398 protein-coding genes, 8 tRNA genes and 4 pseudogenes (2 of these 410 running past the window's edge) are annotated in these 461,373 nt (G+C 59.4%); 186 read left to right on the top strand and 224 right to left on the bottom strand.

The genetic code is table 11. The features are described 5' to 3' along the window. The 4 genes from I6L44_RS01335 to oxyR all read left to right on the top strand — a co-directional run. A protein-coding gene (locus I6L44_RS01335; protein WP_026035063.1) for a Vmh family MBL fold metallo-hydrolase crosses the window boundary here: on the top strand, positions 1-133 show its 3' portion. Its footprint begins 728 nt before the window's first position; 133 of the gene's 861 nt are visible here — the last part of the coding sequence; the start codon falls outside the window, past its left edge; the stop codon is at positions 131-133. Between the two features lie 73 nt (positions 134-206). Continuing rightward, on the top strand, positions 207-851 hold the full coding sequence (locus I6L44_RS01340) for a DsbA family protein (RefSeq protein ID WP_216953053.1): 645 nt from the start codon (positions 207-209) through the stop codon (positions 849-851). Positions 852-1,022: 171 nt separating this feature from the next. Next, positions 1,023-2,663, top strand: a complete 1,641-nt coding sequence (locus tag I6L44_RS01345) for a methyl-accepting chemotaxis protein (RefSeq protein ID WP_216953054.1) — start codon at positions 1,023-1,025, stop codon at positions 2,661-2,663. Positions 2,664-2,819: 156 nt separating this feature from the next. After that, on the top strand, positions 2,820-3,719 hold the full coding sequence (gene oxyR, locus I6L44_RS01350; RefSeq protein WP_216953055.1) for a DNA-binding transcriptional regulator OxyR: 900 nt from the start codon (positions 2,820-2,822) through the stop codon (positions 3,717-3,719). A gap of 49 nt (positions 3,720-3,768) precedes the next feature. On the opposite strand, the gene I6L44_RS01355 is transcribed toward oxyR, so the two are convergent. Next, positions 3,769-6,240, bottom strand: a complete 2,472-nt coding sequence (locus tag I6L44_RS01355; RefSeq protein ID WP_216953056.1) for a penicillin-binding protein 1A — start codon at positions 6,238-6,240, stop codon at positions 3,769-3,771. A gap of 299 nt (positions 6,241-6,539) precedes the next feature. Here I6L44_RS01355 and tapM point away from each other — a divergent pair, with 299 nt between their 5' ends. The 18 genes from tapM to I6L44_RS01445 all read left to right on the top strand — a co-directional run bounded on the left by tapM (position 6,540) and on the right by I6L44_RS01445 (position 24,340). Beyond that, a complete protein-coding gene (gene tapM, locus I6L44_RS01360) occupies positions 6,540-7,601 on the top strand; it encodes a PilM family type IVa pilus assembly protein TapM (RefSeq protein ID WP_302055918.1) in 1,062 nt (353 codons plus the stop codon). Then, on the top strand, positions 7,589-8,167 hold the full coding sequence (tapN, locus tag I6L44_RS01365) for a PilN family type IV pilus biogenesis protein TapN (RefSeq protein ID WP_216953058.1): 579 nt from the start codon (positions 7,589-7,591) through the stop codon (positions 8,165-8,167). Before tapM ends, tapN begins: the two co-directional genes overlap by 13 nt. Continuing rightward, complete coding sequence (tapO, locus tag I6L44_RS01370; protein WP_216953059.1) at positions 8,164-8,763, top strand: PilO family type IV pilus biogenesis protein TapO; 600 nt, start codon at positions 8,164-8,166, stop codon at positions 8,761-8,763. Before tapN ends, tapO begins: the two co-directional genes overlap by 4 nt. Further along, entirely contained in the window at positions 8,760-9,293 is a 534-nt protein-coding gene (locus tag I6L44_RS01375) for a pilus assembly protein PilP (RefSeq protein ID WP_216953060.1), read from the top strand. The genes tapO and I6L44_RS01375 overlap by 4 nt, the downstream gene beginning before the upstream one ends. 16 nt (positions 9,294-9,309) lie before the next feature. Further along, on the top strand, positions 9,310-11,523 hold the full coding sequence (locus I6L44_RS01380) for a type IV pilus secretin PilQ (RefSeq protein WP_216953061.1): 2,214 nt from the start codon (positions 9,310-9,312) through the stop codon (positions 11,521-11,523). 191 nt (positions 11,524-11,714) lie between these two features. Further along, positions 11,715-12,233, top strand: a complete 519-nt coding sequence (gene aroK, locus I6L44_RS01385) for a shikimate kinase AroK (protein WP_005335014.1) — start codon at positions 11,715-11,717, stop codon at positions 12,231-12,233. A gap of 14 nt (positions 12,234-12,247) precedes the next feature. Beyond that, positions 12,248-13,330, top strand: a complete 1,083-nt coding sequence (aroB, locus tag I6L44_RS01390) for a 3-dehydroquinate synthase (protein ID WP_216953062.1) — start codon at positions 12,248-12,250, stop codon at positions 13,328-13,330. After that, positions 13,320-14,900 (top strand): SPOR domain-containing protein, encoded by a 1,581-nt coding sequence (locus tag I6L44_RS01395; protein WP_202001830.1) that lies wholly within the window; start codon positions 13,320-13,322, stop codon positions 14,898-14,900. The genes aroB and I6L44_RS01395 overlap by 11 nt, the downstream gene beginning before the upstream one ends. A 70-nt stretch (positions 14,901-14,970) precedes the next feature. Then, on the top strand, positions 14,971-15,843 hold the full coding sequence (locus I6L44_RS01400; RefSeq protein WP_005335008.1) for a Dam family site-specific DNA-(adenine-N6)-methyltransferase: 873 nt from the start codon (positions 14,971-14,973) through the stop codon (positions 15,841-15,843). A 189-nt stretch (positions 15,844-16,032) separates the two neighbouring features. Continuing rightward, a complete protein-coding gene (gene rpe, locus I6L44_RS01405) occupies positions 16,033-16,707 on the top strand; it encodes a ribulose-phosphate 3-epimerase (RefSeq protein WP_005335006.1) in 675 nt (224 codons plus the stop codon). Beyond that, positions 16,694-17,362: a phosphoglycolate phosphatase gene (locus I6L44_RS01410; RefSeq protein ID WP_216953063.1), complete on the top strand. Its 669-nt coding sequence runs from the start codon at positions 16,694-16,696 to the stop codon at positions 17,360-17,362. Before rpe ends, I6L44_RS01410 begins: the two co-directional genes overlap by 14 nt. 42 nt (positions 17,363-17,404) lie before the next feature. Continuing rightward, on the top strand, positions 17,405-18,409 hold the full coding sequence (trpS, locus tag I6L44_RS01415) for a tryptophan--tRNA ligase (RefSeq protein ID WP_005334999.1): 1,005 nt from the start codon (positions 17,405-17,407) through the stop codon (positions 18,407-18,409). Positions 18,410-18,526: 117 nt separating this feature from the next. Continuing rightward, complete coding sequence (locus tag I6L44_RS01420; protein WP_216953064.1) at positions 18,527-18,742, top strand: hypothetical protein; 216 nt, start codon at positions 18,527-18,529, stop codon at positions 18,740-18,742. Between the two features lie 21 nt (positions 18,743-18,763). Next, the gene (locus tag I6L44_RS01425; protein WP_216953065.1) at positions 18,764-19,345 is read left to right on the top strand and encodes an aminodeoxychorismate synthase component II; all 582 of its coding nucleotides are present in this window, start codon (positions 18,764-18,766) and stop codon (positions 19,343-19,345) included. Between the two features lie 277 nt (positions 19,346-19,622). After that, the gene (locus I6L44_RS01430; protein ID WP_216953066.1) at positions 19,623-20,840 is read left to right on the top strand and encodes an aspartate aminotransferase family protein; all 1,218 of its coding nucleotides are present in this window, start codon (positions 19,623-19,625) and stop codon (positions 20,838-20,840) included. Between the two features lie 76 nt (positions 20,841-20,916). Next, entirely contained in the window at positions 20,917-21,936 is a 1,020-nt protein-coding gene (gene astA, locus I6L44_RS01435; RefSeq protein ID WP_005334994.1) for an arginine N-succinyltransferase, read from the top strand. 72 nt (positions 21,937-22,008) lie between these two features. Further along, the gene (gene astD, locus I6L44_RS01440; protein WP_216953067.1) at positions 22,009-23,478 is read left to right on the top strand and encodes a succinylglutamate-semialdehyde dehydrogenase; all 1,470 of its coding nucleotides are present in this window, start codon (positions 22,009-22,011) and stop codon (positions 23,476-23,478) included. Between the two features lie 64 nt (positions 23,479-23,542). Then, positions 23,543-24,340 carry a DUF1338 domain-containing protein gene (locus I6L44_RS01445; RefSeq protein ID WP_216953068.1) on the top strand — a complete coding sequence of 266 codons (798 nt, stop codon included), beginning with the start codon at positions 23,543-23,545 and terminating at the stop codon, positions 24,338-24,340. 92 nt (positions 24,341-24,432) lie between these two features. Here I6L44_RS01445 and I6L44_RS01450 read toward each other — a convergent pair whose 3' ends face one another. Then, positions 24,433-25,539: an anhydro-N-acetylmuramic acid kinase gene (locus I6L44_RS01450; protein ID WP_216953069.1), complete on the bottom strand. Its 1,107-nt coding sequence runs from the start codon at positions 25,537-25,539 to the stop codon at positions 24,433-24,435. 123 nt (positions 25,540-25,662) lie between these two features. Beyond that, positions 25,663-26,988: a peptidoglycan DD-metalloendopeptidase family protein gene (locus I6L44_RS01455; protein ID WP_216953070.1), complete on the bottom strand. Its 1,326-nt coding sequence runs from the start codon at positions 26,986-26,988 to the stop codon at positions 25,663-25,665. A gap of 109 nt (positions 26,989-27,097) precedes the next feature. Here I6L44_RS01455 and tyrS point away from each other — a divergent pair, with 109 nt between their 5' ends. Further along, positions 27,098-28,297 carry a tyrosine--tRNA ligase gene (gene tyrS, locus I6L44_RS01460; protein WP_005347884.1) on the top strand — a complete coding sequence of 400 codons (1,200 nt, stop codon included), beginning with the start codon at positions 27,098-27,100 and terminating at the stop codon, positions 28,295-28,297. Positions 28,298-28,306: 9 nt separating this feature from the next. On the opposite strand, the gene I6L44_RS01465 is transcribed toward tyrS, so the two are convergent. Beyond that, positions 28,307-29,242, bottom strand: a complete 936-nt coding sequence (locus I6L44_RS01465) for a LysR family transcriptional regulator (protein WP_216953071.1) — start codon at positions 29,240-29,242, stop codon at positions 28,307-28,309. Between the two features lie 108 nt (positions 29,243-29,350). Between I6L44_RS01465 and budA the strand changes: the two genes are divergently transcribed. Then, positions 29,351-30,145, top strand: a complete 795-nt coding sequence (gene budA, locus I6L44_RS01470; RefSeq protein ID WP_005338506.1) for an acetolactate decarboxylase — start codon at positions 29,351-29,353, stop codon at positions 30,143-30,145. An 18-nt stretch (positions 30,146-30,163) separates the two neighbouring features. Next, on the top strand, positions 30,164-31,834 hold the full coding sequence (alsS, locus tag I6L44_RS01475; RefSeq protein WP_216953072.1) for an acetolactate synthase AlsS: 1,671 nt from the start codon (positions 30,164-30,166) through the stop codon (positions 31,832-31,834). Positions 31,835-31,949: 115 nt separating this feature from the next. On the opposite strand, the gene I6L44_RS01480 is transcribed toward alsS, so the two are convergent. Both I6L44_RS01480 and I6L44_RS01485 read right to left on the bottom strand, forming a co-directional pair. After that, on the bottom strand, positions 31,950-33,362 hold the full coding sequence (locus I6L44_RS01480) for an MATE family efflux transporter (protein ID WP_042055186.1): 1,413 nt from the start codon (positions 33,360-33,362) through the stop codon (positions 31,950-31,952). Between the two features lie 73 nt (positions 33,363-33,435). Continuing rightward, positions 33,436-34,374, bottom strand: coding sequence for a LysR family transcriptional regulator (locus I6L44_RS01485; protein ID WP_042055187.1), 939 nt, complete (start codon positions 34,372-34,374; stop codon positions 33,436-33,438). Between the two features lie 498 nt (positions 34,375-34,872). On the opposite strand from I6L44_RS01485, the gene I6L44_RS01490 reads away from it, so the two are divergent. After that, positions 34,873-36,165: an HAAAP family serine/threonine permease gene (locus tag I6L44_RS01490; protein ID WP_005338498.1), complete on the top strand. Its 1,293-nt coding sequence runs from the start codon at positions 34,873-34,875 to the stop codon at positions 36,163-36,165. 53 nt (positions 36,166-36,218) lie between these two features. Here I6L44_RS01490 and I6L44_RS01495 read toward each other — a convergent pair whose 3' ends face one another. Then, on the bottom strand, positions 36,219-37,259 hold the full coding sequence (locus I6L44_RS01495) for an MBL fold metallo-hydrolase (protein WP_216953073.1): 1,041 nt from the start codon (positions 37,257-37,259) through the stop codon (positions 36,219-36,221). Positions 37,260-37,414: 155 nt separating this feature from the next. Here I6L44_RS01495 and I6L44_RS01500 point away from each other — a divergent pair, with 155 nt between their 5' ends. The 6 genes from I6L44_RS01500 to pdxY all read left to right on the top strand — a co-directional run bounded on the left by I6L44_RS01500 (position 37,415) and on the right by pdxY (position 46,900). Then, positions 37,415-38,314 (top strand): LysR family transcriptional regulator, encoded by a 900-nt coding sequence (locus I6L44_RS01500; RefSeq protein WP_216953074.1) that lies wholly within the window; start codon positions 37,415-37,417, stop codon positions 38,312-38,314. Between the two features lie 101 nt (positions 38,315-38,415). Continuing rightward, complete coding sequence (gene yjeH, locus I6L44_RS01505; RefSeq protein ID WP_216953075.1) at positions 38,416-39,696, top strand: L-methionine/branched-chain amino acid transporter; 1,281 nt, start codon at positions 38,416-38,418, stop codon at positions 39,694-39,696. Positions 39,697-40,089: 393 nt separating this feature from the next. Further along, entirely contained in the window at positions 40,090-41,643 is a 1,554-nt protein-coding gene (gene cadC, locus I6L44_RS01510) for a lysine decarboxylation/transport transcriptional activator CadC (RefSeq protein ID WP_021229174.1), read from the top strand. 755 nt (positions 41,644-42,398) lie between these two features. Beyond that, positions 42,399-43,733: a cadaverine/lysine antiporter gene (gene cadB / locus I6L44_RS01515; protein ID WP_005347861.1), complete on the top strand. Its 1,335-nt coding sequence runs from the start codon at positions 42,399-42,401 to the stop codon at positions 43,731-43,733. 77 nt (positions 43,734-43,810) lie between these two features. Next, positions 43,811-45,943: a lysine decarboxylase CadA gene (locus tag I6L44_RS01520; protein WP_042055201.1), complete on the top strand. Its 2,133-nt coding sequence runs from the start codon at positions 43,811-43,813 to the stop codon at positions 45,941-45,943. 93 nt (positions 45,944-46,036) lie between these two features. Further along, on the top strand, positions 46,037-46,900 hold the full coding sequence (gene pdxY, locus I6L44_RS01525; protein ID WP_216953076.1) for a pyridoxal kinase PdxY: 864 nt from the start codon (positions 46,037-46,039) through the stop codon (positions 46,898-46,900). 80 nt (positions 46,901-46,980) lie between these two features. Here the strand turns inward: pdxY and I6L44_RS01530 are convergent, their stop codons facing one another. Continuing rightward, positions 46,981-47,418: a PliI family lysozyme inhibitor of I-type lysozyme gene (locus I6L44_RS01530; protein WP_005347855.1), complete on the bottom strand. Its 438-nt coding sequence runs from the start codon at positions 47,416-47,418 to the stop codon at positions 46,981-46,983. Between the two features lie 120 nt (positions 47,419-47,538). Beyond that, entirely contained in the window at positions 47,539-49,572 is a 2,034-nt protein-coding gene (locus I6L44_RS01535; protein WP_216953077.1) for a M13 family metallopeptidase, read from the bottom strand. A gap of 180 nt (positions 49,573-49,752) precedes the next feature. Between I6L44_RS01535 and tilS the strand changes: the two genes are divergently transcribed. Further along, positions 49,753-51,111: a tRNA lysidine(34) synthetase TilS gene (gene tilS, locus I6L44_RS01540; protein WP_216953078.1), complete on the top strand. Its 1,359-nt coding sequence runs from the start codon at positions 49,753-49,755 to the stop codon at positions 51,109-51,111. An 89-nt stretch (positions 51,112-51,200) separates the two neighbouring features. Here tilS and I6L44_RS01545 read toward each other — a convergent pair whose 3' ends face one another. Further along, a complete protein-coding gene (locus I6L44_RS01545; RefSeq protein WP_216953079.1) occupies positions 51,201-52,103 on the bottom strand; it encodes a GGDEF domain-containing protein in 903 nt (300 codons plus the stop codon). A gap of 118 nt (positions 52,104-52,221) precedes the next feature. Here I6L44_RS01545 and I6L44_RS01550 point away from each other — a divergent pair, with 118 nt between their 5' ends. Continuing rightward, entirely contained in the window at positions 52,222-54,174 is a 1,953-nt protein-coding gene (locus I6L44_RS01550) for a monovalent cation:proton antiporter family protein (RefSeq protein WP_216953080.1), read from the top strand. A gap of 28 nt (positions 54,175-54,202) precedes the next feature. On the opposite strand, the gene I6L44_RS01555 is transcribed toward I6L44_RS01550, so the two are convergent. The 4 genes from I6L44_RS01555 to I6L44_RS01570 all read right to left on the bottom strand — a co-directional run bounded on the left by I6L44_RS01555 (position 54,203) and on the right by I6L44_RS01570 (position 57,775). Then, positions 54,203-55,348 (bottom strand): patatin-like phospholipase family protein, encoded by a 1,146-nt coding sequence (locus I6L44_RS01555; RefSeq protein ID WP_005338470.1) that lies wholly within the window; start codon positions 55,346-55,348, stop codon positions 54,203-54,205. Positions 55,349-55,459: 111 nt separating this feature from the next. Then, positions 55,460-56,338 carry an alpha/beta hydrolase gene (locus I6L44_RS01560; RefSeq protein WP_216953081.1) on the bottom strand — a complete coding sequence of 293 codons (879 nt, stop codon included), beginning with the start codon at positions 56,336-56,338 and terminating at the stop codon, positions 55,460-55,462. 82 nt (positions 56,339-56,420) lie between these two features. Then, on the bottom strand, positions 56,421-57,017 hold the full coding sequence (locus tag I6L44_RS01565) for a TetR/AcrR family transcriptional regulator (RefSeq protein ID WP_159158377.1): 597 nt from the start codon (positions 57,015-57,017) through the stop codon (positions 56,421-56,423). A gap of 113 nt (positions 57,018-57,130) precedes the next feature. Then, complete coding sequence (locus I6L44_RS01570) at positions 57,131-57,775, bottom strand: response regulator transcription factor (RefSeq protein WP_103422079.1); 645 nt, start codon at positions 57,773-57,775, stop codon at positions 57,131-57,133. A 171-nt stretch (positions 57,776-57,946) separates the two neighbouring features. Between I6L44_RS01570 and I6L44_RS01575 the strand changes: the two genes are divergently transcribed. Further along, the gene (locus tag I6L44_RS01575; protein ID WP_216953082.1) at positions 57,947-58,573 is read left to right on the top strand and encodes a glutathione S-transferase; all 627 of its coding nucleotides are present in this window, start codon (positions 57,947-57,949) and stop codon (positions 58,571-58,573) included. 68 nt (positions 58,574-58,641) lie between these two features. Here I6L44_RS01575 and I6L44_RS01580 read toward each other — a convergent pair whose 3' ends face one another. The 5 genes from I6L44_RS01580 to I6L44_RS01600 form a co-directional block, all read right to left on the bottom strand. Beyond that, the gene (locus tag I6L44_RS01580; RefSeq protein ID WP_216953083.1) at positions 58,642-60,753 is read right to left on the bottom strand and encodes an alpha-amylase; all 2,112 of its coding nucleotides are present in this window, start codon (positions 60,751-60,753) and stop codon (positions 58,642-58,644) included. A 227-nt stretch (positions 60,754-60,980) separates the two neighbouring features. Continuing rightward, positions 60,981-62,147, bottom strand: a complete 1,167-nt coding sequence (locus tag I6L44_RS01585) for a hypothetical protein (protein WP_201994861.1) — start codon at positions 62,145-62,147, stop codon at positions 60,981-60,983. Continuing rightward, complete coding sequence (locus I6L44_RS01590) at positions 62,147-62,518, bottom strand: GtrA family protein (protein WP_005338463.1); 372 nt, start codon at positions 62,516-62,518, stop codon at positions 62,147-62,149. The genes I6L44_RS01585 and I6L44_RS01590 overlap by 1 nt, the downstream gene beginning before the upstream one ends. Further along, positions 62,515-63,534 (bottom strand): glycosyltransferase family 2 protein, encoded by a 1,020-nt coding sequence (locus tag I6L44_RS01595; RefSeq protein WP_201994862.1) that lies wholly within the window; start codon positions 63,532-63,534, stop codon positions 62,515-62,517. The genes I6L44_RS01590 and I6L44_RS01595 overlap by 4 nt, the downstream gene beginning before the upstream one ends. A 55-nt stretch (positions 63,535-63,589) precedes the next feature. Then, on the bottom strand, positions 63,590-64,135 hold the full coding sequence (locus I6L44_RS01600) for a hypothetical protein (protein ID WP_216953084.1): 546 nt from the start codon (positions 64,133-64,135) through the stop codon (positions 63,590-63,592). Positions 64,136-64,451: 316 nt separating this feature from the next. Here I6L44_RS01600 and I6L44_RS01605 point away from each other — a divergent pair, with 316 nt between their 5' ends. The 4 genes from I6L44_RS01605 (at position 64,452) to I6L44_RS01620 (ending at position 67,800) form a co-directional block, all read left to right on the top strand. Continuing rightward, positions 64,452-65,216: an ABC transporter substrate-binding protein gene (locus I6L44_RS01605; protein ID WP_129504524.1), complete on the top strand. Its 765-nt coding sequence runs from the start codon at positions 64,452-64,454 to the stop codon at positions 65,214-65,216. Positions 65,217-65,308: 92 nt separating this feature from the next. Continuing rightward, positions 65,309-66,793: a murein L,D-transpeptidase gene (locus I6L44_RS01610; protein WP_216953085.1), complete on the top strand. Its 1,485-nt coding sequence runs from the start codon at positions 65,309-65,311 to the stop codon at positions 66,791-66,793. A gap of 162 nt (positions 66,794-66,955) precedes the next feature. Then, on the top strand, positions 66,956-67,501 hold the full coding sequence (locus I6L44_RS01615) for a DUF882 domain-containing protein (RefSeq protein ID WP_005338458.1): 546 nt from the start codon (positions 66,956-66,958) through the stop codon (positions 67,499-67,501). Between the two features lie 47 nt (positions 67,502-67,548). Continuing rightward, entirely contained in the window at positions 67,549-67,800 is a 252-nt protein-coding gene (locus I6L44_RS01620) for a DUF3862 domain-containing protein (protein ID WP_216953086.1), read from the top strand. Positions 67,801-67,885: 85 nt separating this feature from the next. Here I6L44_RS01620 and I6L44_RS01625 read toward each other — a convergent pair whose 3' ends face one another. Together I6L44_RS01625 and cysZ are read right to left on the bottom strand one after the other, a co-directional pair. After that, positions 67,886-68,500 (bottom strand): trimeric intracellular cation channel family protein, encoded by a 615-nt coding sequence (locus I6L44_RS01625; RefSeq protein WP_005338456.1) that lies wholly within the window; start codon positions 68,498-68,500, stop codon positions 67,886-67,888. A gap of 146 nt (positions 68,501-68,646) precedes the next feature. Then, positions 68,647-69,411: a sulfate transporter CysZ gene (cysZ, locus tag I6L44_RS01630; protein WP_005338455.1), complete on the bottom strand. Its 765-nt coding sequence runs from the start codon at positions 69,409-69,411 to the stop codon at positions 68,647-68,649. Between the two features lie 214 nt (positions 69,412-69,625). Between cysZ and I6L44_RS01635 the strand changes: the two genes are divergently transcribed. The 3 genes from I6L44_RS01635 (at position 69,626) to ligA (ending at position 76,297) form a co-directional block, all read left to right on the top strand. Continuing rightward, entirely contained in the window at positions 69,626-73,000 is a 3,375-nt protein-coding gene (locus I6L44_RS01635) for an AAA family ATPase (protein WP_216953087.1), read from the top strand. A gap of 15 nt (positions 73,001-73,015) precedes the next feature. Further along, positions 73,016-74,185, top strand: a complete 1,170-nt coding sequence (gene zipA, locus I6L44_RS01640; protein WP_216953088.1) for a cell division protein ZipA — start codon at positions 73,016-73,018, stop codon at positions 74,183-74,185. 99 nt (positions 74,186-74,284) lie between these two features. Continuing rightward, entirely contained in the window at positions 74,285-76,297 is a 2,013-nt protein-coding gene (gene ligA / locus I6L44_RS01645; protein WP_216953089.1) for an NAD-dependent DNA ligase LigA, read from the top strand. 198 nt (positions 76,298-76,495) lie between these two features. On the opposite strand, the gene ygjK is transcribed toward ligA, so the two are convergent. The 4 genes from ygjK to I6L44_RS01665 all read right to left on the bottom strand — a co-directional run bounded on the left by ygjK (position 76,496) and on the right by I6L44_RS01665 (position 81,978). Continuing rightward, positions 76,496-78,976: an alpha-glucosidase gene (ygjK, locus tag I6L44_RS01650; RefSeq protein WP_216953090.1), complete on the bottom strand. Its 2,481-nt coding sequence runs from the start codon at positions 78,974-78,976 to the stop codon at positions 76,496-76,498. 195 nt (positions 78,977-79,171) lie between these two features. Then, on the bottom strand, positions 79,172-79,972 hold the full coding sequence (locus I6L44_RS01655; protein ID WP_216953091.1) for an AraC family transcriptional regulator: 801 nt from the start codon (positions 79,970-79,972) through the stop codon (positions 79,172-79,174). An 11-nt stretch (positions 79,973-79,983) separates the two neighbouring features. Then, a complete protein-coding gene (locus tag I6L44_RS01660; RefSeq protein ID WP_206901348.1) occupies positions 79,984-80,520 on the bottom strand; it encodes a YbhB/YbcL family Raf kinase inhibitor-like protein in 537 nt (178 codons plus the stop codon). Positions 80,521-80,721: 201 nt separating this feature from the next. Beyond that, complete coding sequence (locus I6L44_RS01665; protein WP_005347796.1) at positions 80,722-81,978, bottom strand: adenylosuccinate synthetase; 1,257 nt, start codon at positions 81,976-81,978, stop codon at positions 80,722-80,724. 170 nt (positions 81,979-82,148) lie between these two features. Here I6L44_RS01665 and I6L44_RS01670 point away from each other — a divergent pair, with 170 nt between their 5' ends. After that, positions 82,149-83,063 carry a LysR family transcriptional regulator gene (locus I6L44_RS01670; RefSeq protein ID WP_216953092.1) on the top strand — a complete coding sequence of 305 codons (915 nt, stop codon included), beginning with the start codon at positions 82,149-82,151 and terminating at the stop codon, positions 83,061-83,063. Positions 83,064-83,170: 107 nt separating this feature from the next. Here I6L44_RS01670 and I6L44_RS01675 read toward each other — a convergent pair whose 3' ends face one another. Together I6L44_RS01675 and I6L44_RS01680 are read right to left on the bottom strand one after the other, a co-directional pair. Further along, positions 83,171-84,595, bottom strand: a complete 1,425-nt coding sequence (locus tag I6L44_RS01675; RefSeq protein ID WP_216953093.1) for a TAXI family TRAP transporter solute-binding subunit — start codon at positions 84,593-84,595, stop codon at positions 83,171-83,173. Positions 84,596-84,677: 82 nt separating this feature from the next. Continuing rightward, entirely contained in the window at positions 84,678-85,823 is a 1,146-nt protein-coding gene (locus I6L44_RS01680) for a MalY/PatB family protein (RefSeq protein WP_064340869.1), read from the bottom strand. A gap of 181 nt (positions 85,824-86,004) precedes the next feature. On the opposite strand from I6L44_RS01680, the gene I6L44_RS01685 reads away from it, so the two are divergent. Next, positions 86,005-87,177 carry an MFS transporter gene (locus I6L44_RS01685; RefSeq protein ID WP_216953094.1) on the top strand — a complete coding sequence of 391 codons (1,173 nt, stop codon included), beginning with the start codon at positions 86,005-86,007 and terminating at the stop codon, positions 87,175-87,177. 14 nt (positions 87,178-87,191) lie between these two features. On the opposite strand, the gene I6L44_RS01690 is transcribed toward I6L44_RS01685, so the two are convergent. Both I6L44_RS01690 and I6L44_RS01695 read right to left on the bottom strand, forming a co-directional pair. Beyond that, complete coding sequence (locus tag I6L44_RS01690) at positions 87,192-88,106, bottom strand: LysR family transcriptional regulator (protein ID WP_216953095.1); 915 nt, start codon at positions 88,104-88,106, stop codon at positions 87,192-87,194. A gap of 105 nt (positions 88,107-88,211) precedes the next feature. Further along, positions 88,212-88,967, bottom strand: coding sequence for a YciK family oxidoreductase (locus I6L44_RS01695; protein ID WP_005334909.1), 756 nt, complete (start codon positions 88,965-88,967; stop codon positions 88,212-88,214). Between the two features lie 222 nt (positions 88,968-89,189). Here I6L44_RS01695 and sohB point away from each other — a divergent pair, with 222 nt between their 5' ends. Beyond that, complete coding sequence (gene sohB, locus I6L44_RS01700; protein WP_216953096.1) at positions 89,190-90,197, top strand: protease SohB; 1,008 nt, start codon at positions 89,190-89,192, stop codon at positions 90,195-90,197. 180 nt (positions 90,198-90,377) lie between these two features. Then, positions 90,378-91,601, top strand: coding sequence for an MFS transporter (locus tag I6L44_RS01705; protein ID WP_216953097.1), 1,224 nt, complete (start codon positions 90,378-90,380; stop codon positions 91,599-91,601). Positions 91,602-91,637: 36 nt separating this feature from the next. Here I6L44_RS01705 and I6L44_RS01710 read toward each other — a convergent pair whose 3' ends face one another. Further along, on the bottom strand, positions 91,638-91,991 hold the full coding sequence (locus I6L44_RS01710) for a DsrE/DsrF/TusD sulfur relay family protein (protein WP_005334901.1): 354 nt from the start codon (positions 91,989-91,991) through the stop codon (positions 91,638-91,640). Positions 91,992-92,149: 158 nt separating this feature from the next. On the opposite strand from I6L44_RS01710, the gene I6L44_RS01715 reads away from it, so the two are divergent. Beyond that, positions 92,150-92,545 (top strand): DUF1090 domain-containing protein, encoded by a 396-nt coding sequence (locus I6L44_RS01715; protein ID WP_216953098.1) that lies wholly within the window; start codon positions 92,150-92,152, stop codon positions 92,543-92,545. Between the two features lie 168 nt (positions 92,546-92,713). Here the strand turns inward: I6L44_RS01715 and I6L44_RS01720 are convergent, their stop codons facing one another. From I6L44_RS01720 to astB, 8 genes are all read right to left on the bottom strand, one after another. Next, positions 92,714-92,962 (bottom strand): YfhL family 4Fe-4S dicluster ferredoxin, encoded by a 249-nt coding sequence (locus I6L44_RS01720; RefSeq protein WP_005334896.1) that lies wholly within the window; start codon positions 92,960-92,962, stop codon positions 92,714-92,716. Between the two features lies 1 nt (position 92,963). Further along, positions 92,964-94,328, bottom strand: a complete 1,365-nt coding sequence (gene yegQ / locus I6L44_RS01725) for a tRNA 5-hydroxyuridine modification protein YegQ (protein ID WP_216953099.1) — start codon at positions 94,326-94,328, stop codon at positions 92,964-92,966. Between the two features lie 256 nt (positions 94,329-94,584). Beyond that, complete coding sequence (locus I6L44_RS01730) at positions 94,585-95,241, bottom strand: EAL domain-containing protein (protein ID WP_254204304.1); 657 nt, start codon at positions 95,239-95,241, stop codon at positions 94,585-94,587. Between the two features lie 34 nt (positions 95,242-95,275). Continuing rightward, entirely contained in the window at positions 95,276-95,569 is a 294-nt protein-coding gene (locus I6L44_RS01735) for a hypothetical protein (protein ID WP_216953101.1), read from the bottom strand. 137 nt (positions 95,570-95,706) lie between these two features. Next, positions 95,707-95,791: transfer RNA gene (locus tag I6L44_RS01740), tRNA-Tyr, on the bottom strand. Positions 95,792-95,822: 31 nt separating this feature from the next. Beyond that, positions 95,823-95,907 (bottom strand) — tRNA-Tyr (locus I6L44_RS01745). 32 nt (positions 95,908-95,939) lie between these two features. Next, positions 95,940-96,024, bottom strand: a tRNA-Tyr gene (locus tag I6L44_RS01750). Between the two features lie 241 nt (positions 96,025-96,265). Beyond that, positions 96,266-97,603: an N-succinylarginine dihydrolase gene (astB, locus tag I6L44_RS01755; protein ID WP_216953102.1), complete on the bottom strand. Its 1,338-nt coding sequence runs from the start codon at positions 97,601-97,603 to the stop codon at positions 96,266-96,268. A 355-nt stretch (positions 97,604-97,958) separates the two neighbouring features. Here astB and topA point away from each other — a divergent pair, with 355 nt between their 5' ends. Continuing rightward, entirely contained in the window at positions 97,959-100,580 is a 2,622-nt protein-coding gene (gene topA, locus I6L44_RS01760; RefSeq protein ID WP_216953103.1) for a type I DNA topoisomerase, read from the top strand. A gap of 108 nt (positions 100,581-100,688) precedes the next feature. Further along, positions 100,689-100,853, top strand: coding sequence for a hypothetical protein (locus I6L44_RS01765; RefSeq protein WP_005334891.1), 165 nt, complete (start codon positions 100,689-100,691; stop codon positions 100,851-100,853). 16 nt (positions 100,854-100,869) lie between these two features. On the opposite strand, the gene I6L44_RS01770 is transcribed toward I6L44_RS01765, so the two are convergent. From I6L44_RS01770 to I6L44_RS01820, 11 genes are all read right to left on the bottom strand, one after another. After that, on the bottom strand, positions 100,870-101,226 hold the full coding sequence (locus tag I6L44_RS01770) for an MGMT family protein (RefSeq protein WP_216953104.1): 357 nt from the start codon (positions 101,224-101,226) through the stop codon (positions 100,870-100,872). Positions 101,227-101,292: 66 nt separating this feature from the next. Then, the gene (locus I6L44_RS01775) at positions 101,293-102,846 is read right to left on the bottom strand and encodes a PAS domain-containing methyl-accepting chemotaxis protein (protein ID WP_216953105.1); all 1,554 of its coding nucleotides are present in this window, start codon (positions 102,844-102,846) and stop codon (positions 101,293-101,295) included. 212 nt (positions 102,847-103,058) lie between these two features. Next, positions 103,059-104,924: a beta-N-acetylhexosaminidase gene (locus I6L44_RS01780; protein ID WP_216953106.1), complete on the bottom strand. Its 1,866-nt coding sequence runs from the start codon at positions 104,922-104,924 to the stop codon at positions 103,059-103,061. Then, the gene (locus I6L44_RS01785) at positions 104,909-105,781 is read right to left on the bottom strand and encodes a BadF/BadG/BcrA/BcrD ATPase family protein (RefSeq protein WP_216953107.1); all 873 of its coding nucleotides are present in this window, start codon (positions 105,779-105,781) and stop codon (positions 104,909-104,911) included. The genes I6L44_RS01780 and I6L44_RS01785 overlap by 16 nt, the downstream gene beginning before the upstream one ends. Further along, entirely contained in the window at positions 105,774-107,495 is a 1,722-nt protein-coding gene (locus I6L44_RS01790) for a glycoside hydrolase family 9 protein (RefSeq protein ID WP_216953108.1), read from the bottom strand. The genes I6L44_RS01785 and I6L44_RS01790 overlap by 8 nt, the downstream gene beginning before the upstream one ends. 114 nt (positions 107,496-107,609) lie before the next feature. Continuing rightward, positions 107,610-108,602: an ABC transporter ATP-binding protein gene (locus I6L44_RS01795; RefSeq protein ID WP_216953109.1), complete on the bottom strand. Its 993-nt coding sequence runs from the start codon at positions 108,600-108,602 to the stop codon at positions 107,610-107,612. 11 nt (positions 108,603-108,613) lie between these two features. Further along, the gene (locus tag I6L44_RS01800; RefSeq protein WP_005334876.1) at positions 108,614-109,633 is read right to left on the bottom strand and encodes an ABC transporter ATP-binding protein; all 1,020 of its coding nucleotides are present in this window, start codon (positions 109,631-109,633) and stop codon (positions 108,614-108,616) included. Then, positions 109,630-110,550 carry an ABC transporter permease gene (locus tag I6L44_RS01805; RefSeq protein WP_005353820.1) on the bottom strand — a complete coding sequence of 307 codons (921 nt, stop codon included), beginning with the start codon at positions 110,548-110,550 and terminating at the stop codon, positions 109,630-109,632. Before I6L44_RS01805 ends, I6L44_RS01800 begins: the two co-directional genes overlap by 4 nt. A gap of 1 nt (position 110,551) precedes the next feature. Beyond that, complete coding sequence (locus I6L44_RS01810) at positions 110,552-111,535, bottom strand: ABC transporter permease (protein ID WP_005334871.1); 984 nt, start codon at positions 111,533-111,535, stop codon at positions 110,552-110,554. 118 nt (positions 111,536-111,653) lie between these two features. Next, positions 111,654-113,339 carry an ABC transporter substrate-binding protein gene (locus I6L44_RS01815; RefSeq protein ID WP_216953110.1) on the bottom strand — a complete coding sequence of 562 codons (1,686 nt, stop codon included), beginning with the start codon at positions 113,337-113,339 and terminating at the stop codon, positions 111,654-111,656. A 415-nt stretch (positions 113,340-113,754) separates the two neighbouring features. Then, positions 113,755-117,192: an ATP-binding protein gene (locus tag I6L44_RS01820; protein WP_216953111.1), complete on the bottom strand. Its 3,438-nt coding sequence runs from the start codon at positions 117,190-117,192 to the stop codon at positions 113,755-113,757. Positions 117,193-117,441: 249 nt separating this feature from the next. On the opposite strand from I6L44_RS01820, the gene I6L44_RS01825 reads away from it, so the two are divergent. Both I6L44_RS01825 and I6L44_RS01830 read left to right on the top strand, forming a co-directional pair. Then, positions 117,442-117,517: transfer RNA gene (locus I6L44_RS01825), tRNA-Gly, on the top strand. A 57-nt stretch (positions 117,518-117,574) separates the two neighbouring features. Beyond that, positions 117,575-117,648 (top strand) — tRNA-Cys (locus tag I6L44_RS01830). A gap of 50 nt (positions 117,649-117,698) precedes the next feature. Here the strand turns inward: I6L44_RS01830 and I6L44_RS01835 are convergent. Next, the gene (locus I6L44_RS01835; RefSeq protein WP_216953112.1) at positions 117,699-117,992 is read right to left on the bottom strand and encodes a hypothetical protein; all 294 of its coding nucleotides are present in this window, start codon (positions 117,990-117,992) and stop codon (positions 117,699-117,701) included. A 212-nt stretch (positions 117,993-118,204) separates the two neighbouring features. Between I6L44_RS01835 and I6L44_RS01840 the strand changes: the two genes are divergently transcribed. The 8 genes from I6L44_RS01840 (at position 118,205) to I6L44_RS01875 (ending at position 123,912) form a co-directional block, all read left to right on the top strand. Beyond that, the gene (locus I6L44_RS01840; protein WP_005334863.1) at positions 118,205-118,405 is read left to right on the top strand and encodes a YbfA family protein; all 201 of its coding nucleotides are present in this window, start codon (positions 118,205-118,207) and stop codon (positions 118,403-118,405) included. 433 nt (positions 118,406-118,838) lie between these two features. Continuing rightward, positions 118,839-119,102: a DUF2282 domain-containing protein gene (locus I6L44_RS01845; RefSeq protein WP_005334862.1), complete on the top strand. Its 264-nt coding sequence runs from the start codon at positions 118,839-118,841 to the stop codon at positions 119,100-119,102. 72 nt (positions 119,103-119,174) lie between these two features. Next, a complete protein-coding gene (locus I6L44_RS01850; RefSeq protein ID WP_216953113.1) occupies positions 119,175-120,023 on the top strand; it encodes a DUF692 domain-containing protein in 849 nt (282 codons plus the stop codon). After that, the gene (locus I6L44_RS01855; RefSeq protein ID WP_216953114.1) at positions 120,016-120,768 is read left to right on the top strand and encodes a DNA-binding domain-containing protein; all 753 of its coding nucleotides are present in this window, start codon (positions 120,016-120,018) and stop codon (positions 120,766-120,768) included. Before I6L44_RS01850 ends, I6L44_RS01855 begins: the two co-directional genes overlap by 8 nt. Then, on the top strand, positions 120,765-121,208 hold the full coding sequence (locus I6L44_RS01860) for a DoxX family protein (RefSeq protein WP_158112124.1): 444 nt from the start codon (positions 120,765-120,767) through the stop codon (positions 121,206-121,208). The genes I6L44_RS01855 and I6L44_RS01860 overlap by 4 nt, the downstream gene beginning before the upstream one ends. A 97-nt stretch (positions 121,209-121,305) precedes the next feature. After that, entirely contained in the window at positions 121,306-121,785 is a 480-nt protein-coding gene (locus I6L44_RS01865) for a GNAT family N-acetyltransferase (RefSeq protein ID WP_216953115.1), read from the top strand. Positions 121,786-121,875: 90 nt separating this feature from the next. Then, on the top strand, positions 121,876-123,177 hold the full coding sequence (locus I6L44_RS01870; RefSeq protein ID WP_216953116.1) for a PAS domain-containing methyl-accepting chemotaxis protein: 1,302 nt from the start codon (positions 121,876-121,878) through the stop codon (positions 123,175-123,177). A gap of 180 nt (positions 123,178-123,357) precedes the next feature. Further along, positions 123,358-123,912, top strand: coding sequence for a DUF3332 domain-containing protein (locus I6L44_RS01875; protein WP_216953117.1), 555 nt, complete (start codon positions 123,358-123,360; stop codon positions 123,910-123,912). 58 nt (positions 123,913-123,970) lie between these two features. Here I6L44_RS01875 and I6L44_RS01880 read toward each other — a convergent pair whose 3' ends face one another. From I6L44_RS01880 to I6L44_RS01905, 6 genes are all read right to left on the bottom strand, one after another. Continuing rightward, a complete protein-coding gene (locus tag I6L44_RS01880; protein WP_216953118.1) occupies positions 123,971-125,029 on the bottom strand; it encodes an FUSC family protein in 1,059 nt (352 codons plus the stop codon). 63 nt (positions 125,030-125,092) lie between these two features. After that, the gene (locus I6L44_RS01885) at positions 125,093-126,838 is read right to left on the bottom strand and encodes a bifunctional molybdopterin-guanine dinucleotide biosynthesis adaptor protein MobB/molybdopterin molybdotransferase MoeA (protein WP_216953119.1); all 1,746 of its coding nucleotides are present in this window, start codon (positions 126,836-126,838) and stop codon (positions 125,093-125,095) included. Continuing rightward, positions 126,835-127,473 (bottom strand): molybdenum cofactor guanylyltransferase MobA, encoded by a 639-nt coding sequence (mobA, locus tag I6L44_RS01890; RefSeq protein ID WP_216953120.1) that lies wholly within the window; start codon positions 127,471-127,473, stop codon positions 126,835-126,837. The genes I6L44_RS01885 and mobA overlap by 4 nt, the downstream gene beginning before the upstream one ends. Further along, positions 127,445-128,140, bottom strand: coding sequence for an energy-coupling factor ABC transporter ATP-binding protein (locus I6L44_RS01895; RefSeq protein ID WP_216953121.1), 696 nt, complete (start codon positions 128,138-128,140; stop codon positions 127,445-127,447). Before I6L44_RS01895 ends, mobA begins: the two co-directional genes overlap by 29 nt. Before the next feature lie 115 nt (positions 128,141-128,255). Further along, positions 128,256-128,957 (bottom strand): ABC transporter permease, encoded by a 702-nt coding sequence (locus I6L44_RS01900; protein WP_016351543.1) that lies wholly within the window; start codon positions 128,955-128,957, stop codon positions 128,256-128,258. Positions 128,958-129,024: 67 nt separating this feature from the next. Further along, positions 129,025-129,867 carry a substrate-binding domain-containing protein gene (locus tag I6L44_RS01905; RefSeq protein WP_216953122.1) on the bottom strand — a complete coding sequence of 281 codons (843 nt, stop codon included), beginning with the start codon at positions 129,865-129,867 and terminating at the stop codon, positions 129,025-129,027. A 248-nt stretch (positions 129,868-130,115) separates the two neighbouring features. Between I6L44_RS01905 and I6L44_RS01910 the strand changes: the two genes are divergently transcribed. Further along, a complete protein-coding gene (locus I6L44_RS01910) occupies positions 130,116-131,471 on the top strand; it encodes a sigma-54 dependent transcriptional regulator (RefSeq protein WP_029299487.1) in 1,356 nt (451 codons plus the stop codon). A gap of 31 nt (positions 131,472-131,502) precedes the next feature. Further along, on the top strand, positions 131,503-133,584 hold the full coding sequence (locus I6L44_RS01915; protein ID WP_216953123.1) for a cache domain-containing protein: 2,082 nt from the start codon (positions 131,503-131,505) through the stop codon (positions 133,582-133,584). An 80-nt stretch (positions 133,585-133,664) separates the two neighbouring features. Here I6L44_RS01915 and I6L44_RS01920 read toward each other — a convergent pair whose 3' ends face one another. Then, a complete protein-coding gene (locus I6L44_RS01920) occupies positions 133,665-134,531 on the bottom strand; it encodes a helix-turn-helix transcriptional regulator (protein ID WP_216954315.1) in 867 nt (288 codons plus the stop codon). Positions 134,532-134,546: 15 nt separating this feature from the next. Next, positions 134,547-135,404 (bottom strand): formate dehydrogenase accessory sulfurtransferase FdhD, encoded by an 858-nt coding sequence (locus I6L44_RS01925; RefSeq protein ID WP_202001990.1) that lies wholly within the window; start codon positions 135,402-135,404, stop codon positions 134,547-134,549. Positions 135,405-135,675: 271 nt separating this feature from the next. Between I6L44_RS01925 and I6L44_RS01930 the strand changes: the two genes are divergently transcribed. The 10 genes from I6L44_RS01930 (at position 135,676) to I6L44_RS01975 (ending at position 145,970) form a co-directional block, all read left to right on the top strand. Beyond that, positions 135,676-136,593 carry an FRG domain-containing protein gene (locus I6L44_RS01930; RefSeq protein ID WP_216953124.1) on the top strand — a complete coding sequence of 306 codons (918 nt, stop codon included), beginning with the start codon at positions 135,676-135,678 and terminating at the stop codon, positions 136,591-136,593. Between the two features lie 380 nt (positions 136,594-136,973). Beyond that, the gene (locus tag I6L44_RS01935; RefSeq protein WP_216953125.1) at positions 136,974-137,528 is read left to right on the top strand and encodes a DUF3305 domain-containing protein; all 555 of its coding nucleotides are present in this window, start codon (positions 136,974-136,976) and stop codon (positions 137,526-137,528) included. Then, on the top strand, positions 137,521-138,120 hold the full coding sequence (locus tag I6L44_RS01940) for a DUF3306 domain-containing protein (RefSeq protein ID WP_216953126.1): 600 nt from the start codon (positions 137,521-137,523) through the stop codon (positions 138,118-138,120). Before I6L44_RS01935 ends, I6L44_RS01940 begins: the two co-directional genes overlap by 8 nt. 103 nt (positions 138,121-138,223) lie before the next feature. Next, positions 138,224-139,969 carry a 4Fe-4S dicluster domain-containing protein gene (locus I6L44_RS01945; RefSeq protein WP_216953127.1) on the top strand — a complete coding sequence of 582 codons (1,746 nt, stop codon included), beginning with the start codon at positions 138,224-138,226 and terminating at the stop codon, positions 139,967-139,969. 9 nt (positions 139,970-139,978) lie between these two features. After that, entirely contained in the window at positions 139,979-140,596 is a 618-nt protein-coding gene (locus I6L44_RS01950; RefSeq protein WP_216953128.1) for a molecular chaperone, read from the top strand. Positions 140,597-140,697: 101 nt separating this feature from the next. Beyond that, a complete protein-coding gene (locus I6L44_RS01955) occupies positions 140,698-140,901 on the top strand; it encodes a transcriptional initiation protein Tat (protein ID WP_005303194.1) in 204 nt (67 codons plus the stop codon). A gap of 23 nt (positions 140,902-140,924) precedes the next feature. After that, positions 140,925-143,801, top strand: coding sequence for a formate dehydrogenase subunit alpha (locus I6L44_RS01960; RefSeq protein ID WP_216953129.1), 2,877 nt, complete (start codon positions 140,925-140,927; stop codon positions 143,799-143,801). 4 nt (positions 143,802-143,805) lie between these two features. Beyond that, positions 143,806-144,432 carry a formate dehydrogenase FDH3 subunit beta gene (gene fdh3B / locus I6L44_RS01965; protein ID WP_216953130.1) on the top strand — a complete coding sequence of 209 codons (627 nt, stop codon included), beginning with the start codon at positions 143,806-143,808 and terminating at the stop codon, positions 144,430-144,432. Then, on the top strand, positions 144,429-145,400 hold the full coding sequence (locus I6L44_RS01970) for a formate dehydrogenase subunit gamma (protein ID WP_216953131.1): 972 nt from the start codon (positions 144,429-144,431) through the stop codon (positions 145,398-145,400). Before fdh3B ends, I6L44_RS01970 begins: the two co-directional genes overlap by 4 nt. Positions 145,401-145,559: 159 nt before the next feature. Beyond that, positions 145,560-145,970 carry a DNA breaking-rejoining protein gene (locus I6L44_RS01975; protein WP_254204250.1) on the top strand — a complete coding sequence of 137 codons (411 nt, stop codon included), beginning with the start codon at positions 145,560-145,562 and terminating at the stop codon, positions 145,968-145,970. Positions 145,971-146,057: 87 nt separating this feature from the next. Here I6L44_RS01975 and I6L44_RS01980 read toward each other — a convergent pair whose 3' ends face one another. Next, positions 146,058-146,822 carry an ABC transporter substrate-binding protein gene (locus I6L44_RS01980; RefSeq protein WP_216953132.1) on the bottom strand — a complete coding sequence of 255 codons (765 nt, stop codon included), beginning with the start codon at positions 146,820-146,822 and terminating at the stop codon, positions 146,058-146,060. Between the two features lie 275 nt (positions 146,823-147,097). Between I6L44_RS01980 and I6L44_RS01985 the strand changes: the two genes are divergently transcribed. Continuing rightward, a complete protein-coding gene (locus I6L44_RS01985) occupies positions 147,098-148,813 on the top strand; it encodes an NAD-dependent malic enzyme (protein WP_216953133.1) in 1,716 nt (571 codons plus the stop codon). Between the two features lie 87 nt (positions 148,814-148,900). Here I6L44_RS01985 and I6L44_RS01990 read toward each other — a convergent pair whose 3' ends face one another. Together I6L44_RS01990 and I6L44_RS01995 are read right to left on the bottom strand one after the other, a co-directional pair. Beyond that, positions 148,901-149,242 carry an RT0821/Lpp0805 family surface protein gene (locus I6L44_RS01990; protein WP_216953134.1) on the bottom strand — a complete coding sequence of 114 codons (342 nt, stop codon included), beginning with the start codon at positions 149,240-149,242 and terminating at the stop codon, positions 148,901-148,903. Further along, the gene (locus I6L44_RS01995; RefSeq protein ID WP_216953135.1) at positions 149,239-150,450 is read right to left on the bottom strand and encodes a Hint domain-containing protein; all 1,212 of its coding nucleotides are present in this window, start codon (positions 150,448-150,450) and stop codon (positions 149,239-149,241) included. Before I6L44_RS01995 ends, I6L44_RS01990 begins: the two co-directional genes overlap by 4 nt. 305 nt (positions 150,451-150,755) lie before the next feature. Between I6L44_RS01995 and I6L44_RS02000 the strand changes: the two genes are divergently transcribed. The 3 genes from I6L44_RS02000 (at position 150,756) to I6L44_RS02010 (ending at position 154,842) form a co-directional block, all read left to right on the top strand. Then, positions 150,756-151,994: a uracil-xanthine permease family protein gene (locus tag I6L44_RS02000; RefSeq protein WP_005347636.1), complete on the top strand. Its 1,239-nt coding sequence runs from the start codon at positions 150,756-150,758 to the stop codon at positions 151,992-151,994. 549 nt (positions 151,995-152,543) lie between these two features. Then, a complete protein-coding gene (locus I6L44_RS02005) occupies positions 152,544-153,275 on the top strand; it encodes an ABC transporter substrate-binding protein (RefSeq protein ID WP_216953136.1) in 732 nt (243 codons plus the stop codon). 40 nt (positions 153,276-153,315) lie between these two features. Then, complete coding sequence (locus tag I6L44_RS02010; RefSeq protein WP_216953137.1) at positions 153,316-154,842, top strand: methyl-accepting chemotaxis protein; 1,527 nt, start codon at positions 153,316-153,318, stop codon at positions 154,840-154,842. A 154-nt stretch (positions 154,843-154,996) separates the two neighbouring features. Here I6L44_RS02010 and I6L44_RS02015 read toward each other — a convergent pair whose 3' ends face one another. Then, positions 154,997-155,419 (bottom strand): GNAT family N-acetyltransferase, encoded by a 423-nt coding sequence (locus tag I6L44_RS02015; protein WP_216954319.1) that lies wholly within the window; start codon positions 155,417-155,419, stop codon positions 154,997-154,999. A gap of 155 nt (positions 155,420-155,574) precedes the next feature. Here I6L44_RS02015 and I6L44_RS02020 point away from each other — a divergent pair, with 155 nt between their 5' ends. After that, complete coding sequence (locus I6L44_RS02020) at positions 155,575-156,075, top strand: SRPBCC domain-containing protein (protein WP_216953138.1); 501 nt, start codon at positions 155,575-155,577, stop codon at positions 156,073-156,075. 205 nt (positions 156,076-156,280) lie between these two features. On the opposite strand, the gene glk is transcribed toward I6L44_RS02020, so the two are convergent. After that, positions 156,281-157,249, bottom strand: coding sequence for a glucokinase (gene glk / locus I6L44_RS02025; protein WP_216953139.1), 969 nt, complete (start codon positions 157,247-157,249; stop codon positions 156,281-156,283). Between the two features lie 350 nt (positions 157,250-157,599). Here glk and I6L44_RS02030 point away from each other — a divergent pair, with 350 nt between their 5' ends. The 4 genes from I6L44_RS02030 (at position 157,600) to I6L44_RS02045 (ending at position 163,646) form a co-directional block, all read left to right on the top strand. Further along, entirely contained in the window at positions 157,600-158,454 is an 855-nt protein-coding gene (locus tag I6L44_RS02030; RefSeq protein WP_005334759.1) for a MurR/RpiR family transcriptional regulator, read from the top strand. Positions 158,455-158,628: 174 nt separating this feature from the next. Beyond that, on the top strand, positions 158,629-160,068 hold the full coding sequence (pyk, locus tag I6L44_RS02035) for a pyruvate kinase (RefSeq protein WP_216953140.1): 1,440 nt from the start codon (positions 158,629-158,631) through the stop codon (positions 160,066-160,068). 213 nt (positions 160,069-160,281) lie between these two features. Then, positions 160,282-161,058: a hypothetical protein gene (locus tag I6L44_RS02040; RefSeq protein ID WP_216953141.1), complete on the top strand. Its 777-nt coding sequence runs from the start codon at positions 160,282-160,284 to the stop codon at positions 161,056-161,058. A gap of 224 nt (positions 161,059-161,282) precedes the next feature. Then, entirely contained in the window at positions 161,283-163,646 is a 2,364-nt protein-coding gene (locus I6L44_RS02045; RefSeq protein ID WP_216953142.1) for a YgiQ family radical SAM protein, read from the top strand. A gap of 82 nt (positions 163,647-163,728) precedes the next feature. On the opposite strand, the gene I6L44_RS02050 is transcribed toward I6L44_RS02045, so the two are convergent. The 3 genes from I6L44_RS02050 to I6L44_RS02060 all read right to left on the bottom strand — a co-directional run bounded on the left by I6L44_RS02050 (position 163,729) and on the right by I6L44_RS02060 (position 167,535). Continuing rightward, positions 163,729-164,310, bottom strand: coding sequence for an SLATT domain-containing protein (locus tag I6L44_RS02050; protein WP_216953143.1), 582 nt, complete (start codon positions 164,308-164,310; stop codon positions 163,729-163,731). After that, positions 164,303-165,622, bottom strand: coding sequence for a nucleotidyltransferase (locus tag I6L44_RS02055; protein WP_216953144.1), 1,320 nt, complete (start codon positions 165,620-165,622; stop codon positions 164,303-164,305). Before I6L44_RS02055 ends, I6L44_RS02050 begins: the two co-directional genes overlap by 8 nt. A 413-nt stretch (positions 165,623-166,035) precedes the next feature. After that, positions 166,036-167,535, bottom strand: a complete 1,500-nt coding sequence (locus tag I6L44_RS02060) for a histidine-type phosphatase (protein ID WP_216953145.1) — start codon at positions 167,533-167,535, stop codon at positions 166,036-166,038. Positions 167,536-167,812: 277 nt separating this feature from the next. On the opposite strand from I6L44_RS02060, the gene I6L44_RS02065 reads away from it, so the two are divergent. The 3 genes from I6L44_RS02065 (at position 167,813) to I6L44_RS02075 (ending at position 170,311) form a co-directional block, all read left to right on the top strand. Further along, positions 167,813-168,763, top strand: coding sequence for a transposase (locus I6L44_RS02065; RefSeq protein WP_216953146.1), 951 nt, complete (start codon positions 167,813-167,815; stop codon positions 168,761-168,763). A 253-nt stretch (positions 168,764-169,016) separates the two neighbouring features. Continuing rightward, complete coding sequence (locus I6L44_RS02070) at positions 169,017-169,268, top strand: hypothetical protein (RefSeq protein ID WP_254204251.1); 252 nt, start codon at positions 169,017-169,019, stop codon at positions 169,266-169,268. A 128-nt stretch (positions 169,269-169,396) separates the two neighbouring features. Then, a complete protein-coding gene (locus I6L44_RS02075; RefSeq protein WP_216953147.1) occupies positions 169,397-170,311 on the top strand; it encodes a Gfo/Idh/MocA family protein in 915 nt (304 codons plus the stop codon). A gap of 111 nt (positions 170,312-170,422) precedes the next feature. On the opposite strand, the gene I6L44_RS02080 is transcribed toward I6L44_RS02075, so the two are convergent. The 3 genes from I6L44_RS02080 to I6L44_RS02090 form a co-directional block, all read right to left on the bottom strand. Beyond that, the gene (locus I6L44_RS02080; RefSeq protein WP_005347582.1) at positions 170,423-170,773 is read right to left on the bottom strand and encodes a TusE/DsrC/DsvC family sulfur relay protein; all 351 of its coding nucleotides are present in this window, start codon (positions 170,771-170,773) and stop codon (positions 170,423-170,425) included. A gap of 21 nt (positions 170,774-170,794) precedes the next feature. Further along, positions 170,795-172,951 (bottom strand): YccS family putative transporter, encoded by a 2,157-nt coding sequence (gene yccS / locus I6L44_RS02085; RefSeq protein WP_216953148.1) that lies wholly within the window; start codon positions 172,949-172,951, stop codon positions 170,795-170,797. Positions 172,952-173,115: 164 nt separating this feature from the next. Then, positions 173,116-173,772 carry a Bax inhibitor-1/YccA family protein gene (locus I6L44_RS02090; RefSeq protein WP_005338308.1) on the bottom strand — a complete coding sequence of 219 codons (657 nt, stop codon included), beginning with the start codon at positions 173,770-173,772 and terminating at the stop codon, positions 173,116-173,118. Positions 173,773-173,980: 208 nt separating this feature from the next. On the opposite strand from I6L44_RS02090, the gene I6L44_RS02095 reads away from it, so the two are divergent. Then, a tRNA-Ser gene (locus I6L44_RS02095) sits at positions 173,981-174,068 on the top strand. Between the two features lie 82 nt (positions 174,069-174,150). Here the strand turns inward: I6L44_RS02095 and chbG are convergent. From chbG to I6L44_RS02220, 25 genes and pseudogenes are all read right to left on the bottom strand, one after another. After that, the gene (gene chbG, locus I6L44_RS02100; RefSeq protein ID WP_216953149.1) at positions 174,151-174,915 is read right to left on the bottom strand and encodes a chitin disaccharide deacetylase; all 765 of its coding nucleotides are present in this window, start codon (positions 174,913-174,915) and stop codon (positions 174,151-174,153) included. 53 nt (positions 174,916-174,968) lie between these two features. Beyond that, the gene (locus I6L44_RS02105; protein WP_216953150.1) at positions 174,969-176,315 is read right to left on the bottom strand and encodes a 6-phospho-beta-glucosidase; all 1,347 of its coding nucleotides are present in this window, start codon (positions 176,313-176,315) and stop codon (positions 174,969-174,971) included. A gap of 145 nt (positions 176,316-176,460) precedes the next feature. Beyond that, on the bottom strand, positions 176,461-177,288 hold the full coding sequence (gene chbR, locus I6L44_RS02110) for a transcriptional regulator ChbR (RefSeq protein WP_069554568.1): 828 nt from the start codon (positions 177,286-177,288) through the stop codon (positions 176,461-176,463). A 54-nt stretch (positions 177,289-177,342) separates the two neighbouring features. Continuing rightward, positions 177,343-177,696: a PTS N,N'-diacetylchitobiose transporter subunit IIA gene (gene chbA, locus I6L44_RS02115; RefSeq protein WP_005350025.1), complete on the bottom strand. Its 354-nt coding sequence runs from the start codon at positions 177,694-177,696 to the stop codon at positions 177,343-177,345. 36 nt (positions 177,697-177,732) lie between these two features. After that, positions 177,733-179,115 (bottom strand): glycoside hydrolase family 1 protein, encoded by a 1,383-nt coding sequence (locus I6L44_RS02120; protein WP_216953151.1) that lies wholly within the window; start codon positions 179,113-179,115, stop codon positions 177,733-177,735. 68 nt (positions 179,116-179,183) lie between these two features. Beyond that, positions 179,184-180,545 (bottom strand): PTS N,N'-diacetylchitobiose transporter subunit IIC, encoded by a 1,362-nt coding sequence (chbC, locus tag I6L44_RS02125; protein ID WP_216953152.1) that lies wholly within the window; start codon positions 180,543-180,545, stop codon positions 179,184-179,186. Positions 180,546-180,555: 10 nt separating this feature from the next. Further along, positions 180,556-180,876 carry a PTS sugar transporter subunit IIB gene (locus tag I6L44_RS02130; protein ID WP_005350034.1) on the bottom strand — a complete coding sequence of 107 codons (321 nt, stop codon included), beginning with the start codon at positions 180,874-180,876 and terminating at the stop codon, positions 180,556-180,558. Positions 180,877-181,507: 631 nt separating this feature from the next. Beyond that, positions 181,508-182,275: a GspN family type II secretion system protein ExeN gene (gene exeN / locus I6L44_RS02135; RefSeq protein ID WP_216953153.1), complete on the bottom strand. Its 768-nt coding sequence runs from the start codon at positions 182,273-182,275 to the stop codon at positions 181,508-181,510. Continuing rightward, on the bottom strand, positions 182,272-182,763 hold the full coding sequence (gene exeM / locus I6L44_RS02140; protein WP_216953154.1) for a GspM family type II secretion system protein ExeM: 492 nt from the start codon (positions 182,761-182,763) through the stop codon (positions 182,272-182,274). Before exeM ends, exeN begins: the two co-directional genes overlap by 4 nt. Beyond that, positions 182,760-183,944 carry a GspL family type II secretion system protein ExeL gene (exeL, locus tag I6L44_RS02145; protein ID WP_216953155.1) on the bottom strand — a complete coding sequence of 395 codons (1,185 nt, stop codon included), beginning with the start codon at positions 183,942-183,944 and terminating at the stop codon, positions 182,760-182,762. The genes exeM and exeL overlap by 4 nt, the downstream gene beginning before the upstream one ends. Before the next feature lie 122 nt (positions 183,945-184,066). Then, positions 184,067-185,068 (bottom strand): type II secretion system minor pseudopilin GspK, encoded by a 1,002-nt coding sequence (exeK, locus tag I6L44_RS02150; RefSeq protein ID WP_216953156.1) that lies wholly within the window; start codon positions 185,066-185,068, stop codon positions 184,067-184,069. A 112-nt stretch (positions 185,069-185,180) separates the two neighbouring features. Beyond that, a pseudogene (gspJ, locus tag I6L44_RS02155) lies at positions 185,181-185,828 on the bottom strand (type II secretion system minor pseudopilin GspJ); the annotation flags it as partial. Beyond that, on the bottom strand, positions 185,825-186,184 hold the full coding sequence (gene exeI, locus I6L44_RS02160) for a GspI family T2SS minor pseudopilin variant ExeI (RefSeq protein ID WP_021229089.1): 360 nt from the start codon (positions 186,182-186,184) through the stop codon (positions 185,825-185,827). The pseudogene gspJ and the gene exeI, both read right to left, overlap by 4 nt. Continuing rightward, positions 186,181-186,741, bottom strand: a complete 561-nt coding sequence (exeH, locus tag I6L44_RS02165; protein WP_216953158.1) for a GspH family T2SS minor pseudopilin variant ExeH — start codon at positions 186,739-186,741, stop codon at positions 186,181-186,183. Before exeH ends, exeI begins: the two co-directional genes overlap by 4 nt. A gap of 5 nt (positions 186,742-186,746) precedes the next feature. Next, positions 186,747-186,857: pseudogene (locus I6L44_RS02170) on the bottom strand (type II secretion system protein); the annotation flags it as partial. 47 nt (positions 186,858-186,904) lie between these two features. After that, complete coding sequence (gene exeG, locus I6L44_RS02175) at positions 186,905-187,336, bottom strand: GspG family T2SS major pseudopilin variant ExeG (RefSeq protein WP_005338297.1); 432 nt, start codon at positions 187,334-187,336, stop codon at positions 186,905-186,907. Positions 187,337-187,433: 97 nt separating this feature from the next. Then, the gene (gene exeF, locus I6L44_RS02180) at positions 187,434-188,654 is read right to left on the bottom strand and encodes a GspF family T2SS innner membrane protein variant ExeF (protein WP_005338296.1); all 1,221 of its coding nucleotides are present in this window, start codon (positions 188,652-188,654) and stop codon (positions 187,434-187,436) included. A 1-nt stretch (position 188,655) separates the two neighbouring features. Then, positions 188,656-190,161 (bottom strand): GspE family T2SS ATPase variant ExeE, encoded by a 1,506-nt coding sequence (gene exeE, locus I6L44_RS02185; protein ID WP_216953159.1) that lies wholly within the window; start codon positions 190,159-190,161, stop codon positions 188,656-188,658. Further along, on the bottom strand, positions 190,161-192,200 hold the full coding sequence (gene exeD, locus I6L44_RS02190) for a GspD family T2SS secretin variant ExeD (RefSeq protein ID WP_216953160.1): 2,040 nt from the start codon (positions 192,198-192,200) through the stop codon (positions 190,161-190,163). Before exeD ends, exeE begins: the two co-directional genes overlap by 1 nt. Positions 192,201-192,221: 21 nt before the next feature. Then, positions 192,222-193,055, bottom strand: a complete 834-nt coding sequence (exeC, locus tag I6L44_RS02195; protein WP_302055993.1) for a GspC family type II secretion system variant ExeC — start codon at positions 193,053-193,055, stop codon at positions 192,222-192,224. 227 nt (positions 193,056-193,282) lie between these two features. Beyond that, positions 193,283-193,969 (bottom strand): GspB family T2SS assembly factor variant ExeB, encoded by a 687-nt coding sequence (gene exeB, locus I6L44_RS02200; RefSeq protein WP_216953161.1) that lies wholly within the window; start codon positions 193,967-193,969, stop codon positions 193,283-193,285. After that, positions 193,969-195,537 carry an ExeA family protein gene (locus tag I6L44_RS02205; protein WP_216953162.1) on the bottom strand — a complete coding sequence of 523 codons (1,569 nt, stop codon included), beginning with the start codon at positions 195,535-195,537 and terminating at the stop codon, positions 193,969-193,971. Before I6L44_RS02205 ends, exeB begins: the two co-directional genes overlap by 1 nt. Before the next feature lie 377 nt (positions 195,538-195,914). Beyond that, on the bottom strand, positions 195,915-197,036 hold the full coding sequence (locus I6L44_RS02210; protein WP_216953163.1) for a beta-ketoacyl-ACP synthase III: 1,122 nt from the start codon (positions 197,034-197,036) through the stop codon (positions 195,915-195,917). A gap of 54 nt (positions 197,037-197,090) precedes the next feature. Continuing rightward, positions 197,091-198,254 carry a VWA domain-containing protein gene (locus tag I6L44_RS02215; RefSeq protein ID WP_216953164.1) on the bottom strand — a complete coding sequence of 388 codons (1,164 nt, stop codon included), beginning with the start codon at positions 198,252-198,254 and terminating at the stop codon, positions 197,091-197,093. Between the two features lie 3 nt (positions 198,255-198,257). Beyond that, positions 198,258-199,100 carry a MoxR family ATPase gene (locus I6L44_RS02220; RefSeq protein ID WP_216953165.1) on the bottom strand — a complete coding sequence of 281 codons (843 nt, stop codon included), beginning with the start codon at positions 199,098-199,100 and terminating at the stop codon, positions 198,258-198,260. Between the two features lie 159 nt (positions 199,101-199,259). Between I6L44_RS02220 and cysK the strand changes: the two genes are divergently transcribed. The 4 genes from cysK (at position 199,260) to crr (ending at position 203,254) form a co-directional block, all read left to right on the top strand. Then, positions 199,260-200,228: a cysteine synthase A gene (gene cysK / locus I6L44_RS02225; RefSeq protein WP_047440293.1), complete on the top strand. Its 969-nt coding sequence runs from the start codon at positions 199,260-199,262 to the stop codon at positions 200,226-200,228. Positions 200,229-200,668: 440 nt separating this feature from the next. Beyond that, positions 200,669-200,926, top strand: coding sequence for an HPr family phosphocarrier protein (locus tag I6L44_RS02230; protein WP_005338266.1), 258 nt, complete (start codon positions 200,669-200,671; stop codon positions 200,924-200,926). A 46-nt stretch (positions 200,927-200,972) separates the two neighbouring features. After that, a complete protein-coding gene (gene ptsI / locus I6L44_RS02235) occupies positions 200,973-202,700 on the top strand; it encodes a phosphoenolpyruvate-protein phosphotransferase PtsI (RefSeq protein ID WP_216953166.1) in 1,728 nt (575 codons plus the stop codon). A gap of 44 nt (positions 202,701-202,744) precedes the next feature. Then, positions 202,745-203,254, top strand: coding sequence for a PTS glucose transporter subunit IIA (crr, locus tag I6L44_RS02240; RefSeq protein ID WP_216953167.1), 510 nt, complete (start codon positions 202,745-202,747; stop codon positions 203,252-203,254). Positions 203,255-203,353: 99 nt separating this feature from the next. Here the strand turns inward: crr and I6L44_RS02245 are convergent, their stop codons facing one another. From I6L44_RS02245 to pykF, 3 genes are all read right to left on the bottom strand, one after another. Then, entirely contained in the window at positions 203,354-204,286 is a 933-nt protein-coding gene (locus I6L44_RS02245) for a sensor domain-containing diguanylate cyclase (protein ID WP_216953168.1), read from the bottom strand. Positions 204,287-204,468: 182 nt separating this feature from the next. Further along, the gene (gene mscK / locus I6L44_RS02250; protein WP_216953169.1) at positions 204,469-207,798 is read right to left on the bottom strand and encodes a mechanosensitive channel MscK; all 3,330 of its coding nucleotides are present in this window, start codon (positions 207,796-207,798) and stop codon (positions 204,469-204,471) included. Positions 207,799-207,948: 150 nt separating this feature from the next. Then, entirely contained in the window at positions 207,949-209,361 is a 1,413-nt protein-coding gene (gene pykF, locus I6L44_RS02255) for a pyruvate kinase PykF (RefSeq protein ID WP_031227651.1), read from the bottom strand. 308 nt (positions 209,362-209,669) lie between these two features. On the opposite strand from pykF, the gene I6L44_RS02260 reads away from it, so the two are divergent. Together I6L44_RS02260 and I6L44_RS02265 are read left to right on the top strand one after the other, a co-directional pair. Beyond that, positions 209,670-209,906 carry a hypothetical protein gene (locus I6L44_RS02260; RefSeq protein ID WP_139732564.1) on the top strand — a complete coding sequence of 79 codons (237 nt, stop codon included), beginning with the start codon at positions 209,670-209,672 and terminating at the stop codon, positions 209,904-209,906. A 173-nt stretch (positions 209,907-210,079) separates the two neighbouring features. Next, complete coding sequence (locus tag I6L44_RS02265) at positions 210,080-210,844, top strand: class III extradiol ring-cleavage dioxygenase (protein WP_216953170.1); 765 nt, start codon at positions 210,080-210,082, stop codon at positions 210,842-210,844. A 93-nt stretch (positions 210,845-210,937) separates the two neighbouring features. Here the strand turns inward: I6L44_RS02265 and I6L44_RS02270 are convergent, their stop codons facing one another. The 3 genes from I6L44_RS02270 to I6L44_RS02280 form a co-directional block, all read right to left on the bottom strand. Next, a complete protein-coding gene (locus tag I6L44_RS02270; RefSeq protein ID WP_216953171.1) occupies positions 210,938-214,690 on the bottom strand; it encodes an AAA family ATPase in 3,753 nt (1,250 codons plus the stop codon). Next, positions 214,687-215,913, bottom strand: a complete 1,227-nt coding sequence (locus tag I6L44_RS02275) for an exonuclease SbcCD subunit D C-terminal domain-containing protein (RefSeq protein WP_216953172.1) — start codon at positions 215,911-215,913, stop codon at positions 214,687-214,689. Before I6L44_RS02275 ends, I6L44_RS02270 begins: the two co-directional genes overlap by 4 nt. Positions 215,914-216,016: 103 nt before the next feature. Further along, positions 216,017-216,445: a GNAT family N-acetyltransferase gene (locus I6L44_RS02280; protein ID WP_041208255.1), complete on the bottom strand. Its 429-nt coding sequence runs from the start codon at positions 216,443-216,445 to the stop codon at positions 216,017-216,019. Between the two features lie 180 nt (positions 216,446-216,625). Here I6L44_RS02280 and rdgC point away from each other — a divergent pair, with 180 nt between their 5' ends. After that, complete coding sequence (gene rdgC / locus I6L44_RS02285) at positions 216,626-217,537, top strand: recombination-associated protein RdgC (protein WP_033113354.1); 912 nt, start codon at positions 216,626-216,628, stop codon at positions 217,535-217,537. A 191-nt stretch (positions 217,538-217,728) separates the two neighbouring features. Then, the gene (gene ggt / locus I6L44_RS02290) at positions 217,729-219,510 is read left to right on the top strand and encodes a gamma-glutamyltransferase (RefSeq protein ID WP_216953173.1); all 1,782 of its coding nucleotides are present in this window, start codon (positions 217,729-217,731) and stop codon (positions 219,508-219,510) included. A 64-nt stretch (positions 219,511-219,574) separates the two neighbouring features. On the opposite strand, the gene I6L44_RS02295 is transcribed toward ggt, so the two are convergent. Together I6L44_RS02295 and I6L44_RS02300 are read right to left on the bottom strand one after the other, a co-directional pair. Then, a complete protein-coding gene (locus I6L44_RS02295; protein ID WP_216953174.1) occupies positions 219,575-220,045 on the bottom strand; it encodes an FKBP-type peptidyl-prolyl cis-trans isomerase in 471 nt (156 codons plus the stop codon). Positions 220,046-220,219: 174 nt separating this feature from the next. After that, positions 220,220-221,368: a sodium:phosphate symporter gene (locus tag I6L44_RS02300; protein ID WP_005338243.1), complete on the bottom strand. Its 1,149-nt coding sequence runs from the start codon at positions 221,366-221,368 to the stop codon at positions 220,220-220,222. 248 nt (positions 221,369-221,616) lie between these two features. Between I6L44_RS02300 and I6L44_RS02305 the strand changes: the two genes are divergently transcribed. Further along, a complete protein-coding gene (locus I6L44_RS02305; RefSeq protein WP_254204252.1) occupies positions 221,617-222,012 on the top strand; it encodes a hypothetical protein in 396 nt (131 codons plus the stop codon). A 94-nt stretch (positions 222,013-222,106) separates the two neighbouring features. On the opposite strand, the gene I6L44_RS02310 is transcribed toward I6L44_RS02305, so the two are convergent. From I6L44_RS02310 to I6L44_RS02330, 5 genes are all read right to left on the bottom strand, one after another. Next, complete coding sequence (locus tag I6L44_RS02310; RefSeq protein WP_216953175.1) at positions 222,107-223,453, bottom strand: APC family permease; 1,347 nt, start codon at positions 223,451-223,453, stop codon at positions 222,107-222,109. Continuing rightward, the gene (locus I6L44_RS02315; protein ID WP_021230505.1) at positions 223,453-223,719 is read right to left on the bottom strand and encodes a hypothetical protein; all 267 of its coding nucleotides are present in this window, start codon (positions 223,717-223,719) and stop codon (positions 223,453-223,455) included. Before I6L44_RS02315 ends, I6L44_RS02310 begins: the two co-directional genes overlap by 1 nt. Before the next feature lie 522 nt (positions 223,720-224,241). Beyond that, positions 224,242-225,591, bottom strand: a complete 1,350-nt coding sequence (locus I6L44_RS02320) for an APC family permease (RefSeq protein WP_216954322.1) — start codon at positions 225,589-225,591, stop codon at positions 224,242-224,244. 367 nt (positions 225,592-225,958) lie between these two features. Continuing rightward, positions 225,959-227,248 (bottom strand): 4-aminobutyrate--2-oxoglutarate transaminase, encoded by a 1,290-nt coding sequence (gabT, locus tag I6L44_RS02325; RefSeq protein WP_216953176.1) that lies wholly within the window; start codon positions 227,246-227,248, stop codon positions 225,959-225,961. A 124-nt stretch (positions 227,249-227,372) separates the two neighbouring features. After that, positions 227,373-228,836: an NAD-dependent succinate-semialdehyde dehydrogenase gene (locus I6L44_RS02330; protein WP_216953177.1), complete on the bottom strand. Its 1,464-nt coding sequence runs from the start codon at positions 228,834-228,836 to the stop codon at positions 227,373-227,375. Positions 228,837-229,188: 352 nt separating this feature from the next. Here I6L44_RS02330 and puuR point away from each other — a divergent pair, with 352 nt between their 5' ends. Both puuR and I6L44_RS02340 read left to right on the top strand, forming a co-directional pair. Beyond that, positions 229,189-229,791 (top strand): HTH-type transcriptional regulator PuuR, encoded by a 603-nt coding sequence (gene puuR, locus I6L44_RS02335; protein ID WP_216953178.1) that lies wholly within the window; start codon positions 229,189-229,191, stop codon positions 229,789-229,791. A gap of 45 nt (positions 229,792-229,836) precedes the next feature. After that, the gene (locus I6L44_RS02340) at positions 229,837-231,114 is read left to right on the top strand and encodes an FAD-binding oxidoreductase (protein ID WP_216953179.1); all 1,278 of its coding nucleotides are present in this window, start codon (positions 229,837-229,839) and stop codon (positions 231,112-231,114) included. A gap of 128 nt (positions 231,115-231,242) precedes the next feature. Here the strand turns inward: I6L44_RS02340 and I6L44_RS02345 are convergent, their stop codons facing one another. The 6 genes from I6L44_RS02345 to tsaA form a co-directional block, all read right to left on the bottom strand. Next, positions 231,243-231,491 (bottom strand): DUF3297 family protein, encoded by a 249-nt coding sequence (locus I6L44_RS02345; RefSeq protein WP_005347440.1) that lies wholly within the window; start codon positions 231,489-231,491, stop codon positions 231,243-231,245. A gap of 206 nt (positions 231,492-231,697) precedes the next feature. Beyond that, on the bottom strand, positions 231,698-232,186 hold the full coding sequence (locus tag I6L44_RS02350) for a TIGR00645 family protein (protein ID WP_040065876.1): 489 nt from the start codon (positions 232,184-232,186) through the stop codon (positions 231,698-231,700). 181 nt (positions 232,187-232,367) lie between these two features. Then, the gene (locus I6L44_RS02355) at positions 232,368-233,750 is read right to left on the bottom strand and encodes an ATP-binding protein (protein WP_216953180.1); all 1,383 of its coding nucleotides are present in this window, start codon (positions 233,748-233,750) and stop codon (positions 232,368-232,370) included. Further along, entirely contained in the window at positions 233,750-234,424 is a 675-nt protein-coding gene (locus I6L44_RS02360; protein ID WP_216953181.1) for a response regulator, read from the bottom strand. The genes I6L44_RS02355 and I6L44_RS02360 overlap by 1 nt, the downstream gene beginning before the upstream one ends. A 230-nt stretch (positions 234,425-234,654) precedes the next feature. Then, positions 234,655-235,203, bottom strand: coding sequence for a cytochrome b (locus I6L44_RS02365; RefSeq protein ID WP_216953182.1), 549 nt, complete (start codon positions 235,201-235,203; stop codon positions 234,655-234,657). 288 nt (positions 235,204-235,491) lie between these two features. Then, complete coding sequence (tsaA, locus tag I6L44_RS02370; RefSeq protein WP_216953183.1) at positions 235,492-236,196, bottom strand: tRNA (N6-threonylcarbamoyladenosine(37)-N6)-methyltransferase TrmO; 705 nt, start codon at positions 236,194-236,196, stop codon at positions 235,492-235,494. Positions 236,197-236,409: 213 nt separating this feature from the next. Between tsaA and I6L44_RS02375 the strand changes: the two genes are divergently transcribed. After that, the gene (locus I6L44_RS02375; protein WP_216953184.1) at positions 236,410-237,408 is read left to right on the top strand and encodes an NAD-dependent epimerase/dehydratase family protein; all 999 of its coding nucleotides are present in this window, start codon (positions 236,410-236,412) and stop codon (positions 237,406-237,408) included. A gap of 156 nt (positions 237,409-237,564) precedes the next feature. Here I6L44_RS02375 and I6L44_RS02380 read toward each other — a convergent pair whose 3' ends face one another. The 4 genes from I6L44_RS02380 to cydD form a co-directional block, all read right to left on the bottom strand. Beyond that, positions 237,565-237,951, bottom strand: a complete 387-nt coding sequence (locus I6L44_RS02380; RefSeq protein ID WP_216953185.1) for a DUF488 domain-containing protein — start codon at positions 237,949-237,951, stop codon at positions 237,565-237,567. A gap of 9 nt (positions 237,952-237,960) precedes the next feature. Further along, entirely contained in the window at positions 237,961-238,332 is a 372-nt protein-coding gene (gene rcsF / locus I6L44_RS02385) for an Rcs stress response system protein RcsF (RefSeq protein WP_013723982.1), read from the bottom strand. Positions 238,333-238,495: 163 nt separating this feature from the next. Further along, the gene (gene cydC / locus I6L44_RS02390) at positions 238,496-240,226 is read right to left on the bottom strand and encodes a cysteine/glutathione ABC transporter ATP-binding protein/permease CydC (protein ID WP_216953186.1); all 1,731 of its coding nucleotides are present in this window, start codon (positions 240,224-240,226) and stop codon (positions 238,496-238,498) included. Beyond that, entirely contained in the window at positions 240,219-241,988 is a 1,770-nt protein-coding gene (gene cydD, locus I6L44_RS02395; RefSeq protein ID WP_216953187.1) for a cysteine/glutathione ABC transporter permease/ATP-binding protein CydD, read from the bottom strand. The genes cydC and cydD overlap by 8 nt, the downstream gene beginning before the upstream one ends. Positions 241,989-242,189: 201 nt before the next feature. Between cydD and I6L44_RS02400 the strand changes: the two genes are divergently transcribed. Together I6L44_RS02400 and I6L44_RS02405 are read left to right on the top strand one after the other, a co-directional pair. Further along, positions 242,190-242,263 (top strand) — tRNA-Gly (locus I6L44_RS02400). 15 nt (positions 242,264-242,278) lie between these two features. Continuing rightward, positions 242,279-242,353: transfer RNA gene (locus I6L44_RS02405), tRNA-Gly, on the top strand. A 162-nt stretch (positions 242,354-242,515) separates the two neighbouring features. Here I6L44_RS02405 and arcA read toward each other — a convergent pair. After that, the gene (gene arcA / locus I6L44_RS02410) at positions 242,516-243,235 is read right to left on the bottom strand and encodes a two-component system response regulator ArcA (protein WP_005338193.1); all 720 of its coding nucleotides are present in this window, start codon (positions 243,233-243,235) and stop codon (positions 242,516-242,518) included. Between the two features lie 396 nt (positions 243,236-243,631). On the opposite strand from arcA, the gene I6L44_RS02415 reads away from it, so the two are divergent. Next, positions 243,632-244,039, top strand: a complete 408-nt coding sequence (locus I6L44_RS02415) for a DUF3293 domain-containing protein (protein WP_216953188.1) — start codon at positions 243,632-243,634, stop codon at positions 244,037-244,039. Positions 244,040-244,081: 42 nt separating this feature from the next. After that, the gene (locus tag I6L44_RS02420; RefSeq protein ID WP_042054958.1) at positions 244,082-244,561 is read left to right on the top strand and encodes a putative 4-hydroxy-4-methyl-2-oxoglutarate aldolase; all 480 of its coding nucleotides are present in this window, start codon (positions 244,082-244,084) and stop codon (positions 244,559-244,561) included. A 3-nt stretch (positions 244,562-244,564) separates the two neighbouring features. Here the strand turns inward: I6L44_RS02420 and I6L44_RS02425 are convergent, their stop codons facing one another. Beyond that, entirely contained in the window at positions 244,565-245,044 is a 480-nt protein-coding gene (locus I6L44_RS02425; protein ID WP_064338427.1) for a hypothetical protein, read from the bottom strand. Positions 245,045-245,201: 157 nt separating this feature from the next. Here I6L44_RS02425 and I6L44_RS02430 point away from each other — a divergent pair, with 157 nt between their 5' ends. The 8 genes from I6L44_RS02430 to I6L44_RS02465 all read left to right on the top strand — a co-directional run bounded on the left by I6L44_RS02430 (position 245,202) and on the right by I6L44_RS02465 (position 252,252). Further along, the gene (locus I6L44_RS02430; protein WP_216953189.1) at positions 245,202-245,600 is read left to right on the top strand and encodes an META domain-containing protein; all 399 of its coding nucleotides are present in this window, start codon (positions 245,202-245,204) and stop codon (positions 245,598-245,600) included. A gap of 257 nt (positions 245,601-245,857) precedes the next feature. Then, on the top strand, positions 245,858-246,226 hold the full coding sequence (locus tag I6L44_RS02435) for a helix-turn-helix transcriptional regulator (protein ID WP_216953190.1): 369 nt from the start codon (positions 245,858-245,860) through the stop codon (positions 246,224-246,226). A gap of 4 nt (positions 246,227-246,230) precedes the next feature. Further along, a complete protein-coding gene (gene arsD / locus I6L44_RS02440) occupies positions 246,231-246,599 on the top strand; it encodes an arsenite efflux transporter metallochaperone ArsD (protein WP_005347398.1) in 369 nt (122 codons plus the stop codon). 27 nt (positions 246,600-246,626) lie between these two features. Beyond that, positions 246,627-248,390: an arsenical pump-driving ATPase gene (arsA, locus tag I6L44_RS02445; protein WP_216953191.1), complete on the top strand. Its 1,764-nt coding sequence runs from the start codon at positions 246,627-246,629 to the stop codon at positions 248,388-248,390. A gap of 109 nt (positions 248,391-248,499) precedes the next feature. Beyond that, positions 248,500-249,564, top strand: a complete 1,065-nt coding sequence (arsB, locus tag I6L44_RS02450) for an ACR3 family arsenite efflux transporter (RefSeq protein WP_005338173.1) — start codon at positions 248,500-248,502, stop codon at positions 249,562-249,564. Between the two features lie 76 nt (positions 249,565-249,640). After that, positions 249,641-250,066 (top strand): glutaredoxin-dependent arsenate reductase, encoded by a 426-nt coding sequence (gene arsC / locus I6L44_RS02455; protein WP_080741219.1) that lies wholly within the window; start codon positions 249,641-249,643, stop codon positions 250,064-250,066. A gap of 358 nt (positions 250,067-250,424) precedes the next feature. After that, a complete protein-coding gene (locus tag I6L44_RS02460; RefSeq protein ID WP_216953192.1) occupies positions 250,425-251,636 on the top strand; it encodes a NupC/NupG family nucleoside CNT transporter in 1,212 nt (403 codons plus the stop codon). A gap of 466 nt (positions 251,637-252,102) precedes the next feature. Next, positions 252,103-252,252 (top strand): hypothetical protein, encoded by a 150-nt coding sequence (locus tag I6L44_RS02465; protein WP_005347375.1) that lies wholly within the window; start codon positions 252,103-252,105, stop codon positions 252,250-252,252. Between the two features lie 182 nt (positions 252,253-252,434). Here the strand turns inward: I6L44_RS02465 and I6L44_RS02470 are convergent, their stop codons facing one another. Then, positions 252,435-253,214 (bottom strand): BPL-N domain-containing protein, encoded by a 780-nt coding sequence (locus tag I6L44_RS02470; RefSeq protein ID WP_216953193.1) that lies wholly within the window; start codon positions 253,212-253,214, stop codon positions 252,435-252,437. Positions 253,215-253,562: 348 nt separating this feature from the next. On the opposite strand from I6L44_RS02470, the gene I6L44_RS02475 reads away from it, so the two are divergent. Continuing rightward, positions 253,563-254,108, top strand: coding sequence for a metal-dependent hydrolase (locus I6L44_RS02475; RefSeq protein WP_216953194.1), 546 nt, complete (start codon positions 253,563-253,565; stop codon positions 254,106-254,108). A gap of 14 nt (positions 254,109-254,122) precedes the next feature. Here the strand turns inward: I6L44_RS02475 and I6L44_RS02480 are convergent, their stop codons facing one another. The 9 genes from I6L44_RS02480 to I6L44_RS02520 all read right to left on the bottom strand — a co-directional run bounded on the left by I6L44_RS02480 (position 254,123) and on the right by I6L44_RS02520 (position 263,915). Beyond that, positions 254,123-255,100, bottom strand: coding sequence for a hypothetical protein (locus I6L44_RS02480; protein ID WP_167564779.1), 978 nt, complete (start codon positions 255,098-255,100; stop codon positions 254,123-254,125). A gap of 186 nt (positions 255,101-255,286) precedes the next feature. Beyond that, positions 255,287-255,682, bottom strand: a complete 396-nt coding sequence (locus I6L44_RS02485; RefSeq protein WP_216953195.1) for a hypothetical protein — start codon at positions 255,680-255,682, stop codon at positions 255,287-255,289. A gap of 175 nt (positions 255,683-255,857) precedes the next feature. Then, on the bottom strand, positions 255,858-256,358 hold the full coding sequence (locus I6L44_RS02490; RefSeq protein WP_216953196.1) for a hypothetical protein: 501 nt from the start codon (positions 256,356-256,358) through the stop codon (positions 255,858-255,860). Between the two features lie 727 nt (positions 256,359-257,085). Continuing rightward, positions 257,086-257,892, bottom strand: coding sequence for a tryptophan synthase subunit alpha (gene trpA / locus I6L44_RS02495; RefSeq protein WP_042032437.1), 807 nt, complete (start codon positions 257,890-257,892; stop codon positions 257,086-257,088). After that, positions 257,889-259,082, bottom strand: a complete 1,194-nt coding sequence (trpB, locus tag I6L44_RS02500; RefSeq protein WP_005338139.1) for a tryptophan synthase subunit beta — start codon at positions 259,080-259,082, stop codon at positions 257,889-257,891. The genes trpA and trpB overlap by 4 nt, the downstream gene beginning before the upstream one ends. 47 nt (positions 259,083-259,129) lie before the next feature. Beyond that, positions 259,130-260,626 carry a bifunctional indole-3-glycerol-phosphate synthase TrpC/phosphoribosylanthranilate isomerase TrpF gene (gene trpCF, locus I6L44_RS02505; protein WP_216953197.1) on the bottom strand — a complete coding sequence of 499 codons (1,497 nt, stop codon included), beginning with the start codon at positions 260,624-260,626 and terminating at the stop codon, positions 259,130-259,132. Further along, entirely contained in the window at positions 260,626-261,654 is a 1,029-nt protein-coding gene (gene trpD / locus I6L44_RS02510; protein ID WP_159158454.1) for an anthranilate phosphoribosyltransferase, read from the bottom strand. Before trpD ends, trpCF begins: the two co-directional genes overlap by 1 nt. Before the next feature lie 15 nt (positions 261,655-261,669). After that, positions 261,670-262,287: an aminodeoxychorismate/anthranilate synthase component II gene (locus tag I6L44_RS02515; RefSeq protein ID WP_013723977.1), complete on the bottom strand. Its 618-nt coding sequence runs from the start codon at positions 262,285-262,287 to the stop codon at positions 261,670-261,672. Further along, positions 262,284-263,915: an anthranilate synthase component 1 gene (locus tag I6L44_RS02520; RefSeq protein WP_216953198.1), complete on the bottom strand. Its 1,632-nt coding sequence runs from the start codon at positions 263,913-263,915 to the stop codon at positions 262,284-262,286. The genes I6L44_RS02515 and I6L44_RS02520 overlap by 4 nt, the downstream gene beginning before the upstream one ends. Before the next feature lie 436 nt (positions 263,916-264,351). Between I6L44_RS02520 and I6L44_RS02525 the strand changes: the two genes are divergently transcribed. The 5 genes from I6L44_RS02525 (at position 264,352) to rluB (ending at position 268,436) form a co-directional block, all read left to right on the top strand. Next, positions 264,352-265,233 carry a PHP domain-containing protein gene (locus tag I6L44_RS02525; RefSeq protein ID WP_216953199.1) on the top strand — a complete coding sequence of 294 codons (882 nt, stop codon included), beginning with the start codon at positions 264,352-264,354 and terminating at the stop codon, positions 265,231-265,233. 106 nt (positions 265,234-265,339) lie between these two features. After that, positions 265,340-265,960: an L-threonylcarbamoyladenylate synthase gene (locus I6L44_RS02530; protein ID WP_005338129.1), complete on the top strand. Its 621-nt coding sequence runs from the start codon at positions 265,340-265,342 to the stop codon at positions 265,958-265,960. Then, positions 265,953-266,822, top strand: a complete 870-nt coding sequence (locus I6L44_RS02535) for a ScpA family protein (RefSeq protein ID WP_185716070.1) — start codon at positions 265,953-265,955, stop codon at positions 266,820-266,822. Before I6L44_RS02530 ends, I6L44_RS02535 begins: the two co-directional genes overlap by 8 nt. Then, positions 266,806-267,378, top strand: a complete 573-nt coding sequence (gene scpB / locus I6L44_RS02540) for an SMC-Scp complex subunit ScpB (RefSeq protein ID WP_005338125.1) — start codon at positions 266,806-266,808, stop codon at positions 267,376-267,378. Before I6L44_RS02535 ends, scpB begins: the two co-directional genes overlap by 17 nt. Positions 267,379-267,512: 134 nt before the next feature. Next, positions 267,513-268,436 (top strand): 23S rRNA pseudouridine(2605) synthase RluB, encoded by a 924-nt coding sequence (gene rluB / locus I6L44_RS02545; protein WP_005347347.1) that lies wholly within the window; start codon positions 267,513-267,515, stop codon positions 268,434-268,436. A 112-nt stretch (positions 268,437-268,548) separates the two neighbouring features. Here the strand turns inward: rluB and I6L44_RS02550 are convergent, their stop codons facing one another. The 6 genes from I6L44_RS02550 to I6L44_RS02575 are packed head-to-tail and all read right to left on the bottom strand — an operon-like array spanning position 268,549 to position 274,924. Then, entirely contained in the window at positions 268,549-269,175 is a 627-nt protein-coding gene (locus tag I6L44_RS02550) for a bifunctional 4-hydroxy-2-oxoglutarate aldolase/2-dehydro-3-deoxy-phosphogluconate aldolase (protein ID WP_216953200.1), read from the bottom strand. A 14-nt stretch (positions 269,176-269,189) separates the two neighbouring features. Then, the gene (locus I6L44_RS02555; RefSeq protein ID WP_216953201.1) at positions 269,190-270,152 is read right to left on the bottom strand and encodes a sugar kinase; all 963 of its coding nucleotides are present in this window, start codon (positions 270,150-270,152) and stop codon (positions 269,190-269,192) included. Further along, positions 270,149-271,573 (bottom strand): glucuronate isomerase, encoded by a 1,425-nt coding sequence (gene uxaC / locus I6L44_RS02560; RefSeq protein ID WP_216953202.1) that lies wholly within the window; start codon positions 271,571-271,573, stop codon positions 270,149-270,151. Before uxaC ends, I6L44_RS02555 begins: the two co-directional genes overlap by 4 nt. 41 nt (positions 271,574-271,614) lie before the next feature. Continuing rightward, on the bottom strand, positions 271,615-273,075 hold the full coding sequence (locus I6L44_RS02565; RefSeq protein ID WP_254204253.1) for a fructuronate reductase: 1,461 nt from the start codon (positions 273,073-273,075) through the stop codon (positions 271,615-271,617). A gap of 20 nt (positions 273,076-273,095) precedes the next feature. Continuing rightward, positions 273,096-274,397, bottom strand: coding sequence for a TRAP transporter large permease (locus I6L44_RS02570; protein ID WP_216953203.1), 1,302 nt, complete (start codon positions 274,395-274,397; stop codon positions 273,096-273,098). Between the two features lie 20 nt (positions 274,398-274,417). Further along, entirely contained in the window at positions 274,418-274,924 is a 507-nt protein-coding gene (locus I6L44_RS02575; protein WP_216953204.1) for a TRAP transporter small permease, read from the bottom strand. A 302-nt stretch (positions 274,925-275,226) separates the two neighbouring features. On the opposite strand from I6L44_RS02575, the gene I6L44_RS02580 reads away from it, so the two are divergent. The 4 genes from I6L44_RS02580 (at position 275,227) to tesB (ending at position 279,376) form a co-directional block, all read left to right on the top strand. Continuing rightward, the gene (locus tag I6L44_RS02580; protein ID WP_216953205.1) at positions 275,227-276,207 is read left to right on the top strand and encodes a TRAP transporter substrate-binding protein; all 981 of its coding nucleotides are present in this window, start codon (positions 275,227-275,229) and stop codon (positions 276,205-276,207) included. Positions 276,208-276,323: 116 nt separating this feature from the next. Beyond that, positions 276,324-277,091, top strand: coding sequence for an FCD domain-containing protein (locus tag I6L44_RS02585; RefSeq protein ID WP_216953206.1), 768 nt, complete (start codon positions 276,324-276,326; stop codon positions 277,089-277,091). A gap of 7 nt (positions 277,092-277,098) precedes the next feature. Then, positions 277,099-278,367, top strand: coding sequence for a mannonate dehydratase (uxuA, locus tag I6L44_RS02590; protein WP_254204254.1), 1,269 nt, complete (start codon positions 277,099-277,101; stop codon positions 278,365-278,367). A 142-nt stretch (positions 278,368-278,509) separates the two neighbouring features. Beyond that, a complete protein-coding gene (gene tesB / locus I6L44_RS02595) occupies positions 278,510-279,376 on the top strand; it encodes an acyl-CoA thioesterase II (RefSeq protein ID WP_005338122.1) in 867 nt (288 codons plus the stop codon). A 78-nt stretch (positions 279,377-279,454) separates the two neighbouring features. Here tesB and aceK read toward each other — a convergent pair whose 3' ends face one another. After that, positions 279,455-281,182, bottom strand: coding sequence for a bifunctional isocitrate dehydrogenase kinase/phosphatase (gene aceK / locus I6L44_RS02600; RefSeq protein ID WP_204477452.1), 1,728 nt, complete (start codon positions 281,180-281,182; stop codon positions 279,455-279,457). A 206-nt stretch (positions 281,183-281,388) separates the two neighbouring features. Here aceK and I6L44_RS02605 point away from each other — a divergent pair, with 206 nt between their 5' ends. From I6L44_RS02605 to thrC, 4 genes are all read left to right on the top strand, one after another. Beyond that, entirely contained in the window at positions 281,389-282,096 is a 708-nt protein-coding gene (locus I6L44_RS02605; RefSeq protein ID WP_216953207.1) for a tRNA/rRNA methyltransferase, read from the top strand. 250 nt (positions 282,097-282,346) lie between these two features. Then, on the top strand, positions 282,347-284,806 hold the full coding sequence (gene thrA, locus I6L44_RS02610) for a bifunctional aspartate kinase/homoserine dehydrogenase I (protein ID WP_216953208.1): 2,460 nt from the start codon (positions 282,347-282,349) through the stop codon (positions 284,804-284,806). Between the two features lie 2 nt (positions 284,807-284,808). Continuing rightward, the gene (thrB, locus tag I6L44_RS02615) at positions 284,809-285,789 is read left to right on the top strand and encodes a homoserine kinase (RefSeq protein WP_216953209.1); all 981 of its coding nucleotides are present in this window, start codon (positions 284,809-284,811) and stop codon (positions 285,787-285,789) included. Continuing rightward, on the top strand, positions 285,786-287,060 hold the full coding sequence (gene thrC / locus I6L44_RS02620; RefSeq protein WP_216953210.1) for a threonine synthase: 1,275 nt from the start codon (positions 285,786-285,788) through the stop codon (positions 287,058-287,060). The genes thrB and thrC overlap by 4 nt, the downstream gene beginning before the upstream one ends. A gap of 315 nt (positions 287,061-287,375) precedes the next feature. On the opposite strand, the gene I6L44_RS02625 is transcribed toward thrC, so the two are convergent. After that, positions 287,376-289,430, bottom strand: a complete 2,055-nt coding sequence (locus tag I6L44_RS02625) for a DUF262 domain-containing protein (RefSeq protein WP_216953211.1) — start codon at positions 289,428-289,430, stop codon at positions 287,376-287,378. 246 nt (positions 289,431-289,676) lie between these two features. Further along, positions 289,677-290,192, bottom strand: coding sequence for a transposase (locus I6L44_RS02630; protein WP_216953212.1), 516 nt, complete (start codon positions 290,190-290,192; stop codon positions 289,677-289,679). A 608-nt stretch (positions 290,193-290,800) separates the two neighbouring features. On the opposite strand from I6L44_RS02630, the gene I6L44_RS02635 reads away from it, so the two are divergent. Continuing rightward, a complete protein-coding gene (locus I6L44_RS02635) occupies positions 290,801-291,178 on the top strand; it encodes a hypothetical protein (RefSeq protein WP_033115842.1) in 378 nt (125 codons plus the stop codon). 374 nt (positions 291,179-291,552) lie between these two features. Here I6L44_RS02635 and I6L44_RS02640 read toward each other — a convergent pair whose 3' ends face one another. From I6L44_RS02640 to I6L44_RS02650, 3 genes are all read right to left on the bottom strand, one after another. Further along, positions 291,553-292,077, bottom strand: a complete 525-nt coding sequence (locus I6L44_RS02640) for a protein disulfide oxidoreductase (RefSeq protein ID WP_216953213.1) — start codon at positions 292,075-292,077, stop codon at positions 291,553-291,555. 142 nt (positions 292,078-292,219) lie between these two features. Then, entirely contained in the window at positions 292,220-294,262 is a 2,043-nt protein-coding gene (locus I6L44_RS02645; protein WP_216953214.1) for a protein-disulfide reductase DsbD, read from the bottom strand. Positions 294,263-294,312: 50 nt separating this feature from the next. Then, positions 294,313-294,699: a hypothetical protein gene (locus I6L44_RS02650; protein WP_216953215.1), complete on the bottom strand. Its 387-nt coding sequence runs from the start codon at positions 294,697-294,699 to the stop codon at positions 294,313-294,315. A gap of 615 nt (positions 294,700-295,314) precedes the next feature. On the opposite strand from I6L44_RS02650, the gene I6L44_RS02655 reads away from it, so the two are divergent. Beyond that, positions 295,315-299,190 (top strand): DEAD/DEAH box helicase, encoded by a 3,876-nt coding sequence (locus I6L44_RS02655; protein WP_216953216.1) that lies wholly within the window; start codon positions 295,315-295,317, stop codon positions 299,188-299,190. 140 nt (positions 299,191-299,330) lie between these two features. On the opposite strand, the gene I6L44_RS02660 is transcribed toward I6L44_RS02655, so the two are convergent. Then, on the bottom strand, positions 299,331-300,224 hold the full coding sequence (locus tag I6L44_RS02660; protein WP_216953217.1) for a DNA replication terminus site-binding protein: 894 nt from the start codon (positions 300,222-300,224) through the stop codon (positions 299,331-299,333). 525 nt (positions 300,225-300,749) lie between these two features. Between I6L44_RS02660 and I6L44_RS02665 the strand changes: the two genes are divergently transcribed. Both I6L44_RS02665 and astE read left to right on the top strand, forming a co-directional pair. Further along, positions 300,750-300,959, top strand: coding sequence for a DUF1127 domain-containing protein (locus I6L44_RS02665; protein ID WP_158112369.1), 210 nt, complete (start codon positions 300,750-300,752; stop codon positions 300,957-300,959). 294 nt (positions 300,960-301,253) lie between these two features. Further along, complete coding sequence (gene astE / locus I6L44_RS02670) at positions 301,254-302,279, top strand: succinylglutamate desuccinylase (protein ID WP_216953218.1); 1,026 nt, start codon at positions 301,254-301,256, stop codon at positions 302,277-302,279. Positions 302,280-302,439: 160 nt separating this feature from the next. Here astE and I6L44_RS02675 read toward each other — a convergent pair whose 3' ends face one another. Together I6L44_RS02675 and gloB are read right to left on the bottom strand one after the other, a co-directional pair. After that, a complete protein-coding gene (locus tag I6L44_RS02675; protein ID WP_216953219.1) occupies positions 302,440-303,993 on the bottom strand; it encodes a LysM peptidoglycan-binding domain-containing protein in 1,554 nt (517 codons plus the stop codon). 70 nt (positions 303,994-304,063) lie between these two features. Beyond that, positions 304,064-304,828 (bottom strand): hydroxyacylglutathione hydrolase, encoded by a 765-nt coding sequence (gloB, locus tag I6L44_RS02680; protein ID WP_216953220.1) that lies wholly within the window; start codon positions 304,826-304,828, stop codon positions 304,064-304,066. A 72-nt stretch (positions 304,829-304,900) separates the two neighbouring features. Here gloB and I6L44_RS02685 point away from each other — a divergent pair, with 72 nt between their 5' ends. Then, positions 304,901-305,623, top strand: a complete 723-nt coding sequence (locus I6L44_RS02685) for a methyltransferase domain-containing protein (protein ID WP_005361718.1) — start codon at positions 304,901-304,903, stop codon at positions 305,621-305,623. On the opposite strand, the gene rnhA is transcribed toward I6L44_RS02685, so the two are convergent. Next, positions 305,611-306,075 carry a ribonuclease HI gene (gene rnhA / locus I6L44_RS02690; protein WP_005353268.1) on the bottom strand — a complete coding sequence of 155 codons (465 nt, stop codon included), beginning with the start codon at positions 306,073-306,075 and terminating at the stop codon, positions 305,611-305,613. The two genes, I6L44_RS02685 and rnhA, sit on opposite strands and share 13 nt — an antisense overlap. A gap of 79 nt (positions 306,076-306,154) precedes the next feature. Here rnhA and dnaQ point away from each other — a divergent pair, with 79 nt between their 5' ends. Together dnaQ and I6L44_RS02700 are read left to right on the top strand one after the other, a co-directional pair. Next, complete coding sequence (gene dnaQ, locus I6L44_RS02695) at positions 306,155-306,889, top strand: DNA polymerase III subunit epsilon (protein WP_058055867.1); 735 nt, start codon at positions 306,155-306,157, stop codon at positions 306,887-306,889. Next, the gene (locus I6L44_RS02700) at positions 306,886-308,148 is read left to right on the top strand and encodes a TIGR03503 family protein (protein ID WP_216953221.1); all 1,263 of its coding nucleotides are present in this window, start codon (positions 306,886-306,888) and stop codon (positions 308,146-308,148) included. Before dnaQ ends, I6L44_RS02700 begins: the two co-directional genes overlap by 4 nt. A 100-nt stretch (positions 308,149-308,248) precedes the next feature. On the opposite strand, the gene I6L44_RS02705 is transcribed toward I6L44_RS02700, so the two are convergent. Continuing rightward, positions 308,249-309,766, bottom strand: coding sequence for an HD domain-containing phosphohydrolase (locus tag I6L44_RS02705; RefSeq protein ID WP_216954328.1), 1,518 nt, complete (start codon positions 309,764-309,766; stop codon positions 308,249-308,251). 312 nt (positions 309,767-310,078) lie between these two features. Between I6L44_RS02705 and I6L44_RS02710 the strand changes: the two genes are divergently transcribed. The 7 genes from I6L44_RS02710 to I6L44_RS02740 all read left to right on the top strand — a co-directional run bounded on the left by I6L44_RS02710 (position 310,079) and on the right by I6L44_RS02740 (position 318,176). Beyond that, on the top strand, positions 310,079-310,882 hold the full coding sequence (locus I6L44_RS02710; RefSeq protein WP_069526731.1) for a siderophore-interacting protein: 804 nt from the start codon (positions 310,079-310,081) through the stop codon (positions 310,880-310,882). 278 nt (positions 310,883-311,160) lie between these two features. After that, complete coding sequence (locus tag I6L44_RS02715; RefSeq protein ID WP_216954330.1) at positions 311,161-313,128, top strand: TonB-dependent receptor; 1,968 nt, start codon at positions 311,161-311,163, stop codon at positions 313,126-313,128. 109 nt (positions 313,129-313,237) lie between these two features. Beyond that, positions 313,238-314,254, top strand: a complete 1,017-nt coding sequence (locus tag I6L44_RS02720; RefSeq protein WP_019446608.1) for an iron ABC transporter permease — start codon at positions 313,238-313,240, stop codon at positions 314,252-314,254. Between the two features lie 7 nt (positions 314,255-314,261). Then, a complete protein-coding gene (locus I6L44_RS02725; protein WP_216953222.1) occupies positions 314,262-315,299 on the top strand; it encodes an iron chelate uptake ABC transporter family permease subunit in 1,038 nt (345 codons plus the stop codon). Further along, positions 315,299-316,102, top strand: a complete 804-nt coding sequence (locus I6L44_RS02730; protein WP_216953223.1) for an ABC transporter ATP-binding protein — start codon at positions 315,299-315,301, stop codon at positions 316,100-316,102. Before I6L44_RS02725 ends, I6L44_RS02730 begins: the two co-directional genes overlap by 1 nt. Before the next feature lie 83 nt (positions 316,103-316,185). Continuing rightward, the gene (locus I6L44_RS02735) at positions 316,186-317,103 is read left to right on the top strand and encodes an iron-siderophore ABC transporter substrate-binding protein (RefSeq protein WP_216954332.1); all 918 of its coding nucleotides are present in this window, start codon (positions 316,186-316,188) and stop codon (positions 317,101-317,103) included. A 284-nt stretch (positions 317,104-317,387) separates the two neighbouring features. Further along, complete coding sequence (locus tag I6L44_RS02740) at positions 317,388-318,176, top strand: hypothetical protein (protein ID WP_216953224.1); 789 nt, start codon at positions 317,388-317,390, stop codon at positions 318,174-318,176. Between the two features lie 76 nt (positions 318,177-318,252). Here I6L44_RS02740 and I6L44_RS02745 read toward each other — a convergent pair whose 3' ends face one another. The 10 genes from I6L44_RS02745 to I6L44_RS02790 all read right to left on the bottom strand — a co-directional run bounded on the left by I6L44_RS02745 (position 318,253) and on the right by I6L44_RS02790 (position 333,357). Then, complete coding sequence (locus tag I6L44_RS02745) at positions 318,253-318,615, bottom strand: copper-binding protein (protein ID WP_216953225.1); 363 nt, start codon at positions 318,613-318,615, stop codon at positions 318,253-318,255. Between the two features lie 58 nt (positions 318,616-318,673). Beyond that, complete coding sequence (locus I6L44_RS02750) at positions 318,674-321,802, bottom strand: efflux RND transporter permease subunit (protein WP_216953226.1); 3,129 nt, start codon at positions 321,800-321,802, stop codon at positions 318,674-318,676. Positions 321,803-321,875: 73 nt separating this feature from the next. Further along, positions 321,876-323,399 (bottom strand): efflux RND transporter periplasmic adaptor subunit, encoded by a 1,524-nt coding sequence (locus tag I6L44_RS02755; protein ID WP_216953227.1) that lies wholly within the window; start codon positions 323,397-323,399, stop codon positions 321,876-321,878. A 293-nt stretch (positions 323,400-323,692) separates the two neighbouring features. Further along, positions 323,693-324,193, bottom strand: coding sequence for a hypothetical protein (locus I6L44_RS02760; RefSeq protein ID WP_216953228.1), 501 nt, complete (start codon positions 324,191-324,193; stop codon positions 323,693-323,695). 57 nt (positions 324,194-324,250) lie between these two features. Beyond that, complete coding sequence (locus I6L44_RS02765) at positions 324,251-325,003, bottom strand: ABC transporter substrate-binding protein (protein WP_216953229.1); 753 nt, start codon at positions 325,001-325,003, stop codon at positions 324,251-324,253. Positions 325,004-325,119: 116 nt separating this feature from the next. Then, entirely contained in the window at positions 325,120-328,230 is a 3,111-nt protein-coding gene (locus I6L44_RS02770; RefSeq protein WP_100645526.1) for an efflux RND transporter permease subunit, read from the bottom strand. A gap of 9 nt (positions 328,231-328,239) precedes the next feature. Next, the gene (locus I6L44_RS02775; RefSeq protein ID WP_216953230.1) at positions 328,240-329,442 is read right to left on the bottom strand and encodes an efflux RND transporter periplasmic adaptor subunit; all 1,203 of its coding nucleotides are present in this window, start codon (positions 329,440-329,442) and stop codon (positions 328,240-328,242) included. Between the two features lie 317 nt (positions 329,443-329,759). After that, positions 329,760-330,566 carry an exodeoxyribonuclease III gene (xthA, locus tag I6L44_RS02780; RefSeq protein ID WP_100653387.1) on the bottom strand — a complete coding sequence of 269 codons (807 nt, stop codon included), beginning with the start codon at positions 330,564-330,566 and terminating at the stop codon, positions 329,760-329,762. 115 nt (positions 330,567-330,681) lie between these two features. Beyond that, complete coding sequence (locus tag I6L44_RS02785) at positions 330,682-331,644, bottom strand: ion channel (protein ID WP_201937181.1); 963 nt, start codon at positions 331,642-331,644, stop codon at positions 330,682-330,684. Positions 331,645-331,710: 66 nt separating this feature from the next. Continuing rightward, entirely contained in the window at positions 331,711-333,357 is a 1,647-nt protein-coding gene (locus tag I6L44_RS02790) for a tetratricopeptide repeat-containing response regulator (protein WP_216953231.1), read from the bottom strand. A gap of 295 nt (positions 333,358-333,652) precedes the next feature. Here I6L44_RS02790 and I6L44_RS02795 point away from each other — a divergent pair, with 295 nt between their 5' ends. Then, a complete protein-coding gene (locus I6L44_RS02795) occupies positions 333,653-334,078 on the top strand; it encodes an Hsp20/alpha crystallin family protein (RefSeq protein ID WP_103250619.1) in 426 nt (141 codons plus the stop codon). 61 nt (positions 334,079-334,139) lie between these two features. On the opposite strand, the gene I6L44_RS02800 is transcribed toward I6L44_RS02795, so the two are convergent. Next, positions 334,140-335,195, bottom strand: a complete 1,056-nt coding sequence (locus I6L44_RS02800) for an FAD:protein FMN transferase (protein ID WP_216953232.1) — start codon at positions 335,193-335,195, stop codon at positions 334,140-334,142. Between the two features lie 335 nt (positions 335,196-335,530). Here I6L44_RS02800 and azu point away from each other — a divergent pair, with 335 nt between their 5' ends. Continuing rightward, positions 335,531-335,971 carry an azurin gene (gene azu / locus I6L44_RS02805; RefSeq protein ID WP_005337768.1) on the top strand — a complete coding sequence of 147 codons (441 nt, stop codon included), beginning with the start codon at positions 335,531-335,533 and terminating at the stop codon, positions 335,969-335,971. A gap of 114 nt (positions 335,972-336,085) precedes the next feature. Here azu and I6L44_RS02810 read toward each other — a convergent pair whose 3' ends face one another. From I6L44_RS02810 to I6L44_RS02855, 10 genes are all read right to left on the bottom strand, one after another. Then, the gene (locus I6L44_RS02810; RefSeq protein WP_216953233.1) at positions 336,086-336,643 is read right to left on the bottom strand and encodes a HutD family protein; all 558 of its coding nucleotides are present in this window, start codon (positions 336,641-336,643) and stop codon (positions 336,086-336,088) included. 85 nt (positions 336,644-336,728) lie between these two features. Further along, complete coding sequence (locus I6L44_RS02815; protein WP_216953234.1) at positions 336,729-337,388, bottom strand: YceH family protein; 660 nt, start codon at positions 337,386-337,388, stop codon at positions 336,729-336,731. A 138-nt stretch (positions 337,389-337,526) separates the two neighbouring features. Further along, positions 337,527-339,665, bottom strand: coding sequence for a diguanylate cyclase (locus I6L44_RS02820; protein WP_216953235.1), 2,139 nt, complete (start codon positions 339,663-339,665; stop codon positions 337,527-337,529). Next, complete coding sequence (locus I6L44_RS02825) at positions 339,662-340,774, bottom strand: extracellular solute-binding protein (RefSeq protein WP_227342340.1); 1,113 nt, start codon at positions 340,772-340,774, stop codon at positions 339,662-339,664. The genes I6L44_RS02820 and I6L44_RS02825 overlap by 4 nt, the downstream gene beginning before the upstream one ends. A 243-nt stretch (positions 340,775-341,017) precedes the next feature. Then, positions 341,018-341,233: a YdcH family protein gene (locus I6L44_RS02830; RefSeq protein ID WP_005337763.1), complete on the bottom strand. Its 216-nt coding sequence runs from the start codon at positions 341,231-341,233 to the stop codon at positions 341,018-341,020. 285 nt (positions 341,234-341,518) lie between these two features. After that, on the bottom strand, positions 341,519-342,109 hold the full coding sequence (locus tag I6L44_RS02835; RefSeq protein ID WP_204382038.1) for a hypothetical protein: 591 nt from the start codon (positions 342,107-342,109) through the stop codon (positions 341,519-341,521). Further along, entirely contained in the window at positions 342,106-343,467 is a 1,362-nt protein-coding gene (locus I6L44_RS02840) for an MATE family efflux transporter (RefSeq protein WP_013723595.1), read from the bottom strand. Before I6L44_RS02840 ends, I6L44_RS02835 begins: the two co-directional genes overlap by 4 nt. 121 nt (positions 343,468-343,588) lie before the next feature. Further along, entirely contained in the window at positions 343,589-345,412 is a 1,824-nt protein-coding gene (locus I6L44_RS02845) for a SulP family inorganic anion transporter (protein ID WP_216953237.1), read from the bottom strand. 71 nt (positions 345,413-345,483) lie between these two features. Then, a complete protein-coding gene (locus I6L44_RS02850) occupies positions 345,484-346,074 on the bottom strand; it encodes a nucleotidyltransferase family protein (RefSeq protein ID WP_216953238.1) in 591 nt (196 codons plus the stop codon). After that, entirely contained in the window at positions 346,061-346,321 is a 261-nt protein-coding gene (locus I6L44_RS02855) for a GNAT family N-acetyltransferase (protein WP_005337747.1), read from the bottom strand. Before I6L44_RS02855 ends, I6L44_RS02850 begins: the two co-directional genes overlap by 14 nt. A 194-nt stretch (positions 346,322-346,515) precedes the next feature. On the opposite strand from I6L44_RS02855, the gene I6L44_RS02860 reads away from it, so the two are divergent. Next, positions 346,516-346,752 carry a hypothetical protein gene (locus I6L44_RS02860; RefSeq protein WP_216953239.1) on the top strand — a complete coding sequence of 79 codons (237 nt, stop codon included), beginning with the start codon at positions 346,516-346,518 and terminating at the stop codon, positions 346,750-346,752. 62 nt (positions 346,753-346,814) lie between these two features. Here the strand turns inward: I6L44_RS02860 and I6L44_RS02865 are convergent, their stop codons facing one another. From I6L44_RS02865 to I6L44_RS02880, 4 genes are read right to left on the bottom strand one after another with little or no spacing between them, the layout of a single operon-like run. After that, positions 346,815-347,999, bottom strand: a complete 1,185-nt coding sequence (locus tag I6L44_RS02865; protein WP_216953240.1) for an iron-containing alcohol dehydrogenase — start codon at positions 347,997-347,999, stop codon at positions 346,815-346,817. A gap of 18 nt (positions 348,000-348,017) precedes the next feature. Then, positions 348,018-348,536 carry a hypothetical protein gene (locus tag I6L44_RS02870; RefSeq protein ID WP_005361659.1) on the bottom strand — a complete coding sequence of 173 codons (519 nt, stop codon included), beginning with the start codon at positions 348,534-348,536 and terminating at the stop codon, positions 348,018-348,020. Beyond that, positions 348,517-349,137, bottom strand: a complete 621-nt coding sequence (locus tag I6L44_RS02875; protein WP_111899628.1) for a TetR/AcrR family transcriptional regulator — start codon at positions 349,135-349,137, stop codon at positions 348,517-348,519. The genes I6L44_RS02870 and I6L44_RS02875 overlap by 20 nt, the downstream gene beginning before the upstream one ends. 11 nt (positions 349,138-349,148) lie before the next feature. Then, positions 349,149-350,594 (bottom strand): coniferyl aldehyde dehydrogenase, encoded by a 1,446-nt coding sequence (locus tag I6L44_RS02880; RefSeq protein WP_216953241.1) that lies wholly within the window; start codon positions 350,592-350,594, stop codon positions 349,149-349,151. A gap of 212 nt (positions 350,595-350,806) precedes the next feature. On the opposite strand from I6L44_RS02880, the gene I6L44_RS02885 reads away from it, so the two are divergent. The 3 genes from I6L44_RS02885 to I6L44_RS02895 all read left to right on the top strand — a co-directional run bounded on the left by I6L44_RS02885 (position 350,807) and on the right by I6L44_RS02895 (position 352,732). Further along, on the top strand, positions 350,807-351,100 hold the full coding sequence (locus I6L44_RS02885; RefSeq protein ID WP_128835396.1) for a hypothetical protein: 294 nt from the start codon (positions 350,807-350,809) through the stop codon (positions 351,098-351,100). 221 nt (positions 351,101-351,321) lie between these two features. Next, entirely contained in the window at positions 351,322-352,290 is a 969-nt protein-coding gene (locus I6L44_RS02890) for a nucleoside hydrolase (protein WP_005337734.1), read from the top strand. Between the two features lie 106 nt (positions 352,291-352,396). Beyond that, positions 352,397-352,732, top strand: a complete 336-nt coding sequence (locus tag I6L44_RS02895; RefSeq protein WP_005353195.1) for a DUF3634 family protein — start codon at positions 352,397-352,399, stop codon at positions 352,730-352,732. Between the two features lie 88 nt (positions 352,733-352,820). Here the strand turns inward: I6L44_RS02895 and I6L44_RS02900 are convergent, their stop codons facing one another. Further along, positions 352,821-354,017, bottom strand: coding sequence for a cytochrome c (locus I6L44_RS02900; RefSeq protein WP_216953242.1), 1,197 nt, complete (start codon positions 354,015-354,017; stop codon positions 352,821-352,823). Further along, on the bottom strand, positions 354,014-355,939 hold the full coding sequence (locus I6L44_RS02905; protein ID WP_216953243.1) for an FAD/NAD(P)-binding protein: 1,926 nt from the start codon (positions 355,937-355,939) through the stop codon (positions 354,014-354,016). Before I6L44_RS02905 ends, I6L44_RS02900 begins: the two co-directional genes overlap by 4 nt. Before the next feature lie 578 nt (positions 355,940-356,517). Here I6L44_RS02905 and cyoA point away from each other — a divergent pair. The 7 genes from cyoA (at position 356,518) to I6L44_RS02940 (ending at position 363,467) form a co-directional block, all read left to right on the top strand. Next, positions 356,518-357,561, top strand: coding sequence for a cytochrome o ubiquinol oxidase subunit II (cyoA, locus tag I6L44_RS02910; RefSeq protein ID WP_216953244.1), 1,044 nt, complete (start codon positions 356,518-356,520; stop codon positions 357,559-357,561). Positions 357,562-357,564: 3 nt separating this feature from the next. Further along, complete coding sequence (gene cyoB / locus I6L44_RS02915; RefSeq protein ID WP_216953245.1) at positions 357,565-359,541, top strand: cytochrome o ubiquinol oxidase subunit I; 1,977 nt, start codon at positions 357,565-357,567, stop codon at positions 359,539-359,541. A gap of 107 nt (positions 359,542-359,648) precedes the next feature. Continuing rightward, complete coding sequence (locus tag I6L44_RS02920; protein ID WP_216953246.1) at positions 359,649-360,263, top strand: cytochrome o ubiquinol oxidase subunit III; 615 nt, start codon at positions 359,649-359,651, stop codon at positions 360,261-360,263. Further along, positions 360,264-360,593: a cytochrome o ubiquinol oxidase subunit IV gene (locus I6L44_RS02925; protein ID WP_216953247.1), complete on the top strand. Its 330-nt coding sequence runs from the start codon at positions 360,264-360,266 to the stop codon at positions 360,591-360,593. Between the two features lie 11 nt (positions 360,594-360,604). Next, positions 360,605-361,501, top strand: a complete 897-nt coding sequence (gene cyoE / locus I6L44_RS02930; protein WP_216953248.1) for a heme o synthase — start codon at positions 360,605-360,607, stop codon at positions 361,499-361,501. Between the two features lie 160 nt (positions 361,502-361,661). Next, on the top strand, positions 361,662-363,032 hold the full coding sequence (locus I6L44_RS02935) for an MFS transporter (protein ID WP_216953249.1): 1,371 nt from the start codon (positions 361,662-361,664) through the stop codon (positions 363,030-363,032). 60 nt (positions 363,033-363,092) lie between these two features. Further along, positions 363,093-363,467 carry a DUF805 domain-containing protein gene (locus tag I6L44_RS02940; protein WP_216953250.1) on the top strand — a complete coding sequence of 125 codons (375 nt, stop codon included), beginning with the start codon at positions 363,093-363,095 and terminating at the stop codon, positions 363,465-363,467. Positions 363,468-363,548: 81 nt separating this feature from the next. Here I6L44_RS02940 and I6L44_RS02945 read toward each other — a convergent pair whose 3' ends face one another. The 8 genes from I6L44_RS02945 to manA all read right to left on the bottom strand — a co-directional run bounded on the left by I6L44_RS02945 (position 363,549) and on the right by manA (position 380,612). Next, entirely contained in the window at positions 363,549-364,652 is a 1,104-nt protein-coding gene (locus I6L44_RS02945; protein WP_064341888.1) for a YdcF family protein, read from the bottom strand. Positions 364,653-364,973: 321 nt separating this feature from the next. Next, positions 364,974-365,726 (bottom strand): DNA/RNA non-specific endonuclease, encoded by a 753-nt coding sequence (locus tag I6L44_RS02950; RefSeq protein WP_216953251.1) that lies wholly within the window; start codon positions 365,724-365,726, stop codon positions 364,974-364,976. A 235-nt stretch (positions 365,727-365,961) separates the two neighbouring features. After that, positions 365,962-367,854: a PTS fructose transporter subunit EIIC gene (locus I6L44_RS02955; RefSeq protein WP_216953252.1), complete on the bottom strand. Its 1,893-nt coding sequence runs from the start codon at positions 367,852-367,854 to the stop codon at positions 365,962-365,964. Positions 367,855-368,296: 442 nt separating this feature from the next. Then, positions 368,297-370,735 carry a GH92 family glycosyl hydrolase gene (locus I6L44_RS02960; protein WP_216953253.1) on the bottom strand — a complete coding sequence of 813 codons (2,439 nt, stop codon included), beginning with the start codon at positions 370,733-370,735 and terminating at the stop codon, positions 368,297-368,299. A gap of 307 nt (positions 370,736-371,042) precedes the next feature. After that, positions 371,043-373,565, bottom strand: coding sequence for a GH92 family glycosyl hydrolase (locus I6L44_RS02965; RefSeq protein ID WP_216953254.1), 2,523 nt, complete (start codon positions 373,563-373,565; stop codon positions 371,043-371,045). A gap of 62 nt (positions 373,566-373,627) precedes the next feature. Continuing rightward, positions 373,628-376,030: a GH92 family glycosyl hydrolase gene (locus I6L44_RS02970; RefSeq protein WP_216953255.1), complete on the bottom strand. Its 2,403-nt coding sequence runs from the start codon at positions 376,028-376,030 to the stop codon at positions 373,628-373,630. 55 nt (positions 376,031-376,085) lie between these two features. After that, positions 376,086-378,782 (bottom strand): GH92 family glycosyl hydrolase, encoded by a 2,697-nt coding sequence (locus I6L44_RS02975; protein WP_216953256.1) that lies wholly within the window; start codon positions 378,780-378,782, stop codon positions 376,086-376,088. Positions 378,783-379,421: 639 nt separating this feature from the next. Continuing rightward, positions 379,422-380,612, bottom strand: coding sequence for a mannose-6-phosphate isomerase, class I (manA, locus tag I6L44_RS02980; protein ID WP_216953257.1), 1,191 nt, complete (start codon positions 380,610-380,612; stop codon positions 379,422-379,424). Between the two features lie 116 nt (positions 380,613-380,728). Between manA and I6L44_RS02985 the strand changes: the two genes are divergently transcribed. After that, a complete protein-coding gene (locus I6L44_RS02985; protein WP_005347181.1) occupies positions 380,729-381,604 on the top strand; it encodes an AraC family transcriptional regulator in 876 nt (291 codons plus the stop codon). A 156-nt stretch (positions 381,605-381,760) separates the two neighbouring features. Continuing rightward, the gene (gene icd, locus I6L44_RS02990) at positions 381,761-383,014 is read left to right on the top strand and encodes an NADP-dependent isocitrate dehydrogenase (RefSeq protein ID WP_216953258.1); all 1,254 of its coding nucleotides are present in this window, start codon (positions 381,761-381,763) and stop codon (positions 383,012-383,014) included. 72 nt (positions 383,015-383,086) lie between these two features. On the opposite strand, the gene I6L44_RS02995 is transcribed toward icd, so the two are convergent. The 4 genes from I6L44_RS02995 to I6L44_RS03010 all read right to left on the bottom strand — a co-directional run bounded on the left by I6L44_RS02995 (position 383,087) and on the right by I6L44_RS03010 (position 385,768). Further along, on the bottom strand, positions 383,087-383,263 hold the full coding sequence (locus I6L44_RS02995) for a hypothetical protein (RefSeq protein ID WP_005337712.1): 177 nt from the start codon (positions 383,261-383,263) through the stop codon (positions 383,087-383,089). 497 nt (positions 383,264-383,760) lie between these two features. Further along, positions 383,761-383,937, bottom strand: a complete 177-nt coding sequence (locus I6L44_RS03000; protein WP_005347176.1) for a hypothetical protein — start codon at positions 383,935-383,937, stop codon at positions 383,761-383,763. A 279-nt stretch (positions 383,938-384,216) separates the two neighbouring features. After that, positions 384,217-384,666 carry a C40 family peptidase gene (locus I6L44_RS03005; RefSeq protein WP_216953259.1) on the bottom strand — a complete coding sequence of 150 codons (450 nt, stop codon included), beginning with the start codon at positions 384,664-384,666 and terminating at the stop codon, positions 384,217-384,219. Positions 384,667-384,859: 193 nt separating this feature from the next. Beyond that, on the bottom strand, positions 384,860-385,768 hold the full coding sequence (locus I6L44_RS03010; protein WP_216953260.1) for a hydrogen peroxide-inducible genes activator: 909 nt from the start codon (positions 385,766-385,768) through the stop codon (positions 384,860-384,862). Positions 385,769-385,914: 146 nt separating this feature from the next. On the opposite strand from I6L44_RS03010, the gene I6L44_RS03015 reads away from it, so the two are divergent. After that, positions 385,915-386,517, top strand: coding sequence for a peroxiredoxin C (locus tag I6L44_RS03015; protein ID WP_216953261.1), 603 nt, complete (start codon positions 385,915-385,917; stop codon positions 386,515-386,517). A gap of 181 nt (positions 386,518-386,698) precedes the next feature. Here I6L44_RS03015 and I6L44_RS03020 read toward each other — a convergent pair whose 3' ends face one another. The 6 genes from I6L44_RS03020 to I6L44_RS03045 all read right to left on the bottom strand — a co-directional run bounded on the left by I6L44_RS03020 (position 386,699) and on the right by I6L44_RS03045 (position 392,895). Further along, positions 386,699-387,664, bottom strand: coding sequence for an alpha-L-glutamate ligase-like protein (locus tag I6L44_RS03020; protein WP_216953262.1), 966 nt, complete (start codon positions 387,662-387,664; stop codon positions 386,699-386,701). A gap of 3 nt (positions 387,665-387,667) precedes the next feature. Next, complete coding sequence (locus tag I6L44_RS03025; RefSeq protein WP_216953263.1) at positions 387,668-389,206, bottom strand: inactive transglutaminase family protein; 1,539 nt, start codon at positions 389,204-389,206, stop codon at positions 387,668-387,670. A 3-nt stretch (positions 389,207-389,209) separates the two neighbouring features. Further along, positions 389,210-389,998 (bottom strand): ATP-dependent zinc protease, encoded by a 789-nt coding sequence (locus I6L44_RS03030; protein ID WP_040067873.1) that lies wholly within the window; start codon positions 389,996-389,998, stop codon positions 389,210-389,212. Between the two features lie 52 nt (positions 389,999-390,050). After that, positions 390,051-391,028: a tRNA 5-methoxyuridine(34)/uridine 5-oxyacetic acid(34) synthase CmoB gene (gene cmoB / locus I6L44_RS03035; protein ID WP_164979926.1), complete on the bottom strand. Its 978-nt coding sequence runs from the start codon at positions 391,026-391,028 to the stop codon at positions 390,051-390,053. After that, positions 391,025-391,771 (bottom strand): carboxy-S-adenosyl-L-methionine synthase CmoA, encoded by a 747-nt coding sequence (gene cmoA / locus I6L44_RS03040; protein ID WP_005353159.1) that lies wholly within the window; start codon positions 391,769-391,771, stop codon positions 391,025-391,027. Before cmoA ends, cmoB begins: the two co-directional genes overlap by 4 nt. 275 nt (positions 391,772-392,046) lie before the next feature. Next, positions 392,047-392,895: a DUF72 domain-containing protein gene (locus I6L44_RS03045; RefSeq protein ID WP_216953264.1), complete on the bottom strand. Its 849-nt coding sequence runs from the start codon at positions 392,893-392,895 to the stop codon at positions 392,047-392,049. Between the two features lie 162 nt (positions 392,896-393,057). Here I6L44_RS03045 and I6L44_RS03050 point away from each other — a divergent pair, with 162 nt between their 5' ends. The 3 genes from I6L44_RS03050 (at position 393,058) to I6L44_RS03060 (ending at position 395,951) form a co-directional block, all read left to right on the top strand. Then, positions 393,058-393,309: an FmdB family zinc ribbon protein gene (locus tag I6L44_RS03050; RefSeq protein ID WP_005337686.1), complete on the top strand. Its 252-nt coding sequence runs from the start codon at positions 393,058-393,060 to the stop codon at positions 393,307-393,309. A 32-nt stretch (positions 393,310-393,341) separates the two neighbouring features. After that, positions 393,342-395,108 (top strand): aspartate--tRNA ligase, encoded by a 1,767-nt coding sequence (gene aspS, locus I6L44_RS03055; RefSeq protein WP_005337684.1) that lies wholly within the window; start codon positions 393,342-393,344, stop codon positions 395,106-395,108. A 102-nt stretch (positions 395,109-395,210) separates the two neighbouring features. Beyond that, complete coding sequence (locus tag I6L44_RS03060; protein WP_005337681.1) at positions 395,211-395,951, top strand: YebC/PmpR family DNA-binding transcriptional regulator; 741 nt, start codon at positions 395,211-395,213, stop codon at positions 395,949-395,951. Between the two features lie 352 nt (positions 395,952-396,303). Here I6L44_RS03060 and I6L44_RS20610 read toward each other — a convergent pair. From I6L44_RS20610 to adhE, 3 genes and pseudogenes are all read right to left on the bottom strand, one after another. Then, positions 396,304-396,387 (bottom strand): annotated as a pseudogene (locus I6L44_RS20610) (hypothetical protein); the annotation flags it as partial. Beyond that, a pseudogene (locus tag I6L44_RS20615) lies at positions 396,381-396,431 on the bottom strand (hypothetical protein); the annotation flags it as partial. The pseudogenes I6L44_RS20615 and I6L44_RS20610, both read right to left, overlap by 7 nt. Positions 396,432-396,523: 92 nt before the next feature. Beyond that, on the bottom strand, positions 396,524-399,190 hold the full coding sequence (gene adhE, locus I6L44_RS03070) for a bifunctional acetaldehyde-CoA/alcohol dehydrogenase (RefSeq protein WP_216953265.1): 2,667 nt from the start codon (positions 399,188-399,190) through the stop codon (positions 396,524-396,526). Between the two features lie 840 nt (positions 399,191-400,030). Between adhE and I6L44_RS03075 the strand changes: the two genes are divergently transcribed. From I6L44_RS03075 to I6L44_RS03105, 7 genes are all read left to right on the top strand, one after another. Further along, positions 400,031-400,666 carry a YchE family NAAT transporter gene (locus I6L44_RS03075; protein ID WP_005337678.1) on the top strand — a complete coding sequence of 212 codons (636 nt, stop codon included), beginning with the start codon at positions 400,031-400,033 and terminating at the stop codon, positions 400,664-400,666. A gap of 279 nt (positions 400,667-400,945) precedes the next feature. Then, a complete protein-coding gene (locus I6L44_RS03080; protein WP_120413955.1) occupies positions 400,946-402,565 on the top strand; it encodes an ABC transporter substrate-binding protein in 1,620 nt (539 codons plus the stop codon). Positions 402,566-402,663: 98 nt separating this feature from the next. Then, a complete protein-coding gene (gene oppB / locus I6L44_RS03085; protein WP_005337672.1) occupies positions 402,664-403,584 on the top strand; it encodes an oligopeptide ABC transporter permease OppB in 921 nt (306 codons plus the stop codon). 14 nt (positions 403,585-403,598) lie between these two features. Then, positions 403,599-404,510 (top strand): oligopeptide ABC transporter permease OppC, encoded by a 912-nt coding sequence (gene oppC, locus I6L44_RS03090; protein WP_005337670.1) that lies wholly within the window; start codon positions 403,599-403,601, stop codon positions 404,508-404,510. A gap of 54 nt (positions 404,511-404,564) precedes the next feature. Next, a complete protein-coding gene (locus I6L44_RS03095; protein ID WP_005337668.1) occupies positions 404,565-405,545 on the top strand; it encodes an ABC transporter ATP-binding protein in 981 nt (326 codons plus the stop codon). Next, complete coding sequence (oppF, locus tag I6L44_RS03100; RefSeq protein WP_005337666.1) at positions 405,546-406,541, top strand: murein tripeptide/oligopeptide ABC transporter ATP binding protein OppF; 996 nt, start codon at positions 405,546-405,548, stop codon at positions 406,539-406,541. 302 nt (positions 406,542-406,843) lie between these two features. After that, positions 406,844-407,788: a TerC family protein gene (locus I6L44_RS03105; protein ID WP_005337664.1), complete on the top strand. Its 945-nt coding sequence runs from the start codon at positions 406,844-406,846 to the stop codon at positions 407,786-407,788. Positions 407,789-407,850: 62 nt separating this feature from the next. On the opposite strand, the gene alr is transcribed toward I6L44_RS03105, so the two are convergent. Next, on the bottom strand, positions 407,851-409,080 hold the full coding sequence (alr, locus tag I6L44_RS03110; RefSeq protein WP_043825627.1) for an alanine racemase: 1,230 nt from the start codon (positions 409,078-409,080) through the stop codon (positions 407,851-407,853). A gap of 173 nt (positions 409,081-409,253) precedes the next feature. On the opposite strand from alr, the gene I6L44_RS03115 reads away from it, so the two are divergent. Then, entirely contained in the window at positions 409,254-409,703 is a 450-nt protein-coding gene (locus I6L44_RS03115; RefSeq protein WP_216953266.1) for an isoprenylcysteine carboxylmethyltransferase family protein, read from the top strand. 94 nt (positions 409,704-409,797) lie between these two features. On the opposite strand, the gene tapW is transcribed toward I6L44_RS03115, so the two are convergent. Further along, complete coding sequence (gene tapW, locus I6L44_RS03120) at positions 409,798-410,937, bottom strand: type IVa pilus ATPase TapW (RefSeq protein ID WP_139473595.1); 1,140 nt, start codon at positions 410,935-410,937, stop codon at positions 409,798-409,800. A 58-nt stretch (positions 410,938-410,995) separates the two neighbouring features. Continuing rightward, the gene (locus tag I6L44_RS03125) at positions 410,996-411,352 is read right to left on the bottom strand and encodes a DMT family protein (RefSeq protein WP_005353120.1); all 357 of its coding nucleotides are present in this window, start codon (positions 411,350-411,352) and stop codon (positions 410,996-410,998) included. Positions 411,353-411,464: 112 nt separating this feature from the next. Here I6L44_RS03125 and I6L44_RS03130 point away from each other — a divergent pair, with 112 nt between their 5' ends. From I6L44_RS03130 to I6L44_RS03140, 3 genes are all read left to right on the top strand, one after another. Continuing rightward, on the top strand, positions 411,465-412,196 hold the full coding sequence (locus I6L44_RS03130) for an ABC transporter substrate-binding protein (protein ID WP_216953267.1): 732 nt from the start codon (positions 411,465-411,467) through the stop codon (positions 412,194-412,196). Positions 412,197-412,295: 99 nt separating this feature from the next. Continuing rightward, the gene (gene btuC / locus I6L44_RS03135) at positions 412,296-413,303 is read left to right on the top strand and encodes a vitamin B12 ABC transporter permease BtuC (RefSeq protein ID WP_216953268.1); all 1,008 of its coding nucleotides are present in this window, start codon (positions 412,296-412,298) and stop codon (positions 413,301-413,303) included. Between the two features lie 53 nt (positions 413,304-413,356). Further along, entirely contained in the window at positions 413,357-414,154 is a 798-nt protein-coding gene (locus I6L44_RS03140) for an ATP-binding cassette domain-containing protein (protein ID WP_216954334.1), read from the top strand. A gap of 22 nt (positions 414,155-414,176) precedes the next feature. Here the strand turns inward: I6L44_RS03140 and I6L44_RS20475 are convergent, their stop codons facing one another. The 3 genes from I6L44_RS20475 to I6L44_RS03150 are packed head-to-tail and all read right to left on the bottom strand — an operon-like array spanning position 414,177 to position 415,706. Beyond that, positions 414,177-414,419 (bottom strand): GNAT family N-acetyltransferase, encoded by a 243-nt coding sequence (locus I6L44_RS20475; protein WP_302055936.1) that lies wholly within the window; start codon positions 414,417-414,419, stop codon positions 414,177-414,179. Between the two features lie 45 nt (positions 414,420-414,464). Next, on the bottom strand, positions 414,465-414,635 hold the full coding sequence (locus I6L44_RS20480) for a hypothetical protein (RefSeq protein ID WP_254204256.1): 171 nt from the start codon (positions 414,633-414,635) through the stop codon (positions 414,465-414,467). 6 nt (positions 414,636-414,641) lie between these two features. Further along, the gene (locus I6L44_RS03150; protein ID WP_216953269.1) at positions 414,642-415,706 is read right to left on the bottom strand and encodes a 3-deoxy-7-phosphoheptulonate synthase; all 1,065 of its coding nucleotides are present in this window, start codon (positions 415,704-415,706) and stop codon (positions 414,642-414,644) included. A gap of 144 nt (positions 415,707-415,850) precedes the next feature. On the opposite strand from I6L44_RS03150, the gene I6L44_RS03155 reads away from it, so the two are divergent. After that, positions 415,851-416,231, top strand: coding sequence for a diacylglycerol kinase (locus tag I6L44_RS03155; RefSeq protein WP_005337641.1), 381 nt, complete (start codon positions 415,851-415,853; stop codon positions 416,229-416,231). Positions 416,232-416,312: 81 nt separating this feature from the next. Here the strand turns inward: I6L44_RS03155 and serA are convergent, their stop codons facing one another. From serA to I6L44_RS03180, 5 genes are all read right to left on the bottom strand, one after another. Beyond that, complete coding sequence (gene serA, locus I6L44_RS03160) at positions 416,313-417,545, bottom strand: phosphoglycerate dehydrogenase (RefSeq protein WP_005337639.1); 1,233 nt, start codon at positions 417,543-417,545, stop codon at positions 416,313-416,315. Positions 417,546-417,869: 324 nt separating this feature from the next. After that, entirely contained in the window at positions 417,870-418,523 is a 654-nt protein-coding gene (gene rpiA / locus I6L44_RS03165; protein ID WP_005353106.1) for a ribose-5-phosphate isomerase RpiA, read from the bottom strand. A 161-nt stretch (positions 418,524-418,684) separates the two neighbouring features. Beyond that, positions 418,685-419,281, bottom strand: a complete 597-nt coding sequence (locus tag I6L44_RS03170) for a 5-formyltetrahydrofolate cyclo-ligase (protein WP_216953270.1) — start codon at positions 419,279-419,281, stop codon at positions 418,685-418,687. Between the two features lie 210 nt (positions 419,282-419,491). Then, on the bottom strand, positions 419,492-420,826 hold the full coding sequence (locus I6L44_RS03175) for a Na+/H+ antiporter NhaC family protein (protein WP_216953271.1): 1,335 nt from the start codon (positions 420,824-420,826) through the stop codon (positions 419,492-419,494). 427 nt (positions 420,827-421,253) lie between these two features. Further along, complete coding sequence (locus I6L44_RS03180; protein WP_216953272.1) at positions 421,254-422,234, bottom strand: alpha/beta hydrolase; 981 nt, start codon at positions 422,232-422,234, stop codon at positions 421,254-421,256. Positions 422,235-422,507: 273 nt separating this feature from the next. Between I6L44_RS03180 and dapB the strand changes: the two genes are divergently transcribed. From dapB to I6L44_RS03200, 4 genes are all read left to right on the top strand, one after another. Continuing rightward, positions 422,508-423,320 (top strand): 4-hydroxy-tetrahydrodipicolinate reductase, encoded by an 813-nt coding sequence (gene dapB, locus I6L44_RS03185; protein ID WP_005347132.1) that lies wholly within the window; start codon positions 422,508-422,510, stop codon positions 423,318-423,320. A gap of 671 nt (positions 423,321-423,991) precedes the next feature. Beyond that, a complete protein-coding gene (gene carA / locus I6L44_RS03190; RefSeq protein WP_005337628.1) occupies positions 423,992-425,128 on the top strand; it encodes a glutamine-hydrolyzing carbamoyl-phosphate synthase small subunit in 1,137 nt (378 codons plus the stop codon). A 20-nt stretch (positions 425,129-425,148) separates the two neighbouring features. After that, positions 425,149-428,373 carry a carbamoyl-phosphate synthase large subunit gene (carB, locus tag I6L44_RS03195; RefSeq protein ID WP_005337626.1) on the top strand — a complete coding sequence of 1,075 codons (3,225 nt, stop codon included), beginning with the start codon at positions 425,149-425,151 and terminating at the stop codon, positions 428,371-428,373. 301 nt (positions 428,374-428,674) lie between these two features. Further along, positions 428,675-429,826: a DUF1615 domain-containing protein gene (locus I6L44_RS03200; protein ID WP_113739216.1), complete on the top strand. Its 1,152-nt coding sequence runs from the start codon at positions 428,675-428,677 to the stop codon at positions 429,824-429,826. 67 nt (positions 429,827-429,893) lie between these two features. Here the strand turns inward: I6L44_RS03200 and I6L44_RS03205 are convergent, their stop codons facing one another. Then, positions 429,894-430,766, bottom strand: coding sequence for a nuclease-related domain-containing protein (locus tag I6L44_RS03205; protein WP_216953273.1), 873 nt, complete (start codon positions 430,764-430,766; stop codon positions 429,894-429,896). Between the two features lie 257 nt (positions 430,767-431,023). Between I6L44_RS03205 and katG the strand changes: the two genes are divergently transcribed. Next, entirely contained in the window at positions 431,024-433,210 is a 2,187-nt protein-coding gene (gene katG / locus I6L44_RS03210; protein WP_216953274.1) for a catalase/peroxidase HPI, read from the top strand. Between the two features lie 106 nt (positions 433,211-433,316). Here the strand turns inward: katG and I6L44_RS03215 are convergent, their stop codons facing one another. Beyond that, positions 433,317-434,234 carry an autotransporter domain-containing protein gene (locus I6L44_RS03215; RefSeq protein ID WP_227343024.1) on the bottom strand — a complete coding sequence of 306 codons (918 nt, stop codon included), beginning with the start codon at positions 434,232-434,234 and terminating at the stop codon, positions 433,317-433,319. A 292-nt stretch (positions 434,235-434,526) separates the two neighbouring features. Here I6L44_RS03215 and I6L44_RS03220 point away from each other — a divergent pair, with 292 nt between their 5' ends. Continuing rightward, positions 434,527-436,500 (top strand): methyl-accepting chemotaxis protein, encoded by a 1,974-nt coding sequence (locus tag I6L44_RS03220; protein ID WP_216953276.1) that lies wholly within the window; start codon positions 434,527-434,529, stop codon positions 436,498-436,500. Positions 436,501-436,568: 68 nt separating this feature from the next. Beyond that, positions 436,569-437,444 carry an OmpA family protein gene (locus I6L44_RS03225; protein WP_005337611.1) on the top strand — a complete coding sequence of 292 codons (876 nt, stop codon included), beginning with the start codon at positions 436,569-436,571 and terminating at the stop codon, positions 437,442-437,444. Positions 437,445-437,528: 84 nt separating this feature from the next. Here the strand turns inward: I6L44_RS03225 and gloA are convergent, their stop codons facing one another. The 10 genes from gloA to I6L44_RS20485 form a co-directional block, all read right to left on the bottom strand. Continuing rightward, positions 437,529-437,942 carry a lactoylglutathione lyase gene (gene gloA / locus I6L44_RS03230; RefSeq protein WP_005337610.1) on the bottom strand — a complete coding sequence of 138 codons (414 nt, stop codon included), beginning with the start codon at positions 437,940-437,942 and terminating at the stop codon, positions 437,529-437,531. A gap of 56 nt (positions 437,943-437,998) precedes the next feature. Next, positions 437,999-438,640: an endonuclease III gene (gene nth / locus I6L44_RS03235; protein WP_107682337.1), complete on the bottom strand. Its 642-nt coding sequence runs from the start codon at positions 438,638-438,640 to the stop codon at positions 437,999-438,001. Between the two features lie 13 nt (positions 438,641-438,653). Continuing rightward, the gene (locus I6L44_RS03240) at positions 438,654-439,406 is read right to left on the bottom strand and encodes an electron transport complex subunit E (protein WP_216954336.1); all 753 of its coding nucleotides are present in this window, start codon (positions 439,404-439,406) and stop codon (positions 438,654-438,656) included. A 24-nt stretch (positions 439,407-439,430) separates the two neighbouring features. Then, positions 439,431-440,063 carry an electron transport complex subunit RsxG gene (rsxG, locus tag I6L44_RS03245; RefSeq protein WP_005359614.1) on the bottom strand — a complete coding sequence of 211 codons (633 nt, stop codon included), beginning with the start codon at positions 440,061-440,063 and terminating at the stop codon, positions 439,431-439,433. A gap of 43 nt (positions 440,064-440,106) precedes the next feature. Then, on the bottom strand, positions 440,107-441,159 hold the full coding sequence (gene rsxD / locus I6L44_RS03250; protein ID WP_144712554.1) for an electron transport complex subunit RsxD: 1,053 nt from the start codon (positions 441,157-441,159) through the stop codon (positions 440,107-440,109). A gap of 11 nt (positions 441,160-441,170) precedes the next feature. Further along, positions 441,171-443,921: an electron transport complex subunit RsxC gene (gene rsxC / locus I6L44_RS03255; protein WP_216953277.1), complete on the bottom strand. Its 2,751-nt coding sequence runs from the start codon at positions 443,919-443,921 to the stop codon at positions 441,171-441,173. 14 nt (positions 443,922-443,935) lie between these two features. Beyond that, a complete protein-coding gene (gene rsxB, locus I6L44_RS03260) occupies positions 443,936-444,514 on the bottom strand; it encodes an electron transport complex subunit RsxB (protein ID WP_005350799.1) in 579 nt (192 codons plus the stop codon). Between the two features lie 2 nt (positions 444,515-444,516). After that, positions 444,517-445,098, bottom strand: coding sequence for an electron transport complex subunit RsxA (gene rsxA, locus I6L44_RS03265; protein ID WP_005337600.1), 582 nt, complete (start codon positions 445,096-445,098; stop codon positions 444,517-444,519). A gap of 198 nt (positions 445,099-445,296) precedes the next feature. After that, on the bottom strand, positions 445,297-445,752 hold the full coding sequence (locus tag I6L44_RS03270; RefSeq protein ID WP_254204257.1) for an HNH endonuclease signature motif containing protein: 456 nt from the start codon (positions 445,750-445,752) through the stop codon (positions 445,297-445,299). Next, positions 445,725-445,940: a hypothetical protein gene (locus I6L44_RS20485; RefSeq protein WP_254204307.1), complete on the bottom strand. Its 216-nt coding sequence runs from the start codon at positions 445,938-445,940 to the stop codon at positions 445,725-445,727. The genes I6L44_RS03270 and I6L44_RS20485 overlap by 28 nt, the downstream gene beginning before the upstream one ends. 269 nt (positions 445,941-446,209) lie before the next feature. Between I6L44_RS20485 and I6L44_RS03275 the strand changes: the two genes are divergently transcribed. Both I6L44_RS03275 and I6L44_RS03280 read left to right on the top strand, forming a co-directional pair. Then, the gene (locus tag I6L44_RS03275) at positions 446,210-446,677 is read left to right on the top strand and encodes a hypothetical protein (protein WP_216953278.1); all 468 of its coding nucleotides are present in this window, start codon (positions 446,210-446,212) and stop codon (positions 446,675-446,677) included. Positions 446,678-446,840: 163 nt separating this feature from the next. Next, positions 446,841-447,209 (top strand): VOC family protein, encoded by a 369-nt coding sequence (locus I6L44_RS03280; RefSeq protein WP_216953279.1) that lies wholly within the window; start codon positions 446,841-446,843, stop codon positions 447,207-447,209. 122 nt (positions 447,210-447,331) lie between these two features. On the opposite strand, the gene I6L44_RS03285 is transcribed toward I6L44_RS03280, so the two are convergent. Then, a complete protein-coding gene (locus I6L44_RS03285; RefSeq protein ID WP_216953280.1) occupies positions 447,332-448,912 on the bottom strand; it encodes a carboxylesterase in 1,581 nt (526 codons plus the stop codon). Positions 448,913-449,256: 344 nt separating this feature from the next. Here I6L44_RS03285 and I6L44_RS20555 point away from each other — a divergent pair, with 344 nt between their 5' ends. Together I6L44_RS20555 and rluF are read left to right on the top strand one after the other, a co-directional pair. Beyond that, the gene (locus tag I6L44_RS20555; RefSeq protein WP_265177312.1) at positions 449,257-449,379 is read left to right on the top strand and encodes a hypothetical protein; all 123 of its coding nucleotides are present in this window, start codon (positions 449,257-449,259) and stop codon (positions 449,377-449,379) included. Then, the gene (rluF, locus tag I6L44_RS03290; RefSeq protein ID WP_139741399.1) at positions 449,369-450,403 is read left to right on the top strand and encodes a 23S rRNA pseudouridine(2604) synthase RluF; all 1,035 of its coding nucleotides are present in this window, start codon (positions 449,369-449,371) and stop codon (positions 450,401-450,403) included. The genes I6L44_RS20555 and rluF overlap by 11 nt, the downstream gene beginning before the upstream one ends. Positions 450,404-450,470: 67 nt before the next feature. Here the strand turns inward: rluF and I6L44_RS03295 are convergent, their stop codons facing one another. Both I6L44_RS03295 and I6L44_RS03300 read right to left on the bottom strand, forming a co-directional pair. Beyond that, positions 450,471-451,745, bottom strand: a complete 1,275-nt coding sequence (locus I6L44_RS03295; protein ID WP_216953281.1) for an MFS transporter — start codon at positions 451,743-451,745, stop codon at positions 450,471-450,473. Beyond that, positions 451,738-452,259 carry a nucleoside deaminase gene (locus I6L44_RS03300; RefSeq protein WP_216953282.1) on the bottom strand — a complete coding sequence of 174 codons (522 nt, stop codon included), beginning with the start codon at positions 452,257-452,259 and terminating at the stop codon, positions 451,738-451,740. The genes I6L44_RS03295 and I6L44_RS03300 overlap by 8 nt, the downstream gene beginning before the upstream one ends. Before the next feature lie 109 nt (positions 452,260-452,368). Between I6L44_RS03300 and I6L44_RS03305 the strand changes: the two genes are divergently transcribed. Next, positions 452,369-453,211 carry a LysR family transcriptional regulator gene (locus tag I6L44_RS03305; RefSeq protein WP_216953283.1) on the top strand — a complete coding sequence of 281 codons (843 nt, stop codon included), beginning with the start codon at positions 452,369-452,371 and terminating at the stop codon, positions 453,209-453,211. Between the two features lie 77 nt (positions 453,212-453,288). Here the strand turns inward: I6L44_RS03305 and rsmS are convergent, their stop codons facing one another. The 3 genes from rsmS to I6L44_RS03320 form a co-directional block, all read right to left on the bottom strand. Beyond that, the gene (gene rsmS, locus I6L44_RS03310; RefSeq protein WP_074042636.1) at positions 453,289-453,444 is read right to left on the bottom strand and encodes a pleiotropic regulatory protein RsmS; all 156 of its coding nucleotides are present in this window, start codon (positions 453,442-453,444) and stop codon (positions 453,289-453,291) included. A gap of 95 nt (positions 453,445-453,539) precedes the next feature. Then, positions 453,540-454,010 (bottom strand): acyl-CoA thioesterase, encoded by a 471-nt coding sequence (locus I6L44_RS03315; protein ID WP_216953284.1) that lies wholly within the window; start codon positions 454,008-454,010, stop codon positions 453,540-453,542. Between the two features lie 20 nt (positions 454,011-454,030). Then, the gene (locus I6L44_RS03320; RefSeq protein WP_216953285.1) at positions 454,031-454,333 is read right to left on the bottom strand and encodes a hypothetical protein; all 303 of its coding nucleotides are present in this window, start codon (positions 454,331-454,333) and stop codon (positions 454,031-454,033) included. Between the two features lie 142 nt (positions 454,334-454,475). Here I6L44_RS03320 and I6L44_RS03325 point away from each other — a divergent pair, with 142 nt between their 5' ends. Both I6L44_RS03325 and I6L44_RS03330 read left to right on the top strand, forming a co-directional pair. Further along, the gene (locus I6L44_RS03325) at positions 454,476-455,114 is read left to right on the top strand and encodes a tellurite resistance TerB family protein (RefSeq protein WP_216953286.1); all 639 of its coding nucleotides are present in this window, start codon (positions 454,476-454,478) and stop codon (positions 455,112-455,114) included. 154 nt (positions 455,115-455,268) lie between these two features. Then, positions 455,269-455,727 (top strand): GNAT family N-acetyltransferase, encoded by a 459-nt coding sequence (locus tag I6L44_RS03330; RefSeq protein WP_216953287.1) that lies wholly within the window; start codon positions 455,269-455,271, stop codon positions 455,725-455,727. 93 nt (positions 455,728-455,820) lie between these two features. On the opposite strand, the gene I6L44_RS03335 is transcribed toward I6L44_RS03330, so the two are convergent. Continuing rightward, on the bottom strand, positions 455,821-457,236 hold the full coding sequence (locus I6L44_RS03335) for a PLP-dependent aminotransferase family protein (protein ID WP_216953288.1): 1,416 nt from the start codon (positions 457,234-457,236) through the stop codon (positions 455,821-455,823). A gap of 122 nt (positions 457,237-457,358) precedes the next feature. Here I6L44_RS03335 and I6L44_RS03340 point away from each other — a divergent pair, with 122 nt between their 5' ends. The 5 genes from I6L44_RS03340 to I6L44_RS03360 form a co-directional block, all read left to right on the top strand. Continuing rightward, positions 457,359-458,930, top strand: coding sequence for a cytochrome ubiquinol oxidase subunit I (locus tag I6L44_RS03340; RefSeq protein WP_216953289.1), 1,572 nt, complete (start codon positions 457,359-457,361; stop codon positions 458,928-458,930). Then, entirely contained in the window at positions 458,930-460,069 is a 1,140-nt protein-coding gene (gene cydB / locus I6L44_RS03345; RefSeq protein WP_139462118.1) for a cytochrome d ubiquinol oxidase subunit II, read from the top strand. Before I6L44_RS03340 ends, cydB begins: the two co-directional genes overlap by 1 nt. Before the next feature lie 16 nt (positions 460,070-460,085). Then, complete coding sequence (gene cydX / locus I6L44_RS03350; protein WP_005337572.1) at positions 460,086-460,196, top strand: cytochrome bd-I oxidase subunit CydX; 111 nt, start codon at positions 460,086-460,088, stop codon at positions 460,194-460,196. 129 nt (positions 460,197-460,325) lie between these two features. Further along, a complete protein-coding gene (locus I6L44_RS03355) occupies positions 460,326-461,285 on the top strand; it encodes an MBL fold metallo-hydrolase (protein ID WP_216953290.1) in 960 nt (319 codons plus the stop codon). Then, positions 461,278-461,373, top strand: the 5' end (the start) of a protein-coding gene (locus I6L44_RS03360; protein WP_064338245.1) for a hypothetical protein. It continues 234 nt past the right edge of the window; only the first 96 of its 330 coding nucleotides appear in the window; it begins with the start codon at positions 461,278-461,280; the stop codon falls past the right edge of the window. Before I6L44_RS03355 ends, I6L44_RS03360 begins: the two co-directional genes overlap by 8 nt.

A 461,373-nucleotide genomic window follows, 5' to 3' on the forward strand; every position in this document is an offset into this window, starting at 1 on the left:
CGAACAGGAGCTGGCCAAGGCGAAAAACTCCGGTGAGCTGATTGAGGCTCTGAAGAAAGCCTATCCGGCACTGCCGGTTGACGATGGTCTGGCCATCGGTGCCAAGGTCAATACCGGCGAGATGAAGTGGTAAGCCACTGAGCCTGCTTTCCCTGTGTTTTTACCGGGCCTAAGGGCCCGGTTTTTTATCCGAGATTGAAGTGAGAATGAAGATGAGCGAACAACAAACCACCCTCCATTATGTCTATGACCCGCTCTGTGGCTGGTGCTACGGTGCCGCCCCCCTGTTGCAGGCGGCAGCCACCATTGCTGGGCTCAAGATCGAGCTGCATGCGGGCGGTCTCTGGCTGGGTAGTCGCCGTCAGCCTATGGGCGAGGCATTGCGTGATTATGTGCGCCCCCATGATCAGCGGATCGAGGCGCTGACCGGCCAGCATTTTGGCGAGCGCTACTTTAACGAACTGCTGCTGCGCGAAGGGTGTCTGCTGGACTCCGAGCCGCCGATCCGTGCGGTTTTGGCCGTCACGGCCTTGGGGGGGGATGGGTTGGCTATGTTGCACCGGATCCAGCAATCCCACTATCGGGACGGGATCTGGATTGGTGAGCCGGCATTTCTCGCCACGCTGGCGGCAGAGCAGGGGGTCAGTGAAGACGCGTTCCAGCAAGCCTATCTGCAGGCCCCATTGCTGCAACATCTGGCAGATAGCCAGGGCTGGATGAAACGGCTGGGTGGTCAGGGTTATCCCACCCTTGGGCTGATGCACAAGGGGCGGGTCACGCCTGTACGGGTTGCCGATTTTCTGGGGGAGCCGGATGCTCTGAGCACGCATCTGCTGGCTCTAATGACATGATGGCTGTTATTTGAACACGAGACCGCTTCAGGAAAGGTGTCCAGGGCCGATAGGCAAACAATCACAGAAACGGTATGAAATCCTTCTGTTTTCCGGGTGCAGGCTATGCTCTATATGACCATTCCCGGTGGATGTTGCGGGAGTGAAGACTCATTTCAAGGAAGCCCTTATATGTTCAAAAACATGTCCATCGGCCAGAAACTGAGTGCCGGATTTGCCATCCTGGCCTTGTTGGTACTGGGCTTGGCCTGGTTTTCAATCAGCCAGCTGGCAAAGCTCTATGGTGATACCGAAACCATCACGGGTAATTTACTGCCTTCTACTCGTCTGGCGAGCCAGATGCATGTTGCCGTGCTGGATGCGCGTCGTTCAGAGTTGGCCCAGGTCATCGGTGGCCTGAACAAGGATGAGCAAGAGGTAAGCGATCGCACCCTGACCTTCAATAAGGCCAAGCAGGAATTTGAGCAAGCAGCCCAAAAATATGGTGCTTTACCTTTCACTACTGGTGAAGAGAAGCAGGTTTATGAGCAGGTGGTTGCGGCGGGGGCCAAGTATTTTTCGGTACATGACCAGCTGTTAAATGCCTTTGCTGCTGGCGATCTGGATAAAGTCAGAAGTCTGCGCAAAAACGAGACTCGTGCCGCATTGGAAGAGGTTGGTGCCAAGTCTTATCGTTTGCGGGAGATCAATAACGAGATTGCCGATGAGATGGTGAAAGACATTGCGGCCATGTATAGCAATGCCAGAACCATGAGCATTATTGTCAGCCTGGTGACGCTGGCTTTTGTGGTGGTGATTGCCTGGCTGTTGACCGCCCAGATCCGCAATCCGGTGATGGCCCTGCTGGAGCAGACCCGCCGTGTCTCCTCCGGTGATCTTACCTCCCGCATCGATATGCAACAGTTCAACAATGATGAACTGGGGACTCTTGCCAAAGGGTTTGGCGAGATGCAGACCAATTTGCGTACCCTGGTCAGTGAAGTCTCGGGCTCAGTGGTGCAACTGAGTTCGGCCACCGAAGAGATGAGCTCGGTAGCAAGGCAGTCAGCGGCCAACATGAGTGCCCAGCAGCATGAACTTAATCAGCTGGCAACCGCGATGAACGAGATGCAGGCTACGGTTCAGGAGGTTTCTCGCAACACCAGCGATGCCGCCAGTGCCGCCACCTCGGCCAGCGAAACAGCAGAGATTGGGGCCAAGACTGTTAATGACTCTATTTTGCGCATCGAGCGGGTGGCGGGGGCCATCGAGAGCACTGCAGTGGTGATCCGCCAACTGGGCGATGATAGCCGCAATATCGGCATGGTGCTGGAGGTGATCCGCGGCATTGCCGAACAGACCAACCTGCTGGCATTGAACGCGGCCATTGAAGCGGCCCGGGCCGGTGAGCAGGGACGGGGTTTTGCGGTGGTGGCTGATGAGGTGCGTACTCTGGCCAAACGAACCCAGGACTCCACCTCCCAGATCAATACCATCATTGCCGAGTTGCAGCAGCGTGCCGAACAGGCGGGCAGTACCATGCAACAGAGTCAGGAGCTGATGAACACCACGGTAGCTACCGCGCGGGAAGCGGGCGAGTCTATCTCCCAGATCAGTGGCTCGGTCAGCAGCATCTCCCACATGAACATCCAGATTGCAACGGCCACCGAAGAGCAGGGCGCGGTGAGCGAGGAGCTCAACCGTAACGTGGTCAATATCAGTCATGCTTCCGAAGAGGTGGCCGCCGGTGCCACCCAGATGGCTCAGGCGTGCAACGAGTTGAACCACCTGGCTACCCAACTGCAGGATATGGTGCGCCGTTTCAGGGTGTAATCCATCGGCGAGTCAAACAGCCCGATTACCGCGAGGTGATCGGGCTTTTCTGTTTTGGAGGGGCAGCCAGAGAGGCTCACTGCAAGTGGATGACTTGTCCCGCCGGACGATATTGTGCATGCTGATGGCCCATTTTCCAGGCAGGACTCTTGCTGTATGAATCTTCGCGATCTCGAATATCTGGTGGCGCTGGATGAGGAAAAACATTTTCGCAAAGCCGCTGAACGCTGCTTTGTCAGTCAACCCACCCTGAGCGGCCAGCTGCGCAAGCTGGAGGATGAACTCGGGGTCATTTTGATCGAACGTACCTCGCGCAAGGTGCTGTTTACCCCGGCTGGCGATGCCATGGCCCATCAGGCTCGTCGGGTGCTCAAGGAGGTGCGCGAGCTCAAGAGCATCGGTCAGCACTTCTCCGAGCCGATGTCCGGGGAGATCCATATCGGTTTTATTCCGACCGTGGGCCCCTACCTGTTGCCCCGCATTATCCAGACCCTGCGTGAGCATTTTCCCCAGCTGGAGTTCTATCTCTATGAGGAGCAGACCCAAACCCTGCTCAAACGGCTGGAAGAGGGGGAGCTGGATTGCGTCATTCTGGCCGAGATGCCGGGGATGGAGGGGTTTGGTTCAATCCAGCTCTACCACGAGCCGATGTGGTTGGCTGTGCCTTGCCATCACCCCGAAGCACAGGCCAGACAGGTGCCACTCGGCAATCTCAAGGGCAAGAAATTGCTGATGCTGGCCGATGGCCACTGTTTGCGGGAGCAGGCGATGGGATTCTGTTTCGCCGGCGGGATAGGTGAGGATCAACGCTTCAAGGGGACCAGTCTCGAGACGCTGCGCAACATGGTGGCCGCCGGTAGCGGCATGACCCTGGTGCCAAAGCTGGCCGTACCCGCCGATCATGATGAGGGAGGTGTGAGCTATCGTCCTGTGGTTGACCCTGTGCCGGGTCGTACCATCTCGCTGCTCTATCGCCACTACTCGGTACGTCGCCCCTGTTTCAACGAGCTGGCCGCCTCGATTGCCACGCTGATGAGCAAGCAGTTGGCCCAATAAAAAAACCGGCAGCCAAGGCTGCCGGTTTTGCTTCTGCCGCGAGAGCAGCTTAGAAGATATCGTCGGTTGAGACAGGCCCTTCCACATCGGGGTTGTCACCACCATAGACCTGATTGCCGTCCGAACTGGGCGCGGCGTAACGGGTCGGCTCGGTCCCTTCCTTGAAGTATTCGTCGGTTCCGCCACTGGTCGCCAGCAGTCCGGTTTCGCTGTCAATCTTCACCGTCATGATCCCTTCGGGAACCGGCATCTTGTGCTCCGGCAGCTTTTTGAGGGCGACTTTCATGAAGTCGATCCAGATAGGCTGTGCAGCGCCACCACCAAACTCGGCACGGCCAAGGCCACGCTGGTGGTTGTCAAAACCGATCCAGGAAGTAGCTACGATGTCCGGGGTATAGCCGGAGAACCAGGCATCCCGCGATTCGTTGGTGGTACCGGTTTTGCCGGAGATATCGTGACGTTTCAGGTCACGGGCTGCACGCCAGCCGGTACCACGCCAGCCGTTGCCACCCCAGATGGCTGTGCTCAAGGTGTCGGTGATCAGGAACGCGCTCTGGGCACTGATGGTATGCGGGGCGATGGTTGGCGCGAGAGGGGTCTGCGTGCCATCTTGTGCTGCGCCATCAACAGTTGGCTCCGGCAGTGTGCTCTGCTCGGACGCCGTCTGCTGTTCGCAATTGTTGCAGGCAATGGCAGGATTGGCCTGATAGAGGGTGTTCTCCAGGCTGTCGGTGACTTTGTCGATGAAGTATGGGGTCACCAGGAAGCCACCGTTGGCCAGTACCGAGTAACCACGCACCACCTCGAGGGGGGTAAATTCGGCTGCGCCCAGCGCCAGTGACTCATGGGGCGAGATGAAGTCGCGGGGGAAGCCAAAGCGTGTCAGACCGTCGATATAGGTATCCAGACCGATGGCGCGCATCAGTCGAACCGACATCACGTTCTTGGACTTGGCCAAACCCAGACGCAGCGGGGTGGGGCCATCATAAACGGCCGGGGAGTTCTTGGGCTGCCACATGGGCCCTTTTGACGGATCCCACTGGTTGATTGGCGCATCGTTGATGAGCGACGCCAGGGTATAGCCGTGCTCCAGCGCGGTCGCATAGAGGAAAGGTTTGATATTTGAACCGATCTGGCGACGCGCCTGATCGACCCGGTTGAATTTGGATAGTTCGAAGCTGAAGCCGCCAACTACTGCTTCCAGCGCGCCATTTTTCGGGTTCATGGCAACCAGCGCGGCGTTGACGTCCGGGATTTGGGCCAGCAGCAATTCTTCGCCCTCTTCCCGCACCCAGATCTGGGCGCCGACTTTCAGTACATCGCGTGCCGATTTCGGGGCATAGCTTTGGCGGTCGTCGGTAATAAAGGAGCGAGCCCATTTAATGCCGTTCCAGCCCAGCTCTGCTTCCTTGCCATTTTTAAGTACCAGTGTGGCGCTACGGTCACCGAGCTTGGTCACGACTGCCGCCATCAGCGGATCATAAGTGGGTTGCTTGCCAAGGTGGGCCACGATCTGCTCGTAATCCCAAGCTGTTTCGCCTGCCTTCCACAACTGGGCCGTCGGGCCACGATAGCCGTGACGCATATCGTAGGCAAAGACGCCATCCAGCAGAGCCTGTCTGGCGGCCCTTTGGCGTTCGGCAGAGACGGTAGTGTAGACGTGCAGGCCCATGGTGTAGGCATCTTCACCAAACTGCTCTACCATCTTCTGGCGTACCATTTCACCCAGATAGGGAGCGTGCAGGGTCACTTCGGCGCCGTGAAAACGGGCCTTGATCGGCATTTTGGACGCTTCGTCAAACTGGGCCTGGGTGATCTTGCCGGTCTCCAGCATCCGACCAAGCACAACGTTGCGGCGCGCAAAGGCGCGCTCGGGGGATCGGATGGGGTTGAGCATGGAGGGGGCTTTGGGCAGACCGGCAATGATGGCGATCTCGTCCAGCCCCAGATCCTTGACCTCTTTACCAAAATAAACCTGAGCCGCAGCACCGATCCCGAAGGAGCGATAACCGAGAGGGATCTTGTTGAGGTACAGTTCGAGGATCTCGTCTTTTGAGAGATTCTGCTCGATCCGCCAGGCCAGGAAGACCTCCTTTATCTTGCGGATGATGGTTTTCTCATTGCTCAGGAAGAAGTTGCGTGCAACCTGCTGGGTAATGGTGCTGGCACCCTGACGGGCATGACCTGATACGGCCCAGACGGAGGCGGCGCGAATGATGCCGATGGGGTCAATGCCGGGGTGCTCGTAGAAGCGGGCATCTTCGGTTGCCAGTACGGCATCGATCATTGGTTGGGGGATTTCATCCAAGCGCAACGGAATGCGACGGATTTCGCCATATTGGGCGATCAATTCCCCATCTCGGCTGTAGACCCTCATCGGGGTTGCCAGTTTGACATCACGCAGTGCGGTGACATCGGGCAGTTGGGGTTTGATATAGAAGTAGATACCGATGAGGCTGGCAACACCCAGCACAGCACCCAGCATCATGACAATAAACAGGCGAACGAGCCATTTCAGCATGGAAGAACTACCAATCGTCTTAAATTTAGCCAACGGGCGCAGAGTATAGCCCTTTTGCCATCTGGAATTCGAGGTTTTCCTGTGGCAAGTCACCCATCGACAGGATGCGAGAGGTTAGCACTACAGTGAGCAATAACCAAGGTGCCTCCCTTTATCTCAAGAAAGCGAGGTGGGTCACTTTTCGGTATAAACTTTATGACATTGATAGTTAGAGCATTTAGGATGGATCAAGCTCTCATCTGATTAGAGTGTCCTACACTCAATTCAGGTATAAAACCCAATAACGCATGGATGTGTATATGTTTGGGCTATTTAATAAGGGATCCCTCCTCCCCCTGGTGGGCATTGATTTCGGTAGCCAGACCATCAAGGCCGTTACCCTCACTGGTCGTCCCGGCAAGCTGCATATTGAATCTGTTGCCGAGGTCGCCACCCCGAAAGGTACGCTGGTTGATTACCAGCTACAGGATATCGAGCGGGTCAGCCCATCTTTGAAAACCCTCAAGCGCCTTATCTCTGGCCACAGCGATTATGCCGCGACAGCGGTGACTGGTTCCAATGTGATCACCAAGGTCATCCAGATTGATGCTCGCCTTGGTGACAAGGAGCTGGAGAGTCAGGTGCAGCTGGAGGCCGAACAGATAATTCCCTTTCCCCTCGATGAAGTCAGCCTCGATTTTGAGGTGCTGGACACCAGCGCCAGTGAAGATCGTCAGGATGTCCTGTTGAGCGCAGCCCGTACTGAGAGCGTCAATGGCCGGGTCAGCGCTCTCGCTGAGGCTGGCATTGCCGTCAAGGTAGTGGATGTGGGAGCCCATGCCTTGGGGCGGGCCGTTGTGGCCTGTTTGCCCGAGTTGCAGGAGAGTGAGCGACCGATCGGGGTGATCGACATTGGCGCCAGTGCCATGACCTTCGCAGCCTTGGTCAAGGGAGAGGTGATCTACTCGCGCTTGCAGAATTTCGGCGGTGATCAATATAGCCAGGCGCTCTCCTCTTTTTATGGCATGACCCTCGATGAAGCTGAGCAAGCCAAGACCAAAGGCACCTTGCCTGTTGACCATGAGTTGGACGTGTTGATGCCACATATCAACTCGCTGTTGCAACAGGTGCGGCGCAATATCCAGCTGTTTTGCAGCTCGTCAGGTTATCGTGATATAGCCAAACTGGTGTTGACCGGGGGAGGCAGCTTGCTACCTGGCTTGTTGGTACAGGTAAAAGAGGAAGCCAATTGCGAGGTGTTTCATCCGGATTTGTTCGCCCTGTTTGGCAAACCGAAAGGAGAGGTTGATCTGGTACATGGCGCTAAATATATGACGGCATTCGGGTTGGCTCTGAGGAGTTTTACACCATGTCAAATATAAACCTTCTCCCCTGGCGCGAGGCTCGTGCTCAGCGGCAAAAGAAACAGTTTGGTGCCCTGCTCGGGCTTTTCGTGTTGGTCACTGTCGCACTGAGCCTCTTTGCCAACTGGCTGGTCGAGCGTCAGATTGCCGCCCAGCAGCAGCGTAATCAGCGTCTGGTTCAGGAGATGACCATCCTGGATGCACAACTGGGAGAAATCCGCCTGCTTAAAGAACGTCGCAAGGAGCTGATCGATCGGATGCAACTCATCGAACATCTTCAAATGCGTCGAAATGTGCCCGTTCGTCTTTTCAACCAGTTGCCCTCTCTGGTACCCAATGGGGTTTACCTCAATACCCTCTCGTTGCAGAACAATATTATCGATGTCAACGGCAAGACAGAAGCTTATGGTCGAGTGGCCAGCATGATGCGTCGAATCGATGGTTCCGGCTGGCTGGGACAGTCGAAAATAAGCACCATTTTTGCAGCGGAGGTCGCGCCGGTATCGTTGAGTCAATTCTCGATGATGTTCCTGATTGCCAATAATACCGCTGCTGCCGGGGATATGGCCAAGGAGAGCAAATGAACCTTCAGCAACTCAACGAGCTTGATCTGAATGACATCGCGAGCTGGCCAAAATGGGCGAAAGCTGTCTTTATCCTGCTGTGCTGTGTGTTGACTGGTGGCGCTATTTATTACTACGTGATTGCCAATTCCTTAGGCAATCTGACCAAAGAGAGCGCCAGAGAGACGGAGCTGAAAGGCCAGTTTGAAAGCAAGGCGATGCTGGCAGCCAATTTGGGCGCCTACAAGGCACAAATGATCCAGCTCGAGCAACTGGTCGATACCCAGCTCAAGCAGCTGCCCAATACCCATGAGGTCGCCGGTTTGCTGGACGATATCAGTTTTATTGCCACCGATAATGGCTTGAAACTCAATCGCATCAACTGGGAACCGGAGGTCAAGCACGAGTTTTCTACCGAATTGCCCATGCGGATCGAGGTAGTAGGTAATTATCATCAGATCGGCAAGTTTACGGCAGATATGGCAGCCCTGCCTCGTATCGTCATACTCGACTCCTTTACCTTGAGTCAGAGCAAGGATGAGGGAGACCTGATTGCTATGTCGATGCTGGCCAAAACCTACAAGTACAACGGTAAAACAGTGGAGCAGAAACAATGAGACGCATCTGCTGGTTGTTACCTGCCCTCTTGCTGACGGCCTGTGGTGGTCAGGAGGAGATGGATTCCTATATTGCCGAAACAAAGGCAAGACCCCCTGTACCTATTGAACCCTTACCCCAGTTGAAGCCGTTTTCCCCCATGCACTATCAACAACGCGATCTGCGTAGTCCCTTCATGATGCCGCAACCAGAAGCAAGTGTCGGGCGCGCGAATAGTGCCCAGGTGAAGCCTGATTGCGCACAGGTTATGATGGACAGAGAAAAAGAGGTATTGGAAAACTACTCTCTCGCCAGCTTGTCAATGCACGGCTCCTTGGGAAAGGCCGGGCAGTTGTGGGCCCTGATCAGCACACCTGATGGAAAATCAATACGGGTCGGGCTCAACCAGTATATGGGGCTCGATCAGGGTAGAGTCATCAAGATTACTCCTACGGCAGTGGATTTACTGGAAACCATTCCGGACGGGAAGGGGTGCTGGGTAACAAGAGAAACCCAGTTGGCGATGGCCAATATGCAAGAAAAACAATAATCAGGGACGAACAGCAATGAGAACAACCATAGACAGTGTAACAAAAGTGGCTTTGCTGTTTTGCGCCAGTGCCTTTGGTCAGGCGTGGGCAGTGGCAACCTTGCAAGAGATAAAAGTTAATCCATTGCTGGCAGACCAGTTGCAACTGGAGCTCAGCTTCAGCGAGCCTGTGAGTGGCTTTACCGATCGTCTCTCCTATCAACCTAACCAGCTCCTGTTGCATGTCCCCGGTGCTGTGGGCGCACTCAAGGTGAACCCGCTGCCTATTCAGCGTCAGGGAGTAGACAACATCAAGGTGGAAGGGAAGGGGGCAGGCCTTGATATCAAGATCGCTCTCGATCAGCTGGCTCCCTATCAGGTGCAGCAACAGGGTAATAAATTGCTGGTTTCCCTTGGTGAAGGGACCTCATCAGCTCTGATTAATGGCGAAAGCGCCCTGATTGCACCTGCCGCAACGGCTTCCTCAGCCATGGTGGCCACTCCAGCTCCTTCGGCACTGCTCAATTCTCAGGTTGTTGCCAAGTCAATGCCTGTTGCACCGGTAACCCCTCCTGTTGCGACGCCTGCTGCCAGCAAACCACTGCTCGGCAGCTATCAGAACAGTGGCGGTGGAGCCTATTTCAACTCGGTGACCGGGGTGGATTTTCGTCGTGGCAAGGATGGTCAGGGGGAGTTTCTGGTCACACTTGACAACAGCTCCGCTGCCGTCGATGTGAGCAGCCGCGGTCAAACTGTGCTGGCCAAGTTTCATGGTACTCGCGTGCCTGATGGTTTGCTTAATCTGATCAATGTACAGGATTTTGCGACACCGGTCTCTCAGGTTGAGGTGTCCCGGCAGGGCAACGATACCCTGTTTGAGCTGTCGGTTAATGGCCAGTTTGATTACCGTTACGATCAGGCTAATAAACTTTTCATTATCGAAGTGAAAAAACGCACGGCGGCATCTGCGTCTTCAAAGCAGTATCAGGGCAAGCCCATCTCATTGAACTTCCAGGATATCCCGGTTAGAACCGTGTTGCAGCTTATCGCTGACTTCAACAACCTCAATCTGGTTACTACCGATTCTGTGGCAGGCAATCTGACACTACGTCTGGATGGCGTGCCCTGGGAGCAGGCGCTCGACATCATTTTAAAAGTGCGCGGTCTGGATAAGCGGCTAGATAACAACATCCTGCTGGTTGCTCCGGCTGAAGAGATTGCAGCACGGGAGAAACAGCAGTTGGAGAGCCGGAATCAGGTGGCTGATTTGGCCCAGTTATATACCGAATATATGCAGATCAACTATGCAAAAGCATCCGAAGTGGCTGCTCTGCTCTCATCCGAGAGTACCAAGTTGCTATCGCCACGTGGCGCGGTGAGTGTGGATGAACGGACCAACGTGCTGGTTGTGAAGGATACGGCTGAGGTTATCAGCAGTATCAAGCGGATGCTGGATATTCTGGATATCCCGGTCAAGCAGGTGGTGATCGAAGCGCGTATGGTGACCATCGATGACGGTTTCGATGAAGCGCTCGGGGTACGTTGGGGAGTGACCAAGAACGATGGTCACGGCAACAGCACTTCAGGCTCTATTGAAGGGAATGATTCGTCCGGTAATAACGACGGTAGTTCAACGATTACCAGACCCTCGGTCGATAATCGGATGAACGTCAATCTGCCGGTGACCAATGCTGCCGGTACCTTGGCATTCCAGGTTGCCCGTCTGGCCGATGGAACCCTGCTTGACCTTGAATTGTCTGCGCTGGAAAAAGAGAGCAAGGCCGAGATTATCGCCAGTCCGCGGGTGACCACTGCGAACCAGAAACCGGCGCTGATCGAGCAGGGTACCGAGATCCCCTATGTGGAGTCCTCTTCCAGTGGCGCTACCTCGGTTACCTTCAAGAAGGCGGTATTGAGCCTGAAGGTTACTCCGCAGATCACCCCCGACAATCGGGTGATTCTCGATCTGACCGTGACCCAGGATACCAAGGGTGAAACGGTACCGACTGGTACCGGTGATGCGGTTTCCATCAACGCCCAGTCCATCACCACTCAGGTGTTGGTGAACAATGGCGAGACGCTGGTACTGGGCGGCATCTATCAGCAGACCATCAAGAGCGATGTGACCAAGGTGCCGCTGCTTGGCGATATCCCCGGATTGGGGGCCCTGTTCCGCAAGACCACCAGCGAGAACAAAAAGCGGGAGTTGCTGATTTTCGTGACGCCCAAGATAGTCACCGACGCCTTCTGAATGCTTTACATGTGAAGGTAAAACACATATAACCTTACGCCCCAATGAGGCTGGGGCGTAAGGGCTGCGGTTGCCAGTCCCGATATCTATTGAGATAATCCCCCTCCTGATCCATCGCAAGATAAGGTTCATAGGTACCCCGATCCAGTATTCATCGGGGTCGTACAGTTTGTAATTACTAACGAAAAGACATGGCTGAGAAACGCAATATTTTCCTGATAGGTCCCATGGGTGCGGGCAAGAGCACCATAGGTAGACATCTGGCAGAACAACTGCATATGGAGTTTTTCGACTCAGATCATGAGATTGAGCGCCGCAGTGGTGCTGATATCGGCTGGGTGTTCGATGTTGAAGGCGAAGAAGGTTTCCGGATTCGCGAAGAGAAGGTGATCGGCGAATTGTCAGAGCAGCAGGGTATCGTGCTGGCGACGGGTGGCGGTGCCATCAAGAGTCGCGAAACCCGCAACAAGTTGTCTGCTCGCGGCATCGTGGTCTACCTCGAAACCACTATCGAAAAGCAGCTGGCGCGCACACAGCGAGACAAACGCCGCCCTCTGCTACAGACCGAAGAACCGGCACGCGAAGTGCTGGAACGTCTGGCACAAGAGCGCAATGCCCTGTATGAAGAGGTTGCCGACTTTGTTGTGCACACCGATGACCAGAGCGCAAAAATCGTTGCCAATCAAATTGTAAAGCTGATCGGTATGTAATCTAGAGGACGTCCATGGAACGGTTGAAGGTCGAACTGGGTGAACGCAGCTATCCCATCGAGATAGCTGCAGGGTTGTTGCAGCGCCCCGAGGCGCTGGTATCGACCATCAAGGGCAAGCGGGTGATGATAGTGACCAACACGGTCGTTGCTCCGCTTTATCTTGAACGGGTAACCGCTCTGCTGTCGGGTTTTCAGGTTGAACACCTGATCCTGCCCGACGGCGAGGCGTACAAGAACCTGGCGACCTTTGAGCAGATCATGTCTGCTCTGCTTGAAACCAACCATGGGCGCGATACGACACTGATCGCTCTGGGGGGCGGCGTGATCGGGGATGTGGTGGGCTTTGCGGCAGCAAGCTATCAACGTGGTATTCCTTTTATCCAGATCCCGACCACCCTGCTCTCCCAGGTTGACTCCTCTGTTGGCGGTAAAACCGCTGTCAACCACCCCCTCGGCAAGAACATGATTGGGGCTTTTTATCAGCCCAAACAAGTTGTTATCGATACCGAATGTCTGAGTACCTTGCCAGCCCGCGAATTTGCCGCAGGGATGGCCGAGGTGATCAAGTACGGCATCATTTGGGATGCTGATTTCTTCAGATGGCTGGAGCAGAACATGGTGCGTCTGCAACAGCTGGAACCTGCCGCACTGGCCTACGCCATCAAACGCTGCTGCGAGATCAAAGCCGATGTGGTCGGTCAGGATGAGACCGAGCACGGCGTCCGTGCGCTGCTCAATCTGGGCCACACCTTTGGTCATGCCATCGAGGCCGAGCAGGGGTATGGCAACTGGCTGCACGGTGAAGCGGTATCCGCCGGCACCATGCTGGCTGCTTGGACTGCGCAGGCCCGTGGCGATATGAGCGAAGCGGACGTTGCGCGAGTGCGCGCCCTGCTGCTGGCCGCCAATCTGCCCATTCATGCGCCTGCCGAGATGGATTTCGCCGCCTTTATTCGCCATATGCGCCGTGACAAGAAGGTGCTGGAAGGCAAGCTGCGTCTGGTGTTGCCGGTTGGCATCGGCCATGCGCAGGTGGTGGGGGATGTGTCCGATGCCGAGTTGCTGGCGGTGATCGAGTCTGGTCGTGACGAATAAACTGCTAAAACTTCCTTCCCAGCGGCAGCTGGTTGACCGGCTGCTGCATCTGATTGAATTCAATCACCCTTTCATTTTTCTCTCCGGTAAACCCGGGTGTGGTCGCGGTACCCTGTGCGAATCCCTGCTCGGCGTGTTGCCGGAAAAAGTGCGGGTGGTAAGCCTGATTGGTACGCCTGCCATGAAGATGGTGGATGTGCGTCAGCTGTTGCTGCCACAGGTGGTGGCGCGCCCGCTGTTCAATCCACAGGATGCGCTGGCGGAGAGCTTCTTTCGCATGCTGGAGGGGAGCAAGCCAGCCACCCTATTGCTGCTGATAGAGCGGGCCGACCAGTTGCCAGCTGAATTGCTGGGAGAGTTGTGGGCGATCATACGTCATAACGATACCCTGGCGGCGCCCCATCAGCTGGCCATTATTGTCTCGGGCAGTGACGTCTGGTGTCGTACCCAACGACCGCAGCTCAAGGGGCGTGCCATGCCAGCCCTTGAGCTGGAAGTGCCGCCACTGAGCCCGCCCGAGCAGCGCATCTTCTTGTATGAAAAAGCCAAAGAGCTCAAGATCCCGGCGACCCTCTTGCCCAAGCCGCAAGTGGAGGAGATCCTGAAAACGGCGAACGGACATCCGTCCACCATCATGCAGTTACTGGAGGATATCATGACCGACAGAAGGCCCAAGAAGCGTCAGGCGGAGTTGCCTGTCAAGAAGATTGCCACCGCTATCGCGCTGGTTGCTGGCGGCCTGCTGGCGTTGAGCTACCTGCTGCCTGCGCTGTTTGACAATGAAAGCAAACCGGCGCTGCAGGATCCGGTGCAGAACACGGCATTGCCGATCCCGGTAGCGGGAGGCGATCCCCTCACCGCTGGCGGTTCGAATACCGATGCCGCTGCACAAGGCGCGCAAAACAGCGATGCAGCCAGCAATCCCAACGGGGTAGTGAAGGATTGGCAGCCGGAGGCGAAAGTGCTGCCCAAATCGGTGGAGAGCGAAACCGTGACCACTGAATCAACCAATTACGAAGGGCGTCGGGTGGTGATCTCTGACGAGGTCGTGCAAAAGCTGATGACCGAACCCAAGGTGAGCGGAGCACTGCCTACTGACGTGGTGGACGAGCTGACCGGCAAGGCCCCGAACGGCACAGCCCCCAGTGGTGCAATCGCAACCACGGCGCCAGCCAGTACCTCCAAGGCACTGAATCCGGCGACAACCGCAACGCCTGCGGCCACCACCAAAACAGCCAGTAACGAGCCGGTTGCCGCGCCAGCACCCAAAGTGGCCCTGACACCGGTCGCCACCTTGAACAAGAAGCCGCGCAACCACTACAGCGTTCAGCTGATGGGGGCGAGCAACACCAAGGCGGTGGATCAGTTTGTCGCCGAGCATGGTCTGGCGGGCAAGGTATGGGTCTATCAAACCAAATTCCGTGGCAGCCCCTGGTACGTTGTGCTGCAAGGGGATTATGCCGGTCTGACCCAGGCCAAGAGTGCCATTCGCAAGCTTCCGCCAGCCTTGCTGAAAGGCCAGCCCTGGCCCAAGTCGTTTGCACAGGTACAAAAAGAGCTGAAGCAATAGCCTTGATACCGGATAAGGGGGTAGAATCGTCCCCCTTTTTGGGTCTTGCCTTCTTACACACCGGATTTCCATGAAAAAAACACGCGCTTTTTTAAAATGGGCCGGGGGAAAATACTCCCTGGTTGAAGAGATTGCCGAGCGCCTGCCGGCCGGGCGTGTGTTGCTGGAGCCCTTCGTCGGGGCCGGGTCTGTGTTTCTCAACACCGACTACGACGCGTATGTGCTCAACGACATCAATCCGGATCTGATCTGCCTGTACAACCACCTCAAGCTGACGCCGGACAGTTTCATTGCCGAGGCACGCAAGCTGTTTGTGGCAGAGCACAACCACAAGGCGGCCTATTACCGGCTGCGTACCCAGTTCAATCAGACCGAGACCACCTTCGAGCGGGCACTCTTGTTCCTGTTTCTCAACCGTCACGGTTTCAACGGACTGTGCCGCTACAACAAGAAGGGCGGCTTCAATGTGCCGTTCGGCTCCTACAAGAAACCCTATTTCCCGGAAAAAGAGCTGTGGGCTTTTGCCGAAAAGGCGCAGAAGGCGACCTTTATCTGCGAGAGCTACGCCGATGCCATCAAGCGTGCCGAAGAGGATTGGGTTATCTATTGTGATCCACCCTATGCGCCGCTCTCCACTACGGCGAGCTTCACCACCTATGCCTCCGGCGGTTTTACCCTGGATGATCAGGCGATCCTGGCGCGACTGGCCCGCCACACCGCCGCTCACAAAGGGGTGCCGGTGCTGATCAGCAACCACGATATCGAGCTGACTCGTGAGCTTTATCGCGGTGCCCGCCTCGACGAAATCCTGGTCAAGCGCACCATCAGTCGCAACGGCGGCACCCGCAACAAGGTGGCCGAATTGTTGGCGCTCTATCCCCCAGGAATCGAACCGGAGCAGGGCTACTATCCCAGCGACAGCGAACTGCTGCCACTGACGTAATAGAACATGCGGCGCCCAGGGGCGCCGTTTTTTATGGGCAAGTCCGCGCCCGTGCCGATGCCGCAAAACCCGGGTGGCTGGGGGAGGGGAGGCGATTGCCCCATTTACCCCGCATTCGAGTCGTTTTCGCCCGCCTTTTACGTTAAAATTGCGCCGCTTTTTCTCCCTGGCTGCCAATGGATGATGCTGATGAAAGACTTTCTGATTGCCCCCTCGATCCTCTCTGCCGATTTTGCCCGTCTGGGTGACGATGTAGCCAAGGTACTGGCTGCCGGTGCCGACGTGGTTCACTTCGACGTGATGGACAACCACTATGTCCCCAACCTGACCATTGGCCCCATGGTCTGTCAGGCGCTGCGTGACTACGGTATCGAGGCCCCCATCGACGTGCACCTGATGGTCAAGCCGGTGGATCGCATCATTCCCGATTTTGCCAAGGCCGGTGCTTCCCTCATCACCTTCCATCCGGAAGCGTCCGATCACGTTGATCGCTCTTTGGGCCTCATCAAGGAGATGGGCTGCCAGGCGGGTCTGGTGCTGAATCCTGCTACCTCGCTCTCCTGCCTCGAATATGTGATGGACAAGCTGGACGTGATCCTGCTGATGTCGGTCAACCCGGGCTTCGGTGGTCAGAGCTTCATCCCCGGTACCCTCGACAAGCTGCGTCAGGTGCGTCGTCTGATCGACGAGAGCGGTCGCGATATCCGCCTCGAGATTGATGGCGGGGTGAAGGTCGACAACATTCGCGAGATCGCCGAAGCGGGCGCCGACATGTTTGTCGCCGGCTCTGCCATTTTCAGTCAGCCTGACTACAAAGCGGTGATCGACAAGATGCGTGCGGAGCTGGCTCATGTCACACGCTGAGCGCGCATTTGATTTGGTGCTGTTCGATCTGGACGGCACCCTGATCGACAGCGCCGCCCAGTTGGCGCTGGCAGTCAATCTGACTCTGGCAGACCTCGGTTTGGCGCAGGCCGATGAAGCGGTGATCCGTACCTGGGTCGGCAACGGTGCCGACAAGCTGATCCAGCGGGCGCTCGCCTATCGCGAGGCTGACCCCGAGCTGTTTGCCAAGGCCAGACCGATCTTTTTCCAGCACTACAACGCCTGCCTGCTGCAAGGGCTGGCGATGTATGAAGGGGTGGCACAGAGTCTGCGTCGCCTGCAAACCCTGGGTTACAAGCAGGCGATCGTCACCAACAAGCCGAGTGATTTCGTGGCACCCATCCTCGATGCCCTTGGCATCAGCGATTGTTTCGAACTTTGGCTTGGCGGCAACTGCGTGCCAGTCAAGAAGCCGAGCCCGGAGCCATTGCTGCACGCTTGCCAGGAGTTGGGGGTGAGCCCGGCTCGCACTCTAATGGTGGGCGACTCCGAAAATGACGTGCTGGCGGCCAAGGCGGCCGGCATGAAGGTGGTGGGCCTGACCTACGGTTACAACTATGGCCGCCCCATTGCCGACTCCCATCCAGACTGGGTATTCGAGCAGTTTGCCCAGCTCGATGCACTTTTGGTCTAATAGCGCAGCTGGGCTGGCTGAATAACAAGGATTAACACTCTCATGACTAAACCAATCGTATTGAGCGGAGCGCAACCCTCCGGTCAACTGACCATCGGCAACTACATGGGGGCCCTGCGTCAGTGGGTCAACATGCAGGATGAGTTCGACTGCCTCTACTGCATCGTCGACCTGCATGCCATCACCACTCGTCAGGACCCGGCAGCCCTGCGCAAAGCTTGTCTGGACGCGGCTGCCCTCTATCTAGCGGTCGGTATCGATCCCAAGAAGAGCACTGTCTTCATCCAGTCTCACGTGCCGCAGCACGCCGAGCTGGGCTGGATCCTCAATTGCTATACCCAGATGGGTGAGCTGTCGCGCATGACCCAGTTCAAGGACAAGTCAGCCCGTTTCGAGAACAACGTCAACGTCGGCCTGTTCGGTTATCCGGTGCTGATGGCCGCTGATATTCTGCTCTATCAGGCCAATCAGGTGCCGGTCGGCAACGACCAGAAGCAGCATCTGGAGCTGACCCGCGACATCTGCACCCGTTTCAACAACCTCTATGGTGACGTGTTCACCATGCCGGAACCCTTCATTCCGACCGAAGGGGCACGGGTGATGAGCCTGCAGGATCCGACCAAGAAGATGTCCAAGTCTGATGACAACGAGGCCAACTTCATCGGCCTGCTGGAAGATCCCAAGCAGATCGTCAAGAAGATCAAGCGTGCGGTGACCGACTCCGACGAGCCGGCGGTGGTGCGTTTCGACCCGGAAAACAAACCGGGTGTCTCCAACCTGCTGACCCTGATGTCCGGTGTGACCGGCCGCTCCATCCCCGAGTTGGAGCAGCACTTCGAAGGCAAGATGTATGGTCACCTCAAGACCGAGACCGCCGAAGCCGTGGTTGCGCTGCTGGAACCGATCCAGGCTCGTTTCCACGAGTTGCGTCAGGATGAGGCCCATCTGATTGCGATTCTTGCCGAAGGGGCACAAAAGGCGCGTGAAAGAGCTGAAAAAACCCTGACCAGCGTATATGATGTAGTCGGCTTCGTTCCTCGAGCCTGACATACTGGGAAGGTGTAGTAGAAGAGAGCTGGGTATTTGCCTGGCTTTCTTTATTTTCCCACGTTGTATTTTGTTTAATTCTTTATTTCAACCCGGGTTATATCCCCAAGAGTACGCATGTCTGTTCAACCAAATATTTCGATTGAAGAGCTGAGTGATAAAGGTCACTGGCTGCGCAAGTTCCGCAAGGCGAAAAACCTCAATACCCTGCAATTGATGGTCTCCAATGCCATCGATAAACATCACAAGACTGCTGCCATCGCTGCAGCCATCTATCTGGCCGAGTGTCAGCGTGAACGGGAAATGGAACAGGGTCGTTATCTCGATCGTTAATTCTCCACTGTTGGTTATCTCATGCTGTTGTTGATCGATAACTACGACTCTTTTACCTGGAATCTGGTGCAATATTTCGGCGCCCTGGGACAAGAGGTTGTGGTCAAGCGCAATGATGAACTGACGCTTGATGCCATAGCGCAGCTCTCCCCCCGTTTTCTGGTGATCTCTCCCGGTCCTTGTACACCCAATGAGGCGGGGATCTCTCTCGATGCCATCAGCCACTTCGCCGGCAAGCTACCCATTCTTGGCGTCTGCCTTGGCCACCAGTCGCTGGCGCAGGCGTTTGGTGCCCGCGTGGTTCGCGCGCGTCAGGTGATGCATGGCAAGACCTCCCTGATTCGCCATCGCGGCGAAGGGGTATTCTACGGTCTAAAGGATCCCTTGCGGGTGACCCGTTATCACTCACTGGTGGTGGAGCGCGACACGCTGCCCGACTGCTTCGAGGTCACCGCCTGGAGCGAGCATGCCGATGGCTCGTTTGACGAAATCATGGGATTACGCCATAAGACACTTCCTGTCGAGGGTGTTCAGTTCCATCCGGAGAGTATTTTGAGCGAACAGGGCCATTTGCTGCTGGCCAATTTTCTGTCCTGTTCATAAAAATTTGTGATCACCTTCTCAAGTTTGAAAGAAGGTAAAAAATATTTCTCTGACACTTTATTCAGCCCCCTTCCAGCCCAAATTATCTCTTGCCAAGCCCCCCTGAGTCGTTATGCAATGCGGTTGCCTAAAATCTCAAGGTCAATCGAACATTGTTCCTCATAGGTCGTCTTGTTACAGACTTTTTACTTTATTTCTGTGATAATCCCGTCACGTTTACACGGATTTAACTTTTAGGCGGTGGATTATTCTGTCGCCGAATCTGAAGGAGAGCTATATGTCAGAGTTGTTGGCAGTGACACGTGAAGTGTTTGATGAAGTGATGGTTCCCAACTATGCGCCCGCCAAGATCATCCCGGTGCGTGGTGAAGGGTCACGTGTCTGGGATCAGGAGGGGCGCGAGTATGTCGACTTCGCCGGTGGTATCGCCGTTAACGGCCTGGGTCACTGTCATCCCAAGCTGGTCGAGGCTCTGAAAACCCAGGGCGAGAAGCTGTGGCACCTCTCCAACGTAATGACCAACGAACCGGCCCTGCGTCTGGCCAAGAAGCTGGTCGCGGCCACCTTTGCCGACAAGGTCTACTTTTGCAACTCCGGCGCCGAAGCGAATGAAGCTGCCCTCAAGTTGGCTCGCCGCTACGCCATCGAGAAGTTTGGCGAGCAGAAGACCCAGATCATCGCCTTCAATCAGGGCTTCCACGGTCGTACCTTCTTTACCGTCAGCGTCGGTGGCCAGGCTGCCTACTCCGATGGCTTCGGTCCCAAGCCCGGTGACATTACCCATGTTCCCTACAACGATCTGGCGGCACTAGCCGAGGTGATCTCCGACAACACCTGCGCCGTGGTGATGGAGCCGCTGCAAGGGGAGGGTGGCATTATTCGTCCTACCGACGAGTTTGCCAAAGGGGTGCGCGAGCTGTGCGACAAACACAATGCCCTGCTGGTGTATGACGAAGTGCAGTCAGGGGTCGGCCGGACCGGTGATCTCTATGCCTATATGGGGCTCGGCGTCACGCCGGACATCCTCACCAGCGCCAAGGCGCTGGGGGGCGGTTTCCCCATCGGCGCCATGCTGACCACCGACGAAATCGCTTCTTACCTGAAAGTGGGCACTCACGGCTCTACCTACGGCGGTAACCCGCTGGCCTGTGCGGTCGCCGAGGCAGTGATCGACGTGATCAATACTCCCGAGGTACTGGACGGGGTCAAGCGGCGCGAACAGCTGTTCCGCGATGGGCTTGAGGCGATCAACGCCAAATACCACTGCTTTAGCGAAGTGCGTGGCAAGGGGCTGCTGCTGGGTGCCGCTCTGAGCGAGGACTTCAAGGGGCGTTCCCGCGACTTCCTGCTGGCCTCTATCGATCAGGGGCTGATGGCACTGGTTGCCGGTACCAACGTGGTTCGTTTTGCCCCTTCACTGGTGATCCCGGAAGCGGACATCAAGGAAGGGTTGGCCCGCTTCGAGAAGGCGGTTGCCCAGGTGGTCAACGCCTGATTCCAAATTGAGGTGGGGAGCTCTCCCGGCAGGAGCCGGGCCCCCACCTGTCGTCAATGAAAGGGAGTTGTCATTTATGTTGGTTATCCGTCCCATCGAGCAAAAAGATTTTGCCGGGCTCAAGACCTGCGCCATCGAGTCCGGCACCGGCATGACCTCGTTGCCCGTCAACGATGAGTTGCTGCAGCGCAAGATCGATGCTTCTACCCAGACTTTTTCCGACAAGCCCGCCGGCAAGGGGGACTGCCTCTACTTCTTCGTGGCTGAGGATCTGGAGACCGGCGAGATGGTCGGCACCTGTGCCATCGATGCCGCGGTTGGCCTCTCCCAGCCGTTTTACAACTACCACATCGGCAAAGTGGTGCACTCTTCTCCCAAGCTCGGCATCTACAACGTCGTTGAAACCCTGACTCTCTCCAACGACTACACCGGCAACTCCGAGCTCTGCACCCTGTTCTTGCGCGAATGTGCCCGCGAAGGGCTCAACGGCCGCCTGCTCTCCAAGCACCGCTTTCTGTTTATGGCCGAGCACCCCGAGCTGTTTGACGAGACCGTCTTCGCCGAAATGCGCGGCGTCTCCGATGCCAACGGTCACAGCCCCTTCTACGAGTGGCTGCAAACCCACTTCTTCTCGATGGATTTTCCCACCGTCGACTATCTGACCGGCATCGGCAAGAAGCGTTTTATCGCCGAACTGATGCCCAAGTACCCCATCTACGTCAATTTGCTGAGCAAAGAGGCGCGGGCCGTTATCGGTCAGACCCACGAGAAGACTCGCCCGGCCATCAAGATGCTGCAGGACGAGGGCTTCGTGAACCGTGGCTACGTCGATATTTTCGATGCGGGCCCCACCGTCGAGTGCGACGTGAAGAATATCCGCAGCGTGCGCCGCAGCAAGAAACTGCGGGTGCTGGTGGGCGAGCCCATCGGTGGCAAGACCCACCTTATCTGCAACAGCCGTTTCGAGCATTACCGCGCCTGCTACGGCAATATCCGGGTCGATCTCGACAAGCACGAAGCCATCATCCCGCCCAAGATGGCGGCGGCACTCAAGGTACAGGATGGCGACATGGTGCGGGTGGTCGACCTCGACTGAGACAAACAGGACAAGCAAACCGATTATCAGGCAGGCAGCCGAGGCTGCCTGCCAGCGACAGGGAGTGAATGGATGAGCCAGTTAGTGCAATTTATCGACGGTCAGTGGCTTGCCGGTGAAGGCAAGCCGTTCGAGTCAACCGATCCGGCCAAGAACGAGGTGATCTGGCAGGGGGCTGCCGCCAGTGCGGCGCAAGGGGATGCTGCCGTCAAGGCCGCCCGTGCCGCCTTCTACAACTGGGCGGATATGAGCCTTGAAGATCGTCTGGCCATAGTGCGCCGTTATGCCGACCTGCTCGGCGAGCAGAAAGAGGCGCTGGCCCTGACCATCGCCCGCGAAACCGGCAAACCGTTGTGGGAGACCCGCACTGAAGTAGCCGCCATGCAGGGCAAGATTGCCATCTCCATTCGTGCCCACGACGAGCGCACCGGCACCGTTGAAAATGCCATGCCGGGCGCCAAAGCGTTTGTCCGTCACAAGCCCCACGGCGTGGTGGCTGTGTTCGGCCCCTACAACTTCCCGGGCCATCTGCCCAACGGCCATATAGTCCCGGCCCTGATCGCGGGTAACGCCGTGGTGTTCAAACCCTCCGAGCTGACCCCCATGGTGGCCGAGGCCATGGTCAAGGTGTGGCAGCAGGCCGGATTGCCCAAGGGGGTGCTCAATCTGGTGCAAGGGGAGGTCGAGACCGGCAAGGCGCTGGCGGGCAATCCCGATATCGACGGCCTCTTCTTTACCGGCTCCTCCCGCACCGGCCATTTCCTCCATCAACAGTTTGCCGGCCAGCCGGGCAAAATTCTGGCGCTGGAGATGGGCGGTAACAACCCGCTGATCGTGAAAGATGTGAGCGACATCGACGGCGCCGTCCATGCCATTGTCCAGTCGGCGTTCATCACTTCCGGTCAGCGCTGCACCTGCTCCCGTCGCCTGTTTGTCGAGCGCGGTGAGCGTGGCGATGCGCTGGTCAAACGACTGGTCGAGGTGGTAGGCAAGATCAAGGTCGGCCTCTACGACGCCGCCGAACAGCCGTTTATGGGGGCAATGATCAGCGAGAAAGCTGCGATTGGCATGGTCGAGGCACAAGCCAACCTGCAACAGCTGGGCGGCGAGAGCCTGCAGGTGCTTGAGCACCTGAAAGCGGGCACCGGCTTTGTCTCCCCGGGCATCATCGACGTGACCTCAGTGAGCGCGCTGCCGGACGAAGAGTACTTCGGCCCGCTACTGCAACTCATTCGTTACGATGATTTCGATGCCGCTATCGATCAGGGCAACGCTACCCGCTACGGCCTCTCGGCCGGTCTGCTGGGTGACAAGGAGGCGGACTGGAATCACTTCTTCAAGCGGATCCGCGCTGGCATCGTCAACTGGAACAAGCCCATCACCGGTGCCTCCAGTGCTGCGCCGTTTGGCGGTATCGGCGCTTCCGGCAACCACAGGGCGAGCGCCTACTACGCTGCTGACTACTGTGCTTATCCGGTTGCGTCGGTCGAAGACAGCAAGGCCGCTATGCCGGAGCAGCTCTCGCCGGGCCTCTTCTTCTAAACGGACAACTACAAGGGGCACCCATCGGGGCCCCGTTTCGTACCCGCAATCAAAGGAAAGATAGATGCAAAAGGATATCGACACTCTGTTCAGCCATCTGTGGGACAACTACATCAAGGTGACTCCGAGTGCCCTCAAGGTGCACACCCTGCTGGGTGGCGGCGAGCCCATCGTCAACGATCACGTGGCGTTTCGTACCTATAACCTGCCAAAGCTGGGGCTGGAGAAGCTGGCCGCCCACTTCCTGGCGCTCGGTTACGAGCAGAAGGGCGAGTACGTCTTCAAGGCCAAGAAGCTCTACGCCAAGCACTTTGAGCACAAAGATCCGGACGCTCCCAAGGTGTTTATCAGTGAGCTGAAGGTCGAAGAACTCTCCGCAGGCGCACAGGCCATTATCCATAAGCTGGCGGATCAGGTGCCCGATCATCTGACCGATACCCCGGCATTTCTCTACACTGGTGCCCCCTGGCAGGTCTCCTATGCCGATTATCAGACTCTGCTGGCGGAGAGTGAGTACGCGGCCTGGATGGCGGCATGGGGCTATCGTGCCAACCACTTCACGGTCAATATCAACAAGTTGAAGGATTTTGACACCATCCATCAGGTCAATGCGGCGCTCAAGACGGCGGGTTTCGTGCTCAACAGCGTGGGTGGCGAGGTGAAAGGGGACCCGCAGGTGATGCTGGAGCAATCCTCCACCATGGCCGACAAAGCAGAGGTGCCGTTCAGCGATGGGGTGCGTACCATCCCGAGCTGCTTCTACGAGTTTGCCCTGCGCTACCCGCAGCCTGATGGCGTGCTCTATCCGGGCTTTGTCGAAGCGTCCGCCGACAAAATTTTTGAATCCACCAATGCCATGTAACAACGGGTGTTGGCCAAAGTGCCACTGTTCATGATGTGACATGACGACAGCCCCATATCGGGGCTGTCGTCATTTGCATATCTGGGGGATATCTAGGGTGCGGGGTAGAGAGCACCCAGCACAGCCGGACGGCTGGCGCCGGTGACGGCGGGCAGGTTGCCGGGTTTGTGCTTGATAAAGCGCTCCGCCAGCCAGGCAAAGGCTGCGCCTTCCATCCAGTCGGGCGCAATGCCAAGTTCGGCAGTGCTGGCGATGCGCCATGCGGGCAGCAGGCTGGCCAATTCGCTCAGCAGCGGGGCGTTATGGGCGCCGCCGCCGCAGACAAACAGCTCGGGACGGGTTTGCGCCTCATTCGGGGCAGGCAGCTGGCGGGCGATGCTGTGGCAGGTGAGCGCCTGCAGAGTGCGCTGCACATCCGCCGCGGCATAGGGTTGGCCAGCCAGCTCGCCATCGAGCCACTCCAGGGTGAACATCTCCCGCCCGGTGCTCTTGGGGGCGGGGGCGGCGAAATAGGGGTGAGCCAGCAGCTTCTCCAGCAGGGCCGGGATTGGCTTGCCGCTGGCCGCCCACTGGCCGCCGGCATCGTAACCGGCCCCCTTGGGGTGATGGCGGCGATACCAGCCGTCGAGCAGGGTGTTGGCCGGGCCGGTATCGAAGCCATAGACCCCGTTGGCATGGCCCGGCAGCACCGAGATATTGGCGATGCCGCCGAGGTTCAGCACCACCCGCAATGCACCGGGGCGGGCAAAGAAGGCCTGATGGAAGGCGGGCACCAGCGGGGCCCCCTGACCGCCGAGGGCCATGTCGATGGTGCGAAAGTCGGCGATGACATCGATGCCGGTCAGCGCCGCCAGCAGGGCCGCGTTGCCGATCTGCAGGGTGAAGCCAAGCTGGGGGCGGTGGCGGATGGTCTGGCCGTGGCTGCCGATGGCGCGAATATCGGCGGGCGTGAGGCCCGTCTTGGCCAGCAGGGCGTGGGTGGCGGCGGCGAATTCGCGCGCCACCAGATTGTCGGCCACCCCCATGCGATCGATCTCGTTGTCGCTAGGGGTACAGAGCTCATGCAGCTCGTGGGCGGTGGGCCAGGGGTGGCTGAGGGCCGCCTCGACCCGCAGTTGATCCCCGTCGATCACCACCAGCACGGCGTCAATACCGTCCATGCTGGTGCCTGACATCAATCCGATATAGCGTTCAGCCATTGGCTCTCCTCACTCGCTGGTCGGGATAGTCCGCTTCCCGACACCGATGCAGCATGGCGCCGAGCCATGCGCAGGCAAAATAAAAAGGGCTGGCGGGGCTGCTACCCCGCCAGCCCTGATGGCTTAGTTGCCGCGGCTATCCCGCTTGTTCTGGGCCAGCTGCAGCTCGGGGCTGTCGAGCTTGGCCAGTTGCGGCATCGCCAGCTTTTTGAAGTTGGCCAGCTCGCGTCCGCTCAGGGTCTCTGCCTGCGGCAGGGTGAGGGTGCGCGGGTTCTTGTGAATGCCGCCCACCACGAACTCGTAGTGCAGGTGCGGGCCGGTGACGCGACCGGTGCCACCCAGAGTGCCGATGGTCTGCCCCTGCTTCACCCGCTGTCCCTTGTTGACGGTGCGTTTGGAGAGGTGCAGGTACTTGGTCACATAGTTGCCGGCATGCTTGATAAAGACGTAGTTGCCGTTGAACTGGTTGTAACCGGCGGCCACCACGCTGCCGGAGCCCGCCGCCATGATGGGGGTGCCCACTGGCGCCACATAGTCGATGCCGTTGTGGGGGCGGATCTTGCCGGTCACCGGATGGAGGCGGCGCGGGTTGAAGTTGGAGCTGATGTATTTGAAGTTGACCGGCGCACGCAGGAAGCTCTTGCGCATGGCTTTGCCTTCCGGGGTGTAGTAGTTGCCATCTTCATTGAGCACGGCGCGGTAGGCCGTGCCCTGGTTGACGAACTCGGCGGCCAGAATATCGCCGGAGGCGACCCGCTCGTCGTCGCGGAACTTGTCTTCATAGACCACCCGGAAGCTGTCCCCCGGCTGCAAGTCCTGGGCAAAGTCGATGTCCCAGCCGAAGATGGCGGCCAAGTCCATGATCTGATCTTCGGTCATCCCCGCATCCACCGCCGCGCCCCAGAAGCTGGAGCGGATCTCGCCCTTGCTCACCTGTTCGCGGGTGTCGAGGGCGATCTTGACGTTGCGGGCGACAAAGGTCTCCTCCTTGCGGCTCACCTTGAGCGCCTGCTCCAGACTGTGGGGGTAATAGAGGCTGTGCAGCTCGCCGTTCTCGGTGAGCTTGAAGGTGAGCTCCTGCCCCGGTTGCAGCATCCGCAGGGGATCGCTGCCCTCGAGCTGGTCGATCAGGTGCAGATCCGTGGTGCTCAGGCCAATGCGCTGGAAGATCACCCCCATGTTGTCGCCACGGCGCACCTTCACCTGCTTGGTGATATAGCGCGGCTTGGGCGGGGTAACGGGCTGGGCGGCCTCGGCTGGCAGCTCGTTGTTTAGCGCGTTGTCGTTGGCCGGTTCCCGCAGGGCAATTTCGTTGCCGTTTTCATCGACTCGTGTTGCCACCGCCTGCTCGCTTGGCCAGGCAGCCAGCATCATGATCATGATGCTCAAGATCAGCACCATCTTGCGGTGCCAGTGGGGGAGTGCGTTGAAGGCGTGCCAAATAACCATGAGAAGCAGATGAAGTCGGGCAGAATGGACGGATTTTACAGCCTTTCCAATTGGCCCGCCATTCCAGTAATATGTTTGGCCCTGTGGAATCGTGATGGAGAGTCAAAAAATGTCCCAGCTCGAGGTGGCGCTAGCCGAGATCAAGCGCGGAGCGGAAGAAATTCTGGTTGAAGAAGAACTTGTCGCCAAGTTGAAGGAAGGGCGCCCGCTGCGCATCAAGTTGGGCATGGACCCGACCGCCCCCGACATTCACCTGGGTCATACCGTGATCCTCAACAAGCTGAAGACCTTCCAGGATCTGGGCCATGAAGTGATCCTGCTGATCGGTGACTTCACTGCCATGGTGGGTGACCCCTCCGGCAAGAACGCTACCCGTCCGCCGCTCTCCGAAGAGGCTATCAAGCATAACGCCCTCACCTATGCCGAGCAGGCGTTCAAGATCCTCGACCCCGCCAAGACCCGGATCGAGTACAACTCGACCTGGCTGAGCGAGCTGGGTGCGACTGGCATGATCAAGCTGGCGGCCAAGCAGACCGTGGCCCGCATGATGGAGCGCGACGACTTCAAAAAGCGCTACACCGGCGGCCAATCCATCGCGATTCACGAATTCCTCTATCCGCTGCTGCAAGGCTATGACTCGGTCGCGCTGAAGGCGGACGTTGAGCTCGGCGGTACCGACCAGAAGTTCAACCTGCTGATGGGCCGCGAGCTGCAAAAAGATGCCGGCATGGCGACCCAGTGCGTGCTGATGATGCCGCTGCTGGTGGGTCTGGATGGCGTCAAGAAGATGTCCAAGTCCGCAGGCAACTACATCGGCGTTCACGACGCTCCGGGCGAGATGTTCGGCAAGATCATGTCCATCACCGACGATCTGATGTGGAACTACTACGAGCTGCTCTCCTTCCGCCCGCTGGCTGAAATTGAAGAGTTCAAGGCAGGCATCGCTGCCGGTACCCTCAACCCGCGCGATGTGAAGATCTGGCTGGCCAAAGAGATCATCGCCCGTTATCACGACGAAGCGGCGGCTGAAGCGGCCCACGAAGATTTCACCCAGCGTTTCTCCAAGAACGCCATTCCGGACGAGATGCCGGAAATCGAGCTGGCTCTGGAAGGCGAAGGTCTGGCCATCGCCAACCTGCTGAAAGAGGCCGATCTGGTGGCCACCACCTCCGAAGCGCTGCGGATGATCAAGCAGGGCGCGGTCAAGGTGGATGGCGAGAAGCTGGAAGATGGCAAGGCACTCATCGGTGCCGGTACCGCCGTCTATCAGGTCGGCAAGCGCAAGTTTGCCCGCGTGACTGTCAAATAAGCAGTCGCATCAGGCCGGTTCAAGCTTGTTTAACAGGGCCTCCTTCGGGAGGTCTTGTCGTATCTGGGCGGCACGGATCTGGGCGATAAAGTGCCGCAACACGGCACTGCTTGGGTGTGGCCGTGTCGCCAGACTGATACTGGTCATCATGCCGTTGCCGGCGATGGGGTGATAACTGACCCCGAGCGGGCGCAGCGCCGCCACCGAGCTGGGCACCAGAGTCACGCCAAAGCCCGCCTGCACCATGCCGACGGTAGAGATCACCTGCGGGCATTCGGGCCCCAGTATCGGCTCAAACCCCGCCTCCCGGCAGAGACCCACGATGCCGTCATAGAGCCCGGGCCCGATGGCGTGGGGAAACAGAATAAAACTCTCGTCCTTCAGGCTGGCCAGTGGCAAGGGGCCCGGCTTGGCTTTGGGGTGGCTGGTGGGCAGGGCGATCAGCAGCGGCTCCTGCTCGATAAGGTGATGGGCAAAGCCCTCGCTACCCCGGCAGGGGAGCCGCAAGATGGCTGCATCCAGCCGATCGTTGCGCAGCGCCTCCACCAGTGCCGGCATGGTGCCCTCCTGCGGGCTGAGGGCCACCTCGGGGTAGCGCTCCCGATAGTCGTGCAGCAGGGTCAGCACCGCGGGGTGGAGCACGGTGGAACCGGCAAAGCCGATCCGCAGCGCCCCCTGCTCGCCCCGGGCAATCCGCTTTACCTTCTGTTTTGCCGCATCGGCCAGCGCCAGGATCTGCGCCGCATCCCGATAGAGGCTCTCGCCCGCCTCGGTCAGTTCGACACTGCGGGTCAAACGGCGCAGCAGCGGGGTGCCCAGGGTCTCCTCCAGCTTGCGGATCTGCTGGCTCAGGGGCGGCTGAGCCATGTTGAGTGATTCGGCTGCGCGGGTGAAATTCTGCTTTTCAACAACGGCCATGAAGTAGCGGAGCGTACGAAGTTCCATATCGATTGAGTCTCAAAGTCATGGGATCAGCGTATTGGTGTTGAAATGTGAACCAAGTCACCATTGGATCCGAACGCTAACAGGATTCACGGTGGAGGTGAAACCCGAATGGAACATATTGCAACATCTGACAGTGCCGGGTGCAGCTGTGCCCTCGAAGTGAGCCAGCAGTTTTCCCGCTGGCGCAGGCAGCATGACGGTGGCGAGATCTACCAGAGTTCCCTGATGAGCGCCCTGCTGGCGGGGGTCTACGAAGGGGAGACCACCATGAGCGAGCTGCTGCGCCACGGCGATTTTGGTCTCGGTACCTTCAACCACCTCGATGGCGAGCTGATCGCCTTCGAGCGCCAGATCCACCAGTTGCGCTCCGATGGCTCGGCCCGGCCCGCCCGCGCCGATCAGAAGACCCCCTTTGCGGTGATGACCCATTTTCGCCCCTGTCTGGAGCGTCGCTTCGACCATCCCCTGAGCCGTGACGAGATCCACCAGTGGGTGGATCGGCTGGTGGGCTCCGACAACGTCTTCGTCGCCCTGCGTCTCGACGGCCAGTTTGAAACAGCCAAGGTCCGTACCGTGCCGCGTCAGGAGCCCCCCTATCGCCCCATGCTGGAAGCCATCGAACAGCAGCCGCTATTCCGCTTTGCCGCGGTGGCGGGAACTCTGGTGGGCTTTCGCTGCCCGCCGTTCGTGCAGGGGGTCAATGTGGCGGGTTTTCACGAGCACATGATCACCGCCGATCGCAAGGGGGGCGGCCATCTGCTCGACTACACCATGGCCCACGGCACCCTGCGGCTTTCTGTGGTGCGTCACCTCAATCTGGCCCTGCCATCGGATCCCGCTTTCCGGCAGGCCGACCTCAACCCCGCCGATCTCGATCGCGCCATTCAAGCCGCCGAAGGCTGATAGACAAGGAGCAATAACATGGAAAACAGACAGTGGAAGTGCGGTGCCGAGCTGGTGGTTCGTCATCTGGAGGCGCAGGGGGTCAAGCAGGTGTTTGGCATTCCTGGCGCCAAGATTGACCGGGTATTCGATGCGCTGGAGGATTCCCCCATCGAGACCATAGTGGTGCGCCACGAGGCGAACGCCGCCTTTATGGCGGCCGCCGTGGGGCGTCTCACCGGCAAGGCGGGGGTGGCGCTGGTCACCTCGGGCCCCGGTTGCTCCAACCTTATTACCGGGTTGGCGACGGCCACCTCGGAGGGGGACCCCATGGTGGCGCTGGGCGGCGCCGTGCGCCGTGCCGATGGCCTCAAGCTCACTCATCAGAGCATGGATACGGTCAACCTCTGCCGTCCGGTCACCAAGTTCAGTGCCCAGGTCAACAGCGGGGCGGCGATCTCCGAAGTGATGGCCAACGCCTTTCGTGCCGCCGAGCTGGGGCGGCCGGGGGCGGCGTTTGTCAGCCTGCCGATGGATATCATCAACAAGCCGGTGCAGGGCAATGTACTGGTGCCCCGCGATGTGCCGGAGCCGGGCTGCGCCGATGAACAGAATATGGAGCAGGCATTGACCCTGCTGAGCAATGCCGAGAATCCGGTGGTACTGCTCGGCCTGATGGCGAGCCGGCCGGAAAATGCCGAGGCAGTGCGCGCCTTCCTCGACAAGGCGCGGCTGCCGGTGACCGGTACCTATCAGGCCGCCGGGGTGGTGGACAGCTGCCACTTCGATGACTTTGCCGGGCGGGTGGGGCTCTTCAACAACCAGCCGGGGGATCAGCTGCTGGCGGGGGCCGATCTGGTGATCTGCATCGGCTACAGCCCCATCGAGTACGACCCCGTGCTGTGGAATGGCGACAGGGAGCGGCGCATCCTCCATATCGATGTGCTGCCTGCCGATATCGATAGCAGCTACTGCCCGACCGCCGAGCTGGTGGGGTCGATCCGCGCCAACCTGTTGCAGCTGACCCGCATCATGGGCAATCCGAAAATCCGTCCCCCCGAGGTGGATCGGCTGCTGCAAGGGGTTCGCCAGCAGCGGTTGCGACTGGCGATGCGGGCCGACGATCTGCACGGCAATCCGGTTCACCCCTTGCGTATCGTGCGCGAGCTGCAGGATCTGGTGCGCGACGACATGACCCTCTGCGTCGACATGGGCAGCTTCCATATCTGGATTGCCCGCTACCTCTACAGCTTCCGTGCTCGTCAGGTGTTGATCTCCAACGGTCAGCAGACCATGGGGGTGGCACTGCCGTGGGCCATCGGTGCGGCGCTGGTGCGGCCGGGTGAGAAGGTGATCTCGGTATCGGGGGATGGCAGCTTTATGCAGTCGAGCATGGAGCTGGAGACGGCGGTGCGGCTCAAGAGCAATATCGTTCACATCATCTGGGTCGATAACGGCTACAACATGGTGGCGATGCAGGAGCAGCAGAAGTATTGCCGCACCTCCGGCGTCTCTTTTGGCCCCATCGACTTCAAACGCTATGCCGAATCGTTCGGGGCGGCCGGGTTTGCGGTGCGCTCGGCCGACGAGCTGCGCGCCACCCTGCGTGCTGCGCTGGCGGTGGAGGGGCCAGCTGTGGTAGCCATTCCGGTGGATTACTCCGACAACCCGGGGCTGATGGCCCAGCTCAGGCCAGAAGTATTGGCATAAGTGTGGGCAGCGGTGTTGGCCTGAATCCCTGTGTAAGGGCAGGCAGACCCGCCCATATAGCAAAAACCGGCATCAATGGATGCCGGTTTTTTATTGTTTTGCGGGATTGGTGGCCTTAACGGGCCAGCTGGACGGCGGCGCGTGCGCGGGCCGGTTGCGGGCGACGCTTGTTTTTTGGCGCGCAGGCCATCTTCAGGCGCAGCCACTCGCGCCACAGCAGCCAGCAGAGCGGCAGGGTGAGCAGCAGCACGGTGGCGGGCTGGGCCATCAGCACCCCATCACGCCCCCACAGTTGCGGCAGCAGGAAGATGAGCGGCAGCAGCAACACGGTTTTGGCGATGGAGATGACCAGCGCCTGACGGGTACGCGCCATGGATTGCAGCAGCACGATGCCGAACATGATGATCCCCTCCAGCGGAATGGCGCCGAGGTTGAGGGTCAGACTGCTGATGGCGGCGGCCAGCAGCTCGGGATCCTTGTCGCCGGTATAGAGCATGGCGACCTGTCCCGGCAGCAGCTGGATGGTGAGCCACACCAGCATGCCGTAGATAAAGGTGAACTTGAGCCCCATCTCCATCAGGTACTTGAGGTTGCGGTGGCGCTTGGCCCCTGCCGCCTTGCTGATGAGCGGCTGAATGCCGAAGGCGAGCCCCTGCAGGATGACGATAAAGACAGCTTCGGTGTAACCGGCCACGGTAAAGCCCGCCAGATCCTTCACATTGCCGTACACCATCAGCTGGCTGTTGTGCAGCATCAGCAGCAGGCCGAGGTTGAACTGGGCAATCAAGCTCGGCAGACCGGTAAAGAGCAGGTGCGGCATGGCGGGGAGGTTGGGCACCAGATCCCGCCAGCTGAGGCGCAGCCGCGCCCAGGGGGTAAAGAAGTAGCCTAGGCCGATCAGGCTCACCGCACCCTCTGCCATCAGGGTGGCTTGCGCGGTCCCGATCAGTCCCAGCCCCAGCCGACCCACCATGATGTAGTTGAGGATGATATTGAGCACGGCGCCGCTGCTCACCAGCACCATGGCCAGTTTCGGGCGACCATCGTTGCGCAGCAGATAGGGCACCGCCAGATTGCTCGCCAGCAGCAGGGTACCGCCGCCAATCCAGGTGAGGTAGTCACTCGCCTGTTTCCAGGTCTCGGTGCCCTGTTCAATCCCCAGCCCCAGCAGGATATCGGTGTGGGTGTAATAGAGCAGCACCGGCGCAACGCCCCCGAGTCCGGCCAGCAGCCAGAGGGCGTTGACCAGCGCCTGACGGGCCAGCGTGTCGTTTTTCGCCCCTTGCTGGAAGGAGATGGCAGTGGCCGCCCCCATGCTGATCATGGCGGCCAGACCGATCAGCACCATGATGACCGGATAGACCAGGTTGATCCCGGCGAGGCCAGCGGCACCGACATAGTGGCCGACGAAGATGCCGTCGATGAGGTAGTAGGCCCCCGAGACCAGCATGGCAAGAATGGAGGGGAGGGCGTAAGCCCAGAAGCGACGGGTCATGGCCCGTTGCCGCAGTGTTAAATAGGCAGACATATCTGTTCTCTCGGGGAGTTCGATTATCGAACAGCTAGTCTAGATTAATACTTATTTGGTGATAATCAGGGTTTCACTTGATGAATTGCTGAGTATTACTCACTAATCCGGGGTTTTGGTAGTGGGCCTTGAGCATGTCGATCAGGATGCGCAGCCCGCTGCCCAGTTGATGCCGACTGGGATAGAAGAGGTAAAAGCCGGCAAAGGTAGGGCACCAGGGCTCCAGCACGGTGAGCAGTTTCCCTTCCGCGACCTTTTGGCTTACCTCCTCTTCCAGACAGTAGGCCAGTCCCAGCCCCGCCTCGGCGGCGCCCAGATAGAGGGCCGGGGTGCTGGTGGTGAGCGGCCCGGTCACTTCGATCTCCAGCATGGTGCCATCGGCGGCAAAGGCCCAGCGATAGTGGTGGTGCGGAGTGAGGCGATAGCCGATGCAGGCGTGGCGGCTCAGCTCGCTCGGGTGTTCCGGCGTACCGTGCTCCGCCAGATAGGCCGGGGAGCCCACCACCAGATAACGCTGAGGCGGGCCGAGGGGGATGCCGATCATCTCCTTGGGCAGCAGATCGCCATAAAAGAGCGCGGCATCGTAACCATCTTCAATCAGCCGGGGCATCAGCTCCTGCTCCACTACCTCCACCTGCATCCGCGGATAACGGGCCAGATAGTCGATCAGCACAGGTGCCAGCAGGCTGTCGATGGCGCCGCGCGGAGCGCAGAGCTTGAGTCTCCCTACCGGCTCGTCGCTGTTGCGGGCCAGCTCGCAAAGCGCCTCTTCCAGGGTATTGAGGGTGGGGAGCAGCTGTTTGAGCAGCCGCTGGCCCGCTTCGGTCGGCACCACGGCGCGGGTGCTGCGGTTGAGCAGCCGCACCCCCAGACGGGCTTCCAGCCCCTTCAGGCTATGGCTGAGGGCGGAGGCGGAGACCCCGAGCTCGAGGGCAGCCTTGCTGAAACTGCGGTGACGGGCGACGGCGGCAAATACCGCCAGTTCGGCGAGATCGGTACGGGTAATGGTCATCATCAATCAACAAAAAGGCGTGAGTCACAAGGGTACGCCAAGGCCGTGCTGCACACAATCCGCGCTAAACGGGTGGCTTGTTGCAAATATGTAGCTGCTATCAGGCCATTGATTCCAGTGAAACTAAGTTGAATTGTTAAAAAAAACTCACAATAAGGCGCTTTGAGTGTGATCTTGGTCGTCCGAAAGGCGACCAAAATCAAACTTTGGTTGATTAATTCAAAAAAACGCTGTGATTAATAAGGGCATTTAATTAAAGTCAGCCCATCAAGAGTGGCGCACGTTAATCGGTTGTTAAGTGAGACGGGCGCCGACCCTCAGGGTCAAAATCTCGCACTGTTGTTTGTTGCAATCCTGTTGTCACAAGGAGTGATGGCCAGGTTGCCGGGGGGCGAGAGGTTAATATCAAGGACGGACAGCAGGCGTTCCAGGGAGATGGAACCGGGCCAAGGCCCGACCAAACAAGAATCCCATTTTCCTAGATGACAGGAACAACGTATGTCTGACATGAATATTGCAGCTGATGGTCGTTTAGCCAGCAACACCTCCCGCGGCGTCAACAAGGCCGATGTGGTCTGGATGCTGGGTCTGTACGGTACCGCGATCGGTGCCGGTGTGCTCTTCCTGCCAATCAACGCCGGTGTAGGTGGCCTGTGGCCGCTGGTTGCCATGTTGATCCTGGCGCTGCCGCTGACTTTCTTTGCTCACCGTGGTCTGACCCGCTTCGTGCTGTCCGGCTCTACCCGTGATGGCGACATCACTGAAGTAGTAGAAGAGCACTTCGGTAAGACCGCAGGCAAATTCATCACCCTGCTCTACTTCTTTGCCATCTACCCGATCGTGCTGATGTATTCAGTCGCTATCACCAACACCGTCGAGAGCGTGATTGTTCACCAGCTGGGTATGTCTGCACCTCCCCGTGCCGTTCTGTCACTGGCTCTGATCCTCGGTCTGATGGCGGTTGTTCGTCTGGGCGGCCAGGTTATCGTCAAAGCGATGAGCGTGCTGGTATTCCCGTTCGTGCTCACCCTGATGGGTCTGGCGTTCTACCTGATCCCGCACTGGAACGGTGCCATCATCACTGAAGCTCCGGCCCTGTCCGACGCCTTCAACGGTGACTTCATCAAGACCCTGTGGCTGGCTATCCCGGTAATGGTGTTCTCCTTCAACCACTCCCCGATCATCTCCTCCTTCGCGGTGGACAACAAAGGTCGTTACGGTGAAGGTGCCGAGAAGAAGTGCAGCAACATCCTGCTGGGCGCCCACGTCATGATGGTGATGACCGTTATGTTCTTCGTATTCAGCTGCGTACTGAGCCTCTCCCCGGCTGACCTGGCTGCTGCCAAAGAACAGAACATCTCCATCCTGTCCTACCTGGCCAACCACTTCGATAACCCGGTTATCGGTACTGTGGCTCCGCTGATCGCCATGGTTGCCATCAGCAAATCCTTCCTGGGTCACTACCTGGGTGCGCAAGAGGGCATGAACGGCCTGATGGCCAAGGCGCTGCGCGAGAAGGGCAAGAACGTTGACACCAAGCAACTGAACAAAGTCACTGCCGTGTTCATGATCCTGACCACCTGGGCCATCGCCACCATCAACCCGAGCATCCTCGGCATGATTGAAGACCTGGGCGGCCCGATCATCGCAATGCTGCTGTTCCTGATGCCGATGTACGCCATCACCAAGGTTCCGGCCATGCGCAAATACGCTGGCAACATCAGCAACGGCTTCGTGACCATCATCGGCCTGATCGCCATGTCCGGTATCATCTACAAGCTGATTGCCTGATAACTCCGGTTACCAAGTTGAATGAAGAAGCCGCCTCGCAAGAGGCGGCTTTTTTATGGCCGGGATTCAGATTGGGCATTGTCGATATTTTCCGACTGCCAGAGGGCGTAGCCCTTGCCGGACGGCGTAGTGGGCAGGTCAATCTGCATCAGGTCATTGCCGATGACGAAGGGACCTGTGTAGCGGGCACGCAGATCCTGCGCCAGATCTTTGACCCTGATCTTGCCGTTGAGTCCGATGTGGCTGAACACGGTCAGGGCCGGTCTGGCTTCGTTCAGCACGCGGGCGGCCTGCTCGGGGGAGGCGAGGTGCCCGGCGATCGCCTTGTAGCCCGGGTTGGCCTTCATCTGCTCGGCCGAGGTCATGGAGACGCAGTGCACCAGCAGATCGGCTCCCTTGGCCTCTTTCACCACCTGCGGGCTGTAGCGGGTATCGCCGGAGAGCACCACGCTGTGGCCGTGGTAGTCGATGCGATAGCCAAACGACGGCTTGATGTTGACCCCGTGGTCGTTGTCAAAGGCGGTCACCTTGACCCCATCCCGGTCGTAGACCACCCCGGCAGTCACCTCGTGGCTGTTGATCTTCACCCCGTCCAGCGGCGTCCCCTCATCCTTGACCCGGGTGGCGATATCGGTGGCGTAGGCCTGCTGCAGGCCGTGAGCCAGGGCATCGGTGCCCTTGGGCCCGTAAAGCTCCATCGGTGCATGGCGCTGGCCATAGGCCGGTTGCAGCCAGCCGGTCAGCCAGAGATCCGCCAGCCCGTTGGTGTGATCCGAGTGGAAGTGGGTGAGGAAGAAGGCGTTGACCCGGCCGATGGGGATATGCAGTTGCCACAACCGGGTGGCGGAGTTGCGGCCAAAATCGAACACCAGCTTCTGGTTGCCCGCCTCGACCAGGGTGCTGTAGCCGCCGCGGCTGATCTGGGGCACCGGGGTGCCGGTGCCGAGCAGGCTGACCCGAAAGATATCGGGCCGGGCTTGAGTTGCTGAGGCAGGGGCATGATCGTGGTTGCTGATAAAGCTGCTCTCGGCAGCCTGACTGGCGCCGCTGGCCAGCAGACCGACCAGTAATGCGGCCAGATAGGTGCTTTTCATGGGAATTTATCCTGTGGGGAAGGGACGGCATCACTGTATTGGTAACTAAAAGTTGAATAAATTGGCTAAAATCCATTTCTTACTAAACTTTTGGTTGTGAATTGGGGCCCTGGTCGCGGGACAAACGGCCTTGAAACGGGCAAAAAGGAGGGGTTGTGGACCGATTGACCAGCATGCGAATCTTCACCCGGGTGGTGGCTCTCGGCTCCTACAGCGCGGTGGCGAGCGAAGAGGGGATCAGCGCCCAGATGGTGGGCAAGCATGTGCTGGGACTGGAGCAGTGGCTGGGGGGCAAGCTGTTTCACAAGACCACCCGCCAGCAGAGCCTCACCGAACTGGGCCAGCTGTTTCTCGCTCGCTGCCAGCGGGTGCTGGAGGAGCTGGCACTGACCGAGTCGCTCACCCAGAACCTGCTGGCCGAGCCGGCCGGACGGCTGCGCATCGCCGCTCCCCTCAGTTTTGGCCACCACCGGCTGGTGCCGCTGCTGCCCGCTTTTCTTGACCGCTACCCCAAGCTGGATCTGGATCTGCAGCTCACCCCGCGCTGGGTCGATCTGGTGGAGGAGGGATTCGATGCCGCCATCCGCACCCTGCGCCCGCAGGATGAGGCGCTGATCGCCCGTCCGTTGCTGACCCAGCACTACCGGCTCTGCGCGGCCCCCGACTACCTCAATCGCCACGGCGTACCCCGTCATCCGGCCGATCTCGCTCGCCACCAGTGCCTGCACGGCAACTGGGGGGAGCACGAGCGTTGGCAGTTTGTCGGGGAGGATGGCCAGAGCGAGGAGGTGCGGGTCGCCTCGCGCCTGCGCATCAATCACTGGCCAGCCTTATTGACGGCTGCGCTCTCGGGGGCTGGCATCACCTTGCAGCCAGCCGAACAGGTGCGTGAGCATATCGCTGCGGGGCGTCTGCTGCCGCTGCTTGGCCGCTATCAGAGCCCGGCCAAGACCCTCTACTTCATCTATCCGGCGGCGCGGCGGCAGGTGCTCAAGATCACCCTGCTGGGGGATTTTCTGGCCGAATCCCTGCAAGCTGGGCCCGAGCCTGAATAAAAGGCTACATATTCTCGCAGCCGCGCTTAACCATCGTGCTTAACAAAGGGGCGGAGCAGGCCTAACATGGCGGGATGTTTTTCTAGTCGGGACAAAAGGATATGTCTGGGTTGAAAAAGGATCTCGGGCTCTGGCAGGGGATGGGGCTGCTCGCCACCTCGCTGCTCGGCACCGGGATCTTCGTGGTACCGGCGACTGCCGCCTCGCTGGCGGGGGGGGCCTCGCTCTGGGCCTGGTTGCTGCTGATTGCGCTGGTGCTGCCCATCGCCTTTACCTTCGCTCGCCTCGGCCGTCGCTATCCCCATGCGGGCGGCGCGCCGCACCTGATCGGCCTCGCTTTTGGCAACGGCGCCGAGCGCTTCTCCGCCTTCCTGTTTCTGGCTGTGCTGCCGGTGGGGCTGCCTGCCGCCCTGATGATTGCCGCCGGCTTCTGGCATGCCCTGTTCGAGATGGGGGAGTGGACCCTCTGGGCCATCCAGCTGCTGACCCTGCTCGGGGTCTTTCTGCTGGGGCTGCGCGGGGCGCGCTCCTCCGGCAATCTGCAACTGCTGATCGCGCTCGCCATTTTGGGGCTCACCCTGCTTATCTGGTTCAAGGGGGAGGTGAGCTGGCGCGATGCGGCCCGGCCGCTGCCGACAACGGACGAGTGGCCTGCCATGGCCACCGCGCTGGCGGTGATGTTCTGGTGTTTCGTCGGGCTGGAAGCCTTCGCCCATATGGGGGAGGAGTTCAAGCGGCCGGAGCGGGACTACCCCATTGCCCTGCTCGGCGGTGTGCTGCTGGCGGGGCTTATCTACTGGATCCACTCGCTGGTGGTGCTCAAATATGGCCTCTACGGCGATGAGGCGAAAAACGCCACCGCCATCCCCTCCCTGCTGGCGCTGCTGCTCGGCCCCACCGCCAAGTGGCTGGTGGCGGTGCTCGGCTACCTCTCCTGCTTTGCCAGCATCAACATCTACATTCAGGGCTTTGCCCGGCTGATCTGGAGCATGGCGCGGGAAGGCAAGTTGCCCCCCTCGCTGGCCGTGCTCACCGCGCGCGGCGCGCCGCTGCGGGCGCTCGGTCTGGTGCTCGCCATCTGCCTGCTCTGTATCACCCTCATCATCTGGCTGCGACTGCCGCTCGATGAGCTGATCCGCTACGCCAACGGCAATTTCGTGCTGGTCTATCTGCTCTGCATGGCGGCGGGCTGGCGTCTGCTCGGCGGGGTGGGCAAGGGGCTGGCGGGGATAAGCGTGCTGCTCTGCGCTCTGGTGCTGGTGGCGCTCGCCACTCAGGTGCTCTATGCGGTGGTGCTGAGTCTTGGCTACGGCAGCTTCTCGTTGTGGCGGCGTCATCTGCGCCGCAGTCGTCAGCAGGATGCGCTCCCGGTAGCGAAGTAACGTCTCCCCGATGGTCGAAGAAATGAGAAAGCCCTGATGTTCAGGGCTTTTTGATTCCGGCATATGGGATGTTCATATGAATACTAGTTGGCACGCTATTTGCCGAAAAGTGCGGTGTCGGATCAACTCAACGGCGATTTATAGCCAAAAAAAGTGGGATCCAGCTCCCGTTTTGCTTAAAGTGAGCCCTTCCGATCCCGGTGGTCGGAATGCCCGCAAGGATGCCCTTCAGACGTAAACAGGATGGCCTGGCCAGACTGACTCTCAGAGATGTGATTGCTTCGGTTCTCTTCTTCTCTGTCGCCCTTGCGTGACAGCGCTTCGTTCCGTTCAGTCAGCCCAGGTCCTGCGTCACTCTCATCGAGCATTGTCTCCATCTGCTGCGAGTGAATCATGAGCGAATCGGTTTTTGAGATCCATGACTGGACCCTGAGCGTTGACGACAACATGTTGTGTCGCCCCGACCGCGAGGTCTACCTCGAACCCAGACTGGTCAATCTGTTGCGGTTTCTGGCCCACAATGCCGGCACCGTGTTTGGCCGCGATGCCCTGATCAACGAGGTGTGGGATGGCGCCGAGGTGACCGATCAGGTAGTGACCCAGTCCATCTTCGAACTGCGCAAGATCCTCAAAGATGGTCGCACCGATGCGACCGACTATATCGTCACCGTACCCAAGCGCGGCTACAAGCTGGTGGCACCAGTGCGGCCGCTACAGGTGGTTTCAGTGGTGATGGCGGACGAGCAGCCCGCGCCCGCGGTCAATACCGCTCTCTCCGACAACCCGACTCTCTCCGATCTGAGCCCGCCCGTGGCTGAGCAGGATGATGATGCACAGCCCAATGTTGCCCCTTTTCCCGCCGGGCCCCTGACCCGCGCCATCTCCACCCATGCCAAGGATGCCCGCAGCCGCTGGAAGATGGTGAGTTTTGATATCTTCGTTGCCATCGTGCTGATCGCCATTGTCAGCATGCTCAGCTACCAGCACACCAGCCCCCAGGTGCATGCCATGCTGGATCCCAACCTGCTGGTGTTTCGCTTCCACTCCGGCATGGATGACAACAACGAGAACGTGCGCCTCGCCGATGGCATTACCCGCGCCCTGATGGGGGAGGTGGCGGTAGCTACGCCGCTGCGGGTGCAGTACGGCGCCACCACTCTGATGGGGGGCATCATGCCCGGCAAGGAGCTGAGTGTGCGGGTCACCCGCCAGCCCCGTGGCACCTATCTCGATCTGGAGTATCGCAATATCAATACCAACCGGGTGCTGTTCAGCCATCAGTACCAGCTCAGTCGCCACAGTGTGCACGGCGTGTTGCAGGCCAGCAGCCAGGATCTGCTGCGCGCCCTCGACCAACCCGATGCCGAGCCGGGGATGGGCTGGCCGACCGATGATGCCTCCCTGATGGCGATGATGGAGGCGCAGTACTACATCAACAGCCGGGATCCGGTCGCCCTCAAGCGCGGCATCGATCTGCTGGAGCAGGCGCTGATTGCCCATCCGGATCAGCCGCTGCTGTTGGCGGAGCGCTATCTGGCGGGCGAGGCGCTGGCCACCCTGGCGGGCAAATCTGAGAGCGAGCGGCTGCAGGGGATTGGCACCCATCTCGCCAGCGTGGTGCAAAACAGCGGCGCCCTGCCAGCCCGGGTGTGGGAGGCGTTGACCCTGCAGGCGATCCTCAACGGCCAGCAACAGCAGGCCAACTATCTGCTGGAGAAGGCGGCGAGTCGCGGCCGCTCGGTGCTCTATTACATACTGCAGGGCAAGCTGGCGGAGCTGGACGGTCGTCCCGAGGCGGCGGGTGATGCCTACAGTCAGGCCTTTCTGATGGAGGCGACCGAGCAGACCTATCTGCTCTGCCAGCAGCTCGGTTTCTACAGCAATATGGAGAGCCTCACCCCGGCTCTGTTCAATGCGCTGGGCCAGAGCAAGGTGAAGCTCTTCTAACACCGCAGTGTTGGTTTTCCCCCGGTCGGTGCGGTTGCCGACCTCATCCACAGGCTGCCTTCGAGCGGCCTGTGCTGTTTCTGCTCGTCTCAATCCTGCTGCCTGCTATTGGGGATAGTCGCTCTGGTGAGTCATGATTTATCCCCCGCAGCTCCCCACTATCCCCACTTGCCTTTGCCTTGCCCGCGGCATTCGCTGCACTCGCGTTTGTTCGGCTTCACGCCGCGCACGCAGCTTGTGACATCCGCTCATGGTTGGCGGCGGGATAAGCTCTCCGTCACGACCTATTTCTCATTGCTGACCGGTTATCGCCGTAGTGCTTTACCTCTGAGCCAGGATTGTGATGAGCCGAGCGAAGGGGAAAGCAGGAGGTGAGTGGCCACTCAGGGTGATGGTCAGCTGGGCGTTCGGATGGTTACAAGGGGAGTGGGCGCATTGGGAGCTGCTTTATCCCGGGTTTATCTGGCCAAAAATATCAAGACGGCGAGATAAGGGGGTTATCAAGGGGCAAAAACGGGTTGGCCGGATATCAAGGTTTTATCAAGACGGCTGTGTGATGTGATGTCAATTGACTGTTTTTAAATGGTTTTTATCAAAAGCGACGAGGCGGCGAAAAAAGTTGCCTCATATTTTTATCCGTTAGCTGGTCTTTATGTTTTCCGGGGATGAGAGGCCTAGTCTGTGCCCATTCTTTGGCGGGGCGTTCCGCCAAATGTGTATGTGACGACCCGACCTTTTATAGAACCGGAGATCTTATGTCCCTAGATACGAGCAAGAAGATTGGCCTTATCGCCTGTACAGGTGTGGTGGCCGGCAACATGATGGGGAGTGGCATCGCGCTGCTGCCTTCGGCACTGGCCACCATCGGCTCCATCTCTGTCTTTAGCTGGGCAATCTGTCTGGTAGGCGCCATGGGCCTCGCCTTCGTTTTCGCCCGCCTTGCTACCAAGAACCCGCAAGAGGGTGGCCCCATTGCTTACGCTGGCGAGATCTCTCCGGTGTTCGGTTTCCAGACCGGTGTGCTTTATTACCACGCCAACTGGATCGGTAACCTGGCCATCGCCATTACCGGCGTCTCCTACCTCTCGGTCTTCTTCCCCATTCTCAACAGCCCGATCCCGGCCGCCGCAGCCACCATCGCTGCCGTCTGGATCTTCACCTTCGTCAACCTGCTTGGCGGTAGCTGGGTGAGCCGACTCTGTACTCTGGGTCTGGTGCTGATCCTGCTGCCGGTTGTCGGTACTGCGGTGATGGGTTGGGGTCATTTTGATGCCACCGTATACAGCCAGAACTGGAACACCACCAGTGGCAGCGACCTGCATGCGGTCATCAGCGCCGTGCTGATCTGCCTCTGGTCCTTCGTCGGTGTTGAATCTGCCGCCGTCTCTTCCGGCATGGTGAAGAATCCGAAGCGTACCGTACCGCTCGCCACCATGCTGGGTACCGGTATCGCCGGTGTTATCTACATCCTCTCTACCCAGGTGATCAGCGGCATGTTCCCGGCCGGTGAAGTGGCTGCCTCCGGCGCCCCGTTTGCCATGGCCTCTTCCGCCATCTTCGGTAGCTGGTCTGCGCCGTTTGTTTCTGCCTTCACCGCTTTGGCCTGCTTCACCTCGCTCGGTTCCTGGATGATGCTGGTAGGCGAGGCGGGCAAGCGTGCCGCCAACGATGGCAACTTCCCGAAAATCTACGGCGAAGTGGACAAGAACGGCGTGGCCAAGAAGGGTCTGATCCTGGGCTCCCTGAAGATGACTGCCCTGATGGTTGGCCTGACCGCCTTCACCTCCCAGTCCGCTCACGCTGCCGATCTCTTCAACGTGCTGACCACAGATGCGGTGCTGCTGACCATGCTGCCCTACTTCTACTCCAGCATTAACCTGATCCGTTTTGAAGGCATGACCTCCCGCAGCATCGGCGCCATGATCTTCTCCGGTGTGGCCTGTGTCTTCTGTCTGGTAGCCCTGATGGGTGCCAAGGGTTCCAACCTCACCGCTACCTTCGTGGTGTCGCTCATCATCCTGATGTTCTACGCCAAAAAACAGGGTCTGCGTCAGCACGACGCCCTGCTGAACGAACAACCCAGCAACTAATTCCCCCTTTTATCTTCCGAGCGCTCTTCACTCACCATCCCTGATGGAGAGCGCCCCTTTACGTGTGGAGCATTACGATGAATATCATTGCCATCCTCAACCACCTGGGCGTTTTCTTTAAAGAAGAACCCATTCGCCAGCTGCAAGCCTCCCTCGAGCGCAAGGGTTTCGAGGTTGTTTATCCGGTCGATGTGGCCGACCTGCTGAAACTGATCGAGAAGAACCCCCGCGTTTGCGGCGCCATCTTCGACTGGGACAAATACTCTCTGGGCCTGTGCAAGGAGATCCACGATCGCAACGAGAAGCTGCCGATCTTCGCCTTCGCCAACGACCAGTCCACCCTGGACATTCACCTGACCGACCTGCGTCTGAACGTGCACTTCTTCGAGTACCGTCTCGGCATGGCTGACGACATCGCCCTCAAGATGGGTCAGGCCACTCAGGAGTATCAGGACGCCATCCTGCCGCCGTTCACCAAGGCGCTGTTCAAGTACGTGGAAGAGGGTAAATACACCTTCTGTACTCCGGGTCACATGGGCGGTACCGCCTTCCAGATGAGCCCGGCCGGCAGCATCTTCTATGACTTCTACGGCCCGAACGCGTTCAAGGCTGACGTCTCCATCTCCATGCCGGAGCTGGGCTCCCTGCTGGATCACTCAGGTCCGCACAAGGAAGCCGAAGAGTACATCGCACGTACCTTCAACGCCGATCGCTCCTATATCGTCACCAACGGCACCTCCACTGCCAACAAGATCGTCGGCATGTACTCAGCGCCGGCTGGCAGCACTGTGCTGGTTGACCGCAACTGCCACAAGTCGCTCACTCACCTGATGATGATGAACGACGTGACCCCGATCTACTTCCGTCCGACCCGTAACGCCTACGGCATTCTGGGCGGTATCCCGCAGAGCGAATTCAGCCGCGACACCATCGCTGCCAAAGTCGCTGCGACGCCGGGTGCCCAGGCTCCCCGTTACGCCGTCGTCACCAACTCCACCTATGATGGCCTGCTCTACAACACCGGCTTCATCAAGGAGGCGCTGGATACCCCTTACATCCACTTCGACAGTGCCTGGGTGCCTTACACCAACTTCAGCCCGATCTATGAAGGCAAGTGCGGCATGAGCGGTGAAGCGATGCCGGGCAAGGTGTTCTACGAAACCCAGTCCACCCACAAGCTGCTGGCGGCCTTCTCCCAGGCCTCGATGATCCACATCAAGGGTGACGTGGAGGAAGAGACCTTCAACGAAGCCTTCATGATGCACACCTCCACCTCGCCGCAGTACGGCATCGTGGCATCGACCGAGATCTCTGCTGCCATGATGCGTGGCAACACCGGCAAGCGTCTGATCAAGGACTCCATCGATCGCGCCATCTCCTTCCGCAAAGAGATCAAGCGTCTGCGTGATCAGAGCGAAGGCTGGTTCTTCGACGTATGGCAGCCGGACAACATCGACACCGTCGAGTGCTGGAAGCTGGATCCGAAAGATGACTGGCACGGCTTCAAGGACATCGATGACAACCACATGTACCTGGACCCTATCAAGGTCACTCTGCTGACTCCGGGTATGGGTCGTGACGGCCAGCTGCTGGAGAAGGGCATCCCTGCCTCTCTGGTCTCCAAGTTCCTGGACGAGCGCGGCATCGTGGTCGAGAAGACCGGCCCCTACAACATGCTGTTCCTGTTCTCCATCGGTATCGATCAGTCCAAGGCGATGCAACTGCTGCGCGCCCTGACCGAGTTCAAACGTGGTTATGACCTGAACCTGACCATCAAGAACATCCTGCCGAGCCTCTATCGTGAAGACCCGAGCTTCTACGAAGGGATGCGTATCCAGGAGCTGGCCCAGCGCATTCACGAGCTGACCAGCAAGTACCGTCTGCCGGAGCTGATGTTCAAGGCGTTCGACGTACTGCCGGAGATGAAGATGACTCCGCACGCCGCATGGCAGCAGGAGCTGGCCGGCAACGTGGTGGAAGTGCCGCTGCGTGACATGGTTGACCGCATCAGCGCCAACATGATCCTGCCGTACCCGCCGGGAGTTCCGTTGGTACTGCCGGGCGAGATGGTGACCCAGGATTCTCTGCCGGTGCTCGAGTTCCTCGAGATGCTGTGCGAGATCGGTGCCCACTACCCGGGTTTCGAGACCGATATCCACGGCCTCTATCGTCAGGCCGATGGCAGCTACACCGTCAAGGTGCTGCGTTAATCGACAGTGACAACAGTCGAAAGTGACAACAACGGGCCGCAAGGCCCGTTTTTCCCTCCGGAATTCCTGTTCTTATTGCGTGAGTCGCCAACCATGAAGCGAGTGCTCTCCATTCAATCCCACGTAGTCTTTGGCTGTGCCGGCAACAGCGCCGCCGTTTTTCCCATGCGTCGCCTCGGGATCGAGGTGTGGCCGATGAACACGGTGCAGTTCTCCAACCACACCCAATACAGCGAAGGCTGGCAGGGGATGGTGATGCCCGGCGGTCATATCCGTCAGCTGGTAAACGGCCTGGCGGAGATCGGTGTGCTGGCCGAGTGCGATGCGCTGCTGAGCGGCTACCTCGGCTCGGCCGAACAGGGGGAGGAGATCCTGGCGGCGGTGGCCCGGCTCAAGGCGCTCAATCCGGCCGCCCTCTATTTTTGTGATCCCGTGATGGGTCACCCCGACAAGGGGTGCATAGTGGCACCCGGCGTCGCCGATTTTCTGAAAACCAGGGCACTGGCCTGCGCCGATATGCTGGCCCCCAATCTGCTGGAGCTGGAACAGCTCACCGGCCGCGATATCCGCAATGTGCCGGAGGCCATCGAGGCGTGCCAGCAGCTGCGCGCGCAAGAGGTCAAGCTGGTGATGGTCAAGCATCTGGGCAAGGCCGGTTTTGCCATGGACCGCTTCGAGATGCTGCTGGTGTGCGATGAGGGGACCTTTCACCTCTCCCGCCCGCTCTACCCTTTTGCTCGCCACCCCATCGGGGTGGGGGATCTGCTGAGCGCCACCATGCTGGCCAATCTGCTGGCCGGTTGTACCCCGGTAGCGGCGTTCGAACTTACCAACGCCAGCGTGGATGCGGTGCTGGCTCGTACCTGGTTGACGGGGGCCTACGAGCTGCAACTGGTGGCGGCCCAGCACGAAATGGCGTTGCCGCTGGTGCGTACCCGGGCCACTCGCCTTGAGTAGAAGCGTCGCCGATTCTGGATACAAAAAAGCCCTGCTGGTCAGGGCTTTTTCTATTTCTGAAGCACGGGGGCAGTCGCGCCTTAATCCTTGGGATCCTTGAGCGCCTCGATCACATCCTCCTTGGGCCCGAGTCCCTCGACATGGTTGAAGGTGTCGAGCCCCTCTTGCGCACTGATGGTAAAGGCGTCGGCGCTCAGGTAGCTGCCGCTGCCGGCGCTCTCCATGATGACCACCAGCTCGGGCTGCTTGTCACCGTTGAGATCCAGCAATTTCAGCTCCTTGATGGAGCCATCGCGCGGCAGCACCTTGCCGTCGATGAACTGATCCAGCGGGAACTGGGGATTGGCGCCGGAGTAGAGGCGCACGTCGTAGCTGCCGATGGAGGCGGGTTCACCGCGTCCTTCAGCCACCGTGATCACCTGACCGGAGGGGAGTGTCAGCTGTTTGAAGAAGCTCTCCGCTGCCTGGCCGGTCAAGGGCAGAGTGAGCAGACCGAGTGTCATCAGCAAGGTTTTCATAGGCGTTACCCTTGTTACTGCGGTGAGCGGCAGGGCCGTTCACTGACGTCAACGTATGGAGATGGGGCGGTGCCGACACATGGCATCCGCCCCTCTGTTATGCCTCACAAGAGGCGTGCATTACCAGATCTTCACCCGTTTCTGGGGCGGCAGATAGAGCTTGTCCCCCGGCTGGATGTTGAATGCCTCGTAGAAGGCGGGAATGTTCGGCACCACGCCGTTGACCCGGTACTCGGGCGGCGAGTGGGGGTCGGAGCGCAGCAGCATCTGCATCAGCTCGGGACGATACATCCCTTTCCACACCTGCGCCCAGCCGAGGAAGAAGCGCTGCTCGCCGGTGAAGCCGTCCAGCACCGGCGCCTCCTTGCCATCCAGTGACAGCTCGTAGGCCTTGTGGGCGATGGTGAGGCCGCCCAGATCGCCGATGTTCTCGCCCAGGGTGAACTGGCCGTTGACGAACTGACCGTTGATGGGCTCGAAGCGGTTGTACTGGGCCACCAGCCGGCTGGTGCGGAAGCGGAACTCCTTGAGATCCTGTGGCGTCCACCAGTCGCGCATCATGCCATCACCGTCGGATTTGGCCCCCTGATCATCAAAACCGTGGCCCATTTCGTGGCCGATCACCCCGCCGATGGCGCCGTAGTTGACTGCGTCATCCGCTGTCATGTCGAAGAAGGGGGGCTGCAAAATGGCCGCCGGGAAGACGATCTCGTTGTTGCTCGGGTTGTAGTAGGCGTTCACCGTCTGGGGCGACATGTGCCACTCGTCCCGATCGACCGGCTTGCCGAGGCGAGCCAGATTGTCGGCATACTCGAAGGCTTGCGAGCGCTGCAGGTTGCCTACCAGATCGTCCGGTTTGATGGCGATGGCGCTGTAATCCTTCCACTTGTCCGGATAGCCGATCTTGGGTCGGAACTTGGCCAGCTTCTCGAGCGCCTGGGTTTTGGTCTGTGGCGACATCCAGTCGAGCTCCTTGATGCTCTGGCCGTAGGCGGTGCGCAGGTTCTCCACCAGCTGCTCCATCCGCTCCTTGGCCGCTGGCGGGAAGTAGCGAGCCACATAGAGCTGGCCGACCGCTTCACCCAGATGATCGTTCAACACCCCCAGCGCCCGCTCCCAGCTGGCGCGCTGCTTGGGCGTGCCGCTCAATGTGGTGCCGTAGAAGGCAAAGTTGGCCCGGTCGGTCTCGCTATCGAGATAGGGTGCGTAGTCGGTCAGCAGTTGCCACTTGAGGTAGGCCTGCCAGTCGGCGATGGGGGTCTGGGCCATCACCTGATCCAGCGCGCTCAGATAGGTCGGCTGACCGATGATGAGCTCCGGCTGGCCAGCAATGCCCGCGGCATTGAGATAAGCCTGCCAGTCGAGATGAGGGGCGAGCCGTGCCAGTTCACTGGCGGGGCGCTTGTTGTAGTTCTTCTCCCGATCCCGCAGGGCGACGTTGTCCCACTGGATGGTGGCGAGCCGGGTTTCGAGGGCCAGAATCCGTTTGGCCTTGCCGCTCGGGTCAGACTCACCGAGGCGGCTCAGCATGGCGGCGATATGCTGCTGGTACTTCTGGCGCAGGGCCTGACTCTCGGTATCCTGCTTGAGGTAGTAGTCCCGATCCGGCAGCCCCAGTCCACCTTGATAGAGGTAGACCGCATAGCGGTCGGGGGACTTGGCATCGGCGTCGATCCAGATGCCAAACGGCGCGCCGCCGCCCATGCGGCCACTTTGGGCAAAGGCGCGGGCCAGTGCTGCCTGATCACCGATCCGGTCGATATCGGCCAGCGCCGGTGCCAGCGGGGTGAGCCCCTTGGCGTCACGGCCTGCCTGATCCAGATAGCTGGCGTAGAGATCGCGGATCTGCTGGGTCGGCGTGCCGGTGGCAGCCTCCTGCTTGGCCAGCCCCTCGACCAGCACCCGCACATCGGCGAGGGATTTGTCCCGCAGCATGTAGAAGGCGCCATCGGCGGGGCGATCGTCGGGGATCTTGGCGGTGGCGAGCCACTTGCCATTGACGTAACGGAAGAAGTCATCGCCGGGTTTGACCTGGGTGTCCATATTGGCCAGCGCCAGCCCGGAGTGTTTGGGGGAGTCTTGCGGTACCTGACTGCAGCCAGCCAGCAGGGCCAGTCCAATCAGGCCGGCCAGTAAGCTTTTCTTATTGTTCATCTTGTTTGATTCCAATTCGGATTGTTTGCTTCCCTGCCCATCTTCCTTGCTCCAACCGGTTATACGACCGCCTTGCGGCCAGCCTGGTGGAGAGGGCGGGCGAGCCTCACTCTAGCAGCAGGGTTGCAGCTTGATAAGCCCGACTCTGCTAAGATCGGCCGGTCCGTTTTGGGGAAGCCTATGATTTCTCATCTTTATTCTCGCTTTTGTCTGACTATGCCAGCGCCGGAAGGTTCCACCAGTCTGCTGGTGGCTTTCAGTGGCGGCCTCGACTCCACCCTGCTGCTGGTGCTGGCGGCGCAGTATGCCTGCGAGCACAGCCTGCCACTTCGCGCCCTGCACGTGCACCACGGCCTCAGTCCCCATGCCGATGAGTGGGTCGCTCATTGTGAAGCCGTGTGTCAGCAATTGGCGGTGGAGCTGCTGGTCGAGCGAGTGACTCTGGCCCGTGGCAATGGCGAGAGTCTGGAGGCGCAGGCGCGCACCGCCCGTTACCAGCGGCTGACTGCCCGGATGCGGGAGGGGGAGTGGCTGCTCACCGCCCACCATCAGGACGATCAGCTGGAAACCCTGCTGCTGGCCCTCAAGCGCGGCGCCGGTCTGCGCGGGCTGGCGGGGATCTTGCCAAGCCAGCCCTTTGCCGGCGGCCTGTTGCTGCGCCCGCTGCTCGATATGAGTCGCGCCGAGCTGGGAGAGGCGGCGGCGAGCCTCCCCTTTGGCTGGGTGGAGGATGAGAGCAATCTGGACGTGAGTTATGACCGCAACTTTTTGCGCCAGACGCTTATCCCCCAGCTCAAGGCGCGCTGGCCCGCCATGGCCCAGACCGCAGCGCGCAGCATGGCCCTGTGCGCCGAGCAGGAGGCGCTGCTGGATGAGCTGGCCGAGAGTGACTGGCAGCTGGCGGGCGAGGGGGAGGCGCTCCATATCGGTCCGCTGCACGCCCTTTCACCCACCCGGCGCAACAATCTGCTGCGCTACTGGATCCGCCGGCAGGGGGGCGAGATGCCATCCCGTGAGCAGCTTGCCCGGCTGTGGCAGGAGGTAGCGCTGGCGCGCGGCGATGCCAATCCCCAGCTCAACTGGGGGCGCCAGAGCTGTCGCCGTTATCAGGAGCGGCTCTATCTGGTGAGCCCTGACCTGCAACCCTGTCATCAGGTATTGCCGCTGACCGTGGGTGAGCCGCTGACCCTGCCGGACGGGTTGGGCGAGCTGGTGGTGCGCATGGCGGAGCACGGCGAGGGGCTGCTGCGTGCCCCCCGAGCGGATGAGCCGCTCTCGGTGCGTTTTCAGGTGGCGCCCGGGATCCCCCTCAAACCGGTGGGGCGAAGCGGCAGTCGGCGGATGAAGAAGCTGCTGCAGGAGTATGGCGTGCCTTCGTGGCAGCGGGGGCGCATCCCCATCCTTTACTATGGCGAGCAGGTGGCGGCGGTGGTGGGGCTCTTTGTCTGCGACGGCTTTATGGCTGAGGGAACTGGTCTGGTCTGCCACTGGCAGGGAAGCGGTACAGCCCCGGTTCTGCCCGAGCAGGATCTTGCTTGAGGTGATCTCGGTGTAAGGGGGAGTTAGCCCAAAAAAAAGAAGCTCCGGTCACATGGCGTGCATGTGCCGGAGCAAAGAAGAGTTCGGGATTATTCGATAAGGCCGGCTGAGCCGGCTTTTTTGCGAGCATAGAGGTGGTTGTCGGCCGCCTCGTAGAGGCTCGGCACATCGACCCCGGATTGCCAGCTGGCGGCGCCAAGGCTGCATCCGACCGAGAAGGTGCTGAGCTCCTTGTTGGTCATCAACATATGCTGCAGTCGCAGCCAGACCGGGCGCCATGCCTCGGGTTCGGCCGGTTGCAGCAGCAGGGCAAATTCATCTCCCCCGAGCCGGAAGGCTTGATCGGTGCTGCGGATACACCCCTTGAGCAGTTGGGCGAAGCGGCTCAGCACCAGATCCCCCACCGGATGACCCCAGGTGTCATTGATCTGCTTGAAGCGATCGAGATCCAGCAGCACCAGCACCAGACCGTGTGGCTCGCGGCTGTGCTGCTCGATGGCGCGGCCGATGGCCTCGTCAAAGTAGGAGCGGTTGCCAAGGCCGGTCAGGTGATCGAGCCGGACCAGCTGATCCAGTTTTTCCAGCCGCAGATAGAGGGGCAGCAGCAGGCAGAGCAGCTGATGGTATTGCATCAGTACCCGTTGCTGGCTGCCGCTCAGCGGATGTTCCAGCTCGTAGTGGAGCTGGCCGAGCAGCTGGCCATGCTGACCGCGCAGTTCGAACGGATAGTTGTGCAGGTTGAGGGTGGCCAGCGGCGGGTGCTGGATCAGCACATGGGGCTGGCCACAATCGAGGTAGAGACCGTGGATCCTGACAATTCTTGCCGCACGATCGGCAAAAGTTGTCAGCAGACCGCCGAGATCGCTCTGCCCCAACAACTGCTCGAGCAACTGGTTGCGTTCAATGCTGGGCAACGGCGTGAGCCGCTCCATCTGGCGAACCCACTGCTCGATGCCATGGCTAAAGCCATTAAGTGACGACGTATTTTCCATGGTCTTCCACCTGTAACACCTGACTACTGTCTCCTCCCTGCAATTGGCATGCCCAATATATCTTTCCTGCCCGCCAGATCGGCTGACTAAGCTTAAGTCGATAAAAGGAGAGGAAAATTTGTACACCGACCTGTTGATCCTGCTGTTCGCCGCCGTCCTGCTGGTGGCAACTTTCCGGCGCCTCGGCTTGCCGGTGATCCTCGCCTACCTGATTGCCGGCGTCTTGCTCGGCCCCCACGGGCTGGCGGTGATCACCGGCCAGTCGATCATGCAGACCATTGCCGAGCTGGGGATCGTCTTTCTGATGTTCTCGCTGGGGCTGGAGTTCTCCCTGCCGAAATTGCTGGCGATGCGCCGGTTGGTGCTGGGGGTCGGGATGTTGCAGGTGCTGTTCACGTCACTGCTCTTTTTCGCCATCGGCTGGTGGTGGGGGCTGGGTCTGGCCCAGTCGCTGATGGTGGCGGGGACGTTGGCACTCTCCTCGACGGCTGTGGTGATCAAGCAGCTCGGCGAGCAGAAGCAGCTCCATACCCGCCGCGCCCAGCTGGGGGTGAGCGTGCTGCTGTTTCAGGATCTGGCGGTGGTGCCCCTGCTGGTGATGATCCCGATCCTCGCCCAGCCGGAAGTGCAGGGGAGCGCCCTAGCTGCCGAGATCGCCTGGGCCACCCTCAAGGGGCTGTTTGCTCTCTTCACTCTGCTGGCGGTGGGCAAGTGGTTGCTGCCGCTGCTGTTTCACGAGGTGGCGCGAGCCCGCTCCGACGAGTTGTTCGTGCTGAGTGCCCTGCTGGTGGCGTTGCTCGCTGCTTTCATGACCCATTCGCTCGGGTTGTCGATGGCGCTGGGGGCGTTTCTGGCGGGGATGATGCTGGGGGAGTCCCACTACCGTCATCAGCTGGAGGTAGACATCAAGCCCTTTCGCGACGTGCTGATGGGGCTCTTTTTTATCACCATCGGCATGGCCATGGATTGGGAGCTGGTGGCGCGGGCATGGTGGCAGGTGCTGATCTGCGTGGTGTTGCTGGTGCTGTGCAAATCCCTGCTGGTGCTGCTGGCCGGGCGGCTGATGGGGGAGCGCAAGCGCGACAGCATGGCCGCCGGCATCATGCTCAGTCAGGTGGGGGAGTTTGGCTTCGTGCTGCTGGCGCTGGCGCTCCACCACGGCTTGCTGGATCAACAACTGGTCTCCCTGCTGATCGGCATCGGCATCATCTCCATCGCCATGACCCCCTGGCTGGTGACTCAGGCCCATTCGCTGGCCCGCAGCCTGACCGACCCGGCGCTGCTGACCCGCTCCGAAGTCGCCCAGTCGGGCCTGAGCAAAAACCAGCATGTCATCATCGCCGGGTTTGGCCGGGCCGGGCAGACCTGTGCCCGCTTTCTCAAGATCGAGGAGATCCCCTTTCTGGCCCTCGATCTTGACCCGGAGCGGGTGAGCGAGGCCAAGCTGGCGGGGGAGCAGGTGGCCTTCGGCGATGCCAGCCGCCGCGATATTCTGCTGGCCGCCGGGTTGTTGCGGGCGCGGCTGGTGATCATCACCTTCGATGATCGCAAGCGGGTGGAGGCGATGCTGGCACTGATCCGCGAATTGGCGGGGGATCTCAAAGTGCTGGTGCGTACCCGGGATGACAGTTTTCTGGAGCAGTACAAGCAGGCGGGGGCGTTTGAGGTGATCCCCGAATCCCAGGAGGGGGCCCTGATGCTGGTCTCCCACCTGCTGCTCAATTGCGATATCCCCATCGGTCGGGTGATCCGCCGGATGGAGCTGGAGCGCAGCAGTCAGTATCGCTTCCTGCACGGCTTCTACTGGGGGGATCAGAGTGCCAGCAATCTGGAGGCAGATCAGCTGCTTGAACGCCTCCATCCGCTGTTGCTGCACGATCAGGCGTGGGCGGTAGGCCGTGAAGTGCGCGAGCTGCCGCTTGATGAGGTGCGGATCAAGGAGGTGCAGCGCGGCGATCAGAGTCTGGAGCCCAGACCCGAGCTGGTGCTGGCGGCTGGCGATCGGCTGATCCTGTTTGGTACCGTGGTGGCGATGGAGCAGGCGGAGCAGCGTTTGCTGGAGGGGCGCTGAGTCCCCTTGCACTCATCGGCCGCCCCCTTTACTCCCGCTCTTTTGGTAGCCCTTCGATATCGAGGAAGGCGACGACGCGCTCCTGCTCCCTCAGAGTGTCCTGATAGCCCAGCTTGATCAGCTGTTGGCAATAACCCGGATAGAACATCAAAAAGCTGGCCAGACTGCTGGTCTCATCCCCCTTCACGCCCAGCACCCGCAACAGGCGGCGCAACTTTAGCGGCAGTTTGCGCAGGTAGGCCAGTGCGATGGTGTCGAGATCCTGACTCGGTTTTAGCACGCAGGTCTCCACCCGTTTCAGCTTGAGGCGATTGCGCTCCCGCTCAGGGATAAGATCCAGAGTCTGGTTGATGCGCCACAGCCGCTCCAGATCGGAGTTGAGGGTGTCGGTAAAGACCGTATCGAGCAGATGGCTGGCGATATTGGAGCTGGTGAGATGGCCGTGATGATGGGTCGGCGCCGAGTGCGCCGGCGGATCCAGGGTGATCAGCAGGATCCGCTCCGCCCCCAGATGGATGGCGGGGCTGAGCGGGCTCAGCTGGTGGATGGATCCGTCGCCGTAGAACTTCTCGCCGATCCGGGTGGCCGGAAAGACGAAGGGGAGCGCCGAGGAGGCGAGCAGATGCTCAGATGTAAGCACGGTGCGTACCCCGCGCCGTCTGGCCCGCTCCCACGGATGGTGGTCGGCCCGCCCCTGAAAGAAGGTGGTGGATAGGCCGTCGTCGTAATCCGACGCCGTGATGGCCAGCGCCTCCAGACTGCCGTAGAGGATGTTGTCATCGATGCGGTGATAGTCGATGAGCTGATCCAGCAGGCGGTGCAGCGGCGCGTTGTCAAAGAGGTGAAAGGCGTGGTTGGTGTGGGGATTGATCAGCCCCGCCGACCCCTCGTACATCAACCGCCACAGCAGGCGCCCGGGGTGAAAATCGAAGATGTGGTGAGTCTCGAAGCGGCGCCAGACCCACTCCAGCTTGCGTACCCCCAGATGGAAACAGGAGGCGTAGCAGGCGAGCGCGGTGACATTGATGGCCCCCGCCGAAGTGCCACACAGGATGGGAAAAGGGATGCCGAGATTGCGCGGGTAGAGCTCCGCAATCGCCTTGAGGGCACCGACCTGATAGGCGGCGCGAGCACCGCCACCGGTGAGCAACAACGCTGTATTGGGTCTGGCCATATGCTGGCGCCTTATTGTGTCCTGACAAGAATGTTCCCACTGACAAGTTAACTATAAGGCGCTGTATCAAATATAAAAACGGGCGCTCGCCCGTTTTTTCATGGCCCCATGTCAAAGGGCGCGGTGAGGATTTTCCGGCCGCGCCAGCTGATCGAAGGCGGCGAATACCGGGGCGCTGGCGAGGATACGACCGTGGCCAAGACCCCGAGTGCTCACCAGCCGGGTATGACCATCCTGACTGGCCCGCAAGGAATCGCCGTGCGGGGCAAACCTGTCCTCCTCGTCGTGCACGATCATCGCCGCGCCGCTGCGACTGGCGAGGCGACCTAGCGGATCGACCGTGCTCAAGGGGTGCTGGTACTCCTGCTCAATCTCCTTGACCACCGCATCGAACAACCGGATGGAGTAGCCGGAGCGCGCCACCATGCCGTAGAGCTGGGGCACATAGTCGAGCACCGGCGAAATCAACAGCAGCGGCAGGGTATCGATACCCGCCTGACGGCTGGAGAGAGTGACGGCGCCTCCCATGCTGTGGGCGATGACCCCGTGCAGCGGGCCTGCTTCGCTGGCCAGCCTGGTCGCCAGCTCGTCGAAGGCGCGCACGAAACGGGGCAGGTGGCCAGTGTTGCCCGCGCTCTGGCCGTGGGCCGGATGATCGTAGGCAATGGCGGTGAAACCCTGCGCGGCGATATGGCTCATCAGCGGATAGAACTGGCTGGCGCTGCCGGACCAGCCGTGCATCAGCAGCCACTGCGGCCCCTGACCGAGCCGATAGCTCATCAATACCCCTTCGCTGGTATGGACGGCCTGCTTCACCAGACCGGCTGGTTCGTGGCCACCCCGCTGGTTGCGCTGGGGGGTGAGCAGCAACTTGCTGGCGGTGCGCTTGGCATGGCTGGGGGCGAGTCTGTGGTGTAAGCGGGTGCCGATCCCCAGCAGCCATTTGCTCGGGCTGAAGCGGCGGGTGTTGAAGTAGATCTTGCTGCTCATGGTCATCCTGTGGTTTTTATGTGCGAACGGTCGTGCTTTTTTGTCGGTTTTTAAAAAGTCGTGTTGAACGGATGCCAAAACATCAGCGCCAGCTGCTCAGCAGAGCGTCCACTTCGGGCCAGAAGTGGCGGGCCGGATCCTGACACAGTTCGAGATCGTTGAACACCTGATCCGCCAGATAGAGGCCATAGAGGCGGTAAACGGCGCGCCAGGGATCCATCTCCTGTCGCCACTCGCCTGCAGCCTGACCCTGCACCACCTGACGTGCCAGATAGTCGAGCCAGAAGCGCACCAGTTGCCGGGCGGCTTGCTGCACCAGGCTCTTTTGCTCATGGCCATCCTGCGCCGAGGTCCAGGCGTCGAGGAACATGCAGCGACCGGCGAAGCAGTGGTTCCACGCCTGCCAGGCCCGTAGCAGGGCGATCAGCTTGTCATGCTGGCTCTGGTGCTCCTGCTGGCGTACCGGCTGGATCACCCGCAGCCGAAACACTTCGGCGGCGTACTCCAGCACGGCGATCTGCAGATTGTCGCGGGATTGAAAGTGGGCAAACAGGCCGCTTTTGGACATTTCGCAGGCGCTGGCCAGCGAGCCGATGGTGAGGCTCTCCAGCCCTTGCTGGCTCGCCTGCTCAAAGGCAGTCTGCAAAATGTTTTCCCGGGTCAGGCGCCCCTTGCTCATCACTCTCTCCTCATTGGCGCTGGCAGCATAAAGTACGATCGTGCTAATTGTCGAGCAATAAATAGCCAGCATGGCTGGCTACCTCATCTTGAATGTCTCGCTGCGCGCGGGTCTCAGCTCTCCTTGATATCGAGCTGCTGCAGGGCAATGACCGCCTGAGTGCGGTTCTTGACCCCGAGCTTGCGGAAGATTGCGGTGATATGCGCCTTGATGGTGGCTTCGGAGACGTTGAGCTCCCAGGCGATCTGTTTGTTCAGGCTGCCGTCGCGCAGCATGATCAGCACCTTGTACTGCTGGGGAGTGAGGCTGGCCAGCTTGCTGGCGAAATCGGGGCCGTCTTCCGATTCGGGATGGAGCGAGATGCCTTCCGGCACCCAGTTATCCCCCCCGATCACCGTATTGAGGGCGTTGACCAGCTCCTTCATCGGCACCGATTTGGGAATAAAGCCGAGCGCCCCGAGCCGCAGCACCTGCTGGATGATGGCCGTATCTTCCGAGGCGGAGACCACCACTATGGGCAGGTCGGGATACTGACCGCGCAGGTGGGCCAGTCCTTCGAAGCCATTGGCCCCCGGCATCTTGAGATCGAGCAGCAGCAGGTCAACCTCGGGGTGCTCGCCTAGCAGGCTGGTCAGGCTGTCGATGGAGTCCGCCTCCAGCAATTGAGCGTCGTTGATGGCCATGTGCACCGCTTGGTAGAGGGCGCCCCGAAACAGGGGGTGGTCATCTGCGATGACGATGGTAAATTGGCTGTCCATATTTCGGTTAATGGCTCACATTGTTGCTAACTGATTGTTTTGAAAAATCAAACTAGCATCGCTCACCAAGAGGGTCAAACCCGCCGGTGTGCAAATGTGAAGCGACCATCGGATGTTTTGCCATCAAGGGCAGACAGGCCGGTCGCAGGCAACTCATGCAGGAGGCAACAGATGGGATCCTTGGTATTGGCGGTGGGCACCGGCTCCACCTGGGCGATGCGGGCGGCACTGGTGTTCGCCATGAGCGGGCTGACGTGGCAGGAGCAGGTGTTCGATCTGGAGGATGCCAAGTCGCTGGCGCGGCTCAAGCAGCTGGCTCCGGCCGGTCTGGTGCCCTGGCTCGAACACGATGGCGTGCGGGTTCACGACTCGCTGGCCATCGCCGAATATGTTCACGAGCACTGTCCCGACCGCCAGCTCTATCCTGTTTCGCTGGCCGAGCGGGCACTGGCTCGCAGCCTCTGCGCCGAGTTGCATGCAGGATTTCGGCAGATCCGTTCTCTGCTCCCCTTCTTTCTTGGGGCGCCAACCCGTATCGATCCCCCGGTGGAGGCGGTCGGCGAGCTGGCCCGTTTGCAGGAGATCTGGTCGCAGGCGCAGGGCCCCTTCTACTTTGGCGAGGCGGGCATTGTCGATGCCTTCTATGCGGTGATGGCCTATCGACTGGCCAGCTACGGCATCCTGTTGCCCGGTCAGGCCGGAGCCTATCAGCAGGCGCTGCTGGCCTGGCCCCTGTGGCAAGAGATGTTGGTCAAGGCGCGCCTGCAGTGGCCGGCGGCTGTACGCCAGACGCAGTAAGTTGATAAACGTGCAAAAGAGAGGGGAACCACTGGCTCCCCTCTCTTGTTGTCTCAGCCTCTTCGCCTCTATTTTTGCCGGCCGGCGAACACGATAACCACCTTGTCCTCCCCCTTCTCTCGCACGAAGGCATAGGGGCTGTCGGCCAGTTTCTTGTGACTGCCTGCCGCTACCGCCGGGTGGGCGGCGCGGAACTGGCCCAGTTGCTGCCAGTGCTTGACCAGCTCAGCCTTGTCTCCGCTGGCCAGCTCCTGCCAGTTCATGTCCGAGCGCAGCGCCTGATCGAACACCCCGCCATCCTTGGCCAGCCCGCGGCCGGACTCGTCGCCGTAGTAGAGCTGGATACCGCCCGGCAGCAGCATAAAGCTGTTGGCGACCCGGCGCTGTAGCGGCACATCCTGATAGTCGCCAAAGAACAACTTGGTGTCGTGGGAGCTGATGTAGCTCAACACGTTGAACTCGGGATCCTGATTGATGCGGCTGGCGTAGCTGGCATAGGTGGGCTCGGCGCTGGCCATGCACTGGGCCTGGGGCAGGGCAAACTCGCGCTGATAGTCGAAGTTGATCAGAGAATCGAAACCGTTCTGATACCAGAAATCCTTGGCCAACCCGTGGTCCCACACCTCGCCCACCATGTAGAAGGGCAGATCGTCGAGGGCCTTGCCCGGGTTGTTAGTCTTCCACTCCTTGAGCGCAGCGGTGCCCGCCTGCTTGAGCTTGGCCCACACCTCGGGCTCCAGATGCTTGACGGTGTCGGCGCGGAAGCCGTCGATGCCAAAGCGGCGCACCCAGTCGGTGTGCCAGGCGATGAGATAGTCACTCACGGTAGCGTCGGGCAGCGCCTTGGCGAGGGTATCCTTTTTCGCGGCCAGCAACGGCGGCAGCCCTACCGGTTTGGTCGATTCGGTGAGAAAGTCCGGCAGCCCCGCCACCGAGCCGGTGACATCGTCGGTGCCTGGCTGTGGGTAGCCGGGCAGACCGGCGCGCACCCAGTCACCGCTCCACCACTTGTTCCACGCGGGTGATTGATAGTCGATGAACTGGTTGTAGCCATGCCAGTTGAGGCCACCGCTCGGGCGCCACTGGTTCCAGACGGTCGGCAGTTTGCCGCTGTTCTGGGTCAGTTCGGTGAGCCCCAGATCTTGCAGATCGGCGAGGGTGGCATAACCGGCGTGGTTCATCACCACGTCGAGGATGATCCGCATGCCGCGCTTGTGGGCCTCATCCACCAGGGTTTTCAGACTCTCTTCATCACCGTAGTTGGGGTCGATTTTGGTGAAGTCGAGCGCCCAGTAGCCGTGGTAGGCGTAGAAAGGAAAATTGCCCTGCTCGCCACCGCCGATAAAGCCGTGCACCTGCTCCACCATGGGGGTGATCCAGATTGCGTTCATGCCGAGGCTCTTGATGTAGTCGAGCTTCTCAGTCAGCCCCTTGAAGTCGCCGCCGTGCCAGGTGGCCACCTCATCCTGTCCATCCTTCTGGCGGCCAAAGCTGTGGTCGTTGGCGTGGTCACCATTGTGGAAACGATCGGTCAGCAGAAAATAGACGCTCGCCAGATCCCAGCTGAACGGTGCTGGCTTGGCAGCCTTGACCGGTTCGAGCAGCAGCAGGCCGCCGCTCTCTTTGCTCGGGGTCAGAGTCAGCTTGCCCTGTTTGACCACCGCCTCCTGTTTCGAGTAGGCATCCCGCAGTCGGGTGCCGTCGGGCCAGACCCCTTTGAGCGACACCGTGACCGGGCCGCCATCCCAGCTGATGCAGGGCTCTTGTGGTGGCTGGCGCTTGAACTCGCTCTTCTTGGTTGCCCGCAACACCTTGAGGCTGGGAGTATCCGGGTTGAAGGTGAACTGATACTCCCCGGCCAGCATCACCCGAAGGGTAAAGCTCTGATCCTTGCTGCATTTGTCCATGGGCTGGGCGGTACCGAAGGGGAGCGGCTTGCTCTCGCTCGGGCCAAAGCTGGTGCCGCAACTGTTGCCTGCGTCGCTGATGCGGATCTGGTGGCTCCCCTTGGCAAGGGGATGAGTCAGCTCCACCGTGCCCTTGTCCAGCGCGATCGGGGCCGCTACCGGTTGACCATCCACATAGAGGCGAACCTCGGGGGCTGCCATCGCCTGTTGGGTGAACAGAGGGGCGGCCAGCAGGGCGAGCCAGAGAGGGGATAAGTAATGAGCACGACGCATAAGCCATTCCTTGAGCAGGGCAGTTCGGACAAGGGCCCATTCTAGGAGCAGCAAAGCGCGCCTTGGATCGGCAAAATGCCGATTTGTGACATCAGTTCAAATGGTTACGTTTTCAAGCCGAGGAAAGTGTGACGGAGAGGGGAGGGACGCTCTGTCGATAAAAATAGCGGCCATAAAAAATGCCGGTCAGGTGACCGGCATTTGGTGTATCAGGCATCGTCGTCACATCAGACGGTGAAGAACTTGAAGTTGACGAAGGCCACCGCGATGAAGGAGGCCACCATGCCGCTGATGCAGAGCACCGCCGGGCGGATGGCAGGCCAGCGATGGGTCAGCAGAATGATGGCCAGCAGGGTCGGGTAGAGCCCGAACATGTAGCGTGGCATGGCGTTGAGGCCGGTCATCAGCGGGATGGTGCAGCAGATGAACATCAGGGTCGCTTCGGCCCAGCGTTTCTGGCTAAACAGGTAGCCGTTCAGGCACCAGCCGAAGATCACCATGATAGAGAGGTAAGCCTTGCGGCCGCCCAGCTCGAAACCGCTCAGCCACCAGTCCAGCGGGCTGTCCATGTAGCGACCCCATGCCACCTGAATGTGTTTGAAGGCGAAGGCATCGCCGGTCAGGTGATAGAGGTAGACCATGTAGGCAAACAGGCCAAACGGGATCATCCAGAGGGTGAAGACCACCTTGAAAGCTCGCTCGGTAAAGCGGAAAAATTCCCGCCAGCCGTAAGCCTGCAGCGCCAGGATCAGCACCGGGAAGACCATCATCACCCCCAGGTTGCGGGTGGCGGAGATACAGACCCCCAGCACGGCCACCATCAGCCACTGCTCCCGATAGGCGAACAGGAACATCCCCAGCATCAGTGCCATAAAGGTCGACTCGGTATAACCGGAGACGAAGTAGGCGGAGAAGGGGGAGAAGGCGAGCAGCCAGACGCCGAAGCGGGCGGTATCGTCCCCCAGCTTGAGCTGACGCAGCACCAGCAGCATCAGCGGCAGGCTGGCGAAGAAGGAGGCGTTGGCCACAATGATGAGGCCGATCAGGCTCTCGACATTGAACAGGTTGGAGATGGCACCGGAGACCATCGGGTAGAGCGGCATAAAGGCCCAGTTGGCCGCATTGCCCTTGCTCAGCCAGCGCGGGTAGAGGTCGTAGCCGTTTTCGATGATGCGCTGGAACCAGACGCAGTCGAACTGACAATAGGCCTGCAGCGGGCCGATGTCGGGGGAGCCATAGAGCTGGACACCGAAGTAACCCATGCCATACAGCGCCACCCGGCTCAGCATGAAGGCGGCGATGATCATCAGCCAGTCACGGCCGCTGATGCGCAGTGACGGGCGATAGGGGAGTGCAGCCCCGGTTAACGGGGCAGTATTGGTCATATCATTCATCAGGCAAAAACCCAGACGCGAGAGAGAACGTAAGTGAGGACGGTAACGGTCAGGGTGGCGATGACCACCGGCAGCAGACCGGAGAGCCCCGCAAACAGCAGGCCGCTCAGGATCAGGTTACGCACCGCAAGCGAGAAGAGGGCGACCAGCAGAAACTTGCTGGCGGCTCCCTGCTTCTGGAAGGTGATGTAGCGGTGACCAAAGAAGGAAAACCAGAATGCGATGGCAAAAGCCAGCGTGGTAACCAGGTGCTCCGAGATGGTGGGCCAGGTATGAAACAGTGCGATGGAGGTGCCAAGGTCGACGAGGGTAGCCCCCCCGCCGACAAAGCCGAAACGTACCAGCCGCCAGAATTCCTCGCGGGAGATCATTGAGGCGCCTGCTCCTGCTGCTCTTGCGGATTGCTTTCTGTGCTCTGCGGTTTGGCCGCATCCTGCTTGGCATACTGGCCATAGACCCCTTCAATGAGGTAGACCGGGCGCTGTTTCACTTCCACGAACATGCGGCCGATGTACTCGCCGATGATGCCGAGTGACAACAGCTGGATACCGCCGAGGAACAGCACCACGGACATCAGGGAGGCGTAACCGGGCACGTCGATGCCGAAGAAGATCACCTGAGTGATGATTTTCAGGATATAGAGGAAGGCCACCAGCGAGACGCTGACACCCACATAGCTCCAGACCCGCAGCGGCCAGCTGGAGAAGCTGAGCAGACCGTCGAGGGCGAAGTTCCACAGTTTCCAGTAGTTGAACTTGGTTTCACCGGCGTGACGAGCCGGGCGCTCGTAGGGGACGCCAACGGCACGGAAACCGGCCCAGGCAAACAGCCCCTTCATAAAGCGGTTGCGCTCCGGCAGCAGCTTGATCGCCTCGACCACGCGACGGTCGATCAGGCGGAAGTCACCGGCGTTCTCCGGCAGCTTGGTGCTGGTGGAGAGGGCGTTGAAGAAGCGGTAGAAGCCACCGGCAGTCAGGCGCTTCATCGGGGTATCGGCGCTGCGATCGACGCGGATGCCGTAGACGGTGTCATAGTCACCGGTCTGCCACAGTTTGACGAACTCCAGGATCAGGGCAGGAGGATCTTGTAGATCCACGTCCATCGGCACGATGGCATCCCCTTTGGCCTGATGCAGACCTGCGGTCAGGGCCGCTTCTTTACCGAAGTTGCGTGCCAGGTTGACCAAGGTTACGCGCGGATCGCGGGCGATGGCCTGCTCGACCACTTCACGGGTGCGGTCACGGCTGCCATCGTTGACGAATACAATTTCAAGCTGGTCTTTCAGCGGGGCCAGTTCGTTGTCTATCGCGTTGATGAAGGCATCGATGCTCTCTTCCTCGTTGTAAACGGGAACGACCAGAGAGAGTCGAAAATCTGGATGCGACATAAGAACGTCCTTATTTGGGATAGTTGTTTTTATAAAATGGTATTCGGGGCAAGGATCACTGGGCCACGGTCAAACGTACCGACTGCACATTGATGGGAGTAGGTGCCGAGAGCGCCAGAAAATTGGGGTGCTTGGGATCTGCCGTGAGCGAGTCACCGGGCAGACTGAGGCGGATTTCGTTGATGCCCGCTTTGGCCAGTTTCACCGTGGTGGTGAAGTCATGACCCAGCGCTACTTTCAACAGGGCTCCGGCTTCCGGGCTGTTGATGCGGGCCTGTACGGTCAGCTGATCCGGATTGGCCGCCTGCTTGGGCAGCACAAAGTAGAGACCGCCCTGACCGCTGAGCAGGGTACCTTCGTCGCTCGGCTTCTTGGCCCAGCCTTCGCTGGAGAGGAAGCGGCTCGGCTTGGTCAGATTGAGCTCGTTACCCGGCTGATAGGTCATGCTGGAGTTGTGTTCCCAGAAGCGGGTTTTGCCTTCCAGATAATAGAGTTTGTAGGCCAGGCTCACGTTGGGGTGAGCAGCCAGATAGAGGGTGTAAAGATAAAAACCGCTTAACGCCAGAATGGCAGTCAAAAAACCGAACTTTTTGTACGTCATATCACTCTCTATGCCTGACAGAATGGGTAGGCCGATGTCGCGCATATGCTAATCCAATTGCAAAAAAAGCATAGTGGATCACAAAAAAATATTTGGTCACATATTAACCCCTTTTTACCCCTGTTCCAAACGTTGCTGTTTCCCGGTTAAACAGGTCTGGCGGGGCGCCGGTTGCCAATGGTGCTCCGGCAGGGCAATTGGCAAATAGACGTGCTTTGCTGCGTCATTTTCTAGCGGATGCGATAGTCATCTGGCCTCTATCGCCATTTTGCAGGGGGCGATTTATGATGACTCACTTATTCGTCAAGGATGACATATGAAGTGGATCTCTTGCTGTCTGTTGCTTGGATTATGGGCGCCAATGGCATTGGCCAGGGCCCTGTGTCCCGAGCCTATTCAGGTCGGTTACGATAACTGGCCCCCTTACCATTATTACGAAGCCGATTCACCGCAAGAGGTGCGCGGTTATGCCGCCGAGGTGCTGACGGCTGTGCTCACTTCCATGCACTGCAAGGTCAACTATGTGGAGCTGCCCTGGAAGCGGGTACTGCACGAAATGGAGCATGGCGAGATAGACATGGCGATGGAGGCGAATATCAATGATGAGCGCGCCCGTTATGCCTGGTTTTCCGACTCCTACAACCCGGGGCGCACCTTGCTGTGGATCCGCAAGGGCAGCCACTATCCCGAACAGGATCTGACGAGCTGGCTGGCCAGTGGTTACTCTCTCGGCGTTACCAAAGAGTACTTCTATGGTGAGGAAGTGATGTCGCTGCTCGCTCGCTATGCCAAACAGGTGAGTGCGGTGAGCGACCAGCAAAATTTTGAGAAGCTGGCCCGCGGCCGGATCGACGGTTTCCTCGGTGACATGCTGGCTACCCCCAGCGCCCTTAACAAGGAGGGGATGAGCGGTCTGTTCACCAGTCACCCCATGGTGGTATCTGAATCGCCAAGCTTCTTTATGTTGGGCAAGCGCAGCTTTTCGCCGCAGTTCTTGCAACAATTTAATCAGGCGTTGGCGCGGTTCAAGGAGACAGATGCGTATGACATTATCTGGCAGCGTTATGCCCCCGGGCGCTAGCAAAGTATTGGCCGTTCACGCATCATGAGCGGCCTGAGTATCGGGTCTGCTTGTCAGGCCCGACAGAGTGAACAAACCGTTTTGAGGTACCCATGGGGATGAAGTATTGGCTGGCCCTTGCCAATCTGGTGTGGCTGGGATGTTTGCCCGCTGGCGCGGTACATGCGACCGAAGCACAAGTTGTGGTGGCGGCCAGTGAAACCGGACACGACTGGTATCAGGGCAGTCAGGCCGAACAGGCCCGTGTCGAGCTGGAGCAGCAGTTGCAAGAGGCTGTGCTTGCCCAGCTGCATCCCGATTTTTTCACGCTGTGGAAGCGCCTGCAGGCCACCCCTGCAGACAAGCGTGGTGCCATCTATGACGACATTTTTGCCAAGCTGAGTCGTTTCCAGCACGCCTGGCGGGGGATGGATCTGGTCTCGCGCGAGCAGATGAAGACCCTCAAGCTCGATTTGAACCGCCCTGTAGTGACCCAACCCAGCGATGATGACCTGCTCACCCAGGTGAAATCCCTGCGCCCTCAGGTGGCGGAATACGAGGCGGTGCGGGCCAAAGTGCACAAACTGCTGGCAATGCCGATGGCCAGCAAGTGGCCGACCCTCGATATGCCGACCCTGCGTGCCGGAGAGAGCTCCGCCGAGCTCGGCCAAATCCGCGCCATGCTCAACGAGCTGGGCGACAGCGCCCCGAGCCATGGTGATCAGATTTACGATGGTGATACCGAGCAGGCCATCAAGCAGTTCCAGCGTCGTCATGGTCTCACCGCGGACGGCATTATCGGTCGTCAGACCCGCTCCTGGCTCAATACCGGCCCGCAAGTGCGCGCCAGCTTGCTGCTGCGTAACCTGTGGCGTCGCGATCTGGTGGATCAACTCGCCGGTGGCCGCTACGTGCTGGTCAATATTCCCGACTACCGTCTGAGCGTGGTGGAGTCCGGCAACGAGGTGTTTACCAGCAGGGTCATCGTCGGCAAGGAGCAGCGGGCCACCCCCATTCTGGCCAGCGAAATTCGCTCCATCGTGCTCAACCCCTCCTGGCATGTGCCGCGCTCCATCCTGAGCAAGGACATCCTGCCCAAGCTGGGTCGCGATCCCGCCTATCTGAGTCGCGAGCAGTTCGAGGTGATCGACAGCGAGGGCAATCCGGTCCAGTTCACCGAAGAGGGGTGGCATCAGGCGCTGGCCGCCGGTTTCCCCTATCGCCTGCGGCAAAAGCCGGGGGATCATAATGCTCTGGGGCGCTACAAGTTCTACCTGCCCAACAATGACGCCATCTATCTGCACTCCACCCCGCGCAAGGCGTTGTTCGAACAGGGGGCGCGCGCCTTCAGTTCGGGCTGCATCCGGGTGGAACATGCGGACGATCTGGCCGAGCTGTTGTTGGCGGACTCCCGCTATCAGCCGGACAAGGTGGCCAATATCCTCAAGGAGAGCCAGACCAAATGGTTGCCGCTCACCACGCCGATCCCGGTCTTTACCGTCTACTGGAGCAGCTGGCTCGACGAAAATGGTCGCCAGCAATTGCGTAACGACATCTACGGATTTGATCGGGTCAGCTTCCAGAGCCGCCTGCTGTGATCCCTGCCACAGAGTGAAAAGCCCGGCCTGTGCCGGGCTTTTCTATGGGCGATTGAGGTTTGACAGGGCCCCCCGCCGGAGGGTAGTTTCAAGCGCCTGTATGACATTCACTCAGTGAGCTTATTCACCTTTTCGCTTGAATCTGCGATGGACGAACCCCTTATGCTGGAACAAGAGATAAGTCGACGTCGCCTGTTGTTGGGAGCCGGTTGCCTGCTGGGCAGCTCGCTGATCTCCTTCCCTGCACTGGCCAGCCGCAGTACCACCGGGCGTGAACTCAGTTTCTTCAATCTCAATACCGGCGAGCGGGTGCGCGCCAGCTATTGGGAGAACGGCCACTATCTGAGCGACGGGTTGGCCGAGCTCAACCACATCTTCCGCGATTACCGGCGCAATGAAGTGTTCAACATCGACAAGAAGCTGTTTGATCAACTGTTTCTGTTGCAGCACAAGCTGGGTCGGCGCAGTGAAATTCAGCTGATCTCCGGCTATCGCGCCCCGGCCACCAATCGTCAGAAGCGCCACAAGAGCCGTGGCGTGGCTAAGCACAGCTACCACACCCTGGGACAGGCGGTGGATGTGCGGATCCCCGGCGTACAGCTGGCCCATCTGCGCAAGGCGGCGCTCCAGCTCAAGGTGGGTGGGGTTGGTTACTATCCCCGTGATAACTTCGTTCACCTCGATACCGGCCCGGTGCGCAGCTGGTAAAGGGGTTGGCAAACTGCCAAGCTCTTCCTACCAGAGAGGAGATAGCGATGAAAAAGATAGTGATTGGCGGCCTGATCGCCCTGTTGCTGACCGGTTGCAGCAAGCTCAACCGTGAAAATTACGACCAGTTGAAGATGGGGATGAGTTACGCCGAGGCCAGCACCATTCTGGGCAAGGCGGAGCGCTGTGATGATGCGCTGGGCACCACCAGCTGCCTCTGGGGTAGGGAAGGGAAGAACATCAAGATCCGCTTTATCGCCGACAAGGCGACCTTCTTCAGCTCGGAAGGGATTAACTGAGTCGCAGAACGTCCATGAAAAAAGCGCCGCTCGGGCGCTTTTTTGTTGCTCGCAATCCAACCCGCTTCGCCAGAAGCTGGCGTACTCAGTGGGTCGCGTACTGGTAGTTGAAGGTGGGCAGACCCCACTTGAAGCGTACCGCCAGCAGCCGCAGTACAAAGCCGATCCCGATGGAACCGAACGCGGCCCAGTTTGTCGGCAAGCCCTGATCCAGCGCCAGACAGTAAAGGGCTGCGGTGATCAGCGAAATGGCTGCATAGAGCTCGCGACGAAACACCAGCGGAATGCGCTGACAGAGCAGATCCCGCAGCACACCGCCAAAGACCCCTGTCACCACCGCCATGATGCAGGCAATTCCGGCACCGTGGCCCATATCCAGCGCCCGGGCCGCACCGAAGATGGAGAAGACCACCAGTCCCAGGGCATCAAGGGCCATGAACAGCTTGCCGAGGTAGCGCATCAGGGGGGCAGAGACCACACCCGCCATCGCAGCTGCGGCAACCAGCAGCACGTATTCCGGATGTTCAATCCAGAGCAGCGGATAGTGGCCGAGCAGCACATCGCGAATGGTGCCACCACCGATGGCCGTCGCCGAGGCGATGATCACCACACCAAACAGATCCATCCGTCGCCGACCCGCGGCCAGCGCGCCGGTCATCCCTTCGGCCACCAGGCCCACCAAGAAGAGTGCATGTAACATGAGATATCCCAGGGAACGAGAAAGGCCAGAATCCTACCAACTCGTGTCATATGGGACAAGCTATCGAATGCATGCATTAATTTAATTCATGCTAAATGCGAAAAAGGCACCGTTTCGGGTGCCTTTTTCTAATCAATGTTCAAGGGTTAGCGCCCCAACTGCTCCTGCCGGTAGTGATCGACCCACATGGCGGTGGCGCCACAGATGGCGACCGGCATCACGAAGAGGTTCACCACCGGAATGGCGGAGAAGAGGGTCACCAGAGCGCCGAAGCTGAGGCACTTGCCACGGCGTTGCTTCAAGGCGTCACGCATGGTGATGAAGTCGATCTTGTGGTTGTCGAACGGATAATCCACATACTGGATCGCCATCATCCAGGCGCTGAACAGGAACCAGAGCACAGGCGCCAGGGTCTGGCCCACCACCGGGATCAGAAACAGGATCAGGCAGCCAATGGCCTTGGGCAGGTAATACTTCAGCTTGGTCCATTCGCGGCCGAAGGTGCGTGGCACATCCTTGACGATATCCAGCATGCCGCTGTCATTGGCGGGCTGACCGGTGAGGATCTGTTCCACCTTCTCCGCCAGCAAACCGTTGAAGGGGGCGGCTACCCAGTTGGCAACCGAGCTGAAGATAAAGGAGAAGACCACCAGTATGGTGATGAGGGCGATGGGCCACAGCAGATAGTCCAGCCAGTCGAGCCAGGCGGGGATCTGCTGATGGAGCCAGGCGAACAGGCCGTCCAGTTGCAGCAGCAGGGCATAGAAGGCCCCGGCAAACAGCACGAAGTTGACCAGCAGGGGGATCAGCACAAAGGTGCGGATGCCCGGTTGGCGAATGAGGGAAAACCCGCGCAGGAAATAGTCTGCACCGCTGATTGAATCTTTGACCATATGGGGTGATTGGCTCATGTGAGCTCCATCTATGCATGGGAGAACTGCCAGCATATTACAAACAAGCCTTTGATTTGGTAAAGTCGCCGACTATTCCTTATTTCGTGCCGTGGCGACTGAAAATCGGGCATTGAATGGGGATGATGCCTGCATATTACAAACAAAGCCGGGTCTGGATTTGGTAAAGTCACCTGCCCGCCTCCTCTTTATTTAGCCACTGATACAGGTCGCCATGCGTCTGAAACTGATCAAACTCGCCGGCTTCAAGTCGTTCGTCGAGCCGACCCGCATCGAACTGTCGGCAGACATGACCGCCGTGGTGGGCCCCAATGGCTGTGGCAAATCCAACGTCATCGACGCGGTGCGCTGGGTACTGGGAGAGAGCTCCGCCCGCCATCTTCGCGGCGAGAACATGACCGATGTCATCTTCAACGGCTCTATCAATCGCAGTGCACACGGGCGCGCCTCGGTCGAGCTGGTGTTCGACAATCCCCATAACCGGGTGCCCGGCGAGTTCGGCCGCTTTACCGAGATCTCGGTGCGCCGCGAAGTGCTGCGCGACGGCTCCAACCACTATCAGATCAACGGCCAGAAGTGCCGCCGCAAGGATGTAACCGACCTCTTCCTCGGCACCGGTCTTGGCCCCCGCAGCTACGCCATCATCGAGCAGGGCACCGTCAGCCGACTGGTGGAGTCGCGTCCGGCCGATCTCAAGCTCTTTATGGAAGAGGCCGCCGGGGTTTCCCGCTACAAGGAGCGGCGCCGCGAGACCGAGCAGCGCATTCGCCACACCCAGGAGAACCTGGAGCGCCTCGGCGATATTCGCGGCGAGCTGGGCTCTCGCCTTGAGCACCTCAAAGCCCAGGCCGAGACCGCCGAGCGCTACAAACAGCTCAAGAGTCGTTCGCGTGCCGCTCGCGCCGAGCTGATTGGCTCCGAGTTGTGGGCGCTCGAGACGCGCCTTGGCGAGGCCAAAACCGAACTGGCGCAGGCCGAGCAGGCGCTGGCGGCGCTCGATGCCAAACGCACCGCCGATGAGGGGCGCCATGTCACCCTGTCGGTCGCCAGACAAGAGGCGCAAGCCGAGCAGGCGAGCCGTCAGCAACAGATTTTTCTCGGCGGGCAGGCCATCGCCCGTCTCGAACAACAGCAATTGCACCAGAGTGAACTGGGGCGCGACTGGCAGGCCCGTGCAGAGGCGCTGGGCGAGCGGATCGCCACCCGCAAGGCTCAGCTTGCCAGCCAGCAGGATCAACTGACCGAAGGGGTGTTGCGCGCCGAGCAGGAGAGCGCCCGGCTGGAGCAGTGTGAGCAGTTGCTCACCGAGCAGCAGGAGGCCCGCCAGCAGGCTAGCGAGGGGCTGGAGCAGGCCCGCCTGCGCCAGCTGCAGTGGCAGCAACAGTTGGCCGGGTTGCAGGGGCAGCTCAATCAGACCCGTACCCGGTTGGGTGGCCTGCAGGAACTGCAAGCCAAGACCCGGCTGGCGCGCCTCAAGCTGGAAGATGAACGCGCGGGCCCCCTCGGCGCAGAGGCCGATGACCTGCAACCGGCCCTCGATGCCCTGAGTGGTGAGCTGGAGCTGACGCGGGCGGCCAATGGTGAGCTGACCGAGCAGCTGGCGCAGGCGGTCGACGCCCATGAACAACTCAAGCAGCAGCATGGCCAGCAGTTGAGCCTGCAACGGGAGTTGGAGGCGCGGCTGGCGACGCTGGATCAGATCCTCGGCGAGCAGATGGAGGGGGCGACCCTGGCGGATCGACTGCAGGTTGCCCCCGAGTGGGCACAGGTGCTCGACAAGGTGCTGGGTCGCTGGCTCACCGCAACGCCGGCGGACGAGTGCGATCTGATGCAAGAGGGGCTCTGGATTGGCCCGGCGCAACCGGCGGTTGCCGGTACGCTGGCGGCGCAACTGGGCGGCGAGCACATTCCCGCCTTCCTCAATGCCATCTGGCTGGTCGAGAGCCGGGAGGCCGCATTGGCCCGCCAGCCAAGTCTGGCGGCCGGTGAGTCGGTACTGACTCCTGCTGGCGACTGGCTGGGGCCAAACTGGGCAGATCTGGGGCAGGGCGCGGCGCTCGGCACCATGGCACTGCTGGGGGAGCGTGAGCGGTTGCATACCGAGCAGGAGAGGGTTGCCGCGGGGCTGGCACAGCTGAGCGAGCAACTTGTGGCTGCCGATGCCCGGCGCGCCCAGCTTGCCTGTGCGCAGGAGTTGTCGCAGCGAACCTTGCGCGAGCAAGAGCAGAAATGGCAACAACTGCGCGAAGCCTGGAGCCTGCAACAGGGTCAGCGGCAGGAGCGGTTGCTGCGGCTCGGTCAGCTTGGCGAAGAGCTGAGTCGGCTCGATCAGGTGCAGGCCGAAGAGGCAGAGCGACTGGCCAGCGCCCGTGAACAACTGGAACTCGATGAGGCACGCCTTGCCGAGTTGCAAGAGCAGGGGGAGCCGCTGACGCAAGGGGTGCAGGTCGCTCAGGATCAGCTGACCCGCTGCGAGCGGGCGGTTGACGAGGCCCGTGTGCGCCGCGAGCAGCAGCAAGCGGCCTGCCAGCGTTTGCAACTGGAGCTGGGCAATCTGCGCCAACTCATTACCCTGGGTGAAGAGGAGCTAGCGAGGCTCGGGCTGGAGCTGGCCGGGCTGAAAGGGCCGGATAGCGAGGCAGTGCCGGATCTGGCGCCCCTGCTGGCCGAGCAGCGCAATCTGGAGGCGCAGCAGCTCGCCTGCCATCAACGGCTTGCGGAGCTGGAGCGCCAGCTCGGTGAGCTGGAGCAGGCCAGAAGTGCCGATCACAAGCAGCTAGTGACGTTGCAGGAGAAGCTGGCAACCCTGCGCCTTGAGCGCGAACGTAACCTCACCCGTCGACAGGGGCTGCACGAGCAGTTCGAAGAGTTGGGGGTTCGACTGGTAGATCTCGATCAGGCGGTGTTGATCGCTGCTGATCGCAGCAAGCTGCGGCAGGAGATCCAGACGCTGGAGGCGCAAGTGGAGGCGCTCGGCGCCATCAACCTGGCGGCACTGGAGGAGTACGAAGAGGCGAAAACCCGGGCAACCTACCTCGAAAATCAGTGTCAGGATCTCGAGCAAGCGCTGGAAACCTTGAGCCAAGCCATTAAAAGAATTGATAAAGAGACACAAATACGGTTCCGGGACACTTTCGATAAGGTCAACGAAGATTTAAAATCCCTGTTTCCAAAAGTGTTCGGTGGGGGCAGTGCCTGGCTTGAGCTTACCTCCGATGATCTTTTGGAGGCCGGAGTGAGCATCATGGCGAGACCTCCGGGTAAGAAGAATGCTACCATTGCCCTGCTTTCCGGGGGGGAGAAGGCGTTAACCGCGCTTGCGCTGGTTTTTGCCATCTTCAGACTCAACCCAGCACCTTTTTGTCTGCTGGATGAGGTGGATGCACCGCTCGATGAAGTGAACGTCGGTCGCTTCTGTTCTCTTGTCAAAGAGATGTCGAGCACAGTACAGTTCGTTTACATCAGTCATAATAAGGTCTCCATGGAGATGGCTGAGCAGCTGGTTGGCGTCACGATGCAAGAGCCCGGGGTTTCTCGCATTGTGTCGGTCGATATCGGTGAAGCCGTCGCTTTGGCTGAGCAAAACTAGAAAGAGAAGCAGCTAATGCAGGAATTGCGTTACATCTTGGTTGCCCTGGGCGGTATTGCTATTGCGGCATTGCTCATTCACGGGTTGTGGAGCAACAAAAAGAATCGTCAGGCACCGATCAAAGAGAAACCGATTGGACGGATGGACTCCAAGTCGCGGGATCGTGATAACGACGCCTTCGACAGCGATGGCATCGGCCAGGTACGCGTGGTCAGTGGTGGCCGTCGTGCCGAGCCCAAGCTGCGCAGTGAAGAGAGCCGCCAGCCGGAATTCGGTCGTCGCCCTGCCGTCCCCGCCTTTGATGATGAAGATGACGAGGACGATCTGCCGCCGCCCGTAGTGCGCAAGCCTGCTGCCCGCCCGGTTCCGCCGCCTCCTGTCTATGAAGAGGAGGAAGCGTTCGACGAACCGCTGCCCGAGGAGATCGACGAGGCGCCCGCCGCGCCGGTGCGCAAACCTGCTCAGGTCAATCGTCGTACCCCGGTCTACCGTTCCCGTCCCCAGCGCGAGCCCATGATGCAGTCGCTGGATGACGAGCCGCTGGTCGAGCCCGCTTACGCGACCGCCCCGACTTTTGGTGCCCGTGCAGAGACAGTCCGTACCGCTGACACCGTTCGTGCCGAACCGGTGCGTGCTCCCGAGCCGGAATATCAGCCGCAGCCCCGTCATGTGGCTCCCGAGCCTGTGTATGAAGAGCCGGCCTATGTGGCACCTGCACCTGTGGTTGAAGAGCCGCGCATGGCGCCCCAGCCGGTCGAGAAAATCTGGCAGGATGTCTATGTCATCAACCTGATGGGCCGTCCGGGTCACGACTTGCAAGGTGCAACCTTGCTCTCATCCCTGATGGCGCTGGGCTTCAAGTTTGGCGAGATGGATATTTTCCACCGTCACGAAGATCCCAACGGCAAGGGTGAAGTGCTCTTCTCCATGATCAACATGGTCAAGCCAGGTACCTTCAATCCGTACCGGATGGAACAGTTCACCACGCCGGGTGTCTCCCTGTTCATGCAACTGCCGCTGCGCAGCAATGCCGCGTTTGCCTTCGAGGACATGCTGCAGGCCGCCGATCAGCTGGCCAGCGATCTCGATGCCATGCTGACCGATATGGATCGCAGCCCGCTGAGCGACGAGACCATTGCCCGTTACCGTCACGAGCTGGCTGCCTACGAGGCCAGTCGCGACTAATACGCCATGCGGGTCGAGTGAAGAAAAAGTGCGGTACCCAGGTACCGCATTTTTGTTTCTACCTCGGCCGTATGTTCAATCACACTTCGAGACTTTTTCATGAGCGATATCCTCTCCCGCCACCGTCAATTGTGTGAACTGCTTACCGAATATGGTCACCAGTACTATGTGCTGGATAACCCCACAGTGCCGGATGCCGAATACGACCGTCTGATGCGCGAGCTGATCGCGCTGGAGGCTGACCACCCCGAGCTGAAAACCCCGGCTTCCCCCAGCGTGCGGGTCGGCGGCCAGCCGCTGACGGCGTTCAGTCAGGTGCGTCACGAGATCCCCATGCTCAGTCTGGATAACGTCTTTAGCAGCGAAGAGTTGCAGGCGTTCGAACAGCGCATGAGTGATCGCCTCAAGCGTGACGTGCGTTTCACCTTCTGCTGCGAGCCCAAGCTCGATGGTCTGGCGGTGAGCTTGCTCTATGTAAATGGTCAGCTGGTGCAGGCGGCCACCCGGGGCGATGGCGCTACCGGTGAGGAGATCACCGAGAACGTGCGCACCATCAAGGCCATTCCGCTCGCATTGCGGGGCTCTGGTTGGCCCGATCGGCTGGAAGTGCGTGGCGAAGTCTTTATGCCCAAGGCCGGTTTCGAGGCGATGAACGCCAAGGCGCTGGCCGCAGGCGAGAAGGTGTTCGTCAACCCGCGCAACGCCGCCGCCGGCAGCCTGCGTCAGCTCGATTCACGTATCACCGCCAGCCGTCCCCTGAGCTTTTACGCTTACGGTGTCGGTGTTGGCGGCGAGCTGCTCGGTGACTCTCACTTTGGTCGCCTCAATCAGCTCAAGGAGTGGGGGCTGCCACTTAGTCCCGAGGTGAAGCTCAAAGAGGGGGCCGCCGGTTGTCAGGCGTTCCACGACGACATTCTGGCCCGCCGTGGCGAGCTCCCTTACGAGATCGACGGCGTGGTCTACAAGGTGGATGCTATCGCTCTGCAAGAGGAGCTGGGCTTTGTGGCCCGCGCCCCGCGCTGGGCGACCGCCCACAAGTTCCCGGCGCAGGAGGAGATGACAGAGCTTGAGAACGTCGAGTTTCAGGTTGGTCGCACCGGCGCCGTGACGCCGGTGGCCAAGCTCAAACCTGTGTTTGTTGGCGGCGTCACCGTCTCCAATGCCACTTTGCACAATGCCGACGAGATCGAGCGCCTTGGCGTGATGGTCGGCGATACCGTGATCGTGCGCCGGGCAGGGGACGTGATCCCGCAGATCGTGGCAGTGGTGGAGGCACAGCGCCCTGTTGATGCGCGTGAAATTCTCTTCCCGACCGAGTGCCCGGTGTGTGGTTCGGCAGTGGAGCGGCTGGAAGGGGAAGCGGTTGCCCGCTGCTCCGGTGGCCTGTTCTGCGAGGCGCAGCGCAAGGAGGCGATCAAGCACTTCGCCGCCCGTCGCGCCATGGATGTGGACGGCCTTGGCGACAAGATTGTCGAGCAGCTGGTGGACAAGGGGCTGGTGAAGACCCCCGCCGATCTCTTCAGCCTCAATGCCATCCAGCTGGCCGGTCTTGAGCGGATGGGGCAAAAATCGGCCCTCAATCTGGTGGCTGCTATCGATGCTGCGCGCAGTACCACCCTGCCGCGCTTCCTGTTTGCCCTGGGGATCCGTGAAGTGGGGGAGGCGACTGCGCTCAACCTTGCCAACCACTTCCTCACCCTGGATGCCCTGCGCGCGGCCTCGGTGGAGCAACTGCTCGAAGTGGCCGATGTGGGTGATGTGGTGGCCAAGCATGTCTACTACTTCCTGCGTCAGCCCCACAACGTGGAGGTGCTGGAAGCCTTGCTGGCTGCCGGCATCCACTGGCCGGCCATCGAGAAGAAAGAGGCCGCGGAGCAACCCTTTGCCGGCAAGACCTTCGTGCTGACCGGCACCCTGACCACCTTGTCGCGCAACGACGCCAAGGCGGCATTGCAGGCGCTGGGGGCCAAGGTGGCGGGCTCTGTATCTGCCAAGACCGATGTGCTGGTCGCGGGGGAAGCGGCCGGTTCCAAGCTGGCCAAGGCACAGGAGCTTGGCATTACCATCTGGAGCGAAGAGAAGTTGCAGCAGGCGCTGCAAGGCCAGAGCTGAGTTCGTCTCTCTGATAAAAAAACAACCCGGTATTCGTGCCGGGTTGTTTTTTATTCCCCCGCTATCACCATTTTTTGCGGGGGTGCAGCAAGCGCCTGAGCAATATTTCCCGAGTGCTCAGTTTGCTCAATCAGTATGGCAACACTCTACAAGGCCACCTGATGCATCAAGCCGAAGGGGGGCATCCTCTCTCGAGGCTTATTCCTGTGGCTTGAGGAAGTTGCGATAGAGCATATAGAGGTGGGCCGAGCTCCAGCTGAAGTTGCTGGCCCCCTGCATGGCGCCGGTCTCCGGATTGTAGTTTTCGCGGATGGGGCCGCTGCCCGCCAGTCCTTCGGCATTGTTGAACAGCTTGTTGACCAGTGCCTCGGCATCGCTGCGATAGCCGTAGTTTTCGAGCCCCTTCACCCCGAAGTAGAACTGATCGAGCCATACCCGGCCGCGCCAGTAGATATTGGGGTCGTAGGCCGGGTTGGTCAGCGCGGCTGTGCCCAGCGGGATCTTTGTGTTGAACTCCTGGGCGTTGAGCATCACCTCGCGCACCCGTGCCGCTTTCTCCTTGTCGGCGACTTCTGCCCAGAGCGGGCTCCACCCTTCCGGGCCACGGCCGCGGGCGGTCAGCAATTTTCCGACGCAGCCGTTGCCGTCAGCAACATCCCCCTGAGCAATCTGACGATCGTAATAGAAGCCTGATGCCTCATCGAACATGCAGCTGTTGATGTAACCAGCCAGCTGGATCGCACCATCGCGGTAGCGGCTCGCGTCGTTCGGCTTGCCAAGCAGGTCGGCCATGTCGGCCAGAATGCGTTTCTCCTTGGCGAGGAAGGCGTTGAGCTCCACCGACTCCTGATCGATGGAGAAACCGATCAAATCGCCATTGTCCTGATGGTTTTCAAAGAAGGCGACGTTCCAGTCCTGACGTGCCTTGGCCAAATCTCCGCCATAAGTCTTGTCGGCATAGCGTTGCAGCTGGCCCGGTTCGATAAAGCCGAAGCGGGCGGCGTTGTCCATGCCGGACTCCCAACCGGCGCCGTGCTGGGCACCGATATCCATGTCGCTGTAACCGCCCACGTTCAACACCTGTTGATAGAGCGGCATTCCGGCGCAGGCATACCAGCCATCCCCCTCACTGGTACAGCTTGAGAGATCCAGCCCGGCGGGAATACCGTTGGAGTACTGCACCTTGAAGGTGATATTGCTGTACTCGTCGTTGTGCTCCACATGCTTGGTGGCGCCATATTCGATGATGCCGTTGCGGTTGTTGTCCCGCGCGCGGTACCACCAGTCGTGGTAGGCCTGCAGCTTGGGATACATCTCGGCGATAAAGGCCTTGTCCTTGGTGGCGCTATAGATTTCCCAGATGGCCCAGGCGGAGAGGGGCGGCTTGGTATCGCGCTCGTTCCAGTTGCCGCCATCGCCACCGCGATCCGCCGGCTTGTTGTAGAAGACGGCGTCGATCACCATGCCCGCATCCTGCGGTCGTACCGGATCATCCGGCTGTACCTGATAGTCATACATGGCGCGCACGTTGTTCTTGGCGACCTCCGGGTTGAAGTGTGCCATGGCATAGGCGTGCTTCCAGCTGTCCCAGGCCCAGACGCCGTCGAACCAGCGGGCGGTATTGGAGGGGGTTACCCCATCGTGGAGGATGGCGCCAGCCGGGGATCGCCAGTTGCCATTGAGGGTCTCCATCGCCTTGACGGCGATGCGACGCTCCGACTCGGGGATACCCTGATTGGAGAGACCCTTGGCAAGGTAGCCCTCCCAGCGGCGGATGGAGTCGGCAAAATAGCTGGCCGGGTTGGCCAGCAGGGCCTGACGGCTCTGCTGATGGCGGCTGGCGTCATCTGCGGAGTGGAGATAGCTCTGCAGGGTGTAGATATCCTCGCTCCCCTTGGCGGCCAGGGTAATGCTGGCGTCGCTTTGGTAGCCCAGTGTCTTCTGGTCGAGGGTGGTGCGACTTGGCAGGGTGCGGTCGATGCGATAGCGGGCGCTGCCGCTCTGCATGATGTTCCAGGTGCTGCGCAGTTTACCGAACTGGAATTCGATTCCTTTGTCGCTCTCGCTGATGGTGCGTGTCCAGCCTAGATATTTGCTGGCAATCGTATCCTTGGCATCCCATTGATTGAGCAACTCGCCCTGCCAGTTGAGGTTGAGGGTGAGCGGTGCATCGGTCTGATTGATGAGTCGGGTGCGGATAAGAGCGGTGCGGGCATCGCCATAACGCAGGTCCAGCTCCAGCGTAAAGGGCTCGAACTCGAAGCGTTGCACCAGCGCTCCGGGAATGGCGTACACCTCCTGCTTGCGGGCGCTGGTGAGCGGGAACGGGCGGCCGCTCGCATCGCTCAGGGTGAGCTTGTCCAGCTCGCTGGCAAAGAAGAGGCTGTACTCCTCGGAGATGACCATGGGGCCGGTAAAGCCCCCCCACTCCTTGTCGCTGGCGGGCAGCAGGAAACCGTGCCATGCCCCCAGATCGAGCAGCGGGTTGTATTTGAGGTTGGAGTAGCTGTCAAAGTCGCGGAATTGGGTCGGTGTTCCCCGACGGTCGATCACATCCTTGTACTGGATGGCCTGCTCCGGTTTGGCGACTGTGTTGCTCTCTGTCTGGTTATCGTTGCAGGCAGTCAGTCCGAACAGGGCGGTGCCGAGGGCTACCGAGAGTAAAGTTTTACGAAACATTGCTCGCTCCAATTCCGTTTATGTAGGTTAAAAGGAAGATTTTTTACGCTTATTTTTAGTGAAAAGGTGTTCGGTAGCCATTGTATGGCAAGGGAAAAGGGAGCGTTGGCGCGAGATCACACTCTGAAGAGGTGGCAATGTGAGCGGGATCACCGGGTTACATCAGGTTACATAAGATTGGTTTTAAGTAATGTTTTACTTGTCGTTGCTCGCCAATCTGGCAGGGCAGGTGTGCAGGTATTGGTGAGGCGTCAGGCCGAACTCCTGTTTGAAGCGGGCGGCAAAGCGACTGGGGGAGTCATAACCGCAGGCGAGGGCGACCTCCAGCGGGGTCATGCCCTGTTGCAACAGGTTGAGGGCGTGACTCATGCGCACCTGAGCCAGCAACTGGCGAAAGCTGCGACCTTCGGCGGCCAGCTTGCGCACCATGGAGGCGCGGCTCATGGAGAAGTGGGGGGCCACCGCCTCCAGGGTGTGGTCGATGCCGGGTTCCACCGCCAGGTAGCGGGCCAGCCGCTCTGCGAGGGTCATGGTGCTGGCGGGAAAGAGCAATCCGAGGGCGTTGGCGGCCCGCAGCTCGGCATAGAAGCCGCGCAGCAGTTCGGCCTGTGTTGCTTCGCTCAGTCCCCGTTCGGCCATGGTGCTGATGAGCTCAAAGCAGAAGGCGAGCCCGGGGGTGACCTTGACGGCGGGTTCCTCCAGTTCAGCGTGGGAAGGGGCTGACTCGGCCAGCCATTCTGGTGGCGGCGGAGTGAGCAGCGTGATGGCGTGGGAGCGAAACTTGCCCTGCTCCGGCTGATTGACGAAGGTGAGCTGGTGGCCTGCCGGGATCAGCAGCCACCGCTCTCTGTCAAACGACAGACGTCGCTCGCGCCACCACAGTTGTTTGCTCCCCTGGGTGACCCAGATGAGGGTCGGGGCGTAGATGAGCACCCGGTGCAGGGGCTGCTGGCGGATCCCGAGATAGTGGCTCTGTTGCAGCAGGGGAGTGCTCATCCGGTTGGCTCCTAGGGGGTGACGAAGGTGGCGGTCAGGGTGGCTTTGCCAAGCGCCATGCTGTTGAGCATGTAGCCTACCATAGCGGGCGGGGTATCGGCCTTCACCTCGAGATCATGGGGCAGGGCCCAGGCGGTGAACTGATAGCGGTGCATGCCGTGACCTGCGGGCGGGCAGGGGCCGCCGTAACCCTGGCTGCCAAAGTCGGTGCGGATCTCCAATCCCTGCTTGAGCTTGCCGGAGGCATTGCTGGCCAGTTCGCTCTGGGTGGCAGGCAGGTTAACCACCAGCCAGTGCCACCAACCGCTGCCGGTAGGGGCATCGGGGTCATAGGCGGTGATGGCAACACTCTTGGTGCCTGCCGGCAGATCCTGCCAGCTAAGTTGGGGCGAGTGGTTGTCGCCGCTGCAGCCAAAGCCGTTGAAGCTGAACTGTTTGTCCATCAACTGGCCTTCGTGGATATCGCTGCTCTTCAGGGTCATGGCAAAGGCTGGCATGGCCGTCAGGCAGAGTAGTGGCAACAGGGCACTCTGTTTGAGCAATTTCATCGGGTGACTCCTCGTGTGGTAACGGGTTCACTTTAGCGAGGGTGGCGCAGGATGTTGTTGCAGAACGACTCAATGTGCTGTCGATTAGTGAGTTAATTGAGCCTTTTAGTTGTTTTTATGGCGAGAGGGTAAATCGCAGCCATAAAAAAACCGGCATCATGGATGCCGGTTCTTCACTGTGCTGACAGCTGATCGCGCGGATTAACGCAGGATCATCTCGTCACGGCCCGGGCCGACGGAAACCATCGGAACCGGTACGCCGAGCAGCTCTTCGATACGCAGCACGTACTGCTGGGCAGCGCGCGGCAGCTCTTCAAAGGTGCGGCAGCCGGTGATGTCTTCGCTCCAGCTTTCCATCTGCTCGTAAACCGGCTTCAGGGCAGCGGTTTGCGGCCAAATCGGGTTCTCGGTGTGGGCACCTTCGTAAGCCACGCAGATCTTCAGATCCGGCAGACCGGTCAGGCAGTCCAGCTTGGTCAGTGCCACTTCGGTGGCGGCTTGCAGCTCGACACCGTTCTTGGTGGCGACGGCGTCGAAGTAACCGACATCACGGGGACGGCCAGTGGTAGCGCCGAACTCATTGGTGATCTTGCGGAACTCGTCCTGGTTCTCCATGGCGGTCAGCAGGGTGCCGGTACCGACAGATGAGCTGAATGCCTTGGCCACAGCGATGACGCGCTCCGGGCGCAGACCCGGCAGACCGCCACCGATACCGGCGTAGGCGCCGGATACGTGGGAGGAGGTCACCCAGGGGTATTCGCCGTAGATCAGGTCACGGCCAGCGCCCAGCTGCGCTTCGAACAGCAGGGTCTTGCCTTCGGCCTGCAGCGCTTTGAGCGGCATGCTGACGTTGCAGACGGCGTCGATCCACGGGGCAGAGACTTCCAGTAGCCAGTCGGCCATCTCCTGGGCAGTCTGGGTGAATTCGAAGGAGGGGTAGATAGCCTTCATCTGCGGCAGTTTCCAGTCCAGCATGAACTGGATGCGCTCGACCAGTACGTCCGGCTGTTTCAGCCAGCCGACCAGGATCGCTTTTTTCATCACGCGATCGCCGTAGGCAGGAGCGATGCCCTGACGGGTGGAGCCATAGGCGCCGTCACCCAGACGTTGCTCTTCCAGGGTATCTTCCAGTGCGTGCAGCGGCAGGCACAGGGTTGCGCGGTCAGAGATGGCCAGCTTCGGAGTCACGCCGGAGGCTTTGACTTCCTCGAGCTCGACGGTCAGTTTCTCGGGGCTGATCACCATGCCCGGGCCGAGGACAACCAGGCAATCCGGGTTGAATACGCCACTCGGAACCTGGTGCAGCTTGAAGGTGCCAAGGTCGTTGACCACGGTGTGGCCAGCGTTGTTGCCGCCCTGGAAGCGAATGCTGGCGCCAGCTTGACCTGCCAGATAATCCACGATGCGGCCTTTGCCTTCATCACCCCAGTTAGCACCTACGACTACGATAGACGACATGACTCTTTCTCCTAAGACGTTAGGCGTCCATCCTAGGAGCCTGATGCGGATTAGAAAAATTAATTATCTTTATAATTCCGATAAGAGAAACATATAATTATGGCCAATTAAGCGGCAAACCGTCCGATTTTGCCTGGCAAGCCCCGCACATCGCGGGTTGAGGGACTCTTATGCTGGATATTCACTGGTTGCAAACTTTTGTCACCCTGGCCCGGTTGCAGCATTTTGGCCAGACCGCCACCGAACTGCACATGACCCAGCCCAATGTCAGCCTGCATATCAAGCGGCTGGAGCAGGCGACCCGGGTGCGGCTGATCGAGCGCAGCCCGTTTCGCCTGACGCAGGCGGGGGAGCGGCTGCTGCAAAGCGCCGAGCGCACCATCGCCGAGTTGCAGCTCTGCCAGTCCGATCTCAATGCCCTCAACCAGCTCAGTCAGGGGACGCTGGCCATCGCCGCCAGCGACATTATCTCCCGTCTGCTGCTTATCCAGCCGTTCCAGCGCTTCAAGCGGGAGTTTCCCGGCATCGACCTCACCCTGTTCAACACCACTTCGGATCAGGCTGCCGAGCTGGTCAAGGCGGGCAAGGCGGATCTGGGTTTTGTCATGGCGCAAAAGCGCAGCGAACCGCTCTTCTATACCGAGTTGCAACAGGTGACCTGGTGCGCGCTGGGCCACGGCCTTGCCCGCTGGCAGGCGCGGGCGGTGGCGGGAGAGAGCGACCCCCTCGACGAGCCGACCCTGATCCTGCTCGGTCACGACACCCGCACCCGGGCGCTGATCGACCCGTCCCTGCCGCTGCTGGCCTTGCCCCCCTGCCGCATCATGGAGGTGGGCAGCGTCGACGCCCAGCTCGATTGGGCCGAGGCGGGCTTTGGTGTCGCCATCGTGCCGGATTTCTCCCTGCATCCGCGCCTCAACCTCACCGCGCCGGTCACCAGCCTCGGCGACTTTCCCGGTACCAGTCTGGGTTATGTGGTGCGTCAGAATCAGGTGTTGTCGCGGGCCATCAAGCAGTTGCTGCATTGGGTGGAGGAGGAGATCCAGAAGCCCAACCCCTATCTGACTCGGGGGATGGAGCTTTAGCGGACGGCAAGGTGAGCAGGCCAATCAGGGTGACTCGCCACTATCGAGCGCATATCAACAATCAGGGCAGCCTAAGCTGCCCTGATGCATTTGTGGGCGCTGACCACTCAGGGCTGCAGCTGAGTGGCTGCGCTGGTGGCAGGGGCGGGAGGGGTGTCGGTTTTATCCTGCGGTGGGGTTTCGTCAGCAACCGCACTGCTGGCAGGCTGGGTTGCCTGCTCTTGCGGCGAAGTGGCCGCAGAGGTGCTCTGTGGCAACTGAGTCGACACGGCAGCCGATGGTGATGGAACCGTTGACGCTGCGGCCGAAGGGGACACGCTCTCATCATCGGTGGTCGGCGTGGCAGTGAGCTCGGGGGTGATCTCGAGCGCCTCTTCAGGCAAGGGATTAACCTCTGTGGCTTCTGTTGCCACTGCGGCACTGCTGGTGGCGGTCGCGTCAGAGGGCGCTTCAAGGGGGGCAGTCGTCCTGTCGGCGGCACTCACCTGTTCTGCCGTTGGTGCCGCCTCCGAGGTCGATGGTGCTGGTGTTAACGGCTCTGGTGTCAGCTGTTCCGCAGTTAACTGCTCGGGGGTCAGTGGCAAAGGGGCTGGCGGTTGATCCGACATCCCCGCATGGAGGGGCAGCTCGGTTTGCGCCTGCAACTGCTCGGGGGTCACCTTGCTCAGGGCGGGGTGCAGCCGGCTGAACTGCTTGAACCGGGCCAGCAGGGTATCGCGCACGGTACGGACGATGGGGTCCGGCAGGCTGGCCAGCGCCACCAGTTCGGCACTCATTCCGATATTGTTGATGGCGGTGGTCTGCCCCGGATAGAGGTTGGCGGCGATGCGGCTGCGCTGGTAGTAGGGGTGTTTCTTGAGCAGCGTGTCGATCTGCTCCCCTTCGATAGGGATGAGGCGCACTTTGCAGCGGCTGATCAGATCGCCGACTGCCAGACTGGGGTGACCGGCTACCACAAAAGCGGCATCCAGCGAGCCATCGCACAGCCCTTCCAGCGGTTCGCTCTCCGACTTGAGCTGATAGGCAGCAAACTGCCCGGGTTGCCATCCCATAGCTGCCATCAGGGCCTGGCTGGTGATCTGCTCACCGGCGCCATTGTTGCCCGGGTAGACCCGTTTCCCTTCGATATCTGCCAGGGTGGTGATGCCGCTGTCGGGGGCGGCCAGCAGGGTCAGCGACTCCTGATAGAGGCGAAACAGGCTGCGCAGCTCATTGTTGGCTCCCTGCCCGCTGAAGGGACCGGTGCCGTGCAGGGCGTGGTGCAATATATCGGACTGCACCAGCGCCAGCTGCACGTCCCCTTTGCCGAGCGCCTTGAGGTTGGCCATCGAGCCGCGGGTGCTCTGCACGGTGCAGCTGTCCCCATGGAGGGCATGGTCGGCATTGAGCACCCGGCAGATGGCGCCACCGGTCGGGTAGTAGACCCCGTTGAGCGGGCCCGTTCCGATAGTCAGCGCCTGGCTGCCAAAAGGGAGCAGCGCAGAGAGTGCACAGAGGGGGAGCAGAAGGTGATGCAAGATCCGTAGAGACATAATTGACCGTTGACTGAGTTGACCGCTGGCTGATGACACAGGGTAAAAGGGATGGGGCTTGCCCATCCCGTTGCTGGGCTGATCAGGGCTTGCTGTGGTTGAGGATTGCCCGCTCCATCCGCGCCAGCGCGTCGGTCAGTCGTGCCCTGGTGCAGCCGAAGTTGAGCCGCACAAACTGACCGTCGCCAAACTGGGCGCCGGGGGAGAGACCAACGCCAGCCTGCTCGAAGAAGGCGATGGGATCGGCAAGGCCAAGGGCGCTCACATCGATCCAGGCCAGATACGTCGCCTGATGACTGGCCAGCTTGACGCCCGGCCAGCGAGCCACCGCTTGCTGGATCAGGGCCAGATTGGCCGCCAGATAGTCGAGTTGCTCGGTCAGCCACTGTTCGCCACCCTCATAGGCCGCTTCGGCGGCGACAAAGCCCAGCAGATTGACGTCGGCGCTGATGCCTCGCATCGCCTGCTGTAGCCTGAAGCGCAGACGGGCGTTGGGGATAATAGCGAAGGAGCAGCAGAGACCGGCGATATTGAAGGTCTTGCTCGGGGCCATCATCACCGCACAGCGCTCGGCCGCTTGCGCACTGATGGCGCCGTAGGGAATGTGGCGGGCGTTTTTATCCAGCAGCAGATCGCAGTGGATTTCATCGGAGCAGATCACCAGATTGTGGCGCGCAGCGATGGCATCGATGGCCAGCAGCTCGTCACGGGTGAAGATGGTGCCGCCCGGGTTGTGGGGGTTGCAGAGCAGCAGCAGATCTGCGGCGGGGGCCTGACGCTCAAGCTCTGCCAGATCCAGCACCCAACGACCTGCCTCTTCAATCATCGGCACGGTGAGCAGGGGACGATCATTGAAGCCCGGCGCCTGCAGGAAGGGGTAGTAGACCGGCTTGGGGGTGATGATGCCGCGGCCATGCTGGCTCCACGCCTTGCAGGCAAGGTTGAGCCCCGGCACCACGCCCGGCAGGAACACCAGCCATTCGGGCTCGATAGCCCAGCCATAGCGGGTCGCCATCCGTTCGATAATGAGTTCGATCAGGCGCGGCGAGGGGCGTGAATAGCCGAAAATGCCGTGGGCAACCCGTTTGGTCAACGCCTCAATCACGGACGGGGGGGAGACAAAGTCGGTATCGGCAACCCACATGGGCAGCACATCCTGACCCTTGTACTTGTCCCATTTCAGGCTCATGGTGCCACTGCGGTCTACTTCCTGATCAAAATCAAACATGCGAACTCCTTGTGCTGGCAGGATGGGCTTTCACTCTACGGGGTCGCGGCCTCCCTCGCAAGGCGCACTCCTGCTTATGCATCCTTGAGCCCGCTCTTGATAGTGACATAAGATAGGCGCCGAATTTTCATACGGCTGCCGCCCGTTAGCCCGTATCGTCCCTCCAACCAGTGGTAACCCTATGAGCTTGTCGATAGCGGCGGTCAAACGCCCTGACCCCGTCTCTCTTTCATTTCTTGCCGTGACCTTTATGACCGGCGTCGCGGTGGCACTGCAGGTGCCTACCTTAAGTCTGTTTCTGGCCGAAGAGGTGCAGGTGCGCCCCTTTCTGGTCGGGCTCTTCTATACCATCAATGCGGTGGTGGGCATTCTGGTCAGCCAGTGGCTGGGCCACCGCTCTGACAACAAGGGGGATCGCAAGCGACTGATCCTGCGCTGCTGCTTTGCCGGGGTGGCGCTCTCCTTGCTGTTTGCCTGGAACCGCAACTACTGGCTGTTGGCGAGTCTGGGGGTGATGCTGGCGGCGCTGGCGGCCACTGCCAGTCCCCAACTGTTTGCGCTGGCGCGGGAGTATTCGGACAGCCGCAACAAGCGGGCGGACATGTTCAGCTCGGTGATGCGAGCCCAATTTTCGCTGGCCTGGGTCATAGGCCCGCCCATCGCCTTCGCGCTGGCCATCGGCTATGGTTTCGAGCTGATGTACCTGGCCTCGGCACTGGCCTACCTGCTCTGTGCCCTGGTGGTGTGGCGCTGGCTGCCCTCTCTGCCGCTGCCCAAGCTGGCTGAAGAGAGCGAGCGGGTCAGCAGTTGGCGGGATCCGGCGGTGCGGGCGCTCTTTATCGCCTCCACCCTGATGTGGACCTGCAACAGCATGTACCTCATCAATATGCCGCTCTATATCACCCGGGAGCTTGGGATGGATGAGAAGCTTGCCGGTATCCTGATGGGCACAGCGGCGGCGCTGGAGATCCCCTTCATGCTGCTGGCGGGTTATTACACGGCCCGTTTTGGCAAGCGCCCCATGATGTTGTTGGCGGTGCTGGCTGGCGCGGCCTTTTACACAGGTCTGGTGACCCTCACCGACCAATACGCCCTGATCGCCTTGCAGCTGTTCAACGCCATCTTCATTGGTATCGTGGCGGGGATCGGCATGTCTTATTTTCAGGATCTGATGCCGGGGCGGGCCGGGGTAGCGACCACCCTGTTTGCCAACAGCATCCGCACCGGCTCCATCATGGCAGGGGCCATCGCCGGAGTGGTGGCGGAGGTGTGGAGTTTCCACGGGGTCTTTATGGTGGCGCTGGGATTGGCGCTGGTGGCACTGGCCGCCAGCTGGCGGGTGCCCAACGTCTGACGGGGGGCTGGCTGTTATTTGTCGTGCCGGGGCTGGGCGTGCGGGAGAGGCGATGATTCGCCCTGATATTCGTTGCGCAGGCAGCGCAGCAGCAGCTCGGTCGCTGGGCCGAGGGATTCGGGGGAGAGGGTCAGCAGGTAGGTGTAGAGGTGGCGCTCGTTGCCGCTCTCCAGATCCAGCTGTATGAGCGAACCTTCCGCCAGCTCCCGCTCTACCAGATGGCGCGGCAGCCAGGCATAGCCGAGGCCGAGGCTCAGCATGGCGAGCACTTCGTGGTAGTGGGTCGCCTTCCAGCCGGTGTCATCTGCATCGTTCCAGTCCACCGAGCGGTGAATGGGGGGATGAAGGCTGATCTGGTTGTGGCTGGTCAGCACATCGCTGCGGATGGGCCCCTCCTCCTGTGCCAGCGGATGGCTGGCGGCGCAGAGAGGCAGCAGGCACACCTCGTCCAGCAGCAGACCGGTGCGATCGCCGGGCAGGTGCTCGGAGAGCATCAGATCCCCCGGTTGCAAGGCGTTGAAGTGGCAGTGAATGCGTTCGTGCAGGTTGACCCGGCAACCCCGGCTGCGGGGGTAGAAGCTGGCTAGCGCCCGATAGAGGCGAGCCCTTGGCTGCAGCGCCGAGACATAGAGGTTGATCTGCGGCTCCCACTGCCGCTCCAGGTTGTTGGCCAGATTCTCCAGCTCCTCCACCTGCTGGCTCAACTGACGGGCCCGCTTGAGGAAGATCTCGCCCGCTGGGGTCAGCACCGCCTTGCGGCCGCGCACCTCCAGCAAGGGCACCCCCAGACTCTGCTGCAACTTTGCAACCGCATGATTGAGGGAGGACTGGCTCTTGTTCAGCGCCTCGGCCGCCTGGGCGTAGCCGCCGCAGTCGACCACCGCCTGAAAGATCCGCCATTGCTCAAACGTGCTCTTGGGACGAAACATAGTTCAACCTGATTGGAGATAGGATGGTCAGTGGTTCGAACAGGGAGCCTGTGCCCCCTATTCAATTTAACCCCTGCCGCACAACACTCTGGGTATTTTATTGATTTATTTGGGCTGAGCCACAAAGGTCTGGCCGGTTTTTCCGCGGCTGTCCGACCCCATCAGGTAGAGGTAGAGCGGCATCAGGTCGGCCGGAGTCTTGAGGTTCATGGGATCTTCCGCCGGGAAGGCACTGGCGCGCATCTTGGTACGGGTACCGCCCGGGTTTAGGGTATTGACCCGCACACCGGTGTTCTCAAGCTCGTCGGCCAGCACTTCCATCATCCCCTCGATGGCAAATTTGGAGATGGCATAGGTGCCCCAGTAGGCGCGCCCCTTGCGCCCCACGCTGGAGGAGGTGTAGACGATGGAGGCATCGCCCTGCGCCTTGGCAGTCTGGCGCAGCAGCGGCAGCAGCGCCTGGGTCAGCAGGAATTCCGATTTGACGTTGACCTGCATCACCTCGTCCCACTCCTTCTCCTGAATATGTTCAAACGGAGAGAGGGTGCCAAGCAGACCGGCATTGAACAGCACGCCATCGAGGCGGCCAAACTGCTGGGCGAAGGTTTCGGCCATGCCGCGGTAGTGGGCGGCGGTGGCCCCTTTCAGATCCACCGGCACGATGGCGGGCAGCGGATAACCGGCCGCTTCAATCTGGTCATACACGGCTTCGAGTTTGGCGCTGGTGCGGCCGAGCAGGATCACGGTGGCACCGTGAGCGGCGTAGGTGAGGGCGGCTTCGCGGCCGATCCCGTCGCCGGCACCTGTGACCAGAATGACTTTATCCTTGAGCAGATCGCGGGGTGCCTGATAATCGAGCATGACAACTCCTGTTAACAAATTCCGGCCATAAGTGCATGGCAATCGGCGCCAAGTGTACTGATCCGTGCGCCTGTTTGACCAGCCAGCGGCAAGAAAAATGTGAAGAAAATAGAGAGGTTGTGATGCTCGGGTTGGTTTTTCCTGGCACTGGCTGCGATTTTTTGCGCGCCTCCATCAAACTCCCTAGAATGTGACGAAAACCGATCCATTCTGGAGTCCATCGTGACATTTCTGACCGAATATGGCCTGTTTTTGGCCAAGACAGTGACCTTCCTGCTGGCCATCGGCGCCATCATCCTGATGATTGTGAGCACTCGCCAGCCGAAAGCGCGCAAGGGGGAGCTGGTGGTGACCGATCTCTCGAGCGAGCTGGAGCAGGGGCAATTTGCCCTCAAGAGCGCGCTCGTAAGCAAGGCCGAGCGCAAGGTGCTGGAAAAGCAGCAGAAAGAGGAGCAGAAAAAGCGCGCCAAGGCCGGTGATGAGCGCAGTCGCCTGTTTGTGCTCGATTTCAACGGCAGCATGGATGCCAAAGAGGTTGCCTCCCTGCGCGAGGAGGTGAGCGCGGTGATTGGCGTCGCCCAGCCCGGCGACGAGGTGCTGCTGCGGCTCGAATCTGGTGGCGGCGTGGTGCATGGTTACGGCTTGGCCGCTTCCCAGCTGCAGCGTCTGCGCGATCGTGACATCAAGCTCACCGTGGCGATTGACAAGGTGGCGGCGAGCGGCGGCTACATGATGGCCTGTGTGGCAGACAAGATCTTGGCTGCCCCCTTTGCCATCGTCGGCTCCATCGGGGTGATCGCCCAGCTGCCGAACTTCAACAAGTTGTTGAAAAAGCACGATATCGAGTTCGAGATGCACACTGCCGGTCAGTACAAGCGCACTATCACCATGTTCGGCGAGAACGACGATCTGGGGCGCGAGAAGTTTCGTGAGGAGCTGGCGGCGATCCACGAGCGTTTCAAGGCCTTTGTGGCCGAACATCGCCCGCAACTCGATATCGATCAGGTCACGACCGGAGAGCACTGGCTGGCAAGTCAGGCCAAGGGGCTGGGGTTGGTGGATACCCTCTGCACCAGTGATGACTATCTGCTGGCACAGGCCAGCCACCACAAGGTGATCGGCATCAGCTATCGCAAGCCAAAAAGCCTGACCCAGAAGCTGGGGCAGCAGGGCGCGCAGGCGCTCGAGGCAGGACTTGGGCGGCTGTGGCAGCAGAGCCCCTGGCGCTAGCCCGAGGGAAATCCCGCGATAAAAAGGCCAGCCGATGCCCATCGGCTGGCCTTTTTGCATCCGGTTGCACCTTGTCGGTGAGCGAGGGTTGTTTCTATTGAGGCCCTCTGTTACAACTGAATGCTTTCCCCGTTTATGACAGGATCTTGTGGTAAGAGCTGCGGGGCATGGAGCATAGCGATGTCATGGAGCACCTTCAGGCAATTTACCCCGCTGGTCTGGATCGTCATTCTGGGTACCTTTATGGTGCGTACCAGCTACTACATGGTGTGGCCCTTCCTCTCCATTCTGCTCTATCGGGAGTATGACCTTTCGGCCACCTTCATCGGCCTGTTGCTGGGTGGCTCGATGGCCCTCTCTACCCTGGTCAGTTTTTACGGCGGCTGGCTCTCTGATCGCTTCGGGCGGCGCAGCATACTGCTGGCCGGTTGTCTGGTGGCGATGAGCTGTTTCGGCCTGCTCGGTTTCTCCCATGCGGTGTTCTGGCTCGGGGTCGGGGTGATGGGCAGCGGCCTCTCGTCGGGGCTCATCGATGCCCCCGGCAAGGCGTTGATGGCCGACAGTCTGGCCTCGGCCAAGGCGCGGGAGCTGGCACTGCACCTGCGCTATTTTCTGCTTAATCTGGGGGCCGCGTTGGGGCCGCTGCTCGGGGTGACCCTCGGGATCAACGCCCAGCAGGAGACCTTCCTGTTTCTGGTGGTGAGCTATCTGCTGCTGGCGCTGGCCTTTGGCTGGGGATTTCGCCGGGCTGGCAGCACAGGCAAGCTGGGGACTGCTGGCCCCGGACTGCGGGATGCCATCAAGGTGTTGCTGGCGGATCGCGCCTTCCTGCTGCTGGTGATGGCCAATCTCCTGATGGTGCTGGTCTACTCCCAGTTTCACTCGCCGCTGGTGCAGTACCTGACCCGGGCCGGTATGCCGCAGGTGGCCGAGCTGGTTGCCCTGCTGGTGGCGACCAATGCACTGACCGTGGTGCTGCTGCAGTTTCCGCTGCTGCGGTTGTTGTCACGCTGGCCAGTGCGGGTACGCCTTCATATCGGCATGGCGCTCTTTCTGGCGGCCCAGCTGCTCTTCGCGCTGGGGGACCCGATGGTGCGCAGCCACTGGTTTGGTGCCGTGCTGCTGCTCAGCATCGGCGAGACCATCCTGTTCCCCCTGCTCAACGTGCTGATCGACCAGATGGCCCCCACCCACCTCAAGGGGAGCTACTTTGGTGCCAGCGCACTGGCCGGGTTGGGAGGGGCTGCCGGCGCTCTGCTGGGAGGCTGGATCCTCGAGCAGTGGAGCGGTCAGTGGCTCTATGTGCTGATGGCGCTGCTTTGTGTGGCGATCTTTGCGCTTTATGAAGCAGGCGCCCGACATCATGGTCGGCGAAGTGCCCGGCAGGAGTCGGTGATAGGCTAACCGGGCTGACTTCGCCGCTGGCCAGCCCCTTATGGTTCAGAAGGTCAGCACCTTGTCGGCAGCCAGGGTCCATTGGGCCAGCATCGGCAGGGTGCCGACCTCAATGCCCTCGATCAGCGGCAGGGCGGTGATGCCACGGGCATCGGTGCAGGTCTTGCACAGGCGAATGGTGACGCCTTGCGCCAGCAGGATCTCCAGCATCTGGCGCAGGTTGTACCCCTCGGCCGGTGCCTGACCGGCCAGTGCTGCACTCACCGCATCGGACATCAGGAACAGCTTGAGGCTGGCACCACCCTGTTCGTTGAGGGCGATAGCGAGACGCAGGGCGTTGAACAGGGATTCGCTGCCATAGGGGGCACCGTTGGCAATGACCACAATTTGTTGATTCATAACAGACTCCCGATTGAAAAGAGCGCCATTGTAGAACCAACAGGGTGGCAATTGCGTGATGTTGCACAACTTCTGTCGCACCTTTTTCCCGCTTGCTTGACCCTGCCGCCGATCGAGGTTTTTATGGTCAGCTCGCAAACAAGACCGGATGAATCGAGATGTGGAAAGTATTGGGAGCCGGCTTGCTGCTGTTGGCGGGTCAGGCCTTTGGCAGTGAGGCGGTCGGTTGCAAGGCTCGCCTGCAGGCCGTCAACGACCAGCTGGTGTTTGCCAAAGCACACAACAATACCGGGCAGATTGCCGGGCTCGAACAGGCAGCGCGCAATATCAAGGCCAACTGTACCGATGAAGGTCTGCTCAAGGAGCAGAAAGAGCGGGTTAACAAACTGCGCGGCGAGGTAGATGAGCGCCTGCTCGAGCTGCAGGAGGCGAGAGTCAGTGGCAAGCCGGACAAGATTGCCGACAAGCAGAGCAAATTGGAGCAGGCACAGACCGACTTGCTGACGGCGCAGCGGGAACTGGATGAATTGCACCGGTTGGTAAACAAAAAATAGCCATCATGGAGATGAGGGCGGGATCAAAAAAGGCCGGGATTTCCCGGCCTTGTTGCATTTACTGTCGGTGCATCTGTACAAACTTCTTCATCAGCAGCGCTGCGGTTTCATCATATGGACGGGCTCCCGGAGGATGCAGCCTGTGAGTTGTTGATGCTGATACCGAGGTTACTGCCGATGCATCCGCACAAACTTTTCCATCAGCTGATCTTCGGTTTCCACATGAGCGGGATCCCAGATGATGCAGTCGATAGGGCAGACACTGATACAGGTCGGCTTCTCATAGTGACCGACGCACTCGGTGCAGCGACTGGGGTCGATCTCGTAAATCTCCTCACCCAGGCTGATGGCCTGGTTCGGACACTCGGGATCACACATGTCACAGTTGATGCACTTGTCGGTGATGAGCAGTGCCATCTCAGGCGGCCGAGTGGGGCTGACGGGTATCCTGACGCTCACCGAGGTTGCGCAGCAGGATGCCGTAGTTCACGTCCACTTCCTTCGGCACCGGCACATAGACTACGTGGCCGTTGCCCGGTGCGGTGTCGATCAGCTCGCCCTTGCGGTTCTGCATCTGCTCCAGATTGAAGCTGAGGTTGCCCTGCGGGGTCATCAGCTCCAGGCTGTTGCCCACCAGGAACTTGTTCTTTACCTCGACCTCGACCATGTCACCGTTGCGACCGGTGATCTCGCCGACGAACTGCTGGGTGTCGGAGACGGAGTAGCCGTAGTCGTAGTTCTGGTATTCGCTGTGGTTGTGACGGCGCAGGAAGCCCTCGGTATAGCCGCGGTGGGCCAGATTTTCGAGGGTGCCCATCAGGCTGCGGTCGAACGGACGGCCTGCAACCGCATCGTCGATGGCCTTGCGATAGACCTGGGCGGTACGGGCGCAGTAATAGAAAGACTTGGTGCGCCCTTCGATTTTCAGCGAATGGACGCCCATCTTGGTCAGGCGCTCGACATGTTCGACGGCGCGCAGATCCTTGGAGTTCATGATGTAGGTGCCGTGCTCGTCCTCGAACGCGCTCATGTACTCGCCCGGGCGGTTGGACTCCTCCAGCAGCACCAGTGCATCGCTCGGCTTGCCGAGGCCCAGCGTCGGGTCAACTTTCTGCACGGCGATGGGCTCCTGACGGTGGACGATCTGGCCCACGTCATCTTCTTTACCTTCGTGAACCTTGTACTCCCAGCGGCAGGAGTTGGTGCAGGTGCCCTGGTTGGGGTCGCGCTTGTTGATATAGCCGGAGAGCAGACAGCGGCCGGAGTAGGCCATGCACAGAGCGCCGTGAACGAAGACTTCCAACTCCATCTCCGGCACCTGCATGCGGATCTCCTCGATTTCGTCCAGCGACAGTTCGCGGGAGAGGATGACCCGAGTCAAGCCCATCTGATGCCAGAACTTCACCGTGGCCCAGTTGACCGCGTTGGCCTGCACCGAGAGGTGAATGGGCATATCAGGGAAAGCTTCGCGCATCATCATGATGAGACCGGGGTCTGACATGATCAGCGCATCCGGCTTCATCTCCACCACCGGACGCATGTCGCGGATAAAGGTCTTGAGCTTGGAGTTGTGGGGCTGGATGTTGGCCACCACATAGAACTGCTTGCCGAGGGCATGAGCCTCGTTGATGCCGAGCTGAAGGTTCTCGTGATCGAATTCGTTGTTACGCACCCGCAGACTGTAACGGGGCTGGCCGGCATAGACTGCATCGGCGCCATAGGCGTAGGCGTAACGCATGTTCTTGAGGGAACCTGCGGGGGAGAGCAATTCTGGTTTAAACATGTCGGACTCTTTATGTCTGATTGCAAATCAGGACAACGCCACCTGATGGCGTCGTAGTGGTTGAGTTGCGGTGCAAGATGCCCTCCGAGAGGATGCTCAATGCAGCGCGACCCGATGACGGCATATCTGGGGTTATCGAAAGAAGATGCGCCGGATATTCGGGGTGCGAGATTGTACTCGCCCCCACGTCATCATGCAATTTGGCAGGAAATTGTTGGCTGCGCGAGCCGATAGGATGCCGAAATGAAACAGCCGCTCAGGCCCAATGGGAGAGGGGAGATGGCATGGCATGGGCATAACCCTGCTGATAGTCACAGCCGAGCCGATTGGCGACCTCGATGTGTTGCTGGGTCTCGACTCCCTCGCACACCACCTTGGCGCCGAGCCGCTGCAGGTACTCTACCAGACCGGTGAGCATCCGCAGTGCATGGCTACTCTTGGTCGCTTGCAGCAACAGGGAGCGATCCAGTTTGATGATCTCGTAGGGCAGCGCCAGCACCCGTTGGAAGTTGCACTCCTGGGTGCCAACGTCATCGCAGACGATATGGGCGCCGTGGCTGCGCAACACTTCTATCAGGGCCAGCTCCTTGTGCTGTAGCGGGGCGTGCTCGAGTACCTCGAACCAGATGTCGAGCCCTACCTTGCGCGCCTGGATCAGTACCAGCAACAACAAGTTCTGGTAGGTGGGGCTGTTCAGAGTCGGGTTGAGGTTGATTGAGAGCAGACTGGTGCTGCTCTGCGCGAGCGTCGGCAGGTCGCGCAGAATCGCTCTGAGCATGACGATGTCCAGATGAAGGGACTCCTCATCGCTGAGGGAGAGAAAGTCGATCCCCTGATAGCGCTGCTGGCGTGGTTCCCAGCGTCTGGCCAGCGCCTCAAAGCCAATGATCTGGCTGTTCCGGTCAACGATCAGGGAGCTGAGGGGGTTAAGCGAACGGTATGAAGAGTCAGTTGTTGTCGAGGGAGAACTGAAATAAGGGGAACTGCTCACTCATAAAATCGCGGGGTGTATGGCCATTACCAGCCCCAGCCAGCCACTCCCAGTCCAGTCTTGGCGAGCCCGCTTTAAAGCGCTGGTAGGCCACTCCCTTGTGAACCGTCAGAAAAAGAGTCGTGGGGAGTCCCAGCTTGTTGCTGTAGCGCACCATCAGATCGCCCTGATAGTCGTTGCTGATTCTGATTTTGAGTGCCTGCAGTGTCAGACCTGTTGCGTGGCCATGCTCATCCCAGACTTCAAACATGATGTGAACACTCTGATGTTGATGATGCCACGATGAGCAAGGTGGGATGCAATTGCAACTGTCAGATCTGACAAGGGCGGAAAGTGTGAGTGGGCAAGAAAGCGAAAACCCGGCGCAAGGCCGGGCTTTCTGAATGATGGTGGAGGGAGAAGGATTCGAACCTTCGAAGGCAGAGCCGTCAGATTTACAGTCTGATCCCTTTGGCCGCTCGGGAACCCCTCCACAGGGGTATTGCATATTGCGTTCAGGAAGATGGTGGAGGGAGAAGGATTCGAACCTTCGAAGGCAGAGCCGTCAGATTTACAGTCTGATCCCTTTGGCCGCTCGGGAACCCCTCCACGGGGTATTTTCCTGAATTTTTGCACTTGAATGGTGGAGGGAGAAGGATTCGAACCTTCGAAGGCAGAGCCGTCAGATTTACAGTCTGATCCCTTTGGCCGCTCGGGAACCCCTCCCCAAGTGCGAGGCGCATACTATCAGATCCAGAGGCTTTGTGAACCCCTTGATTAGGCATCTGGCAGTAAAAAATGACTGTTCGTCGATTTTTTGATACATTCAGCTCAAAATTCAAGCTTATCAGCAAGTTGTGTGCTGCTTTTCTGCACAAAACAGCATCCGTGCAAGCTGGCGATCGCGCTGAAGATGAGGCTGATAGCAGAAGACCGCCTGTGTCGGCGGTCTTCCCGGGCATCACATCTAGCGCTGGAACGGGTAGACAGAACCCAGTTTCAGGATCTGGGTCAGCTCGTCCAGTGCGCTGCGGGACTCCTGCACCAGTGCCGGATCCCGCAGATCGTCGAGGGTCAGGCGGTCGCGGTAGTGGCGATCCACCCAGCCATCGAGGCGGGCAAACTGGCTGTCGTTGATAAGGCAGGCCGGATTGACCGCAGCGAGCTCCTGATCGTTCATGGCAACCCGCAGCCGCAGGCAGGCCGGGCCGCCTCCATTGCGCATGCTCTGCTTCACGTCCATATAATGAACGGCCTTGATAGGCGTGTTCATGGTCAGCAGCTTGTTCAGGTACGCCGACACCGCCGGATTGTCGCGGCACTCGGTGGGGGCGATGATGGCCATCTCGCCGCTCGGCAGGGTGAGGATCTGGGTATTGAACAGGTAGGATTTCACCGCATCCAGCACGGATACCTCGGCGGTCGGCACTTCGATAAAGTGCAAATCCCCCTCGCCAAACTTGCCGCGGATCTCGGTCAGTACCGCCTCGGTATTGAGGAACGCTTGCTGGTGGAAGAAGAGCACGTTCTGGTTACCCACCGCGATCACGTCGTTGTGGAACACCCCCTGATCGATCACCTCCGGGTTTTGCTGGATAAACACCACGCTCTCCTCGCCGAGGCCATGCAGGCGGGCGATGGCCTGGCTTGCCTCCAGGGTCTGGCGGGCCGGATAGCGCTTCGGCGCCGGGTGGGAGTAGTCAAAGGCACTGCGGCCATAGACAAACAGCTCGACCCCCGCCTCGCCATAGGCGCGGCAGAGGCGGGTGTGGTTGGCTGCCCCCTCGTCGCCGAAGTGGTCATTCTCCGGCAGATGGAGGTGGTGGCTGAAGTGGCGATCATTGTTGAACACGGCGCGCAGGATGCGACCAGTGACGTCAGGCTCCAGGGAGCGGTGAAACTTGTTGGTCAGGTTGGCGGGGGTGAAGTGAATGCGGCCATCCTGGGTATCGGCACTGGGGGAGACGGTGGCGGCGTTGGCTGTCCACATGCTGGAGGCCGAATAGCAGGCGGCCAGTACGGCAGGAGCCTGTTTGGCGGCCTGCTCCAGCACCCGGGCATCGTTGCCGGTGAAGCCGAGGCGGCGCAGGGTGGCGAGATTGGGACGCTCTTGTGGTGCCAGTACCCCCTGGGTCATGCCAAGCTCGGTCAGCGCCTTCATCTTGCGCAGCCCCTGTTTGGCGGCCTCTTTCGGATTGGAAGCCTCCTGGGCATTGCTCTGGGAGGCAACGTTGCCGTAGGAGAGGCCGGCATAGTTATGAGTCGGGCCGACCAGACCGTCGAAATTGACCTCGAAGTGCTTCATTGAGTACATCCTTTCGATTTTTATGATGGGTAGCGGTTCCTTCCGCGCGCAATGCGTCGGGGTTGGGCCATTATAAAGAGATTTTATGTTTTTGTAACAAGCCGGTAACCAGCAGACGTTTTTATGTCGTTTCAGATATAAAAAGAGGGGCGGTATGGCAGAAAATTGAAAAAGCGGTTGCGTCCAGCCTGTTGCCTTCGCATTAATAAATAAAGAAGCAATAAAAGAAGCCGTGTGGTTCGGGCTGGTCAGGCAAATTTGCTCACAAGATTGCTTTTTCGCGCCAAATCTCTTATACAGCCCCACAAAACCGCACACCAACCCCGTCGGGTGCAATGAGGATAATAGTTACAGCATGGGCAAATCACTGGTCATAGTGGAGTCTCCGGCCAAGGCCAAGACGATCAACAAATATCTGGGCAAGGACTACGTGGTGAAATCCAGCGTTGGTCATGTTCGCGATCTGCCCACCAGCGGCAGCGCCAGCACCGAGCCCAAGAAACCTGTCATTCGCGGCATCAAGTTGAGCGAATCCGAGAAGGCTGCCAAGGATCGCAAGGCCCTGTTTGCCCGGATGGGTATCAATCCGACCGCTGGCTGGAAGGCTAACTACCAGATTTTGCCCGGCAAGGAGAAGGTGGTCAGCGAGTTGCAAAGTCTGGCCGAGAAAGCCGACACCATCTATCTCGCAACCGACTTGGATAGAGAAGGAGAGGCGATCGCCTGGCACCTGCGCGAGATCATCGGTGGCGACGACAGCCGCTACAAGCGCGTGGTGTTTAACGAAATCACCAAGAGCGCCATCAAGGAGGCGTTCGCCCAGCCGTCCGAACTCAATATTGACCGCGTCAATGCCCAGCAGGCCCGTCGTTTCCTCGACCGCGTAGTGGGTTACATGGTCTCCCCACTGCTGTGGAAGAAACTGGCCCGCGGTCTCTCCGCCGGTCGGGTACAGTCCGTTGCGGTGCGTCTCATCGTCGATAAAGAGCGCGAAATCAAGGCGTTCGTTCCGGTCGAGTTCTGGGATCTCAATGCCGACCTGCTGACCGCCGACAAGAGCGATCTGCGGATGGAAGTGGTCAGCCGCAACGGGGCCGACTTCAAGCCGGTGACCCAGGCCGAGACCTTTGCCGCTGTCGCAGCCCTGGAAGGGGTCGACTACAAGGTGGTGAACCGGGAAGACAAGCCGACCGGCTCCAAGCCGTCCGCGCCGTTTATCACCTCCACCCTGCAGCAGGCGGCCTCTACCCGTCTGAGCTTCGGGGTCAAGAAGACCATGATGATGGCCCAGCGTCTCTATGAAGCGGGTTACATCACCTATATGCGTACCGACTCCACCAACCTCAGCAAAGAGGCGGTTGAAGCGGTGCGTGAATATATCGGCGAGCAGTATGGCGCGGCCTATCTGCCAGCCGAGCCGAATCTGTATGGTGCCAAGGCCAATGCTCAGGAAGCGCACGAGGCGATCCGTCCCTCCAACGTACAGGTGACTGCCGAGATGCTGGAAGGGATGGAGCCGGATGCCATGCGTCTGTACGACCTCATCTGGCGTCAGTTCGTTGCTTGCCAGATGACCCCTGCTCAGTACGACTCCTCCACCCTGACCGTTAAGGCGGGTGAGTTCGAGCTCAAGGCCCGTGGTCGTACCCTGCGCTTCGCCGGTTGGACCAAGGCGCTGCCGCCGATGGGTCGCAAGGGCGAAGATAGCCAGCTGCCGGCGGTGACCGTGGGCGAGCTGCTGAAACTGGTCAAGCTGGATCCGCGCCAGCACTTCACCAAACCGCCTGCCCGTTTCACTGAAGCGGCGCTGGTGCGCGAGCTGGAAAAACGCGGTATCGGCCGTCCGTCTACCTACGCCTCCATCATATCCACCATCGTCGATCGCGGTTATGTGCGGGTCGAGAGCCGCCGTTTCTTCGCCGAGAAGATGGGCGAGATTGTCACCGATCGTCTGGTGGAGAACTTCGTCGAGCTGATGAACTACGAGTTCACCGCCAAGATGGAAGACAAGCTCGATGGCATCGCCGAAGGGAGCCTTGAGTGGAAGAAGGTACTGGATTCCTTCTACGCCGAGTTTACCCAGGAGCTGGAGAAGGCCGACAAGGCGCCCGAAGAGGGCGGCATGCGTGCCAACCAGATGGTGATGACCGACATCGACTGCCCGGATTGCGGCCGCAAGATGGGTATTCGTACCGCCACCACCGGCGTGTTCCTCGGTTGCTCCGGCTATGCTTTGCCGCCGAAAGAGCGCTGCAAGAAGACCATCAACCTGGTCTCTGCCGACGAGTTTGTCTCCGCCACTGACGGTGAAGAGGCGGAAACCGAAGCGCTGCGCGCCAAGCACCGCTGCGGCGTCTGTGGTACAGCGATGGATGCCTACATCATCGATGACAGCCGCAAGCTGCACGTCTGTGGTCGCAACCCGGATTGCGATGGCTACGAGATCGAGAAGGGCCAGTTCAAGCTCAAGGGCTACGAAGGGCCGAGCATCGAGTGCGACCGCTGCGGTAGCGAGATGCAGCTCAAGAACGGCCGTTTCGGCAAGTACATGGGTTGCACCAACGAGACCTGCAAGAACACCCGCAAGATCCTGAAAAATGGCGACATCGCGCCGCCGAAGGAGGATCCGGTGCCGCTGCCGGAGCTCAAGTGCACCCAGTCCGATGCCCACTTTGTGCTGCGTGACGGGGCTGCCGGTCTGTTCCTGGCAGCCAGCAACTTCCCCAAATCCCGCGAGACCCGCGCGCCGCTGGTGGAAGAGCTCAAGCGCTTCAAGGACCGCATCTCGGCCAAGCACAAGTATCTGGCCGGTGCCCCGCTCACCGATCCGGACGGCAATCCCGCCATCGTGCGCTTCAGTCGCAAGACCAAGGAGCAGTACGTGATGAGCGAGGTCAACGGCAAGGCGACCGGTTGGACCGCTCACTACGACAACGGTACCTGGCAAGAGAGTTTGCCAAAGGCTAAAAAAGCCTGATGAAAAGAGGCCCCGACAAGGGGCCTCTTTGCTTATGGATAGCGGTATACTGAGACAGCTGCAAGGAGTGCAGCTGTCGTCAATCGCGAAGTAGACAAGGAGGTTGAGATGGAGATTAACGAGATCCGGCCGGGCATGAGCTGCATGACCCGTGAAGGAGCGGCCTATGTGCTGGAAGTGGACCGACAGAGCTTGCTGGTGCTGCTGCAGCGCGCGGATGAGACCATACCGGTGCAGGTGCGCAGCGACGAGATCCTGGCGCCGCTGGAGTGATCCGTCTGTGATCCCCTCAAAACGGCAGTAGAAAAAGCAGCTCGGCCAGATCGGGCTGCCATTGCCACTCCTTCATTCTGACCCGCCCACCGATCACCACGACCCCTTCTTGCTGCAGGCGTCCCGTTTGTTCGGCAAAGCCTGGCGATCCTTTCGGTAACGAGATAGTGCCCGCTGCGCTCAGCACCCGATGCCACGGCAGTACCTTGTCGGTTTCCCGCAGCACCTTGCCCACCAGTCTTGCCCGTCCGGGCAGCCCGGCCAGATCGGCCACCTGACCATAACTGACCACTCGGCCTGCCGGGATCAGGGCGATGATCGCTTCGATACGGGCCGTTTTGTTCAATGGGGATGGACTTGGTTCAATGCTCATAGACCCGATTCGTCAAAAACAACAGAAGCGCCATTGTGGCGCTTCTGTCATGAGGCTGGCAATGATTCAGCCGAAGGTCTGGCTAAGCCCCTTCAGTTGCTTGGCCCGTTCCAGCAGAGCCTGACTGGAGTGATCGACATCCAGCATCTTCTGACTGTTGGCGTGGGAGTACTCGGAGATCTGGTGGATACTGCGGCTGATCTCCTCTACTACCGCTTGTTGCTGCTCAGCAGCGGTGGCGATCTGGGTGGAGTGTTCGGTGACCAGCTCTATCTCTGCCAGCACGGTATGGAGGCTGCTGGCGCCCTGGCGGGTCATCTCGGCACATGCGCGGGTCTGTTGCAGGTTCTCTTGCATCATCCCCTTCCAGCGTCCCAGAGTGTGCTGGATCTGCTTGATGCTGCCCTGGATCTGCTCGGTCGCCTTGTGGGTGCGGGTCGATAGAGTTCGCACCTCGTCTGCGACCACTGCAAAACCACGGCCCTGCTCCCCGGCGCGAGCCGCTTCGATGGCGGCGTTGAGGGCCAGCAGGTTAGTCTGCTCGGCGATGCCCTGGATCTCGCCCATTACACTGCCAATCCGTTCGGATTCGCTGGCGAGCTCCACTGCCGAGTTGAACGCCAGCTCTGCCTGTTTGGCGAGCTGTTCGATCTGTTGCTCGGTCTGGTTCAACTGCTGGTTGGTTTGTTCACAACGATTGCGAGCTTCGTTGACCTGACCGTTGGAGTCCTGAATGTTGCGGGCGATTTCGTGAGCTGTGTTGGCCATTTGAGTCATAGCCGTAGCCATCTGCTGGGTCTGGGCATCTTGCTCGTTGATATCGAGACAGGCCTGATGAGAGGCCTGCTTCAGATTGATGGCCAAGGTTTGCAGAGGTGCCGTGGCATCGTTGATCCGCCCCAAAACGGTTCGGATGCGAGCCTGCAGCATCTTGATATGAAAATCGGCAATGGCGCCGGGGTTGTCACCGGAGTAGACCAGCCGGGTCAGACTGTCATATTCGCGGCCCAGCTGCTGCAGATAGTGGGGTAGGGCAAAGAGCTCGCGCCAGTAGGCTCCGCCAATAAGCAACAGGGGCAGCAGCATCAGCAGGACGGTCATGGCCCCTTGGCTGGCGAAGGTCCAGCCCATCAGGCCGAGCAGCAGCAGGGTAATGGCCGGGGTGCGCACTCTGGCAAGAGAGGGAAGGTTGCTGCTGTTGCCTCGCTCGGCCTTGAGCAGGGCTTGGTAGGTCTGAGCGGCGATGCGCTTGAATTGGGGCTCGGGCTTGCAGCGTACCGACTGGTAGCCGCTGATCCTGTTGCCTTCGTAGATGGGGGTGACGTAGGCATCTACCCAGTAGTAACGACCATCCTTGCAGCGATTTTTGACGATGCCGCGCCAGGGTTTGCCCTCCTTGAGACGGGCCCAGAGATCGGCGAAGGCGGCCTTGGGCATGTCGGGGTGGCGTACCAGATTGTGGTTGTGACCGACCAGCTCGTCGGCGCTATAGCCGGCGATGGTGCAAAAAGCCGGATTGGCATAAGTGATCACCCCGCGCAGGTCAGTGGTGGAGACCAGTTGTACGTCGGCAGGAAACTCCACTTCGCTATCCAGGGTATGGACATCTCTGCGGGCCATAGGAATACGCTCCGATGTTCTTGTTGATAATGTTGTCGTTGTTATTGTGGCAGATCTGGAGGTGGCCGCAGGCTCGCGCCAGCAGGAGGCAGACCAGCTTCATTGGGGGCTGGATTTTGCCAATAATGGCGGATGAATGGTAGGGGGAAGTTGATGTTTTGTTGGCTAATCGTAAAAAAGGCGGCCGATTGGCCGCCAAAGTAGAGACAACATTACCTCTGTGGCATCCGGTAGCGCACCTGCAACTGATCGAGGATCTGCAGCTGACCCGGCAGGCGGGCGGCGAAGTGCTCCCAGCCCTTGTGGGCGGGATCGCTCCAGGCCACCTCGGCCGTGGCCAGCATACGCGGGAACAACATGTAGTCGAGACGATCACGACTGGTGATCAATTCTGACCACAAGGGGCTCAGCACCCCGAGGATGTTATCGTTGGCATGGAAATCGGCTGGGGCAGGGTCACACGAGTAGATCTGCTCCAGATTGAGGGTACCCGCCCAGTAGAGGCCGGGTTCATGAATATCGGCGCTCCAGGCGAGATCGAGATAGAGGAACTGGGCGGGTGCCATCACCACCGGATAACCGGCCGCGGCAGCATCCAGCCCCGCCTGAAAGCTGGTCCAGGCACAGATGGCCGCTTTGCGGCTCACCTTGTCGCCATGCAGGATCTCCTCCCAGCCAATCATCTGTTTGCCTCTGGCGGCCAGATAGCGCTGGCAGTGGCGCAGCAGATGGCCCTGCAGCTCGCGGCAGTCGGCGTAGCCCTGCTCGGTCATCAGCAGTTGGCATGCGGGGCTGTCGGTCCAGACCCCGGTCGGCACCTCGTCACCCCCCATGTGGATCTGCGGGCCGGGAAAGAGCTCGCATACCTCGTCCAGCACCGCCTCCAGAAAGCGGTAGGTGCCGGGCAGGGCGGGGTTGAGCACGTTGTCATCGAAATGCTGAACCGAGCGGTAGCGGGAGTGATCCGCCGTTTCGATCAGCAACTCGGGCAGCGCCTTGATGGCGGCGTGGCAGTGGCCCGGAATGTCGATCTCGGGAATGACGGTGATGCCGAGCTCACCGGCATAGCTCACCAGCTCCTTCACCTCGCTCTGGGTGTAGTAGCCGCCATAGGGTTCGGCACCGCCGCTGAGCTGGGGGGCGATCGCCAGATCGTGGCCGCGCCAGGCACCCACGTCGGTCAATGCCGGGAAGGCCTTGATCTCGAGCCGCCACCCCTCGTCATCGGTCAGGTGCCAGTGAAAGCGGTTGAACTTGTAGAGGCTCATCAGCTTGAGCAGGCGCTTGATGGTGGCCGGCGTGTGGAAGTGGCGGGCGCAGTCGAGAAAAATGCCGCGAAAGCCAAAGCGCGGGGCATCCTCCAGCGTGATGCAGGGCAGGCTCTCCCCATGTTGCAGATACCACTGGGCTAGCGTCACCAGCCCATGACGCCAGCCCGTTTCGTCGGCGGCGGCAATTACCACCTCCTGCGGCGTGATGGTCAGTTGGTAGGCTTCGGGGGCCAGTTTGGCCTCGGTCAGCCGGATTTCTGCGTCGTGATCCTGCTCCAGCGCCAGCGATGTGAGTTCGTTGAAGTGGGCCAGCAATTTCGGCACATCGCGGGGGGCGCTGACATGAGCCCGCTCGGCCAGCCGGAAGTTCCCCTCCAGCAGTACCAGATGGGCCGGTTGCGGCACTATACCGGGCAGGGGCTCGACATCCGGCAGGTCGGGGCGGGCTACCGGCGGGTTATCCAGTCCGAGATCCTGCGCTGCCAGCGTCACCGGCAGCAGCTGGGCACCCGTGGTCGCCTCCGGCAAGCTGAGGAAAAAGCCCTGCGGCATGTCGGAGAGCTTCTTGATGGGGGTCTGGCGGCAGCAAAAGCGCAGCTCGCAGCTGCCTGTTTTTGGGACAATCACCTTGTAGCTGCCGCTCTGGCGCTCCAGCTCACCCCCTTGCAAGGAGTCGGGGTCGATGTGGCGAGCCAGACAGAAGTGCAGCTTCCACTTGGTATCCGGCATGCGGGAGAGGGTGAAGGTGAACCAGACATCCTCGCCGTCACGTCGGGTGACCTGGGTGTGGATCAGGGGTGTAAACATGGAAAATCCTCTGATTGGGCAAACAGGATGGCGCCATCGAGCGCATCTGCCTGGGGGGGGATCAGGTTGAGCTGGCCGAGACGGGGAGCGAGGCGGGTGCCAATCCCCCCCAGCAGGGCGATTTGTCTGGCACCCAGCTGGGTCATCCCCTCCAGCAGGATCCGCAGCTGTTCGCAGGTTTCGTCCAGCAGCTGATTGGCGAGCTCGTCGCCATCGCTGGCGGCATCGAATACCCAGGGGGCAAAGTGGCCATAGTCCGCCGGAATGGCGCGGGCGGCCCAGCGAACCACCTCGGCCTGATCCCGCTTGAAGCGATCCATCAAGCGGATGGCGAGGGTGCTGGGGGGCAGAATGCCGTCGTGGCAGAGCAGGGATTGCTGGATGGCGCGCAGCCCCAGCCAGGCACCGCTGCCTATGTCTGAAATGGGGAAGCCGCGGCCGGAGCAGGTGCGGATCTGCCCCTCCTGATAGACCAGCCCCACCGAGCCGGTACCGGCGATCAGAATGGCCCCCTCACGGCCGCCAAAGGCGCCGAGGCAGGCACCGAAGGCATCGGAGGTGAGCCTGACGCTGGCAAAGGGGAAGGGCATCTCGAGCAGGGCGTGATAGCAGTCGGCCAGCTCGGCGGAGGCGAGCGCCAGTCCGACCCCCATCTGCTGTTCACTCTCGATAGCGATCCCGGCGACAAGGCGGGCGCTGGCGATGGCAGCCAGCACATTGGCGTGGGCATGGGGGATGCCCAGCTCCAGATTGGATCCTGCCGCGCGCCCCTCTCCGAGCAGCTTGCCCGCCCGATCCCGAATGCGGGCGCGTGTGTGGGTGCCCCCGCCATCGACACCGACCCAGAACTCAATCATGGCGACCTCCATTTCCCTGCGCATTCAGCCAGGTGATGGCCAGGGCAAACCAGGCGGCGTGGGGGATCCACTGCTCGCCCCAGCGCCAGTTCTGATCCAGCCGATCCTTGTACTCCTCCGGAATAAAGGCCACCTCATTTTCGTCATCGAATCCGGCGGTGATGCCGTTGCAGATGCCCCCCTGCGCATTGGGATACCCGGCGGTATAGGCGGGGTTGTTGATGCCGTGGCCAGCCAGCATGCAGGCGTTGAAGGGGTTTTGCCCGAGGATCCAGTCGAGTTGGCGCTGACCGTAAGTGATGAGCGGCTGGCTCTGGCGGGGGAAGTGGCGGGCGCCAGCAAAGGCCATGGTCGCCAGCGATGCGAGGCGGGCGTTCTCCCCCTGCCACCAGTAACCGGACTCGTTGTGGTGGGGCATAAAGAAGCTGACGCGCGGCGCTTCATCCACCCCTTTCACATATTGGCGGGCGAGGGAGAAGGGGTTGCCCGCGCGGGCACAGAGCGCCAGCTCGGCGGCCAGCGCCTGCTCCACCACGGTTTGTACCCTAGCCTTGTATTCCTGATCCGGCTCTACGCCCAGATATTCCAGCAGCGCCAGCACCGGCAGGCCCGCCTCGGTGGCGTGATAGTAGGGGCGCGAGCCATCCTCGTTGGCCGACCAGTAGTGACCCAGCTCAGGATGAGGGCGCTGGCGGGCACAGAGCTTGCTGGCACGGGCTCTCGCCTCATTGAGCCACTCGCTGCCGAGGGTGCGGGTCAGCTCTACCGCTGCCAGCAGGGCGCAGTAGTCGTCGATGATGTTTTCGACCCCGTCATCCAGATAGGAGAGGTTGTGTTCACGCAGATGCAGGTAGCCGCGTTTGGCGGCCTCGGCGTAGCGGCTGGCATCGAAGTCGCCGCTGACGCTCTCGCGGGCGGCGCGGGCCAGCGCGGCGATGGCCATGCCGCCCCCTTGGCGAAAACCTGCCTGCCAGTTGGCGGACTTGAGCCCCTGCTGGGTGGCATAGGCGCATAGCTCGCGCTGCTCCGGGTCCTTGCTCCACTTGTCGAACAGGGTCATGTAGAAGAAGCCCGACTCATCCTGCATCCGGCAGAGGAAATCGGCGCCGTGCAGCGCCTCGTCATTGAGCCGCTTGCAGAGGTTCACCCCGTCGATATCGCGGCGCGGGGCCAGCAGTTCCCGGCACTTGAGCAGAGCCCACACCACCATGGGGGTCTGCTGGGGGTTGAGGTAGTTGGCGTAGGAGAGGTGGCTCAGGTACTTGCTCATGTCGCCGCTGGCATCGAACCAGCCGCCGTGAACATCTTTGTGCTGGTCGGTGCCAAACAGGCGGGCGCTGCGGTCGGCCCGATCGAAGGTGCCGCTGGCGCGCTGCCCCTTGAAGTAGTGAATGACATCGGAGAGACAGCGGCTGGCCAGCAGATCCTGGCCGATGGCAAAACGGGTCGAACGGACAATGCCTTGGGCAGTGATCGCCTCCAGCCGATAGTGGCCGGGCTCTTTGAAGGCGGAGAAGTCGGCACGCCAGTAAGCGCGGCCCTGCCAGCCGGGGACGCTGCCCGCCGGTTGCAGCGGGGTTTCAAACAGGATCTGGCCATCATCAAGGCGTTGCAGCCTGACATAGCCGCCGAGATCAGGGGCGGGGGAGGTTTGCAACAGGGCGACCTTGTGTCCGTCGCACTCGTAGCCCACCTGATTGATCAAGAGTTCCATCAAGGTATTACTCCTGTGGTTCACCGCCGGGCGGTGAGGCACATCACGGGGCTGTGGCCGCCCCGTATCGAGGCATGGCCGGACAGGGTTGTCCGGCCGGTCTAAGGCTCACCCTCACTCGTAGAGGTAGCAGCGCACGAAGTGGTTGTCGGCAAGCTTGGTGATGGGGGGCAGCGCCTCCTTGCAGCGGGGCACCGCCTGATTGCAGCGCCCGGCAAACGGGCAACCGCAGGACTCCGGCGTCCAGAGCGGGATCTCCCCCTTGCGGCCTCCCTCCAGCTCGGCGTGGATGCTCTTCTCGGGGTCTGGCACCGCCGAGATGAGCAGCTGGGTGTAGGGGTGCTGCGGGTGGTGCAGGATTTCGTCCACCTCGCCCCACTCCACCATGTGCCCCACATACATCACCGCCAGATCTTCCGCCACATAGCGGGCGGTGGCGATGTCGTGGGTAATGTAGAGCATGGAGACGCCGAGCTCGTTCTTCATCTGCTCCATCAGGTTGAGGATGCCGATGCGAATGGAGACGTCGAGCATGGAGGTGGGTTCGTCCGCCAGCACCACTTCCGCCTCCACCGCCAGATTGCGGGCGATGTTGACCCGCTGGCGCTGGCCGCCGGAGAGCTGGTGCGGATACTTGGCCGCCGTCGCCTTGGCGGGGGTCAGGCCGACCTTTTCCAGCAGGGCGTAGACCATGTCGGGCAGCTCTTTCTTGTCGATCACCTTGCTGTGCAGCAGCAGGGGACGGGCGATGTGGTGATAGATGGTGTGGGTCGGGTTGAGCGAACCGAACGGATCTTGCCACACCATCTGCACGCTCTGGCGATAGTCCAGCAGGGCGGTGCCCTTGTTGAACTCCTCCAGATCGTGGCCGCGATAGAGAATGCGCCCGGCACTGAGCTTGTACATCTTGGCGATGATCTTGGCGATGGTGCTCTTGCCGGAGCCCGACTCCCCGACCACCGCCAGGGCGCGGCCCCGGTGCAGGTTGAAGGTGATGTCGGAGAGCGCCCGCATCTTGCCACTCTTGATGGCATTGGAGTTGATGGGGAAGTCCTTGTAGAGGTGCTGGACTTCGATGATGGGTGCATCGGTTTTGGCGATTTGCATGACAGACATCCTTAACAGCCAGCGGCCTTGTCCAGATAGATCACGGAATCTTGTTGCAGTCCCTGCTCCTCATAGAGGTGGCAGGCGGTCTGTTGCCCGGGGCGGATCTCGGCCAATCTGGTGTACTCCTGACGGCAGCGATCGTGCACCTTGCCGCAGCGGGCCTGAAAGCGGCAGCCGACCGGCACCTCCAGCAGGTTGAGCGGTGTGCCCGGGATCCCCTCCAGTACCTTCTTCGGCCCGTGCAGGGGCGGGAAGGAGTTGCCGAGCCCTCTGGTATAGGGGTGCAGCGGCGCGGTCAGGATCGCCTTGGAAGGAGCCACCTCCACCAGCTCACCGGCATACATGATGCCGATGCGATCGCAGAACTCCACCATCAGGGAGAGGTCGTGGGTGATGAACAGAATGGAGAAGTTGAACTTCTCTTTCAGGGCATAGACCTTCTGCAGGATCTCCCGCTGTACCACTACATCGAGCGCCGTGGTTGGCTCATCCATGATGAGCAGCTCGGGGTTGAGCGCCATGGCGATGGCAATCACCAGCCGCTGGCGCATGCCGCCGGAGAACTGGTGCGGGTAATCCTTGAGCCGGCTCGGGTGAATATCGACGATGGTGAGCAGCTCCTGAGCGCGCTTGATCGCCTCGTAACGGGTCATGCCGGGGTTGTGGGCCAGCAGCACGTCGCAGAACTGCTCCTCCATCCGCAATACAGGGTTCAGGGCGTTCATGGCGGACTGGAACACCACCGACACCTGTTGCCAGCGGTAGGAGCGCAGTCGCTCGTCGTTGTAATGGAGGATGTTCTCCCCCTTGAACAGGATCTCGCCACCGCTGATGTAGGCGGGTGGCTTGTGCAGCCGGGCCACCGAGAAGGCGACGGTGGATTTGCCGCAACCCGACTCACCGGCGAGACCGAAGATCTCGCCCTGTCTGATATCGAAGCTCACCGAGTTGACGGCGCGCACGTCGCCATTTTCGGTGATGTAGTCGACGCAAAGATTGCGTACTGACAGCAGGGGATGCTTGTTCATGCTGTCTTCTCCTGTGCGGCAGAGAGTGGTGTTGCGACCGGGGTGGCAAGTTTCTTCCAGCGGCTCAACCCTTTGTGGGAGCGCAGCTGCGGGTTGGCAATCTCGTCGATGGCGAAGTTGAGCAGGGCCAGACCGGCACCCAGGGTGGCGATGGCAAAGCAGGGAGCCAGGATCTCCCACCAGGCGCCGACCAGAATGGCGCTGGAGGTCTGGGCGTTGTAGAGCATGATGCCCCAGCTCACCACAGTCGGGTCGCCAAGCCCCAGGAACTCCAGAGTCGCTTCAGTGACGATGGCGTAGATGATGGAACCGATAAAGCTCACCCCGATGATGGAGATGAGGTTGGGCAGGATCTCTACCAGAATGATGCGCCAGGCCGGCTCGCCCAGTACTTCGGCGGCGATGACGAACTCTTTCTCGCGCAGGGCCAGGGTCTGGGCTCGGATGACCCGCGCGCCATAGGCCCACGAGGTCAACCCTATTATCACGGCAATCACCGCCGGTGACGCCTCCCCGATAAAGCTCGCCAGCACCAGTAGCAAGGGGAGGTTGGGGATCACCAGCACCACGTTCATCAGGAAGGTGAGGCACTCATCCACCAGACCGCCGAAGTAACCGGCGGTGATGCCGATGGCGACGGCCAGGGTGCAGACCAGCAGGCCTGCGCTGAAGCCCACCAGCAGCGAGATACGGGCACCGTTGGTGAACTGGGCCCAGATATCGTGGCCCATGCGGGTTGAACCCATCACGAACTCGGCACTGGGCGGCTGGTGCGGGCGAGCCACCCGTTTGGTCGGCTCGTTGCTGGCCAGAATGGGGGCAAAGAGGGCCATCAGTACGAAGGCAACCACGATGGCGAGGCCACAGGCAGCCTTCTTGTTGCCCAGCAAGATTTTGAGAATGGTCGGCATACGCATCTTATTTGCCTCCTGTACGCAGACGGGGATCCAGGAAGACGTAGAGCACGTCGGCCAGGAAGTTGAAGCTGAGCATGGTGATGGTCATGATGAGCAGCTGCCCCTGAATGAGCGGGTAGTCGCGGGCCAGAATGCCCTGATAGAGGGTCAGGCCCAGGCCGGGATAGTTGAAGATCACTTCGGTGATGAGGGAGCCACCGATGACGAAGCCGAGTGCCATGGAGAGGGCAGTGACGCTGGGCAGAATGGCGTTGCGGGCGCCGTAGTTGAAGATCACCCGGTTGCTGGAGAGCCCCTTGGCCTTGGCCATGGTGATGTAATCCTCGCCCAGCAGGTTGATCATGTTGTTGCGCATGGTGATGAGAAAGCCCCCCACCTGCACCACGGCCAGAGTCAGCACCGGCATGATGGCGTGGGTCATGATGCTCTTGATGTGCTCCCAGCCCCAGTCAGCCTTGATCTCCGGGCTGTAGGCGTAGCCGATGGGCAGCCACTCGAGGCTGACCCCGAACAGGAACAGGGCGAGCAGGGAGACCACCACCGGCGGAATGGCCTGCATCACCAGGGTGAGCGGGGAGAGAATGCTGTCCATCCGGCCGCCGCGATACCAGGCGGCGAAGATGCCGACGATGGAACCGAGGGAGAAGCTCAGGATGGTGGAGGTGCCGACCAGAAACAGGGTCCAGCCGATGGCACGGCCCAGCACGTCAGAGACCTGCTGCGGGTAGAAGCGCACCGAGGTGCCGAGATCCCAGGTGAAGACACTCTTCACATAGGTGAGAAACTGGGTGCCGATGGGGCCGTCGACGAAGCCGAAGGTGGCTTTGAGGGCTTCCAGGGCGGCGGGTTCCATCATGGCGCCAGCGCGGGCAAACATCACGGAGACAGGATCCCCTGGCATGGCACGGGGTAACAGGAAGTTGATGGTGGCGGCTACCAGAAAGGCAACCAGGTAGAAGGAAAAGCGTCTCAGTATGAATCCCATGATAGTACCTTTTACTGCAAGTCTGCCCCGCGTCGGGTATAGCGACCCCAACCCCGGCGGTGCCGGGCAAGAAGGGGATTAACGGGGAAGATGGCCCCCCGCAGGGGGCCGGGATTGTTTAGCTGTTTGGCTTGAGGGACAACACGTGCAGCAGACGCTCAGGGGTGTCCGGGTGGAGCTGAGGTTTGGCTACCGGGTTATCAGCACTGAACCAGCCGTTGAAGCGCTTGGTGCTGTACTCGTACCAGGTCGGGTTGTTGAAGACCGGAATGATGGTCTGGTTGGCACCAACACGATCCTGGATGGCGAACATGATCTCCTTCTGCTTGGCCGCATCGGCGGTCTGGGTGAAGTCATCGATCAGCTTGTCGAGCTCGGGATCCTTGTAACGGGGCGCGGCGAAGCGGTTGCCACGGTCGCCCATGTTGCGGGAGTGGAACGCGGTCTCGAAGTACTTGTGCGGGTTGGCACCGGCAAAGTAACCCTGCAGGGCGACATCGAAGTCACCGGTGATCAGGTTCTCGGTCCAGACGGTCGCTTCCGGGGTGGCGGTCTTGGCGTTCAGGCCCAGCGCCTGCAGCCCTTCTACACCAATCTGAACTGTGTTGACCCAGTCGGTCCAGCCGTTCGGTACCAGTACCTTGAACTCGATCTTTTTGCAGCTCGGAGTGTCGAGGAACTTGTCGCCGTCACAATCCTTGTAGCCTGCCTCTTTCAGCAGGGCCTTGGCCCCTTCCAAGTCGAACTTGTTGTACTTGCCGTACTTCTTGTCCACTTCCGGGTTGTTCCAGGAGTCAAAGGCTTTGCCCAGACCTGACGGGTACTCGTTGACGGTGGGGTAGCCGTAGCCCGCGATATCCACCATGGACTGGCGGTCCATCGCCATGGAGAAGGCGCGGCGGAAGTTGATATCGTTGAAGGCTTCGTTATTGCCCGGGTTTTTGGTCTGGAAGTTGACGTTGAACGCCACGGTACCGGAGGCCGGGAACCAGTATTTGTTGTTCTTCGGATCGTTGCCGACGTAGAGGCGCTCGATATCCGGTACGAAGGAGCCGAACCAGTCGATGTCACCTTTCATGACAGCGGCCAGCACCTGGTCGTTGGTGGCCATCTGCGGCATGCGGATACAGTCGATGGCGAGGTTGGCGTTATCCCAGTAGTGCGGGTTGCGGCACTGGGTATAGAGCTGGGCGGAGAAGTTGTCCACTTCGGTGAAGGGGCCAGTACCAACCGGCTTGTCGTTGGTGAAGGCAACCGGATCTTTCACCGATTTCCACTGATGCTCCGGCACGATAGGTACCAGCACCAGATCGTTCACCACGTTGGTGTTGACCTCGGTCAGGTCGAATTTGACCTTGTTGGGGGCCAGCTTCTCGACGCTCTTGATCTGGGTCCAGATTGAGCGCTCATCCAGCGCCTTGTTGGCCTTGACCAGATTGAAGGAGAAGATGATGTCATCGGCATCAAAGGCTTCGCCGTCAGACCACTTCACGCCGTCACGCAGATCGAAGGTGACGGATTTCAGGTCATCGCTGAACGCATAGTTGGTGGCCAGACGATAGACGGGTTTGCCCCCTTGCATATCGTTGAAGATCACCAGCGGTTCATAGATGAAGTGACGGGTGGTGTGCAGCAAGCCCGCTTGCAGGAAGGGGTTGAAGTTCTTGACCCAGGCGGTTTCCTGCTGTGCGACCATGGTCAGCACGGTTTTGTTTTCTGCGGCCATGACGTTACCGGCGGCACCGGCAAGCATCATGGTTCCCAGCATTACAGCGGTAGAGATTTTGGATACTTTGGCAAGCATATGTTTTCCTTTCTTATTTTTTGGCATTCCCGAGGGTTCGCCTTGTTTTGTGTGAGCACCGGTTTCGCATGCTGATGAAATCGGCCCTCTGTGTTGGTCAGGTGTCTAACCTTTGTCGTTCTGTTTTCCAACGCCCTAAGCAAACCAGAATTAACAGGAAAACAACAACTATTGATTTCGTTGTTTTCGTAAAAATTGACGGTGTTACGTCAATCTCGTCAAAATGCTTTTTTATCTTTTTAGAATCATTGGTTTGCGTTATTTGCTCTCGCGTAGGAAGTGGCTGTGAAAATGGCGTATATGACAAATTTGTGAATTGGATCTGCTCTCGGTTTCGGGGTCGGGCGGGGCTTTGTTTTGCATAAAAAGAAACCAGATTGCCAATTGTGATCCGGCGCCCGTTTAGGGCGCCGTGTCACGGCTTGCGGTTGGCGAGTTGACGCAGGGTCTGGGCGCTGTGCTGCAACTGCTGGCGCTGGTGGTCATTGAGCGGGCAGTGGCCCAGCACATACTCGGTGGTGGCCACCACCGTCTTCCAGCGTGGCGACTTGGGCAGGGTATCCAGACTCAGGTATTTGTCGAGGGTGCGGGTCTGCGGGCTGGATCTGTCCATATAGACCCGCCACAGCTTGCTCTTCTCCGCCAGCACGATTTTGCCCTTGCCGGTCCCCTGCTGCCAGGCATCCAGGGTGAGCTGCATGGTCTCTACCAGCGCACGGCGCAGCGGCTCGTCATCCTGCTGGCGAATGAGGTCGTCGGCCAGCGAACGGAACTCGCCACCCAGGCGGCTCAGCTCGCCCAGCAGCTGTTCATCTTCGATGATGGCTTGCCGCGAGAGGTTCTTGAGGGCGTTCTCCAGCGCCATTACCCGGTTCTCATCCTGACGCAGCTCGGTACTCAGAGTGAGGGCGAAAGCGGCCTGTCCTCCGAGTGCGATGGGCAGGGCACGGGCGTTGAGCACATCTTTTTGCCCGGCCACCAGAAACTCCAGATTGTGTTCCCGCTCGCTGGCAAGGTCGGGCCACTGCTGTTGCAGCGGGGTGGCGAGCCACTCATTGAGGGGCTGCCCCTCCATGGCTTCCGGCTCCTGCCCCAGCAGGCGTGCCATCACCCGGGAGGCAAACAGCACTGTGCCCTGCTCGTCGATAAAGATCATGGGGTCGGCCCCTTCGCCGAGCAGGGCCAGCAGGCGCTGCTGATCCTGATGCAGTCGTTCCTGCAGGGTGAGGCGATGTTCGATCTCCTGCTTCAATAGCCGGTTCTCTACCAGCGAGGCGCGTCCGGCCTTGGCCTCCAGCAGTGCCTTGACCCGGGCAAACAGCTCTTCTTTGCAGAAGGGTTTGACCAGATAGTCGTTGGCTCCGGCCCCGAAGCCCTCCTCGATATCCTTGGGCTGGTTGAGGGCGGTGAGCAGCAGCACCGGCAGCATATCTTTCGGGTGTTGCTGGCGCAGGCGACGGCAGACGTCAAAACCGGAAAGGGTCGGCATCATCACATCGAGCAGGATGAGGTCCACCTGCACCTCGGCCAGCTTGGCCAGCGCATCGTGGCCGTCACTGCTGGGCAGGATGCGGTAGCCGCAGGGCTGCAGCAGATGGCGCAGGATGTGCAGGTTGATGGGCTCGTCATCCACCACCAGAATGAGCGGAGCATCCTCGGGGGGAGGGGGCAGATCGTCGCTCTCCCAGTTCGGCAGGATCAGCGGTTGCTGGCGCACCAGCTGATGCTCGATCTGGCGGCTGTCGAGAGTCAGATTGGCCGCTTTGCCGGTGGCAAGGGGCAGGGTAAAGGCGAAGGTCGAGCCAACGCTCGGCTCGCTCTCGACAAACAGCTCGCCCCCCATCAGGTGCACCAGCTGGCGGGTGATGGAGAGACCAAGGCCGGCCCCCTGCTTGCTTACCTCCGGGCTCATCTGCACCAGCGGCTCGAAGATGTGTTCCAGATGATCGGGGGCAATGCCGATGCCGGTGTCGGTGACCTTGATGCGCAGGAAGTTGTTCTCGACGATGGCACTGAGCACCACCTTGCCCTGCGGCGTGTACTTGATGGCGTTACCCACCAGGTTGTAGAGCACCTGTTCGAGTCGTTGCTCGTCGGCCAGCACCGGCGGTAGTTCGGCCGGGCTGATATCCACCAGGGTGAGGGGTTTGGCCTGCACCAGATGCTGGCAGAGGTCCAGCACCAGCCGGATAACCCCCTTGGATGAGACGGGCTGGGAGTGGATCTCCAGCTGGCCGTAGCGCATCTGGTGGTAGTCCAGCAGATCGTCAACCAGACGGGCCAGGCCGTCTGCACTCTTGATGATGAGGCCGAGCTGCTTTTGCTGCCCTTCGGTCAAATCCTGCTGGCTGGCGAGCATCGACTCGGCCATCCCCTTGATGCCGTGAATGGGGGTACGCAGCTCGTGGGAGGTGTTGGCCAGCAGTTCATCCTTGAGCTTGTCCGCTTGCTGCAGGCTGAGGTTCTGCTTGTGGGTCAGCTTGACCTGCTGTTGCAGCTCCTGGGTCTGCTGTTCGATCAGTTCGATCTTGTCCTTCACCGAGCGCTGCATATGGCGAAACGCCTCGGCCAGCCGGTCGATATCATCGCCGGTGCGCTCGATGGCGATGGGGTGATCCAGCGCGCCGTCGGCCACCTGCTCGGCCGCTTCGGTCAGGGAGCGCAGCGGCGCCGTGATGGAGTGAGAGAGCCAGCGGGAGAAGAGGATCAGCAGCAGCACCGAGCCCGCGCCCAGCACAATCACCAGAGTCTCCAGCTGGCGGATCGGGGCATAGGCTTCCCGGGTGGAGATCTCGGCGATAAAGGCCCACTCGGTATCGAACACCTTTACCTGGGTGTAGGCGGCCAGCACCTCGTCATCCTGATAGGAGTGGAACAGCCCGACCCCCTGCTCGCCGGAGAGCGTCTTGGTGATGAGGGGCGTTTGCAGCGGCCGGAAGTTGGGGCTGAAGCTGTTCTCGACGCTGAACTCCGGCGCCAGCCAGGCATCGGCGCGCATCCGCTTGTCGGGGCCGATCAGGATGGTCTCGCCGGTCTCGCCCAGCCCCTCCCGCTCCGCCATGATCTGGTTGAGCTTGTCCGGCAGCAGCTCGAAAATCACCACACCGCGCACATAGTCGTACTGCATCACGGGGGCTGCCATGTAGGCGACCACCTGCCCGGTCAGCTCGTTGCGGCCAAAATCGGTGAACTCGAAGATCTGCTGCGGTTTCTGGCCGCCATCAAGGCGGCGTTTGATCTTGGCGAAGGTCTGGCCCAAGCCACTGCCCTGGTAGGGGCCGGAGAGCAGATTGGTGGCAAAGTTAGGGTGCTTGGTGACCGAATAGACCACATCACCGTTAAGGTCCACCAGAAAGATGTCGCTGTAGTTGGACTTGCGCACCATGTCGGCATAGCCGCGATGAAAACGCTGGTGCACCCGGCCATACATCTCGTCGGCGAGGATAAGCGCCGTGATGGAGGGTTCGATCTCCACCTGACTGTCCGGTTTGCGCAGTTGATCCCAGGAACCGGGCAGATAGCGGGCCTGGGCGCGGCTGCGGGCCTCCTGCGGTGTGGTGCCCAACTTCTCGAAGGCGCCGGTAAAGCCATAGAAACGGCCGATACTGTTGCCGGCAAAATCCTGCTGGGAGAAGTTGATGATCTGCTCTTTGAGGTTGTTGAAGTAATCCTCGAGCTGACTCTTCTTGATATTACGGACGGAGACCAGATGGTTGGAGGTCTGGGTGGTGAGATCCTTGCCGTGGCTGTATAGGAAGAAGAGGGTGATGACCAAAAATGGCACCATGCCCAACATGAAAAAAGCCAGCATTAACTGCGGCCTGAGCCCACGAAGCGTGAAGATCCCTTTCATCTTGTGATTTTCAATTGAGAATCCGGTTATTAAGCTGCTCAAGTCTCGAACGAAAGCGTAATCATTTCAACGACTTTATCCCAAATTCGTTTGGTGGGTCACAGCGGGATGGATAAAATTGCAGCAAGGCGTTTAAACCATGAGCAAACAGTCTGCGTCAGGGCCTAAATTGCGAAAAAGGGGTTGTGCTAGCGCTCGTGGTACGTATAATGCGCCTCGTTGTCAGGCAACTGGCACGAAAGCAGTAACGCGGGAATAGCTCAGTTGGTAGAGCACGACCTTGCCAAGGTCGGGGTCGCGAGTTCGAGTCTCGTTTCCCGCTCCAATTTTCCATCACACCAACGATGGAACTCACTTTCAAGACAATCAGTCTTGTCAGCATGGCGCGTTAGCAAAGCGGTTATGCAGCGGATTGCAAATCCGTTTAGTCCGGTTCGACTCCGGAACGTGCCTCCATCTTCTCTCTATTTTCCCTGATTTATCACTCTTCAAGCCGTGAAGCTTGGTCAGTATCCTTGCTGTACCAGTAACTGTTCGCAGCCAGCCTGTTTCCACTCGCGCTCGAGATAGTGGCTCACATCCGCCATGTTTTGCCCCCGATATTGAAACTGCACCTCGGCACTGTGCAGGTTGAGATCCGCAATCCGTTGCTTCAGCGTGCCACATTGCCACAGGCTGACGGTGGGCACGCCCCGTTCGGCCAGCACGATGGTATCTTCCCGATTCAGTTGCCATTCCTCCAGTTGTGCCCGTGTCAGGGCAACCATCAGCACCAGCAGTGCCACTTCCGGCAGTTTCATGCGTGTCTCCCTACTGCATGTTTTTCCCCTGATAACTGTGGCAAAGCGCACGATTTTCGCAAGTTTGTTAACTGTTGGTTAATGACGTAACCCGTTTTCAGTATTTCCCGTTTTTCACCATTTTTTTATAAAAAAATGCGTTGGTGATGTAGTAATCCTACATGGAGTGGGGTAATCTTTGCTCAGTGGTCTTACCAGTAAGGAGTTACATCATGTTTCATCCCTTTTCCCTGACTCAGATTATTCTTCGTCGCATTTATGTATTGCTGGTGGGCATTCTGGCTTTCCCCGTGATGCTGTTTCGCAGCGATCGTGCCCGCTTCTACAGCTATCTGCACCGGATCTGGAACAAAACCAGCACCAAACCGGTGTGGCTCAAAATGAGCGAGCGTGGCGAGCGGATCTTCTACTAAACCCCATTCGCATCATGTGCAAAAAGAGACAGCCAAAGCTGTCTCTTTTTTTATCTGTATGCCGCAACTCCTGCCTCCCAACACTACTCAGATTGTTTATTTCTTGTTTCTTTAAAGTTGCATCCAGCCCTGCCTGTTGGCGGGGATTTTTTATGTCTGACACATCTCTTTTGATGGAAGCAGTGAAGAAGATTAACGGGATGAAAGCACCATATGGCACTTTCCTCGTTCATTAATGGGTGGTCGTCGAGAAATTTTCAATGATGAAATAGTTGTTTAAAATCAATTAATTGAGTGTTTGCCTTTGGGTTTTTTAACTCTTTTTATGTTTTTTTGAAAGGGAATATCCCGTTTGCCGGTTCTATTGCAGGTACCCGGTTGCGACAAATCGGGGATATCAGCAACATCCAACGACATCAAAAGGAACATGAACATGAATGTTAAAAAAAGCACTGCTATCGCCTCCGCCATGACCGGTCTGCTGGCGCTGGGCGCCCAATTTATCGCGGCACCAGCAATGGCTGCCGATGAAAAGGAGAAGTGCTACGGCGTGGTCAAGGCCAGCAAGAATGACTGTGCGACCAAGAGCAGCTCCTGCGCCGGTACCGCCAAGGAAGATGCTCAGGGTGATGCCTTTGTGGTGATGCCCAAAGGGCTGTGCGAGAAGCTGGTCGGCGGTTCGCTGCAACCCAAGTAAGAGACATCGGGCAGGGGATGGCCAATGGGTCGCCCCCTGCATCTTCTCTGATTGGCGAAAGCGAGTCTTGCGATGAACCCTTTGATTGGTATCGGATTACGCACTCCCCATTACGATGAGATCCGGCAAACCCTGCCGGCAGTCGGTTGGCTGGAGGTGCACAGTGAAAATTACTTCGAATGGCACAGTCACGGTTTTCAGGTGCTCGCCGAACTGGCGCAGCACTACCCCGTCAGTCTTCACGGCGTTGGCATGTCCCTCGGTTCTGCCGACCCGCTCGATCCGCACCATCTGCAGCAGTTGTCGACACTGGCCGCGGCGATCAAACCGGTACGGATCTCCGAACATCTCAGCTGGGGCAGCATTGGTGGGCGTTACTTCAACGATCTGCTGCCGGTGCCCTATACCCGAGCCTCCCTGCGCTACATGAGCGACAAGATCCAGCAGGTACAACAGACCCTGGGTTGCCGCATGTTGATTGAAAATCCCTCCTCCTATCTGCAACTGCCCGGGGAGATGAGCGAGTGGGAATTTCTGGCCGAGCTGCAGCAGCGCAGCGAATGTGGCATCCTGCTCGACCTCAACAATCTCTATGTCAGTGCCTTCAATCACGGTTTCTCTTGCGATGAGTATCTGGCGGCGATCGATCTCGCCACCGTCGGGGAGATCCATCTGGCCGGTTATACCGAGAAACAGCTGCCGGAAGGCTCCCTCTATATCGATACCCACAGCGTCCCTGTGGTGGAGCCGGTCTGGGAACTCTATCGCCAGATCTGCCGCAAGCAGGCCATTCCCACCCTGATTGAGTGGGACCTCGAGATCCCGCCGCTGTCGGTCTTGCTGGCAGAGGCGGCGAAGGCCGGCGCCATTCTGGATGAGGCGCGTGCCATGAGTGCACCACGGGAGGTGGCCCATGGCTGAACTGGCACAGCTGCAACAGCACTTTGCCGATGGTCTGCTGGGGGCGCCTGACGCCATTTCCCCTCACATCAGCTCCCGGCTCTTTTCTGCCGAATCTGTGCTGCAGGTCTATCGCAACCACTTCATCCTGAGCCTTGGCGAGGTGCTGGCGAGCAGTTATCCCGCCGTCAAGGCTATGGTCGGGGATGACTTTTTTGCAGCGGCGGCCCGTGGCTTCGTATTGGCCGAGCCGCTCAGGGAAGGGAGCGTCATGCATTATGGCGCCGGATTTGGCCAATGGTTGGCCCGCTTGCCGACTACAACCGGGCTGCCCTGGCTGGAGGCGCTGGCTCAGTTCGAATGGCAGCTTGAGCGTGCCAGTCTGCTGCCGCTGGAATCACGCTGCTGGCCAGCCGAGCGTCTGGCCGCATTATCGCCGCAACAATGGGAGCGGCTGCGGCTGTTGCCAGCCACGGATCTGCTGCTGGTTGCCAGCGATTATCCGGTGCTGGCCCTGTGGCAGATGGCGCTGCACTGTGGTGAAGCGGTGGAGGTGCTTGATGCCCCCGTCTGGTTGGCACTGAAGAAACAGCCGGATTGCCGGGTTGCCCCCTTGCCCCTGACGGCGGGTGAGTGGGCGCTGCTACAGGATTGTCTCGCTGGTACGGCGCTGGTCGATCTGCTTGCGGCCGACCCTGCGGCCAGTGAACATCTCACTCGCCTGATAACCCTTGGTCTGCTGGTGGATATGGAGGTAATGCCATGATGGCAAACAAATGGCTGGCGCTGGCCAGCTCGAGTGGTGATTTGCCGCGCTGGAGCAGTGCTGGTGTGCTGTTGTTGGCGCGGCTTTGGGTCGCCTCGGTTTTTATCACTTCAGGCTGGCTCAAGCTGACGGCGTGGGATTCCACCCTCTATCTGTTTGAATCCGAGTATCAGGTGCCCCTGCTGCCCTGGTTGTGGGCTGCTTATCTGGGTACGGCGACCGAGCTGCTGTTGCCGCTCTTCCTGCTGGCGGGGCTTTTTACTCGCCCGGCCGCCTTGCTGCTGTTTGGCTTCAATATCATGGCGGTGATCTCCTACCCGACCCTCTGGGCGGGTGGCTTTTACGATCACCAGCTGTGGGGCTGGATGCTGCTGATCCTTATCATCTGGGGCGGCGGTGTGCTGAGCCTGGATCACTGGCTGACACGTCGCAGCCATTGATTTATCAGTGATTTCCCCAATGACAAAGAGCGCCACAAGGCGCTCTTTGTCATAATGACGGCCGGCGAAATTTCCCATGAGAGAAAAGGAGCAGCCAATGATTATTCGTCAGGCAAGGGCCGCAGATATTCCCGCAATGGTGGCGCTGCGCATGGAGCTGTTTTGTGAGGTCGGTGAGCTGGTGACGCCGCAGGCAGACCCGGCATTGTGGCAGGCCACCCTTGACTACTTTACCCGGGCGATGAGTGAAGAGAGGGCTCTATCCTGGCTGGCCGAAGCCGATACGCAGGAGGGCGGCAAACAGATCGTGGCGGCAGGGACGCTGGCACTGTTTGAACGGCCACCCTATCCCGGCAATCTGGCGGGGATGGAGGGGTATCTGCTCAACATGTATACGCGGCCACAATGGCGCCAGCAGGGGATCGCCACGGCGCTGCTCGATACCATTACAGCCTTCGCCAGATCGCGTCAGCTGGGCAAGGTGTGGCTCCATGCCAGCGAGCAGGGGCGCCCTCTCTATGAGCGGATCGGCTTTGTCGCCAATCCAGCCTATCTGGAGTGGGACCTGGCACCTTAATCGATGGGCCCCGTTATCTCTATGGTTTCTCGTCTAAAGTTCATGCAGATGTGACGTAGTTGTAACCAAGTAACAGAGGGGCAGGGCAAGATGTTCAACTTCAAACTCAAAGCGGAATTACAAGCGTGTCAAATGCAGTTGGCCCAGGCCCAGGCATTTATTGATGCAGTAAAAGTCGGTGTCGCTACCATCAGTTTCACTCCAAGCGGCGAGATCCTCCAGGCGAACCCGCTGTTTCTGAGTGTGGTGGGCTATAGCGAGCAGGAGGTGATTGGTAAACACCACCGGATCTTTTGTGATGCCCACTACGCCCAGTCATCCTCCTACGCCCAGTTTTGGGAACAGCTGCGTCAGGGGCATAGCCACAGTGGCACTTACCAACGCTTTGATAAACAGGGTCGGGAGTTGTGGCTGGAGGCTACCTACTTCCCGGTCAAGGTTGAGGGCAAGGTGGTCAGGGTCGTCAAGATAGCCTCCGATATCACCGAGAGTTATCAGCAGTTGAGTCGTCAGAAAGCGATCATCTCGGCACTCGATCGGGCGCTCGCCATTATCGAGTTCACCCCCAAGGGGGAGATTGTGACGGCCAATCAGAATTTCCTCTCCTGCGTCGGTTACTCCCTTTCGCAGCTCAAGGGGCAGCATCACAGGCTGTTTTGCGATGAGAGCTTCTATCGCGAGCAACCCCACTTCTGGGACGATCTGGCCCACGGCCAGCTCAAGTCGGGGCTGTTCAGTCGCCGTGACAGCCACGGTAACGAGATCTGGCTGGAGGCTACCTACAACCCCATCAAGGATGAGAGCGGCAAGGTGGTCAAGGTGATCAAGTTTGCCAGTGAGGTGACAGAGCGGATCAAGCGCGCCCAGGCCGTGAGCGAGGCGGCCAACATAGCCCAGACCATTTCGCAGGAGACCACCCGCTTTGCCGAAACCGGGTCTGAACTGCTGGCGGCATCGGTTGCCATCTCCAGCGCCATTTCCGAACAGGTGAGTCGCACTTCCGGCCTGATTGGCCAGCTCAATGAGCAGTCGAAAAGCATTGAAGCTATCGTCTCGACCATCAGCAGTATTGCCGAGCAGACCAATCTGCTGGCCCTTAACGCAGCCATCGAGGCCGCCCGGGCCGGCGATCAGGGACGAGGCTTTGCGGTGGTGGCCGACGAGGTACGTCAGCTGGCTGCGCGCACCTCCCTCTCGACCGGCGAGATCGCCAGCGTGGTTCAGAAAAACCGCGAACTGACGGCCCAGATCACTGGCAACATCAATGAGGTGGCCGCCAGTGCCCAGCGTGGCAAGGAGCAGATCGGCGAGGTGAGTGGCGTAATGGCGCAGATCGAGCAGGGCGCCATCAATGTGACCGAGACAGTCTCCAATCTGGCAATCGGCTCCTGACGGTTATTGGTTGTTGAACGAGGCACCGATCGGATGATAATCCCATCGGTGCTTATTTATTGCGCACTTGATATGCCAATCTGAACCCCTCCTGTATCGTCCCGCCATTGTGAATTGTCCTCTTCTGGCCCCTTGATTAGGCTTGCCGCCTCATTTATTTCAGAGCAGGAACAGAACACGATGGCTTTACAACAGAAGGGGCGGGCAATGGCCCTGCTGGTTATGGTCGCGAGCATGGGGCTGGGCGGCTGTATGGGGCAGATGGGGCTTTCCGGCATGGTGACCAAGGGCAACCTGAGCGTGGTGGATAACCGCTACGGTCGGGCCGGTGTCTTTATGCTGCTTTCCCCTGTCTACGGTCTGGCCGCGACCGCTGACCTGTTCATTTTCAATACCATCGAGTTCTGGTCTGGCAAGAACCCCATCACCGGCAAATCCCCGGCAGTGGTGGACATGAAGGCCAATCCGGTGATCAAGGTGAACCAGCACCTGGATCCGGCCCTCAAGACGGTGCCGTTGGCCATGCTGCCACAAGGGGTGCGTGAGGTGGAGATCAGCTACCCGGACGAGCGTACCGCCCAGATGGAGGTGCACTATCTGGATGGTCGCAGCAGCATGATGCGCGGAGAAAAGCGTGGTGAGCTGATGGATATCTATTTTGATGGCAAGTTTGTTTCTACCCTGACCCGGTCAGAGCTGGAGCAGATGAGCGAGAACGCCCGCACGGCGGCTTGATCATCAGTGCCTATGCCGACAAGAACGCCCCGCAACTGCGGGGCGTTTTGCATTGGGTCTAGTCCGGCTGCTTGCGATGGGGCGGGGTGAGGATCAGTCCCAGCAGGCGGCGCAGGTGGGTGAGCTGCTCGGTCAGTTGCACGTTGAGCCAGAGGTAGCCATTGATGGCTGCCTCTGCGTTGGGCGGCAGCGATACCTGGGTCGCCACCTCGTGCAGGCGGGCGATGGCGGCATCCGCGCCACGCCCGTCACCGGTTTGCATCATCAGGGCAAGCTGGTTGATCGCCTCCTCGGTGGCCAGATGGCAGGCTTGCAGCGCAGCCGTGCTCTGCATCAGGAAGTGGCTCTCCCGATCGTTCCAGTAGGTGTTGGCCAGCATCTCCAGAGTGCAGAGGGTGTTGCGCATGGTGACCTGCACCGCATCAAACAGGGCGACGCTGTGGCGTGTCTCCTTGGCCGCAGGGGCCAGCAGGGCCCGCAGTTTGCCGGTCTGTGCCAGCAGTTGGGAGAGATTGTGCTTGAGGCGCGGGCGCTCCAGCACATTGGGGGAGAGGTGAGTGTGATAGAGCCGCCCCGACTGCTGCAGGATCTGGTGCAGTTGCAGCCGCCAGTGGCTGTAGGCCCGCTGGGGGTAGATGCTGCAAAAGAGCAGTGCCAGCAGGGAGCCCAGTATCACGTCGGCACTGCGCCACAGCGCCGTCTCTATATCCCCCGGCATGGCCCCCATGGTGACACCCAGGGTGATGCCGATCAGCAGCCCCACATAGGGGCGCTTGCCGAGGGCTAGATAGCCGCACAGAAACATGATGCAGCCGCACCACAGCAGCATCAGCGGCAGGGAGTAGAGCTCGAGATAGAGCGCCACCACCCCGCAGCTGGCGCCGAAGATGGTGCCGACCACCCGCTGCAGGGCGCGCGACAGTACATTGCCCCAGAACGAGATGGGGCCCATCACCACCACCAGGGTGATGAGGGGCCAGGTGCTTTCCGGCAGCTTGAGCTCGCGGGTCAGCAGAAAGGTGAGCATGAAGGCGAGCGCGATGCGCAGGCCGTGGACGATGCGGTAGTGACCGTAGATCAGCAGATCGAGCCGGGAGAGGGGGGCATTCAGGCGCAAGGGACAAGCCTCGGATTCATGGGGGCAACCACCCCGCCACGCCCGGCGGGGTGGAGACCGGTATCAGGCCACTCGTCCCTGGAGTGGGTGGATCCAGACCCGCTCGCCGACCGCGATGGCTGGCTGGGCGGGGACGATTTCAATCAGGCAGTTGGCATCGCTCATGGAGCTGAGGATGCCGGAACCCTGCGGCCCGGTGGTGCGCACCCGCAGCACGCCGCTGGCGTCCTGATGGAAGATGCCGCGCAGGAACTCGGTGCGCCCGGGTCGGCTCTTCATCTGCTGCTCGGCCAGTGCCGACAGGCGCAGCGGTTGCCACACCCGGCCCTGCAGGCGGGCGATGGCGGGCTCGACGAATTGCAGGAAGCAGATCATGGCGGCTACCGGGTTGCCGGGCAGGCCGAAGAAGGGGGTCTGCCCCAGCTTGCCGAAGGCGAGCGGACGGCCCGGCCGCATCTGGATGCGCCAGAAGGCTATCTGGCCAAGCTCGGCGAGCACCTGCTTGATGAAGTCGGCATTGCCCACCGACACCCCGCCCGAGCTCAGCACCAGGTCGGCATCGACCGCGGCCTGTGCCAGCTGTTGGCGCAGGATGACTGGATCATCGGGGATGATGCCAAGGTCCATCACCTCGCAGCCAGCCCCGGCGATGAGCGCCATCAGGGTGAAGCGGTTGCTGTCGAAGATGTGGCCGGGGGCGAGCGTCTCGCCCGGTGCCTGCACCTCGTCGCCGGTGCTGAACAGCGCCACCTTGAGCGGTGCGCGCACGCTGAGCCGGGCTTGACCAAGGGATGCTGCCAGCCCGAGCTGAGGGGCACCGAGGCGGGTGCCGGCCGGGATGGCGACCGCCCCCAGCGCCAGATCTTCGCCGGCCTGACGCACGTTCTGCCCCGCCTTGATGGGGGCGCTGACGCTGACCCATTCACCGTCAAGCTGGGTCTCTTCGCGCATCACCACGGTATCGACGCCGGGGGGCAGCGGGGCGCCGGTCATGATCTGCACCGCCTGTCCGGCCAGTACCGGCTCGCTGCGCGGCTGGCCCGCCAGCACTTCTCCCACCAGTTGCCAGCGGCCGGCGGCGAGATCGTCGCTGCGCAGGCCAATGCCGTCCATCGCCGAGTTGGCGTGGGGCGGCACATTGATGGGGCTGACGAGATCCCCCGCCAGCACGGCGCCGTGGCAGCGGGCGAGCAGCAGGTCGATGCTGCGGGTAGAGGGGGCGAGTGCATCAAGAATGGCCTGACGCGCCCCCTCGACCGACAGAAAGCCGTTGCCAGCCTCCTGTTCCTGCGTCTGACTCTCTTTGAGCCAGTGGCAGACGAAGTCGGCGATGGCGTCCAAATCATTGATGTCGAGCCGGGGCAGGGTGGTCTCTGCGGGCTGATCGCTGGCCACGGCGATGATGTCGCGATCAAGCGGGAACAGCAGCGGCTTGCCGATGGCGGCGCGGTGCAGCTCGATTTTCGGGAAGTGCTCATGCTTGAACCCTTCCACCAGCAGCAGGTCGAGGCTGCGCTGATCGAAGCTGGCCAGCAGCTCGCGAAAATCGGCCTCACCCAGATCAGTCTCAACGATGCGGGCGTGACGGCGGCGGGAGGCCACCATCATCTGGCTGGCGCCGGCCTGGCGCAGGCGGTGGCTGTCTTTGCCCGGCTGGTCGATGTCAAAGTCGTGATGGGCGTGCTTGAGCACCCCGAGGCGCAGGCCGCGGCTCACCAGCAGGGGGATGAGCTGCTCGAGCAAGGTGGTCTTGCCGGTGCCGCTCCAGGCGGCAAAGCCGAGCAGAGGCAGGGTGGGGGCCGGGGTCATGAGGTGGCTCCTTGTCCGGTCGCGGAGTCTGGCAGGCGCGCCTCGTAGGCGGCCAGCTCGTCCGGGCTGTTGAGATTGATGAAGGCATCCGGCTGGTCGGCAAAGCTCACCACCGCCATCTGGTGGCGGGCAAACCAGATATCGATTTTGCGCTCTCCCTCGGCCAGCGCGGCGGAGAGGGAGGGGAGCAGGGATTTGTGCAGCAGGGCCACCACGGGTTGCAGCCAGTCGCCGTCATGGGCCACCACCAGCTCGGTCGCCGGGGTGAGGGCGGTGCGAAAGCGCGCCATCAGATCGCGGGGCAGGGCGGGGCCGTCGCAGGGCACGAACAGCACCCAGTTGTGGCGGGCGGCGGCAAGGCCTGCCTGCATGCCGGCCAGTGGGCCGAGATAGTCGGGGTTGTCGTCGCCGATGACCGGGGCCAGCGCCTGGTAGCGGGCCTGGCTGCGGTTGGCGTTGATCAGGATCTCGTCCACCTGGGGCCTCAGTCGGTCAAGCACGTGGTCGATGAGCGGGCGGCCCGCCAACTCGACCCAGCCCTTGTCGGCGCCCCCCATGCGGGTGGCTCGGCCGCCGGCCAGCACCACGGCGGAGACGGGAAAGCGGTCAGTACGAGGTTCGCTGTTTGAGGTCATGTCGCTCGATGATTTTCAAAGGAGTGGGTTCGTGCAGCCGGCCCCGGGCGAGGGTCCATTGCCGCTCGCACAGGTCGGTCAGATCGTTGCTCTGGTGGCTGATAACGACCAGGCCGCTGCCCTGTTCCCGCAGATCTTGCGCCATGGCGGCCATCAGGGCAACCGAATGTGCATCCAGATTGGCGGTGGGCTCGTCCATCAACAGAAAGGCCGGTTGCAGCGCCCAGGCGCGGGCCATGGCCAGACGCTGGCGCTCGCCGCCAGACAAAATGCTGATGTGCTCCCGTGCCAGGCTCTCCAGTTCGACCCGGCGCAGCGCCTCGAACACCCGCACCTCGTCGGCGGCGCGATGGCCGAGGGCCCAGGCCACGTTGTCGTGCACACTGCGATCAAACAGGTAGGGGGTCTGGTGCAGGTAGGTGACCCGGCCAGGCCCCGGATCGCGCTTGAGCCACTGGCCAAGCTTGCCGCGCCAGCCAGAGGGGAGATTGGTGTGGCCCCGGGTCGGAGTGAGCAGGCCGGCCAGGATCTTGAGCAATGTGGTCTTGCCCACCCCGTTCGCGCCGCGCAGCCAGATGGCGTCGCCGGCCGCGATGGAGAGCTGCTCAATCTGGAACAGGTCGCGCTCGCCAAAGCGCATCATCAGCTGGTGGGCGGTCAGGGCCATGGCGTACTCCGGTGGAGGGACGGTGGGGGCATGGTCGGTTCTTCACATAACCGTGACCGCGACAGAGAGGGGGTCAGCAGCATTTGGTTATGGATAATCGTGCGCTGCGTCATGGTCAGTTCTTCAGATAGCTGTGACCACGGCACGCGGTCAGCAACAGGTTGAGCAGCAGGGCCAGGGCCAACAGCACGATGCCGAGCGCCACCCCCTGGGTGAAGGCCCCTTTCTGGGTCTCCAGCGCGATGGCGGTGGGAATGTTGCGGGTGAAGTGCAAAATGTTGCCCCCCACCATCATGGAGCAGCCCACCTCGGTGACGATGCGGCTGAAGGCGCCGATCACCGCCGCCAGCAGGCCGAAGCGGCACTCGCGCATCAGCCCGAGCAGCGCTCTGGGCCAGGAGAGCCCCAGGGTGCGGGCGGTCTCCCAGGCGCGCCGATCGCTCTGCACGAACGCGGCGTGAGCCATGGTGGCGATCACCGGAAAAGCGATCAGCATCTGCCCCACCACCATGGCCTGCTGGGTGAACAGCATCTTCCAGTCGCCGAAGGGGCCGGCCCGCGACAGCAGCATGTAGAGCAAGAGGCCAATCACCACGGTCGGCACCGACTGCAGGGTATTGATGCAGGAGAGCCAGAGCCAGCGGGCCGGGATCGGCAGATAGGCCAGCGCGAAGCCGAGCAGCAGGGCCGGCAGCAGCACCAGCCCGAGTGCGAGACCCGACACCGAGAAGGAGACCCCCACCACCTGCCACAGTTCGGCGTCACCACTGAACAGCAGCGCCAGGGCCGCCAGTGTGGTCTCGATCAGGGTCGGCACCGGGCGCCTCCGTCACTCAAGGTGGCGAGGGGCGCCAGGGGCTGGTCGGGCAGGAGCGGTCGTGGCATCACTGCGGCTTGGCGTCGGCCACGAACAGCGGCTGGCCGGCCACCTTGAAGTCACCGATAAGCTGCTGGCCGTGCTGGGAGACCAGCCAGTTCTTCAGGGTACGGGCCCCTTCGGTGTTGAGATCCGGGTAGCGCTTGGGGTTGACCAGGATCACCTGGTAGGGGTTGAACAACCGCTTGTCCCCCTCCAGCAGCACGGCGAGATCCAGCTTGCTCTGGTAGGCGAGCCAGGTGCCGCGGTCGGTCAGGGTGTAAGCCCCCAGCTCCGAAGCCATGGTCAGGGTCGGTCCCATGCCCTGGCCGATGGACTTGTAGCCGGCGAACTCGGGCTTGACGTCGGCCGCCTGCCACAGGGTCTTCTCCTTGATGTGGGTGCCGGACTCGTCCCCGCGGGAGATAAAGGTCTGCCCCTTCTCTTTGATGGCCTGCAGCGCCTTGGCGGCATCGTGCAGCTTGCCAAGACCGGCCGGATCTTTCGCTGGGCCGACGATGACGAAGTCGTTGTACATCAGGTGCTCAGGCTCGATGCCAAAGCCCGCCTCGACGAAGGCCTTCTCGGCAGAGGGGGCGTGGGTCATCACCAGATCCGCGTCGCCGTTCTCGCCCATCTTCAGGCTCTGGCCGGTACCGGCCGCCATCACCTGCACCGGGTAGCCGGTCTCCTTGGTGAACTGGGGCAGCAGCCAGCCCAGCAGGCCGGACTGTTCGGTGCTGGTGGTGGTGGCGAGGCGGATGGGTGCCTTGGTCTCGGCATAGCTGGCAGCGCTCCAGAGCGGCAGGCTGAGCAGCAGGGCGGAGGAGAGGGCAAGGGCGAGGCGTTTGCGCACTGTGGCTGTGATCATGATGTCAGGGTACCCGGTGATGGAGAGAGGGCAGGACTAAGCAAGCAGGGTGCCAAGCTGACCGCGAGCCTTGTTCGGCCCAGTTTTTAATGTGAAAACAGTCGGTTAAGCGTACTAATTGCGTGATGGCACCGTCGCTTTTAATAAACGGAGTTGGCACTTGGGGCCGGTTAGCGACAAAATGTCCCACAGTTTATAAGGTCGGTGGGACAATCCCGGAACCTTGTCGAATCTGAGGTACTTTTTTCATGACTGCACCCGCCAGCCGCTGGTCCGCCCTCTCCTTGCTTATCGTCGACGACGAACCCGGCATGCGCAGCTTCCTCGCCAAGGCGCTGGCTCGGCGCTTCGCCCAGATAGAGACGGCCGCCAGCGTGGAGGAGGCCGAAGCCCTGCGCTGCCGCCTGCATTTTGATCTCATCATCGCCGACATCCGCCTGCCGGGGCGCTCCGGTATCGAGTGGCACGAGGCCATCGATCCCGCCACCCGGCGCAGCGACATCATCTTCATGACCGGTTTCGGCGACATGGAGACCGCCCTCAAGGCGCTGCGCCTCGGCGCCAGTGACTTCATTCTTAAGCCCTTCAACCTGGATCAGATGGTGCAGGCGGTGGACCGGGTCATCGAGCGCCGCCAGATGGAGCGGGAGAACCTGCTGCTGCGCCGGGAGGTAAGCAAGCTGTTCCCGCCCACCCTGATCGGCGACAGCGCCAAGACCCGCGAGCTCAAGACGCTGATCGCCCGGGTCGCCCCCTCCAACGCCGCCGTGCTGGTAGAGGGGGAGTCCGGCACCGGCAAGGAGTTGGTGGCCCGCGCCCTGCACCAGCTCTCCGGCCGGATGGGGGCCTTCGTGCCGCTCAACTGCGCCTCCATCGCCCCCGAACTGCTGGAAAGCGAGCTGTTCGGCCACGTGCAGGGGGCCTTTACCGGCGCCCGCAAGGGGCGCGACGGCCTGTTCCGGGTCGCCCATCAGGGAACCCTCTTTCTGGACGAGATCGGCGAGATGCCGCTCGCCATGCAGGCTTCCCTGCTGCGGGCGCTGGAGCAGAAGGCCATCCGCCCGGTGGGGGCCGAGCGGGAGCTTTCGGTGGACGTGCGCATCGTCGCCGCCACCAACCGCAACCTGAAGGCGGAGGTGGAGGCGGGCCGGTTTCGTGAAGACCTCTTCTATCGCCTCAACGTGGTGGCGCTGCCGGTGGCGCCCCTGCGCGAGCGCATCGACGACATCCCCGCCCTGGTGCACCACTTCACCCGCCAGCTCACCGCCGAGATGGGCATGGGCGCCCTGCACTGGACCCACGAGGACGTGGTGGCCATGCAGGCCTACCCCTGGCCCGGCAACGTGCGCGAGCTGCGTAACCTGATCGAGCGCTGCCTGCTGCTGGGCAAGCCGCCCGCCGAGTACTGGCAGAGCGCCAAACCGGCCGAGTCGGCACGGGGTGAGGAGGGCTATCCGCTGGAGTGGGCGCTGGCCGAGGTGGAGAAGGCCCACATCCTGCAGGTGGTGGCGAGCCATGATGGCAACAAGTCGGCCGCCTCCCGGGTGCTCGGGGTGGCGCGCAAGACCCTGGAGCGCAAGTTCAAGGAGTGGGCCATCGAATGAGCCGGCTCGCCTGTTGTAGCCGGAGTGAGTTATGAGGCTGGCGCAGATCCCGGGGTTGCTCAGAACCAAGGTGCGCTGGCGGCTGCTGCTGCTCACCTCGGTGCCCATCATGCTGACCCTGGCCGGCATGATCGGGCTCACTCTCTACTGGACCCTCACTTACAGCTGGCAGAACCTGCTCACCACGGTGCGCAGCGACCTGGGCGTGGCCCACCACGCGGTGAGCGTGCAGCAGCAGCGTCAGACCGAGCACCTCGAACACCTGCGCGATGCCTGGGCCTTCCAGCTGCAGCTGCGCGAATCCCCCGCCCGCTTGCGCCAATGGGTGATGCCGCTGGCCGCCAACTACGGCCTCGATTTTTTGCGCCTGCGCAGCGGCAGCGAGCTGGATCTGCTGCCAGCGCAGGATCGTGCGGCCCTCGCCGCCGGGCGCAGCATCAGCCACTTCGTGGTCTGGTCGCGGGAGCAACTGTTGGCGCTTTCGCCGGCACTGGCCAGCCGCGCCGTGCTGGAGCGGGAATATGATCCGGTGGCGGGGCAGGAGACCCGCGGCCTGGTCAGCCTCTCGCTGACCCCGGTGATGGGGCGGGACGGCAGCCTCTGGGGCGTGCTGGAGGGAGGCGAGCTTATCAACGGCAGCACCCGGCTGGTGGACGAGCTCAAGGGCCAGGTGTTTGCCAAGAACACCCTGCCGGCCGGCAGCATCGGCACCGTCACCCTGTTTCTCGGCGATCTGCGGGTGAGCACCAACGTGCCCGCCAGCAGCAGTCGCCAGCTGGGGCGGGCGGTGGGCACCCGGGTCTCGGCGCCGGTGCGCGAGCAGGTGCTGGGACGCGGTGAGCCCTGGATTGATCGCGCCTTCGTGCACGACGCCTGGTATGTGTCGGGCTACGAGCCGCTCTTGGGCGCCAATGGCGAGCGCATCGGCATGCTCTACGTCGGTTTTCTCGAGTGGCCCATCATCCGTACCTACCTCACCAACCTGCTGGAGCTGGGCTCCGGCGTGGTGGTGTTGCTGCTGCTCTCCGGCCTGCTGGTCTATCGCGGCGCGCGGGACTTGTTCACCCCCATCGAGCGGATGCACAAGGTGGTGCGCCAGGTGCAGGCGGGTCAGCCGGCCCGCATCGGCGTGCTGGCCCTCGACCCTGACCACGAGCTGGCCCAGCTCGGTCGCCAGTTCGACGCCATGCTGGACCAGCAGGCGGCGCACCAGCAGCAGCTGGCCCGCAGCGCTGACCAGCTGGAGCAGAAGGTGGCCGAGCGCACCCAAAGCCTTGAGCAGAAGACCGCCGAGCTCGAGCACCACATCCACATGCTGACCCAGGCGCGCCAGCAGTTGCTGATCAGCGAGAAGCTGGCGGCCCTTGGCGAGCTCTGTGCCGGGGTGGCCCACGAGATCAACAATCCGCTGGCGGTGATCCTCGGCAATGTGGAGCTGATGAAGCTGGAGCTGGGGGAGGCGGCCGCGCCGGTGAGCGAGGAGCTGGCACTGGTGCTGGCCCAGATCGAGCGCATTCGTGCCATCACCCGCAGCTTGCTGCAATATTCGCGCCCCGGCGATTACGAGACCGCACCGGTGTGGCAGCACCTCAATCCCATCATCGAGGAGAGCCTGACCCTGGTGCGCTCCGCCCTGCGTCAGCAGCAGGTGGAGCTGGTGGCCGATCTCAGGGCCCAGCAGCCCATCGAGGCGGATCGTCAGCAGTTGTTGCAGGTGCTGATAAACCTCTTGGTCAATGCCAGCCACGCGCTGGGGGAGCAGGGAGAGATCCGGGTCGAGAGCCGCGACTGGCTGGATGACACCGGGGCCCTGCAGGGGGCCGAGGTGCGGGTCATCGACAACGGCAGCGGCATCGAGGCCGCCATCATCGACAAGATCTTCGACCCCTTCTTCACCACCCGCGCCACCGGCACCGGGCTGGGGCTGGCCCTGAGCCACCGCATCATCAGCCGCTGGGGCGGGGAGCTGTTGGTTGACTCCACCCCGGGGCAGGGCAGCTGTTTTACCATCCGCCTGCGCAGCCATGCCCTGCTGCCAAGCGGCAGCGAGCCCGCGAAACTGGAAGGGTGGCGCATCGCCCTCAATGCCGAGGGTCGTGAGACAAGCGATTGATGCTGTTATAAAAAGGCCCGTTATAAAAACAGCCCGTCAACATGGTTGGCGGGCTGTTTTGTCTGTGGGTGAGTGGTTATTTACTGCTGGCTCCACACCAGCTTGCCGCTCTGGCTCAGGTCATAGCCGCCGAGGCGGGCCGCCAGCTCACGCCCCTCGGGGGATTGCAGCCAGCCGATCAGCTGTTGCAGCAGGGTGCGAAAGAAAACCCCCTGCGGCATCACCAGATCGAAGCACTCCTGCGACAAGGGCATAAAGCCGAGGCCAAACTCGGTGGCGGTGCTCTGGGCGCCGGGCCCGACGTCGGCATCGCCACGGCTGATGGCGGCGGCCAGCTCCCGCTCGCTGTTGACCTCGAGGGTGCGATCCAGTCGGGTCAGCGACTCTCCTTGCGTTTGCAGCCACTCCTGCAGGGCGCGCTGGCTGCCAGCCCCCTCCTGACGCATGGCCCAGCGCCACTCGAGCGCCTCTTTCGCCTCCTTGGGTTGCAATCCCTGGCGCAGCACCAGCCCCTGCACCCGGCGAAATCCATGAACGATCACCCATTGCCGGTGGCCCTGATACTGCTGTACCAGCGCCGGGTGGCGCAGGTGCGCCTCCTCGGCCTGCCCCCAGTGGATGGCGCAGAGATCCACATGGCCGCGTGCCAGCATCGCCAGCCCTTGCCTTGTGCCGCACGGGGTGTAGCCCACCAGTGCCTGGGTGCCGAGCTGCCAGGCCAGCCGGCTGCTGGCGTAGTGGAGCAGTACGTCGTCCGAGCCCGCCAGCAGCAGCCGGTCGTTCATCACCCCCTCGTGGCAGCTGCCGAGCAGCCAGCGATCGAGCAGGGAGCGGGGAAACAGCCACTTGCCGGTCGCCTTGGTGGCTGGGATGCGCGCCTCGTTGGCGAGCTGGTAGACCTTCTTCTCGTTGAGATCGAGGTACTCGGCCACCTGCTTCACATTCATAAACTCGTTCATGGTTTAATCCCGCATCCCGCGACCAGCCGGACTGGGCGCCAGCACCGGCGGCTTCTCGTCCAGCACCATATGGTCGTGGCCGCTGAATACCTCGAAATGGCGCCCCTTGGCGCGGGCAATCATGGTGATGCCGAGCTGGCGGGCGAGATCCAGTCCCATCTGGGTGACGCCGGAGCGCGACAGCAGCACTGGAATGCCCATCTGCGCCACCTTGATCACCATCTCCGAGGTAAGCCGCCCGGTGGTGTAGAAGATCTTGTCGTGGCCAGCCTCGCCGCGCATCCAGAGCTCGCCCGCCAGGGTATCCACCGCATTGTGGCGCCCCACATCCTCGACAAAGGAGAGGATTTCGCTGCCCCGACAGATGGCGCAGCCATGCACCGCACCCGCCATCTTGTAGGTTTCGTTATGGGCCGACAGCGCCTTGAGCAGGGCATAGAGGGTGCTCTGTTTAAGCTCGGGCGCCGCCAAGACCACCCCTTCCAGCTTCTTCATCACGCTGCCATACATGGTGCCCTGACCGCAGCCGGAGGTGACCGTCTTCTTCTCCAGAGACTTGTCGAGATCGGCGGCCTGCTGGCTGCTCACCACGGCGGCGGCCTCGCTCTCCCAGTCGACAATCACCGACTCGATGGCCGCAATATCCTCGATAAAGCCCTGATTTTTCAGATAACCCAGTACCAGCGCCTCGGGGCGGGCACCCAGTGTCATCAGGGTTACTATCTCCTTCCAGTTGAGGTAGACCGTCAGTGGCCGCTCACAGGCGATTTGGCGGGTGTTCATTGTGCCCTGCTCATCCATCACCTCGACGGCCATGGTGAGCTGGGCGGCGGCATTGCTTTTGATAAAGGTCGGTGTCATGGGCCCCTCGCGACCGGTTGCCGGGATCTAAGGGGAGGGATACAGCAAGTTTTGTTCCAAAAAATATTTAGGCTGTGCTCTCTTTCTACTGCAGGCATAATCTTACCCTGCAAGGGTTTGATTGAAGGCTGGCGACATAATAGATTTTATTGGTTGAGTGTATAAACTTGGCTGGACAAATTATTGTAAGCGCATGAGTATATGGATGGCTCATATACTCATTTTTCTTTGGTGAGTAGTGGTGAGTTAGTCTATAAAACATGAAGCTATCATGATACAGGATAAATTGATGTCGTTCCCCGCATTCGAAGAGATTAATTATTTTACTGCAAGTGACCTATGGGAAGCATTGAGCCCGACCAAATCATTTTTCGATGAACCATCAAATATTGTTTATCGTGGTCAAGCTGATGCCGAATGGTCTCTTATTCCATCATTGTTGCGTAATGAAAATCTAAATCCATTGTTGAAGTTTATGGGCAGAAGATGTACGGCTGATGAATTGGTGTTTACAGAAATTTGTCTGCTAGAGGAATTTTCTAAATACTGTGATAGCATTGGGGTTCGCATCCCAAATGATTCTATGAAATTTCGTCGTGAAATTTTAAGTTCTCAAGTACAAGACCGATACTATATTAGGCCCGAACTTTGGCCAAATCATGAACTCATAGAATTAATGGCTTTAGCACAGCATCACGGGGTTCCAACTCGTTTGCTTGATTGGACAAAACAACCATATGTAGCAGTATATTTCGCTGTTTCTAGTGCCATGGCTAATCATGTAAATTGGAAAGATAATAGCAAACTAGCTATATGGGTATTTAATACGGAAAGAGTTGGCGATTATCAGAATGTTCAGGTGGTGCAAGTTCCTGGTAGCACGTCAAATCATGTGTCCGCTCAGTCAGGTTTGTTTACTGTTCATCCTCATTCTGGTCATCGAGGTGGTGATTTCGAAATATCTGGCCTTGAATATGAATTCTCAAGGTTACCAAAAACACCACTATTAAAGTTAACTCTGCCGGTAACCGAAGTTTTGAGTTTATATCGCCTCTGCTTGAAAGTTGGTATTAATGCGGCAACGATTTATCCTAGTGCTGATGGTGCAGGGAAAGCTGTTCAGGATGCAATATACTCACGGATAATCAGCAATAAAGATTATGGCACGGATATTAATAGTGATCTTTAATTTATTATGTCGGACTAAATCGTAGGTTGGTGCTGAACGAAGTGAAGCCCAACGTTTACCGCGAACAGCCTTATCAAGGCAATAATCGGATAATTCGGCCTTATTTGATTATTGCCATTCCCTCGAACAAGCACTGACGGATTGGTTTTACGCCGCCTGTTGGGCTTCGCTGCGCTTAGCGCCAACCTACGCCCGCGCCAACCCATATCCCGCACGACGTCCCAACTCGCATCAAAGCCCCCATTAACCACCAAACCGGCCTTGGCCCCACTCTTGCTATGTCTTATCCCATTGATGGCCGTGGCCGCCATAAATCTCCTGCCGTGAGCCGCCCCGAACGGGGTGGTTCACGGGGGAGGCGGCCCGGCAGAGACCTTCTGATGGGAGCCGTGACAGTGCAAGAGACAACCAAACCCCTCTCCCCGCAGCGCTGGCTGCAACTGGAGTTAAAGGCCATCGACAGCCTGGTTGGCCGCTGGCAGAGCCGCCGTTTCGAGATAGCGGCGCTCCATCCTGCCGAACCCGAGGCCGCCGGTGCCTTGCCCCTTACCCTGTTTCGCGATGAGCGGGGGGATTATCGCTTCAATTTGAGCTCCGGCTCGCCCCGCCTCTTTGTCACCGGAAGCCGCGTGGACAATGGCTTTGTGGCCGATGGCCTCACCCTGAGCCAGACCGTGGCTGCCGCCTATATGGATGGCGAGCGGCAGGTGCTCTCCTGCCCGCTGCCCGAAGCGCTGCAAGCCTGGGTGGAGGCCTTTATCGGCCGCCACGGCGAGCTGCTGGAGGCCCGCCGCAAGGGCAAGAAGGGCAAGGGACGTGCGCAGGATCAGCTCGGTGTCGATACGGTAGATCAAGCCAGCTGCGGCGCCGTCAAGGCCACCGGCCCCGATGGCCGTGAGCGTGGCAGTGACAGCGGAAATCGCGCCCATGAGTGAGTTCCTCAAGCGCTGGTCGTCGCGCAAGAGTGAGGCGCGCAAGCATCAGGTATTGCAGCCGAGGGAAGAGGTTAGCCCCGAGGCGGTTGCCGCCCCCATCGAAGGCAGTGGCGAAGCTGAAACTCCAGATACTGCGCTGGATAGCCCCGTAGTCAGCACTGACAAGGGGAGCTGTAAACCCCTTGCCGTTGAAGGGGCCGAGAGTGGCGAACCGCCTCTGAAAACGGCCCAGCCGGGCAAGGCCAAACTCCCCGACAAGGAGGCGCTGCGGGCCATGTTTCGCAGCCACAAGCCGGATGGGCTCGACGACTACACCCAGGATTTCAGCCAGCCCGAATTGCTGCCTGCGGCCCTGACCGCCGGGCTGCGCAACTGGCTGGTGGATCAGGTAACCGCCCCGGAGAGCGAATCGACCAATCCGGCCAGCGGATCCGCTGAACCGGTGGCGCTTGTCAGCGAACCTGCCGCCGAGCCGCCCGAGTTGGCTGATAACCATTCTCAAACCCACACCGACGATCGGGACATTTTGGTTTCCTCTGGTGGACAAAATGTCCCAACCAAAGGTGGGGGAATGGAACCCTCAGGATCCTGACTCCCTGTCAGTCACTTTTTTTCCGGGGGAGTTGGCTCGCCTCTTGCTCTCTCGGCTTACCAACAAGCGCCCATCCCATGAGGTGGCGCGCGCAGGAGTGTATGTGAGCACTGAACAAACATTGCCAAATCTGAGCCCAAATCTGGCCTCCAATCTTGCCCATGGGGCGGGGGCGGCCGAGCATAACGCGCGCGCTCGCGCCTATGCCCTGCAGCATACGGTCAAGACCGACAACCTGATCCCGGCCACTGTCTCTTACCAGAGCCAGGGGCGCCTGCTGCTGGTCGGCCCGGAGGATCGGATTCGCCGCGCCGCCAGCCGGCTGCCCGCCGGGGTGAAGCCCACCCTGCTGGTGAGCGAAGCGGTCCACGATGCCGAGGCGGCCGATCTTGAAGCCATTTTCGATGCCACCGTATCCCTCGTGGCCCTGACCCTGCGCGAACCGAGCCTGACAGGGTATCTCGGCCAGTTCCAGCTTACCGGCCTCAATGGGCAGGGTGAGCGGGTTAACCTAGCTGCGCTCTGTTTTCCACAACAAGCGACGGTGGGGAACGAACCGCGCTTTGATCTGGTGGCTGATCTGGGCCGCGCCCCGCTCTTTGCGCTGGAGCGCCCGCCGGTGGGCTATCTGCATCTGGCCGATGACGCTGACTTGGCCGAACGGCTTGCCGAGCTCTGTGCGCTGACCGGTATCTTCGACAAGCCGCGCTATTTTCGCCTCGACCCCGAGGCCTGCGCCTTTACCGCCCGTGGCGTGCCCGGTTGCAGCCGCTGCCTCGATGTTTGCCCGACCGATGCGCTCAAGCCCATCAATGGTCGCATCCAGATCGATCCCCATCTCTGTCAGGGCTTTGGTAGCTGCGCCTCGGCTTGTCCGACCGGGGCGATTGCCTATCACCAGCCTGATGCCAACACCTGCGGCGACTACCTGCTGCGATTGCTCAAGCATTATCGGGAGGCGGGCGGCGACGCGCCTCAGTTGCTGATCGCCGGTGAAAACGAGCGCGAATGGGTGGAAGCCGAACTCACCCGCCTGCCCGCCAACTGGCTGCCGCTCTGGGTGGAGGAGAGCGCGAGTTTGGGTATCGAGAGCTGGTTCGCCGCCCTTGCCTATGGCGCCAGCGCGGTGCGCATCGTGCTGGGCGATGATGCCCCCGCAAGCGTCCGTGCACTGGTTGAGCGGGAACTGGCGAGCGCCGCCGTGCTGCTGGTGGGCGCCGGTCTCGCTGCCGATCGCATCGCCCTGTTTAACCCGGATGCCGAGCAAGATAAGCCGATCTCCGGCCTGCCAACCGTTGCCCTGCTGGACAAGCCGCTGAAAGGGGATAAACGGGAGAATCTGTTTGCCGCCTTCGATGCCCTCTGGCAGGCCAACGAAGGGAGCCGCGAGCCGCTGGCGGTGCCCCACGGCGCCCCTTACGGCAGTGTGGAATTGAAAGAAGCTGACTGCACCCTCTGCATGGGCTGCGTGGCGGTCTGCCCGAGCCGAGCTCTGCATGCGGTGGGGCATGCGCCCGGCCTCAACTTTATCGAGCAGGACTGCATCCAGTGCGGCATGTGCGAAAAGGCGTGCCCCGAGCAGGCCATCGTACTGGTGCCCCGCCTGCAACCCGTGCCCGAGGCACGCCGCGCCGTGCAGAGCCTCAAAGCCGAAGAGGCTGCCTGCTGCATTCGCTGCGGCAAGCCGTTCGCGCCCGCCTCGATGATCCGCCGCATCCAGCAAAAACTGGCCGGTCACTCCCACTTCCAGAACGAGGCCGCCCAGCGGCTGCTGATGTGCGAGGACTGTCGGGTCAAGGATGTGTTTGCGGCGCTGGCGGCGGATCCCGTCTCCCAGCTCAAGTTGTGAGGGCCAGTGATGAGTGAACAACATAACGAAAAGGCTGGCGAACTGACCATGACCGAACTGGAACAGAGCAGCGCCGATCTCTACGCCCTGCTGGCAAGCCTCTGGCGCGCCGCTCCCCGTGGCGAACAGCTTGCCTGGCTGCAAGGGTTGCAGCCGATGCCGGGCCCCTTTGCCAGAGGGCTCGGGCTGGTGCAGCTGGCGGCCAGCAGCCACCACGAAAACGAGCTTGCCGAGGAGTATCAGGATCTCTTTATCGGGCTGGGGCGCGGGGAGATCGTGCCGTTTGCCTCCTGGTATCTCACCGGCTCTTTGATGGAGCTGCCGCTGGCGGTGCTGCGCGCAGATCTGCAGTCCCTCGGTTTGGAGCGCCAGAGCGGAGTGTGCGAGCCGGAAGATCATCTCGCCGCCCTCTGTGAGGTGATGGCGGTACTGATTGGCGAGCAGCACCCGGAGCGCAACCGCTTCTATGAGCGCCACCTTGCCCCCTGGGTACTCGCCTGCTGCCGCGATCAGCAACAGGCGAAAGGGGGCAGCTTCTACCGGGCGGTCGGCGCCCTTGCCGAAGATTTCTTCAAGCTGGAAAACGAATTGCGCCTGCCGTTTGGCGCCTGCGTGGTGCCGGGCTGAATGCCCCGAACCACCCACAACAAAACGAACAGACGAGATATCCCATTGGACGCGAAGCTGGCGCGCAGGCGCCAGCAAGAACAACAACAGAGGTCACAAGAATGAGCGATGAACAGCTGAAAGACCCGTCCCGCCGCAATCTGATCAAGGGAGTTGGCGTGGTCGCCACCATAGGCGTATTGGCCGGTGCCACCGGTCGGGTGGTGGGCAAAGAGGTGCTGACCCACGACACCGAGCCTGACAAGGGCTATCGGGAGACCCCCCATGTTCACGACTTTTATCGCACCCTGCGCGGCACCGACTGAGCCGGATCAGTGAAGGAGAACTCATGAAACTGACAAAACGTGCCGAGCAGCCCCAAGTGGGCGAGCAGGGCAATGAGGCCATTCGCGGTCAGGGGCTGACCCGTCGCGCCTTTATGGTCAACTCCGGTCTGGTGGCCGGTGGCGCCGTGGCCGCCGGTTGGCTGGCGCCAGCCATGATGCAGCGGGCCGAGGCCAAAACCGTGGCGGCCGACGTGCCGGTCGAGGTGAAGCGCACCATCTGTTCCCACTGCTCGGTGGGCTGCGGCGTCTATGCCGAGGTGCAGAACGGCGTCTGGACCGGTCAGGAGCCGGCCTTTGATCACCCCTTCAACCTTGGCGGTCACTGCGCCAAGGGGGCGGCCCTGCGCGAGCACGGCCACGGTGAGCGTCGCCTCAAGTACCCGATGAAGCTGGTGGGCGGCAAGTGGCAGCGCATCAGCTGGGATCAGGCCATCGAAGAGGTGGGCAACGAGGTGCTGCGCCTTCGCAAGGAGTCCGGCCCCGACAGCGTCTACTGGCTCGGCTCCGCCAAGCACTCCAACGAGCAGGCCTACCTGTTTCGCAAGATGGCGTCGCTTTGGGGCACCAACAACGTGGATCACCAGGCGCGGATCTGCCACTCCACCACGGTCGCTGGCGTCGCCAATACCTGGGGCTACGGCGCCATGACCAACAGCCTGAACGACATGCACAACAGCAAGTCGATCATGTTTATCGGCTCCAACCCGGCGGAGGCCCACCCGGTCGCCATGCAGCACATCCTGCTGGCGAAAGAGCGCAACGGCTGCAAGATCCTGGTGGTCGACCCGCGCCGTACCCGCACCGCCGCCAAGGCGGACATGTACCTCTCCCTGCGCCCGGGCACCGACGTCGCCTTTATCTGGGGCATGCTCTGGCACATCTTCAAGAACGGCTGGGAAGACAAGGAGTTCATCCGCACCCGCGTCTACGGTATGGACGAGGTGCAAAAAGAGGTGGCGCGCTGGACTCCGGCCGAAGTGGAGCGGGTGACCGGCCTCAACGAACAGCAGGTCTATGGCGCCGCCAAGCTGCTGGCCGACAACCGCCCCGGCTGCGTGGTCTGGTGCATGGGCGGCACCCAGCACACCACAGGCAACAACAACACCCGCGCTTACTGCATCCTCGAACTGGCCCTCGGCAACGTGGGCAAGAGCGGGGCGGGCACCAACATCTTCCGCGGTCACGACAACGTGCAGGGGGCCACCGACTTTGGCGTCACCTCCGACTCCCTGCCCGGCTACTACGGGCTGGAAGAGGGCTCCTGGAAGCACTGGGCCCGGGTGTGGGACGTCGATTATGAGTGGATCAAGGCCCGTTTTGACAACAAGGCCTACAACGGCAAGTTGCCGATGAACAACAACGGCATTCCGGTCTCCCGCTGGGTGGACGGGGTGCTGGAGAACGCCGATCTCATCGAGCAGGGCTCCAACATCCGCGCCATGTTCTACTGGGGCCATGCGGTCAACTCCCAGACCCGCGGCCTGGAAATGAAGAAGGCGATGCAAAAGCTCGACATGATGGTGATTGTCGACCCGTATCCCACAGTCGCTGCCGTCATGAACGACCGTACCGACGGCGTCTACCTGCTGCCGGCCACCACCCAGTTCGAAACCTATGGTTCCGTCACCGCCACCAACCGCTCCATGCAGTGGCGCGACAAGGTGATAGAACCCCTGTTCGAATCCAAGGTCGACCACGAGATCATGTATCTCCTGAGCAAGAAGCTCGGTTTTGCCGACCAGCTGTTCAAGCACATCAAGGTGGAGAACAACCAGCCGCTCTTGGAAGACATCACCCGCGAATACAACCGCGGCATGTGGAGCGTGGGCTACACCGGCCAGAGCCCGGAGCGGCTCAAGGCGCACCAGCAGAACTGGCACACCTTCCACAAGACCAACCTCAAGGCCGAGGGCGGCCCGGTCAGTGGCGAAGTGTATGGTCTGCCCTGGCCCTGCTGGGGCACCCCTGAGATGAAGCATCCCGGCAGCCATATCCTCTACGACACCAGCATTCCGGTCTCGGAAGGGGGTGGCGGTTTCCGTGCCCGTTTCGGCATCGAGTATCAGGGCGTCTCGCTGCTGGCCGAAGACTCCTGGCCGAAGGGGAGCGAGGTGGAGGATGGCTATCCCGAGATCACTGCCGACCTGATGAAGCAGCTTGGCTGGTGGGATGAGCTGACCGAGGCCGAGAAGAAAGAGGCCGAGGGCAAGAACTGGAAGACGGACCTTTCTGGCGGTATCCAGCGGGTCGCCATCAAGCACGGCTTCGTGCCCTATGGCAACGCCAAGGCGCGCTGCGTGGTGTGGACCTTCCCGGATCAGGTGCCCAAGCACCGCGAGCCGCTCTACACCCCGCGTCGGGATCTGTTGGCCGACTACGCTACCTGGCCCGATGCCAAGAGCCTGTGGCGCCTGCCGACCCAGTATGCCTCGGTGCAGGAGAAGGATGTCAGCAAGGAGTTCCCGATCATCCTCACCTCCGGTCGTTTGGTGGAGTACGAGGGTGGCGGTGACGAGACCCGCTCCAACCCCTGGCTGGCTGAATTGCAGCAGGAGATGTTCGTCGAGATGAACCCGGCGGATGCCAACGATGCCGGCGTGCGCGACGGTCAGGATGTGTGGGTGGAGGGGCCGGAAGGGGGCCGGGTCAAGGTGAAGGCGCTGGTGACCCCGCGGGTCAAACCGGGGCTCGCCTTTATGCCGTTCCACTTCGGCGGCCACTTCGAGGGCAAGGATCTGCGATCCAAATATCCGGAAGGGTCTGATCCCTATGTGCTGGGGGAGTCGGTCAACATAGTCACCACCTATGGTTATGACCCGGTCACCCAGATGCAGGAGACCAAGGTCACCCTGTGCCGTTTTCGCAAAGTAGGAGCCTGATCCCATGGCCAGAATGAAATTCATGTGTGACACCAAGCGCTGCATCGAGTGCAACGGCTGTGTGACGGCGTGCAAGAACGAGAACGACGAGGCCCTCGAGTGGGGCATCCAGCGTCGCCGGGTGGTAACCCTCAACGACGGCCTGCCGGGTGAGACCTCCATCTCGGTCGCCTGCATGCATTGCACCGACGCCCCCTGCATGGCGGTCTGTCCGGCCGACTGCTTCTATCACACCGACGACGGCATCGTGCTGCACAACAAGGATCTCTGCATCGGTTGCGGTTACTGCCTGTTTGCCTGCCCGTTCGGAGCGCCCCAGTTCCCGAAGACCGCCGCCTTCGGCGATCGGGGCAAGATGGACAAGTGCACCTTCTGCGCCGGTGGCCCGGAAGAGGATCACAGCGAAGCGGAGCGCCAGAAATACGGTGCCAACCGCATCGCCGAGGGCAAGCTGCCCATGTGTGCCGAGCTCTGCTCCACCAAGGCGCTGCTGGCAGGGGATGCGCAGGTAATCTCCGATATCTTCCGCGAGCGGGTTGCCTATCGCGGTGCCAAGGATGCGGCTTGGGGTAATGGCGATGAGCTGTTTCACGATGCCAGCAAGCTGAACAAGCAGGGAGGGGCGGCATGAAAACCTGGCTAATGGCCCTGTTTGCTGCCCTGCTGCTGGTGAGTACCGCAAGTTTCGCCGATGCCGAGAAAGAGGCGGTCGGCTTTGCCGGCGCCGATTATTGGCGGGCGGTGAAGGATGGGCAGGAGGGGGTGACCACTTCCCGCTCGCCGGAGCACGGGGTGCTGATCTCGGTGCCGGGCCAGCTCTGGTTCGAGGTGAAGACCAAGTGGGTGTCGCCGCTCGGCGCCATCGCCATTTTCGGGTCGCTCGCCATGTGTGGCCTGATGTATCTGGTGGTGGGGCAGACCAAGCTCTCCAAACCGCGCACCGGGCGCAAGCTCAAGCGCTGGAGTCGGCTGGATCGGGCGCTGCACTGGACCACGGCGGCCATGTTCCTGACCCTCTCCGGGTCGGGGCTGGCCATCATCTACGGCAAGTACTTCATCAAGCCGGTGGTGAGCCTCGGGGTGTGGGAGAACTGGATCTGGTTTGCCAAGGTGTTCCACAACTATATGGGGCCGCTCTTCTTCCTCTGCCTGATGGGGGTACTCATCAAGTGGTTCCGCCACAACATCGTCAATATGGTGGATGTGCAGTGGTTCATGAAGTTTGGCGGCATGCTCGGTAAGCACAAGGGAAGTCACCCCTCGGCGGGCTTCTCCAACGGCGGCGAGAAGGCGATCTTCTGGCTACTGATCTGGTTTGGCGGCATCGTCGTGGCGACCGGGCTGTTCCTCGACTTCCCCATCTTCGGCCAGCTGCGCCGTCAGATGGAGTGGGCCAGCTTTATCCATATCGTAGGCGCCTTGATCCTTATCTGCGGCTTTATCTTCCATATCTACATGGGTCTGTTCCAGCTGGAAGGGGCGCTGGAGGGGATGGTGACCGGCGAGGTGGACGAGACCTGGGCCAAGGAGCACCACGACCTCTGGTATGAAGAGGTGAAACACACTCTCGATGAGCCCAAGGCGGGCAAATCAAGCTGATGGTCGACAAAGAGTAAAGAGAAGGGGCGCTGCGGCGCCCCTTTTGATGGCGGGTCGATCGTGATGGCAAATTGATTGAGCGATGCCGCAAACGGCGATGGTTTTTTGGGCCACCTTGAGCAACAGTAACAGGGGTTCCATTCACACAAGGGATGACAAATGATGAGAAAAGCATGGCTGGCAGCGGTATGTGCATCTGCGCTATTCGGTGGTATTGCGGGCGTGGCGCAGGCGGCTGACGGGATCAAGACCCAGCAGGTGCAGTTCAAGAAGGGGGAGTCAGGGGCAACCATCAACGGCACCATTCAAGGTAGCCAGACCCTTGATTACAAGCTGACGGCCAACAAGGGCCAGAGCATGGTGGTGATCCTGACCGGCAAGCCCTACTTCAATATTCTGCCGCCGGGCAGCAAGGGGGAGGCGATGTTTATCGGCTCTATGGAAGGGAACAACTTTGAGGCAACCCTGCCCGCCAAGGGCACTTATACCATTCGGGTCTACCAGATGGGGGCGGCCGAGAGCAGCAAGGCCAAGACGCCGTTCAAGCTGGAAGTGGGCATCAGCGGCTAATGCCAGCAGCTGACAAGCATCACAGAGGTGGCGGCCACAAAGGGCCGCCACCGTTGTTTTATCCCCTCTGTTTTTGCCTCGCCAAGGTTAATAGCCCCCCCGGGCCAGCCGTTCGAAGTAGCGCTTATAACGTCCGCTGGCGATGGCCTGCTGCAACTGCTGATTGAACTGATCCCGCAGTTTGGCTGAATCCGGCATTTTGCGCGGGAACATCACGAAGCTGTCGTTGCGCAGAAAAGGGGTCTGACTGTGGGTGATGAGTGCCGCGCTGGCGGGGTCGAGCTGGCTCTGCAACTCGGCCAGACCGACTCGCAGCTCTTGCGGATAGAGGTCGATCCGCCCGCGCAGCAGCTTGCCGAAATTCTGTTTCACGTCGGTGACTTTCTGTTGGGTTACCTTGCCATCGACCACCATCTTGTCCAGATCTGGCCCGTAGCTATAGGCGATATCGCCCCCCAACCGCATGCCGATGATCTGCTCAAGGCGCTCGGCTTGCAGCTGCCGTGATTTGAGGGAGAAGAAGACAAACTGCTCCTGCAGCACCGCTTCGCTGAACAGAAAATCCTGCTCCCGCTCCGGTTTGTGCATCCAGACGGCGGTGGCGTCGTAGAGCTGGCTGTTGGCCGCCAGCGAATAGACCCGGCCCCAGGGGGCGAAGTGGAACTTCACCTCATAGCCCGCCTCCTTGAACAGATCGCTGATAAGGTGGGCCACGGGACCGTGCTGTTTTGACTGCTCGGAGACGAAAGGGGGCCATTCACCCACGATGATGTTCAGTTCTCTCCCTTGTGCGGCGAGAGCTGACTGGCAGGCAAGCAGTTGTGACAGGGCAAGGAGCAGTATCAGACGCATGGCGAGAGGAGGCAAAAGCTGGCTGAAAAAGTCGAGGGCATCAGGTCACTCCCGGCTGCGGCATGGTGAAACGTTGCGGAATTGATCGCAATGCTAGCATGAGTCTCATTCCTCTCCGTGGATATTTATCACTCGGGGAGCGAGATGAGCGGATTTTGGCCACAGGGTATGCCCAAGCTCACAAAACCGATCGAGTAAACGTCATATGATTGATTTCATTATGAGTCTTGCTCTCCTGCCGAACGGCAATTTCACGTAAATCAAAGAGAATGACTATGGCTACCGGACAATATCTGCTGTGGAAAGATGCACAGGGAGAGGATTTTCGCCCCGTTGCACTGACCGGCACTGATCTGCTTAACAATCGATACCTCAACAAGGGCACGGCCTTTACCGAACAGGAGCGGGCCGATTTTGATCTCGATGGTTTGCTGCCGCCTCAGGTACAAACCTTTGAAGCCCAGCTCGAGCGAGTGTATGAGGGGTTCAAGAGCGCTTGCAGCGATATCGAGAAGTACCAGAACCTGCGTGCTCTGCAGGATCGCAACGAGACTCTCTTCTATGCCCTGTTGTCACGCCATGTGGAGGAGATGACTCCCTACATCTATACCCCGACCGTGGGCAAGGCGTGCCAGGAGTTCAGCCACCGCTTCCAGAAGCCGCGCGGCCTCTACATCACCCCGGACAACGTAGATGATATGGGCAGTCAGGCCCGTCACTTCGATGCCAAATCGATCCGCATCATAGTCGTCACCGACAGCCAGGGCATTCTGGGGATCGGCGACCAGGGTGTTGGTGGCATGGGGATCCCCATCGGCAAGCTGGCGCTCTATACCCTTGGGGCCGGTATTCACCCCGCCTGCTGCATGCCCATCGCGCTGGATGTGGGCACCGACAACCAGAAACTGCTCGATGATCCCATGTATCTGGGCCGCCCCCACAAGCGTATTCGTGGCAAGGAGTACGAAGAGTTCATCGACAAGTTCGTGCAGGGGGTCAAGCGCCACTTCCCCAACGCCGTGCTGCAGTGGGAAGACTTCAGCAAATCCAACGCCTTCAACAATCTGGCCCGCTACCAGCAGGCACTGCCGTCATTCAACGATGACATTCAGGGCACCGGTGCCGTGGTGCTGGCCGGTATCATAGGCGCGGTCAAGGTCAAGGGGGAGACCCTGGGCCAGCAGAACTATCTGGTCTATGGCGCTGGCGCTGGCGGGGTTGGTGTCGCGGATCAGATCTGCGCGGGGATGATCCGTGAGGGGATGGATCCGCAGGCCGCGCGGGATCGCATCTACATCCTGGATACCCAGGGGCTGGTGTGCGACAACCGCGAGGGACTTGACGAGTACAAGCGTCGTTACGCCAAACCGGGGCTGCTGCTGGCAGGCTGGGACACCGAGGTGCCCGGCAAGGCCAATCTTGCCGATGTACTGCGTCATGTGCCCATTACCGTGTTGCTGGGTACCAGTGGCTCGGGCGGTGCCTTCCAGGAAGAACACATCCAGCTGATGCTGCAGCATTGCGAGCGCCCCATGGTGTTCCCGCTCTCCAACCCGACCGCCAACTGTGAAGCGCTGCCGGAGGATATCTACCGCTGGAGCAAGGGCAAGGCGATCGTGGCGACCGGTAGTCCCTTCAAGGACGTGAGCTACGAGGGGCAGGAGTTCCGGGTGGGGCAGGGCAACAACGTCTTTATCTTCCCCGGTGTAGGTCTGGCGGCCATCGTCAGCCAGATCCGCGAGATCAGCCCGGATATCTTCACCACCGCCGCCTTTGCGCTGGCCGAGTGCGTAAGCGAAGAGGATCTGGCCAAGGGAGCCGTCTATCCGCGTATTCGCGAACTGCGCAACATCTCGGTGCATGTGGCCACCGCCGTGCTCAAGGATATCGTGCGTCGGGATCCGTCCCACCCGCTGATCGGGCAGGATCTGCATCAGCATATCCTCAACCACATGTGGGAGCCGGTTTACCTGCCCTATCGTCGGGTATAACCGCGTATTCACCGCCCCGATAAAGGGTCGGTAAAGATGACAAGGGGGTAGCGCTGCTACCCCCTTTCGTTTACCCCGTGGCATTCACTAAGTTCGCAATGGTCGCCAGCGCCCTTGCTGATTGCGACAGGCGGTATCCTGCCACTGCTGACTGGCCTGGCCGATATAGAGTTGCTCGCGATAGTCGCGACACCACTCCCCGCTGGCATGGCGGAAGGTGCGTAGCGGCGTGACGCTGCCCGAGTGACGATTAGCCGGATTGAACCAGGTGAGGCTCTGCCCTTTGGTACGGGTTTCCAGCGCCTTGGCAAGGGCCTGATTGGCCAGTTGAACATCTGCCTTATCCATCTGATGGTAAAGCGGCGGAGTGTCGACCGTGGCGCAGCCAGTGAGGCCGAGCAGGAGGAGTGGTAACAGATATCGCATCATGGTTGCCCCTGTTGGCGAAAACCGTTGTTGAGCAGCACCCGCTCCTGCTCATCGGTAAGCACTTGCTGGCGATCATCGACCGTGCCGTCACCTCTTAGTTTGTTGCCGTTGGCATCGACAGCATCCACACCGTTATCATCGACCGTACCATCGCCCCTGAGCTTGTTGCCGTTGGCATCGACGGCATCCACACCGTTATCATCGACCGTACCATCGCCCCTGAGTTTGTTGCCGTTGGCATCGACGGCATCCACGCCGTTGTCATCGACTGTGCCGTCACCTCTGAGCTTGTTGCCATTGGCATCGACTGCATCCACGCCGTTGTCATCAACGCCATTGCCAAACCCGCGGCCACCCCCATGGCGTTCTCCCCCTGCATGTTTTTCTCCACCAGCATGCCGTTCACCTCCACCATGCTGCTCTCCGCCGGCATGCTCGCCTTGGCCGCCACTGTCATCGCTGCCCCCATCGCTGCCACCGCCGCTGTCGCTGCCACCGCCGCTGTCGCTGCCTCCGCCGTTGTTGCTGCCACCGCCGCTGTTGCCACCACCACTGCTGCTGCCCCCACCACTGCTGCCCCCACTGCCACCATCGCCATCTTTGTTGTGAACGATCAGCTCATTGGCGATGTAGCTGTGGCTGCCATCGAGCAGCAGATTGAAGAGTGCGGTAGTGGGAGGCGCCTCGATCCAGCAGAGTGACTCAACCAGCAGTAATTCCGGCTGGGATTGCAGGGCCAGATTGCCCGTCACCATGACAGGTGCCGGGCGACACATTATCTGCATGCCGGTAAATAGCGGCAGCACCGCCAGTTGCGGGTTTTCGGTTCGTGTCATGGCCGGTGAGATGGCTGCCCAGCCCCGCGTGGTCAGCAGAGGGTGTTCTGCGGTAAAGAACGGGGGCAGATCATTGATCCCGTAGAGTCTGCGTTTGCCCAGTATGACCCGTTCGACCGCCAGGATCCGGTTACTGCCGCCGTGTTGATCCAGCACTCGTTCACCGACCCGGAGCGTCTCTATGGGGCGGGTGGAGCCATCGGCCATCGTGATGCGAGTGCCGGCGATAAAGCAGGACTTGGCATAGGCCTGATTCATTTGCCACTTATTGTGGGCGAAATCATAACTGAACGGGTTTGCAAACAGGGCGAGTGCGATGGCCGAGCCAATAAGCAATCTGCGCTGGCTGGCCTTGAATGGGGGCTGTGACATGGGGACTCCTTGTCCATCTTGATTCACAGGATCCATTATAGAGCGCCCCCTGGCGGTGGCATCTTTGACCATGAACACAATAAACATGATGGAAAAACGATTGGCGTTCGTCACAATAATGCGTAAAATCGCATACTCGATGCTTGTAGCAACGAATCCCGCCTAAAAAGCCAGTTTCATGCCCTTCCCAAGCAGTAAAAGGTAACAGGTGACGCATTTGTGTTCATTTTGTGCCTTGAAAAAGTCTTGTGATGACTGAAAAGTGATAAATATCCCCATCAGTTATCAAAAAATTAAGGACATCCATGTTTTCCTTAGTCAAGCAAAGTGTCGCCGGGCTGCAAATCCTGTTTGTCGCCTTCGGTGCCATGGTTCTGGTGCCCCTGCTCACCGGACTGAACCCCTCCATGGCCCTGCTTGGCGCCGGTGTGGGCACCCTGTTGTTCCAGCTCTGCACCCGCCGCCAGGTCCCGATTTTCCTCGGTTCCAGCTTTGCCTTCATCGCTCCCATCATCTACGCCACCCAGACTTGGGGATTGCCATCCACCATGTTTGGCCTGTTTGCCGCCGGTTTCATGTATTTCATTCTGGCTGCGCTGATCCGGGCAAAAGGGATGGGTTTTGTGCACAAATTGCTGCCCCCGGTGGTGATTGGCCCGGTGATCATGGTGATCGGTCTTTCTGTGGCGCAGGTTGCCTGCAACATGGCGATGGGCCGCGCCGGTGGTGAGCAGGTGGTTCCTGCGGGGACTGCGCTGACGCTGGCCGGTATCTCGCTGGCGGTCACCCTGATTGCCGCTGTGTTCTGCAAGGGGTGGATCAAGCTGATCCCCATCCTGTGCGGTGTGATTGCCGGTTATGTCTCGGCGGTGTTTATGGGCCAGGTGAGTTTCGATGGCATGGTGAACGCCCCCTGGCTGGCGCTGCCCCACTTCGAAACCCCGGAGATCAACTGGGCTGCTGCGTTGTTCATGTTGCCGGTAGCCATCGCCCCCTGTATCGAGCATATCGGTGGCGTGTTGGCGATTGGTGGCGTGACTGGCAAGGATTACACCAAGGATCCGGGTTTGCACCGTACGCTGGCCGGTGATGGCATCGGCGTCTGCTTCGCCGGTTTCATCGGTGGCCCACCCGTGACCACCTACGCCGAAGTGACCGGTGCCGTGATGATCACTCGTAACTTCAATCCGGTCACCATGACCTGGGCTGCGGTGTTTGCCATCATTCTGGCCTTCTTCGGCAAGTTCAATGCGCTGCTCACCTCCATCCCGATGCCGGTGATGGGCGGTATCATGCTGCTGCTGTTCGGATCCATCGCTGCCATCGGTCTCAAGACGCTGGTGGAATCCAAGGTGGATCTGGGGCTGTCACGCAATATCGCCATCGTCGCCGTGACTCTTACTGTCGGTGTCGGTGCGCTGGAGATGAAGATTGGCGACTTCGCGCTGGCCGGTGTTGGCCTGGCCTCCGTTGCCGCCATCCTGCTCAACCTGATCCTGCCTGCGCACTCCGAAGAGGGTGTGATGGACGCGGCCAAGGATTGAGTTTCACCAGACGTTCACGTTGACTTGTAGAAGGCCACCTCGCGGTGGCCTTCTCTGTTTCGGTTATCTAGCGCCACTTTTCGGCTCGGCGGAGCTCATCTGGAATCTAATTTGGAAGCAGATGAGGGGGTTAGCACTCTCATTTGACGTATCTCTTTTCGTGACCTTAGCTAAAGGACAGGTTTGGCTCTGAGGTCTCCTCGAGCAGTATGGGAAAATGGATGTTGGCGTTTTCTATCATTTCTCTCCCAGACCCTGGTCATTAAACGATGCGCTTCTGCTTCGCCACAGCGCTGTTGTATGGCAGAGGTTTATCCGCCCCCTCCACACTCCCCTCATGCTGCCCTGGCATGTTTCCACCTCGATTTGTCGTGAGCCTCCCCCGCCGGTTGTGTTTCGTTGCGCACTGGCAAAATCCGGATCTGTTTGCTGCTGCACATGGGTGGGCGGCGAGCCGTGAAAGCCGGCATGACCCCAGCGGGTCAGATGTGCACCGCCATCGGTAACGGCGGATGTTCAGGGATGAATGGCAAGCAAAGCGAGGTTGCAATGAACTATCAACTGCTGTGGAAAAGTGCAATTTTTTCAGTCTCTTCCATGATGGCGATAAGCGCAGTTCAGGCTGCGCCACTGAACGTGATGACCGAGGATTACCCTCCGTTCAACATGCAGGGGGAGGGGGGCAAGATTGTCGGGCTATCGACCGAGGTGGTCGAAGAGCTGCTCAAGCGTGCCGGCGTCGAATACAAGCTGACCCTGATGCCCTGGAAGCGGGCGTATGAAGATACCCTCAGCACTCCCAACACCGCACTCTACTCCACGACTCGTACCCCGGAGCGTGAGGCGCTGTTCAAATGGGTGGGGCCGCTGGTCAATAACAACTGGGTGTTCTTCTCCAGCTCGACGGCCAATATCACAGTCTCTTCACTGGAAGAGGCCAAGCAGTATTCGGTGGGGGGCTACAACGGTGATGCGGCAGCCGAGTATCTCAAGGCACAGGGATTTGCCAAGTTGCAGCTGGCAGCCAATGACACCGCCAACGTGAAAAAACTGGAGGCCGGTCGTATCGATCTCTGGGCAACCGGCCAATATCTGGCCCCCTATTTGGCCAACAAGGAGAAAGTGGCTTCGCCCAAGCCGGTCTTCGTGTTCAAGGAAACCCAGATGAGTTTGGCGTTTAACAAGGATACGCCCGATGAACTCATCAACAAGCTCAACGAGGTTCTGGCAGCCATGAAAGCCGACGGCACCATCGAGAAAATCAACGCCAAGTACCAGTAAGTTGTACTGTTCCTGCTGCCGTTAATACCGGGAGGAAGTCATGGATTGGAAAAGTCTGAAGTTCAGGATTGCCGTACTGACTTCCCTCTCGGTGAGTCTGCTATTGGTACTGTTTGGTGGTTATAACTACAGCTCGGTGAGGGAAGAGAGCTACAGCAAACAGGCTCAGCTGGTCGAGCAGGCGATCAAGCGACTGCAGCTATCCTTGCCTGGCCCTTTGTGGAATTATGAGTCGGCCTTTATCGAGGCATCGCTCAAATCCGAGCTGGCGGCCGATATGCTCAGCACACTGCTGGTGGTCAACAAGGAGAAGCTGGTGGCCGGGTTTGCCCGCGATGCAGCGGGCACTATTTCCCCTTTAGCGGCCATACCCGCCGATACGGCGGCCTATGGTGGGTATGATCTGGTCTACGACGACAGCGGCCAGAAAAATACCGTGGCCAGATTGCTGGTCGAAACCAGTGATGCGGCCATTCAGGCCAACTTGCGCCAGCAGTTGATCACCACTGTCTGGCAGATCCTGGTACTTGATATCTGTATCATTGCCTTGTTGATGGTACTCATTCATCGCAATGTGCTGAGACCACTTCATCAGATGAATCTGGCGGTGTTCGATTTGGCCAGGGGAGAGGGGGATCTGACCCGGCGTCTCAAGATCCTCCGTCAGGATGAGATGGGCGCGCTGGCCACCAACATCAATCACTTTATTGCCAAGCTTCAGGAGATGGTGGCCGAAATCAACGAGCTCTCTGCTGGCGTGCTGCAGACCGCGGAACGTTGTGACACCCTTGCGGCGGATACTCGGGGCGCCAGTGATGCCCAGCAACTGGAGCTGGATCAGGTCGCGACTGCCATTACCGAGATGAGCCAGGCGGTGCAGGAGGTGGCAGGTAATGCAGTGAAGACTGCTACGGCGACCGATGAGGCCAACCTTTATGTCGAACAGGGCTACAATCTGGCCGGTCATGCCAATCAGGCGATTCACCAGCTGGTGGGAGAGGTGGAACGGGTGGCGGGGCTGATGCGCTCCCTCTCTACCGAGAGCAGCAGCATCGGCAATATTATCGAAGTGATCAATGGTATTGCCGAGCAGACCAATCTGCTGGCGCTCAATGCCGCCATCGAGGCGGCGAGGGCTGGGGATCAGGGGCGCGGTTTTGCGGTGGTGGCCGATGAAGTGCGAACCCTCTCGGGGCGCACTCGTCAGTCGACCGAAGAGATCAGTGCCAGCATCAAACGGCTGCAACAGGCGACCCAGAATGTCGGTGCCGGGATGCAGTTGAGCCAGGAGCAGGCCTCTCGTGCGGGAGCCGAAGCCGCCGATGTACAGGTATCGGTGGAGAAAATTAAAAACCAGGTCAGTCTGATCCGCGAGATGAACATGTATATTGCCCAAGCCTCGGAAGAGCAACACTCGGTAGCAGAGGCGGTGAGCCATAGCGTGAACCGGATTGCCACCCTTAATAGCGAGAGCGCGGCCAGGGTGGTGCAAGTGGCTGAAGCCAGCAGCGATTTGCGCCAGCTCTCCGGTCAGCTCGATACCCTGCTCAAGCTGTTTCGGGTCTAGAAAGCACATACGCCCTGCGGGGGATCCTCGGTGCGAGCGGTGGTCGCGATCACGCGCGCAACGGGGGTCGTGGTGTTCTCATATTCTGCCATGCAATCCCGGATCGATATTTTCCCTTTACGGGCCCATGCATGACAGTCTGGAGAGCTGTTGTCTACTCACGACACAGCTTGCACCAGGGACCGGTGAGCTCGCAGTACCCGGCCTCGTCGCCATGCTGCCAGCCAAGCCGATGATAGAAGGCCACGGCCGCCGTATTGCGGGTTGCCACCTTGAGTGATGCCGTGCGGGGATTATTTGCCAGACCATGTTCGAGCAGCGCTCGCCCAATCCCCTGACCATGCCAGTCGCTCGCAACGTACAAATGATGCACAAAGTGATCGGGTTGCCATACGGCGATAAATCCGCAGAGCGTCCCCCCTCGCTCAGCCACCCATATCTCTTCTCCCCGGGTCTGCTCGATAAAGTCATCCAGGTGAAACAGGGAGGGGTCTACCCAGTGAAAGGTTTGTCTGCGGCCTTGTAAAAACAGCTTGGCCAGCGGGGTGATATCACGTTCTTCCATGCGCCTGATCATCATGCTCTCCCAAGGGCGGTCACTGTTCCCTGTTGCACGCGGGCAAGGTTATCTGGGGCAAATGACAAGGGTGTGATTAAGGGCTGTCCAATACATTTGTCATGGGGCTATACTGCCGAAGTCCCCTGTATGGATGGCGTGAGGATTGTTGATTTATGGACAATAAACAGATTGAAGGCAACATTTTTGTTCCGGCTCATATCGATGACGTGTGGCACGCCTGGACGACAGAGAGTGGTCTGCGCAGTTTTCTGGCTCCCGAGTGTTTGATGGTAGCCGAACCGAATGGCCCCTTCGAAATCTACTTCAGGCCGGATGCTCCACTGGGTGAACGGGGCAGTGAAGGGTGCAGGGTCATGGCCGTCATGCCCTATGATTTGCTCAGCTTTAGCTGGAATTTTCCGCCCAGTCTGCCCCATATTCGTCAGCAGAAGACTCAGGTTTGTCTGCGCTTTGTGCCGGAAGGGCAGGGCACTCGCCTCTACTTCCTGCAAACCGGTTGGGCCAATGATCCTGACTGGAATCAGGGGTATGCCTACTTTAGGGAAGAGTGGCTGGAGACCAGCTTGCCACGGTTGCAGTACCGCTTTACCCACGGCCCCATCGACTGGAACAACCCGCCCGACAAGGCACAGCTGAAGGCGTTGTCCCAGTAGTTTCGGGGCACAGAGATAAAAAAAACCGGCCAAAAGGCCGGTTGAAACAGTTCAGGCTTGTCAGGTGACAAACGTATCCAGCGGATGAGAGTCGCTTTCCACTCCTTGTGAAGTACAACCCTCTTGGTTACGTGCCACTACTATATGCCATCCACACTGAATCGATGCTGAACCACGGATGTTTCAGTTTCACTCCACCTTACAATCAGATGGTAATCCCCATCGACTGGCGCAGGTAAGCGCCAGCGCCGAGCAGGCCAGGTCCTTCATGGGTGATCAGGAATACCGGAATATCCTTGAGGTAGGATTTGAAACGGCCCTTGTCTTCAAAGGCAACCCGGAAACCGGAACTGGTGAAGAACTCCTGGAAGCGCGGCACTATGCCCCCTGCGATATAGACGCCACCAAAGGTGCCCATATTGAGCGCCAGGTTGCCGGCAAAGCGGCCCATCAGCACGCAGAACAGGCTCAGGGTGCGGCGGCAATCCAGACACTCGCCCGCCAGCGCACGTTCGGTAATGTCTTTAGGGGCGAACGGCTCCGGCTCACGACCATCGGATTTCACCAGCCCGCGATAGAGATTGACCAGGCCCGGGCCGGATAAGAAACGCTCGGCCGAGACATGGCCCAGTTCGCCACGCATCACCTGCAGCACCGCATCTTCCTCTTCGGTGTTGGCGGCAAAATCCACATGACCCCCTTCGCCCGGCAGGCTCAACCACTGATCGCCCGCCTTGACCAGATGCGCAACCCCAAGGCCGGTGCCCGCTCCATAGATGGCGATGGGTTTGCCAGCCACCGGTGCGGCGCCGCCCAGCTGGATGCGATCCGATTCGGCCAATACCGGTACCGCCATCGAGACCGCGGTAAAGTCGTTGATTACTTGCAGGCGTGCCAGCCCGAGATTGTTCTGCATCTCGCTGATGGAGAACTCCCAGCTGTGGTTGGTCATGGCGACCCAGTCACCATTGATGGGGCAGGCGATGGCGATGCAGGCTTCCGCCACCTCGACCTTGTGTTCCTCCAGATAGAGGCGAACCACGGCTTCAAGGCTGGGATGGGCCAGACCTGAGTAGGTCTTTGCCTGAGAGATAGTACCGGTGGCCAGCTCACACAGGGCCAGACGCGCATTGGTACCGCCGACATCGCCGACCAGCGCATGGGTATGCTGCATAACAACTCCTTCGTTACAGGATGGGGACGACTGTGGTGTCCCGACATTATTGTTGGATTATGACGGCCCATTCTATCCGAGCTCAGGCTCACTCACCCGCCGGATCGATACAAACGTGCGCCTGCTCACAGTGTTGTTGCTTTGCAACATTTGTAAGCGGTTTCACAGCGAGGTGACGTTTTGTAACGAAAAGTACGAAATAATTAGAGATGAGTCATACTTTGTACGGCAGGCGTTAGTTGCCATAACCGCTTGTCTTGTATAGTCATCAGCTTGATTGGAAACCTGCTTAGCCGTAGATTTAGTGCAAAGACACTGAAGCTAAATTACAAAAACGTCTGGTGGTGATGATGAATACCCTTGATAAAATTACGAACAACCTGGAAAGTTTCAGTAAATCAGAACGCAAGGTTGCCGAGGTGATCCTGGCGTCTCCCCAGACCGCCATCCACTCCAGCATCGCCGCCCTGGCCAAAATGGCCGACGTCAGTGAACCGACCGTCAACCGTTTTTGCCGTCGCCTCGATACCAAAGGCTTCCCCGATTTCAAACTCCATCTGGCCCAGAGCCTGGCCAATGGCACTCCTTACGTCAATCGTCATGTGGAAGCAGAAGACGGCCCCGATACCTACACGGCCAAAATCTTCGAATCCACCATGGCTTGTCTGGATGCCGCCAAGAACAGCCTGGATATCTCGGCCATCAACCGCTGTGTCGATATCCTGACCCAGTCCAAGAAGATCAGCTTCTTTGGTCTTGGCGCCTCCTCAGCCGTTGCCCGCGATGCCCAGAACAAGTTCTTCCGCTTCAATATCCCGGTGGTGAGCTTTGACGATATCGTCATGATGCGCATGAGCTGCATCAACAGCAGCGAAGGGGATGTGGTGGTGCTGATCTCCCATACCGGCCGCACCAAGGCGCTGGTCGAGATCGCCGCGCTGGCGCGCGAGAACGACGCCACAGTCATCGGCATGACCGCCAAGGATTCCCCACTGGCGCGCGAGTGCAACCTGGTGCTCTCCATGGATGTGCCGGAAGATACCGATGTCTACATGCCGATGGCTTCCCGCATCGCGCAGCTGGCGCTGGTGGATGTGCTGGCAACCGGATTTACCCTGCGCCGGGGGATGAAATTTCGTGAAAACCTGAAGAAGGTAAAAGAGGGATTGCGCGAATCCCGCTTTGAAACACCACACTCTTCCTGAATCGTCGGGGGCTTTGGCCCCCGACTGTCTATGCCACCCTCCTTGGTGTAGTCTTGATGTGGTATTGTAACTTAATAACAAAAACCACCCGGATGGTTTGCAAGCGGGTGCATCGAGCCATCGGTTTGATGGGGCAGAATCTCAAGTTATCTCAACTTCATATTGGAGTCTTTCATGCCTAGACGTACAAAGATTGTAACCACACTTGGTCCGGCCACCGACCGCGAAGGGATCCTCGAAGGGATTATCCGCGCTGGTGCCGACATGGTGCGGATGAACTTCTCTCACGGCACTCCTGAAGATCATATCCAGCGCGCCAATCAGGTGCGTGACATTGCTGCCAAGCTCGGCCGCCACGTTGCCATCATGGGTGACCTGCAAGGCCCGAAAATCCGTGTATCCACCTTCAAGGATGGCAAGATCTATCTCGCCATCGGTGACAAGTTCGTGCTGGATGCAGCCCTGGGCAAGGGTGAAGGCTGTCAGGAGCAGGTTGGTATCGACTACAAGAGCCTGCCAAACGATGTAGTGCCGGGCGATATCCTGTTGCTGGATGATGGCCGTGTGCAGCTGAAAGTAGAGAGCGTCGAAGGCACACGTATTCTGACCACTGTCACCGTGGCTGGCCCGCTCTCCAATAACAAGGGCATCAACAAGAAAGGGGGCGGTCTCTCCGCGCCAGCCCTGACCGAGAAAGACAAGGAAGATATCAAGACAGCCGCGCTGATGAACGTGGATTATCTGGCCGTCTCCTTCCCGCGCTGCGGTGATGATCTGCGTTACGCCCGCGAACTGGCTCGCGAAGCTGGCTCCAATGCCAAGATCGTGGCCAAGGTCGAGCGCGCTGAGACCGTCGCCACTGACGAAGCGATGGAAGATATCATCCTCGGCTCTGATGCCGTTATGGTTGCCCGTGGCGATCTGGGCGTCGAGATCGGTGACCCCGAGCTGGTTGGTGTACAGAAGAAGCTGATCCGTCACTCCCGTCGTCTCAACCGTGTGGTGATCACCGCTACCCAGATGATGGAATCGATGATCAATGCGCCGCTGCCGACTCGTGCCGAAGTGATGGACGTCGCCAACGCCGTGCTGGATGGTACCGATGCGGTGATGCTCTCTGCCGAAACCGCTGCCGGTCAGTTCCCCATCGAAACGGTCACCTCCATGGCGAGCGTCTGTGTCGGTGCCGAAAAGCACCCGAGCCTGAACGTCTCCAACCACCGCATGAGCTACACCTTCACCTCGGTTGAAGAGGCGGTCGCCATGTCCACCATGTACGCAGCCAACCACCTGGAAGGGGTCAAGGCGATCGTTGCGCTGACCGAATCGGGCACTACTCCGCTGCTGATGTCCCGTATCAGCTCCGGTCTGCCGATCTTCGCCATGTCCCCCCACAACAAGACCCTGGCCTGGGCCAACCTCTACCGTGGTGTGACCCCGGTGCTGTTCGACGGTGACGAGACCAAACCGGTCTACGAAGTGTGCCGCGACGCGCTGGCCGTGCTCAAGGAGAAGGGGCTGCTGCAAAGCGGCGATATGGTACTGCTGACCCACGGTGACAAGATGGAAACCGTCGGCAGTACCAACACCTGCAAGGTGATGATGGTCGAATAAGCCCGTCCGGTTTCACAGTGTTCAACAAGGCTGCTCCTCTCTGATGAGCAGCCTTTTTATTAACGGCTGTCGCGCTTTGGCGGGATAAACAGGACTCAATGATTGCTTAACCCGATTCCCCTTCCGATAATGCGGGAGTGATTTTCACCGGGTAGCCTGTTGTAGGGGATCGCACCGGGTAACCCAGACACTCGACAATACGGGAGTGAAAAAATGAACAAACGTAACTGGTTGCTGGCCCTGTCACTGACGTTGGTGGTGTCACCCAGCCATGCCGACTGGGAGAAACTGAAGGCTGCCGCCGCCGATCTCGGCACCGCCGTGAGTGAGACTAGCAAGGAGGTATGGCAGGATGTCAGCGACTTCTCCAAAAAGAGCTGGGCCTCCATCTCTGCCTGGGGTGAAGAGGCGTTCAATACCGCCGGGGTCTGGACCGACAAGAGCATCGCCACTGGCAAGGAGTGGCTGAAGGTAGCCGACAAGAAGCTCGACGATATGCTGGAGCCCAAAACCGCGCAGGAGGCGCGGGTGGCGCTCAACACCATGGCCGACACGGCACTGGTGCGCCTGTTCAATGAACAGCCTTCAGCCAAGTTGCTGTTTGACAAGGCGTATGGCTACGCAGTATTCGATTCGCGCAAGTTCTCCCTGATGCTGCATACCAATCAGGGCGCCGGGGTGGCCATCAATCGCAAGAGTGGCAAACACACCTATATGAAGATGTTTGGCGCGGGGCTGGCGGCCGGTATCGGTGGCAAGTTCTATCAGCAGGTGATCCTGTTTGAAGACAAAGCCAGATTCGATGCCTTCGTGACCCAGGGTTGGGAGGCCACTTCCGAAGTGGGCGTGGTAGCTGGCAAGGAGAGCGCCGAGCTTACCGCCAAATACAACGGCGGCATGGCCATCTACCAGATCGGCGAGAAGGGATTGCTGTTCGATGCCAACATCTCCGGCTCCAAATACTGGATCGACAAGGATTTGAGTCAGTAACCATTAAGGCGGTGAGCCCTCGGCATTTGCCCTGCTCACCGTGCGGCAGTTGCAGTCAAAGATCGCCCGCACTCATCCTGCGGGCGTGCTTGTTTGTGGTGGCGTGATGCGGGTGTTGGATGGCAAAGCGCCTTTTCCCGTGCGAATGCTGGGGACAAAAAGCCATCGCTCCCCTTGGCCGCAACCGGTATAATGCGCGACCCGAATTTTTCCAGGTGTTCAAAATGCAGCCGGTACCCAACCTTTTCTCCTATCCCCGCTATTGGGCCGAGTGCTACGGCACGGCGCCCTTCCTGCCCATGTCCCGCAAAGAGATGGACAAGCTGGGTTGGGACAGCTGCGATGTCATTCTGGTGACGGGGGATGCCTATGTGGATCACCCGAGCTTCGGCATGGCGGTCATCGGCCGGATGCTTGAGGCGCAGGGTTTTCGGGTCGGCATCATCGCCCAGCCGGACTGGTCATCGAAGGATGACTTTATGCGTCTGGGCAAACCGAACCTCTTCTTCGGGGTGACCGCGGGCAACATGGACTCCATGATCAACCGCTACACCTCCGACAAAAAGCTGCGCCACGACGACGCCTACACTCCGGGGGATGTGGGCGGCAAGCGGCCGGATCGCGCCACCCTGGTCTATACCCAGCGCTGCAAGGAGGCCTTCAAGGAGGTGCCCGTCGTTATCGGCGGCATCGAGGCTTCCCTGCGCCGTATCGCCCACTACGACTACTGGTCCGAGACCATTCGCCGCTCCATCCTGCTCGATGCCAAGGCCGATATCCTGATCTACGGCAACGCCGAACGGCCGCTGGTGGAAGTGGCTCACCGCATCGCAGCGGGGGAGAGAATCGACACCATGCAGGATATTCGCGGCACCGCCGTCATCCGCAAGGAGCCGCTGCCGGGCTGGAAAGGGGTGGATTCGAGCAAGCTCGACCAGATTGGCCGCATCGATCCCATCATGAACCCCTATATGGAAGGGGCACCCTGCTCGGATGACGCCAGCGAAGCGGCCCCTGCCGCGCAGGAGGCCCAGCCTGTGCTGGTGCAGCCGGCCAAGCCCAAGCCGTGGGAAAAAACCTATGTGAAGCTGCCGGCGTTCGAGCGGGTGAAAGAGGACAAGGTGCTCTACGCCCACGCCTCGCGCATTCTGCACCACGAGACCAACCCCGGCTGTGCCCGCGCCCTGTCGCAGGCCCATGGTGATCGCATCGTCTGGGTCAACCCGCCCGCCTTCCCGCTGGAAACCGAGGAGATGGACGGCGTATTCGGCCTGCCCTACCAGCGGGTGCCGCACCCCGCCTATGGCAACGAGAAGATCCCCGCCTTCGAGATGATCAAGACCTCGGTCAACATCATGCGTGGCTGCTTTGGCGGCTGCTCCTTCTGCTCCATCACCGAGCACGAAGGGCGCATCATCCAGAGCCGCTCGGAAGAGTCGATCCTGAAAGAAATCGAAGATATCCGCGACAAGGTGCCGGGCTTTACCGGCGTCATCTCGGATCTCGGTGGCCCCACTGCCAACATGTACAAGCTGCGTTGCAAGAGCCCCAAGGCCGAGCAGACCTGCCGTCGCGCCTCCTGTGTCTGGCCCACCATCTGCCCGCACATGGACACCGACCACAGCCCGACCATCAACCTCTATCGCAAGGCGCGCGACCTCAAGGGGATCAAGAAGATCCTCATCGCTTCCGGCGTGCGCTACGATATCGCGGTGGAAGATCCCCGCTATATCAAGGAGCTGGCCAAGTACCACGTCGGCGGCTACCTCAAGATTGCGCCGGAGCACACCGAGGAGGGGCCGCTCTCCAAGATGATGAAGCCGGGCATGGGCAGCTACTACCAGTTCAAGGAGCTGTTCGACAAATACTCCAAAGAGGCGGGCAAGCAGCAGTACCTGATCCCCTACTTTATCTCTGCCCACCCGGGCACTACCGATGAAGACATGATCAATCTGGCGCTCTGGGTCAAAGAGAACCGCTTCAAGCTCGATCAGGTACAGAACTTCTACCCGTCGCCGCTCGCCAACGCCACCACCATGTATTACACGGAGAAAAACCCGTTAAACAAGGTGAGCCGCACCGGTGGCGATGTGTTTGTCGCCAAGGGCGAGCGCCGTCGCCGCCTGCACAAAGCGCTGCTGCGCTACCACGACCCCGCAGGCTGGCCGATGATCCGCGAAGCCCTGCTTGCCATGGGCAAGGGCCACCTGATTGGCAACGGCCCCGGTTGTCTGGTGCCGCCGGAAGGACGTAACGAGCGCGCCGCCAGCGGCAAGGGGCTGAAACCGGCCCTGACTCGCCACAGTAACATTGCCCATCAACGCGGCAACGGCGCAGGCAACAAGCCGACGGGCGGCAAGCCGGTGGGTTCCCAGTTGCAGAAAGGGGCGGCTAACGGCAAACCGGCCGCACAGGGCGAAGGCAAGCATGCTGGCCAGAATGCGGGTAAGAGCAAACCTGCCGGAAAACCTGCCCATAAGGGCAAAGCGCCGACCCGCGCTGGCTCTGCCAAGCCGGGGGCCAAATCCGCTGCTCAAGGCGGCAAGCCTACGGCTAAAGGCAATGGTACCAAGCGACCGGCGCGGTAATATTTCCTGATTAGAATGCGACAGAAATAAAAAAGGCGACCAGATGGTCGCCTTTTTACTAATTAATGACGGAAAGAGGATGTTATTTCTTGACACATCTCTTTAGCTCTTTTGGAAGAAAAGCATCAATTTCATCATCAGAAAAGGTCATATCCTCTAGTTCTTTAAGCGCTTTTTGAGCTTCACTATAGGCTTTATAATTGGTACTGGGAGCACCACAGTAAATTGCATGTAGACTTTCTAAAAGCTGGTCTCTACGGACTAGAATTTCGTCTATCTGAGCTATACCTAAACGAAGATCTGTTAATAAAGAGAGGTATTTTTCTCGAATAACCCACAAATCGGCTCCAGCTCGCCTATGCTTTTGGGCTATTTCACCTAGATCATAATCTTTTGTATAAGAGTTGAGGACAAGTAATATTGTAGATATAACAAGCATTATAAATTTACCGCATGCTTTATATTCAGCTAGGCTAGCAATATCGAAAAATGAAGTTATTAACCCGCCTGTAACTAATGCAGATAAAACTATTTGCCAGAATTTAATTTTTTTGTGGCGCTCAAGTAAAATATCAGCACATTTTTCATGTGTTTTATGAGAGTATACTACACGGCCGTAATTCTCTCGTAGTTGCCCTTCCAAAACTATATAGCTATCAATCATAATCTCTCCCATCGGCCACTATCGGAACATGTATTCTATCTTTAGCTACTACAATATTATTCTGAATTAGGTAGCATTCTACGACATGTTCTCCACGGAAGTTACTACTCTCTTCTTTGAGGTTATTTCCTCCATCAATTACAATTTGCCCACGAATACAGTTTCTACGTTGAGCCTCTTCTCCCCTATTCAATACTTTCCAATAAATTTGATATGAATCTGTAATTTGTGGAAGTTCACAAACCCAAAACTTCAGTTTTTTGTCTGATCTAAGTGGTATTTTTAAACCTAACATTTCTCGAAGGCGAAATTTTCTAAACCCTCGTTGAATTACCTCGCAATCAATTTTAAGTTGATAGCGGATATCGATAGGAAATTTATCCTCGATAAATTCTTCGGTATTTGACCAAGTCTTTAGAATTCTTGCTATATGTGACTCTGTAGAAACTTTTTGGGTTGTAGGAAATGGACGGCCATATACTTTTTTCCACCTGTCGTTTACATCATTATTTTTTTCGTGATCAATGGCATCTTGACATAATTGGTAGGCCTTCTTGGCTTTTCTCTGGAACTTATTTTTAACCCTTACACGCTGCCTACTTCCCGGTGCGGAGTATTCGCTTTGCTCTGGCAACTCCGAGAGATACTTAAAGAAATCTCGACTTAAAATGTCATAATAACTGTAGCTTTTTGAGTCGAAGTAATTTGTTGATTTGAGAAAGTTATAAGCTAGAGTGTCAATTAATAAGCCACCAATACCTACACCATGTTTGTTTTTCCAAGCTCTTGCCATCTTGCACAATTTACGCAAATTTGAATTTTTTAGTGCATCAAGATTAGCAACAGCATCCATTTCATCTCTTGGCTTTGTAACTTTCCAGTTGCCACCATTTTTGGTGTCAGGATATTTATAGCTATTATCTTCTTGTTCAAAAACAGGTTGTACTTCAATATAAAAGTTCGTGTAAGTAACAGTGACAACAAGACGATCCACTCTAACTTTTGTGGTTGGGTATCGCTGAAGTATTGCATTCTTTGTATCTTGTAAAAGCTTTAACTGTCCACCTGGTTTATTGTATGTTTCCCATTTGTTTTTGGGCATAATATAGAGCATGTCTAAATCAGAAATGCCATCGACCCCTGTTTTTCGACCAAATGATCCAACTTGTAACGTGTTTGCTGTTTTTGACTCTGTATCTCGAAAATTTTTATTGAGTGCTGCAGTAATTTCACCATAGCGAGTACTTATTGTATCTGTATTTCTTATGGCCAAGTTTGCAATAAATTGTGTGAACATTTCAGAAATACTCATATAACTTTCCCTTTAGCCATAAATTTTTTTGCGAAAATTTTAGAAGGTTTAATCTGGCTCAAATCCTTTTAGTAAATCTGGGCACCCACTTTTCTGAGCAAGGCATAATGCCTCCAAATCTCACGCTACCGCCCGTGGATTACAGCTTCCAATATGCTCTATTGACCCGCGCTGGCAGCAACCCATCGCAGCTCAACAGGTTCTGAATGGCCATGGTAAGCCAAACGAAACTGCCGAGGCGAGGCTTAAATTGACTTAACTATCAGAAATTAATCATTTTTTGCGCTTGATCAGCAAATGGAGCCGGAAGGCGGCTTTATAGCCATATCCCGCTTTGGCAAGCAGGGACGGGGAGTGAATTGGGGCGACCTGCTGGTCGCCCCTTGTGATTGCCATATCCGGCGTGCGAAGGGTTAGCCGTTATAGCCGTAGCAGCGCTTGAGCTCCTCGAAGTCGTAGTAGTGGCTGCCGCTTTGGTAGGGCTGGCAGCCGGTTTTAAAGGCGATCTCCTTTTCGTTGTAGAGCATCTTGACCAGCACCTGCCGCTGCCCGTTCTGGTAGATATCCCACTGAATATTGGCGGTATAGGGGGAGACCCAGCCGCCGCGCCACTCGTTGTTCTGCTGGCTGAACAGCTGATCCGGGCTGGCCCCCTGACGGCTCCCTTCCAGCTTCATCAGGGCGGCGAGGGGGATAATGGCTTCGGCATGGGCAAAGCGCAGGGTGGCCCGTCGGCTCTGCTCGCCCTCCACCACCTGACGCTGCACCTCGCCAAACAGGCCGTCGAGCAGCGGCTGGGCAATGGCGTAGGGGGCGCTCTGGTTGGCAAAGCTCGGCCCCTTCTCGTAGAAATCTTCCGCATCGGAGAGGTAGGAGAACCAGGCAGACTCCTCCGGGGTCAGGAACTGCTCCAGCGCCCAGGGTTCGCTGCCCTGTGCCTGCGCTTCGCGGATCATGCCGGGGCCGATGATAAAGAGGTTGTAGAGCATCAGGGCGGCATCCACTTCGTCGCGCACATAGGTCATGCCGCCATCTTCCGGGTTGACGGCGACAAACTCGACGCCGCCCGCCAGATAGTCGACAAAGCCCTTGCTGTAGATACGCTCCAGCATGCTGCGGGCCATCTCTTTGGTCTTGCTCAGGTTTTTAAGCTGATCCAGCGCCCTGGCCAGCTCGGGGGCCGGGGCGATTCCGGCATCTTCGTCGCCGATAAAGCGCTGGTAGCTCTCATAGGCGGGCAGGTAGCGGGCGTAATCCCCCTCGGGCGTGGTCTTGTGGAAGTAGAGCTCGAACTTGTTGACCAGCTTTTTGTCGATCTTCGAGGGGTCATCCTGCGTGAGGTAGCACTGCGCCGAGTCGCTGACATAGTTCACGTTGCGCTTGAGGCTCTCCATAAAGTAGAAGGCGCTTTCGTTGGCCCTGTCCTTGCCCGAGGTGACCACCTTGATGCAGTGGGGTTCGCTGCTGTTGAGCAGGGTCGGCAGCCGCGCCGCCAGTCGGGTGGCGAGATTGGCGTGCTCCTCCTTGCCCAGCGCCGAGAGCAGGCCATAGCCCAGTTTCTGGTTGGCGGCCGTCACCAGATCGACCTTGCCTCCCAGCCCCTGCCCGAGGGTGGTAAGCGCCCCCTGACGCTGCGCCTCTTCCCAGACCAGCTTGGTCAGCACGTCATATTTCGGGCTGGAGAGGGAGCGCGAGCCGTGGCGCGCCACCATCTCGGTAAAGACCGGGCTGAACCCCTGTGGCGCTGGCTCGTAGCTCTCCGCCTGCTGCTGCGGGCTGTAGACCGCTTTGGTGCTGTATTGGTAGGCGGTTTTGCCCTGGCTGTCGGCAGACGATTCGTTCTCTGACTGGCAGCCGCCAAGCAAGACCAGCGAGACGGCCAAAGCCACATAAGAAGAGCGCGGGAAAGTCATGATGTTCCTTATCTATCCATATGAAAAATAAGTGAAAAACTCTATGACTTGAAAATGACCGCGGGATGTCAGCCAGATGACAGGCTGATGACTTCTGATAAAGCAGTAAGCAAAGGGAGAGAATCTCTTTTTCGGAACCCCCACCTTGTTGATGCAAAAAGCCCCGAGAGCTGGCGCTTTCGGGGAAGAGGAAAAACATTTTTTTCGGGACACCCACCTTTTTGACAGTGGCGTAGGGCTGTTCTTGACTTAAGAGGTCACCGTTGAGGGATGTGCCATGACCATTGCCCGTTCACGTCAAATCAGCTTGCAGGATACGCCTTACTACCATGTGGTCAGCCGCTGTGTGCGGCGAGCCTTTCTGTGTGGTGACGATGCCCATTCTGGCCAGAGTTATGAGCATCGGCGTCAGTGGGTGGTCGACAAGTTGGGGCAACTATCGCGGCTGTTTGCAATTGGCATTTGTGCTTATGCGGTGATGAGCAATCATTATCATCTGGTGCTCAAGGTGGAGCCCGATACCGCAGCCAACTGGAGTGAGCGGGAGGTGGCTGAGCGCTGGGCGGCGCTATTCCAGTGGCCGCATTTGGTCAGGCGCTGGTATCAGGGGGAGATGTTGATCGAGCCTGAGCTGGCTGTCGTGCAGCAATTGCTGGCCCAATGGCGGGAGCGGCTTCACTCCATAAGTTGGTTTATTCGGCTACTCAATGAAAATCTGGCCCGTCAGGCCAATCAGGAAGATGGTTGCAAGGGCCATTTCTGGGAGGGGCGCTTCAAGAGTCAGGCTTTGCTCACCGAATCCGCCTTGTTGGCCTGTATGGCGTATGTTGACCTCAATCCGATACGAGCTGCGTTGACCGATCGGCCAGAGCAGAGTGAATACACCAGTATCAAACAGCGCCTTGACGCGCCTGCTACTACTGAGGTTTTGCCACCACTTTTGCTGCCGTTTGCCCGCCAGGGTAAGCCTGAAGAGCTGCCTTATGCCTTCAGCGACTACCTGATGCTGGTTGATTGGACTGGTCGTGCTATTCGGCCCGACAAGCGGGGTCATATTCCGGCCCAATTTGGACCCATTCTGGAACGATTGGGACTCGATGCTGTTCGCTGGTTGAAGCAGGTGACGCTGTTCAGGCGACAAGGGATCAGAGTGGTGGGAGACAGATATCAATGTCAGCAGTTTGCCCGCCACTGTGGCCAGCGACGATGCCATCAACCAAGGCTGTGATAGCTTTGCATCCACCCTGCTGATAGCTCCGGGTATTGCACATAGTCCAATAAATGGCTGTGCAGGGGCTGTTGCTTTCTAAACCTGACAATCTCTCCCACCAGCCTACTTTTGCAGGCATCAGCTCGGATACACACCCCTTATTGGGCCTGCAAGTAGCCTAATAGTGGCTTGCTCCAAAAGGTGGGTGTCCCAATTTGTTCCCCTTATTGGGCCTGCAAGTAGCCTGATAGTGGCTTGCTCAAAAAGGTGGGTGTCCCAATTTGATTCGGCGACGCTCCCCTGTTACACCTCGCTGCATGCCTTTATGTCGGTCAATGACGTGGCGGCCTGCATTCCGTCGGCCATCGCCACCCTCGGCGATTTTCGCATGCTGGAGCTGGCCGGGGCGCCGCAGCAGTTCGAGGTGGTGGTTGGCAGACACCGCAAAAGTCAGGGCAATCTCGCCATCGAGTGGCTGGCCGAGGTGATCAAGTCGGTCTGCGATCTTGCCATGCCTAAATAACGTCGCCGTTTGCACAGAGCTGCGCACGCCAGCCAGTTTGCTAACGGCAGGCTGGATCTGCGGGACAAATCCTGCGATGGTGCGGGCAGTTATCCGCTTGTCCCGTTATCGAGTGAAAAGGAGTTGAGATGCGCATTGCCATGATTGGTCTGGGGGATATCGCCCAAAAAGCCTATCTGCCGCTGCTGGCGAGCGACGAGCGGGTCACCCCGCTGCTCTGTACCCGCAATCCGGCGGTGCTGGAGAAGCTCGCCCGCCAGTATCGGGTCGCAGAGTGCTTTACCGATGTGGCGGCCATGCTGGCCAGCCGCCCCGATGCCGTGATGATCCACGCCGCCACCGCCGTTCATCGCGAGCTGGCCGAGCAGTGCCTGCGGGCAGGGATCCCCACCTTTGTCGACAAGCCCCTGTGCGACAATCTGGCCGAGGCCGAGGGACTGGCCAACCTCGCCATCGCGCAAGACTGCGCCCTCTTTACCGGTTTCAACCGCCGCTATCTGCCCGCCATGGATGCTGCCCGTGCCCAGCCGCTCACCGAGCTTAACTGGCAAAAACACCGCTTCGCTCTGCCGGGCAAGGCGCGGGATTTTCTGTTCGACGACTTTATCCATGTGCTCGACAGCCTCTGCTTCTATGGCGCCGTGCCGGGCGGCGACGTTCATGCGGTATTGCGCCCCTGTGCGCAGGACAACAGCTTGCTGGCCGGGGTAAGCGTCAGCTGGCAGAGCGGCGATCGTGCCATCAGCGGCAGCATGAACCGCAGCGCCGGGATCACCGAGGAGCGCATCGATGCCTACGGCGACAACCTCTCCCTGCACCTTGAGAACTGCACTCGCGGCATTCTCGCCCGCGATAAGCAGGCCGAGATGCTTAGCCCCAACGACTGGCAGCCGGTGCTGGCCCAGCGCGGCTTTGCCGCCATGCTGGAGCACTGGTATCAGCAGGTTGAAATCGGCAAGGCGGATAGCGAGCTGATCGCCTCCTACCTGCACGGTCACCGGCTGGCGGAGCAGCTGGTCGCGCTGGCTGACAAGCGGGGATAAGGCTGGCTGGAAGTGCGCGTGGCATGAATGCGCGGTGCGTGAGAAAGATGCATGAAAAACAACGGGGGCCGCAGTTGCGGCCCCCGTTGTTATGGGATGAGATGCATGGGATCAGATGCACTTTACCGGCTTGGGCAGGCCGCCAATCTTGGTCGCCTGCTTGGCGGGCCCTTCCGGGAACAGCTTGTAGAGGTAACGGCTGTTGCCCTTCTCGGGGCCGTACTGCTTCTCCATCGCCTTGACCAGCGCACGGATGGCGGGGGAAGTGTTGAACTCCAGATAGAAGGCGCGCACAAAGCGCACCACTTCCCAGTGCGGCTCCTCCAGCTCGATCCCCTCCTGCGCAGCCAGCACCAGCGCCAGCTCCTCGCTCCAGTCGTTGCTGTTGAGCAGGTAGCCCTTGGCATCGGTCTCGATGAGTTGGCCGTTGAATTCCAGCTGATGTTTTTCGGACGCAGACATGGGGGCTCCTCGCTAATGGGGCTATCGGGATTGGGCGGGCATGGTAGCGCCTTGATCCCCGGTGAGCAACCGGCTCTCGTTGGCCAGATGCAGCAGCTGATCCGCCAGCTCGCTGATCAGGTTGAGCTGCTGGGTCAGCATCAGCTGCTCCTCGCTGCTGTCCGGACTTATCACCGGGCACTGACCTCCGATGGAGCTGGAGGGGTTGCCCGCCAGATGGCCGGCGGCCTGCTCCAGGGTGTGGCAGATATGGTGGCGCACCTCATCCAGCCCGCTGATGGCCTCCAGCTTGTCGCGATGGGCCCCCAGCGCCGAAATGTAGGAGAGCAGGGCATGGTTGCGCCAGGTGAGGGTAAAGCAGAGATCGAGGAAGCGGCGGCGCTTTTGCGGCTCCACCAGCATGCTCTGCCAGGCGGTGGCCAGTTCGCTGTCCGCCAGATGGGCGCTCTTGCGCGCCACCCGATAGTCGATGGACTCGTCCCGCTGCTGCTTGAGGCTTGCCAGCACCGCCGAGAGGTAGCGGGCGTTGGCCGAGAGCGAATTGGCGATAAGGGTCGGCAGCCGCTTGTACTGCCAGTCCGGCCAGAGCCAGGCCACCAGCCCGTAGGAGATCAGGCAGCCGAGCAGGGTATCTAGCAGCCGCGGCCCCAGAATGGCAAAGCCGATGCCATCGAGCAGGTTGAACGCCATTAGCACGTAGAGGGTGATAAAGCAGACTGCGGCGCTGTAGTTGTTGCGCACCTGGGTAAAGAAGAGGAAAGCGGCCAGCCCCATCACCACCAGCTGGACGTGCAGCTCGGGAAACAGCCAGAGCACCGGAATGCCCACCAGTATGCCGGCGAAGGTGCCGAGCATCCGTTGCACCAGTCGGCGGCGGGTGGCGCTGTAGCTGGGCTGGCAGACAAACAGCACGGTCAGCAAAATCCAGTAGCCCTTATCCATATCAAAGGTTTGCAGTATGCCGTAGCCGATCACCAGCCCGAGCGACAAACGCAGCGCGTGGCGAAACACCATGGAGTGCAAGGTGAGGTGCTGCTTGAGCTGGGCTAGCAGCGGCAGGCGGGGGGGGCGCGCCAGCGCGGGCAGATCCTGCTCCGGCTGCTCGGGGTTTTGCAGCACTTCGGCGCTGCCCAGCAACTGGTTGATGCTGGCCAGATTGCGGCGCAGGAACTTCATCGGCGTCAGCAGGGTTTTCGGGTAGTGCTGCTTGAGATTGGTGAACTCCAGCTGATCGCCGAGGGCCTCCAGTGTCCAGTGAATGCGCTTGTTATGGGCGTAGGGCTTGTGCACCAGAATGGCGTAACCGAGCCGCTGGCACGCTTCGGAGAGCTGCAGGAACACCTCCTGAAATCCTTCCAGTACTATGCCCTGCTTGAGCTCTGCTTCCAGCCGGCTGTAGGGGTAGTGGCTGGAGGTGGCGCGTTCGTGGATTTCCAGCGCCAGCAGGTAGAGGCGCAGCAGGCTGGCAAGCTCGGGGCTGGCCGGATGACGGCGGCTCAGGCGGGCGTTGAGGGCCGACTTGGTGAGGGTCAGCGCGCTCACCAGATTGATGTTGAGCTGGGCCAGATTGTGGCGAATGGCCTGGGCACCGTGCTCGTCTGCCGGGAAGAAGCGGGACTTTTCCAGCAGGTAGCGGCCAAGGGCGAAGTAGCTCTGGGCCAGCTGCTCGTGCAGGGTCTTGTAGGGCAGCAGCCAGAGCCAGATGAAAGAGACCAGTCCGTACCAGAGGGCGCCAGCGCCGAGGGCCAGCGGCTGGTAGAAGAGATCCGGCGCCTTGGCGGCGCCCAGCATGGTGTAGATGGCGATGAGCAGCGAGCCGAAGCTGATGGTGGCATAGCGGGCGCCGAGCGCCCCCACCATCACGAAGATAAAGGTGGAGCTGGCGAGCCCGATGGCAAACAGCCAGGGGGTGGGGTAGAGATACTGCACGCACAGGGACGCAAACATGAAGCAAATCAGCGTCATGGCGAGGTTTTTGAGCCGTCCCCACAGGCTGTCGTCGGTTTCGGCGATGGCGCCTGCCACTACCCCGAGGGAGAGCAGCACGGTGAGCTGGATATTGCCGGTGGCCAGGGTGAAGGCGAGCAGACCGAGAATGGCCAGCAGCACCTTGAGGGCGAAGTAGATGTGACTATCGGTCAGCAGTCGGCGCAGCAGGCCAGAGAGATCCATCGGCATGAGACAGGTGAAACCCTTGATCGAAACGAGAGCGAGATAGTAACCCGCCAAGCGCGAAGTGGCCCTGATCCAAATCAGGGCCACTTCGCTTCATATCCTTGATTTACAACTTATCCTGACAAAAATCGGCGCCAATAAAAACCCCGCCGAAGCGGGGTTTCTGATTAGTTGCGGTTGCCGCCAAGCAGGCTCAGCAAGCTCAGGAAGATGTTGTAGATGGAGACATACAGGGTGACGGTGGCAGAGATGTAGTTGGTCTCGCCGCCGCGCACGATCTGCTGGGTAGTCAGCAGGATGGCGCCGGAGGAGAACAGCATGAACATGGCGGACAGAGCCAGGCTCAGGGCGCTCATCTGCAGGAAGATGTTGGCAATCATGGCCACCAGCAGTACCCAGAAACCGACGAACAGCATGCCGCCGATGAAAGAGAGGTCACGCTTGGTGGTCAGGGCATAGGCCGACAGACCGAAGAAGGTGAGCGCGGTACCGCCAAGGGCGGTCATCACGATTTCGCCACCACCATTGTTCATGTACATGTTGATGATGGGGCCCAGGCTATAGCCCAGCAGACCGGTCAGGGCGAAGGTGAAGACCAGCCCCATGCCGTTGTTGCGATTCTTCTCGGTCAGGAACATCAGACCGTAGACGCCGATCAGGAACACGGCCCAGTGCAGCGGCGGCATGTTCATCACGGTAGCGACCCCCGCCACCACGGCAGAGAAGCCCAGAGTGAGGGAGAGCAGCATATAGGTGTTACGCAGCACCTTGTTGGTATCGCGTACGGCACTTTGGGTGCCAGTGTAGATAGAACGGGTATCCATCTTGGGTGTCCTCTTGATGTCCGGGTGAGACGGCGAGCAGCCGCCTCGTGATCGCTGTTTGTTACTGCATGTTTACGCATTGTATGTAGAACAAATAGGGATGACGAGGAACAATTTCAAGCCACCTGCCATTTTGCTCCCGCACACTATCCCACAGGAAATATGTATTGCATATGAACAAGGGCTTAGCGTAGTATGCACGCCGTTCGGAGGGGTGGCAGAGCGGCTGAATGCACCGGTCTTGAAAACCGGCGATGGGCGACCATCCGTGGGTTCAAATCCCACCTCCTCCACCATATTCAAAGAGAAAGCCCAAGCGGTCACCCGCTTGGGCTTTTTGCATCTGCGGTTTTTACCGGTCCACCTGATGGCCTGCGGCTATTGCCACTCCCGATAGCTGGCGAGGCGGTAACCGCGCTCGGCGATAAGGGCGGGCAGGGACGGGTCGGTCAGGAGCGCCAGTTCGTTGAGACGGGGCTGGCAGTAGGAGCTGCCCTGCATCTCCAGATCGATAAAGGAGGGGTGGCACATGACCTCGAGCGAATTGGCCCCCAGTTCACTGGCCTCATCGAGCAGTTGCAGCAGGCTGGCTTGGGTCAGCTGCGCGCCGTAGAAGCGGTCGTCGAACCGATCGCAGCTTTGCGGGTGGTTAACGGTCAGGCCATGGCGGGCTATTTCGCCCCGATCGATGCGAAGGGGCAGGCCATGCGCCTTGGCGAAAGCCTCCACCAGCGGGTAGAGTGTCGGCAACATATGAACATGGTGGTGGCTGTCGATATGGGTCGGCTGCTTGCCGAAAATCGCGACAAAGCGCTGATACTGACTCGCCAGCTCACCGGATATCTCGGCCAGATCCAGCTCTCCCGCCTCGCTCTTGTGCCAGATCCCCTTGTTGAGCTCGCCCTGCTCGTTCACCAGCGAGGTGAGCGGCGTGAGCGGCTTCCCCCAGCTGAGCATAAAGTGCAGCCCGACTGGCAATTCGGGGAAGCGTTCGGCCAGCCAGGCGGCGTGTGCGATAGCGGGGGAGGTGACGATGGCGCTGGTGGAGCTGACGACCCCGTGCTCGAACGCCTCTACGATGCCGTAGTTCTGGGCGCGGCAGAGGCCGAAGTCGTCGGCGTTGATGATCAATCTCTTGCTCATGGCAGTCCTCTTGCGGTTAAGCGCCCCGCCGGTTCGGGCGGGGCGTGCTGGCCTCAGGCGAGGGCGTCGATGGCGGCGGCGAAGTTTGGCAGGTGTTCGCGGTGGGCCAGCAACAGCTCGCGGGCGACGATGCGGGCATCGTTGTCGGAGTGGATCAGCGGGTTGAGGTTCATCGCCAGCAGCAGGTCATCGAAGTCGCCACTGATGGCAGCCTTGGCGGCGGCGATCTCGAAGCTCTTGATGAGGTGCACCAGCCCGTTCACCTTGTCGTCAAAACGGGTGAGGCGCGGATGGGGAATGGCGCCGTCACGGCCGATCAGGCAGCTCATCTCTACCGTCCAGTCGGCCGGGATATTGGTGACATCGCCCTGATGGGGCACGATGACGTAGTGCTCGCTCTGCTTGTCGTTGTAGATGGCGCTGATCACCTCGCAGGCCGCATCGGAGTAGTAGGCGCCGCCACGCAGCTCCAACTCCTTGGGCTTTTCGCACAGATCGGGGTTCTGGTAGAGCTCGAACAGTTTCTTCTCGACCTGCTGCACCACTTGAGCCCGGGCGCCGCCTTTATAGAACTCGCCCATCTCGATCCCCAGCATCTCTTTCTCCTTGAAGTAGTAACGCAGGTAGGAGCAGGGAAGCAGGCGAAGACCGCGGATAAAACCGGGGTCGAACGGCAAGTCGAAGATGTTTTTGACCGAGCTGGCGCGGGTCAGGCTGCCATCGGCGACCCCTTCCAGCAGCTCGTCAAAGCGGGATTCGCCGTTGACCAGCACATCGCCGATAAAGACCAGATGATTGAGGCCAAACAAGTCCATCGAGAGGTGATCCCGCTCGGTGAGCTGGAGGGCATCGCGCACAAACATCTGCATGCCGACCGGAATGTTGCACACCCCGATAAAGCGGCGGAAGTTGGTATGACGGCGCACCGCTTCGGTCACCATGCCGGCCGGATTGGTGAAGTTAATCAGCCAGGCATCCGGGCAAAGCGCTTCGACGTCGCGGATGATGTCGAAGATGACCGGTATGGTTCGCAGCCCCTTGAACAGGCCGCCTGCGCCGTTGGTCTCCTGCCCCAGCATGCCGTGACTGAGCGGGATGCGCTCATCCTTCTCCCGCGCCTGCAGCTGGCCGACGCGAAGCTGGGTGGTGACGAAGTTGGCACCCACTAGTGCCTCGCGGCGATCCAGGGTTTTGTGCAGGGTCATGGGGATGCCTGCCTGGCGGATCATCCGTTGGCACAGGTCGAAGATGATGTTCAGTTTCTCTTCGCCAGCGGGAATATCCACCAGCCACAGCTCGCTGATGGGCAGCTCGGCATAGCGCTTGATGAAACCATCGACCAGCTCGGGGGTGTAGCTGCTGCCGCCGCCAATGGTGACTACCTTGATCTTCTCGCTCATAAATCCCTCTTCATCGATCTTTCTAGGTTTGATGGTGGCCGCTCTGTCTTCATGGTGAGAGGGGCCGCAGCCGCCTGTGGCAGGGGCTGGTGACAATGGATTGGTTCTCTTGAACCGGGTTGTTTAGGTCAGCAACTCGCTGGTCTCAGGCTGAACTTTCGAATTTCGGATAGAGATATTTGCGGTAACTGCCCGGGGTAAACGAGGTGAGCTTCTTGAAGTTTTTGATAAAGAGGCTGACGTCGTTGTAGCCGGTCTCGAAGGCGATATCGGCCACCGAGTTGTTGGTCACCTCCAGCTGCATCTTGGCGTAGTTGATCCGGATCTCGTTGATGATTTGCATCGGCGTCTTGTTGTAGTAACGCCGGGTGGCCCTGGTCAGATACTCCTGGCTCTTGCCACAGAGGGAGACCATGTTGGCCAGCGCATCCTCGGCAAAGAGGGGGCGATCGTGCATCCGCTCCACGGTTTCGTGGAGCCAGAGCGGAAGATCATCGCTAGCGGAGGTGTCCTTGTAGTGACGCAGCCGGTTCATTACCGCGTAGGTCACCACTTCGAGAAATTCGGTCAGCGCCTCTTCCCTAAACCCCGGCGAGACCAGCACCGACTCGATGTAGCTGAGGAACTCGCTCTTGAGCGGATAGGCCTGTGAGGCGACGAAGTGTTCCGGCAGCAGGTATTTGAAGTGCTCGTCAAAATAGGTACGAGTGATCCCGACGTTGAAGATGCGGGTGGTGCCGAACTCGTAGAAGCTTTGATGGCGGGAGCCGAGTGGGATAAACACCACGTCCCCCCGCTCCAGCAGCACCCGCTTGCCGTTGACCTCCTGATAGTAACGACCGGTCAGTACCAGGGTGAACTCGTAGTAGTCGTGCTGGTGCAAACCGGTTCCGCTCACCTGTTTGTTGTAGATGAACATGTGGAACGGTTTGTTGTTAAACAGTTCGGTTTCCCGGATTGTTTTAACGCTCATGAGTCGCTTCCTGATCTGCGGGCCGATGACGGGGCCTCTCGCCCCGTCCGGAGGTTATTGGTTCTGCAGCTTTTCGTGCAGCTCGATCAGCTCGCTGATCAGCTCACGGGCCAGCATGGAGGTCATCAGGTGATCCTGGGCATGGACCAGCACCAGGGTGACCGGGATCTTGCCTTCCCCCTGATCGTCCTCGATCAGCTGGGTCTGCACCAGATGGGCGGCATTGAGCGCCTCGCGGGATTGTGCCATCAGCTGGTGAGCGGCAGCCAAGTCCCCCTCCTTGGCCTTTTTCAGCGCGGTATAGGCGAGACTGCGGGCCTGCCCGGAGTTGATGATAAGCCCCATTACCACCTCTTCCAGATCGTTGCTGGTGGTGGCCTCTTCAGTGATGTTGTCCAGATCGAACATGTGTCGTTCCTTGCGTAAATGCGTTAATTGAAACCGTTAATTAAAACCATGGTTGCGCGCTACCTCGGCAAACCAGTAGCCGCTCTTCTTGATGGTGCGCTGCTGGCTCTCCAGATCGAGGCGGACGAAGCCGTAACGGTTCTTGTAGGCGTTGAGCCACGACCAGTTGTCGATAAAGGTCCACAGGTGATAGCCGCGACAGGCGCTGCCCTCTTCCAGTGCGCGATGCAGCCACTGGAGGTGCTCGCGAATGAACTGGATGCGGTAGTCATCCTCCACCCGTCCCTCGGGACCGATAAAGCGCTCTTCCCCTTCGACCCCCATGCCGTTTTCCGAGATGTAGCAGGGCAGGTTGCCGTAGTTGACTCGCAGGTCGGTGAGGATGTCGTAGATCCCTTTTTCGTAAATCTCCCAGCCGCGGTGGGGGTTCATCTTGCGGCCCGGCATCTCGTAGTAGTCGAACAGATCTTCCGGCGTGCGCGGTACACCCTGCCACGCCACCTCTTTGGCCTTGACCCGGCGCGGCTGGTAATAGTTGATGCCGAGGATATCCACCTTGCCGGCGGCGAGCAGCGCCTTGTCACCCTCTTCGATCTGCGGCAGCAAGTCGTACTGCTCTAGCAGCGCGACCAGCTCGGGGGCGTAGCTCCCCTTCAGGGCAGGATCGAGGAAGCTTTTGTTGAGCAGCAGATCCGCGATGCGGGAGGCGGCGAGATCTGCCGGATCCTGCGAGCGGGGATAGGTCGGGCTCAGGTTGAGGATGATGCCGATCTCGCCATCATGCTGGCAGGCGCGATAGGCCTGCACGGCACCGGCATGGGCCAGCGCGGTGTGGTAGGCGACGGTGGCCGCCCTACCAAAATCGACCACACAGGGGTAGTGGTAGTGGCCAAGGTAGCCGCACTCGACCGGCACAATCGGCTCGTTGAAGGTGAACCAGTGCTTGATGCGACCGCCAAACAGGTCGAAGCAGCGGGTGGCGTAGCGCACATAGGCGGCCACCACTTCCCGGCTCTCCCAGCCGCCACGCTCCTGCATGCACATCGGCATGTCGAAGTGGTAGAGGTTGATAAGCGGGGTGATCCCCTCGGCCAGCAGCCGGTCAAAGACGGCGTTGTAGAAGCTGACCGCCTCCTGGTTGATTTCGCCCACCCCGTCCGGGATCAGCCGTGACCAAGAGATGGAGGTGCGAAAACTGTTGTGCCCCAGCTGCTTGAGCAGCTTGATGTCGCTCTCGAAGTTGTCATAGAAGGTGGAAGTGTCGGTCGGGCCGACCCCGTTGTGGAAACGCTGCGGTTCGATGGAGAACCAGTAGTCAAAGATATTGGCGGATTTGCCGCCGCGGTTGGCGGCGCCTTCCATCTGCGGGGCCGAGCTGGCGCTGCCCCACCAGAAGTTATCCGGAAAACGATACTGCATGGGTTACTTCTCCAGGCTGTTAGGGGAGGAGTTTTGCTCCTCCCTTGCTGTCATTGGAATGGCTGTTATCAGAACTTCAGAGCCAGAGCGATATCCTCTTCGCTCTCCTCTTCTTCATCGATGACGTTCTGCGCTTTGTTGGCAATCAGCACGAAGGGGATATACATCATGGTCGCGACACCCAGGTTGAATATCGCCAGACAGAAGGCTGCCACGCTGCCGTTGGTGTTGAAGAAGGCACCCAGGCCGGTCGGCATGGTCCATGGCGCTATGTTGGTGATGGGCGGGATGATCCCGGCGTAGTAGGCCGCCATGGTGATCCCCATCAGTACCGGGTGCACCAGAATGAAGGGCACCAGCAGGATGGGGTTCATGATGACCGGCAAGCCGAACAGGATGGGCTCGTTGATCTGGAACAGGCCGGAGGGCAGACCCAGCTTGGCAACCTGACGGTAGTCATCGCGACGGGAGACCATAAAGATGGCCAGGATAAGGCCAAGGGTGGCACCGGTGCCGCCGAGGAAGACGAAGGAGTCGGTGATCGGTTTGGCCCAGAAGTGGAACTGTTTGCCTGCCTCCAGCGCCGCTTCAACCGAGCCGTACTGGTTGTAGAGGGCGACGTTTTCCAGGGCGAAGGGGAACAGAATGCCGGATTCCAGCGCGGTGAGCGCCAGCATGCCGTGTACCCCGAAGAACCAGAGGAAGGAGGAGAACACCACATAGACCCAGCCGACCAGACCGCTCATATTGGACAGCGGCTTGGCGATGCTGTCCATGATCAGCTGGTGGAAGTTGGTGCCCGCATCGTTCAGCAGATAGGAGATGACCCCCATGATGGAGAGGATGATAAAGCCTGGAATGAGCGCGGAGAACGAGCGGGAGACCGAGGCCGGCACGCTGTCAGGCAGGGTGATCACCCAGTTGCGACGGACGATAAAGGCGAACATTTCGGCCACGACGATACCGATCAGCATGCCGGAGATGATGTTGGCTCCGCCCAGCCAGTTGGCGCCCACCGCATAGGCGTCGCCCACGCTGAACGGCGTGACGGTCATAAAGGCCGCTACCGAGAGCAGGCCCGATGCCAGGGGATCGCTCTTGCGCTCTTCGGCCAGCGCCAGACCGATAAAGAAGGGGGCCATCAGGGACATGATCCCCAGAGTGCCGTTATAGACGTTGCCACCGATGCTTTTGAGGCCGTCTAGGGTGGCGATGGTGGCAGGATCGAGCCGCACACCGATGGAGTAGAAGAAGGAGCCTTCGCCAAAGCTCAGAAAGACGTTGTTGATGAGAACGAACATGGCCCCGGCCAGCGTCAGGGGCATCAGCTTGATAAAACCGTTCTTGATGGCGTTGACATGAGGTTGTTTGCCCAGCTTGACTGCTATGGGCAGTATGACCTTCTCCAACGATGCGATGATGTTGCTCACAAGGGTCTCCTTACTGCGCGAGGCTCTTCTTGATGGAGGCTACCGCCGCCTTCAGTACGCCGAGGCCATCGACCTTGCCGTAGAGCAGGGTGTCGATCACCTCGACCGGCTTGCCCGGCAGTTGCTGCTGGATCTCCGGCAGCATGTAGGCGATTTGCGGGCCCAGCAGCACCAGATCGGCATCCTGTCCCTTCTCGCCAGCCAGGGTCTCCGGATAGGCATCGATCAGCACCGGCACATCATATTTTTCCGCCTGCGCCTTCATCTTTGAAACCAGCAGTGAAGTGGACATCCCGGCAGAGCAAAACAGGTAAATACGCTTCTTTTCCATAACCCTTCCCTCAACGCTTGAAAACCAAATGAACAGATCGGTCGAGATGCGTGCCTGTTGTGTTATCAAGACACATCAATCATCTCAAATTGACTTCATTGTATCGGTCTATGGGGTCCATCTGGTATTTCGATGTTTTTATCAATAGTCTCTGGTTGACCTGTTGTTTTGCCGTTGCTCACATTTCTGATGGGTTTGCACAAAGGAAATGAGATTGAATGGGGCGTGAAGAGGATGATTTTCTTTTTTAATCGTTATTTTTCAGCTAGTTATTTTTATGCTTTTGTGGGTGGCTGTAATGTGGCTGAAAAAGATCAATAACGGGTGACAGCTCACATTTATCAAATGATGCAATCTTATTGATATTTAATTTGGCTAGGGCGAGTTGCCGCTTTTTGAGCAAGGTGTGCGCTCATTGACCATTTGCGGCAAGTGGATTGACGAGTAAGGCTGGTTGTTGCTGCACAGCGCGGGTTGAAAGAGAGGGGGGATCAGACACTCTTACAGGGGACGTGGCGGTACGTCAGAGTTAAATGAGTAAGGGCTGAGGGGGTCAGTGCAGTGAGAGGAGAAGGCACAAAGGGATAAACAAGCTGACCCCGGAGTGGCTCCGGGGTCAGCGGGATAGGGGTTAGATCCGCCCCTGATAGCGCAGGGGGAAGCGGCCCTGACTGTCGGGCTGGCCGAGGAAAGGGAGCCCTTGCTGCATCTGCGGTGGCAGTTCCGGGCCCGGTTTCAGGGTGCCCTGGAACAGGTATTGGCCATTGGGTTGCAGCTCGAGGCGACCCATGGTCTGCACCGCATCGGAGCCCTGCTTGAGTTCGGCCACCAGTCTGGAGTCGAGGCAAGTGAGCTTCAGCTCGGGGTCGGCCAGATCCAGCTTGCCCGCCGGGGTATCGGCACTGGCATTGTACCAGTCGAGGTTGCCGTAGAGGTTGTCACACCAGGGGTTGCCCTGGGCAAATTGCTCCACTTTGAGCTGCAGCTGACCGGTGACGGTGAGCGGGATCGGCAGGCGCATCGGCACCCGGCTCAGCAACCAGGGGGCGGGGGCGTTGAGGGTCAGGTCCCGGCCGAAGGCGGCGCCATTCCAGCCGACAATGCCCTGACCGTTCAGCCCGTTGCGATCGCCAAAACGTATGGCCACTTCGGGGGCGAAGCGCAGCAGCGACCAGCCGTTGAGATCCCAGCGCAGCTGGTTCACCGATTCGCTGGCATATTGCAGTCGGGCAATCTGGCCACTCCAGAGGGTGCCGCTCACCCCTTCCAGTTTCAGCAGGTTGGCAATGTTGGCAGGCAGCGGCAGATGGCGAGCCACCAGCGCTGCAGGCAGGGTGGCCAGCAGAAAGACCAGATAGGCTGCCAGAAACAGACTGGCAATCAGGATGCGTTTTTTCATTGTGGACGACTCAACTGCAAACGTCTGACCTTGACCAGACCCGGGGCCAGATCCTCGCGGGCGATCTCGATGATTTGAACCTGAATGCCGTGCTGCTCCACCAGCGTGGAGAGCCAGAGCAGCAAGTCATCGAACTGGACCGTGTCGATCCACACTTGCAGCTCCTGCGCCTGGGGTTGCAGCCGGGCAATCTTGATCTTGTGGTTGAAGGCGGTGCGGTTGACCACCCCTTCCAGGGTGCCGCTGGTATCGATCTGGCGACCCGAGCCCCCCTGCATGGCCAGCACCTCTTCACCCTTCTCCTTGAGCCAGGCGAGGGTCTGCTGCTGGTTCTGCACCTGCCGCTCCCGTTCCGCGATGCGGTTGGCGATGGGCTGCCAGACGCTCCAGTAGAAGAGACCAACCAGCAGCAGAACGCCGCCTACGACCACCAGCCGCTGTTCCCGTGCTGTGATGCCGTGCCACCAGCTCTGCAATTTTTCCATCATGATGATTTACCCTTGAGCACCAGTGCGCCCTCTACCTTGCCCTCGGTGCTGCGCACCTCGCCTTGCTGTACCTCGAATTGCTTGCCAGCCAGCTCGCGGAACCGCTCGATCTCGGCAAAGCCGGGAGCGGTCACCTGCAGCCTCAGCTCGCGGCGACTGGCATCAAAGCGCATCACCTGCGGCTTGAGGCCGGGTACTTCGGCAAAGGTGGGGGCCAGCTCGGTGAGCATCAGCAGTACGCCGTTTTGCGGGGCTTGTCCCATCTGTTGCAGATGCTGGGTCATCTGGCTGCGCACGTTCACGATGCGGCTCTCACCCGGGAAGATACGGGTATAGACGGCGCGGATCTCCGCTTTCAGCGCCTTGTCCTGCTCGGTGAGCTGATAGAGCTGCACCCCGCGCTGGCCGAGGGCCACCAGCAGCAACAAGCCTGCGGTGATGGCCACCTTGCGCCACTGCAACCAGTAGCGGGCATATTCGGTCTGCGGTCGATAGGGGCCGGTCAGCAGGTTGGCGCGGCAGGTGAGGGCCCCTTTGGCCAGCAGCAGCATGGGGAGTTCGGGCTCCGCCGTCTGCCAGTTGGCGGCGGCAATGGCGGGCACCGGTGTGTGGCTGTGGATGGTGACCGGCTCCGCTTCAGTCGCCAGCAAGATGGCCAGCAGCGGCTCGTCGGCGACGATCCCCAGACAGGGGCCCTGACGTACCAGCCACTCGCTGCCGAGTTGCAGCGCAGACCAGCCATCAGCGGCCTGTGGCAGCGCCAGCACATCGGGCAGCAGTTGCAGGCTCGTGAGGCCAGCGGCATCGAGCCAGCCGAGCCACTCGGCCATCTTCTGCCGATCCACCGCCATCAGGTCGACCTGTTGCCCTTCGTGGGCCAGCACCACCAGATGGAGCGCGTCCACGTCGGAGGCGATCTGCTCCTCCAGCAGGTAGGGGAGGGCTGCCGCTGACTGGCGGTTGTAGCGACCCGGCAGGGTGACGCGCCGGAAGATCAGATCGCTGCCCGGCACTAGCGTGACCACGGGGCGGCCACCGGCCCGCTCCTGCAGCTCGCCCAGGGCATCGGCCGAGGGCAGGGTGCCGGAGGCGATGATCTCCTGCTCCTGACCGGACCAGACCAGCCAGGCCACGGGTTGTTGTTTATTGGTCCCCAGTCGGATGACCAGACTTTCGCTCACGCATCTCTCTCCTGCGATACCGGTTTGCAAAGGGCGTTGTGCGCCCTGGCAACCGGTGCGCAGCCCGCAGGCTGCATCCAACATCTCTCGTACCCGCGGGCGAGGGCCTGCAGGTGCGCTGTTTATTCGGCGCCGCTACTGAGGCGGCGCAGCATCACCAGTTTATTGTCCTTGCCCCGCTGGAACAGGGTTTCGAGCCAGGCCCGGTTGTCGCCGACCTCGGCCACGACTCGGGCTTCGAAGAAGTCGCTCTTGACCACCAGCGCCTCTTTCAGCCCTTTCACCGCATCGACCGGAGCGAGCATGTCTGTCATCAGCTTGCTCTCTTTCCACCCCTTCTGTGGCCGCTCGTTCAGTACTCGCTTGGCGTCATCCAGCCCGATAGTGCCCAGATAGAGGGCAACCAGCAGCTCGGGGCGCTGGGGGGCAAGGGTATTGATATTGATCTTCAACTTGTCGTTGGGCAGGGTGCAGACATAGGGAGCCAGTTTGGCATAGACCCTGGCCGTCACCCCGCGCACCGCCCGCAACTCATCCTTGCCCAGCATCCACTGGTTGGCGGTGAGGTAGGGTGGCTTGAGCCCCTCGTAATAGGCGTCCTCTGCGCCAAGGCTGGAGACCAGCACCGTATCCTTGTCAGTCCAGTCACGGATGGCATCGGTGAGCTGGGCCGCCTCGTAATCATCCATCGCCAGCTGCTTGAGCAGTTCGCGAAACACCTGCACCGGATAGGGCTGCTGCGCCAGCTCCTCGCCGCTTCCCGCCTTGGCGGCCACGCTCAGGCTGTTGAGGTTGAAGCAGGATTGCAGGTCGGTCACCTCGCCCTTGAGCTGGCCATCGTCCACCGGAAACACAGTGTTCTTGCGGGCCCAGTTCTGGCTGAGGTTGACCACCTCGGGGTTGTCCTTGAAATCCTGCGTCAGCACCTTGCTCACCAGCGCTTCCGCCGAGAGGGCATACCACCACGCCTGTTTGCCTGTGGTGATGTTGGCGGTGCGGCGCAGCTCAAGCTGCAGGCGGCCGCTCATATTGCTGGCGATGATCACCATTACTGAGAGGATCAGCAGCACCACCAGCAGCGCCATACCGCGCTGGCGACCGGGAGCGGCGAGATTAGCCCGCATTGGCGCCCCCTCCGTTCTGGCTGTCACCATTACCGCCATTGGTATTGCCGTTGCCGCCGTTGTTCCCGTTGTTGTTGTTGTTGTTGCCACCTTGGTCGGGGTTGCTGCTCTGGCTGTTCTCTTCAGCGCGCTGGCCACCGGCACCAATCAGGAACTGGCGGCGAATGGTGCCGTAATCTTCCAGATCCAGCTCCACTGCCAGCCCGTGTGGCAGCACGCTGCGTTGACTCCACTCCTCTTTCCAGTTGCCCTTGTCGAAGAAGTAGAGGCGAAACGCCGTGACCCCTGTCAGCACCGGCTGGATGCGCGGCTCGGTGCCGATCACCGGATCCGGATATAAATAGCTCAGGCGCTCCAGCTTCTGATCCTTGAGGCGCCAGCCGACCCGCTGCAGATGGGAGCGTGGCAGCATGCCGTCCGGGTTGAGCCAGCCGCTGCGCATAAAGGCCATGCCCCAGTCATCGCTCTGCTGGCCGAAACGGGAGGCCGCCAGCAGCACCTTGTTGTTCTCCCCTTCGATGCGACCGCTGCGCGGCACCATCTGGGTGATGTCTCGCTCCAGCAGGGTGAAGGCGAGTTGCAGTTCGTTGAGGCGAGCCTCCTTGCGCTTGGCCACCTCGTCGCTGGTGAGCACCCCTTGCAGCACCTGATAGGCGCCCATGCTGAGGCTGGCGAAGATGGCTATCGCCACCAGCATTTCGAGCAGGGTAAAACCGGCATGGCGGACGGGGCGAAGCGTGCGGGCGGATAGCTGGGTCATCGGCTGATATAGGTCCGCATCATGGCGACCGGGTTCTCGGCCTTGGCCTCGGTGCGCACTTCCATATCGAGCGCTCGGAAGTTGTTGTCGGCGGTGGCAACGCCGCGATAGCGCCAGTACCAGGTGCTGCCCGCCATCTGCTCATCCCCTTCCACCCAGCTGTCGCCGGGCCACTTGTTCTCGAGCTTCTGTTGCACCAGCTGGTTCTCCACCACCCAGGTGGCGAGTGTCTTCTGCTCCAGATAGTTGAGGGCCGAGAGGTGTTCGCTGGCAGTTTTCATTACCGCGAGACCCGCTATGGCAAAGACCGCCAGCGCCACCATCACTTCGAGTAAGGTCATGCCACGGGCTTTCATTCGCTCACCTCTTCATCTTCATCGCCGGTGAGCAGGGCGAGGCGGCCGAACTCGTCCCCCTTGACGATGCGGGTGTAGCGGGCATCGTCATCCTGCTGGGTGAAGGTGAGCACGAACGGGCTCAGCTCGCCGCCCGGGAAAATAAGCAACTGCGGCGTGCGCTCCTTCTCGTCGCGCTTCTGTTCGGTTTTCTCGTCGGAGTCCGGCTGCCAGCCAAAGCCTTCCAGCTCCAGTGCCAGCGTCATGTTCTCGGCCAGTTGTACCGGCCCCAGCTGCTTGTCGCCAGTCAGGGCCAGCCACTTGCGATCCTTGGCCTGACGCTGCATAAACTGCCAGCAGTTATCCTCGATGCGAATGCCCACCAGCCGACCATCCATCACCGCATACTCCTGCGCCAGCTGCAGCGTCGCCATCAGGCGACGCGCCTGCTTGTCCAGCTCTCTATCCCCTCTGGCACCTCCCATGCTGAGGGTGACAGCGGTGGCCACCAGCCCCATCAGCATGGCGACCAGCAACACTTCCAGCAGAGTAAAACCGGCCTGGCGACTCTGTTTCATGGCGCCAGCCTCAACTGCATAGCGGTAGCCTCAAGCCGACCCATCAACATGGCAACGAGCAACACCTCCAGCAGGGTAAAGCCAGCTTGGCGACGAGCAGATGGCGCAGCCTTCATTCAGGCTGCTCCAGCAAGGCGTAGTGAAGGCGCTGATGGCACATCACTTATTGGAAATCCTTCAGGTTCCAGTTGCCGATGTCGTCATCGGTACCGGCTTCACCATCCAGACCCATGGAGAAGATGTCGATCTTGCCGAACTGGCCCGGGCTCAGCAGCTGGTACGGGTTGCCCCAGGGATCTTGCGGCAGGCGCTTGATGTAGCCGCCATCGCGGTAGCTGCGCGGCGCCGGATCGATAGAAGGCTTGGTCACCAGCGCGTCCAGACCCTGTTCGGTGGTCGGGTAGCGGTTGTTGTCCAGCTTGTACATGTCGAGGGCATTTTCCAGCGCCACGATATCGGAGACCGCTTTCTGCTGGTCAGCTTTCTCCTTGTTGCCCATCAGGTTGGGCACCACCAGACTGGCCAGAATGCCGAGGATCACGATGACCACCATGACTTCCAGCAGGGTAAAACCGGATTGACGACGTTTGTTCATGAGTTGCTCCGTAACGAATGAGATGGGATGGCCCATCAGAGAGTGATCACTGGGTGGGTTCGACGGGCCGCCAGCGGCGCCACCGAACACCGGAAACTTACATATTCACCATATTGTTGAGCTCGAGGATCGGCTGCAGAATCGACATCACGATAAACAGCACTACCCCGGCCATGGAGACCACCAGCATGGGTTCGAACACCCCGAGGGCGATATTGACCTGGGATTCAAACTCCCGATCCTGGTTGTCTGCCGCCCGCTCCAGCATGCTGTCGAGCTCGCCGCTCTGCTCGCCAGAGGCGATCATGTGCAGCATCATAGGCGGGAAAATCTTGGTCTCGGTCAGCGACTTGCGCAGACTGGTCCCCTCGCGCACCCGTTCGGCGGCCTCGAGAATGCGCATTCTGGCAAAGTCGTTGGAGAGCACTTCGCCTGAGATCTTCATCCCCTCCAGCAGCGGCACCGCACTGGCGTTGAGGATGCTTAACGTGCGAGCGAAGCGGGCGGTGTTGAGACCGCGACTGACCCGGCCAATCACCGGCAGGCCGAGCAGCACCTGATGCCAGCGTCGGCGACGCTTTTCATCGGTGAGCCACCAGCGCCAGACAAAGCTGCCAAGGAAGATCAGCAGCAGGAACCAGAGGCCGTAGGCCTGCATCAGTTCGCTGGTGCCGATGAGAAAACGGGTGGTGCCTGGTAGCTGTTGACCCATGTGTTCAAACTGGGCCACCACCTTGGGTACCACGGCGGTAAGCAGGATCGAGATAACCCCGATGGCGACACAGGTGAGCACGATGGGGTAGATCATCGCCTGCAGCAGCTTGGTGCGCATATGCTGGCGCTGCTCGGTGTAGTCGGCGAGGCGGTTGAGCACCTTCTCCAGATGGCCCGATTTTTCACCGGCCGCCACCATGGAGCGAAACAGCTGGTCGAACACATGGGGAAAAGCCCCCAGCGAGTCGGCCAGCGAATAACCTTCCACCACCTTGCTGCGCACGGTCGCCACTAGAGAGCGCAAGTGGGCTTTTTCGCACTGCTCGGCCACCGCTTTGAGCGCCTCTTCGATGGTGAGACCGGCGCCGACCAGGGTCGCCAGCTGGCGAGTGATCAGGGCCAGCTCGGCGGTGCTGGCACCGCGCCGAAACAGGGCGAAGCGGGTCGCTTCCCGTTTCGCCTTCTCGGTGGTCTCGTTCACCTCGAGGGGAGTGAGCCCCTGCTCGCGCAGCAACTGGCGTACCTGACGGGCCGAGTCGCCCTCCATCACGCCGCTCTTGCTGCGCCCCTTGTTGTCGAGGGCCTTGTATTCGAATGCCGCCATCTTAATCTTCCCGGGTCACGCGCAGCACCTCTTCGAGGCTGGTCTGCCCCTTGAGGACCTTGTCGATGCCGTCACGACGGATGCTGGGGGTGTGGCCGCGGATCAGCCGCTCGATGGCGAGCTCGCCGCTGGCGCTGTGAATGGCTTCACGCACCGCTTCATCGATCACCACCAGCTCGTGGATGCCGGTCCGGCCACGGTAGCCGGTGTGGTTGCACAGCTCGCAGCCGACCGGGCGCCACACCTGCTGATCGGGAGCCAGCTCGATGCCCATGGCGAGGCGCTCCTGCTCGGTGATGGGTCGCGGGGCACGGCAATCGGGGCAGAGGGTGCGCACCAGCCGCTGGGCCAGCACCGCCAAGAGCGACGAGGAGAGCAGGAAGGGCTCGATCCCCATGTCCCGCATCCGGGTGATGGCGCCGATGGCGGTGTTGGTGTGCAGGGTCGACATCACCAGGTGACCGGTCAGCGACGCTTGCACCGCGATCTGAGCGGTTTCCAGATCTCGGATTTCCCCCACCATCACCACATCCGGGTCTTGGCGCAGGATGGCGCGCAGGCCGCGGGCGAAGGTCATGTCCACCTTGCTGTTGACCTGGGTCTGGCCCACCCCTTCGAGGTCATATTCGATAGGGTCTTCCACCGTCAGGATGTTGCGATCCCGCGAGTTGATTTCTGACAGCGCCGCATAGAGGGTGGTGGATTTACCGGAACCGGTCGGGCCGGTGACCAGAATAATGCCGTGGGGCTTGCGAATAAGCTCGCTGATGATGGTGCGGTTGGCCGCGGTCATCCCCAGCTGCTTGAGCTCGAGGCGCACGTTGTTCTTGTCCAAGAGACGCAATACCACCCGCTCGCCGTAGCTGGACGGCATGGTGGAGACCCGCACGTCGACGGCGCGACCGCCGATACGCAACGAGATACGGCCATCCTGCGGAACCCGCTTCTCGGCGATATCCATCCGCGACATCACCTTGATCCGCGAGACCAGGAGTGATGCCAGCTTGCGATGGGGGCGCAAGATCTCCCGCAGTACCCCATCGATACGAAAACGGATCACCAGTGCCCGCTCGAAGGTCTCGATATGGATATCGGAGGCCTCCTCCTTGATCGCCTCGCTCAACATGGCGTTGATGAGGCGAATGATGGGGGCGTCATCATCGGCATCCAGCAGATCTTCGCTTTGCGGCAGCTCTTCAGCCAGGGCGAAGAAGTCCATCTCGTTGCCGAGATCTTCCATCAGCTGGCGCGCCTCGGAGGAGTCGCGCTGGTAGTGAGCCATTAGCAGCTCTTCGAAGGCCTCGTTGTCGAGCTGCTCCACCGCGAAGCTGCAACCCGCGACCCGCCGCACTTCCAGCAGGGCTTGCGGGGTGACGCCAGGGCGGCACTGCAGCACGGGAGCGCCGTCCCGCTCAATCAGGATCACTCCGAAGTTGCGGGCAAAGACAAAAGGGAGCTCGGGCAGTGGCGCAGGCCCGACGCTTTCATCCAGATGGTAGGCACTCATCAGGGCTTACTCTGCACAAACGGGGTGGTGGTCTCGACAGTGCTTTGCTGTCTGCTCCGCATCTCGTTGATCTGCTTCTGGATCTCTTTTTGCAGCTCGGGCGACACCATCACATCCTGGCCATAGGCAGGCAATACCTGACGTTTGGGCGAGGTGAGATAGCCCTCCTGGGCAGCCGCATCCAGCTGTTCGGCGCGGAACAGGGAGTACTTGTTGCTGGAGACACCGGTATAGACGTCCGCATCGCGCAAGATGGTCGGCCGGATAAAGACCATCAGGTTGCGCTTGGAGGTGGTGTTGGAGGTGGAGCGGAACAGATAGCCCAGCACCGGGATATCGCCCAGCAAGGGCACCTTGGAGACCTGCTCCTTGGTCTCCTCATTCATCAAACCGCCCAGCACCACGGTTTCGCCGCTTTTGACCAACACCGCGTTCTTGACGGTACGGGTATCGAAGGTGGGGCCAAGGTTGGCAGTACCGGTCGCCTGGGTCTGGGCGACGCTGGAGACCTCCTGCTCGATATTGAGCAGCACCGAATCCCCCTCGTTGATCTGCGGGGTTACCACCAGCTTGGTGCCCACCGTCTTGCGCTCGATGGTGTTGAACACCTGATCGCTGGTGGTGGAGCTTTGCGAACCGCTCTGGACCGGGACCTCCTGACCGACGTTGAAGGAGGCCTCCTTGTTGTCCATGGTGACGATACTCGGGGTGGAGAGAATATCGTTCTTGGTATTGGAGGCCAGCGCCGTGGCCAGCATGGCCCAGTCGCCGTGATAGAAACCGGCGGCCATACCGTTGAACTCTTTCAGCAGACCGGCAGCGGTGTCGGTCTTGCCATTCTGGTAATCCTTGCCCGCCGCAATGGCACTGCCGAGGGGCAGACCGGAGTTGGTGAACTGGGTGCCACCGCCGTTGGCATTGCCCCACTGGACGCCAAGGGTGAGGCCGTCGCCATCCTGCATCTCGACGATGATCGCCTCCACCAGCACCTGGGCGCGGCGGATATCGAGCTTGGCCACCACCTGCTCCAGTTCGGACATCACGTCCGGCTGTGCGGTGATGACCAGCGCATTGGTGGTCTCGTCGGCTGAAATGGCCAGCTTGCCTCCGCCGATGCTGGCGCCACCTGCGGTTGCGCCGCCGCCCTTTTTGTCGGCCTCGATGCTGGAGCTAACCCCCTTGAGCACCTCTACCATGTCTTTGGCCTTGCCATATTTGAGGTAGAAGACCCGGGTGTTGCCCTGGCTTTGCAGGTCGCGGTCGAGCTGGCGCACCATCTGGATGATGCGGGCGCGCGCTTTCGGCTCACCACTCACCACCACAGAGTTGGTGCGCTCGTCGGCCACTACCTTGGGGGAGAGCAGCAGGGAAGCGGTGCCACCCTGGGGGTTGCCATCCTTGTTGAGATTGGTCACCAGCCGCACCATTTCACCCGCCGAGGCGAACTTGAGCTTGATGATGTCCACATCCTGATCGCCGGCGCGGTCGACCCGGTTCACCACCTCCACCAGACGGTTGACCACGGCGGCGCGGCCAGTGATCAGCAGCACGTTGGAGGGCTCGTAGTGCACCACGTTGCCACCACCGGCGTTGTCGTTGAGCTGGCGCAGCAACGGCGCCAGTTCACGGACCGAGACGTTGCGCACCGGCACTACTCTAGTCACCATCTCGTCGCCGGAGCCCGGGTTGCTGCCATCCACCACCGGAATGGCGGAGGTCTTGGCATCCCGCGAGCGCAGCACCTTGAGCACCCCGTTGTCCATCGGCACCACGGCAAAGCCGTAGACGTCGAGTACGCTCAGGAAGAACTGGTAGTACTGCTCCTCATTGAGCAGGTCGTAGCTGCGCACGTTGATCTTGCCGCGCACCGAGGGCTCTATGATGATGGTTTTATTGAGGTTCTTGCCCACCGTATTGATGAACTCTTCAATCTCGGTGTTCTTGAAACTGGCAGAGTATTCGGTGGCCCAGGCTGAGCCCGCCATCATCAGTGCCGCTGCGATAGTGGCCAGACGCCAGCTTTTCCCTTTAGTGGTCATTATTGGTACGACTCCAAATCATTATTCTGACAAGCGCACAAAGATGTCGAACTGTTCGCCCTGTCGCTCGACGGTCACTGTCATTTCCGTTGCGCCAGCCATCTGCTGCATCGCCTGCATGGCTTGCATGTTGTCCCGTAAATCCAGCCCGTTGATGCTGATGGCCAGGTCATTGGCCTGCAGCCCGCTCTGGTTGAAAAACTCAGGATTGCTGCCCGGGTTGAGGCGATAGCCGGTCATGCGGCCATCCACCTGAACCGGTGAAATATTGAGGTAATCTGTGATCTTTCCCGGATCGGCCATCAGCTCGCTGCGCAGGGAGCCAAGGGGGGCGGCGTTGGTCTGTGGCAGCGGCTTGCCATACTCCTCGCCATCCAGCATCAGGGTCTCGTCGCGGCCATCCCGCTCGATGATCACCCGATCCGGATAGACCTGCCGGATCCGCGCCTGGGTGCCGTCAATCATGTCACCGATCCCGTAGGAGTTCTGGATGCCGGACATGGCGATGATGGCGATGGATTTGGCGGGATCCGAACTGGCCAGCACCCCGTTGAGCTGGGCATTGAGCTGGGTACGCGGCGCATTGGCGGCCACGGCGGCTTTGGCCTGTGCCTTGGGGATCGCCTTGCCAAACAGCGCCAGTCGGCTCACCTCGCCCAGTTCAAGGCGCGGGTTGCTCTGGCCGCTGACCGCCACTGCGGAGGGTTGCCACGGTTGGCTGGTTTGCGGGTTTGCCAGGGTGAGCAGACGCCAGGTGAGGGCTGCGCTCTGCTGGGCCAGCATGATCAGCAGCGCCAGAAAGGCCACCTGGGTGACTCTGGTCATGGGAAGCCGCCGGCACTGGGCCAGCAGCATGGTCAAGATGTCATCCCTGAATCGTAGCGTCATATTAATCAACAAATTCCAGGCTCTGGGGCGGCTGCGTATTGTGTACGGCGGAGTGCTGTGACACAACGGGTCCGGGCGTGCCAAACCGTAAAAATGGATATTTCATCACACCGTAAACCTTTGAATGCTCACAAAAGTGGCACTCAGGTGAGGTGCATCCTGCTTGCCAGCGAACATCAGGGTACGGTGCGTACTCATCCTCGCCAATCCTGCAGCGCCTTGAGGGTCACGCTCTGTCCGGCGACCTGCAGCACTATGTATTGCTGGTCGATGGTAGCGAGCACGACTCCCGGGGCGATTTCGCTCCCCTCCCGGTATTCCCGGCCATTGAGTACCACGGCCCGCTTGGCCGGATTGGATGAGAACACATGGGAGCCATAGCTGAATGCGGGCACTTGCTGGCGAACCGAAAGCGGAGCGGCATTCAGCGACATCAACTGGGTCGGCTGCACGCTTTGGGAAACTGTACCCGATTCCTGTTGCAGCGGTGTTTCGTTGAGGGCGCGCATCAATTGTTCGGCCAAGGTTGGTCGACTGGCTGCCGGATTGCTGGCAGCCGCTGCGACCCTGGGCTGCTGCACTACAGGTTCCGGCAGGGGCGGGGGCAGCGGACGGGTCACCATCGCCTTGGGCTCAACCCGCACGAAGGGGGAGGCAATCACCTCTTTTACCTCCACCCTCTCCTCGATGGGACGCAGGTGGATTCGATGCCAGCCATAGTTGGCACCCGCCCCCAGCAGCAGGGCAAGGGGCGCCAGCAACCAGCCGACGCGACGCGCGGGTTGCGCCTCCTCGCGGGCTATCGCCAACCCCATGGCGGGAATATGGCTCTGTTGCGAAGGCTGCTGGGCACGGCGCAGGGCATTGAGCAGGGTAGACATCAGGAGGTCTCCTCCAGTCTTGGCATGGGTTCGCCGGAGAGTGCGTTGAGCCGCAGCAGGGTGTTGCTGCCAGCGATGCCGTCAGGGGTGAGTCCTTGATCCCGCTGGAACTGCTGCAGTTTGTTCTTGAGCTCGCCATCGAAACGGCGCACCTTGCGTTCGGGTTGTTGCAATGCTCGGCTCAGAGCGTTGTCGAGCCACTGGATCTGGGTCTGTCCGGCATTGCTGGCGATCAGGCTGACGCCCCCTTTCGGCATGCGCCAGAGCAGGGTATAGCTGCCACCCCAGTTGTCGCTGAGCCACTGGCGATCCACTTGCCAGCTTTGGTTGCCGATCATCAGGCTGGCCTTGCTTGGCCCCAGATTGACCAGAGTCGCGTAGTAGAGGCCGCCAGTCTGGTCAGTGAGCGTGATCATGGCGGGATGCTGCAGGGCGCGCAGCTCCTCGAGGCTTGCCTCTCCCTCCTGGCAGCGCAGACCGGCGCGAGGGGCGTTGTCACAGGTGGCATCGAACGGTTCCGGTTCATAGCCCCAGACCCGATAGAGATTCTGCATGGCGCTCTCGGGGTCGAGGGCCTGATTGATCGCCTCGGTCAACTGTTCCTGTTGTTCGGCGGTCTCGTCAACGGTGACAGGCACCTCGACCTTGACCACAGGCCGTTCGGGGAATACGCCGAAAAATTGCCAACCCCACCAGCCTGCAGCTACCAGCAAGGCGCCAGCCAGTGTCACCATCAGACCGGAAAGCCAGCTCCCCTCATCACGGACGCCGCTCACCTCGAACGCTGCCTGGCTGATGTCGCCATGAACAATCTTGTAGCTGCCACGGGCGAAGGCGGCGAGCAGGGCGCGATCGCAGATGAGGTTGATCAGGCGCGGAATGCCGCCGGAGAGCCGATGCAGCGTCTGGATCGCTCTGGGGGTAAAAATGGGCTGCACACAACCGGCTACTTGCAGCCGGAAGCGGACGTAGGCATCCACATCGGTGGCGGAGAGGGGCAGCAGGTGGTAGCGGGCGGTGATGCGCTGGGCCAGTTGGCGCAACAGGGGCTGGCGCAGCATCTGTTGCAGTTCGGGTTGGCCGATCAGCACGATTTGCAGCAGTTTTTTCTCGTCGGTTTCCAGGTTGGTGAGCAGACGCAACTGCTCCAACACCCCGGGCAACAGATGTTGGGCCTCATCCACCAGTACCACGCTGCGCTTGCCTGCGGTCAGGTTGGCCAGCAGGTGGTCGCGGATCAGGTCGAACAGTTGCTTGATCCCGGCCTCGGCGGGGTAGGGGAGTTGAAACTCGTCGCAGATGGCTGCCAGCAGATCCCGTTCGGTCAGGGAGGGGTTGAGGATGTAGGCGATCTCGGTATCTGCTGGCAACTGCTGCAGCAGGCAACGGGAGACGGTGGTTTTGCCGGTGCCCACTTCGCCGGTCAGCAGCACAAAGCCGCCACCATCCTGCAATCCGTAGTTGAGGTGAGCAAGGGCTTCGCCGTGGCGCTCACTCATATAGAGGTACTTGGGATTGGGCGAGATGGAGAAAGGCGGTTCCGATAGGCCGAAGAACTGTGTGTACATGAGGGGATTCTTTTGTAGCCGGCGACAGATAAGAAATGTCTCCGGATGATAGCAAACCTCGAATTCATTGGAAGCCATCATTGGCAAAGGATGACAAATTGCAGCCTTTTCCTGTCATCTTGTGATCCAGATATCGCCCCGTTGCACCATGGTACTCAAAAATTGCAACCAATCTGAAAAATAAGTTTTTCATCAATGGCTTGTCGGTATGCGTTGTCACAGTAGTACGGTGTTTTCGGATCAATAGTCATGGTCTGGCCACTATTTATGCCCGTTTTCTCCTCTCGTAAGGGTGAACCGAGAGCGGGGCTAGCGGCGAAACAGCGCCAAACCCCAATCAGAGTACAGGGCGCGGGCCACTCTCCCCGCGCACTCTGTTACTGTCGTTGTAGCAGCAGGCTACCGATGGAGTAGCCAGCGCCAAAGGAGCAAAGTACGCCGCGGGCCCCCGCAGGAAGGTCGCGATTGTACAGATGAAACGCGATGATGGAACCCGCCGAGCTGGTATTACCATAGCTATCAAGAATGACCGGCGCCTCCTGCTGGCTGGCATCGTGACCCAGCAGCTTGCGACCGATGAACTGGTTCATGGTGAGGTTGGCCTGATGGAGCCAGAGCCGGTTCAGGCTCTCGGCAGGCCAGCCCTGCTCATCGAGCTGGTTGGCTATCTGGTCGCACACCAGCGGCAACACCTCCTTGAACACCTTGCGCCCCTGCTGGCGAAACAGCTTGTCGTCGCCGTAGCGGGTGCGCGGGCTCAGCCGGTTCAGAAAGCCGAAGTTGTTGCGGATGTTGTTGGAGTACTGGGTCACCAGCTTGCTGGCCACCAGTTGCCACGGATTGGCCACCTTGCAATCGGCCTCCCGCTCCAGCAGCACCGCGGTGCAGGCATCGCCGAAGATAAAGTGACTGTCTCTGTCCCGGAAATTGAGGTGTCCCGAGCAGATCTCCGGATTGACTACCAGCGCCAGTTTGGCGGTGCCTGCCGCCAGCATATCGGCGGCTGTCTTGATGCCGAAGGTGGCAGACGAGCAGGCCACGTTCATGTCAAAGGCCATGCCGCTCGCCCCCAGATAATGCTGCAGCTCGATGGCCAGCGCTGGGTAGGGGCGCGGCATGTTGGAGGCGGCGACGATGACCAAGTCGATCTCTCCCGGCTCGCGACCGGCGGCGATCAGTGCCTGCTCGGCGGCGGCCACCGCCATCTCCACCATGATGGAGGGCATCTCATCGGGCCGCTCCGCCAGCAGCGGTTGCATGATATCGGGATTGAGTACTCCCTCGCGGCTCACCAGATAACGGCTCTTGATGCCGGATGCCTTCTCGATGAACTCGCAGCTGGAGTGCTGCTTGGCGGGAAGCTGGCCGGCATCGATGGCGGAGGCGTTCTCCTCGTTGTAGAGATCCACATACTGGTTGAAGGCGGCCACCAGCTCTTCATTGCTGACGGCAAAGGGTGGGGTATAGAGGCCTGAGCCACTGATCACGATAGAGGTCATCTTTGCTCCTCGCCGGGTGCGTTCCCGGCTTGTCGGTTTATAGGGTAGAGAGGGTTAGAGCTGGTTGATCGCCGCAGCGAGACCCGCCAGGGTCAGCGGATGCATCCGTCCGCCAACCACGTCATTCATCAGTTTGATGGAGGGATGCCAGAGCCACTCCCGCCGCGGGGTGGGATTGATCCACACCAGTTTGGGAAAGTGCTGCTGCAAGCGGGTGAGCCACACCTGACCCGACTCCTCGTTCCACTGCTCGACACTGCCGCCCGGCCAGGTGATCTCGTAGGGGCCCATGGTGGCATCCCCCACCAGGATCACCCGGTAGTCGCTGCCATAGGTGCGCAGCAGCCGCAGGGTATCGAACCGCTCCTCAAAGCGGCGGGCGTTATCCTTCCAGACGAAGTCGTAGAGGCAGTTGTGAAAATAGAAGTACTCCAGATGCTTGAACTCGTGGCGCAGGGCGGAGAAGAGGCGCTGCACCTCGGCCACGTGGGCATCCATGGAGCCTCCGACATCGAAAAAGACCAACAGTTTGACCCCGTTGTGGCGCTCGGGCCGCAGCTTCACATCGAGCCAGCCCTGGCGGGCAGAACTTTTTATGGTGTCGTCGAGATCCAGCTCGTCGGGATTGCCTTTGCGCACCCAGCGTCTTAGCTTGCGCAGCGCCAGCTGGATGGCGCGCTGGCCTAGCGGCGAGTCGTCGCTGAAGTTGCGATAGTGGCGGGCCTCCCACACCTTGGTCGCCTTGCCGTGCTGCCCTTCTCCACCCATGCGGATGCCCTCGGGGTGAAAACCGCCGTGGCCAAACGGGCTGCTGCCACCGGTTCCCACCCACTTGTTGCCACCGGCGTGGCGCTCTTTCTGCTCGCGTAATCGCTGGTTAAGGGTTTCCAGCAGCTTGTCGAGTCCGCCGAGGGATGTGAGCAGCGCCTTCTCCTCTGGGCTCAACAGCCGTTCGAACTCCTTGCGCAGCCACTCCTCGGGCAGGCTCTCCGGCAGCAGGGGGATGGCTTCCAGCCCTTCGTAGTATTCGGCGAAGGCGCGATCGAAGCGATCGTAGTGGGCCTCGTCTTTTACCAGCAGGCAGCGGGAGAGTTGGTAGAACTCGTCCATATCGGCAGCGACCAGCCGGGCTGCCAGCGCGGCGTGCAAGTCCAGCAGCTCACGCAGGCTGCAGGGGAGCTTGTGGCGGCGCAGGTGGGTAAAAAAGTCGATCAGCATGGGTCAGCTGCCGCGCCGGGCCAGAAAGGCGAGCTTCTCGAAGAGATGCAAATCCTGCTCGGTCTTGAGCAGGGCGCCATATAGCGCGGGCACCAGCTTGCCGGGCTCGCGGGCGCGCATCGCCTCGGGGGCGATATCGTCGGCCAAGAGCAGGCGGATCCAGTCCAGTAGTTCCGAGGTGGAGGGCTTCTTGCGCAGCCCCTCTACTTCGCGCAGTTCGAAGAAGAGCTCCATTGCCTCGCCAAGCAGGCTCTCCTTGAGGTCGGGGTAGTGGAGTTTGACGATGGCCTGCATCTCGGCCTTGTCGGGGAAGCGGATGTAGTGGAAGAAACAGCGGCGCAGGAAGGCGTCCGGCAGCTCTTTCTCATTGTTGGAGGTGATGATGACCACAGGCCGCTGGCGTGCCTTGACTCGCTCGCCGGTTTCGTAGACGTCGAACTCCATCCGATCCAGCTCCAGCAGCAGATCGTTGGGGAATTCGATGTCGGCCTTGTCGATCTCGTCGATCAGCAGCACAGGTCGCTGCTCGGAGCTGAAGGCCTGCCACAGTTTGCCTTTACGAATGTAGTGGCTGATATCGGCCACTCTGGGGTCGCCGAGCTGGGAGTCCCGCAGCCGGGCCACCGCATCATATTCGTAGAGTCCCTGTTGGGCCTTGGTGGTGGACTTGATATGCCAGGCAATGAGGTCGGTGCCGAGATGGTCGGCGACCGCTTCCGCCAGCACCGTCTTGCCGGTGCCCGGCTCCCCTTTGATCAGCAGCGGTTTTTCGAGGGTGATGGCGGCATTGACCGCCATCTTCAATGCATCGGAGGCGAGATACTGGCTGCTTCCTGAAAATCCCATAACGTCGGTTCCTTTGACGATTGGCGCCCGGAGTCAGGGGCCAGAGAGAATAAGCTCTATATGTTGTAATACCATATGGTTATAACGAATAGTCACTTCTCATTCAGAAACCACAGGGTAATCTTGTTTCATCGTCGTAACAAACACAGGGATAGCGCCATGAGCAAAATTTTTGAGGACAACAGCCAGACTATCGGTCACACCCCGCTGGTTCGTCTCAACCGTGTTACCAAAGGTCGCGTGCTGGCCAAGATCGAGAGCCGCAACCCCAGCTTCAGCGTCAAGTGCCGTATCGGTGCCAACCTGATCTGGGATGCCGAGAAGCGCGGCATCCTGACCAAGGGTAAGGAGATCATCGAGCCCACCAGCGGCAACACGGGCATTGCTCTGGCCTTTGTCGCGGCGGCTCGCGGCTATCCCATCACCCTGACCATGCCGGCCACCATGAGCCTGGAGCGCCGCAAGCTGCTCAAGGCGCTCGGTGCCAATCTGGTGCTGACCGAAGGGCCGCTCGGCATGAAGGGGGCCATTGCCAAGGCCAACGAGATCCTCGAATCCGAGCCGGGCAAGTATGTGTTGCTGCAACAGTTTGAAAACCCGGCCAACCCGGAGATCCACGAAAAGACCACTGGCCCCGAGATTTGGGATGCCACTGACGGTGAGGTGGATGTGTTCGTGGCCGGGGTCGGTACCGGTGGCACCATTACCGGTGTCTCCCGCTATCTGAAGAAGACCCAGGGCAAGGCGGTGGTCTCTGTCGCGGTCGAACCGGCCGAGTCGCCGGTCATCAGTCAGAAGTTGGCCGGGGAAGAGATCAAACCGGGCCCCCACAAGATCCAGGGGATCGGCGCAGGCTTTATCCCGGGCAACCTGGACCTCTCCCTCATCGACCGGGTGGAGAAGGTGACCAGCGATGAAGCCATCGAGATGGCCCGCCGCCTGATGGAGGAGGAGGGGATCCTGGCCGGTATCAGCTCCGGTGCTGCGGTGGTGGCTGCCAGCCGTCTGGCCGAGCTGCCGGAATTTGCGGGCAAAACCATAGTGGTCATTCTGCCGAGTGCGGCGGAGCGTTACCTCTCCAGCGCCCTGTTTGCCGGGGTGTTCAGCGAGCAGGAACTGCAGCAGTAACTGATCGGAATCTTTCAAAACAGCGGCGCTCCCAGGAGCGCCGCTTCTTTATGGGCTAGACTCAACCCCTGTTAGTGTCACTTGATCCTTATTTTTTGGGGTAAAATAACAAGTTCCGGAGTGAGAAAAAAAGCAGACATTCCGCTCTAAATCTCATATCCTGTGCGGCGTCACGCGGTGTTTGCTGGCTGGGTATCACAAAGTAACAAAGTGTTATTTTTCGTTATAAAATAATTTCAGGCCAGTCCTGATGCGGCTTGTAGCCCAATAACTGAAAATTGCCAACCAGCGCGCCGATTACTGCACAGAAACTTGACCTGGATTAAACCATTGCGGGTCTGCTTTCGTTACTTTACAACATATCCATACTGACACGGTGGGTCAGGTTGCTTCAAAAACGACCAATCCACCAAAAAATATCAATAATATGGGGTGAAACCATGTACGAGAAGTCTGTTGTTATTACTGCTGAAAACGGCCTGCACACCCGTCCGGCAGCTCAGTTCGTGAAAGAAGCCAAAGAATTCCAAAGCGAGATCACTGTGGTCTCCGGTGGCAAGTCCGCCAGCGCCAAGAGCCTGTTCAAGCTGCAGACCCTGGGCCTGACCAAGGGCACCAACGTAACCATCCAGGCTGACGGCCCGGATGCCCAGCAAGCTGTTGAGAAGCTGGTTGCCCTGATGGACGAGCTGGAGTAATCCAGCTTTAGATTCCTCCCCCACAGTCGTTTTAATAGGAAGGATTATGATATCTGGCATTCTTGCGTCCCCCGGTATCGCATTCGGTAAGGCGCTTCTTCTTAAAGAAGATGAAATCGTTATCAATCAGGGCAAAATCTCTGCTGATCAGATTGATGGCGAGATCAACCGTTTCCTCGAAGCTCGTACCAAGTCAGCTGCCCAGCTGGAAGCCATCAAAGAGATGGCCGGTCGCACCTTCGGTGAGGAAAAAGAGGCCATCTTCGAAGGCCACATCATGTTGCTCGAAGATGAGGAGCTGGAAGGGGATATCAAATCCTTCATCAAAGAGAACAAGGCATCCGCCGACAAAGCCATCTATGAGGTGATCGAGCAGTACGCCAAGATGATGGCCGAGCTGGATGACCCCTATCTGCGCGAGCGCGCTACCGACTTCCGTGACATCGGTACCCGTCTGGTGAAGAACGTGCTGGGCATCGCCGTTGTCAACCTGAGCACCATCGACGAAGAGGTGATCCTGGTCGCCAAAGACCTGACCCCGTCTGAAACCGCTCAGATCAACCTGAAATATGTGCTGGGTTTCGTCACCGATATCGGTGGCCGTACCTCTCACACCTCCATCATGGCCCGCTCCCTGGAGCTGCCGGCCGTGGTAGGCACCAACGACATCACCGAGCGCGTCAAGAACGGTGACATGCTGGTGCTGGATGCGATCAATAACCAGATCATCATCAATCCGACCGCTGAACAGCTGAACGAAGCCAAGAAGTTCCAGGCTCAGTTCCAGGCCGAGAAAGATGAGCTGGCCAAGCTGAAAGATCTGCCTGCCATCACGCTGGATGGTCACCAGGTCGAAGTGTGCGCCAACATCGGTACCGTCAAGGATACCGAAGGTGCCATCCGCAATGGCGCCGAAGGCGTGGGTCTGTACCGTACCGAGTTCCTGTTCATGGACCGTGACGCGCTGCCGACCGAAGACGAGCAGTTCAAAGCCTACAAAGAAGTGGCCGAAGCGATGCCGGATCAGCCGATCATCGTGCGTACCATGGACATTGGCGGCGACAAAGAGCTGCCGTACATGAATTTCCCGAAAGAGATGAACCCCTTCCTGGGCTGGCGTGCCGTGCGTATTTTCTTCGACCGCGAAGACATCATGCACGCTCAGCTGCGGGCCATTCTGCGTGCGTCTGCCTTCGGCAAACTGCGCATCATGTTCCCGATGATCATCTCTGTCGAAGAGTTCCGTAGCCTGAAAGCTACCGTGGAGACGCTGAAAGCCGAACTGCGTGCTGAAGGCAAAGCCTTTGATGAATCCATCGAAGTGGGTATCATGATCGAGACCCCGGCCGCTGCCGTGATGGCTCATCATCTGGCCAAGGAAGTGGATTTCTTCAGTATCGGTACCAACGACCTGACCCAGTACACCCTGGCTGTCGATCGCGGTAACGAGATGATCTCCGCTATGTACAACCCGCTGTCACCCTCCGTCCTGACCCTGATCAAGATGGTTATCGATGCGTCCCACGCCGAAGGCAAGTGGACCGGTATGTGTGGTGAACTGGCTGGTGACGAGCGCGCCACCCTGCTGCTGCTGGGTATGGGTCTGGATGAGTTCTCCATGAGCGCCATCTCTGTACCGCGTATCAAGAAGCTTATCCGCAACACCAGCTTCGAAGATGTGAAGGCAATGGCTGACCAGGCATTGAGCTTTGCCACCGCTGCTGAAATCGAAGCGTGCGTAGATAACTTTATCAAGCAGAAGGCAGTCTGCTAAGATCGGCTGCAAACAGCGACAAATCATCTCTAGGAGCTTTTACTATGGGTCTGTTCGACAAACTGAAGAAACTGGTGTCCGACGATAGCGCTGATACCGGCGGCATCGAAATCTTCGCTCCGCTGTCTGGCGAAATCGTGCCGATCGAAGATGTGCCTGACGTTGTCTTCGCCGAGAAGATCGTGGGTGACGGTATCGCCATCAAGCCGGCTGGCAACAAGATGGTTGCTCCGTGCGACGGCACCATCGGAAAAATCTTCGAGACCAACCATGCGTTCTCTCTGGAGTCCGACTCTGGTATCGAGCTGTTCGTTCACTTCGGTATCGACACCGTTGAACTGAAAGGCGAAGGCTTCAAGCGTATCGCTCAGGAAGGCCAGCAGGTCAAGCGCGGTGATACCATCATCGAATTCGATCTGGCCGTTCTGGAAGCAAAAGCCAAATCTACCCTGACTCCGGTGGTCATCTCCAACATGGACGAGATCAAAGAGCTGGTGAAGATGACTGGTGCCGTGACTGTGGGCGAGACTCCGGTTATCCGCATCAAGAAGTAATGGTCGGCTGGCCTATGCCAGTTGCCGCAGTAAAAAACCGAAGCCTGGTGCTTCGGTTTTTTTATGGTTGCGTGCGAGCTTCCCTTTCTGGCTATCAGGCTATTGTGCCGAGATGACCACCCGGTTACGTCCCTGCTCCTTCGCCTGATAAAGGGCCCGGTCTGCCATCATCAGCAGATAGTCGATGCTCTCCTGACCCTTCATGCTGGCACACCCCAGACTGATGGTTAGCGCGATCTGTTTTCCTTGCCATGGCAAGCGGGTGGTACTGACATGCTGGCGCAGTTGTTCGGCGCGCCGTGCTGCCTGTTCAATGCTGCAGTCTGGCAGGATCAGCAGGAACTCCTCCCCGCCCCAACGGGCCAGACTCTCCCCCGGCAACAGCTGGCCCGCCATGGCGTGGGCGACGGCGCAGAGCGCGGCATCGCCCGCAGGGTGGCCGTAGCGGTCATTGACCTGCTTGAAATGGTCGATATCTCCCAACACCACCGAGAGGGGCTGGCCCTGCAACCAGAGAGCCTGCAGCTGTTGCTGGGCGCCACGCCGGTTGGTCAGTTCGGTGAGGGGATCGGTGCAGGAGAGGCGGCTCACCTCTTCTACCATGCATTGCAGGTCGTGGATATCGCGAAAGGTGACGATATGGCTATCCGGGATGGCATCTGCCCCCAGCTGGGCGGTGACGATAAACCAGCGAGAGTGGCCACTCTTGCATCGGATCAGCGCCGGCATCTCGGCGACCTCCAGTCCATGGTGCAGGCTCTGCTCTATCTGGTTATGCCAAGCCTGAATTACCGAGTTGCGATAGCTCTCATCGGGATAGGCGAGGTGAAACCAACTCTCCATGTCCGGCAGATCCTGCAGCTCATAGCCCAGCTGTTCGCGAAAGGCCCTGTTGAGGAAGAGATGGCGACGCAGGGGGATCCGGTCGAGTGACATATGACCCTGGCTGGCTGTCGACTCGGACACCAGGATTGGGAGCGGGATCACATCAAAGGAGCGAAACAGAATGTGCTCTAGTTGTTGGTCATCCATGGGCGAAAACGCGGCTCCCTGCTCTCCCGTTCGTCAGCCTACATTAGGTGAGAGACCGCAGCGGGTAAACTCATTTATCACTCTCCGGTGGTTGCCTGAGGGGACGATCGTAGCAACGGGAACATAAAAAAGCCGCTCACCTGGGTGAGCGGCTGTTGCCATCAGATCAGTGCAGTTCGCTATCAGGCTGGCTGCTTGCCATCTTCCGCGGGCGGCGGCAGGGCGGCGGAGTTGGACTCCACCTTCTGCTCTTCGCCCTGCATGTTCTTGATGTAGACATCCATCTGGTTGAAGGCGATCTCGATGCCGTTCTCGCGGAACAGTTGGTCGATCTTGCGGTTCAACTCGTCCACCGCCGGGTTGCGATCCCCCAGTTCGCTCACGAAGAAGCGCAGCTCGTGATCCAGCGTGCTGGCGCCAAAGGTGAGGAAGTAGACGATGGGAGCCGGATCTTTCAGTACCCGACTGTTTTCGTCGGCCGCCTGCTTGAGCAGGGTGCGGGTCAGCTCCAGATCGGAACCGTATGCCACGCCTACCCGCACGATCACCCGGGTGACGGTGTCACTCAGCGACCAGTTGATGAGCCGTTCGGTCATCAGCTGCTGGTTGGGGATGATCACCTCTTTGCGGTCGAAGTCGGTCAGGGTGGTGGCGCGAATGCGGATCCGCGAGACGGTACCGGAGAAGGAGCCGATGGTGACGGTGTCACCGATCCGCACCGGACGCTCGAACAGGATGATGATGCCGGAGACGAAGTTGGAAAGAATTTCCTTCATGCCGAAACCGATACCGACTGACAGACCACCCGCTACCCACTGCAGCTTGTCCCACTGTACGCCCATCATGGAGAGAGCGGTCAGGGAGCCGAAACCGATCAGCACGTAGTTGAGCATGGTGGTGATGGCATAGGCGGTCCCCTGAGCCAGGTTGAGCTTGGAGAGCACCAGCACCTCCAGCAAGCCCGGCAGGTTGCGCGCCAGTGACCAGGCACCGCCGAGCAGCAGGAAGCCGATCAGCACGTCACTCAGGCTGATGGGGAACAGCACGGCGTTGGCGCCGGTGCCTTCACTGCGGTGCCACAGCACCATGCTGTCGAGGTAGGAGAAGACCGCGACCAGATCGGACCAGAGCCAGTAGAAGGCGACGCCGAAGATCAGCATCAGCACGGTACGGGTCAGACGCAGGGACTGCTGGCTGACATCCTCCAGATCCATGGGCTGCTCTTCAATGGACTCGCCACCTTCCGCATCTTCCGAAGATTTGTGCTCACGCTTGGCCACCGCACGGCGGTAGGCCAGACGACGGGCCGCCAGCTCCAGACCACGCAGGGCGGTGCGGTAGACCAGGCTCCAGATGATGATGAGGTAGAAGGATTCGATCAGTCGACCGGTCAGCTTCAGCGCGGTGTAGTAGTAACCGAGCACGGCCAGCACGATCAGCGCCACCGGTGCCAGCGCCAGGGCGATGGCGATCAGCGACTTCTGCATGCTTGCCTCACCCTTGATACGGGCGCGGGAGATAGGGAACACCAGATAGGCGGCCAGCCCCAGCAGGGTCAGGGTCATAGCCTGGCCGATCACGTCGTTGCCCAAGGTGGAGGGTTCAACCACCGCCTTGGTCGCGAGCATGATGAGCGGCAGCAGTGGCAACCAGATGTAGCGCATGCTGTTGCGCTTGGCCTGCAGCTCCGCTTTCGGGATCCGGAAGTGGGTTTCGGCGATGCCACCCGGGCGCATCACCGCCAGATAGACGCTGAACACCAGATAGCCGAGGGCGAGGTTCAGGGTGATTTGGAACATCAGCTTGGGACTGAGCAGACCGCAGTAGGTGAGCAGCAGACCGCCAGCGAGAATGAACATGCTGCCCGGCAGGCGTTGCAGCACGGTATAGAGCAGGGCGCGCGGGGTGTGCCACTGGCTGTCTTGACGGAAACGGCCAAGGTCCTTGGTGATCTTCTTCTCGCGCTCAACCAGTGCCGGACGTTTCCAGACCAGCAGGCCGCCGATCAGCAGCAGCGGGAAGGCGAGCAGGGAGATCCCCAGCAGCTCTTCGCGCCAGCGTTTCCAGTCCGGTTTCAATACCCAGTCGGAGGCCTGTTTGTAGGCCTGGGCGGGCCAGCTGATAAACCACTTGCTGTCGATGGGCTTGTTGCTGCTTACCCAGAAGATGTGTTGCTGCAGGGTAAATTCGATAGAGGCATAGACCCGCGCCAGCTGCTGCTGGGTCAGCTGCAGGCTGATGGCGTTGGTGAGTTGGCTGTCGAGTTGGCGGTTGAGCTGATCGAGCAGATTGATGCGGGTATCGAGCAGCTTGGCCAGGCTCTCCTTGTCCTCTTCGCTGACCGGTTCCTTGCTGCCGGCGATCAGATTGTCCAGATAGAGGTTCTTCTGGAACAGCTGGTCACGCTGCTGACTCAGTTCAAACTGGGCCAGATGGAGATCGGCGATCTGCTCTTCCAGGTTTTTGACGGCGATGGTGGGGGCCGCCTCCAGCTGCTGGTAGAGCTGATAGAGGATGCGTGACAGCAGCAGATTGCCCTTGAGCATCTGCACCTGTTCATTGAGGTTGCGCTCGGTCTGGATGCCGCGCTCCAGCCAGCTCTTGGCTTGCAGGTTTTTCTGGACCAGCGAGTTGAGGCTGGTGGTGGCACCGATCAGCTGCTGGCTGAGCTGGTGGTTGAGCTCCTGCTCTTTTTGCACCAGCGGGCTGTCTTCGGTCGCCACCAGTTCACCGGTCTGCTCGGCGGTTTTTTCGGTGTCGCCGAGGCGCTTGGCGCTGCTTTGATCCTGCAACAGCTGCAGTTTCTGCTCTTCGCTGGCGAGACGGGCACTCTGGTAGTCGCGCTGCTTGATCGCCAGATCCTGCATGCTGGTACGGTTATCCAGTTCCTTTTGCAGGTGGGCCAGTTGCAGGTCGAGCAGGGCCAGCTCGGCACCGAGCTTCATCTTCTCGGCGTTGGAGACGCTTTCACCTGCGTTGAGGCGGGTACGGATCTCCTGACTGCGCTGGTAGGCACGGCTCATGCTCGCCTGGGCCCGCTCCGGCAGGGTCTGCAAGCTGGTGAGCTGGCTGCCGATGGCGCCGAGGGCCTCTTGGGCCGCCTGCATGTTGGCCAGCACTTCCGGCTGACGGCTGTCGAGCTCCGCCAGACTCATGCTGGCGTATTCGCTCTTGATCTGCTCCGCACTCTTGCCCTTGGTCAGGGCATCGAGCTTGGCGCTGATCTCTCTGAGTTCGGTGGGCAGGTTGCGGATCCGCTGGGCCTGGGTCTTGGCCTTCGCCTCTTCCTTGTCGATGCTGTCGAGCAGTCCGAGGGTTTCGGTCAGCAACTTCTGATCCGCTTGCTGACTGACGGTCAGGGTCTCTGATTTACCCAGACCATCCAGTGCTCGCTGAACTGCGTTGCGAGAGGGGACATCTTGCGCCATGGCTTGCGGGACGCAGAGGCTGGCGAGGAGACAGAGCAGCGGCAACAGGGTGGCCGAGACTCTTTTAAAACGTATTGAGGGCATATAACTTCCGGGTTATTACGCGATATTCGGGAGATTTCCCGCATAGATTAAATTCGCGTGGATTCTAACACCGGGCTTGGCAGGTAAGCAGGGGGGAGGGACAAAAAAAACGGCGCCCGCAGGCGCCGTTTTCAACTCGTTCAGCTCTGATTAAAGAACGTGAACAGAAGCGGTGTTGGTGGTGCCGCTCGGTACCAGAGCACCGGAGACCATCACAACCACGTCACCTTTCAGACCCATGCCGATTTCCAGCGCGGCTTCTTTACCGATGCGATAGAAATCGTCGGTAGAGGCGATGCTGTCAACCACGTGAGCAACCACACCCTTGGTCAGAACCAGCTGGGCAGCAGTCTTCTTGTTGGTGGTGATAGCCAGGATCCAGGCTTTCGGGAAGTACTTGCGAATGGCCTTGGCAGATTTGCCGCCTTCGGTAGCAACCACGATCAGCGGGGCGTCCAGCTTCTCGGAGGTCTCTACGGCGCCTTTACATACGGCTTCGGTGATGCGCAGCTTGTTGCTGTCGTTGGCAGCAGACAGGTTGGACGGCATCACGGCATCGGTACGCTCGCAGATGGTGGCCATGATGGTCACGGCTTCCAGCGGGTACTTACCCTTGGCGGATTCACCGGACAGCATCACTGCGTCGGTACCGTCCAGGATGGCGTTGGCCACGTCACCAGCTTCGGCGCGGGTCGGACGCGGGTTCTTGATCATGGAGTCCAGCATCTGGGTGGCAGTGATAACCACTTTGCGGGCTTTGTTGCACTTGGCGATGATCATCTTCTGGGCGAAGATAACTTCTTCAACCGGGATCTCTACACCCATGTCGCCACGAGCAACCATGATGCCGTCGGAAACAGCCAGGATCTCGTCGAAGTTGTCCAGACCTTCCTGGTTTTCGATCTTGGAGATGATCTGGATGTTCTCGCCACCGTGGGCTTTCAGGTGCTCACGGATTTCCAGAACGTCTTCTTTCTTACGGATGAAAGAAGCAGCAACGAAATCAACGCCTTGCTCGCAACCGAAGATCAGGTCGCGCTTGTCTTTCTCGGCCAGGGCCGGCAGCTTGATGGAGACGCCCGGCAGGTTAACGCCTTTGTTCTCGCCCAGGTCACCGTTGTTCAGCACTTTACAGATAACTTCGCGCTCGGTGATTTCGATAACGTCCAGACCGATCAGGCCGTCATCAACCAGGATGCGGTTGCCGACGCGCAGATCGTTGGCGAAACCGGCATAGGTCACAGCCACTTTGTCTTTGTTGCCAACCACGGTCTGGTCGGTGGTGAAGGTGAAAGTCTGGCCAGCGACCAGCGCGACGTCGTTGCCGCCTTCCAGCTTCATGGTACGGATTTCCGGACCCTTGGTGTCCAGCAGGATAGCTGCGTGCTTGCCGGTCTCGGCCATTACAGCGCGCAGGTTGCTGATGCGGCTGCCGTGCTCGGCGTAGTCACCGTGGGAGAAGTTCAGGCGCATGACGTTCATGCCGGCGTCCAGCATTTTGGCCAGCATTTCTTTGGATTCGGTCTTCGGACCGATGGTGCAGACAATTTTGGTCTTTTTCATGTCAATCTTCATGGTTAAGGAATTTCCGCCGAGCAATATACACCAGTTTTTGGAATCTTTTTATGATCCAGAAACAACGTTTTGACCAGATAACGTTTTCTTTTCAGGGATAACGTTTTCCTGTGAGTCACATTTTAGAGCATACGGCCACAGGTTCGGGCTGAAGGGATACAAATGTTGCCATCTGTGGTTGTTTGGCCGGGTTGAGGTTCAGATGTTGTAAAATGACCACCCGTTCGCTGTCACCGTCTTGTCACCGGCTTGCGCAAAAATGTTAGTTCATTGGCGCGCGGGTGAAGGAGGTCGGGATGAAAAACAGCCATGAAACCGGATGGGCGCTGCTCTTGCTGGGCGCCGCCCTGCTGGTGGTTCAGACGCTTCCAGCTCGCTACTGGCCTGATAATGCCGGTCTGCTGGCGATCTTCTCCCATCCAGTGAAAGGGGAGGCGGCCGCCGAGGGATTGGCGTGGCGAGAGTGGCAGGATCACAGTGCAGCGACCCGGATGGCGCTTCGTGCAGCCCGACCACTGCCGGATGCTCCTTAGCCTTGATATCTATTGCTGCTTACCGGTCGTGAAGGCGTGAAATTATCAACCATTAGTTGATAGTTCTTATCTATCTTGCTGGATTGTCCACCTTTCATGGCGGGAGGATAATCGATTCCAACAGCGATATCCCCTCCGGTATCGCCCCCTGATACTTTGTTGGAGTCTGCTTTATGTCCCTCGCCCCCGTCTGGTTTATCTCTCACGGCGCACCGGATCTGGTGCTGCGTGAGCAACCCGCCACCCGCTTTCTGCGAACCCTGTGTCTGGGTGAGCTCAAGGGGCTGGTGGTCATCTCCGCCCACTGGTTCAGCCGCGAGCTGCAGATCAACGTCGAGCCCAAACCGGAGCTGATGTACGACTTTTACGGCTTCCCCGAGCCCCTCTACCGGATGCGCTGGCCTGCCAGCAGCCCCGAGTGGTTGCTGCAGGGGGTGAGCGACCAGCTGGCACTGGCCGGACTGACCGCCACCCCGGTGCGGCGCGAGCTGGATCACGGGGTCTGGTCACCGCTCTCCCTGATCGACCCAAACAGCGAGATCCCGCTGGTGCAGGTCTCCATTCCCGCGAGCTTCACCCCGGCCCAGTTGTGGCAGTTGGGAGAGGTGTTGGGGGCACTGCGCAGTCAGGGGATTGGCATCCTCGCCTCCGGCGCCATCACCCACAACCTGCGGGCGCTGGCACCGGAAGGCTCGCCGGTGCCGGAGTGGGCCAGCCTGTTTGTCGACTGGCTGGAGCAGAAGATGGCCGACGAGGATCGGCTGGCGCTGCTCGACTATCGTCGGCTGGCTCCAGGCGCGGTGGAGTCCCATCCCCACGACGATCATCTGCGCCCACTCTTTGTGGCGTTGGGGGCGGCCGATGGTGTGGCGCCGACCCGGCTGCACGAGAGCTGGGATGGCGGCAGCCTCTATATGGGGGCCTACCGCTTCGGCTGATAGCCTCTCAACAAGACCCCGCCAATTGGCGGGGTCTTGCTATTTACGGCGTGGGGGTTGAGCCGATGGTACTGGTGATTGAGCCGAAGGCTCTCAGGGAACCACTACCAGGCTCTCGCCACCGCCGAGGGCTTCGACCCTGATCTGCACGCCAATCCGCTCCACCAGCGTCTGGACGTGGGAGATGACCCCGATCTGGCGACCGGCGGCTTGGAGGGAGTCGAGGCTGGCGAGCGCCAGATCCAGACTGTCCGGATCGAGGGTGCCAAACCCCTCGTCGATAAACAGCGACTCGACCTGGGTCTGCCGTGACGAGAGGCTGGAGAGGGCCAGCGCCAGCGCCAGCGACACCAGAAAACTCTCGCCACCGGAGAGGGAGTCCACCGAACGCACCTCGTCCCCCATGTCGAGATCCACCACCTGCAGCGCCAGATCGGTGCCGGGTACCCGCTCCAGCCGGTAGCGCGGTGATAGCTCGGCGAGCTGGGCGTTGGCCTCCAGCAGCAGACGCTCGAGGGTGAGGCTCTGGGCGAAGGTGCGGAACTTGGCGCCGTTGGCTTGCCCGATCAGATCGCACAGCTGCTGCCAGTGGTCGGCCACTGTCTGCTGGGCGGCCAACTCCTGTTGCAGGCTACCCGCCTTGAGAGCGGCGGCTTCGGCCTGTGCCAGTTTGCTCTTGCACTCGAACAGCTGCTCTTCAAGGGCGCGACAACGGGCATCGAGTGCCGCCAGTTGATCGCTCAGCTCTGCATCCGGCAGGGCGGCCAGCTCGGGGTGGTGCTCGCGATAGCGATCCCGCTTGCTCTCCTCCAGTGCCAGCGCCCGTTGCCGCTCGGCAAGGCGGGTGCGCGCCTCGCCAAGGGCATCTTCCAACCCTTGCAGGGCAGAGCGGCGAGCCTTGAGTTCATCGGGGCTGATGGCGAGCAGGCGGCGCAGGTCGTACTCGGCAATGCCAAGGGTGCTGGCGTGGGCGGCCCAGCGGCCCAGCACCTCCCGCTTGCGGCGGCTGCTGGTCTGCTTTTCCTGCTCCACATGGGTGAGGCGGGTTTTGAGCTCGGTCTGCCGCTCCCGCAGAGCGCGGGCGCCACTTTGCATCAGCTCCAGTTCGCTGGCGAGTTGTTGCAGACGCTGTTGCCAGCGGCTCTCGACCAGCGGGATCTCCTCGCCACCGAGACAACCGCTGCGGCTGGTGAGCAGCCCCTGCCGTTGCTGTTCGTGCTCCTTGTAGTCCCGCTCCAGCTTGTGCAGCAGCTCGCGCTGAGTCTGCAGGCGTGCCTCCTGCGCGCTCAGGGCGGGGGTGAGGCTGGCGATCTCGCTGGCCAGACGCTCCCACTCGCTCTGGCCGTGCAGCCAGGCCTCGCAGGCTCGCTGCCACTCGTGCCACTGCTGGCTGCCGAGCCACTGGCGCCACGGTTGGCCGCCCATCTGCTCGTCGAGGCGGTGGGCGCCTTGCTCAAGGCGCTGGCGCAGGGTCGCCTCCTGCTCGCCCATCCCCTTTACTTCCCCTTCCAGCGCGATGCGCTGGCGATCGGCCTCCTGCCACTGCTGGTCAAACTGCTGGTGCTGGGCAGCCAGTTGGCTCAGTTGTTGACGCACCCCTTGCAGCTGTTGTTGGCCAAGCTGGGCCTGACGCAGCAGCTGCTGGCTCTGGGCCAACCCCTGCTCCAGCGCCTGGCCACGGCCAAGCAGGGTGCTCATCAGCTCGTTCCACTCAATGGGGCTTTGGCGCAGCGGCAGCGAATGGCCGAGCAGGGTATCGCCCCCCAGCTGTTGCCAGCGCTGGGTCAGCTGCTCGGCGCGGGTTTCCAGCTCCGGCAGATGTTGCTGGCGCACCGCCAGCTGGCGGGCCAGTTCCTGACGCTCGCTCTCGCACTGGATGTATTGATGATTGAGCCGCTCCCATTCGAGTTCGAGGCTTCTGACCCGCTCCGCCAGCTGACCTAGGATCCCCGCCACCTGGGGCTGGCTCTGGCTGTAGGGGTGCTCCACGGAACCGCACAGCGGGCAAGGTTCGCCATCGCTCAGGATATGGCGATACTGCTCGAAGCTGGCGATGGCGCGGGACTGCTCCAGCGCGTGGCGCGCCTCATCCCGCTGCAGGGCGAGCCGCTCGCGGGCGGGGGCCAGCTCTTCGCCGAGGGTGGCGAGCTTGCCAAGGGCCTGCTCCAGCTGGGCAATCTCCTGTTGCAGGCGGGTATGCTGCTCGCCGTGGTTGCGGCCGTAATCGGCCAGCTCCAGCAGCTGGCGCAGCTGGCCCAGCTGTTCGGTTTGCTGCTGCCACTGCTCCTGCGCTTTGGCGAGGCGGCTCTCCCACTGCTGCTCCTGCAGCTCGTTCTGTTGCTGTTGCAGCCGAGCTTGTTCATGTTGCCAGTAGTCGCGCTCCTGCTGCCCCTTTTCCAGCTGGCGTTGCAGCTGCTGCAGGGCGCGCAGCTTGTGATCGCGCAGGGTGAGCAGTTGCTGCAGCTTGTCGGCATCCTCGGCCCAATCCTGCATTGCGCTGAGCAGGGGCTGCCACTGGCGGGCCACCGGTGCCAGCTCCTTGTGCTCTTCGAGCCAAAGGCCCCACTGCTGGTGCTGCTGCTTGAGCAGCTCCACCTGTCGGCTTTGCTCGCGCCAGCCCTGCTCCAGCGTGAGTTGCACTTCTCGCTCCTGTGCCCCCTCCTGCTGGATCTTCTGCAACTGCTGCACTTTCTCCCTGATGCGGGTATCGAGCTCCTGCGCCCGCTTGAGTTCGGGTTGCAGGGCGCCCCATTCCCGTTCGGCGGCGATCTTCTCCGCCAGCAGCTGCTGCTCGGTCAGCGCACTCTGCTGGGTCTGCTCCTCGAGCTTGGCCAGCTCAGGCCCCAGTTCTGCGATCACCTTCTCCTGCTGCTGCACTTCCAGAGTGAGGCGGGCCAGCTCGTCGTGATCGGCGCGGGCCACCTGGGCCTGCTCGGCACGGGCAAACTCGTCGCGCTCGGGGGCAGCGGCGCTGTGGGCCTGCAGGGCGGCATCGAGCGCCGCCTGTCCCTCGGCGCAGCCCAGCAGCTGGGCGGCAATGCGGCTGTTGAGGTCGCGCAGATCCTGCATCAGCTGCTGTTGCTGCTGCTCGTGCTTGAGGGTGGTGGAGAGGCTCACCTGCTGGCTTACCCACTGTTCGCGGGTCGCTTCATCCATCTGTGCCACGTCGCCGAGGCGCTGGGCTATGGTGGCCAGCTTCTGCTGCTCTTCCCGCGCCCGCTCATAGGTCTGGATGGAGATGGCGGAGTAGAGCTCGGTGCCGGTCATCCGTTCGAGCAGGGCGGAGCGCTCGTTGGCATCCGATTTGAGAAAGGCGGCAAATTCCCCCTGCGGCAGGATCACCGCGCGGCGGAACTGCTCCCAAGAGAGACCCACCAGCTCGTCGATGCGATCCTGCAGCTCCCGCTTGCTGCCGGAGAAAACCTGCCCCGACGCCACATCGGTCAGGGTGCGCTCCTGCGCCTGAAAGCGCCCTTCCGAGCGGTTGCGTGCCCGGCGTACCGCCCAGCGGGCCAGCCAGATGCGGCCATCACAGCCGCGAAATTGCACCTCGGCAAAGCCGCTGGCGTGACCGCGGCTGAGGATGCCGCGCACGTCGTTGGCCTTGAGCTTTTCCTCGTCATCCATGCGGCCCACTTCGGCCACGTTCTTGCGATTGGCGATAAAGCGCGGCATCTCGTCGTATAAGGCCAGACAAATGGCGTCGAGCAATGTGCTCTTGCCCGCACCGGTATTGCCGGTGATGGCAAACAGGCCTGCAGCGCCGAGCGCCCCCTGGGTAAAGTCGATGGTGAAGGGGCCGGTCAGACTGGCCAGATTCTCACCTGACAGAGACAAGATTTTCATTGGTTTGACTCCTTCACCTGCTCCAGGATCTCTTCAAACGAGGCAACCAGCCCAGCCTCGGGCTCCCCTTCAAACTGGCGCTGATAGCAGAGGCGAAATACCTCGGTGGGGTAGAGCTCATCGAGCCTGCGCCGCTCGCGGCCATCGGCCAGCCCTTCGCCCGAGCCCTGATACTGGGTGCTGATGCGGGCCAGACGCACCGGCTTGTCTGCGATGGCCGCCAGAATACGCTCGCGGATGCGGGCTTCTGGCTTGGGCAGCTGCAACCGCACTTCGAGGAAGGGCTGTGCTTCTTGTGGACAAGGGAGGAGCGTCAGTGCCTCGATGGCTTTCAATGCGTCGTCGAGAGGGCTCTGGGGCAGACGGATCATCTCCACTGCGCGGGGCACCGGGATCCGCTCCAGCCCGGCCAGTTTCCCCCCCGCAAAGGTCACTTCCAGCACCTGATGGTTGTAGTTGGCTTCGGTGAGCGAAAGCGGCAGCGGCGAGCCGCTGTAGTGGACCCCCTCGGCCGGGCTCTGGGCCAGATGGAGGTGACCGAGCGCCGTGTAGTCGGCACCGGCAAAGAGTTCGGCAGGCAGGGCGTGCTGGTTGCCGCCGAGCACCCGCCGCTCTGATAGCTCGGAGAGTTGGCCCGCCGCCAGATAGGCGTGGCCCATGGCGATGAGCGGCAGATCCTCCCCGCAGCGGGCGCGCCCTTCGGCCAGCACCTCGGCATAGATCTGGCGTACCCCTTCGATCAGCCTGTCCTGCCCCTCTGCCAACTGCTCCACCCGCAAGTCGCTGCTGCGCAGGAACGGCACGGCGGCGCACCAGGCGGCAATCTTGCCCTCCCGGTCTTGCAGCGGTACCAGCAGACGGTCGGTGTCGAGTTTGCCCTCACTGTCGCGGCTGATGCTGCCCACCAGATGCAGATCAAAGGCCCGCAGCAGCTCGTGGGGGGCATCCAGCTTGGAGGGGGAGTCGTGGTTGCCGCCGATCAGCACCATGTTGAGGTGGGGCAGCTCGGCGCGCAGCCGCGCCAGAAAACGGTAGAGCTGCTGCCAGGCGCTGGCGGGGGGATTGGCGGTATCGAACAGATCGCCCGCTACCAGCAGGGCGTCGATCTCGCGCGTCTTGAGGGTGTCACTCAGCCAGTCGAGGAAGGCATCGTGTTCAAAACGGCGGTCGTGACCATGGAGTTGATGGCCAAGATGCCAGTCGGCGGTATGGAGGATTTTCATGAGAAAGCAACCCGGATCCTGGGACGGTGCCGGTGGCACCCGATGGTGACAAGATGAGGATGCCCCGTGCTTTTTTCAAGTAAAACAGGGGGCTGCCGTCAGTTCATGCGGGTTCGCAGCACATCTTGTACTGGGGGTGGCCGGTGAGGGGATCGGACTCTTCCGCCTCGATGACAAAGCCGTGGCGGCGGTAGAAGCGCACAGCCTGGGAGTTTTCCACGAAGACTCTGGCGTGGAGCGACGCACCCTGACGCTTCGCCTCCTGCAAGAGGGCATGGCCGACGCCGCGTCCCTGTCGGTCGGGGCGCACAAAGAGGGCGGCGAGGTAGTTGTCTACCAGCGCCATAAATCCGAGCAGGTCGCCGCGCTCCTCGAACACCCAGATGTGGGCGTGATCGAGGTAGCGGGTGCGCAGATCCTCCTGAGCCTGCCACCAGCAGGAGGCATCGACGAAATCGTGGGCCTGCAGGGAGGCCAGCAACCAGATTTCGACGATCTCGTCCATGTCTTCGGGGCGACTGGGCCGCAACATATCTTCATCCTTGTTAACAACTTCACCTTCGCAGTCTAGGGGAACTTGATGACAGTTCCGGTAACCGGTATGGCACCCTGTGAAGTCGATCGCCCTTTATTTAGCAAGAATGATTGGCTGATCACAAAGCGCCTCTCTAGTACAATGCCCGCCGGACAATCTATCGAGACCGAGGACGCCATGTGGTTTAAAAACCTGCAGATTTATCGCTTTACCCGCCCCTTTGACCTGACCGTGGAGCAGCTTGAAACCCAGCTGGAGGCCTGTGCCTTCACCCCTTGCGGCAGTCAGGACATCTCCCGGTTCGGGTGGGTCAAGCCCCTTGGCAAATTCGGCTCAACCCTGACCCACAGCGCCTCTGGCCATATCCTCATCTGCGCTCGCAAGGAGGAGAAGATGCTGCCCGGTACCGTGGTCAAGGAGATGCTGGCGGAGAAGGTAGAGGCGATCGAGTTCGAGCAGGGCCGCGCCCTCAAGAAGAAAGAGAAGGAAGCGCTGAAAGAGGAGATCCTCCACACCCTGCTGCCGCGAGCCTTCAGCCGTACCAGCCAGACCTTCGCCTGGATCAATCCGGCCGACAACCTGATGGTGGTTGATGCGGGCTCTGCCAAGAAGGCGGATGACCTGCTGGCACTGTTGCGCAAATCCATCGGTTCCCTGCCGGTAGTGCCGGTAGCCCTCAAGAACCCGCCCGAGATCACCATGACCGAGTGGCTGAACGAGGGCAATCTGCCAGCTTCGTTCACCCTGGAAGATGAAGCCGAGCTGCGCAGTGCCATGGAGCACGGCGGCATCATCCGCTGCAAGCAGCAGGATCTGATGACGGATGAAATCAAGAACCATCTGGCCAACGACAAGCTGGTGACCAAGCTGGCCCTTAACTGGGGCGAGACCGTCAGCTTCGTGCTGGGGGATGATCTCTCCATCAAGCGTCTGAAATTCAGCGAAGAGCTGCGCGAGCAGAACGACGACGTCACCAGCGAAGATCCGGCCGCCCGTCTGGATGCCGACTTCGCGCTGGTCACCGCCGAGCTGTCCCAGTTTATCCCGGCGCTGTTTGCCGCCCTGGGTGGCGAAGAGCAGTCCATCTAACCGGACTTGCGCCTGTTTGGCCTCTGCCATCCCATCGTAAAAGCCGCCTTCGGGCGGTTTTTTTATACCTATTGCGGATAGCCATTATTGATAGATGAGTAAGATATTGATCTTGTTCAATAACTTGAGCTGTCAGCGCCAATCGTGACATAGTCCCTCTTCATGGTCATAAAACAGACAAGGAGAGTGTCATGTTGCGCAAACCTCTGGGGCTGGCTGTCGCCCTTGCCCTGCTGGCCGGTTGTGCCAGTGACAGCGGCTTTCACTACACCCCGCCAGCCCAGACCCTGATCGCACCCGAAGCCGCCAGTGGCTGGACCGACAAACAGGGCTGGCAGGGCCATGACTTCATGGTGGCGGCCGCCAACCCGCTGGCGGTGGATGCGGGCTACCAGATCATCAAGGCCGGTGGCAGTGCCGTCGATGCCGCCATTGCGGTACAGCTGGTATTGACGCTGGTGGAGCCGCAATCCTCAGGGATCGGTGGCGGAACGCTGCTGCTGGTGTGGGATGGCCGCAAGGTGAGTGCGGTGGATGGCCGCGAGACGGCGCCGGCTGCTGCCACCGACCAGCTGTTTATGCAAGATGGCAAGCCGCTGGCGTTTTATGACGGGGTGATCGGAGGCCGCTCGGTCGGCGTTCCCGGTACCCTGCGCGCCCTGGCGCTGGCACATCAGCGTTATGGCAAGCTGCCCTGGGCTGGGCTGTTCGAGCCCGCCATCACGCTGGCAGAACAAGGATTTGTGATAAGTCCACGGCTAGCCACATTGCTGGCCAAGGATCCCTATCTGGCGCGGGATCCGCAGGCGCGAGCCTACTTCTATCAGGCAGATGGCAGCCCCAAAACGGCGGGCACCCGGCTGACCAACCCGGCGTTGGCCAGGGTGTTGCGCACTCTGGCCACAGAGGGGGCAGATGCCTTCTATCGGGGGCCGCTGGCGGATGCCATGGTGGCCAAGGTGCGCCAGCATCCCACCAATCACGGGGTACTGGCGGCCACCGATCTGGCCAGCTATCAGGCCAAAGTGCGGGATGGCCTCTGCTTTGACTATCGCCAGAGCAAGATCTGCGGTTTTCCCACTCCCTCGTCCGGCACCCTGGCGCTCGGCCAGATCTTCGGCATGCTGGAGAGCCGCGATATGGCGGCCCTCAAGCCGATCACCACGAAGGAGGGGGGACTGGCTGCCTCCAGCGAGGCTATCCATCTCTACAGTGAAGCGGCGCGTCTGGCCTTCGCCGATCGCAACCAGTACGTCGCCGACAGCGATTTTGTCAGCGTGCCGGTGCAGGGGTTGTTGGACAAGGGCTATCTGGCCGAGCGCGGCAAGCTTGTCGGTCAGCACTCCATGGGGATTGCCAAGCCCGGTACGCCGCCACTGGCGCTGGCGCGCGGCAAGGATGCGACTCCGGAACTCCCCTCTACCAGCCATGTCTCGATTGTCGACAAGGCGGGGATGGCCATCTCCATGACCAGCTCCATCGAGGATGGTTTCGGATCGCGTCAGATGGTCAACGGCTACCTGCTCAACAACCAGCTCACCGATTTCTCCTTCACCTCGGTGGATGCCGCCGGTCTGCCGGTGGCAAACCGGGTGGAGCCGGGCAAGCGGCCCCGCTCCTCCATGTCACCCCTGCTGGTGTTTGACAAGCCAAGCGGCGAGCTGACCATGACGCTGGGCTCGCCGGGGGGCTCCGCCATCATCAACTACGTGGGCAAGACCCTGCTCGGTACTCAGGATTGGGGCCTGAACCTGCAACAGGCCATCAACCTGCCCAACTTTGGCAGCCGCAACGGCCCCACCGAGCTGGAAGCGGGACGCACCCCCATGTCGGTGGTCGAGGGATTGAAGGAGAGGGGACACGAGGTGGTGCTAAATGAACAAACTTCCGGCCTGCAGGGGGTTGAGCGAAACGCTGGCGGCTGGTTTGGCGCAGCGGATCCGCGCCGGGAAGGGATCGCCAAGGGGGAGTGAGGTTCCCATAGCAACAAGGCCAGCATAATGCTGGCCTTGTTGTTGATGGAGCGTGACGGAGCGCTTACTGGATACCCAGCAGCTCCACGTCGAAGATCAGGACTGATCCCGGCGGGATTTTGCCAGCGGCCCGGTCACCGTAGGCGAGGTTGGCGGGGATGTAGAAACGGGTCTTCTCACCTTCCACCATCAGCTGTACCCCTTCGGTCCAGCCAGCGATCACCTGATTGAGGCCAAATTCGATGGGCTCGCCACGGGCTACCGAGCTGTCAAAGATGGTGCCGTCCAGCAGCTTGCCCTCGTAGTGCACCTTCACCTTGCTGGTGGCAGTGGGGTGAACGGTACCGGTACCCGGGGTCAGCACTTCGTACTGCAGGCCAGAGGCGGTGGTGGTCACCAGCGGTTTGTCCTTGTTGCTGGCGAGGAACTCGGCGCCAATCCGCACGTTGTCGGCCGCCAGCTTCTTGTTGTTGCTGCTGGAGTAGAAATAGTAGGCGACACCGGCGATGAGCAGCGCGATCAGTATGAATTTCATCGGTTTTTCCTGTTCCATGAAATGTAAAAAGTGCAATGAGGACGCCATCTTATCGCGCACCGCCCCTGATGGCGAGCCACAGGGCGGGAGGATGTGAGCGGGCAGGCAAAGCTCGGAGACGCAGACGCAAAAAGGGGCGAGTCGGTGACTCGCCCCTTGTCATGGCGGCGGCGCTTACTTGGCGGCCACCATCATCAGGGCGGGCAGGGCGAAGAAGAGACCCGTCACATAACCCAGAGCCAGCAGTTTGTTCTCGCTGCCGACCCGGGCCAGCCCCTCGGCGGCGCGCACCGGCAGGTCGCGCAGGAAGGGGATGCCATAGATGATGACCACGGCAAAGAGGTTGAACAGCACGTGGACCAGCGCGATGGTCAGGGCCAGCTGGGCACCGGCTCCGCTGATGGCGGTGGCAGCCAGCAGGGCGGTGATGGTGGTGCCGATATTGGCCCCCAGGGTGAAGGGGTAGAGCTGACGGGTGCTGAACACGCCGCCGCCGGCCAGCGGGATCATCAGGCTGGTGGTGGTGGATGAGGACTGCACCATGATGGTCACCAGCGCGCCGGAGGTAATGCCGGTCAGTGGGCCACGGCCCAGCGCCTTGTGCAGCACCTCTTTGGCGCGGCCAACCAGTACCTGTTGCAGCACTTTGCCGAGATACGTGACGCAGGCGAGGATCAGCAGGATACCGATGATGATAGTGGCGATGGCAGCGCCCTTGCCTGGCAGGAAGGCAACGGCGCTGTCAATCAGCTGCTGGGCCGGTGCGGTCAGCGGCTTCATGAAGTCCATGCCCTTCATCGACATGTTGGCGGAGCCTACCAGCAGGTTGGCCAGCCACTCGGCGCTGTGTTGCAGCAGACCGAACATCAGCTCCAGCGGCAGGAAGATGAACACCGCCAGCAGATTGAAGAAGTCGTGCACGGTGGCGGCGGCGAAGGCGCGGCGGAACTCGGCGCGATCCCGCACATGGCCCATGGAGACAATGGTGTTGGTGATGGTGGTGCCGAGGTTGGCACCCATCACCATGGGGATGGCCATGCTGATGGGCAGGCCGCCAGCCACCAGACCGACGATCACCGAGGTGACGGTGCTGGAGGATTGCACCAGCGCGGTAGCGAGAATACCCAGCAGCAGGGCGACAAAGGGGTTGTTGGCAAAGGCGAAGATCTGGGCTGCGCCCTCGGCGCCGCCGGAGAAATCTTTGAAGCCGTGGGAGATGGCGCCCACGGCAACCAGGATCAGGTAGACCAGTACGATGACACTCATCCAGTTGAACAGGGCGCGGGTCGCGGGCGGCTGTGACAAGGAGTGATGGTGTTGCATAAAGCCTCTTGAGACGGTCGTTCCGTCTTGGGTTGTTGATGACCCGCGCATTTAATCAATGGTTAATGACAGAAATATGACAACGTGACATTTCGATGATGTTTTTATGACGACGAACTGCGGCGACAGGCGCTGACCGAGCCGGTTGGCTCTGGGGTGATAAAAGGGGGGCGAAGGCACTGCCGCCTTGCCAGTCGGGACGTGATCGCTACACTGCGCCCCTTTATTGGCAAGCAGGAGTAAACAAGATGATGCGTGCATGGATCCTCTCTCTGTCGCTGGGGCTGCTCTCGTCAGGGGCACAGGCCAGCCTGTTGAAAACCGACTGCAACCTCGACAAGGCCCTCAAAAACGAAGCGGTGAATGCCACTCTGGGGGTCAAGGGCAACTGTGATACCAGCAAGCTGGTGAAGCAGGAGAAAGAGAAGGTGAAAGCCGAGGTGCAAAAAGGCCGCACCGACCTGCTGGGCGAGAAGCGCGCCGACCTCAAGGAGAGCGACAACGGTATGCAGCAGAAGATGGACAAGGCAAACCAGCAGCTGCACAAGGCAAACCAGCAGCTGCACAAGGCGGAGCAGGATGCCAAGACCATCGCTCGCGATCCGCTCAAGGCTGCGGCGACCGCTGTGCTGGACAAGCAGTAAGCCGAGCGGGCCCAAGCCCGTGTGACCGGCAAGAGACCGGCAGCAAGAAGGGGAGCCATGGCTCCCCTTCTGTCTATCCGTTATCCGCAAAGGATCAGGCGTCAGCCGCTTCCTCGTACTGACGGAACGGGATGCGGAACACCGCCAGACGCAGGAACAGATAGGTCACGCCGAGGCCAGCCCAGATCAGGCCCAGCTCCAGCGAGCTCTGCTCCAGGTTGATCCACAGAGCACCGATGGTGGCGGCGCCGAGCAGCGGCATCAACAGGTAGACGATGTGGTCCTTGAGGGTCTTGTTGCGCTTCTCGCGTACCCAGAACTGACCGATCACCGACAGGTTGACGAAGCTGAACGCCACCAGTGCGCCAAAGTTGACCAGCGCCAGTGCGGTATCCAGATCAAACGACACGGCGGAGAGGGCCAGACCGCCCACCATCAGCACGTTGATGGCCGGAGTACGGTATTTCGGGTGGATGTAGCCAAACACCCGCTCCGGGATCATGCGATCACGACCCATCACGTAGAGGATGCGCGACACACCGGCGTGAGCCGCCATGCCGGAGGCCAGTACCGCCACCGTGGTGCAGACCAGCACTACGGACTGGAAGAAGGTGCCGCCAACGTAGAGGGCGATCTCCGGCAGTACTGCATCCGGATGCTGGAAGCGGGCGAGGCTCGGGAAGTAGAGCTGCAGGCAGTAGGAGACCACCACGAAGATGATGCCGCCGATAAGGGCAGTCAGCACGATCGCTTTGGGGATCACCTTGCCAGCGTTCGGGGTCTCTTCGGAGAGGGAGCTCAGACCGTCAAAGCCCAGGAACGAGAAGCAGAGGATGGTGGCACCGGTAAAGAGCGGTACCAGCTGTGCTGACTCGAAGTGGAACGGACGGCTGCTCATCAGGGTGCCAGCCCCTTCACCGTGGTAGATGCCCCATGCCATCAGGCCGATAAAGAGGGTGATGATGGCCAGCTGGATCACCACGATCAGACCGTTGAAGTTGGCGACCAGATTGATGCCGCGCAGGTTCAGGAAGGTCATCACGGTCACCAGACCGAAGATGAACACCCAGGGCTCGACGCCTGGGAACATGGCGGTCAGGTAGATCTTGGCCAGCAGAATGTTGATCATCGGCATGAACATGTAGTCGAGCAGGGATGACCAGCCGACCATGAAACCGACGTAGGGGTTGAACACCTTCTGGGCATAGGTATAGGCAGAGCCCGCAGAGGGGAACTTGCGTACCAGATGACCGTAGCTGAAAGCGGTGAGCAGGATGCCACCCAGAGCCAGCAGATAGGCGGTGGCGACCCGGCCATCGGTGATGTCACCGACGATGGCGAAGGTGTCGAAGACAGCCATGGGGGTCAGATAGGCCAGACCCATCACAATCACTTGTGTCAGGGTAAGGGTCTTGAGCAGCTTGGCGTTTTGCGATGCCATTACGCTTTCTCCTCAATCAGTGCCGCAGCACGTGCTTGCAACGAGCGCAGGGATACGATGGATTCGCAAGCCTGTACATCAAGGGCGCCGGGGAGGCGCATACCGGGCTGTACCGGCAGGAAAGCATTAAAACGCCCCATTGTTATCCTCTCAACGTCGGGAGATTGTTTGGCAATCTCGAATATCACTTCCGGAAACGTTCCGGCCTCTTGTGGTGGGTTTGTACTGCACTTCAAAAATACAAAAACCGATGTCGCAGTGAACATCGGTCCTTTATTGGCGGCGTATTGTGCATTCGGTCAGCCCCCTTGACAAGCAAAAAAGGACCGATTAACGCATTTTTTTGCATACGCGCGAGACAGGTAAGTGGTCACTCTCCCCCTGCCGCTCTCCCCAAGCCACTCCCCCTTTTACGAGGGGAAAGAGAACCCTTCCATGGCGTATGAAAAAACGGCAAATCGGGGCTGCAGGGTGCATAGCGCCTCAACATTGATCCTGATCATATTTGCTGGCGTTCCCCCGGGCTCGAGTCCAGCGATCTTATCGGCTGGCGGGGGATGGGAGGGGGTGAAATGGAAAAAGAGTGATTGCATATCCATTCACATTAGTGACTAATGATAGGAGGCGACGCGGCTCGGGCCATGGCACGGCGAGCGGTCCGGCTGGGTAGTTATTTGAAATCAGTCACACTTCCTGCAGAAACCGCGTTTCTGGCAACCAGCTCGCCGCAAAAACAACAAGGAGCCCGCAGGCTCCTTGTTTTGTATGGCGGTATGGTTGAGCCGCGATTACTGGGCGATCTCCACCTTGTCAGCAGGTTGTAGCGGGATGCGGAACACGGTGAGGCGCAGGAACAGGTAGATGGCACCCAGCGCCGCCCAGATCAGCCCCAGCTCGAAGGAGGCGGGTTCCAGATTGAGCCACAACACCCCGATGCAGGCGGCGCCACAGAGCGGCAGCAGCAGGTACATCAGGTGATCCTTGAGACACTTGTTGCGGCCCAGCTTCACATAGAAGTGGGCAATCACCGCCAGATTGACGAAGGTGAAGGCCACCAGGGCGCCAAAGTTGATCAGTGCCAGTGCCATCTCGAGATCGAACGATACCGCGGAGAGGGCCAGCAGACCGACCAGCAGCACATTGCATGCCGGGGTCTGCCACTTCGGATGCACATAGGAGAAGAAGCGACTCGGCAGAGCGCGATCACGACCCATTACATAAAGCAGGCGCGACACCCCGGCGTGAGAGGCGAGTCCCGAGGCCAGCACCGCCACCGTAGTGCAGACCAGTACCACCGCCTGGAACAGTTTGCCACCGACATAGAGAGCGATCTCCGGCAGGACTGCATCCGGTTGCTTGAAGCGGGAGATGTCCGGGAAGTAGAGCTGCAGGAAGTAGGACGTGCTGACAAACAGCACACCGCCGATCAGCGCCGTCAGCACGATGGCGCGGGGGATCACCCGATCCGCGTCCGGTGTCTCTTCCGACAGGGTGCTGATGGCATCAAAGCCGAGGAACGACAGACAGAGGATGGAGGCACCCATCAACAACGGCGAGATGTTGATCTGCTCGGAGAAGAAGGGACGGCTGCTGGCCACGGTCCCCAACCCTTCACCGTTGTGGACGCCCCAGGCGATCAGGCCGATGAAGACGGCAATAATACTGAACTGCATGATGACGATCAGGCTGTTGAAGTTGGCCACCAGCTTGATGCCGCGCAGGTTGAGTATGGTCATCACCGCGGCCAGTCCGAAGATATAGGTCCAGGGCTCCACCTCGGGGAAGAGAGCCTGCAGATAGATCTTGGCCAGCAGCATGTTGATCATCGGCATGAACATATAGTCGAGCAGGGAGGTCCAGCCCACCATAAAGCCGACATAGGGGTGAAACACCTTCTGGGCATAGGTATAGGCGGAGCCTGCCGACGGGAACTTGCGTACCAGATGGCCGTAGCTCAGGGCTGTGAACAACATGCCGATGAGGGCAAAGAGGTAGGCGGTCGGCACATGGCCTTCGGTAATTTCGGTGACGATGCCGAAGGTATCGAATACCGCCATGGGAGTGAGGTAGGCAAGACCCATGACCACGACCTGCCACAGTTTCAGGGTCTTTTTCAGACCAACCGGTTGGGCGTTCATCATGCCTGTTCCTCACGCGGTGCCAGGGCGGCACACTCCATCAACGAAACCGGGAGAGAGGCCCGGGAATCAAGGGCGCCGGGGTGGCGCGCGCCGGTCAGAGCCGGCAGGAAAGCATAGAGATGCCCCATGTTGTTCCTCACAGAATGTGGTGTCGGGAGATTGCTGCCAATCTCGCTATCTTTTCCGGGGGTTATCCGGCCTCGTTTATGGGTTTGTTCGCTGCACAAAAAAGGACCGGTGAGATGTGGTGATACCGGTCCTTGCAGTGGCGGCGCATTGTGCATTTGCAGGGCCCCCTTGACAAGTAAAAAAGGGGGGCGAAACTGCATTTTTTTGCACAGGTTAGCGATTGCTTTCCTGCTGGTCAGTCCAGCACGGCCTCCAGCGATTTTTCAAGGAATCGCAACCCTTCGTCAATCACTGCCGCAGGGGCGGTCAGGGGGGCGAGAAAACGGATGACATTTGCGCGCACCCCGCATGAGAGCAGGATCAGACCGCGCTTGCCCGCCTCGGCCACCAGGCGCTTGGTGAGATCGGGATCCGGCTGGTCGGCATTGCGCTGTTTCACCAGCTCCATGGCCACCATGGCACCGGGGCCGCGAATTTGACCTATGCAGTCAAAACGCTCGGCTATGCGTTGCAGCCCCGCCTTGATCTGCTCACCTTGCGCCTGGGCCTTCTGGTTGAGCTGCTCCTCTTCGATCACCTGCAACACCGCCAGCGCGGCGGCGCAGGCAATGGGGGAACCGGCATAGGTGCCACCCAGGCCCCCCGGCTTGGCGGCGTTCATGATCTCTGCCTTGCCGACTACTGCAGAGAGCGGGAAGCCCCCCGCTAGACTCTTGGCCAAGGTCATGATGTCCGGCTCGATGCCGGCATACTCGGTGGCGAAGGTCTTGCCGGTGCGGCAGAAGCCGCTCTGGATCTCGTCACAGATGAGCAGAATGCCGTGCTGATCGCAGATGCTGCGCAGCTTTTGCATAAAGCTCGGGGAGGCGGGATAGAAGCCCCCTTCTCCCTGTACCGGCTCGATGATGATGGCGGCAACGCGGGAGGGTTCGATGTCGGCGCTGAAGCAGAGATCGAGGGCGTACAGGGCATCCTCTTCACTTACCCCCAGATAGTCGGCGGGGAAGGGGATGTGGTAGACCTCACCCGGGAAGGGGCCAAAGCCGGTCTTGTAGGGGACCACCTTGCCGGTGAGCGCCATCCCCATCATGGTGCGGCCGTGAAAGCCCCCCTTGAAAGCGATGGTGCCGCTGCGACCGGTATGGGCGCGGGCGATCTTGATGGCGTTCTCGACTGCCTCGGCACCGGTGGAGAGAAACAGGGTGCGTTTCGGGGTCGGGCCGGGCACCAGGGCGTTGAGCTTTTCGGCAAGCTCGATATAGCCCGGGTAAGGGGTGACCTGAAAGCAGGTGTGGCTGAATTTTTCCAGCTGCTCGCGCACCGCCGCCACCACCTTCGGGTGGTTGTGGCCGGTGTTGAGCACGGCGATGCCGGAGGCAAAGTCGATGTAGCGGTTGCCCTCCACATCCCACAGCTCGGCATTTTGCGCACGGTCGATAAAGACCGGCAGCAGGGTGCCGACGCCGTTGACCACGGCCGCTTCACGGCGTGCTTGCCACGCCTTGTTTGATTCTGACTGACTCATCTTTCCTCCCTGAGGGGCCGCAGCCCCTGATATTCCCTGAAAATGTGGTGGGCGATCTGGCGCCCATTACCGCCGAACAGCCCATCGGGCCAGATCGGCGGCCTGTCGTCTCTGTTTTACTGCCCTAGCGAATGGCGCCAAAGCAGAGATATTTGGTCTCCAGATACTCCTCCAGCCCCTCGGCGGCCCCTTCCCGGCCCAGACCTGACTCCTTGATGCCGCCGAAGGGAGCCAGCTCAGTTGAAATGATCCCCTCGTTGATGCCGACCATGCCGTATTCAAGCTGCTCGGCGACGCGCCAGACACGGGCGATATCGCGGCCATAGAAGTAGGCGGCGAGCCCATAAGGGGTATCGTTAGCCAGCGCGATGGCTTCAGCTTCCGTCTCGAAGCGCACCAGCGGGGCGACCGGGCCGAAGATCTCCTCCTGCAGGATGGGGTTGGTTTTATCCACCTTGCCCAAAATGGTGGGTTGGTAGAAGAGGGGGCCGGCGGGGTGGGCTTCGCCCCCCAGCAGCACTTCGGCACCGGCGGCGACTGATTGCTGCACCAACTCGGCCACCTTGCTGGCGGCAGCCGGGTTGATAAGCGGGCCGATCTGGGTGCCTTCCGCCATGCCATCTCCCACCTTGAAGGCTCTGACGGCAGCGGTCAGCTTCTCGGCGAAGGCGTCATAGATACTGGCCTGCACCAGAATGCGGTTGGCGCAGACGCAGGTTTGCCCGGCGTTGCGGTATTTGGAGGCGAGTGCCCCGGCCACGGCGGCGTCGAGGTCGGCGTCGTCAAAGACGATAAAGGGGGCGTTACCGCCCAGCTCCAGCGACAGCTTCTTCATGGTGTCGGCGCACTGGCGCATCAGCAGCTTGCCGATGCGGGTGGAGCCGGTGAAGGAGAGCTTGCGCACCACCGGATTGCTGCACAGCTCGTTGCCCACAGCGCTCGCCTGATGGCTGGTGACGATATTGATGACACCGGCGGGGATGCCCGCCTGCTCGGCCAACACCGCCAGCGCCAGCGCGCAGAGCGGCGTTTCTGCGGCGGGTTTGATGACGATGGTGCAACCCGCTGCCAGCGCAGGGCCCGCCTTGCGGGTGATCATGGCAATGGGGAAGTTCCACGGAGTGATGGCGGCGACTACCCCGACCGGCTGCTTGATGGTGGCCAGCCGGCGATCGCCGCTAAAACCCGGGATGGTGCGGCCATAGGCGCGCTTGCCCTCCTCGGCGAACCACTGGATAAAGCTGGCGCCATAGGCCACCTCGCCCTTGGCTTCTGCCAGCGGCTTGCCCTGCTCGCAGGTCATGATGCGCGCCAGCTCGTCGCTATGGGTTGTGATGGCGGCAAACCAGGCGTAGAGCTTGTTGCTGCGCTCCTTGGCGGTCAGCGCAGCCCAGGCGGGTTGCGCCGCGTGGGCGGCCGCGATGGCGCGGCGGGTATCCTCGGCATCCATGTCGGGCACCTGGGTAATGACGGCCCCGCTGGCAGGATTGGTCACCTCGAAGGTGCGGCCGCTGGCGGCCTCGCACCAGTGACCAGCTATATAGGCACGGGATTTGATCAAGCTTTGATTGGAACTGGTAGCGGACATGGCAAGCCTCGATGATGAAACCTGGCAGCAAGGTGGCGATGATGCGGCTCATCCTGTACTGCTGCCGTATAAAATAATAAGCACAGAGAGACCATAAATTGAGCGCAAATGTTTTTCAAGTGTTAAATATATTTGAATTGTTGGTGTGTCGCATGCTAGAAATTGGGCTGTGTAGCGCAGTTTAACCAGATGAACAGGGTGTCGCATGATAAGTGGTGTGCAAAATAATGAACGCTAGGCTGTGTAAGATAGCAAACAGTGATGCCATGGCTGGTCCGCTATTTTAACCAGTGGCAACAGGGAGGTGGCCAATGTACCAACGTGACAAGGGAATCGATGGCGGAGGCCTGCCATGAGCGGCGCGCCAACCCAGAGCAGCAGTACCCGCTCCGGTCAGGGGGCTGCACGGCAGGCGAGCATGGGGGAGCGGCTGGCAGCGGTGCGTCATCAACTGGGGCTCTCCCAGCGGAGGGCGGCCGAGCTGAGCGGCCTGACCCACGGTGCTATCTGCATGATCGAGCAGGATAAGGTGAGCCCCTCGGTCGCCTCGCTGCAAAAGCTGCTCACCGTATATGGCTTGCCACTGTCACGCTTTTTTGCCGAAGAGGAGCTGAGTCGCCCGCCGCAGGTGGTAATCAAGGGTGATCAGTTGATCGAGCTGGGCAGTCAGGGGGTCTCGATGAAGCTGGTGCACAACGGCAACAACCGCCGCCAGCTCGGCTTTATGCTGGAGACCTACCCCCCGGGCACCGACACCGGTGGTCAGGTGACCCACCAAGGAGAAGAGGTGGGCACTGTGCTGGAGGGTTCGGTGATCCTGACCGTGGCAGGAGAGAGTTATCAGCTGGAGGCGGGTGACAGCTATGTGATCGACACTGGCGAACCCCACAGCTTCAGCAATCCGTCGGGGGAGACCTGTCGCATCGTCAGTGCCCATACCCCGGCCAGTTTTTAATCTTGGAATAGGGTTTGCCAACCAAACCGGTAAGGAAACAGGATCATGACCGAACATGTAAACAGTTACTACGCAGCCAGCGCCAATAAACACGCGCCCTACCCGACACTGACCGAGCAGCTGGAGTGCGATGTCTGCGTCATCGGGGCGGGGTATACCGGCCTCTCCAGTGCCCTGCATCTGGTGGAGAAGGGCTACAAGGTGGTGGTACTGGAGGCAGCCCGGGTCGGTTTTGGCGCCAGCGGCCGCAACGGCGGCCAAATAGTCAACTCCTACAGCCGCGACATTGACACCATAGAAGCGAACTGCCCGCCGGATCAGGCCAGGCTGCTCGGTTCCATGCTGTTTGAGGGGGGGCAGATCATCCGCGAGCGGATCAAACGCTACAACATCCAGTGCGATCTGCAGGAGGGGGGCGTCTTTGCCGCCGAGACCGAAAAACAGTTCCACGAGCTCAAGGCGCAGCAGGCGCGCTGGCAGAAGTGGGGCAACGACAAGCTGGAGCTGCTCGATGCCAGAGGCGTGCGCGAAGTGGTGGCGAGCGATCGCTACGTCGGCGCCCTGCTCGACAAGAGCGGCGGCCATATTCACCCCCTCAATCTGGCTCTCGGCGAGGCTGAAGCGATCCGCATGCAGGGTGGGCAGATCTTCGAGCAGTCAGCCGTTACCAGCATCACCCCGGGCCAGCCTGCTCTGGTCAAGACCGCCAAAGGAGCGGTGAAGGCGCGCTACATAGTGGTGGCCGGTAACGCCTACCTCGGCAATCTGGTGCCCGAGCTCGCTGGCAAGAGCATGCCCTGTGGCACCCAGGTGATCGCCACCGAGGTGCTGGGGGAGGAGCGGGCCCGCGAGCTGCTGCCGCAGAATTACTGCCTGGAGGATTGCAACTACCTGCTCGACTACTACCGCACCAGCGCCGATCACCGGCTGATCTATGGCGGTGGCGTGGTCTATGGCGCACGGGATCCGGCAGATATCGAGCGGCTGATCATCCCCAAGATGCTCAAGACCTTCCCCCAGCTTAAAGACGTCAAGGTGGAGTACACCTGGACAGGCAATTTCCTGCTCACCCTGTCGAGGCTGCCACAGTTTGGTCGCATCGGCCCCAACATTTACTACATGCAGGGCTACAGCGGCCACGGTGTCACCTGTACCCATCTGGCGGGCAAGCTGCTCTCCGAGGTGCTGAGCGGTCAGGCGGAGCGCTTCGATGCCTTTGCCAAGCTGCCGCACTACCCCTTCCCGGGCGGTCGCCTGTTCCGCATTCCCTTCACCGCCGCGGGCGCCGCCTGGTACACCTTGCGCGATCGGCTGGGGGTATAAGGGCTGCCCGGCGAGAAATATGGTCTGGTGCTGGCGACGATGCGAGCGCAGATGCCAGCACAAATGCCGAAAAACAGAAGGCCACCGCGAGGGTGGCCTTCTGTTTTACCCGAAGCGGGTTGCCGCGATTAGCTGTAATAGGCTTCGACGGTGCCCTTGAGTTTGATCAGGATGGGTTGACCACGGCGATCCAGCGCCTTGGGGGAGGGGATCTTCACCCAGCCTTCACTGATGCAGTACTCCTCGACATCGGTGCGCTCTTTGCCGTTCAGGCGAATACCGATCGGGTGCTCGAAGCAGGCTGCCACATAGTGAGGGCTGCGGGGATTGCAGGAGAGGTGATCCGGCAGAGCCGGTTTGGTGCTGGTATCGCTCATCGATATAACCCGAAATGAATAAAAAGTGGGTCATTGTAGAGAATGCCGCCATGGCATTCAAGGCGGCCACAATACCGGCCAAGGCGGGCGGCCATTTATGTTGGTGACTTGCTTATCCCCGTTGCCAATCCATCCCCAGCTCGGGGCGACCGCTATGCCCGATCCGGATTGCGTTATCGGGCATAGCGTCTATTACAGGCTGACTTCTATTTGCGGGTCAGCTTGTCGAGGTAGCCCATGGCGAAGGCCGAGAGGACAAAGGTGATGTGGATCAGCAGGTACCACTTGATCTTGTCGTTGGGGAGGTTTTCGGCATTCATAAACACCTTGAGCAGGTGAATGGAGGAGATGGCGACAATGGAGGCGGCGACCTTGTTTTTCAGGGAGCCGGCATCGAGCTTGCCGAGCCACACCAGTTTGTCGCTCTCATCCCCTACATCGAGGCGCGAGACGAAGTTCTCATAGCCGGAAAACATCACCATCACGATAAGTCCCCCCACCAGGGTGATATCGATCAGCGACAGTGTGACCAGCACCAGATCCACCTCTTTCATCTCCAGTATGTTGGGCAGGATATGGAGGATCTCCTGAAAGAATTTCACCCCCAGTGCCAGCAGTATGAGGCTGAGCCCAAGATAGATGGGGGCCATGATCCAGCGGGATGCGTACATCAATCTTTCAAACATGTTTTCCATAGTGCGATTAAAGATCCATCAAATGGTTAACAAACGAGTCGGCCATAGCTTAACCGAGATGCCTCACATCTCAAGCATCTCGATAGCATATTGCTGAATTGGGTGGTGCCAGGCAGGATTTTTTAACCCCGGGGAGGGCGATGGAGCGGTTGGCAGGGCTCGTGGCCTTGCCCATCCGGTGTCAGGGAAGATCCAGGGTAAAGCGGGCACCGCCGAGGGGAGATTCATCGACCCGGATCTGGCCGCCGTAGCTGTGAACGATCTCGGTCACGACAGCCAGACCGATGCCCTGGCCGGGCGAGCTGTCAGCGCGCACGCCACGCTGAAAGATCTGCTCCGATTTGGCCGGATCGATGCCCGGGCCATCATCTTCTACCTCGATGCGTAACCGATCGAGATGGCGGCGTACCGTCACCTTCACTTCGCTGATGGCAAATTTGCAGGCGTTGTCGAGCAGGTTGCCCATCAGTTCCATCAGATCGCCCTGTTCGCCGTGGAAGAGGGCATCATCATCGAACTGGAAGTGGGTCTGCAGCTTCTTGTGGCGATAGACCTTGGCCAGACTGGCCAGCAGCTTCTCGATGAGCGGTACCGGCTCGGTGCCCTTGCTGGCGAGGCGCTGGCGACCGGTGACGGCTCGTCTGAGTTGGTACTGGATCATCTGATCCATGGTGAGGATCTGTTCATTGATGTTGTCGTGGATCTCCCTCCCCAGCTTCATTTCGCGGGTGGTGATCTGGATCAGCGCCAGCCGTGTTTTCAGGCTGTGAGCGAGATCGTTGAGGGCATGCTGGTAGCGCTGGGTCTGCTGGCGTTCGTTCTCCAGCAACTGGTTGATGGAGTCGGTCAGCGGGGCCAACTCCCGTTCAAAATCATGGGCGATAGCATCCCGCTTGCCTGCCCGGATATCGTCGAGCTGATTGGCGATAGTGCGCAGGGAGCGGAGGCTCCAGAAGGTGGTGAGCAGCAGCAGCCCGGCAAGCAGCAGATAGGCGAGCAACGCCTGTTTGGCCGTCTGGTAGAGGTAGGCGCGGGACTCTTCGTGATAGCGTTTGGCCGAGTCAATCATCACCACGTAGTAGGCTGTGGTGCCGCTGCCGGGATTGCGGGTAAAACGCAGGCTGTAGACAAAGTAGCTCTCGCCGTTCTTGATGGTGTGCTTCTTGAAGAAGTAGTCGAGATCCATTCCCCCCAGATACTTCATCAGGTCCCGACAGATGGTCTGTTTGGCCTTGATCACCTCCGGCATATGGAGGCTCGACCAAATCAGCTCGCCATCGGCACGACAGATCAGCGTATCGAGATTGCTGTTACTGACCTGGCGGGAAATGCGCCCGATCTCGGTGGCTTCGCTGTTGACTGGCTTGGTAGAGGAGAACATCTTGGCCAGGTTCTCCTGCATGCCGGCGCTCGCCTTCTGGCTCTGCTCCTCCATGTGGCCGAGGTAGAGAGCATAGACGGCGAACCCCATGCTCAGTGCGATGACCAGCAGCGAACTGAGCAGCAGTTTGATGTGCAGAGAGCTGCGGAGCATCCTGATGGGACGTGGCAGATGAAACTGCATCAGCTACAGGAGAGGTTGAAGATGTAGCCCTGACGACGGATGGTCGAGATGGGTTGAATCGTCCCTTCCGGATCCAGCTTTTTGCGCAGGCGGCTCACCATCACCTCTATGGTGTTGGGATCCCCCTCTCCATCGCCGTAGAGCTGGTCGAGTAACTGCTGCTTGGAGACCACCTGACGGGCGTTGCGCATCAGGTACTCCAGAATCAGGTATTCAAAGCTGGTGAGCACTGCCACTTCACCATCGATGGTCAGCTCCTTGCGGGAGAGATCCAGCTCGTAATCACCGGCCTTCACTCTGGGGGAGATAAAGCCGGCGCTGCGGCGCATCAAGGCATTGAGGCGGGCCAGCAACTCATCTTTCTGGAACGGTTTGACCAGATAGTCATCAGCCCCCGCCTCCAGTCCTTCGACCTTGTCCTGCCAGTTGCCACGGGCGGTCAGCACAATGATGGGGAAGGGGATCTGCCGTTCGCGCAGTTGGCGGATCAACTGCAAGCCATCCATATCGGGCAGACCGAGATCGATGATCGCCACATCAATGGGGTAGTCGGCGGCATAGTGCAACGCAATTCCGGCCTGATCGGTGCTGTATACCTGATTGTTGGCTTCGGTCAGCAGAGAGGAGAGGTGGTGATTGAGCAGCTTGTCGTCTTCGACCAACAGAATTTTCATGATGTGAACGGTCATAGGGGTCCAGACTGTCAATTAGAAAGTGTATGTCGCTTTGAGTCAATTCGAATCCTATCGTGCAGCTCCTGTATCGGGACTGAATCATAAGGCGTTCTGCTTGTAGAGACCTGTCAGAGGCCTGAGCAGTGGGCCGCTTCAGAGACACCGGTCTTGTCGCGTTCAAAAAACAGAAGGGGCAATGTGTGCCCCTTCTGTTTTTGTTCTGCTGCTTGTTAGCTGCGGCGTGGCGGCAGCATATTGGTGAGGGTGTTGTCTTTGAGAATATGGTGGTGATAGAGGGCCGCCACCGTGTGCAGGCCGATCAGGGCGTAACCGATATTACCCAGCGTCTCGTGCACCTCCTTGATCAGCCCTTTGAGCTCTGGACTTGGGGAGAGCAGGGCAGGCAGCTCAAGCCCGAAGAAGGGGATGGGCTTGCCCGCGGCGCTCAGCAGCAGCCAGCCAAACAGCGGGGTCAGAATAAGAAAACCGTAGAGGGCGAGGTGGGCCAGTTTTGCCAGCTTGTGCATGAGCGGGGAGAGCTCGGGCACGATACGGGGCGTCGGGCTCATCCAGCGCAGGGCCAGTCTGACAAACACCAGGGCGAAGATAAGCAGCCCCAGCATAAAGTGCCACTCCTTCATCAGATCCCGGCCAGGGTCCCCTTTGGGGAAGATATCGCGAAATTCGATCAGGGCGTAGACGGCGATCATGGCCCACAGGGTCAGCCAGTGCAGCCCGATATTCAGGGTGCCATAACGTTGTTCACTGTTCATCAGCATAGGTTTGTTCCTTCGAAGTGCTGTCACATCCGTGTGGCATCCCCGCACTCAAACGTGTCGGGGCGAGGCCTGATCCTTCGGCGGCAACAGGCTGGCTGCCATGCTTGCCATCAACCGGCAGCCTGCGGCTGGCCTCAGTCAGAGAGGAGATGCCCTCTGCTATCTGCATGGTATCACTGGCAACCGGGTGGATAGTCTGATCAATGCCACACAATTTACAGGCTCATTAAGCCCCTTGTGACGTGAAGAAGGCGTGAAATAGCATCAGTGATGTCGGCCCGCCCAGGTTCAGGCGGGCTCGATGGCCAGCACCACGCAATCCGGCTCGCTGATGCGAAAACGGACGTTGCAGTCAAACAGCCGCACCCCGTACTCCTTCTCATCGGGCTTGCCCTTCTTGTAGGCGGGGCGCGGATCTTGCGCCAGCACTTCGCTTACCAGCTGGCGCAGCTCGGGATGGGCCTTGAGCCAGGTTTGCAACTGCTGCTCGGCCTCGGCACTGAAGCTCACCGCCAGCGGCGGGGTGGGGGCGTCGGGGGCAAAACCACCACGGGCATCCGGCAGGCTGTCGGCATAGGGAATATAAGGCTTGATATCGACGATGGGGGTGCCATCGAGCAGATCCACCGCCCCCAGCTCCAGCCACAGTTTGCCCCGCTCACGGCCGATCCCGTGCAGCTCGACCACCGAGAGACCTAGCGGATTGGGGCGGAAGGTGGAGCGAGTGGCAAAGACGCCGACCCGTTCGTTGCCGCCAAGGCGTGGCGGGCGCACCGTCGGGTGCCAGCCCTGCGCCATGGTCTGGTGAAAGACGAAGCTGAGCCACAGATGGGAGAACTGCTCGATGCCGCGCAGCACATCCGGCTGATCGTAAGGGGGGTGCAGCTCGAGGCGTGCGCGGGCCGATTTGACCAGTCCGGGCTGGCGGGGGATGGCGAACTTCTCCTTGTAGGGAGAGCGGATGATCCCGAGGGTGTCGATTTCGAACTTCATGGCGGATCCTGACTGAAAACCCCGGCAATTTAGCACAAGCGGCCCCAAAACGCAGGTTCGGCCTCACTACGCCCTTTTCTGCGGCGCTGCCGTGATCCCTGTCCCATCCCGGCCAGTCGGGGGCTGTGCCCGCGCGCCAAGTTGCGTAGGGTGGAGGCAACTGGCGTTTCAGGATGAAATGTGCGCACTCGCGCCGAAGGGGGAGGGAGAGGGATGAAACTGCTGATTATCGGTGGCACCGGCTTTTTGGGGCGCCACCTCACCGCGCTGGCGCTGGATTGGGGCCATGAAGTGACCCTGTTCAACCGCGGTCTGCACCAGCATCCGGACTGGCGCGATCTGGTGCAGCTCACCGGCGACAGGGACAAGAGCCTGAGCGCCCTGCAAGGGGCAGGGTTGCAGTGGGATCTCGTCATCGACACCTGCTGCTATCGCCCCGAACAGGCGGCGAGCCTCTCGGCAGCTTTGCTCGGGCGCTGCGCGCGGTTGATCTTTATCTCCACCATCAGCGTCTATCGCGATTTCTCAATGCCCGGGATGAATGAGTCGGCGCCGCTGCATGCTATCCCCGAAGGGGAAATGCCCACTGACTATGGCCCCCTCAAGGTGTTGTGCGAGCAGGAGTATCGCGCCCGCTGGGGTGAGCGGCTTTGCATCCTGCGCCCAGGCGTGTTGTGCGGCCCCCATGATCCTACCGGGCGCATGGCCTGGTGGATTAAGCGGGTGCAGCAGGGCGGGCCCTGGTTGCTGCCGGGCAGTGGCGAGGATCGCTTGCAGTATCTCGATGTGCGCGATTGCGCCGAGTTTGTGTTGCGCGCGGCCGAGCAGCAGTTGGGGGGCACATTCAACTTGCTCAAATCCGGTATTACCCTGAGTGACTGGCTGGAGCGGCTGAGCGCCCGGTTGCAGCCCGCCCGCCCCATCCAGCCCGAATGGTTGCCCTGGTCGGTCCTGATGGCAGCCGGAATCGAGCCCTGGCAGAGCTATCCCACCCTCTTGCCCTGCGCGCAGGCGGAGTTTGCCGGTTACGGCTCTATAAGCGCCGAGGCGGCCATCGTCCACGGGTTGAATTTCCGGCCGCTGGAGGAGACCGCCGCCGACCTTGCCCACTGGCTGGCCATCGAACCTGCCGCCGGGGTGGCGGAACATGCCATGACTCAGGCCGAGGAGACTTCGCTGCGGCAGCAGTTGCTGGAGCCCAGTCTGCAATAGGAGAGGTGCATCGAGCCGCTGCTGCCGAGCGTGGCGCGGCAGGTGTGAATACAACGAGAGAGGGTATCCCGCGGGATGCCCTCTCTCTATCCATGCCTGATTGTTGCCGAATAAAGGCTGACGCGATCCTCCATCCCATCGCTGTCGCTCACCGAGTTAGCGAATGGCGGCCCCCGCGGCTACCAGCAGCTCTTTCAAAATGGCGCGATGGCAGTGGGACTCCTGCTCGCAGTAGCAACCCACCGACAGATTGGTGGTGTGGGAGAGGGCGGCCAGCAGCGCCAGATCGTGCCTGGCGGCAGGTTGCGCCATCTCGGCCTTGTACTGTTTGCCAAACGCCGCCCATTGGGCGGGTGTCTCGGCTGCCTGCCCCAGCTTCATGGTCTCGCTGCTGGGTGCCAGGTTGGGAAACCAGACATCGTACCAATGCTGGCTGGCAAATTCGCTCTTGGGTACGCCGCGGGGTGGGCGGCGCACCGTGCCGATCCGCAGCCCCTCATCGGGCTGGCGCGGGCTGCCAAGGCGAACGATAGCGAGGGCCATGACAGCGAGTTATTTCTCTTCGGCCACTTTCAGCGCCTGCCCGTAGCAGATCACCTGTTTCAGGCAGCCCGGGGTGTCGCTGAACTCGGCGCATTTGTCAATGGTGACGCCGTTGCCACCCATGTCGGCTGCGCGGCGGCGGGCCAGGGTGCGCGCTTCACCGGCGTTGGGCACCGGCTGGTTGGCATCGGCCTGGCAGGATTCACCCTCGATGGTGCCGAGGTAGAGGTAGTTGAGGTCAGCCAGCTCATCCTGTTCATAGATGCGCACGCTACCGGGTTTGAAGTATTCGTCGAAGTTCTCTTTATCCAGATTGCTGTTGAAGGCGTAGTTGGCACAGCCGGAGGCAATCAGGGGCATCATCAGGATCAGGCGTTTCATCGTCTCGTATCTTGTGTCGGTGATGAGGACAGTAGAAATGCGCAGGCGCTCCATGTCGGCATCTTGTTGAATAATGAGTGGGACATTATAGGGGCCAGCCGCCTGCGGCGACCAGCCCCGTTTTGCGCCCGGTTGTCAGGGTGTGACCCCCATCAGCCTGATATCAAACCGGAGCCAGCCGCTGATAGAGGCTGCGGTAGTAATCATCCGCCAGCAGCTCGTTGTGAGGGGCGCAGAGGCGGATCTGCCCCTCTTCCATCAGGGCAATCCGGTCCATCTGCTCCATCCCCAGCAAGCGGTGGGAGATGAGCAGCAAGGTGCGATCTGCCCCAAGCTTGAACAGCAGATCCATGATCTCCCGCTCGGTCTGGCTATCGAGCCCTTCGGTCGGTTCGTCCAGCAGCCAGAGCGGCGCATCGTGCAGCAGGGCGCGGGCGATGCCGATACGGCGACGCTCGCCACCGGAGAGGGGGCGGCCGCCGTCACCGAGCCAGGCGTCGAGGCCCGCCTCATCTTCCAGCAGATTGGCCAGTCCGACCTGAGTCAGTACCGCAATCAGCTGCTCGTCAGTGGCGGTCGGGGCGGCCAGTTTGAGGTTGCCCCGCAAGGTATCGGCAAACAGATGCACCCGCTGGCTCACCACTGAGATGGAGGCGCGCAGCGCCCCTTCGCTGTAATCGGTGAGCGGCTTGCCACCCAGCAGGATCTTGCCAGCCTGCGGGCTCCACTCACGGGTCAGCAGCCCCATCAGGGTCGATTTGCCGCAGCCGGTCTGGCCCAGCAGCGCCAGCTTCTCACCGGCGTGCAGTTGCAGGGTGCAGCCGCGCAGCACCGGCTGAGGGTTGCCGGGGTAGCCAAAATAGAGGTCATTGATCTGCAGGGCGCCAGCGGTGGCATGGGTCTGTTCGTCGCCCCACACAGGGGCTTTTGCTTCTTGCAGGATCTCGTTCAAACGGCGTGCCGAGGTGAGGCTGGTGGAGAGGTGCTGGAAAGCCCCCGCCAGCGGCATCAGTGCCTCGAAGCTTGCCAGGGTGGCAAAGACCATCAGTGCTGTGATGGGGTCGGGCGCAGCGCCCGCCACCCCATGACCGGCCAGCCAGAGCATCAAGGTCAGGGTCCAGCCGCTCAGCAGTTGTACCGAGAAGTTGGCCAGCCCGCTCACCTTGGCCATCCGGGCCTGGGCGTTGAGCAGCGCCTGTTCGGCCTGTTGCAGCTCAACCAGCGCCTTGGGGGCGGCGGCAAACATCTGCAGCTCGGCCTGACCATCCAGATAGTCCACCATCCGGGTGCGCAGGGTCGATTTTTCGGCAATCAGCGCCTGACCGGGGCGACGGCCGAGGAAGTAGAACACCAGCGGCAGGGCGATCATGCCAAACAGCAGAATGGCACCCAGGGTGAGGGCGAGGCGACTGTCAAAAAACGACAGGAAGAAGACCAGTCCGGCGGTGCTGAGCAGGGCCGCGCCTATGGGGGTGATCAGCCGCAGATAGACGTGGTCCATCGCATCGATGTCGGCTACCAGTCGGTTGAGCAGGTCCGCCTGACGGAAACCGGCCAGGGTACCGGTGGAGAGCGGCGAGAGTTTTTGCCAGAACCAGACCCGCAACCGGGTCAGAACCCGGAAGGTGGCGTCGTGGCTCACTACCCGCTCACCCCAGCGACCGGCTGTGCGGACGATGGAGAAGAAGCGCACTCCGCCCGCGGGGGTCATGTAGTTAAAGGCATGGGTCGTCGCAACGGTCATCCCCGCCACGGCAGCGGCGGAGAGGAACCAGCCGGAGAGGGAGAGCAGCCCCATGCCGGCGGCCAGGGTCACCAGCGCCAGCAGCAAACCAATGGTGAGGCTGAGCCAGTGTTGGCGATAGAGGCGCAGAAACGGCAACAGATCACTCATCGAGAGAACCTCCGGAACGTTGGGAGAGCAGGCGGGCAAAAAGCCCCTGCCCAGAACTAAGTTGCTGGAAGCTGCCTTGCTCCACCAGCTGGCCGCGGGCCAGCACCATTATCTTGTCCATCTTAGTAAGTTGGTCGAGGCGGTGGGTGATCATCAGCAGGGTCTGGCCAGCCATCGCTTGCTCAAGGGTGCTCATGATGGCGCGTTCGGAGTGGCGATCCAGACTGGCGGTCGGCTCATCGAGCACCATCAGCTGGGTTGATTTGAGCAGGGTTCGCGTCAAGGCGAGGCGCTGAGCCTGACCGACCGAGAGGCCGCCTGCCTGATCGCCGACCGGATAGTCGAGACCCTTCTCCATGGCAAATTCCCACGCCTGCGCCCGTTTCAGGGCATCTTCCAGCTCTGCATCGCTGGCCGTTGGCTTGGCCAGCAGCAGGTTGTCGCGCAAGGAGGCGTGGAACAGCTGCGGGTTTTGCGAGAGCCAGCCCAGTTGCAGGCGCCACTGGCTCATGTCGAGGGTGGCAAGCTCCTGCCCGTTGACCTTGAGCTCACCGCGATAGGGGGCAAAGCCGAGCAGGGCATTGACCAGCGAGCTCTTGCCTGCGCCGCTGACGCCGATGAGGGCGGTACGTGAACCGGCTTCCAGGGTGAAGTCGATGGGGCCGACCAGCACCTTGCCCTCGGCGCTCAGCACTTCAAGGCCTTTTGCTTCTACCTTGACCGGGCTGTCGGCATGGAACGGCGCCGTGCCTGCGGCCGGTTCGCTCACCTCGGCTTCGAGGAATTCAAGCAGCTGTTCGGCGGCGCCGATAGCCTGCGCTTTGGCGTGGTAGTGGGCACCCAGTTCCCGCAGCGGGGCGTAGAACTCTGGGGCGAGAAACAGCACGAACAGACCGGTAAAGAGGGTGACCTTGACCCCATAGCTACCAAAGTTCAGATGGTCGATATAAGAGAAGCCGAAGTAGACGGCGACCAGCGCGACTGAAATGGCGGCGAAGAACTCCAGCACGGCGGTGCTCAAAAATGCCAGGCGCAGCACCTCCATGGTACGCTCGCGAAAATCTTCCGAGGCGTCGCGAATGGCGTCACCTTCTGCCTGGGTACGCATAAAGAGTTGCAGCGTGCGCAGCCCCTTCAGGCGATCGAGGAAGTGGCCGGAAAGACGAGCCAGCGCCTGAAAGTTGCGGCGGTTGGCATCGGCGGCGCCCACACCCACCAGGATCATAAAGATGGGGATGAGGGGCGCCGTGCCCAGCAGGATCAGACCCGCAGCCCAGTTGACTGGGAACACGGCCACCAGAATGACTACCGGAATAAAGACGGCGATGGCCATCTGCGGCAGATAGCGGGAGAAGAAATCCTGCATGTTTTCAATCTGTTCCAGCAGCAGGCTGGCCCAGCTACCGGCCGGACGGCGCTGGATATAGGCAGGGCCGAGGCGACTTAAGCGCGTGAGCACCAGCTGGCGGATGGTCTGGCGCACCGCGCTGCCCGCCTTGAAACTGGCCACTTCGCGGCCATAGGCCAGAGCTGCCTTGCCAAGCGTCACCAGCAGCAGGGTAATAAAGAGTGTGATGGATTGCTCAGGCGTGGAGCCTTCGATGATAAAGCCGTGCAACAGGGTCGCCAGCAGCCAGGCTTGCGCCACTATCAGAATGCCCTGGCCAAGGCCAAAAGCGATGGATATCGTGATCCAGCGGCGACCGTGACTCGATTGCTTGCGCAACCAGCCATAGAGACGTTTTTGCGTTTTTTTATCCATTACCACCATCCTCGCGTCGAGTGGCGCAAGACTATCCTTGCCGTTTGGCCTTGGCAACCTTGTAAATTATCTGTGTTGAAAATGTTTGATTGAAAAAGCAACCGTCTGTTCAATCCTTGTCCGAACAGATTGATTTATTGAAAAAAGTGGCAAAGGCGCCATTGCGCTCGGCGGCAAAATGCATATAGTAGGAGCCCTGACGCGGGTGTAGTTCAATGGTAGAACGGTAGCTTCCCAAGCTGCATACGTGGGTTCGATTCCCATCACCCGCTCCAAATTTCAGATGCCAGGCGGGCATCGTATAATGGCTATTACCTCAGCCTTCCAAGCTGATGATGCGGGTTCGATTCCCGCTGCCCGCTCCAGCTTCAAAACAAAAAGCCCACTCCTGCGAGTGGGCTTTTTGTTTTTCATCTGTCTTGTGCGCCGTTCGACGTCACGCTCACCGTTTCTCAGCTTTTAAGGCAAATCGCAGAGACAGAAAAGGCGCCCGAGGCGCCTTTTCAGATCAACAGCGTAGCGGGAGCTTATTCCTGCTCCAGCTCACCACAGAAACGGTAGCCTTCGCCGTGGATGGTGGCGATGATCTCCGGAGTATCGTTAACGCTTTCGAAGTGCTTGCGAATGCGACGGATGGTCACATCGACGGTACGGTCGTGGGGCTTGAGCTCGCGGCCGGTCATCTTCTTCAGCAGCTCGGCACGGGTCTGGATCTGGCCCGGGTTTTCGCAGAAGTGCAGCATGGCGCGGAATTCGGAGCGCGGCAGCTTGAACATGTCACCAGTGGGGCTGACCAGTGCGCGGCTGTTGATATCCAGCGCCCAGCCGTTGAACAGGTAGCGCTCAACCAGTTTCTTCTCTTCGCCACCGGCAGCCACGTTCATGGTGCGGCTCAGCAGGTTGCGGGCACGGATGGTCAGTTCGCGCGGGTTGAACGGCTTGGTGATGTAATCATCGGCGCCGATCTCCAGACCCAGGATCTTGTCAACCTCGTTGTCACGACCGGTCAGGAACATCAGGGCGATGTTGTCGTTCTCACGCAGCTCACGGGCCAGCAGCAGGCCGTTCTTGCCCGGCAGGTTGATGTCCATGATCACCAGATTGATGGTGTGGGAAGTGAGGGCCTGGTGCATTTCGTCGCCGTTGTTGGCTTCGAGCACGATGTAGCCTTCGGCTTCAAAAATGCTTTTCAGGGTATTGCGTGTGACCAGCTCGTCTTCGACGATCAGAATGTGTGGTGTTTGCATGAGTATTCCCAGATTCTTATCAGTTAATTATCTTAAATTTAACACTCTTTGGCGTTTCAAACCGATTTCCTGACTGATCCTGAAAATTTATTACGTCATCCTGGGTATGAGAGTCAGGTCGGAATATCGCGAATTAGGCATCAGTACCGGCAAGTATCCCTGTGCCACTTATAGGTTCCCGACAAGTCTGGTCGAGCAGAGCCTGGAAAGGTCGTCCATTACGAAAGTGGCCGCATTTTATCAGTTAACAGGAGCATAACAACACTCTTTGCCGTCAGATAGCAACTTTTTAACTCTGATTTGATATAGGTCAAACCCTGGGACAGCTGCATCATACTTGGCCTGAACCGGGTTTTCGCCCCTACAAAATGTAATGGAATGTAACATGTGATTGACATGAATTTGTGGGAAAACTACAAGAAAATCTGCTTTATCGCGCCATTTGAGCCACCAGAGTGGTCTGCTTTTGCCATCATCACAGCCTGGAATCCGGCCAGCCAGTGGGTCACAGAACGACGCAATATGCGGCGGGAACGGGCGATGTGGCGCCATCTGACCGTGGATTTGCAGGTGCCCGTGGTGGGGCCATTTTGGGGATCTGACCCGGACGAACGCTGGCAGGAGTCATCGCTGGCGGTGGCGCTATCTCTGCCACAAGCCCGTCAGCTGGCTGCCCGTTTTGGCCAGAATGCTCTCTACTGGGTGGAGGATGGCCAGCTCTGGCTGGTGCCGGTATTGACGGATAAATCAGCAGTTTGTCTGGGCAATATTGAATCCTTCTGGATTGCCAGAAACCTTGCCTGATGAAAGAATGAACACCTTCATGTATCTGAAAGGAATCAAATCATGCTGGATCTCCTGCCCGACCTCTGCGATCAACATGGCGACTTGCTGCAAGTGGCCGACCCGGTGTTTCAGGATTTTGGCGGCAAGGCCATCTTCTATGGTCGCGCCGTAACGCTCTCCTGTTATGAAGACAACAGTCTGGTGCGGGATCTGGTGACCCGCCCCGGTCACGGCAAGGTGATGGTGATCGACGGCGGCGGCTCGCTGCGCCGTGCGCTGCTGGGCGATCAACTGGCGGTCAAGGCGGTGGAGCAGGGGTGGGAGGGTATCCTGATCCACGGCGCGGCGCGGGATGTGGGCACTCTGGCGACACTGGCGCTCGGGGTCAAGGCGCTGGCGGCCTGTCCGGTCAAGACCGAGAAGCGAGGATTGGGAGAGCTGGGGGCCGTGGTCAGCTTTGCCGGGGTGACCATCCACGAAGGGGATTATGTCTATGCGGATCGCAACGGCGTGGTGGTGAGCGCCACGCCGCTGTTGTGATCATCAGAAATTGAAGCCGACCCCCAGACTCAGTGCCTGATCGGCAGTGATGGCGCTGACGCCGTAGTTGGCGGTGAGGGAGAGTCTGGGGGTCAGCAGCAGGCTGGAGTTGAGCTCCAGCAGGGTGCTGGCCTTGTTGAGATCGAGATGCTTGATCTGGCTGCCGATATTGAATGCCGGAGAGAGCTGGTAGCGTACCCCCGAACTCATATTGAAACCGGATGTGCGATTCTGATCCGCCACCGCCGGGCCCGCTTCCATAAAGAGGGTAACATCATCCACCACCGGATATTGATAGCCGCTATTGACCAGCCAGAGATCAAAACTGTCGCTGTGATGGCTATGGCCATTGAGCAGCACACCCGAGTAACTTTTGACATAGAGAGACGGGTTGGATTGCGGCTGAACCACTGCCCAGTCAGCGGCCTGTGCGGCCATGCTGGCGCAGGTTGCAAGCAGTGTGATGATGAGTGATTTGACCATTCGTTTCCCCTCCCTGGGTCCGGAACTGAGCCTAAGCATGGCACATGCCAGCTGGTAGTAAAGTGAAGCGTGATCACAATAAAATCCTTTGGCATGGGCGCCAGCCATGATAAACAGGCTGCCGTATTGATGGCTCTAATCATTAAGAGGTGAATCCATGAACAAGAAACTGACTCTGCTGGCCGCGCTGGCACTGGGAGGCTGCGCAATGGCAACAGGTTCCAGCATGGCTCAACTGCAAGCATCCAGCTGGCAGCTGCAAGGCGCCACCGGCAATACCTTCACCCTGCAAGTGGTCGACGGCAAGGTGGCGGGCAAGGGTGGCTGCAACCGCTATTTTGGCGGTATCACCAAGCAGGGTGACGGAGTCTTGACGCTGGGCGCCATGGGCTCCACTCGCATGATGTGCATCGGCGATGCCATGAACAAAGAGACCGAGTTCCTGCAAAAGCTGGAGAAGGTGGCAACCTACTCCATCAACGGCAACCAGCTGACTCTGAGCGATGCCAACAAGGCGGCCCTGCTCACCTTTAACGCAGTGCCTGCTGCCAAATAAGGCACGCGTTCGTCTGATTGCCCCGACAGCGCTGACTGTGCTGGCGGGTCAAACGCTCTGATACGCCCTCCCTCTGGAGGGCGTCTGTTTATCTGCGACGAGCCCTGTGTGCTCGTCCGCAACGGTTGTTCACTCGTCGATTCCCCTTTTTGCTCGGTTTGATGTCAGAACCTCGTATCTTCGCTTCGGTACGTATCTTGATCATTTCAATGATTCTTGTATAGTTGAAATGAAAGGTCACACCAAGGGGAGTGAAGATGAACAAAGAGATGGCCTCCAAGGTCTTTGAATCGCTGGCATCCGGCATCCGGCTCGATGTATGGCGGCTGCTGGTGAAGGCCGGGCTGGAGGGGCGGGTCGCCGGTGAACTGGCCAGCGAGCTCGATATTGCCCCCAATACCCTCTCGTTTCACCTCAAGGCGATGCTCAACACCGGTCTGCTGTCGGTGGAGCAGGAGGGGCGCTTTCTGCGCTACCGCGCCAATATTCCCCTGATGCTGGATGTGATCGCCTACCTCACCGAGGAGTGCTGTGCCGGTCATCCCGAGGCGTGCGGCGTGATGCGTGCCGAGTCAGCCTGCTCCCCCCATGTTCTGCCTGCGCAGCCCTGCTGCAACAAGGAGTAATGCCATGTCCTCCATTCAGATTTTTGATCCCGCCCTCTGCTGCTCCAGCGGTGTCTGCGGTACCGAGGTTGATCAGGCACTGGTCACCTTCGCAGCCGACCTTGCCTGGGCCAAGGAGCAGGGAGTAGCCATCGAGCGTTTCAATCTGGCCCAGCAGCCGATGCAATTTGCCGAGACACCTGCCGTCAGCGCTTTTCTGACCCACGCCGGGGAGGAGGGGTTGCCGCTGGTGCTGGTGGAGGGGCAGGTGGTGTTGACCGGTCGTTATCCGAGCCGCAGTGAGCTGGCCCGTTATGCCGGGCTGCCTGCGCCGCAAGCGGCCATCAAGGGGATCGTCAAGGGCGGCTGCTGCTCCGGCAGCGGTTGCTGCTGAGTCGTGACGCACCATTCGGGAGAGGCTATGTACCATTTTCTGACCAATCCACCGCCGTTTCTCTTTTTCACCGGCAAGGGCGGGGTGGGCAAGACCTCGCTGGCCTGCGCCAGTGCGGTGGCTCTCTGTGATATTGGCAAGCGGGTGCTGCTGGTGAGCACAGATCCTGCCTCCAACGTGGGGCAGGTGTTTGCCACCGAGATCGGCAATCGCGTCACCACCATCGCCGCTGTGCCCGGTTTGTCGGCGCTGGAGATAGATCCCCCCGCGGCGGCCAAAGCTTATCGGGAGCGGATTGTCGGGCCGGTGCGCGGCAAGTTGCCCGAGAGCGTGGTGCGCAGCATCGAGGAGCAGCTCTCCGGCGCCTGCACCACCGAGATCGCCGCTTTTGACGAATTCACCGCGTTGCTGACCGACCAAACTCTGCTGGCCGAGTATGACCACATCGTCTTTGATACGGCCCCAACCGGCCACACCATCCGGCTGCTGCAACTGCCGGGCGCCTGGAGCGAATTTCTGGAGCAGGGCAAGGGGGATGCCTCCTGCCTAGGCCCGCTGGCGGGGCTGGAGAAACAGCGCAGCCAGTATGCAGAGGCGGTCGCCGCCCTGGCTGATGCTGCCCGCACTCGTCTGGTGCTGGTGGCGCGCGCCCAGCAATCCACCCTGCGGGAAGTGGCCCGCACCCATGAGGAGCTGGCGGCCATCGGCCTGGCAAACCAGCAGTTGGTGATCAATGGCCTCTTCCCCGAAGGCGCCATTGCCGGAGATCCGCTGGCAATGGCGCTCTGGCAGCGTGAGCAACAGGCTCTTGTACAGATGCCGCAGGGGATAAAGGGGCTGGCGCAGGATCATATCCCGCTGCTGGCCACCAATCTGGTGGGGGTCGACAGTTTGCGGCTGTTGCTGCAATCAGAGGGAACAACCGCCCAATCTCCGACAGTACAGTCTACAGCCAAGCAAGCCCAGCCCGAGTTGAGTTCGCTGGTGGACGAGCTGGCCGCCGACGGTCACGGCCTCATCATGCTGATGGGAAAGGGCGGGGTGGGCAAGACTACGCTTGCGGCCGCCGTGGCGGTGGAGCTGGCGAGCCGCGGCTTGCCTGTGCACCTCACCACCTCGGATCCCGCCGCGCACCTGAGCGAGACGCTGGCAGGTAGCTTGTCCCATCTTGAGGTGAGTCGCATCGACCCCCACGCCGAGACCGAGCGTTACCGCGCCCAGGTGCTGGCCAGCAAGGGAGCGGCCCTGGACGAGCAGGGGCGGGCACTGCTGGAGGAGGACTTGCGCTCCCCCTGCACCGAGGAGATCGCCGTGTTTCAGGCCTTTTCCCGCATCATTCGCGAGGCGGGCAAGCGCTTTGTGGTGATGGATACCGCCCCCACCGGCCACACCCTGCTGCTGCTTGACGCCACCGGCGCCTACCACAGGGAGATCGCTCGCCAGATGGGAAACAAGGGGCTGCACTTCACCACCCCCATGATGCAGTTGCAGGACCCCAAGCAGACCAAGGTGTTGATTGTGACGCTGCCCGAGCCGACGCCGGTACAGGAGGCGGCCAATCTGCAGGCCGATCTGCGCCGGGCTGGTATCGAGCCCTGGGGCTGGCTCATCAACCACAGCTTGCAGCAAGCCGCGGTCAGCTCACCGCTGCTGCAACTGCGGGCCGAGCGCCAGTTGCCCCATATCGAGGCGGTCGAGCAGCAACATGCCAGCCGCTACGCCGTGGTGCCGCTGCTCGCCGAGGAGCCGGTGGGGCCCGATGCCCTGCGCCGTCTCTGCCAGCACCATTGAGTCGCCGCCCCGGTCTGCTGCCGGGGCGGCTTGAATATGCCGTTACTTGTTATAAACCTGTGTTTTGAACCAATAGAAGATGCGGGATTGCGCCGCATCGGGAGCTGTGATGTCTGCAACATGTGATGCCAAGGCCGTGCCTGCCATCGGCTTTTTTGAACGTTATCTGACCGCCTGGGTCGCCCTCTGCATTCTGGTGGGGATTGGTCTCGGGCAGGGGTTGCCGGATCTCTTCAAGGCGATCGGCGCCATGGAGGTGGCCAAGGTCAACCTGCCGGTGGGGCTGCTGATCTGGGTGATGATCATCCCCATGCTGCTCAAGATCGATTTTGGCGCCCTGCATCAGGTGAAGGGGCACATGAAGGGCATTGGGGTCACCCTCTTTATCAACTGGCTGGTCAAGCCCTTCTCCATGGCCTTCCTCGGTTGGCTCTTTATCCGCGTGCTGTTTGCCGACTGGCTGCCGGCTGATCAGCTCGACAGTTACGTAGCGGGCCTGATCCTGCTGGCGGCGGCCCCCTGCACCGCCATGGTGTTTGTCTGGAGTCGCCTCACCAACGGCGATCCCTACTTCACCCTGTCGCAGGTGGCGGTGAACGACCTCATCATGGTGTTTGCCTTCGCACCGCTGGTGGCGCTGCTGCTCGGGGTCTCCAGCATCATAGTGCCCTGGGATACCCTGCTTACCTCTGTGGTGCTCTATATCGTCATTCCGGTCATCATCGCCCAGCTGCTGCGCAAGGCCTTGCTGAAAAAGGGAGAGGCCCATTTTGACGGCGTCATGACCCGCATCCAGCCCTGGTCGGTGGCGGCCCTGCTGCTCACTCTGGTGCTGCTGTTTGCCTTTCAGGGCAACGCCATCATCGAGCAGCCGCTGGTTATCGCCCTGTTGGCGGTGCCCATTCTGATCCAGGTGCTGTTCAACTCCGGGCTGGCTTACTGGCTCAACCGCAAGGTGGGGGAGAAGCACTCGGTTGCCTGTCCTTCCGCCCTGATCGGTGCCTCCAACTTCTTCGAGCTGGCGGTGGCCGCCGCCATCAGCCTGTTCGGCTTTCACTCCGGCGCGGCGCTCGCCACCGTGGTCGGGGTACTGATCGAGGTGCCGGTCATGCTGCTGGTGGTGCGGGTGGTTAACGCCAGCAAACCCTGGTACGAAGCGGGGCTGAGCCGTTAACTGATGGCCGCTAACAGCTGGCCGCGAACTAGATGCTATCCATTTTCTATTCACTTGATTAATGAGAGACACGCAAATGAGTGCAATCACCATCTATCACAACCCGGAATGTGGTACCTCCCGTAACACCCTGGAGCTGATCCGCAACAGCGGCGTCGAGCCCACTGTCATCCACTATCTGGAGACGCCCCCCTCCCGTGACCAGCTGGTGGCGCTGATCGCCGCCATGGACATGCCGGTGCGCGATCTGCTGCGCAAGAACGTTCCACCCTACGAGGCGCTCGGTCTGGCGGAAGATCGTTTCAGCGATGATGAACTGATCGATGCCATGCTGGCTCACCCCATCCTCATCAACCGCCCCATCGTCGTTACGCCGCTTGGCACCAAACTGTGCCGTCCGTCGGAAGTGGTGCTCGATATATTGCCCGATCAGCAAAAAGGGGCCTTCGCCAAGGAGGATGGCGAGCAGGTGGTGGATGCGAGCGGCAAGCGCCTCAAGTAATCATCTGAGTACTCAAGTACGGATTGAAACAGGGCCAGCGTCACGCTGGCCCTGTTTCGTTGTGTGAACAAGTTGAAAAAGTTATTCCGGCCAATCGTTTTACCGCTTTTTCTGCGACGATGATCACTGTACCATCGCCGCCCGACCTGCCACCCGGCCGCATCTCCCCCTGCGACGGCGCTGGCGTCACCCGATACATGCTGTCACCCGGAACGTGAATGACCCCAGGATGGGACCCGCCACTAACCTGTAGGTTTGTGGTCTGCGTGTCGCGTGGGTCGGCACCTCTCCCGCCGGATCTCCCGCGACGCCTGTCTGCAGACTTGCCATATGAAACTCCTCTCTTCATAGGTGCAAGATGACACTGTTATTGAGTCTGGTCGGTATGCTGGCCCTGATGTTTATCGCCTGGCTGGCGAGTGAAAACCGCCGAGCCATCCGCTGGCGAACCGTGCTGGGTGCGCTCACCCTGCAAACCGGTTTTGCTGCCCTGGTGCTCTATTTCCCCCCCGGACAAATCATGCTCGGTGCCATGAGCAACGGCGTCTCCGCCCTGCTCGGCTTTGCCGACAGCGGCATCCGTTTTGTGTTTGGCGATCTCGCCAGCAACGGCTTTATCTTCGCCGTGCGGGTGCTGCCGCTGGTGATCTTTATCAGCGCGCTGATCGCCGTGCTCTACCACTTCGGCATCATGCAGTGGGTGATCCGTGTATTGGGTGGCGCCGTGCACCGCCTGCTCGGCACCAGCCGCGCCGAGTCGCTGGTGGCCACCGGCAATATCTTCCTGTCGCAAGGGGAGTCGCCGCTGCTTATTCGTCCCTTCCTCGCCGGTATGACCCGCTCCGAGCTCTTTGCGGTGATGACCTGTGGCATGGCCTCGGTGGCGGGCTCGGTGCTGGGCGGTTACGCCGGTCTGGGTGTGGATCTTAAATACCTCATTGCCGCCTCCTTTATGGCGGCGCCCGGTGGCCTGCTGATGGCCAAACTGCTGGTGCCGGAGCAGCAGCAGGTGAGCGATCAGACCGAGATCACCCTCGACAAGAGCGACTACAGCAACGCCATCGACGCGCTGGCGGGCGGCGCCATGGGCGGCATGAAGATCGCCGTGGCCATCGGCACCATCCTGCTCGCCTTTGTCAGCGTCATCACCATGATCAACGCCGGTCTCACCACCGTAGGCGAGTGGTTCGGCTGGGCCGATCTCTCCCTGCAGCAGCTGCTGGGCTATCTGTTTGCTCCGGTGGCCTGGCTGATTGGCGTGCCCACCAGCGAGATGATGGCGGCAGGCTCCCTGATTGGTCAGAAGGTGATCATGAACGAGTTCGTTGCCTATCTGGACTTTGCCAATATCAAGGCAGATCTGAGCGCCCACACCCAGATCATCATCACTTTCGCCCTCTGTGGTTTCGCCAATCTGGGCTCTATTGCTGTGCAGCTCGGCTCCATCGGCACCATGGCACCGGAGCGCCGCCACGATGTGGCCAATATGGGCTTCAAGGCGGTACTGGCGGCGACCCTCGCCAACCTGATGAGTGCCACCCTGGCCGGGATCTTTGTCTCGCTGGCCTGATAGCGTGAGGCAATAGCCGGCTAGCCGGCGGCTCAAACAAAAGACCCCCTCTTACCGCTGGGCAATAGGGGGTCTTTTTATTGGTTTCGCCGGTTGGGCAACTGCGCTGCCTGCCTTTGAAAATGGTAGTAGCACTGCTTAACGCCATTTCGGCGCAGTGCCAGATAATCCGGTTCGGCGATGAGATCTGCTCCAGCATGGGACTACGCCAAACCGGGTTACTGCGTATGCCTTTATCACCTTTTTGGCGGGGGACGTGGGCCTCGTTGCGTTTCGCGTAACGGGGCGGCAGCCGCTGCTACAGCGTGTCACCGTGCAGAATGAATAGTTTTTTAGATTGAATGTTGCATATTCAATCGATTATTTAGTTGGGCGTTTGGGGGATGAGTGGTGTCTGAATAGGGGAGCAGGTTGGCCAATGCGCCGTCAGCCAGTCTTTAAGCGGTCATACAAAGGAGACACTCTGATGGAAACACTTGACCTTAACATCGACACCATGCGCGAAGAGTTCCAGCTTCAGGAGCGCAAAAAAGCCCAAGAGAAGTGGCAAGCCCGAGTCGATGAGCTGCAACAGTTGCGGGGTGGGGAGAGACAACCGGAGGAGCAGGAAGAGTAGTGCTCGTTCCCGGGCGAAAGTTGAGGTAGCGAACGCTTTGTATCGGCTACCCGTGATCTGCCACCGATAAAAAAACCACCGACCTTTTGCAGGTAGGTGGTTTTTTTATGGATTGCGGTCGATTGGATGGCCTGACTTCCGGGCCGATCAATGGGAGCAAATCCAGGGGCGTAGGGATGCGACTAATTCGAATGGGTGACGGGCTCTTCGGAGAGCAACTCGTTGACGAGTCCAACGGCTAGATGAATATTCGACTCCATCTTGTCGCCGTCCACTGCGTTCGCTTTCCATGATTCGGGGGCTTCGGGGTGTGGCCCGGAAACCGCCACCTTGCCTTTGCCATATGAGCTGATCAACGCGGCAATATGATGGTTTTGAAAATGGGCGATAACCTTGACCTGCTCGGGGCTTGGCACCGGCGTAAATTGCGGGCCGGCCTGGTAATACATCTGGCGCTCTTCATCAAGCCAGCTGATAGGGAAGATCCTGGCGCTAAAGTCGCCGTCATAATCATCGGATGTGGCAGGAACAAGGCCCAGCGCCGGCACAAAGCCCTCGTCCTCAGACCAGCCGGTGGATGCCACAAATGCGCCCCCACAGATCCCGAGGTAGCGGCCACCGCTTAGCAAATAGGTTTTTAATGCCGAGCGCGCTTGCGGGGTAAACCCATTGAGGAGCGGCTCAACATCATCCTCAGTGCCGCCAACGATAAATACCCTGGCATTATTGAGCTCTGCAGGCAGCGCCCCGATATTGGAGAGATACCTGACCGGCAAGCCCACCTGCCTGACCACATCTGCAATCGCCTTGGTGCTATCCCCATCAGAAACCGGCCCGTTATAGATCAGCGCATACGGCTCTTGCTGCGGCTGCGCAGAGGCGGCCTCTGCCATGCATCCTGTTGTCACTAACCAAAGGCTGATAACGCTCGCAATCAGCCTGATGCCTTTTGATACATTCATCGCTGCCACTGTCCCTGTGATGTGAATCGAAGAGACTACTTATCACGATCCCGTTCTGCATGTCAGCCGCTGTTAAATGAACATTTCAAGTTAACGTGCCAACGCTGATTGGGCCTGCGTTCGACACACAACGAACGAGCCAATACAGAAGGGATAAACGACAGAAGCTCGGCCTAGGCTTAGGGGGCTCGTGTGACAGCCGTTTTCATCACTTTCTGAGTGACGCCTCTTATGGCTGATGGATAAGAATTCGAGGGGGATATCCAACAACAAAAGAAAGCGCACTTCACCTTCACTTCACCGAGCGGGGGTAGGGTAGGTTCACGTTTTCAGTTGGAGCTTTATTCTATGCCCACCATAGTTACCCACGCCGCCGTCCCTCTCTGCCTTGGACTTGGGCTTGGCAGCCGGATTATCTCGCCCCGCCTGCTGCTGGCTGGGGTTGCCATCGCCATGCTGCCCGATGCCGACGTGCTCGCTTTCAAGTTGGGGGTCGCTTATGGCCATGTTTTTGGCCATCGCGGCTTTACCCACTCCCTGCTGTTCGCCTTTGCTCTACCCACACTGGCCATGCTGTTTCACCGCCAATTTCGGGCCAGTGCCGCCACTGTCTGGTCGTTTCTGCTGGTCTCTCTGCTCTCCCACAGCCTGCTCGATTCCCTCACCACCGGCGGCAAGGGGGTTGGTTGGCTCTGGCCTTGGCGTGACGAGCGTTTCTTTGCCCCCTGGCAGGTGATCCGGGTCGCCCCCTTCAAACTGGAGGCCTACTTCACCGCCCGAGGTGAGGCGGTGATCCTCTCCGGGCTCTACTGGGTCTGGCTGCCGGGAATTGTATTGATGCTGGGGTTGATGGGGTGGCGGGTGTGGGGGCCTGATTTTATCTTAAAAATGTGAGCCCTTTTTTATGATTAAATTTTGCTGGCTGTTATAGGTTTTGTCATGTCGAAAATAAATGTTCTTATGTTATCTAAAACTGGGCTGTTATCCCTAATGCCAATTTTATTTACATGATCTTGGATGTCTATATCATCGCCAATATTTGGCTTATCGAACCACTCACCTTTGAAACTCAAAATACAGTAAGCACCATATTTAGATTTTGTAGAAGCCATATATGCTGGTAGTTGTTGAATGAGACCATGAGCTAGATCTTTAGAGTGAGCTAGTTTGAATTCCACGCAGAGCCTTACCATTCCACGATCTTTGACTGATGCGATTAAAACAAAATCGATATTACCAACGCCAGCACCATATTCTGGAATGATTTCGATATTACTTAATAGCATTTGATCAGACAACATACAGTGAATGACTGGCTGTAAGTCAACCTCTATTTTGGGTTTTCTAGATATTATTTTTTGCCCTTTGTACTCGATATTCCAAAATGATTTATATGCATTAGCTTCGCTGATTTTATCGTTGATAGATGATAAAGATGAATATACCCTGTTCCGAAACTCCTCCTCTGAATGATAGATGTCTTTATTTAAAAGACTATTCTTTCTTGCCCAGCGTAAAAGTTCGACAGGCGGGGCGACAGATTTTGTTTTTATCTCATAATGTTTGCGGGAATCTCTATTTATTCCACAGTTAAGGGTGATGCTTGAAGTTGACCAAATAACAAATGTTCGGATATCAGCAGAGAGATAAATAAACTCGTTAAGTTCTAAAACAGAAACAGTATCATTTCTTTGGAATACAATTGAATTATTTTGAAAGCTTAGGGAGAGAATGAATTCTTCATATTCTATATGGAATATTATTCCGCCATGTATGACCATGTCGCAAGAAACATCAAACATAATTGTTGCTTCTGTTCTAAATAAATCAGAAGGAATGAGTCCTCCTCGAAATGCAGGACTAATATAAACTATAGGTTCTATCATATAAATCCTTTTGACCGAAGATAAGTTGGTGACGGTGGTTGTGATTCAACCGGCTCAGGTCAGCCTTAATTACCGCCATAAAGATTATTCTTCCATCTTCTTGAGTATTGGCTATGATATGTCTTGCTCGAAAAGACAGGGTTCCTAATGTTTGTTATATTTTATCACCATTATCTTGTTTAGTTATCACAACCCTTTCATTTTTTTACTCAATTCTTCAGCATGTTTATCAGCTTTTTCAATGTCATCTTCTTCATTAATGAAGAATAGCAATCCATTGGCTAGTCGATACTCAAAAATTCCATACTCTTTTTCAACGTATGGTAGCACCCAATCCTCCACTACATTATTTTTGAAAATATAATTATCTAATCTTAAAAAGTCTAGCATATATATTTTCCAATCTTCATTTGTGAGGCGCATAGTTAATACATGGTTCTTTTCATATAGATCACTAAACATCAAATCAGGAGTGGGGGTTAAAGAAAAGAATACTAATGCATCTAAGTTTTCAAAGTGTTCTGGGTTCTTTATATAAATGCCATTCACAGGGTGGTATAAGTATGAAAACAACTCATCCATACTAGTTGCATATTGAAAAACAACGACTCCAAGATTTATAACAGCTGTCTCATAACGGAATTTTTTATTTATCTTTTTTATATTTTTAGATAACTGCCGATAGTGAGTAGAAGCCTTTAATAAAGTTAGGTTGTTATAATCTTCTCTTTCCGATAAATGATCTAGAGAAACACCGCTAAAAAAATGGCTTTACATATTTACAACCGATTTTCAAACTTGATTCTTCACGATATTCAGGTGCTGTTTCAATAGTTTTAACTTCGACAGTGACTAAAGCAGAACCATTTCCAAGCTTTAAGTCAAGAGCATACTCAAGAGTTTTATCTTTTACAAATGCTGGCGGTTCATAGTATACGCCCTTCAGTGCAACATTATCATTGTTAGTTTTTAATAAAAAACAACAAAAAAGATAATAAAGGACATTAAACTCACCAATCCCTTCTTGAAATCTATTGTGGTCATATTTTCCTGCGACTTTCCCATTTAATTTTTTAAATATCAGATCATCTACTATTACTTCACTATTAGTGAACTTCATAAAAATAGATAAAATAAGATGATAAAAATCTCCCTCAAATTTATCATCTAAGAATGGATGTTGCTTAGGGTAATTAGCTTCTTGGATTTTTTTAATAATCTTATTCTTTTCTTCTTTTAAGTACAAATCTAAACTCATTTTATACTTCTATTTAATAATATAACGGTGATAAGATGTAAGACGATACTAACTCAATAGCATAGCCTTCCGTATAACTCAGTCCTGCTCTGATAGTTACGACGAGAAAAATAAAAATATTACCATCGCGTATGTTGGGCTAAAAATCGTAGGTTGGTGCTGAACGAAGTGAAGCCCAACGTTTACCGAGAATATATCTGTAAATTTGTTTTACCGATCTACCACATTTTTTTTATCCCGATCCGGTTGGCGCAATAATGCTCGCCAGTTGGGCTTTGCTACACGCTGCGCCAACCTGTAAAAACCACGCTACCGCCCCTGAGTGACAGCTCCCAGTTCGCTGCTTTTAACCTGCGAGATAGCAACAATCGCAGCCATGGTGCGCTCCCGAGAGAGGGATTGTCGTTTGGCTATCTTAAGGGCGAGGGGAGAGGGTTGAGAAGCATGTTTTTGTGGGAATCTGTGTTGGATCAATAAATTAGTCATTAGGGCGTACGCTGAGTGAGCAACTCATTTGGCAGGGAATGCAAAGCCGCCCTCACCCCAGCCCTCTCCCGGAGGGAGAGGGGGCAAGGCGCCGAGAGCTGCAAGCGGGTGCGAGCGAGATAAAAAGAAAGGGAGCCGGTCAGGCTCCCTTTGATGCGGTGATGCAACGATGGCTGCTATGCGTAAGGTAGATACGCAGCCGGATCACTCACGGCTAATGGCATTTGACCCATGCCGCCCCTTATCTATTGGTCGCGGCCTTCATCCCTTCCACAAACTCTTTCAGACGAGTGAGCATATGTTCCGGGTTCTGGTGATGGGTCTCGATGATCTTCACCACGGCGGAGCCGGAGATGGCACCGGCGGCGCCGGCGGCGATGGCCTCACGCACCTGAGCCGGCTCGCTGATGCCAAAGCCGAGCAGGGCGGGGGGGGCGTTGAACTCGCGCAGGGTATTGATCAGCCCCTCCACCGGCATGCCGGCCTTGGTCTCGGCACCGGTGACGCCGGCGCGGCTCACCAGATAGGTGTAACCATTGCCAAGCTCCGCCACCTGTTTCAGGGTCTCGGCGTCGCCATTGGGCGGGGCGATAAAGATGCTGTCGATGCCGAACTTGTCGGCGGCCGCCTTGTAGGGGGCGCACATCTGCACCGGTACGTCGGCGACCAGCACCGAATCCACACCCGCCTGCTGGCACTTCTCGTAGAAGCCGTCAATTTTGCGCACATAGACCAGGTTGGCGTAGACCAAGAGGCCAATGGGCAGCTGCGGGTACTTGGCGCGGATGCGGCCAAGCAGCTCGAAGCAGTCGTCCGGGGTGGTGTGGCTGGCAAAGGCACGCAGGGCTGCGCCCTGAATGGTGGGGCCGTCTGCTACCGGATCGGAGAAGGGAATGCCGAGCTCGAGGGCATCGGCGCCCCCTGCGACCAGCGCATCGACGATGGCCAGCGACAATTCGGGGGTGGGGTCACCCAGCATCACGAACGGCACAAAGGCGCCCTGATTGGCCGCATCCAGACGGGAGAAGAGTTGTGCGTAACGGTTCATGACAAGGTTCCTTCTTTCTCGAAAATGTCAGCGACGGTGAAGATATCTTTGTCGCCACGGCCGGAGAGGTTGACGATGAGAACCTGCTCTTTTTCCGGTTCACTGCGGGCCATCTTGAGGGCGTGGGCCAGCGCGTGGGAGGACTCCAGCGCCGGGATGATGCCTTCGGATTTGGCCAGCTCCTGGAAGGCGTCCAGCGCCTCCTTGTCGGTCACCGAGGGGTACTCGGCGCGGCCGATGGCGGCCAGATGGGCGTGCTGCGGGCCGACGGAGGGGAAGTCGAGCCCCGCCGAGACGGAGTAGGACTCCTGAATTTGCCCCTGATTGTCCTGCATCAGGTAGGAGTGCATGCCAAAGAAGACCCCCTTGCTGCCGTGACCGAGAGGCGCACCGTGCTCGCCACTCTCGATGCCGTGACCACCTGGCTCGACGCCGATAAGGCGCACCGACGGCTCATCGATAAAGTCGGCAAACATGCCGATGGCGTTCGACCCGCCGCCGACGCAAGCGATCACCGCATCGGGCAGCCGCTCCTCCTTCTCGAAACACTGGGCTTTGGCCTCTTCGCCGATCATCTTCTGGAACTCCCGCACGATAGTGGGGAAGGGGTGTGGGCCGGCGGCGGTACCGAGCAGGTAGTGGGCCGACTCGTAGTTGGCAGCCCAGTCGCGCAGCGCCTCGTTGCAGGCATCTTTCAGGGTGCTGGAGCCGGAGTGCACCGGAATGACGGTGGCGCCCATCAGCTTCATGCGAAATACGTTCGGTTTCTGGCGCTCGCAATCCTTGGCACCCATATAGACCCGGCACTTGAGGCCGAGCAGGGCACAGGCCAGGGCAGTGGCCACGCCGTGCTGGCCAGCACCGGTCTCGGCGATGATCTCGTTCTTGCCCATCCGCTTGGCCAGCAGCGCCTGACCCAGCACCTGGTTGGTCTTGTGGGCGCCGCCGTGCAGCAGATCTTCACGCTTCAGATAGAGGCGGGTCTTGGTGCCTTTGGTCAGATTGCGAGTCAAGGTGAGCGGGGTCGGGCGACCGGCATACTCGGTCAGCAGGGACTGAAACTCGGCGATAAAGGCCGGGTCATCCTTGGCATCGACAAAGGCTTTCTCCAGCTGGAGCAGGGCCGGGATAAGGATTTGGGGTACATACATACCGCCAAATTCACCGAAAAACGGGTTGAGCAGGGTCATGGCTTCTTCCTTGTATTAGCTAAATCGAAACATCAAAAAGGGGTGCGTTACAGGTTGCGCAGTGCGCCGAAGGCGGCTGCAATCTTGTGCGCATCCTTCTGGCCCGGGGCACTCTCTACCCCGGAGTTGAAATCAAGGCCGAGGCAGCCCACTTGTGCCGCCTGCAGGGCGTTGTCGGGATTAAGGCCGCCTGCCAGCATCAGCTTGTTCTTGTCGAGCGTGGCCAGCAGGGCCCAGTCGAACGCCTGACCGGTGCCACCGCTCTGGCTGCCTACTTTGGTATCGAGAAGCAGGCGATCCGCCGGGTAGTCGAGGTCGGGTAGCGGCTCGCCGCTTGTGACTCCGATTGCTTTCCAGATCTGGCAGCCCGCTGGCAGCAGTGGGCGCAGGATCTCGATATAGGCGGCATCTTCATCGCCGTGCAGCTGCACCGCGGCGAGTCCCAGCGCATCCACCGTCTTGGCGATGGTGGCGGGCTGGGCGTTGCGAAATACCCCGACGTAGGAGAGCGGTGCGCCCGCCATCACGGCGCGGGCGGCGGGGATGTCCACATAGCGCGGGCTTTTGGCCACAAAGATAAGACCCCCGAACACCGCGCCCGCCTGATGGGCGGTGGCGGCATCCTCGGCGCGGGTCAGGCCGCACACCTTGTTCTGACCCAGTACCAGCTTACGCACAGCCGCTTCCAGATCCGGCTCGGCCATCAATGACGAGCCCACCAGAAAGCCCTTGGCGTGCTGGCGCAGATCCGCCACCTGAGCGCGGTGATTGATGCCGGACTCGCTGATCACCACCCGATCGCTCGGAATATCTTTGGCCAGCTGTTTGGTGCGGTTGAGATCGACGCTCAAGTCGCGCAGATCCCGGTTGTTGATGCCAATGACCGGCGCCCCCAACGCGATGGCGCGGGTCAGCTCCTCCTCGTTGCTCACCTCGGTGAGTACGCCAAGACCCAGCTCCTTGGCCACCGCGAACAGGGCGCGATAGCCCTCGTCGGTGAGTACCGAGAGCATCAAGAGGATGGCGTCCGCCTGATAGTGGCGGGCCAGATAGACCTGATAGGGGTCAATCATGAAATCCTTGCAGAGCACCGGCTGGCTGACGCGGCTGCGCACCCGCGGCAAAAAGGCAAAATCCCCCTGAAAGAACTTCTCGTCGGTCAGCACAGAGATGGCGGTGGCGTATTTGCCATAGATGTCGGCGATGGCCTCCGGGCTGAAGTCATCGCGGATCAAGCCCTTGGAGGGGGAAGCCTTCTTGCACTCCAGAATAAAGCGGGTGGAGCCCGCCTTGAGGGCGCCTACGAAATCCCGATCGCTGGGGGTCAGCGCGCTCTGGAAGCTCTCCAGCGGCTGGGCCAGCTTGCGGGCGGCGACCCACTCCTGCTTGGCCGCCACGATTTTGCCGAGAATGGTCTGGCTGATGGAGGCCATGTTCAGAAAAGCATGGGGGGCAATAAGGTCTGACATCTCGTTATCCTTGCGAAACTGGCTCTTGCCCTGCGGGCGTTCTGAATGACTGCTGTGCAATGTGGTGGCTGACATCATGCCTCCTGATGACCCGCTTCCTGATGGCTTAAAGTGGCGAGCCGGGCGGCGAGCTCAGCAGCCTTGCCGCTCGCCAGCACCGCCAGCACCTCGGCCGCCGCGCTCTTGAGATCGGTCGCCTTGCCCGCCATCAGCAGCAGCGGCGCCACATTGGCGGCAATGGCGGCGTTGTGGGCCGGGGTGCCACGCCCTTCCAGAATGGCGGCGGTGATGGCGCGGTTCTCTTCAGGCTCACCACCCTGAATGGCACTGACCGGGTAGGTCTCGAGGCCAAAGTCAGCCGGGGTGAGCAGAAACTCGCGGATCTCGCCGTCACGGATCTGGGCCACCTGGGTCGGGCCGTGAATGGCAATCTCGTCGAGCCCGGCGCCGTGAACCACCATACCGGTTTTCAGCCCCAGTGCCAGCAGGGTTTCTGCGATGGGGCGCACCAGCTCGGGGGCATAGACGCCCATCAGCTGATAGGTGGGGCGAGCGGGGTTGATAAGCGGCCCCAGCACATTGAACAGGGTGCGGGTCTTGAGGGCTTGGCGCACAGGCATGGCATGGCGCACCCCGGCGTGGTACTGGGGGGCGAACAGGAAGCAGATGCCGAGCTCATCGAGGCAGCGGCGCGCCTGCGCCGGGCTCATGTCGAGCTTGATGCCCATTTTGTCCAGCAGATCGCTCGAACCCGACTTGCTCGAGACCGAGCGGTTGCCGTGCTTGGCCACTTTCAGGCCGCAGGCGGCGGCGACCAGTGCCGAAGTGGTGGAGACGTTGATGGTGTTGAGGCCATCGCCACCGGTGCCGACGATGTCGCAAAACTCGTAATCCGGACGCGGGAAGTCGCGCGCTTCGGCCAGCAGCGCTTCGGCGGCGCCAGCGATCTCCTCCGGGGTCTCCCCCTTGATCTTGAGGGCAGTCAGCAGGCTTGCGAGCACGATGGGGTCCACTTCGCCACGTACCACTTGGCCGAAGGCGTCACGGGTACTTTCACGGCTCAGAGACTGACCCTGATAGAGGGTGTTGAGATGTTGATGCATGTTGGTCTCCTTACCTTAACGCACGCTGCTTTCTGGACGGGTGATATGGGCGAGCGCCTGAGTCAGCAGACGGGCCCCTTCCGAGGTCATGATGGATTCCGGGTGGAACTGGAAGCCCAGTACCCGCTCATCCTGCTGCTCGATGGCCATGGGCATGCCCTGATAGTGGGCAATCACCGTCAGCTCTTCCGGTACATAGGTGGCGACCAGCGAGTGGTAGCGGGCCACCGGCAGCGGGCTCGGCAGACCGGCGAAGGCGCCGTGGCCGTTGTGCTCAATCAGCGAACGCTTGCCGTGGACGATCTCGCCCGCGGCGCCGACGGTGCCGCCGTAGGCTTCGCAAAGGGCCTGATGACCGAGGCAGATACCGAGGATGGGCACCTGACCGCGGGCCAGTTTGATGAGGTCGATGAGGCAACCCGCTTCGTGGGGGGCGCCCGGGCCCGGCGAGAGCACCAGCACCGCATCCCCTTCGCAGGCGGCGATTTCGCTCATGATGCGGCTGGCCGGCAGGCTGTTGCGGTAGATCCGCACCGGATAGCCGAGGGAGCGGAACTGATCCACCAGGTTGTAGGTAAAGGAGTCGAAGTTATCGAGCAGGAAGATGTTAGTGGCTGTTGATCCGGTACTCATTGGCTCACGTCCTTATGTTGCTCCTGCTGGGCGCTCAGGGCTTGCAGGGAGGTGCCATGGCTGGCAGCGATGGCGGCCAGCACGGCGGCCGCCTTGGCGCGGGTTTCGTCCGCTTCGGCTTGCGGCTTGGAGTCATAGACCACCCCGGCACCGGCCTGCACGTGGGCCACGCCCTCTTTGACAAAGGCGGAGCGGATGACGATGCAGGTATCCATCTCGCCAGCGCCGTTGATGTAGCCGACCGCGCCGCCGTAGCTGCCGCGGCGCTTGCCTTCCACCATGCGAATAAGCTCACTGGCGCGGATTTTGGGGGCGCCAGTGAGGGTGCCCATGTTCATGCAGGCCTGATAGGCGTGCAGGGCGTCAAGGTCAGAGCGCAAGGTGCCCACCACCTTGGAGACCAGATGCATCACGTGGCTGTAGCGATCCACTTTCAGCAGCTCCTTGACGTAGCGGGTGCCGGGCTCCGAGATGCGGGCGATGTCGTTGCGGCCCAGATCTACCAGCATCAGGTGCTCGGCCACCTCTTTTTCGTCCTGACGCAGTTCCAGCTCGATGCGGCCATCGAGATCCCGGTTGATGCTGCCATCGGGGTTGAAGCCGCGGCGGCGGGTACCGGCGATGGGGTACATTTCAACGTCACGGCTGGTGGCGCAGAACTTCACCGCGCTCTCGGGGGAGGCGCCAAACAGGGTGAAGCCCTCATCCTGCACATAGAACATGTAGGGGCTGGGGTTGGTCTGTTTGAGGCGGCGATAGGCGGCGATGGGGCTGGGGCAGGGCAGGGAGAAGCAGCGGGACGGCACCACCTGGAAGATGTCACCCCGGCGGATAAAGCCCTTGAGCTTCTCCACCTCGGCGCAGAACTGCTTGTCGCTCTTGTCCACGCTCATGCCACCGGTCAGAGGCTGGGTGGTCAGCTCGGCGCTTAGGGGTTGTTGGCAAATCTGTTTGAAGTCGGTGAGTCGCTCGGTCAGGCGGGTGTATCTGTCTTCAACCTGGCTTTCGTCGCTATCGCCGCCAAAGATGCAGGCCAGCAGTTGAGTGGTGCGTTCGATATGGTCGATAGTGATCAGGGTTTCGGCCACATAGAAGCAGTAGTCGGGGCAGTCGTTGCTCCCCTCCGGCACGTCGGGCAGATCTTCAAAAGAGGCGATCAGGTCGTAGGCGAAGCTGCCCGCCATAAACAGGGCCTCTTTACCCAACTGGCAATCGAGCTCCCGCTGCAGGGTGCGCAGCACGTCCAGCACGCTGCCCCCCTTGAGGCGGGAATCTTCGTCCTGCTCCCGATCGGAGGCCGGGAAGTCGAGCTGCAGCTCGCCATCTACCAGCGAACGAGCCACCACCGCAGGCAGCCGCTCGGCCAGCAGGCTCTGCAACTGAGCGCCGTTGTCGTTCAGGCTGCGCACCCGCACGGTGCGGCCACGGCACTCGATGCGCAGGCAAGCATCGACCAGCAGCAGGCTCTGTTTGCCTGCCTTGGAGTCGATCTCCACCGATTCCAGCAGCAGGTTGTTGGGGCGGCCCTGACAGAGGCGGGTATAGAGCGCCAGCGGATCGGCCACATAGGGGGCGTTGAGTTTGAGGGTATCGAATTCACCCAGAGGAAGGCGATGTGTGGCTGTCATAGTGCGTTCCCTTGCGTGTGATGCGTTTTACCGATGTTCATGACTTTGAATTCCTTAGAAATTTTATTGGTCCGGGGTGGCTGGTTCAGGGGCGCCATCGCCAGGTCAGCTTGCTTGTCTGAATTCTCGGTTTCATCACAGGTCCATTTGCCGGATAATAAAAAAGCCCGCTGGGGTCAGCGGGCTTTTTCTTTGGGTTCTTAATTTGCTGTCAGATTACAGGTACAGCAACGACCACACGCCCGCATGTCAGGGAGTGTGCCACCACCAGATGGTCAGGATGGAAGTCGTTTGCATGATAAAGTCCTGTAAAAAGATGTTTGCAATGAAGTGCCTACAGAAAACGATAAAGCCGCGGCCAAGTCAAGTCGCTTTTTAGTCTTCTTTCACCGATTTGCCATGAATGGTGACCTGACCACGAGAGCGGAATAACCTGATGAGATTCGATCTTCACTGCCATACCACTGCCTCCGACGGGGTGCTGAGCCCAGCCGAACTGGTGCGCCGCGCCGCCGAAAAACAGGTCGAGGTGTTAGCAGTTACTGACCACGACACCCTCGCCGGGCTTGATGAAGTACGCCGCACCATTGATGCCGAGCAACTGCCGCTGCGACTGGTGAGCGGGGTCGAGATCTCCACCGGCTGGGAGCACCACGAGATCCATATCGTGGCACTGGGGGTGGATGAAAAAAATCAGCAGCTGACCGACTTTCTGGCTGGTCAGCTGGCCCGTCGCGAGGCGCGCGCGCAGGAAATCGGGCGTCGTCTGGAAAAGTGCCTCATCCCCGGCACCTATGAAGAGGCCAAACAGCTCGCCGGTGACGCCGCCGTGACCCGCGCCCACTTTGCCCGGGTGCTGGTGGCGCGCGGGGTGGCCGACAATATGCAGAAGGTATTCAAAAAGTACCTGAGCCGTGGCAATAAAGGCTATGCCCCGGCCGAGTGGCCCGAGATGAGCGAAGCTATCGCGGCCATTCATGCCGCCGGTGGACTGGCGGTGCTGGCTCACCCCAGCCGTTACGATCTCACCGCCAAGTGGATCAAGCGGCTGCTGGTGGCCTTCAAGGCGGTCGGTGGCGATGCCATGGAGGTCTCATTGCCCCAGCAGAGTCCGCAGGAGCGGGCCAATCTGGGCCAGTGGGCCAAGGATCACGACCTCTATATCTCGGTGGGATCGGATTTTCACTTCCCCTCCAACTGGACCGAGCTGGGCCGCCACCTCTGGCTGCCCAAAGAGGGGATGCCCGTCTGGTTGGCCTATCCCGGTCACTTCGGGCTCACCACCGAGCGACATGCCGAGCTGCTGGCGAGTCGCTAACGGCGCCAGCGAAGCGGCCACAAACAGGTTAAGGTAGTGTCATGGGTCTTTGACCCGTGACCATACGAGCGGGCAGGTATTGCTGCCCCCATTGCGAGAACGAGCTATGAGTCAGCATTTTTACGTACATCCGGAAAACCCCCAGGCCCGTCTGATCGGTCAGGCGGTACAGATCATCCAGAACGGCGGCGTGATCGTCTATCCGACAGACTCCGGTTATGCGCTGGGTTGCCAGATGGGTGACAAAGGGGCGCTGGAGCGCATCTGCCGCATCCGTCGCCTCGACGCCAACCACGACTTCACCCTGGTGTGCCGCGATCTCTCCGAGATCTCCACCTACGCCAAGGTCGACAACAGCGCGTTTCGCCTGATCAAGAACAATACCCCGGGCGCCTACACCTTCATCTTCAAGGCGACCAAAGAGGTGCCGCGCCGCCTGATGAACGAGAAGAAAAAGAGCATCGGCATCCGGGTGCCGGACAACAAGATAGCTCAGGCGCTCTTGGAAGCCCTCGGCGAGCCGCTGCTCTCCACCACACTGATCCTGCCGGACTCCGAGATGGCCGAGTTCGACCCGGAAGAGATCTTCGACAAGCTGGGCAAGCAGATCGATTTGGTGGTCAACGGCGGTTATCTGGGCGAGCAGCCCACCACTGTGGTCGATTTCTCTGACGACGAGCCGGTATTGCGTCGTCGCGGTGCCGGAGACCCGACCCCGTTTGAGTGATGTCGCTGAACCGGTGACTGTTCCTTCCGCCGAGACGGGGACTGGCGCCGTACTACCCATCGCGAAAGTCCTGGGGCAGCCCTATCACGAGCTGCCCCAGGACCTGTTCATCCCGCCCGATGCGCTGGAGGTGTTCCTCGATACCTTCGAGGGGCCGCTGGATCTGCTGCTCTATCTGATCCGGCGTCAGCAGCTCGATATCCTCAACCTGCCGATCCTGCAGATCACCGCCCAGTACATGGAGTACGTGGAGCTGATGCAGGGGCTCAACCTTGAGCTGGCGGCTGAGTATCTGCTGATGGCAGCCTGGCTCGCGGAGATCAAATCCCGCCTGCTGTTGCCCAAGGCGCCGGAGCTGGAGGATGAAGAGGAGGGAGAAGACCCGCGGGTGACCCTGATCCGCCGCCTGCAGGAGTACGAGCGCTACAAGGTAGGGGCGGAGAGGGTCAATGAGCTGCCACGGGTGGAGCGGGAAATTTATATCGCCGCTGCCTTGCCCCCCGATTTTGGCGCCCTCAAGCCACTGGCGCCCGATGTTTCGCTGGTTGAGCTCGCCCTTTACATGCAAAGTGTGGTAAAACGCGCGACTCATTTCGAACATCACCAGATCCGCCGCGAACAGATCCCGACCCGGGTGCGCATGGCGGAGATCCTCGCCATGCTGACTCTGGGGCAGACCCTGCGCCTTGAGCAGGTGCTGCGCGCCGAAGAGGGGCGCATGGGGGTGCTGGTGACGTTTCTGGCCCTGCTGGAGCTGTGCAAGGAGCAACTGATCTGGATCCTGCAGGCAGAACCACTCGGCCCAATCCATTTCGCATTGGCCGAGCAGAGCGAGGAGGGCAACCGTGGCGCTGCCCACTGAACGACTCAAGACCCTGATCGAAGCGGCGCTGTTCGTGGCCGGTCGTCCGCTCAATGTCAGCGAGCTGAAAAGCAGCGTGCTGGCCGATTATCCGGTGACCAGTCGCTATGTTCAGCTGCTGTTGGCCGAGATCAGGCAAGATTACAGCTCGCGAGGCGTCGAGCTCAAGGAGGTCGCCTCCGGCTGGCGCTTTCAGGCGCGTCAGGAGTATGCCGAAGAGCTCTCGCGGCTCTGGAGCGAGCGGGCGCCGCGCTATTCGCGCGCCGTGATGGAGACGCTGACCCTGATTGCCTATCGCCAACCCATCACCCGGGCCGAGATCGAAGCGATCCGCGGGGTGGCGGTGTCGAGCCAGATAGTGAATACCCTGAAAGAGCGTGGCTGGGTGCGCAGCATAGGCCACAAAGAGGTAGCCGGTCGCCCCGAGCTGCTCGCCACCACCAGAGAGTTTCTGGATTACTTTAATCTGCAGAGTCTGGAGCAGCTCCCCGAGCTGGATCCTGAGCTGCAACCCCTGTTGCCCTCTGCGGTGGACGGGGAGAACGATGCCCGGTGAATGGCGCCCAAGCGTGCCGATGTCACCGAGATATACATTTTTCAACTGTGGCGAGTGCTCCAACCGGCGTTTGTTACAGTTAACCCCGTTGCCCCTTTTACCAGTGGGCAGCGATCAACAATCAGGTAACCCCGATGAGTGAAAAACTGCAAAAAGTGTTGGCCCGCGCGGGTCACGGCTCCCGTCGTGAGATGGAGGCCCTGATCACCGCAGGTCGGGTCAGTGTGGATGGCAAGGTCGCCACACTGGGGGATCGCGTCGAAGTGAACGCCGTGATCCGGGTGGATGGTCACCAGGTCAAGACCCGTGCCGCAGAGGAAGTGATCTGCCGCGTACTGGCTTACCACAAGCCGGAAGGGGAGATGTGTACCCGTCACGATCCGGAAGGTCGTCCCACCGTGTTTGATCGTCTGCCCAAGATGGAAGGGGCCCGCTGGATCGCGGTCGGCCGCCTCGACGTCAACACCTCCGGTCTGTTGCTGTTCACCACCGATGGTGAGCTGGCCAACCGTCTGATGCACCCGAGCCACGAAGTGGAGCGGGAATACGCGGTACGTGTCTTTGGCGAGATCACCGAAGCCATGCTGCAGCGTCTGCGCAAGGGCGTGCAGCTGGAAGATGGCACCGCCAAGTTCAACAAGATCAAACCGGCTGGCGGTGAGGGTCTGAACCAGTGGTTCAACGTCACCCTGACCGAAGGACGCAACCGTGAAGTGCGCCGCCTGTGGGAATCCCAGGAAGTGCAGGTGAGCCGCCTGATGCGTATCCGCTACGGCGACGTCAAGCTGGATCGCGGCATCCCGCGCGGCGGCTGGCAAGAGCTTAAACTGCCGGAAGTGAACTACCTGCGCGGTCTGGTCAACCTGCCGCCGGAGACCGAATCCAAGGTCGATCTGCAGCAAGATGGCAAAACCAGCCGCCACAAGCAGGCCGCCCAGATCCGTCGCGCCGTGCAGCGTCACAAAGAGATGCAGGGCAAAGAGCCCCGCGCTCGCGCCACCACCGCCCGTCGCAAGCCGCAAGCCTCTACCCGCAACTCCGGCACCGGCAGCAAGTAAGCCGATAACCCGTTGCGAACTGCGTGCCGTCAAATAGCGCACAGTCGGCCAAGCAAAGGTCCGCACCAACAGGTGCGGGCCTTTTTTGTCAGCGCGTTGCCTGGCGGCAATATTATTGGACCTGTGCCACCGCTTCACGAGTGAGTCGGCCGATCTCTTCCCACTGTTTCTCTGCGATCAGTTTCTTGTCGACCATCCAGGAACCACCACACGCAATGACCCGCGGGATCGCCAGGTATTCATTGATATTGTGAGTCGAGATCCCGCCGGTGGGCATCAGCGTGATCTGGGTATAAGGTGCCAGCAGCGCCTTGATCATCGCGCTACCACCCGATGCTTCGGCCGGGAAGAACTTCAGGGTCGTCAGCCCCATCTCCAGCGCCGCTTCAATGGTGCTGGGGTTATTGACCCCAGGGATGATGGGGATGTCGAGCTCCTGACAGGCCTTGACCGTATTGGGGTTAAAACCGGGGGAGACGATAAAGGTAGCGCCCGCCTCTTTGGCTGCGCTCACCTGCTCGCGGTTGAGCACGGTGCCTGCGCCAATCAGCATCTCTGGATATGCCTTGCGCAGCAAACGGATAGCTTCGACAGCCGCGGCGGAGCGGAAGGTGATCTCGGCAACCGGCAGCCCGTTATTGGCCAAGGCTGCCCCCAGTGGAATGATATCTTCAGCCTGCTCGATGGCGATCACCGGGATCACTTTCAGCGCCTGCAGTTGTTCAGTAATGGATGACATTCAGTTGACCTCGTTTAGTGTGATGCTGGTTTGATGAAGCTGTCGGTGACACTGCGGGTGGCACTTTCCGCAATAATTGCCCCCTTGTGCTGGATGACGATCCCCGCCAGTCGGTGGCCCATGCGGGCACACTCGTCGATCGCCCGTCCTTGCAGGTAGCCAGCCAGAAAACCGGCATTGAAGGAGTCACCGGCCGAGGTGGTATCCACCACCTTGCTGACCGCTTGGGTAGGGATAGTGATGGCAGGTTCCCCGGTTTGCAGGGCCTGGTAACAGCAGCCAGCCGCCCCCTGTTTGACCACCGCCTGCTGCACCCCGGCCGCCTTGAGGCGCTGCAGGGTCCGGGTCACATCCTCGTCCCCCCACAGGGCCTGCTCATCGTCGTCGGTGACCAGGGCCAGCGCGGTGATGGCCAGCAGTTGCTGGTAACAGGCCCGGGCGTCGGCCGGACTCTGCCACAGGGCGGGGCGATAGTTGCTGTCAAAGATGATCGCTACGCCCGCCCGGTGCAGTTCAGCCAGCCACAGCAGCAGCGCCTGCCGATCTGCCGCGGGCAGGATCGCCAGCGAAATACCGCTGAGATAGAGCGCATCCACGTCGCTGACGACCTGCTTGAGCTGTGGCAACTGCGGATGCTGCATCAGGTAACGGGCAGCTGAATCGTTGCGCCAGTAGAGAAAGGTGCGCTCGCCGTGCTCATCAAGCTGGATAAGATAGAGGCCGGGATGGCGCTGTTGGTCGATGAGCACCGCGCTGGTGTCGATCCCGGCCTGTTGCCAGCGCAGGATGATTTGCTGGCTGAGAGGATCCTGGCCCATGGCGGTCAGATAACTCACCTGAATATCGGTGGGTTGGGAGGCACGCGCGAGATAGATGGCGGTATTGAGGGTATCGCCCCCGAATGATTGCTGCATGTCGCCAAAAGGCGTGCCATTGAGCTCAATCATGCACTCCCCGAGCAGGGCAATCCGTTTCATCCCCGGGCTCCTGGCAGCTGAAAGTAGCGGGTTGCATTGTGATAGCAGATATCCTGGATCATTTTCCCGGACAGCTGCAGGTCATTGGGGATTTCGCCCTGCTCAATCCAGCGCCCCACCATGTCGCACAAAATGCGGCGGAAATATTCGTGGCGAGTGTAGGAGAGGAAGCTGCGGGAGTCGGTCAACATGCCGACAAACTGGCTGAGCAGGCCTAGTTGAGAGAGCTGCTCCAGCTGGCGCTGCATACCATCTTTCTGATCGTTGAACCACCAGCCTGAGCCGAACTGGATCTTGCCTGCAATGCCTCCCCCCTGGAAGTTGCCCGCCATGGTTGCCAGCACCTCGTTATCACGAGGGTTAAGGCAATAGAGGATGGTCTTGGGCAGCTCATCGGTTTGATCCATCTCATCCAGCAGATGAGCAAGCTCCCAGGCAAACGGCTTGTCTCCGATAGAATCAAAGCCACAGTCTGCGCCAAGCAGAGTGAACATGCGGCTGTTGTTATTACGTTGAGCGCCCAGATGCAACTGCATCACCCAGCCTCGCTTGGCGTATTGACGGCCGAGCCATACCTGAACGGCAGTGGAGAAGGCTGCAATCTGCGATTCGTCCAGCACCTCTCCGGCCAGTCGGCGCTGGAGCAGTTGAGTCAGGGTCGCATCGGAGGGAACTGGTGCATAACGCACCACTTCGATACCGTGATCCGCTGCCCGGCAACCATGTCGGGCGAAGTGTTCAAGGCGCCGTTCCAGCGCAGTCAGCAAGTCGGCAAAGGTAGTAATGTCGACATCGGCGGCGGCACCCAATGTCCCAATGTAGTCAGCAAAACCGGCTTGCTCGATCTTGAATACCTTGTCGGGGCGCCAGCTGGGGAGCACCTCGATAGCAAAACCGGGGTCCTCGGCAATCTGGCGATGATAGATAAGTGAATCCACCGGATCATCTGTGGTACCGACCATGCGGACATTCATCTGCTGCATCAACCCGCGGGCGGAGAAGGCCGGGGTGGCGAGCAGTTCGTTGCAGTGATCCCATACCTTGTCGGCGGTGTTTGGCGCCAGGGTGATACCCTCCAGACCGAAGGGGCGGCGCAGTTCTAGATGGGTCCAGTGATAGAGAGGGTTACCCAGCGTTTGCGGGACTGTCTGTGCCCACGCATTGAACTTGTCACGACTGCTGCTGTTTTTGCCGGTGATCAGAGCCTCAGGGATACCGGCGCTGCGCATGGCTCGCCATTTGTAATGGTCCCCCTCCAGCCAGATCTGGCCCAGATCATCGAATCGGCGATCTTCCGCTATCTCTTGTGGATTGAGATGGCAGTGGTAGTCATAGATAGGCATATCAGCGGCATAGTCATGGTAGAGATGACGTGCCGCATCGCTGTTCAACAGAAAATCCTTACACAGGAAAGACTTCATATTCATTTCTCCCTTGGCCCGGTCGTTGCCAGATATGGTGATTAGAGCGCAGCGACGCAGTGACGGGCGCCGTGGTCAAGCAGTCCTTGATAGGCCCGAGTGACCGCATCGACAAAAGCACCCTGTTGCGGCAGTTCCGGGCCAAAGATGGCCTCAATGGCCAGCAACGGTTTGACCACGTTGCAACTGAGGCCGTGCTCTGCATAGATCGCCTGGAAGCGGGGTAGCAGGGGATCCCTGACATCGATCACCTCACCGTTTTCTCCCTCACCGCTGACATAACGCATCCATCCGGCGATGCCCAATGCCAGATGCCGGTAATCACTGCCGTTCTTCAGATGGAAGAGGACGGAGTCGACCATGCGTTGTGGCAGCTTTTGACTGCCATCCATGGCGATTTGCCAGGTCTGGTGTTTGAGCGAGGGGTTGGTGAAACGGGTGATCAGTTGTTGGGCATAGCCCTCGAGATTAGTTCCAACAGGCATGTTCAGGGTTGGCGCCTGTTCATTGAGCATCAGATCAAGTGCTGCCTGGCGGTAGGCCGGATTGGTCATGGTGTCTGCGATATGGGCATAGCCGCCGAGGTAGCCGAGATAGGCGAGAAATGAGTGGCTGCCGTTCAGCATGCGCAATTTCATCTCTTCAAAGGGCACGACATTGCTGACAAATTCGGCACCGGCCAGATCCCAGTTTGGTCGGCCATTGACGAAATTATCTTCAATCACCCATTGCCGGAATGGCTCGCAGGCAATACCACAGGGGTCAGCCACACCAATTGCCTGCTCAATCTCGGCCAGCGTCTCCGGGGTGGCTGCAGGTACGATGCGGTCGACCATGGTGCAAGGGAAGGTGACCTGCTCACGGATCCAGGATGCCAGCTCTCCATCGAGCAGTTCGGCAAATCCCAGAATGGACTGACGTGCAACATGACCATTTTCCTGCACGTTGTCGCAAGACATGACTGTAAAGGGGGGGAGGCAACGCTCTTTGCGCAGGCGCAGGGCGGCAACGATGCAGCCGATGGCGGAAGTGGGGGCATCAGGGTGCTGCAAGTCGTGCTGGATCAACGGATTCTGAGGGTTGAACTGCCCGGTGGCAGGGTCTGCACAATAGCCTTTTTCAGTGATCGTCATGGATACAATGGCGACTTGCGGTTCTGCCATCTTCTCGAGGATGGCGGACATGCCGTCAAAGGTGGGGTGCAGTGACTCCACCACAGAACCAATCACTTTGGGCTGTACGCTCTCGGCACCCTTCTCCAGCACGGTGTAGAGGTGGTCTTGTGCTCTGAGCGATCGGATCAGCTCCTCTCCACCGAACAGGTTGACCTCGCAGATCCCCCAGTCTCCGCCATGTTTAGCCAGCATTTCGTGCGTGATCAGTGCCTGATGTGCTCGATGGAATGCGCCGAAGCCAAGGTGGACGATCCGGCTTTTTAGTTCACCACGTAGATACATAGTGTTTAATTTTTTTGTATGAAGCTCACAGCTAGCAATATTCATTGGTATGTTATCCTTGTTGCTCAGTAGCCAAGCAAGATCTGAGGGAGCCACAAGCTAAGTTGCGGGATATATGTGACCAACATCAGTGAGATGAACATGGCCGCGTAAAAAGGCAGTAATGGTTTGATTACTCGGTCAATAGATATATTTGCAACCGAGCAGCCTACGAAAAGTGCACTTCCGACTGGAGGGGTACAGATCCCTATCGCCAGATTAAAGGTCATCATTACGCCAAAGTGGACGGGATCAATTCCTAGATCTAGCGCAATAGGTAGAAATATTGGTGTAAAGATGAGGACTGCGGGAGTCATATCCATAAAAATTCCCACAATCAGCAAGATGATATTTATTATCAATAAAAGTACCAAGGGGTTATCAGAAACTGCCAATAACGCATCCGAAATCATATAGGGGATGTCAGCATTAGCCATTGCCCAAGACATTCCCATGGATGCACCGACTAGCAATAGTACAATCGAGGTTGTAATCGCAGATTCGAGCACTATTTTTGGTAACTGTTTGAATGATACCTCTCGGTATATTAATACAGCCAAGACTAACGTGTATATAACTGCGATGGCGGATGCTTCTGTCGCAGTAAATATTCCACCAATAATTCCACCCATAATAAGTATGACGAGTAGTAACGAAGGCAGTGCTTTAACTGTAGTATCCCATATTTGGGAACAACTTGGTTTTGGGGAAACTGGATAGCCTCTACGTTTGGCGATAATACCTGCAACGATCATTAGGCTCAATCCCATTAATATCCCTGGGATATAGCCAGCCAAGAATAATGCTGCAATAGAAGTCCCCCCAGATACTAAAGAAAAAACAATTAGGGTGTTACTGGGAGGAATCAGTAAACCGCTTGGACAAGAGCTTATATTGGCGGCTGCAGAAAATGCAGGGTCATATCCCTCTTTTTTCTGCATCGGTGCCATAGTGCCACCAACGGCGGCAGCAGAAGCAACAGCAGAACCTGAAATAGCACCAAAAAGCATATTGGCCATTATGTTCACATGTGCCAGTGAACCTGGTAAGCGACCCCCAAGAACTTTCGCTAGGTTGATTAGTCGTGCAGCGATACCTCCCTGATTCATGATATTACCAGCTAAAATAAAGAATGGGATCGCTAATAGAGCAAAGTTATCCATTCCCACAGCCATTCGTTGCGCAACGACTGTGATTGCCGTATCAAGTGGTAATGCCATTGCGATGGTAAGTAATGAAGACAATCCGATTGCAAATGAAACCGGAAGACCAATAAACAATAATATTCCAAAACTTCCAAACAAAGTGAGAATGACTTGCCAGTCCATAAATTACACCTTAATCCTGATTAACATTGTTCGGGAACAACATCGAAACTATTTTGCTTTTTTGTCACAAGTAAAAGCATGAAGTGTATTGAGTAAATCACCATCAAGATGCCGGTGATGGGGAGGCAGAAATATACATACCCCATTTCGATACCGAGAGCTGGTGTTAACTGGCCTGCGGCTAAGGTTTGGATAGTTAGAACTGAACCGCCATAGATAAGTACAATAACCGCAAAGGCAGTGATCGCTATTTGAATGAAGAGCTCTGCCAAAATCTTTCGTTTACCACTTAGCTTCATGACGAGCAAGTCAATTGCTAGATGTCTTTTTTGTCCTGTGGTATAGGCCGCCCCTATCATTGCGACCCACATGAACAAATAGCGAGATAGCTCATCTGTTATGGTACTAGGGGTGGCAAAGATGTAGCGTGACAACACTTGCCACACGACACACACAACTAAAAAGACAGACAAGCAAATTGTAAATATTGCGAGCGTCTGATTTAGATGAAAGATAAATTTTTTCATTACTTATCAGTCCTTTTTGGGGGGGGATCTCCAGAATTGGTTGACCAGAGATTCCATTAAGTCGGTGTCAGTATAGGGAAGCGACTATTTACGTACTAGTGATAGCGGTCACATATGAACAGGTCGACCAAATTGTTCGCTAGTATTGTGATCTTGGTCGACCAATTTGGCTTTTCCCTTTGACTTGGCACGAGGTAAGGGGACATCATCGCTTCCGATAAACCTGAAACCCACTATTTGGTCAACCAGTCAGAGATGCGAGCAAACACAGGTTTGCTCTCTGGCTAATCGGAGAGTCACCTATGAATGCTGCTAAAACGTTGCTCGGTACTGTGATTGGAGCTCTGCTCTTGTTTGGGCCATCACAAGCTATGGCTGTGACCACTTTGAAATTGAGTCACAACCATAACCGTGATCATGCTGTGCACAAGGCAATGTCTGATATGGCAAAAGAGGTTCGCGAAAAAACCAGCGGAGAGGTGGTGATCCGAATTTATCCAGATGCTCAGTTAGGGTCGCAACGTGAATCGATGGAGCTGATGCAAAATGGTGCCCTTGACATGGTCAAGAGCAATGCAGCTGAGCTTGAGTCTTTCGGGGCTGCTTATTCGGTATTTAATCTGCCATATCTGTTTCGAGATAAAGAGCATCTATTCAAGGTCGAAGAGGGAGATATTGGTCGTGAAATACTGAATTCTACAAAGGCATCAGGTTTCGTTGGCTTGACATATTATGATGCTGGTGCTCGTAGCCTATATGCCAAGAAACCGATCACTTCGCCAAGCGACCTGAAGGGCATGAAGATAAGGGTTCAGCCTAGTCCATCAGCCATTGCTATGGTAAAGGCCTTGGGCGGAAATCCAACCCCCTTGGCGTATGGTGAGTTGTACACTGCATTGCAGCAAGGTGTTGTTGATGCGGCAGAAAACAACATCCCATCATTTAGCTTGAGCCGTCACAGTGAAGTTGCAAAATTTTTCAGCCTTGATGAACACACAATGGTACCTGATGTGCTGGTTGTTTCGACAAAGACACTAGATAAATTGACTCCAGAGCAGCAACAAGTTTTATATAAGGCTGCTGCTAACTCTTCTGAGTTGATGAAAAAACTATGGATACAGTCAGAGGAAAAGGAACGAGCTGTTGCAGAAAAAGCTGGGGTAATTTTTAGCAATGTGGATAAAGCACCTTTCGTGCAGGCTGTTCAGCCAATATATGCTGAAATACAGAAAAACGATCCTGAATTAGATGTGATGGTGGAGCGAATTAAAAACGAAAAATGATCATGAGTGGGGATGGGTACGTTCCAGCCATCCCTTACTCGAACAATTGGTTGACCAGTTTGTTACGGTTGCTATGATAGCTACTATCACATCTATTATTGCTGGGCTTTATTCTGATGACTATTGAAATCAAACGACCATATCAAGAGGTTGGGCAGTTTCTCCGTAATCAATTGTTGGATGAACAATACCAGGTTGGTGATCGTCTACCACCAGAACGTGACATTGCTGAGCAACTTGGCGTTGGTAGAACGGTGGTTAGAGAAGCATTGATCATGTTGGAGTTGGAAAATTTGGTTGAGGTCCGTAAAGGTTCTGGTGTCTATGTTATCCAGTTGCCGCAGCCAAAAAATAATGAATCTCTAAATGTGCCTCAAAGTATCGCTGGTCCATTTGAGATGTTACAAGCAAGACAATTATTAGAAAGTAATATCGCTGAGTTTGCTGCTTTGCAGGCTACACCTCATGACATATCTAAAATGCGCAAAGCGTTGGAGATAGAGCGGCAAGATTTGATTTCAGGTGAAGGGGAGGAAGGTGATCATATATTTCATCTAGCTATTGCCGAGGCCACTCAAAATAGTGTGTTAGTTGAGTTGTTTAAACAGTCGTGGGATATTCGTGAAACCAATTCCATGTGGAAAAAACTGCATGCAAGAATTACCGATTTGACATATCGACAAGAGTGGTTTGTCGATCATCAAGCAATCCTATCGGCTATGATAAAAAAAGATCCGGAAGCAGCTAAAAAAGCAATGTGGCAGCATCTTGAGAACGTAAAAAACAGATTGATGGAGCTTTCTGATAGTGATGACCCAAACTTTGATGGGTATCTATTCAGCTCTTATCCAGTATTTCCATCAAAAAGATATGACATTTCATAGTAAATGAATGTTTGAGTTTTTTGATGGTGTATCTAGCTTTTTATTAAAAGTAAATCGAGTTGCCACATATAAAATTATAGGTGAGTATATGGAACAAACATGGCGCTGGTATGGGCCTAATGACCCGGTAACCTTGAATGATATCAAACAGGCGGGGGCAACTGGCATTGTGACTGCCCTGCATCATATACCAAATGGTCAGATCTGGAATAAAGACGAGATACTCGCTCGCAAAGCATTAATTGAAGAAAAAGGCTTAACCTGGTCGGTAGTTGAAAGTGTACCTGTACATGAAGAGATCAAGACACATTCTGGCCAGTATCAGCAATGGATAGACAACTATAAAGAGTCGATCCGTAATCTGGCCGCCTGTGGTATTGATACTATCTGTTATAACTTCATGCCAGTGCTGGACTGGACCCGAACCGATCTGGAATACGAGATGCCGGACGGCTCCCGAGCCCTGCGTTTTGACCATATTGCGTTTGCCGCCTTTGAGCTCTACATCCTCAAGCGCCCGGGTGCCTTGCAGGAATATTCACCGGAAGAGCAGCAACAGGCATTCAGCTACTTTAATGAAATGAGCCAGGAGCAAATAGAGACTCTGACCCGGAATATCATTGCCGGCTTACCTGGTGCTGAAGAGGGTTATACCCTGGAGGCATTTCAGGCGCAGTTGGATAAATACAAGGATATCGACAAAGACCGTTTGCGGGAGCACATGGCCTATTTTCTCGATGAAATCGTACCTGTGTGTGAAGAGTCAGGCGTCCGTTTAGCTGTCCATCCGGATGATCCTCCCCGCCCGATCCTGGGGTTGCCGCGTATCGTCTCTACCATTGAGGATATCGCATGGCTGGTTAACCGAATTCCCAGTCAGGCCAATGGTATTACCATGTGTACCGGCTCTTATGGTGTGCGTGGGGATAATGATCTGGTTGATATGATCAAGCGTTATGGGAATCGTATTTACTTCACCCATTTGCGTTCAACCAAGCGGGAAGATAATCCGAAGACATTCCACGAAGCGGCTCACCTTGATGGTGATGTCGACATGTATAATGTGGTATTGGAAATTGTACGTGAAGAGCAACGGCGACTGAAAGATGGTGATAATAGACTTATCCCCATGCGGCCAGATCATGGTCATCAGATGATTGATGACCTGAAGAAGAAAACAAATCCAGGATACTCATGTATTGGTCGTCTTAAAGGGCTGGCTGAAGTGAGGGGATTAGAAATGGGTATAACCAAGGCCTTTTTCTCAAATAACTGACAATTATCGTGTCTGGTTGAATAGAAGACAGGAGGCTATCGAGCCTCCTTTCTTCTATCCGGAAATCCTTGATTGCCAGCCAAAAGATTGCGCCCCGGATCAGCTCTTGTTAGCCTGTGCGGCTCTGATAGAGGAGTGAACGATGAGCAAGGTACTTGATGAGCTGCTGGCGTTGCTGGCGCTGGAAAAAATCGAGGAGGGCCTGTTTCGGGGCCAGAGCCAGGATCTCGGTCTGCGGGCCGTGTTTGGCGGACAGGTAATGGGGCAGGCCTTGTCAGCCGCCAAGCAGACGGTCGAGACCGGCCGTCAGGTTCACAGTTTTCACTCCTACTTCCTGCGTCCGGGGGATGTGACCCGTCCCATCGTCTATGACGTGGAGAATATCCGTGACGGCCAGACCGTCTCTACCCGCCGGGTCAAGGCGATTCAGGGCGGCAAGCCCATCTTCTATCTCAACGCCTCGTTTCAGGTGCCGGCCGATGGTTTCGAGCATCAGGCGCAGATGCCGACCGGCATCACTCCGCCGGAGGAGCTCAAGAGCGAGCTGGAGCTGGTGCGCCCCTACGAGAACCTGATCCCGGCCTCCCTGCGCGACAAGATCCTCTGCGAGCAGCCCATCGAGATGCGCCCGGTGACCCTGGTCGACCCTATTCGGCCGACGGTGCAGGATCCGGTGCGTCACGTCTGGTTCAAGGCCAACGGCCAGATGCCGGACGATCTGCGGGTGCACAAATACCTGCTGGCCTACGCCTCCGACTTCAACTTCCTGCTCACCTCGCTGCAGCCGCACGGGGTGTCGTACTGGGAACCGGATATGCAGGTGGCGACCATCGATCACTCCATGTGGTTCCACCGGGATTTTCGCTTCGACGACTGGCTGCTCTACGTGGTAGACAGCCCGAGCGCCAGCAGCGGTCGCGGTTTGGTGCGCGGCCAGTTCTTTACCCGTGACGGGGTGCTGGTGGCGAGCACCATGCAGGAGGGGGTGATCCGTCGTCGCGGCAGTTAAGGCGCAAAGCGGATAGCAAAACGGGGTGGCACTGGCCACCCCGTTTTCGTTGCTGCGATGTGCGCGGGCGCTGCGGGATCAGCCGCCGCGCTGGTACTTGAAGCGCTTCTTGCGCCGGTAGGGATAGACATCCTCGAACACCCCCACCTTGATGTTGCTCTGCAGCATCTTCCAGTAGTTGGCGTCGAACATCTCCTTGTGCAGCTGCAGCATGATCTCCCGCACCTGCGGTTTTTGCAGCAGGAAGGTGGCGAACTCCTCGGGGAAGATGTCGTTGGGGGCGACCGAGTACCAAGGCTCGGCGCTCCACTCATCCTCGGGGTAGCGGGGCGGCGGGATCTGGCGGAAGTTGCACTCCGTCATGTAGCAGATCTCGTCGTAGTCGTAGAAGACCACCCGGCCGTGGCGGGTGACGCCAAAGTTCTTGAACAGCATGTCCCCCGGGAAGATGTTGGCCGCCGCCAGCTGCTTGATGGCGTTGCCGTACTCCTCCAGCGCGAGGCGGGTCTGCTGCTCATCCGCCTTGTCCAGATAGAGGTTGAGGGGGATCATCTTGCGCTCGGTATAGAGGTGCTTGATCACCAGCTTGTCGTCGCTGATGGTGAGCGCCGAGGGTGCCACCGTCTTGAGCTCGGCAAGGAGTTCGGGCGAGATGCGATCCAGCGGAAACTCGAAGTTGGTGAACTCCTGGGTATCGGCCATCCGGCCAACCCGATCGTGCTGTTTTACCAGCCGGTATTTTGCCTTCACCTGCTCGTGGCTCACATCCTTGGGCGGCGTGAACTCGTCTTTTATCACCTTGAACACCACATCGTAGGAGGGGAGGGTAAACACGCTCATCACCATCCCCTTGATGCCCGGCGCAATGATGAACTGATCTCGGCTCTGGGCCAGATGGTGGCGGTAGTGGCGATAGAGCTCGGTCTTGCCATGCTTCTGGCAACCGATGGCGTTGTAGATCTCGTAATCGGGCTTGTGGGGCATGATCTGGCGTAGGAAGGCGACAAACAGCGCCGGTTCACGGGCATAGACCATAAAGTAGGCACGGGCGAAGCCAAAGACGATGGAGGCGAGATCCGGCTCGAAGATCACCGTGTCCACATAGATGCTGTGGCCGGTGCTGAGCAGGGGCAGGATAAAGGGGAATACCTGATCTTTTACCCGGATCAGTCCCACCAGATAGGCCCCCTTGTTGCGGTAGAACACCTCTTTGAGCAGCTCGATGGCAAACGGCTCATCATGGAGGATTTGCGGGCCGTTCTCGGCAAGATGGCGGTGGATGTCGACAATATCCCGCTGCTTGTCCTCGTAGGGGAGGGTGAAGCTGTAATCCCCCAAAAGCTGGCTCAGGGTCTGCGGTAGGTGGGCGAGATCGGTGCGATAGACCCGCAGCAGGGCGCTTAAATCCGGTTTTTCGCCACGGCTGACAAAGGGGTGGATATAGAGGTTTTCGTCGCGGATATTGCGATGGCGAAAGATCCGGCGATAGACGGAGTTGAAGAAGGACTCCGCCACCTCGAAGTTGTCACAACGGGGTAACAGGTCGCTGAAGGCGCTTTTGACCCGCTTGAGCAGCTCCTGGGTGGCGTGGTGCTCCCCCATCATCTGGCGGATGGAGCTGGCGGTGGCCCCTACATGGTGGTCATAGAGGCGAATTCGCTCGCGCCCGGCGAGCTGCACCCCCAGCCAGTCACTGTTCTCGAAGCGGCTCTTGCTGCCCTGGGTTATCTCGAGAAACCGGCTGTAAAACGACTCGAAGCGTTGCAGGATAGTCTCGGCGACGGCCTGTTCCAATGGCTGCTGCATCTCTCTCTTCCTTGTGATCTGTCGGGCCGATAGCGCGAAGGATTGGGTGTAATTTGTTCACACGTCTGGCCACTATCGCAACATTCAAACGTCTGTTCAAGTGGCAATTTTCGGGGATAAACGGTAGATTGCGCCCCTGTTTTGGTGATGGTTTAGCGACTGTTTGCTGTCTGTTTGAGAGGCCGTCCGGCCTGTGAGGAAACCCGATGAAGCTCTATTTTGTCCTGGTGGCACCTGCCCGACCTGCGAACGTGGGGGCAGCTGCCCGCGCCATGAAAACCATGGGATTCGATGCCATGCGACTGGTGGCTAGCCGGGTACACGAAGAGGAGGAGGCGAGCTGGGTGGCCCACGGCGCTCAGGAGATCCTGACTCAGGCCGAAGCGTTCGAGACTTTGCCCGAGGCGCTGGCCGACATGGATCTGGTGATCGCCACCACCGCCCGTGAGCGCGGTCGCTACCAGCACTACCTCACGCCGGGGGAGATCCGCGAGCAGATCCGCAGCAAGCCTTCCCTCGACAAGGTCGCCATCGTCTTTGGCTGTGAGGAGTCGGGGCTATCCAACGAGCAGCTGGCCGAGGTCGATCTCATCAGCTATCTGCCCCTCAAGGTGAGCTACCCGTCCCTCAATCTGGGGCAGGCGATCATGCTCTACGCCTACGAGATGAGTCAGCTGATGGATGAGCTGAACGCCGACGGCGCCGCTGCGGTAGCAGAAAATTTTGATAACGCCGGGCAGGTTCGGGTGCTGAAAAGCAAAACAGCAGAATTGCTGGGTGAACTCGGGGTTTCGCAGGATGAAAAACTGCATCAATGGGTGATGGACCGGATACCCATGCTGCCGCAGCGGGATTTGAACATGCTCCACCTGCTCTGCAAAGACCTTGCGCGCAAACTTGGCAAAGAGGTTTAAGTTGACAGCCCATCGCCAGCCGCGGTATTGCTAAAAGCCAGCTTCGTCAACGAGTGTTCGTCATGCAGTTATTCACCAACGTCATCACCACCACCATTATTACCGGTACCACCACAGGTGGCACTGGGGCCGGTTGATGCGCTGACGAACAAGCACAGAAATCAGAAAAGGCCCGTACCCACCCAGTACGGGCCTTTTTGTTGGATTGGTTTTTAGATTGAATTTCATAGATTTACAGGGAGAGAAAGCGATGAGAGTGTTGAAATTTGGCGGGTCTTCACTGGCCGATGCAGAACGTTTTTTACGGGTGGCCGATATCGCGGTCAACACCCACGGCCAATCTCAGGTAGCCCTGGTGCTCTCTGCACCTGCCAAGGTGACCAATCATCTGGTGGCGCTGGTGGAACAGACCAGTCGCGGCATGGATGCCAGTTCCACCCTGTTTGAAGTCAACGGCATCTTCTCCCGCCTGCTGGCCGGGTTGAAGGTGGCCTATCCGGCGCTCGATGACAAGGCGCTGCTGGCCCGTCTCACCGCCGAGCTGGATCAGGTTGAGCGGCTGATGCAGGGCATTCGTCTGCTGGGCCTCTGCCCGGACAACGTGCAGGCGCGCATTCTGAGCCGTGGCGAGAACCTCTCCATCGCCTTTATGCACGAACTGCTGCGGGTACGCGGTCTGGATCTGGAGCTGATCGTACCGGAAGAGCTGCTGGTCACCGACGGCGGTTATCTGGAAGCCCATGTCGATATCGAAGCCTCCCGCCTGCGCTTTGCCGCTAAGGGGCTGCGTAGCGACTGTCTTTACCTGATGCCGGGCTTTACCGGTGGCAGCGACAAGGGCGAGACCGTGCTGCTGGGCCGTAACGGTTCCGACTACTCCGCCGCCGTACTGGCTGCCTGTGTCGATGCCGAGTGCTGCGAGATCTGGACTGACGTCGAGGGTTGCTACAGCTGTGACCCCCGTCTGGTGCCGGATGCCTACCTGCTGAAAACCCTCTCCTACAAGGAGGCGATGGAGCTCTCCTACTTCGGCGCCAAGGTGCTGCACCCGAAAACCATCGCGCCGGTGGCCCAGTTCCACATTCCCTGCCTCATCAAGAACAGCTTCAACCCGCAGGGGCCGGGCACCCTGATCGGCCCCGAGAGCGGCGACGATGACCTGAAAGTGAAGGCCATCTCGGATCTCTCCGGCATGTGCATGTTCAATGTCTCCGGCCCCGGCATGAAGGGGATGGTCGGCATGGCCGGTCGCATCTTCTCCGCCGTCTCCCGCGCCGGGGTCAGTATCGTGCTGATCACCCAATCCTCTTCCGAGTACAGCGTCAGCTTCTGTATCCACAGTTACGACCAGGATAAGACTCGCAAGGTGCTGGAGCGCGAGTTCGAGCTCGAATTCAAAAACCAGCTGCTGGAGCCGCTGGATATCATCAGCGATCTGGCGATCATCTCCCTCATCGGTGACGGCATGCGCACCAGCAAGGGGATGGCAGCCCGCTTTTTCACCTCGCTGGCGCAAGCCTCCATCAATATCGTCGCCATTGCACAGGGGTCGAGCGAGCGTTCCATCTCTGCGGTGGTGCGGGATCGCAAGGTGGCGGAAGCGATCAAGGCGTGTCACCAGAACTTCTTTGGCAGCCAGCAGTTTATCGATCTCTTTGTGGTCGGTGTCGGCGGCGTCGGTGCCGCGCTGGTGGATCAGATTGCCCGCCAGCAACCGGTTCTGGCCGAGCAGGGCACTGGCCTGCGGGTGGTCGGCATCGCCAACAGCCGCCAGATGGCGGTCAACAAGGATGGCCTGAACCTCGCCAACTGGCGCGAACAGCTGGTGGAAGCCCGTGACAGCTTCTCGCTGGAAGGGGTGAAAAAGCTGGTGGAAGATAGCCACATCATCAACCCGGTGATCGTCGACTGCACCTCCTCCGAGGCGGTGGCCGTCCAGTATGCCGACTTCCTCGCCGCCGGTTTCCATGTGGTCACTCCGAACAAGAAGGCCAACACCGGCTCGCTCGATTACTACAAGGCGCTGCGTCGCACTGCCCGCCAGACTCGCCGCAAGTTCCTGTACGAGACCAACGTCGGCGCCGGTCTGCCGGTTATCGAGAACCTGCAGAACCTCATCAAGGCCGGTGACAAGCTGCGCGCCTTCGACGGCATTCTCTCCGGCTCCCTCTCCTTTATCTTCGGCAAGCTGGATGAGGGGATGGCCTTCTCCGAGGCGACCAAGATCGCCCGTGGCAACGGCTTTACCGAGCCGGATCCCCGCGATGATCTCAACGGCATGGATGTGGCGCGCAAGCTGCTCATTCTGGCTCGTGAGGCTGGCATGGCGCTGGAGCTCTCCGATGTCGAGGTAGAGCAGGCGCTGCCACCCGGCTTTGATGTGAGCGGCGACGTGGAAGCCTTTATGGCCCGCCTGCCCGAAGCCGACGGCTGGTTCCGCGACCAGTTCGCCGCCGCCCAGCGTGAAGGCAAGGTGCTGCGCTATGTGGGCTCCATCGAGGGTGGCAAGTGCAAGGTGGCCATCAAGGCGGTCGGTGGCGATGAGCCGCTGTTCAAGGTCAAAGACGGGGAGAACGCGCTCGCCTTCTTCTCCACCTACTACCAGCCGATCCCGCTGGTGCTGCGTGGCTATGGCGCCGGTACCGAAGTGACTGCGGCGGGCGTCTTTGCCGACGTGCTGCGCACCCAGAACTGGAAGCAGGAGTTGTAAGCATGAGTTCAGACATGTACCAGAGCAGTAGCGTGGTCGCCTACGCGCCTGCCTCCAGCGCCAACCTGAGCGTGGGATTCGATGTACTGGGGGCGGCGCTCGCCCCCGTGGATGGCTCCCTGCTCGGTGATCGGGTGCAGGTAAAAGCGGCTGACGTGCCGTTTGCCCTCTCATCCGTGGGCCGCTACGCCCACAAGCTGCCGGACGATCCGAAAAAGAATATCCTCCATGACTGCTGGGTCGCCTATGGCGAGGCGCTTGAGAAGCGCGGCCTTAAACTCAAGCAGCTCGAAATGGTGCTGGAGAAGAACCTGCCGGTGGGCTCGGGGCTGGGTTCCAGCGCCTGCAGCGTGGTGGCGGCCCTTGAAGGGCTCAACGCCTTTCACGGCGCGCCGCTCGACGAGCACGACATGCTGCTGCTGATGGGGGAGATGGAAGGCAAGATCTCCGGCTCCGTTCACTACGACAACGTGGCCCCCTGTTATCTGGGCGGCATGCAGCTGGTGCTGGAAGAGCACGGCGTTATCAGCCAGGGTATTCCGGTGTTCGATCAGTGGTACTGGGTGGTCTGCTACCCGGGTACAGTGGTCTCGACCGCCGCCGCCCGCGCCATCTTGCCGGCCCAATATCGCCGTCAGGATTGCCTCACCTACGGTCGTCGGCTGGCTGCCTTTGTCCACGCCAGCTACACCGGACAGGAGGGGCTGGCCGCCAGCGTCTTGAAAGACGTGATTGCCGAGCCCTACCGCGCGGCGCTGATCGAAGGCTTTGCCGAGGTGCGGGCGCAGGCGGCCCAGAACGGGGCGCTGGCTACCGGCATCTCCGGCTCCGGCCCCACCGTGTTTGTGGTGATGAAGGATCTGGCGCAGGCCGAGCGGATGAAGGATTGGATGGAAGCACATTTCGTGCAGAACGAAGATGGATTTGCCCGGGTCTGCAAACTGGACATGGCCGGGGCACGGGTAACAGGAAGCGAGCTATGAATCTCTACAACATCAAGGACAACAGCGAACAGGTGAGCTTCGCGCAGGCGGTGCGTCAGGGCTTGGGTCGCGAACAGGGGCTCTTCTTCCCCGAACAACTCGAGCCGCTCGCCGATGTGGATGCTCTGCTCGATCTGCCGCTGGCCGAGCGCTCTGCCCGCATCCTGAGCCACCTGCTGGGGGACGAAGTGCCCGCCGCCAAGGTGAGCGAGCTTGTCAACGCCGCCTTCACCTTCCCGGCGCCGCTGGTGAAACTCAAGGATGGCACCTATGCCCTCGAGCTGTTCCACGGCCCGACCCTGGCGTTCAAGGATTTCGGCGGCCGCTTTATGGCCCAGTGCCTCGCGGCGTTTCGCACCAACGACAAGATCACTATCCTCACCGCCACCTCCGGTGATACCGGCGCCGCCGTGGCCCACGCCTTCTACGGGCTGGAGGGGATTGAAGTGGTGATCCTCTATCCCAAGGGCAAGATAAGCCCGCTGCAGGAGAAGCTCTTCTGCACTCTTGGCGGCAATATCCGCACCATCGCCATCGACGGTGACTTCGATGCCTGTCAGGCGCTGGTAAAACAGGCCTTTGACGACGAGGCGCTGAAAAAGGCCATTGGCCTCAACTCCGCCAACTCCATCAATATCAGCCGTCTGTTGGCACAGGTTTGCTACTACTTCGAAGCGGTGGCCCAGCTGCCCAAAGCTGACCGCGCCAAGGTGGTGATCAGCGTGCCGTCCGGCAACTTTGGTAACCTCACCGCAGGCTTGATTGCCAAGGCGCTGGGGCTGCCGGTGAAGCGCTTTATCGCCGCCACCAACGCCAACGATACCGTGCCGCGCTATCTGAAAACCGGTCAGTGGGAGCCGCACCAGACAGTGGCCACCCTGTCGAACGCCATGGATGTCAGCCGCCCCAACAACTGGCCACGAGTAGAGGAGCTGTGCCGCCGCAAGGGCTGGGCGCTGGAGACCCTGGGGTCAGGCATGCGTGACGACGCCCAGACCCGTGATGCCCTGAAACGGCTGCATCAGCTGGATTACCTCTGCGAACCCCACGGCGCCATTGCCTGGGATCTGCTGGGTGAACAGCTGGCCGAGGAAGAAGTGGGGGTGTTCCTCTGCACCGCCCATCCCGCCAAGTTCAAGGAGTCGGTAGACGAGATCCTGCATCTCGATGTGCCGCTACCCGGCCCTTTGGCCAAGCACGCCGAGCTGCCGCTGCTCTCTGTCAATTTGCCAGCGGAGTTTGCCCAGCTAAGGGCGTTTTTGGTGGGATAAGCCGCCGAGCTGAGATAACCGATAGAAATAAAAATCCCCCAGTGATGGGGGATTTTTATTTCTTAGGAATGAAGGATTAAAACCTATCTGCTGATAGTGTTAACTCAACAGTTATCTGTATAGATGGATGTCTTACGTTTATATATAGAATGTTAAAATTAACTGGGGCTGTAAGTGATAAAAATGAAGTTTTCTCATTTTTATAAAAAGGAACTGGGTTGAATATGGAGTCTGGTGATAACTAGGACTTTACATACTCAGATTGTAAACTTAATGAAGGTTGGGGCTGTTATTGAGAATGTCGCATTATTAATTTTAGGTGTTATTCTTTTGCGTTGATTTTTTTGTTAGTTCTCTATAATCATCTATGTTTAACTTTTCTTTATCTATGACAAAGTCAATCCCAAGAAACTTTAAAAGTTGATTGTTGTCGTCAAATTTTATACCCCATCTTTTTTGGAAGAAATTAGCCATTTTTATACCGCGCTCTAGTATTTCAATTGCTGTCCAATTCTCTTTGAGAGCAACTTCATTTTCAGAGTAGCAACCAAAAGCAAATCCTACAGTGTCATTTTCTCTACTTTTTTTCTCTTCAAAACATTTATTGCTTAAGCTAGAGTTTTTAGGTTTTGATAAAGGGACTAAGTTGCCAAGGCTGTTTTTAAGCTGGGCTCTTTGTTTTTGATTATAATGATTGTATTTAGTCGACCAACATTGTCTTCTGGCTGTTTGTGGATATATATGTTCAACGGATATATAGTCAAACTCATCTTCATCTTTGAAATGTTGCCAGTTTAATTTGACTCGCTTGGTTTTTGATTTTCCTCTAAGTTCTTCCTCATATTCATATAAAAAGTATCTTATCCCTTCCCAATGATAAAAACCATGCATGTTAAACTTTTTAGTCATGCTTTGCGTTAATGTTTTGCTATTTACTGAGCTGGACCACATGGCATGTAAATCATTAAAAACTTTGTCTTTATCATACGCGCCACTGGCTAAGTTTATCGATAGTCTGAGAAATTCATCGTCATTCCAATCCAAGGTCCATCGATACTCCACTAATGTGTTAACAAACAACATATTTTCTATGTTATTTAAAAGCTTTACTCTGTCGCTAGTATCTTTAACTTTCTCATAAAAGACTAAAATCAGTATCATGAATATTTCGTCTTCAGCGTTTCTTTCTATTCTATATATCCTTTCAAGTATAACTATTTCATTTTGACTGAAGTTGCTAAGCGTTGGGTTTAATATGTCAAACCAAGTTTGCACAGAAGATTTTATACTCTTTACATAATCATAAATAACACTGACATCAATATTTAGGTTGAAGGAGTTATCATTGTTGTTGCCATCATCTAAGGATAAGTCTAAGTTTCTGATGGTGAATAAGTTATCAAGCAAGTAACTTTGATATAGTCCTCTTAAATTTCTATGATGGTATCTAAATCTATGTTCACTATCATTTAAAACTTTCTCACCGAAATAATAGAAAAAGTGATTAAGCAAAAACGTATCATCATCAAGGCGTCTATCCTTGTTTTTGCCAAGAAAATGATAAACAGATTTCCATGCTTCATTTATTGAAAATCTTAATTTATTACTATCATTTTCATCACAACGCAGTTTTGTTGAAAGAAAAATAAGCCTATTTTTTAGAAGCTCGAGTATTGAAAGTTGTTTCCCTCTATTATTCATGGTTTCAAAGGTTATATATACATCAATGTCATCCGACATTGAGTAAATATTAAATAGGAAGTGCTGGGTTACTTTTTTAAAAACATCCTCTATCTCTGTGAATGGTAGTTTTTCAAGCCGTTCCTTGAAGAATGATTTTGCATTAAAAAGATTTTGAGTGTAAATAGTATCTTGTGCTCGGCTATCGATGTCAGTTTGTTCTTGGAATATATTAACCTTTAAAAATTCATAGCTAGGATTGTCTTTTTCGTATCCGAAAATATAAGATCGTGAAATGCCATCATCTTTCGAGTCAAAAATAAATCTTTTTTTGATTTCATCATTAGTAGAGTAGTTTAACTTCTTTCCTGAATGATTTGTCTCCAAGATAGCTTGAATCAGGAGGATTGATGTTGTGAGTCTTTGTTGTCCGTCAACAATATAATATGGGGCGAAACTTTTAGATTTTATTATCCATAAATCTTCAGACCAGTTAGAGTATATGGATTCGTTTACATCCTCTAATGTTAAAACGCCTACATAATGATTCTTACCATGCTCTAATTGTCTTAAATCATTCCAAAAGTCTTTTAATTGTTTCTTAGACCAAGCATAGCCTCGCTGGTAGTCTGGGATCCGAAATAATCTATCTGTGAATATTTTGTTTATATTAAGCAGGTCATTTTTCATCTTGCACCTAAATTTAAAGTTTTGTGCACTCATGTCACACATTGTGGGATGTTTGTATCACGTATGTTAGGCTAACCCCGTAGGTTGGTGCTGAACGAAGTGAAGCCCAACGTTTACCGTGAAAGCTAAAATTTATTTGGTTGTTGATTTTGATATGATCAAAATTTATCTTGTTTGGAAAGTCATATATCACGTTTGTTGGGCTTCGCTGCGCTCAGCGCCAACCTACAACACATTCCGAGCCGATTATTCCCGACCCGAGTCACTATTAATGGCCCAATCTGGCGTTATCCATCCTGCGGCGATATGGCGATGAATTGACGAGTAAGGCCAATCGACAGGTTTGGCACAATAACCATGTTTGACCGGATTGAAATGGATGTAATCGACATGGGCTTGCAGATCCTTGTCATCCCGGATCAGATGCTCCCAATAACGGCGTTGCCAGATACCGCGTTCCCGTTTTCTGACTCGACTCTCCCGTATCCGCTCTGTTTTGGCGAGATTTCGTGAAAAGCCTGCCTTGATCAGAGACCAGCGCATGGGATAGTCACTGTCATCCGGTGGTAGTTGCCAGATGGCATGGAGATGATCCGGCATCACCACCATGGCAATGATCTCGAAGGGGTGTTGTTGTTTGACGTTGCGGATCACTTCACGCAAAAGGTCGATATGACGTACCAGTAGATCCTGCTTGCGATCAGCTAGGTTGACGGTGAAGAACCAACATGCCCCGCTGGTTGTTGCTCGGCGATAGCGCATGGTTCTCCTTTCCGGTGTCGGGGGTGAAATATCCGGTCTGTTCGGTTACACGAAATGGGAACCAACTAATCGAAGGCATACGTGTTGGGCTTCGCTGCACTCAGCGCCAACCTACGCAATGCATCAATCACTGTGCAAAACCCACGCTACCGCCCGTGGATTACAGCTTCCAATATGCTCCATTAACCAGCGAGGGTTGCAATCCATCACTGATGAATAGGCACCGGATGGCTATGTTAAGCCAATCGAATCTGGCCACACCAGTCAAAAAATGACGTAAGTGTCAGTAATGACTGATTTTTTGCGCTGGCTCAATAAAAGGGTGTGGGCGGAGGCAGGATTCCCATGACCCTTGATTCTATTTGGGTTGGCGGGTGTGGCGGGAAGGTAGGGGGCAGGCTTGCTGCTGGAGAAGGCTTTACGGGGACAATCCCGCTCAGCCAATCGGCGCTATAGTGCGGGCGATGGTTGCTCTGTGCTCCGCTCCCAAGCTGGCGAGGTGGGGGATCTGCGGCAACAATCAGCTGTTGCAATTACAGCTATTTGCAACACATCGTCATGCAAATATGACCATGCAAACACATCACCAGATAGAGAGGAGATCACCCATGAAGCGTACCATCCTGTTCGGCCTGCTCTGCGGCAGCGTGCTGCTGGCCAATCCGGTCTTTGCCAACGACACTGCCCAGTTACAGTGCGAGGCGCAGGCCGCAGCCAAAAAGCTTAACGGCGCCGCCAAAACCAGCTTTGTCGGCAAGTGTGTGAAAGATGCCGCGGGCGCCGCGACTGGCGAATGCGAGAAGGCGGCCGCCGACAAGAAGCTGGCCGGTGCGGCCAAGAACAGCTTTATCCAGAAGTGCGTGAAGACAGGCGCGGCAGTGGATCCGGCGGCCAAGTGCGAGAAGGCGGCGGCCGACAAGAAGCTGGCTGGCGCGGCCAAGAACAGCTTTGTCCAGAAGTGCGTGAAGGATAGCGCCGCCAAGTAAGGCATTTTCTCATCCGGTGTGTTTGCGGGGGGCCATCAGGCCCCCCGCGCTTTTTATGCGTAGTGAACGCCGTGAAGCCCAAGCGTTGTCGGGAACATTAAACTCGGTTGCTGATCTTCTATGACCGGGCTCCCTATCTGGTTTTGGACATATTATCTCCCGCTTGCTGGGCTTTGCCTTGTTCAGCGTCAACCCATGAATGGTATCCATCACGGTTCACCGCCCACGCGATCGCCGATGGATTACCACTTCCGATTTGAGCCATTAACCCGCGAGGGGGCCACCCATCACTGATAAATAGGCATCGGATGGCTGGCGATAAGCCCCTCTTCAGCGGGAAGAGGGGCCGCAATAGTGCTCCCTGGCGGGCCGAGTTAGCCGAGGCTGGCCCAGGCCAACCGCAGTTTCAGTCCCGGGCCCGAGCTCCAGCCAGTGGTGGAGCTCACCAATTTACCCTGCTTGATGATGAGGAAGCTGGGGGTGACGCTCACCTGCCAGCGGGCGGCAAGGTTGCCATGCTCATCATTGTGGGTCGGGAAGGTCAACCCCTTCCTGGCCATCCCCTGCTGCAACCTGGCTTGGTCGCCGGAGCGCAGCGCCACTGTCAGCACGTTTTCGCCGTCTCGCCATAGCTGCTCCACTGTCGGTGTGGTAACACGGCAGACTGCGCACCAGCTGGCCCAGTAATAGATCAGCAGTGGTCTGTCCCGACTCATTGTCTGCAGGTCGGCCAGAGTGCCATCTTGCAACAGCAGTTGAGGCAGCGGGCTTCCCTCTGGCAGCGCCGGACTGCGCCAGAGGTCCAGCGCCGTCGAAATAATCACCGCCAACAGCAGCAGCCAGAGGGCCTCCTTGCTCCAGCGGCGCAGACGGAGGAGCCGGGATGATGTTGCTGTCATGATTGCCCCTTGATGACCAGTGCGTTTTTGACGTTGCCCCCGAGCGCTATATGAGGGAGATCAGCCGATTGCCGATAATTTCCCCCTTGCGCTGCGGGTATGCCCCGCTCTCCCGGCAGGGTCTGTATGAGCAGGATATATCTCATCTTGTTTCTCCTTGAACAGGGGCGTTCGCAGCGTGCTCCAGAGTGGCCAGCAGAGTTGCACGATCCAGCAGGGGAGAGAGGATCTCGCCACCCGGTAGCCCGGGGCCATAGATTTGGTTGAAAGGAATGGCCACACTGCCGCGTTGGCGCAAGAAGCCGGCGATGCTGTCTGAGGGGCGGCTCCAATCCCCGCGCAAGGCCACCACATCGGGGGCACTCAGTGCTCGTTGCACATCATCGCGCAGCAGCACGTTGAATTTGTTGGCTTTGCAGGTGATGCACCAGTCGGCGGTCACATCGACGAAGACCCGCTTGTGTTGTGCCAGGGCGTCCTGGATGGCCTGCTCCGAGAGTGGCTGCCAGTGGACGGTATCCTGTTGTGGTTTGCCCTCCATGGTGAAGGCGCCGCCGAGCAGCAGGGCGGCGACCAGCAAGCAGCCCAGCGCCAGCCCCAGGGTTACACCGCGAATACCGTGGCGCCATACGACCGCCAGCAGCAGGGCCACCAATATCAGCACCATCAGGATCACAACCCTGTTATGGCCGATATGGTTGCCAAGCAGGCTGAGCAGCCAGAGGCTGGAGCCCAGCATCATCAGGCCGAGCAGGATGCGCAGGCGCCCCATCCAGCGTCCCGGTTTTGGCAGCCAAAGCGCGAGACGGGGCAGGGCGGCGATGAGCAGCCATGGCAGGCTCATGCCAATCCCCAGTGCGGTAAAGACAAGCCAGAGTTGACCGGATGGTGCCCCGAGCGCAAAGGCGACTGCGGTGCCAAGGAAAGGGGCGGAGCAGGGTGTTGCCAGCAGAGTGGCAAAGCAGCCCTGCAGAAAGTGACCGGCCATGCCGTTGCCACCCGCGGTTGCCAGGCGGGTGTTGACATTGCTCGATAACCTGATCTCGAACAGCCCCAGCAGGTTGGCACAGAACAGCAAGGTCACCACGCCCATGAAGCCGATAAACCAGACGCTCTGGAACTGGATACCCCAGCCGACGGCCCCCTGGGTGGCGCGCAGCAGGGTGCTCATCAGTGCCAGCGCCCAAAAGGAGACCAGGATACCAGCGCTTGCCGCCAGGAACTGCAAGCGAACCGGGCGACGCTCACGGGTCTCCAGCTGCAGTACTGATCCCAGCTTGAGGGCCAGCACCGGCAACACACAGGGCATCAGGTTGAGAATAAGCCCCCCAAGCAGTGCTGCCCCCAGGATCCAGCGCAGCGAGTGGCCACCAGCGGGTAGTGGCAGGGGATCACCTATGGTGACCTGGCTCTGCCAGGCTTCGTCACCGTTGACCAGTACCACGCCCAGTTGCTGATGACGGATATCCGGTGCATCCCCTTGCCAGCCATCGCTGACCGGAATGCGGGCAATCAGGGTATTGCCCTGCACCTCCAGGCTGGGCTCGCCAAACTCGACCCCCTCCAGCTGCTGGAGGAAAATCTGCGGAGCCCGCCACCCCTCTTGCTGCTTAGCGCTCAGCTGTAGCCGGTTTTGCTGGTAGCCGGCCTGGAGGTTTACGCTCTTGGGCATGGCTTGAGGCAGCTTGCTCATCGCCTGTGCATAGGCAAGGTCGAATCCGTCCGGTGCCGTACCATCCAGAGCAAGGGCAAAAGGGTAGTCGGTCAGGATGCAGACGTTACTGCAGGTTGAAAGGCGTAACGTGCCGGTCAGCGCCTTGCGGTTGCCATGGCCAAGGCTGATGGGAAAGGTTACGGCCTGCTGATACCCCTGGGTCGACATGCCGCTGACCGCGAATCGCTCTGGCACTGGCCAGTGCCATTGTTGAGTGAGTTGGGGATCATCCCAGAGAATTTCAGGGGCAATTCCCCCTTCACCCGGGTTTTGCCAATAGGTTTTCCAGCCGGACTCGAGTGCCAGACTGAGCAGCACCCGGGGCTGTGCCGGATCCCGGCTATCTGCTTGCAGCCGGATTTGTGCGTGATCGTTGCGGGGGCTGGTGAGCCAGCCGGTATCGCTGGCCAATCCGATGGATTGCCACAGCAGGCTGCCCAGCAAGAGGGCAGTCTTGAAGATGTTTGACATGGTGTTGTCTCTTGAAAATGAAAGTCAGGGTGGTTTAAGCCGCGACTGACTCATTCTCGCCAGACACAAAGGGTGAGATGAAGCCGCCGTTCTGGCGGAGAGATATTTCTGGGTGGGGGGAGGGGGGGCGAGCAACGGGACAGTGGTGCCAGCAGGGCGATCAGGAATGCGATGGCAAAGAAGAGCTGTTCGGCGCATTGCACGCTGGCGGCACTGAGCCACTTGCCGTTGAGCTGGCAACTGCCGGGTTGCGGCGTTGCTGCGCGGCCATCCTCATCGACATCGACATCGATGGCGGAGGATGGGACGGTCAGCATATGGCAGCCCGCGGCTATCTCCAGCTGAGCCAGCCTGGTCAGCGGCTGGAGTGCACAATTGAGCAGCAGAATGCAGACCAGCAGCAGGAGTCTTGTCGCCACGCGTTGTCGCAAAATCATGTTGCTCCTGCACTCTTGGAATGGGGCACATCCTATCGATCAATGACAGCCCGGGCAAGCCGGTCGGATGAAGCCCCGTTTCTTGCAACCGGTGAGTCGCCACGTTTGCCCTCGTAGCTGGCCGAGTACCGAGCGTGCTGGCCAGATCAGTCTGCCAATGCTTCGGACAAGGGGGGAGTCGTTCAGCTGCCAATCGCCGATAATGCCCCGCGCATTCCGGCGGTCAGGGCCAACAGCCCCCTCGAGCCCTGAATGGAAATGGGTATATGGGATCCATGCCGCGACGAGGAAGGCCGGGTTGGAAATGGTTCATTTGGTGCAAGATCATCTCTTTAGGTCGTCAAAAATTGAAACCGTTTTCAGAAATCCTTTTCAACTGTGATCCGCTTCAAAGCTTTTTCGGGCGCCAACCTCTAGCATTGGCTCCACGAATTAGGGGCTAGCGCTCCCGATTTTCCCGCTGTGGGAGGTAACCGGATGATCCGGCTATTTCCTTCGTTACTTTCGACGGTCATCATGGATGGCCGTTTTTTTTTGAGTTATTTCACGGTAAAGGGTCGAGCCGCTGGCGCTTTACCGTTAAAATTCCGCTTTTGCACTTGCCCGTGAGTCTTGATGTCTGCGTCCACCCTCTCTTCGGATAGTTATGCCCTGCTCGCCACCCTGCAATTGCAGCGCGTTGCCAGTACCCGTTTGCTGCAAGAACAACTGGCGATAGGCCATGCCCTGATCGATAAACTGACCCGATTGCAGGATGCGGGGCTGGTCAGATTGCGCGGGGAGCAGCAGTGGAGCCTGACCGCCGAGGGGACGCTGGCGCTGATCCTGGGGGTGCGTGCCGGTCTCTGCCCGGCGCCGGACTGGAGCCGGGTGCCCTCATTGACCGGGCAGGATCTCACCCATGCGGTGGTGCGCGAGCTCTGCCGCGGCAAGGCGGGGGAGATCCCCACCTATTTCTCGGCCAGCGATCTGCTGACCCTGCTCGATACCCCGGACGCTCACCAGTTGCTGGCGGGCTCCAGCCCCGCCTGGCAGCAAATGTTGCTGGAGCACTTCTCGCTGCAACTCTTGCTTGATGCCCCCTATGAAGAGCGCTGGCCGTTGGCCAATGCGCTGGTGCGCTGCGCCCCCGAGGTACAGGCCCGGGCCAAAGCGTTCGAGGCGGAGTGGCGCTGGCTCTGCGGGGATGGCGAGAGCACATCGCCAACCGGCGAGGACAAGGATGCCGCCCCCGGCTGGCCAGCCCTGCAGGCGCTGGCCCAGCAGCGCCAGAGCGGCCCGTTTGGCGAGCGACTGCTCACCGCGCTGGGCCAGTGGCAGGCAACCGATGAGGGTGAGGCGGGCCAGTGGCCCCGTTCATTCAGCGCCCTGCTCTGGCTTGGCTGGTTGCAGCAGGCCGATCCCGTCATCGCCAGCGAACAGCGCAAGAAGTGGCAGCGCAGTCTGACTGGCCAGTTCCCCCTGCTTGCCGACTTGCTCAGCCAGTGGGCGGGCGATCGACACGGCCAGGCGGTCGGCCTGTTCGATACCCTGCAGCTGCCGGTGGAGGAGCTCCACTGGGGCTATCTCTGGCTCGATCTCTGCGCGCTGGCACGTCACGGAGCCCAGAGCCCGCAGGTGGCCATGTTGCACAAGTGGGATCTCTCCCATCTGCTCGATGCCGAACCCCATCATCGCCTGATGGCATTTTGTCAGGATCTGCTGCGCATCTTGTTGGGCGAGGCGGCCAAAGGGGCGCCCTTGTGCCAACTGCGCGGCAGTGAGGAGAGTACGCAAGAGGGCAGTGACGAGCAGGATGATGACGGGGACGAGGATAAAACCGCGGCCTCTGCCAGCTGGCTCAACTGGTTGCAGGGGCTGGGACGCTCCAGTGGCGTACGCAAGCCGCAGGAGCGGTTGGTGTGGCTGCTCCATGCCGATGGTCCCGAGCTGGAGTGCAAGATCCAGAAGCTGAGCACCAAGGGGGAGTGGACCGCCGGTCGCCGGGTCGATCCGGCTCTGCTCTCTACCCAGTATGCCGCCATGCTCGACGAGCATGACTGGGCACTGGTTCGCACCCTGCCACGGGTGATGGGACGACTGCTGCGGGATGTCTGGGCGCCGCTGGCCGATCACCCCCGTTTGTTCAACGCCAAGGGGCAAAAGCTGCAACTGGCCATCAGCGCCCCCCTGCTGCAGGTGGTGGCTACCGAACAGGGGATGAGCGCGCAGCTCTGCCCCGATGCGGCCGCCCGCGGGGCCCATATCATGCCGCTGGCGCAAGATCTATGGCAGCTGATCCTCACCCCGCAGCCGCTGCTCGACCGCTTGCCAGCGCTCGAATCCATCCCGCTGCTGCCCGCCGAGGGGCTGGCCGAGCTTCAACGCACCCTGGACGCCATTCCCGAGCTGCCCTGGCACAGTCAGGTTGCGGGGCTTAGCGGCAACGCCGAACTGGCTCCCTGGCCGGGCATTCCTTCGGTGCAACTGGATTGGCAGGATGGTCAGCTGTCGGTCAAGCTGGTGACCCGCTTTGAGGATCTGCCGCCCCAGCCCCTTGGCAAGGGGGAGGCGATCGTGCGGCAGGGGATCAAGGCGTACCACTACTGGCAGCGGGATCTCGCGGCCGAGAAGCTGCAGGCCCAGTTGCTGCGCAATCAATTGCCCATCGGCCTGCCCGGCAGCGAGTGGCTGCTGCAGGGGGAACAGGCGCTGGCGCTGGTCAATGCCCTGCCCGAGCTGGTGGATGCCGGTGTGGTCATTCACTGGCATCAGGACAGCGCTCGCCTCAAGAGCCTTGATGAAGCGGCTCTGAGCCTGCGCATCGAGCGGCGGCAGGACTGGTTCCAGGTCGAAGGGGCACTGGCGCTTGATGAGCACCAGATCCTCGATCTGCGCCTTATTCTGCGCCAGATGACCCCGGGGCAGCGCACCGTTCAGCTCGACGAGAAGACCAGCCTGATGCTGAGCGACAAGCTGGTGGAGCGGCTCACCATGCTGGGGGCCATGCTCGATGAAGAGCAGCGCATCAACAACAAGCTGGCCTATCCGCTCACTCGTCTGCTCTCGGTCATTACTACCGAAGGGGATGCAGCGTGGCAATCCCTTCAGCAGGAGTGGCAGCAGGAGGTCGATTGCCCGGACGAGCTGCTTACCTCCCTGCGGGACTATCAGAAAGAGGGGGTGCGCTGGATGGCGACCCTGGCCCATCACGGTTTTGGTGCCTGTCTGGCCGATGACATGGGTCTGGGCAAGACGCTGCAGGCGCTTATCGTGCTGCGGATGCGCCAACACCTTGGCCCGGCGCTGGTGGTGGTGCCAAAGTCAGTGGTCACCAACTGGCAGGAGGAGGTGGCCCGTTTCGCCCCCGAGCTTGATGTGGTGGTGTTCGAGAACCCGGCCGAGCGGGAGGGGATCATTCGCGAGGCCAAGGCCGGTCAGGTGATCCTCATCAACTACGGCATGCTTGGCAGCCTGGCGGAGGCGCTCAAGTCCCGCCGATGGTCCAGCATGGTGCTCGATGAGGCGCAGCAGATCAAAAACGCCGGTACCCAGCGCGCCAAGCTGCTGTTCCAGCTCGACGGCGATTTTCGCCTCGCCCTCTCCGGCACTCCCATCGAGAACCATCTGGGGGAGTTGTGGAGCCTCTTCACCTTTATCAACCCGGGGCTGCTCGGCAGCCTTGGCGAGTTCAAGCGTCGCTTTGGCAAGGCGGTCAAGGATCCCCAGCACATGGCGCTGCTGCGGGCGGTGATCAGCCCCTTTATCCTGCGTCGTCTCAAGCAGCAGGTGCTGACCGAGCTGCCGGACAAGACCGAGATCATTCACCACATCAGCCTCTCCCCCGAAGAGCGCCAGCTCTACGAGGCGACTCGGCGGGAAGTGGTGCAGCAGGTGCAAAGCGCCGATGGCCGCGCCCTGATGCATGTGCTGAGTGGCCTGACCCGGCTGCGCCGCCTCTGCTGCTCGCCGGAGCTGGTGATGCCAGAGTGGTCGCAAACCAGCAGCAAGTTGGACGAGGCGATGGCCCTGCTGGAAGAGGCGATCGACGGCGGTCATCGGGTGCTGGTGTTCAGCCAGTTCGTCGATCTGCTGAGTCTGCTGCGGGCCCGCATCGAGCAGAAATCCTGGGATTACTGCTATCTGGATGGCGGCTGCTCCGCCAAGTCCCGTCAGGACTCCATCCTGCGTTTTCGCCACGAGGAGGTGCCGCTATTCCTCATCAGCCTCAAGGCGGGGGGGACCGGCCTCAACCTCACCCAGGCCGATACCGTGCTGCACCTCGATCCCTGGTGGAACCCGGCGGTGGAAGATCAGGCGAGCGATCGGGCGCACCGGATGGGGCAGACCCAGCCGGTGACCGTTTACCGGCTGGTGTGCGAGCAGACGGTGGAGGAGAAGATTGTCGCTCTGCACGACGAGAAGCGGGCGCTGGCCGATGGGTTGCTGAGCGGCCAGTCCGAGGTGCGCGGGCTGGATGTGGAGAGCCTGCGGGCCCTGCTGATGGGCTGATTGGCGACGCCGCCTTACATACCGTCTATCGATACAGAAAAGGGAGAACATCCAGAGATGTTCTCCCTTTTCTTATTTGGGATGCAGATGCGGGATTCGTCGTTTACCGCGGCAAGGCGGCGCAGCTATCCCTGATCCAGTCACCCCTGATAGAGATAGAGGTGCAGCCGCTCGATGATGGGCTCACCGCCAATCTTGCGATCTCGCCGCGCCTGCCGGCTCTTGGGGGGATAGTTGCCCAGATGGGTGACCGCGGGCGGGGTATCGGAGCAGAGCAGCAGAGGCAGGCTCGCCTTGATCTGCTGCTTGCGCGGGGTGCGCTCCAGCCAGAGCAGGTTGATCATCGGGTGGGTCTTGACCGGGCGGCGGATCCGCAGCTCGGCATCGGCGGGCAGACGGCGAATGTCGTACACCTCCTGATCCACCATCTTGCTCCACTCCTCGTTGTTGGAGAGGGCCGGTATATAGCGGCGGCTGCGCTCCAGCATCTCAAGCACCTGCTCGCGACTTAGGCGATTGATGGTCTGCTTGTCAGCCCAGGTAAAGCCAAGGGATTGCAGCTCCCCTGCCAACAGGGTCAGTTTGCGGTAGACCTGCAAGGTGATCACTCCGGGCAGGGCGGTATGTACCAGCTCGAACTTCTCGTCCCGTCCCCCCGCCTGCTGCACCAGCGCTTTGAAATCGAGCTTGCGCTGATTGATCTTCTCAACCAGAGGCTGGATCAGTGGAGCGGCGGCGGCAGGAAAGCGCAACCAGCCGGGCAGCCGATGAGTTGCCTTGGTGGAGCAGCCGGGGCGGGCGCTGTGGTCCCGATAAGCGGCGAGGGTGGCCGCCAGCGCGGCTTCACCGTTGAGGTAACCCACCTCAATTTGCTCGATCGGGTCGTGCTCTTCCCCCTGCGCAACCGGAGGGAGGGGATATACATGGGCCTCCTGCAGCTCGAGCTGGCCGAGCAGGGTGGCCAGCTGATCCAGAGAGGCTTCAATGGCGGCCATCTGTTGACGCAGGGCGGCGGTCGGGGTAAAGGTATCCATCGATGATCCTGTGGTCTGACCCGCTGTTGACGACATCAGGTATGACATTGCTGCGGGTAGCAAAACTACTGTATAAATAAACATACCAGCATGCGGTTGGAGTGCCAAGAGGCACTTTGAGGAGGGGGCAATGTGCGCCTCTGAATGGGGATGTGGTAATGGTTTTATTTATGTTTCAGGGTGTTAAACAAAGATCACCGCAAGATCATTAAATTAACAATTACGTGTAGCTCCGCTGTTGCCAGCTGTTCACACCTTGTCCATCCCTGCATATGTAAAGCAGTAAAATGCATATATAGATGGGTGCCATGCAGCACAATATGCTGTGCGACTCTGCTGGCCAACTGTTAAAATAATTATTTGTTTAAAATCAAAGCGTTAAAATTAAATCCTGCCGTTTTTAGACATTAGATTTACTAATGTAACGTATCAAAATTCGTCAATTGAGTCGGCCCTGCTCCCTGACTAAGCTTTGCGCATCAAATAAAGCCCAGTGCGTAAACAAATATTCAGAGGAGCCACATCATGGCCAACATGGCTTATACCGAAACCGGTTACCAGCATTCCAGCCAATTGAATCTGGTTGCTCGCGTTAAAATGACCGTTCTGACCTGGCTGGAACGCAGCCGCAGCCGTCGCCAGCTCTCCGAGCTGCCCGAGTACCTGCTCAAAGACATCGGCCTGAACGAAGCTGACCGTTATCAAGAGACCACCAAGCCGTTCTGGCGTGGTTGATCTACCGGGCATGGATGCCTTGTTTTTCTGCTGAGTCGTTTGCTGTTCTGCCCCTGTGGGGACCAACTGCCAGGTCTGTTATTGTCTGTTTTATCTCCCCCCGTTTTCCCCCTGTTATTTGTTGATCCTTTTTCCTCTCCTCTTTATTCCACATCGCTACTGTCATTGCTGTCATCGTTCGATTGTTATCACACTTGTATCGTTAATGTTTGAATTTGTTTAAAAAATTATTTTAAGCCACGATGCCTTGCGTATAATCCGGCCATAGTATTCCAGCGCAAGAGGGTGAGACGGATGATTCCCCAGCACGATTTTTTGGCCATGACCCGCAGCCACGAGTGGCAGCTCGATCCCTTTGATTTTGCGCTGCCGGATGGCACGCAAGTCAGCGTCTGGGATACCGGTGTCATCTGTCTGGAGCCTGCCAGCGGAGCGGGCGGCCAGCCGGGAGAACGCAAGGATATCGTCCTCTCCTGCGGTATCCACGGCAACGAGACTGCCCCCATCGAGATCTGCAACCAGCTGCTGAGCCGTCTGCTCTCAGGCGAGCTGAGCGCCCGCCATCGGGTGCTGTTCCTATTTGGCAATCCGGCGGCGATGAATCTGGGGCTGCGAGAAGTGGAGGAGAACATGAACCGGCTCTTCTCTGGCGCCCACAGCAAGGGGGAGGGGCTCTGCAATCGGGAGCGGATCCGCGCCATGCGCCTCGAGCAGTATGTTAGCCGCTTCTTTGCCGATCCGGCTCGTCCCCGTTACCACTACGATCTGCACACCGCCATTCGCGGTTCGCGCCACGAGAAGTTCGCCGTCTACCCCTTTCCCCACGAGCGGCCCCACTGCCGCGAGCAGGTGCAGTTCCTCGGCGCCTGCGGGGTGCGCACCATTCTGCTCTCCGCCAGCCCGACCACGACCTTCAGCTACTACAGCTCCCGCCAGCATGGGGCCCATGCCTTTACGGTGGAGCTGGGCAAGGTACGGCCATTTGGTGAGAACGATATGACCCGCTTTATCGAAACCCGGCAGGCACTGCAGGAGCTGGTCACTCAGGATGAAGTGGCACTGGAGCCGTGGCGGGCGGACGATTTCACCCTGTTTGCCATCGATCGGGTGATCACCAAAAAATCGGAGCAGTTTCGCTTTCTATTCGCCAGCGATGTGGACAACTTCACCGAATTTCCGCAAGGGTTCGTGTTGGCCGAGGATGGTGAGCTGCGCTACACGGTCGAGAAGCCGCGTGAGGCGGTGGTCTTCCCCAATGCCAACGTGGCGATCGGTCAGCGCACCGTGCTGATGGTGGTGCCGACAAGGCTCTGGGAATAGCGGTGATAGTTTTGCCTGCAGAGCGGTGATGCATCCGCAGGTGGCGCCAAGCCATTGTTTTAGTCGGCGGCTCAGACACAGCAGCGGTTAGCCGCAGTAATAAAAAACGGGGCCAGTCAGATGACTAGCCCCGTTTTTTATCGGGTTCAAGCGGTGAGGCTTAGGTGTTGTTCTTCACAAACAGAGTCAGCTCCTGACCGGGCTTGAGGTAATCCCCTTTATCCAGCTGGTTCCAGCGCATCACATCGTTGATGGCCACCTGGAAGCGAGCCGCGATGGAGGAGATGGAGTCGCCACGACGAACCTGATACACCATCGATTTGTCGCTCTTCTTCCCTTGCTTGGGATAGACCACCAGCTTCATGCCTGGCTTGAGCGCCGACTTGGCATTCAGCCCATTCCACTTGGCGAGCTCTTCGTGGGAGACACCGTGCGCCTGGCTGATGCTCCACAGGTTGTCACCCGAGCGCACCTTGTAACTGACCTTGGCCTTCTGGCTGCTGCCACGGCTTGCCAGCTGCTGCGGTTTGCTGGCGGAGCTGGCCTTGCTGCTGACCTGACCATGGGTCGGGATCACCAGTTGTTGACCGCGACGCAGGTTGTTGCTGCGCAGATTGTTGGCCAGTTTCAGCTCGCTCACGCTGACGCCGTGATTCTGGGCGATGCGCGACAGAGTATCGCCACTGGTGACCTGATAGGAGCGGGTACGAATACGCTCGCTCTTGGGCAGATCAGCTAGTGCCAGCTCCAGGGTATCGGCATACTCCACCGGTACCAGCAGGCGGTAAGGGCCACGGGGCGACATCACGCCACGGCTCAGGGCTGGATTGACCTCCTTGAGCTGTGACGTGCGCAGACCTGCCAGTTGGGCGGCCACATTCAGATCGATCTGGCTGCCAGTCTCAACCACACGCAGCTTCGGCTCGTTGGCGAGCACCGGCAACTGGATATTGTACTTGTCCGCATTGCTGATCATGTCAGCCATGGCGAGGATCTTGGGCACATACATCCGGGTTTCGCGCGGCAGATCGAGCGACCAGTAGTCGGTCGGCTTGCCTGCGCGCTGATTACGCTGGATGGCGTTGCGCACCCGGCCTTCACCGGCATTGTAGGCGGCCAGCGTTTGCAGCCAGTCACCGTCAAAGAAGCGGTTCAGGTATTCCAGATAGTCGAGCGCCGCATTGGTGGAGGCCAGCACATCGCGCCGTCCATCATACCAGTTGTCGTGGCGCAGACCGAAGTTTCTGCCTGTCGCTGGCACAAACTGCCAGAGTCCGACGGCATTGCTGCGGGATCGGGCATGAGGATCAAACATGCTCTCGATCATCGGGACAGTAATAAGCTCCATTGGCAGCTCACGCCGTTCAATCTCCTCTACCATCAGATAGAGGTAGGGTTCAGCCCGGCTGGCAATGGTCGCCAGATGCTTATCATTGCGCAACAGCCACTCACGTTGCTGGCGGATGCGCGGGTTGTCCGGAGTTTCCAGTTGCATATCATCGCTGATACGCACCCACAGATTGTCCGTCTCTTCCATTTCATCCAGTTGTTCATCGCCAAACAGGAAATGGGAAGAGTGTTTTTTATGCGCTTTTTTCTTGACCTGGGGGGACTTGATCGGCTCGATTGCCGTTAGCGCCCGGTCATCCTGATGGCTCAGGTTTTGGCAGCCGCTGAGCAACAGCGCTGCCAATAAGGCCGTTCGTACCTTCATCTCGTTCCGGTCATTTTTGGGAAAAACAGCCCGCATCATAAGGGGCAATGGCCCCCTGATCAAGGTTTGTTCAAAAAACGTCCTTCCACTGACGCAAGATGGTGAAGGTATCTACCGGATTTTCCACGCATTTTAGCCCCTTCTTTTCAGCAGAAAATTTTACCGAATCGAGCTCGCAGCGCAGAAAAACATTAAACTTGCGTTCATCCTCCAGCCGGGTGGGCAGGCTTGGCAGCCCTTGTTGCCGCAGTTTGCTGATCAGTCCGATCTGATCACGGATCGCCGGATTGTCCGGTTCAACTGCATAGGCAAAGCGCAGGTTGGAGAGTGTGTACTCATGGGCGCAGTAGATCAGGGTCTCGTCGGGCAGGGCGGCAAGGCGCTGTAACGAGTGGTACATCTGTTCCGGCGTCCCTTCAAACAGGCGGCCACAACCGGCCGAGAAGAGGGTATCGCCACAAAAGAGCATGCCGTTGCCGTGGTAGGCGATGTGGCCGCGAGTGTGCCCGGGCACATGGATCACCTCGAGGGCGAGGCCGTGCCAGTTGATCTGATCGCCATCTTCCAGCCACTGACCGTGGTGATCCGGCATGGGGTCAAGTTTGGGGCCATAGAGCCGGGCGTGGGGGAAGTGGGCAAGCAGGTCGGTGACGCCCCCGACATGGTCGTGATGGTGATGGGTCAGCAGGATGGCATCGAGCACCAGCCCCAATGCCTCGAGCCGCTCCAGCACGGGTGCGGCATCGCCCGGATCGACCACCAGACAGTGATTTTCGTGGCGGATCAACCAGATGTAGTTGTCATTAAAGGCTGGAACTGTGATCACTGGATACATGAGTCTGCTTCTCTTTAGGGAGGGTATCTTATATAACAGGATGGCGTTCGAAACCCCGAGTTGAGCCCTATTATGCAGGTGGCACGTACCGAACAACAAATCGAGATCCCGACCAGCTGGTCTGCATTGCCTATGGGGGACTGGGTGGCGGCCGAGATCCAGGATCGGCTCGACAACTGGTGTCCCAATCTGTTTGGGTATCATCTGCTGAAAATTGGCGCTCTGAGCGCTGAACTCTCCTGCAAACGCTCCTCCATTCGCCACCAGATCGGGGTTGCCCCCGGTGGGCGGCTGCTCGACATGTATGGCGACCCCCTCGATCTACCGGTACGGACCGGCAGCGTCGATGCCTGCCTGCTGGCCCACTGCCTTGATTTCTCCGCCGATCCCCACCAAGTGTTGCGCGAAGCCGAAAGAGTGTTGACCGACGATGGCTGGCTGATCATCAGTGGCTATAACCCCATGAGTCTGGTCGGGATCGGTCACTGTGTGCCGTTCTTGCGGCGCAGAATGCCCTGGTCGGCACGGATGTTCACCCCTGGGCGGGTGACGGACTGGTTGCATCTATTGGGATGCGAGGTGATGTTCGACGAGCGCTTTGGTTATTCGTTTATGGGAAAACAGAGTTGGCACAGTTGGTGGCGAGAGAGTATCGGGCGGGATTATTGCAGGGCATTTGCATCGGTATACGTGATTGCGGCCCGTAAACGGCGCTTTCCACTGATCCCGGTGCGGCGGCGCTGGCAACTGCCAAAGTCCCTCGCCACACCGGGAATGGCCCGTCAGGGCTGGTAGCCGGTATCCTCGGCCAGATCCTTGCCGCAGGCGGCCTCTCTGGCCAGCTCGTCACACCGTTCGTTCTCCGGGTGGCCGGAGTGACCCTTCACCCAGAGCCACTCAATCTGGTGGCGACCCACTTCTGCATCCAGCTCCTTCCAGAGATCGACGTTTTTGACCGGTTGCCGGTTGGCTGTCATCCACCCTTTCTTCTTCCAGCCGATGATCCACTGGGTGATCCCCTGGCGGACATACTGGCTGTCGGTGGTGAGGCGCACCTTGCACGGTTCGTTGAGGGTGCGCAGCCCCATGATGGCGGCCATCAGCTCCATCCGGTTATTAGTGGTCAACTTGAATCCGGCGGAAATCTCTTTGCGGTGCTTGCCGTAGACCATCACGGCCCCGTAACCACCCGGGCCCGGATTGCCGAGGCAGGAGCCGTCGGTATAGACATCAATCTGTTTTAACATGAGCAATCAATCTGTTTTAACATGAGGCTTGGGGTAAACTAGCGAGTAAGTAAAGCCGAAGTTTGACATAGATTGGATCATGAACACACCCCAACTGAATCGCCAGATCATTCTGGATACTGAAACCACAGGTATGAATACGGCGGGCGGCCCTGTCTATCTGGGGCACCGCATTATCGAAATCGGCTGTGTGGAGGTGATCAACCGCAAGCTGACCGGTAACCACTATCACGTCTATATCAAGCCTGATCGTCTGGTTGACCCGGAAGCGATCCAGGTACACGGTATCACCGACGAGTTTCTGCGTGACAAACCGTCGTTCAGCCAGATTGCCGATGAATTCCTCGACTTCATCCGCGGCGCCGAACTGATCGCTCACAACGCGCCGTTTGACGTGAGCTTCATGGACTACGAGTTCAGCAAGCTCGGACTCAACTTCAAGACGGCGGATATCTGCACCATCACAGATACCCTGGCGATGGCGCGGGATCTCTTCCCCGGCAAGCGCAACAACCTGGATGTGCTGTGCGATCGTTACGGTATCGACAACTCCCACCGTACCCTGCACGGGGCTCTGCTCGATGCGGAGATCCTGGCGGACGTCTACCTGCTGATGACCGGCGGCCAGACCAAACTCAATCTGGCTACCGAGAGCAACGAAAACGAAAGCAATCAGGACACCAGCATTCGCCGGTTGGAGAGCAACCGACCCGCCCTCAAGGTGGTGCGTGCCAGTGCCGAGGTTCAGGCCCTGCACGAGGCGAGACTGGATCTGGTACAGAAAAAGGGAGGAAGTTGTCTGTGGCGGCAATGAGCAAGTGGTGTGCCGGTCTGCTGTTGTTGCTCTCGCTGGGGGCGATGGCGACCGAGGTATTTGCCCCTTCCGATATTCCGCTGCTGGATAACCGCTTTCGCATCGATTACGGCGTGAAGGAGATCACCTTCATCATCAAGCGCAAGCCGGGCACCCCGTCCGTGATCCTGGTTCGCCCCGATGGCAGCAAGCTTTACGTGGGCAAGGTCAAACCCGCAGATGTGGGTTGGCTGGCGCTGCCGGAGCATGATCTCATTACCCTGCGCAATCCCATGCCGGGCCCCTGGCAGGCGATTGGCGAGGTGGATCCCGACAACCGGGTGCGCATTCTCTCCGATATCCGGCTCGATATCGCCGCCCTGCCAATGCAGCTCTATCAGGGGGAGGTGGTCAAGCTCAAGGCGTGGTTGCTGATCAATGGTCAGCCGCCGAAAGATAAATACTATCTCTCTGATCTTGGCATGACCGTCAAGCTGCAATCGTTCAGCGATGCCGATAAGAAAGAGGTCGTGCTGGATCAAGTACTTGGCCACTATCGCGATGATGGCAAGGGGCTGGACGAAGTGCCGGGTGACGGCATCATGACGGCGGAAGTGACACTACAGGATATTCCCGCCGGCAAATACCGCGCCATGTTCAGCACAGGTAATCAGGTGTTTGTCCGAGCCCGCTATCAGGATGTGCTGCTCTATCCTTATCCGTTCAGCTATAACCTGACACCCCCTTCGGAAGAGCTGGGCGCCAAATTGTCGCTGCTGATCGATCGTGATGAACTGGATCCGGCCTCTGTCGCGATCAAGGGGAGTGTCACCAGCAATGTGGGTGGCCTCTACGAGTTTAGCGAGACCGCCAGTGAGCCCAAGCTTGATATCGATCTCTCTGCCATCAAGGAGGTCGGTCAGCATGAGGTGAAAGCGACCCTTTATGGCACCACTCGCCTCGGGCGCGAGCTGAAGATCGAGTTGCCAGTGAAAACCTTCAATATCTTTCCGCCCCCTCCGCCTCCCGCAGAGGTGGCATCAGCAGCCGCTCAGGCCTCCAGCGCCGAGTCTACCGAAGAGCAGCCTGAAGAGGGAATGGGGTGGCTACTTTGGGTTCTGGTTGGGGGTGGGGTACTACTGGTGTTGCTGGGAGGCGCAGGTTTTGTGGTGATGCAAAAACGGCGTGCTTTTAAACGTGCGCTAGCAGCAGCTCAGGCTGAAAATCAACAAAACGGCCAACCGGCAGCCAAGCTGGATCTCAATTTGCCAGAGCAGTAGCCCAGACTCGGGAAAAACGATACACCAGAGAGAAGAAACCGCCCTCGATAAGCAGGGCGGTTTTTTAGCTCGAACCCTTAGGATAAGGGATTGGCAGCAATCAGTGATCGCCAATATAGACATCCTTGTTCTGCTCGCGGATTTCGAGGAACTTGTCCAGATTGGCCATCATCAGCTCGACCAGCTGGGGGTCGAAATGCTGCCCCTTCTCCTCTTCAATCAGGGCCAGCACCTTGTCCAGCGGCCACGCTTTCTTGTAGCAGCGATCCGAACCCAAGGCATCGAACACATCGGCCAGTGCCACGATCCGTCCTTCCAGTGGGATATCGGCCCCCTTCAAACCGCGGGGATAACCGCTGCCATTCCACTTCTCATGGTGATTGCCTGCTATGGTGGCGCCAATCTGGAACAACGCCAGATCGCTGCCGGAGAGCATATCCTGACCGAGTTGGGCATGAGTTTTCATGATCTCCCACTCTTCCGGGGTCAGCTTGCCCGGTTTGTGCAAAATGGCATCGGGAATACCCACCTTGCCAATGTCGTGCAGTGGTGAGGCCCGTTTAACCAGCTCGCTCTGCTCTTCGCTCATCCCCAGCAGATGGCAGAAAAGCTCGGTGTAGAGCGCGACCCGTTTGACGTGTAACCCTGACTCCTTGGAGCGAGTTTCGACCAGTTCGCCGATGCGATAGATGATCTCCCGCTGGTTGTCGGCGATCACCTCGTTGAGCCGGATATTTTCCAGTGCCACTATGATGTTTTCGGTAAACAGGGTCAGCAGGCTGGTATCGATCTGACTGAGCTGGCGAGTGGTCTCGATATGAAACAACAGGTGGTGGCGCGGGTTTTGGCAGTAGAGCACCATCTGGTTGGTGTTGTAGATATTGCAGCCCCGGGTCATGGCCTGACGCAGTATCTCGGGTGCCTCTGTCAACCGCACCGGGGGATGACCTGGCAGCAGGGGCTCCAGCAGTTGATCCTTCACTTCGTAGGCATATTGTTTTACATCGTAAATCTGGGTCTCTCCCAGATGGAGCAGGGCGCTCAGCTGCTCTTGGGCGCCTTCGACAAACTGACGCAGCGCCCGTTTCTCAAAGATCCCCTTGGAGGCTTCAATGACTTTTTCCAGCCCTTGCCGGTTGCTTTCCAGGGTGCGGATATCCCGATAGGAGCGCAGGCTGGCACGCAGCAGGGTGCGCAGCTTCTGGGAGGTGAGCTCGGTTTTATCCTTGTAGTCGTTGATGTCGTAGTTGGTCACCACGTCATCTTCCGGCGCTTGGCCGGGTTGGCCGGTACGCAGCACGATTCGTACCATCTTGTTTTGCAGCTCTTCACGGACATATTTGACGACATCAAGACCGGCGTGATCGACCTCCATCACCACGTCCAGCAGCAGCAGTGCAACATCCGGGGTGGTGGCCAGCAATTTTTTTGCCTCTGCTGCCGAATAGGCATGCAGAAACTCGATGGGACGATTGTCAAACTCGAATTTGTTTAAAGTGATCTTGGTGATGCGATGCACTTCCGGTTCATCGTCAACAATCATCACCCTCCAGCCTGCTTGTTGCGCGTCGGGGAGGGAGAGCTCGTCATCATCAATAATCAGGATCTGGTCATCCATCATACAATCCTGTTTGGCATCCTGTGCTTACATTAACTGCTTCACTAAGGATAGGAAACTTATTGAGAAATAAAATTTGATCTCGAAAAACTATGGTCGAAATAGGCAAATGGAACCCTGCGTGACAGTGTTGTTGTCCGGCTGCTTTCTTCGTCCAATCATGGGACTAGCGTGCATAAGCCCGTTTCTCTGTTCGGGGGCTGATGGTAGTGATTAGTGATGTTTGAGCCGGATAGACGAGAAATAATCGCATTTGATAGTGATTCCCATTTGTGTGTAGCATAGGCAACACACTCAACGAGGAGCCTCATTGTGTCCCCATCTCTGCCTCCCAATCGTCCCCGCCTGCTGACTGTCAAAGCCATTACCCAGATCACCCCCCATTTGCGTCGTATCACCTTTGGTGGCAGCGAACTGGCTGACTATCCCTTCACCTGCGGTGGGGCCCATATCAAGGTGATGCTGGCCCAGCCCCATCAGGTAGAGCCGGTGCTGCCTGCAATGACCCCGAGCGGCCCGCGCTGGAGTGACCCGGCTGACAAGCCGGTGATCCGCACCTACACCATCCGCGCGTTTCGCCGTGATGAGCAGGAAATTGATATCGACTTCGTGCTGCACGGTGACGGCGGGCCCGCCAGCGCCTTTGCTACCCATGCCAAGCCGGGAGAGAAGGTAATCCTCTCCGGGCCGGGTGGTCCCAACCCTATGCTGCAACCGGCCGATCACTACTGTCTGGTAGGGGATCTCACCGCCTTGCCCGCCATCATGGCGATGTGCGAGGTGATGCCTGCCGATGCCAGAGGGGAAATTGCGATTCTGGTGCCGGATCAGGCCGATGCTCAGCCGTTGACGCTGCCGGTCGGGGTGCGCTGTCACTGGTTTGTCGGCGAGCCCGAGTCCAGCGGCCTGCTGGAGCATGTGATTGCTCTGCCGCTGGTGCGCGATGGTGGCTTCTTCTGGCTGGGTGGGGAAGAGGCGCTGGTGCTGCCGCTGCGCCGCCATTTTCGGTCTGTGCTCGAGGTGGATCGCCAGTCGCTCTACGCCGTGCCGTACTGGCGCCGGGGCAAGAGTGAAGAGGCCTATCACCAGACTCGCCACGATGTGATGGATAATTAAGCGGATGCGAAAGAATACCTGATTCACTCTTGCAAATAAAAATGATTTGCATTTAGTATTGCGCCGTCCCGATGTCAGTCGGTACGGCGCTTTTGTTATTGATGGCTGCGAGTGGCATAGCACAACGCAGGGCCTGCCGTAATGCACTGATGTTCGGGGTGATGGGGCATGGACGACTGTTCATGCCAATGAACTCCATCACTTTGCACCGGGTCTGGCGAGGTCAGACAGGGATGTCGGTGGTGTTGGCCTTGGTTGTTTTATGTGGAGTGTTGATGATGCGTACATCATCCCGACGATTTGCAGTGCATCCGCTGGTGTTGTCCCTTTTTGCCCTGCCAGTTCTGGCCCAAGGGACTGCGCCTGTCACCGTTCATGAAACTATGGTGGTGACGGCGAGTAAAACCCGGCACAGCGAGCTGACCGCCCCGGCCAGCGTCTCTGTGGTGACTCGGGCCGAGCTCGACAAGCTCAATGTCAATGATCTGACCGGCGCTCTGAAACAGTTGCCGGGGGTCAATATCAGCCCTGCTACCAGCTACGGCCGCAGCGAGATCAAGTTGCGCGGGCTGGAGGGGGATTACACCCTGTTGCTGGTCAATGGGCGGCGTATCAGCTCCCGCGATGCTCTTACCTCCGGTTATGGCAATGATTTCGATCTCTCCGCCATCCCCATGGCGGCCATCGAGCGTATCGAAGTGATCCGTGGCCCCATCTCCTCCCTCTACGGCGCAGATGCGCTGGGTGGGGTGGTCAATGTCATCTTGCGCCAACCCGGGGAGAAGACCGAAGCGGCGGCCACCTATACCTTCAGCGACCCCACCGACGGTCACGGCGGGGATATCAACAAGGCGAGTGCCTATGTGGGCGGGGCACTGATCGACAACAAGCTGCTGGCCAACCTGGTGGTAGAAGGGAACCACCGGGACGCCTGGCAGAGCGAGCAGAGCATCAACCCCAAGGCCGATGCCATCGAGCAGCGTGAAAAGCTGGGGATCCTCTCCAACGTCAAATGGCTGATCGACGATCGTCAGGATCTGGATGTGGGGATGAACTACGCCAAAGACGATCGGGAGGCCCACTGGAACAACTACGGCCAGACGCCGCGCAATATCCAGCAGATGGAGCGACTGGGGCTCAATGCCACCCATGTCGGCCGTTGGGATCAGTTCGACAGCCGGGTCGGCTATGCCTTCGAGCAGGTTGATCTCTTTGATGACTCCGAACTGATGACGGCGCTGAGCAAGACCAGCGGCGATGTGAGCCAGACCAACCACACCTTTGATGGCCAGCTGAGCGGCAATCTGGGCAGCCACCTGCTGACCAGCGGTGCCGAGTACCGCATCACCGAACTCAAGCATAATGTCAACCTCAAGGGGGGCGATGTCAGCGTCAACCAGAGCGCGCTCTATCTGCAGGATGAGTTTGGCTTTGGCGATCTGGCGTTGACCCTGAGTGGCCGAGTCGATCACCACGAGACCTATGGCACCGAGTTCAGCCCCCGCGGTTATGCCCTCTACAGCCTGACTGACAACTGGGTGGTCAAGGGCGGCATTGGCAAGGCATTCAAGGCGCCGACCATTGCCCAGTCCAACCCGGATTATGCCGTAGCCGCCTGTCGCGGTCGCTGCGCCGTGGTGGGCAACCCGGATCTGAAGCCGGAAACCGCCGTCAGCTACGAGCTGGGCACCGCCTATGATGGTTCGTTCTGGGGCGCCGGGGTTACCGTCTTCCACAACGATATCAAGGACAAGATCCAGAGCGAGGCATGGACCTCCACCTGGCGTCCGGCGGTGATGACCTATCAGAACGTCAGCAAGGCCCGCATCAAGGGGGTGGAGCTGAGCGGCTGGTTTGATATCACCGATGCCCTGACCCTCTCCAGCAACGTCACCCTGATCGACGGGGAGGACAAGACCAGCGGCAAGGATCTCTATCGGACGCCGGAGCATACCGTCAACGCCAAGCTGGAGTGGCAGGTCATCGAGAGCCTGAGTACCCAGCTCGGCTGGAACTACACCGGCAGCCAGATCCTTCCGGTTCCGCGCATGAGCGGCACCACCTATGAGACCACCGCCGGATTCCACACCCTGGATATCGGGGCAGTCTGGAACGCCACTCGGGCACTGGATCTGAAGTTCGGGCTCAACAACCTGACCAATACCAAGCGTGACTGGGTTGCCACCGAGGCCGATCAGATCCTCGACGGGCGCACTGTCTATGCCGGTGTGGCCTACAAGCTGTAATGGCTGAGCGGGAGCCCGCCCTGGCGGGCTTCCGTTGTTGCCACGGTATCACCTCGGATGACGGCTTTTGTGTCAACAAGATGGCATTGCAATCATAAGGAGTTAAAGGGTGTTTAGAGACCAGACCTCGCTGTTCTGGCTGGGATTGTTCCTCCTGTTCGTACTGCTTTCTCTTTCGCTCGCCACCGGTGCGGGTGTCTATGGTGCTCGCGAGGTACTCGGCTACCTGATGGGGGATGCCCGCTGGGCTGGAGACGAGAAGCTCGCCATGGTGCTCAATACCTTGCGACTGCCGCGCACCCTCTGCGCCATGGTGGTCGGCGCCTCTTTATCTCTGGCTGCCTCCTTGTTGCAGAGCGCGACCCGCAACCCACTGGCGGAGCCCGGCCTGCTCGGGGTCAACGCCGGGGCCGTCTTTGCGCTGGTGGTGGGGCTCACCTGGTTTGGGGTGGAGTCCGCCTACGGCTATCTGCTCTGGGCCGGACTCGGTGCGCTGCTCGGCAACGTGATTGTGCTGGGGCTCGGCATGATGATTGGCCGCTCCAACCCCCTCAAGCTGATTCTGGTAGGGGTGGCGCTCTCCGCCACCTTCGGCGGTCTCTCCAGCTTTCTGCTGCTCTCCAACAAGATGGTGCTGGAGCAGTACCGCTTCTGGAACCTCGGCTCCCTGTCGGCGGCCAATCTCGATGCCATCATTGCCGTACTGCCCTTCGTGCTGGCGGCGTTTGTCATCACCTTGCTGCTTTGTCGCCAGCTGACCCTGATGCAGATGGGGGACAGTCAGGCCCAGGCGCTGGGGATCCGCCCAAACCGGGTGCGAATTGGCGTGCTGCTGGCCGCCACCCTGTTTACCGCCAGTGCCATCGCCATCGCCGGCCCTATCGGCTTTGTCGGCTTTCTGGCCGCCTACTGTGGCCGATTGGTGGAGCCGGTGAAGCTGTCGGTGCAGGTCTGTTTCTCCGCCCTGTTCGGCATGCTGTTTCTACTGTTGGCCGACATTCTGGCGCGCTGGCTGATCCAGCCGTTCGAGCTGCCCAACGGGGTCATTCTGGCCCTGATCGGTGCACCTGTGCTGATCGCCATTGTTCATCGCGGGGGCTTTCGTACCCTGCTGACCGTCAAGTGAGGGGCTGATGCGCACACCTACCGATATGCTCTGCCTGCGAGCCGGCAACCGCTCTTTGCTGATCCATCTGCCGAGCTGGCGCTGGTTGGCGCTGCTGGCCGTGGCGCTGCTGGCGCTTGCTCTGCTGGCCCTGAGCGTTGGCGGCGGTAAGCTCGGCTTTGCCGGGGTGGTCAACACCCTGCTGGGGGAGGGGACGCGGCTTGAGCAGCTCACCCTGTTCAAGATCCGGCTGCCGCGCATCCTTGGGGTGGTGGTGGCGGGGGCCGCCATGGGGCTCTCCGGCTGTCTGGTGCAAACACTGGTGCGCAACCGGCTGGCCACACCCGACATGGTGGGAGTCAACAATGGGGCCTCTCTGGCCATCATCATCTTCTCCCTCTATCTGACCGTGGGCAGCTGGCCCTGGTGGGCGGCACCCATTGGCGCCATCTTCGCGGCGCTGGTGCTCTATGCTCTCTGCCGCAAACCGGGTGAGCAGGGCTATCTGTTCGTGGTGATCGGCATCGGCCTCTCCGAGCTGTTCGAGGCGCTCGGCCAGTTTGTGATGTCCACCCAGGCCCTGCTGCACCTGAGCTCTCTCTATCTGTGGAATATGGGCAGCTTTATCGCCGTGGGTTACAGCACCATCACCCCTATCGCCATCCTGTTGCTGGTGCTCTGCCCGTGGATCGTTTATCTCTCCCGCTCGCTGGCGGTGCTGCGCTTTGGTCCCGAGATGGCCAGAGGGCTTGGCGTCAACGGCGATCGGGTACAACTGGGCATTCTGGCCCAGGCCATTCTGGTGGCGGCGCTCGGCACCGCCATCGGCGGCCCCGTGGTCTTTATCGCCATGGCGGCCCCCATTCTTGCCTCCTGGCTGGTGAAAGACCGGGTGGTGCCGCTCTGGCTGGCGGCGCTTAGCGGCGCCCTGCTGCTGCTTGCCAGCGATACCTTGGTCCGGGTGCTGGCCAGCCCTCACGAGGTGGCGACCGGCATCATGACCCGCATTCTCGGCGGCCTGTTGCTGCTTTTTCTTCTTGTTAACGATCGCCAGAGGGCTGACTGATGACGCTCACCGTAAATCGCCTCCATTTCGCCTATCAGCAGACCCCCATTTTGCGGGACATCTCTTTCAGCGTGCCGAGAGGCAAGCTGGTGGGGATCGTCGGCCCAAACGGCTGCGGCAAATCGACACTGCTCAAGCTGCTATCCGGCCAGATGAAAGCCCAAAGCGGCGAGATCCTGCTCAAGGGCAAGCCGCTCGCCAGCTACCCCATGAAGGGGCTGGCGCGGGAGCTCGCCTACCTGCCCCAGCGGCCGACCCTGCCTGCCGGCATTCTGGTGGAGCAGTTGGTGCAGTATGGCCGCCACCCTCATCAGGGCTGGTTCAATCAGTGGGGTGAGGAGGATGCCCGCATGGTGCGTATTGCCTGCGAGCGGATGCAGCTTGAAAGCATCTGGCAGCAGAGCGCAGCGTCCCTCTCCGGCGGGCAGGCGCAGCGGGCCTGGCTTGCGATGATCCTGGCGCAGGACAGCGACATGGTGCTGCTCGACGAGCCCACCAGCGCCCTCGATATCGGTCACCAGACCGAGGTGATGGAGGCGATCCATCGCATCACCGCCGAGGGCAAAACCGTGCTGCTGGTGATCCACGATCTGGCGATGGCGGCCCGCTACTGTGACGAGTTGATCGCCATCGGCGAGGGGACCATTGCCGTTATGGGCCCGGCCCGGGAGGTGGTGACCAAGGATCTAATCGACCGGCTCTACCAGACCAGTGTCGACATTCTGCATGCCCCCGGCGACGGGGCGCCCATTATCGTGCCCCGTCGCCACGAACATGGCCGCACCCTGCGTTCGGCGAGTTGAGTCATATGGGCCTGCTCCGTGGGCCCACCGAGTGTATTCACGCGGCCGATTATCCGGGCCGTGCAACGAGAAGGAGTGAGATGATGAAGCGTTTTGCCGCCCTGGCAGCAGCCATCCTGATGCTGGCCGCGCCGCTGGTTCAGGCGCAGGAGATGCGTGAAGTGACTGATGCGTTTGGCCAGAAGGTGCAGGTGCCAGCCCAGCCAATGCGGGTGGTGGTGCTGAGCGAGCTCGAACTCGACAGCACCCTGACTCTGGGGCTGACCCCCATCGGCGCCGTCAATGGCCGTGGTCAGCCTACCTTGCCCCGCTACTTGCTGAACAAGGCGGATATGGGTATCCAGGTGATCGGCGATCTCGACAGCCCCAATCTGGAGTCGCTGATTGCGCTGGAGCCCGACCTTATCCTGACCGGCCAGACCCGTCCCGAGTTGCTGACCTTGCTGGGGGAGATCGCGCCGACCGTGGTGACCAGCAAGTGGGGTGAGCCTTGGCAGGATAGCTTCCGCCGCACCGCCCACACCCTCAACCGCGACCAGCAAGGGGATACTTTCTTGCTGCAGTATGCCGAGCGGCTGACTCAGGCCCGCAGCAAGCTGGCCAACCATCAGGGGGAGAGCATCAGCATAGTGCGCTGGAATCCCAAGGGGCCGAGCTTTATGTATCAGGGCACCTTTGCCAGCAGCGTAGTGGAGTCGATGGGGCTGGTACGCCCAAGCAAGCAGCAGGGTAGTGGCGCACCCCACTCACCGGCGCTGAGTCTTGAGTCCCTCAATTTGCTGGATGCCGACTGGCTGGTGATCGGTACCCTGAGCGCTACCGGTGATGCTGTCGATGCCATGCGTCAGGCGGAGCAGACCCCGGCGTTCCAGCAGTTGCCGGTGATCAAGGCCAAGCGCTTTGGTGCCGTGGACGGGTCGCTCTGGACCTCCAGCGGCGGCCCGCAGGCGGCATTACAGGTAATTGCAGATGTGGAGCAGTTGCTGGCAACCCGCAGCTGAACGAGCGCGTTATCTGAGGGATGAAATCTGTGCGAATGAACCACAGATAGAGTATCTATCTATCAGTGGTTCATTAATGTGGATGTTAATTTCTTTTATTGGCTCATTCGCAAAAGAGTGCTTTCGTTTATTGATTAATGTGTGAATTGCTGCACGTTCTGGGTACGAGCCTCGCGGTATGGCTTTTGTCGCCCCCGTTTTTCCGTATGGTATGAGCGTTTATTGGGTCAAGGGTTAATTGCTGCTTGTTCCCGTTAAGTGCTTGCTACCAAAGAGGAATCTAAATGAACGAGAGTCGACGTAGAGTCACCCTGGGGCTGTTGAGTACCCCCCTGGTCGCCACCCTCACCGGCTGCAACAGCAGCAATGACAGCCAGGGGAGTGCGGCGGATTTTCGCACCACCCTGACCGACCGGCTGAGCGCCGAGCTGCACGACGAGCAGACGGCCCGCCAGCTGGCCCCCTTCATCGAGGAGGCCTGCTTCAACATGACCCCGTCCCGGGTCGCCATCGACCAGGCCCACTGCGTCATCGCCTTTGCCTTCGGCAACCGCCCCAACGCCTCGGGCAACCCGGATGAACTGGCCGAGCCCGGCCCCATGAACGAGGCTCTGGCTGCCTGCTGTGCGGCCCTCTATCGGCAAAAGCCGGTGCCCATGTACGTGCAATGGGAGATTGCCCGCTTCCTCGACTCGGCCCGCTATTCGGACATTCCAGCCCGGGATGTCATCTCCATCGAGCCTTACTGGGATAATGAAGGCAAGCTGGTCTACCTCAGCACGGACGGCGTGGTGGAGGCCATCGTCAGGGATTATGCCGGCGGAGATGCCGCCGCCCTTGGCACGGCGGCCGTTATCGGTCACCGCGACCACGTCAAGCGCTGCATCATCACCTGCCGTGCCCGCAAGGTGGCGAGCCATGCCCCGGAGGGGATCGAACTGCCCGTCTGGTACGACGAGCAATCCGATCAACCCTGGACCCGTCGCCGCGACCTCTATGTGCTGCAGGATATCTCGGTTCAGTTGATGGGGGTGGCGCAGGCCAACATAGCCCAAGCCTATCCGAACGGCTGAGGAGGCCGCTCGGCGGATGGTGCAATAACAGAAAACGGCGGGATGATCCCGCCGTTTTTTTTTGAAATGACTCTGATTACTGTTTCTGGATAGTGGTTACGGTTAGCTTGCCGTCCGGGTTCTCGGCGTGAAAGCGCACCGCATCCCCCACCTTCAGATCCTTGAGCAGGGCCGGATCGGCCACCCGAAAGACCATGGTCATCGCCGGCATCTTGAGGTTGTCGATCGCCTCGTGCTTGATACCGACCTTGCCGTTGGCCGCGTCGATGCGGCTGATGACCCCCTGGGTCATCGCCATCTCGCCCATCTCGTTCATGCCTTCCATCTGGCTCATCTGGCCCATGTCGTGGCCGGCATGGTTCATCATCTCTTCGGCTTGCAGGTTGGTGTGGGTGGCAAGGCCAAGCAGCAGGGTCAGGGTCAGCGTCTTGTAGTTCATGGTGTTTCCTCGTCGTTGATTCAGATTCTTGGTTGTCAAAAAGGGCGCTGCCACCGGGTTAGCCGGCGGGTTGGTGCTCGGTCGCGCCCAGGTGCCGGCTGCGCCACAGGTAGTAGGCGGCGGGCAGCACCAAGAGGGTCAGCACCAGCGCGCTCACCATGCCGCCGATCATGGGGGCGGCGATGCGCTGCATCACCTCGGATCCGGTGCCGTGGCTCCACATGATGGGCAAGAGGCCAGCGATGATGGTGACCACCGTCATCATCTTGGGGCGTAGGCGCAGGGCGGCGCCGTGGATCACCGCCCGGTGCAGACCCGCCTTGTCCGGCTTGCCACTGGCCACCAGGTCATCCCAGGCATGGTTGAGGTAGACCAGCATCAAGACGCCGGTCTCTACCGCCACCCCCGCCAGAGCGATAAAGCCCACCCCGACCGCCACCGAGAGGTTGAAGTCGAGCAGCCAGAGGGTCCAGATCCCCCCCACCACCGCCAGCGGCAAGGTGGTGAGAATGAGCAGCACCTCCTGAACGCGGTGAAACGCCAGATAGAGCAGCAGCACGATAATGGCGACCGTCAGCGGCACCACGTAGGCGAGGCGCGCCTTGGCCCGTTCCATGTACTCGTATTGGCCAGACCAGGTGAGGGCGTAGCCCGCCGGCAGCACCAGCTGCTTGCCCACCTCGGCTTTGGCCTCATCGACGAAGGAGCCGATATCGCGGCCGCGAATATCGACGTAGACCCAGCCGTTGAGCCGCGCGTTTTCACTGCGCAGCATGGGGGCTTCATCGCTGATGTAGACCCGGGCTACATCCGCCAGCGCGATGCGAGCGCCACTTGGAGTGACCACCGGCAGCAGCTCCAAGCTGGCTACAGAATCGCGATAGCTCTGGGGGTAGCGCAGGTTGATGGGATAGCGTTCGCGCCCCTCGATGGTTTGGCCAACCTCCATGCCGCCCACTGCGGTGGCGAGCACCGCCTGTACATCGGCGATGTTGAGGCCATAGCGGGCCGCTTTGAGCCGGTCGATATCCACCTTGACGTAGCGGCCACCCGCCACCCGCTCGGCGTAGACCGATGAGGCGCCCTCCACCTTGCCAACGATCTGTTCGAGCTGTTGGCCGAGTTGCTGGATCACCTTGAGATCCGGCCCCGCTATCTTGATGCCGACCGGGGTCTTGATACCGGTGGCCAGCATGTCGATGCGGGTCTTGATGGGGGGCACCCAGGCGTTGGTGAGGCCGGGGAAGCGGATGAGGGAGTCGAGCTCCTCTTTCAGCTTCTCCGGGGTCATGCCGGGGCGCCACTGATCCCGGGGCTTGAGCTGGATGCTGGTCTCCATCATCACCAGATCGGCAGGGTCGGTGGCGGTTTCGGCGCGCCCCGCCTTGCCGAACACGTTCTGCACCTCGGGTACGGTACGAATGAGCTTGTCGGTCTGCTGCAAAATCTCCCGCGCCTTGCCCACCGAGATATTGGCTGCGGTGGTGGGCATATACATGATGTCCCCCTCATCGAGCGGCGGAATGAACTCGGAGCCCAGGTACTTGAGCGGCCAGAAGCCCGCCACCGTCACCACGGCGGCGATGGCCAGGGTGGTTTTCGGGCGGGCCAAGACGGCTTTGAGCAGCGGCACATAGCCCTGGCTCAGCCAGCGGTTCAGCGGGTTGGCCTGCTCCGCCAGTACCTTGCCACGGATGAAGTAACCCATGATCACCGGCACCAGCGTGATGGCGAGCGCGGCAGCCGCCGCCATGGCATAGGTCTTGGTGTAGGCGAGGGGATGGAACATCCTCCCCTCCTGCGCCTCCAGCGCAAATACCGGCAGGAAGCTGATGGTGATGATGAGCAGGGAGAAGAAGATGGCGGGCCCCACCTCGATGCTCGCCTCGGTGATGATGCGCCAGCGGTTCTTGTCGGTGAGCGCCTCCCGCTCCATGTGTTTGTGGACGTTCTCGATCATCACGATGGCGCCATCCACCATGGCGCCGATGGCGATGGCGATGCCCCCCAGCGACATGATGTTGGCGTTGATCCCCTGCAGATGCATCACGATAAAGGCCACCAGAATGGCGATGGGCAGGGTGATGACCACCACCAGTGACGAGCGCAGGTGGAACAGGAAGGCCAGACAGACCAGCACCACTACCGCGAACTCCTCCACCAGCTTGCCGGAGAGGTTATCGATGGCGCGCTGGATAAGGTCGGAGCGATCGTAGACGGTGACCACCTCCACCCCCTCCGGCAGGCTGCTCTTCAGCTGAGCGAGCCGCGCCTTGACCCCGTCGATGGTGTGCTGGGCATTCTCGCCATAGCGCATGACGATAATGCCGCCCACCACTTCCCCTTCGCCATTGAGCTCGGCCAGGCCGCGCCGGCTCTGGGGCCCGGTGACCACATCCGCCACGTCGCCCAGCAGCAGCGGGGCGCCGCGCACATTGGTGCCGAGCGGGATCTGCTTCAGATCCTCGACGCTTTTCAGATAGCCGTTGGAGCGCACCATGTACTCCGCTTCTGCCATCTCGATGACGGAAGCGCCGGTCTCCTGGTTGCCCTGCTTGATGGCGGTCTCGATTAGGGAGAGCGGGATGCCGTAGGCGCGCAGCTTGTCCGGGTCGACCCGCACCTGATACTGGCGCACCATGCCACCCACGGTGGCGACCTCTGAGACCCCTTCCACCGTCTGCAGCTCGTACTTGAGGAACCAGTTTTGCAGAGAGGTGAGCTCGCTGAGGTCATGCTTGCCGTTTTTGTCCACCAGCGCGTACTGATAGACCCAGCCCACCCCGGTGGCGTCCGGGCCGAGCTGGGGGCGGGCGGAGGCGGGCAGGTTGGGGGCCACCTGGCTCAAATACTCCAGCACCCGGGCGCGGGCCCAGTAGAGGTCGGTGTTGTCGTCAAACAACACATAGACGAAGGAGTCGCCGAAGAAGGAGTAGCCGCGCACCGTGGTCGCCCCCGGTACTGCCAGCATGGCGGTGGTGAGCGGGTAGGTCACCTGATCCTCCACCACCTGCGGAGCCTGGCCCGGATAGGAGGTCTTGATGATCACCTGCACGTCGGAGAGATCCGGCAGGGCGTCCACCGGGGTCTGTTTGACCGACCAGAGCCCCCAGGCGGTGAGCATGACGGTCAATAGCAGCACCAGAAAGCGGTTGCCGATGGACCAGCGAATAATCGACGGGATCATGATTGAACTCCTTTCTCACCAAGTACAGAGAGCGGAGAGCGGTTGCCTGCTAGGCAGCGAATTATGGCAGGGATCATGATTTCTTCTCCACCTCGGGCATCGCCATCTGATGTTGGCTATGGTCCATCCCTTCCATCTCATCTTTTGCCTGCTCCGGAGCGTGGCCGCTGGCCGGGGCCTTCTCCTGATGGATGTTGGTGATGCGGTACTCATCCCCCTCCTGCATTACCTGCAGGTGCAGGGTCTGCCCCTCGACCAGCTTGCTGATATCGACCCCGTCGGCGACGGTGAACTCCATCTCCATGGCGGGCCACTGCCACTCGGGGATGGGCTGGTGGGAGACCATCAGGGTACGTTTGGCCAGATCGATGCTTTCAACCTCGCCCTGAGTCCACACTTGGGCAGGGCGCACCGCCGTCATGCGCTGGAAGTCCGAATCGATGGCCGACTCGGAGTCGAGCAGGAACTGGGCAGAGCTGACGATGTTATCCCCAGCCTCTACCCCAGCCTTGATGGCCACCTTGTCGCCAAACTGGGGGCCGAGAGTGACGGCGACCGACTTGAAGTTGCCATCCCCCAACGCCAGCACCAGCCGATCCTGACTGCCGGTGCGGATCACCGCTTCGCTCGGCACCACCAATTGCGACTCTCCCTGCCCGGTGCGAATGCTCACCTTGGCAAACATATTGGGTTTCAAAAACTCGTCCGGGTTGTCAAAGCGCAGCCGCACCTTGAGGGTACGAGTAGCGGCATCGAGGGTCGGATAGAGGTAATCCACCTTACCTTGCCAACTGCGACCGGGGGCGTAGTCGAGAGTCATGGTGACCGGATCCCCTACCTTCAGCTGGGCGGCTTGACGCTCGAACACCTCGGCACTGACCCACACCTGCTTGAGGGTGCTGATGTTAAAGAGCGCCGCAGCGGGCTCAACATACTGGCCCTCGCGCACCTTGAGCTCGGAGACATAACCGCTGCTGGGGGCGTAAATGCTGATGGTTTCGCGCACCTGGCGGGTGCGCTTGAGGGCCGCAATCTGATCCGCCGGTACCTGCAGGGATTTGAGCTTGCCCTCGGCGGCGCGCAGCAGCAGCGGGTTGGCTGTGTTGAGGGCGAGCAGGTACTCGTGCTGGGCATTGACCAGATCCGGAGCGTAGAGCTCGTAAATCAGGCTCCCCTTGCTCACCTGCTGCCCCTCGCTCTTGATGGCGAGGGTGCGGATCCAGCCTGCCATGCGGGCGTTGACTGCCTCCAGCCTGTCCTCGTCATAACCGACATAGCCCACCGTCTCGATCTGCTGGTGAATAGGCAGCTTCTCCACTTTGGCCAGCCGCACCCCCAGGTTCTGCTGGATCTCGGGGCTGATGGTGACAGTGCCCGGTGAGCCGCCCTGTTTTTCCTCATAGACGGGGATAAAGTCCATCCCCATGTTGTCCTTGGCCGGGGCATTGCGCTTGTCGCGAGGATCCATGGGGTTGACCCAGTAAAGGGGCGTCTTCTCTTTGACACTGGCGCCATCGGAGGTCTGTTTGGCGGCCCAGTAGCCGCCACCAGCTCCAAGGGCAAGTAGCAGGGCCGACATCAGGACGGTCTTGTTCATGACTGGCCTCCTACGCGGATCTGCATGCAGAAAGTGCAGGAGGGTAATGCGCCCGCAAAGGCAGCAACCTTGGACGGTGAAAAGTGGGCTGGTGACATAATACGTCTTCTCTTTTGCAGGCCGCCGGTCGGGTGAGGTGCAAGGCATCACCCAAGGGATTGGCGGCAAACGGGGCGCAGCTGTATCAGCGCGCACGGCTCCCTGTTGCTGGCGGGGCCAGTCGTCACAGGGTCAGGCAAGGCAGCAGAAAACGGACAAGCCGAGGCTTGCCGCTGCCGCAAGAGAAGGACTTTCTAGTGGCGTAACACCGACAGCATCAGATGTCGGCGCGGCCAGGAGGGAGGGTGAGTACCGCGCGAGCGCAGGAAGGGATCCCGCAACCAGTTATCAAGCAGTGACGCTGCGACGTTGTTGCCAAGTAGCAGGGGAAAGAGCAGCAGAGCGACCAGTACCCCCAGCAAAGCCATCGCGCCGAAGGAGAGGGCATTGACTCCGGTCTGCATCTGGCACTCATCGCCCATGGCTGACCCATCGTCCCCCTGATGGCAGGAGAGGGCCATGGTATCGCTCGGGTGAGACATTGCGGGCATCGCATGAGAGCTCTCGCCATCCGCCATCGCCATGGATGAATCCAACATCACCATTGGCAGGGGGCTGCTTTGGGTCGTCTCGGAGGAGAGGGGAAAAGCATGCCAGCTGATGCAGAGGGTCAGATTGCACACGAGCAGCAGAGCCAGCAATAGCCGGGCTAGCAGGGCAGAGGGCAATCTTGTCGCAAGCTGGGTGAGTGACAATCCGGTCATCCTTCAGGATCTGGTATCCAGACTCTAAACCTTGCTTCTGGGAGAAGGTCAAGGCGAGGGCAGGCGCTGTTGTTGCAGATAGATGTCGCTGTATTTCTCCAGCAGCTGATCTATCCACTGCCTCATGCCCGGCGCTTGCAGCATGGGTTCCAGCTGTTCGAGGGTGCCAAGATGGGGAGATTGTAGTGAAACAGAAATATAGAGCTCACCGCGCTGCAGTGGCCACTGCAGATCAGCCATTCCGCTGCTCGGGTAATTTTCGCTCAAAAACAGACGGCCGGAAGAGCGGCCATAGGGAACGAAGTCGACTCGGTCACTGGCCAGCAGGCCAAATACCTGCTTGAGGGAGTTGACCCTGTAGATGCGGGTATTTGCTTGCAAAAAATCATCCATTTCGCTGCCAAGGCTGACGCCGATCATCATGGCTCCCCGCAGTCCGGTCAGATCCTCCCGTCGCTGCAGCAAGCGGCTGCCGGGTTGGCGTACGAACACCGCCATGTCATTGATGGCCATGGGTGTTCGGGTAAAGCGGGAGTAGTGTGCTCTCTCTTCGTTGCGCAACGCACAGATATTGATGTCGACCTCTCCTTTCGCCACTTTCTGCTGACAGCGGGCCCAGGGGCCCACATAGGAGAGATCCACATTGAAACCCAACCGTTGATAGAGGGTACTGACTACTTCGGCACAAACGCCGATGATCTTGCCATCGCTCAGCCAGTTCCAGGGGGGATAATCGTGATGACCACAGGCGGAGAGGGTAGTGGTCGTCAAGGTCGTCGCGAGCCAGAGCTGAGTCAGCATATCCGGATCCTGTGCAAAAAAGTCTCGATGTGTGTCATTGAAGCACACCGCAGACAAAAAAATACCCCCGCACGGGCGGGGGTAGTTTGTTATCGGTGGAACGCCCGTGGAGAGCGTTACGGCTTGGCGCGTTTTTCCGACCCTTTCATGATGAGGCGGAAGAAGAGCGGGATAAAGAAGATGGCGATAAAGGTGGCCGCCAGCATGCCGCCGATGACCGGCCAGCCGAGAGCGTGACGGCTTGCGGCACCGGCGCCGCTGGAGGTGACCAGCGGCACACAGCCGAGGATGAAGGCGAGCGAGGTCATCACGATGGGGCGAAAACGCAGGCGCGCCGCCTCCAGTGCCGACTCGATGAGGCTCATCCCCTCTTCGTGCTTCATCACCGCGAACTCCACAATCAGTATGGCGTTCTTGGCGGCAAGACCCACCAGGGTCACCAGCCCGATCTGGAAGTAGACGTTGTTGGTGAGTCCTACCAGCCAGGTGGCTAGCAGGGCGCCGAACAGGGCGAACGGTACGGCTGTGATCACCGCAAACGGCAGGCTCCAGCGTTCGTACTGGGCTGCCAGGATGAGGAAGATCATCACAATACCGAAGCCGAACGCCATGCCTGCGCTACCGGCAGAGGCCTTCTCCTGATAGGCGGAACCGGTCCACTCCAGCTTGGCATCGTTGCCAAGGGTGCTGTTGGCCACCTCTTCCAGTGCGGCGATCGCCTGACCCGAACTGTAGCCGGGTGCCGGCTGTGCCATGATCTTGGCTGCCTGGAAGATGTTGAAACGCTCTACCAGCTCGGGACCAGTGGCATCACGGACCGTCACCAGGCTGCTGAGCGGGATCATCTCGCCGGTGTTGGAGCGCACGTAGACGTTGCGGATATCGCTCTTCTTAGCGCGGTAGTCCGCTTCGGACTGCAACTGTACCCGGTAGGTTCGGCCAAACTGGTTGAAGTCGTTGACATAGACCTGACCGAAGGTGGCCTGCATGGTGTCGAATACCGCATTGATCGGCAGCCCCAGTGCCTTGGCTTTCTCGCGATCCAGGTCGAGATAGACCTGCGGCACATTGGCACGGAATGTGGATGTGACACTGGCAAACTCGGGGCGCTCCTTGGCGGCGGCGAGGAAGCGCTGTACTTCGCCCGAAAACTCCTGGGCACTGCCGGAACCCCGGTTTTGCAGGTAGCCTTCCAGTCCGCCGGTGGTGGACATCCCCTGGATGGGGGGCGGGTTGAAGGAGGCAACAAAGCCGTCAGCCAGCCCCATCAGGCTCATCCCCTGCAGAGTTTTGGCCAGATCGAAGGAGTCCTGGCCTGTCCCCTTGCGCTCGCTCCAGTCCTTCAGGGTAATGAACGTGAGACCGCTGTTGCTGATGATGGCGTTGGAGAGGATGTCGAAGCCCGAGAAGGTGATCACATCCTTCACATTGGGATTGGCCATGGCGAGCTTGTCGAACTGATCCGCCACTGCCTGTGTCCGGCTCATGGCGGCGGCATCCGGCAGCATGACGGCGGAGATGAGGTAGCCCTGATCTTCGTTCGGTACCAGCTCGCCCGGCACTTTCAGGAAGAGACCGTAGATGGAGAGCAACAGTACGGCGATGATGGCAAAAGCGACCCCCACCCGACGGTTCAGGAAGGCCACACCCCGTACATAGCCGCGGGTCAGCTGGTCAAATTTATCGTTGAACCAGACGAAGAAACGGGCCGGTTTGTGATGTCCCTCTTTCAGCAACACGGCGCACAAGGCCGGAGAGAGAGTCAGAGCCACCAGACCGGAGATGGCCACCGAGACCGCGACCGTGATGGCGAACTGCTTGTACATCACCCCTGTCATGCCACCCATAAAGGCGACCGGCAGGAACACGGCGCAAAGCACCAGCACGATGGCGACCACCGGACCTGAGACCTCCTGCATGGCGAGGATGGCAGCCTCTTTGGGCGAACATTTCTTCTCGCTCATGATCCGCTCGACGTTCTCGAGCACCACGATGGCGTCATCCACCACGATACCGATGGCGAGCACCATGCCGAACAGGGTCAGCAGGTTGATGGAGAAACCGAGCACCAGCATGCCGGCGAAGGTCCCGATGAGCGACACCGGCACCGCGATACAGGGGATCAGGGTGGCGCGGAAGTTCTGCAGGAACAGGTAGACTACCACGAACACCAGCACGATCGCCTCGAACAGGGTGTGTACCACCTCTTCGATGGAGATCTTCACAAACTCTGTGGTGTCGTAGGGGATCTGGTACTCGATATCCTGCGGAAAGCGCTCCTTGAGCCGCTCCATGGTGGTGTGCACCGCATCGGCGACTGCTACGGCGTTGGCACCGGGCTGCAGATAGGTAGCGATACCGATGGCCGGTTTGCCGTTGGCGCGGGCCACCAGATCATAATCCTTGCCCCCCAGCTCGACCCGGGCGACATCGCGGACCCGGATCTTGGAGCCATCGGGCATGGAGCGAACGATGATGTTCTGGAACTCTTTCACATCTTCAAGGCGACCCTTGGTCTGCACCGTGTAGGTGAAGTCGATGGGGGTCGAGGTGGGCTGAGCACCGATCTTGCCTGCCGCAAACTGGGTGTTCTGCTCGCGGATGGCGCTAATCACATCACTCGGGGTGAGTTCGAGCTGGGCCAGTCGATCCGGCCTGAGCCAGATACGCATGGCGTAGTCAGTACCGCCAAACAAGGTGGTATCACCGATGCCGGGAATCCGCTTGAGCTCGTCGATGATGTTGAGCAGGGCATAGTTTGACAGATAGGTGGTATCAAACGAGCCGTTCGGCGACTGGAGGGTGACCACCTGCAGGATGGAGGTCGACTTCTTCTTGACCGTTACCCCCTGCTTTTTCACCTCTTCCGGCAGCTGGGCCATGGCGGCCGATACCCGGTTGTTGACGTTGATGGTGGCCTGATCCGGATCTGTGCCGATCTCGAAGTAGACGTTGAGGTTCATCTGGCCGTTGGAGGCCGAACCCGATTGCATATAGATCATCCGCTCGACGCCGTTGATCTGCTGCTCCAGCGGTGCGGCGACAGTCTGGGAGATCACCTCCGGAGTGGCCCCCGGATAGAAAGCGGTCACCGAGACCACCGGCGGGGTGATCTGGGGGTACTGCTCGATGGGAAGCGAGCGCATTGCCGCCAATCCGCCCAGCACGATAATGATGGAAATCACGCTGGCGAAGATGGGACGCTCGATAAAAAACCTAGAAAACATACGAGCTCCTTACTTGGCCGCTGAGTGGCTGACCATCTTGGCGGTGATGGCTTTCATCTCGTCGGCAGAGACAGGTTTCACCACGCTGCCGGGGCGAGCCTTCATCAAGCCTTCGACGATGTAACGGTCACCGGCATTGAGGCCGCTGTCGATCAGCACCCCCTCGGAGACCACCGGGCCCAGTTTGACCGGACGGGGGATCACCTTGTTCTCGGCATCGACCACCATCACCATGCGGTCAGCCTGGGACTGGACGATAGCGCGGGGCGGCACCACGATGGCATTCTTGCGGGTGCCCAGATCGATGGTCATACGGACAAACTGGCCGGGCAGCAGCACGCCGTCCTTGTTATCGAAGATGGCGCGGGCACGGATGGTGCCGGTCTGGGGATCGACCCGGTTGTCGGAGAAGTTGAGCTTGCCCGCTTGTGGGTAGACAGAACCATCGGCCAGGCGGATATGGGTGCGCCAGTTGGTGGCGTCCTTGGCTTTAATGGTCCCTCTCTTGACCGAGTTCTCGAAATCGAGGCGATCCTGCTCCGAGTAGGAGAAGTTGACGTAGAGCGGATCAAACTGGGTGATGGTAGTGAGCAGGCCGTTGTCGCCACTGGTGGAGATAAGGCTCCCCTCGGACTGGGAGCTCTTGCTCGCCATGCCGTTGATGGGGGCAGTGACCTTGGTATAGCTGAGGTTGAGCTCGGCCTCCTTCACCTTGGCCTGAGCGGCCTGATGGCTGGCGATGGCCGCTTCATAGTTGGCGATGGTGTCGTCATAGTCCTTGCGGCTTACCACCTGGCGCTTGAAGAGGGGAATGATGCGATCCCGATCGGCGCGTGCCTTGTTGAGTCTGGCCTGCTCCTGGGCCAGGGTGCCTTTGGCCTGCTCCAGCGCCACCTTGTAGGGCTCGGGGTCGATCAGGAACAGTTGCTGGCCGGCGGTAACCGGTTGGCCTTCCACATAAGTGCGCTTGAGCAGGATGCCACTGACCCGGGAGCGCACATCGATCTCGCGAAAGCCGGCAGTTTCGCCAACCATCTCGGTGGTGAGCGGCACATCGGTCAGGGTCGCCTCGTTGACTACCACGGGCACGGCCGGCATGGTTTGCGCCGTCTGGTTTGTTTCCCCGCCACAGCCGGCCAGTGCACCGGCCAGCGTCAGAGCGAGCATCCCCTGTTTGAATAATCCTGCTCTGGTGTTTGGCTCCATCATCATTTCACTCCTGTTGGCCCGATTGCGGCCATCATGCACACCTTTTTTTTCGGCTGACGTGATTAACTTCATGATTACAAATTAACTCATTGGATTATTGAAGTTTTTCAATCATAGAGCATGAACATTGAACCCAAGCTGCTTGATCGAAAAAGTTCTCTCTGTTCTTCACAACAGAAGCCGTTCTGCTGCTGGAAAATGGAGTAAAGAGTATCATATGAGAACTAGATTGCCGACAGGATAGTGCGTGCGATGACAATAGTCAGGAGGAAAAAGGGGGATAATTGTAGCGGGCGAGAGGAGCCCTCGCCCGCACTCAATCAGGCGAAGCAGGCCCAGATGGGAGCGTGGTCGGAGGGTTTCTCGATGCCGCGCAGTTCATAGTCGATACCTGTCTCGGTCACGCTGTCCTTGAGGGCGTCGGAGGCCATGATGAGGTCGATGCGCAGGCCGCGATTCTCGTCAAAGCCCTTGGATCGGTAGTCAAACCAGGAGAAACGCTCGCACTCGGTAGGGTTGGCGGCGCGGAAGGTGTCGGTGAGACCGAACCCTTTCAGCCGCTCCATCCATTCGCGCTCGATGGGCAGGAAGGAGCACTTGCCATCCCGCAGCCAGCGCTTGCGGTTCGCTTCGCCGATACCGATGTCGAGATCGGTGGGGGAGATATTCATATCCCCGATCAGCACCAGCTGGTCGTCCGGCGTGTGATGAGTTTCGAGATAGTGCTGCAGATCCTCGTAGAACTTCTGCTTGGCCGGGAACTTGGTCTCGTGATCCTGGCTTTCACCCTGCGGGAAGTAGCCGTTCATCACCTTGATGAGAGAGCCGTCTTCGCGCTCGAAGGTCGCCATGATCATCCGGCGCTGGGCCTCTTCGTCATCGGTGGGGAAGCCTTTCTCCACCTTGACCGGCTTCTGCTTGCTCATGATGGCGACCCCATAGTGGGCCTTCTGGCCGTGAAACTCCACGTGATAGCCCATGGCCTCCACATCGGCCAGCGGGAAAGCCTCGTCGTGTACCTTGATCTCCTGCAGGCCGATCACATCGGGTTGGTGCTTGTCGATGATGGCTTGCAGCTGGTGCAGGCGGGCGCGCAGGCCGTTGATATTGAAAGAGATGATCTTCATGTCCGGGATGCTCATGTCATTTTTATAAGTGGCTATTGGACTAGGAATCGGCGGTGGATGCAAGTTCGGGGCGCGGGTCAGCACCAGTGGCCGACCCGCTTGGCAGGGAGAGGCGTCAGCGGGTCATCTTTTTGACGAATACCACCACAAACAGCGCCAGCGTGAAGCTGCCGGTAAAGGCTTCGAAGGCGGCAAAGATCCTGGAGAGCCCGACCGGAGTGAAGTCGCCGTACCCCAACGTGGTGAAGGTGACCACGCTGTAGTAGAGGCATTCGAGCAGGAAGATGGCGTTCTCTTCAAGGGGCGCCTCTGGTCGATAGATAAGGTAGTTACCCGCGAAGTTGAGGCCGCAGAAGAAGTAAAAAATGCTGCAGATAAAGATGAGCAGCAGAGAGAAGAGCACCACCCTCATCGGGGCCTCGCCATAGCCGCAGAAGAGATCGACCACCCAGGAGGTAAAACGCTGGGTCGACCAGAACGGCAGTTGCAGGCGGCGCATGGTGAGCTCCTGCTGGATATAGTTGCCGGACATGGTGAAGATCCCCTGCGCCTCGGAGGCTTTGCGCAGATCCCGGTAGGTCTCTTCCGCCTCCTTGAACCAGATGCGCGCCTGTTTGGGATCCCGTTCGCGGCGCCCCTTGCGATCCTGCATCACCCGTTTGCCGGTCTGCATGTTGTCGAGCCGGGTGTTGTGCCAGCGGATGCCGAGCAGGTTGACGTCATCGAGGGTGGCGCACTGGAGGTTGGCATCACTGAGATCGGCTTTCATCAGGCTGCCGCCCTTCATGCGCAGGCCGTAGAGGTGACCACCGCGCAGGTTGGCGCGATAGAGGTTGCACTGCTCCAGCAAAAATCCCTGATCGGACTCCTTGTTGACCAGATTGAGGCCCGCCAGATTGGCCCGTGACAGCTGCAGGCCGTGGCAGAGTCCGCCAGCGCGAACGTACTGTTCAAGCGCCTCGGCGGTGTGGGCTTCCTGATGGGTATGGTGGGGATCATGCCAGTGGCAGAGATCGTGCTCGCCAGCCTCTTCACTGCAGTGGCGGCCATCGGCCACCAGATAACGACACATCGCCATCTTCGTTTCCCTCGCATTGCCGAACTGGTTTCAGCATAGGCGGGGAAAGGGGGGCGCGGCGGCGTCTTAGCTGAACTGGTTGAACTCCTGGCGCAGCTTGCGAAAACGCTCCTGCTGGGCCGGGTTGAGGGGGATGCCGTCGAGCACCTCCAGGGTCTCCTTGCATTCGGCACCAAACTCCGGGCTCTTGCGGTTTTTCTGCATCAGTTGCAGCAACACCTGGATCTTGTTGAGGGCGGCACCGGTATTGGCGGGCGCGCGGCGCAGGGCCTCGCGGAAGTGACCGAGTGCCTGTTCAAGCTCCCCGGCCTGATAGGCTTTGATCCCCAGATCGTTGAGCTGCTGGTAGCGCTGACGCCGCTCCAGTACCGTCTTGTCATCCCGGGTTGCCTGAATACAGGTGGTGAGCAGCCGGTCTTCGTCCTCCGCCAGCAGGCTCTGCAGGCTCTCGGCGTACTCAAACTCGCCGAGCTGATAGAGAGCGAGGATGGTTTCGCCAAGCAGGGCGGGGGGCATGGTGGCCGGTTCGTCGAGCCAGTTCTGGTTGGCGCGATAGAGCATCTTCTTGCCCTTGAGCAGCTCGCCCAGCGCGATCTGTACCCGAGCCTGACAGATCTGCTCGAACACCGGGTAGTTGAACTCCGACATCATCAACGAATCGCGGATGCGCGACAGGGCCGAATTGACCTGCTTTTGCAGGTTGGCGATGTGGTAGCTGTCGTTGCTGTTGAGGGCGTAGAGGGTCAGGGTCTGGATATAGGCCCCCAGATAGTGGGGGGTGCGGTGAATGGAGTTGCGGGACAGGTCGATCAGCGACAGCAACACATCCTTGGCCTGGGCATAGTCGTGGCGCAGCAGGCACACCTCCGCCAGTCGGCGGGAGAGTTGCACCGACTGGGGGGAGATGTCCACCGCCCGCCTGAGCTCTTGCTGCGCCTGCTCGTCATTGCCGAGGGCGAGTTGGGATTCCGCCAGCCAGAGGTGAGCTTCCACCATCAGCGGGGTATTTTTGAGGGTCGCCTGCAGATGGCTGACTGCCTCTTCATGGAGCCCCAGAGTGTTGCACGCCTTGCCCAGCGTCAGGCGGGCCCAGCTGTTCTCCTGGCCGGCCAGCAGCTGGCGCATCAAGGCGCGAGCCTCCTGTGCTTCACCCAACTTGAGGTGGGTATCGGCCTGCAAGCAGCGGCAGTAGTTGGCAAAACGGGGCACCGCATCGGCTCGCTCGGCACAGGCGGTAATGAGAGCCTGGAAGTTGTTGTCGGCCAGGGCGGTGAATACCGGTGCCAGGGCATGACGCCGGGCGAGGGCGCGTCTGAGGCGAAACGAGAACTGCTCCTGGGAGAAGGGCTTCATCAGGTACTCGTCGGGCTCGGCCTCCAGCGCACTCAGCACCATGGCGCGGGAGCTGTCGCTGCTCACCATGATCACCACGCTCTGGGGCGGGATCAGGCTCTGGTCGCGCAGACTCTCCAGCAACTGGCGGCCATTTTCGCCGACCCCCAGATCGTAATCAATGAGATAGATGTCGAAGCTGCCCTTCTGGCAGCGACGCCGTGCATCCTCGGCGGTATTGGAGTAGGTGATGTTGCTGATACCCAGATTGATCAGCATCGCCTTCATCATCACCTGAAACGAGCGCTGCTCATTGACCATCAGAATGCGTTGTGGCTTGGTAGGGCTCTTCTTTTCTGACGCGTTTTCCGGTGTCTGCATTGTTCTGGGTCGAGGCGCTACGGGTTGATGGGAGAAAGTGTGCCACCAAAGCGTGTCAAGTGGCAATCAATGTGCTTTTGTCACGCAACTTCCAGTTTCCATGTCACGCTCTGTGCCTGGTGGCCAGGGCGATGTGGTTGATCCATATCAAATAAAGCTCAGATGGGGTGGCAGCACGCGGCACACTTTTTAGACTGATAGAGGGGGCAAAGACAAGCCTCGGTCACATATAGGCCCCATCAGGCAGGTATCAGGGCCTGCCTCTGTCAGTCCATGAATCACGGAGGGATCAGAGATGAGTTTGCTACCAAGCCGTACCAGTCTGTTCGATGACCTGTTTCGCGATATGGCGTCCGGCTTCTATATTCGCCCCTTGCACGGGGACCCCTTGCCGAGCCAGATCAGGCTGGATTTGAAGGAGAGTGATGGCAACTATGTGCTGCAAGCCGAGTTGCCGGGGGTTGCCAAAGAGGACATCCATGTGGATATCCATGGTAAACAGGTGACGCTGAAAGCGGAGATCCGCCAGTTTGACAGCCAGAACAAGGATGAGCGAACACTGCGCAGTGAACGCTATTTTGGCAGTGTTTCACGCACTCTGGAGTTGCCGGTCGAGGTGGCGCTGGACAAGGTCAGCGCCAGGTTCGAGAACGGTATCCTCACGTTGCAACTGCCCAAGCAGGTGGAAACGCCAGCCCCTCACCGGGTGACCATCGAATAGCCCGTGACAAGTTCATCATCAACCGTAATGAGAAGGCCCCGTTATCGGGGCCTTCTGTTTATCAGTGCTTTTCTGTCGGTTGCTTCGCCAGATAGTGGGCGAATTGGGGCGTGTACTTGGCCTTGAACCCCTGTTCGGTCTTGATGATGAGATAGACCGCCAGCTGGTGCTGTTTGGCAAATGCCATCCCCGCTTCAGGCCCCATCACCATCAGCGCGGTATCGAGAGCATCGGCCTCCAGCGCGGTCGGGGTGATGACGCTGGCGGAGACCAGCTTGTGGGTGACCGGCTGGCCAGTGGCGGGGTCGATGATATGGGAGTAACGCTGGCCATCCAGTTCGTAGTAGTTGCGATAGCTGCCCGCGGTGCTGAGCGCCATGCCGTTGGGGATGACGATATCGGAGAAGGCCCCCGGCTGATCGGAGGGTTCGACGATGGCCACTTTCCATGGCGAGCCCTTGCTGTTGTTGCCCTTGCTGCGCACCGCACCGGCCACTTCGATCAGGTAGTTGTGTACCCCCTTGCCTTCGAGCAGGGCGGCAATCTCGTCAGAGGCGGCCCCCTCGCCGAGAGTGGAGAGGTCGAGATAGAGATCCGGGATCGTTTTTTCGAGCAGGAAGTGATCCCCCTGCGGGGTCAGGGTCAGCTTGTCGATCCCCACCTTGTGGCGGGCGGCGGCGATGGCCGCCTCATCGGGCCGCTTGACCGGCCGTTTGTCCGGGCCAAAGCCCCACAGATTGACCAGAGGCCCCACGGTCACATCCAGCTTGCCGTCGGTCAGTTTACCGGCATCAATCCCCTGCTGGACTATGATGGCCATGGCGGGCGGGATGGCAAACGGGGTGTTGGCGGGCCCTTGATTGAAACGGGAGATGAGCGAGCCCGGATCGTAGGTGGAGATCTCCTTGTTCATCCGGGCCAGCAGGCTCTCAACATCGCTTTTGAGGGCGGGCTCCCCACCGGGATAGCTATCGCTCAGGGTCACCACATAGTAGGTGCCCATGGTCTTGCCCTGAATACGGGTCTGGGCAGGCGGGGTGGGCTGGCAGCCGGCCAGCGTCAGCAGCAGGGTCAGCAGCAGGCCGCGCAGGGCCGCCACGGGGGTTATCGCAATCATCCGGCGCTCTCATCTGGAGAAGGTTCATATCGGGGCGCTAGCTTAGCCAAGGGGCGCCCGCCGGGCGAGCCCTGATAGGGGCAATCGGAGGGAAAAGGGCAGAAAAAATTAAACAGGTTTGAACCTGTGGCGGGAGCGGGTCGTATCGTCCATCCGTGAGGGAGAGAGTGGCGAGTAGAGCACCGTCTGGTGACCTGACCCGCAGCTTTGGTCAAAAGCCATAGCCGATTGAAGACAATTGAGTAAAATGAAGGTCGATTTAGACGGCATCTTTGCGAAGCGTTCACCGCATCCGCCAAGTCGTTGCCATCCATTGCCAATCAAAGGAGAAGATGATGAAAAAGGCGATTACCCTGCTGTTTCTGAGTACCCTGGCTGCCCCCGTGCTTGCGGATGAGTGTGCACTGGTCATCGAAGGCAATGATGCCATGCAGTACAACCTCAAAGAGATGAGCGTGCCGGCCACCTGCAAGGAGGTGACGGTCACCCTGAACCACACCGGCAAGCTGCCTGTGACCGCCATGGGTCACAACTGGGTGCTGGCCAGCACCGCCGACTATCAGACCGTGGCGACTGCCGGGATGAGCGCCGGGGCCGAGAACGGTTATCTGCCCAAGGATGATCCCCGTGTACTGGCTCACACCAAGCTGATCGGCGGCGGCGAGAGCAGCAGCGTCACTTTCAAGACCGACGGTCTGGCGGGCAAGGATCTCACCTTCTTCTGCTCCTTCCCCGGCCACTTCGCCATGATGAAGGGCTCCTTCAAGGTCAACTAAGGTGCTGACCGGCACGAGCCGGTTGCCTCAATAGCAAAAGCCGGGATTTCCCGGCTTTTTCATCTCTGCTGTTTGTGTGTGGCGTGGCATGACTGCACACCGCCGACTTTTGCGCTATTTGGCCTGCAGGGTAAAGAAGGCGATGGTGGTCTTCTTCTGGCATTCGAAGTGAATGCTCTCTTCACCGGTCACCACCAGCGTCTCGTTGATGGCCACCTCTTTGCCCTGCACGGTCAGCTGGCCGCTCAGCAGGTGACAGAGGTAGGTCTTCCCTAGCTCGAGGGTCAGGGTCAGCGGGAAGGGGAGATTCAGCACCCGCACGTTGGCGCTGATGCGAGCCGGATGGTAGATAAGCCCCAGATCGGTCACCTCTTTTTTCAGCAACTCGCAGTGGATCTCCTCGTCGCCGCTAAAATGCGCCGCCTCGAAGGTGGCGTAGGGGTGGCCGTTGAGCACAAAGCCAGCCCCGCTCACCGGCAGCAAAATGCGCTGATAGCCGGGAAAGGGGGAGAAGGGGCCCGCGCTCTTGATGGGGGCCGAGCTCAGTCGATAGTCAAAGTCGAGTTTGGCAAGGCTGCTCCCCTTGGGGGAGATGAGGATCTGGCTGGTGGTGCCCTGCTGGTTTTTCCAGGGCATCTTCTGGTGGTCAGACTCTTTAATCAGGGTGATCACGGGCACTTCCTCACGATAAAAAAACGCAGGGAGCCGGGGACATCAGCCCCGGCTCCCTGATAGAGATGGGTGATGGTAAAGGCGATCAGCCCTGACCATCCAGTGCTGCCAGCCGCGCTTCCATGGCGGCGAGACGGCTCTTGAGCTCGTTTACCTCCTGCTCCAGCTCGCTCAGACGGTCGGCGGCAGGGGAGGCATAGGCAGCCGCAGGGGCGGCATCCATCATCGTCTGAATATCCACCTCACCGCTGAACAGGTGGGCGTAGCGGGATTCGCGCTTGCCCGGCTCGCGCGGCAGCTTGACCACGTAGGGGCCACGCTCGATGAGCTGGGTCAGCACCGCATCTACCTCGGTGACATCATCGAAGCTGCAGAGGCGGTTGGTGCGCGAGCGCAGCTCCCCTGGGGTTTGCGGGCCGCGCAGCAGCAGTTCGCAGACGATGCCAAGCTCCTGGGCACTGAATTTCAGCTCGCCAAATTCGGTGTTGCAGAATCTGTGCTGGTAGCGGGGCACCCGGGCGTTGAAGCCTGCAGTGTTGACCACCAGCCGCTTGCGGATCAGCTCGTCCACCACGGCGCGGATATCGAGCTCGGAGAGATCCAGCACCGGCTCGCGGTTGCTCTTCTGGTTGCAGGCGTTGACCAGTGCATTAAGGGAGAGGGGATATTGATCCGGGGTGCAGATCTCTTTTTCAATCAGACAGCCGATGACGCGGGCTTCCAGTGGGCCAAGTACTAACTCCATTTCCTACTCCCTTCCAAATCGAGACATCAAGAGCCCCTATCTTAGTCATGGTCCGCGCCGCGTCTAGCGTTGCGCGCCATTTTTGCGAGCTGATCAGGGCGTTGGCGAAAGGCTCGCCAACGCCAGAGGTCTCCGCTTTTAGCGCTGCCCCTGATAGAAGCGCGCCTTGTCGGCATACATGGCGTCATCCGCCACCCGGCTCAGCTCCGCCAGCGGGGTCTGGTCGCTGCTGCTCCAGCCGATGGCAAAACGCAGCGGGAAGCTATGCTCCCCATGTTGCACGATGGCGTGCTGCTGGCTTGCCTCCAACCTGCCTGCCAGCTGCTGGCAGGCGAGGTGATCCGCCTCTGCCAGCAGCACGAATTCGTCTCCTCCCATTCTGAATATGCTCTCATTCTGTCGGCACAGCGTGCGCAGTAGTCGTGCCATCTGGATCAGCAGGGCGTCGCCCGCCTCGTGCCCATACTGGTCGTTGGTGCGCTTGAGGCCGTTGAGGTCGAGCATGAAGAGGGCGAGGTGACGCTCCGGATGGCGCGCCAGCACAGCCTGATAGTGATGGAACATCTCTTCGAACGCCTGGCGGTTGGGCAGGCCGGTGAGGTTGTCGGTGCGGGCGACCCGTGCCAGTTCATCGGTAAAGAGTCGCCCCTCGATGCCCACTGCCAGTTGCTTGGCAAACAGCCGCAAGATAGCCCTGTCCTCCGACTCCAGCCCTTCGGCGCTCACCATCAGATAGCCAAACAGCACGCCACTCTGGCTGCCGGGCAGGGTCATGATCTTCCAGAGTGCGTTATCCCACTGGCATTCGGAGTGTTTGACCTCCTCATCCATCAGTTGGGTCAGCTTCTCCTGCAGGGCATCCCGCAAGGGAGCATCGACCCCCTGGGTCAGGGAGTAGTGGGGCTGGCCATCGCGGCGGATCACCAGCCCCCAGCGGTGACCGGGATAGAGCTGGGAGAGCTGCAACAGGGCGGAGCTAGCCAGCTCGGCGATATCCACATCCAGCTGCTGGTGCAGACCGAACTGCAGCCAGGATTGCAGCACATGGCGGCTGCGCTCCTCCCGGCTCAGGGCCGAACGCAGGGCGGTCGTTTGGGATGCCACCTCTTGCTCCAGCTCGTCATTGAAGCCGAGCAGCCGCTGGTTGAAGGCCTCTTTCTCGCTGTTGGCCTGCTGCAGTTGTTCGTTCTGTTGATAGAGTGCCCGCACCTGGGCCGAGATGGTGTAGGCCATCTCCTGCAGCAGTTGGCGTACCTCGTCGTACTCCACAAAGCGCAGCGGTGCCTGCCGTTGCTGGTAGTTGCCCTTGCCATAGCTGCGCACCAGCGCGGCCAGCGAGCGCAGCGGTCGGGTGAGCCAGCGGGTAAGCCAGACACAGCCGATGGCCACCAGCAGCAACATGACGGCGATGCTGATGGTGAGCAGCTGCTGGGATTTGTTCAGCTCGCTAACCCTGTCATCGCTGTAGCTGTAGAGGGTGATGGTGGGGGTAATCATCTCTGCAAGTTGTGGCCAGCCGATAGTCAAGAGCTGCGCCATCTGGCTGGGGACCCGGTCATCCATGTCTCTGGTGTTGTCATGTGAGCCCTCGTAGAGAGGGGTATCTCCTTGTGAAATGACCAGATACTCGCTCCCCTTGAGATAGGGTTCCAGCAGCTGGGCCATCTGTCGCCAAGGGAGGATAGCCATCACGAAGCCGGAAGGGGTCTGCATCACGCCAGCACGCTGGTGATTGCGATAGATGGGGGCCACCAGCGCCAGTCCGCCGCTGCGGTCCTGCTCCATATCGCCGATCAGCAGGGGATCATCCACAGGCATCAGCAGATGTTTACCCTGTTTGGCTTCCCGCGTCTTGCTCCAGGCCATCAGCTGTGGCATCAGGTTGCTCGATTCAAGGTGGGAGGCCCGGCCGTTGATGTACTCCACTACCCGACCCTGATCATCGATCAGGTAGGCCGAGGTCAGTAAACTGTTGGACTTGATGAAGGTAGCCAGCGCCAGCCGGGCATGACTGGAGAAGAGAAAATTCTCGAGTGCCTGATTGAGCACCCGGTCGTTGCTGAGTTGCTGAAGTTGGGTGCCGATCAGCTCGCTGCGAAAGCGTGCCTCACGGGTCATGCTGGTGAGGGCCCGTTCCAGCTGGGATTGTTCGCTCTGGGCAATGATCTGGTGCTGACGAGCCAGCAATATGCCGCTCACCAGCAGCGCAGGCAGCAGGGCAACGGTGAACAGGATGACGATGAGCGTGGGGCCGAGACGAAAGGTACGGTGGCTCATTTTGACTTGACCTGCCGGTATTGCTGATCAGCCAGTTGCTGCATGTAACGGGCCGCATCAGCAGCACTGCTTCCCTCCTTGAAACGCTCGAACCCCTTGTCCATCGCCTGCCAGGCAATGGACATGGCACTGTCGGAAGGCATGGGAGTACTGAGGGTAAACTGTTCCAGCAGCACCTTTTCGTGCGGGGCGGGGTGTTGGTTGATGGCGGCAAAAGCCCGCTGATTGATTGGCAACAGCGCTCCCTGCCGATAGATCAATTGCTGATTATCGTCCCGCTGGATGAAGGCCATCAGGGCTTTGATGACGGCCTGCCGCTCTTCATCTGCCATTGCCCAACGAGAAACACTGAGAACGTAGGCTCCGCTCATGGAGTGCATCGGGCGCTCTTCCCAGTGAGGCAGCAGGGCCACCCCAAGCCGTTCACCCATGTTTTTCACCAGGTCATTGAAAGCCCAGTCCCCATTGACCAGATAGGCACTCTTGCCCTCGTTGAAACGGGCCAGGGCGGTATCATAGTCGCAGTCGGGATCGCCCCACTGCTCTCTGGCGACAGTACGGTATGCTTCCAGTGCCTGAACCATGGCCGGGGTGTCGAGAGTGATGCGCCCTTCGGTCACCGGCGAGCCACCAAAGGTAAGCAGAAACGCCGCAAAGTAGTACATGTCGTGATAGGGCCAGCTGACGGGGGAGACCCCTTGTGCAAGCAAGGGGGGAGTAATGGCGTTCAGCTCTTGCCAGCGGGTGATTGGGGTTGAGACCAGTGTCTTGTTGTAAAACAGCATCAGATGGTTGCCCTGCATCATGGGCATGCCCCAGCGCTGCCGGTCGAGGGTGACATAACGCAGGGCGCTGGCCATCAGCGCGGGGGAAAACCACTCGGCCGGGATGGGGGCGAGGGTCATCTGGCGATAGAGGCCGATAAAATCGGAGGGGATCAGCATCAGGTCGGGCAGCCCCCTTGCCTGAGCCGCCAGCAGGATATCTGCCTTGATCTTGCCCGGCTCGATCTGGGTGACGTGAACCTTGTGATTGCCTTCCTGATTGAAGCGGGTGACCACGTCGTCGATCACATACCCGGCCTGCTGGGAGTGCCACAACTCCAGCACTGGCTCCTGGGCCCGCAGTGGCTGAATGCCAGAGAAGATGCAAAGCAGCAAAAGATGATAAAAAACGCGATCTATGGTCATGTTACCATCACATCTGTACCTTGGATCAGAAATGAAAAATGTAACAAACAACCGCTCCTGTCGGTAGTGTGGTGGATCAACTAATTGAGTTAAGAGACAAAAAGCCCGGCGCTTGGGCCGGGCTGAGGGATAAATTGCTTATCCGGATTATCTTCGAGGCATCTATTGTGGATGTTGCTTGAGGATGTCGTATATCTCCTCTTTCAGTTTGAGTTTCTGTTTTTTCAGATCCCTCACCTCGGCGCTATAGTCGCTGGCGTGATGTTTTTCCAGCTTTCTAATCTCCGCATCCAGGTCGTTGTGCAAGTCAAACTTCTTCTGGAAATGGACATCACTGCTCTTCAGTTTCGAGATAAGTTCTCTGTACTCTGGGAACATGTAATGGAGCCTCCTTGGTTTCGTTTGATTGTGCCTTAGAGACCAAACTACCCCTTACCCCCCCAGATAAATGTGATCCGGATCCAATTCGGCAACAATGGTTTGCTGCATAAAGAGTATGTTTTTTAACTTCTTGAATCAAAAGCAGATCAGACATTCATTAGTCAGAGGGAGAGGGAAAAACTGGAATCCTGATCACAGTTGTGACGGCGGGATGATGGCCGTTAGCCGGTAAACGGCAGCAAAAAAGGGGCATAGAGCCCCTTCATGTAACCGGTATGGCGTTTACTCTTTTTTCTTTTTCTTCTCGGGCAGCGGCTTGCCGTCGCGGTGGATCACCTTGCCCGCCTCAAAGCCAATCTGGGCGGCCAGCTCCTCCAGATCCGCCGACTTGGCCTGATCCCCGATGGCGTAGCGATAGTTGGCGATGGAGAGTTTGTCAGCCACCGGCGTGCCCGGGACGATAGGCTCGCGCCAACCCTGGCCGATGTGAGCCACCAGGGTGCCATTCATCAGCAGCTCGCCGACGATCTCCTGGGTCGGATTGCCCTTGCCGTAGGTGAGACCCTGCGGGTGCTTCTTGCCGACCAGCGGCTCGTTGCTGGCGGGGATCAACTTGGTTCGGATCAGCCACTTGGGCTTTTTGGTGTTGCCCACCGCCTTGCCGGTCTGGTACTCGTTGATCTTGATGGTCTTGATCATCTGGGCCATGAAGTCCTTGGTCAGCGCCTTCTGGGCGTCGCTGGTTTCATCGATGGCGATGGGGGCCACATACCAGGTCTGGGTGGCTTGAGCCTTGGGAGCGGCAGGGGCAGTTTGCGCCATGGCCAGGGGGCTGAGCAGGATGGCAGCCAGCAAGAGTCCTATCTTCTTCATTGTGATTCCGCTTTTGTTTCAACAAGAATTTTGTTTTGCCAGCGACGACTGCGCCAGCGCCAGAACATGGCCAGACCGCGCACCCACTCGTCGCAGGCCAGCGCCAGCCAGATACCGACCAGTCCATAACCCTGCATGATACCGAGGAAATAGGAGAGTGGCACGGCAATTCCCCACATGGAGAGCAACGCCATGTAGAGGGGGAAACGGGCATCCCCGGTGGCCCGCAGGGCGTTGATCACCACCAGATTGAAGGTGCGGCCGGGCTCGAGGATAAGGCTGATAAGAAACAGTTGCGCCACCTGGGTGATGATGTCGGCATCATCGGTAAAGAGGCTGATGATGGTACGGCCATTGAGGGCAGCCGCCACGGCGATGACGCAGGTGACTGCCAGCCCGAGCTTGAGGCTCTTGAGCAGCTGTTGATAGGCGCGATCGAACTGCCTGGCACCTGCCAGATGACCGATGATGATCTCGTTGCCAAGGCCGATAGAGAGGCCAAACAGCAGGATAAACAGGCAGATCTGGAAGAAGTAGGATTGGGTCGCCAGCGCCTTGTCACCCAGCAGTCCGACAAAGGCTGTCACCACCATAAACTGCAGCATCCAGGAGAGATTCTCCCCTGCAGCAGGCAGGCCGATATGGAGCACCTTGCCCAGCATCTCCCGGCTGGGGTGGACGATATCACGCACCACCAGTCGAATGCCGGTCTTGCGGGCTACCAGCCACACCAGCAGCACCACGCCGATCAGGCGGCCCGCGACCGTGCTGATGGCGACACCGGCGACGCCAAGCTGGGGCAGGCCGAACCAGCCGTAGAGCAGCAGCAGGTTGCCGACGAAGGTGATGAGGTTGACGATGAGGGTCACATACATCGCCTGACGGGTGTGGCCGTGAGCGCGCAGGGTCGCCGCCAGACAGAGGGCTGCGGCCTCCGGTAACAGGCAGAGACCGATGATTTGCAAGTAAAGCGTCCCGTCGCTCATCAGGTTGGCAGGCAGGTTCATCAGCGCCAGCATGGTGCTGGCCCCCGCCATCACACCGATGGCGGCCACCAGACCGATCAGCAGGTTGAAGCCGATGGCGGTGTGGATCACCACCCGACTCTTCTCCCGATCGCCGGCCCCCAGATACTGGGTGATCACCACGCTGGTGCCGATGCTGACGAAGCTGAACAATGTGATGGCGAGATCGAACACCTGATTGCCGACCGCCAGCGCGGCCACTCCCTGATAGGAGACGTGACCTACCATGAAGGTATTGAGGGCACCGGTCAGAAAGTGCAGGGCGAGATCGATAAAGAGCGGCCAGGTCAGCGCAAAGAGGGTGCCCGGGCCTGCGTGGGATTGAGATTGCATGGCATGTCCAACAGCTGGGAGGGCACGGGGGAGTGCCCTCTGGGGGCGCATTTAACACCAAGGCCAAGGCCGGTGCAATCCTTGTGCAGGATTGCACCGGCCAGGGGAGCAGGCCAAGGGATCAGGCAGGCGTGGCGCCCGCCTCCTGTTCGCTTGGCAGGGTGAGGCGCGCCGAGTCGGGCAGGGCATCATCCTGCGGCCAGTTGGAGCGGATGGCATCAGTGGTGCTCTCCACCACCGCATCATCCTTGAACACCGGCTCGCGGTAGCAGCGGGTCAGGCGCAGCGCCTGATACATGTCGGGGCAGAGGATGATCCCTTCATCGCCCACCCGCACGCCCGCCTGCTTTAGCCAGTGGGTCATCTGGCCGTGGCGACCCGCCATCACCATATGGATGCCGCGCCGTTTCAGCTCTTTGTGCAGCTCTCCCACCATGCTCATCACGCTGATGTCCTGATGGGTGAAGCAGGCGACCGCATCGATCACCAGACACTTGGGGGCTCGGGGATCCTGTACCAGCAGGGCCAGCACCCGCCGCTTGAAATAGGGGGCGTTGAAGTAGGTCAGCGGCGAGTTGAAGCGATAGACCAGAATACCCGGGATCGCCTTGGCCTGTTCGTTGTCTCCCAGGGTGCGCACTACCCCCTCGTCATCCATGCCGAGCAGTTGATCGGTGGGACGCATCACATTGCGCAGAAACTGGAACAAGCCGAGCAAAACCGCGAGCGTAATCCCGGGGATCACCCCCATGGTGAGCACGCTGATAAAGGTGACCAGCGCCAGCCAGAAGGCGGAGCGATCGGAGTGGCGCAGGGCCCAAAGACCGCGAAAATCGGTGAGCGACAGGGAGGCCATCACCAGCACCACCCCGAGGGCGGCAGTGGGTATATATTTGAGCGGCGCCGTCAGATAGAAGGTGATGAGGGCGATCACCGCCGCAGCGATGATGGAGACCAGCTGGCTCTTGCCGCCGTTGGCGTCGTTGACCGCGGTGCGTGAATCCGCGCCGCTGATGGCAAAACCCTGGGAGACCGCGGAGGCGAGGTTAGCCATACCGAGGGCCCGAAACTCCTTGTCCGCGTCGATTTCGTAACCGTTTTTGGCGGCAAAGCTGCGGGCGGTCAGCATCATGGAGACGAAGCTCACCATGGCGAGGTTAAGGGCAGGCAGCACCAGCTCCCGCATCAGGCCGGGGGGAAATTCCGGCATCTGGAAGGCGGGCAGGCCGGAGCCCACCGTCCCCAGGGTAGCGATATCAAACTGGCCCAGATTGAAGCCCCAGACCAGCGCAGCGGTCACCACCATGGCCACCATGGAGGAGGGCCATGCCGGTTTGAAGCGTTTGGCCAGCAGCAGGGTAAGCAGGGCCACCAGACTCATGGCCAGGGTCGGCAGATGGGTCTGGGTAATATAGGTGGCCCCGCTGGCGATCCGCTCGATGAGGTAACGTTCGCTGAAGGTGAAGCCGAAGATCTTGGAGAGCTGGCCCACCATGATGGTGATGGCCACACCATTGAGCAGCCCCATCAGGATGGGTCGGGAGAGAAAGTCCGCCAGCACTCCCAGCTTGAAGCGGCTGGCAATCAGGCACCAGAAGCCGGTCATGGCGGTCATGGTCATCACCAGTTGCCAGTGACGAGTGGGGTCGCCTGCGGCCAGCGGCGTCACCACGGCGGCGATGACCGCACAGGTGGCGGCATCAGGGCCGACGATCAGCTGGCGGGAGGTGCCAAACAGGGCATAGACCAGCATGGGCAGGATGCAGGAGTAGAGACCGACGATGGCACCCACCCCGGCAAGCTCGGCATAGGCGATGGCGACGGGCAGCGCCACGGCCGCCACCGAGAGTCCGGCGCGAAGATCTGGCATCAACCAGGCGCGCTGGTAATGCAGCAGGGCGGCGAGGCCCGGTAGCCAGCGTTCGAGAGAGAAGAAGTCGCGCATTATTTAACCCATTGAGTTACAACCAGCTTTTCCCCTAGTGTGCCCAAGGTTATCGAAAGATTGCAATCAGGTTATGGCCAGTTTACCTGAAGGTCAGGCCAGATAGCCTGCCAGCGTTTCTCCTTGATGCGCTGGGTAAAAATCTGTTTGTCCTGACGACATCTGGGGTTGGCACTCACTTGCAGCGACCAGTTGATGGTAAAGCCGTAGGGGGCAAGCCACTCGAACTCGCCATCTCGGGTGAGGCGCACGCCGATGCAGGTGGGCACTTCGACCCAGTGGCTCAGCGCCTCAAGGCTGCTGGCAAACGGCGTTACCAGCTGCCGCGTGTGCATGCGGGCCTGATTGCGCACTTCCCACTGCTGATCCGGCAGCCGCTTTGCCAGCCAGGCTTCATGCGCCGTCTCGGCCAGCCCTTGCGGATCGGTTTTGTCGAGATAGATAAGGTCGATATCGTTGAGCGGGGTGGGCTCCGCCTTGTGGTGAAGGTGATCCCAGATGAGGTTGCGGATAAAGCCTGCTCCCAGCGCCCAGTCGGGCAGATTGAGCTCGGCCGCGGCTTGCAGGCAGGCCATCCGCTGCGGATCGGCCCGCAGCAGGGCTTCTGTTTTGGCTTGGAATTGCTGTTCGAGGGCGGAGTTCAGAGGTTCAGTTGTTGGCATTGCGGCGTAACCAGACATCAATGTAGCGGCAGCTCGGCACTATAGTGAGCCCCTCCGCCTGAGTCCAGTTGAAGAAGGCACGCGCCAGCTGATCGGCAATCCCCTGCACCCGCAGCTCGGGCGGCACGAAGGTGCTGTAGGCGTCGATGGTCTTGGCATCGAGCCGCCGGTAGCGCAGTCTCGACTCTTTCCCCTCCACCATACAGATGAACTGCTGCTGGTTGGCCTGATGGATGATGTCGCTCATGGTGGGCACCTCTGGCATAAAGTTGGGTCTCTCGGCACAACATAACTGTTAGCCAAGGTATAGAACAGATAGTGGATGATGTATCGATTGTTATCAGGATTATTGAGCCAGCTCTTGCTCTCTGGCTTTTATCTTGGCACGAATCGATGTGGCAATAATCAGCAAGTTCGGAAGAGGTAAAAATGGACACGGTAATGTTGAAAGTTACCCGGAAGGTGTTGGCTCAAAGTCAGAACAGCCCGGATCAGCGGCAGATTGCGATTTCTGATGCATCTAACCCTGAACTCAAGGCTCAGTTTGAAACGGCAGGTAAAAATAGAAAAATTCGGCTGTTGTTGGCCAAGAGAATCTCATTGTGGATGGGAGATACGGGGGCTATTTGGTATAGCCACAATCGCGCGAGCAAAAAGAACCAAGAGGATTTTGATTAACTCTTTTCATTGTTGGCGCACCATCCTGATGCGCCATTCCAGTTTATTTGTGAGGTTGCGGGTTAGGCCCAGGCTCGCTCCAGCAGGGTGAGTAACTGCTCACGGTCGGCGTCCTTGCGATTGAACAGTAGGGCACCGTCGTTGACCGCCAGATCGCGGATCTCGGTCAGTAGCGAGCGATCGCTTACCCCAGCCTCGCTCATGGTGCGCGGCAGCTTGACCGCTTGCCACAAGGTGTCGCGCAGGGAGCGAATGGCTGTGATGGTCGCCTCCGCCCGCTGATGGGCCGGGGTGGCGGCAAAGCGCTCTGCCCCCACCAGCGGCAACAGCAGCCGGGCCAGCTCGCTATCCACCTCGGGGCGGTTGTAGTCGAGCACGGTCGGCAAAAAGAGGTTCATGCACAGCCCGTGGGGCAGATGGCAGCGGGCTCCCAGACTGTGACCGAGGGCGTGCACCAGCCCCACCATGGAGTTGGAAAAAGCCATGCCAGCCAGCGTGGAGCCTTCCGCCAGTTGCAGCCGCAGCTGTTTGTTTTGCGGGTCGTGGATGATTTGCGGCAGGGCGCTGGCGATCTTCTCCACTGCTATCAGGGCCAGCGCATCGCTCACCGGGTTCTTGGCGGTACCGATAAAGGCCTCGATGGCGTGGGTCATGGCGTCCATGGCGGTGGCGGCGGTGATATTGAGGGGCAGCCCCTGGGTCAGGCGCGGGTCTAACACCGCCAGCTGGGGCAGCAGGAAGGGGGAGGTGAAGGGCACCTTGCGCCCGCTCGCCTCATCCTTGATTACTGCAACCAATGTCACTTCTGATCCTGTGCCCGCCGTGGTGGGCACCACCGCCAGCGGCTTGAGGGGACGGGTCAGGCAACCGGCGCCCGAGTAGTCGAGCAGATGATCCCCCCCCATGGAAGTGAGAATGTTGACTGCCTTGGCGGTGTCGATGACCGAGCCGCCCCCCAGCGCCACCAGACTGTCGCAGTCGAGCTCGCGATAGCGTTTGGCGATCCGCTCCACCACGGCGGTGGAAGAGTCGGCCGGGATCTCGTCCCAGATGGCAGCGACCGGCAGCTCTCCTTCGGCCAGCACATTGGCCAGCAGGGTGGCAAGGCCGGTGGCATTGACCCCCTTGTCGGTCAGCAGCAGCGGGCGATGGGCCCCGAGGCTGGTCAGCTCGCTGGCCAGCTGCTCCAGCGCCTGTTCACCGGCCAGCAGTTTGACCGGGCAGAAGAAATCGTAATAGCGGCTCATTTCAAGGCTCCTTGCGCGTTAGCCGGTCACCAGACCCAGATAGATGTTGCAGGCCCGGCCGATCTTGTTGGTCGGGGCGGGATAGTGGCGCAGCAGCGGCCGCGCGATAAAGGCGGGCAGGATCAGGGACTGCAACTGCTCAAGCCCCCGCACCAGATGCATGGCAACGGTCAGGTCTCCCTCCACCAGCAGCCGGTTTTCGCCAAATGCCTGATTGACCCCGAGCCGAAAACTCAGGGCGCGAAAGGCGATATTGGGATGCTTGAAGCGCACCCGTAGCGGATGGATGGTGGCATGAGGGGCGACTGGCGCGCCGGGATACCAGCGGCCACCCTGCTTGTGCATGTTCATGGCGTAGCCGATGCCGCCCACTTCGAGGCGGATTGCCAGCCCGTCCGGCAACGGCGCCAATTCACGGCGCACTGCCTCGTCGGTGCGGGCGGCGCGGCAGAGGGTGCGACCCACCACCCAGAGCAGAGTGGTGATCCAGAGGCGGCGGCCAAGGGCTGCCGCAGGTTCAAACATCCGTGTTTGCATGAGGATTGGCTCCTGAGATGGCTGACCAGAAGAGAGCGAACGCACTGGCTTGCCAGTAGTCGTCCTGTCCCAGCTCCGGTTGATCGACAAACAGTGATGCGCAGGCGAGGAACTGGCCCTGACACACCTCCAGCAACAGTGGCGCGGGAGCCTGCATCAGCTCGCCGCTGGCCTGCCCCTTTGCCAGCAGAGCAGGCAGAAAGCGCAGGGCATCGTTCAGGATCTGGCTGCGGGCCGGTCTGGCCAGCAGCGGAGAGTGAAAGAAGCCCAGCACGAATTTGAGCTCATTGGGATGCGCGAGCATCCACCCCATCGCCAGCTGCCAGTAGTGGCGGGTCTGGTCGTACAGCGGCAGGGTCGGATCTGCTTCATGGATGGCGCTCCCCATCCGGGTCTTTACATCCTGATAGAGGGCGAGGATCAGCGCCTCCTTGCTCGGAAAGTGGTGGAACAGAGTACCGTTGGCTACCCCGGCCGCCTTGGCGATACGGGCGGTGGCAGCCCCCTGCAGGCCATCTTCGGCGCAGAGGGCGAGGGCGGCATCCAGGATCTGGCGGCGTTTGTCGGTCATGTTTTGTGGCTGCGGGATAGCCTGGTTCATGGCCATCTCCATCAGCGCAGGAAGAAGGCCATCATCAGCTTCTGGATCCAGCTGTGGTAGGGGGGATGGATCAGGGAGCCGGTGGTGAACTTGCCGCGGGTCAGCACGGTTTTCGCCTTGGAGAAGGTAAGAAACCCCTCGTGGCCGTGGTAGTGGCCCATGCCGGAGGCGCCGATGCCGCCAAACGGCACATCGTCGGCCGCCACCTGAAACAGGCTCTCGTTGATCGCCATGCCGCCGGAGTGGGTCTCCTGGGTCACTCGCGCCTGCAGCTCGGGGTCGAAGCTCATCAGATAGAGGGCCAGCGGGCGGGGCCGCTCAGCCACATAAGCGAGCGCCTCCTCCAGGGTGTCGTAGGGGATGAGCGGCAGCAGCGGCCCGAAGATCTCCTGCTGCATCACCTGACACTGACCCGGCACCCCGGTTAGCAGGTGGGGCACCAGCAGGCGACGCTGGTCGTCGCGGGCCGGGTTGCCACAGGGGTGGAGCTGGGCACCCGCCTGCTCGGCTTCATCCAGCCAGCTGACGAGACGTTGATACTGGCGGTCGTTGATGATGGCGCCGTAGTCAGCACTATTGAGCCCCTGCGGGTAGAGCTTGCTGAAGTGGCGGCGATAGGCGGCGATAAAGTTATCCACCTCGCTGCGGGGCAGCAGCACATAGTCGGGGGCGACGCAGATCTGCCCGGCGTTGAGGCTCTTGCCGAAGATCATCCGCTCGACCGCGGTGGCGACCGGCATGTCGGGGGCGATGAGACAGGGGCTCTTGCCACCCAGCTCAAGGGTGAGGGGGGTGAGCTGGGGCGCGGCAGCGGCCATCACCAGCTTGCCCACCATGGTGGAGCCGGTAAAGAGCAGGTGATCGAACGGCAGTGAGCTGAACGCCGCCGCCATCTGGGCATCTCCCTCGATGATGGCGATCTCGTTTTCGTCAAACACGCTGGTGAGCATGGTGCGCAGCACGGCGTTGGTATGGGGAGTGAATTCGGAGAGTTTCAGCATCGCCCGGTTGCCCGCTGCGATGGCGGTGATGAGGGGGCCAAGGCTCAGCATTACCGGAAAGTTCCACGGCACGATAATGCCGACCACCCCGAGCGGCTGGAAGTGCACCTCAACTTTGGCGGGGGCCAGCAGCAGGCCGGTGTGGCGGCGGTGGGGCTGCATCCAGCGCTTGAGCCGCTTCTGGGTGTAGTTGATCTGCATGATGCAGGGCAGCACATCAGCGATCAGGCTATCGTAGTGGCTGCGCTGACCATAATCTGCCGCCAGCGCCTTGCACAGCTGCCCCTTGTGGGCGAGCAACGCCTGCTTGAGTTTGGTCAGCTGCGCCCGGCGCTCGGCCAGGGTAGGCATGGGGTGAGCCAGACTCGCCCGCTTGAGCCGTGCCAACTGATCCGGCAGGGACAATTTGATGGCGAGGATATCCTCAGGAGTGTGTTGAAGCTGCGCCGCACCCATGTTGTTCTCCGCATGAAAAATGACCGACTGATTAGTCGGTCTAAATCTAGTTGTTTGTTACCGGAATGTAAAGCTGGCAAGCTCTCTCCCGTTCACCTCGAGCCAGACGCAAGAGAGAACTGTGTGTCTCCCCACACTTTTGTGGTTTGCTCGTTGGTGGCTTATCTAATAAGGGGTAGTTTTTGGCTATTAACCTACACGGAGAGAGCACTATGACCAGGGAACTGAACAGCTTGTTGGCCCGGCTTGAAGATGTGGTTGAGCGGATGCCGGATTGCTTCAACACCTACGAATTCGCCCAGAAGCTGGCACTGCAATATCAGCCGGAGTTCTTTGCCGCGGGCCACTCTCTGGCCGAGCACGAGGGCAAGGTACTGCGGGTGCTGCACCAGAAGATCGCCGAGGCGCTGGCAGGCAGCGAGAGGGTGATTGAAGGGGCACTGCTCCCCTGCGTCACCCCCTGGGGGGAGAAGGCGACCTCACCGCGTTGGCACCGCAAACACTGAGGATCCGGTCAGGCAGATCACTGCCAGATAGCAGATAACGAACAACGATAAAGGGCGCGGCGCTGACAACAGGGCCGCGCTTTTTTTATGCAGATTGTCGCCAGCAGCGCCCCCGCTGCCGGGAGCAAAGGCCCGGTCTGTGATCCCATGCCGGGATACGAGACCGTCAGCCGGGTAGACTCTCCCTTTTGTCGCAGGGTTTGTCACCGTAGGAATTTCTCATGACCCATAAAATCATTCTGGATACCGACCCGGGTATCGACGATGCCATGGCCATCCTGTTTGCCGAGGCCCACCCCGCCATCGAGCTGCTCGCCATCACCACAGTTTTTGGTAACGCCACCATCGACAATGGTACCCGCAACGCCCTCTGGCTCAAGCAGAAGTACGGCATGAAGGCGGATGTGGCCAAAGGCGCGGCTGCCCCGCTGCTGCGCGAGCCGGTCGGCCCTACCACCATAGTCCACGGCCCGAGCGGCTTTGGCGACATGGAGGCGGGGGAGGTGACTATCGCTCCGGATCCCCGCCCCGCCTGGCAATATATTGTCGAGGCGGTCAAAGCCGCACCGGGGGAGATCACCCTGGTCACTATCGGCCCGCTGACCAATCTGGCGCTGGCGCTGCAACAGGCGCCCGAGATTGTCTCGCTGGTGAAACAGGTGGTAGTGATGGGAGGAGCCTTTGGCGTCAACGGCCATCGCGGCAACGTCACCCCCTATGCCGAAGCCAATATCCACGACGATCCCGATGCCGCCGACCGGGTCTTTACCGCCGATTGGCCGGTAGTGATCATCGGGCTGGACGTGACTCAGCAGAGCTTCTTCAGCAGCGCCTATCTGGATGAGCTCAGGGACAAGGCGGGGGAGCCGGGCCGCTTCCTGTGGGATGTCAGCCGCTTCTACCTGCGCTTCTACTCCGAGAAGCTGGGGCTCTCTGGTTGCCACGTTCACGATCCGTCCGCCATCGCCTATGTCATTGACCCGACCCTCTTTACCCTGCGCGAGGGGCCGGTGCGGGTGATTACCAGCGGCCCGGCCATCGGCCACACCCTGCAAAAGTTCGATGGCAAACGCCACTCCCACGATGATTGGGCAGCCTATCGTCCGCAGCAGGTCGGGGTGGCGGTGCGCGATGAAGCCTTGCTGGCGCTCTATCGCGAGACGCTGGTGGGCTGGGGCAAGGATTGCTGAGCAAAGAGGCGCTATTGCGTTGACGCGGGGGCTGTGATCGGCGCCAAACAATCGGAACGCTCGGCCGCTTATACTGCCTTATATCAAGAGCTTGGGAGGGATGAAGATGGCCTGGATTTCCTTGATAGTGGCGATAGCCCTGATCTGGTGGTTGATGAAGCTGGGGCGTGGCGCCCTGTTCGAGATCCGTCTTGCCCCCGGCAAGGTAGTGGTCAAGCAGGGCAAGGTGTCACCCGCCTTTATTGAGCATGCCAAGCAGATCCTGCGCCACGACACGGTGCGCGGTCGCATTGTGGGGCAGCGTGATGGCGATGGTGTAAAGCTGATCTTCTCCCGCTCCATCCCCGAGCCGGTGGCCCAGCGTTTTCGCAATATCTTCCCTTATGGCGATTACCGCCAGCCAACGGCGCCGCTGCCGGGGCCAAAATCCCGCAAGGGATAAGCACCGGAACCTGGTTCATCAATAGCAAACGGGCCTCCAGTGGAGGCCCGTTTTTTATGGCACTTGGCCAAGAGAGGGCTGACAGCCCTTACTCTTTACCGTGCAGCTCGCGCTGGGCCTTGACCGCAGCCGCCTTGACAGCGGTGCCTTCATTGCCCCAGGAGGCGCGCAGGGTGTTGACCAGCTCGGCGAGCCGCTCATCATCCATGGTCCAGCCATAGCCCGGCATGTGGTAACCCAGATGGCCGTGGGTGACCGGTGTTTCGGCGCCGTGCAGCAACACGTTGATCAGGCTCGACGGATCGCTCGCCAGCACGGTGCGGTTGTTCACCAGCGAGGGGATGACGTGGTCATTGCCCTGGCCGTTGACCCCGTGACAGGTGGAGCAGTACATGGCGTAGTCCGCCTTGCCGCTGGCACTGGCGTAGGCGCGGGCCCCTTTCTCCGCCACCGGTTCATCTTTCAGATCGGTCAGATAGGTGGCGATGCTGGCCAGATCGGCGTCGCTGAAATACTGGCTGCTGTGAGTGATCACTTCCCCCATGGGGCCCGCGACCGCTTCATGCTGGCTGCGGCCGGTTTTCAGCAGATCGATCAGCGCCTGCTTGCTGTAACGGCTGCCGCGAATGTCGGGGGCATACCAGCCATCCAGCGCCGCCCCGCTCAGGTAGACAGGGTCCGCCTCGGTCAGCGCTTTCTCCTGCATGCCAAGCCCGCGCGGAGTGTGGCAGCTGCCGCAGTGGCCGGCACCCTGCACCAGATAGGCGCCGCGGTTCCACTCCTCGCTCTTGCCTGCGACCGGGGTGAAGCGGCTGTCATCGTGGTAGATCCAGTTCCAGCCCATCAGCGGCCAGCGCATGTTGAGGGGCCAGGGGATGTCGCTCTCCTTGTTGGCGATGGCCAGCGGCTGTACCTCCTTCATCAGGTAGTGATAGAGATCTTCGAGATCCTTATCGCTCATCTTGGCGTAGGCGGTGTAGGGCATGGCCGGATAGAGGCGATGGCCATCGCGGGCCACCCCTTCGCGCATCACCTTGATGAACTCCGGCAGGCTGTAGTTGCCGATACCGTGGGTCTTGTCGGGGGTGATGTTGGTGGCAAATACGGTGCCGATGGGGGTCGGGAACCCTTTGCCGCCCGCCAGCGGCTTGCTGGTTTCGCTGGTGTGACAGGCGGCGCAATCGCCGAGCTTGGCCACGTATTCCCCCGCCGACATGGCGTGGGCGGCAAGGGCAGGCAGGGCCAGCAGCAGGGCGCTGGCGGTCAGTGACAGGGCGCGGCTCATTGGGCACCTCCCTTGCTCATGGCAACCAGCTCGTTGACGGCGCGCCACGCTTCGTCGATGGCGGCGTGGGCGTAGGGGCTCCAGCCTGCATCCGAGTTGGCGATGGTGATGTTGCCGATCGGCTGGCGACCCAGTTCAATCCATTTTTCGCACTGTGTTTCGTCATCAAACAGGGTGTTGGTGACATAGGAGTAGCCGTGAGACCAGCGGTTGACCGTGATGGCGAGGATATCCTGCTCATGGTTAAAACCGGCGCTGCCGAGCATCCCTTGCAGCTGTTCGCGGATCATCTGCTCATGCTGTTCGAACGGCATGCCGAGGATCATGGCGCGCCCCTTTCGGGACTGTTCGCGGGCCGACAGACCGCTGCCCGGCAGGGTCGGCACATAGACCATGTGCAGGCACATCGGCTGATCCGGGCTCTTGGGATGCTCGTAGCCACCCATGCTGACTGGATAGTCGAGCTTGACCCGGCTGTAGGGGGCTGCGGGGGAGTAGACCTCGTGCACCCCCAGCTTGACGAAGGCTTGCCAGTTCTTGATCACCACCTTGGTGTAGACCAGCGGCGCCTTGGCATTCTGGCGCAGCGCCTCCTTCTGGGGCTCCGGCATCTCGGGCACCATGTAGGGGATCATCATGTTGTAGCCCGCCATGATCGACTGCTTGGTCCGCACCCGATGCAGTTTCCCCTCCTTGATGTAGGTGACATCCACAGCCAGCTTGCCGTCGGCGAGGCGCACGTTTTTGGCCTGCAATGCCGTGCTGCCAAGGCGCAGTTGCACCTTGTGCTCAGGCAGGTCGAGTTTGCTGTAGTCAAACTTGGCCAGCACCACATCCTGCATGGTGTGACCCGGCGCCACTTGCGGAATGAGCTTGCGCACCATCAGGCGGGTGAGACCGGCGTTGCCATCGGGGAAGTGGAAGATGTAGGGATCGTCCAGCTCCGCCTGCTCCTCGGCATCCAGCGGCGTCAGATTGAGGCCGTCGAACCCCGGCAAGGCGCAGAGGCGCGCATCGGCGCAGGCGGTGGCGTCGATGCCGACCGCCTGGAAGTCGTTGGTGCGCTGCTGGAAGTAAGTGATCGCCCGCTCGCTGAGGCCCACTTTATCGCGCAGGAAGGTGGTGTAGCTGTTGCGGGTCACCCACTCGTCCTGCTGCTCGCGGGTCATGCCGCTCAGGTAGTCGATCTTCGCTTCGTGCAGGGCCAACAGGGCGGCCTTGTCAGCATCATCGAGGGGGAAGTCACCGATAAACTCTGCCAGCGGACGACCGTTCAGGCGATCGCGCGGGATATCGTCCGCCACGTTGTGGCCCGGATCCCCGTTCACTATCTTGTTGATGCCAAAGTGCTTCTCGTCGAAATAGACGCCGCGGCTCAGCCCCAGATCCGGATAGAAGGTCTGCTGGAAACCGGCGGCCAGCTCGTCGATGTTGACCTCCAGCGCCTTGAGCAGACCGAGCGCAACCGGGCTGTAGACCGAACGCGGTGATTGCAGGGATTCACTGCCGCCGTAACCCAGACGCAGGCCATCGGGGGTGGTGAACTCGTTGCGCTTGGCGTGGCCGCCGAAGTCATCGTGGTTGTCGAGTAGCAGGATCTTCTTATCCGCGCCGAGCAGTTGCTGATAGAAGCAGGCGGCGGCCAGACCGCTGATCCCGGCGCCGACGATCACCAGATCGTACTCCCCCTCAAGGGGAATATTGGCGAAGTCATACTGCTTGCCGTCACGGGCGATGCTGTGGGCCGGTTCGAAGGAGCCCGGGTGGTTGCCGCGCAGCCCGGTGAGGGCGGGCGGGTAGGCTAGGGTTTTATCCGCCAGCGTGCTGCCGCCTTCGGCAGCCTTGAGCAGATTGATGGGGGCGACGCCTGCCGCAATGGTGATGGCAACGCCGTTGAGAAAATCTCTGCGTGTAATACTCATGGCAATACCTGCTGTATGAAAAATGGAAAAGTACAGAGTGGGGTAGCTGGCCAGCAGCAAGAGGACGCAACCTACCGCCATATTTTTATGGCGTCTATATGGGTTGATAATAACTTATTAAACAGATTGATCAAACGAGTATGGAGTGACATATCTGTTTGGGTTCGAATTGTTAAAAAACAATCCAGCTAAAAAATATCGTGCTGTGTTCTGTTCGTCGCGTTTAATTACGTAAATGATGATGAGTTCAAATTGTCGCAGATCATCAAAGTCGACAGGTGTTTATTATTCATGCTGGAGGATTAATTTTTCGTCATATATACCCATATGCTATGTAAGGTTAGTTGGCGAGATAATGCTCCCTGTCCAATTATAAATTGAGAAGAGAGTGTCATTGATTAATTATGGGAAAAGGCGCCATTAATAGTGATACGGATGCAAAATTAACATTTTTCACATGCTGAGGCCAAGTTTGGCACAATCTTAAGATTAATTTTCCATGTTGTTTACATGTTCCGGTTCTGATCACAATGTTGCCCGTTTTTACAACTTTAGCCTTGCGACCATAAGGACACTGCATGAGACCTTTTGAATTAAAGAGGGGCTTGGGTGCTTTGCTGTTGATCGCATCGGCCAGCTTGCTGACCGGCTGCGACATGGCCTTGATGAATCCCAAAGGGCAGATTGGTCTGGAACAGAAATCACTGATATTAACCGCCTTGGGGCTGATGTTAATTGTGGTGATCCCTGTGATTATTATGGCGGTGGTCTTTGCTCGTAAATACCGGGCATCAAATACCAATGCCAAATATACTCCGGATTGGTCTCACTCCAATAAAATTGAGGCGGTTGTCTGGACCGTACCAGTTATTATCATCGTCATTCTGGCAACCATTACCTGGAAAACTTCCCACGAACTGGATCCCTACAAGCCGCTGGAGTCCACGGTGAAGCCGATCCAGATTGATGTTATTTCCCTCGACTGGAAATGGCTGTTTGTCTACCCAGAATTAGGGATTGCCTCGGTCAATGAATTAGCATTCCCGGTCAATACCCCCGTCAATTTCCGGGTGACTTCAGACACTGTCATGAACTCCTTCTTCATTCCCAAGCTGGGCGGGCAAATTTATGCCATGGCAGGTATGCAGACCAAGTTGCATCTCATTGCCAATGAAGCAGGCGCGTATGACGGTATCTCCAGCAGTTATAGCGGAGCCGGTTTCTCGGGCATGAAGTTCAAGGCGATTGCTACGCAGGATCAGGCCGGTTTTGATACCTGGGTTGCCAAAGTCAAGGCCTCTCCCAAGATGCTGACCACCATGGATGAGTTCAATGCGCTGGCCAAGAAGAGCGAAAACCACCCAGTAGAGTATTTCTCAAGTGCCGATCCGGCCCTTTTCGTCAAGCTGATCAACAAGTTTATGGGTGACATGGGGCATGGCGAGCACAAGGGGATGACCCATAAAGCCCCCTCAGAGCATGGCGCCGCCATGAATCACGATGACATGGCACATATGCAGATGGACCATGCCGCTATGGCGCATGACGGGCAGAAGGAGCATGCCGGACATATGAACGCGCCGTTGGATAACAAGGCTGTGCAAGCAGGATCCGAGGAATAACCGATGTTTGGAAAATTAACACTCGATGCCATTCCGTTCCATGAACCCATCATCATGGTGACGGTAGCCGGTATCATTTTGGGGGGGCTGGCCGTTGCCGGCCTGATCACCTATTTCGGCAAGTGGCAATATCTGTGGAAAGAGTGGCTTACCTCGGTCGACCACAAGCGTCTTGGGGTCATGTATCTGATCCTGGGTATGGTCATGATGCTGCGCGGCTTCGCCGACGCTGTGATGATGCGTACCCAGCAGGTGATGGCTTCGGCTGGTGGTGACGGCATTTTACCGCCGCATCACTACGACCAGATCTTCACCGCCCACGGGGTCATCATGATCTTCTTCGTTGCCATGCCACTGGTGATCGGTCTGATGAATATCGTCGTGCCGCTGCAGATCGGTGCCCGTGATGTGGCTTTTCCCTTCCTCAACAACATCAGCTTCTGGTTCACCGCCGCTGCCGTGGTATTGATCAACATCTCCCTCGGGGTCGGTGAATTCGCCCAGACCGGCTGGCTGGCCTATCCGCCCCTCTCTGGGCTGGAGTACAGCCCGGGGGTCGGGGTTGATTACTGGATCTGGAGTCTGCAGATATCGGGTCTGGGCACCTTGCTGACTGGCGTCAACTTCTTCGCCACCATCATCAAGATGCGCGCTCCTGGCATGACCATGATGCGTCTGCCGGTGTTCACCTGGACGGCTTTGTGCTCCAACGTGCTGATCATCGCCTCCTTCCCGATCCTGACCGTTACCATCGCCCTGCTCACCGCAGACCGCTATCTGGGTACCCATTTCTTTACCAATGACATGGGTGGCAACATGATGATGTACATCAACCTGATCTGGGCCTGGGGCCACCCCGAGGTTTATATCCTGGTGTTGCCGGTATTCGGGATCTTCTCCGAAGTAGTGGCCACCTTCAGCAAGAAGCGGTTGTTCGGCTACACCTCGCTGGTATGGGCGACCATTGCCATTACCGTGCTCTCCTTCATTGTCTGGTTGCACCACTTCTTCACCATGGGCTCGGGCGCAAACGTGAATGCCTTCTTCGGCATTACCACCATGATCATCTCCATCCCGACCGGGGTGAAGATCTTCAACTGGTTGTTCACCATGTACCGTGGTCGCATCGAGTTCACCTCACCCATGCTGTGGACCGTCGGTTTCATCATCACCTTCACCATAGGTGGCATGACAGGGGTACTGCTCTCGGTGCCGGCGGCCAACTTCGTGTTGCACAACAGCCTGTTCCTCATCGCTCACTTCCATAACGTCATCATTGGTGCCGTGGTATTTGGCTGCTTTGCCGGTATCACCTACTGGTTCCCCAAGGCGTTCGGCTTCACCCTGAACGAAACCTGGGGCAAGCGTGCTTTCTGGTGCTGGATTATCGGCTTCTTTGTTGCCTTCATGCCGCTTTACGTACTGGGTTTCATGGGGATGACCCGTCGCATCAGTCAACAGCTGGATCCGGCCTTCCACCCCTGGCTGGTGGTGGCCGCCGTCGGCGCAGCCCTGATCGCCATCGGTGTGCTGTGCCAGGTGATCCAGCTGATCGTCAGTATTCGTGACCGTGAGCAAAACCGCGATCTGACTGGCGACCCCTGGGGTGGCCGTACCCTGGAGTGGGCGACCTCTTCACCGCCGCCCTTCTACAACTTCGCCATCGAGCCGAAGATCACCGGTCTGGATGCCTTCTGGGAGGCCAAGCAAAACGGTTCAGCCTATCAGCAGCCCAAGCAGTATGCGCCGATCCACATGCCCAAGAACACCGGGGCAGGGGTGATCATCGCGGGCTTCAGCGCCATCTTTGGCTTTGCCATGATCTGGCATATCTGGTGGATGGCCATCCTTGCCTTTGCCGCCATGATTGGCAGTTGGATCATCCACAGCTTCAACGATGACGTGGACTACTACGTCCAGGTTGACGAGATCACGCGCATCGAAGATCAGCATTTTGCCAACATCAACAAGGGGGCTTAGTGCTATGACCACTGGCGTTTCATATCACATTCACGTCTACGGTGCCCGGAGGGTATGGGCACCCGAAGGTCAGCATTTTGCCAACATTAACAAGGGGGCGTGACGCTATGGCGACCGACGTTCTACATCACACTCACGAGAGTGCCCATGACCATGGGCACCATGATGCCGGTGCCAACAAGGTGTTTGGTTTCTGGATCTACCTGATGAGTGACTGCATTCTGTTTGCATGTCTGTTTGCAACCTATGCGGTCCTGGTCAACTGCACTGCCGGCGGTCCGAGCGGCAAGGATATCTTCGAACTGCCGTTCGTATTTGCCGAAACCATGCTGCTGCTGTTGAGCTCCATCACCTTCGGTTTTGCCATGTTGGCGATGAACAAGAACCGGGTGTCTACCGTCAATGGCTGGTTGCTGGTGACCTTTGTGCTGGGTGCCGGTTTTATCGCGATGGAGATCTACGAGTTCCATCACCTGATCGCAGAAGGTTACGGCCCGGATCGCAGCGCCTTCCTCTCCGCCTTCTTCACCCTGGTCGGTACCCACGGTATCCACGTCACCAGCGGCCTTATCTGGATCATCGTGATGATGGTGCTGGTGGCCAAGAAGGGGCTGACCGATCGCAACCGCTCCCGCCTGATGTGCCTGAGCCTGTTCTGGCACTTCCTCGACGTGGTGTGGATCTGCGTCTTTACCGTGGTCTATCTGATGGGGGCAATGTAAATGAGTCATTCCGTTGATAATCACGGCGCCAGCCACGGCAGCGCCAAGAGCTACCTGATCGGCTTCGTGCTGTCACTGATCCTGACTGCCGTACCGTTCTGGATGGTGATAGACGGCTCCGCCTCCCACACCACCGTGCTGGCCACCGTGGTTGGCATGGCGGTGGTGCAGATCTTTGTCCATCTGGTCTACTTCCTGCACATGAACACCTCGTCCGAGGAGCGCTGGAACCTGGTGGCACTGGTCTTTACCGTGCTCATCATTGCCATCGTGGTCGTGGGTTCCCTGTGGATCATGTACAACCTCAACATCAACATGATGGTCCACTGAGCAGGCTGGCAATGATGAAGCAATACCTGCAAGTGACCAAGCCGGGCATCATCTTCGGCAACCTCATCTCGGTGATCGGGGGATTTCTGCTGGCTTCAAAAGGAAGCCTGGACCTGCCCCTGTTCATGCTGACCATGGTGGGTGTTTCGCTGGTGGTGGCCTCCGGTTGCGTGTTCAACAACTACATCGACCGGGATATCGACTGCATCATGGAGCGCACCAAGAACCGTGCTCTGGTGAAGGGGCTGATCGCCCCCGGCGTATCGCTCTGGTACGCCACCGCGCTTGGCATGGCGGGCATTGCACTGCTCTATTGGGCGGCCAATCCGTTGGCTGCTCTGCTGGCGGTGCTGGGCTTCATTGTCTATGTGGGGGTCTACAGCCTCTACATGAAGCGTCACTCGGTCTACGGCACCCTGGTGGGCAGCCTCTCCGGCGCCGCGCCGCCGGTCATCGGCTACTGTGCGGTGAGCGGTCAGTTCGACTCGGGGGCCTTGATCCTGCTGGCGATCTTCAGCCTGTGGCAGATGCCGCACTCCTATGCGATCGCCATTTTCCGCTTCAAGGATTATCAGGCGGCCAACATTCCGGTGTTGCCGGTGGTGAAGGGAATTTCGGTGGCCAAGCACCACATCACCCTCTACATCCTGGCCTTTATGGTGCCGACCCTGATGCTGTTCCTCGGCGGTTACGCCGGCTACAAGTATCTGGTGGTGGCCACTGCGGTGAGTGTCTGGTGGCTGGGGATGGCGCTGTCGGGTTACAAACAACTGGTTGATGATGCTCTCTGGGCGCGCAAGCTGTTTATGTTTTCCATCGTCACCATTACCTGTCTGAGTGTCATGATGTCGGTAGACTTCCAGCCAGAGGCCGAGCCTGTGGCGCTGGTGAGCATGTTGCTCCGATAGTGTGCGTTGCTTCCGATTGCATGAGATCCAGAGCCGGGAACCTCCCCGGCTCTGTTATTATGGGGCCGCCCATCGGGTACTTTTCCCCTCTGTCGGGTGTGGCATGGCGCGTGTCGGCCACCCCTTGAGTCTTCCTTTTCCCTGACCTATCGAGGCCATCATGAATGATTTCACCATGACGAGGGGCGAGCGCCGTGCCACCTGGGCGCTCGGCTCCGTCTTCTCGTTGCGCATGCTCGGCATGTTTATGGTGCTGCCGGTGCTGACCACCTACGGCATGTCGCTGGCGGGGGCCTCCGAGGCGCTCATCGGCCTGGCCATCGGCATCTACGGCATGACCCAGGCGCTGTTCCAGATCCCGTTCGGTCTGCTCTCCGACAAGGTGGGCCGCAAGCCCCTCATCGTCGGCGGCCTGCTGATGTTTGCCCTCGGCAGCGTGATCGCGGCGCTGACCCACTCCATCTGGGGCGTCATCGCCGGCCGCGCCCTGCAGGGCAGCGGCGCCATCTCGGCCGCCGTGATGGCGCTCTTGTCGGATCTCACCCGCGAGCAGAACCGCACCAAGGCGATGGCCTTCATCGGGGTGAGCTTTGGCATCACCTTCGCCATCGCCATGGTGACCGGCCCCCTCATCACTCATGCGCTGGGACTCTCCGGCCTGTTCTGGCTCATCGCCCTGCTGGCGCTGGGGGGCATTGCCGTCACCCTCTGGCTGGTGCCGACACCGACAACTCATCTGCTCAATCGCGAGTCCGGCATGGTCAGGGGCGGGATGCGCACTGTGCTGACCAATCCGCGCCTGCTCAAACTCAATCTCGGCATTTTGTGCGTGCATACCCTGTTGATGTCGAGCTTCGTGGCGTTGCCGCCGCTGCTGGAGCAAGCGGGTCTGCCTCGGGACAGCCAGTGGCAGGCTTATCTGGTCACCATGCTGATTGCCTTCGTCAGCGTTGTACCCTTCATCATCTATGCCGAGACGCGCAGAAAGATGAAGTTGGTGTTCCAGATCTGCGTGCTGGTGATGCTCAGCGCCGAAGTGGTGCTGTGGCAGGCTGGCCTGCAGCTGTGGGGCCTGCTCGCCGGCCTGCAGCTCTTCTTCATCGGCTTCAACGTGATGGAGGCGTTGCTGCCATCCCTGATCAGCAAGGAGTCGCCACCGGGTTACAAGGGTACGGCCATGGGGATCTACTCCACCAGCCAGTTTATCGGAGTGGCTATCGGTGGCAGCCTGGGGGGCCTGCTCTACAGTCTGGGTGGTGGCGCCCTGGTGTTTGGCGGCTGCTCTGCGCTGGCCCTTGTCTGGCTCGGGGTCTGCCTCACCATGCAGGAGCCCCCCTATGTGAGCAGTCTGCGCATCCTGTTACCGGAAGGGGTGGAGGCGAGTCCTGCACTGGAGCAGAAACTCCGAGCCTGCGACGGGGTGAACGATGTACTGCTGGCACGGAAGGAACGTTCGCTCTATGTGAAGGTGGACAGCAAGCGGGTCAGTCGCCAGGATCTGGAGCTGCTGGTGATCGACGCCGGACACTGATCGCGCTAAGCTCGGTTCGGATCTGCAACTACTTGTTTTTGAAAACAGTCTGGAGGCGCAATGAACTGGTATATCTCGGTCCTCAAGCAATATGCGGTATTTAGCGGACGGGCCCGTCGCACCGAATACTGGATGTTCGTGCTGTGCAACGTCATCGTCATGTTGCTGCTCGGCATGGTGGACAAGCTGATCGGCGGCGATAAGGAGCTGGTAAGCTCGATCTATTCGCTGGCTGTGCTGCTGCCATCTCTGGCGGTGGCGGCCCGTCGTCTGCACGATACCGACCGCAGCGCTTGGTGGCTGCTGCTCGGGCTTATCCCCATTATCGGCACCCTGGTGCTTATCTACTTTATGGTTTGCAATGGCCAGCAGGGGCCAAACCGCTTCGGTGACGATCCCAAAGCGGCCCCCTCACAGGGCTTTATCGTCAGCTAATGGGCGAGGCTTGGCCAATCATCGGTCAATAAAAGAGAGGGAGGCATCGCGCCTCCCTCTCTTTTTCGTGTTGATGGCCGATCAACGCTCGATCAGCGGGGCGGAGCGGTAGCTCCACATGCCGTAGGTGCGCAGGGCGTCGCGGTAGATGCCGAGCAGCTCACTCTCGCTCGGGGTGGCCAGCTCCTCGAGGGGCTTGTCGGGGTAGCTGACGCTCGCCACCTTGATGTTGGCCGGGCCAATCTGGTCGCAGGCGATTTCCAGCACCGTCTGGCCGCGGCGTACATGGCTGGCGGAGCTTACCAGCACCGCATAGTCAATCTGGTGGCGGGCGAGGGCATAGGCGCTGTAGAGGGCGTTATCCACCGTGCTGGTGGCGTAGTTCTCTTCAATCAGGCGGCTGCGGTCGATGCCGTGGTTGGCCAGCCAGTCAGCCATCAGCTTGCCCTCGGTCTGGCGGTTCTGGGGCACGCCGCCGGTCAGGATGATCAGCGCTTCCGGGTCGGCTTTGGCCAGCTCAAGGGTGGTTTGCAGACGGCCCAGCAGGATCTTGTCCATGCTGCCGTCGGGATTGAGGGCGTAGCCCAGGGTGACGATGGCGCGTTTGCCCTCCCTGCTGGCCTTGACCTGATCCTCGGTCAGTTCGGTCTGCAGCGGGGCGGCGGTGATCCGCTGCACCCGGGCGATGATCTCCTCCAGATCGGCGGCGCGGCCACTGTTGCGATCCGCCACTTTCGCCAGATAGCTGCGGGAGGCATCCTTGTTGCCCTTCACCAGCTGCCAGATGGCGAGATAACTGTTGATGTCGAGATCATCGGGAGCGACGGCCTGCGCCTGCTCCAGCAAGGTGATGGCGCGGCTCAGGTTGCCGTTGTAGATCTGGGCGTTGGCCGCCGAGATGAGCAGGTCGGTGCGGTAGGGTTCCAGCTGGTAGGCGGCCAACAGCCGCTCGGTCACCAGCTCCATATTGCTCGGCATCTTGGCGGTAAAACCGGCGTGGGAGATCTTGGCTGGCGACTTGTAGATCTGCAGCGCTTCGCCGAGCAACATGTCCACCGCCTGGCGTTTGCTGACCAGAGTATTGAGGTCGTGCTCCATTTGCATCGAGCTCTCGGCCGCTTGCAGGGCGAGGGGCGAGAGCGCCAGCAGGCCGCCGAGGGTGAGGGCAAGAAGGGTCTGTTTCATCAAAAGGTCCTCTGTCGGGCTGAATCGCGTCGTGGGCTCCGGTTTGCGGGCCGATGGGATAAGGCAAATGTGCGTCAATTCAGTCTGTTAGTGCCAAAGAGAGGGCAATATACCAGTTAACGGTGCGGCAAACTGTGAGTCGGGGCGGGTCGTCGGGTGATGCCACACCAGTGGCCGCAAAAGTGGCCGTAACGGGTCAGCTGCCATCTGAAAAGGACAGGGGGAGCGTGACTCCCCCTGCTGGGAGGGGCGCGGGCCCCTTCCTCTATCGCGATTCAAGAGAGATGGGGTGTCAATCCATCTGTTGGCGAGTGTTCGCGGTCAGTTCCACATCGGGGATATGCGGGCTTCCAGCGTCTCTTGCTGCTCTTCGGGCATATCGCTGAAGAAGTTGAGCCGGGTTTGCTCCTCCACCTCACGTACCGAGACCCGGTAGTCGGCGATCTGGCTGATGGGCACCTCTTCCTGCGGCATGATAAAGGCGATGGCCTGCAGTCTGGCCGGGTCCATCACGATCTTGTAGTAGGCGCTCGGGATCGCCACACCCTGACCGATGGACTCTTCAGAGCCGGTAAAGATGGGGCCGGTGATCACCTGCACATCCTTGCGGGAGACCGCCCACTTGTTCACCTTGTCCTCCAGCACGCGCCACGCCTTCTGGTTGAGCACCCCGATCTGCGGTGTCATGTTGCTCAGCAGGAAGCTCTCTTTCATGGTGTTCTTGTTCGATTTCATGTCCCCCGCCGGGGCCTGATGGCCACGGTCGTAGCCCGAGCCCTTGTAGTCGGAGAGGGTGGCGCGGTAGGCGACCGGGATCTCCCTGTCCTCGGCGAAGGCATCCTTGCGGGGCACTGTGCCCTGTGCGCTCTGGGCGGTCATTCGGTAGGAGACCCAGTCCGCCACCTTGTAGTCGTAGTTGTAGCCGACGGCATACCCTTCACGGCAGAGCTTCTGATCCGATTCGGAGGGGAGGCCAAAGCGCACGTGCTGGCCGCATTCCCAGTGGGCGGCCAGCAAGGGGGTGGCAGTGAGGGTGAGGGTAACAGCCAGAACCAATTTATTGATTTTTATCATTTTTGTGATGCTCCAGTTTAGTAGGCGGAGCCATTTGACATGAGATCTGACCAGCGCTTCAATTGCTGTTTTTTTACACGTCACCGTTCTGTGACGGCTCGCCAAGATCCGTGATGTGACTGGTTAATATGTTTTAAATCAGTGGCTTGGTCGGTGGGATGATGTGCGATTGCTCGGCAGGCAACGAAAAGGGGCCCGTGAAGGGCCCCTTGTGATAGGTGGAGTCTGACGGCTATCAGGCGGCGTTTTCCTTGTTGCCCAGCGTGCGGGCCAGCAGACCTTCCGGATTGTGAATCGCCTCCTTGGTCTTCACATCGATGACTTCGATATCGGTGAAGCGTTCACGGTATTTGATGGCCACATCGTGGGCGAAGATGACGTAGCGGGCGTTGGCGACATCCTTGGCGGTGATGCGGTTGATGATGCCGTTGGCGCCCTGGGTCTCGACCTTGATCTTGATCCCCTGCTTGGCGGCGGCTTTCTGCAGGCTCTTGGCGGCCAGGAAGGTGTGGGCCACGCCAGACGGGCAGGCAGTGATGGCCAGTACGTCTGCTTCCCCTTCCGCTTCAATGACTTCGAAGCTGGTTTGGGTGGTGGTTACATCATCTTCTTCGCTCACCGGCTTCTTCAGCAGGTTGACGATGATGGCGGTGGTCAGGGCGCCGAGGATGGTACCCAGGATGTAGCCCATCTTGCCTTCAACAACCGGCAGGACAATCCAGCCACCCCAGGGGGCGTGGTTGATGCTGTGCATCATGAAGCCGGTGATGTTGCCGACGATACCGCCTGCGACGATGGCTGGGATGACACGCATGGGGTCCGCGGCGGCAAACGGGATTGCACCTTCGCTGATACCGATCATGCCCATGATGGCGGCCGCTTTGCCGGATTCACGCTCCTCTTTCTTGTAACGCTTCGGAGACATCAGGGTAGCCAGTGCCATACCGAGCGGCGGCACACAGATGGCGATGCCGACGCCGCCCATCAGCCAGGGCTGGGTGTTGACCTGAGTCTGGGCAAACAGGGTAGCAACCTTGTTGACCGGGCCGCCCATATCGAAGGCGGTCATACCACCCAGAATGGCACCCAGCATCACTTTACCTGAGCCCGCCATGCTGGAGAGCCAGTGGTTCATCCCTTCCATCATGGCGGCGATCGGGGCACCGATCCCCCACATCACGATGCCGCACACCAGAAAGGTACCGATCAACGGATAGATGAAGATGGAACCGAGGGAGGTCATGGAGTCAGGCAGCTTGATCCGTTTGAGCTGATTGACCACGAAACCGGCGATAAAGCCCACCAGAATGGCGCCGAGGAAACCGGTTTGATAGTGCTGAACGGCAATCCAGGAGCCGATCATGCCCGGGGCCAGGCCCGGCTTGTCAGCCAGCGAGTAGGCGATATAGCCACCCAGCACGGCGGTAAACAGGGTCAGACCGGCGATCCCCATGGTTGCCATGTCTTTGAGGAAGCCCGCTTCCGGCACGGCGCCCTTGCCGCTCATCATCACCGACAGTGACAGCAGCACACCGCCCGCCACGATGAAAGGGATCATGTGGGAAGTACCAAACAGCAGGTGCTGCTTCATGGTATTGAGGCGATCCTTGAAGGTGCGCTCTTCGGGTTCAGCCGGTGCAGTGGTAGCCGGTTTGGCGGCTGGGGCCGGTTTTTGCACTTTCGGGCCTTGCTTGAGCAGGGTCAGCGCTTGCTCGACGGTGGTGGCGGCTTTCATCTGCTCGATAAAGCCCGGTTCCAGCAGACGGGTGGAGAGCTCGGCCAGCACTTCGATGTGGTGGTTGGCGCCGCCATCCGGGGAGGCGATCATGAAGATCAGTTGAGTTGGCTTGCCATCTTCGGCGCCGTACTCGATACCCTGACGGCTGACACCGATGGCAATGGCCGGACGACTGACCGCCTTGCTCTTGGCATGGGGCAGGGCGACACCCTGCTCGAAGCCGGTGCAGTCCAGCTGCTCGCGGGCCCAGATATCCTTGACGAATTGCTGTTGATCAGACACGGCGCCATCGCGCGCCAGCATCTGTGCCATCTCGTCGAACAGAGCCTCCTTGCTGGTGGCCTTCAACTCCAGGCAGATGAGTCTGCCGTTGGTCATGGTGGGTAACATCTCACTCTCCTTCCCTGTAAGGGCTAAGTCATGCGTTGCGAATTGGGCTCATTATTGCCCTCAAGGGTAGGGTTGGACAGGCGATGAATGTAGCAATAACTGGATTTTTGTTGCATGGTTTTGCTGGTGTGATCCAGCTCGCAAAGTGTTGATCTTTAACTCAGTAGTGGTTTTTGTTTAATTAATGGCAGGATGTGACAGCGGTCAAGATATGACAGAAAAACCCTTGTAATGGGATTTACAGCCATTTTTTGCGGTTTATTGCCCGATTTAAGGCATATTTGAGAAAAACGGCTTAATGGCTGAACCTGGGCTTCCCACTGGAAAATAAAATGGCCCAGCGCTGATTGGATTTTATCAATCCATCTGGCGTGGGCCGTCGGGTATCACAAAGTGACATTTTCGGATTGCGTGCTGAATGTCACTTCAATGCTATCGATCGTTACTTTTGTGGCGGGGTATCGCCCATCACGAAGTGGAGGTTGCCCCCCGGTACAAACTCCTTGTGCTCGAAGAAGAGACCATCCTTGAGCGGTTTGCCATTGATGGTGACCGACTGGACATAGCGGTTCTTGGCGCTGTTGTTATCGGCGATGATGGTGAAGGTTCCCCCCTTGACCGGGATGGTCGCTTTGGCAAATAGCGGGCGGCCAATAGTGTAAACGGGGTCTGCCGCATTCACCTGATAGAAGCCAAGTGCTGACATCACATACCAGGCAGACATGGAGCCCACATCCTCGTTGCCTATGATGCCTGCCGGGGTGTTCGAGTACATGGTGTCGAGGATGTAGTCGACCGTCTCCTGAGTTTTCCAGGGCTCCGATGTCCAGTTGTAGAGGTAGGGGATATGGTGGGAGGGTTCATTGCCGAAGGCCACCTGACCCATCATCCCGGTCATGTCAGCGGTCTCCGACCCCTGACTCTCGGCGGCAAAGGTGGCGTCCAGATTCTGCTTGAAGGCCTCTTCTCCGCCCATCGCGGTTTTCAGACCCTTGATGTCATGGGGCACAAACCAGGTCCACTGCCAGGCGTTGCCCTCTGTATAGTTGCCGGTCTCATGTTCGGTGCCATAGGGATCAAACGGCGTCATGAAGGCGCCATCGATCATCACCGGACGCATGAAACCGGTCACCCCGTACTGGGCGTATTCGGCCGCATTGTGGTCGAAGTAGCGCTGATAGCCGTTAGAACGGGCCAGATAGCGCGCTTCGGCCGCCGGGTTGCCGGCCGCCTTGGCGATCCGGGCGATGGCCCAGTCATAGAAGGCGTTCTCCAGACCGTAGGAGACCGACTCGAGGGTGTAGTCAGCGAAGACGGGCTGACCGTCGATCCGCTGCACTGCCGGGGCGAAGCCGTTTTTCTCGATGTAATCGATGTGGTTGGTCAGGGTCTTGTCCAGCACCGCCTTGTCCCACTCGGTCGCCAGCATGGGGTAGTTGGTATAGGTGGAGGAGTCGATGGCGGCCGTGAGCGCCAGATTTTTCTCCTGCGCGGTGAAGGCATCGGGGTATTTGGTGATGGCGTCGGCAATCACCACTACAGCCGGATAGCCCACCATGGTGCCTGTCTCATCCCCCAGATGCTCCCACTTGGGCAGCAGGCCGCTCTCCAGATACTTCTGGATCAGGTTCTTGGCATACTGCACGGCGCGGGTGGGTTCGGTGATGGTTTTGAGCGGGTGCAGCGCTCGCTGGGTGTCCCACAGTGAGTAGACCGAGAAGTTGGGCTGATCTTCGCTTGCTTGGCCATAGTGGATGGAGTAGCTGCCTTCCCCCTTGGCCTGCGCCCCTTTGCCCATGCCGCGGTAGTTGCCATCCACATCCTGATGGACGATGGGGGCGATCTTGGTGTGGTAGAGGGCGGTGTAGAAGATCTCGTTTTGCTCCTTGCTGCCCCCCTCGATGGTGAAATTGAGGGCGTTGGCCCACTTCTCGCGGGCGTTGGCGCGGGCCTCGTCAAACGAAACATCCCCTTCGGCCTGGTAGTTGTTCCATGCGCCGGTGGCATCGACCGCCGATAGGGCAACTTTGGCGTTCAGTTGGGCTGAGCCGCCCTCTTCAAATTCGACGTAAGCGGTGACATCCGCTTTGGATTTGGCCTTATGCTCGGCGCTCAAGCCCTCTACCGGCACACCACCAGCGAGGATGTAGACCCCTTTGATCTTCTTGTCGAAGGTCGCATGGAAGAAGATCTTCTGGTTTTTCGCCCAGCCGGAGAAGTGAGTCGCATCTCGCTCGCCGGTGATGGTGTAGCCATCTTCGCTGACGGTGAGTTTGTTGCGCAGCGAACTCGATCCCCAGTCGCTGTTGAGGATCGAGTTCAAATCGATCTTCAGCCGTTGGGGTTGCCCCTGCGGATAGGTGTAGCGGTGAAAGCCCACCCGCTCGGAGGCGGTCAGCTCGGCCTTGATGCCATTTTCGGCGATGCGCACCGCATAGTAGCCAGGCTCGGCCTGCTCGGATTTTTTGTCCATTTTGACCGAGATGGCTTTGCGGTAATCATCGCTTTGCTCGATGTATTTGGATTTATCTTCGGTAAAGGGCAGGAACAGAATATCCCCCAGCCCCCCCATGCCGGTGCCTGAGAGGTGGGTGTGGGAAAATCCGAACAGGGTATCTTTGTCAAAGTGATAGCCGGAGGAGGAGTGCCAGCCTATCAACTCGGTATCCGGCGAGAGTTGCACCATGCCCTCCGGTACCACAGGGCCGGGAAAGGTGTGACCGTTAAAGCCAGTGCCAACGAATGGGTTCACATATTGCAACACATTGGTTGGCGTTGGCTTTTGATCGTCGTTATTGTCGCTGCTGTTATCTGAATCGCAGCCGGATAACATGGCTACTGTGCTGGTCAGGGCAATGGCCAGAATATTTTTCTTGAACATATTGAGCGGCTCCATCGGGTAGAGGGTGAGCAGTCATGATCTATTTTTATGAGACCGGAGCGATCCCTGAGCAATATTGGTGCTCGATGGCATTGATCCCGGCGAGCACTATTATTCCCATGCCATCTGTTTCATCGACAGAGTAAAAAAGTGTCATTCACTAGATTTTTGTGGCAAGGCAGTCTGTTTGTGATCTGCGCATCATCTGATGCAACATCTCATATTTTTTGAGGTGCTTGGTGAGTCGACAAAAAAAGAGGCCCAAAGGAAGCTTTGGGCCTGAACATATATTGATAGTGCATGATGGTTATTTATTATCTGAGCGGATCGGTTTTTGCGCCGTCATGATAAATTTCAGTTCACCACCGGCACGAATATCGCTGTGATTGAACGTCAGGTTTTCCCCCAATGGTTTGCCATTGATGGTGACGGATTCCACATAGATATTTTGGGTGCCATTGTTTTCGGCGATCACGGTGAATTTTCCGCCATCGATATCCATGATCACCTTGTCAAACAGTGGCCGACCTATGGTGTAGACCGGGAGCCCCGGCGTGACCTGATAGAAGCCCAGCGCACTCATGATGTACCAGGCGGACATTTGCCCCACATCCTCATTGCCAATCAGCCCTGTGGTGGTCGGGTGGAAGAAGCTGCGCACCGCCTGATCCACATACTCCTGGGTTTTCCACGGCTCCTTGGTCCAGTTATAGAGGTAGGGAACATGGTGATCCGGTTCGTTCCCCATCACGAACTGCCCGATATAGCCGGTCATATCCCCTTGCGAGGTATCAGCGTTGGAGTTGGCGGTGAAGAGGGCATCCAGATTCTTCCGGAATCCCTCCTCGCCCCCCATCACCTCTTTGAGCCCCTCGATATCGTGGGGAACAAACCAGCTCCACTGCCAGGTGTTGCCTTCGGTAAAGTCCTGCCCCCTGTGCTCGGCCCGATAGGGCCAGAAGATGTCATAACGGCTGCTGTCGTTGGTGTCACAGTTTTGTGGTGGTGTAACGGGATTGCCGTTTTTATCGATGGCGCAGGAGGGGTAATTGTTGACCCAGCTGCCATCGTAATTTTTGGGGCGCATAAAGCCGGTCGCGCCATATTTGCCATATTGCGCCGGGTTGTAGTCAAAATAGGCGCGCCAGGTAGTCGCCCGGGCCAGATAGCGGTTCTCGGCGGATTTGTCGCCAGCCAGTCGGGCCAGCTGGGCGATGCACCAGTCATAGTAGGCATTCTCGACACCGTACGAGACGGACTCGTTGACCAGTTCATCGTACTTGTCCTGCGCCATGCCGCCCTCTTCCGGCTTGAGTTTGACGTTGGCGGGGACATAGCCGTGCTGCTCGGCATACTGGCCGTGACGGGTCATCACGGTGAAGCGCTTGTCGCCGTTCCAGGGATCCTGATAGGGCACCCAGCTTTTGGTCAGCGCGAGGTCAAAGTTGGCGGAGACATTGGCCGCCTGCAGCGCCAGCTTTATCTCTTCCTGTGTGAATGCATCCGGGTATTTGACGATGACGTCGGCGATGATGGAGACCGCCGGGTAGCCGACCATCTCGCCGGTATAGTCGGAGTGCAGCTCCCATTTGGGCATGATGCCGCCGGTTTTATATTTGTTGAGCAGATCGTGCACATAGTCGATGGATCGCTCTTTTTCGATGATGGTCTTCAATGGGTGGGCGGCGCGGAAGGTGTCCCACATGGAGTAGACCGAATAGTTGGTAAAGCCCGGCTTGGCCTGATGCACCTTGCCATCCATTCCGCGATATTGACCATCCACATCCTGATAGACGAAGGGGGCGATGTAGGTGCGATAGAGCGAGGTATAAAACATCGTCTTGTCGGCATCGCTGCCACCCTCCAGGGTGAACTTATTGAGCACTTTCGCCCATGCCTGCTTGTTCTCCTGCACCACCTGATCGAAGCGGTAGCCATGTTCATCGGCGCGCAGGTTGGCCATGGCCCCCTCAATGCCGGTGCCCGAGATGGCCATCTTCATGGTGATGGGCCGTTCCCCTTTGGCAAAGTTGAGTTGGGTCACCACATCCCGTACCCGGGGTCTGGTTTCGCCATACCCGATGTAATCGGCCAACCCCACCTCGGCGTCGTTGCTCAATTTGCCATCGACATAGAGGATCTGATCCACAAACGGCTCGGAAAACTCGGCGTAGAAAAAGACCGTCTGCCACTGCCCCCACTCGTTGCTGGTTCTGGCTCCGGCAATGGCGTTGTCGCTCACCCGCTTGAAGTAAATATTGCGGGAGTGGTTGCCATACTGCTCCAGCAGCTCGTGCTGCAGATCAATCTGGACTTTGCGATCTTCACCCGCCGGATAGCTGTAACGGTGGAAGGCGACCCGCTGGGTGGCAGTGAGTTCGGCCTTGATGCCGGTCTCCACCAGATCCGCTTTGTAATAGCCTACTTCCGACTGTTCGCTCGTCTTGTTGATGGTGACCGGGTCGGTATTGCTGCCGATGAAGGGCAAGAAGGCGAAATCATTGAGATCCCCCTTGCCTGCCCCCGAGATATGGGTGCTGCTGAAGCCGGAAAGCTTGGCCAGATGGTGGTGATAGTCGGAAGGGGATCCCTTGCCATTCCAGTTGGCCGGATTCCAGTTGTCCGGGCCCGGCTGGATCATCCCTTCCGGCATGACCGGGGCCGGATTGACATTGCCCAGCCCATCGGTGCCGATCAGCGGATCGACATATTGCAGCACCTGCAGGGCATTATCGGGGCGGCCATTGTCAGTAGTCTCATCATTTGTGTTGCAGCCATAGAGGCCAAGCAGGGCTGTCACCATGATGGCCAGCTTGTGGGGTTTGAACATTGTTGTTCCTCAAATTCCGGAGATGAAAAAGCGGCAAGCCGGGTGGCTTGCCGCTTGTAGAGTTACGGGGTCGGTTGCTGGTTGGTCATCACAAAACGCAGCTCACCACCGGGACGGATCTCGCTGTGGGCGAAGGTGTTGTACTGGTTGAGTGGCTTGCCATTGATGGTGACCTCTTTGACATAGAGGTTGTCCGGGCTGTTGTTCTGCGCTACCACGTTGAACTGACCGTCGGGCAGGTTGATGGTGACCTTGTCAAAGATGGGACGACCGATGGTGTAGGTCGGGTCGCCCGGGGAGATTTGATAGAAGCCCATGGCACTCATGATGTACCAGGCCGACATCTGGCCGACGTCTTCATTGCCGATCAGGCCATCCGGGGTGGTTTTGTAGAACTCCTTATAGACCCGGTCGAGGTACTCCTGCGCTTTCCAGGGCTGGGCGGTGCGATTGTAGAGATAGATGACGTGGTGTGAGGGCTCGTTGCCATGAATGTACTGCCCGATGTAACCGGTCATGTCCTGATGTGCTTCGCCCCCGTTGGGGTCGGCGTTGAACAGGTTGTCGAGCTTGTCGTTCAGTCCCTGCTGGCCACCCATGATCTCGGTCAGCTTGTCGAGATCCTGCATGAAGGACCACTGCCACTGCCAGGCATTGCCCTCGGTGTAGTAGAAGGCATCCGACTTGTAGGGATCGAAATCGGCCGCCGCGTATTTCAGGGCGCACGGGTCACCGTTTTTCAGCTCGGTCGGTACGAAGAAGCCTTTGCCATCGGCATTGCCAGCCTGGGGATCCCAATGTTTGAGCGAATTGTAGGATCGTGCCTTGAACTCCTGATAGGTAGTCATGTCGCCCGCGGCTTTCGCCATCTCGGCGATGGTCCAGTCGTAGAAAGAGAACTCCAGCGAGTAGGAGACCGAGTTCCAGTTGGGATAACGGACGCACTGCTCTTTCTCGTGATAGCTGAGCTGACCGGCCATCAGCGAGCTCAGGATGTCGTCATGGATCTGCGGGTAATCGGCAGGCCGGTAGTGGGCCGATTTGACCGAGGCTTCCAGTGCCTCTTGCGCATCGATCAGCCCCTTGGTCACCGCATCGGCAAGGATGGCCGCCGAGGGGTAGCCAATCATGGTGCCGGTTTCCGAGCCGTGGCCTTCCCATTTGGGCAGCAGGCCGAACTCCACGTTGGATTTGCGGATCAGATCCTTGGCGTAGAGAGTCGCCTGTGGCGGGTCCATGATGGTCCACATGGGGTGAACGGCGCGGAAGGTATCCCAGGTCGAGTAGATGGAGTAGTTGGGGGTATCGCCAGGTTGCAGGGTGCGCAGGGTGCCTTGCATATCAAGATACTTGCCATCCACATCGTAGAGCTCGATAGGGGCGATCATCATGTGGTAGAGAGCGGTGTAGAAATTGGTCTTCTCGGTCTCCGTCCCCCCTTCGGTTTTGAGTGTTGCCAGCTTTTCGGCCCACGCGTATTCTGCGTCTGACTTCACCTTGGCAAAATCAAAGGTGGGGGCTTCCGCCTCCAGATTCTTCTGTGCTCCTTGCCAGCTCACCGCCGAGATACCGACCCGGATCTCGAGCGGTTGGTCACCCTGGCCAAAATTGAGGTAGGCGGTCAGGTCATCCCCTTGATAGACGCTGTTGGGGCGCATCTCCCGGGTGGGCATCTTGTCCTGCTCGCCCAGCATGGCCCTGGCCACAGGTTGGTTGAATTTGGCGTAGAAGAAGATGTTCTGGCCCTGATGGTTCTGTCCCTGGAACCAGCCAGTGGAGGTTTTGCGGCCACGCAGGGTGTACTCATCCACCACTTCGATTTTGTTTTTCAGCGATTGGCCGTTGTTGTTCAGTAGGGTATGACCCAGATCGAATTTCACATTCCGATCCGCTCCTTTGGCGAAGGTGTAACGGTGCAAACCGACCCGTTTGGTGGTGGTCAGTTCAACCTCAATCTCCCCCTTGTTCAGTCTGGTTTTGTAATAACCGGCGCTGGCGTGCTCATTGGTTTTGTCAAAGGCGTTTATCTGGGCGTCGGCCATCTCGGCGTAGGGCAGTACCAGAATGTCGCCCAGATCGGTGGCGCCGGTGCCGGAGAGATGGGTATGGGAGAAGCCGTAGAGCGGAACATCGGTTGCGACGATCTCGCCCGTGAGATAATTGGAAGAGTCCCAGTAGCCGGAGGCTGAGTGCCAGGGGTTGAGTCCGCTCTCGTGATCGGTGTTGGAGCCAATAAAGGTATCCGGCGAGAGCTGCACCATGCCGGCAGGGCGGGTGGCACCGGGGAAAGTGTGGCCTGATGCGGCGGTGCCTATCATGGGGTCAACGTATTTCAGTACCGACAGATCGACAACCGGAGTTACCGGTTTCTCGATAGCGGTAGACTCGCTCTCACTGTTGCAACCGGCGATGCCACCGGTCAGTGCGGCAATCACCGCAAGAGAAAGAAGATTGCACTTGAACATGGTCATTCCATTTTTGAGTGGTGATGGGGGAGGAAGTCCTCCCCCGAACAGGTGATTAACGGGAACCGGCAGGCAGGTCGCCTTCGTGCAGGAAGGTGCCGATACCTTGCGCGGGCGGCAGATCTTCCGGCTGGCTGCCCCAATTCTGGTTGGGGCTATCGCCCATCACGAATTCAAGCTTGCCGCCACTGAGGATTTCCTCATGGGTGAGGTAGCTGCGATTGAACTCGCTGCCATTGAGGCGAGCGGACTGGATGTAGATGTTGTCGCGGCTGACATTCTGGGCCGTGACGGTGAACTGTTTGCCCGCATCCACATCGAGCGAGGCGGTTTCGAACATGGGGGTGCCAATCTCGTAGATGCCGGAGGAGGCATTGACCGGGAAGAAGCCCAGCGCCCGGAACACGAACCAGGCAGAGAGGGTGCCAAAGTCATCGTTGCCACAGATGCCGTCAGGGGTGTTCTTGTAGCAGACGTTGGTGGCTGCCACGATGGCGGCCTGTCCCTTCCAGGGCTGTCCTACGTAGTTGTAGAGGTAGGGCACATGGATATCGGGCTCGTTGCCCTGCACATGCTGTCCCACGTTGCCGGTGTTGAATACCGGGAACTGGTTGTCGCCAGCGTTGCGATCCGGATAGGTACTCCAATACTCGTCCAGCCGTTTGGCAAACAGTTCGCCCCGTTTGGCCTGAGGATTCTGGGTCTGGTCGAAGCGGGTCATCAGATCGACCAGGCCATGAATGTCATGTTGAACGCTGAAGGCGTATTGCCAGCCGTTGGACTCGGCGAATGACCAGTTGAACATGTCGGGGCGCCAATCCTTGCCCACTGCCCGGCCGGTTTTCGGGTCTACCCAACCGGCATCAATGAAGTTGCCAGCGTAGTCGCGGGCCTTGAACCACCCCTTGTACTGCTTGCCGCCAAAGTCAAACTGCGCCTGCCAGTTCTTGGATCGATCGGCAAACTCCTGATAGCGGGGGTCACTTTCGCCAAATACTGCCTTGATCGATTGGGCGATCGCCCAGTCATTCATGGAGTACTCCAGCGAGTAGGATGAGGTCCAGGCATCCTTGAAGGGGGAGTGAGATTCCCAGTCATTGCCCGGCGGTGTGTCATGCAACTGGGCAGGTACATAGCCTTGCTGCTCGTACTCCTTGATCCAGGCGACCCCCTGGCTGGTGGCTGCGCGGGCGTCGGTGATCATGGCGGTCACCAGTCGCTCCTTGATCTCCTGACGTTCCGCATCGCTGAAGCCCAGCGCGATCATCCGTCTGTCCAGCGAGCCTTTGGAGAGTACGTCGTGGATCACCGGCGTGGAGTGCATCCCCATCATCATGCCGGTCTCGTTACCCTTGAAGGTCCACTCCGGCAATCTGCCCTTGCGCAGGTTGCCCAGATCGTCCATCCACTCCTCCTCGGCGTAGGAGAGCATGGAGAGCACCACATCGGCGAGGCGATCCGGCTCCAGCAGTGACGAGAGGGGTTGTACTGCGCGGTAGGTGTCCCACAGGGAGAAGGTGTCGTAACGGGTAAAGTCCGCTTTGCCATCCCGGTTGGCATCGGCGGTGCGAACCGACTCCTTGAGGGTATCGATCTGCTCGCCCCACGGTGTGTTGCCATCCGGATAGGCGTTGCGCCCCTGATGCACCTGGCGGTAGCGTCCGTCCAGATCGGAGTGAATGGTCTGGCCCAGATAGGTGTGGTAGAGCGCGGTATAGAAGGTCTGTTTGTACTCCTCATCCCCACTGACCCGGATCTTGCCCAGCTCCTTTTCCCATTTTTGGGTCGCAGCCTGCCGGACATCGTCAAACGACATATTGGCCACTTCGGTCATGTTGAGTGAGGCGCCAGCGTTGCCATCCCGGCCGATCTCGACGTTGGAGAGGGCTACCTTGGCCTCGACGACCAAGCCCGCCGCCGCGGTATCAAATTCCACATAGGCACGCGCGTACTGATATTTGCCACGGGTCTCGTTGCCGATCTCGGTGGTGCCTTCCGGCAGGTCCAGATAGCGGTTCTGGTCTTTGTCAAAGTAGGCGAAGCGGATGTTTTTGATGGGCTGGTCGAACTCCATCACGAAGAACTCTTTCTGGCTGGGGGCCCAGCCGTCAGAGAAGCGATGGCCCTCGATCCGGTTGTGGGTTTTGTCCCATTTCAGATAGGAGTCGGAGGTGTAGTCCCAGTTGACCTTGAAGCCGAGGTTGACCACGATTTCCGATTTTTTATCTTGCGGGAAGGTGTAGCGATGAACCCCCACCCGATCCGAGGCGGTCAGCTCGGCCTTGATCCCGTAATCCTTCAGATTGACCTTGTAGTAGCCCGCCGTTGCCTCTTCATCCTTGTGGCTGTAGCGGGAGGCCTCCAGATTCAGTGAGGCCGACCCCTCGTTCAGCATGAAATTGGAGCGTGAGTTGATCGGCATCACCAGAATATCGTTGAGATCTCCAGCTCCGGCGCCCGAGAGGTGAGTGTGGGAAAACCCGGCGAGGCGGTTGTCGTGGTAGTAATAGCCGGAGATATATTCCCAGCCATTGGCCCCATTATTGGGCGACAGCTGCACCATGCCATGCGGGGTCGTGGCGCCGGGATAGGTGTTGCCTAAATTACCTGTGCCGATGAACGGATTGACGTAACGGGAGACGTTAGTCTCTTTATTGTTATCGACAGCGGTATCCGAGTCATTTTGACAACCGGATATACCAACCAGGCCAGCCAGTACGGCACACGCGAGCAGGGAACGTTTCAGTTTCATATTTGTCGCCACAGGTTAATGAAAGTAGGGTATCGAACGTATAAAAACAGATAATGCAGAACGCCGGGCCAGCCAATGAATATCTGCCGGATGAGATAGCCATCTGCATGTATTACCCCGACTGTCACTGGATATAGAGGGTGACGGGGGGAATATCAGCCAGATAAAATGGATAGTGAAAACGTTCTGGCCATACAGGCGGAAAAATAAATGCGCAGGAAAATAACAGGCACCTATAGCCTGATTTAAAAAATCGCCCCTTACACTTATGAAATAAGTGGCTGAGCTGTGTTACATCTGGAATATATAAATGCTCTTAAATGTTTTTCCTGCTGCCTGTAAATTAACTGTTTCTATTATTTCGTTGATTAATATCCTGGGACAGAGGAAAAAAATGGCATTAACTGGATTTTTATGACGTGTGGGGAAGGGTGTGAGCTGGCTCGCATAACTGCAGGGTGGCGTGACCAGGGAGGCTAAATGATATTAATCATTATAATTCAGCGTGTTATTCTTCGATGTTGAGTTAAATGACCGATTTTGTGAGTCGTACCGGGCTCTACATGGTCAGATGAGCTGAAAAAAAGGGCCCTGCTGGGCCCTTTGAACAGAGAGTGATGAGCCGATGGCCCACCAGGATCAGCGGTTGCTGGCGCGGGCAAAACGCCCTTCAGCCGTCACGCGATAATCGCCGGTGCTGGCGGGTACAAATGCAGATTGCCCTATGGTCAGTGTCAGACGCTCACCATCCTGGCCAATGAGGGTGATGGGCCCATCGATGGCGAACAGGATCTCGGCATTGCCGGTGGTGAGGGCATGTTCGCCTGCGCCATATACGCTGAAGGTGAAATCCGGTACCGGCACGTCGAAGTGCTGTACTGTGCCTTCCATGCGAGGGGTGAGCAGGATCTGGTCGTCCGGTTTGGCGACACAGCGGGTGCATGCCAGCAGCTCCGGCACATCCATGTATTTGGGGGTCAAACCGGCACGCAGCACGTTGTCGGAGTTGGCCATGATCTCGAGGCCAGTGCCGTGGATGTAGGCGTGGGGGGTCTGGGCATCGAGGAACATCGCCTGACCCGGCTCAAGTGTCACCACGTTGAGCAGCAACGGCGAGAAGAGCCCCACATCCCCCGGGTACTGGTTGGCCAGCTTGCTGATGGTGGCGAAAGTCTCTTCATCCTGATGGGCGGCGGCATAGGCCAGCAGGCGAGCCAGCGCCTCGTCCTTGCGATCACCGCTGAGGATCAGCAACTGGTGGAAGAAGTGCCGCAGGCCAGCTTCATCCTGTGACTGGCGAAGCGCCGCGGTCAGGTCGACCAGGGCGGGCAGCGCCATGCGATCGAACAGGGCCAGGATGGCCGGGATGGCGCGAAAGCCGTTCATCGCCTGATAGCGGGTGAGGGCAAAGACCAGCTCCGGCTTGTGGTTCGGATCCTTGTAGTTGCGGTTGCTCGCCTTGATATCGATGCCTGCGGCCTCTTCTCTGGCAAAACCGGCTTCGGCCTGTGCCTTGCTCGGATGTACCTGAATGGAGAGGGCTTGCTCGGCGCAGAGCACCTTGAACAGGAAGGGGAGTGAGCCGAAACGAGCCTGGGTAGCTTCGCCCAGCATGGCGACGGGGTTGGCGTCAATCAGGCTGGAAAGCTTCACGGTCTCGCCTGCCAGGGTCACTTCGGAGCAGCCATTGGGGTGAGCGCCCATCCACAGTTCAGCTTGTGGTTTGCCTTCGGGATTTTTGATGCCAAACAGCGTGGTCAGGGAGTCACGACTGCCCCAGACATAATCCTGGATCGGGTTGCACATTAGAAAAAACGGCGGGTAGCTCATGGATGGCTCCTTGTATCAGAACGATTTTTTGGGAATTTCAGTCTGGCGCGGACTATAGCATGGCAGGGGCAGCGCACCGCAATCGGTTGCTCTCTGCATCTTGATCAGGATCATTCATGAGTATCATCTTTACCCAGCTGTTGGACGGCTTTCTAAGTGAGGGGGGAGGCTTTGAGAAGGTGTTGTTTGCCTCTGACAAAGGGGTGCCTCCCTGCTTCAGTTATCAGGTCAATTTTCCGCGTCTCGAGCTGGTATTCAGTGGCCACTATCTCAACCAGATCTGGTCCCCGGAAGGGGATGTGCAGTCGGTACAGATGGGGCCGCGGGAGGCGATGTACATTCCCCCCAACGGCTGGAACAAGCCGGATTGGGACAATGACTGTTCCGTGCTCAGCCTGTTGTTCGGCAAGCGTCAGATAGGGTTCAGTCTGGTGAGCAAGCACAAGGGAGACACCGGCTTCTTCGATGTGCAGAAGCACAGTATTCAGGCCGGTGCCGGACGGGCGCTCGATCATATCCTGCTCTCCCTCAACACCCTTGCGCAGGAGCCGATAAGGGCACCGATGGACAATCACCTGCTGCAGGCGCTGCTAAGTTATTCACGGCAGTTGCTGGTGGAGTCGGAGAGCGGTCGTCCTCGTGGCTCCGATCTTTTTCACGGCATCTGCATCTACATTCAGGAAAATTTCCACCGCCCCATCAGTCGCGAATGCATCGCCGCCCGCTTCAATCTCTCCCCCAGCCATCTCTCACGCCTGTTCCGCCAGCAGGGGCACATGCGGCTAGCGGACTACATCAGCTGGGTGCGGCTGGAGCGGGCCAAGTTCATGCTGAAAAAGTATCGCTTCCGTCTCGAAGAGGTCGCCAATCGCTGCGGGTTTACCGACGTGAACTACTTCTGCCGGGTGTTCAAACAGAAGACCGGCTTGACCCCTTCCCAGTACCGTTCCCTGAGTCAGCCGCAGGCGGCGGCCAGCGAGCTGGAGGGATAACGGGGCGGGGTCGGCAAGGCGTGGTGACGGCGCACTGGCGGGTGGCTACCTCTTTGGTCTGACATGCTTTCTTGTCGTTTTATTATGAAAATGAATGGGCTAAGATGGCCGCGCGCAACAAACAAGTTGATAACAAACGGAAGTTAGGAGATGCCGATGGAAAGCAAAGTAGTAATCCCGACCCAGGGTCAGAAAATCACAGTCGATGCCAACGGCAAGCTGCAGGTTCCCAACCATCCGATCATTCCGTTTATTGAAGGGGATGGCATCGGTGTTGACGTAACCCCGGCCATGTTGAATGTGGTGAATGCTGCGGTCGAGAAAGCCTACAAGGGCGAGCGCAAGATCGCCTGGATGGAGATCTATACCGGCGAGAAATCGACTCATGTCTATGGCGAAGGTGCCTGGCTGCCGGCCGAAACCCTGGATTTCATTCGTGAATATTGCGTGGCCATCAAGGGCCCGCTGACTACTCCGGTCGGTGGCGGTATTCGCTCCCTCAACGTAGCCCTGCGTCAGGAGCTGGATCTCTACATCTGCCTGCGCCCGGTGCGTTACTACGACGGCACCCCGAGCCCGGTGAAACGTCCTGATCTGACCGACATGGTGATCTTCCGCGAAAACGCCGAAGACATCTACGCCGGCATCGAGTGGAAGGCCGACAGTGCCGAAGCGAACAAGGTGATCGCCTTCCTGCAAAACGAGATGGGCGTGAAGAAAATTCGCTTCCCCGACTCCTGCGGGATCGGCATCAAGCCCATGTCCAAAGCCGGTACCGAGCGTCTGGTGCGTGCCGCCATCGAGTATGCCATCGACAACGATCGCGACTCAGTGACTCTGGTGCACAAGGGCAACATCATGAAGTTCACCGAAGGTGCCTTCAAGGATTGGGGCTATGCTCTGGCCCAGAACGAGTACGGTGCCCAGCTGATCGACGGCGGCCCCTGGTGCTCCTTCAAGAACCCGAAAACCGGCAAGACCATCGTCATCAAGGATGTCATCGCCGATGCCTTCCTGCAGCAGATCCTGCTGCGTCCGGCCGAGTATGACGTCATCGCCTGTATGAACCTCAACGGCGACTACATCTCCGACGCGCTGGCCGCTCAGGTAGGCGGTATCGGCATCGCACCGGGTGCCAACATCGGTGACGGCGTGGCCCTGTTCGAAGCGACCCACGGTACTGCACCTAAGTATGCCGGTCAGGACAAGGTCAACCCGGGCTCGCTGATCCTCTCCGCCGAGATGATGCTGCGCCACATGGGTTGGGTCGAAGCGGCCGATCTCATCATCAAGGGCATGGAAGCGGCGATCCGCAACAAGACCGTCACCTATGACTTCGAGCGTCTGATGGAAGGGGCCACCCTGCGCTCCTGTTCCCAGTTTGCTCAGGACATGATCGACCAGATGTAATCTGCTGCTTGCCAGAGACGCAAAACCGGCGCCATGTGCGCCGGTTTTTTTATCGCGAAAGAGTGCAGGGGCTTATTGCGCCTGCTCTACGTGTTGCTGATAGCGTTGCTGCCATTTGCTGGTTTCTGCTTCATCACCCTGGGCCTTCCAGAAGGCGCAGATGGTGTTGGCAAGTTCCGAAGCCATCGCGTGATCTCCGTCACGTCGGCTCATCAGATAATCTCCCAGCCAGCTTTGATATTGTTTCATTACCCGATCTCCTTATCTCATGTGCCCTTGAAGGTGCCCACCTTGACGGGAGCCTGTCGGCTCATCTTGGGGGGAACATCATCAGGCATGATGGTGCAAAGTCACGACCCGGGCAGAGAGCCCGATGGGCAATCTGGCGGCGAACGTGACGCGAGATGTCAAAAAATGAGCGCCATTTTAGCACAAACTGACCAACTTGGGGAAATTGTCGCCATGGATTGCGACAGAACTGCCCATCCCCTTGTTCTCAAAACAGAAAACCCGCCGTGAGGGCACGCTTGGTTTGGATGAAACCCGGGGAAACAGGGTGGGGAACCCTGTTGTGTCCGGTTGCATCGACGAGCTCGACACTTGGTTCTGGATGAGCACTGTCATGGACTCAAGAAATGGTAGAGGGGGGCATGCAAAAGGGCGTTATGCGGGAACTGGCTATGCGCGAAGCAATAGGGGGCAGCCTTGCTGCCAACAGATGGCTGGCAGCAAGGTGACGGTCGGGATCAGGTGGTCTTTTCCAGATGGTTCTGGTAAATCTGCTGCCACTTGTCCAGTTCGGTTTCATCTCCCTGTTGTTGCCAGAACTCGCAGATGGAACTCGCCATCTCGCATGCCATGGCGTGGTCGCCGTCACGGCGACTCATCAGGTATTGCCCCAGCCAGTTTTGATACTGTTTCATTGGATGATCTCCTTATCTATTTAACCCTTGATACTGCTGCTGTGAGCCACCCGTCCGGCAGTGCTGTCACAGCCACTTTCGCTGCTTCGCTTATTGTCAATCAGGACAGATAGCGTATGAGAAAAGCGCGAAAGTGCTAAAAATTGGCCACCACCTTATCACAAAATGGTATGAAAGGCAGGTTTTGGGGCCAATTGAGTTTTCAGTGCAGGGGATTATCTCGACCTGGCGACCGGGATTGACGGAGTCCAGCAGTATAACGGGCAGGTGTTTGAACCTTTACTGGGTTACCCGACGGGCTTGCCAATAGCGGCTGTTCCAGTAGACATTGTCGAGTCTCGAACGGATTACACCCTTGCTCGTGGAGGCGTGGATAAACTCGCCGGCACCGGTATAGACCCCCACATGGTACTGCTGCCAGCCGGTTTTGAAGAAGACCAGATCCCCGTGTTGCAGCCGGTAGCGATCCACCGGTTTGCCGATACTGGCCTGGGATTCGGTGGTTCTTGGCAAGTTGACTCCCAGCACCTGATTGTAGGCGAGCTGGGTGAAGGCGGAGCAGTCGAGTCCGGCGCGGTTGGTGCCGCCCATCCGGTAGGGGACGCCACGCCACTGCTGGTAGAAACCGTCAAAGGCACTGCTCTGCTGGCGGGGCGGCGGTGGCTCTGGCGTGCTGGAGCAGGCGGCCAGCAGCAGGGTCAGCAGGGATAGCATCAGCTTGCGGTACATCGGAGAGCTCTCCACAACGGGGTCTACCAATAGAGACGTCTGTTAACCGCCACCCCGGACAGAATATGGTGACGGCCGCCAGTGGCGTGACAACTTTTCCATCATAAACAGGGATCTGGCTTGATACCTAGTCCCGAAAGGAGAAAATGCGGCAAGTGAGCGAAAAACGCCAGCCTGCGGCTGGCATTCGGGGTCAGTGGGCGGGATTGATCAGTGGGGTAAGCAATTCGGCCAGCTTATAGAAGGTTTGCACCCGGGTGGTACTGGGACGCCAAACCATGCCGATCTCGCGATAGGATTTTTCCCCCGGCAGGGGAATGGCGACCAGATCCGAATTGGCAAGAATGCCGGCGTCGATGGCCATCTGAGGCAGGAAGGTAGTGCCAAGTCCCGCCTCGACCATCTGCACCAGAGTGTGCAGGCTGGTGGCGGCAAAGGGATTGATCTTGCTCTTGTCCCGCAGACGGCAAGCGCTCACTGCGTGCTCGGTGAGGCAGTGCTCCCGCTCCAGCAGGAAGATGCTCTGGTTTGGCAGCTCCTTGTAGTCGAACGGGGTGTGCAGACCGGCCGCCATGCTGGCGGGCATCACCATGTGGAACGGATCCTGGCCGACGGTCTTGCAGTGAAAACCACCGATCTCGATGGGGAGAGCGAGGATCAGCAAGTCGAGCTGACCTTGTTCCAGCTGCTTGAGCAGATTGCTGGTGGTGTCTTCCCGCAGTAACAATTCGAGGTCAGGATAGGTTTTGCTGCATACTTTCAGCAGTTTGCTGAGCAGGAAGGGGGCGATGGTGGGAATACAGCCCAGACGCACGGTCCCCTGCATCACACCACCCTGGTGTTGACCTAGTTCCATCAGATCTCGCGCATCGGAGAGCAAATTGCGAGCGCGCTCGACGATTTCCATGCCGACCGGGGTCATAATGAAGCTCTTGTGGTCCCGCTCCACCAGTTGCAGGTTCATCATCTCTTCCAGCGTCTGGATCCCGGTACTCAAGGTCGACTGGCTGACATGACAGGCCTTGGCGGCGCGGTTGAAGTTCTTGTGCTCGTCGAGAGCGACCAGATATTGCAGCTGTTTGAGGCTGGGCCAACGTTGCATAGGAAAATCCGATTAATGCTATCTATTTAATTTGATTTAACTAATCTACCACCGGGTCTATAGTTTGTCGCTTGAATTAGACGGACTAGGCTCTTGGTAGCCCAATCCTGACTGGATTGTTCACTTCACTTAAAGAGGAATTGAATATGGTATTGGTAGGCCGTCCCGCACCCGATTTTACCGCCGCAGCCGTTCTGGGTAATGGCGAGATCGTTGATTCGTTCACCCTCTCATCCCACATCAAAGGCAAGGCAGCCGTCCTGTTCTTCTATCCGCTCGACTTCACCTTCGTCTGCCCGTCCGAGCTGATTGCCTTCGATCACCGTCTGGAAGAGTTCAACAAGCGTGGCGTGGAAGTGATCGGTGTTTCCATCGATTCCGAGTTCTCTCACAACGCCTGGCGCAACACCAAGATCGAAGACGGTGGCATCGGCCCAGTCAAGTACCCCTTGGTTGCCGACATCAAGCACGAGATCTGCAAAGCCTATGATGTCGAGCACCCGGAAGCCGGTGTGGCGTTCCGTGGCTCCTTCCTGATCGACAAAAACGGTGTTGTTCGTCACCAGGTAGTCAACGATCTGCCGCTTGGTCGCAACATCGACGAGATGCTGCGCATGGTGGATGCCCTGCAGTTCCACGAAGAGCATGGCGAAGTGTGCCCGGCTCAGTGGGAGAAAGGCAAGAAAGGCATGACCGCCTCCCCGGATGGCGTTGCCAAGTATCTGTCCGAGAACGCTGCTTCCCTGTAATCGGGTCTGCGTGCCGGATAGTGAAAAACCGATGCCCAGGCATCGGTTTTTTTATGGCCGTTGTTTGGCTGTCTGGTTCTGTCCCATTGCTCGGCAGGATTGTCGTTGCCGGCAGCGCGCCGATAAACGGCAGTCATAAAAAAGCGCGCCCTTTGGCGCGCTTTTGACATGGGGGGCGGGACTACTCGTCAAAGATACCGAAGTGTTCTTTGGCAAAGTTGACCCGCTGCGCCACGCTCATCTTGACCTGTCCCAGCTTCTCGATGGTCTTGAGGTTGGGCACCAGGCCACGACCGTTGGCGATTTGAATGGCCAGACCCGGGCGGGCGTTGAGCTCCAGCAGCATGGGGCCGCGGAACTTGTCCAGCACCATGTCGGTACCGATGTAGCCCAGACCAGACATCTCGTAACAGGAGGCGGCCAGGGTGAGCAGGGTATCCCAGTGGGGTACCTTGAGCTCATAGAGGTCGAGGCCGGTATCCGGGTGGTGTCGCAGCGGATTGCCAAACTGCACCGCCCGCAGCGCGCGGCCGGTACGCAGGCACAGACCCACCCCAACGGCGCCCTGGTGCAGGTTCGCCTTGCCATCGGAGGCCGAGGTGGAGAGGCGCATCATCGCCATCACCGGGAAGCCTTTGAAGATGATCACCCGGGCATCGGGCACCCCTTCGAACGAGTAGCCGTCGAATACGTCATCGAAGTTGATAAGGCCTTCGACCAGCGCTACGTCTGGCTTGCCACCAAGCGAATAGAGCCCCGCCAGAATGTTGGAGACATGGCGCTCCAGATCCTGGCCGTTGCAGGCGCTGCCGTTGGGTTTGTAGAAGAGACCATCTTCCTGACGGAGGATCACCAGGATCCCCTTGCCGCCAGAGCCACGGGCCGGCTTGATGCAGAAGCCCGGCCAATCTTTTACCAGCTCGGTGATGCGACCTACATCGTGCTGGGCACGGATGGTGCCGATCAGCTCAGGCACCGTCACGCCTGCATCCAGCGCAATTTGCTTGGTCTGCAGCTTGTCATCCACCAGCGGATAGAGGCTGCGCGGATTGTAGCGGCTGATGTAGGAGTGGTTGCGCTTGTTCATACCGAGGATGCCTGCCTGCGACAGGCTCCACGGAGTAGTGTACTTTTCCCAGAACCACATCTGTTACTTGTCCTTACCCGGGGTGGCGCCAGACTTGATCTCGTCCACCAGCGGCTTGAAGCGCTTCAGCTCGCTCAGCTTGTAGCCGGTGTAGTTACCCATCAACAACACGGTCGCCATCAGTACCAGCTGCAGGCCGAGGAAGTTGAAGGTGAGGTGACGGATCAGTTCGTTGTCCATGGCCAGATAGGCGATGATGGCCACCAGCAGGGAGCCACCGCCCTGACGGAACACCTCTTTCGGGCCCTCTTCTTCCCACAGGATGGACATCCGCTCGATGGTCCAGGAGAGGATGATCATCGGGAAGAAGGTGATCTTCATACCGTCGGTCAGCCCCAGCTTGAAGGCAAAGGCAGAGAAGATACCGATCATCGAGATCACCATGATGATGATGGCCGATATTCGGGCGACCAGCAGCAGGTTGAGCCGTGACAGATAGGAGCGGATCACCAGACCTGTGCCGACGATCAGCAGGAAGCCCACCAGACCGGTGATCAGCTGGGTCTGGATAAAGGCGACGGCGATCAGCACCGGCATAAAGGTACCGGAGGTCTTGATGCCGACAATCACGCGCAAGAACACCACCATCAGCACGCCGATCGGGATCAGCAGCAAGCCCTTGAACAGGGTCTGCTCTTCCAGCGGCAGGCTGTGGATAGAGAAGTTCATCATCTCTGATTTTTCAAACTTCTGGGCCAGCGCCACGCTGACCGGCTGCTCCTGCTCGATCATCGAGAAGCTGACACGGGAGTTGTGACCACCGGTCACATCCAGCAGGGCGCCGGAGTTGTACTCCCACAGCAGCAGGTTGGCCGGACGGCCCTGTTCACCGGTTTGCGGGTTGAACAGCTTGTAGTCGGTCGGGCTGTTGAATACCTGCAGGTAATCCACCAGCTCCTGACGACGGCGGCCATCTTCCAGATTCAGAGCATGCACCACGCGGGTGGGGACGTCAGCATTGTTGAGCAGCTCGGCGATCAGGTTGGCACGGCTCTTGTGCTTTTTCAGCAGCTCGGCGTTCTGCTCCTGCTTCTCGATCTCCTTGATGATCTCGCGAGTCAGGGTGTAGCCGTCGGCGGAGCGCTCCTGGGCACGTTCCAGGATCTGCTTCATGGCGGTGGCGTAGGGCTCGCTCTCGATCTGCTTCTCGATGGCAGGCGGCTGCGGATTGGCGGCCGGTTTGGCATGGGCATCTGCCATCATGTCGACGCGGTAGTAGAGCTCCTGACGGCCGGAGGCGGTGCGGATCGACCACTCGGCGCGGGCATCGCCATCTTTCTCGACAAAGGAGAGGCCGTAGCCGGGGCTGGCGGCGTTCTCGTTCATCAGGGTGAAACCGGGCTGGGTGCCCGGAATGGCCAGGGAGGCGATCACCGGCTCACCGGTCGCCTCAAACTCCAGCTTGGCTTCGATGGACCAGATCTGGCGCTTTTCACCGGGCGTCAGCGGCACATCCAACGCGATATGGTGATAGATCGTCATCCCCAGGCCGACAATGTACAGCAGGGCTACCAGCAAATAGAACGGCTTACGGGAAACCATGGATTATTTCACATCCTTGAGCTTGGGTTTGGGTTGGATATATTCGCGGGCCACATCAACCACGGCGATGTCTTTCAAAAATTCGCGACCCAGCAGCACCGGGAAGGTCATGTCGCTGCGGTCCTTCAGGGTAAATTCGGCTTTCTCGGTCATGTCGCCAATCCGTACCGCCAGACGGACCACCGGACGGCGGTCGAGATCGTCGGCAGAGGCCTGACGCACCCGCACATGGCGTACCAGCGGCGCTTCGATCTGGATCTTGTCATCCACATCCTGATGACTCAGGAAGAAGCGCACCCAGTTTTTGCCATTGCGTTCGAAAATGGTGATCTCCTGGGCACTGATGGAGGAGGTGGTCGCACCGGTATCGACCCGCGCCTGGAAGGCGTCGTTGGCGGCATCAACCCAGATCCACTCCGCTTCACCGACCATCAGCTTGCCATCGATGGTGTGGCCCTGATTGGGGGCCGGGCACTTCTCGGTGGGGATGGCCATCGGCTTGGGCGGCTCGGAGGGGAGGGTGGCGAGCTTGTGGTCTACTTGCTTGACGGACTCTTTCATATTGGTGACATCTGTGTTGAGCTGAACCAGCAGGTGCTGTTGCTGCACATACTGCTTCTGTTGCTGTTCCATGGATGTTTGCAGGCGCTGCTCGCTCTGGCTCAGCTCGCTACGAAGCTCGGCCAGCGTCAGAGCAGGGACCTGAGGCGCTTTTTCCATATTGACACACCCGCCGAGACTAAGCAGGGAGAGCAGGGTCATTCCTTTTAATTTGCTTTTCATGTCATTCATTTAACTGTGCTTCCTGGAATTGGGTCAGTGTAACTTCCTGAATCGCCATCGGCTAGTCTTTGGCCTTGCGGGCAATCAGTACGGCACGTTTCGGCGCCGGGTGTCCTTCTACCGTGAGTGCCGGATTGTCTGGATCCAGATAGTCACTCAGGGATTCATTAATCATCCAGTCGGTACGACGCTGTTCGTCGGTGCTGGTCATATTCTCGTCTACTATCCGCACGTCGGTGAAGCCGCAGCGCTCGACCCACAGCTTGAGGGCGCGGCTTGAGGGAATAAACCAGACGTTGCGCATCTTGCCGTAACGATCGGTGGGCATCAGCACGTCGTTGACCCCGCCGTCAATCACTAGCGTCTCCAGCACCAGCTCGCCATCATCTTTCAATTGATTGCGCAGCTGCTCGATGTGCTCGATGGGGGATTTGCGGTGATAGAGCACCCCCATGGAGAAGACGGTGTCAAAGGCACGCAGCTCCGGCAGCTCCTGAATACCGAGCGGCAACAGGTGGGCGCGCTGATCATTGCCCGCGAAGTGGCGAATGGCCTCGAACTGGCAGAGGAACAGCGGGCTAGGGTCGATGCCGACCGCCAGCTTGGCCCCTTCACCTACCATGCGCCAGAGGTGGTAGCCGCTGCCGCAGCCCACATCCAGCACATAACGGCCTTCGAGCGGGCTGATATGGGGCAGCACCCGATCCCACTTCCAGTCAGAGCGCCACTCGGTATCGATGTGGATGCCGTGCACCGTGAACGGCCCCTTGCGCCAGGGCATGAAGTGGCGCAGCAGGCTCTCGACCTTCTTGCGTTCACCTTCGCCAAGGCTCTCGGCCGAGCCAATCTCGACCCGGCTTTTCAGCTCGATGTTGTCGGGGGAGACCACCGGCAGCTTGTTGAGGGCGCGGTTCCAGCGCGGCAGGTCGCCATGCTGGTTGTCATGTTGCCAGGCGTGCAGCTGGGCGGGCAGGGTATGCAGCCAGTGGCTCAGCCGGTTTTTGGCAATCAGTTGATAGAAATTGGCAAAGTCGATCATGGCTGGGCGTCGCTGGATTTGATGGCAATCATGGAGCCGAAGTTGAAGCACTGAAACCAGAGATCCTGATGGACGAAACCGGCATCCCGCAGGCGTGCCTGATGCACCGGCAGGCTGTCGGTGCGCATCACGTTCTCAAGGGCAGTGCGTTTCTGGCTGATCTCCAGCTCGCTGTAGCCATTGGCCCGCTTGAAGTCGAGATGCAGATCGATGAGCAGCTCGTTGACCGGTTCATCTTCGAAGCGGAACTTTTCGCTCAGGATCAGGATCCCGCCCGGGCGCAGCCCATCGTGAATGCGCTGGATCAGGGCGGCCCGTTTCTCTGGTTCGACAAATTGCAGGGTGAAGTTGAGCACCACCACGGAGGCGTTCTCGATCTCGATGTCGCAGATATCTGCTTCCACCAGCTCCACCGGCACCTCGGATTTGAAACCGGAGAGGTGGGCGCGGGCGCGCTCGATCATCGGATGGGAGAGATCCACCGCGGTGATGCGGCAGCCGGGCTGGCTGACATGGCGACGCATCGCCTGGGTCGCGGCGCCCAGTGAGCAGCCGAGATCATAGAGTCGGCTCTCGGGTTGGGCGTAGCGGGCGGCCATCATGCCGATGGCAGAGATGATGTTACTGTAACCCGGCACCGAGCGCTGGATCATATCGGGAAAAACGTCGACGACCTGTTCGTCAAAACAGAAGTCTCCCAATCGGGCGATCGGGGCGGCAAAAATTTGATCTTTGGTATGCATGCTGGCGCAACCTGACAGTCGGGACATCACCCGGCTGTATTGTTCAATTGAGTCGTTGGGTGACACCCATCAGAGTAGATTTATCACCTGTTTACGAACGGGGTGGCTGGTCGTGAAATCCTTTGGACCGTTCCTGTTCGTACGGGCCATGTTCCGGACCCTTACTTGGGGCGGTAGTGTAGAGGATTGATGGCCGTTTGTCTTGACGCCAGGGCTTGCCACGCCACAAAAAAGCACTTTTTTTGCAGCGAAACGATGGCCGCAGAATGGGTTGGCTAAAAGCGCAGCACTCCCTGCCGTGCGCGATCGTTTTCCCCTGGCCAGGGGGCCATCTCCTGCTCCAGCAAGCGGGTGATCTGGCGGGCCAGCTCAGGTGCCTGGGCGTTGTCGGCAGTATGTATATAGAGGTAGAGATCCTTGCCCTCGGAAAGCCACTGGCGCCAGTGGGGGAGCCAGCTGGGCAGGAAGGGGTGATTGGCCGCCGGATCCGGCAGGCCGATAAAGCGCACCATGGGGGCGTTGGCGGTGGCCAGCAGATGCACCGGCAGGCGTGGTTTCTTGCCCTGGGCATCGACAAGGGCTGGCGTGGTTGCTTGCACCGAGAAGAGTGGCCGGCTGTCGAGCATCACCCGGTTCACTCCCTGTTCCATCAGCAGCCGGTTCAATGCCCGCTCGGCCTCCCCCTTGGCGAAGAAGTCGGGGTGGCGCACTTCGAGGGCGTAGCGAAACGCCCGCGGCAGCCGATCGATGAAGGCCGCCAGTCTGGCCAGCCCCTCTGGTCCAAAACGGGCGGGCAACTGCAGGGTGAGCAGCCCCAGCTTGTCATGCAGCGGGGCGAGCAGGCGAATAAAGTCGGCGACTTGCTTGTCTGCGCTCACCAGATCGCTCTGGTGGCTAATGGTTTGCGGAAATTTGAAGTTGAAACGAAAGTGATCGGGCACCGCATCGGCCCATCGCTGTACCGTGTCCGGTGTCGGCAGGGCGTAGAAGGTGGTGTTACCCTCCACCGAGTTGAACACGGTGGCGTAGTGGGCGAGGTGTTCGGCAGGCTTGGCGCCAAGGCCCAGCAACTGGCCGGGCCAGCTGGGGTGGGACCACTGCGGCAGGCCCAAATAGAGGCTCATGATGGCTATTCTCTTCGCTCTTGGTGCATTCGTGCCGATTTTTTGCCCGCTTTTTGCCATCGAGTGCAAAAAACTGGCGAAAGGAGGCTGCTGGCCATTTTACCCAAAAGGGGGTTTTCCTCTATAATGCCAGCCCTTTTGTTTTTCAATTTCTTGTGACCCATGCCTATCTACGAATATCGTTGCGACGTCTGTGGCCATGAATTGGCAAAACTGCAAAAGCTTTCCGATGCCCCCCTGACCGACTGTCCGGCCTGTAGCAAGCCGAATCTGGTCAAGCTGATATCGGCGGCAGGCTTCCGGCTCAAGGGAACCGGATGGTACGAGACTGATTTCAAACCGGGTAAGAAAAAGAATCTGGCCAGCTGTGAGACAGACGGTGCTTGCCAGTCGTGCCCGGCGGCCCAAGGTTAACCGTCTCTCTACAATTTCGAAGGAAGAAGTCCATGCGCTCTATCTATTGCGGACAGGTCAATGAGGCCCATGCAGGGCAGACCATTACATTGTGCGGTTGGGTTCATCGTCGTCGTGATCTCGGCGGTCTGATCTTTATCGATATGCGCGACCGGGAAGGGATCGTTCAGGTGTTCTTCGATCCGGACAAGCCGGACGCGTTCGCCCTGGCCTCCGAGCTGCGCGGTGAGTTCTGCATCCAGGTGACCGGCGTGGTGCGCACCCGTCCCGAGTCCCAGCGCAACAGCGACATGGCCACTGGCGCCATCGAAGTGTTCGCCCACGAGCTCAACATCATCAACCGTGCCGAGCCGCTGCCGCTGGACTTCAATCAGGTCAACAGCGAAGAAATCAGCCTCAAGTATCGCTACCTGGATCTGCGTCGTCCCGAGATGGCCAAGTACCTGAAGACCCGTGCCAAGGCCAGCGCCTTCGTACGCCGCTTCATGGACGAGCACGGCTTCCTCGATATCGAGACCCCGATGCTGACCAAGGCCACCCCGGAAGGTGCCCGTGACTATCTGGTGCCGAGCCGCGTGCACAAGGGCAAGTTCTACGCTCTGCCGCAATCACCCCAGCTGTTCAAGCAGTTGCTGATGATGTCCGGCTTCGATCGCTACTACCAGATCGTCAAGTGCTTCCGTGACGAAGACCTGCGTGCCGACCGCCAGCCGGAATTCACCCAGATCGACGTGGAGACCTCCTTCATGACCGCGCCGCAGGTGCGTGAAGTGATGGAAGAGATGATCCGCAAACTGTGGCTGCACATCCTGAACGTGGATCTGGGCGACTTCCCGATCATGACCTTCGACGAAGCCATGCGTCGCTACGGCTCCGACAAGCCGGACCTGCGTCTGCCAATGGAGCTGGTTGATGTGGCTGATCTGCTGACTGCTGTCGAGTTCGCCGTGTTCGCGGGCCCCGCCAACGATCCGAAAGGCCGTGTGGCTGCCCTGAAAGTACCGGGCGGTGCCGAGCTCTCTCGCAAGCAGATCGACGAATACACCAAGTTTGTCGGCATCTACGGTGCCAAGGGCCTGGCCTGGATGAAGGTCAACGAAGCGGCCAATGGTATCGAAGGCGTGCAGTCTCCGGTTGCCAAGTTCCTCTCTGACGCCATCGTGCGCGAGATCCTGGCCCGTACCGGCGCTGCCGACGGCGACATCATCTTCTTTGGCGCTGACAGCAAGAAAGTGGTCTGCGATGCCATGGGCGCCCTGCGTCTGAAAGTGGGTCGCGATCTGGGCCTGCTGGAGAACAGCTGGAAACCGCTGTGGGTCATCGACTTCCCGATGTTCGAGGAAGATGGTGAAGGTGGTCTGGCCGCCATGCACCACCCGTTCACCGCGCCGAGCAACATGAGCCCGGCCGAGCTGAAAGCCAACCCTGTGGGTGCTTACGCCAACGCCTATGACATGGTGATCAACGGCTACGAAGTGGGTGGCGGCTCTGTCCGTATCCACAACAGCGAGATGCAATCCACCGTGTTCGATATCCTGGGTATCACCCCGGCCGAGCAGCGCCTGAAATTCGGCTTCCTGCTGGATGCGCTGAAGTACGGTACCCCGCCGCACGCCGGTCTGGCCTTCGGTCTGGACCGTCTCAGCATGCTGCTGACCGGCACCGAAAACATTCGGGACGTCATCGCCTTCCCGAAAACGACCGCGGCTGCCTGTCTGATGACAGACGCCCCCAGCCTTGCCAATGCCGCCCAACTGGGTGAGCTGGCGATTGCAACCACCGTCAAGGGCGACGAGTAAGCCGATACCGGCACCGGAGGCCGCCGCCGTGCGGCCTCTGTGTTTCCCTTGGGTTAGTCATGATCAGTGTTACTGACATTTAAAAAATAACGGAGAGTCTCTATGGCAGGTCACAGTAAATGGGCCAACATCAAACACCGCAAGGCCGCTCAGGACGCCAAGCGTGGCAAGATCTTCACCAAACTGATCCGCGAAATCACTACCTCCGCGCGTCTGGGTGATGCCGATCCGGCCAACAACCCGCGTCTGCGTGCTGCGGTGACTGCCGCCCTGACCAACAACATGACCCGCGACACCATCAACCGTGCCATTCAGCGTGGCGCCGGTGGTGGCGATGGCGAACAGCTCGAGACCATCGTGTACGAAGGTTACGGCCCGGCTGGCTCTGCCGTGATGGTAGAGTGCCTGACCGACAACCGTAACCGTACCGTAGCCGAAGTGCGTCACGCCTTCAGCAAGTGCGGTGGCAACCTGGGCACCGACGGCTCCGTTGCCTATCTGTTCAGCAAGAAAGGTCTGCTGACTTTCGTGGGCGTAGACGAAGATGCCCTGATGGATGCTGCGCTGGAAGCGGGCGCCGATGACGTGGTCACCGAAGAGGATGGCACCATCGAGGTGTACACCACCCCGAACGACTTCGGTACCGTGCTGGATGGTCTTGAAGCTGCCGGCTTCAAGGCCCAGAGCGCCGAAGTGACCATGATCCCCTCCACCGAAGCGGAGCTGGATGCAGAAACTGCACCCAAGCTGATGCGTCTGATCGACATGTTGGAAGATCTGGACGACGTGCAAGAGGTTTACCACAACGGCTCCATCTCCGATGAAGTCGCTGCGACCCTCTGATCGCTGAATCGTGCTCTCCCGATGGCAGCCTGATGGCTGCCATTTTTTTATCTTTGCATCGTGGCAACTGCTGATGTGTCGGTTGCGCAACCGGCGCAACAACTCTCTTCACTGACAATCTTTCCCGCTTTCTCTGCGAATTATCATTGCTCTGTCTCTGCCAGTCGGTTGGCCCTGCACGTATGCCAGTCGCAGTTCTGCTGCATTGCGCTAGCGAGGCTCCGCTTATCCTGTTTATCACACCTTTAGCTCTTGAGATGGCGTTGACTGCTCACATCTGCCCGTCAGGGTAATTCGTTGGGGGTAGGGGATAGGAGGTGATGGAGCGTGCTCTTGTTATCACAGGTGCCCATCAATACAGAGTGACAGGTTGGGATGTCGATAACGGATTGGCTGGGGCGAGTTGGTTGGTTGGTTGGTTGGTTGGTTGGTTGGTTGGTTGGTTGGTTGGTTGGTTGGTTGGGAAGTGAGGGGCTGCACTACCGCAATCTGCTGGAGAGAGGAGTTCTGTGATAAGTGGCAGATAAAAAAAGCCCGCGCAGTGCGCGGGCTTGTTATCTCAGGACTGGTTATCAGGCCTTGGATTTCTTCTTGCCTTCAACCTTGGCTTCAACCGGGGCAGCAGTTACCGGAGCGGCTTCGGTGAACGGACGGCCGTAGTAGGAGTCCAGCAGAACCTGCTTCAGCTCGCTGATCAGCGGGTAGCGCGGGTTGGCGCCGGTGCACTGGTCATCGAAGGCTTCGATAGCCAGCTGGTCAACCTTGGCCAAGAAGTCAGCCTCGGCAACGCCAGCTTCGCGGATGGAGGCCGGGATACCCAAGGTAGCCTTCAGCTCGTCCAGCCAGGTCAGCAGCTTCTCAATCTTGGCAGCGGTGCGGTCACCGGCAGCAGTCAGACCCAGGTGGTCAGCGACTTCGGCGTAACGGCGGCGAGCCTGCGGACGGTCGTACTGGGAGAACGCAGTCTGCTTGGTCGGGTTGTCGTTCGCGTTGTAGCGGATGACGTTGCTGATCAGCAGGGCGTTGGCCAGACCGTGCGGAATGTGGAACTCGGCACCCAGTTTGTGAGCCATGGAGTGGCACACACCCAGGAAGGCGTTGGCGAACGCTATACCGGCGATGGTGGCAGCATTGTGCACCTTCTCACGAGCGATCGGGTCGTTGGCACCGTTCTGGTAGCTGGATGGCAGGTACTCTTTCAGCATTTTCAGGGCTTGCAGCGCCTGGCCGTCGGAGTACTCGTTGGCCAGTACGGAAACATAGGCTTCCATGGCGTGAGTCACGGCATCGATACCACCGAAGGCGCACAGGGACTTCGGCATACCCATGACCAGGTTGGCATCAACGATGGCCATGTTCGGGGTCAGCTCGTAGTCAGCCAGCGGATACTTCTGACCAGACACTTCATCAGTTACTACTGCAAACGGAGTGACTTCAGAGCCGGTACCGGAAGTGGTGGTGATACAGACCAGTTCGGCCTTCACGCCCATTTTCGGGAACTTGTAGATACGCTTGCGGATGTCCATGAAGCGCATGGCCAGATCTTCGAACGCAGTGTTCGGGTGCTCGTACATCACCCACATGATCTTGGCTGCATCCATCGGTGAACCACCGCCCAGCGCCAGGATAACGTCCGGTTTGAAGGAGTTGGCCATCTCGGCACCCTTGCGAACCACAGCCAGGGTCGGGTCAGCTTCTACTTCGTAGAACACTTCCACTTCCATATTCTGTGCTTTCAGCAGGCTGACCAGTTCATCGGCGTAGCCGTTGTTGAACAGGAAGCGGTCAGTTACGACCATGGCACGCTTTTTACCTTCCAGGTCGCTCAGAGCGATCGGCAGGGAACCACGACGGAAGTAGATGGATTTCGGAAGTTTGTGCCACAGCATGTTTTCTGCCCGTTTTGCGACTGTCTTCTTGTTGATCAGGTGCTTCGGACCCACGTTTTCGGAGATGGAGTTACCGCTCCAGGAGCCGCAACCCAGGGTCAGGGACGGAGCCATTGCGAAGTTGTACAGGTCACCGATACCGCCTTGGGTAGACGGAGTGTTGATCAGGATACGCGCGGTCTTCATCTTGTCGCCGAAGTACTTGATGCGGTCAGCGTTGCGGTCCTGGTCGGTGTACAGACCTGAGGTGTGGCCGATACCACCGATGTTGACCATGTCACAGGCCATATCAACGGCGTTTTCGAAGCTGCTTGCACGGAACATACCGAGCAGCGGGGACAATTTCTCGTGAGCAAACTCGTCTTCTGCACACAGTTTGACGCCTTCACCGATCAGGATCTTGGTATCAGCCGGTACAGTCACGCCTGCCATCTCGGCAATCTTGGTCGCCGGCTGGCCAACGATGTTGGCGTTCAGGGCACCGTTGATCAGGATGACTTTACGGACCTTGTCTGCATCTTCTTTGGAGAGCACGTGGCCCTTGTGGGATGCAAAGCGCTCTTTAACCTGGTCGTAGATGGCATCAACAACGATGACTGCCTGCTCGGAAGCACAGACCACGCCGTTATCGAAAGTCTTGGACATCAGGATGGAGGCAACGGCACGCTTCACGTCGGCGGTTTCGTCGATAACGATAGGTACGTTACCGGCACCCACACCGATAGCAGGCTTACCGGAGGAGTAGGCTGCTTTCACCATGCCCGGGCCACCGGTGGCCAGGATCAGGTTGATGTCTTCGTGCTTCATCAGGGCGTTGGAGAGCTCAACAGACGGTTGGTCGATCCAGCCGATGATGTCTTTCGGCGCACCAGCGGCAACAGCTGCATCCAGTACCAGCTTGGCAGCGGTATTGGTGGAGTTCTTGGCACGGGGGTGCGGGGAGAAGATGATGGCGTTGCGGGTCTTGAGCGCGATCATGGATTTGAAGATCGCAGTGGAGGTCGGGTTGGTGGTCGGAACGATACCACAGATGATACCTACCGGCTCGGCGATGGTGATGGTACCCATCTGATCATCTTCGCTCAGAATGCCGCAGGTTTTCTCGTCTTTGTACTTGTTGTAGATGTATTCGGAGGCGAAGTGGTTCTTGATAACCTTGTCTTCGATGATACCCATACCGGATTCTTCCACGGCCATCTGGGCCAGGGGGATACGGGCGTTGTTGGCGGCCAGGGCGGCGGCACGGAAGATCTTGTCTACCTGCTCTTGAGAGAAGCTGGCGAATTCACGCTGGGCTTCCTTAACGCGGGCGACCAGTGCATCCAGTTCAGCCAAATTGGTTACTGCCATGTTTATCTCCTGATTATTTGAAAACTGTTTAGTAAGACGTTGGCAATGCCCGGCAATTATAGTCGCCCTGTCAAGACGGTATCGTTGCAACAGCTTTTTCACATGCCTTACTAAATCGCTTTCTGAGTCGATTATAGAGCGGGGCTGACTCAGAAAAACTTGATCTGGATCATGTGTAACAAAAGAACAAAAGAAATTTTATTTCACAATCCTTGTTTGACTGATGTTATCGGAATGTGCATCAAAGGGAAAGGCGAGAGACTTGTTAACGCAGGGTAATAAACCACATTTATCAAGTGGTTAATTGCAATCGAACATAGGATTGCAGAGCTATTTTGGCGGTATAGGTTAGCAAATATGAGTGAATTGGTTTCAAAATCACCGACAAACGCACTTTATTCCAGCGTTTGTTGCAAAAATGATTGTTGTTTTAATCCATGACTAATCCGCTTTATTCCCCGAGGGGGCCATTTCTGCCCCCTTTCCCGGTTTTTGCATTGTGGCTCTCTTGCCGAGTCAATGAAGTGATGTCTGGCCTGAAATAGTGGGAAGGCAAAGCCTGGATCCTCTCGAGTCGCTTGGTCATTCGGTCTGTCATCGTCGGACTCTCTGGTCATGATTAAGCAGGCTTGCGCTCACTTTTCTGGCGCGTGTCGGGCGGTAGAAAGGGTTTTTGGCATCGGTTTATGCCAGTTAGCGCTGATGCATTAGATGAACTAACTAAAAAACCCTCAAAATGGTGAGATTATTTGATTGGTGCCCGCTCTGGCTATGATGTAAATTTACGCACGAAATTAATGGACTGGCCCGCTGGGCCCGAAACTCTATTGGAAGGCGCCTATGGCAGCAATTGACGTCTCGTTGTATTTGAAGTTTTTTGTCGGTTTGTTCGCAATTATCAACCCGCTTGGTTTGTTGCCGGTGTTTGTCAGCCTGACCAGCCACCATACCCAGGCCGAGCGGATGAAAACCAATACCACCGCCAATATCGCGGTGATGGTGATCCTGCTGGTCTCCATGTATATGGGGCAGCTGATCCTCGATGGGTTTGGCATCTCGCTGGCATCGTTCCGGATCGCCGGTGGGTCGCTGATTACCCTGATTGCCTGGTCGATGCTGCAGGGCAAGCTGGGCGAGGTGAAGCACAACAAACAGGAGAAGGGGGAACTGGCAGTGCGCGAGTCTATCGCCGTGGTACCGCTGGCGCTGCCGCTGATGGCGGGCCCCGGTGCCATCTCCTCGGTGATTGTCTATGCCAGCCAGAGCCACTGGCAGCAGCTGCTCGGCATGTCAGTGGTTGTCGTTGTCTTCTCTTTCTGCTCCTGGCTCATCTTCCGCGCCGCGCCGCTGCTGTTCAAGATCATGGGCAACACCGGCATCAACGTGGTGACCCGTATCATGGGTCTTATCATGATGTCGCTGGGTATCGAGATCATGGTGGCCGGTATCAAGGGGGTTTTCCCCAGCCTGATGTGAGCCAGCTCCGCTTTATGAAAGCCGGTCCTCGTGACCGGCTTTTTATTGGTTGCTTTTTGCCCGGTCTTTTCTAGAATCGGTCGTTTGTGTGAAAAATGAGCGCTTTGTTGGTGTTTTAATACTGAAAAAGCGCGTGCCAGCTGATTTTTTGACCAGAAAATGACGATTACCCTGACAATATCTGTTGCATTATCGGAATTGGCAGGGAATTATGCTGGGAGCGGGTTTTAACCCCGTCACTTTAAAAAATGCATGGAATGTTCTTGTTGGAGTAGGGAAATGACTCATAAAAAAACAATGATTAACACATTGCTGGTGGCTGCACTGTTTGGTGGCGTCAATGTGGCTCAGGCTGCCGATGTCCCGGCGGGAACCAAGCTGGCTGAAGTCCAGCAACTGGTAAAAGGCAACGGCTCCGAGCCTGCGACCCTTGACCCGCACAAGACCGAAGGAACGGTCGAATCCAATATTCTTCGTGACCTGTTCGAGGGTCTGGTACTTTCTGGTCCCAAGGGTGAAGTACTGCCTGGCGTAGCAGAATCTTGGGAAACCAAGGATAACAAGCACTACGTCTTCCATCTGCGCAAAGATGCCAAGTGGTCCAACGGTGACCCGGTCACTGCCCACGATTTCGTTTTTGCTTTCCAGCGTGCCGTTGATCCGAAAACCGCCTCTCCTTACTCCTGGTATCTGGAGATGCCGACTATCGCCAACGCCACCGATATTATCGCTGGCAAGAAACCCGCTGATACGCTGGGTGTGAAGGCGACCGACGACTACACCTTCGAAGTGCAGCTCGAGAAAGCCATCCCTTACTTCGTCAGCATGCTCTCCCACACCACCACCTATCCGGTACCGAAAAAGGTAGTCGAGCAGTTTGGTGACAAGTGGACCCAGCCGGAGAATATGGTATCCAACGGTGCCTATGTGCTGAAGAAATGGGTGGTTAACGAGCGGATAGAGCTTGAGCGCAACAAAAATTACTGGGACGACGGCAAGACAGTGATCAATACAGTGGTCTATTTGCCGATCCAGTCTACCAACGCCGATCTGAGCCGCTATCTGGCGGGGGAGGTGGATCTGACTTACACCACTCCTATCGAACGTTTCAAGCAGCTCAAGAAGGATTACCCGAATGAACTGAAGGTGACCGGCTTGGTGTCCACTTACTATTACCAATTCAACTTCAAGCACAAACCGTTTGACGATGTGCGTGTCCGTACTGCGCTCTCCTACGCCATCGATCGTGATGTGATCGCCGACAAGGTAATGGGTCAGGGCCAGACTCCGGCTTACGGTCTGACCCCAGACTATGTGGATGGTTTCAAGCCAGTAGTCGCCGATTGGTCGAAGATGACCCAGGCCGAGCGTGATACCAAAGCGAAAGCCATGTTGAAAGAAGCCGGTTTCGATGCCAGCAAGCCGCTCAAGCTCGAACTTCTCTACAACACCGACGATAACCACAAGAAAGTGGCCGTGGCCGTGGCCTCCATGTGGAAGAAGCTGGGTGTGCAGGTGAGCCTGGTCAACCAGGAGTGGAAAACTTACCTGGAAACCAAGAAACAGGGGCAGTTTGAAGTAGCTCGTGCCGGCTGGAACGCTGACTACAACGAAGCCTCCTCCATGCTGGATCTGATGCAGACCACCCACGGCACCAACGACGGCAAGTACTCTAATCCGGAGTATGACAAGCTGATGGATGAGTCTCGCGATCAGGTTGACGATGTGGCCCGCAACAAGATCTATGCCCAGGCTGAGGCCATCCTTGCCAAGGACATGCCGATCGCCCCTATCTATCAATACGTTACTCCGCGCATGGTGAAATCCTATGTGGGTGGCTACCCGGCCAACCCGCTGGATAACCTCTACAGCAAAGATATGTACATCATTGCTCACTGATTTAAAGCAACAAGTCGCATAACAAGCAGGGCCCGCCGGACGGCGGGCCTTTATTACAACCGCGACCATTTGGAAGCAGTACAGGACAGGAAATGTCTATGTTGAAATTCATTTTTAAACGGCTATTGGAAGCGATCCCGACTCTGCTGGTCTTGATCACCGTATCTTTCTTCATGATGCGTTTCGCCCCCGGTAACCCCTTTACCAGCGAGCGTTCACTGCCCCCCGAAGTCATCGCCAATATCGAGGCCAAATACGGGCTCGACAAACCCATTGGCATGCAATATCTCACTTACCTGGGCAACCTGGTGCAGGGTGATTTGGGCCCCTCTTTCAAATACAAGGATTTCACCGTCAATGATCTGGTGAGCCAGGCGCTGCCTGTTTCCGCCAAGATCGGGACCACGGCCTTCTTCTTCGCCGTGCTGCTGGGGGTCACCTTCGGCACCATAGCGGCCCTGAAACAGAACACCATCATCGACTATCTACTGATGTCGTCGGCCATGGCCGGGGTGGTGATCCCGGGCTTTGTGCTGGCGCCCTTGCTGGTGCTGTTTTTCAGTATTCATCTGGGCTGGTTCCCTGCCGGTGGCTGGCAGGGTGGTGGCATCCAGTTTATGGTGCTGCCTGTGTTCGGCATGATGATGTACTACATCTCCGCTATCTCGCGGATCATGCGGGGCAGCATGATCGAGACCATGAACTCCAACTTTATCCGTACCGCCCGTGCCAAGGGCTTGCCGCTGCGCCACATCATCCTGAAACACGCGCTGCGTCCGGCCATGCTGCCGGTGGTCTCCTATCTGGGCCCGGCCTTTGTCGGCATCATCACAGGTTCCGTGGTGATCGAGACCATCTTCGGCCTGCCGGGGATCGGTCAGCTGTTCGTCAACGGTGCCCTTAACCGTGATTACTCCATGGTGCTCGGTCTGACCATTCTGGTCGGCGCCCTTACCATCACCTTTAACGCTGTGGTCGATATTCTCTACGCCTTTATCGATCCCAAGATCCGTTACTAATTCGGGAGTTCATCATGGTTGTTTCAACTGAAAAACGGGATGCCGTCGAGGCGTTCGCGCAAAAAGTGGAAGTGGTGGAGGGGCGCTCCCTGTGGAAGGATGCCCGTCGCCGTTTCCTGCGCAACAAGGCTGCCCTGACCAGCCTGATCATTCTGACCATCATCGGTCTGGCGGTCATCTTTGGCCCCCATTTGTCCCAATACACCTTTGACGATCCGGACTGGGGCGCCATGCAGTCGCCGCCGGATATGGAAGCGGGTCACTACTTCGGAACCGACAGTCTGGGGCGCGATCTGTTCGTGCGCACCCTGCTGGGTGGCCGTATCTCCCTGATGGTCGGCATCATGGGCGCCATGGTGGCGGTCATCATCGGCACCCTTTATGGCGCGGCCTCCGGCTTTATCGGTGGTCGGGTCGACAGCCTGATGATGCGGGTACTGGAGATCCTCAACGCTTTCCCGTTCATGTTCTTTGTCATCATGCTGGTCACCTTCTTTGGCCGCAATCTGGCACTCATCTTTATCGCCATCGGGGCGGTGAGCTGGCTCGACATGGCGCGTATCGTGCGGGGCCAGACTCTCAGCCTCAAGAGCAAGGAGTTTATCGAGGCGGCTCACGTCTGTGGCGTCTCCAAGTGGAAGATCATCACCCGTCACATCGTACCGAACGTACTCGGTATCGTGGCCGTTTACGCCACCTTGCTGGTGCCGGGGATGATCATGTTTGAATCCTTCCTGAGTTTCCTGGGCCTTGGGGTTCAGGAACCGATGACCAGCTGGGGTGCCCTGCTGGATGAAGGCTCCAAGTCGATGGAAGTGGCCATCTGGCAACTGCTGTTCCCCGCCTGCTTTATGGTGGTGACCCTGTTTTGCTTCAACTTCCTCGGGGATGGTCTGCGTGACGCCCTCGATCCGAAAGATCGTTAATCGAGCATCGGATCGACAGGAAAGCATCACGAAAGATCGATAAGGAGTTTTTATATGAAGTTACTGGATGTGAAAGATCTGCGGGTCGAGTTCAAGACCCCGGACGGCAATGTGGTGGCGGTCAACGACCTCAACTTTTCTCTCTCTGCGGGTGAAACCCTGGGGATCGTCGGCGAGTCCGGCTCCGGCAAATCCCAGACGGCCTTTGCCATCATGGGGCTGTTGGCCAAAAACGGCATTATTACCGGTTCCGCCAAGTTTCAGGGTGAGGAGATCCTCAACCTGCCGGAGTCCAAGCTCAACAAGATCCGCTCCGAGAAGATCGCCATGATCTTCCAGGACCCCATGACCTCGCTCAACCCCTACATGAAGGTGCAGGATCAGCTGATGGAAGTGCTGATGTTGCATAAGGGCGTCAGCAAGGCGGAAGCGTTCGAAGAGTCGGTACGGATGCTCGATGCGGTCAAAATTCCCGAAGCACGCAAGCGGATGGGCATGTATCCCCACGAGTTCTCCGGCGGCATGCGTCAGCGGGTGATGATCGCCATGGCACTGCTCTGCCGGCCGCAACTGCTGATCGCTGACGAACCGACTACCGCACTCGATGTGACCGTACAGGCCCAGATCATGACGCTGATGAACGAGCTCAAGCGCGAGTTCAACACCGCCATTATCATGATCACCCACGACCTGGGCGTGGTCGCCGGTATCTGCAACAAGGTGCTGGTGATGTATGCCGGTCGTACCATGGAGTACGGCAAGGTAGACGATATCTTCTATCGCCCGAGCCACCCCTATACCGAAGGCTTGCTGCGCGCCATTCCCCGTCTCGATACCGAAGGGGAAGTGCTGCCCACCATCCCGGGCAATCCGCCCAACCTGCTGCGTCTGCCGACCGGCTGCCCCTTCCAGGAGCGGTGCCACCGGGTCAGCGAGATTTGCGGCCAGCAGTCACCGATCCTGACCCCGTTCAACGACGGTCGGGAGCGTGCTTGCCACTGGGTTTCGGATGCCATGAACAAGGGGGCCAACTAAATGGGTGCCGACAAAAAATTGCTGTTGGAAGTGTCTGACCTCAAGGTCCACTTCAGTATCAAGAGTGGCAAGGCGTGGCCCTGGGCCAAGCCGTCTGACCTCAAGGCGGTCGATGGCGTGACCTTGCGTCTCTATGAGGGTGAAACCCTCGGCGTGGTGGGGGAGTCCGGCTGCGGCAAATCGACCTTTGCCCGCGCCATCATCGGTCTGGTACCGGCCACCGATGGCAAGGTGGTGTGGCTGGGTGACGATCTCACCAAGCTCGATCAGAATGCCCTGCGCGAGAAGCGTAAAGAGATCCAGATGATCTTCCAGGACCCGCTGGCTTCTCTGAACCCGCGCATGACCATTGGCGACATCATCGCCGAGCCGCTCATCACCTTCTATCCCAACCTGCCACGGGAAGAGGTGAAGGAGAAGGTGCGCGCCATGATGAGCAAGGTGGGGCTGTTGCCCAACCTGGTCAACCGCTACCCGCACGAGTTTTCTGGCGGCCAGTGCCAGCGGATCGGTATCGCCCGGGCGCTGATCCTCGAGCCCAAGATGATCATCTGCGATGAGCCGGTCTCGGCGCTGGACGTATCCATTCAGGCGCAGGTGGTCAACCTGCTCAAATCCCTGCAAAAGGAGATGGGGCTGTCGCTTATCTTCATCGCCCACGATCTGTCGGTGGTCAAACACATCTCCGATCGGGTGCTGGTGATGTATCTGGGCAACGCCGTCGAGCTGGGGACCCGCAAGGAGATCTTTGCCAATCCGCTGCATCCCTACACCAAGGCGCTGATGTCAGCGGTGCCGATCCCGGACCCTGAGCTGGAGCGCAACAAGGTGATCCAGATCCTGGAGGGGGACTTGCCCTCACCGATGAACCCGCCGTCCGGTTGCGTGTTCCGCACCCGCTGCCCGGTGGCTGGCCCCGAGTGCGCTAAGACCCGCCCTGTGCTGGAGGGGAACTTCGATCACGCTGTCTCCTGCCTCAAGGTCGATCCACTCTGATGGGGATGAGTTGAACCTGTTTGCGGGGCTCCTTGATGGGGCCCCGATTTATTTCTGGCGGTAGTGAAGATGCCTCTTGGCGTTATCTTTTACCGCTGCTACTATCCGCGCAACAAGGGGAGTAACTTCTCGCCGGTTTGTCGTCATTACGGTGCACCCATTTCCTGCAGTGCACCCGGCAGCCGGGCAGTCGATGCAAATCAGCTGTAAGTGAGACCTTGCCGAGAGGCAAGGTGTATCTGCTCCAAACGCAAACCCACGCCTCTCGGTCGTGGGTTTTGTCGTTTTTGGGAGAAGTGAAAATGGGTGAATGGTGGATGTGGACCGGTTTCTTCAGCATAGTGCTGGTCCTGTTATGGATAGACATACGCTTTGTCGGTGGTGGCAAGTCACACAAGGTGTCCCTCAAAGAGGCGGGTGTCTGGTCCCTCATCTGGGTCAGCGTGGCGCTGCTCTTCAACCTGGCCATCTGGCTCTGGCTCGATCACAGCGCGGGCCGTGAAATCGCCAACCAGAAGGGGTTGGAGTTCCTCACCGGCTACCTTATCGAGAAAGCGCTGGCAGTGGACAACGTCTTCGTCTGGCTGATGCTGTTCGGCTACTTTGCCATTCCAGCCGAGCTACAGCGCCGGGTGCTGCTCTACGGGGTACTGGGGGCCATCGTGATGCGTGCCGGTATGGTGTTCGCGGGCAGCTGGCTCATCGAGCAGTTCCACTGGATCCTCTATCTGTTTGGCGCTTTCCTGCTGCTGACCGGTGCCAAGATGCTGTGGGCGGCCGACAAGGAGCCTGATCTCGCCAACAACCCGTTGCTGGGCTGGATGCGCCGTCGTTTCAAGGTGACCGAGACCCTGGAAGGGGAGAAGTTCTTCGTCTGGCGTGACGGTGTGCGCTATGCCACCCCGCTGCTGCTCATTCTGGTGTTGGTGGAGGTGAGCGATCTCATCTTCGCGGTGGACAGTATCCCGGCCATCTTCGCGGTGACCACGGATCCCTTCATCGTGCTGACCTCCAACATCTTCGCCATCATGGGTCTGCGCGCCATGTACTTCCTACTGGCGGGTGTGGCTGATCGCTTCGCCCTGCTCAAATACGGTCTGGCGCTGATCCTGATGTTTATCGGGGTCAAGATGCTGCTGCTGGATATCTTCAAGATCCCGACCGGCATAGCACTGGGCGTAGTCGCGTTGATCCTGCTGGCATCCATGGGGCTGAGTCTGTTTGTGACCCGTAAAAAGGCCGCTTGAGCGCGGCAGACAATTAAGCAATAACAACAAGGGCTCCCGCGGGAGCCCTTTTTCATATCGTGTTATCCGCGTTTGATCTTCTTGGGGTTGGTGTAGCCCCAGATGGTGTACATGTCCGCCAGCAGGGCGCCGTTGTACTCCTCCAGATCCGCCTGTTTCACTTCGGCGTCACCCTGACGGCCAAACAGCACCACCTCGTCGCCGGGTTTCACCCCTTTCAGATCAGTCACATCCACCATGATGGTGTTCATGGAAGTCTTGCCGACCACCGGCACCTTCTGACCCTGGATCAGCACATAGGCCTTGTTGCTCAGGGAGCGGCGATAACCGTCGGAGTAGCCCAGCGGCAAGTTGGCGAGCCAGGAGTCACGCTTGAGAGTAAAGGTGCGGTCATAACCGACGGTGTTGCCCGCTGCATAGTGGTTGACCGAGGCGACCTGGGTCTTGAATGCCATCACCCGCTTGTACTCGGTGTGGGAGGGGATGGAGTCACCGTAGAGCAGGCCGCCCGGGCGCACCATGTCGAAGTAGGCGTCCGGCACGGCCAGGGTGGCGAAGGAGTTGGCGGCGTGGATGGTGATCTTGCTGCGATCCAGCTTGCCTGCTTCCAGCAGCCACTGGGAGTCCAGTTTGAACTGGGCCAGCCCCATCTTGACGTCCTCTTTCTCCTCAACCGGGAAGTGGGTCATGATGCCGACCGGGGTGATCCCCTTGAGCTTGAGCATGGCCAGCGCATCCTGCTTGGCATCGGCCAGACGCAGGTCGATGCCGTTGCGGCTCATGCCGGCGGAGTTGAGCGCGATATGCACCGGAATGGTGGTGTGGTGGCGCTGGGCGATATCGGCGATACCCTGGGCACTCACCAGACTGCCGATCAGCTCCTCCATCTTGTAGGGCAGGGCCTGCTCTACTTCATCCGGGGTGGCTGCACGCACCCGCATCAGACGGCCGGTAAAGCCCTTCTCGCGGGCGACGCGCGCCTCTTCGTTGCTGGCGATGCCGATGCAGGGGATATTGGCCTTGACCACGGAGGGGACCAGCAGGTCGATGCCATGACCGTAAGCGTCGGCCTTCATGATGGCGCAGATCTGCGGGCCCTTGTCGCCGAGGCGATCCTTGAGGGTCTGGATATTGTGCTCAAAGGCGCCTAGATCCACTTCCAACCAGGCGTTGCTGGCGGTTTGCTCCTGGCCGTTGCGATGATCCGTCGCAAGGGGCAGATAGGGAGCCGCAACGGCTTGGCCCGCGAGCAGGCCGAAGATCAGGGTAGCCAGCAGAGTTTTCTTGTGCATGGTGATTCCTTTTTGTTGTTCGCGTTGGATAGTTTGGACGGGGTCGGCCACATTGGTGGTGGTTTAACCACAACTTGTTGTTATTATTATGATCTTTGTCACTCTCAACAGGCGCTGACTGGTTGGGAGTCTACCGCAACACGGGTTCGGCCGACACTCGTCAGGGGAAGAAAATGGTCAATCTTGAGTTACTTTTGCCACCACCGCTGATCTTTCTGCTCTGTGCCGGGGCCATGTCGTGGCTAAGAGGGGAGGGTCAGCCCGGCATCTGGGCAATGACGCTGATGGCTGTGCTGGTCGTGGCGGGGGCCATCATGGGCTTTGGTGCCCTGCAACGATTTCGTCACCACCAGACCACGGTCAGCCCCACCAAACCTCAGCACACCAGCCGTCTGGTGACCTGTGGCGTCTATCGTGTCAGCCGCAATCCCATGTATCTGGGCTTGCTCTGCTGGCTGGCCGCCTGGGGCTGTTATCTCGGCGGGATGTGGGTCTGGGTTGGGCCAATCGTGCTGGTGGCCTGGTTAACTCGCTTTCAGATCATGCCGGAGGAGCGGCTGCTAAGCGCCCGTTTTGGCGACGAGTATGTGGCGTATTGCCAGCGTGTTCGCCGTTGGTGCTGATTGGCAGTGACCTGCGTGGGCTGAGCGGATAATTCGGGTCAGCCGTGCTGGATAAAGAGAACCCCGGGCGGGCCCGGGGTTCTCGAGGAACTGGTTAGAAAAAATCGCCCTTCTCGTCCTTGGTGGGTTCGAGGCTCCAGCCGGTGGCATCGCTGCTGCTGGCAATCTGCCCCTTCTCCTTCCACAGCTTGATCTTGAGGCGCAGGTTGTTGGCCGAGTCGGCGTTTTTCACCGCCTCTTCTTCCTCAATCACCCCTTCCACCACCAGGTCGAACAGGGCACTGTCGAAGGTAACCATGCCGAGGGCCTTCGATTTTTCCATCACCTCTTTGAGACCACCAAATTCGCCGCGTTTGATCATGTCGCGGATGGTGTGGGTGCCGAGCATGATCTCCACTGCGGCCCGGCGGCCGCCATCAGTGGTTTTCACCAGCCGCTGGGAGACAAAAGCCTTGAGGTTGTTGCCCAGATCGTTGAGCAGCTGGGGGCGGCGCTCCTCGGGGAAGAAGTTGATGATGCGATCCAGCGCCTGGTTGGCGTTGTTGGCGTGCAGGGTGGAGATGGCAAGGTGGCCGGTTTCGGAGAAGGCCAGCGCATGTTCCATGGTCTCGCGATCGCGAATTTCACCGATAAGGATGACGTCCGGCGCCTGACGCAGGGTGTTTTTCAGGGCGGCGTGGAAGCTGCGGGTATCCACGCCAACCTCCCGCTGGTTGATGATGCTCTTGCGGTGGCGATGAACGAACTCTACCGGATCCTCGATGGTGATGATGTGGCCGCCGCTGTTGCGGTTGCGGTGGTCGATAAGCGCTGCCAGCGAGGTAGATTTACCCGACCCGGTACCGCCGACAAACAGTACCAGACCGCGTTTTTCCATGATGGTGTCGAGCAGCACAGGCGGGAGTTTGAGATCTTCAAAGCGGGGGATTTCGGTCTTGATGTTGCGGGCCACCAGAGAGACTTCGTTGCGCTGCTTGAAGATGTTGACCCGAAAGCGGCCGATCTGGGGCAGGGAGATGGCGAGGTTCATCTCCAGATCCTTGTCAAATTGCAGTTTCTGCTCGCCATCCATGATCTCGGCGGCGATCCGCGCCACTTCACCCGGCTCCAGCGGCGTTTCGTTGAGGGGGCGCAGGCCGCCGTTAAACTTGGCGCAGGGGGGCGCGCCGGTCGACAGATAGAGGTCTGAGCCATCCTGCTTGGCCAGGATCTGTAACATGTCTCGCAATTCCATTTTTTTGCCTCGTCGATCAATGAGATGCCATGAGCGGGATGATATTGAGTGTACAGCCTCAGGCGCCGGTCAGTTTCTCGCGAAAGACAAAAAAGACCGCACCGAGAATGCAGAGCCCTGCCCAGAGATAGTCCCATTTCAGATCTTCCTTGAGATAGAAGATAGAGAAGGGGACGAATACGGTGAGGGTGATCACTTCTTGCAGGATTTTCAGTTGCCCCACACTCATCACGGTGTGGCCGATGCGGTTGGCTGGCACTTGCAGCAGGTATTCGAACAAGGCGATACCCCAGCTCACCAGGGCGGCAATGATCCAGGGTTTGTGGTTCATGCTCTTGAGATGAGCGTACCAGGCGAAGGTCATAAAGACGTTGCTGCAGAGCAGCAGACCGATACTGGCGAAAATCGGGTTCATGGGGTTCTCCTTTAAAATCAGGCGCATTTTATCCCTGAACCACCGGTTTTCATACGTGGCGCGGGAGGGTATTTTTAACCAACAGGATAAGCCGTGCGAGGTATGCGATGGGATGGGCAAGTTATGCGGGATTGTGTTGTTACTGTTATTTGCCATGCCGGTGCGAGCGACCCCGACGCTGACGGTGGCCACTGATCTGTGGCCGCCATTTCGCATCCTGCAAGCGGATGGCCGGTTGCAGGGGCTCGACATGGACATCCTGCGCCGGTTGCAACAGGCGAGCGGCATTGAGTTGCAGGTACGGCGGATGCCGTGGGGCAGGGCGCTCAAGCAGATGCAGACCGGTCAGGTCGATCTGATGATTGGCCTCGCCTATACCGCCGAGCGGGCGCAGTTCATCGACTATCTGCAGCCTGCCTACTACAAGTGCTGGCCCGCGTTTTATGGTCAGCCGATCAATGTGGCCCGGATCCACCAATACCGCGATCTGCAGGGGGTGAAGGTGGGCTATGTGCTCAATTCCGCCTACTTTGAGCCCTTCAACTCTGACAGTCGCCTCGACAAGCACGGAGTACCCACCGAAGATCAGCTGCTGCGCATGGTGCAGCGCGGTCACCTGCCGCTGATGATTGGTACCGACTGTCAGGTGGACTATGCCCTGAGTCAGGGAAATGCCAGCCGGATAGGCAAGGTGGACTACCGCCCCGCCACGCCGGTGACCCTCTATCTGGGGATGAGCAAGCACTCACCTCATCAGTCGTTGCGCCAGCCCTTGCTGGTAGCGCTGCAAAATCTGGTGGCCAGCGGCGAGATAAGCGTGATGGCAAAGCGTTACCAGCCTTGACCTTGGGTGGCAAGCCACTGTTATCATGCCCTTTTCCTGCTTCCCCCAGGCGCTGCGACAGGGCTGGGGATGTAGCCTTGTTATTGTTGGGGATCATCCTTGTACCTCTCCCTTATCGCCCGCCAGCAGCGCTGGCAGCGGCGCTGGCTCGGTGGCCTGACGCTGCTGACCCTGCTGCTGTTTCTCTTATCCCTCGTCTGGGGCGAGTTTGTGCTGCTGCCCTGGCAGCCCCTTGGCGATCTCGAACAGCGCATCCTGCTGGAGCTGCGTCTGCCGCGCGCCTTGCTGGCCCTCTTGGCTGGTGCAGCGCTTGCCTGTGGCGGTGCCGTGCTGCAGGTGATGCTGCACAACCCGGTGGCGGAGCCCGGGCTGCTTGGTGTCTCAAGCGGGGCAGGACTGGCTGCCATGGTAGCGATGGCGGTAGCCAAATCCCTCGGTGTCTATCTGCCCGGCTGGGGGCTGTCACTGGCGGCCTTCGGTGGCGCCCTGCTGGTGACCATGCTGCTCATTCGGCTGGCTCGCCGGGCGCGTCTCGGCCATGCCCGCTTGCTACTGTTTGGGGTGGCTATCGGTATTCTCACCAATGCCGCCATGACCTGGCTGATGTACTTTGCCGACGACGGCTCCTTGCGTGAATTCATGTTCTGGATGATGGGCAGCCTCTCTTACGGCAGCCAGCAGTTTGCCTGGTGGTGGCTGGTGCTGCCGCTCACCCTGGGCTGGCTCTGCTGGCAGGGCAAGGCGCTGCAACAGTTGCTGCTGGGGGAGACCCAGGCCCGCCTGATGGGGATGGATGTCGACAGGATGCGAGTACGGCTGGTGCTGGCGGTCTGTCTGCTGACCGGGGGGGCGGTATCCCTGTGCGGGGTGATCGGTTTTGTCGGGCTGGTGGTGCCCCATCTGCTGCGGCTCTGTGGCGGTAGCGATCAGCGTTTCCTGCTGCCTGCGTCGGCGCTCGGTGGCGGGGCCCTGCTGCTGGCAGCCGATCTGGTTGCTCGATCCACCCTGAGCGCGGGGGAGTTGCCTATCGGGGTCATCACCGCCTCGGTGGGGGCGCCGCTCTTTATCTATCTGCTATTGAGGCAAACTGCTGATGGTTCTGCATGATTTGGTCGGGGCGCGCAGTCAGCTTATTTACCCGTTGTTGAGGCAAGATGCCGATGTCGCCCGCTGATCCCATGCCGGTTTCTTCTGGTGCTACTGCGCCGCTGCTGGAGGCGCGCGCACTCGCCATTGCCGGACGGCTCTCTCCCCTGGATATCCGCTGGCATGGCGGCCAGCTGGTGGCGCTGCTTGGCCCCAATGGCAGTGGCAAGTCGACCCTGCTCGGGGCGCTGGCGGGGATTTTACCCGCCGATGGCACAGTGTTGCTGGGGGGGGGAGTGCTTACTGACATGACTTGGCCCGAGCTTGCCAAACGGCGCGCCATGCTGCCCCAGCGTCAGCCCCAGCTGTTTCATATTCCGGTGTTTCAGGTGTTGAGCCTGGGGCTCGATGAGATGGTTGCACCTGCCAGACAGAACGAGGCGATAAATGCATTGTGCGAGGCATTGGAGCTGGAAGCTTTGCTGGCTCGTGACTTCAGCCGGTTGTCGGGGGGCGAGCAGCAGCGAGTGCTGATTGCCCGCACCTTGCTGCAGGTGTGGCCGAGCCTCAATCCGACCGGCAAGGTGCTGCTGCTGGACGAGCCGCTGGCGGGGCTCGACCTGCATCACCAGCTGGCGCTATTGCGGTTGCTGAAAACCCTGGCCGGGCAGGGCTTGCTGGTGGTGCTCGCCATCCACGATATCAATCTGGCCATCGACTGGGCCGACCGCATTCTCTGCCTGCAAGGGGGCGCGGTGGTGCGCGAAGGGGGTGTAGAGCTGGTGGATGAGGCGCTGCTGGCGCAGGTATTCCAGATCCGCACCGACCGCATCGAAGCGGCGGGTCGGGTCTGGTTTATGCCCAGTTTGTGAGAAACAAGAAAGGCCCTTGGCGTCAGCCGAGGGCCTTTTTGAAGAATACGACTCGCTCCGTTTCGGCAAAGCCGAGTCGCTGGTGCATCTGCTGCGAGGCAAGATTGTCGATGGCGGCATCGGAGGCCAGTTCCCGGCAACCCAGCTCGCGGCCCCACTGCGCCACCTGAGCGATCAAGGCTTGGGCCACCCCACGCTGGCGCGAGGCCGGTTGCACATAGACCCCTTCCAGATACATCACAGGGCTGCTGTTGCAGCCATTCACGTAATCGTGGCGCAGGGCTGCATCGGCAAAGCCTACCGCCTGACTCTACTCATCCAGCGCCAGAAAGGCGTTGAGATGTGCATTGGCCAACATCTCAACCCCTTCCTGCAGGTGGGCCGAAAGTGCGTGATGCGGCCACAGCTGCTGGCGCAGGGTTGCCCACTGCGCCAGCAGCGTCTCATCGAGGGGGACTATCTGCCAGCCGATATTTGTCATCGGGGCTCAGGCTTGCCGCTTGGCAAGGCGCACCTGCGCAGCCTCTGCCAGCATCGCCAGCAGGGTTTCGGTGTCGCTCCATGACAGGCAGGCATCGGTGATGCTCTGGCCAAAGGTGGCGGCGCAGCCGTTCTCCACATCCTGACGCCCTTCCACCAGGAAGCTCTCGGCCATGATACCGGCGATGCCGGTGCGGCCGCGGCGCAGCTGATCGCAGATATCTTGCGCGACCAGCAGCTGGCGACGGTGATCCTTCATGCTGTTGCCGTGGCTGAAATCGACCACCAGCCGCTCCGGCAGGCCCACATCGGCCAGCGCCTCGCACGCTTCATCGACACTGGCGGTGTCGTAGTTGGGTCGGTGGCCGCCACGCAGGATCACATGACCAAAGGGGTTACCGGCGGTGCGGTAGATGGTCATCTTGCCGTCCTTGTCCGGCGAATAGAAGATGTGGCTGTGACGGGCGGCGCGCACCGCATCGATGGCGATGCGGGTATTGCCGTCGGTGCCGTTCTTGAAGCCAACCGGGCAGGAGAGGGCCGAAGCCATCTCGCGGTGTACCTGGGATTCGGTGGTGCGTGCGCCGATGGCGCCCCAGGTGATGAGGTCGGCAATATACTGGCCGGTCACCATATCGAGGAATTCGGTGGCAGTGGGCATGCCGATCTCGTTGATGTCGACCAGCAGTTTGCGCGCCAGTTTCAGCCCTTCGTTGACGTCGAAGCTGCCATCGAGGCGCGGATCGTTGATCAGCCCTTTCCAGCCGACGATGGTGCGCGGCTTCTCGAAATAGGTGCGCATCACGATGCAGAGGCTCTCTTTATACTGCTCGCGCAGGGCGTTGAGGCGCTGGGCATACTCGCGAGCAGCAGCGGGATCATGGATAGAGCAGGGGCCGACAATGACCAGCAGGCGCTGATCGTCTCCGGCCAGAATGGCTTCCACTTCGCGACGGGCATCCAGCAGATTCTGGGCAATGGTATCGGTGATCGGAAACGCGTGTGCAAGCTCGCTCGGAGTGATCAGTGACTCCAGGCGACGGGTGCGCAATTCATCTGTGTGAATGGACATACAACTCAAGTCTCGAGTGGGTGGTGTCAGCCGCAAGGGGCGAAAATGCAAAGAGATAAAATAAAGCAAAAGTCCCCTGATTGAAACCTTGGGGGGCTCTGATAGGATGTGAGGCCAAAATCGATTCCAAATGAGGTAGATAGCGTGGCAAAGCCAGGGGCAACCGGGGTCACCCGCATCATCAACGCAACCGGTTACAGCATGAAGGGGCTCAAGTCAGCTTGGATTAACGAGGCGGCTTTTCGGCAGGAGCTGATGCTGATCCTGTTGCTGATGCCACTTGCCTTCTGGCTGGGGGATTCTCTCAACCAGATCCTGCTGCTTATCGTCATCAGCTGGCTGGTGGTGATCGTCGAGATCCTCAACTCCGCCATTGAAGCTGTGGTAGACAGGGTTGGCTCCGAGCATCATGAGCTCTCCGGCCGCGCCAAGGATCTGGGCTCTGCCGCCGTCTTTATCGCGTTGGCCCTCAATGCTCTGGTGTGGGGCGCGCTGGTAGGCCGCAACCTGTTGGGGTGGTGGTAAGCCATCACGCTGCTTTGAGGTTCTGCTTCATACAAAAGCCCGTCATCACGACGGGCTTTTTGCTGCGCAGATAAGGGGCTATCAGTGGAGGATGCGGGCACGGATGGTGCCGTTGATCTCCTTGAGCTTCGCGAGCGCCTTCTCGCTGTGCTCTGTCTCCACATCGATCACCACGTAACCGATATGGCTGCTGGTCTGCAGGTATTGACCGGCGATGTTGATCCCCTCTTCGGCGAAGATCTGGTTGATCTGGTTCATCACACCCGGCTGGTTGCGGTGAATGTGCAGCAGGCGGCTGGAGCCCTTATGGCCCGGCAGCGACACTTCCGGGAAGTTGACGGCGGAGAGGGTGGAGCCGTTGTCGGAGTATTTGACCAGCTTGTTGGCCACTTCCAGCCCGATGTTCTCCTGCGCTTCATGGGTGGTGCCACCGATGTGCGGGGTCAGGATGACGTTCTCCAACCCACGCAGCGGGCTTTGGAACTCCTCGTCGTTGGACTTGGGCTCGACCGGGAAGACGTCGATGGCGGCGCCGGCGATATGGCCGCTCTTGATGACGTCAGCCAGCGCATCGATATCCACCACGGTACCGCGGGCGGCGTTGATGAAGATGGCGCCCGGTTTCATCATCCGCAGCTGCTCGGCACCGATCATGTTCTTGGTGGAGGCGGTCTCCGGCACGTGCAGGCTGATGACGTCAGACATATTGAGCAGCTCGACCATGCTTGGCACCTGGATGGCGTTGCCCAGCGAGAGCTTGTTCTCGATATCGTAGTAATAAACCTTCATGCCGATGCTTTCGGCGATGATGCCAAGCTGGGTACCGATGTGGCCGTAGCCGATGATGCCGAGCTTCTTGCCGCGCGCTTCCACCGAGCGATTGGCCAGTTTTTCCCACACGCCGCGATGGCACTTGGCGTTCTTCTCGGGGATGCCGCGCAGCAGCAGCAGGATCTCGCCCAGAACCAGCTCGGCGACCGAGCGGGTGTTGGAGAAGGGGGCGTTGAAGACCGGAATACCGCGGATCTGGGCCGCTTCCAGCTCGACCTGGTTGGTACCGATGCAGAAGCAGCCGATGGCGACCAGCTTGTTGGCGGCGTCGAGGACTTTCTCGGTGATCTGGGTGCGGGAGCGCAGCCCGATGAAATGGACGTCGCGGATCTGCTCGATCAGCTCCTCTTCGGAGAGCGAGGTCTTGAGATACTCCACACTGGTGTAACCTGCGGCACGAAAGGTCTCTACGGTGTTGGGATGAACCCCCTCCAGCAGCAGAACCTTGATTTTATCCTTGTCCAACGAAAACTTGGCAGTCATGACGATCCCTCTGTATGTGCAAACGTAAGTGCAGATTTGGTGTGCGAAGAAAACCGTAAAGTAGCAAAAACGTTTGGGAGAGGGAATATTTGTGACGAAAGTCAAATTCTTTGAAGTTATCAACGAATGTTGTAAACATCCGTATGCAACTTGTTGAGGGATAAATAAAAACGGCGCCATCAGGCGCCGTCATTTATTCACAGTGCAATGTTTGGGTCATATCCCATCCCGGGGCTCAATCAACGCCGCTGCTGCGTCAGAGGTGGCAGAGTGGCGCTGGCGTGCGAGGGAGGATGCCGCTGCACTGTGCTGCCGGTGTCGGGATTACTGGGTAATCACGCCGTCCGGCGTACCGATCAGGACCACGTCGGCGCCGCGCGCGGCGAACAGGCCGTTGGTGACCACGCCAACGATGGCGTTCAGTCGTACTTCCAGTGCCTTGGCGTCGGTAATGGCCATGCCTTTCACATCCAGAATGTGGTTGCCGTTGTCGGTGACCACGCCTTCACGCCACACCGGGTTGCCACCCAGTTTGCGAATTTCGCGGGCCACGTATTCGCGGGCCATCGGGATCACTTCGACTGGCAGCGGGAACTGGCCCAGCACGTCGACGGTCTTGGTGTTGTCGATGATGCAGATGAACTTGTCAGCGACGGCGGCAACGATCTTCTCGCGGGTCAGGGCTGCGCCACCGCCCTTGATCATGTCGCGGGTTGCGTTGATCTCGTCGGCGCCATCCACATAGACGGAGAGGGCGTCGATCTCGTTGAGATCATATACGGTGATGCCGAAGCCCTTGAGGCGCTCGGTAGAGGCCACGGAGCTGGATACCGCCCCCTTGATCTCGTCCTTCATGGTCGCCAGCGCGTCGATAAAGTGGTTGACGGTAGAGCCGGTGCCCACCCCGACGATGGTGCCGGGAACCACATACTTGAGCGCAGCCCAACCGGCCGCCTTCTTCATTTCATCTTGAGTCATGATCGTTCCTTAAGAAAAAAGCGGGCGCATTATATCCAACCCGGTACCCCGTCGCGACCTTGTTGCTCACGTTCCGGGGCAAAAAGAGGGACTTTGTAAATCGTTTGCCTGTTTATTCTGCGTTTGCGCGCACAAAGCTGGGGCTGCCGGCCAAAAACAGCCTATTCAAAGCGCCAGCAGTGGCTTGGGGTGATGATCTGGGGCAGCGGCACATCCCACTCCTCTTGCGGGACGGAATCTACCTGCTGGCAGTCGTGGGCAATGCCGAGTGGCTTGGGGCCCAGCTTGTGCTCATGCCAGATGGCGAGGGTGCGATCGTAGTAGCCGCCCCCCATGCCAAGGCGATTACCTTGAGCATCAAAGGCGACCAGCGGGGTGCAGATAAGATCGAGCGTGCTGTGGGGCACCACCTGCAGGATATCCAGCTCCGGCTCTTCGATGCCGTAGCGGTTGCGTACCATGGGGCTGGTGGCGGTATAGCGCAAAAAGAGCAGGTGACCCGGGGTAAAGGGGTGGAGCACCGGCAGGTAGACCTCTTTGTGCTGGGCCCACAGCCAATGGATGGTGGGCAAGGGATTGATCTCCCCGTCATTGGCCAGATAGAGGGCAATGCGTTTGGCGGCGAGGATCTCGGGGTGTTGCTTGAACTGGGCCAGCAGCTGTTGGGCCGCCAATTGCTGCTCGGCCGGACTCAGATTTTTGCGGCGTTGACGAACCAGTTGGCGCAGGGATTGACGTTCGGGTTGGGACTCATGCATGGGGAACCTCTGGTATAGCTGCGCATCGATGGCTTGAACGCGCTCTACCTTAGCACATTCACTCTTGACGTTAAGGGGCAGGGGAACTCCCGCCCCGGACGGCTGATGCCCGGAACGGTGGGATAAATGCTGGCGGATCCGTTAGTGAGTCAACAAGGGCCAGGGTGTAGCCCCTGTTGACAGCATGTCGGCGCGCCAGCCTCTGGTTTGTTACTTGTCAGCCTTGCCGCGCATCTGGTGCTTCACAAACACTGCAATGAGTGCCGCTACCGCGAGCGCCATCGGGTAGAAACTCATGCTCACCACCGCCAACGGCGACAGGGCGAAGATGGATCCCAGCAGCAGCGCCTGTGCGCCCCAGGGGATCAGACCCTGTACCACGCAGGAGAAGATATCCAGCATGGAGGCGGCGCGGCGCGGGGTGACACCGTGGTGTTCGGCCAGATCCCGGGCTACTTTGCTGGCGACGATAATAGCCACCGTGTTGTTGGCGGTGCACAGGTTGGTGAGGCTCACCACCCCGGCGATGCCGAGCTCGGCCGCTTTCTCGTTCTGTTCACCATTGTGCTCGCGAGTGAAACGGGCAATCAGGGCGCTGATGTGCTCACTGATCCAGGCCAGACCACCCTGACGTTCCATCAGGGCGCCGAGGCCGCCGATCAGCATGGAGAGCAGGAAGATCTCCTGCATGCCGGTAAAGCCCTGATAGATATCCTTGCTGAACTGACCGATGGCGTAGCCGTTGATCATGCCCACCACTCCGGCGGCCAGAATGCCGATCCCCAGCACCACAAACACATTCACTCCGGCGAGCGCCAGCCCCAGGATCAGCAGATAAGGCATCACCTTGAACAGCTCGATGGCACTGCCGTTGGTTGGGGATTCCCCCACTGAGCCCAGGGTCAGATAGAGCAGGATCACCGCGATGGCAGCAGGGGCCGCAATCTTGAAGTTCTCGCGGAACTTGTCCTTCATCTCGCACCCCTGACTGCGGGTTGCTGCTATGGTGGTGTCGGAGATGATGGAGAGGTTATCGCCAAACATGGCGCCGGAGAGAATGGTGCCTGCCATCAGCACCGGATCGATACCGGCCGCCTGCGCCACGCCCAGCGCGACCGGCGCCACGGCACCTATGGTGCCCATGGAGGTGCCCATAGCGGTAGCAATAAAGGCAGAGATGAGGAACAGCCCGGGCAACAGCGCCCAGCCAGGGATGAGCGACAGGCCCAGCGCCACGGTGGCATCAACGCCGCCGGTGGCCTTGGCCACGCTGGCAAAGGCGCCCGCCAGCAGATAGATAAGGCACATCGCCATGATATTGCTGTGGCCAACCCCCTTGAAGAAGGTCTCCAGATTGCTGTTGAAGCTCTCTTTGCCAAGCAGCAGGGCCAGCATCACGGCAGGCAGGGCAGCAACCGGAGCGGGCAGCTGATAGAAGGCGAACTCGACCCCCTGCAGGGTTAGCCAGGTACCGGTACCGATAAAGAGTGCGAGAAAAACCAGAAGTGGCAACAAGGCCCTGGCACTGGGTTGGATCTGGATCATGTGTTCCTCTGAAATTGAACAATGACCTCCTGTCATAAACTGCTTTGTACCTGTATCGGATAGGAATAGGGAAAAACAGGGCGGGCATCCTGCCGCATTGGGGTGCTCACAGTAGTGAGTCAACCCCGCAAGGTCAAGATAGACGTCCAGATGGATAGGTGTTTTTGTTTGATGATTCTGGTGTTATTGAGATATCCAAAGAATATTCGGAAAAAGAAGCTAGTGCTGTTTATTGTTCATTGCTGTTCTGACGCAGTCCGCGGGTATCGCGTGCCTTTAATAAGGAAAGAGGTAAACGATAAGATCTCTGCATGCCATCTTGGGGATTTCTCCCGCTGCCAAACGTCAGCCGCACCTCTCTCTATCTCTACGTGAGCATGGTGCGGATATTTCCAGAACTCGTGGACACAAGACCTGAGCTGTGTGGTTACTGTGTCAGTTTCTCCACCGCCTGAACGGCTGTCGCGAGAGCATCCTGTTCCAGCGTCAGCGGAATGTGGCCAATTCCGGGCAGCAGGGTGACAGGCCAGGAGATGCCGAGACGTCTTAACTCAGGTTCAAGTTGATCTGTTTGAAAGGCTTCGTCATTTGCACCCGCGATCACGGCGCAGGGGCGTTGCACATTGCGTATGTTTTGCTGATAGTCGCGCTCCGGCTGAAAGTTCGAAGCAAGGTTGAAGGAGTAAGAGGGGATCAGCAGGGATTTCGCCTCATCATTAAGGGCAAAGTTCAGCACGGTCAGATGGTTGAGTGCGGAAATATGGAAACCGTTGAGGATGCTCAGGGCGATGAGGCGAGGCAAGCCGACACGCACCCAGCCACCGCTGTTGGGCCGGTAGTTGGCGGCGGTGGGGCCAAGGTAGGGGGAGAGCAGCAGATAGCTCTCGAACAGGGTTTGTCGCGCACTGCCAGCAACACGCAGGACAAAGCCACCCCCTGACGAGAAGCCGACGAGTGTTGCAGGCTTGTCGGGGGCTACCGACTTGATGAAATCTTCCAGATCGTCTTCAAGCTGACCGATGTAGGCAATGGTGCCTTTGTTGCCCGATGCGCCATGGCCGCGAATATCGAGGGCGTAGGCGTCATATCCCGCTTGCGAAAAGGCGCTCGCCATCTTGTGCATGCTCTGACTACTGGCAGAAGAGCCGTGAACCAGTACCACGCTGCCCTTGACCTTGTTGTTCTTCGTATTCTCCTCTGCGCCATAGTGCCGATAGGCCAGCTGCGTGCCGTCACGCGCCGGGTATCTTGAGAGAGGTGGCATGTTGCTCCAGTCACTCCCCTTGAAAGGATCGTTGATGCTGGCCATCGCCGGTGCCGGGCTCGGCCCGCCAAACAGCAGAGCCGCGGCCAGCATGACCAGGGTCAGTGATATCAACCCCACAGCAAACAGCAATCCTGCGCTCATTCTTGCACCTCGTTTGATATCGACACGGGCGTTGCCCTGATTTTGCTTATGCTGGCATTTCACTCGTTCGAACCTATCAGATGGCACCCGGTCTGCCAAATGATGGAGTGAGACGATGAAAAACGACCTGTGACCAAAAGGAAGTTCTTGGCCAGCCAGTGTGCGCTGCCGTTGGCGAGCGCAGCAAGGAGTGGTGGCATCATGGCTTTTCAAACCCGGCGCGGGCTGGTAAAACGGTCTCTTTCCATAATTAAAAGAGATGAGAGGGTGGAGATGGACAATCCGATCCGTGTGGCCGTGATGGGCTGTAATGGTCGTATGGGCAAGGTGCTGCTGGAGGCCATCACCAACACCGATGGCGTAGTGGTCGGTGCCGCGCTGGAGCGGCCGGGTTCGGCGGTGATCGGCCTTGATGCCGGTGAGCTCAATGGGCTGGGCCATCTGGGTGTGGCCATCAGCGATAGTCTGGACAAGGTGCGCGATGAGTTTGATCTCATCATCGACTTCACCCGCCCCGAGGTGACCCTTGCCAATCTGGCCTTTGCGCTGGCCCACCACAAGCAGATGGTGATTGGCACCACCGGTTTTGACGATGCAGGCAAGGCCGCCCTGAAAGAGGCGGGCAAGCAGATCGGTATCGTGTTCGCCTCCAACTACTCGGTCGGGGTCAACCTGGTGTTCAAGCTGCTGGAGCAGGCCGCCAAGGTGATGGGGGATTACACCGACATCGAGATCATCGAGGGCCACCATCGCCACAAGGTAGATGCGCCATCCGGTACTGCGCTATCCATGGGTGAAGTGGTCGCCAAAACGCTGGGTCGCGATCTCAAGGAGTGTGCCGTCTATGGTCGCGAGGGGATCACTGGCGAGCGGGATCGCAACACTATCGGCTTTGCCACCATTCGCGCCGGCGATCTGGTGGGGGAGCATACCGTCATGTTTGCCGATATCGGCGAGCGGGTGGAGATCAGCCACAAAGCTTCAAGTCGCCTGACTTTCGCCAACGGTGCTGTGCGGGCGGGCAAGTGGCTTGGTCAGCAGGGTGCCGGTCTTTATGACATGCAGGATGTGCTCAATCTCAAGTAATGCCTCTGAGCGGCACTTTCGTACTACTGCTACCCCAGTGAAAAACCCCGGCTTGCCGGGGTTTTTGCTGTCAGTCAGCCAGAGTTTGTGTAAAAGGACACGCTTCCTGCAATTTTTAACTGAACGCCTTATAAATCACACTATTGCGTTATCTACCAGATTTTCCCTTCCTGAATGTCATCACCAGGTAACAGATTTGAGCATCTTTATGGCTGATGAAGCCATTTTTTTACACGGACTGGAAAAGACTAAAAATTCAAACGCAGAAAAACGTTTTCCAATTTTCATGTTCAATCTTGTCATCATAAAAGCGTTAAATTTTTCATTAATGTTTTTTTGTGTAAAAATAAAAACCATTGTTTTAATTGGTTTTTTTGTTTGTTTTTGTCGTTATTGCTGGCTTGATTGCATCTTTTGATGGTGATTTTTCCTTTTCTTTCGCGGGAGGGGGTTGCAAAGCGATTAAGTGCATAGATAATGGGTAATGTTGCTTTTTTATTGAATTTAGATGCATTTCATCTGAGAAAAGACGTTGAAATGCCACTTTTTTTAAGTAGAATGCGCCCAATTTGCCAGAAATCTGCCGGGTTCGAGTCCTGTCCAAGACCGGAACCGAGCCCGCAACACCCAGGTAAATTGCTGAATTTAAAGCTAAATAACTGGAGGTTGTCTTGAATCACACTGCATTGCTAGTGCTGGAAGATGGAACTGTGTTCAAAGGCGTGTCGATAGGCGCCGAGGGATGTTCCGTTGGTGAAGTGGTTTTCAATACGTCGATGACGGGCTATCAGGAAATCCTCACCGATCCCTCTTATTCCCGTCAGATCGTCACCCTCACTTACCCCCATATAGGCAACACCGGCACCAACAGCGAAGATGAAGAGTCCAGTCAGATCCATGCTCAGGGATTGATCATCCGGGACCTTCCGATACTTGCCTCCAATTTCCGCAATCAGCAATCCCTCTCCGAATACCTCAAGTCTCACAACATCGTTGGCATCGCCGACATCGACACCCGTAAACTGACCCGCATTCTGCGCGAGAAAGGCGCTCAGGCTGGCTGCATTCTGGCCGGGAAACAGGTCGATGAAGCCTATGCCCTCGAACAGGCCCGCGCCTTCCCCGGTCTGAAGGGGATGGACTTGGCCAAAGAGGTGACGGTTGGTGAGGCGTACAACTGGACCGAAGGGAGCTGGCAGCTTGGCAAGGGGCACGTCACCCCGGATGCCGACCAGCTGAAATACCACGTGGTAGCCTATGACTTTGGCGTCAAGCGCAACATCCTGCGGATGCTGGTTGACCGCGGCTGTCGCCTGACCGTGGTACCGGCCAAGACCCCGGCCGCCGAGGTACTGGCGATGAACCCGGATGGCATCTTCCTCTCCAACGGCCCCGGCGACCCCGAGCCGTGCGACTACGCCATCGAGGCCATCAAGGCTTTCCTTAATACCAATACGCCGGTATTCGGCATCTGTCTGGGTCACCAGCTGCTGGGTCTGGCCTCCGGCGCCAAGACCGTCAAGATGAAGTTTGGCCACCACGGTGCCAACCACCCGGTGAAGAGCCTCGATGACAACACCGTGATGATCACCGCCCAGAACCACGGTTTCGCGGTAGATGAGAACAGTCTGCCGGATTGCCTGCGCGCCACCCACGTCTCCCTGTTCGATGGCTCCTTGCAAGGCATCCATCGCACCGACCGTCCGGCCTTCAGCTTCCAGGGTCACCCCGAAGCGAGCCCGGGCCCGCACGATTGTGCCGGTCTCTTTGACCACTTTATTGAATTGATTAAGCAGTATCGCGCCTAAGAAATAGAGGAAAGAGTTTCATGCCAAAACGTAATGACCTTCAGAGCATCCTGATCCTCGGCGCCGGCCCCATCGTCATCGGCCAAGCCTGCGAATTTGACTACTCCGGCGCCCAGGCGTGCAAAGCCCTGCGCGAGGAGGGCTACCGCGTCATTCTGGTCAACTCCAATCCGGCCACCATCATGACCGACCCGGAGATGGCAGACGCCACCTACATAGAGCCCATCACTTGGGAAGTAGTGCGCGAAATCATCAAGAAAGAGCGCCCGGACGCCATCCTGCCCACCATGGGCGGCCAGACTGCGCTCAACTGCGCACTGGCACTGGAGAAGCATGGCGTGCTGGCCGAGTTCGGTGTCGAGATGATCGGTGCCACCGCCGACGCCATCGACAAGGCCGAAGACCGCTCCCGTTTTGACAAGGCGATGCGCAGCATTGGCCTGGAGTGCCCACGCGCCGGTATCGCCCACAACATGGAAGAGGCATGGGGCGTGCAGCAGATGGTCGGTTTCCCCTGCATCATCCGTCCCTCCTTTACCATGGGCGGCTCCGGTGGCGGCATCGCCTACAACACCGAAGAGTTCGTCGAGATCTGCGAGCGCGGTCTGGATCTCTCCCCGACCAAAGAGCTGCTCATCGACGAGTCGCTGATCGGCTGGAAAGAGTACGAGATGGAAGTGGTGCGGGATCGCAACGACAACTGCATCATCGTCTGCGCCATCGAAAACTTCGACCCCATGGGTATCCACACCGGTGACTCCATTACGGTCGCGCCAGCCCAGACGCTGACCGACAAGGAGTACCAGCTGATGCGCAACGCCTCCATGGCGGTGCTGCGCGAAATCGGCGTCGAGACCGGCGGCTCCAACGTCCAGTTCGGTATCAACCCGAAAGATGGCCGCATGGTCATCATCGAGATGAACCCGCGGGTGTCGCGCTCCTCTGCGCTGGCTTCCAAGGCGACCGGTTTCCCCATCGCCAAGATCGCAGCCAAACTCGCCATCGGTTACACCCTCGACGAGCTGATGAACGACATCACCGGCGGTCGCACTCCGGCCTCCTTCGAGCCGGCCATCGACTACGTGGTCACCAAGGTGCCGCGCTTCAACTTCGAAAAATTCGCCGGTGCCAACGACCGTCTGACGACCCAGATGAAGTCGGTCGGTGAAGTGATGGCCATCGGCCGCAACTTCCAGGAGTCCCTGCACAAGGCGCTGCGCAGCCTCGAAACCGGCAAAACCGGCTTCGACCCCATGGTTGACCTCAATGCCCCGGACTCCCTGACCCGCATCCGTCACGAGCTGCAGGACGCTGGTAGTGACCGTATCTTCTACATCGCCGATGCATTCCGCGCCGGTCTCTCCATGGATGGCATCTTCAAGCTGACCAAGATTGACCCCTGGTTCCTGGTACAGATTGAAGACCTGGTGAAGCTGGAGGAAGAGGTGAAAGAGCGCGGCATGGCCGGTCTCGATGCCGACTTCCTGCGCGCCCTCAAGCGCAAAGGCTTTGCCGATGCCCGTCTGGCCAAGATCCTCGGTGTGGCCGAAGGGGAAGTGCGCAAACTGCGTGCCCGCCACAACATCTTCCCGGTCTACAAGCGGGTCGATACCTGCGCCGCCGAGTTCGCTACCAACACCGCCTACATGTACTCCAGCTATGACGAGGAGTGCGAAGCGGCCCCGAGCAACCGCGACAAGATCATGATCATCGGCGGTGGCCCGAACCGTATCGGTCAGGGTATCGAGTTCGACTACTGCTGCGTGCACGCGGCGCTGGCCCTGCGCGAAGACGGTTACGAGACCATCATGGTCAACTGCAACCCGGAGACCGTCTCCACCGATTACGACACCTCGGATCGTCTCTACTTCGAGCCGGTGACCCTGGAAGATGTGCTGGAAATCGTGCGCATCGAAAAACCCAAGGGCGTCATCGTTCAGTACGGTGGCCAGACCCCGCTGAAACTGGCCCGTGCACTGGAAGCCAACGGCGTGCCGATCATCGGTACCAGCCCGGATGCCATCGACCGCGCCGAAGACCGCGAGCGCTTCCAGTCTGCTGTCGAGCGCCTCGGCCTCAAGCAGCCGGAAAACGGCACCGTCACCGCGCTGGAGCAGGCCGTGCTGCTGGCCGAGCGCATTACCTACCCGCTGGTGGTTCGTCCCTCCTACGTGCTGGGTGGCCGCGCCATGGAAATCGTCTATGACGAGCAGGATCTGCGTCGCTACTTTGCCGAGGCGGTGAGCGTCTCCAACGAATCGCCGGTGCTGCTGGACCGCTTCCTGGACGATGCCACCGAGCTGGACGTGGATGCCATCTGCGACGGCACCGATGTGGTCATCGGCGGCATCATGGAGCACATCGAGCAGGCCGGTATTCACTCCGGTGACTCCGGTTGCTCCCTGCCTCCTTACACCTTGTCCAAGAAGATTCAGGACGAGATCCGCGAGCAGGTGCGTAAGCTGGCGCTGGAGCTCGGTGTTATCGGCCTGATGAACGTGCAGTTCGCGGTCAAGGGCGATGATATCTATCTCATCGAAGTGAACCCGCGTGCCGCCCGTACCGTGCCGTTTGTCTCCAAGGCGACCGGCGCCCCGCTGGCCAAGATTGCCGCCCGTGTGATGGCCGGTCAGTCGCTGCAAGAACAGGGCTTCACCAAAGAGATCATCCCACCCTACTACTCGGTGAAAGAGGTGGTACTGCCGTTCGCCAAGTTCCCGGGAGTTGACCCGCTGCTGGGGCCAGAGATGCGCTCTACCGGTGAGGTTATGGGGGTGGGCAGCAGCTTTGCCGAGGCCTATGCCAAGGCGCAGCTGGGTGCCAACCACGCCGTACCGAAAGAGGGTCGTGCCCTCTTGTCAGTGCGTCACAGCGACAAGGCACAGGTGGTCGACTTGGCCGCCAAGCTGCTGGAGCTGGGCTACGAGCTGGATGCCACTCACGGCACCGCGGTCGCGCTGGGTGAAGCGAGCATCAACCCGCGCCTGGTCAACAAGGTGCATGAAGGTCGCCCGCACATTCTCGACCGTATCAAGAATGGCGAGTACACCTACATCGTCAACACCGCCGAAGGGCGGGTGGCGATCCAGGACTCCAAGCAGCTGCGTCGCGCCGCCTTGCAAAACAAAGTGGCGTATACCACCACCATGAATGAGGCGTTTGCCACCTGCATGGCCATCAGCGTGGATGCCACCGCCAACGTCAACTCGGTGCAGGAGCTGCACCAGAAGGTGAAAAACCGCTAAGAGTTTGCAGCGGGCATCAGCCCGACTTGCCAGACGACCAACCCCCGCCAGCGATGGCGGGGGTTTCTTTTTATCAGGCGCTCACCGTTCGGTTCGGGCCGGGTGAATCCTTGAAGAAGGTCATGTCTTCCTCATCGCAGACAACGGATGGCGCGTGGGGTGGCAAAAGCTGGCAAGGGGAGGGGATGCTGCGAGCGCGGGTTTCAACTGCAGCAGGCAATCCTCTACAATGGCCCCACTTTGCTTGTCAGTGCAGTGCCAGCGGCGCTGCCTGTAGGGCCAACAAAAAATGGACATGCTTATGACCGCTTTGCCTTCCTGTCGTCTTCTTGCCTTCTGCTCTGCCTTGTTGCTGGCTGGTTGTGCCAGTGATCCCGCCTCCGCGCCCACCAAAGAGGCGAGCGTGAGCAACCCCAAAACGCCGCCTGCCATGCAGCCGCGCAAACCGGCGGATATGAAGAGCCGCATCGTGCGCTTCTTGCCCCGTCAGGTGCCTGACAAACAGGGGTGGGCCAACGACGTGGTGACGGCGCTCACCACCCAGGGGGTGACGGTCAATGATCACAACGTCTGCAGCGTGCTGGCGGTGGCGGAGCAGGAAGCCACTTATCAGGCCGACCCCGTGGTGCCGGGCCTTGGCAAGATCGCTTGGAAAGAGATCAATTCACGGGCAGCCAAGCTGCTGATCCCCGAATTTATGGTGCGGGCCGCGCTCTCCATCAACTCGCCCACTGGCAAGAGCTACGCCGAGCGGATCGACAAGTTGCGTACCGAGCGGGAGATGAGTGAAATCTTCGAAGACATGATCAGCATGCTGCCGATGGGCAAGACGCTGTTTGGCAACCTCAACCCGGTGCATACCGGCGGCCCGATGCAGGTGAGCATCGCCTTTGCCGAGGCCAACGCCCGTGGCTACCCCTATCCAATCAAGGACTCCATTCGCCACGAAGTCTTTACCCGTCGCGGCGGCATCTGGTTTGGCACCAAACATATCTTCGGTTATCCCGCCGACTACCCGGATACCCTCTACCGCTTTGCCGATTTCAACGCTGGCTGGTACGCCAGTCGCAATGCCGCCTTTCAGGCCGCCGTCAGCCGTTTGAGTGGCAAAACTCTGGCGCTGGACGGGGATCTGATCCGCTATGACTCGGATCTGCCGGGCAACACCGAGCTTGCCGTCTACACCCTCGCCAACCGGGTCAATATGAGCAAACAGGCGATCCACCAGAGCCTGCGCAAAGGGGATACCGCCGAATTTGCCGAGACCGATCTCTACCATCGCATCTTTACCCTGGCCGACAAGCAAGCGGGCAAGCGACTGCCCCGCGCCATCCTGCCCGGCATTCAGCTAAAGAGTCCGAAAATTACCCGCAACCTCACCACCGCCTGGTTTGCCAAGCGGGTGGATGACAGGGAGCAACGTTGCGTGCGGCAGATGGCGACCATTCGCTAAGAAACACAACAAGGGCGGCCAATTGGCCGCCCTTGTTGTCAGAGTGAGTTTCCCCTTGTGTGGCAGTTCATGCCTTGCTGTTCCCCGTGAGATTTACCATGAATCTGCATTTGGGGTATCCACTGCATCCCCAAAACTGATTGCCTCGGTTATCCCCCCGTTTGGCGGTACGCAATACCATCGGGTTGCCGCATCTGGGGCATAGTGGATTTGCTTGGGTGAGCGATTCGGTGGTGGTTGGTGCGGCGTTCACCACCTGATTGACGACAGACATTGCAGCTAAGGATAAAGGTGGGTGGGGAACCTCGCTGTGACGGGCTTTCAACTGCGCCACATGCTGTTTATGGGTCTGCCAATTGGCAGCCAGTCGTCCCCGCTGGATGGTGTCGATCACTCTGGTGACTTCGGCGGGGGTCAGCATCTGCGTGGTTTTACTCTTGATATAGCGAATAAGCCCGCGGTTCATCACGTTATCCGGCATGGGGGTTTTAAAGGTGCAGTCGCCAATAAAGTAGATAATCGAATGGAGCTGATGATCAGCAAGACCCAGCAAGGATTTGAGCGTCATCAGGTGCAGATAGTTTTGGCGCAGGGGATTTTGAAAGGTATGTCTGCGGCGATAGAGCTGCTGGGTCCAGCTCTTGTGGGCTGGATTGTCAAATATCCACCCCTTGATGTTCTTGGTCTCGATCACAAATAGCCCGAAGCGCGAGACGAGCACATGGTCGATCTGGGTAGTTCCCTGCGGGGTAGGCAGCGTAACATCCTTGAGCAGGTGGTACTCCCGCTGATCGAGAAACAGCCGGATGCCCAAGTTGATAAATGCCTCCCCAACCATCCCCTTAAACCTGGGCGTTTTGATCAGGGTGGCAATCAGCAGAAGGGGCAGCAGATACCAGAGCTGGTCCAGCAGAACCGCAATAACAGGTGTGAAGTCCATTTCAACGCTGTCGTCTGATGTGCAATGGCAACATGTTAACAGTGGGTTCAACAAGCGTGTGTGATCTATGCCACTACTACTCAGCCAGCGCCTGCATTGTTCTGTTTGTTACCCGGTGACGAGATAGTTCAATCGCAAAACCAGATTGAATTGAACTTTTTTATTCGATTTTTTAAGTGACTGGTGGGGGGTAGGCTAGTCTCTACTGCGAAGCGAAGGGTTTCGCCGTCATTATGACCACAATGAGGATCTGATAGATGGACAAACACGCTAGCGGGGCCGGTCAGTGCCCCTTTGCCCACGGTGCCAATACCTCTGCCAGCCAGGAGCATCAAGTCTGGTGGCCCAATGCCCTCAACCTCGACATCCTGCACCAGCATGACAGCAAGACCAATCCGATGGATGAGACTTTCGATTATGCCGATGCCTTCAACAGCCTCGATTACGATGCCCTCAAGGCAGATCTGCATGCCCTGATGACCGACAGCCAGCCCTGGTGGCCGGCAGACTGGGGTCACTATGGCGGCCTGATGATCCGCATGGCCTGGCACTCCGCCGGCAGCTATCGCGCTACCGACGGGCGCGGCGGTGCCAACACCGGCAACCAGCGCTTCGCCCCCCTCAACAGTTGGCCTGACAACGGCAACCTCGACAAGGCGCGTCGTCTGCTGTGGCCGATCAAACAGAAGTACGGCAACAAGATCTCCTGGGCTGACCTGATGATCCTGGCGGGCAATGTCGCCTATGAATCCATGGGGCTCAAGACCTTCGGCTTTGCCGGTGGCCGCGAGGATATCTGGCATCCGGAAAAAGATGTCTATTGGGGCTCCGAGAAGGAGTGGCTGGCGCCGAGCGGCAGCGAAGGGAGCCGTTACAGCGGCGAACGGGATCTGGAGAACCCGCTGGCGGCGGTGATGATGGGGCTGATTTACGTCAACCCGGAAGGGGTGGATGGCAATCCGGATCCCCTGAAAACCGCCCACGACATGCGCGTTACCTTTGCCCGCATGGGGATGAATGACGAAGAGACCGTCGCCCTCACCGCCGGTGGCCACACCGTCGGCAAGGCCCACGGCAACGGCAGCGCTGCCAAACTGGGGCCCGCTCCCGAAGGGGCGGATGTGCACGAGCAGGGGCTGGGCTGGATCAACCACGAGAGCCGCGGCATCGGTCGTGATACGGTGACCAGCGGCCTTGAAGGGGCCTGGACCAGCAACCCGACCCGCTGGGACAACGGCTACTTCAAGATGCTGCTGGGCCACGACTGGTGGATCAAGAAGAGCCCGGCCGGTGCCTGGCAGTGGGAGCCCGTCGCCATCAAGGAGGAAGATCGTCCGGTGGACGTGGAAGACCCCTCCATCCGCTGCAACCCCATCATGACCGATGCGGACATGGCGCTGCGCTTTGACCCCGTATACCGGGAGATCTCCGAGCGCTTTGCCGCGGATCAGGCGCTCTTCTCCGACGCCTTTGCCCGCGCCTGGTTCAAGCTGACTCACCGCGACATGGGGCCGCGCAGCCGCTATCTGGGGCCGGAAGTGCCGAGCGAAGTCATGGTGTGGCAGGATCCGGTTCCGGCGGTGGATTACCAGCTCTCTGACAAAGAGGTGAGTGAGATCAAGGCCAAACTGCTGGCCTGCGGCGTGGCGCCAGCCGATTTGATCGCCACCGCATGGGACAGTGCCCGCACCTTCCGCGGCTCCGATTATCGCGGCGGAGCCAACGGTGCTCGCATCCGCCTCGCGCCGATGAAAGAGTGGGAAGGCAACGAGCCCGCTCGCCTCGAGAAGGTGCTCAACGCCCTGATCGCCCTGCAGGCCTCCCTGAGCAAGCCGGTCAGCATCGCCGACCTGATTGTGCTGGGTGGCAGCGCAGCGGTGGAGCAGGCGGCCAAACTGGCTGGCGTCGATATCGTCGTTCCCTTTGCGCCGGGCCGCGGCGATGCCAGCGCCGAACAGACCGATGCTGAGTCGTTCGCCTTCCTCGAGCCGGTTCACGATGGTTTCCGCAACTGGCAGAAGGGGCACTACAAGGTGCAGCCGGAGGAGATGCTGCTCGACCGTGCCCAGTTGCTGGGGCTTACCGCCCGCGAGATGACTGTGCTGGTCGGCGGTATGCGGGTGCTTGGCACCAACCATGGCGGGTCGGCCCACGGCGTCTTTACCGACCGGGTCGGTGTGCTCAGCAACGACTTCTTCGTCAACCTGACCGACATGGCCTATAGCTGGCAGCCGACTGGCCGCAACAGTTACCAGATCGTGGATCGCCAGAGCGGTGCGGTGAAGTGGACTGCTACCCGGGTTGATCTGGTGTTTGGCTCCAACTCGGTGCTGCGTGCCTACGCCGAGGTCTATGCCCAGCAAGATGGCAAGGAGAAGTTCGTCCGAGACTTCGTCAAGGCCTGGGTCAAGGTGATGAACAATGACCGTTTCGATCTGAAATAAGTCGCTTCAACCCCAATGAGAACGCCAGCCGCAAGGCTGGCGTTTTTTATGGTGGCGGTGATAGCTGCATGGTGCGACTCGGAGGATGCCCCTCTGGCAGCCCGGGTTAGAAGCTCATGGCCAGCCCAATGGAATAACCGCTGGTGTTGTGGCTGAACATGTAGCGGGCAACCAGCCGGGTACGGGTGACAATGATGTCGTACTTGCTGCTATCCAGCTCCAGACCGGCGCCGATGGAGTTGAGGGAGTCAAAGCCAAGCAACCCCCGTTGTTCCCCCAGATATGCGGTATGGGCCCCCTCCAGTACATAGCGCACCGGTCTGTCGAGCAGGGTCCAGTGGAACAGCGGGGCGCGGCGGCGCAGATAGAGGCCGAGGTTCTCCGCCTCGGCGTGACCACGGACGCTGGTCGAGGTGCCGCCAAAGCTCTGCAGGTGCTGATAGGAGTAGCGCAGTTCGGCATCTATGTCCTGGGCCGGTGAAAAGAGTTCGTAATCGAGCATCAGCGAGCCACCCAGCCCGTACATATTGAGCTGACCCCCATCGAGAAAGTCCAGCGAGTAGCCCTTGGTACGATCAAGCAGCCAGTTGCCGATCCGCAGGTCGCTGGCCATGGTACCGAGCGAGACGTTGGCTATGGGGCGCAGCACCCAGTGGCCGCCACGCGGATCTTTGTGAAGGGTGACATCCCAGCCGATCCCGCCCGAAGCGGTCAGGCTATTCCACTTGGTCGGTATGGTGCGACTCTCGGTACCATTGCTTATCACAAACTGGGGGTCGTAGCGGCTGTAGCCCAGCGCCCCCTCCAGATAGATGGGCACGGCTTCGCTCAGGGTTGCGCCGCCTCCCAGTTGCCCCATGTTGAGCGCAGAAGATTGGCCAGTGCTGCTGCCGATGTCCAGGTTGCTGGCGGTGATGTCCGGCACCACGCTGAAAGTCATCAGCGAGATCACCGCATTGGCCCGTTTTTGCGCCCAGTCCTCCTCCTGATCGTCAAGGTTGTTACTGGCCGCGAGTGACGCCATGGGCAGGGTCGCCGCGAAGAGGGCGCAACCCAGACGGTAAAGCGGGCAGAGCGGGTGTTTCATGGCTGGATTCCCCAAACAAGCGACCTCCTGTCGCCCTGATCTACTGTAGCGAGTTTCTCTCTGGCTGTCTCGACCTGACCATTGGGCTGGGCTATGGGGGGGCTGCGTGGCCATCTACAGAAAATGGTTGATGCAGCTCATGGTTCTGGCCAATGGCAGATGTCGTCAGCGGCATAAGCGAGCAGGCCGGATATAATCAACGCGTTGATAAAAATGACAGGAGTGCGGGATGAACAGACTCGGATTGGCCGGCAAGATGTTGCTGGCAATTTGCCTGCCGTTATTGGCGCTGCTGTTTTTCGCCAGCCACTACGCATACGACAGATATCGGGTGACCCATGAGATGACGCAAGCCCTGCAGCAGCTGGCTGTGGTCGAACGCAGCGCCCAGTTGGTGCACGAGCTGCAAAAGGAGCGTGGCATGTCGGCGGGGTTTATCGGCTCTGAAGGGCGCAAATTTGCAGATGCCCTGCCACGTCAGCGGCAACAGGTTGATGAAGCCATTCATCGCTTTCAGGGGTTGGAGAGGGGGGTTGCCCACGAGCAGGTGGATCTGGCTTTGCGCGAGTTGATGGGGATCCGCAATCAGGTGGACAAACTGGCCATAGAGGCCCCGCGTCAGGTCGCCTTTTATAGCCAGTTGATTGCTTCTCTGCTCAAGGTCGTGGATGAGATTAGTCTGCGTAGCCAGGATGCCGCTATTGCCTTGCAGACCAATGCCTACGCCGCATTTTTGCAAAACAAGGAGCGTATGGGGATGGAGCGGGCGACCCTCAGCAATGTCTTTGCCAAAGGGAGTTTCACCCCGGCTACCTTGCAGCAATTTATGTCCCTGCTCGCTGCCCAGCAGAGCTATCTGGAGCGTTTTCGCGCCGTGGCAAGCGAGCCGCAGCGACGCCTGCTTGAGCAAATTGAGAAGAGTCCGGTGATGGCAGAGGTCGCGAAATATGAGCAGCTCGCCCTGGGCAAGATGACCGAGGGGAGCTTTGGCGTCGATCCGGAGCGCTGGTTTGCCGTGAGCACCGAGAAGATCGACCAGCTCAAACAGGGCGAAGATCAGCTCTTCCAGCAGTTGTTCGAACGGGTTGAGCAGATGCAGGGAGAGAGTCAGCGCAACTTCTGGTGGGGGGCTATGGCGGTTCTGTGCTGCCTGCTGTTGACTACCCTCATCAGTTGGAAGGTGCTGCGGGATGTGCATCTGGGCTTCGTCGCTCTGCATCGCACCTTTTCACGGCTCGTCAATGACAATGATCTGACGGTGAGGGTCAACTGGCAATCGGGTGACGAGCTTGGGGCATTGGCGCGGGATCTCAACCACTTTCTGCAGCATCTGGAAGGCTTGTTGCTGGAGGTGCGCCGCTCCTGTGAGATATTGACCCGTAGTGCCAGCAACTCCAGCGAGGTGATTGCCGAAGTGAATGAAGGTGTGGTGCGTGGCGTCGGTCAGGTTGAACTGGTTGCCACCGCCGCAACGGAAATGGCTTCGACGGTGGCCGAAATTGCTCGCAATGCGACCCAGACCTCACTGGCGACCCAGCAGGCCATTGGCCGTGCCCGGCAGGGGGACAAGGAGGTGGATCAGACTATCGCCGCCATCGAGCAGGTGGCTGGCACCCTCGACGAGACCCGGCTGTTGGTCAACAACCTGCATCAGGATACCGAGTCCGCCGTCGAGGCACTCAACCTCATCAAGCAGATCTCCGATCGCACCAATCTGTTGGCCCTCAATGCCGCCATTGAGGCAGCCCGTGCCGGTGAGTCGGGGCGCGGCTTTGCCGTGGTCGCCGATGAGGTTCGTTCACTGGCTGCCCGTACCCAGCAGGCGGCAGATGATATCGAACAGATGCTCTCCCGTTTGCGGGCTGGAGCCCTTCAGGCGGTGGTGGCCATGCAGTCGGGCAGCGAGCAGGCGGGCCTCAGTGTCAGTGAAGCGCAGCGGGCGGGTCACGAGCTGACCGACATCGTCAATGAGGTGCGCAAGGTGAGTGACATGACGGCGCAGGTGGCTACCGCAACCGAGCAGCAGCGCTACGTAACGGACGATATCCAGCACAACGTAATGACCATCCGCGAAGTGTACGAGGCCCATCGCCAGCACTCGGTCACCCTGCAGCAGAATAGTGTCGAACTGGATCAGTTGGCACGGGAGCTGGCTGGACGAATTGCCAGCTTCAAGTTGCTGGAGAGAGCCTCTCCCCACTGATCCATTTGCGCTAAAGCTTGTCCCTCCCTGGCCGATACCCCTTGTGAGATCGTGTGGAGGACAAGCAATTGAACGCTTGGGTGTTGGGGTTGGTCAGCATATCCGTGAGTATGCAGTTACAGGCTGGGGTCACCGAATTTGGTGCCGGTCTGGATCAATCCGTCTGGCGTTTGACCTCCGATACCCAGATTGAGTGTCGCCTCGAGCATCCTATTCCCAACTGGGGAACGGGGGCTTTTGTCAGTCGTGCCGGTCGCAAGATCAACCTCGACTTTGAGCTCAAGGGCAAGCGGCCGCAGGCCCAGACCCAGACGGTGAGTCTTGGCATCATGCCGCCGGTATGGCGCCCGGGAATAGCCGGGCGAGAAGTGAGTCAACTGCGTTTCTATCAGCAGTTCGATGGGCTGGTGGAGGGGCAAACCGCCTGGACCATGCTCGACGAGCTGGAGGGGGGGCGGATGCCGACCTTCCAGTATCGGGACTGGTATCGCCAGAACCGCGCGGTGCGAGTGTCCCTCTCGTCGGTTAACTTTCGGGTGAAATATCAGGCCTTTATCGACTGCCTGAGCGGGCTCTTGCCCTACAGCTTCAACGACATCGCCTTTAGCGTGCTTACCTACGACAAGAACAGCGATCAGCTCTCCATCCCCTCCAAGCGGCGGCTGGCGATGATCAGCGAGTTTATCAAGGCGGACAAGAGCATCGACGTGGTGGTGATCGATGCCTACAGCGACAGCTATGGCGGCCGCTGGCCGAACCTGAAGCTATCCGAGAAACGGGCCGATGCCATCAAGAAGGTGTTTGTCGATCTGGGGATCGATCCCGGCAAGATCTCGGTGGAGGGGCATGGCGAGAAGCAGCACGTCGCCTCCAACGAAACCGAACAGGGGCGTGCCAAGAACCGGCGGGTGGTGATCAGCATGGGGCGCAATGGCGAGATCTAGCGCCGTCCCCGGCAGCCGGATATAAAAAAGAGCGCATCTGCGCTCTTTTTTGGTCCTGCCATCCGGCAGCGGGAGTCGGGTAGCTTAGAAGCTGTCACCGAGGCCAGTACCGGCATCTTTCTTGGCGATCAGTTCAATCTTGTAACCGTCCGGATCTTCGACGAAGGCGATGACGGTGGTGCCGCCTTTAACCGGGCCCGGCTCGCGGGTGATCTTGGCACCGGCGGCGCGCAGCGCTTCGCAGGTGGCATAGATGTCGTCCGCTTCCAGCGCGATATGGCCGTAGGCTGAGCCCAGTTCGTACTCGCTCACCCCCCAGTTGTAGGTCAGCTCGATCACCGCTTCATCCTTCTCGTCACCGTAGCCGACGAAGGCCAGGGTGTACTTGTACTCGCTGTTCTCGCTCTTGCGCAGCAGCTTCATGCCGAGGACGCGGGTGTAGAAGTCGATGGAGCGTTGCAGATCGCCGACACGCAGCATGGTATGCAGAATTCTCATTGCTCAGTTCTCCGGGTTGGTGATGTGTACTGCTTTCAATCTCGGTTGTGAGGTCATCAGCTCTCGGGATAGACCTTCTCTTTGTATTCGCACAAGTCCTCGATGATACAGGAACCACAACGGGGCTTGCGAGCCAGACAGGTGTAACGCCCGTGCAGGATGAGCCAGTGGTGGACATCCAGCTTGAACTCGGCGGGTACCACTTTGAGCAGCTTCTCCTCCACCTGATCCACGTTCTTGCCTACCGCAAAGCCGGTGCGGTTGGAGACCCGGAAGATATGGGTATCGACGGCGATGGTGGGCCAGCCAAAGGCGGTGTTGAGCACCACGTTGGCGGTCTTGCGGCCGACGCCCGGCAGGGCTTCCAGCGCTTCGCGGTTCTCCGGCACCTCGCCTCCGTGGCGCTCCAGCAAGATGGCGCAGGTCTTGATGACGTTCTCGGCCTTGGTGTTGAAGAGGCCAATGGTCTTGATGTACTCCTTGAGCCCGTCCACCCCGAGATCCAGCATCCCTTGCGGGGTGTTGGCCACCGGATAGAGCTTGTCGGTCGCCTTGTTGACGCTGACATCGGTCGCCTGCGCCGAGAGCAGCACGGCGATCAGGAGTTCAAACGGCGAATTGAAGTTGAGCTCTGTGGTGGGGTGGGGGTTGTTTTCCCGCAGTCGCTCCAGGATCTCTCTGCGTTTCTGGTTGTTCATGCCTTGCGTCCGATCATAGCTCGGTCGCCCGGACGCGGGCCGGGGCAACGTTGCAGTGGGCCACGGTAGCGGCCTGTTTGCGATCCCGCCAGTCGTTGATGGTGTTCTTGGCGGCGATCAGCAGTCCCAGCCCGATAAAGCCGCCCGGCGGTAAAATCGCCAGCAGCAGGCTGGCATCAGCGTGGAACAGCTCGATGCGCAGGGATTTGGCCCACTCGCCCAGCAGCAGCTCGGCACCATCAAACAGGGTGCCCATGCCGATGATCTCGCGCATGCCGCCCAGTACCAGCAGCACCAGAGTAAAGCCAAGGCCCATCATCAGGCCGTCGAGGGCCGCCAGCAGCGGCGGGTTCTTGGAGGCATAGGCCTCGGCGCGGCCGATGATGACGCAGTTGGTGACGATGAGGGCGATAAAGATGCCGAGTGCCTGATAGAGGCCATAGGTGTAGGCGTTCATCAGCAGCTGCACGCTGGTCACCAGCGAGGCGATGATCATCACATAGACCGGGATGCGAATATCCTTCGGCACCCAGTTGCGCACCAGCGAGACGGCGAGGTTGGAGCAGACCAGCACCGCCATGGTGGCAAGGCCCAGCCCCAGCGCATTGGTAAAGGTGGAGGAGACGGCGAGGGTCGGGCAGAGCCCCAACACCTGCACCAGCGAGGGGTTGTTCTTCCACAGCCCCTGACTCATCAGCTCCTTGAGCTCGCCCTTGCGGCTTTCCAGCTCGGCAAGCGGGGCTATGCCCGTTTCAATCTGTTCCATCTGGTTCATGATGGCTCGACTCCGTTAGTTCGCCGCCGGACAAGCCGGGGCGTTGCTGAGCAGTTCGGGTTGCTCCTGCTGCAGTTTAAGCAGGTTCTTCACCGCCTTGACCACGGCTCGCGGGGTGATGGTGGCGCCGGTAAAGGCATCGAACTCGCCGCCATCTTTCTTCACCGCCCACTGGGGCTCGTTGTCATGGGTCAGGAATTTTCCGGCAAAGCTGTTGATCCAGTCCGATTTTTTTAGCTCGATCTTGTCACCCAGGCCCGGGGTCTCGTTGTGAGCGAGCACGCGCACGGCTGTGATGGTGCCCTTGGCATCAAAGCCCGCCACGATGCGGATCGCCCCGCTGTAGCCATCCGGCGCGATCGCCTCCAGCGCATAGCCGGTTACCACGCCATTTTTGCTGGCGGTATAGAGGGCTTGCGGCTGATCGCTGCCGAGATACTTCCTGCTGGTCACCTGCTTGCAGCTGGCCACCAGATCGTTGTCATAGCTCCCCTCCGGCAGCAATACCGAGAGAGTCTGCTGCTTCTCCAGCTGCTGCTGGTGGGCGATTTTATCCTTGGTCAGCTCGTTGGTCAGTACCACCAGCGCGGTACAGCCCAGCGCGAACATCGCCAGAATAAGGCCGTTCTTGCGCATGCTCTTTAACATGTCCGGGCTCCGTCAGCTGTGATGGGGGAAAAGGGCAGAAACATCATTGGCGACGGGCTCCATACACTTTCGGGCGAGTCAGGCTGTCTATAAACGGCACACAAAGGTTGGCCAGCAGCACGGCGAAGGCGAACGCATCCGGATAGCCGCCAAAGCGGCGAATGATGTAGACCAGCACGCCGATCAGCACGCCATAGACCAGTCGGCCGCGCGGCGTGGTGCAGGCGCTGACCGGATCGGTGGCGATAAAGAAGGCCCCCAGCATGGTAGCGCCGCTAAAGAGATGGAACATGGGCGTGGCAGTCGCATCCGGGCTTACCAGATAGCCGACGGTCGAGGCCGCCAGCAGGGCACCGAGAATGGCGGTGGGAATGCGCCAGTTGATCACCTTCTGTTGCAGCAGGAAGAGGCCGCCCAGCAGATAGCCGAGGTTGACCCAGCTCCAGCCGATGCCGCCCCAACCCTCGAACAGCGGGCCGCTCAGGATCTCGCCGGTGGTGAGCCCCTGAGTCAGGCCTGTTTTCAGGGTATCGAGGGGGGTCGCCATGGTGAGACCATCCACCCCCTGCTTGAGCTGGGTCATGCTGTAGCCGTCGAGACTAAAGCCGGTGAAGATCACCGACGCCGCATCACCAAAGCCGAGGCTGTAGGCGCGCACGCTCTCCGGTGGCAGCCAGCTGGTCATCTGCACCGGGAAGGAGACCAGCAGCAGCACATAGGCGACCATGGCCGGGTTGAACAGGTTCTGACCCAGTCCGCCGTAAAGGTGTTTGGCGACGATGATCGCAAAGGCTGTGCCCACTACCAGCATCCACCACGGCAGCAGCGGCGGCAGGGAGAGACCGATCAGCACGGCGGTGAGCGCCGCACTGCCATCCATCAGGGCTGGCTTGATGGCGCGGCCACGGAGCTTGAGCACCAGCGCCTCGCACAGCAGCGCGGTCACCAACGCCAGCAGGATCTGGATAAAGGAGCCCCAGCCGAAGAACCAAGTCTGGGCCAGCAAGCCCGGCACGCAGGCCAGGATCACCAGCAGCATCAGGGTTCGGGTCTGTTTGCGGTTATGGGCAAACGGCGCAGTCGCAATATTGAACATGAGTCTGTCGATTACCTTGTGGTTGTTCGGTCGGCTGACGGGGCATCTTCAGCGGCTGTCTCTGCGGCTCTGGCTGCCTCGGCCGCCAGCTTCTTCGCCTTGGCGCGGGCCACTGCGGCTGCAATGGCCGCTTTTTTCGGATCAACCGGGGCGTCAGCCACAGGGGCGCTCGCTTCAGGAGCCTCTGTGACGGCAAGTGGTTGCTCACTGCTGGCAGCATCGCTTTGCATCGGCTCAGCCGGTGCGCGCTCACCCTCAGTTCCGGCACTCTCTACCTGAGTACCGGCACTTTCTACCCCAGCACCGGCATTTTCTACCTCAGCACTGGTACTTGCGCTCTGCTGGGCCAGCTTTTTGGCCTTGGCCCGGGCGATGGCTGCGGCGATAGCGGCCTTCTTGGGATCGACCGCTTCACTTGCAGCCGTATCGCTTTGGCTGGTGGTTACTTCGCTCTTGGCTACCGTCATGTCGCGGGTCTGTGCGCTGGCAGCTGGCTCACTCTTCGCATCCTCAGCACCGGCACTTTCACCCTGCTGGGCCAGCTTTTTGGCCTTGGCGCGGGCAATGGCAGCGGCGATAGCGGCTTTCTTGGGATCAACCGCTTCGCTGGCCGCAGATGGCGCATCGCTTTGGGTTGCAGCGGATTCGCTGGTGCCTGTGTTTGCAGTCAGATCGCCCTCAGCGCTGTCACCCTGCTGGGCCGCCTTTTTGGCTTTGGCCCGGGCGATGGCAGCAGCAATAGCGGCTTTCTTGGGATCAACTGCTTCGCTGGCAGCAGATGGCGCATCGCCTTGCGAGCCTGCGTCGGCTACCGCGCTGTTGGCTGCGCTTACCGGCTCGCCACTGGCCTCGGCCTTTTTGGCTTTGGCACGGGCAATGGCGGCGGCAATCGCCGCTTTTTTCGGATCAACCTCTGCCTTTTGCTGATCAGCATCTACCTCAGGCGCAGCAACGGCTTCGGCAGTCACAGGCTCGGCGATATCGCCAGCCTGAGCGGCCTTTTTGGCCTTGGCGCGGGCCAGTGCGGCGGCGATGGCCGCTTTCTTGGGATCGCTGGCGGGGTCAACCGCCTCGGCGGGTTGCGCCGCAGCGGCTGTTTCGCTGTTTGCGCTCTCCGCCAGCTTGGCGGCGCGGCGCGCCTCCGCTTCCCGTTTGCGGGCTTCGCGGGCGGCAATCACCGCGCTGTTGTCAGGCAAGCCCTCGGCGGTGGCGGTAATGGCAGTGATGGGCGCATCCTGCTTGGCCTTGATGCGGGCCAGTGCCGCTGCCACCGGATCTTCCCCGCCTGCGGCCGTCATGGTCTGACGGCGCTGGGCGGCGGCTTCGGCGTGGCGCGCTTCACGGGCCGCTTTCTCCCGCTCGAAACGGGCCTGCTTGGCCTCGAAACGCTGCTTGGCACGCTCGGCTTTTTCGGCCTCGGCACGGGCTTCGCGAATGTCGTCTTTGGCAATCTTGTAGTACTGCACCAGCGGGATCTCGCTCGGGCAGACCCAGGCGCAGGCGCCGCACTCAATGCAGTCCATCAGGTTGAGCTTCTCGGCCTTGTCATACTCCTTGGCCCGGCTGTACCAGTAGAGCTCTTGCGGCAGCAGAGTGGCCGGGCAGGCATCGGCACAGGCGCTGCAACGGATGCAGGGCTGCTCCGGGCCGGGGGCGGGCAGTTCGGCCTGCGTCGGCGCCAGCAGGCAGTTGGTGGCCTTGACCACAGGCACCATGGCGTGGGGCAGGGTAAAGCCCATCATGGGGCCACCCATGATCACCCGCTGCTCCGCTTCCGGTTGCAGCTCGAAACGCTGCAACAGCCAGCGCACCGGCGTACCCAGGCGTACCCAGGCGTTGCCGGGTTTCTTGAAGCTGTCCCCGGTGAGGGTGACGATCCGCTCGATCAGCGGCTCGCCGTCGATAATGGCGCGCTTGATGGCAAACACGGTGGCGACGTTGAGCACCATGATGCCGATATCGACCGCGCGGCCCCCCTTGGGCACCTGACGGCCGGTGAGCAGTTCGATGGTCTGCTTGGCACCGCCCGAGGGGTACTTGGTCGGCACCGTCTTGACCAGCACATCTTCATCGGTGGCGTGGCGGGTCAGCTGCTCGATCGCCTCGGGCTTGTTGTCTTCCACTCCGATCAGGGTGAGTTTCGGTTTGAGCAGGTGCTTGAGCACCCGGATGCCATCCATGATTTCGTCGGCGTACTGCTGCATCAGCCGATCGTCGGTGGTGATATAGGGTTCGCACTCCAGCCCGTTGACGATCAGGATCTCGGTGAGCTGGCCGCGGCCGTCGAGCTTGCTGTGGGTCGGGAACACGGCGCCGCCAAGGCCCGCTACCCCCGCCTGCTGGATGCGCTCGAGCAGCTCGCCCCGCTCCAGATTCCAGTAATCGGCTTTGCCATTACGCTCGCCCCACTCATCCTCCCCATCCGGGGTGAGAATGACACAGAGATCGCCGAGCCCGGAGGGGTGGGCAACCGTGTGGTTGCCAATCTCGGTGATGGTGCCGGAGGTGGAGGCATGGACAGGGACGACCCGCCCCTTGGCATAACGGGTCAGCGGCTGCCCTTTTTTGACCTTGTCGCCCACCTGCACCAGCAGATCGCCGGCGGGGCCTGCGTGCTGGCGCAGCGGAATGATGAGGCGCGGCGGCAGACCGGCGTCCACCACCGGGCTCTGGCTTGATTGCAGCTTGTTGTCGGCGGGGTGAATGCCACCGTGAAAGTCCCAGAGCGTGCCGGCTTTGATACGTTCGAGTAAGGAATGCATGGTTGCTCCGCTGTTTATTCCACTATCTTGACCGGAATCTTGCCCGGAACATGCACGTTATTGAGATCCCACTTCCAGTTATCGACCGTGGTGGGCACCGGGATCATCTCGATGCAGTCGGTCGGGCAGGGATCAACACAGAGATCGCAACCGGTGCACTCGTTGGCAATCACGGTATGCATCGCCTTGGTGGCGCCGACAATGGCATCCACCGGGCAGGCCTGAATGCACTTGGTGCAGCCGATGCACTGATCTTCGTGGATAAAGGCGACCTTCTTGACCGGCACGGCGGCCTCGTCACTGCCCCCCAGCGGCTGGGGCTCGACCCCCATCAGATCGGCAATCTTGCGCATGGTGGCCTCGCCACCGGGTACGCACTTGTTGATCTGATCGCCGTTGGCGAGCGCCTCGGCGTAGGGTTTGCAGCCGGGATAGCCGCACTGGCCACACTGGGTCTGGGGCAGCAGGGCATCGAGCTGATCGACGATGGGGTCTGCTTCCACATGAAACTTGACGGCGGCAAAGCCCAGGATAATCCCGAACGCCAGCGCCAGCAGGGTGAGCACCAGAATGGCAAAGAGAATATGGATCATGGTTATATCTTGATAAGGCCGGTAAAGCCCATAAAGGCCAGCGACATCAGACCGGCGGTGATCATGGCAATCGACACCCCGCGAAATGGGGCGGGCACATCGGCGGCGACCAGACGCTCGCGCATGGCGGCGAACAGGATCAACACCAGCGAGAAGCCGGTGGCGGCGCCAAAGCCGTAGATCACGCTCTGGATAAAGTCGTGTCGCTCATTGATGCTGAGCAGCGCCACCCCGAGCACCGCGCAGTTGGTGGTGATGAGGGGCAGGAAGATCCCCAGCAGGCGGTAGAGGGTCGGGCTGCTCTTGCGCACCACCATCTCGGTAAACTGCACCACCACGGCGATCACCAGAATAAAGGCGAGGGTGCGCAGATAGGCGATATCCAGCGGCAGCAGGATATAGTGCTCCACCAGATAGGAGCTGGCACTGGCGAGGGTCATCACGAAGGTGGTCGCCAGCCCCATGCCGATGGCGGTTTCCAGCTTGCCGGAGACCCCCATAAAGGGGCAGAGGCCGAGGAATTTCACCAGCACGAAGTTGTTAACCAGCACGGTGCCGATCAATAAAAGCAGGTACTCAGTCATCAATTACCGTCACTGAAAGTCGGGTTATCGGGGGGTTGAAGGCGGGCGGTATTATCTGACGTTAGGGCCAGTTAAACAACCGCAAGGCCGCATGGTTATTATGCAACTGGATAATTTAGCCGGGGTTTTGGGCAAGAATCCGGTGGGTTTTGCGCCAGTAAGCAACACTGCGTGAACAATCTACCTCTGAGTGGGTGATTATTCGCGAACGAGACGTTTAATCCGTTGATAAAGAACCTCGACAATCTCCGTTTTATTACAGCCGTAGTGCATCTCTCGGTGGCAATTAGGGCAAAGGGCTACCGTGTTGCTAACCGTATCTGAGCCACCCTCTGCTAACCCTTTCAGGTGATGTACTTCCAAGAAGGGTTCCCCTGCGACGGTTATAAAGGGAGCAGGTTCGTTACATGATTCACATTGTTGGGCTGCATTTTGCAGTACCCACTCCCTGACTTGCAGGTCTCGTTCATGACTGTTGGTGATGACATAACGTGATTGGGGCGTTTCGACCCCTTGTGGAAGCGGCTGTTCCAGCGCGTTTTTGTAAGAGCGAAGGTTAAGTTCCTGTTGGCGGATCAGGCGTTCGATATGCGTAAAAGCGGTTGCCCCCACATTTTTGGCGGGTTTTAACCCGGGGAGCCAATCTCGTCCCATTTGGCACAGACATATGAGATGTTCTGCATCCGATATTCGAAGGATTTCTCCGTACGCCCGAATTGGCTCGCCAATTCCCGGTAATAGTGCTTTTTCACGAAGGGTTCACCAAGAGATGCTTTGGTTTGCATATCCAAATATGCAATAACCGCAGCCCTTAGCTCTTCTTCTGTCCAGTTATCGCTCAAAACCAGATCCTAATTAGAGGAGATAATGCTGTTGGGATTGGCCGGTATCATAGTGATAGACGGCGTCATCCGAGTGTGCTTTTATCGCCAGGCATATTAATCCAAACGACACCGCATTTCAGCTGTCATTTTGCGATAGCGTGCGCCCAGTCCATAAATTTATCTAAATAAATCAGTAAGCTATTTTTCATTTTCATGTTTCAGGCTCGCGATTGGATAGGCTACGCAACTATGTGCGTTGCACGTAATACACCCACAGGGAGGTGGTGATGGATCCGGTTTCCTATCTTTTTTCGGCTTATCTCAATCTGGTACAGCAGCAGGTTGCGGATATCTATGGCACTGAGGCCAAGACGCTGGTGGTGCAGTATGAAGGGGAGTCGGTTCCGTTCTCTTTTCAGCTGTGGCAGATCCAGCAGCCGAGCGTTTGTCGTCCCTACCAGCAGGATGTGCGGCGTTTTAGCCAGTGCACGGTCAAGGCGTCCGCCCTTTTTCACAAGCTGTGTGATGACTTGACCCGGCAGGATGACAGCAGCTGGCAACTGCCCAAATTTCGCACCATGTATTGCTCGGCAGCCGTCAGTTATCGGCCCCTTATCGCCGAAATAGGGGATGCCAAACAGAGTCCGGCCAAGCTGGCAGAGCGGGCTTGCAATCAGGCGATTCTGGCGGCGATGGATAGCGAAGATGAGACCCTGCAGGCCCAGCGGAATAAAGCGTGTGCAGCGGTGCAGTAACGCGAATTTATTTGACCAGATCATTTGCGTTTTCTTTGCGCGCCACGGCACACATGGGCTCTCTCTTGCCGGGTAAGATGGGGTTGCCCGCCGTGGCGGTAACAGTCGGATGCTTGCGGGCATATGTCGGTCACATCAGCCAGATCACCACCAGGAGGTAACCATGATCAGCCATATCGACCATCTGGTATTGACGGTCAGTGATATCGAACGGGCCGTGGCGTTTTACAGTTCGGTGCTCAATATGGAGGCCATCACCTTCGGTACGGGGCGCCGGGCGGTAGGGTTTGGCAACCAGAAGATCAATCTGCAGCTGCTTGGGCAGGAGCCGCGCAATCGGGCGCAGGTGGGGTCGGGGGATGTCTGCCTTATCACCCGCTGGCCGCTGGAGCAGGTGATGGCCCAGCTTGCCTGCCACGGGGTGGAGATTGTCGAGGGGCCGGTGACCAAAAGCGGTGCTTGTGGGCCGATAGAATCCATCTACTTCCTCGACCCGGATCAGAATCTGATAGAAGTGAGCATCTATCCCTGAGCCCACCAAGCCATCAGTCCCATCGCCATCATCAATAGAAAGGGGCCGTTAATTGACAGCCCCTTTCTCGTATCGCTATCGACCCAGCGCCAGTGGCTCTTTGCCGATTCTCCAGAAGCGCCCTAGAAAGGCGCACCGCTCTCGTCGCTCTCCTGTAAAAACTGCTCCAGCTCGGCCTGATAGGCCGCATCAGGTTGACCACTGCTGGCAGGGGTGACGGCGGCAGGACGAGCGACGGGAGGGGCGGTGAGGGTCTCCATCACCCGCTGCTGCAGATAGGGGTAGAAGGGGTTGGAGGAGGTGCGGGTGAGGGCGCCGGGGTTGACGATCAGCACTCCGCGCTCGCCACGCAGGGCCAGACCACCGAGGTTGATGCCGTATTGCTCCCGCTGCTGCGGGCGCGCCGCCATGCCATAGAGGGGGTCGTCCATCGGGAAGGGGAGCGCCACATGGGAGAGGGAGTAGATCTCTTTGGGATAATCGATACCCAGCGGGCGGAGCTGCTCAGGCTGATCTGCGCTGGCCAGCGTTCTGGCCTGCGTCGCGGGGGAGGCGGGGTCCACATTGCCCACCACGGTGAGGCGATAGTGCCCGGGGGCGTTTGGCAGCAAGCGGTGCAGCGCCAGCTCGGAGGCCGAGCTCATCAGCGGGCCAAACAGGGTACTGCGGTTGATATCAAACAGCACCAGTTCGCTGCCGTTGGCCGGCAGGTAGTGGTAGAGATCGGCAATGATGGAGCGAGTGCTGACGGTGTAGTCCATCACCGACTGGAAGGTGAGGGCGGGGGGAAACGCCGCCAGCTCGCCACTGGCGGCCAGCTGGCGCACCTGTTGCTGGATGGCGTGGGTCAGGCGATAGGACTGGCGCGCCCCGTTGACCGGAAACGAGTTGTACTTGAACGGGTTGAACTCCGGCATGGTGTCGAGCCAGGCGGCGTTGGCAAAGGCGGGCAGCAGAGCGGGCACGGCCTTGAGCCCGGCGAAGCGGGCAAAGCGGGTCACCCCGATCATCGGGGAGATCAGCACCAGCCGATCCGGTTTTGCCAGCGTGCCGCTCGGGTCGGCCAGCGCATCGAGCGCATATTTCACCGCTAGCGCGCCGCCGTTGGAAAAGCCCACCAGATGCAGCGGCCGCTTGCCCGGTGCCAGCAATCTGGCCTCCCGCACCGCCAGTCGGGTGGCGGCCAGCCAGGTTTCCCAATCCACATCTACGAGGCCAGCGGGCACTGTGCCGTGGCCGGGGATCCGCAGCCCCAGCGCGATAAAGCCCTGCTCCTGATAACGTCTGGCCAGATGGCGCAGGCTGTAGGGGGAGTCGGTCAGGCCGTGCAGCAGCACCGCCACCCCTTTGACTTCCCCCTCGGGGCGCAGCAGGTAGGAGCGGTTCCAGTTCTGCTGAAAGCGGGCGGGATTGATGGGGGCGTCCTGATAGTAGCGATTGCTGGCCAGTTGCTGCTCCGGCGGCGTCTTGGCAACCACCTCGGTGGCCACCAGCTCGAACAGCTCTGCTTCGCGGGCCAGATAGGCTTGCCAGTCGCTGCGATCGAGCTCATCGGCGCTGAGTTCGGGGGGCACCACTGTGTGCCACAGCTGCAGCGGCGCTGCCTGCCAGGCGAAGTAGGCGATCACCGCCCATGCGGTCAGCAACAGCAGCAACAGGGTCAGCAGAGCACGGCGAACAAGGCGGCGAGTGTGAGCCAGCATGGTGCAATCCTTGGCGATAGGGGTGGGGCCGCCTCTGGGCGGGCGAGTTCGGCGCAGCACCCTAGGCGCTGCCAATCGGCTTAAAGCCTAATGGAAACAAGGTGATATGTATAGTTGATGGCGTTCGGCCACGCTGGCTGTGGGCACCAGATCCCGCTGTTGGCATCAGGCTGGCCGTTCAAAGGTTGCATCGCGGCCATCTGGCGCTGTGAACTTATCCGCGGATGCCCGCTTGGGCGCTGCGATCTTGCAACTATCTGCCCCTGAGCGGGGGCAATTATGCTACTGTAGCGGCGTTTTTTGATGGATAAGCTGGCATTGGCCTTTTTTGAAGATGGAATGGTATGCAGAACTTTGACGTAGTGAATTGGCTGATGCAGCAAACAGCCTCCCCGGCGCAGCCGGAACAGGCGATGGCACAACCGGGCGCGGCCCAGACCCTGTGGCAGGTGCACCATGCTGGCTAACGAATCCATGCGCCTGAACAAATACATCAGCGAGAGTGGTATCTGCTCGCGCCGCGAGGCCGACCGCTTTATCGAGCAGGGCCACGTCTTTATCAACGGCAAGCGCGCCGGGATCGGCGATCAGGTGCAGGTTGGCGATCTGGTCAAGGTGAACGGTCAGGTGATCGAGCCGCGCGAGGCGGACAGTCTGGTGCTGATCGCCCTCAACAAGCCGGTGGGCATCGTCAGTACCACGGAGGCGGGCGAGAAGGACAATATCGTCGATTTCGTCAACCACAGCACCCGGGTCTTCCCCATCGGGCGGCTCGACAAGGATTCGCAGGGGCTGATTTTCCTCACCAACCACGGCGATCTGGTCAACAAGATCCTGCGGGCAGGCAACGATCACGAGAAAGAGTATCTGGTGACCGTCGACAAGCCGGTGACCGACGAGTTTGTGCGCGGCATGGCGGCCGGGGTGCCGATCCTTGGTACTGTGACCAAGAAGTGCAAGGTGAAGAAAGAGGCACCGTTCGTCTTTCGCATCACCCTGGTGCAGGGGCTGAATCGCCAGATCCGCCGCATGTGCGAACACTTCGGTTTTGAAGTGACCAAGCTGGAGCGTATCCGCATCATGAACGTCAGCCTCAAGGGGCTGCCGGTGGGCGAGTGGCGCGATCTCACCGACGACGAGCTGATCGATCTGTTCAAGCTGATTGAGGACTCCTCCTCCGAGGTGAAACCGGCCAAAGGCGACAAGCCCAAGGCGGCCAAGGCCCCTGCGGCGCAAACCGCCAAACCGGGGCAGGGCAAGAAGCCGCGCCGCGATGATGATCACGAGATTGGCGGGCGTCCCAATGTGCCGGGCCCGGAAGCCTTCGAGAAGAAGCTGCCGGTGGGCAAGGGTGGCGCGGGCAAAGGTGCTGCCAATAAAGGTGGTGCTGGCAAGGGCAGTGCAGGCAAAGGGGCTCCCGGCAAGGGTGGCAAACCGGCCGCAGGCAAGCCGCGCACCGCTAACACAGGGCGGCAGAAGAAGGGGCGCTGAGTTGCCCACCTGAGCGGCGTCAGCCTCGTCTTGTCACCCCCAGACTGTTATCCCCAACACACCGGCCTCAGGCCGGTGTGTTGCTTTGGGCCGCAGAGCTGGCAGGGAGGGGCGCCGAAAGGGTCGGCTCGCTGGCGGTCGGTAACCCCATGACGCGAGGATAGTGGCGCGGGTCGAGGCGCATTACCAGCAGGCTCATCAGCAGCAAGCCTCCCAGTTGCCACTGCCAGGCGGCCGCAAAGTCGCCCACATAGTGATAGAGCCGTGCCGCCACCCAGGGGCCGGTGGCCGCCAGCATAAAGCCGAATCCCTGCATCAGGGCGCTCAGGGTGCCCGCGCGGTGCGGGTCGGGCAGGTGATCGAGCGCAATCACCATGATCAGCGAAAAGCTGCCGCCAAGACCGGCACCGCACAGCATACACCAGAGAATGGGGGCACTGGCTGGCGCCAGCCAGAGGCCGCCGAATCCCGCCAGCTGCATGGCGATGGCAAGGCCCATCCAGGGTCGTCGATCCAGACTGCGCGCCGCCAGCAGCGGCAAGCCGAGACCGCTGGCGGTCTGCGCCAGTGCCAGCCAGGCGACCAGCCCGCCAGCCTGTGCAGCGTTCCAGCCCTGCGCCATATAGGCGGGGGCCAGCCAGGCCACCACGATGCCGTAGCCGCTGTTAATGATGCCAAAGCAGACGATCAGCAACCAGCTGCGGGGCAGGGTGATCAGCCGTTGCTCGCCGTGGGGAATGGCGACCGCTGCGGTGTTTGGCAGACGCACTTTCCACCCTAGCCAGACGAGGGCCAGCAGCACCGGCAGGCTCCAGAGCGCCAGTGCCCGCGACCAGTCGAGGCTGACTGCAAGCCTTGGGGTGAGACTGGCCCCCAATGCCCCGCCCCCCATCATGCAGGCAGAGAAGATCCCCATCACCAGCGGCACCTTGTGGGCGAAGGCCTGCTTGATCAGTGCCGGCAGCACCCCCTGCACCAGTGCCGACCCCAATCCACACAGCGCCGCGCTGGCGATCAGCAAGGCACCGCTTTGGGCATCGAAGCGCATAGCGCTGCCAACGCCGAGCAGCAACAGGGCCAGCCCCAGCAGTTGGCACGCACTGGCGCGCCGACGCAGGCTGGGAGTGAGCCGCACGCCAATCCCGATGAGCCAGAGCGGCAGCAGGGTAAGCCAGGCGAGGGTGTCCATCCCCAGCGACAGGGCGCGGCCAATCTCGCCGCTCAGCGGGCCGATGGCGGTAAGAAAGGGGCGCAGATTCAGGCCAGTCAGGATCACCAGCACCAGCAGGGCAAACTGCTGGCGGCGCGCTTCTGCCGGGCGTTCGAAAGTCCCTTTACTCATGATCAGGCGCTGCTTGTTGCGGCTGGTGGCCGTAGAGATCCGCCGCCGTCATGGTGACGGCCAGTTTGACCAGCGGCAGAGGTGGCGGTGCCAGCGGCAGTCCCAGCGTTTGATAGGCGGCAGTGCTGTCAAAGCCGAACGGGGCCGCATCGGCGTTATCAAAGGCGTAATAGACGGCGGCTATACCGTTCATCACCAGCGCGCCGAGGCACATGGGGCAGGGGTGACCGCTGGCATAGACGATGCCGCCCGCGAGCGGCGCGCTCTGGCTTGCCTTGCGCAGCGCCTCCAGCTCGGCGTGACGGGTGGGATCGCCATCCAGATGAATGCCGTTGACCGCGCTCGCCACCAGCTGGTCATCGCGCACCAGCAGGGCGGCGAAGGGGCGACCGCCCTGCCGGTGATTTGCTCTGGCCAGTTGCACCGCCTGCTCCAGCCAGCGCTGATGAGTCGGGAGGGTGATTGATGAGGGGATCGGGCGGGCGTTGGCAGAGGCAACAAGGGGCGCAGACATGATGAAAAACCCTGATTTGACTGAACAAATGTCAGCCTAGCGGCGAAACAAGGCATTTGGAAATTAAATGATAAAATGAGTTTCAGTGGTTTTATAAATGGAGAAACCCATGCTGGATCCCCTGTTACTGCGCAGTTTTATCGCCATTATCGACACCGGCAGCTTTACCCGGGCCGGTGAACGGGTCCATCTGACCCAATCCACCATCAGCCAGCAGATCCGCCGCCTTGAGCAGCAGCTCGGCTGTCCGCTGCTGGACCGCTCCGGTCGGCAGGTGGTGGCAACGGCGGAGGGAGAAAAATTGCTGGGGCTGGCCCGCCGCATTCTGGCGCTGCTGGCGCAGGCCGAGGAGCAGGTGAGCGAGGGGAGCATATCGCTCAGCCTCGGGGTGCCGGAGGATTTTGCTGCAGGGGCCATTACCCCGGTGCTGGCCACCTTTGCCCGCGACTACCCCGAGGTACGGTTGGAGGTGCAAAGTGGCCTGAGCCACGAGATCTGGCAGCGTTTTGCGGCGGGGGAGCTGGATCTGGCGTTGGTCAAGCAGACGCGGGGGCAGGGTTCGCCCCTTGCCAGCTGGCGCGAGCCGCTGGTGTGGGTCGACAGTCGCGACTGGCCCGCACGGGAACGGGATCCGCTGCCGCTGGTGGTATTCCCGAGCGAAGGGCTCTATCGGCGGCAGATGACCGAGGCGCTTGATGGTCTGGGTCGGCGTTGGCGTATCGCCTATGTCAGCGCCAGCCTCGCCAGTTTGCAGGGGGCGGTGAGCGCGGGGATCGGGGTGAGCTTGCTACCCAAACGGCTGATGCCCGCCGATCAGCTGGCCCTGACCCAGTGGCCCAAGGTGGTGCCGGTGGAGCTGGCGCTCCATGCCGGGGGAAGCGGGAGCGAGCCGCTCACCCGCTTGAGTGCGGCCCTAATCGCCCTTTGTGACGAGGTGATGGGGCCGCAGTGAGTGGCTATGTGGGGGAAAAACTTCTGTGGGGAAAAACTGGCGTCGGAAAGATAAGGCAGAAAAAGTGCGGGGAGGGATCAGTGATCCTTCCCCTCCGCCAGCTTGCGCTCGTAATCCTGTTTCACAATGGCCAGTGCCGCCAGCACCAGCTCGGGAGCCAGCTGGTTGGTCTCCAGCAGTTCAATCAGATCCACCGCGAGTTTTACCTCGGGCGGGGCAGTTTCCAGTGACATGGGCAGGGTTCCGGTTGCGGGAAGAGGGGGGATTATACAGGGGCGCCGCCGCAGGCCGAAAGCGCCCGCTGTATCGGGAAGGGGAATCACCAGGGTCAGAGGTGCTGGCGCATCTCCTTGTCGATCTCCTCGCGCAGGGCGATCAGCTTTTTGGCGTACTGCTGCAACTGCAGATCGCTCTCGCTCACCGGTTGCCACTGAGGTACCGGGGTCGGCTTGCCCTGCTCATCCATCGCCACAAAGATGATGATGCAGTGGGTGGTCTTGTGGCGCTCGGTCTCGGTGGGGTGGCGGCTGTAGACATCTACCGCCAGATGCATGCTGGTGGTACCGGTGTGGATCACCTGGGCGTGCACCTCTACCAGCTGGCCAATCTGGATGGGGCGCAAAAAGCGGATCCCTCCCACATAGACGGTCACCGCATAGCCGCCACACCAGCCAGCGGCGCAGGCATAGCCCGCCTGATCGATCCACTTCATCACCATGCCGCCATGCACCTTGCCGCCGAAGTTGACGTCAGAGGGTTCGGCCAAAAATTGCAGGGTCAGTTCACGGGGGGGGATCATGCTCTCTCCTTGGTTCGGGGTCATTGACGGTAGCTCTTGCGGTAGGCGTCAGCCTGTTGGCAGGGGGGCAGGTTGTTGAGGTCGGGCCGCTTGTTGCCCTCGCGCTGGCCGAAGCTGGCGAACTCCTGCTGACACGTGTCGGCCTTGCCGCCCTCCTTGATGCAGGCGTCGATCCGCTGTTGCTTGCCCTGCTCGACCAGTTGCTGCTGAGCTTGCTGGCAGGCGGCATCCAGCTTGGCCTGCTGGGCTGAGCGATCCAGCTCGCTGGCGGCACTGGCAGTGCCGCACAACAGCAGAACCACGAAAGGGGTGATGATGCGCATCCTGATGCTCCTTGTTGACCTGTTTCAGGTATACCGCGAATGGCGGCAGGATGCACAGGGGGGCGGCGCAATAATGGGGCCCATTCACTCTTGGTTCATGACGCCAGCGCCAGCATGGGGCGAACAATAGCGAGGTGTCACGATGAAACAGATGCTGGAACAGTTACTGGGGGCTGGCAAAGGCTGGCTCAACGAAGGCGGCGACAAGCGCAAGGGGCAGATGCAGGGAGCGCTGGCCGGTGGCGCGCTCGGTATGCTGCTGGGCAATAAAAAAGTGCGCAAATATGGCGGCAAGGCCGCTGCCGTGGGCGGCGCGGCAGCCCTTGGCGGGCTGGCCTACAAGCTCTATCAGGATTGGCAGGCCCAGCAGGCGGCACCCGCCCAGCCTACCCATCCCGTCAGTACCCTGGAAGGCAATGCGCTGGACGCCCGCGCGGCCCTCTTGGTGCGCGCCATGGTGGCGGCAGCCCGTGCCGATGGCCATATCGACGGCGCCGAGCGCCAGAAAATTCAGGAGTACCTGACCGAACAGGGTCAGAGCGATGTGGCCCGCTGGATTGACGCCGAGCTGGCCCGTCCCCTCGATCCTCACGCACTGGCGCGGGAAGTGACCGACATGGAGCTGGCCACCGAGGTCTATCTCGCCTCCCTGCTTGCCATCGAGGTGGATCACTTTATGGAGCGCGGTTATCTCGACGAGCTGGCGCGCGCCCTCAAGCTCGATGACAACCTCAAGGGAAGCATCGAGCGGCAGGTGGCTCAGCTTAACGCCCCCGCCTGATATCCCTCACCGCCATGGATTGCCGATAACGCCCCGTTCATGGGGCGTTGTTGTTTCTGCTGCCCGTCAAAAGATGCGGATGAGCCTATTTGGATTGCTGAGCACAGCCCCTAAGATGGCGCAGGACCATCACCATTTTTGCAAGGAGCAACCGTTGGAAATACGCAAGGCAACAGCACTGGATATAGACGCCATTGTCGAGCTGAATCGGCAGATAGGAGAGATCCACCATCAGCACTATCCCGAGGTGTTCTGCCCGCCGTCACCAGAGGAGCGGGCATTTTTGCTCGATGCCATTGCCGCAGAAGGGCGTCTGTTCTGCGTTGCCGAGCAGGATGGCAGGGTGGTGGGCTTTTTGACGGCGCGGATCGATATCAATGATTCTGTGCCGTTTCTCACCCGTGCGCCGATCTGCCGCATCGGCTCCGTGGTGGTGGATGAGCAGCACCGCTCCCATGGGATTGGCAAGGCGCTGATCGCCCATTGCGATGAGTGGGCCAAGGCCCGTGATGCTCAGCAAATCCGGCTGGAGGTGATGGCCTTCAACGAGCGCGCCAAAGCCCTCTACGAGGCGCTGGGCTTCAAGGTGCAGTCGCAGATCATGGCCAGATGATCAGTTTTTGATGGCGAGACAAGGCGCGTCACTCCCCAACTACAAAGGCCCGTTGCGGGCCTTTGTTCGTTTCGCCAACGGCTCTTTGCCACGTTACTTTTCACCGAGCTGCGCGGCAATCAGCTCCGCCAGCCGGGTGAGGGCCTGCTCCAGCTGCTCGCTCCAGGGATGGGAGCTGTTGAGGCGCAGGCAGTGGTTGTGTTGCCCCTGACTGGAGAAGAGCGCGCCGGGGGCCACTGAAAAACCGCTGCCCAGAGCCTTGGCGTGCAGGGCGCGGCTGTCGAAATGGGCAGGCAGCGCCAGCCAGAGGAAGTAGCCGCCATCGGGGGAGGAGATCCGCACCTCGTCCGGCAACAGTCGTTGCAGGGCCGCCCGCATCTGCTGCTGGCGCTGGGCCAGGGTGTGGCGCAGGCGGCGAAAGTGGGCATCGACCCCGCCCTGGCGCAGCATCTCGGCCAGCGCCAGCTGGCTCGGTACATTGGTGGAGAGGGTGGACATCAGTTGCAGCCGCTGCACCCGCTCGGCATGGGGCCCCGCCACTACCCAGCCGACCCGAAAGCCCGGTGCCAGACACTTGGAAAAGGAGCTGCAGAGCAGGCTGTCGCCACGCTGATCCCAGTGGCGGATCGGCTTGGGGCGCTCGCGGCCGAAGTAGACCTCCGCATAGACGTCATCCTCCACCAGCGGCACCCCGTGGCTGTTGAGCAGTTCCATCAGTTGCGCTTTGTGACCATCCGGCATGGTGTGGCCCAGCGGGTGCTGTACATTGCCCATCAGCCAGCACGCCTTGATCGGCATCTGGCTGAGGGCATCTTCCAATAGCGCCAGATCGATGCCCACCCCCGGGATCACCGGGATCTCCACCGCCTTGAGTTTCAGCCGCTCGATGGCCTGCAGGGCGCCATAGAAGGTGGGGGACTCCACCACCACCCAGTCACCGGGCTCGGTCAGCACCTGCAGGCTGAGGGAGAGCGCCTCCATGGCGCCGGTGGTGATGATGATCTCCTGCGGATTGACCGCCACTCCGTCGCTGGCGTAGCGCTGGGCGATGGCGCGGCGCAGCGCTTCGTTGCCGGGGGGCAGGTCGGCCACCGTGCTGAAGGGATCGAGCTTGCGCATGCAGCTGGCCAGGGCCCGCCCGAGCTGGGGATGGGGGAACAGGGTCGGGTCTGCCACTGACATGCCAAGGGGCACCAGATCCCGCGATTTGCTCGCCTGCAACACCTCGAACACCAGATCGTTGATATCCACCGAGCCGCTGTAGTGGGTCTGGCTCGGCGTGTGCTGCACGACCTGTGGTGAGGCGGCTTTGACGTAGTAACCGGACTGGGGGCGGGCGAGGATCCGCCCCTGACTCTCCAGCAGTTGATAGGCCTGCAGCACCGTCATGGGGCTGAGCCCGTGGGTCTTGCAGCTCTGGCGAATGGAGGGGATGCGCTCCCCCGGTTGCCAGATACCATCGTCGATCTGGCTTTGCAGGCGGTCGGCCAACTGCTGGTAAAGAGACATGATCTGGATCAACTGTTATAGGTGTAATTCAATATAACTGCATCTGTTATAGGTGTCATGCTCCGTGATGTACTTGTCACGCACGAAACGTGCAAGGCAAATACAACAAAAGAGAGTGACGCATGATCAATCCGGATGACGTGGTCAGCCTGTCTCGCCTGCAATTTGGCGCCACGGCCCTGTTCCACTTCCTGTTTGTGCCCCTCACGCTGGGGCTGTCCTGGATCCTGGTGATCGCCGAGTCGGCTTATGTGATGACCGGCAAGGTGATCTATCAGGACATCACCCGCTTCTGGGGCAAACTGTTTGGCATCAACTTCGTCATGGGGGTCACCACGGGGATCACCATGGAGTTTCAGTTCGGCACCAACTGGGCTTACTACTCCCACTATGTGGGGGACATCTTCGGTACTCCGCTGGCCATCGAGGGGCTGATGGCCTTCTTCCTCGAATCGACCCTGGTGGGGCTCTTCTTCTTCGGTTGGGACAAGCTCTCCCGCGGCAAGCACCTGCTGGTGACCATGCTGGTGGCGCTCGGCTCCAATCTCTCCGCGCTCTGGATCCTGATCGGCAACGGCTGGATGCAAAACCCGGTGGGGGCCGAGTTCAACCTGCTGACCCAGCGCATGGAGCTGGTAGATATCGCCGCCGTGCTGTTCAACCCGGTGGCGCAGGTGAAGTTCGTTCACACCGTCGCGGCGGGCTATGTGGCGGCCTCCATGTTCGTGATGGGGGTGAGCAGCTGGTATCTGCTGCGCAAAACCGAGGTGCAGTTTGCCCTGCGCTCCTTCGCCATTGCCTCCGGCTTCGGGCTGGCGGCCATCCTCTCGGTCATTGTGCTCGGGGATGAGTCGGGCTATCGCACCGGCGAGGTGCAGAAGGTGAAGCTCGCCGCCATCGAGGCGGAGTGGGAGACCGAGCCAGCGCCAGCTTCCTTTACCCTGTTCGGCTTCCCGGATCAGAGTGCCGAGACCACCCACGCAGCCATCAAGATCCCGTATCTGATGGGGATCATCGCTACCCGCTCCATCGACGAGGCGGTGACCGGCCTCAAGGATATCAAGGTGCAGAACGAGGCGCGCATCCGCAGCGGCATGGTGGCAGTCGAGGCTCTCGACCAGATCCGGCAGGGCGCTAATACACCTGCCAACCGCGCCCGCTTCGAGCAGCACGGCAAGGATCTCGGCTACGGCATGCTGCTCACCCCCTATGCCAGCAATATCGCCAAGGCCGGTGAGGCGGAGATTGCCAAAGCGGTCGATGACTCCATCCCGCCAGTGGCGCCGCTGTTCTGGGGCTTTCGGGTGATGGTGGGGCTTGGTATCACCATGCTGGGGCTGATGGTGGTGAGCTTTGTCCAGCTCTGCCGCAACCGGCTGCAAGACTCGCCACGGCTGCTCAAGACCCTGCTCTGGAGCATTCCGCTGCCCTGGATTGCCATCGAGGCGGGCTGGCTGGTGGCCGAACTCGGCCGTCAACCCTGGACCATCAGCGATGTGCTGCCGGTCTCGGCCTCGGTCTCTTTGCTCCAGCCGGGCCAACTCTGGTTCAGCCTGATCGCCATCTGTTCCATCTACACCCTGTTGCTGGTGGTGGAGTTGTTCCTGTTGCGCCATGTGATCCGCAAGGGGCCCGCCATTCTCCATACCGGCCGCTACAGCGGTGAACAACCCGAACTTGCGAGGATCGCCTGATGGATTACGCAACCCTGAAACTCATCTGGTGGGCGCTGGTGCTCTTCATGATGGTCGGTTTTATCGTGATGGATGGCTTCGATCTCGGCATCGCCATGCTGCTGCCGGTGGTGTCGAAAGATGACGACGACCGCCGTCTGGTGATCAACAGCGTGGGACCGGTGTGGGAGGGCAATCAGGTGTGGCTGATTGCCGGTGCCGGAGCCCTGTTCGCCGCCTGGCCGCTGGTTTATGCCGCCGCCTTCTCGGGGCTTTACATCCCCATGGTGGTGCTGCTGCTCGGGCTATTTTTGCGTCCGGTCGGCTTTGACTATCGCAGCAAGCTGGCCGATCCGGTGTGGCGCCGCTGGTGGGATCGGGCACTGGTGGCCGGTGGCCTGATACCGGCGCTCATCCTCGGTGCGGCTATCGGTCTGGTGATGGAAGGGCTGCCGTTTCGCTTCGACACGGCGCTGCGTCTGCACTATGGCGCCTTCGACTTCCACTGGGGCTGGTTGCTCTCGGTGCTGGCCACTGCCATCAGTCTGCTGCTGCTGCACGGCGCCGGTTTTCTGCAAGCCAAGGTCACCGGCACCCCTGCGCTGCGGGCTCGGGGGATCGCCATCCTGCTGGCCCCGCTAGTGAGCCTCTGCTACCTGCTGGCCGGCTGGCATCTGGTGGATCTGCAAGGGTTTCAGCTGACCGGTGTCGGTACACAACCTTTTGACCCGAATGCTGCCATCAGCCCGCTGATGAAGGGGGTGATCCCCCACGCCGGAGGCTGGCTGCGCAACTACTTTGACTATCCGCTGCTGTGGCTGGTGCCGATCATCGGGGCGCTGGCGCCGCTGGTGAGCGGGATTGCCTCCTGGCTGGAGCGGGGCCGGATTGCGCTACTGGCCAGCGCCATCGCCTGCGCCGCCATGCTCTGCTCGGTGGCCATCGCCCTGTTCCCCTTCGTGCTGCCCTCATCCCTCGATGCGGTCAGCAGCCTGACCCTGTGGGACAGCACCTCCAGCTACAAGACCCTGGCCATCATGTTCGGCCTCGTGCTGGTGCTGATGCCGGTCAACCTCGGCTACACCGGCTGGGTCTATCGGGTGGTGCGCGGCAAGCTCGACCGTGCCCGCATCAAGCGCGACAGCCATCAACTCTACTGACCTCAAGGGATCTGCTATGTGGTACTTCACCTGGATTTTGGGCCTCGGATTCGCCCTGCTGTTGGGCCTGTGCAACCTGCTCTGGCTGGAAGCGCGCTGGCAGGCGGACGAACGGGACGGTAACTGACGGCGGGGGCTCGCGCCCCGCCACGGCCGGTGGTGGGCGTTCACTCGTCGCCATCGGCCCCTCTCTCCCCCTCTTTAAACGACACAAACGACACACTTTCAACCGACAACCAACCGACAGGTAATTGTGATGAAACAGAGATTGAAAGCGGTGGCGCTGTCCATCGGGTGCGCGCTCACCGTCGCCCCGGCCTGTGCCGAACCGGTACAACTGACGCCACTGGATAAAACCTTCACCCTGCAGGTGCTCGGTAGCGGCGGCCCCATCTCCGACGATCAGCGCGCCTCCTCCAGCGAGGTGATCTGGTGGAAGGGGAAATCCCGCATCCTGATCGATGCCGGTGGCGGCGTCTACCTGCGCTTCGGTCAGGCGGGGGCCAAGCTCGAAGAGGTCGATTTTATCGGCATTACCCACTTTCACACCGACCATGTGACCGACCTGCCCGCCCTGCTCAAGGGGGCCTACTTCTTCGAGCGCAGCGATCCGCTGGATCTGGCGGGGCCCGAGGCAGGTTCGGCCTTCCCCAGCATGAGCGGCTACTTTGATGCCCTCTTCAACAAAGACAAGGGCGCTTATGCCTACCTGAGCGGTTTCAAGGATGGCACCGATGGCCTCTTCCCCATCACCTTGCACGATGTGCCCTACCAGAGCCCGCAGCCTCACACCGTCTATCAGCAGGATGGGCTGACCATCACCGCGCTCGGCATCCCCCACGGTGACGTGCCCTGTCTGGCCTACCGGATCCAGAGCGCCGAGGGGACCATCGTTATCTCTGCGGATCAGAACGGCAGCAACCCGGCCTTTGTGCCGTTTGCCAAGGGGGCCGACATTCTGGTGATGCCGCTCGCCATCCACGAAGGGGCCGACCCGGTCTCCGCCTCGCTTCACGCCAAGCCGTCGGTGGTGGCCAAGATTGCGGCCGAGGTGAACCCCAAGCTGCTGGTGCTCAACCACTGGATGGGGGTTGGCCTCAATCACAAGAAAGAGGCGATGGCCATCGTCAAGCAGCAGTTCCACGGTCAGATCGTGGCCGCCCGCGATCTCTCCAGTTACCCCGTTTCAGCAGTCAAGGAGTCCGCTCATGAGTAACTCAAGCAGCAACAAAACCACCGGCAAACTGACCCTCTCCATCGCCATGACCAGCCTGATTGCCCTGACACCGGGGCTGGCGCTGGCG

This window comes from Aeromonas sp. FDAARGOS 1414, from assembly GCF_019047065.1.
Taxonomy (GTDB): Bacteria; Pseudomonadota; Gammaproteobacteria; order Enterobacterales; family Aeromonadaceae; genus Aeromonas; species Aeromonas veronii_A.

Coding starts and splice junctions, on each gene's coding strand:
- I6L44_RS01340 (WP_216953053.1), top strand. CDS start 207: ATGAAGATGAGCGAACAACAAACCACCCTCCATTATGTCTATGACCCG.
- I6L44_RS01345 (WP_216953054.1), top strand. CDS start 1,023: ATGTTCAAAAACATGTCCATCGGCCAGAAACTGAGTGCCGGATTTGCC.
- oxyR (WP_216953055.1), top strand. CDS start 2,820: ATGAATCTTCGCGATCTCGAATATCTGGTGGCGCTGGATGAGGAAAAA.
- I6L44_RS01355 (WP_216953056.1), bottom strand. CDS start 6,240: ATGCTGAAATGGCTCGTTCGCCTGTTTATTGTCATGATGCTGGGTGCT.
- tapM (WP_302055918.1), top strand. CDS start 6,540: ATGTTTGGGCTATTTAATAAGGGATCCCTCCTCCCCCTGGTGGGCATT.
- tapN (WP_216953058.1), top strand. CDS start 7,589: ATGTCAAATATAAACCTTCTCCCCTGGCGCGAGGCTCGTGCTCAGCGG.
- tapO (WP_216953059.1), top strand. CDS start 8,164: ATGAACCTTCAGCAACTCAACGAGCTTGATCTGAATGACATCGCGAGC.
- I6L44_RS01375 (WP_216953060.1), top strand. CDS start 8,760: ATGAGACGCATCTGCTGGTTGTTACCTGCCCTCTTGCTGACGGCCTGT.
- I6L44_RS01380 (WP_216953061.1), top strand. CDS start 9,310: ATGAGAACAACCATAGACAGTGTAACAAAAGTGGCTTTGCTGTTTTGC.
- aroK (WP_005335014.1), top strand. CDS start 11,715: ATGGCTGAGAAACGCAATATTTTCCTGATAGGTCCCATGGGTGCGGGC.
- aroB (WP_216953062.1), top strand. CDS start 12,248: ATGGAACGGTTGAAGGTCGAACTGGGTGAACGCAGCTATCCCATCGAG.
- I6L44_RS01400 (WP_005335008.1), top strand. CDS start 14,971: ATGAAAAAAACACGCGCTTTTTTAAAATGGGCCGGGGGAAAATACTCC.
- rpe (WP_005335006.1), top strand. CDS start 16,033: ATGAAAGACTTTCTGATTGCCCCCTCGATCCTCTCTGCCGATTTTGCC.
- I6L44_RS01410 (WP_216953063.1), top strand. CDS start 16,694: ATGTCACACGCTGAGCGCGCATTTGATTTGGTGCTGTTCGATCTGGAC.
- trpS (WP_005334999.1), top strand. CDS start 17,405: ATGACTAAACCAATCGTATTGAGCGGAGCGCAACCCTCCGGTCAACTG.
- I6L44_RS01420 (WP_216953064.1), top strand. CDS start 18,527: ATGTCTGTTCAACCAAATATTTCGATTGAAGAGCTGAGTGATAAAGGT.
- I6L44_RS01425 (WP_216953065.1), top strand. CDS start 18,764: ATGCTGTTGTTGATCGATAACTACGACTCTTTTACCTGGAATCTGGTG.
- I6L44_RS01430 (WP_216953066.1), top strand. CDS start 19,623: ATGTCAGAGTTGTTGGCAGTGACACGTGAAGTGTTTGATGAAGTGATG.
- astA (WP_005334994.1), top strand. CDS start 20,917: ATGTTGGTTATCCGTCCCATCGAGCAAAAAGATTTTGCCGGGCTCAAG.
- astD (WP_216953067.1), top strand. CDS start 22,009: ATGAGCCAGTTAGTGCAATTTATCGACGGTCAGTGGCTTGCCGGTGAA.
- I6L44_RS01445 (WP_216953068.1), top strand. CDS start 23,543: ATGCAAAAGGATATCGACACTCTGTTCAGCCATCTGTGGGACAACTAC.
- I6L44_RS01450 (WP_216953069.1), bottom strand. CDS start 25,539: ATGGCTGAACGCTATATCGGATTGATGTCAGGCACCAGCATGGACGGT.
- I6L44_RS01455 (WP_216953070.1), bottom strand. CDS start 26,988: ATGGTTATTTGGCACGCCTTCAACGCACTCCCCCACTGGCACCGCAAG.
- tyrS (WP_005347884.1), top strand. CDS start 27,098: ATGTCCCAGCTCGAGGTGGCGCTAGCCGAGATCAAGCGCGGAGCGGAA.
- I6L44_RS01465 (WP_216953071.1), bottom strand. CDS start 29,242: ATGGAACTTCGTACGCTCCGCTACTTCATGGCCGTTGTTGAAAAGCAG.
- budA (WP_005338506.1), top strand. CDS start 29,351: ATGGAACATATTGCAACATCTGACAGTGCCGGGTGCAGCTGTGCCCTC.
- alsS (WP_216953072.1), top strand. CDS start 30,164: ATGGAAAACAGACAGTGGAAGTGCGGTGCCGAGCTGGTGGTTCGTCAT.
- I6L44_RS01480 (WP_042055186.1), bottom strand. CDS start 33,362: ATGTCTGCCTATTTAACACTGCGGCAACGGGCCATGACCCGTCGCTTC.
- I6L44_RS01485 (WP_042055187.1), bottom strand. CDS start 34,374: ATGACCATTACCCGTACCGATCTCGCCGAACTGGCGGTATTTGCCGCC.
- I6L44_RS01490 (WP_005338498.1), top strand. CDS start 34,873: ATGTCTGACATGAATATTGCAGCTGATGGTCGTTTAGCCAGCAACACC.
- I6L44_RS01495 (WP_216953073.1), bottom strand. CDS start 37,259: ATGAAAAGCACCTATCTGGCCGCATTACTGGTCGGTCTGCTGGCCAGC.
- yjeH (WP_216953075.1), top strand. CDS start 38,416: ATGTCTGGGTTGAAAAAGGATCTCGGGCTCTGGCAGGGGATGGGGCTG.
- cadC (WP_021229174.1), top strand. CDS start 40,090: ATGAGCGAATCGGTTTTTGAGATCCATGACTGGACCCTGAGCGTTGAC.
- cadB (WP_005347861.1), top strand. CDS start 42,399: ATGTCCCTAGATACGAGCAAGAAGATTGGCCTTATCGCCTGTACAGGT.
- I6L44_RS01520 (WP_042055201.1), top strand. CDS start 43,811: ATGAATATCATTGCCATCCTCAACCACCTGGGCGTTTTCTTTAAAGAA.
- pdxY (WP_216953076.1), top strand. CDS start 46,037: ATGAAGCGAGTGCTCTCCATTCAATCCCACGTAGTCTTTGGCTGTGCC.
- I6L44_RS01530 (WP_005347855.1), bottom strand. CDS start 47,418: ATGAAAACCTTGCTGATGACACTCGGTCTGCTCACTCTGCCCTTGACC.
- I6L44_RS01535 (WP_216953077.1), bottom strand. CDS start 49,572: ATGAACAATAAGAAAAGCTTACTGGCCGGCCTGATTGGACTGGCCCTG.
- tilS (WP_216953078.1), top strand. CDS start 49,753: ATGATTTCTCATCTTTATTCTCGCTTTTGTCTGACTATGCCAGCGCCG.
- I6L44_RS01545 (WP_216953079.1), bottom strand. CDS start 52,103: ATGGAAAATACGTCGTCACTTAATGGCTTTAGCCATGGCATCGAGCAG.
- I6L44_RS01555 (WP_005338470.1), bottom strand. CDS start 55,348: ATGGCCAGACCCAATACAGCGTTGTTGCTCACCGGTGGCGGTGCTCGC.
- I6L44_RS01560 (WP_216953081.1), bottom strand. CDS start 56,338: ATGAGCAGCAAGATCTACTTCAACACCCGCCGCTTCAGCCCGAGCAAA.
- I6L44_RS01565 (WP_159158377.1), bottom strand. CDS start 57,017: ATGAGCAAGGGGCGCCTGACCCGGGAAAACATTTTGCAGACTGCCTTT.
- I6L44_RS01570 (WP_103422079.1), bottom strand. CDS start 57,775: ATGGACAGCCAATTTACCATCGTCATCGCAGATGACCACCCCCTGTTT.
- I6L44_RS01575 (WP_216953082.1), top strand. CDS start 57,947: ATGGGATCCTTGGTATTGGCGGTGGGCACCGGCTCCACCTGGGCGATG.
- I6L44_RS01580 (WP_216953083.1), bottom strand. CDS start 60,753: ATGCGTCGTGCTCATTACTTATCCCCTCTCTGGCTCGCCCTGCTGGCC.
- I6L44_RS01585 (WP_201994861.1), bottom strand. CDS start 62,147: ATGAATGATATGACCAATACTGCCCCGTTAACCGGGGCTGCACTCCCC.
- I6L44_RS01590 (WP_005338463.1), bottom strand. CDS start 62,518: ATGATCTCCCGCGAGGAATTCTGGCGGCTGGTACGTTTCGGCTTTGTC.
- I6L44_RS01595 (WP_201994862.1), bottom strand. CDS start 63,534: ATGTCGCATCCAGATTTTCGACTCTCTCTGGTCGTTCCCGTTTACAAC.
- I6L44_RS01600 (WP_216953084.1), bottom strand. CDS start 64,135: ATGACGTACAAAAAGTTCGGTTTTTTGACTGCCATTCTGGCGTTAAGC.
- I6L44_RS01605 (WP_129504524.1), top strand. CDS start 64,452: ATGAAGTGGATCTCTTGCTGTCTGTTGCTTGGATTATGGGCGCCAATG.
- I6L44_RS01610 (WP_216953085.1), top strand. CDS start 65,309: ATGGGGATGAAGTATTGGCTGGCCCTTGCCAATCTGGTGTGGCTGGGA.
- I6L44_RS01615 (WP_005338458.1), top strand. CDS start 66,956: ATGCTGGAACAAGAGATAAGTCGACGTCGCCTGTTGTTGGGAGCCGGT.
- I6L44_RS01620 (WP_216953086.1), top strand. CDS start 67,549: ATGAAAAAGATAGTGATTGGCGGCCTGATCGCCCTGTTGCTGACCGGT.
- I6L44_RS01625 (WP_005338456.1), bottom strand. CDS start 68,500: ATGTTACATGCACTCTTCTTGGTGGGCCTGGTGGCCGAAGGGATGACC.
- cysZ (WP_005338455.1), bottom strand. CDS start 69,411: ATGAGCCAATCACCCCATATGGTCAAAGATTCAATCAGCGGTGCAGAC.
- I6L44_RS01635 (WP_216953087.1), top strand. CDS start 69,626: ATGCGTCTGAAACTGATCAAACTCGCCGGCTTCAAGTCGTTCGTCGAG.
- zipA (WP_216953088.1), top strand. CDS start 73,016: ATGCAGGAATTGCGTTACATCTTGGTTGCCCTGGGCGGTATTGCTATT.
- ligA (WP_216953089.1), top strand. CDS start 74,285: ATGAGCGATATCCTCTCCCGCCACCGTCAATTGTGTGAACTGCTTACC.
- ygjK (WP_216953090.1), bottom strand. CDS start 78,976: ATGTTTCGTAAAACTTTACTCTCGGTAGCCCTCGGCACCGCCCTGTTC.
- I6L44_RS01655 (WP_216953091.1), bottom strand. CDS start 79,972: ATGAGCACTCCCCTGCTGCAACAGAGCCACTATCTCGGGATCCGCCAG.
- I6L44_RS01660 (WP_206901348.1), bottom strand. CDS start 80,520: ATGAAATTGCTCAAACAGAGTGCCCTGTTGCCACTACTCTGCCTGACG.
- I6L44_RS01665 (WP_005347796.1), bottom strand. CDS start 81,978: ATGTCGTCTATCGTAGTCGTAGGTGCTAACTGGGGTGATGAAGGCAAA.
- I6L44_RS01670 (WP_216953092.1), top strand. CDS start 82,149: ATGCTGGATATTCACTGGTTGCAAACTTTTGTCACCCTGGCCCGGTTG.
- I6L44_RS01675 (WP_216953093.1), bottom strand. CDS start 84,595: ATGTCTCTACGGATCTTGCATCACCTTCTGCTCCCCCTCTGTGCACTC.
- I6L44_RS01680 (WP_064340869.1), bottom strand. CDS start 85,823: ATGTTTGATTTTGATCAGGAAGTAGACCGCAGTGGCACCATGAGCCTG.
- I6L44_RS01685 (WP_216953094.1), top strand. CDS start 86,005: ATGAGCTTGTCGATAGCGGCGGTCAAACGCCCTGACCCCGTCTCTCTT.
- I6L44_RS01690 (WP_216953095.1), bottom strand. CDS start 88,106: ATGTTTCGTCCCAAGAGCACGTTTGAGCAATGGCGGATCTTTCAGGCG.
- I6L44_RS01695 (WP_005334909.1), bottom strand. CDS start 88,967: ATGCTCGATTATCAGGCACCCCGCGATCTGCTCAAGGATAAAGTCATT.
- I6L44_RS01705 (WP_216953097.1), top strand. CDS start 90,378: ATGTCATGGAGCACCTTCAGGCAATTTACCCCGCTGGTCTGGATCGTC.
- I6L44_RS01710 (WP_005334901.1), bottom strand. CDS start 91,991: ATGAATCAACAAATTGTGGTCATTGCCAACGGTGCCCCCTATGGCAGC.
- I6L44_RS01715 (WP_216953098.1), top strand. CDS start 92,150: ATGTGGAAAGTATTGGGAGCCGGCTTGCTGCTGTTGGCGGGTCAGGCC.
- I6L44_RS01720 (WP_005334896.1), bottom strand. CDS start 92,962: ATGGCACTGCTCATCACCGACAAGTGCATCAACTGTGACATGTGTGAT.
- yegQ (WP_216953099.1), bottom strand. CDS start 94,328: ATGTTTAAACCAGAATTGCTCTCCCCCGCAGGTTCCCTCAAGAACATG.
- I6L44_RS01735 (WP_216953101.1), bottom strand. CDS start 95,569: ATGTTTGAAGTCTGGGATGAGCATGGCCACGCAACAGGTCTGACACTG.
- astB (WP_216953102.1), bottom strand. CDS start 97,603: ATGAAGCACTTCGAGGTCAATTTCGACGGTCTGGTCGGCCCGACTCAT.
- topA (WP_216953103.1), top strand. CDS start 97,959: ATGGGCAAATCACTGGTCATAGTGGAGTCTCCGGCCAAGGCCAAGACG.
- I6L44_RS01765 (WP_005334891.1), top strand. CDS start 100,689: ATGGAGATTAACGAGATCCGGCCGGGCATGAGCTGCATGACCCGTGAA.
- I6L44_RS01770 (WP_216953104.1), bottom strand. CDS start 101,226: ATGAGCATTGAACCAAGTCCATCCCCATTGAACAAAACGGCCCGTATC.
- I6L44_RS01775 (WP_216953105.1), bottom strand. CDS start 102,846: ATGGCCCGCAGAGATGTCCATACCCTGGATAGCGAAGTGGAGTTTCCT.
- I6L44_RS01780 (WP_216953106.1), bottom strand. CDS start 104,924: ATGTTTACACCCCTGATCCACACCCAGGTCACCCGACGTGACGGCGAG.
- I6L44_RS01785 (WP_216953107.1), bottom strand. CDS start 105,781: ATGATTGAGTTCTGGGTCGGTGTCGATGGCGGGGGCACCCACACACGC.
- I6L44_RS01790 (WP_216953108.1), bottom strand. CDS start 107,495: ATGGAACTCTTGATCAATCAGGTGGGCTACGAGTGCGACGGACACAAG.
- I6L44_RS01795 (WP_216953109.1), bottom strand. CDS start 108,602: ATGCAAATCGCCAAAACCGATGCACCCATCATCGAAGTCCAGCACCTC.
- I6L44_RS01800 (WP_005334876.1), bottom strand. CDS start 109,633: ATGAACAAGCATCCCCTGCTGTCAGTACGCAATCTTTGCGTCGACTAC.
- I6L44_RS01805 (WP_005353820.1), bottom strand. CDS start 110,550: ATGCGTATGCCGACCATTCTCAAAATCTTGCTGGGCAACAAGAAGGCT.
- I6L44_RS01810 (WP_005334871.1), bottom strand. CDS start 111,535: ATGGGATTCATACTGAGACGCTTTTCCTTCTACCTGGTTGCCTTTCTG.
- I6L44_RS01815 (WP_216953110.1), bottom strand. CDS start 113,339: ATGCTTGCCAAAGTATCCAAAATCTCTACCGCTGTAATGCTGGGAACC.
- I6L44_RS01820 (WP_216953111.1), bottom strand. CDS start 117,192: ATGAAAGGGATCTTCACGCTTCGTGGGCTCAGGCCGCAGTTAATGCTG.
- I6L44_RS01835 (WP_216953112.1), bottom strand. CDS start 117,992: ATGAAACTGCCGGAAGTGGCACTGCTGGTGCTGATGGTTGCCCTGACA.
- I6L44_RS01840 (WP_005334863.1), top strand. CDS start 118,205: ATGTTTCATCCCTTTTCCCTGACTCAGATTATTCTTCGTCGCATTTAT.
- I6L44_RS01845 (WP_005334862.1), top strand. CDS start 118,839: ATGAATGTTAAAAAAAGCACTGCTATCGCCTCCGCCATGACCGGTCTG.
- I6L44_RS01850 (WP_216953113.1), top strand. CDS start 119,175: ATGAACCCTTTGATTGGTATCGGATTACGCACTCCCCATTACGATGAG.
- I6L44_RS01855 (WP_216953114.1), top strand. CDS start 120,016: ATGGCTGAACTGGCACAGCTGCAACAGCACTTTGCCGATGGTCTGCTG.
- I6L44_RS01860 (WP_158112124.1), top strand. CDS start 120,765: ATGATGGCAAACAAATGGCTGGCGCTGGCCAGCTCGAGTGGTGATTTG.
- I6L44_RS01865 (WP_216953115.1), top strand. CDS start 121,306: ATGATTATTCGTCAGGCAAGGGCCGCAGATATTCCCGCAATGGTGGCG.
- I6L44_RS01870 (WP_216953116.1), top strand. CDS start 121,876: ATGTTCAACTTCAAACTCAAAGCGGAATTACAAGCGTGTCAAATGCAG.
- I6L44_RS01875 (WP_216953117.1), top strand. CDS start 123,358: ATGGCTTTACAACAGAAGGGGCGGGCAATGGCCCTGCTGGTTATGGTC.
- I6L44_RS01885 (WP_216953119.1), bottom strand. CDS start 126,838: ATGACCCCGGCCCCCACCCTGCCTCTGCTCGGCTTTGCCGCCTGGAGC.
- mobA (WP_216953120.1), bottom strand. CDS start 127,473: ATGACCTCAAACAGCGAACCTCGTACTGACCGCTTTCCCGTCTCCGCC.
- I6L44_RS01895 (WP_216953121.1), bottom strand. CDS start 128,140: ATGGCCCTGACCGCCCACCAGCTGATGATGCGCTTTGGCGAGCGCGAC.
- I6L44_RS01905 (WP_216953122.1), bottom strand. CDS start 129,867: ATGATCACAGCCACAGTGCGCAAACGCCTCGCCCTTGCCCTCTCCTCC.
- I6L44_RS01910 (WP_029299487.1), top strand. CDS start 130,116: ATGACTGCACCCGCCAGCCGCTGGTCCGCCCTCTCCTTGCTTATCGTC.
- I6L44_RS01915 (WP_216953123.1), top strand. CDS start 131,503: ATGAGGCTGGCGCAGATCCCGGGGTTGCTCAGAACCAAGGTGCGCTGG.
- I6L44_RS01920 (WP_216954315.1), bottom strand. CDS start 134,531: ATGAATGTGAAGCAGGTGGCCGAGTACCTCGATCTCAACGAGAAGAAG.
- I6L44_RS01925 (WP_202001990.1), bottom strand. CDS start 135,404: ATGACACCGACCTTTATCAAAAGCAATGCCGCCGCCCAGCTCACCATG.
- I6L44_RS01930 (WP_216953124.1), top strand. CDS start 135,676: ATGATACAGGATAAATTGATGTCGTTCCCCGCATTCGAAGAGATTAAT.
- I6L44_RS01935 (WP_216953125.1), top strand. CDS start 136,974: ATGGGAGCCGTGACAGTGCAAGAGACAACCAAACCCCTCTCCCCGCAG.
- I6L44_RS01940 (WP_216953126.1), top strand. CDS start 137,521: ATGAGTGAGTTCCTCAAGCGCTGGTCGTCGCGCAAGAGTGAGGCGCGC.
- I6L44_RS01950 (WP_216953128.1), top strand. CDS start 139,979: ATGAGTGAACAACATAACGAAAAGGCTGGCGAACTGACCATGACCGAA.
- I6L44_RS01955 (WP_005303194.1), top strand. CDS start 140,698: ATGAGCGATGAACAGCTGAAAGACCCGTCCCGCCGCAATCTGATCAAG.
- I6L44_RS01960 (WP_216953129.1), top strand. CDS start 140,925: ATGAAACTGACAAAACGTGCCGAGCAGCCCCAAGTGGGCGAGCAGGGC.
- fdh3B (WP_216953130.1), top strand. CDS start 143,806: ATGGCCAGAATGAAATTCATGTGTGACACCAAGCGCTGCATCGAGTGC.
- I6L44_RS01970 (WP_216953131.1), top strand. CDS start 144,429: ATGAAAACCTGGCTAATGGCCCTGTTTGCTGCCCTGCTGCTGGTGAGT.
- I6L44_RS01975 (WP_254204250.1), top strand. CDS start 145,560: ATGATGAGAAAAGCATGGCTGGCAGCGGTATGTGCATCTGCGCTATTC.
- I6L44_RS01980 (WP_216953132.1), bottom strand. CDS start 146,822: ATGCGTCTGATACTGCTCCTTGCCCTGTCACAACTGCTTGCCTGCCAG.
- I6L44_RS01985 (WP_216953133.1), top strand. CDS start 147,098: ATGGCTACCGGACAATATCTGCTGTGGAAAGATGCACAGGGAGAGGAT.
- I6L44_RS01990 (WP_216953134.1), bottom strand. CDS start 149,242: ATGATGCGATATCTGTTACCACTCCTCCTGCTCGGCCTCACTGGCTGC.
- I6L44_RS01995 (WP_216953135.1), bottom strand. CDS start 150,450: ATGTCACAGCCCCCATTCAAGGCCAGCCAGCGCAGATTGCTTATTGGC.
- I6L44_RS02000 (WP_005347636.1), top strand. CDS start 150,756: ATGTTTTCCTTAGTCAAGCAAAGTGTCGCCGGGCTGCAAATCCTGTTT.
- I6L44_RS02005 (WP_216953136.1), top strand. CDS start 152,544: ATGAACTATCAACTGCTGTGGAAAAGTGCAATTTTTTCAGTCTCTTCC.
- I6L44_RS02010 (WP_216953137.1), top strand. CDS start 153,316: ATGGATTGGAAAAGTCTGAAGTTCAGGATTGCCGTACTGACTTCCCTC.
- I6L44_RS02015 (WP_216954319.1), bottom strand. CDS start 155,419: ATGATCAGGCGCATGGAAGAACGTGATATCACCCCGCTGGCCAAGCTG.
- I6L44_RS02020 (WP_216953138.1), top strand. CDS start 155,575: ATGGACAATAAACAGATTGAAGGCAACATTTTTGTTCCGGCTCATATC.
- glk (WP_216953139.1), bottom strand. CDS start 157,249: ATGCAGCATACCCATGCGCTGGTCGGCGATGTCGGCGGTACCAATGCG.
- I6L44_RS02030 (WP_005334759.1), top strand. CDS start 157,600: ATGAATACCCTTGATAAAATTACGAACAACCTGGAAAGTTTCAGTAAA.
- pyk (WP_216953140.1), top strand. CDS start 158,629: ATGCCTAGACGTACAAAGATTGTAACCACACTTGGTCCGGCCACCGAC.
- I6L44_RS02040 (WP_216953141.1), top strand. CDS start 160,282: ATGAACAAACGTAACTGGTTGCTGGCCCTGTCACTGACGTTGGTGGTG.
- I6L44_RS02045 (WP_216953142.1), top strand. CDS start 161,283: ATGCAGCCGGTACCCAACCTTTTCTCCTATCCCCGCTATTGGGCCGAG.
- I6L44_RS02050 (WP_216953143.1), bottom strand. CDS start 164,310: ATGATTGATAGCTATATAGTTTTGGAAGGGCAACTACGAGAGAATTAC.
- I6L44_RS02055 (WP_216953144.1), bottom strand. CDS start 165,622: ATGAGTATTTCTGAAATGTTCACACAATTTATTGCAAACTTGGCCATA.
- I6L44_RS02060 (WP_216953145.1), bottom strand. CDS start 167,535: ATGACTTTCCCGCGCTCTTCTTATGTGGCTTTGGCCGTCTCGCTGGTC.
- I6L44_RS02065 (WP_216953146.1), top strand. CDS start 167,813: ATGACCATTGCCCGTTCACGTCAAATCAGCTTGCAGGATACGCCTTAC.
- I6L44_RS02075 (WP_216953147.1), top strand. CDS start 169,397: ATGCGCATTGCCATGATTGGTCTGGGGGATATCGCCCAAAAAGCCTAT.
- I6L44_RS02080 (WP_005347582.1), bottom strand. CDS start 170,773: ATGTCTGCGTCCGAAAAACATCAGCTGGAATTCAACGGCCAACTCATC.
- yccS (WP_216953148.1), bottom strand. CDS start 172,951: ATGCCGATGGATCTCTCTGGCCTGCTGCGCCGACTGCTGACCGATAGT.
- I6L44_RS02090 (WP_005338308.1), bottom strand. CDS start 173,772: ATGGATACCCGTTCTATCTACACTGGCACCCAAAGTGCCGTACGCGAT.
- chbG (WP_216953149.1), bottom strand. CDS start 174,915: ATGAGCAAGAGATTGATCATCAACGCCGACGACTTCGGCCTCTGCCGC.
- I6L44_RS02105 (WP_216953150.1), bottom strand. CDS start 176,315: ATGAGCGAGAAGATCAAGGTAGTCACCATTGGCGGCGGCAGCAGCTAC.
- chbR (WP_069554568.1), bottom strand. CDS start 177,288: ATGAGCGTTAAAACAATCCGGGAAACCGAACTGTTTAACAACAAACCG.
- chbA (WP_005350025.1), bottom strand. CDS start 177,696: ATGTTCGATCTGGACAACATCACTGAAGAGGCCACCACCAGCAACGAT.
- I6L44_RS02120 (WP_216953151.1), bottom strand. CDS start 179,115: ATGCAGTATCGTTTTCCGGATAACTTCTGGTGGGGCAGCGCCAGCTCG.
- I6L44_RS02130 (WP_005350034.1), bottom strand. CDS start 180,876: ATGGAAAAGAAGCGTATTTACCTGTTTTGCTCTGCCGGGATGTCCACT.
- exeN (WP_216953153.1), bottom strand. CDS start 182,275: ATGAAAAAACGCATCCTGATTGCCAGTCTGTTTCTGGCAGCCTATCTG.
- exeM (WP_216953154.1), bottom strand. CDS start 182,763: ATGATGGAAAAATTGCAGAGCTGGTGGCACGGCATCACAGCACGGGAA.
- exeK (WP_216953156.1), bottom strand. CDS start 185,068: ATGCGGGCTAATCTCGCCGCTCCCGGTCGCCAGCGCGGTATGGCGCTG.
- exeI (WP_021229089.1), bottom strand. CDS start 186,184: ATGAAAGCCCGTGGCATGACCTTACTCGAAGTGATGGTGGCGCTGGCG.
- exeH (WP_216953158.1), bottom strand. CDS start 186,741: ATGAAACAGAGTCGCCAGGCCGGTTTTACTCTGCTGGAAGTGTTGCTG.
- exeG (WP_005338297.1), bottom strand. CDS start 187,336: ATGAACAAACGTCGTCAATCCGGTTTTACCCTGCTGGAAGTCATGGTG.
- exeF (WP_005338296.1), bottom strand. CDS start 188,654: ATGGCGGCATTCGAATACAAGGCCCTCGACAACAAGGGGCGCAGCAAG.
- exeE (WP_216953159.1), bottom strand. CDS start 190,161: ATGAGTGCCTACCATCTGGATGAAAGCGTCGGGCCTGCGCCACTGCCC.
- exeD (WP_216953160.1), bottom strand. CDS start 192,200: ATGACCACTAAAGGGAAAAGCTGGCGTCTGGCCACTATCGCAGCGGCA.
- exeC (WP_302055993.1), bottom strand. CDS start 193,055: ATGCTGCTGGCCCAGTGCCGGCGGCTTCCCATGACCAGAGTCACCCAG.
- exeB (WP_216953161.1), bottom strand. CDS start 193,969: ATGTCTACCCTGCTCAATGCCCTGCGCCGTGCCCAGCAGCCTTCGCAA.
- I6L44_RS02205 (WP_216953162.1), bottom strand. CDS start 195,537: ATGTACACACAGTTCTTCGGCCTATCGGAACCGCCTTTCTCCATCTCG.
- I6L44_RS02210 (WP_216953163.1), bottom strand. CDS start 197,036: ATGACCTCTATCGTGATCAGTGGCTCAGGCCTCTATACCCCACCCTTT.
- I6L44_RS02215 (WP_216953164.1), bottom strand. CDS start 198,254: ATGCTGATCGACTTTTTTACCCACCTGCGCCGCCACAAGCTCCCCTGC.
- I6L44_RS02220 (WP_216953165.1), bottom strand. CDS start 199,100: ATGGGATTTTCAGGAAGCAGCCAGTATCTCGCCTCCGATGCATTGAAG.
- cysK (WP_047440293.1), top strand. CDS start 199,260: ATGAGCAAAATTTTTGAGGACAACAGCCAGACTATCGGTCACACCCCG.
- I6L44_RS02230 (WP_005338266.1), top strand. CDS start 200,669: ATGTACGAGAAGTCTGTTGTTATTACTGCTGAAAACGGCCTGCACACC.
- ptsI (WP_216953166.1), top strand. CDS start 200,973: ATGATATCTGGCATTCTTGCGTCCCCCGGTATCGCATTCGGTAAGGCG.
- crr (WP_216953167.1), top strand. CDS start 202,745: ATGGGTCTGTTCGACAAACTGAAGAAACTGGTGTCCGACGATAGCGCT.
- I6L44_RS02245 (WP_216953168.1), bottom strand. CDS start 204,286: ATGGATGACCAACAACTAGAGCACATTCTGTTTCGCTCCTTTGATGTG.
- mscK (WP_216953169.1), bottom strand. CDS start 207,798: ATGCCCTCAATACGTTTTAAAAGAGTCTCGGCCACCCTGTTGCCGCTG.
- pykF (WP_031227651.1), bottom strand. CDS start 209,361: ATGAAAAAGACCAAAATTGTCTGCACCATCGGTCCGAAGACCGAATCC.
- I6L44_RS02260 (WP_139732564.1), top strand. CDS start 209,670: ATGAAAAACAGCCATGAAACCGGATGGGCGCTGCTCTTGCTGGGCGCC.
- I6L44_RS02265 (WP_216953170.1), top strand. CDS start 210,080: ATGTCCCTCGCCCCCGTCTGGTTTATCTCTCACGGCGCACCGGATCTG.
- I6L44_RS02270 (WP_216953171.1), bottom strand. CDS start 214,690: ATGAAAATCTTGTCTCTGTCAGGTGAGAATCTGGCCAGTCTGACCGGC.
- I6L44_RS02275 (WP_216953172.1), bottom strand. CDS start 215,913: ATGAAAATCCTCCATACCGCCGACTGGCATCTTGGCCATCAACTCCAT.
- I6L44_RS02280 (WP_041208255.1), bottom strand. CDS start 216,445: ATGTTGCGGCCCAGTCGCCCCGAAGACATGGACGAGATCGTCGAAATC.
- rdgC (WP_033113354.1), top strand. CDS start 216,626: ATGTGGTTTAAAAACCTGCAGATTTATCGCTTTACCCGCCCCTTTGAC.
- ggt (WP_216953173.1), top strand. CDS start 217,729: ATGTTGCGCAAACCTCTGGGGCTGGCTGTCGCCCTTGCCCTGCTGGCC.
- I6L44_RS02295 (WP_216953174.1), bottom strand. CDS start 220,045: ATGAAATTCATACTGATCGCGCTGCTCATCGCCGGTGTCGCCTACTAT.
- I6L44_RS02300 (WP_005338243.1), bottom strand. CDS start 221,368: ATGCAACACCATCACTCCTTGTCACAGCCGCCCGCGACCCGCGCCCTG.
- I6L44_RS02305 (WP_254204252.1), top strand. CDS start 221,617: ATGATGCGTGCATGGATCCTCTCTCTGTCGCTGGGGCTGCTCTCGTCA.
- I6L44_RS02310 (WP_216953175.1), bottom strand. CDS start 223,453: ATGGCATCGCAAAACGCCAAGCTGCTCAAGACCCTTACCCTGACACAA.
- I6L44_RS02315 (WP_021230505.1), bottom strand. CDS start 223,719: ATGTTCACTGCGACATCGGTTTTTGTATTTTTGAAGTGCAGTACAAAC.
- I6L44_RS02320 (WP_216954322.1), bottom strand. CDS start 225,591: ATGAACGCCCAACCGGTTGGTCTGAAAAAGACCCTGAAACTGTGGCAG.
- gabT (WP_216953176.1), bottom strand. CDS start 227,248: ATGAGTCAGTCAGAATCAAACAAGGCGTGGCAAGCACGCCGTGAAGCG.
- I6L44_RS02330 (WP_216953177.1), bottom strand. CDS start 228,836: ATGTCCGCTACCAGTTCCAATCAAAGCTTGATCAAATCCCGTGCCTAT.
- puuR (WP_216953178.1), top strand. CDS start 229,189: ATGAGCGGCGCGCCAACCCAGAGCAGCAGTACCCGCTCCGGTCAGGGG.
- I6L44_RS02340 (WP_216953179.1), top strand. CDS start 229,837: ATGACCGAACATGTAAACAGTTACTACGCAGCCAGCGCCAATAAACAC.
- I6L44_RS02345 (WP_005347440.1), bottom strand. CDS start 231,491: ATGAGCGATACCAGCACCAAACCGGCTCTGCCGGATCACCTCTCCTGC.
- I6L44_RS02350 (WP_040065876.1), bottom strand. CDS start 232,186: ATGGAAAACATGTTTGAAAGATTGATGTACGCATCCCGCTGGATCATG.
- I6L44_RS02355 (WP_216953180.1), bottom strand. CDS start 233,750: ATGCAGTTTCATCTGCCACGTCCCATCAGGATGCTCCGCAGCTCTCTG.
- I6L44_RS02360 (WP_216953181.1), bottom strand. CDS start 234,424: ATGAAAATTCTGTTGGTCGAAGACGACAAGCTGCTCAATCACCACCTC.
- I6L44_RS02365 (WP_216953182.1), bottom strand. CDS start 235,203: ATGCTGATGAACAGTGAACAACGTTATGGCACCCTGAATATCGGGCTG.
- tsaA (WP_216953183.1), bottom strand. CDS start 236,196: ATGAAGTTCGAAATCGACACCCTCGGGATCATCCGCTCTCCCTACAAG.
- I6L44_RS02375 (WP_216953184.1), top strand. CDS start 236,410: ATGAAACTGCTGATTATCGGTGGCACCGGCTTTTTGGGGCGCCACCTC.
- I6L44_RS02380 (WP_216953185.1), bottom strand. CDS start 237,951: ATGGCCCTCGCTATCGTTCGCCTTGGCAGCCCGCGCCAGCCCGATGAG.
- rcsF (WP_013723982.1), bottom strand. CDS start 238,332: ATGAAACGCCTGATCCTGATGATGCCCCTGATTGCCTCCGGCTGTGCC.
- cydC (WP_216953186.1), bottom strand. CDS start 240,226: ATGAGTGATCTGTTGCCGTTTCTGCGCCTCTATCGCCAACACTGGCTC.
- cydD (WP_216953187.1), bottom strand. CDS start 241,988: ATGGATAAAAAAACGCAAAAACGTCTCTATGGCTGGTTGCGCAAGCAA.
- arcA (WP_005338193.1), bottom strand. CDS start 243,235: ATGCAAACACCACACATTCTGATCGTCGAAGACGAGCTGGTCACACGC.
- I6L44_RS02415 (WP_216953188.1), top strand. CDS start 243,632: ATGAATTTGTGGGAAAACTACAAGAAAATCTGCTTTATCGCGCCATTT.
- I6L44_RS02420 (WP_042054958.1), top strand. CDS start 244,082: ATGCTGGATCTCCTGCCCGACCTCTGCGATCAACATGGCGACTTGCTG.
- I6L44_RS02425 (WP_064338427.1), bottom strand. CDS start 245,044: ATGGTCAAATCACTCATCATCACACTGCTTGCAACCTGCGCCAGCATG.
- I6L44_RS02430 (WP_216953189.1), top strand. CDS start 245,202: ATGAACAAGAAACTGACTCTGCTGGCCGCGCTGGCACTGGGAGGCTGC.
- I6L44_RS02435 (WP_216953190.1), top strand. CDS start 245,858: ATGAACAAAGAGATGGCCTCCAAGGTCTTTGAATCGCTGGCATCCGGC.
- arsD (WP_005347398.1), top strand. CDS start 246,231: ATGTCCTCCATTCAGATTTTTGATCCCGCCCTCTGCTGCTCCAGCGGT.
- arsA (WP_216953191.1), top strand. CDS start 246,627: ATGTACCATTTTCTGACCAATCCACCGCCGTTTCTCTTTTTCACCGGC.
- arsB (WP_005338173.1), top strand. CDS start 248,500: ATGTCTGCAACATGTGATGCCAAGGCCGTGCCTGCCATCGGCTTTTTT.
- arsC (WP_080741219.1), top strand. CDS start 249,641: ATGAGTGCAATCACCATCTATCACAACCCGGAATGTGGTACCTCCCGT.
- I6L44_RS02460 (WP_216953192.1), top strand. CDS start 250,425: ATGACACTGTTATTGAGTCTGGTCGGTATGCTGGCCCTGATGTTTATC.
- I6L44_RS02465 (WP_005347375.1), top strand. CDS start 252,103: ATGGAAACACTTGACCTTAACATCGACACCATGCGCGAAGAGTTCCAG.
- I6L44_RS02470 (WP_216953193.1), bottom strand. CDS start 253,214: ATGAATGTATCAAAAGGCATCAGGCTGATTGCGAGCGTTATCAGCCTT.
- I6L44_RS02475 (WP_216953194.1), top strand. CDS start 253,563: ATGCCCACCATAGTTACCCACGCCGCCGTCCCTCTCTGCCTTGGACTT.
- I6L44_RS02480 (WP_167564779.1), bottom strand. CDS start 255,100: ATGATAGAACCTATAGTTTATATTAGTCCTGCATTTCGAGGAGGACTC.
- I6L44_RS02485 (WP_216953195.1), bottom strand. CDS start 255,682: ATGGATGAGTTGTTTTCATACTTATACCACCCTGTGAATGGCATTTAT.
- I6L44_RS02490 (WP_216953196.1), bottom strand. CDS start 256,358: ATGAGTTTAGATTTGTACTTAAAAGAAGAAAAGAATAAGATTATTAAA.
- trpA (WP_042032437.1), bottom strand. CDS start 257,892: ATGAACCGTTACGCACAACTCTTCTCCCGTCTGGATGCGGCCAATCAG.
- trpB (WP_005338139.1), bottom strand. CDS start 259,082: ATGACCCTGCTCAACCCGTTTTTCGGTGAATTTGGCGGTATGTATGTA.
- trpCF (WP_216953197.1), bottom strand. CDS start 260,626: ATGTCAGCCACCACATTGCACAGCAGTCATTCAGAACGCCCGCAGGGC.
- trpD (WP_159158454.1), bottom strand. CDS start 261,654: ATGCATCAACATCTCAACACCCTCTATCAGGGTCAGTCTCTGAGCCGT.
- I6L44_RS02515 (WP_013723977.1), bottom strand. CDS start 262,287: ATGAGTACCGGATCAACAGCCACTAACATCTTCCTGCTCGATAACTTC.
- I6L44_RS02520 (WP_216953198.1), bottom strand. CDS start 263,915: ATGACAGCCACACATCGCCTTCCTCTGGGTGAATTCGATACCCTCAAA.
- I6L44_RS02525 (WP_216953199.1), top strand. CDS start 264,352: ATGAGATTCGATCTTCACTGCCATACCACTGCCTCCGACGGGGTGCTG.
- I6L44_RS02530 (WP_005338129.1), top strand. CDS start 265,340: ATGAGTCAGCATTTTTACGTACATCCGGAAAACCCCCAGGCCCGTCTG.
- rluB (WP_005347347.1), top strand. CDS start 267,513: ATGAGTGAAAAACTGCAAAAAGTGTTGGCCCGCGCGGGTCACGGCTCC.
- I6L44_RS02550 (WP_216953200.1), bottom strand. CDS start 269,175: ATGTCATCCATTACTGAACAACTGCAGGCGCTGAAAGTGATCCCGGTG.
- I6L44_RS02555 (WP_216953201.1), bottom strand. CDS start 270,152: ATGAAACGGATTGCCCTGCTCGGGGAGTGCATGATTGAGCTCAATGGC.
- uxaC (WP_216953202.1), bottom strand. CDS start 271,573: ATGAAGTCTTTCCTGTGTAAGGATTTTCTGTTGAACAGCGATGCGGCA.
- I6L44_RS02565 (WP_254204253.1), bottom strand. CDS start 273,075: ATGAATATTGCTAGCTGTGAGCTTCATACAAAAAAATTAAACACTATG.
- I6L44_RS02570 (WP_216953203.1), bottom strand. CDS start 274,397: ATGGACTGGCAAGTCATTCTCACTTTGTTTGGAAGTTTTGGAATATTA.
- I6L44_RS02575 (WP_216953204.1), bottom strand. CDS start 274,924: ATGAAAAAATTTATCTTTCATCTAAATCAGACGCTCGCAATATTTACA.
- I6L44_RS02580 (WP_216953205.1), top strand. CDS start 275,227: ATGAATGCTGCTAAAACGTTGCTCGGTACTGTGATTGGAGCTCTGCTC.
- I6L44_RS02585 (WP_216953206.1), top strand. CDS start 276,324: ATGACTATTGAAATCAAACGACCATATCAAGAGGTTGGGCAGTTTCTC.
- uxuA (WP_254204254.1), top strand. CDS start 277,099: ATGTTTGAGTTTTTTGATGGTGTATCTAGCTTTTTATTAAAAGTAAAT.
- tesB (WP_005338122.1), top strand. CDS start 278,510: ATGAGCAAGGTACTTGATGAGCTGCTGGCGTTGCTGGCGCTGGAAAAA.
- aceK (WP_204477452.1), bottom strand. CDS start 281,182: ATGCAGCAGCCATTGGAACAGGCCGTCGCCGAGACTATCCTGCAACGC.
- I6L44_RS02605 (WP_216953207.1), top strand. CDS start 281,389: ATGAAGCTCTATTTTGTCCTGGTGGCACCTGCCCGACCTGCGAACGTG.
- thrA (WP_216953208.1), top strand. CDS start 282,347: ATGAGAGTGTTGAAATTTGGCGGGTCTTCACTGGCCGATGCAGAACGT.
- thrB (WP_216953209.1), top strand. CDS start 284,809: ATGAGTTCAGACATGTACCAGAGCAGTAGCGTGGTCGCCTACGCGCCT.
- thrC (WP_216953210.1), top strand. CDS start 285,786: ATGAATCTCTACAACATCAAGGACAACAGCGAACAGGTGAGCTTCGCG.
- I6L44_RS02625 (WP_216953211.1), bottom strand. CDS start 289,430: ATGAAAAATGACCTGCTTAATATAAACAAAATATTCACAGATAGATTA.
- I6L44_RS02630 (WP_216953212.1), bottom strand. CDS start 290,192: ATGCGCTATCGCCGAGCAACAACCAGCGGGGCATGTTGGTTCTTCACC.
- I6L44_RS02635 (WP_033115842.1), top strand. CDS start 290,801: ATGAAGCGTACCATCCTGTTCGGCCTGCTCTGCGGCAGCGTGCTGCTG.
- I6L44_RS02640 (WP_216953213.1), bottom strand. CDS start 292,077: ATGACAGCAACATCATCCCGGCTCCTCCGTCTGCGCCGCTGGAGCAAG.
- I6L44_RS02645 (WP_216953214.1), bottom strand. CDS start 294,262: ATGTCAAACATCTTCAAGACTGCCCTCTTGCTGGGCAGCCTGCTGTGG.
- I6L44_RS02650 (WP_216953215.1), bottom strand. CDS start 294,699: ATGATTTTGCGACAACGCGTGGCGACAAGACTCCTGCTGCTGGTCTGC.
- I6L44_RS02655 (WP_216953216.1), top strand. CDS start 295,315: ATGTCTGCGTCCACCCTCTCTTCGGATAGTTATGCCCTGCTCGCCACC.
- I6L44_RS02660 (WP_216953217.1), bottom strand. CDS start 300,224: ATGGATACCTTTACCCCGACCGCCGCCCTGCGTCAACAGATGGCCGCC.
- I6L44_RS02665 (WP_158112369.1), top strand. CDS start 300,750: ATGGCCAACATGGCTTATACCGAAACCGGTTACCAGCATTCCAGCCAA.
- astE (WP_216953218.1), top strand. CDS start 301,254: ATGATTCCCCAGCACGATTTTTTGGCCATGACCCGCAGCCACGAGTGG.
- I6L44_RS02675 (WP_216953219.1), bottom strand. CDS start 303,993: ATGAAGGTACGAACGGCCTTATTGGCAGCGCTGTTGCTCAGCGGCTGC.
- gloB (WP_216953220.1), bottom strand. CDS start 304,828: ATGTATCCAGTGATCACAGTTCCAGCCTTTAATGACAACTACATCTGG.
- I6L44_RS02685 (WP_005361718.1), top strand. CDS start 304,901: ATGCAGGTGGCACGTACCGAACAACAAATCGAGATCCCGACCAGCTGG.
- rnhA (WP_005353268.1), bottom strand. CDS start 306,075: ATGTTAAAACAGATTGATGTCTATACCGACGGCTCCTGCCTCGGCAAT.
- dnaQ (WP_058055867.1), top strand. CDS start 306,155: ATGAACACACCCCAACTGAATCGCCAGATCATTCTGGATACTGAAACC.
- I6L44_RS02700 (WP_216953221.1), top strand. CDS start 306,886: ATGAGCAAGTGGTGTGCCGGTCTGCTGTTGTTGCTCTCGCTGGGGGCG.
- I6L44_RS02705 (WP_216954328.1), bottom strand. CDS start 309,766: ATGGATGACCAGATCCTGATTATTGATGATGACGAGCTCTCCCTCCCC.
- I6L44_RS02715 (WP_216954330.1), top strand. CDS start 311,161: ATGCGTACATCATCCCGACGATTTGCAGTGCATCCGCTGGTGTTGTCC.
- I6L44_RS02725 (WP_216953222.1), top strand. CDS start 314,262: ATGCGCACACCTACCGATATGCTCTGCCTGCGAGCCGGCAACCGCTCT.
- I6L44_RS02730 (WP_216953223.1), top strand. CDS start 315,299: ATGACGCTCACCGTAAATCGCCTCCATTTCGCCTATCAGCAGACCCCC.
- I6L44_RS02735 (WP_216954332.1), top strand. CDS start 316,186: ATGAAGCGTTTTGCCGCCCTGGCAGCAGCCATCCTGATGCTGGCCGCG.
- I6L44_RS02740 (WP_216953224.1), top strand. CDS start 317,388: ATGAACGAGAGTCGACGTAGAGTCACCCTGGGGCTGTTGAGTACCCCC.
- I6L44_RS02745 (WP_216953225.1), bottom strand. CDS start 318,615: ATGAACTACAAGACGCTGACCCTGACCCTGCTGCTTGGCCTTGCCACC.
- I6L44_RS02750 (WP_216953226.1), bottom strand. CDS start 321,802: ATGATCCCGTCGATTATTCGCTGGTCCATCGGCAACCGCTTTCTGGTG.
- I6L44_RS02755 (WP_216953227.1), bottom strand. CDS start 323,399: ATGAACAAGACCGTCCTGATGTCGGCCCTGCTACTTGCCCTTGGAGCT.
- I6L44_RS02765 (WP_216953229.1), bottom strand. CDS start 325,003: ATGCTGACTCAGCTCTGGCTCGCGACGACCTTGACGACCACTACCCTC.
- I6L44_RS02770 (WP_100645526.1), bottom strand. CDS start 328,230: ATGTTTTCTAGGTTTTTTATCGAGCGTCCCATCTTCGCCAGCGTGATT.
- I6L44_RS02775 (WP_216953230.1), bottom strand. CDS start 329,442: ATGATGATGGAGCCAAACACCAGAGCAGGATTATTCAAACAGGGGATG.
- xthA (WP_100653387.1), bottom strand. CDS start 330,566: ATGAAGATCATCTCTTTCAATATCAACGGCCTGCGCGCCCGCCTGCAC.
- I6L44_RS02785 (WP_201937181.1), bottom strand. CDS start 331,644: ATGGCGATGTGTCGTTATCTGGTGGCCGATGGCCGCCACTGCAGTGAA.
- I6L44_RS02790 (WP_216953231.1), bottom strand. CDS start 333,357: ATGCAGACACCGGAAAACGCGTCAGAAAAGAAGAGCCCTACCAAGCCA.
- I6L44_RS02795 (WP_103250619.1), top strand. CDS start 333,653: ATGAGTTTGCTACCAAGCCGTACCAGTCTGTTCGATGACCTGTTTCGC.
- I6L44_RS02800 (WP_216953232.1), bottom strand. CDS start 335,195: ATGATTGCGATAACCCCCGTGGCGGCCCTGCGCGGCCTGCTGCTGACC.
- azu (WP_005337768.1), top strand. CDS start 335,531: ATGAAAAAGGCGATTACCCTGCTGTTTCTGAGTACCCTGGCTGCCCCC.
- I6L44_RS02815 (WP_216953234.1), bottom strand. CDS start 337,388: ATGGAGTTAGTACTTGGCCCACTGGAAGCCCGCGTCATCGGCTGTCTG.
- I6L44_RS02820 (WP_216953235.1), bottom strand. CDS start 339,665: ATGAGCCACCGTACCTTTCGTCTCGGCCCCACGCTCATCGTCATCCTG.
- I6L44_RS02830 (WP_005337763.1), bottom strand. CDS start 341,233: ATGTTCCCAGAGTACAGAGAACTTATCTCGAAACTGAAGAGCAGTGAT.
- I6L44_RS02835 (WP_204382038.1), bottom strand. CDS start 342,109: ATGAAGAAGATAGGACTCTTGCTGGCTGCCATCCTGCTCAGCCCCCTG.
- I6L44_RS02840 (WP_013723595.1), bottom strand. CDS start 343,467: ATGCAATCTCAATCCCACGCAGGCCCGGGCACCCTCTTTGCGCTGACC.
- I6L44_RS02845 (WP_216953237.1), bottom strand. CDS start 345,412: ATGCGCGACTTCTTCTCTCTCGAACGCTGGCTACCGGGCCTCGCCGCC.
- I6L44_RS02850 (WP_216953238.1), bottom strand. CDS start 346,074: ATGCCAACAACTGAACCTCTGAACTCCGCCCTCGAACAGCAATTCCAA.
- I6L44_RS02855 (WP_005337747.1), bottom strand. CDS start 346,321: ATGAGCGACATCATCCATCAGGCCAACCAGCAGCAGTTCATCTGTATG.
- I6L44_RS02860 (WP_216953239.1), top strand. CDS start 346,516: ATGTTGAAAGTTACCCGGAAGGTGTTGGCTCAAAGTCAGAACAGCCCG.
- I6L44_RS02865 (WP_216953240.1), bottom strand. CDS start 347,999: ATGAGCCGCTATTACGATTTCTTCTGCCCGGTCAAACTGCTGGCCGGT.
- I6L44_RS02870 (WP_005361659.1), bottom strand. CDS start 348,536: ATGCAAACACGGATGTTTGAACCTGCGGCAGCCCTTGGCCGCCGCCTC.
- I6L44_RS02875 (WP_111899628.1), bottom strand. CDS start 349,137: ATGAACCAGGCTATCCCGCAGCCACAAAACATGACCGACAAACGCCGC.
- I6L44_RS02880 (WP_216953241.1), bottom strand. CDS start 350,594: ATGGGTGCGGCGCAGCTTCAACACACTCCTGAGGATATCCTCGCCATC.
- I6L44_RS02885 (WP_128835396.1), top strand. CDS start 350,807: ATGACCAGGGAACTGAACAGCTTGTTGGCCCGGCTTGAAGATGTGGTT.
- I6L44_RS02890 (WP_005337734.1), top strand. CDS start 351,322: ATGACCCATAAAATCATTCTGGATACCGACCCGGGTATCGACGATGCC.
- I6L44_RS02895 (WP_005353195.1), top strand. CDS start 352,397: ATGGCCTGGATTTCCTTGATAGTGGCGATAGCCCTGATCTGGTGGTTG.
- I6L44_RS02900 (WP_216953242.1), bottom strand. CDS start 354,017: ATGAGCCGCGCCCTGTCACTGACCGCCAGCGCCCTGCTGCTGGCCCTG.
- I6L44_RS02905 (WP_216953243.1), bottom strand. CDS start 355,939: ATGAGTATTACACGCAGAGATTTTCTCAACGGCGTTGCCATCACCATT.
- cyoA (WP_216953244.1), top strand. CDS start 356,518: ATGAGACCTTTTGAATTAAAGAGGGGCTTGGGTGCTTTGCTGTTGATC.
- cyoB (WP_216953245.1), top strand. CDS start 357,565: ATGTTTGGAAAATTAACACTCGATGCCATTCCGTTCCATGAACCCATC.
- I6L44_RS02920 (WP_216953246.1), top strand. CDS start 359,649: ATGGCGACCGACGTTCTACATCACACTCACGAGAGTGCCCATGACCAT.
- I6L44_RS02925 (WP_216953247.1), top strand. CDS start 360,264: ATGAGTCATTCCGTTGATAATCACGGCGCCAGCCACGGCAGCGCCAAG.
- cyoE (WP_216953248.1), top strand. CDS start 360,605: ATGATGAAGCAATACCTGCAAGTGACCAAGCCGGGCATCATCTTCGGC.
- I6L44_RS02935 (WP_216953249.1), top strand. CDS start 361,662: ATGAATGATTTCACCATGACGAGGGGCGAGCGCCGTGCCACCTGGGCG.
- I6L44_RS02940 (WP_216953250.1), top strand. CDS start 363,093: ATGAACTGGTATATCTCGGTCCTCAAGCAATATGCGGTATTTAGCGGA.
- I6L44_RS02945 (WP_064341888.1), bottom strand. CDS start 364,652: ATGAAACAGACCCTTCTTGCCCTCACCCTCGGCGGCCTGCTGGCGCTC.
- I6L44_RS02950 (WP_216953251.1), bottom strand. CDS start 365,726: ATGATAAAAATCAATAAATTGGTTCTGGCTGTTACCCTCACCCTCACT.
- I6L44_RS02955 (WP_216953252.1), bottom strand. CDS start 367,854: ATGTTACCCACCATGACCAACGGCAGACTCATCTGCCTGGAGTTGAAG.
- I6L44_RS02960 (WP_216953253.1), bottom strand. CDS start 370,735: ATGTTCAAGAAAAATATTCTGGCCATTGCCCTGACCAGCACAGTAGCC.
- I6L44_RS02965 (WP_216953254.1), bottom strand. CDS start 373,565: ATGTTCAAACCCCACAAGCTGGCCATCATGGTGACAGCCCTGCTTGGC.
- I6L44_RS02970 (WP_216953255.1), bottom strand. CDS start 376,030: ATGTTCAAGTGCAATCTTCTTTCTCTTGCGGTGATTGCCGCACTGACC.
- I6L44_RS02975 (WP_216953256.1), bottom strand. CDS start 378,782: ATGAAACTGAAACGTTCCCTGCTCGCGTGTGCCGTACTGGCTGGCCTG.
- manA (WP_216953257.1), bottom strand. CDS start 380,612: ATGAGCTACCCGCCGTTTTTTCTAATGTGCAACCCGATCCAGGATTAT.
- I6L44_RS02985 (WP_005347181.1), top strand. CDS start 380,729: ATGAGTATCATCTTTACCCAGCTGTTGGACGGCTTTCTAAGTGAGGGG.
- icd (WP_216953258.1), top strand. CDS start 381,761: ATGGAAAGCAAAGTAGTAATCCCGACCCAGGGTCAGAAAATCACAGTC.
- I6L44_RS02995 (WP_005337712.1), bottom strand. CDS start 383,263: ATGAAACAATATCAAAGCTGGCTGGGAGATTATCTGATGAGCCGACGT.
- I6L44_RS03000 (WP_005347176.1), bottom strand. CDS start 383,937: ATGAAACAGTATCAAAACTGGCTGGGGCAATACCTGATGAGTCGCCGT.
- I6L44_RS03005 (WP_216953259.1), bottom strand. CDS start 384,666: ATGTACCGCAAGCTGATGCTATCCCTGCTGACCCTGCTGCTGGCCGCC.
- I6L44_RS03010 (WP_216953260.1), bottom strand. CDS start 385,768: ATGCAACGTTGGCCCAGCCTCAAACAGCTGCAATATCTGGTCGCTCTC.
- I6L44_RS03015 (WP_216953261.1), top strand. CDS start 385,915: ATGGTATTGGTAGGCCGTCCCGCACCCGATTTTACCGCCGCAGCCGTT.
- I6L44_RS03020 (WP_216953262.1), bottom strand. CDS start 387,664: ATGTGGTTCTGGGAAAAGTACACTACTCCGTGGAGCCTGTCGCAGGCA.
- I6L44_RS03025 (WP_216953263.1), bottom strand. CDS start 389,206: ATGGTTTCCCGTAAGCCGTTCTATTTGCTGGTAGCCCTGCTGTACATT.
- I6L44_RS03030 (WP_040067873.1), bottom strand. CDS start 389,998: ATGAATGACATGAAAAGCAAATTAAAAGGAATGACCCTGCTCTCCCTG.
- cmoB (WP_164979926.1), bottom strand. CDS start 391,028: ATGATCGACTTTGCCAATTTCTATCAACTGATTGCCAAAAACCGGCTG.
- cmoA (WP_005353159.1), bottom strand. CDS start 391,771: ATGCATACCAAAGATCAAATTTTTGCCGCCCCGATCGCCCGATTGGGA.
- I6L44_RS03045 (WP_216953264.1), bottom strand. CDS start 392,895: ATGAGCCTCTATTTGGGCCTGCCGCAGTGGTCCCACCCCAGCTGGCCC.
- I6L44_RS03050 (WP_005337686.1), top strand. CDS start 393,058: ATGCCTATCTACGAATATCGTTGCGACGTCTGTGGCCATGAATTGGCA.
- aspS (WP_005337684.1), top strand. CDS start 393,342: ATGCGCTCTATCTATTGCGGACAGGTCAATGAGGCCCATGCAGGGCAG.
- I6L44_RS03060 (WP_005337681.1), top strand. CDS start 395,211: ATGGCAGGTCACAGTAAATGGGCCAACATCAAACACCGCAAGGCCGCT.
- adhE (WP_216953265.1), bottom strand. CDS start 399,190: ATGGCAGTAACCAATTTGGCTGAACTGGATGCACTGGTCGCCCGCGTT.
- I6L44_RS03075 (WP_005337678.1), top strand. CDS start 400,031: ATGGCAGCAATTGACGTCTCGTTGTATTTGAAGTTTTTTGTCGGTTTG.
- I6L44_RS03080 (WP_120413955.1), top strand. CDS start 400,946: ATGACTCATAAAAAAACAATGATTAACACATTGCTGGTGGCTGCACTG.
- oppB (WP_005337672.1), top strand. CDS start 402,664: ATGTTGAAATTCATTTTTAAACGGCTATTGGAAGCGATCCCGACTCTG.
- oppC (WP_005337670.1), top strand. CDS start 403,599: ATGGTTGTTTCAACTGAAAAACGGGATGCCGTCGAGGCGTTCGCGCAA.
- I6L44_RS03095 (WP_005337668.1), top strand. CDS start 404,565: ATGAAGTTACTGGATGTGAAAGATCTGCGGGTCGAGTTCAAGACCCCG.
- oppF (WP_005337666.1), top strand. CDS start 405,546: ATGGGTGCCGACAAAAAATTGCTGTTGGAAGTGTCTGACCTCAAGGTC.
- I6L44_RS03105 (WP_005337664.1), top strand. CDS start 406,844: ATGGGTGAATGGTGGATGTGGACCGGTTTCTTCAGCATAGTGCTGGTC.
- alr (WP_043825627.1), bottom strand. CDS start 409,080: ATGCACAAGAAAACTCTGCTGGCTACCCTGATCTTCGGCCTGCTCGCG.
- I6L44_RS03115 (WP_216953266.1), top strand. CDS start 409,254: ATGGTCAATCTTGAGTTACTTTTGCCACCACCGCTGATCTTTCTGCTC.
- tapW (WP_139473595.1), bottom strand. CDS start 410,937: ATGGAATTGCGAGACATGTTACAGATCCTGGCCAAGCAGGATGGCTCA.
- I6L44_RS03125 (WP_005353120.1), bottom strand. CDS start 411,352: ATGAACCCGATTTTCGCCAGTATCGGTCTGCTGCTCTGCAGCAACGTC.
- I6L44_RS03130 (WP_216953267.1), top strand. CDS start 411,465: ATGGGCAAGTTATGCGGGATTGTGTTGTTACTGTTATTTGCCATGCCG.
- I6L44_RS03140 (WP_216954334.1), top strand. CDS start 413,357: ATGTCGCCCGCTGATCCCATGCCGGTTTCTTCTGGTGCTACTGCGCCG.
- I6L44_RS20480 (WP_254204256.1), bottom strand. CDS start 414,635: ATGACAAATATCGGCTGGCAGATAGTCCCCCTCGATGAGACGCTGCTG.
- I6L44_RS03150 (WP_216953269.1), bottom strand. CDS start 415,706: ATGTCCATTCACACAGATGAATTGCGCACCCGTCGCCTGGAGTCACTG.
- serA (WP_005337639.1), bottom strand. CDS start 417,545: ATGACTGCCAAGTTTTCGTTGGACAAGGATAAAATCAAGGTTCTGCTG.
- rpiA (WP_005353106.1), bottom strand. CDS start 418,523: ATGACTCAAGATGAAATGAAGAAGGCGGCCGGTTGGGCTGCGCTCAAG.
- I6L44_RS03170 (WP_216953270.1), bottom strand. CDS start 419,281: ATGCATGAGTCCCAACCCGAACGTCAATCCCTGCGCCAACTGGTTCGT.
- I6L44_RS03175 (WP_216953271.1), bottom strand. CDS start 420,826: ATGATCCAGATCCAACCCAGTGCCAGGGCCTTGTTGCCACTTCTGGTT.
- I6L44_RS03180 (WP_216953272.1), bottom strand. CDS start 422,234: ATGAGCGCAGGATTGCTGTTTGCTGTGGGGTTGATATCACTGACCCTG.
- dapB (WP_005347132.1), top strand. CDS start 422,508: ATGGACAATCCGATCCGTGTGGCCGTGATGGGCTGTAATGGTCGTATG.
- carB (WP_005337626.1), top strand. CDS start 425,149: ATGCCAAAACGTAATGACCTTCAGAGCATCCTGATCCTCGGCGCCGGC.
- I6L44_RS03200 (WP_113739216.1), top strand. CDS start 428,675: ATGACCGCTTTGCCTTCCTGTCGTCTTCTTGCCTTCTGCTCTGCCTTG.
- I6L44_RS03205 (WP_216953273.1), bottom strand. CDS start 430,766: ATGGACTTCACACCTGTTATTGCGGTTCTGCTGGACCAGCTCTGGTAT.
- katG (WP_216953274.1), top strand. CDS start 431,024: ATGGACAAACACGCTAGCGGGGCCGGTCAGTGCCCCTTTGCCCACGGT.
- I6L44_RS03215 (WP_227343024.1), bottom strand. CDS start 434,234: ATGGCGTCACTCGCGGCCAGTAACAACCTTGACGATCAGGAGGAGGAC.
- I6L44_RS03220 (WP_216953276.1), top strand. CDS start 434,527: ATGAACAGACTCGGATTGGCCGGCAAGATGTTGCTGGCAATTTGCCTG.
- gloA (WP_005337610.1), bottom strand. CDS start 437,942: ATGAGAATTCTGCATACCATGCTGCGTGTCGGCGATCTGCAACGCTCC.
- nth (WP_107682337.1), bottom strand. CDS start 438,640: ATGAACAACCAGAAACGCAGAGAGATCCTGGAGCGACTGCGGGAAAAC.
- I6L44_RS03240 (WP_216954336.1), bottom strand. CDS start 439,406: ATGGAACAGATTGAAACGGGCATAGCCCCGCTTGCCGAGCTGGAAAGC.
- rsxG (WP_005359614.1), bottom strand. CDS start 440,063: ATGTTAAAGAGCATGCGCAAGAACGGCCTTATTCTGGCGATGTTCGCG.
- rsxD (WP_144712554.1), bottom strand. CDS start 441,159: ATGTTCAATATTGCGACTGCGCCGTTTGCCCATAACCGCAAACAGACC.
- rsxC (WP_216953277.1), bottom strand. CDS start 443,921: ATGCATTCCTTACTCGAACGTATCAAAGCCGGCACGCTCTGGGACTTT.
- rsxB (WP_005350799.1), bottom strand. CDS start 444,514: ATGATCCATATTCTCTTTGCCATTCTGGTGCTCACCCTGCTGGCGCTG.
- rsxA (WP_005337600.1), bottom strand. CDS start 445,098: ATGACTGAGTACCTGCTTTTATTGATCGGCACCGTGCTGGTTAACAAC.
- I6L44_RS03270 (WP_254204257.1), bottom strand. CDS start 445,752: ATGGGACGAGATTGGCTCCCCGGGTTAAAACCCGCCAAAAATGTGGGG.
- I6L44_RS03275 (WP_216953278.1), top strand. CDS start 446,210: ATGGATCCGGTTTCCTATCTTTTTTCGGCTTATCTCAATCTGGTACAG.
- I6L44_RS03280 (WP_216953279.1), top strand. CDS start 446,841: ATGATCAGCCATATCGACCATCTGGTATTGACGGTCAGTGATATCGAA.
- I6L44_RS03285 (WP_216953280.1), bottom strand. CDS start 448,912: ATGCTGGCTCACACTCGCCGCCTTGTTCGCCGTGCTCTGCTGACCCTG.
- I6L44_RS20555 (WP_265177312.1), top strand. CDS start 449,257: ATGCAGAACTTTGACGTAGTGAATTGGCTGATGCAGCAAACAGCCTCC.
- rluF (WP_139741399.1), top strand. CDS start 449,369: ATGCTGGCTAACGAATCCATGCGCCTGAACAAATACATCAGCGAGAGT.
- I6L44_RS03295 (WP_216953281.1), bottom strand. CDS start 451,745: ATGAGTAAAGGGACTTTCGAACGCCCGGCAGAAGCGCGCCGCCAGCAG.
- I6L44_RS03300 (WP_216953282.1), bottom strand. CDS start 452,259: ATGTCTGCGCCCCTTGTTGCCTCTGCCAACGCCCGCCCGATCCCCTCA.
- I6L44_RS03305 (WP_216953283.1), top strand. CDS start 452,369: ATGCTGGATCCCCTGTTACTGCGCAGTTTTATCGCCATTATCGACACC.
- rsmS (WP_074042636.1), bottom strand. CDS start 453,444: ATGTCACTGGAAACTGCCCCGCCCGAGGTAAAACTCGCGGTGGATCTG.
- I6L44_RS03315 (WP_216953284.1), bottom strand. CDS start 454,010: ATGATCCCCCCCCGTGAACTGACCCTGCAATTTTTGGCCGAACCCTCT.
- I6L44_RS03320 (WP_216953285.1), bottom strand. CDS start 454,333: ATGCGCATCATCACCCCTTTCGTGGTTCTGCTGTTGTGCGGCACTGCC.
- I6L44_RS03325 (WP_216953286.1), top strand. CDS start 454,476: ATGAAACAGATGCTGGAACAGTTACTGGGGGCTGGCAAAGGCTGGCTC.
- I6L44_RS03335 (WP_216953288.1), bottom strand. CDS start 457,236: ATGTCTCTTTACCAGCAGTTGGCCGACCGCCTGCAAAGCCAGATCGAC.
- I6L44_RS03340 (WP_216953289.1), top strand. CDS start 457,359: ATGATCAATCCGGATGACGTGGTCAGCCTGTCTCGCCTGCAATTTGGC.
- cydB (WP_139462118.1), top strand. CDS start 458,930: ATGGATTACGCAACCCTGAAACTCATCTGGTGGGCGCTGGTGCTCTTC.
- cydX (WP_005337572.1), top strand. CDS start 460,086: ATGTGGTACTTCACCTGGATTTTGGGCCTCGGATTCGCCCTGCTGTTG.
- I6L44_RS03355 (WP_216953290.1), top strand. CDS start 460,326: ATGAAACAGAGATTGAAAGCGGTGGCGCTGTCCATCGGGTGCGCGCTC.